This is a genomic window from Corynebacterium jamesii (assembly GCF_046097395.1).
Classification (GTDB): Bacteria; Actinomycetota; Actinomycetes; order Mycobacteriales; family Mycobacteriaceae; genus Corynebacterium.
Map to the genome: position 1 here is coordinate 513,969 of NZ_CP175789.1, position 461,373 is coordinate 975,341.

Here is a 461,373-nt window from a genome sequence, read left to right on the forward strand (position 1 = left end):
CGCCCTGCAGCTGGACACGAAGCTGGATGGTATTCCTTCCGACGTGCTGGCAGAGGCTCTGCAGCAGGCTCGCACCGCGCGCCTGGAAATCCTGCAGCTGATGGGGGAGGCCATCGACGCGCCGGACGACATGAGCGACCTGGCCCCGCATATCACCAGCATCAATATCCCGCAGAACAAGATCGGTGAAGTCATCGGCCCAAAGGGTAAGACGATCAACCAGATCACCGAGGAGACCGGTGCGAACATCACCATCGAGGATGACGGCACGGTGTACATCTCCGCCGTCGGAGGCGAGTCTGCGCGCGAGGCGGAGGAGAAGATCAATGCCATTGCTAACCCGCAGCAGCCGAAGGTCGGAGACCGCTTCCTGGGCACGGTAGTAAAGACCACCGCCTTCGGCGCGTTTGTCTCCCTGCTGCCGGGCAAGGACGGCCTGATCCACATCTCTAACCTGGGTGGCGATCGCCGCATCGAGCGCGTGGAGGACGAGGTGTCGGTGGGCGAGAAGCTGGAGGTAGAGATCGCGGACATCGACAACCGCGGCAAGATCTCCCTGGTTCTGGTTGAAGAAGACTAGCCGACTGGCTGACTAGCTAAAAGGAGCGATACATCTTATGACTCGCATTGGTGTTTTGGGTGCCCGTGGCCGCGTAGGAAGCGCGGTTGTAGCCGCTGTCGAGGCCGACGAGAACCACGAGCTGGTAGCTGCCATCGACCACGGTGACGATCTGCAGGAGCTGGTGGATAACCAGGCGGAGGTCGTGGTGGACTTCACCGTTCCGGACGCTGTGATGGGCAACCTGGAGTTTTGCATCAAGAACGGCATCCACGCCGTTGTCGGTACCACGGGCTGGACTGAGGAGCGTTTCGACACCGTGCGCGGCTGGCTGCAGGATTCCCCGCAGACCGGCGTGCTGGTGGCCCCGAACTTCGCTATCTCTGCGGTTCTGACCATGAAGTTTGCGGAAATCGCCGCGCCCTTCTTCGAGTCCGCCGAGGTCGTCGAGCTGCATCACCCGAACAAGGTCGATGCTCCCTCGGGTACCGCAGTGCACACTGCGGAGGGGATCGCACGCGCTCGGAAGGCCGCCGGTCTGTCTGCACAGCCCGACGCCACCACGCAGTCCCTCGACGGCGCGCGTGGCGCGGACGTACAGGGCGTACCGGTACACGCCGTGCGCATGACGGGCATGGTCGCCCACGAGCAGGTCATCTTCGGAACCAAGGGACAGACCCTGACCCTCAAGCAGGATTCCTACGACCGTGAATCTTTCGTGCCGGGCATCATGATCGGCGTGGAGAAGATTGGCGCTAACCCAGGTCTGACTATCGGGCTGGAGAAGTTCCTGGGTCTTGATGGCGGTGCTAAGGCCTAAGCACATGGCTACTGTTGCACCACTACAGATCGACCTGGTGGGCCACACCGCCTTTAGCTCGGTGTCGGATTTGAACTGGCAGACGGACGCGCAGGATAGCTCGGCTTTGGTCGAGTTTGCGGGGCGAGCGTGTTACGAGACGTGGGATAAGCCCAATCCGCACACCGCCACGAATGCGGCGTATGTGCGCCACATTATGGATGTCGGCCACACCACCTTGCTGGAGCACGCCAGCGCCTCGATGTACCTGCGTGGCGTGTCGCGCTCGTGTAGCCACGAGATTATGCGCCATCGGCATTTCAGCTTTAGCCAGCTGTCGCAACGCTACGTGCCGGCAGACGAGGCGCGGGTTGTCGTACCCGAGGCAGTGGCCGGCAACGACGACCTGAAGAAGCTGTTCTTGCAGGCTGCGGACGTGGCCTACGATGCCTACCGGGAGATCCTGGACGGGCTGGGCGAGGACTTCGCGGAGGAGCCGAACGCGGTGTTGCGCACCAAGCAGGCCCGCCAGGCGGCCAGGGCAGTGTTGCCGAACTGCATCGAGACCCGGTTTGTCATGAGCGGCAATTTCCGCAGCTGGCGGCACTTCATCGCCATGCGCGCAGCCGAACACGCGGATCCGGAGATTCGTCGGATTGCCGTGGCTTGTCTACGGGAACTGCAGAACGTGGCGCCGAACGTGTTCGAGGACTTCTCGATCACACAATTGCACGACGGCGGAGAGATGGCGACGAGCCCCTACGTGGGAGAGTCCTAAGCACACCAAGTAAAACTGGTCGAAATTAACACCCAAATACGTGAGTTTTTCGCGAAGGAAGGTAGTCTGGGAAGTCATGAGTACAGGTAACGCAGCTACAAGGGGATCCGCGCACTTCGGAACTATCTCTCTTGCGATGGTGACCCCCTTCAAAAAGGACGGTTCCATCGACTTGGACGCAGGAGTGGCACTTGCTGGCCACTTCGCGGATGAGGGCTGCGATTCTTTGGTCTTGGCCGGTACCACCGGAGAGTCGCCCACCACGGGCGCGACCGAGAAGCTTGACCTGCTCAGAGCAGTACGATCCGAGCTCGGCGACCGCGTGAAGTTGATTGCCGGTAGCGGATCTTATGACACAGCTGCCACCGTAGAGATGTCTCGCGCTTCGCAGGAGGCCGGTGCAGACTCCCTGTTGGTTGTGACTCCTTACTACTCCCGTCCCAGCCAAGAGGGGATCTACCAGCACTTCACGACTGTTGCGGATGCGGTGGATATTCCCGTGTGCGTCTATGACATTCCCTCTCGTTCCGTCGTTCCGGTAGAGCCGGCGACCCTGCACCGACTGGCCGATCATCCAAGAATCGCAGCCGTGAAGGATGCCAAGGGTGACCTGGCCGCTGGGATGGAGCTGATCGAAAACACTGACCTGGCTTGGTACTCGGGCGATGATCCGCTGAACCTGCCGTGGTTGGCCGCAGGTGCTACTGGCTTTATCTCTGTGATCGGTCACGTGGCAACGCGACAGCTGAAGGAACTGAGGGATGCGTTTGACGCTGGCGATATCGCCACGGCTCGCAGCATCGCCGTGCGTCTGCAGCCACTGCAGAAGGCACAGGCTCGCCTCGGGGGCGTGACATTCGCGAAGGCAGCTCTGAAGCTAAAGGGGAAGGACGTGGGTGCGCCCCGTCTTCCGATCATCGAACCGACAGCCGCTGAGATGGATCAGCTGGCTCAAGACCTGCAAGCAGCAGGGGTATAGGGAAAATATGACTGAACAACGTTCCCGAGGCCGCAAGGTTACTCGGAAGGCAGCTCCGCCGAGCGCTGAGGCGGAAGCGCAATCGGATAACACCGCTGTCTCCAATGCGGAGGCTGCGACGGTTTTCAACGACGGTGGCGTCGCTAAGAACAACGGCGGCAACAACGACAGCGACGGCAACAACGGCAACAACGACAGTAACGGCGGCAACGGCGGTAACAAGAACAACAACGGTGGTGGCAACCGTAACCGTAACCGCCGTTCCCGCGGTCGCGGCCGTGGCGGCAACGGAAATAACAACGGCAATAACGGCAACAAGGGTCGTGGCCGTGGCCGTGGTGGCGACCGCCGCAAGGGCGCGCTGAAGGCTATGCAGGGCGCGGACTTAACGCAGCGTCTGCCGAAGCCGCCGAAGCAGCCCAAGGGCAGCCTGCGCATCGTAGCGCTGGGTGGTATCTCTGAGATTGGCCGTAACATGACGGTCTTCGAGTACGAAGGTCGCTTGCTGATCATCGACTGTGGTGTGCTTTTCCCGAGTTCCGGCGAGCCGGGCGTGGATCTGATCCTGCCGGACTTCAGCTACCTGGATGACAAGTGGGACCGCGTGGAAGCGCTGGTCATCACCCACGGTCACGAGGATCACATCGGAGCTATTCCGTGGCTGCTGAAGCAGCGTGCGGACATCCCGATTATTGCGTCCCGCTTCACCTGCGCCCTGATCTCCGCGAAGACGCAGGAGCACCGCCAGCGCCCGAAGCTGATCGAGGTCGACGAGAACTCCCACGAGAGCCGCGGACCGTTTGATCTGCGCTTCTTCGCTGTGAACCACTCCATCCCGGACTGCCTGGGTATTGCCCTGAAGACCGGCGCTGGCCTGCTGGTGCACACCGGCGACATCAAGCTGGACCAGACCCCACTGGACGGTCGCCCCACCGACCTGCCGGCGCTATCCCGCTTCGGTGACGAGGGAGTGGATCTGTTCCTGTGCGACTCTACGAACGCTACCACCCCTGGCGTATCCGGTTCCGAGGCCGAGATCGCGCCGACGTTGAAGCGCTTGGTACGCGATGCCAAGCAGCGCGTGATCATCGCTTCCTTCGCGTCGAACGTTTCCCGCGTGCAGTCGGCTGTGGACGCCGCCGTGGCGGCCAACCGCAAGGTTGCCTTCAACGGTCGTTCCATGATCCGCAACATGGAGATCGCCGAGCGCATGGGCTACCTGAACGTCCCGCGCGGCACCATTGTCTCTATGGACGAGGCCTCCAAGATGGCACCGCATAAGGTTGTGCTGATCACGACCGGTACGCAGGGCGAGCCGATGGCCGCGCTGTCCCGTATGGCGCGCCGTGAGCACCGCCAGATTACCGTTCGCGACGGTGACCTGATCATCCTTTCTTCTTCCCTGGTTCCGGGTAACGAGGAAGCAGTGTTCGGCGTGATCAACATGCTGTCCCAGATCGGCGCCACCGTTATTACGGGTCGCGACGCGAAGGTGCACACCTCCGGCCACGGCTACTCCGGCGAGCTGCTGTTCCTGTACAACGCGGCCCGCCCGCGCAATGCCATGCCGGTGCACGGCGAGTGGCGCCACCTGCGTGCCAACAAGGAGCTGGCTATCAGCACGGGCGTTAACCCGAACAACGTTCCGCTGGCGCAGAACGGCGTGGTGGTGGACCTGCACAACGGCCACGCGAAGGTCGTTGGCCAGATCACCGTCGGTAACCTCTACGTCGACGGCACCCGCATGGGCGACATCGACAGTGGGGTGCTGGAGGACCGTACCGCGATGTCCGAGGGCGGCCTGGTTTCCATCACCACCGTCATCGACAACCGCACTGGTCGCCCGCTGGAAGCTCCGAGCGTTCAGGCCAAGGGCTTCTCCGACGATGCTCGCGAGATGCTGAAGGTCATCCAGGAGAAAGTCGACAACGTCATGATCGACCTGGCCGGCGAGGGCGAGAACGACCCGTACCGCATGGCTCAGGCTATCCGCCGCAAGGTGGGCAAGTTGATCTCCGACAAGTGGAACCGCAAGCCGATGATCGTACCGACCGTCGTTCCGATGAGCTCGGAGATTGTCGAGGAGCTCGACGAAGAGGAATCGCGCGAGTCCGTATAGCCACAAGTTTCGCTACGCTGGGGTGGCATGGAACAACACATGAACACCTCCCAAGTGGAACGCGAAGCTCTGGCACACCTCCTGCAGCAGTCCAGCCCTGAAGCACCTACACTGTGCGCGGGCTGGACTGCTCGCGATTTGGTGGTCCACCTGGTGGTTCGCGAATACCGCCCGGACGCCGCCGCAGGCCTGTTCTTTAAGGGCCTGGCCAACCGTTTGGATTCCGTCAGCCACGACTACGAATCCAAGCCCTACGCAGAGCTGGTTGAGATGTATCGCACCGGCCCACCCGCGTGGAACCCAATGCGCTTGGCCGATAAGTACGCCAACATGTCCGAAAACTTCATTCACCACGAGGACCTGCGCCGCGGGGGAGGGGACTACACGCCCCGCGACCTCCCGCAGTCCGTTCAGGATGATCTTTGGAACGCATTGGGCAAGATGGCAAAATTTTTTCTGCGCTCCTCGACCATCCACGTAGTGTTGGAACGAACCGATGCTCCCGCGCCGTTCGTGATCCGTGCGGGAGCCGATAGCCCCGACGAGGTGCGAGTCGCTGGCTCAGCTGGCGAGCTGCTGCTATGGCTGTACGGCCGTGACGGGGCGGTGGATGTGACGCTCACGCCGGCGGATGAGGCAACCTCGGCGCGGATCAAGCGCCACGTGTTCTAAAAAATTTTCCGCCGTATCTGTGCATCTTTTTAGAACAAAGCGCGTGTTGCTCATGTGACTACTGTGATTGCTGCGACTAAAGTGGTGACCATGTCTGTCACTAGTCGCTCTCGTAATTCTGCGCCCCGGGGAAAGGAAACCCGTTCCTTCTCTCATGTAGATACCGGGTACTCCGGCTACGCTAGGGGCGAGGACTTCGAAAGAACCGGTAGCGCCTTCGGGGTGGTAGGCCACTCTCTAGGAAGCGCGTTCAGTGGGGCCGCGCGCGGCATCGGAGGTCTGACTCGTCGCCTGGCAACCCGAGGCGGAGCGGACGACATGGACGTTTATGATGATGCAGAACTTCTTGAGGAGGCGGAAACACAGGTGATCTCCAAGCGGGGGAAGCAGCGCAGGTCGCGGGGGAGTCAAGCTAAAAAACTTGACAACCGTCGCGTTTCTGGTGCTGCGGACGGTTGGACCCCGGATACTGGGGACGATGATTTCGACGCCGACTTCCGTGCGGAGGAGGCGGCGCCGGATCGCATAGGCGGCGGGTATGACGGTGCCGCCATCGGCGTGTTCGCGGTTGCGCTGATTCTCGCCGGCACCCTGTGGTTCGGAGTGGGCGGAGCCGTGGGTAACGGCATTGCCGGTGTGCTCACGTGGATCATTGGCGCGGGTGGATACGTCGTGCCGATCGCTATGGCCTTTGCAGCTTGGGTTCTGATGGTGGGCATTGAGCGTACCCAGCGCTCTACCTTCCGCCTATGGCTGGGCTCTGCGCTCGTTGTGCTTCCCATGCTCGGACTGATCCATATATTTGCGGGTCAACCGACCGCCGGCGCGGACAAGGCCAACGCCGGGGGCATCGTCGGCCAGGCCATCGGCACCCCGATGGCCGTCGGGTTCAGCTCCTACCTAGCTGTCCCGCTGCTCCTGCTGGCTATCGTCTACGGGGCGCTGCAGCTAACCGGCCTGACGGTGAAGCAGATCTACACGCTGGCCACGGACTTCCTTGGAGTCGGCGGCGGCCGCGCTGCGCACGACCTGGATGGCGCCGACTTCGACGATGATTTCGATGAAGACGATCAATACGGGCACGTGGACCGCCAGATCACTCGGGCGGCTCGGCGCACGCCAATGGAAAACTATCCGGTCCAGAACCGTGGTGACGATCCAGTTGATTCCAACGAGACTTTGGTGCTGGAAACCCCGTCGGAGCCCGAGCCAAAGGCGCGACCCCAGCGGCGCAAGCGCACCCAGCCGAAGCGTTCGCAGCCCAAGCCCGCACCCCAGGTGGAGGATGTAGCGGAGCTGCTGGACGATGACGAGGAGCCACAACCCAAGAAGGATCCCGTCGCCGATTCTCGCGATTCGGTGCGACAGGCTATCATCGCCCGTTCTGGTATCGACGCTGCAGCGGTTCCGGCCTCCACGCCTAAGTCGGAGTTGGAGGAGGATGTGGCTGAGGGCGTCGACAAGAAGGACAGCGACTACGCGCTACCTTCGACGGACCTCCTGCTCAACGGCGACGCACCGAAGACCCGCAGCGAAACGAACGACCGGATGATCGAGGCGATCACCGATGTGTTCGAGGAGTTCAACGTAGACGCGCAGGTAACTGGCTTCAGCCGCGGGCCGACAGTGACCCGCTACGAGGTAGAGCTGGGGCCGGGCGTGAAGGTCTCTAAGATTACGAACCTTCAGTCCAACCTGGCCTACGCAGTGGCAACCGATAACGTGCGATTGTTGACGCCGATTCCCGGCAAGTCGGCCGTGGGCATCGAGGTGCCGAATACTGACCGCGAGATGGTGCGCCTCGGTGACGTGCTGGAGGCGCCGAAGGTGCGCGGTGACCACGACCCGATGGTCATCGGGCTGGGCAAGGATATCGAGGGCGACTTCGTTGCGCACTCGATTCAGAAGATGCCGCACCTATTGGTCGCCGGTTCGACGGGCTCCGGTAAGTCGGCGTTTGTGAACTCGATGTTGGTATCGCTGCTGACGCGCGCCACCCCCGACGAAGTGCGGCTGATTCTGGTGGATCCGAAGATGGTGGAGCTGACCCCCTACGAGGGCATTCCGCACCTGATCACGCCGATCATCACCCAGCCGAAGAAGGCGGCCGCGGCGCTGACCTGGCTGGTGGAGGAGATGGAGCAGCGCTACATGGACATGAAGGCCAGCCGTGTGCGCCACATCAAGGACTTCAACCGAAAGGTGAAGTCGGGAGAGATTACCACACCGCTGGGTTCCGAGCGCGAGTACCGCCCGTACCCGTACATCGTCTGTGTGGTGGACGAGCTCGCTGACTTGATGATGACGGCCCCGCGCGAAATCGAGGATTCGATTGTGCGCATCACCCAGAAGGCCCGCGCGGCTGGTATCCACCTGGTGCTGGCAACGCAGCGTCCGTCCGTCGACGTGGTCACGGGACTGATCAAGACTAACGTGCCTTCCCGACTCGCCTTTGCCACCAGCTCTTCAACCGACTCCCGTGTGATCCTGGATCAGGGTGGCGCGGAGAAGCTAATCGGTATGGGCGACGGACTGTTCATCCCGCAGGGCGCGGGCAAGCCGCAGCGCATCCAGGGTGCTTTCGTCACCGACGAGGAGATCAACGCAGTTGTTGAGTCTGCCAAGGACCAGGCCGAGCCCGACTACACCGAGGGTGTGACCGAGGACAAGGCCGCTGAGGCGAAGAAGGATATCGACCCGGATATCGGCAACGACTTGGAGGATCTGCTGCAGGCCGTGGAACTTGTGGTGACCAGCCAGTTCGGCTCTACCTCAATGCTGCAGCGCAAGTTGCGCATCGGCTTTGCCAAGGCCGGGCGCCTGATGGATCTGATGGAAACCCGCGGGGTGGTAGGCCCGTCCGAGGGTTCGAAGGCCCGCGAGGTGCTGGTTAAGCCCGAGGAGCTAGAGACGATGCTCTGGATGATCAAGGGAGCGAACCCCGAGGACGCGCCCAAGGAGGTTGTCGACGGGGGCGTCGAGGGCGACGACGCCGACGAGGCCGACGAGGGCTACGAGGGCGACGAGAATACACGTGTGATTCCTGCGAACCCGCCGAGCGGCGCGGTGTAGCCCCGCATTCACAGTGGCTGCGGGCGGAAGTGTAGAGTAGTCGGCAGTTGGAGGGGAGTACCCTTTCTCGCGACATTGATCGTCAACACGGTAGGTGCGGCTGGACCGCTCACCTCCCGGTCATGTCGGCCTGAACCCAGGATGGAACGGGCAGGGGAGACCTCCGGTCTATTAAGTGATGGATTTTTTCGACCGGAGGTTTGTCCATGGAAGTAAACGCATTAACTTGGGTGATCACCATTGCAGTGGTCGCCGGATTCTTTATCTTCGACTTTTTCAGCCACGTCAAGACTCCCCACGAGCCTTCGATGAAGGAATCGGCGCTGTGGTCTCTGTTCTACGTGGCACTCGCCTGCGCCTTCGGTGGCTTCTTGTGGCTTACCTGGAGCGAGCCAGGCAACCCGCACCAGCACGGCATGGAGTTCTTCGCCGGTTACATCACCGAGAAGGCCCTGAGCGTAGATAACCTCTTCATCTTCGCGCTGATCATGGGTTCGTTCAAGATCCCTCGCAAGTACCAGCAGAAGGTACTGCTGATCGGAATTGCGCTGGCGCTGATCCTGCGAGGAGTGTTTATCGCCCTGGGTGCGGCGATCATCGAGGCATGGTCCGACGTGTTTTACCTGTTCGGCCTGTTCCTGCTGTGGACTGCCGCGAAGCTGCTGTGGGACGAGATCGCCGACAACGAGGAGCAGGACCCGCAGGACATGGCCGTCATTAAGGTGGTGCGCAAGTTCATCCATGTCTCGGACCACTACGAGTCGGACCGTTTGTGGTTTAAGGAAAATGGCAAGAAGGTATTGACGCCTCTTTTCATCGCCTTGGTGGCCATCGGTTTCGTCGACGTACTGTTCGCCCTAGATTCCATCCCCGCCATCTACGGCATTACCAGCGAACCGTACATTGTGTTTACGACTAACGCCCTCGCGCTGCTGGGCCTGAGGCAGTTGTACTTCCTGCTGGACGGCCTACTCGATCGACTGGTGTACCTGTCCTACGGTCTATTTGTCATCCTGGCCTTCATCGGCGTGAAGCTGATCCTGCACGCACTGCACGAGAACAACTTGCCGTTCGTCAATGGCGGCAACGGTCTGGCTGTGCCCGAGGTATCCGTAGAAGTATCGCTGCTGACGATCGTCGGCGTGCTGGTCATCACCACGGTGCTGAGCCTGACGGTAGGCAAGAAGCAGCAAGCTAAAAACGAAGAGCGCGCCACGGTAGGGTAGATACTTGTGAACACTTCTGCACCGCGATCCTCGTTTGGCACTTTTGTCCACAGCGTGAGCTTGCCGAATGTACTCACGTGCATTCGCATCGCCTTGATCCCGGTGTTCCTCTGGCTGATCCTGACTTCCGGGGAATGGGACGTGGCCGGGGCGGAACTCGATAGGGCACATCGCTGGTGGGCCCTGCTGGCATTTAGTCTTCTGATGTTTACTGACCAGCTGGATGGCTACCTGGCTCGGCGCTACGAGGTCATCACCGACTTCGGCAAGCTGGCAGATCCGATCGCGGATAAGGCGCTGATGATCTCCGCATTCGTCAGCCTTAACATTCTGGGCGAGCTGCCGTGGTGGGTCACCGTTATCGTTGTGGTTCGCGAGCTGGGTATTACTATCTGGCGGATGGTGCTGGCGCGGAAGGGTAACGTGGTGCCGGCATCCAAGGGCGGCAAGTTGAAGACCGTGTTGCAGACACTCGCGGTGTTCCTCTACATCCTGCCTTTCGGTGGAGTGGTGCAGACTGTCGCGATGATCGTTATGGGTGTGGCCGTGGTGCAGACCGTTGTCACCGGTGTGCAGTACATCCTGGATTCGCGCAAGGAAAACGCCTAAATGCCGATGCATTCCGCCGCTTGGAACCTGGTACGGCAGTTCACCGAACGGGGGCTGACGATCGCCACCGCGGAATCCCTTACTGCGGGTCTGTGCGCGGCCACTATTGCAGAGGTACCGGGCGCCTCGGCGGTCTTACGCGGCGGCGTCATCGTTTACGCAACAGAACTCAAGCACGACCTTGCCGGAGTGAGGGAAGAAACGCTGCGCACGTACGGGCCCGTGGCAGCAGAGACCGCGGCGGAGCTGGCGGCAGGCGCTGCGAGGCGATGTGGAGCCGACGTGGGAGTGTCGCTGACGGGCGTAGCCGGACCGGACCCACAAGACGGGCACCCGGTGGGAGAGGTCTTCATCGGAATTTTTGAGGCCGCCAGGGGAACGCGCGTGGAAAAGTTATACGAGGAGTTCGCACGTAAGCAGGCTACGGGGGACTTCGACGGGATGGATCCGGCGCAGTTGCGGGCGGAAATTCGGAAGTTCAGCGTAATGCGCGCGCTGGAGTTAGCGAGCACGTAGAATGGCGGGAACAAATTCGCCGCCAGAGACGTTGGGATGATTGATGAGTCACAATACTATGGTCATGGATACGGTTTTAACGGAGCGTCCGGCCGAGCGGATGCCGGCGGACGAGCCGCTGCTGCGAGAGGCGTTGGGGGCGACGCTGAAGGAATACCGCACTAACAATGGCTTTACGCTGCGACAGCTGGCCTCTTTGGCGAATGTTAGCCCGGGCTACCTCTCGGAGCTGGAGCGCGGCCGCAAGGAAGTGTCCTCCGAGCTGCTGGCTAGCGTGTGCCACGCGATGGCGGTCTCAGTGGCTTCTGTGATCCTGGAGGCGGCCTCGATGATGGCTCTGGATGCTGCGGCCGCAGAGCTTGCCGCGAACATGGCGGCTACGGCCGGGGAACGGGCTCAGGCGTAGGGGCGGGGCGTGGCGGATTCTTGGTAGAATCGGGCGCGCGAAAGAATTTTTATGCCCAATTTTTCCGACCTCTACTTTTTGAAGGAGCTATAGCTCATGGCCAATCCGTTCGTGAAGGCGTGGAAGTACCTCATGGCGCTCTTCGACTCCAAGATCGAAGAGAACGCTGACCCGAAGATTCAGATCGAGCAGGCCATCGCGGAGGCACAGAAGCAGCACCAGGCGCTGTCCCAGCAGGCAGCCGCCGTGATCGGCAACCAGCGTCAGCTAGAGATGAAGCTGAACCGCCAGCTCGAAGAGGTAGAGAAGCTGCAGGCCAACACCAAGCAGGCGCTGACGTTGGCTGACAAGGCACGCACCCAGGGCGATCAGCAGAAGGCCACGGAGTACGAGAACGCTGCGGAGGCTTTCGCTGCTCAGCTGGTTACCGCCGAGCAGTCGGTGGAAGACATGAAGAGCTTGCACGACCAAGCACTGCAGCAGGCAGCACAGGCCAAGAAGGCCGTGGAACGCAACTCCATGCAGCTGCAGCAGAAGGCTGCGGAGCGCACCAAGCTGCTGAGCCAGCTGGAGCAGGCGAAGATGCAGGAGAAGGTGGCAGACTCCCTGCAGTCCATGAACTCTGTCACCGCCAACGGCTCCCCGAACCTGGATCAGGTGCGCGAGAAGATCGAGCGCCGCTACGCCAACGCCCTCGGCCAGGCCGAGCTGGCGCAGAACTCCGTACAGGGCCGCATGGCAGAAGTAGAGCAGGCAGGTGTGCAGATGGCTGGCCACTCCCGCCTGGAGCAGATCCGTGCGGAGATGAACGGTGGCGGGAACAACCAGCTGTCCGGCGGCCAGCAGCCAGAGGCCATCGAGCAGGCCAAGCCACAAGCCGGCAACGTCAGCCAGGATGCCGTGGCAGAGCGCATGCGCCAGCTGCGTAACGAGAGCTAGTTACCCACCCCGCGGGATTTCAACGCTTCGCCCAGGCGGCGGGCGCGTAAGAGGCTGCGGACGATCACCGGCACGCCGAAGGCCAGCACGGAGCGCGATGCGCCCCGTGCTTTTCTTGCGTCCAGCACTTCATTTACAGTTAGCGCCGTTAGCGGGATCAGGCGAATCGTCAGCGCTACCAGCAGGCTGATTGTCTCGACGGGCAGGCCGATCTTACCCAGCGGGCGCAGCCCAGCCTCCACCGCATCCATGAGCTCGCCGATGGTGGTGGTGAGCGTGAGGAGCGTTGCCATTGCCACCGCGGAGAGGATCACCACGAAGTAGGTCAGCGCTGTGGGAAAGTCCCGCTGCCACCACAGCAACAAAGCGAAAGCCAACAGCAACAACGATGGAGCCAGCATCTGCCGGAGCGCCAGGAGGGCCGGAATCCGCGCTACCGCGAAGCAGATGATCGCGATGGTGGCGAACACTCCCGCCTGCCACGGAACCGTCGCCCCTATGGCGCTGCCGACGAGGTAAACGAACAGCCAAAAAATTTTTTGGCCCGCCGGGGCGCGGTGCAGAATCGACCTGCCGGGGTGGTAAACCGACAGCGGCACGTCTATGCGCAGAGATTTTGTCATCTGCGTCTAACCGCCGTAGCTCGCTACGTAGTCGGCAATCACGCGTGCGGGTGCCCCGTCGCCAAGCACCTCGCCGTCGGCGATCCACAACATTCGATCCATTCCCTCCAGCAGCTCAAGATCGTGCGACACCACAATCAGCTGCTGTGGCAATTCCGCCAATGTTCGGGCGATCATTCGGCGATTGCCCAAGTCCAGCAATGTGGTGGGCTCGTCGGCAATCACCAGCTCCGGCTCCATGACCAGCACCGCGGCCAGCGCTAGCAGCTGTTTCTCCCCGCCAGATAGGAAGTGCGGGGAGGATTCAGCCAGGTGCTCAAGCCCCATGGTGCGCAGCATGGCTGCGGCCCTTTCCTTTCGCTCCCGGCTGTTCATGGAGGTTGCTCGCAGCGAAAACGCGACGTCTTCGGCGACCGTGGGCATGATGATCTGGTTGTCGGCGTCGCTAAAAACGAACCCCACCTTGCGGCGCACCTGGCGACCGCTCTTGGCTACATCGAGCCCCGCGACGCGCACATGGCCGCTCGTGGGTTCGGCGAGGCCATTGATGAGGCGCACCAGGGTGGACTTGCCGGAACCATTAGCGCCGACGATGCCGATGCGGCGTTCGTCGAGGGAAAGGTTGATGTCCCGGAGGACGGTGCGCTGGCCTGTCGAGGTATCGAAGGTGACGCTAACGTTATCGAACTCGATGAGGGGCATTCTAGGCCTTGCGCTTAGTTGGCAACAGATCCGGCACCGCCTTGGTGACGGCAAGGGCGATCGCGACGGCGAGTACGACCTTGATCAAGTCACCGGGGATGAACGGGGCATTGGTGGCCAGGGCGGTGCCGAAGTCGTAATCCAGGCGCACCATCAAGCCGACGGAACCGCAGAGGTACTGAATGATCACGCCGACGACGCCGGCGAGGAAGAAGACAGCCGCGCGGGCGTTCATGCTACGCGGGGCGTACTGGGCGATGAGGCCGATGACGAACGCGGCGATTACATAACCGACGATGTAGCCAACGGTGGGGCCGGCCACGGCTGCGGCAGCGGGCTTCCATCCGGCCATGTTCGGTACGCCGACGAACCCTACGGCGATGAACAGGGTGGTGGCCAGGCCACCGCGCCAGAAGCCGAGGATGAGGGAGGCGAGGACAATGCCCATGTTCTGTAGGACGATGGGCACGCCAGAGGTGCCGATGGGGAACTGTACGCCACCGAGGACGATGATGAGGGCTGCGAAGACGGCGATGTACGCGAGGTCCACCGCTTTAAATCTTGTACTTTCGGGGGTTGACATAAACATGATGATAGCCCAGATCGATACCGAACTTGAACACCGTTCAAGGACGTGGCTTATTGGGGAGCGTGTAGATTGGTGAACCATGCGCAGAACAGAGTTTGATCGGCTGACCGAGGGTGAGTATGGAGATAGCTTCCGCGCCTTTATCGCGGACACTCACGTGCTGAGCTCCCTGGGGGACACGCCCGCGGCGCTAATCGAACAGGGGTATGATCCCCGCGACGTGTGGTTGGCTCTGTGTGACGACTTCGATGTGCCCGAGGAACGTCGCTTAGGTGAGGATATTTAGCTTTTTTCTAGGTGACGCTCCACGGTGCGCACCACCTGGCGCGTCAGTTGAACATTCGAACAAAGGTTCGTGTAGGCTGTATGTCGAAACGATGGTTGTCCGCGCGGTCGAGTACAACTATCACTGAACCTTTTCGGAGTGCCCGTGGTCTAAGGAGACCGGGGTGCGAAGAAGATGGCGACAGTAGACACGCGAGACGCGCGAGACACACAGACAAAGCAAGACAATCCAGACACACCAGGTGTCACACCAGATGTAAGGAGTAGCGACTCTATGCCACCGAAGAAGAAGCAGACCGCCGCGGGGGGAAAGGATCGGTCCAAGGCGCTGGAGCTTGCGATGGCGCAGATCGAGAAGGACTTCGGCAAGGGCGCGATCATGCGCTTGGGGGATGACACTCGTCCACCGATCCAGGCTATCTCCTCCGGCAACATCGCAATTAATGCGGCGCTGGGCATCGGCGGTTTCCCGCGCGGTCGCGTGGTGGAGATCTATGGTCCGGAGTCTTCCGGTAAGACCACGGTGGCGCTGCACGCGATCGCGGAGGCACAGCGCGCCGGCGGCATCGCGGCTTTCGTGGATGCTGAGCACGCGCTGGATCCGGAGTACGCCCGTGCGCTGGGTGTGGATACAGATGCGCTGCTGGTTTCGCAGCCGGATACCGGCGAGCAGGCTCTGGAGATTGCGGACATGCTGATTCGCTCGGGCGCCATCGACATCATTGTGGTGGACTCCGTGGCGGCGCTAACGCCCAAGGCGGAAATCGATGGCGACATGGGCGATTCGCACGTCGGTCTACAGGCTCGTTTGATGAGCCAGGCGCTGCGTAAGATGACCGGCGCGCTGTACCAGACGGGTACGACCGCGATCTTTATTAACCAGCTGCGCGAGAAGATCGGCGTGATGTTCGGCTCCCCGGAGACCACGACTGGTGGCAAGGCGCTGAAGTTCTATGCCTCCGTGCGTTGTGATATCCGCCGTATTCAGGCGCTAAAGGACGGCCAGGATGTGGTGGGTAACCGCACGCGCCTGAAGGTTGTAAAGAACAAGGTCTCGCCACCATTTAAGATCGCGGAGTTCGATATCCTCTACGGCGAGGGCATTTCGCGTGAGGGGTCTATCATCGACCTGGGCGTGGAGACTGGGCTGATTAAGAAATCCGGCTCCTGGTTCACCTACGACGGCGACCAGCTGGGGCAGGGCAAGGAGAAGGCTCGCGAATTCTTGAAGAACAACCCGGATCTATCCGCGGAGCTCGAGGATCGCATCGCTCGCGAACTGAAGATCGGCCCTTACACAAAGATGAAGGACGAGCCGGAAGAGGGAAGTGCTGCGGGGCAGCCAGATGAGGATCAGCCCATCGAACTGAGCCCGAACTTCGACGATGACGATGACGACAAGGCCTAGCGAGCGCGACCGGAAGATCGAGGCGCTCCGGCAAGCCATCGCCAATTACACGCCCGGTGAGGGCGGGGGATTGGTGGATGCGGCGGAGGAGGAGAAACTCGCGCCGATTAAGGCCAAAGCCGTGCGCCTGATTAACCACCGCGCGCGCTCCACAGAGGAGTTGCGGCGCCGTTTGCTGGAGGCGGAGTTCGCCCCGGAAGGGGTGGAAGAGGTTATCGACCGCTGCACGGCCAACGGGATGTTGGACGATGTGGAATTCGCCCGGGAATGGGTGCGTCAACGAGCGAAGAACCAGAAGAAGTCCGTCGCCGTGTTGCGCCGGGAGCTGCAGCGCAAGGGAATCGGCGCGGCGCTTATCGAAGACGCGCTGGAACAGGTGGACGAAGAATCCCAGGAGCGCATCCTGGAAGACCTCGTACACAAAAAAGCGGCCAGCATTAAAACCCGTCCGGCCGATCGGAAGGAATACGATAAGGCTTTGCGCCGGGTGGTCGGAGTGGCCGCCCGCCGCGGGTTCCCGGAAGGCTTAGCCCTGCACTACGCTCGCCGTGCTCTGGACGCGCGGATAGAGGAGTTGTAGCGGGCGTCACTAGGTAAGAACCGCGCTTTCGTAAACGCGGTAGGCAAGGGGGTAGGGTAATCCACGTGACACAGACGATTCAGACGCAAAAGGGCGAGCAGGACGGCGCCGCCCGCACCTACGAAGTGCGCACTTTCGGCTGCCAGATGAACGTCCACGATTCCGAGCGGCTGTCGGGTCTGCTGGAGGATTCCGGTTACGTACCCGCCGGTGAGGGCGCTACGCCGGACGTGGTGGTGTTCAACACGTGCGCCGTCCGCGAAAACGCAGACAAGCGCCTTTACGGCACGCTCGGCCAGATGAAAGCCATCAAGGAAGACCATCCGGGCATGCAGATCGCCGTCGGCGGTTGCATGGCGCAGAAAGACAAGCAGACGGTGGTGGACAAGGCCCCGTGGGTCGACGTGGTCTTCGGCACGCACAACCTGGGTTCGCTGCCGACGCTGCTTGAGCGTTCCGCGCATAACCACAAGGCAGAGGTCGAGATATTCGATGCGCTAGAGGAGTTTCCCTCCGTGCTGCCGGCCAAGCGCGAGTCCGCTTACGCCGGCTGGGTATCGGTCTCTGTAGGCTGCAACAACACGTGCACCTTCTGTATCGTGCCCGCGCTGCGCGGCAAGGAGCAAGACCGCCGCCCCGGCGAGATCCTGGCCGAAGTCAAGGCACTGGTCGAGCAAGGCGTGAGCGAGGTGACGCTGCTGGGACAAAACGTGAACGCCTACGGCGTGAACTTCGCCGATGCCAGCCTCGAACGCGATCGCACCGCGTTCTCCAAACTGCTGCGCGCCTGCGGCGAGATCGAGGGGCTGGAGCGCCTGCGCTTCACCAGCCCGCACCCGGCCGAGTTCACCGACGACGTGATAGACGCTATGGCCGAGACCCCCGCAGTCTGCCCGCAGCTTCACATGCCGCTGCAGTCCGGCTCGGACAAGGTGCTCAAGGACATGAAGCGCTCCTATCGCTCCAAGAAGTTCCTGGCGATCCTGGACAAGGTACGCGAACGCATTCCGCACGCCGCCATCACCACCGACATCATCGTCGGCTTCCCCGGGGAGACCGAGGAGGACTTCCAGGCGACCATGGACGTGGTGGAGAAGGCCCGGTTCTCCAGCGCCTACACTTTCCAGTACTCGCCGCGGCCCGGCACCCCGGCCGCGGAGATGGAGGATCAGGTGCCAAAGGCCGTGGTGCAGGACCGCTACGAGCGCCTGCTCGCGCTGCAGGAACGCATTAGCGAGGAGGAGAACCGCAAGCTCATCGGCACCACCCAAGAGCTGCTGGTACAGGCGGACGGACGCAAGAACGACCGCACGCAGCGCCGCTCTGGCCGCTCCCGCGACGGCCGCCTCGTGCACTTCACGCCCGAGGGCGAGATTCGTGCGGGCGACGTGGTGGAGGTCGTTATTACCGACGCCGCGCCGCACTTCCTCATCGCCGACGGCGGAGTTGCGAGCCACCAGCGCACCCGGGCCGGGGACATGACAGAGTTGGGGGAGACTCCGACGACGGCGCCGGTGGGCGTCGGGCTAGGAATGCCGAGCATCAAGAGACCAGAGCCAACCACGGCGGGCGGATGCAGCACGGGAGGATGTGGCTGTGAGTAATTCCGGCGCAGAAGACAAGCTGGCGAAGTATCGGGACGACCTCGGCGGTGCGGAACGCCGCGTGGCCGGGCGAGTCGTACTGGGGCAGTACCTGCCGCTGATCGCCTTTGGCTTCCTGGTTCCACTCATCACAATTTTCTTACCGCACGCAGGCGACGTGCGCGGTTTCGACGTGCTCTTTGAGACCCCGGTGGCACAGAACAACGACACGACGAAGCCGGAGATGATCTTTTCTTGGTTGCGCCTTCTCGCGATTCTGCTGACCATCGGCACGATTGTTTCTAAGTCGTGGATGGTGGCGTGGGTGAACTGGGCTGTTGTTGGCGTGGCCTGGTGGTACAACGTGTTCGCAGTATGGATGCGCCAGACCCGCCCGCCCACAGCTACTGGCGACGGCCCGGCGGTCCCGCTGTTGTTTAGTCTGCTGGGGCTGACGGTGCTGTTTATGGTGATGTCCGCCGTGGTGTTTAAAAAGAACCCGCTACAGCGGGCTTTGGCTGCTGCGCGTCGCGAAGAAGCCCACCGAGACGAGGAATCCCGCATGGCGCAGCAGCGACTGCGTACCGGAATTGAAGAGCGCGAGGACGCAGTGATCGTCGACGATCGCCGAGCCCGCGCGAAAGCCCGTCGCGCGCGGAGGGCCGAGCAGGCCGAGCAGGCCGAGCGCGACGGCGAGGGGGACTAGCTCTCTAGGGCGGCCGCGGCGGCGTTTGCCCACTCCTGCCACTGTGCAGCCTGGCCGCGTAGCTTCTCCGCCTTCGAGGACTTGCCGGCCTTCTCCGCGGCCTCGGCCTCGCGGTTGAATTGGTCGACCTTGGCCTGGAACTGGGCCACACGCGCCTGCGCTTCCGGGTCGGTGCGGCGCCACTCGGCGTCTGCGGCCTTTTCTACTCGAGCCTCGATGGCCTTAATCTTGTCTTCGAACTCGCGCACCCGGCCGCGGGGGACATAGCCAATCTGTTCCCACTTTTCCTGCAGCTCGTGCAACACCTTGCGGGCCTTGTCCACGCCCTGTGCCTGCGGATCGACCTTGGGGGAGTATTCGTCGATGAGGGCCTGCTTGGCCTCCGCATTGCTCTCGAATTCCTTGTCGCGCTCGGCGGAATCGGCCTTACGAGCCTGGAAGAATACGTCCTGTGCCTTGCGGAAACGTTCCCACAACTGGTCGTCGACGTTGCGCGGTGCGCGGCCGGCGGCCTTCCACTGGCTCATGAGGTCGCGGAACTTGGCGCTGGTCGGTCCCCACTCGGTGGAATCCTGCAGAGCCACAGCCTGCTCGATCAGCTCTTCCTTCTTCAGACGGGCGCGCTCGCGGTTGCGGTCCATTTCGTCGAAGTGCGCCTGGCGCTTGCGGTTGAATTCGGAACGGGCCTTGGAGAAGCGCTTCCACAACTCGTCGTCGGTGGAGCGCTCCACGCCCTTGATGCCGCGCCACTGTTCGACGATGGCGCGGATGCGCTCACCGCTGCGCTTCCAGTTCAAGGTGGAGGGATCAGCTGCGGCAATGCCCTCAACCTCGCCCAGCAGCTCCTCTTTTTGCGCCAGTGCGGAATCGCGGCGCTGCTGCTTGGCTTCGGCCACCTGCTGCTCGGCAGTCTCGGTGCGCTGGGAAATTTTTTGCAGGCGGGCATCCAGCGCCGGGATATCGCCAATCACGGCAGCGGTGGGCAGGGAATCCTGCAAGATCCTCGCGTCGTGACGGATGGTTTGGGCCTGTTCCGGGTGGCTCTTCAGTCGCGCCTCAAGCATCTGCACCTCGGTGCTGAGGTCGTCGTAGCGAGCGCCGAAGTGCTTCAGCCCCTCCTCGGGAGTACCGGCCTTGAACTCACCAATCTGGCGTTCGCCGTCGGCGGTTTTCACCCATGCCACGCCGCCTGCATCCACGCGGCCGAACTTCGCTGGGTCGTTCTTGGGGATTGTGACGCCCCCAGCCGGAGCTCCCTTCGGGCCGGGCTTCGGGCCGGGCTTGGGCGCCGGGCGAGAATTCGTGGGATCAGTCATTGCGGATACTCCTACCTAAAACCAAAACATGCCAATCGCCTTATGCAAGGCAATGAAGTAATTATTACATCAGCTGCACCGCTACACTATGTTTCTATGAGTTCTTCCGCTCAGATCCGCCCAGTCACCGTCGTTGGCCCTACCGCGTCCGGCAAGACGGCAATCTCTCTGGAACTGGCCAAGCGGCTGGACGGGGAGGTGGTGAACATCGACTCCATGCAGCTGTACCGCGGCATGGATATCGGCACGGCAAAGGTGCCGGTAGAGCAGCGGCAGGGCATTCCACACCACCAGCTGGACATGTGGCCGGTCACTAAGCCCGCGAGTGTGGCCGAGTACCGGGCGGGGGCGATTCAAACGGTGGAAGAAATTTTTTCGCGGGGCAATACCCCCATCATCGTCGGTGGTTCGATGATGTACATCCAGGCTCTCGTGGACGAGTGGGACTTCCCGCCAACAGACCCGGCCGTCCGCGATAAATGGCAGCGCGAGCTGGACGAGCGCGGCGTGGCCGCCATGCACCAGTACTTGGCATCGATCGACCCGGAAGCCGCGCGAATCATCGAAGACAACGACCCCCGCCGGACTGTCCGCGCCCTGGAGGTCATCGAGCTGACCGGGAAACCTTTTGCCGCCTCGCAGCCGCCGAAGAATTCCACACCCCGGTGGAACATGCGCCTGCTGGGCCTGCATGCCCCCGCGGAGTGGCTGAACCCCCGAATCGAATTGCGCGTGCGGCAGATGTTCGACCGGGGGCTCGTCGAGGAGGTGCGCCGCCTGGTCGCCGAGGGATTGGTGCGTCAGTCCACCGCCGGGCAGGCGATTGGCTATGCCCAGGTATTGGATTACTTCTCGGGTGAGCTTACGTATGAGGAGGCCGTGGAGCGCACCATTACTGGTACCCGTCGCTATGCTCGACGGCAGCGTTCCTGGTTCCGCAGGGACAAGCGCATTGTTTGGATTGACGCCAACTCACCCGACCCCGTCCGCGCGGCAACGGAAGCATTAGGGATTGTCAGCCAGCAGTAAATAAAGGGAGTGCTCACCATGATCGATTTCATTAAGGCCCACGGCACGGAGAACGACTTCGTTATCCTGATGGACGAGGCGACCCAGGTGAACCTCACTGAGGATCGCGTGCGACACCTTGCAGACCGGCGCGTCGGCATCGGCGGCGACGGCGTGATTCGCATTGCCACCGGTGAGGCGCTGGTAGGTGCCGGTGTGCTTGACCGCCTGCCCAACGGCGTGCACGGCGACGAGTGGTTCATGGACTACCGCAACGCGGATGGCTCGCTGGCGGAGATGTGCGGCAACGGCGTGCGCGCCTTCGCCCACGTGCTGTGCCGACAGGGGAAAGTTACTGTCGGCGAACAGTTCGGCATTGGCACCCGGGCGGGCCGCAAGCTGGTGGAGGTCCACGAGGTAACCGGCGACAACCTGGAGCACGCCATCGTCAGCGTGGACATGGGTACCCCAGAGGTGCTGGGTCTGTCCACCGCACAGGTGGGCGACATGAAGGTCGCGGGGCTAGGCGTGGATATGGGCAACCCGCACCTGGCTGCTGTGGTGCCGAACCTCACCGCGCAGAAGCTGCAGGAGCTACCGATCGACCAGCAGGTGCAGTTCGACCCAAAGTTCTTCCCGGCAGGGGTGAACCTGGAGGTCCTCACGCCACTGGACGATGCGGGCGCGGTGCACATGCGGGTTCACGAGCGCGGTGTGGGCGAGACTCGCTCGTGTGGAACCGGTACTGTGGCCGCTGCTGTGGCCGCTCTTGCAGACGCCGAACGGGCCACAGGTACAGTGACCGTGCATGTTCCCGGTGGTGACGTGCAGGTGGAGGTCTCCGAGGGCGGCTCCGTGCTTCGCGGGCCGTCGGCGATAGTGGCCTGGGGGCAGACCGTCCTGTAGCGGCCTTCTAGTGGCCGCCGCAGCCACAGCTGCCGGAGCCGCAGTCGCCGCCGCATCCGGCGGCCTCCACCGTGCTAGCGGTGAACTGCACAGTACCCGACACGATGAGTGGTGCGCCGGACCGCGCGGCCTCCTCGTCGACGGCATCTGCGGGCAGTACGACGGTGAATTCGAAGGGGGAGGCCACCGTCGCGATCCAGAACTTCTGGCCTGTCAGGGCGTTGATCTTGTGGGTCCAGCCGGAGGCCTCCACCGCGATCTGCGCCGTGGCGTGCGGGGTGGTGGCAGGGGAGTTGATGTCCTGCAGACCGGTTGAATCCACCACGCCAACCTTCAGCCCTCCATCCTTGGCGAACTCAGTCGAATTCGCGTACACGCGCACGGAGCTCCCCAAGGCCCCAATGTGGAACTGGTGGTACTCCATCGTGGGGGCGTCTACAAGCATAGGACCTTGAGCGATGGTGGCCGTGAGGGACGCGATCGTGGGAGCCTGCTGGCCAGCGATCTGCAACGCAGGGTTGTCGTCGACAACATCAAGCACGCCGACGATGTCGTTCAACATGGAGAGGTGAGCCGTGGCGGGCACGCCGCCGGAGTAGCTGGCGAAGGAGCCGAACGGTTCGACGGCGAGCACGACCATGCGCGCGCCCGAGGGATCGTCGAACTGCAGTACCTGGCCGCCGCGAACCTCGGCCGACACACCCAAGTTGCCGGATCCGTAGGCGGCTTCAAGAGCCTGCTGCCACTTCGGGAAATCCATACCAATGCTGCGGAGTTCAGGAATCATGCCCACCACTCTAGTCCGCCTACCAAATTTCCTATTTACCGCCCCTGACAGGTAAAAATAGACACTAATGACGGAAATGACCGAAGACACTACACACCTTTACGACGTACACCAGGATCCCACGGTCGGTGAGCTTGACCTCGAGGCTCGCTCTAGCCTGCGACGGTTGTCCCGCGGGGTAAGTACCTACACCGACGAACAGTCGGACGGCTACGACGTTGAGTACCGAAAGCTCAGGCTGGAGAAAGTCGTGCTGGTTGGCGTGTGGACCGCCGGTACGATTGCGCAGGTCGAGGCGAGCCTGGAAGAGCTGCGCGCGCTGGCGGAGACCGCCGGCTCCGAGGTGACAGACATGCTTTATCAGCGCCGCGACAAGCCGGACTCCGGCACCTACATCGGCCGTGGAAAGGTCGAAGAGCTGAAGTCGGTGGTGCGTGAAACCGGCGCCGATACCGTGGTTTGCGACGGTGAACTGAGCCCCGGTCAGATGATCGCGCTAGAAAAGGCGCTGGACGTTAAAGTGATCGACCGCACCATGCTGATTCTGGATATCTTCGCCCAACATGCGAAGTCCAAGGAAGGTAAGGCGCAGGTCGCTCTGGCGCAGATGGAATACCTCATCACGCGCGTACGTGGTTGGGGTGGCGCGCTGTCCCGTCAGGCGGGTGGCCGTGCGGGTTCCAACGGCGGTGTGGGTCTGCGTGGCCCCGGTGAGACGAAGATTGAGGCTGACCGCCGTCGCTTGCGCTCTGACATGGCGAAGTTGCGCAAGGAGATCGCGGCGATGAAGACCTCCCGTGAGGTCAAGCGCGAGCGGCGCGATGCAGCGGCGATTCCGCAGATCGCGATCGCCGGGTATACGAACGCCGGTAAGTCATCGTTGATCAATGCCCTGACGGGTGCGGGTGTGCTGGTGGAGGACGCACTGTTCGCCACCCTGGATCCGACCACCCGCCGCGCGCAGCTGGCCGATGGCCGCGCTGTGGTGTTCAGCGACACGGTTGGTTTCGTCCGCCACCTGCCCACGCAGCTGGTGGAAGCTTTCCGCTCTACCCTCGAAGAGGTTCTGGCAGCCGACGTGGTTCTGCACGTCGTTGACGGATCGGATCCCTTCCCGCTGGAGCAGATCAAGGCGGTGAACACGGTGATCGGCGGGATCGTCGAGGAGTCCGGCCAAGAGGCCCCGCCGGAGATTCTGGTGATTAACAAGATCGACTCGGCTGACCCGCTGGTGTTGGCGGAGCTGCGTCACCGCGTGCCGGATGCCGTGTACGTATCGGCGAAGACGGGTGAGGGAATCCCGGAGCTGGAGGCACAGTTGGAACTGTTCCTGAACTCCCTGGATTCTCACGTGAAACTGCACGTGCCCTTCGACCGTGGAGACGTGGTGGCGAAGGTGCATGAGTTTGGCACGGTGATTGCGGAGGACTATGACGCGCAGGGCACCACGATGGATGTGCGTCTGCCGAATGTGGTGGCGGGCGAGCTGGGGGAGTTTATCGTCGCCGACTAGGTTGTCGGGGGGGAAATTACTCGGCGAACGTGACGTCTATGCCGAGGTTGCGCAGTTCGATGACGTAGGGTTCTGGCGCGTCACGGTCAGTGACGATGGCGCTAATATCCTCGATACGGGCGAAGCTGACGAGGTAATCCAGGCCGAACTTGGTGGAATCGCACAGCGCCACTACGCGTTCCGAGTTGGCAACCATGGAGCGTTTGATGGCGCCTTCTTGTGCATCCGGGGTGGATAGTCCGTGGTCGATGGTGAGGGCGTTTGTGCCGATAAAGGCTACATCCGCGTGTAGCACGCCGAGTGCGCGGGTGGCTAGGTCGCCAACCACGGCTTGGGAAAGCGCGCGGACGTGCCCGCCGATAAGTTGCACATCGCAGCGAGAAGATTCCGCCAGTGTGGTGGCGATGAAAAACGAGTTCGTGACGATGTTCAGCTTCGGAGCCATGACGTCGGGGTCGTTGGTCGAGTTCGCTTCCGCGATGGCTTCGGCAAATACGCCGGTGGTGGTGCCTGCGTCGATAAACACTGTACTGCCCGTTTCCGGCAGCAACTTCACTGCAGCCTTCGCGATAGCGCGCTTGGCACCGAGGGAGGTCTTCGACCTGATGGCCAGTGTGGTGAAGTCCGTGCGGAAGTTCTGTGCGGGCACGGCCCCGCCATGAACGCGGAACAGCTCGCCGCCGTCATTGAGGATCGCGAGGTCGCGCCGGATTGTTTCTGCGGTGACGCCGAACTTTTCTGCCAGCTCATTCACAGTTACTCTGCCGTGAATAGCCGTGAGGGAGGCTATCTGACGGCGCCTTTCTGCTGATTCCATAAGGGCTACTGTAGTTCCTTGCGGGCGGGGAAAGGCGGCGTCCGAACCAATAGGGGGGAGCCTAGATCTTGCGCAGAACCGCGGCCACCTTGCCCAGGATCGTTGCCTCCTCGGCCGGAATGGGTTCAAACACCGGGTTGTGAGGGATCAGCCATAGCCCGTCGGCATCCTTCTGGAACTCCTTGACCGTTGCCTCCCCGTCGATCATCGCGGCGACGAAGTCGCCGAACTCCGCCACCGACTGGGAACGAACGACAACCCAGTCGCCGTTAAAGATGCCGGCATCGTGCATCGATTCGCCGACGACTTGCAGCAGGAAAAGCTCGCCGTTGCCCACGAGTTCCTGGGGAAGGGGAAAGTGCGCCTCTACGTTCTGCTCGGCGAGGATTGGTGCGCCTGCGGCGATCTGCCCCACGACAGGCACGTAGGTTGCCTCGGGCATGGCTTCGCCCTCGTCGGTCGGTTGCGGAGCGGCCGGCTTAGGCTTCGACTTGCTTTCGTTCACCAGCTGTCCACCCTCAAAGGAGCGAACGTCAACCGCGCGCGGCCGCTTCCCATCGCGCCGCAGATAGCCGCGTTTCTCCAGCTGCGTTAGGTGGTAGGAGACAGACGACGTGGAATGCAGTCCTACAGCGTCTGCGATCTCGCGGATGCTCGGCGGGTAACCGCGGATCACGGTTGAATCCCGGATGACCTCCAGAATACGGCGCTGGCGAGTGCTAAGCGCCGGCTTTTTGCCGTCCTTTTCTGCCTGCTTTTCCGCGCGCTTATCCGCCTCTGACTTTGGCGGGCGCCCCAGCTTACGGCGCGTGGTGGAGTTGTCGGTCGTCTCTGGTTCGTCGGTTCTCACGGGGTGTACCTCATTCGGTGATTTGGGGCCGGTTTCGGTGCCGGTTTCAGTGCCGGTTGAGTGCCGGTTGAGTGCGTTCAGGTTCCGAGCGGCCGTTTGTGGGCAGTATTGCACGATCGACTCTCACTCTACCGGAAAACGAACACTCTTCTAGTGTATGTGTTCGAAAAATTTTGAATTGGGTTAGACATCATCGAACAAGCGTGCTAAATTTTTCAACATGTTCGAGATTCGAACACATGAGCTAACCCTCTAAAAGCTTTTCTAACCCTGTCCATGCCGGGTGGTTCACTATGAACCACAGCGAAGGAAACAAAGCGTTTGGCCAAGCGGTCAGCGTGTACCTGTAAAGGAGTATCTACGTGACCACCTCGATCGTAATCCCTACAACCTCTGATGAGTCTTTCCCGGTGTCGCGTGTTCGCGTGCTACCTGGCGATCGCGTAGCCCCCCTGCGCAAGCCGCAGGTGCGCAAGCCTGACTGGAATGCGATAGGCCAGCGGGGTAATTCGAACACCTACAGGTATTCCTCGGCGCCGGTGGCACGCCCGGTATCTGGTGCCCGCAGGGAGCGTATCTCCGGAGCTAACGAAAAGACGTTCGAAAGTCGTATAGACCGTAAGGAAAGGTTCTACGCCCGCGTGGAGCGCGTGATCCACTCGCCGGGGGCGACAGTGCTTTCGCTCGGGGCGATGTCGGCTGTGCTCGGGTTGGCGCCGATTCTCATGCCTTAGCCACGGCTTCAAAGTGGGGCGAGAGGCGACTAGGCTAGGGGGCGTGTTGTGCCCCTCTTGTAGCTCCGAATCATCTCGCGTCGTCGACTCGCGCTCTATAGAAATGGGCGTGTCTATTCGGCGGCGCCGCGAATGTAGCGAATGCCAGACTCGGTTCACCACCATCGAGCGGTCGGTTCTGCTGGTGGTGAAGCGCAATGGGGTGACTGAGGAGTTCAGCCGGGAGAAGGTCATCAAGGGTGTGCGCCGCGCCTGCCAGGGGCGTGACGTTTCGGACGATGCCCTGAAGCGCCTTGCGCACGAAGTAGAGCAGGCAGTGCGCGTGGCACACGGGTCCCAGGTGCCCGCCAACCAGATTGGTCTAGCCATCCTGGATCCGCTGCGAACACTCGACGAGGTTGCGTACCTGCGCTTCGCCTCGGTCTATAAATCCTTCAACTGCGCCGAAGACTTCGAGCAAGAAATCGAATCCCTGCGGGCGCATCGCCACGCGCTGGCTGATCGCACTATGGATACGGGCGGCGCCGATAGCTAAGCGCATGGCCTAGCAGATCTTTTCGAGCTTTTTGCGAATGCGCTGCAGTGAAACAGAATGAGCCGTGCCGAGGTTCTGTGCGAAAAGGCTGACCCGCAGCTCTTCAATCATCCAGCGGACTTCCTTTAACTGCGGTGAAGCGGCGCGTGCGGTCGGCAGACGCTTCTTCGTCTTCTCCAGTAGCTCGAAAGCCTCCTGAACCTCATCGTCCAGGTCTTCTTCCTTGTCCGGATCCGTCTTCATCAATTCCAGACGGGCGCGCATAGCCTCCACATAGCGGGGCACATGGCGCATGTGATCGATGCCGTTGCGAGCTATTGCATGCTGTCCCAGGAAGAATTCCAGCTGAGCCCGCATGTCATCGATAGCATCTCCCGACCAGCCCTTCAGCTCCGCAGAGATGTCAGCCACGGCCAACACCGCCGGAGCCAAAGCAACCACATACTGGCGCACCCTGCCCGGCCCCTGGGAACGGGCCGCACCCACAACCTCGTCGCACTTCTCGGGGTCGCGCACGACGGGACCTAACTTCATCAGCATGTCGCGGCACGCCAGAGCCACCACATCGCTGACTAACCCGTCCACGCCACCGGGAGTGTGCTCCATGGCTACCCGCTGTCGCAGGGGTAGCCCCTTAATCATCTGCTTCGGGGAGACCGCACAGGCCGCTACCATCATGTTCAGCACTGTCGTGAACTGCTGCCCATCGGCAGCCTGCTTGGTGGGGAACGCCTTCAGCGTCACGCGATCCTTTGCCACGACGATGGCCGGGTAGGTGTGTAGGGTCTGCCCATCCACCACAGTCTCCACGGTCTCGGGCAGCACACCGATGCCGTCGGCAGTCCAGGCATCCGCCGTGGCCAGAACTCCGGTGGACGTTCCACCCTGCTTCTTTGCCTTGTGCTTCTTTCCGGCCTGCTTTGGGTGCGGCGTGTGCTGCGCCGCGTCGCTGGGAGCGGCCGTCTTTGATCGAGCCGCCGCCTGTGCGATGGCGGAGGTTACCTGCCCGGATAGCTTATTCTGCAAATACTGCAAGTCACGAGATTTTTCGATCACCTTGCCGCGGCGATCGATGGCGGCGAACTGCATCCGCAGGTGGTCTGGTACCCGCGCCCAGTCGAAGTCCTGCGCGGAAATTCCCTGGCCGCCGAGCCCACGCAGCGCCTCGGCCAACGCGTAGCCGAACTCACCGTCGAACGGTACCATCCTCTTCAAAGCGGCCGTGGCGAAGTTGCTGGCGGGCACCACGCTGGTGCGCAGGGCCTTGGGCAGCGAACGGATGAGCGCCACCGCAAGCTCCTCACGCATACCGGCCACTAACCAGCGCGTCTCCGGCTCGGACACGTTCGCCAGCAGGGGGAGTGGCACGCGCATGGTCATGCCGTCGTCCGGGTCGCCAGGCAGGAAGATATAGCTCAACTCGAACTCCAGGCTGCCTTGGCGCCATACGTCGGGGAACTCGTCGGCGGCTCGGGCTGCTTCCTCCGAATCGATAAGCGCGTCGAGCGTGAAATCCAGCTGATGCGGATCCTTGTGGCGAGCTTTCTTCCACCACGAATCAAAGTGCTTGGAAGATACGATTTTCTCTGGCAATCGGGCGTCATAAAAATCAAACAATGTTTGATCGTCGACAACGATATCGCGACGTCGAGCTTTATCCTCCAGGTCGGTCGCCTCAGACAGCAGCTTTTGATTGTGGGCGAAGAAGTGGTGTCGAGTTTTCCAATCGCCCTCTACCAGTGCGTGGCGGATAAACAATTCGCGCGCCAAAGGGCGATCCACCTTGGAGGCATTAACCATTCGGTCGGCGACAATCGGCAAGCCCAAAAGCAGCACTTTTTCGTGCACCATTGCCGCGCCGCGCGAAGAAGACCACACGGGTTCGGAATAGTTGTACTTCACCATGTGCGGGGCGATTGCCTCTATCCAACTGGGATCGATAGGCCCCACGGTGCGGGCAAACACCTGCGAGGTTTCCACCAGCTCAGCGGCCATTAGCCACTGTGGGGGCTTCTTCGACACATGCGACGACGGGTGCACAACGAAGTGCGACCCGCGCGTGCCGGTGAACTGCTTGGAACTGCCCTCGCGCATTCCGACATGGGTGAGAAGTCCCGTGAGGATGGATTTATGAATCACGTCCTCGTCAATGGTCTCGGGCTCGAAAACGAGTTCCCGGACGTGGCGGATATTCGGAATCTTCCAGCTGAGGTCCTGCACGACGGAAAGCATTTGTCGCACCAGATCCATCCATTCGCGCACGCGCACGTAGTGGATGAATTCGCGCTGGCAGAGCTTTCTAAACTTATTTGCCGATAGTTCCTGGCGCTGTTCTTGCAGGTAATTCCAGAGTTTGAGCAGGCTGACGAAGTCGGAATTCGCTTTAAAACGCGCATGCATTTCGTCGGCTTGTTGCTGCTTTTCCAACGGTCGCTCGCGTACGTCCTGGATCGACAGGGCGGAGACGATTACGGCGATTGGCTCGATACTGTTGTTGGCGTGCCCGGCCGCCAACATGCGCGCCAGCCGGGGGTCTGTCGGAATGCGTGCCATGTCGCGGCCGATGGAGGTCAGCGTTGCTTCTTTTGTAGACGCCAACGCTCCGAGTTCCTGCAGCAGCGCCACACCGTCGCGGATGGATTTGTTGTCTGGCGCCTGCAGGAAAGGAAAGCGCTGAATATCGCCCAACCCCAAGGCTGCCATCGACAGGATCACGCTGGACAGGTGGGTGCGCAGAATCTCGGGATCTGTGAACTCCGGGCGTGCCTCGAAGTCCTCTTCGGAATACAGGCGGATCGCAATGCCGTCGGCAATACGTCCGGAGCGACCCGAACGCTGCTTGGCGCTGGCCTGGCTAATTGGCTCCACCGGTAGCCGCTGCACTTTGGTGCGGTGGGAGTAGCGGGAAATGCGGGCATAGCCGGTATCCACGACGTAATGGATACCCGGCACAGTCAGCGAGGTCTCGGCGATGTTTGTTGCCAACACGATGCGGCGACGCGGGCCGGTACGGAACACGCGGTGCTGCTCGGCGTTGGAAAGACGACCGAATAGTGGCAGTACGTCGACCTTCTGGGCTCCACCGGGGCCAGCGAACTCACCTTCCAGTGCTTCAGCGGCATCGCGGATTTCACGCTCGCCGGAGAAGAAACACAGGATGTCTCCCTCGCCAGCGCGCATCAACTCATTACAGGCATCCACCAGACCGTCCAGGGGATCGGTTTCTACCTCGATGACCTCGCCGGTTTTGGGGTTTTCTCGTTCAGTAATTAGCGGGCGGTAGCGGATCTCCACCGGGTAGGTACGGCCGGAGACTTCGATGATCGGGGCAGGGGAGCCGTCGGCGGCGCTGAAATGCTCGGCGAAACTCTCTGGGTCGATAGTTGCGGAAGTGATGATGACCTTAAGATCCGGCCGCTGCGGTAGCAGTTGCTTGAGGTAGCCGAGGAGGAAGTCAATGTTGAGGCTGCGTTCGTGGGCTTCGTCAACAATGATCGTGTCGTAGTCGCGCAGAAGGCGGTCGCGCTGGATCTCGTTGAGAAGCACGCCGTCGGTCATGAGCTTGACGGCGGTGTGCTTGGAGATCGTGTCGTCGAAGCGAATCTTGTAGCCGACCAGTGATGTGTCGTTGCCGATCTCTTGGTCGAGCTCTTCAGCAATGCGCTCTGCCACGCTGCGGGCGGCGATGCGTCGGGGCTGGGTGTGGCCAATTACCTTGGTGCGACCACGGCCGAGTTCTAGGCACATCTTGGGGATTTGTGTGGTCTTACCCGAGCCGGTCTCGCCCGCGATAATAACGACCTGGTGGTCCTCGATGGCTTTTTTGATGTCCTCCCGCCTCTCCGAGACCGGCAGGTCGGGGTAGGAGATTGACGGAATGGTGCGGACGAAATGCGGGCGCCGGCGCTTCTGAGAGCGCCGCCGAGATCGCCTGCGCCCCTGCGGCTTGCCCTGGGTGCGACCTTCGTTGGTGGAGGAGGCCGACCCGTGCGCGTCCATCATTTTTGTGAATCACCCGTCTCGCGAACCAAAACATCCCCTATTTTCTGGGGCTGAACAGGCCGATTTTAGCAACGTCATGGCAGTGGAGGAACCCACGGCCCAAGTTGTTTCCACCCCCAAATGTACTTAAATAAAGCTAAATATTTGGTTAAAATATGAAAACCATCACATCACTCCACGATTCAGGCCTAGTGTTTCGATAGTCAAAACAATTGGACTGTTAATGACGCTTCTAGGAAACGAGAGACCTCATGTGTGAACACGGCCAGACGAGAAACCCCAAAAACCTGCAGAACCCTGTGAAATCCCAGTTCAGCCGCCGCAGCTTCTTCCGTGGAATTGCTGCGGTATCGGGTACAGTCCTGTGGGCCTCCGCCGGAGCCCCGGTGGCGGGTGCACAGACTACCGCGGGTACGGGTGGGGGAGGGTTCCACGTCGGGCGCGGTATGGCGGACATGACTGGCGAGCCGTGGGGCGCCGGTATGTTCGGCTACGCCGTTGATGACCAAAAGACCGTAGGTATTCAGCGCCGCCAGTATGCTCGGGCATTTATTTTTGTGGACGCCACCCGCGATAACTCCCGGTTAGTGCACGTCACCTGCGACGTTGGACTGATGTTCCAATCCATCCACCTGGAGGTACTCCGCCGTCTGAAGGCCAAGTACGGCGACATGTACAACCAGTCCAACGTGATTCTGACCGCCACGCATACGCACGTGGCTCCGGGCGGGACCTCCCAGCACCTGATGGTTGATATCACCCATGGCGGTTTCCGCCCCAAAACCTTCGAAGCTTCTGTTGCGGGGATCGTTACCGCAGTGGAACGCGCCCACGCGGATATTCAGCCCTCAGACGTAACGGTGGCTGAGAGTACGCTCGTTGATGCGGGCGTCAATAGGTCTAAAACATCGTGGGATCGCAATCCCGAAGTAGACAAGAAAGCTCTCCCGGGTGGGGTTGATACCCGCAGCGTGACATTGCACGTATCCCGCGGTGGCACGCCGGTGGGGCTGATCAACTGGTACTCGATGCACGCCACCAGCTTCGGCGCCGAGTACAAGCACATCGCGGGAGACAACAAGGGCTACGCCGCCTGGGCGACCGAAGAAGCTCACGGCGTGGTGCATCGCCATCCCGAGAAGGCGCCGTTTGTAGCGGCCTTCGCAAATATGTGCCCGGGCGACATCACCCCGAACATGGGATTAACGCCCAATTCTGGGCCGGGAGCAGACGAGCGGGAATCCGCACAGATCCTGGGCGAAAGGATGATGAAGTCTACTAATGGCGTGGGTAAGGACTGGTCAGCGGGAGGCATCGATGGGCGCTTGCGTTGGGTGAACTGCCCGCAGCTGGTGGCGAGCCCGCGCTTCACCCCCGACAAAAAGGAACACAAGCTGGGGCCTGCAATTCTGGGGGCGGCATTCGCGGGATCATCGCAGGAAGACGGTGGCGGAGTGCCGATTCTGGGCTTCAACGAGGGCGAGCGCGGGGGTAACCCGTGGGTGCGCGACCTCAGTAACTTTATCGCTCCCCAGGAGGTCAAGGACATTCACGGGCCGAAAGAATGCCTGCTACCAATGGGCTACATCGACGGCATGATCCAGCAGGTGCACCCGTTTACGATCCACCGCCTGGGAGCTTTTGTGCTGGTGAGCCTGGGCTTCGAGCCGACTGTTACCAGCGGCCTGCGAATCAAGCGCACCGTGGCTGCTGCGCTGGAAGTTCCGGAGAACACTGTGGTGGTGCAGGGGTACACCAATGCCTACGGGCACTACATCGCCACTCCGGAGGAGTACGAGGCGCAGAACTACGAAGGAGGGGCGACAATCTTCGGCCAGTATCAGCTGCCCGCCTTCCAGGATGTGTTCGACGGCATGGCGCGGGCAATGAAGGAAGGCAAGCCTGTGGAGGTGGGGCAGCCCGCTGGCGACCTGACCGGTTTAATCCCGAATGTGCCGGGCAGTGATAACTGGATGGACGCGCCCCCGCTGGGTAAGAAATTCGGTGACGTGTTGGAGGCTCCGCGAGAGGTAAAGGCTGGCTCGAATGCCAGGGTGGTCTTTGTAGGTGCTAATCCGAATAACGACATGCGCCACGGAGAGGGGTACGTCACTATTGAAGATTCCAGCGGAAAGGTGGTGGCGGATGATTCCAGTGAAAATACGCTAATCACTTTTGCGAATTCGTTCGGGCAGACGCGAACAACGATCGATTGGGGAACCCGCGATGTTCCACCGGGCACGTACACCGTGCGACTACGGGGCGACTGGAAAGCATTTCTGGGAAAACTGTCTCCATTTGAGGGCACCGCGAAGTTGCGTGTGAATTAGGTAAAGAGGGGTACTTACTTTTCTTACTGTAATTATACTTTTCTAATAATTGCTGTAGAATCGTGAGCGTGGTTCAAAGAGAGTATCGCCCAACAGTTGCCCAGCTGCGCACGTTCGTGACCATCGCGGAACACGGTCATTTTGGAACTGCGGCGTCCCATCTAGGGATCTCCCAGCCCTCGCTGTCCCAGGCACTCGCCGCGCTGGAGGCAGGGTTGGGGGTACAGCTGATCGAGCGATCTACCCGTAAGGTGATCGTCACCCCGGTGGGCCGGAATCTGCTGCCCTACGCTCAGGCAACCTTGGAAAGTCTGGAAACCTTCGTCACACACGCTCGGGGTGCCCATGGGGGCCTGGTCGGCTCGTTGGCGATCGGCATGATCCCCACGGTTGCGCCGTACATCCTGCCGGATGTGCTGCACTCGATAAACGACGTGGCGCCGGAGCTAGAGCCGCGCATCGTGGAAGAGAAGTCTCCGATGCTGGTCGATGCTCTGCGACAGGGCAAGATCGACGTTGCTGTATTGGGCATGCCCGGCGAGGGCGGCGGCCTGAACACGGTAGACCTGTACACCGAGGAGTTCGTCCTGGTGCTGCCCGACGGGCACCCGATGGCCGGTCGGAAGAACTTGGCAGTCGACGAGCTGAAGAACGTCGAGTTGCTGCTGCTAGACGACGGACACTGCCTGCGCGACCAGATCTTGGAACTGTGCCGTACGGTTGAGATGTCCAACGACCCACGCCACTCCGTCACCCGTGCCGCAAGCCTATCGACGGTCATCCAGCTAGTAGCTGCTGGTTTGGGTGCGACCTTGGTGCCCCTGTCGGCCGTGGCCGTAGAGTGCCAGCGTCCGGGCATCGCCTTGGCGACTTTCTCCGGGGGTGCGGTTCGCGCAGGCCGCACTATCGGCATGGCCTACCGTTCGAGTTCCACGCGTATCGACGACTACGCCGCGCTGGGGGAGATCGTGGCGAAGTCCTTCAACAATGTAGCGACGGAAAGCCGCCGCGTGCTGGATCGTTATCTCTAGATTTGCGCTAGCTCCAGTAGGCAAAGCAGGCCGAGCTGAGGCTAGCCCTGCACAATGGTGAGTTCCGACAGACGAATCTCACCGGCCTCGTCGGTTGCGGCGAGGTCCACTACACCTTCCAACGCCCAGCCGTGATCGCCGTCCGGATCGTCGATGATCTGGCGTACAAACCAGCTGCCGGCCTCGGAGCCGGTGCCCCGCTTGATGAGGATGTTTTTATTTGACCGCGCGGCGGCGTCTACACCAACATCCGCATATTCATCGAAGTAGTCATCCATCGCGGCGGGCCAATCCGGTGGCGCGTCCAGATACTCGTCCATCTCCTGCAGCTCGCGCTCCTTTTCGAAGGCGAAGAGCTCCACGTGGCGGAAGAAGTAGTTGCGCACCATGCGGGTCAGCGCCTGCGGGTTGGCGGACAGTAGGTTCGTGTCCTCCACACCATAGGCATGCTCTGCCACCTGGTCCTCGGTCAGCGGCGCATCCGGATCTGCCATCTGCACCCACTCGTCGATGAGCGAGGAATCGACCTGGCGGATGAGCTCGCCTAGCCATACGAGAATGTCCTCGAATTCCTCCGAGCGATACGACTCGGGCACGGAGTGCTCCAAGGTGCGGTAAGCATCAGTCAGGTAGCGCAACACAACGCCTTCGGAGCGGCCCAGCCCGTACGTGGAGACGAAGTCGGAGAAGGTCATGGCTTTTTCCACCATGTCGCGCACGATGGATTTCGGGCTGATCTGAAAGTCCCGCGCCCACGGGTTGCCCTCGCAGAACGTGTCGTAGGCCTGGTCGAGCTCGTCTACTAGGGGCATGGGCCAGGTGATGTCCTCTACGATGGCCATGCGCTCGGTGTAATCCACTCCCTCTGCCTTTAGCGCCGCGATCTCCTCGCCCCGCTCCGCCTTCTGCTGGGCGATAAGAACTTGCCGGGGATCCTCCAGCACGGCCTCAAATGTGGAGATGACGTCGAGGGCGAAGGTATCGGACGCTGGATCCAGCAGCTCCAGGGCTGCCAGCGCAAACGGGGAGAGTGGCTGGTTCAGCGCAAAGTCGCGGCTCAGTTCCGCTGTGAGGCGCGCGTCCTTGCCACTCGGTGTATCGGCGGAGTACTCTTCCACGACCTCAGCGTTGATAAGTCCGCGGTAGAGCTCGATGGTGCGCAGAATCGCCTTATTCTGCTTCGTACGTGTGTCATGGTTGGTGCGTAGTAGATGCTGCAACGCCTCGAAGGTCCACTGCTTTCGGGCGACGACGTTCAGCAGCATCGAGTTGCTCATGCGGAATTGGCTGGTGAGCTCCTCTGGCTCGGCATGTGTGAGGCGCTCGTAGGTGGATTCGCTCCATGTCGCCTGCCCCTCCGGAGCGGAACGCTTACGCAGCTTTTTAATCTTTTTGGGATCGCTGCCGGCACGTTGGCGCAGGCGGAAGTTTTCTATCTCGTGCTCGGGGGCCTGGACGACCACCGTGCCCTCGGTGTCGTAGCCCGCGCGTCCCGCACGGCCTGCGATCTGGTGGAATTCACGAGACTTCAACACGCGGTGTTTCACACCGTCGTATTTGGTGAGACCCGTCATCAGCACGGTGCGGATGGGCACGTTGATACCCACGCCCAGCGTGTCGGTGCCGCAGATGATTTTCAGCAGTCCCTTCTGGGACAGCCGCTCCACCAGGCGGCGATACTTCGGCAGCAGCCCCGCGTGGTGCACGCCGATGCCCTTGCGCAGAAGTCGGGATAGCGTCTTGCCGAAGGCGGAGGTGAATCGGAAGTCGCCGATCTCCTCGGCAATGGCGGTCTTGGCCTCGTCGGTCACCAGCTTCATGCTCGTTAGAGCCTGGGCGCGCTCGATGGCTTCGCGCTGGGTGAAGTGGACGATGTAGATCGGAGATTTGCCGTCGCTTATCAACTCTTCCACGGTCTCGTGAACAGGGGTGTAGACGTAGTGGAAGTTCAGTGGCACGGGGCGCGTTGTGCCCGTTACCAGCGTGGTTTGGCGCCCAGTGCGCTTCGTCAGATCTTCTTCCAGCCACTTCGTATCGCCCAGGGTGGCGCTCATCAGCAGAAATTGTGCCTTGGGTAGCTCCAGCAGGGGGACTTGCCAGGCCCAGCCACGATCCGGCTCGGAGTAGTAGTGGAACTCGTCCATCACTACCTGATCGATCTTTGCTTCCGCGCCGTCGCGCAGGGCAATGTTGGCAACGATTTCCGCAGTTGCGCAGATGATCGGTGCGCCACCATTCACTGTGGCGTCACCAGTCATCATCCCGACGTTCTCCGGGCCGAAGGTCTGGCATAAGTCGAAGAACTTCTCGCTGACAAGAGCCTTGATGGGCGCGGTGTAGAAGCTGCGCTGTTTGCGGGCCATGGCGATGAAGTGCGCGGCGATGGCGACCATCGACTTGCCGGACCCGGTGGGGGTGGCCAGGATGACGTTGTCCTGGGCGACCAAGGCTGTGGCCGCTTCCTCTTGGGCAGGGTAGAGGGTAATTCCGCGGTCGCGTGTCCAGCCGAGGAAGGATTCCAGAATCGCGTCGTCGATCAACGACTCCGGAACCTCGTCCAGGTCGGGCAGTAGCTCTGCTAGTTCGGCGGCAATACCCACTGTTATCTAGTTGTCCTCTTGCTCGGTTTCGTCGGTGTTGTTCGAAGCGTCGCTATTGTCTGCGCTGTGGTCGCCATCAGACATGTTCTGCAGGAAGGCCTCGAACTCGGCACCAAGCTCCTCACCGGTTGGGATGTCCTGGCCTGGCTTGAGCAGGTTGTTCTCCCGCTTGCGGCGCATCCGCTCCATTTCCGCGTCGTACTGCTGCTCCAGAGCGTGGACAACCGTGGCGATTTCCTGCGAATCCTCAACCTGGTCTTGCAGCTGATGCTGCATCTGCTCCAGCTCCTTTTCCAGTGCCTTCAACGGCAGCTCGCGGTCTGCTACCTCCCCGAAAGCACGCAGCAGGCGCAGTGTGGCCTCCGGGTATTCCGACGCTGCAATGTAATGCGGCACGTGAGCTGTGAACCCAATCGTCTCAAACCCGTGGCGATTCAGCTTCTTCTCCGTCTCCAGCGCTGCTGCGCCCGGGACGATCATCCGCGAATCCCAGGTGTGGTAATCCCGGATCAGGGCAGAATCCGAGGCATGCGCAGAGATCACCAGCGGACGAGTGTGCGGCACCGTCATCGGCGCAGAATACAGGGAGGCGACCATTCCCACTTGTCCGCGGCGGGCTAGATCCACTACAGCGTCGCTAAAAGCACCCCACTTCAAGTCCGGCTCCAAGCCACTGAGCAGTAGGAAGGGGCGCCCCTGAGTGTCCTTCACCAGGTGCAGATCCAGGCGCACATCGTCGCTGTCCACCACTTTGGAGTTGTCGATAGTCACGCCGGGGCGGCGGGAGCGGTAATCGATCAGTTCATCGACCTTGAAGGAGGCCACCGGGCTGTGCTCCAGGGCAGCCAGCAGGTGGGAGCTAGCACTGGACACTGCCTGTCCCGCATCGGCGTAACCCTGCAGTGCGACCAGCATCGGCAGTTCCTCGCCACCAGCGTCAACCCCCAGGCCCGCGGGCTCGTCCGCGATGGACGGACGGTCAAACTGGATCGGAGCCGGGTATTCTAGCTCATACATCCGACCCGCACCCTGCCGCTCGTGGCGGGCATCGCGACCATCGCGGTCGCCGCTATTGTTGTCGAAGTGCTCATGCATAGTTTCGCTCTCCCTTCCGGCGGAACCTGTGTCCAACCAAGCACCGTCTGCCTAGCCTATCAGGCAGTTCGGACATCCCAGGTCGAGACGGCGCCTTTTCGAACACCCTTATTCACAGTTTCGAGTTATCCACAGGCCCCTGGGGCTTCGCCACGTCCAGTGGCCGTCGTGGCCGCAGGATAAACCCTTTTCGGCAACGATTCGTGGCATGAGGAACTCACCACAGAACAACGAACAGAACGCACAGTCTATTCCCGCGCCCTCGGTCCATCTAGGAGCCAACAAGGGCAAGCTCATCGCTGCCATTCCGTCGCTACTGGGCTTCCCGCCGGTGGATTCGATGGTCATCATCGGCCTGGTGGCTTCCACCGAACCCACCGACCCGATCAACACCGACGCACCTGGCCCGGCGCCCTTGCCGGAGAATCACCGCCGCTTCCGTATCGGTCCGGTGCTGCGGTGCGACCTGCACCCCGCCGCCGTCGCCGAGGCCGTGCGTGGTATCACGACCATTCTTAGCGACGCCCCAGCGGCCGAGGCCATCATCCTCACCATCGGCACCATGGATGACCTCCTGCGGGCCTGTGTAGCTTCCGCCGTCTCGCAGTTAGAGGATGGCTGCGTGGAGGTTCAGTCTGCCCTGGAGGTGTCGCGTATTGCTACCGGGGAGCCGTGGACGGACGTGCTGGATGGGGAAACTGGCACTGTGGACAGCGTGGAGACCAACGAGCTGGCCGACATCAGCGCGCTTAGCGGGGCTCGTCGAATGGGGGACCGGCAGGAGATGGAACGGTGGCTGGATCCCGCCAACCTCGCCGCACCGGACTGGATGCTGCAGGAACGCGGCGAGGCCACCACCGTGGATCTGATCCAGGTTCTGATTTCCGTGGCAGCGGTGGCAGAGGGTAACCGAGTACTGGAAGAGGAATGCGAGAACGAATACCTTATCGACAGCCTCGCTGCTATCTGTACCGACGAGTTCTTACACACCGTCGTCATTGCATGGTCTCTCGGGGCCAATAGTGCGATCCTGCGGGAAATGCTGGCGAGCGCTGCGCGACGGACGACCGGCGAGGTGCGCCGACGGGTGATGTTGATTCTGGCACTGGTGGCGTCGGCTAACGATGAAGGAGTGCTCGCCTACCACACGCTGACGAGACTGCTGGAGGAACTCGAGGCCGATCTCTATACCGAAGATGCGTGCGCGAAGTTGGATCGGATGGGGCTTAACAACGCGGACCCGGAGGCGACGATGGAGGATCTGCTGCGGGGCATAGAGGATATAGAGGATATCGAAGGGCAAGCCACGGAACCCCAGCTGGGGCCGATCGACGAGTTCACCGCAGACATTGCGATCACCGCGCTGGACGCACACCAGAAAGGCAAGATCAAAATGCTCTTGGCAAAGGCGGTACGTGCGGCCTGTACCGTCATGGCGAATGTGCAAATGGATCTGGATTCCGCAGAAGACCCCGATGCGCCCGGGGAGCTGGACGACGACAAGGATCCGGAACACACCTACATCACGGTGCGCGAGTACGCCGGGCTGGACATTGCCTGGGAGTACGAACGGTTACTGCAGATTGTGGACTGGGACGCGGTTAACGCTGTGCGGAATGCAACCTATCACCCAGTTGTCCGCTAAAAGCCCACGCATCGGAGATGATGGTGTGCAGGTCGGAACGGGTGGGATTCCAGCCGAGCTCTGCCTTGGCCAGCACCGAGGAGGCAATGAGGGTGGCAGGGTCGCCCGCACGGCGGGGAGACTCGACGGCGGGGATGGGGTGGCCGGTGACTTCGCGGCACGTCTCGATGACTTGGCGGACGCTAAAGCCATCGCCGGAGCCGAGGTTGAAGATGCGATGGCTACCTGCGGTGTTCGACGCAGCGGCCAGTAGGTGCGCGTCGGCCAGATCGCGGATATGGATGTAATCGCGCACCGCGGTGCCGTCAGCGGTGGGATAGTCGGTGCCGAAGATGGAGATGTGCTCGCGGTGGCCGAGGGCTACCTGCAGCACCAGGGGAATTAGGTGCGTTTCGACCTTGTGGTTTTCTCCGATATCGCCGTGGGCGCCGGCAACGTTGAAGTACCGCAAAGAGGTTGCCGCAAGACCGTAGGCCTTGGCGTAAGAGGTGATCATGTGGTCGATCGCCAGTTTGGAGGCGCCGTAGGGGTTCGTCGGGGAGGTCGGCATCTCCTCGGTGATCGGCACCTGCTTCGGCTCGCCATAGGTGGCGGCGGTGGAGGAGAACACGAGGTTGGCCACACCGTGCTCGCGCATCTGATCCAGTAGATACAGGCTGGTGCCCACGTTGTGGTGCCAGTAGATGTCGGGCTTTTCTACCGACTCTCCAACCAGGGAGCGGGCGGCGAAGTGCATGACTGCGGCTACATCGCCGGCGCTGAAGACATCGGAAATGACGTCGCGAATGTCGCCCTCAACGAAGGTCGCGCCCTCCGGTACGGCGTAATCGTTGCCGGTGGACAAATCATCGACGACCGTGACGCGGAAGCCGTGTTCCAGCAGCACACTGGCGCAGACGCTGCCGACATATCCCGCACCGCCAGTGACGACGATGTGGGACGAGGGGGATAGGGCGGAAGAGGAAAGATCGATGCTACTCACACTCTCCACGCTACCGCACTGGTTAGAGGACTTTCTCTACCCGCACGGCGTGGCCAAGCTCTTCCGGAATTACGATGGCGCCGTTGTCGTTGCTGAACTCTAGGCCGTCTTCGGTGGCCACCAAATTCACTACGCTGCCGGGGCGCATATCCAGCGCATGAAACTTGGCCATCAACTTGTGCTCCACCTGGATGATTTCGTTGATGCTCAGGATCTTCACCTGGATCGGCTCGGGAGGCTCGATATCGGAGGCTCGCTGCGAGGATCCTTCCTGGAGGCTACGGATCTTGTCTTCCATTTCCGCCCGTTCGGCGTTTGGAATGCCTTCCAACAACTCGTCCAGGCCGGGGATAGGGTTGCCGAAGGGGGAGGTGGAGTATTCACTTAAGACCTTCACCAGCTGTACTTCAACCTCGTCGCCCATGACATGCTCCCAGCGGCAGGCCTCGTCGTGGACCTTCTCCCACGGCAGGCCGATCACGTCGGTTAGCAGGCGCTCCGCCAAGCGGTGCTTGCGCATCACGGCGGTGGCTAGTGCTCGTCCCTGGGCGCTGAGCTTCAGCGAGCGATCTTTCTCGATGGTCAGCAGCTCGTCGCGCTCCATGCGGGCAACGGTCTGGCTCACTGTGGGGCCGGACTGATCCAGTCTTTCGGCAATGCGGGCGCGCAGCGGTAGGATGCCTTCTTCTTCCAACTCGTAAATGGTTCGGAGATACATCTCAGTGGTATCGACGAGATCCCTCACGTGCACTACGCCCTTTCTTTGCTTATTAACTGCAGACGATTATAGCCCCGTCCACATGGGGGACGAGGCGGAAGTGGTGGTACTTGCCTTACGCGGGAGGTTAGACCGCGTACTCGCGCAACTTGTTTGCGCGGTCTCCCTCGCGGAGCTTGGCCATAACCTCGCGCTCGATCTGGCGGACACGCTCGCGGGACAGGCCGAAGCGGCGGCCGATCTGGTCAAGGGTGCGCGGCATGCCGTCGTCTAGGCCGTAACGCAGCTTGATCACATCCTGCTCGCGCTCCTCCAGAGTGCCTAGCACGGCACGCACGTCAGAGTGGCGGAGGGAAGCAACCACTGCGGTTTCCGCGTCCGTTGCCTCGGAATCCTCGATAAAGTCGCCCAGCGGGGCCTCTTCGTCACTGCCGACCGGCATGTCCAGGCTCACCGGATCGCGAGACTGCTTCAGCAGCATCTCGATCTTGGATTCCTCGATGCCGGATTCTTCCGAAAGCTCCTCATTCGTCGCCTCGCGACCCAGCTGCTGGTACATCTCGCGCTTAATGCGGGATAGCTTGTTGACCTGCTCCACCAGGTGAACGGGAAGGCGGATGGTGCGGGACTGATCTGCCATGCCGCGGGTGATGGCTTGGCGGATCCACCAGGTGGCGTAGGTGGAGAACTTAAAGCCCTTTGAGTAGTCGAACTTCTCCATTGCACGGATCAGGCCCAGGTTGCCCTCCTGGATGAGGTCCAACAGCGGCATTCCGCGGCCGGTGTAACGCTTGGCTAGCGAGACGACCAGGCGCAGGTTGGCCTCTAGCAGGTGGCTGCGGGCTGCCTTACCCTCGCGAGCCAGAACCTTCAGGTCGCGCTTCTTGGCGCGGGTCAGCTTCTCGGCGGTGGCCAGCAGGTGTTCTGCGTACAGACCGACCTCGATGCGCTTAGATAGCTCTACTTCGTCCTCGGCGGTCAGCAGCGCGGTCTTACCAATGCCGTTGAGGTAAACGCGAACCAGGTCTGCGGACGGGTTCTCGTTGTTGCCGCGGCGCCGACCTTTGTCTTCTTTCTTTTCGCTATCGTCGGCCGAATCGCCGTTGCCCCCGCGACCGGTGTTGATGCCGTTGTACTCGTCATCAATCATGGAGTTTCTCATCATGCTGGTGTGCCTCCCGTGGCTCGATAGCGCTCAAGCCCTTCAAGATTTTTCTCGTTGTGTGCCGAAGCTCTAAGGGGTTAACGGACGTCCGTGAAGAATTGTTCCCCACACACCCCGGTGGAGGGAACCGCGCTTACCCCCGCAATAGGGTTCGGCCGTGTGCTGCGCAGGTCGAGCGCCAGTGCAAAACGTCTGTGACCTGAAACAATGTCGACGTCGCGCCAGTGCACTAGGTTTCGATCAGAACGGTAAACGGTCCCTCATTCACGCTGGTGACCTTCATCATCGCGCCGAATCGGCCTGTTTCTACAACTATTCCGCGCTGGCGTAGTAGCTCGGCGAGGCGGTCGAACAGCGGCTGTGCAGCGTCCCCCGGCGCCGCGTTTGCCCATGATGGTCGGCGCCCCTTCTTCGTCTCGCCCATCAGCGTGAACTGGCTGACTAGCAAGACCTGCCCGCCAACCTCTTCCGCGGAGTGGTTGCGGGGGCTGTCCCACGGCTCCCCGGCCGCCGGCAGCAGACGCAGCTCGGCGATCTTCCGCGCCATCTTCTCCACAGCGTCCTCGGCCGCGGCTGCTGCGTCGGCTACATCTGCCACGCCGATGCCTACCAGGGCCAACAGCGCGGGGCCATTGACGGCACCGACCACCTCGCCGTCAACGCTAACCTCGGCGCTACTCACCGTGCTTACTACTGCCTTCATGTGATTACTCGCTTTCCTCACCATTGGCGTTGTCCATGTCCATGTCGCGCAATGCTTCCGGCACAATCATCCCGTGCCGCACCAGGTCCACTGCGATCGGTACCAGCTGCTTCATCAGCTCATCGGCGGATGCGCCCAGCTGATCCCCATTCACCGCATGGTAGAGCTCCGCCACATCACGCAGATTGAGCCCCTCCCAGCTCAGCCCCGCGAGGATTGCAGCCAGTGTTCCGTCGATCTGGTGTGACCATCCTGGCCCATCGGTTCGCGTCAGCCACGTCTCTTCGTCGCCGAACCCCTGCTCGGCGGCGCTTGCTGTTTTTTCTAGTACGACGCCACGTCGCAGCCGGTACCGATTTTCCGCCACTGCCTCGGCGGCGGTGCGGCCTGGAACCTCCAACTCGTCTATCCACCGGCAGCGGGCGAACCACTCGGCGACCTCTTGGCCGAGGAACGCCCCGGCGGGCAGGGCATGGTCTAGCACCTCGACGGTCAGCTCGGTGGCGCCGTCAAGCTTTTCAATGTGGATCCAGCCCATGCCGATACGCGTGATGCCGTGGCGGGCGAAGAAGTCTAACCACGCGGCGGTGCGTTGCCGGCCCTCTGCACTGCGGGGGTCGATGCTTTCGTCGCGCAGCCAGGTGGTGACGTAGGTCGCCACATCCACCTCGTCGCGCTGTAGTACCCAGGCCCGCGCACCTTGGTCGGGAAGCCAATCGAGGATTCGCTCTGCAGCTGTGCTCGTTGTGCCGGTGCTTTCGTCGCCGAGGGCCCAGCCGACCAAGAGGTGGGCGTGGCCTCCGGGAGCCAGGTGCGCCACGGACTGTTCGACGACGAGCTTGCTGGCAGCGTCGAGGGGCAGGCCGGAATCGCGGTACACGTGCCCCTCGTCTGCAGCGAGGTCCACCGACGGTCCGATAACGAATGGCGGGTTGGCGACGATAACGTCGAAAGACTTGTCGGCAAAGGGCTCGAACCAGGAGCCTTGTACCCACGTGACCAGGGGAGATTGCAGACCCTGCGCTGCGGCGGCAATGCGGGCGTACTCCAGGGCGCGGCCGTGAATATCGCTACCAAAAATTTTTGGCGACTCTGAGCTTGCATTAGCGGCCAGCACCAGCGCCAGCACGCCGGAGCCGGTGCCGAGATCCAGAACCCTAGCGCCGGCAGGTAGCTGGGGAATGGAGTTCAGCAGGGATAGGGGAGCGTTTCCCACGCCCGGTACGTGTCCGGGGCCGGGGACGCGCTGTTCCAGGGAGGCATCCGGGTCGGAGAGCACTAGCACCTCTGCGGTGCCATGTGCTGGGTGATGGGCGGGGCGGATATCGAAGTTGAGTCGTAGAAGATCCTCCTCAGCGTCCACCGGGATGAGTGCATGCTCCTCCACCAGGTCGCGGACGGCATCGGCCCCGACAAGATGCTGGAAGAAGGCGGCGGGTTGGGGGCGTCGTAAATAAACAGCATCGATCAGCTGCGCGGTCGAAGAACTGCGCTGCCGCAGGTGCCACAGGGCGGCCGCAGGGGAGCCGGATTGAGCAGCGGCGACACCGTCCACCCCCAGGGCATCCAGGATCAGGGAAGAGCCGTAGTTTTTTGCGACGAGGGTGCGCACCAAGTGCTCGGTGGCGGAGCCGGGCGTGCAGGCGGGGGTGTCGGACATGGAGGTTCCTTGTTGGTTACTGTGCCAGGTCAAAAGGTTAAAGTGAGGACTGATTGGGCGCGTGGTCGATGATCTGCGGATGCTCAGATTCGGACTCGAGCATCGGACGGGCAGTTTCTCCGCTGAGCGCGGCGCGCTCAGCACGGCGTTGGGCGCGCACAAGAGCGGGCTTGTAGACCTTGTTAGTGGTCTCGTCCACCTGACCGGACTCGTTGGCCAGCAGCACGGCGACCCACGGTAATGGCAAGCTCACCACGGCTACGCATACAGACAAGGCGACGTTGTGGGTCAGCAGCATCGTCACTGCGGCGAGAATGAGAATGGGGATGCGCAGCAGCTGCAGCACGGTGTAGACCTTCCGGCGATGGTGCCAGCCCTGCAGGGGAGAACGTTTGGCGTCTGTGATGATTTCCACCTGCGAGGCGCGCTTGGCACGGGATTCACCTCCCGTTTTCCTTCTTCGTGCATCAGCCATGAAACCCACGCTAGTACGCAGCTGGAAAACAGGCAGATTCAGGGGCATGATGGTGAACTGTGAGTAATCCAAGTACGACAACGATTGAGCGCCCCGAAGTCAATACGGACACGACGACGGACGATGATGTTCCGAAGTTCTTCCACTACGTGAAGAAGGATCAAATCGTCGAGTCCGCAGTGATGGGCAAGCTGGTCGTGGCGCTATGCGGCGAGACTTTCCCCGTACGCAAGCAAGCCAAACCGGGCTCGCCCGTCTGCCCGGATTGCGAGCAGATCTACAAGGGGCTGCGCAAGAAGTGAAGCACCTCCGCCTATGGCAGCAGGAGGCACTGAACAAATACGTCGAGGCCAGCCCGAAGGACTTCCTGGCCGTGGCAACCCCAGGGGCAGGTAAGACGACCTTCGCCCTGACGATCGCACGGTTGCTCCTCGATACCCGTGCGGTGGATCGCCTGGTAATCGTTGTGCCCACCGAGCATCTGAAGGTGCAGTGGGCCCAATCCGCCGCGGAGCGGGGTATTGCGCTCGACGCTGAGTTCACAAACTCCTCGCCGTTTAACAACGCCTTCGACGGCGTGTGTGTGACCTACGCCCAGGTGGGCATGAAGCCGACGAAGCACTACCAGGTGGCCACGGCTAAGAAGGCTCTGGTGATTTTGGACGAGATCCACCACGCCGGCGATGCGAAGAGCTGGGGCGACGGCGTGCGGATGGCCTACGAGCACGTGGAACGCCGCTTAGCGTTGACGGGTACACCGTTTCGCTCCGACGATTCGCAAATTCCTTTCGTGCGTTACGAGGCCGTGGAAGGCGCGGACGGCGCCTTGGTGTCGGCGGCCGATTACACCTACGGATATTCGGATGCACTGAAAGACGGTGTGGTGCGCCCCGTGGTGTTCCTGGCGTACTCCGGCCAAGCCCGTTGGCGCAACTCAGCCGGCGAGGAGTTCGAGGCCCGATTGGGCGAGCCCCTCAACGCAGAGCAGACAGCTCGGGCGTGGCGCACGGCGCTGGATCCGAAGGGTGACTGGATCCCGGCTGTACTCAACGCCGCCCAAACGCGGTTGCAGCAGTTGCGCGAGGCCACACCCGACGCGGGTGGCCTGGTGATCGCCACAGATAAGACCAGTGCCCGCGCCTACGCAAAGATCCTAGAGCGGATCAGCAACACCCCGGTGACGGTGGTACTTTCCGACGAGCCGGGCTCTTCGGACCGCATTAAAGACTTCTCCGCCAGCACAGACGAGTGGATGGTAGCCGTGCGCATGGTCTCGGAAGGCGTGGACGTGCCCCGCCTGGCCGTGGGCGTGTACGCCACGTCATCCTCTACACCGCTGTTCTTTGCCCAGGCCATCGGCCGCTTTGTACGCTCACGACGGCCGGGCGAGTCGGCTTCTATCTTCCTGCCTAGCGTGTCCGTCCTCCTCGAGCTGGCCTCGAAGATGGAGCAACAACGCAACCACGTGCTGGGTAAGCCCGACCGCCCCAACGAGGGGTGGGACGACGAGCTGCTGCGGCAGGCAAACCAAGAGCAGAACGAACCGGAAGAGGATAAGGGCTACGAGTCTGTCGGCGCCGAGGCCGAACTCGACAGCCTCATCTACGACGGCTCGACGTACGGCACCTCGACGTTGAGCGGATCGGACGAGGAGCAGGCATATCTTGGCCTACCCGGTCTTCTAGACGCCGAACAGATGCGTACGCTGCTGCGCCAGCGCCAAGCCGAGCAATTGGACGCGCGGGCGAAGGAAGAGGAACAGCGCCGCAAACAGGAACAGCAGAAACCAGCCCCGGAGGGCAGTGGTGCGGACTTGCGCAACAAGCGCGTAGCCAGCGAGGAGCTGCCTGCGCTACGCAAGGAGCTGAACGCGCTGGTGTCTATGAAGTCCGCCCGCACCGGCAAGCCACACGGGCAGATTCACAATGATGCCCGGCGTAACTGTGGTGGCCCGTCAACGGCGCTGTGTACCGCGCAGCAGTTGCGGGACCGCATTGCGTATCTAAGGGACTGGTAGGAAATTCGGCGTGGGGTAAGATACACCGCGTTGAGTGCCGGTCGTGCCCGACCGGCCGCATCAGGGGCAACAAAGCCCGTACAGGAAACAGGAAGGTAAGGCACCGTGGCTCGAGAAGACTACACTGATCTGGATAAGTCCAACGCGCAGGAGGTCGAACTTCAGAAGATCGCGCCCCGCAGGGTTAGTGGCCTGAGCCTGGCGGCCCTCATCGTGGGTATCTTGGCCATTCCGGCGGCGATGTTTCCGCTGATCGGCATCGTCGTGGCAGCCATTGCGATCCTCGTGGGTATTGCGTCGGTGGTGATCGCTAACCGCCGGGGAACGCAGCGCAGCTACGCGATCATCGGCCTGGTTCTGGGAGTGGTAGCGATGGCGATCGCGATCTTCTTCACGCAGACGGCCATGAAGAGCATGGAGGGGTGTGAGGATCTGCGCGGCACGGAATTCTCCGACTGTGTGAAGAACAACCAGCAGCGTTAGGGGAGGGCTGGCGGCTAGTCCAGGTAGTCGCGCAGCACCTGCGAGCGCGACGGGTGGCGCAGCTTGGACATCGTCTTCGATTCGATCTGGCGGATACGCTCACGGGTCACGCCGTAAACCTGCCCGATCTCGTCTAAAGTGCGCGGCATGCCGTCGGTCAGGCCGAAGCGCAGCTTCACCACGCCAGCCTCACGCTCGGAGAGGGTGTGCAAGACGTCCTGCAGCTGATCCTGCAGCAGGGTGAACGAGACCGCGTCGACGGCCACAACGGCCTCCGAGTCCTCGATAAAGTCACCCAGCTGGGAATCGCCCTCGTCGCCGATGGTCTGGTCCAGAGAGATGGGCTCGCGGGCGTACTGCTGGATTTCCAGTACCTTGTCCACGGTGATGTCCATTTCGCGGGCCAGCTCCTCCGGGGTCGGCTCGCGGCCTAGGTCCTGCAGCAGCTCGCGCTGGATGCGGCCGAGCTTGTTGATGACCTCCACCATGTGGACCGGAATGCGAATGGTACGGGCCTGATCAGCCATTGCGCGGGTGATGGCCTGGCGGATCCACCAGGTGGCGTACGTGGAGAACTTGTAGCCCTTCACGTAGTCGAACTTCTCGACTGCGCGGATGAGGCCCAGGTTGCCCTCCTGGATCAGGTCCAAAAACGCCATGCCGCGACCGGTGTAGCGCTTGGCCAGCGACACGACCAGTCGCAGGTTGGCCTCCAGCAGGTGGTTCTTTGCACGGCGACCATCGCGGTCGATCTCGCGCAGGTCGCGGCGGTGCATCGGGGATAGCTTCTCGCCCGACTCTTTGATCTCCTGCAGGCGGTAGGCCGCGTATAGGCCAGCCTCGATGCGCTTGGCCAGCGAGACCTCTTGCTCCGCGTTCAGCAGCGCAACTTTACCGATCTGCTTCAGGTACGCGCGTACGGAGTCGGCGGAAGCCGTTAGCTCAGCATCCTTGCGGGCCTGGCGCAGCGCGGCGGATTCATCCTCATCCCAGACGAAACTTCCGTCGTTCTTGTCGGTCTCCTCGTCGGAGTCCTCGGAATCGTCCTCGTCCCCGTCCTCGTCGTCGTCCAGGTCGTCTTCCAAGTCGTCGTCGAGGTCATCGTCTTCGTCATCGTCGTCGAGGTCGTCCAGATCATCCAGATCGTCATCATCGTCTAGATCATCCAGGTCATCGAGGTCGTCGTCCTCGTCCAAGCCGTCTAGATCATCGATGTCCTCCGGATCGTTGTCGAAGTTCTCGACCTCGGCCGGGGATGCGGTTGCGTCTTTTTCCGGAGCGTCGGTGCCGAGCGAGGCGTCGTCGATTTCGGCGATCTCCTCTGCCGCCTTCGCCGCCTTGGTGCCGCGCTTAGCAGTGGTTTTCTTCGCCGCCTTCTTGGCAGTCTTGCGCGTAGTCTTTTTTGCTGTCTTCTTGGCAGCCTTCTTTGCCGTCTTCTTAGCGGCCTTGCGCGCGGTCTTCTTGGCAGCCTTCTTTGCGGTCTTCTGTGTCGCCTCCTCTACTGGGGTTGACGCCTGTTCTTCCGCCTGCGCAGCGACCTCTGTGGTCGCGGACGTAGCCTTCTGCGTGGTGGTTTTCTTGGCTGCGGTCTTCTTGGCCGTCGCCTTGCGGGCAGTCTTCTTTGCAGCCGTCGACTTCTTAGCCACCTTTCGGGCAGTCTTCTTCGCTGCCGTCTTTTTAGCAACCTTCCGCACAACACCCTCGGTGTTGTCGTCGCTGGTGGTCGTCGAGTCGTTCGCTGCCACTGAAGCCCTTTCGCTCGTAGTGCATGGTGCGACGAAATAGCCACCTGACGTGGCCACATTCTCAAGAAGAATTGGGTCGCACCGGGTTACGGCATGCCCGCAACCGATGGTCTAGGGGGTTCGTCAAACCCCTTCTGTGGGAATCGACCGCCCATTATAACTAAAAATTCAACAAGGTGTTGCATTCGAGCCCTGTTGATAGCGTTTTTCCGCGATAGTGCGTTAGGGCTTGATTCCGTCGCGGACGGCCATAGCTGCACCGATGATGCCGGCCTGGTTGCGCAGTTTCGCCGGGATGACGTCTTCCTCGACGGTCAGCAGCGGTACCCACTTATCGGCCTTGCGGGAGATTCCGCCGCCAACAATGAAGGTCTTGGGGCTGAATAGCGCGCTGTAAGCGTGCAGAACTTCGTCCACGCGAGCGGCCCACTTCTTGTAGGACAGTTCTTCGCGATCCTTCGCCGCGGAGCTTGCGTACCACTCCACGTCGCCATTGTCGTCGTGCGGCAAATGCCCCAGCTCGGAGTTAGGAAACAGGTAGCCATCGCACAGCATGGCGGAGCCGATTCCGGTGCCGAAGGTCAGCATCAGCACAGCGCCTTGCTTCGCGCTGGCCTCGCCATACTCGACCTCTGCCAGTCCCGCCGCGTCGGCGTCGTTAAGAACGGCGATCTCGCGCTCGCCAAGGTGGCGCTTGAACAGCTCCTGCATATCCGTGTTGATCCAGGACTTGTCGATATTGGCGGCGGAGCGAGCCTTCTGGTCCTTGACCACGGCGGGAACCGTCACACCAACCGGGCCGTCCCATTCGGCCATGTCCATCAGCTTGCGCACGACCTCTGCCACAGCGTCTGGGGTGGAGGGCTTGGGGGTGAGGATCTTAAAGCGTTCGGTGACCAAGTCGCCAGTGTTGAGGTCTACAACTGCGCCTTTTACGCCGGAGCCGCCGATATCCACGCCGAAACTCAGGTTCTGTTCTGCCTTGTCCTCAGTCATGGTCATAACCCTACCTTGAAGCCATAGGGCTGTGCTGGTCGTGTGGCTGGCCCCACTAATGGGGCTAAGAAAGTGGCACAGTGGAGGGTATGGAAGCCACGGATGCACAACTATTCAGCGGCCCGGCGCGCGAGGTGGCCGACGTCTTTCAATCGGCACAGTCCCAGCAGGTGCCATTGCGGGTGTTCGACGAGAAATCGACGGCGGGAGATAAGGGGCTACCAGAAACAAAGAATTGCTTGAGCCCCGCCGAGCTGGAGGGTGTGGCGCTTGAGGTGGGGCTGGCAGCGGCCGCGCTTATTCGACGCCGCCGTGGCGAACTGGCGGACGATCATGGCCACGTGAGCGTAGTAGGAACCAAAACCTCCGAGGTGGACCCAGTGACCGAGGTTGATCAGGCTAGCGAAAAGCTGATCGCTGAACAGTTACTCGAGCGCGTACCGGGCTCGCGCGTGTTGGGTGAGGAAGGCGGACTGAGCAGTGAGGAGACGGGTCCGGGTGAGGTGCTGTGGATCGTTGACCCAATCGATGGCACCGTAAACTTCCTCTACGGTGTGCCAGCCTACGCAGTGAGCATCGCGGCAATCGTAGACGGACAGCCGGTGGCAGCTGTGGTGATCGATGTGACGGCGCAGACGGCGTACGTGGCGCACGCAGGTGGGCTCGCCCGGCGGCTACGAGGCTCGCAGCAGGGCGCGGAGGCGCTGCGAGTGATTCCGGAGGGGCAGGAATCAAACCTAGGTCAAGCTCTGGTTGCCACCGGGTTTTCCTATGTGGCCGACGACCGGCGGCGCCAGGCACAGCTACTAACACGCGTGTTGCCGAAGGTGCGGGATATTCGCCGTATCGGCTCGGCGGCACTGGATCTGTGCCGCGTGGCCAGCGGAGAAGTGGATGCCTACTTCGAGCACGGCCTGGGGCCGTGGGATCACGCAGCTGGGTGCCTGATTGCCGCCCGTGCGGGCGCTATCTCGGTAGCTCCCGATTACGGCGTGACCAAAGAAGCGAAAGCCCTGGTCATGGCGGTGAAGCCGGGGGTGGCTAAAGAGCTGGCTGAGCTGCTGGTGGAATAGTTTCGGGGGGAGGTCGATTACCCCAATAAGGAGCCAGTGCGCGCGTGAAAGTGACAAGTGGCGGGCATGTGCTCTACGATCCGCGAACAGTGAGACGAATTTAGGCGAAATTTAGCCAGTCCTGCTGGCTGTTTTGCCTCCCTGTCCAGGATCTACAAAACGACACAATCGACGTGAAGAGGACCCCCATGGCGACTGACTACGACGCACCGCGCCGCCGCTCCGAGGATGACATTGAAACCGACTCCCTGGAGGGCCTGAAGGCCGCAGAGAAGGCTGAGCCTGCCGTTTCCGATACGGACGATGGAGAGATCGTCGAGCCCTTCGACGTTCCTATGGCAGACCTTTCCGGTGAGGAGCTGTCGGGCTCCGTGATCCCGCGACAGAACGACGAATTCACGTGTAGCGTGTGCTTCTTGGTGCAGCACCGCAGCTGCATCGCAGAGACCGTCGACGAGGGCGAGTACATCTGCAGGGACTGCGCCTAATACCGCCTGTCGCTGTTTAGCGAGCAGGATCTTCTAGTAAATCGGGCGACCCAGCTGCTCCAGAACCTCCTGCGGTTCCTTGGTGGAGATCAGCCAATAGGGGGTAGGGTCGTCCGGATCGTCCAGGACCAGCATCGCCATCGTTGGAATCCATCCCTTGTGCACGACGTAGGCGGCCGGGTCTAGCTGGCGCCCCATAGCGGCGCGCTTCGCGGTTGGGGGGATAACCAGGCTGCGGCTGACAACGCTGGCGGGAAGCTTAGCTGGCCCCACGTGCAACCAACGCTCACCGGAGCTATCCTCCGTTACCTCCACCTTCGTGCGCGAGAAGTAGAGCAGCGCCCACACGGCCAATGCGCCGGTGACTACGAGGGATACGTAGAAGGCCCACATCGGTCGGCCCATCTGCGCCTGCCACGAGATGATGGCGACTACGCCTGCGGCGAACAGCCACCACACTAGGGGTACGCGCTGATGCTCCGAATACAGCAGCTTTTCCCACTGAGCGTCCGATGCCAATTGAAAACTCCTGTTGATCTGTTCGCTATAGGTACCGCCTAGTAATTCTAGCCCTTGGGGGTTCGGAGATCGTAACTTCGCCGGTGGACTTGTAATGTTGGTGACCGTGACTCTTAAGCAAAATGCAACCGACAGCACTAGCTCTTTTGGTGATGACGCCCCGCTGCGCATCGTTCGCCTGGATAAAGAGCTGCCCTTGCCGCGCCGCGCCCACCCCACGGATGCAGGTATCGACCTGTACTCGAGCGCGGATGTGACGATTGCCCCGGGCCACCGGGAGCTGGTGGGCACCGGCATCGCTATCGGACTGCCCGTTGGCACCGTGGGCTTGGTGAACCCCCGCAGTGGTTTGGCGCTGAAGAAGGGGCTTTCCATTGTGAATGCGCCCGGGACGATCGACGCTGACTATCGCGGGGAGATCAAGGTCTGCCTGATTAACCTGGACCCGGAGCACCCCATTGAGGTGTCGCGGGGGGAGCGCATCGCCCAATTGCTGGTGCAGGAAGTGAGCCTGTGCGACGTGGAGGAAGTAGACAGCGTAAATGATTTGGGCGAGACGGTGCGCGGCGAGTCTGGCTATGGGTCCACCGGGGTGTAGTACAGCGAGCCACTACAGTTGTTTTCAGAACAGAACGTTTGCACGCGCTGTAAATGATCTAGGGAACAAGAAAACTAGAAAATTAGAGAAGTAAAGAGCTAGAGGACGAAAGAACACGGAGTTTGTGGGATGTTTGGGCGCAAGAACAAAGGTGATAACAGCAACGACCAGGCTGGTCAGGTAGAGCAGGCTGGGCAGGCTCAGCAGAGTCAGGCGGAGAACGACTACGGACCGTTCGACGGCGATACAGTGGATTTCCGCGAATTCGACTTCTCGGATTTCGCCAGCGGTGCGTTGGACCTGGGTTCCATGTTGGTTCCTGTGCCGCATGGCGGTGAGGTGAAGGTAGAGATGGGTCCAGACGGCCCACAGATGATTCACCTGGAAATCGATGGCGGACGAATCACGCCAATCGCTTTTGCTGCCCCGCGCAATGGCGACCTATGGGCGGAGGCCGTCGATGATACCGTCGCCGGCATGACGAAGGATGGCCTGGAGGTGCATCTGGAGGATGGCCCGTGGGGCCAGGAGATCTGTGCCGTGGCCGGGGAGGGGCAGATGCGACTGATCGGCGTGAATGGGCCACGCTGGATGTTCCGCGTGACCTTGGCCGGAGAGAAATCCAAGGCCGACGAGCTGGCCAAGATCGGCCGCGAGATTGTGGCGCGCACCTTTATTCGCCGCGGTAACGACCCGATCCCGGCGGGTCAGCCGCTCCCAGTGCTGATGCCACAGGCGATGGCCGAGGCGCTACAGGAGCAGCTGCAGCAGCTGTCCCACCGCCAGTACGACGCACCCCAGGGTGGCACGCAGGCCTCCGGCGGGGAACAGCAGTAATGGCGGACGAGCAAGGCACTCTGCTGGAGCAGATGGGCGGGCTGTCCGGTCTGGTTTCCTCCACACTCCCGGTGCTAGTTCTGGTGCCGGTCAACAGCCAGTGGGGGCTGACCCCTGCGTTGATCTCGGCGCTTGCCGTAGCTGTGGTAATTCTGCTGTGGCGCTTGGCGCGCAAAGAGAATCTGCAGCCTGCGATCTCCGGGTTTCTGGCCGTCGCGCTCTGTGCTGCCATTGCATGGTTCATGGGCGATGCCAAGGGGTATTTCGCCTACGGCATCTGGTATTCGCTGGCAGCAGGCATCGCGTTTACGATTTCAATTCTGGTGCGCTGGCCGCTGGTGGGAGTGATTTGGCGTGGCATTAATGGTGACGACCAACGCTGGCGCACCAACCGGCGCGCAGTGCGAGCCTTCAATGTTGCAACCATCGCGTGGGCGCTGGTGTTCTTTGCTCGCTTCGGTATTCAGCAGTGGCTCTACGCTGCCGACAAAACGGATGCCTTGGGCTACACCCGTATTGCGATGGGGTGGCCGCTGACGCTCATTGCGGTGGCCGTCACGGTCTGGGCTGTGAAGGCTGCGAACAAGGCGGAGGGGCGCCACGAAAACAAGCCTGAAGGCGCGCCGCAAGAAGATGCCGAGCCAGCGGAGCAAGAAAGCATGGAAGCACGTAGCGAAGAGGTGGGGACCGATGGGCGTCGCTAAAAAAGAAGAAGTGGTGGTGGACCTTGCCGGGCCGGCAAACGGTGGCACCGTGATCGGTCGGCTAGATGGGCAGATCGTGTTCGTGCGCGGCGGGCTGCCGGGGGAGAAGGACGTGACGGTCGCGCTGGATCCGGCGCGCAACTCGAAGTCGAAGAAGGGCTTCCGCACGGGTGAGGCGACGGCAATCGGGAAGCCGAGTGCGCACCGCGTGGCTCCGTTGTGTCCGGCCGCGCAGGCCGGCGCCGGGTGTTGCGATCTGGACTTTGTAGATGCTGCTGGCTCGCTGGATTACAAGCAGCAAGTGGTACTAGATCAGCTGTCGCGTGTGGGAAAGATCGACGCGGAAACGCTAGAGAAAATTGCCGTAACTACGCAGAGCTTGAAGCCGTTCGCGGGCTCGCGCACGCGCGTGCGCCTGGCCGTGGACGCTAACGGAAACGTTGGGCAGCGGGTGCGTGGCTCCCACAAAGTGGTGCCCGTGGATAACCCGTGTGCGCAGTGGAGTGAAGCTCTGAAGGCCGGCCTTGCGAAGGACATTCAGCAGCTGCGCGACGGGGGAAGCTGACCCCCAACACCGAGATCGCCGTGGCTGTGGCGGACGATGGCACGCGCCGGATGGTGCAGCTGCAGGGGCAGCCCACCGACCCGCACGTGGAGATGTTTGAGGATGGCACTCCGGCGCCGACCGTCACCCGCACTGTACACTTCGGGGCCGGTCTGGACCGCGAGTTCGACGTGCAGTGGGATAGCCAGGTGCAGGACTTTTGGCAGGCACACAGCGCCGCACCGGAGTTTTACTCCGCATGGATCGCCCGCCATATTCCACCAGTAGCGCCGGGTGAGAAGGACAAGCAGACGGTGGCATGGGACCTTTACGGCGGTGCGGGAGTGTTCAGCGCAGCACTTTCCCGCAAAGCCGACCACGTGGTGTGCGTGGACGTGGCGGGAACAGCCAGCGAGTCGGGACTAAAGGCGCTGGCCGCGGCGGGCATCGACAACGTTGAGTTCGTCGCCGGTGATGTGCCGCGCCAGGTGCTGAGCCTGCCGCGCGGAAATCTCGTACACGCCGTGGTGCTGGACCCACCGCGCACCGGCGCGGGCACACAAACCGTGGCGGATATTGCCAAGGCCCGCCCGTGCCACGTGGTGCATGTGGGGTGCGACCCGGCAACCGCCGCCCGCGACCTCGGGGCCTGGATGCAGAACGGGTATGCCATCAAGGAGTTGTGCGTGGTGGATGCGTTCGGTTTGAACCACCACGTAGAGCTGCTGGCTCACTTGGTTCCGGCCCGTGGTGGCCGGGGCGGTTAGACCACGAGGGGATTGTTTCAATTTGTGTGAGCGCCGTTAGAATGGACGGAAACATTATTCGGCGCGCGACATGAGGACGGAAAAGAGTAGTTTCACATGGGAATTCTCGACAAGGTGTCTTCGCCCGCTGACCTGAAGGGGCTGGACGCAGACCAGCTGGAACAGCTGGCAGCAGAGATCCGCGAGTTTCTGATCCAGAAGGTTTCCGCAACCGGCGGCCACCTGGGGCCGAACCTGGGAGTTGTGGAACTAACGATCGCGATGCACCGGGTGTTCGACTCACCCTCGGACCCGCTGATCTTCGACACGGGTCACCAGTCCTACGTGCACAAGATTCTGACGGGTCGCCGCGACCTTTTCGACACGCTGCGCCAAAAGGACGGGCTGTCCGGTTACCCGGATCGGGCGGAATCTCCCCACGACTGGACTGAGTCTTCCCACGCCTCGGCATCTCTGTCCTACGCCGACGGTCTTGCCAAGGCCTTCGAGCTGACCGGGCAGGTTCACCGCCATGTGGTGGCTCTCGTCGGCGACGGTGCGCTGACCGGCGGCATGACGTGGGAGGCGCTGAACAACATCGCCGCCGCGAAGAAGCGCAGCCTGGTCGTCGTTGTTAACGACAACGGACGATCCTATTCGCCCACCATCGGTGGTCTAGCCGAAAACCTGGCTGCGCTGCGCCTGCAGCCGATGTACGACCGCGTGATGGATACGGGCAAAAACGCCCTGGGTCGCATGGGATGGGTCGGCGATCGCGCCTTTCAGGTGATCCACGGCTTCAAGGAAGGCGTGAAGCACACCGTCATTCCGCACGAGATGTTCCCGGAGTTGGGGCTTAAGTACATCGGCCCCGTTGACGGCCATGATCTGAACCAGGTCGAAAATGCCCTACGGTACGCCAAAGACTACGGCGGTCCGGTGATCGTCCACACCGTCACCCAGAAGGGCAAGGGTTTCGACCCTGCCGAGCAGGACGAGGCCGACCAAATGCACTCCACCGGCGTGATCGATCCGATCACCGGCGAGTCCATCGCCAAGAAGTCCGCGGGTGCGATCAGCTGGACCAAAGTGTTTTCCAACCACCTGATCGACATCGCCAACGAACGCGAGGATGTCGTGGCCATTACCGCCGCTATGGCCGGCCCCACAGGTCTCGCCGACTTCGCGAAGGCTCACCCGAGCCGCACCTACGATGTTGGAATTGCCGAGCAGCACGCCGTCACCTCCGCTGCGGGTTTGGCCCTCGGTGGTCTGCACCCGGTTGTCGCGGTCTACTCCACGTTCCTTAACCGCGCCTTCGACCAGCTTTTGATGGACGTGGCGCTGCTGAAGCTAGGCGTCACCCTCGTACTCGACCGCGCCGGCATCACCGGTTCCGATGGCGCGAGCCACAACGGTATGTGGGACCTGTCGATCACCGGTATCGTCCCCGGCATCCACGTCGCAGCTCCGCGCGATGCGCGCACCCTGGAGCTGGCCCTCGACCGCGCTGTCGCCATCGACGACGCACCGACCGTCGTGCGCTTCCCGAAGGGCAATGCTCCAGCGGCCGTGCCTGCGGTGCGTGAAGAGGCCGATTACGACGTGTTGTTCGAGCAGACCGCAGAGGCCGACGGATCCCACGGCACGGTGCTCATTGTCTCGTTCGGAGCATTGACGGACCAGGCGATCGGCGCTGCGGAGGCTCTTGTAAGCGCCAAATTCTCCGCCACCGTGATCGACCCCCATTGGGTAGTCCCCACCGCGCGCAGCGTGCTGGAGCTCGCCCGGGACTGTGACTTGATCGTAACGATCGAGGACAACGGGGTGCACGGAGGTGCGGGCAGCCGTCTGCACTATGACCTTTCCCAGGCAGGCATTGACGTGCCAGTACGCAATCTGGGGGTGCCGCAGAAGTTCCTGGCGCACGCGTCGCGTGGCGAAGTGCTGGAAGAACTCGGCCTGGACGTTGAGACGGTCGCGCAGACCGTCGTGGGATACGCCGAGAAGCTCTAACTAACCGGCGAAGACCCCGACTACCGCGGGAGCAGTGGCGTTCAGCAGGACTTCCACCTGCCAAGAGCGCAGACCCAACTCGGTCCATTGTTCGCCCAGTAGGTCTTCCCATTCGGCGATCGCATCCTCGGCGCGCGCAAGGGCGCCAGAATCCTCTGCCCGCCAGCACTGCCAGGCGGCTCTGCGCAGATTCTTGCGGGTAACGATCGTATCCAGGCGAATCTCCAGATCGTCGGCCGCCCGCTGTGCTGCGTTGAGGATCGCGTCTGCGTAGGCGGCGGCGCGCGGGTATTCCGCAGGCCAGATTTTGTGGTCCGGGATGCCACGAGTGGTGATCCGCGGCGGGTGAAACTGTTGGTTTTCGACGTCGGAGGGGTCGGACATGAGGGCGTCCGAAAGAAGCTCGGCCAGGTGCTTGCGGACCCGGGGCTTCATGCGCGCCCGAGAGCGATGCAGGCAGGAGTTCAAATGGCGCAGCGCACCGCCCCGATCCCTTTCGGCACGCCCGGCAATATCCACAAGGTCCCGGCTGCGCAGAATAGATTCCGGGGAGATGTCGCTGCGGCGAGCCATTTCATCGCGAGCTTCCCACAGGTCGTGCGCGATCCGACGGGGTAGCGCACGGCGCAGCGAACTGAGCCCCTTCAGGCCGGTCCAGTCGTGGGCGGCCAACGGCGTGGCTGCGGCGAGTATGTGGGCGCATTCCTCGGTGTACCAGCGTGTACGGTCGACCGCGGCAAGGTCGTTGAGGCAGCATTCCAGTAGTTCTAGAAGCCATTCAACGTCGAGTGCGGCGTAGTTCAACATCGCGGGTGTCAGCGGCCTGCGCGACCAGTCCGCGTTGCCCTTATCCTTCGGTACCTCTATGTCGAAGTAGGCTTCCAGCATGGCGGATAGGCCAATGCGCTCGATACCGAGGATCTGCCCGGCGATCTGCGTGTCGTGCAGGGCTTTCGGGTACCAGCCAAGGGCCAGGAGGCAAGGCAGGTCAGTATGGGCAGCGTGGAGAACCCACGTGGCCTCGTTAACAACCTTGGCCATGCGGCGGGTGGCCTCCGGTTCGGCCTCCGGGTCGATGAGGAAGGTGCCGGTTCCGTGGCGACGCAGTTGGATGAGGAAAGCGCGATCGTCGTAGCGATAGGCGGAGGCACGCTCGGTGTCTATCGCAATGGGGCCGGTGCCCGCGGCGAGTTCGCGGGCTGCTGCGTCGATCTGCTGCGGGGTATTCCGAAGGATCGGGGTACCGGCGGCGGGGACGGACACAAAACTCACAGCAACTACGATACGTCACCGCAGTGAGTAGCGGGATCCTCTAGGAATCGTTAGCAGCCGTTGCGGTGTGGGAGTTGCGGGCACCGAAAGCTAGGGTCGTTACACCCTCTGGCGGCAGCCCGGCGACATTGGCTAGCACCTCGGCGAAAGCCTGGACGTGGGCGGTCAGATCGGAGCCGGTGGCGGTCCAGGAAGCGCGCATCTCTAATTGGAAGGCGCGCGGCGGGCCACCGATGTCGCCGTAGCGGACAGAAGCTGTGGAGGTAACGGTGCCGCCCAGGTCGGTGTATTCGCAGGCGGGGGAGTCGAGCTGTTCCTTTAGCCAGTCCCAAGCAACGTCCGGCAGTAGCGGGTCGGAGGCCACGGCTGCGTCCATGTCCGCCTGAATGTAGGCGACCATGCGCATCTTTTTGCCCTTCCACTGCTCGTCGCCCTGGGGGTCGTGGAGCAGGATCAGGCGGCCGAAGGCATCGCCTGCTGGGGTAGAGCTGGAGTCGTCGTTGTCGTCGGCGGGCAGCACCTCGAGGCCGATGGCGTGGCTGAGGGGTGCGAGGTTGCGCGGTGGGCGGATGTCACCGACGCTGATGCCGCGTCGCACTTGTGCTTCCGACATAGAGCGCACGGCTTCGTGGAAGTACTCTGGGATCTCAGTCTCTTGGCTCACAAGGCCTAAACCTAGCCTTTAAGGTTTATCACTTTGGTGAGGCGCGCCGATGGCAGTGGTAATGGCGCTGGCATAATGGCATCTATGACGAGTGAGCCTACTGATTGCACTTTCCTAGCTGATATTCACGCTGATACAGCGGGGGCGGAGGCGCGGCGTCGCGCCCACAAGGACGCGCCCTTCTTGGCCGCAGCGCGCGGAGAAACCCCGAGCCGCCGCCCCGTGTGGATGATGCGGCAGGCTGGTCGATCGCTGCCGGAGTATCGCGAGATCCGCAAGGACCACGGCATGCTGGAATCTTGCTTTCACCCGGAGTTGCTCGCGGAAATCACTCTACAGCCGGTACGCAGGCACGATGCCGACGCGGCGATCCTGTTCTCCGACATTGTGGTGCCACTGAAAGCGGCGGGTGTGGCGTTGGACATCGTCGCCGGACGCGGGCCGGTTGTAGAGCACCCGGTGCGCACGGCCGAAGATGCCGCAGATTTGCCGATCGTGGAGGCGGGGCAGTTGGAAAGCATTGTCGAGGGAATCGGCGGAGTGCTAGAGGGGCTGCGCGATGACCAAGTCCTCATCGGCTTCGCGGGCGCACCGTTTACCCTTGCCAGCTACCTCGTCGAAGGAGGCCCCTCGAAAAACCACGAGCTCACGAAGGCTCTGATGTACTCGCACCCCGATGTATGGCATGCCCTCATGGGTCGTTTGACGCCCACAATTATCCGCTTCCTTCAGGTTCAGGCGGAAGCGGGCGTGGATGCTTTGCAGCTGTTTGATTCCTGGGCTGGCTACCTTTCCGCACGGGATTACCGCGAGTTTGTGCAGCCATACTCCACCCGTATTTTCGATACGATGCGTGCCTACGGCATCCCGATGATTCACTTCGGCGTGGGCACCGGAGAGCTGCTGGGCGACATGGCTCTGGCGGGCCCCGACGTGGTGGGCGTGGATTGGCGCGTACCAATGGATTCCGCTGCCGCCCGCATTTCCGCTGCGTTGCAGGAAGCCGATCCAGTGGCAGAGCCCGGTACGCGAGCGAAGACGCTGCAGGGGAACTTGGATCCGGCGGTGCTGTTCGCCGGTCCGGACGTTGCTGCCGAACAGATCACCCGCATCTGTGCCGAGGCCGATCGGGCGATCGATCGCGGTCAGGCTCGCGGGCACATTTTCAACCTGGGGCACGGGGTTCTGCCGAACACCGACCCCGATGCCATCACCCGTGCCTTTGAGGAGGTTCACAAGCGATGAAAGCCAACCAGTTTTCCTGCCGCTTCGAGAAACTGGATACGTCCGGGCTGGAAGGGCTGCGCGTCGCCATCATCGGCGGTGGCATTGCTGGCCTGTCGGCGGCCTGGGAGTTGCGCCGTCAACTGGGCCCCAGCGCCAGCATTTTGCTGACCGAGGCCTACGACCGCCTGGGCGGCAAGCTGAAGACGGTGAACTATGCGAACGGGCCGGTGGATATGGGGGCAGAGGCCTACCTTGGTTTCCGACAGGACTTCACAGAGCTTGTTGAGTCCATCGGTCTTGGCGATCAACTGTGCACACCCTCCGGCCTGCCGAGCGGCTTCTTCGTCGACGGTGCGCTGGTAGATATCCCGCGCCGCACCCTGATGGGCATCCCGGCGAGCGGCGAAGACGTAGTGGAAGTCGTTGGCGAAAGCGGCGCAGCGCGGATAGACGCGGAGCGCAACGGTCAGCCGATGACGTGGACCCCGGACCAAGACACTTCGGTTGGCCAGCTTGTAGAGGCCCGCTTGGGCCGCATTGTGGTCGATCGTCTGGTCTCCCCGCTGCTGGGTGGAGTCTACTCCTGCAGCGCCTTTGATCTGGGCGTTCGTGCAACCATCCCGCGGTTGGCCGCTGAGCTGGACCGTCTGGGCGCGGAGGGCAAGCCCTTCTACCTGGTGGATGCCGTCGATGCCATCCTGTCGCAGCGCCCCTCCCCGAACACGGAAGGGGACAAACCAAAGCCCGTCTTCCGCAGCTTGCGGGGCGGATACGCCAGCCTGGTTGATGCTTTGGTGCGCCACGCGAACCCGGAGCTGTTGCGCAACACCGCCGTCGAATCCATCGGGCGCACGCGCGGCGGATACTACATCGACCCGATCGGCGAGTTCGACGCGGTCATCGTTGCCACGCCCGCGCCCACTGCCTCCGCAATTTTGCAGTACATGGCTCCCACGGCGGCGGACGTTCTAGGTGGCATCGATCTTGCTAGCAGCGTGGTTGTTGGCATGCGGATGGCTTCCGCCCATGGCATCCCGGAACGGTCGGGAGTTCTTTTGGGAACCGACGCCCCCACGGAGGCCAAGGCCTTCACGTTCTCCTCCCGGAAATGGCCGCACCTGGCCGAGCGCGGGGGTGCCTTTGTCCGCGCTAGCTTTGGCAGCTACGGCAACCCGTGGCACCTGGATGTGGATAACCGTGCCTTGCTGAGCTTTGCGGTGGAAGATTTGGAGCGCATCACCGGTGAGCGCAAGACCCCGGAGGAGTACTTCGTGCAGCGCTGGTGGGGTGGCTTGCCACGCTACGGTGTGGGCTACATGGATGCGATGTCGCAGGCTTACAGCGAGGTGCTCGACATTCGCGGCTTGGCTCTGGCCGGCGCCATGCTCAACGGTGTGGGCGTGCCCGCGACAGCGGCCTCCGGCGTGGAAGCTGCTCGGGAGATCATTCGCGAGATGGCGTAAATTGGAACCCATCGATGCATAACATCAAGAAAGGCTAAAAAGGCTTAAAACCATGACTGAACTGAACGCGCAGGAAATCAAGCGTCTCAATGCTGTCGTCCGCTTCGCTACCTACTCGGTATTTAAGATCGAGCCAGGCGTGCTGGGCGACCGCGCGGAGGTGGCCGCGGACTTTCAGGCATTCATCGACTCTTACGCGGATGAGGATCTGGAGATCCGCGGTGTCTATGACCTGTCTGCGCTGCGCGCGGAGGCCGACGTCATGATCTGGTGGCACGCAGAGAAAATGCAGGACCTGCAGGTGGCGTACCGCCGCTTCCTCAAGGAGACCAAGCTGGGGCAGGCCTGCGAGCCAGTATGGTCCAACACCTGCCTGCACCGCCCTAGCGAGTTCAACAAGGCCCACCTGCCCTCCTTCATCATGGGCGAGGAGCCGGGCGATTGGATCTGCGTCTACCCGTTCGTTCGCAGCTACGAGTGGTACACCATGGAGCGCTCGGAGCGTTCCCGCCTGCTCCGCGAACACGGTAAGGCCGCTCTGGGCTTCGATGAGGTGCGCGCAAACACTGTTCCGGCTTTTGCACTGGGCGATTACGAGTGGATCCTGGCCTTCGAGTCTCCGACTTTGGAGCGTATCGTCGAGCTAATGCACAAGATGCGTTACACGGAAGCACGCCACCACGTGCGGGAAGAGATCCCGTTCTTCACCGGTCGTCGCGTGAACGGCGACAAGGAGAACCTGGCCAACTTCGTAGAGTCGCTGGCCTAATCCGTAGTCGGCTGGAGCGTCAACGCAATGCTGTTGATGCAGTAGCGCAAATCGGTGGGGGTGGGGTAACCCTCGCCCTCAAATACATGGCCCAGGTGCCCCTCGCACTGCGCGCACAATACCTCGATGCGGCGCATACCCAGGGAATTGTCTTCGCGGGTAATCACTGCATCTGAATTTTTCGGGTCGAAAAAGCTCGGCCAGCCGCAGTGCGAGTGAAACTTCTCGGTCGAGCGGAAAAGCTCCGCACCGCAGCCCTTGCAGGCATACACGCCCTCGGTCTCCGTATCTGTGTACTCGCCCTTGAAAGGAGCCTCGGTGCCAGCCTGGCGTAGCACGGCGAACTCTTCGGGGGAGAGGCGCGCGCGCCAGTCTTCATCGGTGAGCGTGCGGAAGTCGGTGGTGGGGTTCAACTCAGCCATTAATTGCGTCTCCTGTTTTCGTTTTAACCCGGTAGAAAAAACCGTTCGTGTGTAGATCGCCTAAGGGGTGGACGTTGTGGCGTCTTTCCCTCAAGAACCACATTGTAGAGACCGCCGCGGCAGCAACAATCAACAGTGACCAACCAATCGTGCCGCGCGTATATTCCGCCACCCGGCCGTAGTTGACCCAGCGGTCGGAGGCCCAGGAGTCGAGGCTGAAGAAGAAGTACACCCCCAGCCATGCCACTGGGGTGTGCATTACGGAGCGGGAGCCCAAGACCGTGAAGATCATCGGTAGCAGCAGCATTGAGTAGTACATCTGGCCGAGACTGCTGATCAGGAACACGCCTGTGAGCAGCACACCCGCAGTAGTGGCGGACCACATCACTGGATCGCGGTCGCGGAAGCGCAGCAGCATAGCCAAAGCCACAAGCACGCAGATAGCCGCCAGGATGCGCCACAGCCAGATGGTCCAATCGGGGAAGCCGAAGTACACGCCCACGCCGGGGATGGAGGAGTTGGCGAAATCGCGCACCTCGCCCAGATAGGGAAGCAGCTTATCCAGGTACTCGCCGGCGTTGGCGGTCAGAGGCCAAGCGATGACGTTCAGCAGTACCGGAACTAGTAAGCCACCGGCAATGGTGGATAGCTGCCGACGCATCAGGGGGATAAACAGCAACGGTAAGAACTGCGGCTTGATGGTGATGGCCAGGCCGATGACAAGCCCCGCGAGTAGGCCACGATTGTTGATGAGTAGCCACAGGAACGCAGCCTCGGCCAGCAACAGCACGCCGTTGATGTTGCCGAATCCGAGAGTGTTGGCAATGGACTCGGAGCTGAAGAGGAAAAAGATTCCTACCGGCAGCACCCAAGAACGAAGGGAGAAGTTGAACAGTTTCGTCAGCACCATGACGGCCAGTACGGCGGCAATACCGTTGCCGACGACGTAGACCGCTCGGGCAGCCTCGATGTTAGAGAGCAGCGACATCGGGCTTAACAGCAGCGTGGCGCCGGGGGAGTAGAGGTAGTGCGGATCTGTAGACGAATAATCTTGATCGTAGATCGCCTCGTGCGCCCGGAATTTGTAGAGGGAGTTGATGACCGTTCCGAAGTCGTCCGTCAGCCGGGAATTCCACGGGTGCACGAACACGCGCTGGATGAAGGTCATCACGGCCAGCGGCCAGAAAACCCAGCAGAGGATCTGAGAGGTGTTTACCGGGCTGCTTGCATGACTGTCTACACGAGAGTGAGAAATTTTTTCGGCGTTCATTGCCGATTGATTTTAGCCCCGGAACTTCCTGCAAGCCCCGCCGCCACGCCGCAGGTAGGGTACTAAAAAAGGGGGACGCAGTGCGACCCCCAAAAAATTTTGGAGCGGATGACGAGACTCGAACTCGCGACCCTCACCTTGGCAAGGTGATGCGCTACCAACTGCGCTACATCCGCGTGCGAAAGATAATAATCCTTCGCTAGAGGATCCGAATGGGATCCAGTGCGCGATACTGGGATCGAACCAGTGACCTCTTCCGTGTCAGGGAAGCGCTCTCCCGCTGAGCTAAACGCGCCTTAAGTTCACTATGGGTTTAAAGAATGTGGAGGTGGAAACGGGAATCGAACCCGTGTACACGGTTTTGCAGACCGTTGCCTAAGCCACTCAGCCATTCCACCGCAACAAGAAAAGTATCTTGCACGTGGCCCACTTTAGTGAACCGTGGAGCGGATGACGAGACTCGAACTCGCGACCCTCACCTTGGCAAGGTGATGCGCTACCAACTGCGCTACATCCGCATTGACCAACCACCGTACAACAGTAGGCGGCTGCTCGTGCGCGATACTGGGATCGAACCAGTGACCTCTTCCGTGTCAGGGAAGCGCTCTCCCGCTGAGCTAAACGCGCTAAAACAACAACCCAAGCCACTAAAGGGGCTTGAGCGTGGAGCGGATGACGAGACTCGAACTCGCGACCCTCACCTTGGCAAGGTGATGCGCTACCAACTGCGCTACATCCGCATTCGCGACGGTAATGCATTGAAAAAACGATGCATCTTCGCTGCGACAACAAACACTAGCCTGTTAGGATCGCAGTTCACAAATCACCAGGTAGATCGCCTCTTTCGGAGGTATGCTCTAACACATACCGCAGGGACTGAACTACAACATTGCAATTCAGTCCACCCTGTAACAGCTGCTGTTTACGTACACCCCGGTAAGCCCCGTGCAATGCTCTGTGAGCTAAATTCCTGCAGTTTTGGTTCTGCCAGAAGGCAAGTGGTAACTTTCTTTCCCAGTGGTTAAGCCGCTTGAAGGTTCCATAGCTCAGTGGAAGAGCATTCCGTTCACACCGGAAAGGTCGCTGGTTCGAACCCAGTTGGGACCACCACGCACCGCCCAGCGCTCAGATGTCGGGCGGTTTTTGTTTCCCCCGCGTATTGCCCCCGTTAGGCGGTCGAGGGAACTTATGGCAGGCCAGCGCCGACCACTCTTGCAGCGCCAGACAATTTCGCAGGATTGATCGCACTGTATTCGGCGCTATGGTGTTAGCAGTGTTGTGACAGAAAGGTTCACCGTTTACATGCCTCGCCGTTTTTCTACTTTTGTGCGCCCCCTCGCCCGAGCTCTCGCAGCATCGGGAATGGTCGCGGCTTTTTCCGTGGGGATGAGTTCCCCAGCTTCGGCTCACGACGTCGTGCTGAAATCCACGCCGGAAGCTAACTCCACCGTGGATAAGCTGCCGGAAAAGATCGTCCTCAACTTCTCCGGTGAACCGCAGGGAGGCTTCAACACCATTGCGCTGTCGCACGATGGAGAGGTGCTGTTCCGTGGGGAGCCGAAGGCAGATGGCCGCGAGCTGAGCCTGGAGGTGCCAAAGGACGTGCAGTCCCAGCAGGAAAGCGGCAAGTACATCGTCGGCTATCAGATCACTAGCTCTGACGGTCACTCCACCCGCGGCAGCGTGGACTTCACGTTGGAAGCGGAAGGCGGTAGTGACGGAGACGGTGGCGTCGATAAGAACGACGGCAACGGCAGTACCGTTGACGAGGGGGCACAGGGGGAGCAGTCCCCGCATGTTCCTTCCTGGTTACTGCCTTTGGGCGGTATCGTCGTTATCGTAGGTGCTTTGGCAATCGCCATCGCACGATTCCGCGATGCGAAGAACGATTAACCGATTCTTCGCTTCCGATTAGTTATCGTTTACCTGATCAGGAGAATTCCCGTGAAGAAGTTCCGCTCTGCAACCGCCGCTGCACTGGCTCTGACCTCTGCTCTCGCACTGTCCGCCTGCACCCCTCCGAATGAGAACGACGGCGACAAGCGCGAGGACACCGCTACTACCGGACCGGCTACCCCGAGCATCCAGTCCACCGAAGAGGCCGCTACGGACTCCGGCGAGGCCAAGGCTTCTGAGTCCGCACAGTCTGAGGAGACCGAAGCGACCGAGACTGAGGCCACCGAGACTGAGGCCACCGAGACTGAGGCCACCGAGACTGAGGCCACCGAGACTGAGGCTACCGGCGCCGGCGCAGCTAACACCGCAGCCACCAACTAACCCGCGGACCACCAGACATTGGAGACCGCGCCTAGGGGGTTTACCCAGGCGGGTTGTTCCTTGTGTGCCCGCAATCATCGCAAAACGAAAGGTTCGTTATGTCCCTGTCTGCTCTTATGACTGCAAAGAAGCGCGCCGCGTCTGTGGCGGCACTCGCTCTGAGTGGCGCGCTCGTATTGTCCGCGTGCTCTGACAGCGAGGAGGAGAGTAACGATTCCACCAGCTCTTCTGCAGCGGAATCGTCCAGCACTGCAGCGGAATCGTCCAGTACTGAAGCCGACGAAGAGGTCGAGGAATCCGACGCTACCGACGATGCTGACTCTGCCGACAAGAATGCCTCTGCGTCCGTCGGCGATGACGAGCTAAAGTTCGACGGCGCCTACGCTGCTACCGAGCACTCGGACAGGCAGATGAGCGCCGTCTACGGCAAGCTGCGCAACGTTGCGAACCGGGACATCACCATCGTCGAGGTCAAGGGCGACCTGGAGGGCGCTCGGTACGAGCTGCACGAAGTGGACCTGAATGGCAACATGAGCGAGGTTGGCGGCTTTAAGTACCCCGCCGGTAAGGAAGGCACCTTTGAGCCAGGTGGCAACCACATCATGATCATGGATACGCCGGAGGACCTCGCAGCGGGCGACACTATCAACATCACTCTCGTCGAGCAGGACGGCACGGAGCACCAGATGGACAACATTCCGGTGCGCGTCCTGGAGACCAGTCACGAGCACTACGGCGACGGTCAAGAGCGCTAAACGCCATGCCTGACCCCGTACGTTCTGTCTCTATACCTATGGACGCCCCCGTTCCCGGGCCCACCGGGGATCCCACGTTCACCCGACGGGGGTTCTTCGCTGGACTGGGAATGACCGGTGCCGCATCCGTCCTGGCAGCCTGCAGCACTGCGGAAGATTCCGCCGCCTCGGACGGGCAGGGCGACGCCGACGATGGGGCGTCCATAAGAACGATCAGCTTCGACGGGGTGCACCAAGCAGGCATCCAGGAAGATTCGCAAACCCATGCGCTGGTGGTTGCCTTCAACATGAAGCGCAACAACGTGCCGAAGGGGGGTCTGAAAAAGAACCTGACGCGCCTGATGCGCATCTGGACCGGCGATGCACGATCTATGACGCAGGGCGAAACAGCGCTGGCGGACCTCGAGCCGGAGCTGACGGTCGCCCCGCAGAACCTCACTATTACGATGGGGTGGGGACCGCGTCTAATCAAGGACGTGGACTTGATTGATGAGGCTCCTGCGTGGGTGAAGAAAAATCTGAACGGCCTGCCGAAGTTCAAGGGCGACAAGCTCGACAACGCTTTCGGCGCCGCAGACGTGGTGCTACAGATCTGCGGGGATAGCCTCACCGCAGTGAGTCACGCCGCTCGTGTGCTGACTCGCGGTGGCCGCGACTACGCAACACCGAAATGGACCCAGCGTGGATTTGTGGATTCGCCGACGGGCGAGACTCCCCGCAACCTGCTGGGTTTCAAGGACGGCACGGCCATTCCGCGCACCGACGCGGAGTACGACGAGGCAATCTGGGACGATCAGGGCGGCAGTGCCATGGTGGTGCGCCGCATCGTGTTCGACATGCCAGGTTGGGAAAAACTGGACCGAAAGTCGCGCGAGGTCGTCTTCGGCCGCCACGTGGATACCGGCGCGCCGCTGGGTGGGAAGGACGAGTTCGACCCGGTGGACCTCAACAAGTCCGGCGAGGACGGCCTGCCGCTGATCGATGAGCGCAGCCACGTGGGCATCTCGGTGGGCGAGGGCAGCCGTATTAGGCGCCGCGCTTACAACTGGGACAACGAGGTCACGCCGCTGGGCAACAGCGGGCTGATCTTCATCTGCTTCCAGAACGATCCCGACGAGGCGTTTACTCCGTTGCAGAAGCGGCTGGCGGAGAAGGACAGGCTGAACACGTGGATCACTCACGTGGGTTCGGCGGTGTTTTGGGTGCTGCCCGGAACACAAAACGGGGCGCACTGGGGCCAACAGTTCCTGGAGGGGTAGAATCTACGGGCGTTGAGGACTGTCACCAGGTATGTGACCGTCACTGAAGGCCCGAGAAGGAGCGCGATCCACAAGTGAGTACCCCCGAAAACACCCCAGCCGCCGACAACGCCGACGCTGCCGCAGAAGGCACCGCAGCACCCGTGACGTTCCGGGTTCCAGCGGGCACCGCGGCCGGTGCTGCCATGCGTGAGCTGGGACTGCCGAACAAGGGGCCAGAGGCCATCGTCTGCGTGAAGGAGGCGAAGGGGGATACCGCAGGTCAATTGCGCGACCTATCCTGGGCGCCGGAGCAGGATGTGGATGTGACTGCCGTTCCGGCTAACACGGATGAGGGGCGCGGGGTGATCCGCCACTCCTGCGCACACGTTTTGGCGCAGGCAGTGCAGAAGGAGTTCCCCGGCACCAAGCTGGGTATCGGCCCGGCGATTGATAACGGCTTCTACTACGACTTCCAGGTTGCGGAGCCCTTCACCCCGGAGGACTTGAACAAGCTGGAAAAGACGATGAAGAAGATTATCAAGTCCGGCCAGAAGTTCGAGCGCAAGGCCTACGACGACGCAGAGCAGGCCCGTGCGGAGTACGCGGACGAACCCTTCAAGACCGAGCTGATCGCGGACAAGGGTAACGTGGACCCGGACTCTGACGAGGCCACCGAGGTCGGCACCGGCGAATTGACTGCTTACAGCAACGTAAACCCCCGCACCGGCGAGGTCGAGTGGTACGACCTCTGCCGTGGCCCGCACGTGCCGACCACCCGCTACATCCCGGCTTTCGCCCTGACTCGATCCTCCGCCGCCTACTGGCGAGGCGACCAGTCCAAGGCTGGCCTGCAGCGCATCTACGGCACCGCATGGGAATCCAAGGAGGCTCTGGCGGACTTCCAGACAATGATGGCGGAAGCCGAGAAGCGTGACCACCGTCGCCTGGGCCAGGAGCTGGACTTGTTCAGCTTCCCGGATGAGATCGGCTCCGGCTTCCCGGTATTCCACCCGGACGGCGGCATTATTCGCCTGGAGATGGAGGAGCACTCCCGCAAGCGCCACATCGCCTCCGGCTACAGCTTCGTCAACACCCCGCACATTACGAAGGGCGACCTGTTTCAGAAGTCTGGCCACCTGGACTTCTACGCCGACGGCATGTTCCCGCCCATGCAGCTGGATGGGGAGACCGACGACGAGGGCACCGTGACCAAGCCGGCGCAGGACTACTACGCCAAGCCGATGAACTGCCCGATGCACAACCTGATCTTCGCCTCCCGCGGGCGCTCCTATCGCGAGCTGCCGCTGCGACTGTTCGAGTTCGGAACGGTGTACCGCTACGAGAAGTCCGGCGTGATCCACGGCCTGACCCGCGCCCGTGGTTTTACCCAGGATGATGCGCACATCTACTGCACCGAGGATCAGCTGGAGCAGGAGCTGACCACCGTCCTGGAATTCATTATCTCCCTCCTGCGGGATTACGGTCTGGACGACTTCTACTTGGAGCTTTCCACCAAGGATCCGAACAAGTTTGTGGGTAGCGACGAAATCTGGGAGCGCTCCACTGAAATCCTGCAGCGCGTGGCCACCAAGTCTGGCCTGGAACTGGTTCCGGACCCGGCAGGTGCTGCCTTCTACGGCCCGAAGATCTCCGTTCAGGCCCGCGACGCGATCGGTCGTACCTGGCAGATGTCCACCGTGCAGCTGGACTTTAACTTGCCCGAGCGCTTCAACCTGGAGTACACGGCACCGGACGGCTCCAAGCAGCGCCCAATCATGATCCACCGCGCCCTGTTTGGCTCCATCGAGCGCTTCTTCGGCGTGCTGCTGGAGCACTATGCTGGCGCCTTCCCGGCGTGGCTCGCCCCGCACCAGGTCGTCGGCATCCCTGTCGCAGATGAGTTCAACGACTATTTGGAGGACTTCGCCGCAGAGCTGCGCACCCAGGGCATCCGTGCGGAGGTCGATACCTCAGATGACCGCATGCAGAAGAAGATCCGCAACCACACCACCGGCAAGGTGCCCTTCATGCTGCTGGTGGGTGGCCGCGACGTCGAGGCAAACGCGGTAAGCTTCCGCTTCCTGGACGGCACGCAGGTCAATGGTGTACCGCGCGGGGAGGCTCTGCGCATCATCTCCACTTGGATCGGCGAGCGCCGCAACGACCAACCAAGCGCGGAACTGGTTCAGCCGCTGGTGGAGGCTTAAGGCCGCAGTGGAGGAACAGCAGCCGGATCAGAACCAGTATGTGGACCAGGGCGTAGGTTCCCAGCCGGACCTGCAGGGTGGGCTGGAACGCCTGTGGGCGCCCTACCGCTCCCAGTACATCGCCAAATCGAAGCGTTCCGCTGACCCTTTCGCCACGCTGCCGGAGCAGTCGGACGAAGAGGCGCTGATCGTCGCCCGCGGCCAGACGGTCTACTGTGTACTGAACCTATACCCGTACAACCCCGGCCACATGCTGGTGGTTCCTTATCGACAGGTGGCCGATTACACGGAGCTCACAGCAGAGGAAACCGCCGAGCTCGCGGACTTTACGAAGACTGCCTTGAAGGCTCTACGTGCGGTGTCGAAGCCCGATGCGGTGAACGTAGGCCTCAATTTGGGCAAGGCCTCCGGCGGCTCCATTCCGACACACCTGCACCAGCATATAGTGCCGAGGTGGGTTGGTGATGCTAACTTCATGACAGTCATGACGGGCACCAAGGTGTTGCCGCAGACGCTGCGGGAGACCCGTGCGCTGTTGGCAGATGCCTGGGAAGCCGTTACCCGTTCCACCGACTAGCGGTTCAGATCATTAGGGAGAAAAACTTCAGCGATGCTTAGCGTGCACGGCCGCGGCCCCGCCGCGGTCATCATTGAACCGATCGCCCGGGTACTGCACAAGATGGGGATCACCCCCAACACGGTGACAGTCTTTGGCACCATGCTGGCGATTGGTTTCGCGCTGTGGCTGATCCCGACTGGCCATCACTTTGCTGCCGCGGTACTGATTGGCCTGACTGTCGCCACCGATATGGTGGACGGCACGATGGCGCGCATGCGGGGCGGGGGCACACGCTTCGGCGCCACATTGGATGCCACCTGCGATCGCTTGAGCGACGGCGCAATCTTCGGGGCTCTTGTTTTGTGGTTCGGCCTGCAGGAGCCCGTGAACACGGTAATGATGAGCGTGTGTCTGGCGATTCTCGTTACCAGCCAGGTCACCAGCTACGTCAAGGCTCGCGCCGAAGCCTCGGGCATCAAGGTTGTCGGCGGCCTGGTCGAGCGCCCTGAGCGCCTGATCATCTCTCTTGTCGCCGTGGGACTTGGCGGCCTGGGTATCCCGCACGTTCTTGCGTGGGGTCTATGGATTCTGGCTGCCGGTTCGCTGTATACGGTTGTTGAGCGCATGGTCATTGTTGCTCGTTCGGACGCCGCTTCTCAGACCATCGCCGCCCCCGAAGGAGCCCGCGAATTCTCTAGCAACAGGGGTGAGGAGTAATGCGCGAGCGGCTCACGGCCGCAGCCTACATTGCCGGCTGGAAGCTGACCTCCACACTGCCGAAGCCGGTGGCGAAGGTGCTGTTTGACTGGGGCGCAGACGTGGCGTCTAAAAAGGGCAAAGGCCCAGAGCAGCTGCGCCGCAACCTCGCCCGCGTCGTCGGGCCAGAAAACGTTACGCGCGACCTGGTGCGGCGCTCCATGCGCAGCTACATGCGCTACTGGCGCGAAGCGTTCCAACTGCCGGCGATGGCCGGTCGCGAGCTGGCGGACGAACTGAACCGCAACTTCGTCCCCGGATCGCTGGAGTTACTGCACACCAGTGCGGAATCCGGACGCGGCACGGTGATCGCACTGCCGCACGCCGGCAACTGGGACATGGCGGGGGTGTGGTTGGTGCACCATTACGGAACGTTTACGACGGTGGCGGAACGGCTGAAACCAGAGAGCCTGTTTGAGGCGTTTGTGGAGTACCGCGAGTCGCTGGGATTTCAGATCATCGCCCTCACCGGCTCCAAGGTGCCGCCGCTGGCGCAGATGGAGGACGTGCTGCGCGGCGGGGGAATCGTGTGCCTGATGGGCGAGCGCGACCTCACCGGCCACGGGGTGGAGGTGGAGTTCTTCGGCGAGAAGACCTCGATGCCCGCCGGTGCCGCACTGCTGGCACAGCGCACGGGGGCGAATTTGTTTACTGCGCGCGTGGCGTTCCACGGCGGGTCGACGGATGCGCGCCCGGAGCGGCGCGGAGGCCCGGAAACCTGGGAGCACGAAGTCACGCCCGTCGCGGTGGAAGGCCACAGCCTGCAGCAGATCGTGCAGCAGATGGCCGATAACTTCGCCCGTGGCATTGCCATGGATCCGCAGGACTGGCACATGTTGCAGCCGCTGTGGTTTGCGGATTTGTCCGAACAGCGGCGACAGCGGCTAGGTCTGGATTCCGTTGTGGGGGAGGACACATGAGGATAGGAATGGTCTGCCCGTACTCGTTTGACGAGCCGGGTGGTGTGCAGATCCACGCCATAGACCTGTGTTCCGAGCTGCGCAAGCGTGGCCATGAGGTCAGCCTGATAGGTCCGGGAAAGTCCACGGAGGGCCTGCCGGACTTCGTGGAGCTGGGCGGTTCCAGCATCCCGATCCGCTACAACGGCTCTGTAGCGCGCCTGAGCTTTGGCCCGCGCACGAAAAAACATCTAAAGCGGTGGATCCGCGACAATCAGTTTGATTTGTTGCACATCCACGAGCCGAACTCGCCGTCGTATTCGATGATGGCGATGGCCATAGCGGAGGGGCCGATCGTGGCGACCTACCACGCCTCGGCCAGCGAGTCGAAGATCCTCAAGGTGGCGCTGCCGTTTCTGCGCCCGTACCTGGAACGCATTCACGGCGGCATCGCGGTTTCTGAAGAAGCGCGCCGCTGGCAGGTGGAAAACCTGGCGGGCGATCCGGTGCTGATCCCGAACGGCGTGGAGACGTCGGTCTATCGCAACGCCCAGCCACTGGCGGGATTAGGCGACGCGGGGGAGGACCGCCCGCGCCTGATGTTCCTCGGCCGCTTTGAGGAGCCGCGCAAGGGGCTGCAAATCTTGCTGGAGGCACTTCCACGCATCGTGGAGACGGTGCCTACCGTGGAGCTGATTATCGCGGGCGGTGGCGATATCGATGCGCTGGTCGAGCGAGTGCGGAAGCTCGGCCTGACTGCATGCGTGGGGTTGGGGCCTAGCGACGCCCACGTGCGCGTGCTGGGGCGCGTCAGCGATGCGGACAAGGCCAGCGCGCTCGGCGCAAGTGACGTCTACGTGGCGCCGAACACCGGCGGCGAGAGCTTCGGCATCGTTCTGGTGGAGGGAATGGCTGCCGGAGCCGCAGTGCTGGCCAGTGACATTCCCGCCTTTGAGGCTGTGGGGCAGCACGGAAAATCCGCCCGGTTGTTCCGCAACGGCTCGGCCGCTGACTTGGCAGATAAGGCCATAGCTCTGCTGCGGGACGATGCCTCCCGGGCCGCGCTGATCGAGTCCGGCGCGCGACGTGCTGTGGACTTCGATTGGCAGACGGTAACGGATCAGGTGGAGCGGGTGTACGACACTGTGACAGTCAAGGGGAGAAAGGTGACGTTGGCATGATTACGATTCCCGTATGGGGCTTTATCGTCGCTTTGGTGTTGATCCTTGCGATCATTGCCGGCGTATGGGCTTCCGATATGGCCAGCCGCCTGAACCGCTTGCACATCCGCACGGACTCTGCGCGCGTGAGCTTGGAGGGGGCACTGCATTCCCGGTCCAGTGTGATTTCGGCGTTGCAGCCGGAGCTGGGGCAGGACGTGGCAAAGGTGAACCGCGTGGCGCTGCGGGCCACCGACATGGGCGCGCGAAGTGGCGCAGAAAACGAACTGCTCAGCGAGTTGAACCCCGAGGTATGGTCTAACTCGAGCTTCCTGGAGGCTTCCGCGAAAGTGGATCTGGCCGCGCGCTTCTACAACGATGCGGTCTCCGACACGTTAGGCGTGCGCTCCCGCCCCTTGGTGCGCGCTTTGCGCTTGGCGGGGCGCGCACCGCTGCCGGAGTACTACGAGGCATTGTTGGCGAGCCCCGCACCGACCCAGAAGCCCGCGGCGAACGGTAGCTCCTCCGAGGGCTAGTTTTTAGGCAATCCCGATACTTGGATCGGGAAGTAGACAGGTTAGACTAGAACAAATTTAGAACTCTTCAAAGATGGGAAGTCAAGCATCGTGACTAACAACTCTTCTGTTGCGAACACCGGCACCGCTCGCGTGAAGCGTGGCCTGGCCGACATGCTCAAGGGGGGCGTGATCATGGACGTGGTCACCCCAGAGCAGGCAAAAATCGCCGAGGATGCCGGCGCCACTGCAGTTATGGCTCTGGAGCGCGTACCCGCTGACATTCGTGCGGAGGGTGGCGTGTCCCGCATGTCCGACCCGGACATGATCGAGGGCATCATCAACGCCGTCTCGATCCCGGTTATGGCTAAGGCCCGCATCGGCCACTTTGTGGAGGCGCAGGTTCTGCAGTCCCTGGGTGTGGACTTCATCGACGAGTCCGAGGTGCTGACCCCCGCCGATTACAAGAACCACATCGACAAGTTCGCTTTTGAGGTGCCGTTCGTTTGCGGTGCTACCAACCTCGGCGAGGCTCTGCGCCGTATTAATGAGGGCGCTGCCATGATCCGCTCCAAGGGCGAGGCCGGCACTGGCGACGTCTCCAACGCGGTCACCCACATGCGCACCATTCGCGCGGAGATTAACCGTTTGACCTCCATGGCGGAGGACGAGCTGTACGTCGCAGCCAAGGAACTGCAGGCCCCGTATGAACTGGTCCGCGAGGTCGCGGCCAACGGTAAGCTACCGGTCGTACTGTTCACCGCCGGTGGCATCGCTACTCCGGCCGACGCCGCAATGATGATGCAGCTGGGTGCCGAGGGTGTCTTCGTTGGCTCCGGCATCTTCAAGTCCGGTAACCCGGAGCAGCGCGCCCGCGCCATCGTGCAGGCGACCCAGAACTACGACGACCCGGCCACCATCGCTAAGGTCTCCCGTGGCCTGGGCGAGGCAATGGTTGGCATTAACGTCGACGAGATCCCGCAGCCGCACCGCCTGGCAGAGCGCGGCTGGTAATGGCTCCGCACCGTCCGAAGATCCTGGATGTCCTGGATCTGGAGCGCATCGATCGCGACATCTTCCGCGGCAGTCCGCTGCCGTCCAGGTTGGCGCGCACCTACGGCGGTCAGGTTGCCGCCCAAGCTTTGGTAGCAGCCACCCGTACCGTGAGCGAAGAATTTAACGTGCACTCCCTGCACGGCTACTTCGTTGGCCCGGGCAACCCGGATGCCTCGACGGTGTTCTTGGTCGACCGTGTACGCGATGGTCGTTCCTTCGTCTCCCGCTCTGTGAAGGTGGTGCAGGACGGCAAGGCGATCTTCATTATGCAGGCCAGCTTCCATATTCGCGGTGATGAAGGCCCGCAGCACTCCGACGAGATGCGCGCCGTGCCGGATCCGGATTCCATTGTGGTGGATACGGAGTCGCTGACGGACGTGCAGCGCCTGTTCCGCGATGAGTGGGCGGACTGGGACGTGCGCATCGTCCCGCCAGAAAACTATGAGCACAACAAGTACACGGCCTCGCAGCAGGTGGTGTGGTTCCGCACGAATGCCACGCTGCCGGATGTGGACACGCTGCACGTGTGCACGCTGGCGTACATGTCGGACATGACCCTGCTTTCTTCCGCCCTGGTGCCGCACCGTCCGGCGGAGTTTCAGGAGGCCTCGCTGGACCACGCCATGTGGTTCCTGCGCCCCTTCCGCGCCGATGAGTGGTTGCTGTACGACCAGATTTCCCCCTCCGCCCACGGCGGCCGTGCGCTGACCCACGGACGGATCTTCAACCAGCAGGGCGACCTTGTGGCCGTGGTGACGCAGGAGGGCTTAACCCGCAGCCTGCGCGAAGGCACTCAGTCGGTGCCGGTAAAGGAGCAGTAACACAGTGATCATTGGCGTGATGAGCGTGCAGGGCGGCTTCGTCGAGCACATCCGGAGCATCGAGAGACTGGGGCACGAGGCTCGCGCGGTGCGCCGTACCGAGCACCTGAACGGACTCGACGGTCTGATTCTGCCCGGAGGTGAATCCACCACCATGTCCAAACTGCTGGACCTGGGTGGAATGCTGGAGCCACTGCGTGCCCTCATCGCCGATGGCCTTCCCGTTTTCGGCACGTGCGCGGGCTTGATCCTGCTGGCCGATCGGGTGCTGGATACGCGTAGCGACGCCCACAGTTTGCACGCCCTGGACATCACAGTGCGGCGCAACGCTTTCGGCCGCCAGGTGGATTCTTTCGAAACCCAACTGCCGTTCGGAGACATCGACACGCCCGTCGAGGCCGTGTTTATTCGCGCTCCCAAGGTCGAGGAAGTGGGGAATGACGTTGAGGTCGTTTCCGCTTTGCCGGATGGCACCATCGTCGGTGTGCGACAGCGCCACGTGCTGGGATGTAGCTTTCACCCGGAGCTTTCCGAGGACGACCGCGTGCACGCCTACTTCCTGTGGATGGTTGAGCAGCACCGCGCTTAAGGCCGTCGGTGGGGATGCAGCCGTGGGGGCGTCGAGAAGAAAAAAGCGACGTGCGTGACGGCCGCGACACCGTGGGGGTCTAGTATGGAAGCGTTACAGACGAACCCGACTACCGAAAGAGGATAATGTCCGGCCACTCCAAATGGGCAACGACCAAGCACAAGAAGGCTGCCAACGACGCAAAGCGCGGCAAGGAATTTGCCAAGCTGATTAAGAACATCGAAGTGGCGGCTCGTACCGGTGGTGGTGACCCCAGCGCAAACCCGACGCTGCAGGACGCGATTACCAAGGCCAAGAAGTCCTCGGTGCCCAACGACAACATTGAGCGCGCCCGCAAGCGCGGCTCCGGCGAAGAGGCCGGCGGCGCCAACTGGGAGACCGTGATGTACGAAGGTTACGGCCCCAACGGCGTGGCTATGTTGATCGAGTGCCTGACCGATAACCGCAACCGCGCGGCGACCGACGTGCGTACCGCTATGAACAAGAACGGCGGCAACATGGCAGACGCGGGTTCCGTGTCTTACCTGTTCACCCGTAAGGGTGTGGCCGTTCTAGAAAAGGGCGAGAACACCGAGGATGACATCCTGTTGGCCGTGCTCGACGCGGGTGCGGAAGAGGTCAACGACATCGGCGAGAAGTTCGAAGTTGTGTGTGAGTCTTCCGACATGAACGCTGTGCGTGACGCACTGAAGGAATCGGAGATCGACTACGACTCGATCGAACTGGATTTCCGCGCCTCCATGGAGGTGCCGGCGGATGCTTCCACCGCGAAGAAGGTGTTTAACTTGATCGACGCGCTAGAGGATTCCGACGACGTGCAGAACGTGTTCACTAATATGAACCTGACCGAAGAGGTTCTGGCGGAGCTAGACTCCGAATAATTAAAACACGTGTGCTATTCTTAGTTGCACGATGAGTATTCCACACAATTCCGCCTGGGGAACGCCTGCCGGTGGCCCGACCTCTCTGGCCGGGCTGCGGGTGATGGGGATAGATCCCGGGCTGACGCGCTGCGGGCTTTCCGTTGTGCAGGCGGGGAAGGGGCGGGCTGTGTACCCCGTCGCTGTGGGAGTGGTGCGCACTCCATCGGACATGCCGGTGGAGCGGCGCTTGCAGAAACTTTTTGGCGCTGTGGAGCAGTGGTTCGATGATTACCAGCCACATGTCGTTGCGCTGGAGCGGGTGTTTGAACGCTCAAACGTCTCTACAGTGATGAATACCGCCCATGCGTCGGGGGTGCTGATGCTGGCTGCCGCCCAGCGTGGGGTAGAGGTACACATGTACACGCCCAGCGAGGTGAAGAAGTCCATTAGTGGCAATGGGCGGGCGGATAAGGCGCAGATGACGCGCATGATTACGCGCATTCTGGGCCTAAGCGAACCGCCGAAGCCGCCGGATGCCGCCGATGCGTTGGCGCTGGCCGTGTGCCACTGCTGGCGGGCACCACTCAACCACCTAGTGAAGGGGAAAGCATGATCGCATCGCTGCGCGGAACCGTCATCGACAAAGGCCTGGACTATGTCGTTATTGAATGCGCGGGGGTGGGTTACCAGTGCACCGGCACGGCCACGACCATCGCGGAACTACCACGGGGTGAGGAGGTCTTCGTCACCACCTCCATGGTGGTGCGGGAGGATTCGCAGACGCTTTACGTGTTTCAAGATGGCGACGAGAAGCGGGCCTTCGCCATCCTGCAGTCCGTCTCCGGGGTAGGCGCGCGGTTGGCGTTGGCGATTCTGTCTGTGGTGTCGCCGCAGGAGCTGGCGCGTGCGGTATCCAACGGAGACCACAAGGCGCTGCAAAAGGCGCCGGGTGTGGGTAAGCGCCTGGCCGAGCGTATGGCTGTGGATCTGAAGGGCAAGGTGGCGGATCTGGGCGAGATGGTCGATTCCGGTATCGCGGGTGCCGCCGAGGCTTCGGGGGCTGCCACAGATGGACAGGCAGTGGCGCCGGACGTGCGCGAGCAGGTATTGGAAGCGCTGGTCGGGCTGGGCTTTACCGAGTCCAAGGCCGGCGGCACTCTGGATGCAGTATTGGCCCAGTGGTCCGAGCCGGTAGCCCCGGATGCCTCCGCGCTGCTGCGTGCCTCGCTGGCGGCGATCAAGTAGTTGGCCGCGAAATAGGGGAGACTTAGAGACCATGAGCGATATCGAGCGCACAGAGTTTGAACTTCCGCCGGGAGTAGGGCCGGGCAGTCAGAACTTCGCCCAGAATGCGGATCTGAATCCACAGGAGGCAGCCGGGGATTCCGATATCGATACCTCGTTGCGCCCGAAATCCCTTGACGAGTTCATCGGTCAGCCGAAGGTTCGCACTCAGTTGGATCTTGTGCTGGGCGGGGCCCGGTCGCGCGGGGTCGCTCCCGACCACGTTCTGCTGGCTGGGCCGCCGGGGCTGGGCAAGACAACGATGGCCATGATTATCGCCCAGGAACTCGGCAGCTCTTTGCGTATGACCTCCGGCCCGGCGCTCGAACGCGCAGGTGATCTGGCCGCCATGCTTTCCAACTTGATGGAGGGCGACGTGCTCTTCATCGACGAGATTCACCGCATGGCTCGGCCCGCCGAGGAAATGCTGTACATGGCAATGGAGGACTTCCGTATCGACGTCATCGTCGGAAAAGGCCCCGGTGCCACCTCGATCCCCATCGAAATCGCCCCGTTTACTCTGGTTGGTGCCACTACCCGCGCGGGCATGCTCACTGGCCCGCTACGCGATCGCTTCGGCTTTACCGCCCAGATGGAGTTCTACGAGGTCGCTGACCTCACCCGGGTGGTCACGCGCGCCGCGGGAATCTTGGGGGTGGATATTACTGGGGACGCCGCAGCGGAGATCGCCTCGCGCTCCCGTGGAACGCCCCGCATTGCCAACCGGCTGCTACGCCGCGTGCGCGACTTCGCGGATGTCAACGCCGACGGAAGGATCACCGTGGAGGTGGCGCGAGCTGCCTTGCTGGTTTTCGACGTGGACGAGTCGGGGCTGGATAGGCTCGACCGGGCGGTGATCGAGGCGCTAGTGAAGGGTCACGGCGGCGGACCGGTGGGCGTCAATACCCTTGCCCTGGCGGTAGGTGAAGAACCGTCGACGGTCGAGGAAGTGTGCGAGCCCTACCTGGTGCGGGCAGGCATGGTGAGCCGCACCCCGCGCGGGCGCGTGGCAACGGCGGCGGCGTGGCGGCACATTGGACTGGAGCCGCCGGAGGGCACCATCGGGCTATAGCGGGGCGCAGAAGGGACTATGGCAAGATTGGCACTATGCCAATTGACATTATTCTTATCGTCCTCGTTCTCGTGGTCTTCGTCGGCTTGCCGCTGATCCAGATCCGCAAGCAGAACAAGCGGGTTCAAGAGATCCGCCAGTTCCAGGAGCAGCTGGGTCCGGGCATGGTTGTGAAGACCACCTCCGGCATGCACGGCCGCGTGGTACACGTGGGGGATACCACCATTGACCTGGAGATTGCCACGGGTGTGGTGACTACCTGGGAGAAGGTCTCCATTCTGGAAACCGTCGACTCTGTAGAGCCAGGTTCGCAGCAGGAAAACCAGTTGACGGAAGAAAAAGACGACTAACAACCCCGGTTCGCTGTTCCGTATGTCCGGAGCAGGCGCTAGTATCACGGGGTTGGATTTTTTAGTTCACCGGCCGCGCAAGTGTGCGGCTGGATTGCAGGAGACTTAAAGCGGTGGCAAAGAAGAAAAAGAAAACTGCTGCACGGGGCGGCTTCGCGTGGCCGAAGCGGGCGATCGCCGCATTCGTGGTGATTGTGCTCATCGTGCTGGGCTTGATTATGTTTACGGGCAACAAGTCGTTCGGCCCGAAGCTGGGTATCGACCTGCAGGGTGGTACGCGCGTGACTCTGGTTCCGCAGGGTGGCACGCCCACGCAGGATCAGTTGGACCAGGCACGTACGATCCTGGAGAACCGCGTGAACGGCATGGGTGTTTCTGGGGCCTCCGTGGTAGCTGATGGCAACAACCTTGTCATCACGGTTCCGGGGTCGGATGCAGGCGAGGCTCGCACGCTGGGCAAGACCTCACAGTTGCTCTTCCGTCCGGAGGCGCAGCCGGGGCAGCCGACCGATGACTTCCCGAAGGTGCTGAAGAAGATGGCAAACACTTGGGTGAAGAACGGCATAATTACCCCGGAGTTTGCCAATGAGCGCCTGGACCAGATGGTGAAGGCCTTCCCACAGCTGGGCTTGAAGGATGCACCGAAGGAAATGAAGGTTACCGCAAAGCCACCGGCGGAGCCGAAGGATTCCGTAGCGGAGCAGAAGCGTCGGGACAAGCAGGTCGAGGTTCTACGCGCTGACCGTCAGAGCATGGACGGCAACAAGCAGCAAGCAGCTGGAGCGCTGCTGGACTGTGAGAAGGCCGACCCGATGGCAGGTGCGGACGACGCAGATAAGCCGTTGGTTACCTGTAGCGACCAGGGTCCGATGATTCTGGGGCCCGCGCCGCTGCTGCGGGGTGAGACCGACGAGAAGAACGGTGAGCGCCTGACCGGTGAATTGATCGATACTAACTCGCAGATCACCGGTGGCCTGCAGCCGAACTCCGCGCAGATGGCCATCACCTTTAAGTTCAAAACCGGCGAGCAGAACCCGGGCGGCGAGACCTGGTACGACCTGGGTCAGCAGATGCTGGGCAAGCGTGTGGCCATCACTTTGGACTCCAAGGTGATCTCCGCACCAGAGATTCAGTCGCCGACCCCTCCGGGTGAAGTCTCCCAGATCACGGGTAGCTTCTCTGAGAAGGAAGCTCAGGACCTGGCCAACAACTTGCGTTATGGTGCGCTGCCGCTGAGCTTCGTTGGTGAAAACGGGGAACCCGGCGGCACGACAACCACAATCTCTCCGTCGCTGGGTGCAGCCTCGCTCAAGGCTGGCATCATCGCCGGCCTGGTGGGTCTGGTGCTGGTAGGCCTGTACGCCCTGGCTTACTACCGCGGCCTGGGTGTCGTTGCCATCGTCTCGCTGATCGCAGCGTTCTCCCTGGTATACGGCTTCATTGTCTTGCTGGGGCGCTGGATCGGCTACAGCCTGGATCTCTCCGGCATCGCCGGATTGATCATCGGTCTGGGCACCACTGCAGACTCCTTCGTGATCTACTTCGAGAGGATCAAGGACGAAATCAGGAATGGTTCGACGTTCCGCTCTGCGGTACCGCGTGCCTGGCAGCGTGCCCGCAGCACGATCGTCACCGGTAATATCGTCTCGCTCATCGCCGCCCTGATCCTGTACTTCCTGGCCGTCGGCGATGTGAAGGGCTTTGCCTTCACCCTGGGCCTGACCACCGTGTTCGACCTGTTGGTCGCATTCCTGCTGACCGCACCGCTGCTGATTTTGATGTCCCGCCGCGCGCATTTCGCCTCGCCCAAGCTCAACGGCCTGGGGGCTGCCTACCGGGTAGCCGAGCGCAAGTACGGCCGTAAGCCACACGTGCCTGCGGCCAAGCAATCCAAGGCCGACAAGGCAGTGAAAGCTGAACAGGCCGAGAAGGCCGAAAAGGTTGAAAAGGCCGAAAAGTCTGAGGAGGCTGATTCGTCTGATAAGTCGGAGACGGTGGCGTCCACAGTGAAAGACACCCCGGCCACCGACAACAAGGAGGGGAAGTAAATGAGCAACGCCGAAACCCTGAGTGCGAACGAGACGACCGAGCTGACGGCTGCCGAGGCCACACCCGTGGACGCACCCGACGCAGAGGCCAGAGGCTTCTTCGAAAAGCTATACAACGGAAACGGTGGTTTCCGCATTGTGCAGAACCGCGGTCGCTTGTACGGCATCCTCGTCGCCGTCGTTGTGGCGTGCCTGCTATCCATCCTGGTGCGCGGCTTCAGCCTAGGCATCGACTTCGAGGGCGGCACCCGCATGACCATGCCGCCTGCAGGTGGGGCCACTGAATCCAGCGTGGCCGAGGTCTTTGAGGAGGCAACCGGTATCGCACCGCAGTCCACCCAGACAGTCGGCAGTGGCGATGCGAAATCTATCGAGATTAACTCCGAGCGCCTGGGCGAGGAACAGATCCGCGAGGCTCGTTCCGCGCTGTTCAATGCTTACCACCCGGAGAATAACGTCGGAGAGGTGACGCAGGACGCGATTAGCGATTCCACCGTCTCCGAGTCGTGGGGTAGCAGCATCACGAAGAAGATGCTTATCGCCCTGGGCGTGTTCCTGCTGGTTGTGTTCCTGTATATCGCGATCCGCATGGAGCGCGACATGGCCGCTTCCGCCATCCTCTGTGTGCTGATCGACCTGACGGTCGTGTCTGGCATCTACGCTCTGATCGGCTTCGAGGTATCGCCGGCGACGGTCATCGGCCTGTTAACGATCCTGGCGTACTCGCTGTACGACACGGTCGTGGTGTTCGACAAGGTGCAGGAGAACACGGCAGGGCTGTTTGGGTCTACGCGCGCAACCTACGCCGAGGAAACGAACCTGGCCATCAACCAGACCATCATGCGTTCCATCAACACGTCGATTTTCTCCCTGGTACCGATTGCCTCGCTGCTGATCGTCGCCGTGGGCATCATGGGCGTGGGCACGTTGAAGGACCTGGCGCTGGTCCAGTTCATCGGCGTGATCGCCGGTACCTTCAGCTCTATTTTCTTCGCTGCGCCACTGCTGGTGACGTTCAAGATGCGCCAGCGCAAGTACAAGCAGCATGAGGCTCGCGTGGAGCGCGCCCGTTCCCTCGCTGCGGGTAACGATGATGTTGTTGAGGGTGGCACCGCTGTGGAGTCGGACGACGAATTCAGCGACGAAGCGGCCGAGTCCACCGCCAAGCGCAGCGTGTCTAGCCCGAACGCCCGCCACACCGAGGATTCCATGGACGACTTCAAGCGCGACGCAGGCCACCAGGACGCTGGAAGGTCCTGGCGCCCAGGCATGTAGTCAGCTAGGCATTTTTTTCAGGAGGCTCCCAGTGAACCGCACGCCGCACGCAGCACGGTCTGCCAAGGTCACGGCAGCGCTGTTACTTTCCACCACTCTGGCTGGGGCGGGGCTAGTTGGGTGTTCTGAGGGCACGCCCCTGAGTTCGCCACCGGAGCAGTTCGGCTACGTGCTGACCAGCGACCTAGTGACCTCCAATGCGGGCACCGGAGTGGGGGTCGCGACGGACGCCGCGAAGGTGTCCGCGCGCCTGTACCCCGGTGCATTTATTGCGGGGCCGCGCGGCCAGATCTTGCCCAACGGCGACCTGGTGACGGCCAAGCCCGCCCCGGGCGACCCTCGCCGGGTGGACTACACCATCAACGCGGACGCGACCTATTCAGACTCCCAGCCGGTGGTGTGCGACGACTTTCTGCTGACCTATCAGGCCAGCAAGCGCCCTGACCTGTTTGGCTCCGACATGCCGTTGTTTGGCCAGGTGCAGAACGTGGACTGCACTGCCGGAGCCAAGCAATTCAGTGTGCAGTTCGCCGACAAGCGAGGTGCCCGCTATCGCGAACTGTTCGGGCCCGGCACGGTACTGCCCTCCCACATTGTCAGCGAAAAGGCTGGAGTGGACGATGTGGTTGTGGCTATAGACTCCATGGACGAGCAGGCACTGACGGACTTGGGTAAGGCGTGGCAGGACGTGTTCAACTTCGAGACCACGGATCCGTCTAAGGTGCCGACCTCCGGGCCGTACAAGATTGCCGCCCGGGAGGACGATGGCTCGCTCAAGTTGGAGAAGAATCCGGAGTGGAGAGGCGTGGAAGCCACCCAGTCCCCGGTATACCTGTGGCCCCAGGACGCGGATGTGCAACAGCTCGCGGAAGACAAGCAGCTATCCGTGGTGGATATTAGCCGCGGAGCTGGTGATAAGCCCGGGAAGGTGGTCGCTGAGCTGGGTGTGAACGGCGACGACTTCCGCGTGGTTGAGAGCAACTCGGAGCGCGCAGATACCCTGCGACTATCCGATTTGGGGGTGCTGCAGGCTCCAGCAACCCGACGTGCGCTCAATGCTTGTATCGATCGGCAGGCCATTGCCCAGTCGGTGGAAGAGGAGACCGGTGCGCCCGTGCAACCCACCGGCCTGCGGGTGATCGGTTCTATGCATCCGCTGCGCAGCTACCTGGACGACATCAACGGCCGTAACACCGACGTGGATACCCAGCAAGCTCGAACGCTGCTCAACGGGCTGACCATCCGTGTCGGGTTCCTGGATAGCGTGCCACGGTATAAGAAGATTGTGGATGCGTTGAAGACCAGCTGTGAAAAGGCCGGTGTGACTATTGAGCCTATACCTCGCAAGGCAGAGGACTTTGGCCTGCTGGGCGTGGACTACGACGTGGCGTTGGATACTCGTTCGGCCACTGGGCGCAATTCGGAGGTGAACTCCACGCAGGCATCTGGCCTCAAGGAGATCCGAGTGGCCGAGACGATCCTGGCCGAGCAGGCGATGACACTGCCTCTGGTGACCGAACCTCGCACGATCCTCGCCGAGGTGCATGCAGCAAACGTGCTGGATAGTTCCTCGGATACGGGAGTGAGCTGGAACATGGATCGTTGGGTGGAAGCCGACGAGCCGGTGGCCACAGGCCGCGCGTCCGACGCGGGCAACGAAGGGGCAAATGGTACAGAGGCCAGCGAGTCCCCCGAACCGGAATCGCCCAGCAACTCAGGCGAAAAGCCATAGACCCAGCAACAAGGCTGAGGACGGCGCTAAAGTAGACGCGTCGCCGCCGCACACAGAAAAGAGGATTCAAGAGCGTGACTTCCGCCGACCACGACAGCATGGCCCAGCCAACGGAGACGGCCGCTAAGGCACTCCGCCGGCTTATCCGGATTGTCCCCGATTTCCCCTCCCGCGGCATCGTCTTCGAAGACCTAACGCCGGTGTTGGCGGACCCAGGAGCATTCAGGCTTCTGGTTAAGGATCTGGCTAACCACTGCCGGAATTTTGATATCGACCTGATTGGTGGGTTGGACGCCCGCGGCTTTTTGCTGGGAAGCGCCGTGGCCTACGAATTGGGCGTGGGCATTCTGGCGGTACGTAAAGGCGGCAAACTGCCGCCTCCGGTTCACCACGTGGACTACTCTTTGGAGTATGGCACGGCCTCACTAGAGATCCCAGCAGGCAACGCCATACCGCTGCAGGGTAAGAACGTGTTTTTGATCGACGACGTTCTCGCCACCGGCGGTACGCTGAGTGCCTCCCGTGAACTTCTTCAGAAGGCGGGGGCAAACGTCTGCGGTCTGGGCGTAGTACTGGAGGTAGCCGCATTAGACGGTCGCGACCGTCTAAAGGATCTTCCGCTCTACGTGGTGGACCAGGCCGGCTAGATACGCTGGGTCGTTATTGGCGCAGGCGGCGTCAATAAAAAGAAGAGAAGAAATAGGCAGGACTTAAAGCAGCAATGAGCAACGAAAAGGGCTCGCTGTGGATGGCGGCCCGCATCGCGCGCAGCCTCACTGGCACCGGTAAACCGAAGATCAACCCGGTACTGGGGCCGCTCATTTCCGTTCATCGGCGCTTCCATCCGCGCGCCGACCTGGCGCTGCTAAACCGAGCCTATGCCACAGCTGAAAAGCTGCACGAGGGCGTGAAGCGCAAGTCCGGTGAACCGTACATTACGCACCCATTGGCCGTAGCGACGATCGCCGCGGAGATCGGCATGGATACCACCACCGTTGTGGCCGCACTGTTGCACGACACGGTGGAGGACACGGAATACTCGCTGGCGGACCTTTCCCGTGACTTCGGTAGCGAGGTTGCGCGCCTGGTAGACGGTGTGACAAAGCTGGACAAGGTGGTGCTGGGATCTGCGGCGGAGGCAGAGACGATACGCAAGATGATCGTCGCCATGTCCGAGGATCCGCGTGTGTTGGTGATCAAGGTATCCGACCGTCTGCACAACATGCGTACCATGCGTTTTCTGCCTCCGGAGAAGCAAGCGAAGAAGGCGCGCGAGACCCTGGAAGTAATCGCTCCGCTGGCTCACCGCCTGGGCATGGCGACCGTCAAGTGGGAGCTCGAAGACCTGGCCTTCGCGATCCTGTACCCGAAGAAGTACGACGAGATCGTGCGACTCGTGGCCGACCGTGCGCCGAAGCGCGACCAGTACCTGGCGAAGGTGAAGCAGGAGATCGAGTTGGCGATGTCGCGCAGCTCGCTCCACGCCACCGTCGAGGGGCGCCCGAAGCACTACTGGTCCATTTACCAAAAGATGATCGTCCGCGGCCGCGACTTCGACGAGATCTTTGACCTGGTCGGCGTGCGGATTTTGGTGGACAGCGTGCAGGACTGCTACGCGGCCGTCGGCGCGATCCACACTTTGTATCAGCCGATGCCAGGGCGGTTTAAGGACTATATTTCCTCGCCGCGGTTCGGCGTGTACCAGTCGCTGCACACCACGGTGATTGGCCCGGATACGAAGCCACTGGAGGTGCAGATTCGAACCCACGAGATGCACCACAACGCCGAGTATGGCATCGCGGCGCACTGGCGGTACAAGGAAACCCGGGGCAACAACAACAGCGAGTCTGCCGAGGTGGACCAGATGGCGTGGATGCGCCAGCTGTTGGATTGGCAGAAAGAGGCCGCGGATCCGAACGAGTTTTTGGATTCGCTGCGCTACGACCTCTCTACGAACCAGATCTTCGTGTTCACCCCGAAGGGCGACGCGATTACGTTGCCGAATGGTTCCACGCCGATCGACTTCGCTTACGCGGTGCACACCGAGATTGGGCACCGCTGTATCGGTGCCAAGGTCAACGGCAAGCTAGTCGCACTGGAGTCCAAGCTCAAGACTGGCGACAAGGTGGAGGTCTTTACCTCTAAGGATCAAAACTCGGGGCCGTCGAAGGACTGGATGAACATTGTCGTCTCGCCCCGGGCGAAGGCGAAGATTCGCCAGTGGTTCGCCAAGGAACGCCGGGAGGAAGCCGCCGAGAAGGGGCGCGACCTGCTAGCTGCGGAGGCGCAGCGCGGTGGCCTCGCGGTGCACCGGCTGTTTACGCACGAATCGCTGCGTTTGCTGGCCAGCGAGCTGCACTACTCGGACGTCGAAGCGCTGTACACGGCAATTGGACGGGGAGAGATTACTGCAGGGAACGTGTGCCACCGCCTGGTGGAAGGCCTCGAGACCGAATCCGAGGCAGATGACGTTCTACAGTCGGGCCCGGCGACGTCGAAGATCGCGAACACTCCACAGGAGGGGCGTGGCGATGGTTCTGGAATACTCGTGCAGGGCGAGGCAGACTTCTCCGCGAAACTGGCCAAGTGCTGCACCCCGGTGCCGGGAGACAAGATCTTCGGCTTTATCACCAAGGGTGGGGGTGTAAGCGTCCACCGTACGGACTGCACCAACTCGGAGAAGCTACACCAAGAAACGCAGCGCATCATCGAGGTGTCGTGGGCAAGCAGTTTCCACAATGCGGTGTTTATGGTCACAATCCAGATCGAGGGGCTGGATCGCAACGGTCTGCTTTCGGAGGTCACGCGCGTGGTCTCGGAGCAGAAGGTGCCGATCATCGCTACGAACTCGCACACCGCCGGCGATCGGGTGGCGACGATCCGCTTTACTTTCGAGGTGTCGGACACGAAGCAGCTGGGTTACATGATGAACCAGCTACGCAACGTCGAGGGCGTGTACGACGTCTACCGGGTGACGACGGGCGGCTAGGGCACCGGTGTAGCCCAGCGCCGTTCTAGCATTCTAGCGTTTTAGCCCAGTACAGCGGACTCGATGTTGATGTCCTCGGTCGGGGCTGCGTCGCCCTCCGGTGCCTTCTCCAGCAGCTCGTCCAGCACCTTGAGACCGTCCTCGTCGATGGTGCCGAAGACGTTGTACTTCGGCGGCAGGGTGGTATCGCCGGTGACCAGGAAGAACTGGCTGCCGTTGGTATCCGGGCCACTGTTGGCCATGGCCAGGGTGCCACGCTTGTAGTTGACCGGGGTCTCGGCCTTGTCTTCCTCCACGCCGTTGGTCGGGAACTCATCTGGGAAGGAGTAACCCGGGCCGCCGGCGCCGCTGCCCTCTGGGTCGCCGCACTGCAGAATCGTCATAGAATCGGACTTCACGGAGCGGTGGCACTTGGTGGAGTCGTAGAACTTCTTTTCCACGAGGTGCGCGAAGGAGTTGGTGGAGCACGGAGACTTGTCGTTAGCCAGCTTTAGGCCGACCTTCTTTCCGTTCATCGTCAAGGTGACCTTCTGGGTGCCCTTGGCGGTGACGTCCTTGCCGTTTGGCAGCCCGGCCTCGCTGAGCTTGCCTTGAGGATCTTTCTTATATTCACACTTCACGGTATCGCCGTAGGGCTTCGCCGGACCGTCGGGCATTGCTACGGCCTCTACCTCCGGCTCGGTGGTCTGCTCTTCGCTTTCTGCGACTTGATCTTCACCCTCGTCAGAGGTGTAGGTGGTGGCGAACCAGATGCCGCCGACGATAACCACCAGCACCGCGAGAGTTGCGGCCACCACGCCCAGCGGGGCGATCTTGGCCTTGCGCTCGCGGGACTTTAGAGCCTTTTCCAGCTCCTTGAGCGCTTCGTCGCGCTTCGCCTCGTTCGGGTAGTTCTTTTCAGACACGTTCTTCCAGACCCTTTCTTGTGCTAGATACGGTGAACCATTATGCCCTATACACTGGCCGAATCGTGCGTAGGGGCACGCCCCGTGCGCGCCGTTCGCTAGGGTTGGGTGGCATGAGTGCAGATAAAGTAAACCTGCCGGATACCACCCAGATACTGAGCTTTCCCGCCGGACCTTTCGAGACCAATTGCTATGTGGTGATTGATGGTTCGGACGCCGCCGCGGGGGAAAACTCCCCGGCGGTCGTTATAGACCCTGGAATGGGTGCCTTCGACAACATCCAGAGGCTCGCCGAAGAGCATAATTTCTTCGTGGAAAAGGTCGTATTAACCCACGGGCACATCGACCACATCCGCGACGCTGGAGCCTTTGGAGTGCCCGTGTATGTTCATGAGCTGGATCGCTTCATGCTGGAGATGGACCAGGCGGCCAGCCCGCTGGCGCAGCCTTTCGACGTGGCGAACATGCCGGAGATCGAGGATATTCGCCCGCTGGGCGAATCCATCAGTATCGGTGGCGCGGAGTTTGATATCCACCACATGCCAGGCCACTCGCCGGGGCACGTGATGTTCCGCGTGGGCGGGCTGATTTTCGGCGGCGACGTCTTGTTCCGCGGGGGAGTGGGCCGCACCGATCTGCCCGGCTGCTCGCCGGAGGACATGATGCTGAGCCTCAAAAAGCTGACCACCGACTTCGCCGACGAGGACATTGTGCTGCCGGGACATGGACCGCACACCACGATTGGCGAAGAAAAGCGGACGAATAGTTTCCTGGCGGCAGTGCAATAGCCGTTTAGTAGACTGTTCACTTGTGACTGAGAGCGAGAAGAAGCAACAGAAGTCCCAGAAGCCTAAGACCGAGAAGTTTAAGGCGCTTAGCGCGCCGAAGGGCGTGCCGGACTACGTGCCGCCGACATCGGCGGAGTTCAAGGCGGTAAAGGATGCCTTTACCGGCGCCGCGCACGCCGCAGGCTACGAGCACGTGGAACTGCCGATCTTCGAGGAGACCTCTCTGTTCGCCCGGGGCGTCGGCGAATCCACCGACGTCGTGTCGAAGGAAATGTACACCTTCGCCGACCGGGGCGGCCGTTCGGTGACTCTGCGGCCGGAGGGCACGGCGGGCGTCATGCGATCCGTCATCGAGCACAACCTGGACCGCGGGCAGCTGCCCGTCAAGCTTGTCTACAACGGCCCCTTCTTCCGCTACGAGCGCCCGCAGGCCGGCCGCTACCGCCAGCTGCAGCAGGTGGGCGTGGAAGCCATCGGCGTGGACGATCCGGCGCTGGATGCTGAAGTTATCGCGTTGGCACACCGCTGCTTTACCTCCATCGGTCTGAATGGCTTTCGTCTAGAGCTGACAAGCCTCGGAGACTGGGACGACCGTCCGGCCTATCGGCAGAAGCTGCAGGACTTCCTGGCAACTTTGCCGCTGGACGAGGATACCCAGCGCCGTGCGCAGCTAAACCCGCTGCGCGTCCTGGATGATAAACGCCCCGAGATGCAAGAGATGCTGGCCGAGGCTCCCTTGATGCTGGACCACCTCAGCGATTCCTCCCGCGAGCACTTCGAGACCGTGACCGGGCTGCTCGACGACCTGGGCGTGGGCTACACCATCAACCCGCGGATGGTGCGCGGCCTGGACTACTACACCAAGACCTGCTTTGAGTTCGTCCACGACGGCCTGGGCGCGCAATCCGGCATCGGTGGCGGTGGCCGCTACGACGGTCTGATGGGTCAGCTGGGCGGTCAGGACCTTTCCGGAATCGGCTTCGGGTTGGGCGTGGATAGAGCGCTGCTGGCGCTGGAAGCGGAGGAGAAGAAGGCGTCAACAGGAAGAAGGGTTGATGTCTTCGGCGTGGCACTTGGGCAAGAGGCCAAGCGGCGCATGGTGGGCATCATTAACGATCTGCGTGGCCGCGGTATTTCCGCCGACATGTCCTACGGCGACCGCGGGCTGAAGGGTGCGATGAAGGGCGCCGACCGTGCCGGTGCACTGTATGCCCTGGTGCTGGGTGATAAGGAGCTGGCTGAGGGGACCGTGACGGTCAAGGATCTCGCAGCCCACGAGCAGCACGAGGTGGATCTGGCAGCAGTTGTGGAGCTGCTCGCGGAAAAGACGGCCGACGCTTAAAACACCGCCGAAATAACACTGGCCACACCATTGCCCTCGCGTAACACTACGCGGGGGTATTTATGGTGAATTAAAGATTAATAGTTTTGTTACCTAGTGTGAAGTGGCAGGTAGCGGGGCTTTTCGAGCAGGTTCTTGCCAAGACAAGAATGGCTAACGGTGGTTAGCTCTCCATCGTTGTTACACATCTACGCTGTGCAACTTGCTGACGCTAAATTTCAACGAGGAGTAACCCCACCGTGTTTAAACTATCTCGCCGCAGTTCTCGCGCCGTCATGACCATGGCCATGGCGCCGACCCTGGCCCTAGCGGGTCTGAACGTCCCTGCTTACGCCGCCGAAGCCGACCAGGTGAGCCTGAATATCCTAGGCATCACCGACTTCCACGGGCACATTTCCCAGGCCAAGAACCGCAAGGACGAGATCAGCGAGCCCGGCGCGGCCGTCATGGCCTGCTACATCAACAAGGAGCGCGAGGCTAACCCGAACACCAGCTTCGTTTCCGCAGGTGACAACATCGGTGGTTCGCCGTTCGAGTCCTCAATCCTGCAGGACAAGCCGACCCTCGACGTGCTAAACGCGATGGGTCTGGAGGCCTCCGCAGTGGGCAACCACGAGTTCGACCAGGGCTGGGATGACCTGAAGGATCGCGTGGGCGTGAACGGCGATAAGCTGGCAAAGTTCCCGTACCTCGGTGCCAACGTCAAGGGCGCAAAGTTGGCACCGTCGAAGGTCATCGAGAAGGACGGCGTGAAGATCGGCTACGTGGGCACCGTGACCGATACCACCTCCAATCTGGTTTCCCCGGATGGCATCAAGGGCATCAGCTTCACTGACCCGGTTGCTGCCACCAACGCCGAGGCCAAGCGACTGAAGGACAGCGGTGAGGCCGACGTAATTGTGGGTCTGGCTCACGAGGGCGTAGTCAACACGGGCTTTTCTGGCGATGTAGACGCTGTGATTGCCGGCCACACTCACGTGCTGCGCAAGCTGGACGGCAAGCCGGTACTGGTACAGCCGGCCAACTACGGCATGGATCTGGCTGATATCGACATTGTCTACGACAAGGCGGAAAAGAAGGTTGTGTCCGTGACCGCAGCCAACCGCTCGACCAAGGACATGATGGATCGTTGTGGCGATACCCCGAACCCCGAGGTGTCCAAGATCGTCGCTGCGGCGCAGGACTCGGCAAAAACTGAGGGCGACAAAGTAGTCACCAACCTGAAGAACGATTTCTACCGTGGTGCAGACGCCGGTGCCGAGACCGGCAGCAACCGCGGCACTGAGTCCTCCCTGAACTCCATGATCGCAGACGCCACCCTGTACGGCGTAAACAAGCTGACCGACTTGAACGCCGACATCGGCGTTATGAACGCAGGTGGTGTCCGCGAAGACCTGGCATCCGGCAAGGTGACCTTCGCTGAGGCTTTCGCCGTTCAGCCGTTCGGCAACTCCCTGGGTGTCGTTGAAATTTCCGGCGAGAAGTTCAAGGAGGCGCTGGAGCAGCAGTGGCAGCCCGATGGTAAGCGCCCGTTTTTGGCACTGGGTCTGTCCGAGAACGTCCAGTACGCTTACGATCCGGATGCGGAGCAGGGCAAGCGTGTTACCTACGTCACCATCAACGGCGAGCCGTTGGATCCGTCTAAGAACTACCGCATCGCCGGCTCCAGCTTCCTGTTGACAGGTGGCGACGGATACAAGGCTTTCGCAGCAGGTGACTTCCAGGACGCGGGCCAGATGGACATCGACGTGTTCAACCGCTACCTGAAGGACAATAAGAACATTGCCGTGCGTCCGAACCAGACCTCCGTCGGCGTGCAGCTGTCCGGCGCTGGCGTGGACGAGGCTCAGGTGACCGACGAGGCGCTGCGTGGGACCATCCTGGCCCCGAACAAGGGCGTGACCGTTAAGCTCAGCTCCCTGAGCTACACGGGCCCGGAAGCAAAGCCGAAGACGGCGACCGCCAAGTTCCTGCGCTGCGAGGGTGAAAAGGCCATCACTGTCGGTGAGGCTTCCGCAGATATGGACAACACCATCACCGACTCCCACGACGAAACCGGTAAGGCCACCGTTAACCTGACGGTCCCGGAGGAAGCTGCCTTCCTGCAGATCACCACCGACGCTGGTTCCAAGCTGAACTACCCGATCTCCGTGGAGGGCAAGCTGGAGGTCGAGCGCGGTTGTGGCACCGACCAGCAGAAGCAGCCAGGTGCTGACGGCTCCCTGTCCGGTTCCTCCACCGGCGGCGTCATCGCTGCCGTGATCGGCGTTCTGGCCGTCATCATCGGTGGCGCCACCGCCATTTCCTGGGTGCAGAAGAACGGTGGCATCCCCGCCAACATCGTTCCGCAGTGGGCCCGCGACATGCTGCCGCAGTGGGTCCGCGACGTCCTGCACATCTAAATCCGACTACCAGCACCACACTGACCCACTTTGAGCTCCCGCCTTACCCGCGGGAGCTCACTTCACCAGAAAGCAAGGTTGATAACCATGAAGGATCGTTTCAAAAACATCACCTCTGTGGCTACATTCAGCGCACTCGCCCTGAGCGTTAATGTCCTCACCGTCCCGACGGCTGTGGCAACGCCGGCGGGCGACAATGTCGTGATCAGCGCCGTATACGGCGGTGGCGGAAATAAGGGTGCGACCCTCAAAAACGATTATGTTCAGCTGTTTAACCCCACCGACAAGCCCATCAGCCTCGACGGCTGGACCGTACAGTACCTATCCGCCAAAGGCAACAACAACGGCAAGCCCATTGCCCTCTCCGGCACCATTCAGCCGAAGTCGTTCTATCTGATCAAGGGCGCTGCGGGTAACGGCGGTACCCAGGATTTTGTTTCGGACGCCACCGGGGACAACCTGGACCTGAGCGGTTCCAACGGCACCGTCGTGCTGACCAACTCCTCCGAGAAGTGGGCCGCTGGAAACCCCGCGATCGACGTCGTGGGTTATGGCAATGCGCCGGTGAACGAGACCGCTGGTACAGCGGCTCTCTCTAACACCACGGCTGCCGCCCGTAGTGAAGATGGAAACGATACGGACGACAACAGCGCCGATTTCACCCTCGGTAAACCAGCGCCGAAGTACAGCGGCGGCGATGCACTGGACCCGAACGCGGAGGACCCAGATAACCCAGAGCAGCCGGAGAACCCGGACGACCCCAACGAGCCGGAGCAGCCGGGGGAGGCCGAGGAGCACAAGATCTCCGAGATCCAGGGCACGGGTGCAGTGTCCCCGCTGGTGGACAAAGAGGTAAAGACCGCAGGCTGGGTAACCGCTAGCTACCCTTCCGGGGGATTCGATGGCTTCACCATTCAGGAAGGAGGCACGGCGAACCTGCACAAGCCGGGAGAGGCCTCTCAAGCCGTATTCGTCTACACCGGCAAGAATGGCACCCCGGCCGACCTGGGTAAGTGCGTCGTTGTTACGGGCAAGGTAGGAGAGCACGCCGATTCTACGCAGATCGGTTATGCAAAGTACACCGAGTCCACCAACCCTGCCGAAGACTGTGGCGAAAAACCAGAGCCGATCACGGACGCCGTTCCTCTAGACGAGGAAACCCGCGAGGCCAACGAGCACATGATGTTCCAGCCTTCTGAGACCTACACCGTTACCAACAACTACGAGCTGAACCAGTATGGATCCGTTGACCTGGTGGCGGGCAACGAGCCTCTGTACCAAGCCACATCCGTGGTGGCGCCGGGAGCAGAGGCACAGGCTTACGAGGCTGGCAATGCCAAGAAGATCGTCACCCTGGACGACGGAGCGACCTTCAACTACTTCCGCAACAAGGATGCGCAGAACACCCCGCAGCCCTACCTGAAGACTGCCGAGGGCATAAAGTCTCTGCGCGCCGGAGATCAGGTTACTTTCGCCAACCCGACGGTGCTGTCCTACGGCTTTGAGAAGTGGTTGTTGCAGCCGACCAGCCAGATTACGGGCGACACCGCGCAGAAGGATCTTCCGATCAGCTGGGAGGACTCCCGCCCAGCCGAGGAGAACGGTCCCGAGGAGGTCGGCGGTAGCCACTCCATCGCCAGCTTCAATGTGCTGAACTACTTCACGGATCTGGGGCAAGATGAGTCCGGCTGCGGTGCCTACAAGGACCGCGAGGGTAACCCGATCTCTGCTAACAGGTGCAACGTTCGCGGTGCCTATACCGAGGAGGCATTCGAGGACCAGCAGGAGAAGATCGTCAAGGCGATCAACACCCTGGATGTGTCGGTGCTGGGGCTGGAAGAAATCGAGAACTCCTCCAAGTTCGAGCAGGATCGAGACGCAGCCCTGAAGCACCTGGTCGACGAGCTCAACGCTGCCGGCGGCAACTGGAAGTACGTTCCCAGCCCGGCGACAGTCGCGAAGAACGAAGACGTCATTCGTACTGCATTCATCTACCAGCCGGAGAAGGTGGAGCCGGTCGGGGAGTCCAAGATCCTCGACGTAGAGGCTTTCGATGGCATCGCCCGCCAGCCGCTGGCGCAGCAGTTCAAGAACAAGGGTGCGAAGGACGAGCAGGCTTTCGTCGCCGTCGTGAACCACTACAAGTCCAAGGGCAGCGTGGCTCGCGATGACGCGGATACCGGCGATGGCCAGGGCAACAATGCCAAGCTACGTGCCGAGATGTCCCGTCAGCTGGTCAAGTGGCTCAATGAGGATGCAGACTTCAAGGACAAGCCGCAGTTCATCCTGGGAGACTTCAACGCCTATGCCAAGGAGGATGCAATCCGCATCATCGAGGAGGCCGGCTACACCAACCTCGAGGACAAATTCGATGCGGGCCAGTCCTACCAGTTTGGTGGCCGCCTCGGCTCTCTGGATCACGTGCTGGCCAACGAGAAGGCCACCCAGATGGCCACTGGCGCAGACGTATGGGATATCAACGCCGACGAGTCGGTTGCATTCGAGTATTCTCGCCGCAACTACAACGCGGTTGATTTCTACGAGCCGAACGTGTTCCGCGCATCGGACCACGACCCGATCAAGGTGGGCTTCAATGCCCCGGGCGCAGAGCCGAAACCGGCGCCAGGGCCGGGCGAGCCGAACGATCCGAACCAGCCCGGCGGGTCCACCGGGTCTCTGGGTGGTTCCAAGACGGAGCTCAGCGGCTCCGCCAAGGCGGGCATTATAACCACGATCATCCTGGGCATCCTCGCCCTGGGTGTCGGTGGAGCCGGCTTGTGGGGTTGGGTGAATAACCTGATTCCGGCTAGCGCAGTTCCAGACTGGCTGCGCCCGTTCCTGCCGCCGCAGCGCTAGGGAGGGGGGGCAGCCGGGGCGGCTAGCCACGGATAGTCGCCTTTAGCGCTGGAAGTCCTGGTGGCAGGACTTCATGGTGCCGCCCTGGTAGCCGCGCATAAACCAATCCACGCGCATTTTGGACGAGCCGTGGGTCCACTTATCCGGATTTACTTCCTGGCCGGCGCTGGACTGGATGGCGTCATCGCCAATGGACCGAGCAGTATCAATCGCCTGCTCGACCTGCTCTTGGGTGAGGGGCTCCAACAGAGCGTCCTCGCCCTTGTCCGCATTCTGAGCCCATACGCCTGCATAACAGTCGGCCTGGACTTCCATTTTCACCGCGTTGGAGTCCTCGCCTGGATTGTCGTAGTCGCTAAGCCCCAGGTTACCCTCCAGGTTTTGTACATGGTGGCCGAACTCGTGGGCAGTGACGTACATCTGTGCGAACGGTCCATCGGAACCGCCCATCTGTTTTAGCTCCTTAAAGAAGGGCGTAGACATGTACACCGTCTCATCGCCGGGGCAATAAAACGGCCCGGTGCTGGCGAGGTTGGCGGATCCGCATCGGGTGTCCGTCTGTCCCTCGGCCACCACTAGACCCGGCTCGGTGTATTCCACGCCGGCCTCTTCGGACAGCGCCGAACCCCAGAACTGGTCTACGGACTTCGCCGTGGCAAGGATTCGGCAATCATCGTGATTGTTGGCATCCTCGGCGGTCTTGCAGTGCTCGAAGCCTTCACCCTGCCTACTATTACTGACGCCCGCACGCTGGTCTGAGGCATTGTTTCCACCCAACATTCCGAGTCCGCCGTTAAAGAGGAACACCAGAATGGCGGCAACGATGATTCCCGGAATGCCGAAGCGGCGAGCGAGGGCGCCAAAAAGTAGGCCGGTAAACAGGCCGCCGCCCCCACCTTGGTTGCCGCCCCCGCCCCCGAGGCCGAAACCGCCTCCGCCGGAGCCGGTACCTCCGCGCTGTCCACGGTCGGAATAGTTGTTCAGATTGTTGTTAAAAGTCACAAGTGAATCGTGCCATACCCGGGCGACGTACACACCCTTTCGCAGACAAGGTAGGCTGTAAGGTCGAAAAAGGCTAAGTAACGAGGAAGGAACTTAAGGAACGTGCTGCGCACACACCTTGCGGGCGAACTGCGCCCAGAAAATATCGGCGATGAAGTGACCCTGACCGGATGGGTTGGTCGCCGACGTGACCACGGTGGCGTCATTTTCATTGACCTGCGCGACCGCACCGGCGTGGCACAGGTCGTCTTCCGCGAGTCCGAGGTGGCGGAGCGTGCGCACGACCTGCGCAGCGAGTACTGCCTCAAGGTCACCGGTGTGGTGGAGGCTCGCCCGGAGGGGTCGGAGAACCCGAACCTGGCTTCCGGCGGCATCGAGGTTAACGTCTCCGAGCTGGAAGTCCTCAACGAGGCTGCGGCGCTGCCGTTCCAGATCGACGATCCCTCGACCTCCGGCGAGGTGGGCGAGGAGACTCGTCTGAAGTACCGCTACCTGGATCTGCGCCGCAAGACCCAGGGCGATGCGCTGCGTCTGCGCTCTCGGGTGAACCAGGCTGCCCGGGGTGTCCTGGCCGACCATGATTTCACCGAGATCGAGACCCCAACGCTGACCCGCTCCACCCCGGAGGGTGCACGCGACTTCCTGGTGCCGGCACGTCTACGTCCAGGCTCCTTCTACGCGCTGCCGCAGTCCCCGCAGCTCTTTAAACAGCTGCTGATGGTTGCCGGCATGGAGCGCTACTACCAGATCGCTCGCTGCTACCGCGATGAGGACTTCCGTGCCGACCGTCAGCCGGAGTTCACTCAGCTGGACGTGGAGATGTCTTTCGTGGATCAGGAGGACGTGATCTCCCTGGCCGAGGAGATCCTGGTGGCCATCTGGAAGGAGATCGGCTACGAGATCTCCACCCCGATTCCGCGCATGACCTACGCCGACGCGATGAAGTACTACGGCTCCGACAAGCCGGACCTGCGCTTCGACATCCAGATCACCGAGTGCACCGAGTTCTTTAGGAACACCACCTTCCGCGTGTTCCAGAACGAATACGTCGGCGCGGTTGTCATGGACGGCGGCGCAGATCAGCCTCGCCGCCAGCTGGATGCGTGGCAGGAATGGGCTAAGCAGCGCGGTGCCAAGGGTCTGGCCTACATCCTGGTGGGCGAGGACGGCGAGCTCTCCGGCCCGGTGGCCAAGAACATCACCGATGAAGAGCGCGCAGGCATCGCCGAGCATGTCGGCGCGAAGCCGGGCGACTGCATCTTCTTCGCAGCTGGCGAGACCAAGCCGTCCCGTGCCCTGCTGGGTGCCGCCCGCGGCGAGATCGCCAACAAGCTGGGTCTGATCAAGGAAGGCGACTGGGCCTTCACCTGGGTCGTCGACGCACCGCTGTTCGAGCCGGCTGCAGACGCTACCGCTTCCGGCGATGTTGCACTGGGCCACTCTGCGTGGACTGCCGTGCACCACGCGTTTACCTCCCCGAAGCCGGAGTACTTGGATAACTTCGACGAGAACCCGGGAGAGGCTCTGGCTTACGCCTACGACATCGTCTGCAACGGCAACGAAATCGGTGGCGGTTCCATCCGTATCCACCAGCCGGACGTACAGGAGCGCGTGTTCAAGGTCATGGGCATCACCGAGGAGGAAGCACGCGAGAAGTTCGGCTTCCTGCTGGACGCTTTCGCTTTCGGTGCCCCGCCGCACGGTGGCATCGCCTTCGGCTGGGATCGCATTGTATCTCTGCTGGGTGGCTTCGAATCCATCCGCGATGTCATCGCATTCCCGAAGTCCGGCGGTGGCGTGGATCCGCTGACCGACGCTCCGGGTGAGATCTCCGCGGCACAGCGCAAGGAATCCGGCATCGATTTCAAGCCGAAGAAGGCACCGAAGGGTCAGAAGGCTCAGCAGGAAAAGTAGGCGAGTAGCAGTGCAGTCAGTCGAGTCCACCGTCGAGGCGGCAACCCACGTGTTGGCGACCCGCTTCGGGGGTACGCCCGAGCTCAGCGATCCGCAGGATCTGGGCGGAAGCGGTTCCTCGATGGTTCTGCGCTGCCGTATTTCGGCCGAGCCGTTCCTGCAGGAGCGCACGGTTGTCATCAAACAGCTGCCACGGGAAAGCGAATCTGCTGGCTCCGACGGCAACGGCTTTGGTCCCGACGCCCTGGGTATGCTCCGCGAAGTCGTGGCCTACCAGTACACCAACACTTTGGCCGAATCCGTGCGCCCCGGCCCGGTGTTGCTGGCCTACGACATCGAGCAGCGCTTGCTGGTGCTGTCCGACGCGGGCGACGGCACCAACTTCACCGACGTGCTTACGCTGCACGATTCCAAGTCCCGCACCGGCGCACTGCGCAAGCTGGGTCGCTCACTGGGCAAGATGCACGCTGCCACCTTCGGCGGTGCCGATTCCTACACCACCTTGATGCGCCGGCAGTGCCAGCGCCACCAGATCAGCCCCGAGGCGATCGAAGAATCCGACATCGACGTCGGGGAGCTCATTCAGTCTGGCGTGGATCTGATGACCTCTAATGGCCTGACCATCGACCCGGTTGTAAAGCGTTACGCCACGCAGGCCGCCGAGCGGCAGACAAAGTCTGAGTTCCAGGTTTTCACCCCCTTTGACCTGGCTCCAGACAACGTGATGCTCACCCAGAACATCGTGTTGCTGGACTACGAATGGGCCGGCTTCCGGGACGCTGCTTTCGACGTGGCTTGCGTCGTCGCGGGGTTCCCGCAGGATAACTCCACCCCCGCATTGGACGAGCCGGAGACCACGGAGTTCCTCGCCGCCTGGCGCGCCGAGGCGCAACAGATCTGGCCCACGATCTCCGATGACGAGGTTTTCCACGACTGGGTCATGTCCGCCCTGATCGGCTGGGCTTTCCTATCGCTGATCATGATGTACTACGGTCGGCTTTCCGTTGCGGAGCACTCTTCCTTCGTTTTCGGTGAGGAGTCTGACAACCAAGAGGTCTCGCGCTCTATCCGCCATATGTCGGAGGAGCAGTTGGAGGATATAGCCACCACGGTGGAGGCCATTGAGCGATTCTCCCGCCGCCGCGATTCCCAAAACTTCGAGGCCGTTGGAGCATTTGCCCGGGTGTTGTTAAAGGTGCTGGCGCAACTGGGCGCTTTCCCCAACGAGCGCGACGAATAGCCCCCTTAGAAGCCCAAGTCATGGACGATCTGTTTTCACAAGACCAGGAGGGCAGTGCTGCCGAGGCCTATTTTCACCCCGGCGCCCACGCGCCGCTGGCCGTTCGTATGCGTCCCCGTTGCCTGGACGAAGTCGTAGGCCAGGAGAAAATCCTCGGCCCCGGTTCGCCACTACGGCGGTTGATTGAAGGCGAGGGCGATACCTCCGTCATCCTTTATGGCCCACCCGGCACAGGTAAGACGACCATTGCGAGCCTCGTTTCGCAGGCCTCCGGCCGCCGCTTTGAGGCCTTAAGTGCCCTGAACTCTGGCGTTAAGGAAGTTCGCGCCATCATCGAACAAGCCCGCAAGCGCCTGCTTCTCGGCGAGCACACCGTCCTGTTCATCGACGAGGTTCATCGTTTCTCGAAAACCCAGCAGGATGCCCTGCTCGCCGCCGTTGAAAACCGCACTGTGCTTCTGGTCGCCGCCACCACCGAGAACCCGTCGTTTTCCGTGGTCTCTCCGCTGTTGTCGCGGTCGCTGTTAGTGCAGCTGTCTTCCCTAAGCGACGCCGACATTCGCACCGTGCTGCAGCGCGCCCTCGATGACGAACGCGGGTACGCCGGGCGTTTGCGCGTTACTCCCGATGCCATGGATCAACTCGTCGCCATGGCCTCCGGGGATGCCCGCCGCAGTCTGACGTACCTGGAAGCCGCCGCCGAAGGAGTCGAGCCGGAGGGGGAAGATGGCGTGGGGGAGCTGGTGGCGTCCCAAGTAAAAAAGTCCCTCAACAAAGCAGTGGCGCGCTACGATCGCGACGGCGATCAGCACTACGACATCACCAGTGCCTTTATTAAGTCGATCCGCGGTTCGGACCCGGATGCCGCACTGCACTATCTGGCTCGCATGCTGGAGGGCGGCGAGGATCCACGGTTTATCGCTCGTAGGCTAGTGATCCATGCCAGCGAGGACATCGGCATGGCCGACCCACAGGCGCTGCAGGTGGCGGTGGCCGCCTACCACGCCGTGAGCTTCATTGGTATGCCGGAGGCACGGCTGAACCTGGCACAGGCGACGATTCACTTGGCTACCGCTCCGAAATCTAACGGGGTGATCGCCGCAATTAACGCGGCGATCGGCGACGTGCAGTTGGGTAAGGGCGGGGCAGTGCCAGCGCACCTGCGCGACGGGCACTACCAAGGCGCGAAGGCGCTGGGTAACGCGGTGGGCTACGTTTACCCTCACGACGATCCGAAGGGTGTGGTGCCACAGCAGTACCTGCCAGACGACGTGCGCGACGCGATCTACTACCAGCCGACGAATCACGGGCACGAAAAGACCATCGGTGCGCGCTTGAGTAGCCTAAGGGCTATCGTTCGCTCCTTCTTAACCCGGGGGTAGAATGTACGCATTCCATAGACAGTCGACACAATATTGACGAGGTAAAGCCAACGTGCAAACGCATGAAATCCGCCAGCGCTTCATCGAGCACTTCACCAAGGCCGGGCACACGGAGGTTCCCAGCGCATCGCTGATCCTGGACGACCCGAACCTTTTGTTCGTCAACGCAGGCATGGTTCCGTTCAAGCCTTACTTCCTAGGGCAGCAGAACCCGCCGTTTGAGAGCGGCACGGCAACCTCCATCCAGAAGTGCGTGCGCACCCTGGATATCGACGAGGTCGGCATCACTACCCGCCACAACACGTTCTTTCAGATGGCGGGCAACTTCTCCTTCGGCGCGTACTTCAAGGAAGGCGCCATAACGCACGCGTGGACGCTGCTGACCAACCCGGTGGAAGACGGCGGACTGGGGCTGGATCCGGAACGACTGTGGGTGACCGTCTACACCGACGACGACGAGGCCGCGGAAATCTGGAACAAAAAGATTGGCGTGCCGGAACACAAGATCCAGCGCCTGGGCATGGAAGATAACTACTGGTCCATGGGTATCCCCGGCCCGTGCGGCCCATGCTCGGAGATCTACTACGATCGCGGCCCGGAGCACGGCCAGGAAGGCGGCCCGGTTGTCGACGACACCCGCTACATCGAGATCTGGAACCTCGTGTTTATGGAGAACGAGCGCGGCGAGGGCCTAGGCAAGGGCAACTTCGAGATCGTCGGCAAGCTGCCGAAGAAGAACATTGATACCGGCCTGGGGATCGAGCGCGTGGCCTGCATTCTGCAGGATGTAGAAAACGTATACGAGACCGATTTGCTGCGCCCCGTGATCGACGTGGCACAGGAAGTCACCGGAGCGAAGTACGGCGCCGACCATGCCAGCGATGTGCGTTTCCGCGTGATCGCCGACCACTCCCGCACCGGCCTGATGCTGATGCTGGACGGTGTGACGCCCGGCAACGAAGGCCGCGGCTACATCCTCCGCCGCCTGTTGCGCCGCATCATTCGCTCCGCCCGCCTGCTGGGAGCGACGGGGGAAACACTGGAGAAGTTCATGGATACCGTCCGGGAGACCATGACGCCTTCTTACCCGGAGATCGCTGAGAACTACGAGCGCATCCGCACGGTGGCGCTGGCGGAGGAGAAGTCCTTCCTGAAGACCCTGGAATCCGGTTCCCAGATGTTCGACGACTGGGCTCACGGCGCCAAGGCGCGCGGCGAGGAGACCGTGCCAGGCGACGTTGCGTTCTCGCTGCACGATACCCACGGCTTCCCGATCGACCTGACCGAGGAGATGGCTGCCGAGGCCGGCCTCAAGGTGGACATCGACGGCTTCCACAACCTCATGGCCGAGCAGAAGGCCCGTGCCAAGGCCGACAACAATGCAAAGAAGCTGGGCCACGTGGACCAGACCATCTACCGCCCGTTCGTAGATAACCAGCCGACCGTGTTTACCGGCTACGACAACCTCACCGACGAGGCCACCGTGCTGGGCATCATCCGCGACGGTGCGCTGGTGGAGAGCGCCTCCGAGGGGGCAACAGCCCAGGTTATCCTGGACCGTACCCCCTTCTATGCCGAGGCCGGTGGCCAGATGGCCGACCGCGGTGAGATGACCACCACCTCCGGAGCCGTCCGTGTCGAGGACGTGCAGAAGGTTGGCAAGAAGGTCTGGGTCCACCACGTGACCGTCAGCGGCGGAGAGCTGGCTGTGGGGCAGAAAGTACAGGCCACCGTGGATAAGGCGTGGCGCCACCAAGCCCGCCAGGCACACTCCGGCACGCACCTGATCCACGCCGCCCTGCGAGAGGTGCTGGGGCCGACAGCCGTGCAGGCAGGCTCCATGAACAAGCCGGGCTACCTGCGCTTCGACTTCAACTACGGCGAACAGTTGACCGAGCACCAGTTGGGGCAGATCGAAGAGATCGCCAACGGTGCCGTAGACAGCGACTACCAAGTAAACACCATCGAGACCTCGTTGGAGGAAGCCAAGGCGATGGGCGCCATGGCTTTGTTCGGCGAGAACTACGGCTCCGAGGTGCGTGTCGTCGAAATCGGCGGCCCGTTCTCCATGGAGCTGTGTGGCGGTATCCACGTGGATCACTCCTCCCAGGTCGGCCCGATCTCCGTGTTGGGCGAATCTTCCGTCGGCTCCGGCGTGCGCCGCATCGAGGCCTACACAGGCATGGATTCCTTCCGCTTCTTAAGCACCGAGAAGTCCCTGGTGGCCGGATTGGCTAGCAGCCTCAAGGCCCCCAGCGAGGAACTACCGGAGCGTATTGATGCCCTCACCGCCAAGCTCAAGGCCGCCGAGAAGCAGATCCAGCAGCTGCGCGGCCAGCAGCTGCAGGGCCAGGTAGGAGAGCTGGTGAAGAAGGCTGAGACTATCGGCGCCGTGAAGGTGTTGGCCGAGCAACTGCCCGAGGGCGTGGCCGCCGGAGACCTGCGCACCCTCGCTATGGACGCGAAGAACCGCCTGGGCTCCGAACCTGCAGTAGTTGTCTTTGCGTCTGTCGACGGCGAGAAGGTGCCGTTCGTTGCCGCAGCCAACGATGCTGCCGTGGACAAGGGAATCAAGGCCGGAGAGCTGGTCAAGGCGTTCGGCCAGAAGGTCGCGGGCCGCGGTGGCGGCAAGCCGGCTATGGCGCAGGGCTCTGGTACGGACGCCGCCGGCATCCCCGCCGGCATCGAGGCCGTTAAGGGCGCGCTGCGCGGATAATAGCTGGAGGGAGCTTTTGCAGATGCAGACCGAGAAGCCAGACCCATCTACTGACCCCGGCCGCGGCAGGCGGCTGGGATTGGACGTGGGCACCGTGCGCATCGGAGTGGCGATCTCCGACCCGGACTGCATCTTGGCTACCCCCGTGGAGACAATACAGGCGAGCGCGGACGACGCGGATGTGCAGCGAGTAGTAGAGATTTGCCGCGAGAACTTCGTAGTGGAAATTGTCGTGGGTTTGCCCGTGGCGCTGCGCGGTAACCACACACAAAGCACCTTCAATGCCGAGGAGTTTGCCCGGCTGGTGCAGGAAGAACTGCCAGACATTCCGCTACGCATGGTGGACGAGCGCATGTCCACGATGGCTGCTACGCAGGCGTTTCACGCCTCTGGCGTCAATAGTAAAAAAGGACGAAAGAAAATCGACCAGGCCGCGGCAGTGCATATCCTGCAGGGGTGGTTAGACACGCGGCGGCGCGCGCTTTCCTAAATTTTATCAATTCGTGAGAAAATGGGCGCCGACGTTTATGAGTACCCCTGACGAAAGGCCGAACTGACCTATGGGATCGACCCGTAACATGCAGCCAAAGTTTAGACGGCGCCGACAGCATGCCGCCGCGCTGGCTCTCGGTCTGGTCGTCCTGTTGATCGGTACGTGCGCGTACATCTGGTACCAGCGCGATGTTGTCGCCGTGCGCGACTACGCAGGCGAGGGCAACGGCAATGTCGTGATGGTGCGAGTAAGCCCGGGTGACTCGGTGGATAGTCTTGCGGAACAGTTGGTGGACAAAGACGTGGTGGGTTCTCGCCGCGCCCTGATGTCCGCCGCGGAGCGTAAAGACCCAGAACTGCAGGCGGGTTACTACCCGTTGCAGGAGCAGATGTCCGCAGATAAGGCCCTGGAGTGGCTATCCAGTGAAGACCGCCGACGGGGCGTGGTGGACATCCCGAACGGCTTGACGCTGAACGACGTGCAGGTAGTTGGTGGTGATAACCGCAAGGGCATCTTCACCCTAATCTCTGAGCAGACCTGTCAGGACGAGCACACCTGCGTCTCCGTTGAGGATCTGCGGACGGCTGCGGCGCAGACCCCGCCGGAGCAGCTGGATATAGCGGAGTGGGCGCTGGAGCCGGTGAACGCGCGTGGCGACGATCCGAAGCGCATCGAGGGTCTGATTTCTCCGGGCGTGCACCTATTCGACCCGACGGGTAGCCCCGAGGAGATTCTGAAGTCTCTGTTGGGCACCTCCAAGGAGCAGTATGAGAACACCGGCCTGGTCTCCACTGCCGAGAATGTGGGCCTGAGCCCGTACGACATGCTGGTTGCAGCTTCCCTGGTGGAGCGCGAAGCACCGGAGGGCGACTTTGACAAGGTAGCCCGCGTGATCCTGAACCGTCTGCACGAGAATCAACGGCTCGAATTCGACTCGACGGTGAACTATGACCTCAGCGAGGTTGAGGTTGCCACCACCGATGAGGACCGCAAGCGTCCGACCCCGTGGAACACCTACGCCAAGGAGGGACTGCCGGATACTCCGATCGCTTCGCCTGGCCAGCAGGCCCTGCACGCGATTGAGAACCCGGCTGAGGGCGACTGGCTGTACTTCGTTACCGTGGACCGCAATGGTCGCACCGTGTTTAACCGCGACTTTGAAGCGCACGAGCGGGCTATCGAGGAATCACGCCGCAACGGTGTGCTGGATTCAAACCGCTAGAGCAGATTTAACACTGAACAACGTAAAGGGTGAATTTCTATGTCCGCCGCAGGCCACGTGCTGACGGTAGATGAATTCCTGGAGTTGTCCGGCCCACGATGTGCGGTGCTGGGCAGCCCGATCGAACACTCGCTGTCCCCGCAGCTGCACACCGCCGGCTACTCGGCACTGGAGCTGCAGATGGATTACGTCCGCGTGGAGGCGGGGGAGTCCCGCGATATTCGCCGTCTTCTTGGCGAGTCCGACGATGAGGTCCGGGGCTTCTCCGTGACCATGCCCGGCAAGCAGGCCGCCCTGGAGTTGGCGGATCTGGCAACGAGCCGGGCGCAAGAGATTGGCTCCGCGAACACCCTCGTGCCGCAAGGCGACGGTCAGTGGTTGGCGGACAACACGGACGTGGATGGCGTGAGCCGCTGCCTGGAACACCTGTACGGCGGGGACACCTCCGCTCTGCAGGGCGCCAAAGCGGTGATCGTCGGCAACGGCGGCACTGCGCGGCCGGCCGTGGCTGCGCTGGCGGCTGCCGGCGCCACCGAGGTGACGGTGCTAGCGCGTTCCGAGCGCGCCCTCAACCTGCAGGCCGTGGTGGAGACCTTGGGTATGGAGTTTTCCTGGTCCCGTTTCGAGGACACTGACGTTGCCCAAACCTGCTCTACGGCCGCAGCAGTGATTTCCACCATTCCGGCCCACGCTGCCGAAGAGCTCGCCGAGGGGCTGTGTGCTGCTGCTGGCATCGTGGACGTTATCTACGATCCGTATCCCACACCGTTGTTGACGGCCGCCTGGGAGAAGGGCGTGCCGCATGCCGACGGCTTGCGCATGCTGGCGGGCCAAGCAGAGGAACAGTTTCGCCTTTTCACCGGCCGTCCCGCCCCGGAGGGGCTGATGCTGGATACCGTGCTGCGGGCCAAGGGGCAAGCCTAGTTTCGCTGCCCTGTGGATAACTTTTATTTATCCACACGCGCCTCCTTTATGCCGGCTCGCACAACCGCTGCCTGTCCGTACGGTCAGCTAGCGTGCGAGCTGTGTTTGACTCCTCGCTTGCCTCCTGGTGGCTGTTACCGTTTGTGCCGTGGGCCGTCGCGCTTTTTATTCTGGACGCCCACACCTCCCGCCTTCCCAACTTCCTTACCCTTCCGGCGATTCCGATCGCCATGGGCGTGCCCTGGGTGGTTCCGGGTACTAACAATTGGGCGCTTCTAGGAGGCCTCGCGTGGGGCGCAGTTGCCTTTACGCTGCCTTTGTTACATCCCCGGCTGCAGGCGGGCGGCGGGGACGGCAAACTTGCGCTGACCACGGGAACGCTGGCAGCCACAGCCACGCCCCTGGGCGCTCTGGCAGCGATGGGGCTCAGTGGCCTGTTGCAGTGCCTCCTTCAAGCCACGTTCAAAGGACGGCACGCCAGGGCGAGCCCGCACGGCCCGGCGATGCTGATGGCAACGGGGGCGGTGGTGGTGGCGTCACTAATCTTGCGTTAATAAAAGGGGACGTCATTGGGGCTAACCATGCAGGTGACCTGTATTATGCTTCTTATGCTTCGTTGGACTACTGCAGGTGAATCGCACGGCCAGGCTCTCATTTCGTTGATCGAAAACCTCCCAGCCGGACTGTCGGTTACTAGGGAAGACGTTTCTTATCAGCTGGCCCGCCGCCGTCTGGGCTACGGTCGTGGGGCGCGCATGAAGTTTGAGGCGGACGAGGTTACCTTCGTCGGCGGCGTGCGTCACGGCAAGACCCTGGGCAGCCCCGTGGCCGTGATGATCGGCAACACTGAGTGGCCGAAGTGGACCACCATCATGTCCGCCGACCCGATCAACGAAACCGATCCGGAGATCGGCAAGGAGATGTCCAGCGGACGCGGGGCCAAGCTGACCCGCCCGCGCCCGGGCCATGCCGATTTTTCCGGCATGGTGAAATACGACCACTCCGAAGCGCGGCCGATCCTGGAGCGTTCCTCTGCGCGCGAGACTGCAGCCCGCGTGGCCGCCGGTACGTTCGCCCGTGCCCTGTTGCGCGAGGTTTTGGGCGTGGAGGTGCTGTCGCACGTCATCAGCATTGGCCGCTCGGAGCCCTATGCGGGGCCTACCCCGGAGTTTGCAGATCTGGAAAGCATCGATGCTTCCCCCGTGCGCGCCTTTGATTCGGCGGCGGAAGAGTCCATGATCGACGAGATCAAGGCCGCGAAGAAGTCCGGTGACACACTCGGCGGCATCGTGGAGGTCGTTGTGAAGGGCCTGCCGATCGGCCTGGGGTCCCACGTCTCTGGCGACGAGCGGCTGGACGCACAGCTGGCTGCTGCCTTGATGGGCATTCAGGCCATCAAGGGAGTGGAGATCGGTGATGGCTTCGAGGAGGCCCGCCGTCGCGGTTCCGAGGCACACGACGAGATGCAGGCTGGCGCCGCAGGGGGTGTGCAGCGCCTGAGCAACCGCGCCGGTGGCCTGGAGGGGGGCATGACGAACGGCGAGGAGCTGCGCGTGCGTGCTGCAATGAAGCCGATCAGTACCGTTCCGCGTGCGCTGAGGACTGTGGATATGGCTACGGGCGAGGCCGCCACGGGCATTCACCAGCGCTCCGACGTCTGTGCTGTACCGGCTGCCGGTGTGGTTGCGGAGACCATGGTGGCCCTGGTGCTGGCCCGCGCCGTATTGAAGAAGTTCGGGGGCGATTCGGTGGAGGAGACCAAGCGCAATGTGCAGACTTACCTGGACTACGTTAGCTCTCGACTGAACTGGTCCGGTGAGGTAACGGCAGCAGCGGATGGGGAAGTGGCGGACGGAGAAGTCCGATGAGTCCCCGCGCGGTACTGGTGGGTCTGCCGGGATCCGGCAAGACGACCATCGGCAAGCGCCTAGCCAACGCCCTGAACCTGCAGCTGGTTGATACCGACCAGCTGTTGGAGCAGAAGCTCGGTAAAACCTGCACCCAGATCATGGGCGAGCTGGGGGAGCCAGGCTTCCGGGAGCAGGAAGCCATCGTGGTCGCCGAGGCACTGAACTCCGACGGGATTGTTTCGCTTGGCGGCGGCGCGGTCGTTACCGAGAGCACCCGCGACCTGCTTGCTGACCAGACGGTGGTGTATCTGAACGTCTCGATTGACGAGGGTGTGCGTCGCACCTCGGGATCCAAGACGCGCCCGCTGCTAAATGTTGCCGACCCGCGCAGTAAATACGAACAGCTCTTTGCCCAGCGCTCCGCATACTACGAGGAAGTATCCAACTTCATGGTGCGCTGCGATGGCAAGGAGCCCCGCCGCGTGGTGACGGACATCCTCATGTTTATCGAAGAGGTCCGCTTAGAGCGCCTCAACGAGCGCGATCACGACCACCACGACCCGGCCTTCCGCTAGCAATTCCCCCCACCCGACGAACTCGACAAGGATCTTCGACCTCCCATGACCAACGCCCAGCATGCAGCCTTCAACCAGCAGCGAATCAAGGTGGCTTCCCAGTCGCCCTACGAGGTGGTCATCGACCGGGGCATTGAGTTCGCTACCGAGGAGATCCTGAATGTCGCCGGCGCTACCGCCACCTACCTCCTCATCCACCAGCCTGCCCTCGCTGAGCGTGCCGCCGACCTGGCCGCGCGCCTTACGCAGGCGGGGTTTGCCGCGCACACGCACCAGATCGAGGATGCGGAGTCGGCGAAGACCGCCGCCTCCGCAGCCGAATGCTGGGACGTTTGTGCCAACGTCGGATTGACTCGCGCCGACACCATCATTGGGCTCGGCGGCGGTGCGGCCACTGACCTGGCGGGGTTCATCGCCGCCACGTGGATGCGAGGCATCAAGGTCGTGCACTATCCCACCACGCTGCTGGCCATGGTGGACGCCGCCGTGGGTGGAAAGACGGGTATTAACACTCCGGCCGGAAAGAACCTGGTCGGAGCCTTCCACGAACCCAGCGCGGTGATCGTTGACCTGGAGGTTCTAGAGACCCTGCCGCGCGACGAGATGGTCGCCGGTTCTGCGGAGATCGTCAAGGCAGGGTTCATCGCCGATACGCAGATCCTTGACCTCTACGAGGCTGATCCGCAGGCTGCGCTGGACCCCCACGGCAGCCTGCCAGAGCTGATCGCGCGCGCGATCCAGGTCAAGGCCGACGTGGTGTCGGTGGACCTGAAGGAATCTAGCCTGCGCGAGATCCTCAATTACGGGCATACTTACGGCCACGCGGTCGAGCACCACGAGGAGTACCGTTGGCGCCATGGCCAGGCCGTTGCTGTGGGCATGATCTTCGAGGCAGAGCTGGCAAAGGCCGCGGGGCTGCTGAGCGAGGAAGACGTTCGGCGTCACCGCAACATCCTTAACTCCGTAGGCCTGGCGACCAGCTACGACGGCGCCGAACTCGACGAGCTCCTGGCGGCGATGGGGCGAGACAAGAAGAACAAGGGCGGCAAGATCCGCTTCGTCGTGCTGGAGCAGATCGGAACTCCCACCCGCCTGGAAGGGCCGAGCGAGGAACTGCTGCGCGCGGCCTACGCGGCTAGCGTGGAAGCCTAAAAGGGTCGACAGCCAGCTAGAGACAACCAACTAGGAGGAGACAGCGATGAATGCAGCACAGCCGCAGGCGCCGAAGGTGTGCGTGATCAACGGTCCGAACCTCAACCGCCTGGGTAAGCGTCAGCCGGAAGTCTACGGCAGCACTACTCTGGCTGACGTGGAAGATCTGCTGGCCCGCGAGGCGGAATCACTGGGCATTGACGTCGACTTCTTCCAGTCCAACCACGAGGGCGAGCTGCTGGATCGAGTGCATCGCGCCGCCGATGAGGGCGCCGCAGTCATCATCAACCCGGGTGGCTTCACCCACACCTCCGTTGCTCTGCGCGATGCCCTGGCCGAGATTGCCGACGGCGCGGGCTTCGTGGAGGTGCATATTTCTAACGTGCATGCGCGCGAGGAGTTCCGTCACCACAGCTACCTCAGCCCTTTGGCTAGCGGCGTGATCGCCGGATTGGGCATCTACGGTTACGTTGCCGCCTTGCGCTTCTTTGCCCAATAACGCCGGGTAGACCCCCTGCGTACTTTCACACCTTTAAGGAGTGTTGATGTCTCAAATTTTTTTTGACGCCCACCGTACCCGCCGCAACCAGGCCACGGCTTTGATCCAGCAGTCCGCGCACACAGCCTTGCTGGTCAGTGACCTTAAGAATGTGCGCTACCTGACGGGTTTTTCTGGTTCCAATGCGTTGCTGGTGATTCGCGAGGATGGCCAGCACCTGCTACTGACAGACGGGCGCTACGACACCCAGGTCCGTATCGAGACCGGCGCGCCGGAGGACGTGACCATCGAGATCGGGGGCAAGTTATTTGACCGCGCGGCGGAGTTTGCCACGCAGGCGGCAGGCGAATCCTTCGCCGTCGAACCCGGCCTTGCCTACGGACAAGCACAGGCTCTGGGCAAGCCTCCGGTGCTCGACTCGGTGATAGAGAAGCTGCGCCTGGTGAAGGACGAGCTGGAAATCGAGGCGTTGGCCGAGGCCGGCGAGCTGGCAGATAGCGTGTGGCGCTCGTTCATTGAGGATGGCGGTATCCGCGAGGGCATTACCGAGATCCAGGCCGCTGCAGAGCTGGAGTTCCAGCTGCGTACCGCCGGGGCCGACGGCCTGAGCTTCGACACGATTCTGGCCAGCGGAGTAAACGCCACCAAGCCACACGCTAGGGTATCCCGCGACAGAATCGTCCCTGGCCTGGTGACTGTGGACTTCGGCGTGTACCTCAACGGTTACGCGTCCGACCAAACCCGTACCGTCTGCGTGGGCGAGCCCGACGAGCTGGCCCGCAAGCTTTACGACGTGGTGTACCGCGCGCAGAAGGCCGGAGAGGCGATCTTGGCCCCTGGTGTGGCACTGTGCAACGTGGATGCCGCCTGCCGAGACGTCATCGCAGAGGCCGGTTACGGGGAGTACTTCGTCCACTCCACCGGACACGGAGTGGGGCTGGATGTGCATGAGGCCCCGCGGGCAGCGAAGGGGGTGGATCCCGAAGAAAAGCTTGTAGAAGGGATGACCGTAACAGTCGAGCCGGGCATTTATATCCCGGGTAAGACGGGTCTGCGCATTGAGAACACGTACGTGGTTACCGCCGACGGGGCCCGTAGCCTTAATGCCTCGCCGACGGAACTCATCGTCGTTTAGGCACCAGCCAGCTGCTAGACTGTAGCAGCCCAAAAAATTTTTAATCGCTCAAAAGGAGACCATTCGTGGCAACTACCGCAGACTTCAAGAACGGCCTTGTGCTGAAGATGGACAACAAGCTTCAGCAGATCCTGGAGTTCCAGCACGTCAAGCCGGGTAAGGGCCCCGCATTCGTGCGCACGAAGCTGAAGGACGTTGTCTCCGGCAAGATCGTTGATAAGACCTTCAACGCCGGTGTGAAGGTTGAAACCGCAACCGTCGACCGCCGCGACATGACCTACCTGTACAACGACGGCACCAGCTTCGTCCTGATGGACGAGAAGACCTACGACCAGGTTGAGCTGGCTCCGCACCTGATGGGCGACGGCGCTAAGTTCCTGCTGGAAAACACCACCGTGCAGGTTTCCTTCCACGAGGGCGAACCCCTGTTTGCAGAGCTGCCGGTTTCCGTGGAGCTGAAGGTTGAGCAGACTGATCCGGGCCTGCAGGGCGACCGCTCCACCGGTGGCACCAAGCCCGCTACCCTGGAAACCGGTGCGGAGATTCAGGTTCCGCTGTTCATCGAGACCGGCAACGTGCTGAAGGTAGACACCCGCACGGGCGAGTACCTGTCTCGCGTGAACAACTAAGGCAGCGACTGTTTTTCACCCATGACCGAAAAACACACAGCTGATTCGAAGACGGCTGCGCCGGCGAGGGGCTCCTCGTTCAAGCGTCACGGCTCCCGCTACAAGGCCCGCCGTCGCGCAGTGGACATCCTGTTTGAGGCGGAGTTCCGCGACATCGATCCGGTGGAGATTGTCGAGGAACGCATCTCTCTGGCTACGGACCCCGCCAACCAGGTGAAACCCGTGCCGGAATACACCCAGCAGATCGTACCCGGCGTGGCAACCAACCTGGATGCTCTGGACGAGGCCATCGCGTTGCACCTATCCAGCGAGTGGCGTCTGGATCGCCTGCCCGCCGTCGATCGCGCAGTGCTGCGCGTGTCGGCGTGGGAATTGAAGTTCAACGACGACGTCCCCGCGCAGGTGGCCGTAGTAGAAGGCGTGGAGCTCGCCAGCGAGTACTCGCACGATAAAGCCCCCAGCTACATTCACGCGGTGCTGGACGGCATCAACAAGGACATGCAGGTTCAAGCGGACTTGAAGATCGCGGATGCGTCCGCAACGCAGCGTGCCGAAGCCGAGAGCGCCGAGGCGCCCAAGTCGGAAGACCAGGAGCAGTTAGACCTGCTGCTCGGCGGTATCGTCAACGAGTCCGACGAAGCGTGATAAACTGCGAGTCGTCATAAAAGTAGACATCCTTTAACGGACCGCACAGAGAGGCGGGAAAGGAGGTCACGATGAACTCGACGGCTGAGGAAGCTGGCGTCACCTTACTCGACGCAGATCAGGTTTCCCGTACTGTCGCGCGCATCGCGCACCAGATTATTGAAAAGACGGCGCTGGATGGGGAAGACGCCCGGCGCGTGGTTCTACTCGGCATTCCATCGGGGGGAGTGCCGCTCGCGGCTCGCCTGGCCGAGAAGATTCAGCACTTCACGGGGGTGGAGGTATTCCAGGGGTCGCTGGACATCACCTTGTACCGCGACGACCTGCGCACCACCGCGCACCGTGCGCTCAAGCCCACCAAGGTTCCTTCCGAAGGCATCGATGGCACCATCGTCGTGCTGGTCGACGACGTCCTCTACAGCGGACGCTCTATCCGTGCCGCACTCGACGCGCTGACGGATATCGGTCGCCCGGACGCTGTGCAGGTTGCCGTTTTGATCGATCGAGGTCACCGCAAGCTGCCGATCCGAGCCGACTACGTGGGTAAGAACATCCCCACCGCCGCCGACGAGGACGTGACCGTAAACCTCGCTGAGTTGGACGACGTGGACAACGTGGTTCTACACCGCAGGCCTGCCGTTGGGGAAGGGAGCAACTAAACCATGAAGCACCTGATTAGCATTGCTGATCTGAATAAGTCCGAAATCTTAGGCCTGATGGACGAGGCTGACCGGTTCGCCGAAGCGCTTGAAGGCCGAGAGATGAAGAAGTTGCCCACGCTGCGCGGCCGCACGATCTTCACCATGTTTTACGAGAACTCCACGCGCACCCGCTCGTCTTTCGAAACCGCGGGCAAGTGGATGAGCGCGGACGTCATCAACATCTCCGCTTCCAGTTCGTCGGTGAAGAAGGGTGAATCGCTGCGCGATACTGCACTGACTTTGAAGGCCGTGGGCGCCGACGCGATCATTATGCGCCACCCGTCCTCCGGCGCGGCTCGGCAGGTCGCTGGTTGGCTGGACGATACGGCCATCATCAACGCAGGTGACGGTTCCAACCAGCACCCCACCCAGGCTCTTTTGGACGCCACCACGATGCGCAACCGCATTGGGGACATTAGCGGCAAGAAGGTCGTTATCGTCGGGGATATCCTGCATTCCCGCGTGGCCCGCTCCAATGCCCAACTACTTTCGACACTGGGCGCGGAGGTGGTGTTTGTAGCGCCCCCGACTCTGGTGCCATTGGGCATCGAGCGCTGGGGCAACTGTGCGGGTAAGGGCACAGGCAAAGACAGCGTGCGCGTCAGCTACGACTTCGACCGTGAGATCCCGAATGCCGACGTGGTGATGATGCTGCGCGTGCAGGCAGAGCGCATGAACGGCGGCTTTTTCCCCTCGCACCGTGAGTACGCCGCCCGCTACGGCCTGTCGAAGGCCCGCGCGGAGCGGATGAAGGAGGGAGCCATCATTATGCACCCCGGCCCGATGCTGCGCGGCATGGAGATCAACTACGACGTAGCTGACGCACCGCAGACCGTGGTGTTGAACCAGGTGACCGCGGGCGTGCACGTGCGCATGGCGGTGCTGTTCACCCTGCTGGTCGGGGAAGAGAGCTAGGCGCTGATATGGCCACACACATGGCACAGACAAACAGTACGACGAACGACAGAGGGACTTCGACCATGACTTCCGAATACCCGGCCACCGGTGAGCTGGCCAGCCAACCCACTGGAGCTGATACCGCGGTTGTGCTGCGCGGTGTACTGATTTACGGCGAGGGCGACAAGCAGGACGTGCTGGTACAAGACGGCGTGATCGCCGAGATCGGTAGCGACCTTGCTGCTCAGGCACCGGCGGGCGCCGAGGTGCTGGACCTGGATGGCCAGGTACTGCTGCCGGGCTTGGTGGACATGCACGTTCACTTACGGGAGCCGGGTCGTGAGGACACTGAGACGATCGCCACCGGTTCTGCGGCCGCTGCCCAGGGCGGCTTTACCGCGGTGTTCACCATGGCGAACACCGCGCCCGTTACCGACAATCCGGCTATCGCCGAAATGGTCTGGTACAAGGGCCAGAACACGAACCTCTGCGACGTGCACCCGGTCGGCTCTATCTCTAAGGGGCTGGAGGGAAAGGAGCTCACGGAGTTTGGCATGATGGCCGACTCCGACGCGAAGGTGCGCATGTTCTCCGACGACGGCAAGTGTGTCGACGACCCCCGCCTGATGCGCCGAGCGATCGAATACTCCAAGGGTATGGACGTGCTGCTGGCGCAGCACTGCGAGGAACCGCGACTGACCATCGGCGCAGTGGCTCACGAGGGCGAGACCGCCGCGCGCCTGGGGTTGGGCGGCTGGCCACGCGTGGCCGAGGAGTCCATCGTCGCCCGCGATGCCATCATGGCTCGTGACTACGGTGGGCGCCTGCACATCTGCCACGCCTCGACCGAGGGCACCGTCGAGTTGCTGCGATGGGCGAAGTCGCACGGAATCCCCTTGACCGCGGAGGTAACCCCGCATCACCTGCTGCTGACCGACGAGCGGCTGGAAACCTACGACGGTGTGAACCGCGTTAACCCGCCATTGCGCGAGCAGCGCGACGTGGAGGCGCTGCGTGCAGCCCTGATCGACGGCACCGTCGATTGCGTAGCCACCGACCACGCACCGCACGGCTCCGAGGACAAGTGCTGCGAGTTCGATCAGGCTCGCCCCGGCATGCTGGGCATCGAGACCTCGCTGGCACTGATCGCCAAGATCTTCGTTATCGACGGCGACGAGGACTGGCGCTTTGTGGCCAAGGTGATGTCCGAACGCCCCGCCGAGATCACCAAGCTTCCCGGCCACGGCCGTCCGATCGCTGTGGGGGAGCCAGCAAACCTGTGTGCCGTGGATCTCAACCAGTCCTGGACCGCGCATGGCGAGGACATGGCCTCGAAGGCCAGTAACACTCCGTACGAGGGTATGGAGATGCCGGTCAAGGTGAGCACCACGCTATTGCGGGGCAAGGTGACCTGCAAGAACGGCTCATCGGTGAAGTAACACCCACGAGTGGGCGTCCATAAAAAAGAACCAAACACAACAGCTAACAGTTAAGGAAACAGACACAATGAGCTACACGCCAGCAGCACTGGTTCTCGCTGACGGGAAGATCTTCCGCGGACGCGCATTCGGCGCGACCGGCCGCACCCTGGGCGAGGCTGTGTTCACCACGGCTATGACCGGCTACCAGGAGACGATGACGGATCCGTCCTACCACCGACAGATCGTTGTGGCGACCGCCCCGCAGATCGGCAACACGGGGTGGAACGACGAGGATTCCGAGTCTCGCGGCGACAACATCTGGGTTGCCGGCCTGGTTATCCGCGACCTGTCCCGCTCCGTGAGCAACTGGCGCGCGCAGCGCAGCCTGCCGGACGAGATGATCGCCCAGGACATCATTGGTATCCAGGGGGTAGACACCCGCGCCATCGTGCGCCACCTGCGCGACAAGGGGTCGGTAGCTGCGGGCATCTTTAGCGGTGACGCCCTGAGCACCGACGACGACATGATCAGCCAGGTGCAGGCACAGCCAGCCATGGCGGGTGCAGACCTGTCCGCCGACGTGAGCACCGATGAGGTTTACGTGGTGGAGCCAGAGGGGGAGACCAAGTACACCGTCATCGCCTACGACATGGGCATTAAGACGAACACCCCGCGCGAGTTCTCCAAGCGCGGCGTGCGCAGCGTGGTGGTTCCCTCGACGACCACTTTCGACGAGGTACAGAAGCTGATGGCCGAGTACAGCGCCACGGGCGTGTTCATCTCCAACGGCCCGGGCGACCCGGCAACCGCTGACGCGACGGTGGAGGAGCTGAAGAAGATTCTGCAGGCCAAGATTCCGTTCTTCGGTATCTGCTTCGGCAACCAGCTGCTCGGACGCGCGCTGGGCATGGAGACCTACAAGCTGAAGTTCGGCCACCGCGGCACCAACGTGCCGGTGCTGGACCACCTGACCGGGAAGATCGACATCACAGCACAGAACCACGGCTTCGCGCTCAAGGGTAAGGCGCTGGAGAAGTTCGACACTCCGTTTGGCGAGGCACAGGTGACGCACACCTGCCTCAACGACGACGTGGTCGAGGGCGTGGCACTGCTGGACGGCAGCGCGTTCTCCGTCCAGTATCACCCGGAATCGGCGGCCGGCCCGCACGACGCTAACCCGCTGTTCGACAAGTTCTTCGCGAACCTCGAGAAGAACAGCTAACGCCACCAGCAAAGCAAAGCAACAAACAGCAACTTCGGATAAGAGGGAAAACACCAATGCCACGTCGCGAAGACATCAACCACGTACTCGTCATCGGCTCTGGCCCGATCGTCATCGGCCAGGCCTGTGAGTTCGACTACTCCGGCACCCAGGCCTGCCGCGTGCTCAAGGAAGAGGGCCTGCGCGTAACGCTGATTAACTCCAACCCGGCGACCATCATGACCGACCCGGAGTTTGCCGACCATACCTACATCGAGCCGATCTCCCCGAAGTACATCGAGAAGATCTTCCAGGAGGAGCAAGAAGCCGGCCACAAGGTAGACGCCGTCCTGGCAACCCTGGGCGGGCAGACCGCGCTGAACGCCGCGATTCAGCTGGACCGGCTGGGCATTCTGGACAAGTACGGCGTGGAGCTGATCGGTGCGGACATCGACGCTATCGAGCGCGGCGAGGACCGCCAGAAGTTCAAGGACATCGTGGCGAAGATCGGTGGCGATTCCGCCCGCTCGCGCGTGTGCCACAACATGGACGAGGTCCACGAAACCGTCGCCGAGCTAGGCCTGCCCGTCGTCGTTCGCCCGTCGTTCACCATGGGCGGCCTGGGATCCGGCCTGGCCTTCAACGAGAAGGATCTAGAGCGCATCGCCGGTGGCGGTCTGGCCGCGTCGCCGGAGGCCAATGTGCTGATCGAGGAGTCCATCCTCGGTTGGAAGGAGTTCGAGCTGGAGCTTATGCGCGACGGCAAGGATAACGTCGTGGTCGTCTGCTCCATCGAGAATGTGGACGCACTGGGAGTGCACACCGGCGATTCCATGACTGTGGCGCCGAGCATGACTCTGACCGACCGCGAGTACCAGGTGATGCGCGACCAGGGCATCGCCATCCTGCGCGAAGTCGGCGTGGATACCGGCGGCTGCAACATTCAGTTCGCCGTGAACCCGAAGGATGGGCGCATCATCACCATCGAGATGAACCCGCGCGTCTCCCGTTCCTCCGCCTTGGCTTCTAAGGCCACCGGCTTCCCAATCGCGAAGCTAGCGGCCAAACTCGCCATCGGCTACACCCTCGACGAGGTTCGCAACGACATCACTGAGGTCACACCGGCTGCCTTTGAACCGACGCTGGACTATGTGATCGTCAAGGCTCCGCGCTTCGCATTCGAGAAGTTCCCCGGTGCCGACGACACGCTGACCACTACCATGAAATCCGTCGGTGAGGCCATGGCCGTTGGCCGCAACTACATCACCGGTCTGAACAAGGTTATGCGTTCGCTAGAAACCAAGCAGGCCGGGTTCTGGACTGTCCCGGATGAGGCATTCGCCGGCGAGCGCGCCGCCGACAAGCAGGCCGTGCTGGAGGACCTGAAGCGCCCGACCGAGGGCCGTATGTACGACGTGGAGCTGGCCCTGCGCCTTGGCGCTACCGTCGAGGAGGTCTACGCGGCCTCGGGCATTGACCCCTGGTTCCTGCACGAGCTCGCCGGTCTGGTCGAGTTCCGCACCCGTCTTATCGACGCCCCAGTCTTGGATGTCGACCTGCTCCGCGAGGCTAAGTACATGGGTCTGTCGGATCAGCAGATTGCTGCGCTGCGCCCGGAACTAGCGGGCGAAGACGGCGTGCGCGCCCTGCGCTGGGCGCAGGGCATTCGCCCGGTCTTCAAGACCGTGGACACGTGTGCAGCCGAGTTTGAGGCGAAGACCCCGTACCACTACAGCTCCTACGAGCTGGATCCGGCCGCAGAGTCCGAAGTAGCCCCGCAGCCGGATAAAAAGAAGGTGCTAATCCTAGGCTCCGGCCCGAACCGTATTGGCCAGGGCATCGAGTTCGACTACTCCTGTGTGCACGCCGCCCTGGAGCTTTCCCGAGTGGGCTACGAGACCGTGATGGTCAACTGCAACCCGGAGACCGTCTCTACGGACTACGACACCGCCGACCGCCTGTACTTCGAGCCGCTGACGTTCGAGGACGTGATGGAGGTCTACCACGCCGAAGCTGCCTCTGGCGAGATCGCCGGCGTGATCGTGCAGCTGGGCGGCCAGACTCCGCTGGGTCTGGCACAGCGCCTGGCAGACGCTGGCGTGCCGGTTGTCGGTACCTCCCCGGAGGCCATCAACCTGGCCGAGGATCGCGGAGAGTTCGGCAAGGTTCTGGAAAAGGCCGCCCTGCCCGCACCGGAGTTCGGCACCGCCACCAGTGTGGAAGAGGCCCACGAGGTGGCCGCCCGTATCGGCTTCCCGGTGCTGGTGCGCCCGTCCTACGTGCTAGGTGGCCGGGGCATGGAGATCGTCTACGACGACGAGAGCCTCTCCGACTACATCCAGCGTGCCACCGAAATCACCAGCGACCACCCGGTGCTGGTGGACCGCTTCCTGGACTCCGCGATCGAGATCGATGTAGACGCGCTGTGCGACGGCGAGAACGTCTACCTGGCGGGCGTAATGGAGCACATCGAAGAGGCCGGCATCCACTCTGGCGACTCCGCTTGTGCGATCCCGCCGATGACGTTGGGCGCCGAGGACATTGAGAAGGTCCGCAAGGCTACCGCTGCGCTGGCTCACGGCATTGGTGTGAAGGGCCTGATGAACGTCCAGTTCGCGCTGAAGGACGACATCCTCTATGTAATCGAGGCAAATCCGCGTGCGTCCCGCACCGTGCCGTTCGTTTCCAAGGCCACGGGCGTGCAGCTATCCAAGGCTGCGGCGCGCATCATGTTGGGCACCAGCATCCAGAACCTGATTGAAGAGGGCGTATTGCCGAGCGACCGCGACGGCGGATCCCTGCCACAGGGCCACCCGATCGCCGTGAAGGAAGCCGTGATGCCTTTCAACCGCTTCCGCAGCCCGGAGGGCCACGTGCTGGATTCCCTCCTGAGCCCGGAGATGAAGTCCACCGGCGAGGTCATGGGTCTGGACGACGACTTCGGCTCCGCCTTCGCTAAGTCCCAGGAGGCCACCGGCGACCTGCCGACGGAGGGGACCGTTTTCGTTTCCGTCGCCAACCGCGACAAGCGCACCCTGATCCTGCCGATCCAGCGTCTGTACTCCCTGGGCTTTAAGATTCTGGCCACGCAGGGCACCGCTGCCATGCTGCGCCGCAATGGTGTGGAGTGCGAGGTGGTGGCCAAGATCTCCGACGAGCGTCGCGCCGCCGCGGACAACACGCCGCTGGTGGATGCCAATGGCGAGGCTTTGCGCACCGTGGGCGACTGGATCAAGGAGGGAGATGTCGACCTGATTCTGAACACTCCCGCCGGCTCCGCCGGGGCGCGTCACGACGGATACGACATCCGCGCTGCCGCCGTGAACATGGGTGTACCGTGCGTGACCACCGTCCAGGGTGCCGTAGCCGCTGTCCAGGGCATTGAAGCGCTGCAGGGCGCGGAGCCGACCGTGCGCGCCATCCAGGAGGTCGATCACTCGTGACCGCGAGCGCGGGCGACGGCCTGACCTTCGGCCAGCGGTTTCTCGAGCGATCCGACAGCTATGGGCAGCTGTGTGTGGGAATGGATCCACACGTGGGCATCCTGGAGGCCTGGGGTTTGCAAGTGACCGTTGCGGGGCTGGAGACCTTTAGCAAGACGTGTGTGGAGGCCTTTGCTGACGTCGCGTGCGTGGTGAAGCCGCAGGTGGCTTTCTACGAGCAGTTCGGTTCGGCGGGTCTGGCCGTGTTGGAGCAGTCGATTGCGGAACTGCGGCGGGCCGGAGTGCTCGTAGTTGCAGACGCCAAGCGCGGTGACATTGGTTCTACAATGGCCGGGTACGCACGGGCATGGTTGGACCCAGAATCCCCTCTGTGCAGCGACGCAGTGACGGTCTCCCCGTGGCTGGGATTCGATTCTCTGCGGCCGGTCATCGACCTCGGTGAACGACACGGCAGGGGAGTGATCGTGTTGGCTGCGACCTCTAATCCGGAGGCTCGCGGACTGCAGCGCTCGCTCTACGACGGCACCGAAACGAACGTGGCTCAGCACATTGTGGACCGCGTAGCGGAAGAAAACGCGCTGCACGCCGGCGCCGGAAACCTCGGCGTGGTGGTCGGGGCCACCCTCACCGACCCACCGCGGCTAGACGGCGTTGGTGGCATGGTGTTGATGCCTGGCGTGGGCGCCCAGGGAGGAACCATGGAAGACGTCAGGCGGATCGCTGGGGGAGAGGAAACTGCACAGTTGGTCTCCCCGAACGTCTCCCGTGGAGTACTCCGCGCAGGACCACAAATTGCAGACCTGCGCAATGCTGTGGCCGAGCAAACGGCAGCATTGCGACTGTAACCGCCCATCAGCAGGGGCTTTTGCTATTCTTTAAGCATTCAGGTGATACACTGATACCTATTGTTTGAAGCCTGCCCTCGCGGTGCCCTGCCTGCACTTATAAGCAGAGTGGGTGAAGCGTGTACAGTAGTCGAGAACATGCATCTCGGTGTGTCAGCTTGGCATATTTATCCGAGACGATTTAATATCCAGCGTTGCTTGGAATACCGTTTGGTCTCTACAGCATGTTGGTTATTGACCAGAAAACTTTCGATCCAAAGACGAGAAAAATTTAACGGAGGCACCCGTGGCACTTCCCCAGTTGACCGATGAGCAGCGCGCTGAGGCGCTGAAGAAGGCAGCCGAGGCACGCAAGGCACGCGCAGAGCTGCGCGAGAAGCTGAAGCGTGGCGGCACTGACCTGAAGCAGGTTCTGAAGGACGCCGAGACCGACGAAACCCTGGGCAAGATGAAGGTTTCCGCTCTGCTGGTTTCCCTGCCAAAGGTCGGTAAGGTCAAGGCTAAGGAGATTATGGAGCAGCTGGAGATCGCCGAGACCCGCCGCATTCGTGGCCTGGGTGACCGCCAGCGCCGTGCCCTGCTGGAGCACTTCGGTTTCGAGGAATAGTTTTGAGCCAGGACCTGAATAGCGGACGGATTGTCGTACTCGCGGGCCCCTCGGCGGTTGGGAAGTCCACCGTCGTGCGTCGGCTGCGCAGCGATGTTCCGGATCTGTTCTTCAGTGTGTCCATGACCACCCGTGACCCGCGTCCGGGTGAGGTCGACGGCGAAGACTACATCTACGTCACCCGCGACCAGTTCGAGGAGAACATCGCGGCAGGGAAGATGCTTGAGTGGGCGGAGATCCACGGCGGTCTACAGCTTTCCGGCACCCCGCGCGAACCGATCGAGGGAGCGCTGGCCGATTCCCGTCCCGTGCTTGTCGAGGTAGACCTCGAAGGTGCTCGCAACGTGAAGAAGATGCTGCCGGAGGTGCAGACGGTCTTCCTCGCCCCTCCATCCTGGGAGGAACTCGTAGATCGCCTCACCGGGCGAGGTACGGAAACTCAGGACGTTATCGAGCGTCGCCTCCAGACCGCGAAGGTCGAAATGGCTGCGCAGTCCGAGTTTGACCACGTGGTGGTTAACGACGACGTAGATCAGGCAGTGGCCGCCATCAGCGACATTCTTCGCTAGTGGTCGCAGCGGCACGCATAGAGCCCCGCGCTACAGAACTAAAAAATAAACAAACAACCCACCAAAGAAGGTGCATACCGTGGAAAACCAGGACGTGAATGCGAACGACAGCGTGTTCGATCCTCCTGTAGGCATCACCAATCCGCCGATCGACGAGCTGCTGACGAAGGTCTCCTCCAAGTACGCCTTGGTCATCTTCGCCGCTAAGCGCGCACGTCAGATCAACGACTACTTTCAGACGGTCGACGAGGGTGTCTTCGAATTCGTCGGACCGTTGGTTACCCCGGATGTCCACGAAAAGCCCCTGTCCATCGCCCTGCGCGAGATTAACCGGGATCTGTTGGAACACACCGAGGGTTAAACCAGCTAGGCTGATTCGTTGTGAACGTTGCATCAGCTGAAGTAAACACCAAGCCGCTCCGCGTCGTCATCGGCGTAGGGGGCGGCATTGCTGCGTATAAGGCCGCCCACCTGGTTCGGTACTTCACCGAAAGGGGCCACCAAGTGCGGGTGATCCCCACGCCTGCGGCCCTGAACTTCGTTGGCGCGGCAACCTTCGAGGCGCTATCCGGCCAGCCCGTCGCCACCGACGTGTTTGACGCTGTAGATGAGGTTCAGCACGTCCGCCTCGGCCAGGAGGCTGACCTGATTGTCGTTGCTCCCGCCACCGCGGACCTGATGGCTCGCATCGCCCACGGCCGTGCAGATGATCTGCTGACCGCCAGCTGCCTGGTGGCTACCTGCCCCGTGGTCCTGGCTCCGGCGATGCACACTGAGATGTGGACCAATCCCGCCACGGTGGATAATGTGGCAACGTTGCGCCGCCACGGTGTGACGGTTTTGGATCCTGCCCACGGTCGTTTGACGGGCAAGGACACGGGCGCTGGGCGCCTGCCGGAGCCCGAGCAGATCGGCGAGTTGGCACTGACAGTGGTGGGCGATCGCGAGGCATTCACTCGCGACCTCGAAGGCAAGCGCGTAGTCATCAGCGCCGGCGGCACTCACGAGCCGCTAGACCCCGTGCGTTATCTGGGTAATGCCTCCTCCGGCCGCCAGGGATTTGCCTTGGCGGAAGTCGCGGCGCAGCGCGGCGCCCAGGTCACCCTCGTCGCCGGTGTGACCGATAGCCTGCCTACTCCCATCGGCGCGCAGGTGGTGCGTGTGAAGACGGCCCGTCAGATGCAGCGCGCCGTCATGGAGCACGCCACCAGTGCAGACGTTGTTGTCATGGCCGCGGCCGTGGCTGACTATCGCCCGGCAGAAGTCGCAGAATCGAAGATGAAGAAGGGCTCGGAGGCTGACCTGTCTACGATTAAGCTGACCGAGAACCCGGACATTCTCGCGGGTGTGGTTGAGGCGCGCAGGAGGGGAGACATGGCGTCCACAACAAAGATCGTCGGCTTCGCAGCAGAAACGGGCGACGAGAACAGCACGCCGTTGGACTTCGCACGCAAAAAGCTCAAGAAGAAGGGGTGCGACCTGCTGATGTGTAATGCCGTCGGTGAGGGAAAGGTGTTTGGCCAACCGAATAGCTCCGGCTGGATCCTGCGCCCGGACGGTACGGTTACCGAGGTGGCTGAGGGGCCAAAGACTCGGGTCGCTGCCGCCATTTGGAAGGCTGTGTGCGAGACTAGCTAAGCAGCTACGTGACAAATACAGACAGCTTAGTCTAGTATGTGTCCATCGACTGAAAAGTCCAGAGCAAATCGAACCTACAAAAGGAAAAATCCACGTGTCTTTGCGCCTGTTTAGTAGCGAGTCCGTCACCGAAGGGCACCCCGACAAGATCTGCGACGCGATCTCCGACAAGATCCTCGACGCACTGATTGCCAAAGACCCCGAAGCGCGCGTGGCTGTCGAGACCGTCGTGACCACCGGCCTGGTGCACGTCGTCGGGGAAATCCGTACTACCACCTATGTAGAGATCCCCGCACTGGTGCGCAAGACTCTGCTGGAAATTGGCTTTAACAGTTCCGACATGGGCTTCGACGGCTCCACCTGCGGCGTGAGCGTGGCCATCGGCGAGCAGTCCCAGGAGATCGCCCAGGGCGTGGATACCGCTCTGGAGCACCGCTCGCACGACGCGGAGGGCGGAACCGAACTGGACGAGATCGACCGCCTCGGGGCGGGCGATCAGGGGCTGATGTTCGGCTACGCCACCAACGAGACGCCAGAGTTCATGCCGCTGCCGATCGCCCTGGCGCACCGCCTATCCCGCCGCCTGACCGAGGTACGCAAGAAGGGCATCGTGCCGCACCTGCGCCCGGACGGCAAGACCCAGGTGACCTTCGCCTACGACGCGGAAGGCACCCCGGTGCGCCTGGATACCGTCGTGGTCTCCACCCAGCACGACGATGGTATCGAGCAGGAGTGGCTGCACGAGCAGATCCGCACTCACGTGGTTCAGTACGTACTGGACGAGGCCGGGTTGACCGGCAACCTCGCCGATACCGACTACACCCTGCTGGTGAACCCCTCCGGTTCCTTCGTACTGGGCGGACCGATGGGCGATGCTGGGCTGACCGGCCGCAAGATCATCGTGGATACCTACGGCGGCATGGCGCGCCACGGCGGCGGCGCATTCTCCGGCAAGGATCCGAGCAAGGTGGATCGTTCCGCAGCCTACGCGATGCGCTGGGTAGCTAAGAACATCGTGGCTGCGGGGCTGGCCGACCGCGCCGAAGTGCAGGTCGCCTACGCCATCGGCCGCGCGACCCCGGTGGGACTGTACGTGGAGACTTTTGGCACCGAGACTGCCCCGGTGGAGGACATCCAGGCCGCTGTCCGCGAGGTCTTCGACCTGCGCCCGGCAGCGATTCTGCAGGAGCTGGATCTAAAGCGTCCGATCTACGCCCAGACCAGCGCATATGGCCACTTCGGCCGCACCGACCTGGACCTGCCGTGGGAGCGCACCGACCGGGTGGAGGCCCTAAAGAAGGCCGTCAACGCTGCCGAGTAGCGTGGCAAGGGAACACCAAGCAAAGTAGCAGAAGAAGCACCGTGGATCAGCCCGTCGCCCGCGTACTGCCGATGCTCGGCGTGCCGCACCTGGACCGGCTGTTCGACTATGCGGTGCCCGCAGACTTGGACGCGCATGCCCGCCCGGGGGTGCGCGTCCGCGTTCGTTTCTCCGGCCGTCTGGTGGATGCGTTCGTCATCGAGCGGCGGCGGCGCAGCGATCATCCCGGCGAGCTGCGCCCATTAGAGCGCGTCATTAGCCCCATCGAAGTGCTGCCGCAGCCACTGTGGCAACTGGTAAATACCCTGGCCGACCGCTACGCAGGAGTACGGTCGGACATCCTGCGATCAGCAGTGCCCTCTCGGCACGCCTCGGCCGAGAAAGCGGGACTGTTCGCCGACGGTGCGGTATGGGAGGATCTCGGCGCCACACTGCAATCCGTTGAGCAGGCAGCCACCGATTCATACTCCGCCGCCGAGGCTGCGCTGGCGCCCTACGCACACGGAGCGGCGTACCTCTCCGCGCTCGTGGCGGGCAAAGCCGCGCGTGCTTGTTTATTGACGCCCCCAGGCAGCGACATCCCCACCCTCATCGCAGCCGTCGCAGCGGCCGTCGCCTGGAACACGGACGGTAGTGTGCTGGTGGTGGCACCCAACCAACGCCTGGTGGATCGCCTGGTCGCGGGGTTGCGGGAGTACATGAACCCCGCGCAGGTGATGGAGCTGACAGCACAGGTGGGACCCAACGCGCGCTATCGTCGCTACCTGTCGGTGTTGGCGGGTCAGGCGCGCGTGGTAGTGGGCACGCGGTCGGCGGCACTACTGCCCATGGTCAAGCCCCGACTGATGGTGCTCGTGGGCGAGTCGGACGACAACCTGGTGGATCCCCGTGCGCCGTACATTCACGCCCGCGAGGCGCTGGGGCTGCACGCGGAACACACTGGCGCGGGGCTGCTGATCGCCGGGGTACACCGATCCGCGGAGGTGCAGCAGTGGGTGGATAGCGGGTTTGTGTACCCGCTGTTGCCCGGCAGAGAGGAACTCCGCGCGGCGATGCCGTGGATCCGGGGCTTGGGGGAGACCGACGGGGCGACGGAGCGAGAGCTACACGCCCCGGGCGCACGCATTCCATCCATGGGCTTCGCTGCCTTGCGCGAGTGCGTGGACAACGGCGTGCCCGCGCTGGTGCAGGTGCCCAGGCGGGGTTACGCCCCGGCCTTGGCATGTGCGAAGTGTCGAACTCCCGCCCGCTGTCGCCACTGTAATGGGCCGTTGGAGTTGCCAACGAGTGCCCAGGCCGCGCCTCCGCGCTGTCGGTGGTGTGGGCAGACAGCCGGCCTGTTTACATGCTCCGCCTGTGGCAACCACTCAGTGCGCCTGTCCGTCATCGGCCACGACCGGACAGTGGAGGAACTCGGCCGCGCTTTCCCCGGGGTGCCTATTATCGCCAGCGGTGGCAAGAACGTCGTAGATAGTGTGCGGTTGCGTAAGAGCATCGTCGTGGCAACACCCGGTGCAGAGCCCACGGTGGTAGGTGGCCTGTATGGTGCGGCGATCCTGGTAGATCCGTGGATTCTGCTGGGCAGGCAGGACCTGCGTGCAACCGAAACAGCACTGCGACACTGGATGGAGGCCGCGGCCCTTGTTGCTCCGCGAACAGAGGGCGGCAAGGTGGTTTTCGCCGGCGCGGCCAGCCTGCCCGCAGCGCAACAGCTGATCCGTTGGGATCCCGTAGGGGCTGCCCGTGCGGAATTGTCCCACCGCGCCGAAGCTGCCTTCCCACCGGCCTATGCCGTGGCGGCCATCGACGGCACCACGACAGCGATTAATGCTCTTGAGGCTGGCTGGGAGCTGCCCGCAGACGCTGAAACACTGGGCCCTGTGGAGCTGCCACCCGGTGTGCGACTGCCCGCGGGCATAGACAGCCACGACCCGCAGGCTAGGAAGTCCGCTCGGCGCCTACTGGTGCGCGTCCCGGCCGCCCAGCAGGCCGCGTTGGGCCAGGCGTTGCGCAGCGCGCAGTCGGTGCGCACCATCCACCGGGTCGGGCGCGCCTCGCAGCCGGAGGCCTTGCGGGTTGTCATGGATCCCGTGCGTATCGGTTAGGGTTAATAACCATGACCGTGCTTAATATGCGCTACTTTGGGGACCCGGTTTTGAAGACCGTGGCGGACCCCGTCAAGGACGAACAGATCCAGGATGCCGGCACCCGGCGCCTGATTGAGGACATGCTGGAAACCATGGACCACTACGGGGGTGTGGGACTAGCCGCCAACCAGATCGGTATAACTCGCCGCATCTTCGTCTACGACTGCGACGGCGACCGTGGCCACGTGATCAACCCGACCTGGGAAGCCGTGGGCGAAGAGACCCAGACCGGCGGCGAGGGCTGCCTTTCCATTCCCGAGGTCGGCGGAGACGTTACCCGCGCCCAGCGCGTGCGTCTGCGTGGCACCACCGTGGATGGCAAGCAGGTAGACCGCGAGGTCACAGATCTGATGGCTCGCTGCGTGCAGCACGAAACCGACCACCTGGACGGCGTGCTGTTCATCCAGCACCTGTCAGCCGACCAGCGCCGTGAGGCCATGAAGCAGATCCGCGAATCGGAGTGGTTTAAACAGTGAAGATTGTCTTTGCCGGAACCCCAGAACCCGCCGCTGTAGCCCTCGAGCACCTGATTGCCGATAAGCGCATCGAGGTGGTCGCGGTGGTTACTCAGCCAGACGCCAAACGGGGGCGCGGCCGCAGCCTGCATCCGTCGAAGGTTGCGGAGGTCGCCACAAAGGCAGCCATTCCTACCTACAAGTGGCCCAGCCTGAAGGCCGGAACGGAGTCCGGCGACGAGGCTCGCGCAGTACTGGGGAACCTGGCCGAGCGCGGCGTATCCGCCGCAGCAGTCGTCGCCTACGGCAACCTGATCCCCACGGATATCCTCGATGTCTTTGAACACGGCTGGGTAAACCTGCACTACTCGCTGCTGCCGCGCTGGCGCGGTGCCGCCCCGGTACAGGCCGCATTGGCTGCGGGCGACGAGACCACCGGCGCCTCGATCTTCCGGATCGAGCAGGGTCTGGATACCGGTCCGGTGGCCGCCCAGCTGACCCAGACCATCGCAATCGAAGATACTGCGGACGATCTGCTGACAAGCCTGACGTACTCCGGACGCGAACTGCTGGCCGATACCCTCATCGCGATGGACGACGGCGCCGTGGAACTGATCCCGCAGGACGACGCGGAGGCCACCCATGCGCCGAAGATTCACTCCGCCGACGCGCAGATCGACTGGTCCCAGCCCGCGGAGGTTATCCAGCGCGTTGCCCGGGCGCACACCCCGGCTCCTGGTGCGTGGACCTTGTTGGACGGCCAGCGTTTCAAGATCGGCATGCTTATGCCCACGGAGGCATCCGAGGCGGCTGAGCTTGGGGCGGGCGACGTGGCGGCGGCGTCAAAAAAGGTGTTCGTCGGCACCGGCACACGTCCGCTGGAGATCACCCGCATTCAGCCGCCGGGCAAGAAAATGATGGAGGCCGCGGCATGGGCACGCGGGCAGCAGGAACTGCTCGCTGGCCGCCCGACCTTCGGTGCACGCGAAAGCGCTGCGGAAGCAGGGGAGTAGACGATGGCAGGCTTTAGGGCGCGATCCGAATCGGCACGCGGTGGTGAGGGGAAGAGCAACCGGGCTAGCAACCGGGCTAAGGGCTACCAGCAGCGCCGACCCGAGCACAAGCAGCGAAAGAGCAGGGCCCGGGGCTCCGGCGACAAGGTGCGCGACGTGGTGTTCAGCGTATTGCGCGCCGTCACGGCAGACGAAGCCTTCGGCAACCTGGTGCTGCCCAAGGCGCTGCGGGAGGCCGGAATCAAGGGGCGGGACGCGGCGTTTGCGACCGAGCTGACCTACGGAACGCTGCGCGCGCGTGGCCTACTAGATGCGATCATCGAGGACGCTGCCGGGCGCAAGATCGAGAAGATCGACTCTGTGGCTCTCGACGCGCTGCGTCTGGGAGCCTACCAAATTCTGCGTACGCGAGTGGAGGACCACGCCGCGGTGAATACCTCGGTGGAACTGGTGAAAGCGCATGGCGCAGGCCAGGCCTCCGGGTTCGTTAACGGCGTGTTGCGTGGCCTGACCCGCAAGAAACCCCAGACGTGGATCGAGCGCGTGGCTCCCGGCGACGGCCTGGCAGACATGGCGTTGCGCAACTCGCACCCCGAGTGGATCGCAGAGGTGTTTGCCGAGGCGCTCGGTGTAGATGCCGCGAGCGACCCTGGCCGCGCCGAATTGGAGCGCGCCCTCGTGGCCGATGACACCCGCCCGATCGTTCACCTGGCCGCTCGCCCTGGGCAGATCAGCGGCGAAGAGCTGGCGCTGATCACCGGCGGGACGGAAGGCAAGTATTCCCCTTATGCGGTGTACCTGGATGAGGGCGCACCCGGCGAGATCGCCCCGGTGCGCGAGGGGATGGCCAGCGTGCAGGATGAAGGTTCGCAGCTGATTGGCCTGGCCACCACCCGCGTACCCGTGGCGGATGGGCTGCCCGCCCGCTGGCTGGATCTGTGCGCCGGTCCGGGCGGCAAAACCGCCTTTATCGCCTCGGTGGCGATGTCTGAGCAGGCTACGGTGGATGCGGTCGAGATCGCCGAGCACCGCGCGGCACTGATAGAGCAGACCGTCCGCGACCTGCCGGTAAATGTCCACGTCGGCGACGGGCGTTCACTGGAGGCCATCCGTAGCCTCGAGGCCCCCAAGGGCGGTTTTGCCCGCGTGCTGATAGATGCTCCTTGCTCTGGCCTGGGTGCTTTGCGCCGTCGTCCGGAGGCGAGATGGACAAAGGATCCAGACGACATTGCCCCGCTGGTCACCTTGCAGCGCGAGCTGCTGGTCGCCGGTCTGGAGGCCACTGCCCCTGGCGGGGTGGTTATCTATTCCACGTGTTCGCCGCACCCTAAAGAAACGTCGGGGGTCGTTCGTTCCGTTGCAGCCCGCACGGGTGCGGAGATTCTGGACGTCACCGAGTTCCTGCCCGAGCTGGCCGAAACCAACACGGCTCGCACGGCACCCTTCGTGCAGCTCTGGCCACACATCCACGGCACGGACGCGATGTTCTTCGCAGCTCTGCGTCCGGCTAACTAGAAAGGCCCAATAAGCATGTCTGATTCCCGCCGTCCCTTAATCGCCCCGTCCATCCTGGCCGCCGATTTTTCCGCCCTGGCCAGCGAGGTAGCTCGCGTGCCCAACGCGGACTGGCTGCACATCGACGTGATGGACAATCATTTTGTGCCCAACCTATCCTTCGGCCTGCCCGTCGCTAAGTCCCTGCTGCCGCACACGGACAAGCACCTGGACGTGCACCTGATGATCGAGAACCCGGAAAAGTGGGCCGAGGATTACGCGGATGATTTCCACTCCGTCACCTTCCACCTAGAGGCCGTCGCCGACGTCGACACCGCCATCGCCCTGGCCGATAAGCTGCGTGGCCACGGAACTATGGCCGGAATTTCCATCAAGCCCAACACCCCGGTGGAGCCGCTGCTGGACCACCTGGCTAAGTTCGACCTCGTACTGGTCATGAGTGTGGAGCCTGGCTTTGGCGGCCAAAAGTTCATGCCCGAGGTGCTGGATAAGGTTCGCGCTCTGCGCAGCCGCATCAATGCCGACGGCCTGGATACCCTCATCGAGATCGACGGGGGCATCGGTGTTGACACTGCTGCCGAGTCGGCTGCTGCGGGCGTGGACGTCTTCGTCGCCGGATCCAGCGTGTTCGGCAAGCCGGATCCCGCCGCGGCGGTCGATGAGATCCGCGCCAGCGCCAAGTAGCTCTATGGATCTTTCTCTTTTTTCTGACGCCCACACGCTCGGCTGGCAGGCGGCCCAGCTAGCCAGCCCGAACCCGCCGGTGGGCGCGGTGATCGAGGATTCCTCCGGTCACGTGGTGGGCCGCGGGTTCACGCAGGCCCCCGGCGGGGCGCACGCGGAGGTCGTCGCCCTGCAGCAGGCCGAGGAAAAGGCACGGGGCGGCAGGGCGATTGTCACCCTGGAACCCTGCAACCACACCGGCCGCACCGGCCCGTGTGCCGAGGCCCTCATACATGCCGGCATCCAGCGGGTGGATTTCCTCTTCGGTGACCCTAACCCAGCGGCCGAAGGCGGGGCGGCCACGCTCCGCGCCGCGGGTGTGGAGGTTCACGGCCCCTACCTGCCACACCCGACGGCAGCCAACACGGCAGAGCTAGCGCCGTGGACTGAAATGTACAGCGTGGAGCCCTGGCTGATAGCCATGGCGCAGCAGCGCCCGCACGTCTGCCTAAAAGTCGCCTCCACGGTTGATGGCCGCGTGGCAGCGGCAGATAAGACCAGCCAGTGGATCACCGGCGAACCGGCTCGCGTGGCGGTGCACGAGGATAGGACGCGCCGCGACGCGATCCTCGTCGGCACCGGCACCGTCGCCGCCGACGACCCCCGCCTAACAGCCCGCAACGCGGACGGTGAACCTTTCGCAGAGGAGCTGCAGCCGCTGCGGGTCGTCATGGGTACGAGTGAGATCCCCACCGACGCGAAGGTTTTCCTGCCACCCGGCCATGCGCTTCATGTACAGACTCGAGATGTGCGAACGGCGCTGGACGAACTATGGAACCACGATGTGCGCACCCTTCTGGTGGAGGGAGGATCCCAGGTGGCGGCGGCCTTTCTCCGCGCCGGTGTCGTGGACGAGGTGCAGTACTACGCAGCCCCGGCGATGTTGGGGGCGGGGGTGGCGTCGCTACGAGACGGCACAAACATCCTCGGCCGAACGATGGGGGACATACGGCGCTTCGTACCTCGTGAACTGCAGGTATTCGGAAACGACGTGCGGTGGACGATGACGGCGCCAGGCCGCACCCCCTGACGTTGGGAAGAACCCACAGTGGGATAATGTGTATGTAATCACATACACAAGACGTTAGGAGCGCGTATGTTCACCGGGATCATCGAGGAGGTCGGGCGCGTCGCCGCGATCGAGGTGGCCGGAGACTCGCTGCGAATGCGTTTTACGGCACCAGGTGTGTTGGAAGATGCCAAGCGCGGTGATTCCATCGCCATCAACGGAGTGTGCCTCACGGTTGCGGAATTGACGACTGATGAGTTCACCGCTGACGTGATGCAGGTGACGCTGGACTACAGCGCCCTGGGGAACGTCTCCGTAGGTGATCGGGTGAACGTCGAGCGTGCAATGGCCAGCGGCCAGCGTTTCGGCGGGCACATTGTGCAGGGGCACGTGGACGGTACTGCCGAACTGTTGGAGCGCCGTCCTTCGGAGCACTGGGAGGTCTTCCGCTTCCGTCTGGCCGACCCCGACCTTGCACGCTACGTAGCCAAGAAGGGTTCGGTAGCGATCAACGGGACGTCGCTGACTGTGGCGGAGGTGTCGGAACCGGCGGGGTCTGCGGAACGGGGCAGCACAAACTGGTTCGAGGTATCGCTGATTCCCACGACCTTGGCAGACACGATGCTGGGTGACCTGCAGCCCGGTGCCCAGGTAAACGTGGAGTGTGATGTGCTGGCGAAGTACGTGGAGCGGCTAACGCAGAGCACACGGCCCAGCGCGGCGCAGCACGGTGACCAGGACTAACAGCGAGAGGCAAGAAGCACCTATGAGCACGAGCGATACGCAAGACATCCAGCTGGACTCCGTTGAGCGCGCCATCGCCGACATCGCGGCGGGCAAGGCCGTGGTGGTCGTCGACGACGAAGATCGAGAAAATGAGGGCGACCTCATCTTCGCGGCAGAACTGGCCACCCCGGAACTGATGGCCTTCATGGTTCGCCACAGTTCCGGTTATGTGTGCGTGGGCATGGATAGCGCGGACTGCGACCGCCTGGGCCTGCCGCCGATGGTGGCCCGCAACGAGGACGTCCGCGGTACCGCCTACACCGTGACGGTGGATGCCGCCGAGGGCGTGGACACGGGCATCAGCGCCACCGACCGCGCCCACACCGTGCGCCTGCTGGCCGAGCCCACGTCTACCGCCGCCACCTTCAACCGCCCCGGACATGTGGTTCCTCTGCGTGCCAAGCGCGGGGGAGTACTGGTGCGCCAGGGGCACACCGAGGCCGCTGTGGACCTCGCCCGCGCAGCCAACTTGGCGCCGGCCTGCGCACTGTGCGAGATCGTTTCCGAGGACGACCCCACCACCATGGCGCGCTTGCCGGAGCTGCGACGCTTCGCCGACGAACACGACCTTGCCCTGATCAGCATCGAGCAGCTGCAGCACTGGCGCCGCCATCACACCCAAACCCTCGAGCGTGCCGTGGAAACGCGATTGCCTACCGTGCACGGGGCCTTCCGCGCCATTGGCTACGTAAATATTATCGACGGCACGGAACACGTGGCGCTGGTGAAAGGCGACGTTGGCGCGGTGGCAGAGGAGCCGATTCCGGTGCGGGTGCACTCCGAGTGCTTGACCGGCGACGTCTTTGGCTCGCGCCGCTGCGACTGTGGCGACCAGCTCTCCGCTGCTCTGGACTACATCGAGGCCAAGGGGCGCGGCGTGGTGATCTACCTGCGTGGCCACGAAGGCCGCGGCATCGGCCTGCTTCCGAAGTTGCGCGCGTACGTCCTGCAGGACGAAGGCCTGGATACCGTCGATGCGAACCTGGAGCAGGGACTTCCGGTGGATGCCCGCGAATACAGCGCCGCCGCGCAGATCCTGAAGGATCTGCAGATCCGGTCCGTAGCGCTGATCTCTAACAACCCCGACAAGATTCACGACCTCGCCAGCCACGGCGTGGAAGTGACCAAGCGCATCCCGGTGGAGCTCAACGCCAACGAGGACAATGTGGTCTACCTTCGTACGAAACGCGATCGCATGGGCCACCAGCTGGATACGCTGGACTAGAACCCAACAATCCAGACGACTGAAGACCACTTGAAGGAGCAGCCCCCACCATGGCACACAACGGAGTCCCCGACGTTCAGCTCAAGGCCGGATCGGCGTACGGCATGACCGTTGCCGTCATCAGCGCCTCCTGGAACGCCGATATCACCGATCAGCTGCACGAGCACTCTATCGCCGCGGCCAAGGAAGCGGGCGCGCAGGTTACGCAGTGGCGGGTCGCCGGTGCACTCGAATTGCCGGTCGCCGTTGCTGCGGCATGTCGGAGGTTTGACGCCGTCGTGGCGAACGGCTGCGTGATCCAGGGGGAGACGGAGCACTTCCGCGTGGTCTGCGATGCCGTTACCTATGGCCTGACGCGCGCCGGACTGGACTCGGGCACTCCCGTCGGCAACGGCGTGCTGACCGTCGGTACTCACGAGCAGGCGCTGGACCGCGCGGGTGGTGTGGATGCCAAAGAAGACAAGGGACGCGACGCAGCCGTCGCCGCTATTCACACCGCCTTGGTGCTGCGCCAGATCGAGCGGGGCGTTTAGGGGCTACCAGCCCGAACAGAGTAGGGTGGATTGCCGTGAGCGATAAGGAGAACTGGGAGCTGGAGGTATCCTCGCCCTTCTTGAAGAAGCTGGCGTGGATCCTGGTGGTACTGATCATGGCCGTGCACATATTCATGGCCATCGTCGTGGCGGTGGGTGATACCGGCGTGACGGTTTCGCGCGCTGACCAGTGGGGGTTTGTCGGCATCGGCCTAGTCTTTTCCTTCGTAGCCCTGTCGCTATTGCGGCCGCACGTCAAGGTGAATAGCCAGGGTGTGGAGGTTCGCAACATCGTGAACGGCCAGTTCTATCCGTGGGAAATCATCCACGGCCTATCCTTCCCGCAGGAGGCCAAGTGGGCGCGCCTAGAACTGCCCGATTTTGAGTTCGTGCCGATGATGGCTCTGAACATTTACGACAAGCAGCTGATCGCCCAGCGTGTAGAGGACTTCCGCCAGCTGGAGGATCGCTACATGCCCTTCGACGAGTAGCATTGTCTAGCGTTTCCTACCGCCCCGAGCCCGGCAGTATCCCCACCGACCCGGGGGTGTACACGTTCCGCGATGCGTCCGAACGCGTCATCTACGTCGGCAAGGCCAAGAACCTGCGGGCACGTCTGTCGAATTACTTCCAGGATCTTAACCAGCTGCACCCACGCACCCGGGCGATGGTGCAGTCCGCCAACCATGTGCAGTGGACGGTGGTCTCCAGCGAGCTAGAGGCCCTCAACCTGGAATACACCTGGATCAAGCGCTTCAACCCCCGGTTTAACGTGATGTACCGGGACGATAAGACTTACCCCATGCTGGCGATCAGCGTGAAGGAGCAGATTCCGCGAGCCTTCATGTACCGCGGCCCTCGCCGCAAGGGCGTGCGCTACTTCGGTCCCTATCCCAAAGCGTGGGCAATCCGGGAGACCCTCGAGTCGTTGACGCGCGTCTTTCCGATTCGAACGTGTTCGGCGGGCGTATATAGGCGCCACGAGGCACTGGGGAGGCCCTGCCTCCTCGGCTATATCGACCGGTGTAGTGCGCCGTGCGTAGGCAACATCGCCCCGACCGACCACCGAGCACTGGTGGATCAGTTTTCTAGCTTCCTGGCGGGCAACACCGAGCCCGTGCTGCGGCGCGTGCGAAAGGAGATGGAGCAGGCCAGTGAAGACCTCGACTTCGAGCGCGCCGCCGCACTGCGCGACCAGCTACAGGCCATGCAGAAGTCCATGGAGCGGCAGGCGGTGGTGTTTTCGGATAAGACGGACGCGGACCTCATCGCCTTCGTTGCCGACGAATTGGAGGCCGCAGTGCAGATCTTCCACGTCCGCGGCGGGCGCATCCACGGCCAGCGCGGTTGGGTGGTAGAGCACGAGGACTTAGGCGAGGAAAAGCTCGTTGCGGACTTCATCACCCAGTTCTATGGCGAAACCGCTGAACTAGCGAAAGCGACGGAGACGCAGGTCGGCGGTGCCTCGGGGGCGGAGGTGGACCGGGAACTCGCACGTGCGATCAATCCGGCGGCCGCGCAGGATCTGGGAGACTTGGTGGGCGATGTGCAGGTCACCCCCGTCCCCCGCGAGATTCTGGTGCACACTATGCCGGAAGAGGCTGGCGACCTGGCGAGATGGCTAACCAGCCTGCGCGGTTCTAACGTACAGATCCGCGTGCCACAGCGCGGCGATAAAAAGGCGTTGATGACCACCGCCGAGACGAACGCCACCCAGGCGCTAGCGCAGCACAAGCTGAAGCGCGCTGGCGACATTACGGCCCGTTCTGCCGCGCTGAAGGAGCTGCAGGAGGCGCTGTGGATGGATGAATCTCCGCTGCGTATCGAGTGCACGGACATTTCACACATCCAAGGCACCGACGTGGTGGCCAGCCTGGTGGTCTTTGAGGACGGGTTGCCGAAGAAGGCCGACTACCGCCGTTATAAGATCCGCGAGGCCGCCGGAGACGGGCATTCGGACGACGTCGCCAGCATTGCGGAGGTCGTGCGCCGTCGCTTCAAGCGCTATCAACAGGACAAGTCGGCGGTGCCTGCAGGCGACGACGGCGGAGATTTGCTGGAGGGCGAAGCGGAGCTCGATGCTGACGCAGCGGCCACAGAAAAGCGTAAGTTCGCTTACCCGCCTCAGTTGTTCATCGTCGATGGAGGTCAACCGCAGGTCAACGCGGCACAGGAGGTTCTAGACGAGCTGGGGATCACCGACGTCACCCTGGTGGGCATTGCCAAGCGCCTGGAGGAAATCTGGGTGCCGGGGGAGGAGTATCCCATTATCGTGCCCCGCAATTCGCCCGCATTGTACCTGGTGCAGAACCTGCGAGACGAGGCGCACCGCTTTGCCATCACGTTCCACCGCCAGCAGCGCAGTGCCCGCATGCGCCGCAGCAAGCTCGACGACATCCCGGGGTTGGGGCCGAAGCGCCGTAAGCAGCTGGTCAAGCAGTTTGGCTCCGTAGCGAAGGTGAAGCAGGCCAGTGTGGAGGACATCGCCGCGCTGCCGGGCTTCGGGCGCAAGTTAGCGCAACTCATTCACGATGCCCTCAATGCTGGGTAGGATCGGGAACATGAGCGCATCAACGCAGCAAGAGCCCACTTTGATCCTTATCACGGGCATGTCCGGGGCAGGGCGCAGAGCCACTGCCGCGGCCTTGGAAGAGCTCGGGTGGTACGTCGCGGACAACCTTCCGCCCGAGCTCATCGTGCGCATGGTCGAGCTCAGCTTCTCTGAGGACTCGCCGATCGAGAAGCTGGCTATTGTCACCGACGTGCGCTCCCGCGATTTCGCGGGCAACCTCTCTAGCGTGCTGCACGACCTGCACACCGGGGGTCGCCGCCCGACGGTGTTGTACCTAGATGCCACCGACGAGGCCCTTATCGCGCGGTTCGACGCGGTCCGCCGCACCCACCCGCTGCAACAGAAGGGCACGTTGCAGGACGGCATTGACCGCGAGCGTGAGATGCTGGCGGGTATTCGTGAACGCGCCGACATCGTGCTGGATACGTCCAACCGGAGCATCCACGACCTGCGCCGCGAGCTGGAGAAGTTCTTCGCCGCCGCCGACCATTCGAGTGTGCGCATCAACCTGCAGAGCTTCGGCTTTAAGCACGGGCCTCCGAAGGACATCGACATGTTGTTGGATGCTCGCTTTTTGCCGAACCCTTACTGGGATCCGGAGCTGAGGCCCTATAGGGGTATTGACGCCCCCGTCTCCGACTTTGTTTTGTCTCAGCCAGGCGCGGAGGAGTTTCTAGACCACATTCTGGGGCTCATCCACTCCGTGCTGCCGGGATATCGCAAGGAGGGCAAGTTCTTCGTCTCCGTAGCGATCGGCTGCACGGGTGGCCACCATCGCAGCGTGGCGATCGTCGAAGAGCTGACACGCCGGCTGGCCGACGACGGGGTGCTGGTAAACCTTTCCCACCGGGATCTGGAACGCTAAAGAGGGCTGGAGAGACACTATGAGTACTTCCGATAAGCCCATCGCACAGATCGCCTGCCTTGGTGGCGGGCACGGGCTGTTTAATACGTTGCGCTCGGCGCGGTCTATCGCCGAGTACGTCTCTGCAATTGTGACAGTGGCCGACGACGGCGGCTCCTCGGGCCGCATCCGCAGAGAGCTAGGCTCCCTGCCGCCGGGCGATTTGCGTATGGCACTGGCAGCGCTTACTAGGGGAACCGAGCGCGGCCGCATGTGGGAGGACGTTTTGCAGCACCGCTTCGGTGGTTCTGGGGCGCTGAAGGGGCATGCCCTGGGCAACTTTTTGATCACCGGCCTGGCGCAGGTGATGGGCAGCGAGATGCAGGCCCTCGACGAGATCGGCCGCCTGCTGGGCATCGAGGGCCGCGTGATTCCGATGAGCTACGAGCCCCTCGACCTGGAGGCCGAGGTGCTGGGACTGGAGGACGACCCCCGCGAGGTCGTGGCAGTCCGCGGCCAGGTGGCCGTGGCATCTACTCTTGGCGAGGTTCGCCGCGTGAAGCTGTATCCGGAGGATCCCCCGGCCGCCCCGGAGGCCGTCGAGGCGATCCTCAACGCCGACCTGGTCTCCATGGGTCCGGGCTCGTGGTTTTCCAGCGTGATCCCGCACCTGCTGGTGCCGGGCATCGTGGATGCGCTGAACCAAACAGAAGCCGTCAAGGCGCTCGTCCTTAACCTCGTACCGGAGCCGGGGGAGACCGCGGGCATGTCCCTGGAACACCACATCCACATGGTGCGCCAACACTGCCCAAGTCTGCAGATCGACGTTGTCATCGTCGATCTGTCGACGATGCCGGTGGCCAGCGCTCGGCGTCATATAGATAGGGCCGCAGCAGCACTCGGCGCTAAGGTGATCTACCGCGACGTGCGGGAGGATGACAACCGGGGGCGTTGGACCGACCGGCACAATCCAGAGAAGCTCGCGGCCGTGCTGCAGGAGGTCTCCGGCGGCGTATGCGACCTACCGGAGCGAGAATAGCCACCTTGGCTATAATCAATTGCCAATTAAATTCTTAAGGCGCTAAGACACACGACACAAGCACACACGACAAAAGAAGGGACTGTCCGTGGCACTTTCGGCCGATGTGAAGGCAGAGCTAAACCGAGTTCTGGTGACCCGCCACGACGTGATGACTGCGGAGGTCGCCGGCCTGCTGCGCTATACGGCCGCCCTGCACCTCGTGGGTAAGAAGATCGTTGTCGAGGCCGAGGTGGACTCGGCAGACACGGCGCGGCGCCTGACCGACATGGTTGAGCAGCTGTACAAGATCGAGCCGGACCACCAGATCATCGGCGCAGGCAACCTACGCCGTAGCCCTCGGCACGTGCTGCGCTGGACGGAGGGCGGCATGGAGCTGGCCCGCCGCACAGAGCTGATCGACCGGGCGGGGCGACCAGTCCGCGGGCTGCCGCGCTTCATCATCGGTGGCACGAAGGACCAGTGCGTCGCCGCGTGGCGCGGAGCTTTCCTGGCACACGGCTACATCACGGACCCGGGGCGTTCCTCCGCGCTCGAGGTGCAAACCCCCTCCAATGAGGCCGCGCTGGCGCTGGTGGGAGCGGCACGTCGCATCGATGTCACAGCCAAGACGAAGGAGGCCAGGGGAGTTAACCGCGTGGTGATACGCGACGGCGACTCGATTAGCCGCCTGCTGATGTTGATGGGGGCCCAAGATACCCGCGAGGTATGGGAAAAACAGCGGCGCAACCGGGAGAACCGCGCGAAGGCCAACCGTTTGGCTAACTTCGACGACGCTAATCTCCGCCGCAGCGCCCGCGCTGCGGTGGCCGCCGCCGCCCGCGTGGAGCGAGCCCTGGAGATTCTGGAAAACGACGTGCCGCAGCACCTGGCCCAGGCCGGTCAGCTACGCGTGGAACACAAGGAAGCCTCGCTGGAGGAGCTGGGCCGTCTGGCAGAACCGCCGATGACGAAGGACGCAGTGGCCGGTCGTATCCGCCGCCTGCTGTCCATGGCGGACAAGCGTGCCGAGGAACTGGGGCTGCCCGATACGCACTCCGCCGTAACCTCGGAGCTATTCAACGACGTCGACTAGTACCCCCCTCCCAAAGGGGGTTAAGAATCGCTGCGAAGCCTGAGGGGCGCAGGTACCCTCGAAAGTGTCGGCGTGAGGGTCGAGGGCTTGGTTGTTTTGAGCCGTGGGCCTTGGCGTCTAGATCGAAGTAAATGTAGACGCATTGTTTAGGAGATCAACTTATGACTATCCGTGTTGGCATCAACGGCTTCGGCCGCATCGGCCGTAACTTCTTCCGCGCTATCCGTTCTCAGGGCGCTGACATCGAGGTCGTCGGCATCAACGACCTGACCGACAACAAGACCCTGTCCGTGCTGCTGAAGAACGACTCCGTGATGGGTCGCCTGGATGCAGAGGTTGAGTTCGACGACGAGTCCATCACCGTCGACGGTAAGCGCATCGCCGTCTCCGCTGAGCGCGAGCCGAAGAACCTGAAGTGGGGTGAGCTGGGCGCAGACATCGTTATCGAGTCCACCGGTTTCTTCACCGACGCTGAGGCTGCCAAGGCGCACATCGAGGCTGGCGCCAAGAAGGTCATCATCTCCGCCCCGGCGAAGAACGAGGACGCTACCTTCGTCGTTGGTGTGAACCACACCGACTACGACCCGGAGAACCACCACATCATTTCCAACGCATCGTGCACCACCAACTGCTTGGCACCGCTGGCCAAGACCCTGGACGAAGAGTTCGGCATCGTTAAGGGCCTGATGACCACCGTCCACGCTTACACCGGCGACCAGCGCCTGCACGACGCTCCGCACAAGGATCTGCGCCGCGCCCGCGCCGCAGCCGTGAACCTGGTTCCGACCTCCACCGGTGCTGCTAAGGCAGTTTCCCTGGTTCTGCCGCAGCTGAAGGGCAAGCTGGACGGTTACGCAGTCCGCGTTCCGGTTATCACCGGCTCCCTGACCGACCTGACCTTCGAGGCTGAGAAGCCGGTCACCGTCGAGGCCGTTAACGCCGCTCTGAAGAAGGCCGCCGAGAACGAGCTGAAGGGTATCGCGAAGTACTCCGACGACGCTCCGCTGGTCTCCACCGACATCGTCGGCGACCAGCACTCCTCCATTTTCGATTCCGGCCTGACCAAGGTCATCGACAACCAGGTCAAGGTTGTCTCCTGGTACGACAACGAGTGGGGCTACTCCTGCCGCCTGGTCGACCTGGCTACCTACGTTGGCGAGCGCCTCTAAGTCGCCTCCCAACCGCCAGTCCCGGTGAGGACTATGACGGGTTCGGCTCCGATCGCCGCACGTTAGCGCGTCGCGCCGATCGAGTCGGCCCGTCTTCTTTTATCTAAACCAACCCGAATAAACCTCAGCACAAATTTTTCTAAGGAGCTTCCCATGGCCATCAAGACTGTTCAAGACCTGATCAATGAGGGCGTACAGGGCCGACACGTCCTGGTTCGCGCAGACCTGAACGTCCCGCTGTCCGACGGCAACATCACCGACCCGGGTCGCATCGATGCCTCCGTGCCGACTTTGAAGGCTCTGCTGGAAGCTGGCGCCCGCGTAGTCGTCTCCGCTCACCTGGGTCGTCCGAAGGGCGAGTTCAAGGAGGAGTTCTCGCTGGCACCCGTCGCCGAAGCACTGGCTGAGCGCCTCGACCAGTGGGTTCCGCTGGCCACCGACGTCACCGGAGAGGACGCTCACGAGCGTGCCAACGGGCTGGACGACGGCGATATCTTGCTGCTGGAAAACGTCCGCTTCGACGCCCGCGAAACCTCCAAGGACGAGGCAGAGCGTGCCGAGTTCGCCGCAGAGCTGGCAGCCCTGACCGGCGACAACGGCGCCTTCGTCTCCGACGGCTTCGGCGTGGTTCACCGCAAGCAGGCCTCCGTCTACGACGTGGCCAAGAAGCTGCCGCACTACGCTGGCGGCCTGGTCGAGGCAGAGCTGAACGTGCTGCGCAAGGTGTCGGAGAACCCGGAGAAGCCGTACGCCGTCGTACTGGGTGGGTCTAAGGTCTCCGACAAGCTGGGCGTGATCGAAGCGCTCGCCCCGCGAGTGGACAACCTGATCATCGGTGGCGGCATGTGCTTTACCTTCCTCGCTGCTAAGGGCTACGAGGTCGGCGGTTCCCTGCTGCAGGAAGACATGATCGATACCTGCAAGGACCTGTTGGAGCGCTTCGGCGACGTTATCGCCCTGCCCACCGACGTCGAGGCCGCAGAGCGCTTCGACAAAGATGCCGACCACCGCACGGTCGACCTGGAATCCATTCCGTCCGGCTGGATGGGTCTGGACATCGGACCGGAGTCCGTCAAGGCTTTCGCCGAGATCCTCTCCAACTCCAAGACCGTCTTCTGGAACGGGCCGATGGGCGTATTCGAGTTCCCCGCGTTCGCTGAGGGTACGCGCGGTGTTGCTCAGGCAATTATCGACGCCACCGCTAACGGCGCATTCTCTGTGGTCGGCGGCGGCGACTCGGCCGCAGCGGTTCGCACCCTGGGGCTGGCGGAAGACGGCTTCTCCCACATCTCCACCGGCGGCGGTGCCTCCCTGGAGTTCCTGGAGGGCAAGGAGTTGCCTGGCGTGTCCGTCCTGGAGAGCTAGAACAAGACCAGAACCAGCAGAACCTAAAAGGAAGGCTTTCATACAATGACCGCACGCAAGCCGCTCATTGCCGGCAACTGGAAGATGAACCTGAACCACCTGGAGGCCATGCAGGTCGTTCAGAAGTTCGTCTTCGCTCTACCGAAGGAATACTACGAGGCCGTGGACGTGGCCTTTATCCCGCCGTTTACCGACATTCGCTCCGTTCAGACCCTGGTTGACGGTGACAAGCTGGCCATCACCTACGGCGGCCAAGACGTCTCCCAACACGCCTCTGGCGCGTACACCGGCGAGGTTTCCGGCGCAATGCTGAAGAAGCTGGGCTGCACCTGGGCCATCGTGGGCCACTCGGAGCGCCGCCAGTACCACGGCGAGAGCGACGAGGTCGTAGCAGCCAAAGCCCGTGCAGCACTGGAAAACGACCTGCAGCCGATCGTGTGCGTCGGCGAGCAGCTGGACATCCGTGAAAAGGGCGAGCACGTCGAGTTCGTCAAGGACCAGACCAAGGCCTCCCTGGCTGGACTGTCTGCCGAGGATCTCGCCAAGACTGTCATTGCCTACGAGCCCGTCTGGGCCATTGGCACCGGCAAGGTGGCTTCCGCCGAAGACGCACAGGAAGTGTGCCACGCCATCCGCGAACTCGTTGCCGAACTAGCGGGCGAGGAAGTTGCGGCTGGAATTCGCATCCTCTACGGCGGTTCAGTGAAGACCGACTCCGTCGGAGAGCTGGTTGGCCAGCCGGACGTCGATGGCGGTCTGGTCGGCGGGGCGTCGCTAGACGGCGAAGATTTCGCGCGCCTGGCTGCCGCCGCGGCTAAGGCAACGGCCTAAGAGTCGCCGAGATGAATAAGGACACGATCCGCGGCACGGCCATTCCCGTCGCTCCCGAAGAAATTGCTCACCCCGAGATCAGCCCGACGGTGCGGGACGATACCCGCTACCTCGGGCGCATCCTGGGCGAGGTGATCCGGGAGCAGGAGGGCGAGTACACCTTCAACCTCATTGAGAACACCCGCAGCGCGGCCTTTGATCTGCGCTACGGAGAGATGCAGATCGAGCAGTTGGCGGAGCAGTTCAACGCGTTGCCGACTGAGAAGGCGCTGCCCGTCATCCGCGCGTTCTCGCACTTTGCGCTGATGGCGAACCTGGCAGAGGACCTGTACGTAGAGCGGGTGCGCGACCTCGAGGAAGATCGCGGCAACACCGCACCGCGCTCGACGCTGGCCTACACCTGGCAGGAGCTGCACAATCGGGAGGTACCGGTAGGGAAGGTCGCCGAGACGATGGCGAACGCTCTGGTAGCGCCTGTGCTGACGGCGCACCCGACGGAAACGCGCCGCCGGACTGTGTTCGACGTGCAGACGGACATCATGAAGATGATGCGCCGTCGTGCGCGTGTGCTGAAGGAGCTAAAACTCAATCCGCAGTCGGTGCGCTCGTCGCGCCAGCTGGCCGAGATCGAGCTGGTGATCCGCCGTCGGATGACGCTACTGTGGCAGACCTCCCTGATCCGCAGCGTGCGTCCGCGAATCGAAGACGAGATCAAGGTGGGTCTGCGCTATTACGGCATCAGTCTGCTTAGCGAGATCCCGGCAATCAACCGCCGTGTCAACGAGCACATGAAGGAGGAGTACGGAGGCGCAGTACCCCGCACCTCGATTGTGCGCCCCGGCTCGTGGATTGGCGGCGACCACGACGGCAACCCGTACGTGACCGCGGAGACGGTAAGCACTGCCACCACCTCGGCGGCGCGCACCATTTTCGACCACTACCAAAAGACAATCTATGCCCTGGAGCATGAGCTCAGCCTGTCCTCGAAGTTCACGGAGACCACCGAGGCTCTGGAAGAGTTAGCCGACCGCGGGCGCAACGACGTTCCCTCCCGCGTGGACGAGCCCTTCCGCCGCGCCCTGCATGGCATGCGCGGGCGCGTGGCAGCCACGGCCAAGCACACCCTGGGTGAGCCGGTGGTTTCCGGGGGCATCCACAAGGGCCATGCGCCGTATTCCAATCCGGCGGAGCTGCTGGCAGACATCGACACACTGGATCAGGCACTGCGCCACTCTATGGACGACCTGTTGGCTGACTATACTTTGGCGGACCTGCGCGAAGCCGTGGAAACCTTCGGCTTCAACCTATACTCCCTGGATCTGCGCCAAAACTCCGAAAGCTACGAGAACGTCTTGACAGAGATCTTCGCCCGCGCGGGGGTTGCGGAGAGCTACGCGGACCTCGCGGAGGATGCGAAGGTCGAGTTACTGCTGACGGAGCTGGCCAGCCCGCGTCCGCTATCCGACCCGGAGGCCGAGTGGTCGGAGGAGACTGCCCGCGAGCTAGGAATCTTCCGCGCCGCCGCCAGTGCGGCCAAGAAGTTCGGCGCAGATGTGGTGCCGCACTGCATCATTTCCATGGCCTCGTCCGTCTCTGACGTGATCGAGCCCATGATCCTACTGAAGGAAGTAGGCCTGATTCACGCGGACGGCGAGCACCCGCATGGCTCGGTGGATATCATCCCTCTGTTCGAGACCATCGACGACCTGGCTGGGGGAGCAGACATCATGCGCCAGCTCTGGCAGCAGCCGCTCTACCGCAATTACGTCGCTGGCCGCAGGGACACCCAGGAGATCATGTTGGGCTACTCCGATTCCAACAAGGACGGCGGCTACTTTGCTGCCAACTGGGCGCTCTATGATGCCGAGCTGGCACTCGTCGAGGCTTCCCGCGAGGCCGGGCTGTTTCTGCGTCTGTTCCACGGCCGCGGCGGCACCGTTGGCCGCGGCGGCGGGCCTTCCTATGACGCTATCCTGGCCCAGCCAGAGGGCGCCGTGCAGGGAGCGGTCCGCATCACCGAACAGGGCGAGATCATCTCCGCCAAGTACGGTGATCCCGCGAATGCTGCCCGCAACCTAGAGGCACTTGTGGCCGCCACGCTGGAGGCCAGCCTGCTGCCCGTCGACGACCTCGATAATCCGGAGGAGGCCTTCGAAACCATGCGGCAGATCGCTGAGGAGTCTCGCAAGGCTTACTCCGCGCTGATGCACGAAGACCCGGGCTTTATCGAGTACTTCACCACTTCCACGCCGCTGGCGGAGATCGGCAGCCTAAACATCGGCTCCCGCCCCTCCTCGCGCAAGCAGACCACTGCGGTCTCGGATCTGCGCGCCATCCCGTGGGTGCTCAGCTGGTCGCAGTCCCGCGTGATGTTGCCCGGTTGGTTCGGCGTGGGCAGCGCCCTGAAGCGTTGGATCGAGGAAGGTACCTCTGTTTCTGGCGACGCCACCTCGCGCCTCAACTACCTGCGGGAACTGCACAGGCGCTGGCCGTTCTTCGACTCGGTTCTCTCTAACATGGCTCAGGTAATGGCGAAGGCTGACCTGTCGATCGCGCAATTGTATTCCGAGCTGGTGGAGGATCGGGAGGCGGCGGAGCGAATCTACGGCGTGATTGTTGAGGAGTACAAGCTCACCGTGGACATGTTCCTGCAGATCACGGAACGCGACACACTGCTGGCCGACAATCCGGAGCTGGTGAGCTCGGTGCGTAACCGCTTCCCGTACCTGGTGCCGCTAAACCTGTTGCAGGTGGAGTTGCTGCGACGCTTCCGTGCCGGCGACGATTCCGATAGCGTGCGCTCTGGGATCCAGCTGGCGATGAACGGTCTGGCCACGGCACTGCGTAACTCAGGTTAGGCTGACCCCAGCGGATCCCGCGTGGCGGGTTGTCACGCGGGGGCTGCAGCGGGTAAGTTCGTGGTGTTATTCAAAAGTTTTAGTTAGTCGATTTTGATAGAAGAGTTGAGGGTAGGGCATTGATCCTAACGCTGCAGATCATCCTGGTAGTCACCAGCTTGCTGATGGGCCTGTCCGTGTTGCTACACAAGGGTAAGGGCGGCGGTTTGTCTAGCCTGTTCGGTGGCGGCATGCAGTCCAACCTGTCCGGTTCCACCGTGGCAGAAAAGAACCTGGACCGCCTGACCGTAGCCACCGCGGTGATCTGGCTGCTGGCTCTCGTCGGCCTCAACCTGGTACTGCACTACGGCCTGGGTTAAAGCTCCAGACCGCTTCGACTAAAGCAGTGGGTTGGCAGCGTTGTCGACCCACAGCAGCGTAGCCTCCGTGCCGGAGGCCAAGGCTGCGGGCCACTCGGCGCCATTACCGCCGTCGAATACCTGGCCCGCAGCTTCTTTCTTTTCTGCACCGCTCACCAGCAGCCACACCGCGCGGGAGCGGTTCACCGCCCGCATGGTCAAGCTCACTCGCTCTGCCGGGGGCTTCGGGCACTCACGTACGGCCACGACCGACCCCTCGGCGTGCAACAGCTCATCGGTGTGCGGGAACAGGGAGTTGATGTGACCTTCCGGGCCCATACCCAAAAGGTGGATGTCGAAACCATCCGGGGCTACCTGGTCCACGGTCTTGCCATAGAACTCCGCCGCGGCGTCCAGCGCCTTCCCGTCCGCTTGCTCGCCAGCAGCCAGTGCGGGGTAACGGAAGACGTTCAGCGTAGGGATGTCTACGTGGCGCAGCAGTGCGTCGAAGGCCTGCTTATCGTTGCGCTCCGGATCCCCGGCGGGCAGGAAGCGCTCGTCGCCGAAGAAGACGTAAACCTGGGACCAGTCAATCGCCGTGACGGGAAAGTCCTCCGCGGTCTGCTTCGCCGCGTGATCCAGAGCCGCAATCTCAGCCAGGGTGGAAATGCCGGCCCCGCCGCCGGTCAACACCACGCGCACAACGCCATCGCCAGTCACCGTGTCGCCGGTGCGCTGTAGCTCGGCCACCGTGTTGATGAACTCGCGCGCGGCGGCAGTGGCCAAGTCTTGCTTGCTATCGCGGGGGCGCAGCTCCACCCCGGTCTTGTCGCTGACGACGGGGTCACGGCGGTTATCGTGGGTGGGCTTCATCGTAGAGACTCCTGTCCGTCGAAGTTGTTAAAGGTATGGCGGGCATCGCGGGAGGTCCAGCGGTCCAGCTTGTCCTCCGCACCGGGGCTCTTCACGCCACGGAACTGTGAGGTGCGAGGGCCACGGTCTGGTCGGTTCACGCGCACCAAGCCGCGCAGGGCATGTCCAAAGGCATAGTCCGGATCCAGGTGGCGCAGTTCCTCAGCCAAGCAGTCCGCCAGGGCACGCCTGCCGAGGGTGACCATAGAGTTCTGGTCGCCGACGGTCAGCGAGACCGTGTTGGCGTCTATAACCTCGACCTCAACCGCACCCACCTGGCGGTGCAGCACCGCCTTTTCGATAGAAATCAGGCGATTGCCATCCGCGTCCTCGCTGTGGCGCCCCTCAACAGAAACGTGCCTGGTCACCGGAACATCCAGGCGCTCGGCCAGCCAACCGGCGGCAATGTCCGCAGAGGGATCGTGCTTTGGACCCCAGACCTCGGCGGAGACGATCGGGTGGTGCGGAGGCTGATCCAGTGCAGAGGCCAGCAGGCCGCGCCATAGGGTGATGCGGCTCCATACCATGTCCGAATCGCCACGGGTATAGGTCATGCGGCGGCGGTACAAAGCGTCCTCGTCCTCGTCCGTCAGCGAGTCCGTGATGCGGCGGGTCGCCAGCGCGCCAATGGGATCGGCGGCGGGGTTGCGCGGACCGGTCGCAGGCCACCACGCCACGATCGGAGTATCGGGCAGCAGCACTGGGGTCACCACGGACGCACGGTTGGCAGACAGATCGCCGTGCAGATGCATGATGATGATTTCCGAGGCACCGGCATCGCCACCGATACGCAGCTGCGCATCCAGTAGCGGCTCTTCGCTGCGGTGAGTGACCAACACGATCACGCGGGCGGGGTGCTCCCGGGAGGCATCGTGGGTGGAGCTAATAATGCGGTCGAGGTCGTCGTCCTCGCTGGCCACCACGATGAGGGTCAATACGCGGCCGCTGGTAACATCGCCACGCTCCTCGCGCAGTGCACGAATGCGGTGCTCAATGTCTTTGGTCTTGGTGTTCGGTAGGTCGATAATCATCGGCGTTTAGTGCGCGCTCCTCACGCGGTCGGGGGGGGCGGAATGGGTGGGGGACGGGAGGGACTTTAGGGTCGGCGCCACTGCCGCCCCGACCGGGACAGAATCTCTTCGGCACCCTTAGGCCCCCACGTGCCGGCGGGATAATCCTCGGGGCGCCCGTGAACGGCCCAGTGGTCCAGGATCGGGTCGAGAATTTTCCAGGACAGCTCCACTTCCTCGTTCGTGGGGAACAGGCTGGCCTCATCCAGCAGTGCGTCCAGGATCAAGCGCTCGTAGGCTTCGGGGGACTCTTCGGTGAAGGCTTCGGAGTAGCTGAAGTCCATGTTCACGTCTCGGACTTCCATGGCAGAGCCCGGAACCTTCGAGCCGAAGCGAACCAGCACGCCCTCTTCGGGCTGTACGCGGATGACCAGCATGTTGCTGCCCTGGGCAGTAGTCTGGCCCGGCCCGAAGGGCAGATGCGGGGCTTCCTTAAACACAATCGCGATCTCCGTCACGCGGCGCCCCAAACGCTTACCGGTGCGCAGGTAGAACGGCACTCCCGCCCAGCGGCGGGAGGCGATCTCGAAAGTCGCCGCTGCGTAGGTTTCCGTGGTGGATTCCGGGTCGAAGCCGTCCTCTTGACGCAGCCCCTTTACCGGTATGGAGCCCTGCCAGCCGGAGGTGTACTGCCCGCGAGCCGTGGTCTGTGCGAAAGGCCCCACCGGAGTGGTTGCGCGCAGAACCTTAACCTTCTCCGCCTGCAGCTCCTCGGGGTTGAACGTCACAGGCTCTTCCATGGCGATCAGAGCCAGCAGTTGCAACAGGTGGTTCTGAATGACGTCGCGGGCCGCACCGATGCCGTCGTAGTAACCCGCGCGGCCGCCCAGGCCAATGTCCTCGGCCATTGTGATCTGCACGTGGTCCACGTAATGGGCGTTAAACATCGGATCGAACAGCTGGTTGGCAAAGCGCAGCGCCAGGATGTTCTGTACCGTTTCTTTGCCCAGGTAGTGGTCGATGCGGAACACGCTGGATTCCGGGAACACGCTGTTCACGATCTCGTTGAGCTCGTGGGCCGACTGCTCGTCGTGGCCGAAGGGCTTCTCGATGACCACGCGGCGCCAGCCGTTGTGCAGCTCGCCCAGCTCCGGATCTGGCGTGGCCAAGCCGGAACGCTCTAGTTGGTGGCACACGCTAGGGAAGTGATCCGGTGGCACGGACAGGTAGTAAGCCCAGTTGCCGGCGGTACCGCGCTCGTTGTCGATCTCGCGGGTTTTCTCCGCGAGGGCGTCGAAAGCAGAATCCGTGGTGAAGTCGCCTTTGACGAAGAAGATGCCCTCCGCAAGGCGATCCCACACGTTTTGGCGCCAGGGAGTGCGAGCCCGATCCTTCACGGACTGCAGGACTTGCTCCTCGAACTCCTCCTTCGACCAATCGCGGCGACCATAGCCGATCAAACTGAAGCCAGGCGGCAGCAGGCCACGGTTGGCCAGGTCGTACACGGCGGGGAGCAGCTTCTTACGCGCCAAGTCGCCGGTCACACCGAAGATCACCAGGCCACATGGTCCAGCAATGCGCGGCAGTCGCTTATCTAGTTCGTCGCGCAGCGGATTGCGCCATTCCTCGGCGGAAAAGGGAAGTTGCACTTGTCTTTGATCCTCTTTGGAGTCGGAGCGGGTCAGGGGTTACTTAGCTTCCAGCTGCTCGGATAGCGTGCCCAGCAGTTCGTTCCAGGAGGCCACGAATTTTTGCACGCCTTCTTCTTCCAGCACGACCCATACGTCGGCCAGGTTCACGCCAGCTTCATCCAGACCGGCGAATATCGCGCGCGCGTCTTCGGCGGTGCCGGAGAGGGTATCGCCGCGAATCTCGCCGTGGTCGATCGTTGCGTCCAGCGTGTTCTCCGGCATCGTGTTCACGGTGCGCGGTCCGGCCAGCTCTGTGACGTACAGGGTGTCTGGGTACTCCGGGTTCTTTACTGAGGTGGACGCCCACAGTGGCCGCTGCACCCGCGCCCCCTTCTCAGCCAACTTGTTCCAGTCGGGGTTGTTTAGCAGGTTTTCCTTAAATGCGTCGTAGGCCAGCTGCGCGTTAGCCACGCCTGCCTTGCCCTTGAGCTCCTTGGCTGCATCGGTGCCGATGGCATCCAGGCGCTTGTCGATCTCGGTATCCACGCGCGAGACGAAGAAGCTGGCCACAGAGTGGATCGTGGACAGATCCTTACCCGCCTCGTCGGCGCGGGAGATGCCCTCGACGAAGGCCTCCATCACCTGGATGTAGCGGGAGACAGAGAAGATCAAGGTCACGTTCACACTGATGCCCTCGGCCAGCACGTCGGCGATGGCCGGTAAGCACTCTTCGGTGGCGGGGATCTTGATCATGAGGTTCTCGCGGTCAACCTTGGCGGCCAGTTCCTTGGCCTGGGTGACGGTAGCCTCGCGCTCGTTTGCCAGGCGCGGGTCTACCTCCAGAGAGACGCGGCCGTCCAGGCCCTGGGTGCGCTCGTAGATGGGGCGGAACACATCGCAGGCATCGGCCACGTCGAGTGCCGCCATTTCAAATACTGCGGTCTCGGCGGGAGTGTCAGCGGCAGCGAGCTCGCGTAGCTGCTCATCGTAGGCGGTGCCCTGGGACATCGCATTGGCAAAGATGGCCGGGTTGGTGGTCACGCCGACCACGCCCTTGTCCTCAATGACCTCCGCGAGGTTGCCGGAGCGCAAGCGGTCGCGGGACAAATCGTCCAACCACACGGAGGTACCGGCGGCAGCGAGTGCGTCGATGTTGGCGGGAGTGCTCATGGTTAAAGATCCAGTCCTGTTACTTGTTGGCTGCGATGGAATCGTGCGCGGCGGCCACAACGGCCTCGGCGGTAATGCCGAACTCGCGGTACAGAGTCTTATAGTCGGCCGATGCGCCGTAGTGCTCCAGGGAGACGGTGCGACCCTTCAGGCCAACGAAGCGGTGCCACGGCATGGCGATACCGGCCTCCACGGAAACGCGAGCCGTGACGTTGCTCGGCAGTACCTGCTCCTGGTATTCGGCATCTTGCTCGAGGAACCACTCCATCACTGGGACGGAGACCACGCGGGTTCCCACGCCCTGGCTTTCCAGCTCCTTGGCTGCCTCCACGGCCAGCTGTACCTCGGAACCCGTGGCAAGCAGGATGACCTCCGGGGCGTCGGTGGATTCTTCAACCAGCACGTAGGCTCCGCGGGCCACGCCCTCGGCTGCCTTCTCCTTGGTGCCTTCCAGCACGGGAACGTTCTGGCGAGTCAGCACCAGAGCCTTCGGAGACTCTTCGGCCTTTAGTGCGGCAACCCAACCGGCGGCGGTCTCGTTGGCATCGGCTGGGCGGATCACGGACAGGTGCGGGATCGCGCGCAGTGCAGCCAGGTGCTCGACCGGCTGGTGCGTCGGACCGTCCTCGCCCAAGCCGATGGAGTCGTGGGTCCACACGTGGTAGACGTCCGATTGCATCAGCGCCCCCAGACGCACCGCGCCGCGGGCGTAATCGGAGAACTGCAGGAAGGTCGCGCCGTACGGTCGGGTCGGGCCGTGCAGGGCGATACCGTTCAGGATGGCGACCATACCGTGCTCGCGAATACCGAAGTGCAGGTTGCGGCCGCCCGGCTCGGCGGAGAAATTGCGGGTGCTGATGGCCTCCGGGCCGAAGCTCGGGGAACCCTTAATGATGGTGTTGGTAGAGCCAGCCAGGTCGGCGGAGCCACCCCACAGCTCCGGCAGAGTCTTGCCCAGCGCCTGCAGGGTAGCCTCCGAGGCCTTACGGGTAGCCAGGGATTCGCCCGCATCCCAGCTGGGCACCTCGGCATCGAAGCCTGCCGGAAGTTCGCGGGAGTAAAGACGGTCGAACAGAGCCTTGTTCTCCGGGTTCTTCTCCGCCCAGGCGTCAAAAAGACCCTGCCACTGCTCGTGGGCCTGCGCTCCGCGTTCAATCAGGCTGCGGGTGTGGGAAAGCACGTTGTCCTCTACCGGGAACGGCTCATCCGGGAAGTCCAGTGCCTGCTTGATGCCCGTGATCTCCTCGGCACCCAGGGCGGCTCCGTGCGAGGCGCCGGTATCCATCTTCGTCGGTGCCGGGTAGGCAATCACGCTGCTGAGGCGGATAAAGGTAGGCCGGGAGGTCTCGGCCTGTGCACGCTCGACTGCATCGAGGATGCCCTCGACGTCCTCGCCGGTGACCTCCAGGGTCTGCCAGCCGTAGGCGGCGTAGCGGGCAACAACGTCTTCGTTGAAGGCGATCTCGGTCTGATCCTCGATGGAGATACCGTTGTCGTCCCAGAACACAATGAGGTTGCCCAGCTGCTGGGTTCCGGCCAGGGAAGAGGCCTCGGAGGTTACACCTTCCTGCACGTCGCCGTCGGAGGCGATGACGTAGATGAAGTGGTCAAAGGGGGACTCGCCCGCCGGGGTCTCCGGGTCGAACAGCGCGCGCTCGCGACGGGAGGCCATTGCCATACCGACGGCGGAAGCCAGACCTTGGCCCAGCGGGCCGGTGGTGATTTCTACACCATCGGTGTGGTGAACCTCCGGATGGCCCGGGGTTTTGGAGCCCCAGGTGCGCAGCGCCTGCAAATCCTCCAGCTCCAGGCCGAAACCACCCAGGTACAGCTGAATGTACTGAGTCAGCGACGAGTGGCCCGCAGATAGCACGAAGCGGTCCCTGCCTACCCAGTGCACATCCTTGGGATCGTGGCGCAATACGCGCTGGTACAGGGTGTATGCCAGCGGTGCCAGGCTCATGGCCGTGCCGGGGTGGCCGGACCCGCACTTTTCTACCGCGTCGGCGGCGAGCACGCGGGCAAGGTCGACCGCACGCGTGTCGGTCTCCGTCCAGTCCGCCGGGTAATTGCGCACAGTGAGTGCCTGCTGTTCTGGGGAGAGAGTCACTTTTCGGTTGCCTTTCTACATCAAGCTGAATACCTCATACATACTAATGGTCGCCGTCGCTCGCCGTGGCCAGTGGGCACAGATGGCTGGTTCTATTTTTGTCTGGAACTTTTTCGAACCTGATGGGAACTTAATAGGCCTCTCATCCGACCATATGTAGATGGGCATGCGCAGGCTCTGTTTCGGCCTGCACTACACGCTCAGGTAGCGTTAGACGAAGATTCGGAAATTTTTCGAGAAGGTGGGAGGCGAGGCAGCCGGTGAAGACATTCGCTGAGACGGCCAAGGCATATCTAGCACTGACCAAACCCAGGGTCATCGAGTTGTTGCTGGTGGCCACGATTCCTGCAATGTTGCAGGCAGCGCGCGGCGAAGTGAATTTCGGCCTGATCCTTCTGACTCTTATCGGCGGGTGGATGGGCGCGGGTGCGGCCAACACCTTCAACAACGTGGTCGATCACGATATCGACCAACTGATGCGCCGCACCCGCCGCCGTCCGACGGCGCGCCAGACCGTGTCGGTGGGGCAGGCCCGCGTGTTCGCGTGGATCCTACTAGTCGCCTCTGTCCTATGGCTGGGTTTCTTGTGCCACTCCTGGTTGGCCGCCGGGTTTATTGTGCTGACCAACTGGTTCTACGTCTACGTCTACACCAAGTGGCTGAAGCGCCGCACCTGGCAGAACGTCATTTGGGGTGGCGCTGCGGGCTGCATGCCGGTGGTTGTCGGCTGGGCCGTCATCACCGATAACGATGGCGGTGCTTTTAACGCGGGGTGGTTCTCTTGGGCTCAGGCACTCATTTTGTTCATGGTTATTTTCTTCTGGACGCCACCGCACACCTGGGCACTCGGCATGCGCTACCGCGAGGACTATGAGGCCGCCGGTGTGCCCATGATGCCCGTCGTCAAGCCTCCGCTACAGGTCACGCGCCAGATTCTGGGCTACACCTGGGCGACCGTCATCACGTCGCTACTGCTGGTTCCCGCCGCTAGCTGGATCTACCTGGCAGCGGCCTTGTTGTCCGGCGCCTGGTTCATCATTAAGGCGCACCTGCTGCACCGTGGCGTGAAAAACGGCACGCCGGTTAAGCCTATGCAGCTGTTCTTCCTGTCGAACAACTACCTGTCGCTACTGTTCGTGGCCCTGTCTGTTGATGCCGTGCTGGGCTGGCAGACTCTCGCCGAGGCTGTGCTCGGTTAGCATCACGACCTAGGATCACGGCTAAGATCACCAAGCCGTTCTGAGCCAATCGCGTTCGGCGAGGTTGAATACGGCTTCGCACTGTTTCTTCGTGAGCCCGGAATCGAGCTCCGCGTGGGTTTGTTCGGGTCGACGACTGATACCGACGATCGCCCAGCCGTTATTGTTCAAACCATCCACGACAGCAGTTTCCGCCGATGAGGCCATATTAAAACGGGTGCGATACCAGTCGGGCTTGCGCTTCATCTCGAACTCAAAGGAGTGCATCTGCCGGAACGAGCTATCAGGGTAAAGCACGTGGAGAGGCGCCCGATAGTAGTAATAGAACGTTGAGCCTGAAGATTCGCTTTCTCGCCTTTCGGTGCGGCAATGATAGACCTGCCCGACCAGCGCTGGGTAGTAGTCGATCCAGCCATTTTTCCAGGCGGTGACGATTCGCCTGCGTCGTGCTAGGGCGCTGGAGATCGAGTAAACCGCGACAACGACGAAGACTATTCCAACGATGAAAAAGACCGTATCCGTGAGACGGAGACTGTCGGCCGTTGCAACCCCACGGCGAAGTTTGCTGAGAATCAGCATGAGACCAATAGCAGCGAAGACGGCACCGAAGAGCCCAACGACCAGGAAGATAATCATGCGACCCGGCAGGTCCCGAGCGTAAGGCCGCGGACCCGCTGCCTTTATTGCTTCAAAGGCCCCACTGTTATCCCGCATCGGGTTGGGGGTGGAGTAGTAGCGTTCGCCCCGTTCAGGCACCAGTGGAGTATCGACCCCCGAGTTGAACTTCAGTGTGGTGCGCGGCATGTGCGTTGGCTGAGTCATGGTTCGACCCCTCGTCGCTGTCAGCTAGACAATAACCCTGGACTCTGTATATTAGCCGTCTTTGGCGTTGACAGCCTCGTGGCGCTGGCTATCCCCGGTGGTGGTGCCCGTGTGGCTGGCGTTGCCACCGCTGTAGCGGGACTTCAGTGCCCACAGGAATCCGGTGGCGGCGGTAGTGAGGCCGGAACCTATGACGTGCAACGGAACGGACCAGCGGGGAACACCAAGCCAGTACTGCATGATGCCGATGGCCGCCTGCACGACGATGGCAGCGATCACCCAGTAAGAGGCCGTCTTGATGCGGTGCTCTAGGTTCAGGGCAAATACTCCAGCCAGAAGGCCGATCGTTAAACCCAGGTAGAGGTACATAAAGCCGGCGTGAATGTGTGCCATGTCGATCAGAGGCACCTGCAGTCGGTGCTCCGGCAAAATAGCCTCATCGCCAGCATGGGGACCCGCGCTGGTAACCAAAGTGCCGGTCATAAGCACCACTGCCAAGCTAATCGCAGAGCCATCAGTGAGGATGCGCAACGGTCGGGGCATCAGCGGCTGCATCTCGCCGTCATCGGGCTCGCCGATGCGCACGACCAGTTTGGCTGCCAAAAAAACCAGCAGCATGCTCGGCAGGAAGTGCAGCGCAACCATCCACCACATGAGATCCATGTGGACGGTGATTCCACCAATTACGGCTTGGACGATGATGCCGATTCCCTGGACGAAAGCCAGGTGCAGAATTGCGGAACGGCGCGCGGCTCGCACTACCGCAATGAAGCATATGAGGCAGGCAATGATCAGGACGAACGTCAGCGTTCGGTTGCCGAACTCAATCAGTTGGTGAATCCACGGAGCCGAACCCGGCACGGGAAGCAGCGATCCCGGGTGGCACTGAGGCCAGGTGTCACATCCCAGGCCGGAACCGGTCACGCGCACCAGCGAGCCGGTGAAGGTGATACCCGTCTGGCAGGCCAACAGGATGATGGCGAACAACCGCTGCCGCCGGATCGTCGGCGGAGTCACGGGCCGCGGGAAACCGAACTTGCGGTCTGCTGCATAGACAAAGGCGTACAGCTTCAGCAGCGCCTTCACGAAGGGATTCGTCTCCTCCGCGGCGCGTCGTTTCATAGTCTCAAGCACGCCCTCAAGACTAACGTAAGCCCATGTCGCGGGGTTAATTGCCTAAACCCGAAAGGTGCTAGTCGCTGTCCATCGTGAAGCGGAAGAATTTCAGCGCCAACGTGGCGCCGATAACCGCCCAGATCGCCAGGCTCAACAGAGCCACCCAGTTAAATCCGTCGGCGACCACGGCCGTGTGAAAACCCTCCGTTAGGGCCACCGAAGGCACAGCCATCAAAAAGTCGTTGACATCCTCTCCGGCGGGGGTGGTCATGGTCGCGTATACCGCCGCACCCAGCAAAACGAACCAAATCGTGTTGCCGAGTGCCAACACCAGCTCGGAACTTAGCGTGCCCCCCAGCAACAACCCCAGACTGGTGAAGGCTGCCACGCCCACCACCGCGGTCAGCAATGCCGCTGGAAATCCAACGATGTCCGGGCGCCAGCCCAAAGCAAAAGCTGCGATAGACAGAACCAGAACCTGCAGCAGCACCACAATGCATACGGCCACTACCTTCCCGGCGATCAGCGCCCACGTTGGCACGCCAGCCGCGCCGATGCGTTTGAGGGCTCCGTAGCGCCGGTCGAAGGCCACGGCGATGGCCTGACCCGTAAACCCGGCACCCATCAGAGCAATCGCCAAAGCCATGGGGAAGATCCTGGTTACTGCGTGGGATGCGTCGTCGCCGGGCACCAGAGTCAATCCGATTAACAGCCCCAGCGGAATAACCATAGAGAGCAACTGCTGCTCACCGTGGCGCAGGAACAGCAGCGATTCAATCTTGGCCTGCGCCTTGACGATGTCGAAAGACTTCGCCTGCTGGGGTGCAGGGGCGAAAAAGCCAGGCTCGAAGCGGCTGGTGGTGCTCATGAGCGAATGTCCTTTCCAGTGATCGAGAGGAACACGTCCTCCAGCGACTGCCGATTGACTTGGAGGTGGCTGATCATCGCACCCACGTCGGCGAAAGCCTCGGCCACCGCGGCGATCAGCTGGGGGTTCAGCTCGTCGCACTCCACCTTGAAGTGGCGGGGACGCAGCTCGTCCACGCTCACCGGCGCCTGCGTGTGCTTGGCAATAGCAGCGGAGACGTCGGGGAGTGCGGCGTCTGAATCAACCTGCACCGACAGCCACGCACCGTGAGCTTCCGGGTCGCGGCGCGACGTCATCTCTTCCGGCGTACCCGCGGCCACCACACGGCCGGAGTCGATTATGATCACCTGGTCCGCGAGCGCCTCGGCTTCGTCCATCAGGTGAGTGGTAAGTATCACCGCCACGCCGTCACGCTTCAGCGAGGCCACCAGATCCCACACGGCCAATCGCGATTGTGCGTCCAGCCCAGCGGTCGGCTCATCGAGGAAAACCAATTCGGGGCGCCCGACCAGGGCACAAGCCAGGCTGAGGCGCTGCTGCTGGCCACCCGACAGCCGCCGGTACGGGGTCTTTTCGTGCTCCGTCAGCCCGACGGTCTGCAGCAGCCACTCGGGATCTAAGGGATTTTTTGAATACGACGCCACCAGGCGCAACATCTCGCCTACGCGGATTCCGGGGTACGCGCCGCCACCTTGCAGCATTACCCCGATGCGGCTGCGAACCTCGTCCGAATGGACCGCCGGATCTTTGCCGAACACGCGAATGGCACCCTCGGTGGGGCGCATGAAGCCCTCGCACATTTCCACGGTCGTGGTTTTGCCCGCGCCGTTCGGGCCGAGGAGTGCGAGCACCTGGCCGGCAGCGAGGCTGAGGCTCAGCCCGTCTACGGCTCGGCGGTCGCCGTAGGCTTTGACTACGTCGCGGAGCTCCAGGACGGGCGCGCTACCGGGTGCCTGGGTATCAGGTCTTGTTGTCATGGTGAGAAAGTCTAGTCCTCTGGCGGTGCAATACGTAGCGTCGCCACTGTTCTTCGCGGTTGCTGGAGTGTAAGGACACAGCTTCGGCCAGGTCGGCGTTGCTGCCCGCCAGCCAGCGCAGGATAATAAGCGCCACCAGGAAGAACACGAAGCTCATCGCGTAAATATAGATGACCGTAGAGGTGGGCAGCGAGAGGCCACGGGGGAGAATGAAAAAGCTGAAGACCACCGAGTAAACGACGGCCGTGAGGTGGAATGTACGACGGTTTGCCCAGGCCGCGAGCGGGAGGATCGCCCACAGCAGGTACCAGGGGTGAACAACGGGGAAGAACAACACCAAGATCAGGGTGGCCACGCCCAGGCCGCCGACGGGATGAATGCGGCCGCGGAAAGAGGCCCACAACATGCGCACAACCCAAAACGCGCCGACCATCAAGCCGAGGGTGCGGAATACAATAAGCGCGGAATCGGTGTGATCACCAAGACCCAGCAGACCGCCCAAAGCTCCGGAGGCAACGCCGAGAGAGGTAGTGATGGACATCCAGGAGATAATCTCTGCAGCTCCTCCCTGAGAGGTGATCCAACCGAAGCCCACGCCCGTGATCACAGACATCAGTGCAGCGGTGGCGATCCCTATTGCCAGGGAAACCGTGGCGGCGGTGCACAGATCTACCAGGCGACCGCCGAACCACCGGGCGAGCGCGGCGCCGGCAAAGCCCAAGCCGATCAGGGCGGTGACCTTGACCATGCCGGCCATCGTGATGAGTCCGAAGCCGCAGATGATCAGGATCCACCGGCTGGTCAGCGGTCGGTCCTCCTTATCCACCCCGCGCAGAACCAGCTCCATTCCCGCGAGCAGTAGGCCGATTAAGGCAGCCTCGTTGTGGATGCCACCTACGAGGTGCAGGATCGCCAGCGGGTTCAACACGCCCAGCCACAGTGCGGCGCCACTGGACACGTCGCAGCGGCGGGCCAAGCGGACTAGCGCCCAGCCGCTGAGCGCCAGCCCCAGGATCGCCACCAATCGGTGCAGGACAATGCCCAGAATGATGGAGTTGCCGGTGATCAAAGAGATCACTTCGCCGTAGCCGAGAGCCACCGGCCCATAGGGTGCGGGGGAGTGCGCCCACATCAGGGGCACGGAACGGGCAAGCGGATCGTCAATGCCCAAGAGATCTACCGGTCCGGCACTGTAAGGGTCCCACCCCTTCGCGGCGATCGCTCCCTGCGCCAGGTAAGAGTAAATGTCCTGGGTGAACAGGGGCGGTGTAACCATCAGGGGAGCGACCCATACGAAAAACGCACGCCAGTAGGTGCGCACGGGGATCGGATGGTTGGGCCTTCCCGGTGCAGAGACGGCAAACCGGAACATCAGCAGCCAGCCGTAAACCAGGAAACCGATGCCCACGAAAACCATCACGGTGGTGGAGTGCAGCATCCGCGCCAAAGTGTTGACGCCAGGGAAGTCCCAGTATGGGTTGTGCACTACGGGGAACGCTCCGGCCCCCAACCCGCCGACGGTGATCAGTATCGTGCCCAACGTGCCTAAAAACACCGCCGTATACAGGCGCATGGAAAGAGCGCGGTTTAATGGCTCCAGCTGCAGAGAGCCCTCCGGTGCATTGTCCCCGTCGGAATCCGAGTGCAGTTGGGCAGAGCGCGAGCCAGCCAGCCCCAGGCGGGGTAGCTGCTCCTGGAACCTCCGCCACGGCCGCAAGAGACGCGAATCCTGTGGGGCGTCCGGGGTGGCCGAAGTGGGGGTAGTCATAGGTGCAGATGATACCGAATGCGCCCCCATCCTCCGCTTAGCCATGGCCGTGACCAGCACCCCAAACAATCTGCAAACCCTTCGCGTCGCCTGAGCACGACTTAGGCAGGGTTGCCTTAGTAGACAAGCCGGAATATTTACGACACACTTTTGTTGTCTAATCATGTAGGCACATTTTTTGTTGCACTGGCGCACACGAGCTTTAGAAAGAGGAGGTACAGCGTGGCACGGACATCTGAGGAGCGAGCTTCCCAGCCGACCGCAGAGAACGACACGCGGCGCCGCATTCTTCTGCACGTGTTGCGCCACGGTCCGGTGAGCGCATCGGATATCAGCGAGGAGTTCGGTTTAAGCGCAGCCGGTGTCCGGCGACACTTAGACAACATCGTCTCCGACGGCCTTGCCGAGGTCGTCGAGGCACCTCGTTCCGGGCAACGTGGACGGCCCGCCAAGCTCTTCCGGCTGACTGACGATGGTCGGGCGGAGTTTGGACATGATTACGACACTCTCGCCTTGCTGGCACTGCGCGCCCTCCGTTCGACGGGTGGGGAAGAGGCTGTGGAGGATTTCGCCGCCCAGCGCGTTCACGATCTGTTGAAGGACGTCCCGGGCGTCGATGCGGACGTTGCTGCCAAGGCCAAGGCCATTGCCGACGTGCTGACCGAGAGGGGCTACGCTGCCACTGTCGATCAAGCAGGCGGTGGCGTTCAGATTTGCCGTCATCACTGCCCGATCCAAGATGTCGCTCACGAGTTCCCAGAACTGTGCGCGGCGGAGCACCGGGTGGTAGCAGAGCTGCTGGGACAGCACACCCAGCCGTTGGCTACTATCGCCGACGGCAACGGTGTCTGCACCACCTACATTCCGCTTAGAACCATTGACCCTTCCGTTAAGAAGGAAAGTTAAACCATGACTCAAGCTGCACAAACACCTGAAACCAAACCCCAGACCGACGAAGAGATCATCGATTCCATCGGTGCTTACGGTTACGGCTGGCACGATTCCGATGCTGCCGGCGCCTCTGCCCGCCGTGGACTTAACGAGGATGTCGTTCGCGATATCTCCGCTAAAAAGAACGAGCCGGAGTGGATGCTGAAGCGCCGTTTGAAGGCTTTGGATATCTTCGACAAGAAGCCGTTGCCGACGTGGGGCGCGGATCTCAGCGATATCGACTTCGATAACATCAAGTACTTCGTTCGCTCCACCGAGAAGCAGGCTCAGACCTGGGAGGACCTACCGGAGGATATTAAGAACACCTACGACAAGCTGGGCATCCCGGAGGCCGAGAAGCAGCGTCTGGTCGCAGGTGTGGCCGCACAGTACGAATCTGAGGTTGTGTACCACCAGATCCGCGAAGACTTGGAGAGCCAGGGCGTGATCTTCGTCGATACCGATACCGGCTTGCGCGAGTACCCGGAGCTGTTTGAGGAGTACTTCGGCAGCGTTATTCCGGCCGGCGACAATAAGTTCTCCGCACTGAACACCGCCGTATGGTCTGGTGGCTCCTTCATCTACGTTCCGAAGGGCGTGCACGTGGATATCCCGCTGCAGGCTTACTTCCGCATTAACACCGAGAACATGGGGCAGTTCGAGCGCACTCTGATCATCGTCGATGAAGACGCTTATGTTCACTACGTCGAGGGCTGCACCGCGCCGATCTACAAGACCGACTCCCTGCACTCCGCGGTGGTGGAGATCGTAGTGAAGAAGGGCGGCCGCTGCCGCTACACCACGATCCAGAACTGGTCCAACAACGTGTACAACCTCGTCACTAAGCGCACCAAGTGCGAAGAGGGCGGCACAATGGAGTGGGTCGACGGCAACATCGGCTCCAAGGTCACCATGAAGTACCCGGCCGTATGGATGACCGGTCCGCACGCTAAGGGCGAGGTTTTGTCCGTCGCCTTTGCCGGCGAGGGGCAGTTCCAGGACACCGGGGCCAAGATGGTGCACATGGCTCCGCACACGAGCTCGAACATTGTTTCCAAGTCCGTTGCCCGCGCCGGTGGCCGCGCCGCCTACCGCGGCCTGGTGCAGGTGAACAAGGAAGCGCACCACTCCGCTTCCAATGTCGAGTGCGATGCGCTGCTGGTCGATTCTGTCTCGCGCTCGGACACATATCCGTACAACGACATTCGTAACGACCACGTGACACTGGGCCACGAGGCCACCGTCTCGCAGGTCTCCGAGGATCAGCTGTTCTACCTGATGTCCCGCGGCATCGAGGAAGAAGAGGCTATGGCGATGATCGTCCGCGGCTTCGTGGAGCCCATTGCCAAGGAGCTACCCATGGAGTACGCCCTGGAGCTCAACCGTCTAATCGAACTGCAGATGGAAGGATCGGTGGGTTAAACCAAATGACCACCCCACTCAACGAAACCGAAGCGACAATCACGCCTGTTCAGGCTGGTACAGATCACCAGACGAAGGGCGATCGTTTCACCTCTTTCTCGGCCGCGGACTTTGCCGTTCCGCGCGGTAAGGACGAGGACTGGCGCTTCACCCCCTTGCGTGAGCTGCGCGGCCTGCACGATGGCACCGCCGCCGCTGGCAAGCGCGCCGCTGTTGCGGTCGATGTTTCTGATGAGGACGCCCCGAGTGTGGCCGTCGAGCAGCTTCAGTCAGGCGACGAGCGCCTCGGCCGCGCGGGGGCTCCCGTGGATCGTGCTGCCGCGCAGGCATGGGAGAATACCGAGTCCGCCGACTACGTGCGCGTTTCCCAGGATGCTGCGCTGACCTCCCCGGTGACCATCACGATTGATGGACCGGGCGAGGACGAGGTCTCCTACGGCACCCTGGTAGTAGAGCTCGAGGCGCACGCAGAGGCAGTGGTGTTCGTCCGCTACGAGGGTTCTGGCGCGCACTCCGACAACGTGGAGTTCGTCGTTGGCACCGGCGCAAAGCTGACCACCGTGGTGTTCGAGGACTGGAACGACGACGCTGTGCACTTGTCGAACTCGCACATCCAGGTTGGCCGCGACGCAGTCGTTCGCCACTACTATGCAGCTTTCGGTGGCCACGTAGTGCGTTCTGTTCCGCACGTGCGCTATACGGATACCGGCGGAGACGCTGAACTGCTGGGCCTGTATTTTGCAGATGCTAACCAGTACTTCGAACAGCGCCTGCTGGTGGATCACTCGATCCGTAACTGCCGCTCCAACGTGCTGTACAAGGGCGCCCTGCAGGGCGAGCCGGACAAGGGCAAGGATGCCCGCGAGGCACGCACCGCGTGGATCGGCGACGTACTGATCCGCCCGGAGGCAACGGGCACCGACACGTACGAGAAAAACAACAACCTGCTGCTAACGTCCGGCGCCCGTGCGGATGCGGTTCCGAACCTGGAGATCCAGACTGGTGAGATCGTCGGCGCCGGCCACGCCGCTACGGTTGGCCGCTTCGACGACGAACACATGTTTTACCTGCAGTCCCGTGGCATCGACCCGGCCAGTGCAAAGATGCTAATCGTCCGCGGCTTCTTCACCGACGTGATCAAGCGCATTCCGGAGGAGAAGATCCGCGAGCTGCTGGAGGACAAGGTCGAGGCCGAGCTGCAGCACACGGTTCTTTAAATTCATCCACCCCGTCAACCACCCCAAAGAAAGCTTTCTAAACACCATGAGCACTCTGGAAATCAAAAACCTGCACGCGCAGGTCGTCCCCGCCGACGAGAACGAGGATCCGAAGCCGATCCTGCACGGCGTGAACCTGACCATTAACTCCGGCGAGACCCACGCCATCATGGGGCCGAACGGCTCCGGCAAGTCCACCTTGTCCTACGCCATCGCCGGCCACCCGCGCTACGAGATCACCGAGGGAGAGGTTCTGCTGGACGGCGAGAACCTGCTGGACATGGAGGTCGACGAGCGTGCTCGCGCTGGCCTGTTCCTGGCTATGCAGTACCCGACCGAAGTGCCGGGTGTTTCCATGGCCAACTTCCTGCGTTCTTCCGCCACCGCCGTCCGCGGCGAGGCTCCGAAGATCCGCGAGTGGGTCAAGGAAGCCCGCGGTGCGATGGAGGAGCTGTCTATCGACCCGTCGTTCTCCGAGCGTTCCGTTAACGAGGGCTTCTCCGGTGGCGAGAAGAAGCGGCACGAGATTCTGCAGCTGGGCCTGCTCAAGCCGAAGTTCGCCATCCTGGACGAGACCGACTCGGGTCTGGACGTCGACGCATTGCGCGTCGTCTCCGAGGGCATTAACCGCTACAAGGAGCGCGAGAACGGTGGTGTGCTGATGATCACGCACTACCAGCGCATCCTGAACTATGTAAAGCCCGAGCACGTCCACGTGTTCGCCAAGGGCCGCATCGTAGAATCCGGAGGCCCGGAGCTGGCTCAGCAGCTCGAGTCCGAGGGCTACGAGAAGTTCGTCTAAGGCCCTCGTACGTTTCGACCACCGCGTCCGCATTTAATCCCCTCTACCTTGCTCGGCCTAGCTTGACCTGGCAGAAAGTGTGAACTTGTGAGTTCAAACAGTTCCCTGGACACCGCGAAGATCCGCAGCGACTTCCCGATCCTGTCGCGCACTGTGCGCGATGGGAAGAAGCTGGTGTATCTGGATTCCGGAGCGACCGCGCAGCGGCCGGTGCAGGTGTTGGATGCGGAGCGGGAGTTCTTGACCACCCACAACGCCCCGGTGCACCGCGGCGCCTATGAGATCGCGGAAGAAGCCACCGAGTCCTACGAGTCCGCCCGCGAGGCCATCGCCGCCTTCGTGGGAGCAGACAACCGGGAGATCGCTTTCACTAAGAACGCGACGGAGGCCCTCAATGAGGTCGCCTACGTTCTCGGCGACCCGCGCTCGGGGGAGCTGCAGGTAACCGAGGGCGACGAGATTGTCGTCTCCGAGCTGGAACACCACGCCAACCTAGTGCCGTGGCAGGAGCTCGCCCAACGCACGGGAGCCACGCTGAAGTGGTATTCCGCCACTCCGGATGGGCGCATCGATCTGGAGAGCCTAGAGCTCAGCGAGCGCACCAAGGTCGTGGCGCTGACTCACCAGTCGAACGTCACCGGTGCAGTCCTCGACGTCCCGGAGGCCGTCCGCCGGGCACGCGCCGTCGGGGCCATCTTCGTGTTGGATGCATGCCAGTCCGTACCGCACATGCCCGTGGACTTCCACGAACTGGATGTAGACTTCGCGGCATTCTCGGGCCACAAGATGCTGGGTCCAAATGGCGTCGGCGTGCTCTACGGTAAGGCCCAGCACATGGATCAGCTTCCGCCTTTCCTCACCGGTGGTTCGATGGTGGAAAAGGTGTCGATGGAGCGCACCACCTTCACCGAAGCCCCGCAGCGATTCGAGGCGGGAACCCAGATGACCTCGCAGGTCGTGGGATTGGGCGCGGCAGTGAAGTACCTTAGCGCCCTGGGCATGGATAAGGTCGCCAAGCACGAAGCAGAGTTGACGGCCTATGCCCTGGAGCGTCTACAGACCATCGAGGGGTTGCGCATCGTTGGGCCGACGGACGCTGCCCACCGCGGCAGCGCGCTGAGCTTCGTGGTGGAGGGCATCCACCCGCACGACCTAGGGCAGGTCGTCGACGACCAAGGCGTGTGCATCCGCGTGGGTCACCACTGCGCGTGGCCGGTTCACACGTGCATGGGCGTACAGGCAACCGCCCGCGCCAGCTTCTATATTTACAATGAGCTTTCCGAGGTCGACGCGCTGGTGGCGGCCATCGCTAAGGCGCAAGAATTTTTCGGCACGGCTTAAGAGGAATCAACGGCTAAATGAAACTAGAGCAGATGTACCAGGAAGTAATCCTGGACCACTACAAGCACCCGCAACACGCAGGCCTGCGCGAGCCCTTCGACGCTGAAGTGCACCACGTGAACACCTCGTGTGGCGATGAACTGACGCTGCGCCTGCACTTGAGCAAGGACAATCAGACGGTCGAGGACATCTCCTACGACGCGGTGGGGTGCTCGATCAGCCAGGCCTCCACGTCCGTCATGGCCGAGGAGCTGGTGGGTCGCCCGGTCGACGAGGCCTTCGCCAAGCTGGCGGAGTTCGAGCGCATGGTGACCTCCCGGGGGAAGATCGAGGGCGACGACGAGATCATCGGCGACGGGATCGCCTTCGCGGGCGTCTCCAAGTACCCCGCCCGCGTGAAGTGTGCACTGCTGGGGTGGAAGGCCTTCGAGGCTGCCGCTACCGAGGCAGGAGCTGCCCCTACCACCACCGCCGACAACGCCGAACAAGCAGAGTAAGGAACTCACGATGACTGACAACGCAAACGCCACCGACGCAACCGCAGCAGAGCCCACCGCCCCGGAAATGGATCCGTCGCCTCTGGACAAGGCTCCGGAGGGCCCATCCGAACGCACCCCGGAGCAGATGGCCATTGCCGGCAAGGTAGAGGAAAACCTGCTGGACGTTATCGACCCGGAGCTGGGCATCAACGTCATCGACCTGGGACTGGTCTACGACATCTGGCTGGAGGACAAGACGGCCGTGCTGAACATGACTCTGACCTCCCCGGCCTGCCCGCTGCAGGACGTGCTGGAGGACCAGGCGCGCGACGCTGTGATCAACAACGTCGAGGAAGTCTCCGACCTGCAGATCAACTGGGTCTGGACCCCAGCCTGGGGCCCGCACATGATCAACGAGGAGGGTCGCGAACAGCTGCGCTTCCTCGGCTTCACCGTCTAGGACAGTCGCGCCCACACCGCCCTCGCCACCGACCACGGGTGGCGGAAAAGCGGCTGCAAGAATGCGTGTCTTAGGCCCGTTCCCTCCCGCAATGCCCACATCGTGCGCGCCACAGCCACACCATTTTGCCCACTGAGATACGCAAGCTGCGCCCGCGTATCCAGCGCAAAAAAGTGCCCAAAGAAGTCCTGCAGCGTAGCGCCGTCGGCCCGGGCGATCAGCTCTCCGCCCACCTGCCGCAGCACATACGCCAGCCGACCACCACTGCGCTTGCCGTCTAAGAACTCATCGGCGACCTCCAGCGCATGCCCCAGCGAGTAGCCCGTCGCAGGGTTAATAAACCCCGCCGCGGCGCCAAACTTTCTTTCCTTATGACGCCGCCGCGTCCCCATCGGAATCGCCACCAGTTCCTCGCGCATGACAGGTCGCGTGCCTATCCGATCTGCCAAGCGTGCCCGTAACGCCTCGAACACCAGCTCCTGGCTGTCGGCCTCAGCGCTGCAGTGAGTCGCCAGAATGGTTTCCTCATACAGCCACCCATGTGCAGTGCGCTGGACGTAGCAGAAGCTGGGGGCGACGTCCCCCGCGTGCCGATCCGCGCCAGACCAGTCCATGAAAATAGAGGTGGAGTGACTAGGGGCGTCGTCACCAGGCAAGAACCACCCGACTGCCAGCTGCCAGAGTGCAACGTCGGTGCGTGGGGCGCCGGTGCAGTCGACAGCTTCCACACCGTCGGGTAAAACCTCGGGGACAATGCGCACTCCAGTAGCACGCAATGCCTCAGCGACCGCAGCCTGGTCGAGTAGACGATAGCCAAAGCCGAGGGTCCGGCGAGATGGGGGAGAACCCACGACGACGTCCAACTCGGTGGGTGAACCGAATAGTGCGTCGGCCCACGCCGGGATCTGGGTGGAAAACACGCCGTAGGTTCCAGGGAATGGGGAGAGGCTGTCCACATCGTAGGCCGGATCGTAGGCTATAACTGAAAAGCCTCGTTGAGCTGCACGTATAGCCAGCAGCGCACTGGCGGGGCCGAGGCCTTTGAGAACGAGCAGTTGGGGCACGGGAGGCTCCTTTTCGGAGGAAAGTGCGACGGACATTACAACGAATACCCCCGAACTTACATCACCGTATTTCACTCATCACTTCCTAAGACAATTTTTTCGTCTGAATACGGGAGCTATAGCTATAAGATTTACCTAACAAAACTAAAAGCTCTGCAGGTTAAGGTTTACGTTGAGACTTCGGGGGAATCACAGCGGTGCAGGTGTAACACAAAGCCTGCGCACAAAGATCGAGATTCCTAACATGAATGTTGTCCTACTCGGTACGAACATACCGGAAGGGTGGGGCACGGAAAGATGGGGGAGTTGAGAAAGAAGTGGCCCCGTCGGCGACACACGGGTCAGCGACTCGGGATTATGGGGAACCTGAGCAACGCGGCACCGGAGTATAAGGGGTGGGGAGGGTCGCCGACGGGGATGGCTGATAGGCTTCTTCCTTGTGATTGTTACTAATGACCTCGAGGTTCGAGTGGGGGCTCGAACCCTGCTGAATGCCCCCGGACAGCACCTGCGGGTCCAGCCGGGCGACCGCATCGGCCTGGTCGGACGCAACGGCGCGGGAAAGACCACCACCATGCGCATTCTCGCCGGCGAAGGCGAGCCTTACGGCGGCTCCGTCACCCGCAGTGGCGAGATGGGCTACCTACCGCAGGACTCCAAGGAAGGGGACATCGAGCAGACGGCCCGCGACCGCGTGCTTTCCGCCCGTGGCCTGGATCGCATTCGCAATTCCATGGAACGCCAGCAGGAGATCATGGAGACCAGCGAATCCGCAGGCCAACGCGATGCTGCCATTCTGAAATACAGTCGCCTCGAAGAGAAATACCACGCCCTCGGCGGCTACGAGGCAGACAGCGAGGCCGCGCAGATCTGCGACTCGCTGGGCCTGCCGGAGCGGGTGCTAGACCAGCAGCTGAAGACCTTGTCCGGTGGCCAACGTCGCCGCGTCGAGCTGGCACAGATCCTCTTCGCGGCCACCGCCGGATCCGGCCGTTCCCAGACCACGCTGTTGTTGGATGAGCCGACCAACCACTTGGATGCAGATTCCATCACTTGGCTCCGCAGCTTCCTCGCTAAGCACGAGGGCGGGCTGATTATGATCAGCCACGACGTGGAGCTGCTGGACGACGTCTGCAACAAGATCTGGTTCTTGGATGCCGTGCGCGGCGAAGCCGACGTGTACAACATGGGATGGACTAAGTACAAGGATGCCCGCGCGACCGACGAGGCTCGTCGCCGCCGCGAAAAGGCAAACGCAGAGAAGAAGGCCAGCGCCCTGAAGCAGCAGGCCGACAAGCTTGGCGCAAAGGCCACCAAGGCCAAAGCGGCCAAGCAGATGGCCGCCCGCGCGGAAAAGATGCTAGGCAACCTCGATGAGGTACGCGTAGAAGACCGGGTGGCTAACATCAGCTTCCCGGAGCCCGCCCCGTGTGGCAAGACCCCCATGAACGCCAAGGGGCTAACCAAGATGTACGGCTCCCTGGAAGTCTTCGCGGGGGTGGATCTTGCCATCGACAAGGGCTCGCGGGTGGTCGTCCTGGGATTCAACGGTGCGGGCAAGACCACACTGCTGAAGCTGCTGGCCGGGGTGGAGCGCACCGATGGCGAGGGCGGCATCGTCTCTGGCCACGGGCTCAAGGTGGGTTACTTCGCCCAGGAACACGACACGATCGACCCCGATAAGTCCGTGTGGGACAACGCGATTGAAGCCTGCCCCGATGCGGGCGAGCAAGACCTGCGTGGCCTGCTGGGTGCCTTCATGTTCTCCGGCGAACAGTTGGAGCAGCCCGCAGGCACACTGTCCGGTGGCGAAAAGACGCGCCTGGCGCTGGCGACTCTAGTCAGCTCCCGGGCGAACGTCTTACTGCTGGACGAGCCGACCAACAACCTGGATCCGCAATCCCGCGAGCAGGTGCTAGATGCGCTGCGCACGTACACCGGCGCCGTTGTACTGGTTACTCACGACCCAGGCGCGGTGAAGGCGTTGGAGCCCGAGCGCGTGATCGTCCTGCCCGATGGGGTGGAGGATCTCTGGAACGACGAGTACATGGAGATCGTCGAGCTGGCCTAGGGCGGCTGGCTAGCCCACCATCCCCAGTGCACCACGGGAATACTCCACGAACCGCCGCAGCAGCGAGTTCGCCGCGGCCGTATCCTGCCCCTCGAAGCGCGCGTAGGTCTCGGCGATCTCGGCGGGATCGCAGTAGCCCTCGTCCTCGTAGAAGCTCAGTCGCCGCGTGATGCCCGCCGCGTCCATCTCAGGGTGGAACTGGCTGGTCCAGACGTTGTCGCGGTAGCGGTAAATCTGTACTGGGCACGTCTCGCCGGTGGCCAGCAGCGTGGCCTCCTCCGGCACGCGCACCACCGAGTCTTTGTGCCCCGTCAGCGCGGTAAAGCGGTCGGGGAGCCCACCGGTGATGGGGTCGGTGCGTCCGGCGTCAGTAAGAGAAACCTCGCTGGTGCCCGCAGATTCCGAGTACGTGCTGTTGACTTCGCCGTCCAGGTAGTGCGCCAACATCGAGGTCCCGTAGCAGGTAGAGAAGATGCCTAAACGGTTCCGCTCAGACTCGACCTGGATGAAGTCGACGAGCTTCTGCGAGATCGTTTCTTGCCATTCTTCGTCCACCGGGCGCGTGATCGTAAACGGCGAGCCACCGATAAACACGCCCTCCACGCCATCGAAGCTTCCCAGATCGGCGTCGGGGTTATCCAGCGGTCGCTGTTCGAGCTCGGCGGGGGTGAGCCCGCTATAGCTGAGGAAGTCGGCATATTCCGCGGCGAGCACCTCGGCGCCGCTGCGGGGGCTTAGCAGTACGAAAGTCACATTCGCTACCATAACAGACCGCTTGGTCTATTTACTATTATTTGACGCCCGCGCGCCCCAGTTTCTGCAACAACTCTTGCGCACTGTCGATTTTCTTGTCCTCGAATCCCCGCACCCCATCGGCCGCAGCGGCCAATGCGGTCAGCTCCACTACCTGCTCGAGCGTGTGCAGGTTTCGCGCCCGGCTCAGGATTTCTTCCCTGTAGGCGTTCACGAGCTTCCGCTCCATCTTCCGCACCTCCGCGTAGCCGAAGATGTCCAGGCGCGTGCCACGCAGCCCCTTGGCCTTCGCCAGTGCACTGAGCACCGGGCGCATACGCGGCCCGAGCCCGATCTTGCGGTTCAGCCCCAGGGCTCGCAGCAGCGGCGGCTGGAACTGCACCGTTACTTTGCCGCCCTTTTGTGCCTCTGCAAATCCGGGATCCAGCGCCAGGCGAGCCACCTCGTACTCGTCCTTGTACGCCGAAAGCTTGTGGAGTCCGGCAGCGAAACTGCGGGTTAGTTCTGCGGGACCATCCGGGTTCACACGGTGCTCGTGGGCGTAGACCGCACGCACATCTGTCAGGTAATCCTGGGCGTCCTGCTCAGAGCCCCAGCGGCGCATCTCGTCAAAGTACACCGCAACTTCATCCACCAGGCTCGGCTCCAGCACCTCTTCGATCTTTTCCCGGGTGCGGTCAAGGGGCTGAACTTCCTGGTACTGGGCGTAGTCGGGTTCCACGCCCATAAGTTCGATCAACGCCTCCGGGCGGCTCACTAGCTGGCGGCCACGGCGAAAGGCCTGGATGTTGGCCTCGGCCTTCTTGCCATTGATCCGCAGGGCCTTTTCCATCGACTCCGGGGTAACCGGCAGCGCACCTGCCTGCACGGCAGCACCGATGAGCAGCATGATCTGGAAAGTGGACTCGCCGAAGAGCTTGGTGGACACGCGGATCGCGTCGGTAATGATCGCCCGCTTGGCTGCATGCCCCAGCGCACCAGTAATCTGCACGCCGTCGGGACGGGTGGCCTTGACGTCCGTGCACATTTGCCCCGTAGGGGTCGCGGAGTTCGACAGCACCGCAATCGTCCGCGCTGCATTGAGCACCGACGTACTGGCGTCTTCAGCTCCCGTCACGCCGTCCAGCGCGATCAGCAGATCCGCACTACCGCGCGGCACCGTGCCTGTGTGCTGGCCAATGCCCCTGGAGATGCGCAGGTCGGAAACCACCGACCCGCCCTTCTGCGCCAGGCCCGTCATGTCCGTGCCCCGAACTGCTAGTCCATCCAGGTGCGCGGCAGTGGCGATAACGGCCGAGGCCGTCATCACGCCCGTGCCACCCACGCCCGAAATGCGTATGTTCCACGGGTGCTTGCTGTCCAGCACACTTTCCGGAACCGGCTCGAGCGCGCTGGCGTCAATAGGCGGCACCTCGCGCTTCTCCTCGACCGCAACGACGGTCGTGAAGGCTGGGCAATCACCGGACAGACACGAACGGTCGGTATTACAGCTGGTCTGATCCACGCGGGTCTTGCGGCCAAACTGCGTGTCCACTGGCTGCAGGGAAAGGCAGCCAGACTTCTCGCCACAGTCGCCGCAGCCTTCGCAGATGCGCTCGTTGATCACGATTTTCTCGGTCGCTTCGGCGCGTTGGTTGCGGTTGCGGGCGCGACGTTTCTCTGCGGCACACTCCTGGTCGTGGATTAGCACGGAGACCCCCTTTTGACCCTCCAGCTCCTTTTGCACCTTGGTTAGGTCCTCGCGCGGGCGCACCTGCACGCCGGACCCCCGCAAAGCGCGTCGTGTGCGCCGCACATCGCTACTAGTCACAACGATCCTGGCCGGGTTCTCTGCCCGCACCATGTCGACCAGCCCCGCCAAGCTCGGCTGCCCGACAGGATCTTGGCCGCCGGTCATCGCCACCGTGCCGTTGTGCAGTAGCTTCAGGGTTGCGTTTACCTTGGACGCCACCATTGCCCGCAGTGCCAGCGATCCAGAATGCAGGAACGTTCCGTCGCCCATGTTTTGCACGAAGTGCTCCTCGGACACGAAGCTGTGCATTCCGATCCAGTGTGCGCCCTCGCCACCCATCTGTGCGGTGCCCATGATCTTGCCCACGCGCTTGTCGTCCATCAGCATTACCATGGCGTGGCAGCCGATTCCGGCTCCCACCAGAGTGTCCTCATCTGCGCGGGTGGAGAGGTTGTGCGGGCAACCGGAGCAGAAGTGGGGCACGCGGTTGGGGACCGCTAGTGGCAGGGAGATACGTGTTGGGCCGCTCGTCACGCCAGCAACCTCGATACCTTCGTTGCGCAGGAGCTTGGGCAGCTGCTTCAGCGGGTCATTGACATGCTCGATCGTGGGACGCACCGGGAGGTCGTAGAGGCAAGCACGGACGGACTCCAGCAGATGGGTGCCGAGCTCCTCGGCCACCACCAGCGTATCCAGTCCCTCGCAGAAGCGCTCTAACTCTTGCGGGTCCAGCGGGTACGTCATTGCCAGCTGCAGGACTCGCAAGTGCGCCTCACCCACGACCTCCGCTACCTCCAGGGAGGTGTTGCCCGCACAGATCACACCCACGCGGTCGCCGTCCCGCGCGCCCCACCAGCGGTTCAGCTGGTGCTTGCGGGCGTATTCCAAGGCGCGATCCAGTCGCTCCCCCACGCGGGTATCCTCCAGATCCAGCAGTCGCTTGCCCAACAGGCGCGCTTCCGGAACATGCTCGCCGCCCTGCTCCAGGCCACGGGCCGCCGTGGCTGTGCGGATAGCCTCCAGATCAACGCTGGCCGAGCCGTCGGCCACAGGGGTGGTGATGCGCAGCGCCGTCCACAGTCCGCTGTAGCGTGACATCCACACCGCGTGGGTTCCGAGGCGCAGCACGTCGCCCGCGTCCGCCGGCACGAGGGTCGGCAATCCAAGATCGGCCAGGATTCGACCTGAGGCAGAAGGGATCGTCGAGGATTTCGCCGTCGGGTCGTCACCCACGAAGGCCACCGCACCACCCGTGCCGCTGGTGCCGGTCATGTTCGCGTGCCGCAGCGCATCGGCCGCCCTATCCAGTCCCGGCGCCTTGCCGTACCAGTAGCCGACCACGCCGTCGATGCCTTCCTTGACCGTCGCCCGATCCGTCATCTGCGATCCCGCTACGGCGGTGACGCCCAGCTCCTCATTGACAGCAGGGAAGTGCTGCACATCAAACTGGTCGAGCAGCGATTTGCGGCGCCCCAGCTCGAGGTCGTATCCGCCCAGTGGGGAACCTTCGTAGCCGGAGACGAAGCTGGAGGTTCTCAGCCCGATCTCGCGGTCAGCCTCCGCGCGATCCAGCACGGTGCGCACGAGAGCCTGGATGCCGGTCAGGTGGATGTGGCCAGTCTTCTCCCTGTAGCGCGACTGGGTGTAGTCGGGAAGGTCCCGGATGGTGGAAATTGTGTCGGGGATGAAGGTGGAGGTCATCGCTGTTCACCCTTTCGTACGAGCTGTCAGTTTGTGGTTTAAATCACATTAAGCGACAGCTGGTGGAACCAGATAGCTTGCTCGGAAAAATAGTTCCATTAGCAAAGGTTTTTTAGGTTCCAGGGTCGAAAACTAGGCCAATGGCCTAGAATCCAACCCAAACAAGAACAGGTTTGCACACAAAAGTAGATGTTTCTTGCCAACAGGCCGTTCGTGGGCGTAACAAAGAAAGGTCAAAAGAATGAGAGACCTCGACCAGACAGACATCGAGCTCTGCATGCTACTCAACGAAAGGCCGAAGGCCGGAGTGCGCGAGTACGCGCGGGTACTCGGGATAGCGCGCGCGACGGTGAGCAGTCGTATAGTCAAACTCGTGGAAAGGGGGGTGATCGGCAGCTTCGCCCCGCATTTCGACCCGGGCGCGCTCGGCTTCCCGCTAGGCGCTTTCGTGCACGTCACGCTGGACCAGCGGGCATTAGATCAGGCGACGGCGGCGATCCTGAGGATCCCGTGGATCACGGAGGCGCATTCCATTGCCGGGCCCTACGACCTATCGTGCCGGGTGGTGGCGCGAGACCACGAGCACCTGGAGCAGATCACCCTCAAACTGCAGGAGGTCGAAGGGGTGCAGCGCACGCGAACGGAGATCATCCTGCGCTCCCGCATCCCCGCCCGCCACGGCCAGCTGCTGCAGGCCCTAGCGGATCTGCGAAACCTCTAGAGCCGCCTTGACCTGCTTGGCCGACAGGTCGGTAGAGATCGTGGCAGTTTCCGGCCGACCCGCGATGTACCGGCAGATGGTCCAGCCGTTCGTGAACTCGGGCTCCAGCACATCCATGGGACCGTCGGCCATGTGCAGGTTATAGGGCTGCCCCTCCCAGTTGGCGGGTGCGTTGAACTCACTGCTGCGGAACGTGAACGGCTCAGTGCCGTCGGTGGGGTAGGCCTGCACCATTGCCTTGTAGTAGTAGCGCCGCTCGGTGTTGGTGCGTTCCCCGTTGTCGTTATGCGTCGATACCCGGGCAATCCACACGCCTCCCACTCGGGCGGGAGCGAAGCGCAGCCAGCCGTTTCCCCAGGCCTTGCCCAAGATACGCAGACGGCTGCGGCGCTTGGCTGCGCTATACAGGGCAACACCTGCCATCAGCAGGCCGATAGCCCCGATCACCAAGCCGATCACCAGAGGCTGCGTACTTCCACGGGCAACTAGGAAGCCTCCCAGGCCCAACAGCACCACGCCGATTGTCAGCACCACCGTTTGCACCACGCTAAATCCTGCGGTGTTGCCGGCGACCGGCATGCGGCCGTTGTTAGACAAAGCAGCATTCAGTGCGGCCGACCCTGCGGGTAGAGTGCAACGCTGATCGAATGTGCCCGATTGCTCTGCCCGCACGAGCCCATCGAGCGGATCATCGATTACAACCGAAGAGCGACCGTACCTAAAGATCTCCACCATGCGAGCAAATACCCCTTCCTAGTTCCGGTAGCCGTGCAGCGGGGCGGGGATAAAGCCGCCGCGGTTAATAAACTCCGCGCTGCTGGCCTGGTTCACGCCGATTACGGGCGCGTAGCCTAGCAGGCCGCCGAAGTCCACGTCATCGCCTACCTTTGTGCCGACAGCTGGAATGACACGCACTGCCGTGGTCTTATGGTTCATCACACCGATGGCCGCCTCGTCGGCGATCATGCCCGCGATGGTTTCGGCAGGGGTGTCGCCCGGAATGGCGATCATATCCAGACCGACGGAGCAGATGGCCGTCATGGCCTCTAGCTTGTCGATGCTGATCGCACCGCTGCGCACTGCGTCGATCATGCCCTTGTCCTCGGAGACGGGGATAAACGAGCCCGACAACCCACCCACGCGCGAGCAGGCCATCATGCCGCCCTTCTTCACCGCGTCGTTCAGCAAAGCCAGCGCCGCGGTGGTGCCGTGCGTGCCGACCTGCCCCAAACCCATGTGCTCCAGGATGTGCGCCACGGAATCGCCCAGCTCTGCAGTCGGCGCCAACGAGAGGTCGACGATACCGAAGGGAACACCCAGCCGCTGGGCGGCCATCACGCCGACCAACTGGCCAGTGCGGGTGATCTTAAATGCGGCGCGCTTGATCTCCTCGGAAACTTCATTCAGCGTCGCACCCTCCATGCCGGCGACAGCGCGATCAACCACACCTGGGCCAGAGACGCCGACGTTGATCACGCAGTCCTGTTCCTCTACACCGTGGTAAGCGCCCGCCATGAATGGGTTATCGGAAACAGAGTTCGCAAACACCACCAGCTTTGCGCAGGCCAGGGTTCCGCCGGGGCCGTAGGTGGAGGCATCCTTGATGACCTGCCCCATCTCCCGTACAGCGTTCATGTTGATGCCCGCCTTCGAGCTGCCGACGTTTACCGACGCGCACACCACGTCGGTCTCGTTCAGTGCCTCCGGCAACGAGCGAATCAGGTCCAGTTCACCACGAGTGGCCCCCTTGTCCACCAGCGCCGAATACCCGCCGATGAAATTCACGCCCACCTCGTTGGCCGCGCGGTTCAGCGCTTCGGCAATGCGCACCGGGTTGCCCTCCACCGCGGAGGCCAAGATGCCCACGGGAGTGACGGAGATGCGCTTGTTCACGATAGGAATGCCGAGTTCCTGCTCGATGTCCCGAGCTACCGGCACCAGGTTGCGCGCGTAGTCCACCACTCGCTCGTACACCGCCTCTGCGGTAGCTTCCATAGTCTCGCGAATGCAGGGCATCAGGTTGATACCCATCGTCACCGTGCGAATGTCGAGACGGTACTTCTCGATCATCTCGATGGTCTCTAGGATGTTGTTGCTTTGGTTTGTGACGCCACGACGTGGATTCATGCTGAAACCCCCCGACCCTTACACGTCGTGCATGGCGGAGAAAATGGCCTCCGACTGCACCCGAATAACCAGCTTCTCCTGCTTCTCGACCTCCGCCATGCGATCCTGCACAGCGGCGATACCGTGCTGGGAATCGTCGATGCGAACGTGCAGAATCATTGTGAAGTAGTCGTCCATGATGGTTTGGGAGACGTTGAGGATGTTGACGTCTAGTTCTGCCAGGGCAGTGGACACGGCGGCAATGATTCCGGTGTGATCCAGCCCGGTCACGGTCATGATTGCGATCATGCATTACATGCTACCGACCGGGCCGGACAGGTTAGTGGCCGGGGGAACGCAGCGAGCTCTCGACGAAATCTAGAGTGTCGGAGAGCCCCTCGGTTCCCTGACCTTGGGCCAGTCGGCCGAGCACACCTTCTAGCACCAGCTCTAGCGTCTGCGCGATCGTCTCGATTTCCACGTCCGCGCGTATCCGCCCGCTGGCACGCTGCTCGTACAGGCGGGTGCGCACTGTCTCGCGCAGCGCCAGCTGGTCGAGCTCCCACTTCGCCGCAAAGCAGGGGTCGATGTTCACCCGCCGCGTAATCTCGACTCGCATACCCCACCAGTCCGTCAAGTCTTTTGAATTGACTAGTGCGCGAATGGCGCCGATTAGGCCATCTCCGGCAGCCAACTCCGCCATCTTGCGTATATCTTCATGTGCAACCTCCAGGAACAGTTGGTCCTTGTTGCCGTAGTGGTGAAAAATCGCTCCGCGGGACTTACCCGTGGCTTCTTCTAATCGGGCGACGGTTGCACCGTCGTAGCCGAAGGTGGCGAAGCAGTGACGCGCGCCGGCCAGAATCTCGACCTTACGCTCTGCCAGGTCAGTGTCGCTTACTTTAGGCATCTGGATAAAACCTCTGTGGTGTGAAAACACAAAGGCGGTGACCCGCGCGTCTCTTCTCTGGAAGAAGAGGGCGCCGATCACCGCCTTACGTGGTGGGGCTTATAAGGAGTTATGCCCTTACTTGCCAGCCATCATGTTGCGCAGAACGAACTGCAGGATGCCACCGTTGCGGTAGTAGTCTGCCTCACCGGGGGTATCGATGCGGGTCACAGCGTCGAACTCAATCTTCTCGCCGTTCTCCTTGGTAGCAGTTACCTTGACGGTCTTCGGGGTGCTACCGTTGTTCAGCTCCTCGATGCCCTCGATGTCGAAGGACTCGGTGCCCTCGATGCCCAGGGACTTCCAGGACTCACCCTCCGGGAACTGCAGCGGAACAACGCCCATGCCGATCAGGTTGGAGCGGTGGATACGCTCGAAGGACTCGGCGATAACTGCCTTCACACCCAGCAGCAGGGTGCCCTTAGCAGCCCAGTCACGGGAGGAGCCGGTGCCGTACTCCTTACCACCCAGAACGACCAGCGGAGTGTTCTCCTTCTGGTAGTTCATCGCAGCGTCGTAGATGAAGGACTGCGGGCCACCCTCCTGGGTGAAGTCGCGGGTGTAGCCGCCGGAAACACCGTCCAGCAACTGGTTCTGCAGGCGGATGTTAGCGAAGGTACCGCGAACCATGACCTCGTGGTTACCACGACGTGCGCCCAGGGAGTTGTAGTCCTTGCGCTCCACACCGTTTGCATCCAGGTACTGCGCAGCCGGGGTGCCCGGCTTAATGGTGGAAGCAGGGGAGATGTGGTCGGTGGTCACGGAGTCGCCCAGCAGAGCCAGGACGCGAGCACCCTTGACGTCGTTGACGTCCTCCGGCTCCTTGCTCATGCCGTCGAAGTACGGAGCCTTGCGGATGTAGGTGGACTTCGGATCCCACGCGAAGGTCTTGCCGGACGGGACCTCCAGGGAGCGCCAGCGCTCGTCGCCCTCGAAGACGTTTGCGTAGTCCTCGGCGTACAGGTCCTTGGTGATCGAGGAAGCGATAACTTCCTCGATGTCCTCGGTGGACGGCCAGATGTCCTTCAGGAAGACATCGTTGCCGTCCTGGTCCTGACCCAGCGGCTGGTTATCGAAGTCGAAGTCCATCGTGCCGGCGATCGCGTAGGCGATAACCAGGATCGGGGAAGCCAAGTAGTTCATCTTGACGTCCGGGTTGATGCGACCCTCGAAGTTGCGGTTACCGGACAGGACAGCGGTGGCGGCCAGGTCGCCCTCGTTGATACCCGCGGAGATCTCCTCCGGCAGCGGGCCGGAGTTACCGATACAGGTAGTGCAGCCGTAGCCGACCAGGTAGAAGCCCATGGCCTCCAAGTCCTTCCACAGGCCCGCCTTCTCGTAGTAGCCGTTAACAACCTGGGAGCCCGGTGCCATGGAGGTCTTAACCCACGGTGCGGACTTCAGACCCTTGGCCGCAGCGTTGCGTGCAAGCAGGCCAGCGCCGACCATGACGGACGGGTTGGAGGTGTTGGTGCAGGAGGTGATGGAAGCGATGGCAACCATGCCGTGATCCAGCTCGATGTCCTCGCCGTTGTAGTTGACGGTGACCGGGTTGGACGGACGGCCCTCTGCGCCAGCAGCTGCGGAAGGAACGTTGCCCTTCGCATCAGCAGCGGGTGCCGGGGTGCCGGCAGCCTGGGCAGAAGTGTTCTCGGTTGCCGGGCCCTCTGCGTCGAAGTCCGGGGTAGAGGCAGAAGCGTCGGCGTCGACGTAGTTGTGCAGATCCTTACGGAACTGCGCCTTAGCGTCGGTCAGCTCGATGCGGTCCTGCGGACGCTTCGGGCCAGCGATGGAAGGAACAACGGTGGACAGGTCCAGCTCGAGGTACTCGGAGTACTCTGCCTCGTTCTCCGGATCCAGCCACATGCCCTGAGCCTTGGCGTAAGCCTCGACGCGGTCCAGGGTCTCCTGGTCGCGGCCGGTCAGCTCCAGGTACTTCACGGTTTCTTCGTCGATCGGGAACATGGCGGCGGTGGAGCCGAACTCCGGGGACATGTTACCGATGGTTGCGCGGTTGGCCAGCGGCAGCTCGCCAACGCCCTTGCCGTAGAACTCGACGAACTTGCCGACCACGCCGTGCTGGCGCAGCATGTCGGTGATGGTCAGAACGACGTCGGTGGCGGTAACGCCAGCCGGGATCTCTCCGGTCAGCTTGAAGCCAACGACGCGCGGGATCAGCATGGAGATCGGCTGGCCGAGCATTGCAGCCTCGGCCTCGATGCCGCCAACACCCCAGCCCAGGATGCCCAGGCCGTTTTCCATGGTGGTGTGGGAGTCGGTACCAACACAGGTATCCGGGTAAGCCAGACCGTTGTTGTCGAAGACGGAGCGTGCCAGGTACTCGATGTTCACCTGGTGGACAATGCCGGTTCCCGGGGGAACAACGCGGAAGTTCTCGAAGGCGCCGGTGCCCCAACGCAGGAACTTGTAGCGCTCGTCATTGCGCTGGTACTCGATCTCGACGTTCTTCTCCAGAGCATCGGCGTTGCCGAATGCCTCGATGATGACGGAGTGGTCGATGACCATCTCGGCTGGGTTCAGCGGGTTAACGTCGTCTGCGTCGCCGCCCAGGGCCACAACCGCGTCACGGATGGTAGCCAGGTCAACGATGCAGGCCACGCCGGTGAAGTCCTGCATGATCACGCGAGCCGGGGTGAACTGAATCTCGAAGTTGGGCTCTGCGGAAGGATCCCAGTTGGCGATTGCCTCGATGTGCTCGCGAGTGATGTTCTTTCCATCCTCGTTGCGCAGCAGGTTCTCGCCGAGAACCTTCAGGGAGTAGGGAAGCTTCTCCATTCCCGGAACAGCGTTCAGCGCGAAGTAGTCGTAAGACTTCTCGCCGACCTCCAGCTTGCTCTTGGAATCGAAGGAGTTGATGCTATCAGCCACAGTGAGCTCCTTTAATCTCTTCTTTTAGTCGATATGTCGTCGTCGATGTGGTCGCCGCCGTCCACAAGCCAGCCATGGGCCAGCGCCGGAGGCTCTGCCTACCATTGTGGCAGCATTCTTGCCGCGACGTCACGGAAAATTTTAACAGTACGATTGTTCTGCTGCGAATCCTGCGGGTTTAAGCGTGTCGCCAGCACCCCCACCCCTATTTCGGTGCTAAAACATCCCCATGGTCGATACTTCTGCACCCGCCCCCACGGACGACGTTGCGCAGCTCATTGCCTCTCTTAAAGACGCCCCAGTCTTCGTTGCCAAGGGGTTTCCAACCGCAGTAGAGCATGGACCGGCTGGCCTATCTGAAAGCCTGACCTCGATCGCAGAGGCGGCCAGCAGGGGAGACTCGGCGTCTGAAATAGGCAACCTCAAGATCGGCTACATCACCCGGGACGGCGCGATGCACAACAGCCTGCGCGACGTGGCGCAGAAAGTGCTTGACGGGACGGATGCGGACACGGTGATTCTAAAATCCCCTAACCACGCAGCCGTCGTCTCGGAGAACCTGTCGCGCTACGCCATCGAGTCAAACACCAAGATCCTCTACGGCGCGAACAGTCATCCGGAAGCCACGCAGGAGTTCCTCGACCAGGCTGCGGGCTACGAGGCTCCGACGGGACTGGCGAATGTCGGAGTGTTTCTAGCGCTCGCCATTGCAGCCGTAATCACTTCGTTATCAAAGCTGCGCGAAAAGAAAAATTAGATAACAGTTCACGATGGTCAAGTCGGGGGACTTGACTAAACTTAAGGGGACATCTAGAAAAACGGGGGACTTTCACGACTTATGCAACATGACACGCCTGCACGCTTCCTAATGTGACATAAATCACATCTGTAACTTTTCCGTTACTCTCTGCAGGTCAAGGCAAGTGACGTTACTAATGTGACGGATGCGAATGGTGCGATTCATGGTGAAAAAGTTTACGGCCTTGACTGATGTGTCTTAGGGTTCCGAGTGTCAACTTTTGAAACGAGTTGATCTCGAAGTGAATCTTGAGAAACGCCCGACGGGACCTGTACTGATCGCATGGGGAAGTGCGGCCAGCTGGACCGAGGGTTTCGCTCGCTTCAAAGCCAGTTGTATTACCACCAGGAGAATCGATCGTGACACCACGTCCACACAGCCGTAAGCACGCGGCGTTGGCAGTTGCCGTAACTGCCGGCGTCACGCTGCATTCGACGACTATGGTTGCCCACGCCGACGACAAGCGAACCGTTGAGAGCTTCCTGGCCGACCTCGTCGGTCAGGTTTCTCGTGCCAAGGAGCAGGTTTCCGAGATGGAGACCGTTATGGGCTCGCTGCGCGAGGATGCCAACAAGGCTCGCGTAGATCTCGTCAACAGCCAAGGCGCCGCCCAGAAGGCACAGAACAAGGTGGTGGACGCTCGCGGCCGCCTGAAGGATTCCGACACCGAGGTCTCCCAGGCCCAGGCGAAGCTGAACGACATCGCCCGTTCCGCTTACGCCCAGGGTGGAGACGCCTCGGCCGTGAATCTGGCCGCAGCTGGCAGCGATGCGGTAGCGGACACGCTCGATCGCTCCTCCTATATCGACGCAGCCTCCAAGAAGCAGAAGGAGGAGGTGGATCGCCTCGACCTCGCGCGTACACAGAACGCCAACGAGGAGTCCTCGCTGCGCGATTCCCGCGACAAGGCGAACTCCGCCGTCGGCGACGCGGTAGACAAATACAACACTGCGCGCGACACTCTAAAGAACTCCCAGACACAGCTCTCCGAAAAGCAGGCCGAGTACAAGCGACTGCTCGACGAGAAGAAGAAGGCCGAGAAGGCCCTACGCGATGCCCGCGCCGCTGTCGAGACCTTCACCAACACCCACCCGGAGGCTTCCAGCTGGGACAAGCGCAAGGTAGCCGAGAAGGCAGCCGAAAAGGCTGGCGCCAACGTCGACGAGGCTCCGGAAGAGGAAAGCACGCAGCCGACGGAGGCTCCTGCGACCTCGGAGACCAGCGAGTCCACTCAGCCGACTGAAGAGTCTCAGCCGACTGAAGAGTCTGAGCCAACTGAAGGCACTCAGCCAACTGAAGAGACTGCGCCAACTGAGACTCCGGCGCAGGACACCCCCTCCGCTAACAACCCACCGGCACCGGAAGGCTCCCTGGGCAACCCGGCAGGCCTACCGGAGCTACCAGCTACGCTGCAGTCCTCCTACGACCCGAACGTCAGCGGCGACGACCAGCGCCAGGCCGCCCTCGACGGCCTGCGCAAGGCTGGAGAATCCGCTCTGATGGCTGGCTTTACTACCGCTCTGTCCGGCAACCCGCATGGTGCCCTCGCTGCTGCCGCACAAGCGGGCCGCGAAACCGCTGGTGAAGAATACGACCGTGCCCTGGGTGCCACCACCAACCAGGTGGACAACCCGATCGCGCCGGAAGAAGAGCCCGCGGAGCCTGCAGAAACCCCTGAAGCCGAGGCAAGCGCAGAGAGTCCGGAGTCCATTGAGAACCCTGTCGAGGCCATCACCGAAGCACTGGATCCGAACGCCCCGGACACCTCCGGTACGGCCGAGGAAAAAATCGAGCGCGTCATCAAGCGCGCGGAAAGCCAGCTGGGCCTGCCCTACGCCTGGGGTGGCGGCAACTTCTACGGTCCGACCAAGGGCATCCGCGACGGCGGTGTGGCCGACGCACACGGCGACTACAACAAGATTGGGTTCGACTGCTCTGGCCTGATGATGTACGCCTTCTACGGCGTAGGCCACGAGCTGCAGCACTACACCGGTTATCAGTACACAGCTGGCAAGCAGGTTCCGTCCTCGCAGGCCAAGCGTGGCGACATGCTGTTCTGGCCTGGCCACGTGGCCCTGTACCTGGGCGACGGCAAGATGATCGAGGCCCCGCAGTCCGGCGATGTCGTCAAGATCTCCGATGTGCGCTGGGGCGGTATGCAGCCCATGGCTGTCCGCATGATTGAGTGATGATCTAGCGCAGCAACTCCCTCTGCGCGTAGTCCACAGCCACCATCCGGGCGGTCCGCACCGCTCGGAGCATTGGCATGAGATAGGGGTCGAGGCTCGCGCCCAGCTCAGAACGCTTCGTCACCTCCACAATCGCCGCTACCTGATCGGCCCGTGCCATGAGTTTCGCGGCCCGGCTGGGCACACCCGGTGGCATGCCGGGGAGCCCAAACGCATCATTCAAGGCGCCGACGGCCAGCTCGGCGCGTTGAAACGCCGCCCCACCTCTCGGCACGTGCCCCGCGTTCCGCACCATCCTCGTTGCATTATCCGCAGCCTCACGCAGCAGCTGATCTGCCTCGCCCGGCGAGTACACCGGCAGCGGCGGAACCGGCCCCTCCACCGAATCCCACGACCAACTGACCAGGTGGGCGTCAATAACACGAGGGCTAAGCACGTGACTGACCAAGGGGTCGCGGTCGGCGATGATTAATGACGCCCCCTCAGGGTCAACCGGCAGCACGGTCGCGTCGCCGGGGCCGGAAAGCGCCAACTGAATCAAGGGGCGTTCGTCCAGCCCTACAGGCGCCTCATCCGTCACGCCGCGAAGCTGGCCCAGCAGCTCCACCAGTCCGCCGCCGTGGGGCTCCAGGCGATGATGCTTGCCCTGGGTAGCGTGGAATGCGTCGATCACTTCGTCGGCGCCAATGATGCCGTGCAGCCACCAAGCGAGCCAGAGGGAAGTGTTTTGCACGGGCGACCACAGTTGCGCCCCAAGCCACGTCGGTACCGGATTAGTCATTTTTCCTAGCCTAAGCTGGTTGGCCATGAGCTTCAATTACGGTGACATCATGAAGGGCCACTCCCGCAACCAAAAGCCCAGCTTTCCGCGCGTCTCCCCGGAACTGGGAATGGTAGTGGAGGTCATCGCTGACGACTTCGTCGGCGCGGTAGTGGGCGGGGAAAAGACTGCCGACGGGGACTTCATCCGCCTGGAGGATCGTTACGGCAAGACCCGTCTTTTTAAGCTCCGCGACGGCGCTTTTCTGCTAGAGGGCAAGCCTATTACCTTGACTCGATATGTGGATCCCAAGTCGCTACCCCCAAAGCAGCGAACATCCAACTCCGGTTCACGGCGTGTGGAGGGCGTGCGGGCGAAAGTGGCAGCCCCTTCGCGCATCTGGGTGGAGGGTATTCACGACGCGGCCATTGTCGAACAAGTCTGGGGGCATGACCTCCGGGTTGAAGGCGTGGTCGTCGAATATCTGGAAGGCCTCGACAACCTGCCGGAACGCCTCGCCGAGTTTCAGCCTTCCGCCACCCGGCGTGTGGGCGTGCTTGCCGACCACCTAGTGGAGGGAACGAAGGAGGCTCGCCTGACGGAATCCCTGGGTCCGCACGTGATGGTTACCGGCCACCCCTACATAGACATCTGGGAGGCCGTGAAGCCCGCGAGCGTGGGCATTCGCGCATGGCCGCAGATTCCCCGTGGGATCGATTGGAAGACGGGCGTGTGCCAAGAGCTGGGTTGGGGTACCCCGCAGGATGGCTGGCGCCGGGTGGCCAGCGCGGCAAAAACCTTCCGCGACCTCGACTCTACGTTGATCGGTGCCGTGGAAAGACTTATCGATTTCGTCACCGTCCCGCCGGAATACTGAACCACCAACTAGGATTTGTGCCATGGGTCCGATCATTTGGTTAATTGCTGCCGGAGTGCTGGCTCTCGGAGAGCTTCTCGTTGCAGACATGTCTTTGCTTATGCTCAGCGCAGCCGCGCTGATCACCGCTGGCGTATCGCTCGCAGCCATTCCCGTCTGGGCGGAGATTCTGGTCTTCGGGGCCTCTTCTTTGGCTACCATCCTGGCGGTTCGGCCCATCCTGCGTAAGCGCCTGATGGCGGCTCGTTCCACTCAGACTTTCGACGATTCGGAATTGCGGGGAAAAAGGGCTCAAGTCGTCGAGTCGGTCACCGACGAGGTCCAAAGCGGTGGCATGGTGCGCATCGCTGGCGAGTTGTGGTCGGCACGCACGGCCAACCCGGGGGATAGCTATCCCCAAGGTGAGTCGGTGCAGGTGATAGATATCGACGGCACGACGGCGGTCGTGTGGAAAAACTAGAAGAAGGGCTTATACACACATGGGCTTAACAATTTTCTTGGTGGTCTTACTGATCATCATTGCGACGATGATAATCAAGATGGTTGCACTGATCCCACAGGGCGAGGCGGCCGTCATCGAGCGCTTGGGTACCTATACCCGCACTGTTTCCGGCGGTTTGACGCTGCTAGTTCCCTTTATCGACCGTATCCGCGCCAAGGTTGATACCCGTGAGCAGGTCGTGAGCTTCCCGCCCCAGGCCGTGATCACCCAGGACAACCTGACCGTGGCGATCGATACCGTGGTGACCTTCCAGATCAACGACCCAGCTCGCGCCATCTACGGTGTGAACAACTACATCGTGGGTGTGGAGCAGATCTCCGTGGCTACGCTGCGTGACGTGGTCGGTGGCATGACGCTGGAAGAGACCCTGACTTCCCGTGAGGTCATCAACCGCCGCCTGCGCGGTGAGCTGGACGCGGCCACCACCAAGTGGGGGCTGCGTATCTCCCGCGTGGAGCTGAAGGCTATCGACCCACCGGCATCCATCCAGCAGTCGATGGAGATGCAGATGAAGGCGGATCGCGAGAAGCGCGCCATGATTCTTACCGCCGAGGGTCGCAGAGAGTCGGACATCAAGACCGCCGAGGGCGAAAAGCAGGCTCGTATCCTGTCTGCAGAAGGTGAAAAGCACGCGCACATCCTGGCCGCGGAGGCCGAGCGCCAGGCCGCGATCCTGCGTGCCGAAGGTACCCGCGCCGCCCGCTACCTGGAGGCCCAGGGTGAGGCGAAGGCGATCCAGAAGGTCAACGCCGCCATCAAATCTGCCCAGGTCACTCCGGAAGTATTGGCCTACCAGTACTTGGAGAAGCTGCCGGAGATGGCGAAGGGCTCTGCCAACAAGACCTGGATGATCCCCATGCAGTTCGGCGATTCTCTGGAGCAGTTCGCCAAGGCTCTGGCCAAAAAGGACGACGAGGGCGTATTCCGTTACGAACCGAAGCCGGTGGACGAGGCTACTCGCGAGCAGGCCAACGAGTCGAGCTCCGCGGACTGGTTCAACACCGCCTCCTCACCGGAGATTGCCGAGGCCGTGGCCGCCGCCAACGCTGTGGCAAACAAGCCCGTCGACGACGCTGCACCGGGGCAGGCCTCCGAGCAGCAGTACCCGCTGGGTGGGAGCCCCTACCAGGACCAGGGCTAGCTCTTTAGCTCGTCCGCCCTGGCCAGCATGTGCACGGCCAGGGTCCAACCGGCCTGCTCCGCGTGCCAGCCGGCCGCAGCCAACCGCTGGCTCATGGCCTGCTTGCTGATTCCCACGATCTCCGCTGCTTCGGCTTGCAAATGCCCGGCACGCAGCAGGGCAGTGGCTTCGCGGCCCTCCTTTGTGCGCCGCGCCAGCACGTGCGCCAATAGCGTGAATGCCGCCGCGATATCTTGAGCCACCTCGGCCGCTCGCCCCGGAGCGATCACACCTCCCGGCCCTGGCTTTTCAATTCGCACCGATACCGCGCCTGCACGCTGCGAGCGAGCTACCGCGCGTGTAGCCGCACCGATCGTCTCGGCGGTGGACGACGGGGCGTCGCCATCAATATCCGTCACTACCGTGCCAATACCGAGCGCGAAATCACCCGCTTGCAGCAAAGACAAGACCAGACCACCGGCCTCGTCCGGCCCGGGCGCGATGCAGACGAAGTCCTCGATCCCCTTCATCTCCACTGATTCCACCATCGAGGACTGCTCAAGCGCTGCCGCGACTTCGCGCACGTAGTCCCCACGACGCTGAGAACGGCCTCTATAAGCGGCATACACGGCAAACATGCTTATTAACTTACTTCATTGGCTGCGCTGACTTGGCTCAGCCGTCGCCAGAGGCGGATCTCGTTGGCCGCGAGCGCGAACCCGGTGCACACCACCACGAAGCTCACCAGCAGAATCCACGGCTGTCCGCCCGTCGCCAGTGCATCCGCAGCCATCGCCGTCGCGATCGTGTTCGGTGCCGATCCCAGAATCGTCGCCGCCACATAGGGCACAAACGGGATGCGGCTCAGCCCGCACGCGTAGTTCAACAGCGAAAAAGGAATGGCCGGAACCATGCGCAGCCCCAACACGGCGATCCAGCCACGCTCGGCTATTCTTTCCTGCAACAGCTGGATGCGCTGATCGTCGCGGGTTTTCCTTTCTACCCAACTGCCCCCTACGGCGCGCACCAGGATCAGCGATAACGAACCGGAGGCCCCCACGCCCACCAGTGCCAACACCGAACCCACCAGTGGGCCGAACATCACACCCGCCGCGATCGTCCAGATTGTGCGGGGGAGCGGTAGCTGGGTGAAGGCGATCATCAGCACCAGGAAGGTCACCGGTGCCCATGCACCTGTGGAATCCACCCAGGTGCGAATGTCGTTGACCGCCGGTTTCGGCACGAAGTAGACGAAGGCAACTAACAGAATCGGAACCAGAACGCTCAGAAAGCGGTACCGCAGCTTCAGCCCCCACCACGCGCTAAAGGCGCGGCCTACACAGCGTGGGATTTTCATGTTGTGTCCGGAGGGGGACTTGAACCCCCACGTCCGTTAATAGGACACTAGCACCTCAAGCTAGCGCGTCTGCCATTCCGCCACCCGGACAAGGTTGCGCGCACACCACAGTAGTGGTGGCAACTCCCGTCACTTTAATGCCAAGGCCGGGATTTACACAAATACCCAGGTCAGAAGCAGAACAGTTGTATCAGGGTATGCGCCTTAGTGCGCCCGGGGACGGCTTTGACTAGCGTGGTGCTATGTCCGATAACAACGCACAACACCAGCCCACTTATATCGACGACCGCTTCCCCGGCCCGGATCCGTACGCACCGCTCACGCCGCTGCCCGCCCTGGAGGTCACCAGCGAGACCTTTGCCGACGGCGATCGGCTGCCGGAAGATCAATTGGGCGGTAACGATGTTTCACCCCAGCTGAGCTGGTCTGCAGGCCCGGAGGGTACGAAGACGTACGCAGTGACATGTTTTGATCCAGACGCCCCCACGGCCAGCGGCTTCTGGCACTGGGCAGTCTTTAATATCCCGGCGGATGTAACCTCCTTGCCTCTTGGCGCGGGAGGCGAGGACCTCAGCGGCCTACCGCAAGGTGCGGTGGCGCTGCGGGGCGATAGCCGCTCCTGGGGCTACTACGGCGCCTACCCACCGGCAGGGCACGGTCCGCACCGCTACCTGTTCGCCGTGCACGCGGTGGGCGAGGAGCTGGAAATCGACGACCGACAAACCCCGACCGTCCTGGGCTTCAACCTAAACTTCAAGGCCACCGCCCGCGGCATCATCTGGGGTTGGGCCGAGAACTAACCCTCAACCCACGGCAACCCGCTGCCCACGGCCTCGGAAATATTCTGCAGGCCGTGGGCTTTCAGCTGCTCAGACAGCCCCTGGTGGATCTCGCGGATCCAGTCCGGGCCGCCGTAGATAAAGGGCGTGTAGCCCTGGATCAGGCTTGCGCCAGCGGCGATGCGTTCCCATGCCGCACGCGGTGAATCGATGCCGCCCACGCCGATCAGCACCAGCTTCCCATCGGCGCGTTCTGCCAGCCGACGGAGCACCTCCAGAGCCCGTGGCGCCACTGGTGCTCCGGAAATTCCGCCCGCACCCAGGGCTGCTACTTCGCTGGCCGGGGTCTTCAACCCCTCGCGACTAATGGTGGTGTTGGTGGCAATCAGGCCCGTCACGCCCATCTCGATGGCGAGGTCGCAGACCTTATCGATGTCCTCGTCGGTGAGGTCGGGGGCGATCTTTACAAACAGCGGCCTGGTGCTTTCCTCCTGCACCGCACGGATGATCGGGCGAAGGGATTCCACCGCCTGCAGGTCACGCAAACCTGGAGTGTTGGGGGAGGAGACGTTGATAACCAGGTAGTCAGCCACCGCACCGATAGCCTTGGCGGACTCCCGGTAGTCGCGATCGGCGATGTCTGCGGCCACAAGCTTGGATTTGCCCAGGTTCGCGCCCACCGGAATGTCCGTACTGCGCTTCTCCAGGCGCATGGCTGCCGCACGCGAACCCTCGTTATTGAAGCCCATGCGGTTGAGGATCGCTTTGTCCTTCGGCAGACGGAACAAGCGCGGGGTAGGGTTGCCCGGCTGCGCCAGGGCGGTGACGGTACCGATCTCCGCGAAACCGAAGCCCAGTGGCCCCCAGGCGTCTACCTCCTTGGCGTCCTTGTCAAAGCCCGCAGCCAGCCCCAGCGGGCGGGGGAAGGTCAGCCCGGCGATCTGCTGGCTCAGCGCCTCGTCGTGCACGGCCAATGCGCCGTCCATCGCAGACAGCATCGCCCGCGACCCGGCCACCTGTTGCAGGCCGCTGGACATCAGCCCGTGGATGCGCTCGGGTCGCAGCGTGAACATTCCCTTGAGAGCTGCCTGGTAGGCGCCGTGACGAATCCTTTTCAGCATGAGTGCTCCTCTGTTATTCCTTGATCACCGGGTAATCACCCTGGGACGAATGTCGTTCGCGCTTCACAAGCTCGTCCAGGTCCTTAGCCTCGTACACGTTGACCCTTCCGTCCTTCGTCACCACCACCACAGCACCGTTGGCCGTGTCCAGGGCAGCGCGTGCGTAGCTAGGAGCCACCACCTCTGCAACCTTCGCCGGCGCGCCACTATCGATGCGGAAAGCCGACAGCGAGTTTCTTTCGGTCGACCCAACCCAGGCTAGCTTGCGCTTCGAGTCCCATGTCACGGCCCACGGAGACTCCTTCGTTGGAGCGCTCTGGTGCAGGCGCACAACGTCATTCATGGTGTAGACCAGCATCTGATTTTGGCGCGTGTCGCTAGCAATCACCACACCGTCATCGCCACGTCCGGCAGCGACCTGGCCCACGCCTTGGCCGATGCGCAGGGAGGCATTCAGCGAGCCGTCGTCCACGTTTACATCGTGGATACTGGTCTGTCCGCGGTCGATCAGTGCAACTCGCTGCCCGCGGCCGTGCGGCTTAACCAATACGGCCTCGTCAATGCTGCGGCTCACGATCGCATCGCCGGTCTCGTTGCCGTCCTTGTCGTAGAAGTGAGCTTTGTCTTCCCCTGCCTTGCCCAGCACGGCCTTGCCGTTATCCAGGAAGGTCACGGTCGTCACCTTGCCGTCCACTTCCAGGCTGCGCTTTTCCTTACCGTCTGGCCCCAGCTCGATAGCCTTGTCCTGGCAGGCCACCGCCACGCCGGTGGAGGTAGAGGAGATGTTGTCGCACGAATCGTCGATGTCCACCTGACGTGGCTCGTCTGTGGGATTGGCGGCGTCAACAAAGAAAACCTCGCCCTTCGTCAACACCGCAACAAGGTTGGCCCCCGGCGCGTTCTCGTCTTCCGACAGCCCGACCCGCGCGGCACCCAGCGTCGGCTTACCAATTTCAAGTAACTTCCCCGTTCCGGGCGAAGTATCCGCGGAATCCACCGGCTCCGCAGGCTCGCCCGCCACGGGCGCGTTGTCTACGGGATCGTCGGATCCACAGGCGGATAGCGTCCCCACGGCCAATGCTGCAGCGGCGGTGACGCACAAGAAACAAATAAAACGATTGACGTGCAGATTCACAATCCTTAACGCTACCAGCCCGGCCACGTCAGTCACCCCAGGCGGGTCGGAAGTACTAGACTGTGTCCCCATGACTACAGAAATGACTTGGGCGCAGACGATCATTCTGTCGCTTATCCAAGGCCTCACGGAGTTTTTGCCCGTTTCTTCGTCCGGCCACCTGCGCATCTTCTCCGAACTACTGTGGGGCGAGGATGCTGGCGCGTCCTTCACTGCTGTCATCCAGCTGGGCACGGAGCTGGCCGTGCTGGTCTTCTTTGCTAAGGACATCTGGAACATCGCCAGCGCCTGGTGCCGCGGCGTGTGGGAATGGATCACCGACCTCACCGGCAAGCACGGCCGTCGCGTCCACCGCGAGCGCTTCGATTACCGCATGGGCTGGATGGTCATTGTCGGTACGCTTCCCGTCGCCGTCCTGGGGTTTTTGGGCAAGGACCTGATCCGCGAAAACCTGCGCAATCTGTGGATCACCGCCACCATGCTGGTGTTGTTCTCCTTCGTGTTCATCCTCGCCGAGCGCATGGGCCGCCGCGAGCGCAGCTTCGATGAACTCACCATGCGCGATTCCGTCATCATGGGCTTCGCACAGTGCCTGGCACTGATCCCGGGTGTGTCGCGCTCGGGCGGCACCGTCTCGGCCGGTCTGTTCCTTAACCTGGATCGCGAGGTAGCCACCCGTTACTCGTTCCTGCTCGCCATCCCGGCTGTATTGACCTCCGGGCTTTTCTCTCTTCCAGACGCCTTTAGCCCCGATGCCGGACAGGCCGCCTCGGGCGCCCAGCTGTTCGTGGGTACGGCAATCGCCTTTGCGGTGGGTTATGCGTCTATCGCGTGGCTGCTGAAGTTCGTGGCCAACCACTCCTTCGCTTGGTTTGCGCTGTGGCGCATCCCGCTGGGTCTGGCCGTTATGGGTCTACTCGCATTCGGGGTTCTGCAGGCATAGAATCGGTATCCATGCACTCTTGGCCCGAACCGGAAGTACCACAGCTGCCGGGTGAAGCCCTACAGCTTCGCCTATACGACACAGCCGACGATCGTGTGAAGCCCGTCGACATTCCCACGGGCGAGGTGGGGATGTATGTCTGTGGCATCACGCCGTACGACTCCACTCACCTGGGCCACGCTGCCACGTACCTCACTTTCGACCTGATCCACCGGTATCTGCGTTCCGCTGGCCACGGTGTGCATTTCGTGCAGAACATCACCGACGTCGACGACCCGCTGTTCGAGCGTGCAGCTCGCGACGGAGTGGATTGGCAGGATCTGGGCAGCAGTCAGATCGATCTGTTCCGTTCCGACATGGCGGATCTGGCGGTGATTCCGCCGCGCGATTACATTGGCGCGATGGAGTCCATCGACGAGGTTATCGAGATGGTCGCCACGTTGTTGGAGGTCGGCGCGGCCTACCAGTTAGAGGGCGACGAGTACCCGGACATTTACGCCGACTACACGTTCCTGCCGCAGTTCGGCTATGAGTCTCGCTACGACGCGGACCAGATGGCAGAGTTTTTTGCCGAGCGCGGGGGAGACCCGGATCGCCCCGGCAAGCGCCATCCGCTGGACGCGCTGCTGTGGCGCGCGCACCGCACTGGAGAACCGAAGTGGGAATCTCCCTTCGGCCCCGGTCGCCCGGGCTGGCACATCGAGTGTTCAGCCATCGCCGTCAACCGTCTGGGCGCTCCCTTCGCTATCCAGGGCGGCGGCAGTGACCTGCGCTTCCCGCACCACGAGTTCTCCGCCACCCACGCCGAGGCCGCGCATGGTGTGCAGCGCATGGCGCACCACTACGTCCACACCGGCATGATCGGCCTGGATGGCACCAAGATGAGCAAGTCGCTGGGCAACCTTGTCTTTGTCTCCAAGCTCACCGCTGCCGGCCACGAACCCTCGGCTATCCGCCTGGGCGTGTACGCGGGCCACTACCGCGAAGATCGCGACTGGACCAACGACGTGCTGGCGCACGCCGAGCATCGCTTGGCCGCCTGGCGGGCCGCCCTGGCCACGGGATCCACCACCCTGGATAAAGCACGCGAGCTGGTCGCCACCGTGCGCGGCCACCTGGCCAACGACCTTGACACCGCGGCGGCCCTGGAGGCGCTCGACGGCTGGGCCGCAGGCACCAATACCGGGGCGGCAGGGGACGAGGCTGCGGCGCGCGAAATAAAAACCGCAATCGATGCGCTGTTGGGCGTGCGCCTTTAGCGTCGACAGGGCAAACTGTCTCTTATGAGCACCACACAGCTGAGCACAGCCACCACGAATGCCCGCGAAGAGTTCCTCGACAACCTGCGCCAGATGGCGACGGGCAGCTACCTGCGCGACGAGGATCGCGAATTCTGGGAAGCTCCCTACCCGGAGTCCGCGGTGGACGAGGCTCAGCACATTATCGACGGCATGCTGCAGGCCGCGCAGTCCGTGGCCTCCAGCGACGAGGCCGAGCTGAAGAAGATCGCCGCTACCCTGCAGCTGCAGAACACCGACGAGAGCGCCGACGATCAGCCCACCGCAACAACCCTGGCGATTGCCGCCGTGATCAACCAGCACATCGGCAAGCTCAAGGAGCTATCCGCCAAGCACGAGGATGCGCTGCTGGAGGACGAGGAGATCAAGGATCTGCTCGCCCTGGTGGAGAAGCTGGCCGTAGACCTGGATGCGGACGATATGTTCGTGACCAGCCAGGCCGAGGCCGTCTGCGAAGCCTAGCGTGGGGCCAGCATAATTCCCTGGTTGCAGGTGCCGATGAGGCCCTGCTCGTCGTAGATCCGAGTGACAGTAGTGCCGATGCCGTCGGTGCCGTAGTTGGCCTCGGCGGATAGGCCCAGCCACTCGCCGCGCATCTCATGGTGCAGGTAAACGGTGGTATCTAAGTTCATGTACGTCCACTTGTCCGTATCCAGCAGGTTGTTCAGGCCGTTGGCGATGTCCACGGTCTTCATCAGGCGCACCCACGTGGAATCTTCCTTGCCCTCGATGGCGGGAAGGTCGGTGCGCGACCAGTAGATCGCGGGGTTGCGGGACTCATCGACGTTCAGATGACGCTCGTCCAGGTCTGCACGGCGGGCCTCGATGGAGTTGATGTAACCGCTGGCCCAGCGCTCAAGGAAATCGCTTCCGTTCCCGGCGTCGGAGGGCCCAGGCATGGGCTCGCCAACCGTGCGTTCGATCTCTCGCGTGTCTCCACGACGGATCCACCAACCAGAACCGCGGACATACTCGCGGCCGGATTCGTCGGTGACGATCGCTTCCAGGAAGCTGATGCGCTTGCCGGGGCGCACAACCCGCGCGTGGGTGCGCAGCTCGCTGAGTGGCACTGCGCCCAGGATTTCGATAGTCATTCGACTAAAACGGCCTTCTTCCAGGGAAAGCCCGGCATCGCGCGCACCATCTTCCAAAACGGTGGCTACCAGCGCGGCGGGCGGGGAGCCGTGCTGAAAGCCAGGCCCCCAGGGGCTTTCCGTGTGCTGGGTGGGTTGGTAGTTGCGGTAGATCTGGCCATCTTCCTCCGTGACTTCGCCGGGGACGAAGTATGCTGACTGCTCGCTCATCGCGCTCCTTGATCCTAGGGTGTGTCCTATGTCACTAACTATGGCACAGTGCCGCCGGTTGGAAGCGCGATTGACCTAAACTAAACGTCATCATGAAAGCAATACTTTGGGACATGGACGGCACCCTGGTCGATACCGAACCGCTATGGGGCATCGCAACCTTCGAGATGGGCGAGAAGATGGGGCGCCCGCTAACCCCGGAGGTGCGCGAAAAAACGATCGGCGCCACGACCCCCACCACCGTCGAGATCTGCGCGGCGCATGCGGGTTTGGTTCTTGATGACGCCGCCAAGGCCGACTGGTTGAACTTCATGTACACGCGCGTGGGCGAGCTCCTTTCGGGGCAGTTGGAATTCCGCCCCGGCATTAGGGAGGTTCTACGCGAGGCCAAGGCCGTCGGGTTCCCGATGGCCCTGGTGACCAACACAAACCGTGCCCTGACGGAGCTTTCCCTGGATTCCATTGGCCGAGATTACTTCGATTTCACCCTGTGCGGTGACGAGGTTCCCAACGGCAAGCCCGCCCCAGACATCTACGCCACCGCCGCCGACCGATTCGGCTTTGCTCCCGACGAGTGCCTGGTAGTGGAGGATTCCACGACGGGAATGACCGCCGCGCGGGATGCTGGCTGCCGCGTATTGGGCGCACCGACCGACGCGGAAACCGCAATCCCGGCGGGAGTGCGTACCCTGGCCGAGCTGCGCGAGGAAGCGCAGGACTTCAGCGGCTTTAGCCTGGACGATCTGCGCCAGATCTACGCAGACCTGGGGCACACCGCATCCAACAATGTGCGATCTGCCACAATGGAGGGTGTGAACGAACAAGAACTCAAGACCTTCGATTCCCTTTTCGCCGAGTTGTCTTCCCGCGCCCAGGAGCGCCCCGCGGGCTCCGGCACCGTCAAAGCTTTGGACGCCGGGGTGCATTTCCAGGGCAAGAAAATCGTCGAAGAGGCCGGCGAGGTGTGGCTGGCCGCGGAATACGAGTCCGACGACGAGCTGGCCGAGGAAATCTCCCAGCTACTGTACTGGCTGCAGGTCGTGATGGTCGGCCGCGGCCTGACCCCCGCAGACGTCTACAAATACCTCTAAGCAAGAAAGGCAGTAACGACGATCATGCTGCGCGTCGCAGTGCCCAACAAGGGCTCGCTTTCTGAGAAGGCCACGTCGATCCTGAAGGAGGCCGGCTACGCCACCCGCGGTGATTCAAAATCTCTGACGATCGCCGACGAGGACAACGGGGTAGAGTTCTACTTCCTGCGCCCCAAAGATATCGCCATCTACATTGCCTCCGGCCACCTAGACATCGGCATCACCGGCCGCGACCTGGCTGCTGATACGCGCGAGGAGGTGGACGAGCTGCTGGCTCTAGGTTTTGGAGCCTCGACGTTCCGCTACGCCGCCCCGAAGGATGAAGAGTGGACGGTGGAGCAGTTGGAAGGCAAGCGTATCGCCACCAGCTACCCGAACCTCGTCCGCAAGGATCTCGCCGCCAGGGGTCTAGACGCGCAGGTGATCCGCCTGGACGGAGCTGTGGAGATCTCCATTCGCCTGGGCGTGGCCGACATCATCGCCGACGTCGTCTCCACCGGGCGCACGCTGCGCCAACAGGGTCTAAAGCCCTTCGGCGACCCGCTGTGCGTCTCCGAGGCCGTAATCGTTGGCCGCAAGGGCGCGGAGGTTACCGCGGAGCAGCGGGTGCTGATCAACCGCATCCAGGGCATCCTGCACGCACACAACTACGTGATGCTGGACTACAACGTGGCCCGCGAAAACCTGGATAAGGTTGCCGCGATCACCCCTGGCCTGTCCGCCCCGACGGTCTCTCCACTGGCTAACGACAGCTGGGTGGCCGTCCGCGCGATGGTACCGAAGACGCAGGCGAACTCCCTGATGGACGAGCTCTCTGCCCTCGGCGCGGAGGCCATCCTGGCCACCGACATCAGGATTGCGCGCATTTAGCCACGTTTTCGTTAGGGTGGGGGAACAGAAGGATGTTCCCCAAACAGAGGACGAAACGTGACTGAGCAACCAATTCCGTCAAGCGCAGCGGCGAAGGTTCACGGCGACAAGGTCGTGGCTTCTACCGACATCATCACGTCGGCTGAAACACACTCCCAGCTGGCGCGCGCTGCCAAGAGCTTCCGCACCGAGGAAGACCTGCTGGGCACCATGGAGGTGCCGGACCACGCTTACTACGGCGTGCATACCCTCCGCGCGGTCGACAACTTCCAGGTCTCGCGCACCACCATCAACCAGATCCCGGAGTTCATCCGTGGCATGGTGATGGTCAAGAAGGCCACTGCGATCGCCAACAACGAGGTCTTCGCGCTGCCGGATGACAAGGCCGAGGCCATCATCTGGGCCTGCGACCAGGTGCTGGAAGAGCACCGCTGCATGGATCAGTTCCCGATCGACGTCTTCCAGGGCGGCGCGGGCACCAGCGTGAACATGAACACCAACGAGGTCATCGCCAACCTCGCGCTGGAGTACCTGGGGCACACCAAGGGTTCCTACGATGTCATCAACCCCAACGATGACGTCAACATGTCTCAGTCCACCAACGACGCATACCCGACCGGCTTCCGCCTGGGTCTGCACTTCGCGATCGACCAGCTAATCAAGCACCTCGACGCACTGGAGCGCGCTTTTCTGGCCAAGGGCCACGAGTTCCGCAACATCCTGAAGATGGGCCGCACCCAGCTGCAGGACGCAGTGCCGATGTCTCTGGGGCAGGAGTTTCGTGCCTTCGGTTACAACATTGCCGAGGAGCGCCTCCAACTCGAGCGCGCCCAGGAGCAGCTGCGCGAGATCAACCTCGGCGCCACCGCCATCGGCACTGGCGTGAACACCCCTCCCGGCTACCAAAACGCGGTCATCCGTGCGCTCAGCGGGGTCAGCGGCCTGAAGATCGAACCGGCCCGCGACCTTATCGAAGCCACCAGCGATACCGGCGCTTACGTCAACGCGCACGCCGCTGTGAAGCGCGTAGCCATGAAGCTATCCAAGATCTGTAACGACCTGCGCCTTCTGTCTTCTGGCCCGCGCGCTGGCCTGAACGAGATCAACCTGCCAGAGCGCCAAGCTGGCTCGTCGATCATGCCTGCCAAGGTGAACCCGGTTATCCCGGAGGTCGTCAATCAGATTTGTTTCAAGGTCTTCGGCAACGACCAGACGGTCTCGATGGCCGCCGAGGCCGGACAGCTGCAGCTGAACGTCATGGAGCCGGTCATCGCACAGTGCGTATTCGAATCCGTGCGCTTCCTCGCCCGTGCCTGCACCACGCTGCGCGCCCTGTGCGTTGTGGACATCACGGCCAACGCCGACGTGTGCCGCCGCAACGTAGAGAACTCCATCGGTATCGTCACCTACCTGAACCCGCTAATCGGCCACCACAACGGCGACAAAGTGGGTAAGGAGGCCGCGCGTACCGGCAAGTCCGTGCGGGACCTGGTGCTGGAAATGGAGCTGCTGGACGAAGCTACCCTCGACGAGGTCTTGAGCCCCGAGAACCTGCTTAACCCGACCTTCCAGGGCAAGCTCTACACGGACTACTCCGAGGATGTCCCCCAGGGATAGTCCGGCGGGGTGCCACCGAAGGCGGGGCAGAGGTCCTGGAAGTGGCACCATCCGCAGAGCTTGGTGGTGCGCGGCTGGAAGTTGCCGGTGCGCACATCCGCCATGATCCGCGCCCACAGTTCGCCCAGTTCCCGCTCGAATGCAGCAAGCTCATCCGCGGTGGGGCTGAGAACCATATCATCGCTCACCTTGAGGTACATCAGTCGCAACTGGGTGGGCAGCTCACCGGTCATCCTCCACCACACCAGGGCGTAGAACATCATCTGAAAACGAGCGGAGTCAGCGAAGCGAGGCGCGGGCTTCTTGCCCGTCTTGTAGTCCACGACGCGCACCTGGCCGGTCTCGGCAATATCCACGCGATCAATGAAGCCGCGCACCGGCACGTCGTTGGGCAGCGTGAGGCTCACGAACTGCTCGCACGCGTCCGCGTCAAAACCCTCCGGGTTCTCCATCTGGAAGTAGCCCTTGACCAGCTCGCGGCATTCCTCCCAGAACTCCACGGTGGCCTGCTGCGGCACCAGCTCCGCCAGCTCCGGTTCCGCGGCCAGCATCTTCTCCCATTCCGGGCGAATCATTTTCACCGCCGCCGGGTACGTGCGCTGCCCGCGCGACAACTTGTGCAGGTTCTCCAGCACGGCGTGTACCAGGGTTCCCTTCACCTGCGCTATCGTGCGCGGCTCTTCCAACTTGTCAATGGCTCGGAAGCGATACAGCAACGGGCACTGCTGGTAGTCGTTCGCGCGGGAGGGGGAAAGGGCTAGTTTCGTAGTCACCCCGCCCAGCCTAGTAAAATGAACCAGATCTCTTAAAGCAGGAAGGTAGACCCACCGCATGGCTTATTCCGGCCGTTTCACCGAAGGCGACCGCGTGCAGCTGACAGACGCTAAGCGCCGCCACTTCACCATCACCCTGGCCTCGGGCGAGAGCTTCTTCACCCACAAGGGCGAAATCCGCCACGACGATATCATCGGCCAGCACGAGGGCACGGTAGTTAAATCCTCCGGCGCCGCCGAATACCTGTGCTTCCGCCACCTGCTGGTAGACCACGTGTTGTCCATGCCCCGTGGCGCGGCCGTGATCTACCCGAAGGACGCCGCCCAGATCCTCGTCGAGGGCGATATATTCCCCGGTGCCACCGTGTTGGAAGCCGGTGCTGGCTCCGGCGCCATGAGTACCTGGCTGCTGCGCGCCGTCGGCCCGCAGGGGAAGGTCATCAGCTACGAGATCCGCGAGGATCACCTGGCTTATGCCAAGGACAACGTGGAGGACTACTTCGGTGGCCACCCCGACAACTGGGATCTGCGCCTGGGCGACCTGAAGACCGTCACTAAAGAGGACGTCGGCGATGTCGACCGCGTGCTGTTGGACATGCTGGAGCCGTGGGAGATGCTGGATACCGTCAAGGACGTACTGATCCCCGGCGGCGTGTTCATGACGTACGTCGCCACCGTCCCGCAGCTGATGAAAGTCATGGAGGGCATCCGCGAAACCGGCTGCTTCACCGAGCCGAAGGCGTGGGAATCCCTCGTCCGCGAGTGGAAGGTCGACGGCCTGGCCACCCGCCCCGAGCACCGGATGAACGCGCACACGGCATTTCTGATCCTGGCTCGCAGGCTGGCTGATGGCGTCACCGCACCTCGGCCGCAACGCCGCGCGCGCCGTTAGTAGACTGGTCTGTATGACCGAGCACACATCAGCGGAAGGACCACAGACTCTGCGCGAGTTGCAGGTCGCCAATCGACAACTCGGTGCGCGTAATGCAAAGCTCGTGGAGCTGCTGCAGGCCAGCCGCACGAAGCTAGAGGAGATCAACGGCCGGCTCGAGGCCCTGGCCGAACCGCCCAGCACCTACGGCACCCTGCTGCAGACCAATCGGGACTTCACCGCTGAAGTCTTCACCGCCGGGCGACGGATGCGGCTGATGGTCTCGCCGCACGTCCCGCAGCACGAGCTGGTGCCCGGCGCGATGGTGCGTCTGGGGGAGGGCCAGCAGGTTGTGGAGGTCACCGGTCAGCCGGACTTCGGCGACATCGCACAGGTCGTGGAGGTCACCGGTAACCGCCTGATCATCGCCGATAAAGTGGGCGAGGAGTACGTGGTCAAGGCAGCGGGCGAGCTGGCCGACAACGTGGCCACCGGCGATTCCGTCATCGTGGATCGCAAGTCCGGCTGGGCATTCGAGGCCGTGCCCCGAGCCGAGACGAACAACCTGATCCTGGAGGAGGTCCCGGACGTCACCTACGACGACATCGGCGGCCTGGGCCAGCAGATCACCCAGATCCGCGACGCGGTCGAGTTGCCCTTCCTTCACCCGGAGATCTACACCCGCTACGGGTTGCGCCCGCCGAAGGGCGTGCTGCTGTACGGCCCGCCCGGTAATGGCAAGACTCTCATCGCCAAGGCCGTGGCCAACTCTCTGGCGCAATCGGATTCCCCATACTTCCTCAACATCAAGGGTCCCGAGCTGCTGAACAAGTTCGTGGGCGAGACCGAGCGCCAGATCCGCCTCATCTTCGAGCAGGCTCGCCGCGTGGCCAACTCCGGCCGCCCTGTCATCGTTTTTTTCGACGAGATGGAGGCCCTTTTCCGCACCCGCGGCACCGGCGTGAGCTCCGACATGGAATCCACCGTCGTCCCGCAGCTGCTCGCCGAGCTCGATGGTGTGGAGGCCGCGGGCAATGTCATCATCATCGGCGCCTCGAACCGCGAGGAGCTCATCGATCCGGCTATCCTGCGCCCCGGCCGCCTGGACGTCAAGATTCGCATCGCCAGGCCCGACGCGGCCGGTGCGGCTGCGATCCTGTCGAAGCACCTCGATGCTTCTCTACCTATCGACGCCGACTTCTCCGCCGCTTCCGGTTCCAACGAAGCGGCCGTGGCTTCCCTCCGCAAGATCATCGTCGACGAGCTATTCGCCCGGGATGAGACGCACCGTTATGTCACGCTCCACTACGGCGATGGCGCGAGCGAAGATCTGTACTGGGCGGACTTCGTCTCCGGCGCGATGCTGGCGAATATTGTGGATCGGGCGAAGACACTGGCTATCAAGGACGCACTGCACAATGGCACCGATGGAATGCGCCCGGAGCACGTGACCGAGGCCGTGCGCGCCGAGGTGGCCGATTCCGAAGACCTGCCGGATACCACCAACCCCGCCGAGTGGGCGCGCATCTACGGCCACGGAACAAAGCGCGTCGTGGACATCGACGTGCACAAAATTTAGAGAGGCTGAGAGCATGTTTGGACCGCACATCATCGGCTCGGAAACCGAGTACGGCATCGTCGCGGTGGATAACCCGGCGGCCAGCCCAATCCATACTTCCACGCAGGCCGTCGTGGCCTACGCGGAGCGCAGCGGACAAGGGGTGAACCGTCGCACCCGCTGGGACTACGAAAACGAATCACCCTTGCGCGATATTCGCGGCTTTGATCTGCGCCGCTACCGCAGGGGGAGCGCGCCGGTATTAGACCCCAATGCGCTGGGAGCAGCGAACGTCATTACTGCCAATGGGGCGCGTTTCTACGTAGACCATGCACACCCCGAGTATTCTTCTCCGGAAACCACGACCGCTTACGACGCTGTGGTGTGGGATAAGGCCGGCGACATCATCATGCACCGCGCGGCCGAGGCCGCCGAGCCGGATCTGAAGATCTACAAGAACAACGTGGACGGCAAGGGGGCCAGCTACGGCGCGCACGAGAACTACCTTTACCCCCGGGAGTTAGATGTGGAGGACGTCCAGGCCGCGCTGATCCCGCACTTCGTCACCCGCCAGGTGTTCTGCGGAGCCGGCCGCATCGGGCTGGGGCAACAGGGGGAGCAGCCGGGCTTCCAGATCAGCCAGCGCGCCGATTACATCGAAACTGAGGTCTCGCTGGAGACCACCCTGAACCGTGGCATCGTGAACACCCGCGACGAACCCCACGCCGAGGCGGATAAGTGGCGCCGCCTGCACGTCATCATCGGCGACGCGAACCTGTCGGAGTTCTCCAATTACCTGAAGTTCGGCACCACCGCGCTGGTGCTGGCGGCAGTGGAGCAGGGCGCCTACTTCGGTGATCTGCGTTTGCTGGAGCCTGTGTCCGACGTCCAGCGCGTTTCTCGCGACCTGAATTGCACCGCGCGCCTGCGCTTCTACGGCCAGGCGGAACGCACGGCCATTGAAACGCAACGAGAGATCCGCAAGCGGGTGGGGGAGATCGTGGAGCTGCGTGGCGACGATCTTGAGGTCTATGAGCTGTGGGGTCAGATCCTCGACGATCTTCAGGCCGATCCACTCTCCACCGCCGACCGCCTGGATTGGACAGCCAAGCTGCAACTAATAAACGCCTACCGCGCCCGCGGCCTGGAGTGGACCGACCCCCGCCTGGCGCTGGTGGACCTGCAGTACGCGGACATCGACCCGCGCCGCGGGCTCTACCACGCGCTAGTGAACAAGGGTCGGATGCGTACGCTGCTGGACCCGGCGGAGATCACGGCGGCGGTGGACACTCCGCCGGCTGCCACTCGCGCCTGGCTGCGGGGCCACTTGGTGGCGAATTACTCCGCGGATATCCTCTCGGCGAACTGGGATAACGTCATCGTGGATACCCCGGACGGCGCCGTGCAGATCGCTATGGACGATCCCCGCGGGTTTAACCAGCTGGAGCTGCGCACCCTGCTGGAATCAGGGTGTCAGCCCGACATCGCTGAACTCGTGGCAGGCTTGAAGGAAATCAACCCGGAGAAGGTTTCCGGGGTTGGCAGAAAGGAAGACTAATCATGGCACAGGGAGGACAGGTCAGCGCCGGCGGCGGTCGGCGCGACGACGACCAACCGATTGAGCAGACCACAGGCGCCGGCACCCAGCAGGTGAATGTCACCGGCACCGACGACTTGTTGGACGAAATCGACGGCTTGCTGGAGAACAACGCCGAAGAGTTCGTCCGCTCCTATGTACAAAAGGGCGGGCAGTGACAGCAATCCTGCGCCGCATCATGGGCCTCGAGACGGAGTACGGAATCGCCAACATCCAGGATTCCGCCCGCCGCCTGGGCCCCGACGAGATCGCCCGCAAGCTCTTCGCCCCGGTGGTGGAAGAGCACCGCAGTTCGAACATCTACACCAAGAACGCCTCGCGCCTGTACCTGGATGTCGGCGCGCACCCGGAGTTCGCCACCGCGGAGTGCGATAGCCTACACCAGCTGATCGCTTACGATCGTTCCGGCGACCTCCTGATGCACGAGCTGGCCGACCGTGCCGAGCAGGCCGTGGGCGGCAAGGTCTACTTGCTGAAGAACAACACGGACTCCCTGGGCAACTCTTACGGATGCCACGAAAACTACCTGGTCAGTCGCGATATTCCCCTTAAGGGGCTCAGTCAGCAGCTGCTGCCTTTTCTGGTCACCCGCCAGCTGATCTGCGGCGCGGGCAAGCTCGCCATCCCGTACCCCGGCGCGCCCAACGAGAACTTCGGCCCGGGTTACACCATGAGCCAGCGTGCCGACCACGTCTGGGAGGGTGTGTCGAGCGCCACGACTCGGTCGCGCCCCATCATCAACACCCGTGACGAGCCGCACGCCGATTCCTCCAAGTACCGCCGTCTCCACGTGATCGTGGGCGATTCGAACATGTCGGAGGTCACCACCGCCCTGAAGGTCGGCTCCACCCTGCTGGTGCTGGAAATGATCAAGGCCGGCGTGAAACTGCCGGACTTCGAGATGGCCAACGAGATCCGCTCTATTCGCGAAATCTCGCGCGACTTCACCGGCCAGGTCAATATCGCCCTGCGCAGCGGTTCTACCGCCACGCCGTTGGAGGTGCAGCGCGCTTTCTACGACGCCGCCCGCGCCTATCTGGCTAATCGTGAGGACGTGGAGCTGGGCGCCCCCAATGCGGAGCTAAACCCCGTCGTGGAGCTCTGGGGCCGTGTGCTGGACTGTTTCGACACAGGCGACTTCACCCCGGTTTCCACGGAGATCGACTGGGTCATCAAGAAGTCCCTGCTGGATCGTATGGCCGCCGCCCGCGGCCTGGACCCCATCGACCCACGCCTGGCGCAGATCGACCTGATGTATCACGATATTCATCCCTCCCGTGGTCTGTTCCACGTACTGGCGCGCCGCGGTCTGGCTAGAACGCTGCTGTCCCCGGAGGAGATCGAGCAGGCCGTCCGCCAGGCTCCACAAACCACCCGCGCGGCGGTACGCGGCCGTTTCCTCAGTGCCGTACGCGCCCACCCGGAGCTGTCCTACACCGTGGACTGGATGCGGGTGAAGGTCAATGGCGAAAACGGGGCAGAGGCCCTGTTGGCCGATCCCTTCGCCAACTCCAACGAGGACGTGGACCGCATTATCGAATCTCTGGAAGACCGATGAACCGCAACCGCCCCGTAGAAACGCACTGGGTTCCCGGCGCCTCTCGGCTGTTCAACCTGGTAATCGCGCTACTGAATTCCGATAGTCCGCGTGCGGTTGAGTGGGTGTTTTCCAACGTCGAGGGCTACCAACGCGCCACTGACGCGGCTGCCCGCAAGCAGCTGGAACGCGACCGACAGGACCTCGCAGCGTTGGGCGTGCACATCAGCGGCACCGACCGCCTGAGCCTCGACCCCGCCCAGACCTTCCTGCCAGATGTCGAGTTCACCGACGGCGAGGCCACCGTCATCGCCGCCGCCAGCCGCTGGGCTCAGTCCGGCGAAATGCGACCGGCTGCCCGCTCGGCCTACACCAAACTGGCCGCCGCTGGCATGCAGTACCGCGTTTCCACAGGCGAGGTCGCCGTTTCGAGCGTGCCGGACCACACGGCTCTCGACGACGCTTCCTTCGACGCTATCTTCCGCGCCCTCGACAACGGACTGGTCTTGAGCTTTAACTACTATCCCTCGCTGGTGGACACTCCCCAGCAGCGCCGCCTGGAGCCTTGGGCCTATGGCGCCCAGGATGGCCTGCTGTACGTCACCGGCTTTGACCCGGACCGCGGCGCCCAGCGCACCTTCCGCTTGGCTCGCATCGATTCCGTTTCCGCCCTGCCGGAGTTCGCCCACCAGCCACGCCCAGAGGGCACCCCACAACAGTTAATCGAGCAGGGTCTGCGGAGCAGCCGCCAGATGGTCACCGCCACCATCGAGTTCCCCGACGACGGCGCGTGGGAGCTGCGTCGCCTCGCCGACGCGGACGGCCAAGTTGGCCCCGTGGAGCGCGAGTGGCTAGTCCGCACCGCAGCCGCCTACGCCCCGCACGCGGTCGTGACGTCGCCGCCGGACCTTGTCGCCGATGTCGTCGCCGTACTCAAGGAGGCTGCTTCATGACGCCTCCACGTTCCAACGCCGAACAGTTCCTCCACACCCTGTCCGTTCTCGCCTGGTTCCGCTCCCACCCGGACAGCAGCCTGATGGCAGCCGCCCGCGCCCTGGACCTTTCCACCGCGCAGATTGCCCACGAGCTCGGCCAAGTCTCGCAGTGCCGCGTGCCGGCCAGCATCCTGGACATGCCCGTGGAGGTCACGGTGGATCACATGACTGCCTCGGTGGAGTTCTCCGCGGGGCTGGATCGCCCGGTGGCGTTGACCCCCATGGAGGCCGGTGTGTTGCTGTTGAACTTGCAAGCGCTGCGTTCCACCGCGCCGGCTGCAGCGCAGGCGGATATCGACTCCGCCAGCGAGAAGATTCAGTCCCTGCTGCGTTCCCGGCGCGAGTACACAGAGTCTTTTACCCCCGAAACATCACCCTCGACTCCCGCGTTTTGGGAGCTACGCCGTCAGCTGGCAGAGGCCATTCACTCCCGCCGGCGCGTCACCTTCAACTACCAGTCGCTGTCGAGCGATACCTTCAGCACCCGCACGGCAGATCCCGATCACGTGGCTCTCGTCGATGGTGAGTATTACCTGTGGGCACGGGAAAGTGGCGTCACCACAAAAACCTTCGCGCTGTCTCGCATGGAAGGGCTTGACCTGGGGGAGGAGGGCTCGGCCAGCACCCAACAGGTTCCCGAAATAGACCCGGAGGATCCGTTCGGCTTCGGCAACGCCGACGACTGGGCGCGCCTGGAGCTGGATGAGTCGCTGCGGTGGATGCTGGAGTACTTCCCGATGTGGGTGGTCGAGGACGAGTCGCGCCTGGTCGTCGACGTGCCAGATACCGGTGAATGGTTTTTGCGGTTTTTACTCGGATTTTCACCGGGTATTCGGCGGGTAGAACCGCTACCATTGGCCGAGAACTTAAAAGCCCTAGCGCGGCGTGGCCTCGAGGCATACGAGGCCCGCGGGCTAGAATAATAAGACCGATTCCAACGACAGAAAGCTCGTAGACAATGCCGAACCTTGGCGTTCCTGAACTAATTATCATCGCTCTGGTCATCTTCTTGCTGTTCGGAGCGACCCGCCTGCCCGCCGCTGCGCGCTCCCTGGGCCGCTCGATGCGCATCTTCAAGTCTGAGATGGACGAGATGAAGGACGACAAGAAGGAACTGCCCACCACCGAGCAGCAGCAGGCCCAGAACCTGGCTCAGCCGCAGTCCCAGCCCAAGACCGAGCAGCAGCCGAACGAGTAAGTGGCTAAGAAGTTGAAGAAGCCCGCCGATGGTTCGATGACCATCGTCGAGCACATCAATGAGCTGCGCAAGCGTGTATTCATTGCCCTAGTTGCCATCTTCATCGGCACAATAATCGGCTACATCTGGTACAACGTCGAGGTCGGCCCGATCCCTTCGCTGGGCGAGGTGCTGCGTGGACCGTACTGTAACCTGCCGCCAGAGGCTCGCTTTGGCTCCGAGGCGGGGCAGTGCCGCCTGCTGGCGACCGGTCCTTTTGAAATGTTTATGCTGCGCCTGAAGGTGGGTGCGCTGGCTGGCATGGTGTTCTCGTCGCCCATCTGGCTGGGCCAGATCTGGGCATACATCACGCCCGGCCTGCACAAGAACGAGAAGCGCTGGACTCTGGGCGTGGGCATTTCCGCCGGCCTGCTGTTCACCGTCGGTGCCGTGCTGGCCTACTTCGTGCTCTCCTACGGCCTGGAGTTTCTGCTGACCATCGGCGATGAAGCGCAGATCGCGGCGCTGAACGGCGAGAGGTATTTCAGCTTCGCCATGGCGCTGCTGCTGATCTTCGGCGTGAGCTTCGAGGTGCCGCTCATTACCGTGCTGCTGAACCTGGCGAACGTCGTCAGCTATCAGCAGCTCAAAGACAAGCGACGCTTCATCTGGGCTTTCCTTTTCCTCTTTGCGGCCTTCGTCACCCCGGGTCAGGATCCGATCTCCATGGTGATCCTGGCGATCTCGCTGTGTGCAATGATGGAAATCGCCACACAGATCGCGCGGCTCAACGATAGACGCCGCAAGAACAACCAGGAGGAGTGGCTGGAACTGGACGACGAAGAAGGTTCCGATATCGCCGCGCCGCAGCCGATTAAGCCCGTAACGGCCACCGCAGCCCCGCAGTCCACCAGCGCGGCCCGCCCGATCAACGAACCGAAACGCCAGGATCCCAAGGCACAGACCTTCACCAACAGCAATTTCGATGACATCCTTTAGCCCCCAGGTAGAGCACTTCTGTGCCCAGTATGACTTCCCGCTAGACGACTTCCAGGTCCAGGCGGCCGAGGCCATCGACCGGGGCAGGGGAGTGCTCGTCGCCGCCCCCACGGGCGCGGGCAAAACCATCGTTGGGGAGTTTGCCGTTTTCGCCGCCTTTCACAGCGATGGCACCTGCTTCTACACCACCCCCATCAAAGCGCTTAGCAACCAGAAGTTCCACGACCTCGTGGAACGCTACGGCGAGGCCAACGTTGGCCTGCTCACCGGCGATGTCACCATCAACGGCGACGCGCCGATCGTGGTGATGACCACCGAGGTTCTGCGCAACATGATCTACGCCGACTCCGAGCGGCTGGAGACCCTCACGCACGTCGTCATGGACGAGGTACACTTCCTCGCCGACCGCTCCCGCGGCCCGGTGTGGGAGGAGGCCATCCTCAACCTCGACCCGCGCGTGATTCTCGTGTCGCTGTCCGCCACAGTTTCCAACGTGGAAGAGTTCGGCGGCTGGCTCTCCGCCGTGCGCGGCGATACCGAAATCATCGTCACAGAGAAACGACCCGTCCCCCTGACGCAGTTCATGATGGTGGGCCGCCAGATTCTGCCCTTGTTCGAGGGCACAGAACAGCACCTCGGTGCCATCAATCGCAAGGTCGTCGCCGCCGCCGCGAAGGCCGAGGAAACCGGTAAACGCCGTGGGCCGAAGCGCGGGGACGTGATCCAGCACATGGCCACCGCCGGCATGTTGCCCGCGATTTACTTTATCTTTTCGCGTGTTGGGTGCGACGCCGCCGTTCGCACCCTCCTGGTCGATCGTGTGGACTACTCGTCTCCCGCGGAACGAGAGGAAATCCTGCGCACCGTCGACGCCGGCGTAGCCGACCTGACGGAAGAGGACCTGAACGTCCTCGGCTTCCGCCAGTGGCGGCGCGCAGTATCCCGTGGCTTTGCCGCCCACCATGCCGGTATGCTGCCGGCCTTCCGCCACATCGTGGAGGATCTGTTCTCCCGCGGCCTGCTCAAAGTCTGCTTCGCCACCGAGACGCTGGCGCTGGGCATCAACATGCCCGCCCGCTCGGTGGTGCTGGAGAAGCTGGTGAAGTTCAACGGCGAGACCCACGCAGACCTCACCCCCGGCCAATACACCCAGCTCACCGGTCGCGCTGGCCGCCGTGGCATCGATACGAAGGGTAATGCGGTGGTCCTGTGGAGCCAGGGGTTGGATCCTTATGGGGTCGCAGACTTGGCGTCCACAAGAACCTACCCCCTAGATTCCACCTTCCGTCCCGGGTACAACATGGCCGTAAACCTGATCGGCACCATGGGCCTGGACGAGGCGCACCGCCTGCTGCTGCGATCGTTCGCTCAGTACCAGACCAATGGCGCGGTGGTGGAAAGCGCGGAGCAGATAGAGAAGCGCCGCCGCGAGCTGGCCCAGCAGGAAAAGCAGCTCAAGGCCACCATTCGCGAGGTGCGCCGCCCCTCCAACAGCCTCAACGAGGACTTCCAGCTGGTCACCGAGTACGGCCAGCTGCGCCGTGAGCTGTCGCAAGAGGAACGCCGTGCCAAGCGCATGGTCGTCGACGAGGCGGCGACGGAGACGACCTCGCTGCTGCAATCTCTGCAGACTGGCGACGTCATCGCCCTGCCCACCGGCAAGAACCCAATGACCGCCGTGATCGCCCGGACGGACCACCGTGGCCGCCCCACCATTATCACCGAGGACAGCTGGGTGGAGCGCGTAAATCCCGAGATGTTCGGCAACACCCCGGTGCACATCGGCCACATGCGCCTGCACAAGGGAGTGGCGCGCAACCCGAAACGCCAGGCTAGGGCAGTAGCGGCAAACCTGCGGCGCCTACAGCTGGACAAGCCCAAGAAGCTTAAGCCGCGGGCACGCCGCCGCTCCCTTCGAGCGCTCGAGCTACGCGAGCAGGTACACGCACACCCGGTGCACGCCTGGGAGGGCCGTGAAGAGCTCTGCCGCGCCGCCGAGCAGTACCTGAAGGCCGCTCGCCGCCTGGAGTTCGAGCAGAAGGAGCAGCCGCAGGAGTCGGATTCTCTCTCCGCACAGTTCAATCGCATTCTCGCGTTGCTGGCGGAGCTGGACTACGTGGAGCTTGAGGGCAACACCGCCAGCATCACCATGGAGGGCGAGCGGCTTTCTAAGATCCACCATGAATCTGACCTGCTGGTAGCCCAGTGTCTGCGCCGCGGCATCTGGGACGAGCTGGATCCGGCAGAGCTCGCGGCGGTGGCCAGCACCTGCGTCTTCGAAAACCGCCGCGATTCCGGCGCCAAGGACGATGGCGTGCCCACCGAGCACCTGGCCACCGCGATCAGCCAGACGTGGCGCATCTACCAGGAGCTTTCCACCGACGAGCAGCGCCATAACCTCACCGTGACGCGCGAGCCGGAGCTGGGCTTTGCCACTGCGGTGCACCAGTGGACTGCCGGCGCCCCGCTGGAGTACTGCCTGCGCGCGGCCGAAGCCAGCGGCGCCACCCTCACCCCCGGCGATTTCGTGCGCTGGTGCCGTCGCGTGATCGACCTGCTGGATCAGATCAAGTTGACTGGCTATTCCAACGAAGTAAAGGCGGCCTCCCGCAAGGCGGTCGCCGCGATGAGACGAGGAGTTGTGGCCCTCGATGGCTAAGAAAATTGCAATCTTCGGCGCGACCAGCGAGATCGGGGGCGAGATCGCCCGCCTGCTCGCCCCTGGTAACCACCTGGTGCTCGCGGGCCGCCGCACCACGGATCTCGCCGACGAGCTGTACCGCCTCGGCGCCGCGCAGGTCGATTCCTTCTTTTTTGACGCCACCGACGTGGATTCCCACGCCGACCTCATCGCGGAGATCGAGGCCACCGGCCCGCTGGACGTGGCGCTGGCGATGTTCGGAGTGCTGGGCGACCAGGAGCTCGCGGAGCGCGACTCCGCCGAGGTCTACCGCGTGCTGCACACGGACTTCACCGCCCAGGCGGTGCTACTCACGGAGCTGTCCCGGGTGATGAAGTCCCGCGGCAGGGGAGTATTGGTGGCCTATTCCTCCATCGCCGGGGCTCGCGTGCGCCGTCCGAACTACGTTTACGGCTCGGCGAAGGCAGGCTTGGATGGCTTTTGCCAGGGCATGCAGGATGCTCTGCAGGGAACGGGAGTGCGCCTGGTCATCGTCCGCCCGGGATTCGTGATCGGCCGCATGACCCGTGGCATGGATCCAGCGCCGTTGTCCACCACGCCGGATGTGGTTGCCGAGGCCACCGTCCGCGCCATCAACGACAACAGCGCGGAATCCGTGTGGATCCCGCGCTCCCTGAAGCTGCTTGCCGCCGCCATGCAGGTGGTTCCCCGCTGGCTATGGCGGCGCGCGCCGCGTTAAACGTGGAAGATGTTGTAGAAGATCGTCCGCAGAACGCCGAAGGCCACGGAAATACCCGTAGCAGCGGCGATGCCGATCGCAACCTTAGCGAACGGGTTTAGCTCCTCCCACCACTCGTCGGAGTCGCCGGAACCCGTGCTGGAGCTCGAGCTCTGCTGAGTATTTTCTGCAACTGCCGGGGTGACGGTGGCCAGAGCCATCGTGGGGGCCAGAACAGCTGCAAGGATAGAGCGACGTAGACGCATCGAGATACTCCCTTAAAACGTAGTTAAGCATGGCGTGTAGGAACCATTTGTTCCATACCTTCGTTATCGTTATGTAAGCACGATTCCGTTACCAAGATCGCGTTTTCATAACAAATTTTCAGACGGATACTATAGGAGTTTCCCCACCATTATGCAATTCTTACCTGCCGTGTATCTCGTCGTGGAAATCATCGCTTTTATTTTGCTAGGAGTGTGGATCGGCTGGGGCTGGGCACTACTCACCGTTCTGGGACTGTTCGTCCTGGGCATCATCCTGGCCACCTGGCAGATGCGTGAGCTCACCGTCCGCGCCCTACAGCAGAGCGATAACCCAGGGAAGCTCTCCGCCGACATGGCGCTGTCCGTAGTGGGGGCGGTCTGCGTCGCCGTACCCGGCGTAGTCTCCAGCTTCCTGGGCTTGTTCTTCCTCATCCCTCCGACACGCACCCTCATCCGCAAGGGGTTGGGTCAGGCCGCCCGCCGTTCTCTGGAGCGCTTCGGCGTAACGACCTACACCCGCGTTAATCGCATACAGAATACGGGTGGTTGGGGAGACGTCATAGACCACCGCGCGGGCGAAAACGAATGATCCTTAGGCTCCTCGCCGCTGTTTTCAGCGGTGTGATGGTCTTCGCCGCCTTCGAGCCGACCGGCCTGTGGTGGGCGGCGCCGCTCGGCTTTGCGCTGCTTTTTTACTTCGCCGACCACCGCCACGCCGTTCTTATGGCATGGGTGCAGGGGCTGGCCATATACGGCCTGCTGCTGCCCTGGGTCGGGGAGTTCGTCGGGGCTGCTGCCTGGATCGCTCTGGCCTTCATCCAGTCTCTCTACAGTCTGCTGTTCGGCATAGGGCTTAAGTATTTAGTCAGGCGCCCCCTCGCCACCAAAATCGTCGGCATCCCCGCATGGTTCGTCGCGACTGAGTGGCTGCGCTCTTCCTTCCCTTTCGGGGGTTTTCCCTGGGGGCGCATCGCGTGGGGCCAGGCCAGCGGTCCACTCAGCTGGCTGATTCGCCTCGGCGGACCAGCGGTAGTCACGTTTGCCGTGGTGCTGATCGGCTTACTGCTGGCGCTCAGTGCCCGCAAACACGTTGTTCCCGCGTGCACCCTCGTCGGAGTGGTGGCCATGATCGGCGCCTATGCACTGCTCATTCCCACCACGCCTGCCGACCGCACCGTGGACGTCGTCGCCGTACAGGGCAACGTCCCGCGCCTGGGGCTGGACTTCAACGCGCAGCGCCGCGCGGTTCTAGACAACCACGTGCGCCAGACGGAGAAGCTGCGTTCCCATCCGGACATCGTCATCTGGCCGGAGAACTCCGCCGACGTCAATCCCCTCACCGATACCGCCGCGCGCCAGCAGGTGGAGCGCGCCCAGCGGTCGGTTGGCGCGCCGATTCTCGTGGGCACCGTCAGCCCGGAGCACAACACGATGGTCGCCTGGGACGGCGACGGGCCAGGGGAGAGGCACGTCAAGCGCTACCTGCAGCCCTTCGGCGAGTACATGCCGTTCCGTAATTTCCTACGCCGGTTCAGCGAGTACGTCGACCGTGCCGGCAACTTCCAGCCCGGTAATGATAACGGCGTAGTGCACATGGACGACGTCGCCGTCGGTGTGGCCACCTGCTACGAGGTCAGCTTCGACGGTGCCTTCCGCATGGCCGTCCAGGGTGGTGCGCAAATCCTAACCAGCCCGACCAATAACGCGACGTTCGGCTTCACGGACATGACGTACCAGCAACTCGCTATGTCGCGCATGCGGGCACAGGAGTACGATCGCGCAGTGGTCGTCGCCGCGACCTCGGGTGTCTCGGCGATCGTCGCCCCCGACGGCACGGTAGAGCAGCGCACCGCCATCTTTACTTCTGACGCCCTCGAGGCCGAGTTGCCACTTAGCGATACAATGACACTGTCAGCCCGCGTCGGCCCGTGGGTGGAACGGATCCTGGCTATCCTGGGTCTGCTGTCCGTGACATTTACTTATAGGAGAGGTAAGAAAGCTTTTCATGAATAAGCTCAGCGATAAAACACTGGTCATCATCCCGACCTACAACGAGAAGGAAAACCTCCCTCTCATCATCGGCCGGCTGTTGAAGGCCGAGCCCGAGCGCGTGGACGTGCTCGTCGTCGACGACTCCAGCCCGGACGGCACCGGCGAGCTGGCAGACGAGATGGCCGCTGACAACCCCAAAATCCACGTCATGCACCGCGGCGGCAAGGGTGGCCTGGGCGGCGCTTACATCGCTGGTTTCCACTGGGGTCTGGAACGCGACTACGAGATCCTGTGTGAGATGGACGCGGACGGCTCCCACGCTCCCGAGCAACTGTATCTGCTGCTGGATCGCATCGATTCCGGCGCGGAAATGGTTCTGGGCTCCCGCTATGTTAAGGGTGGCAAGACCGTGAACTGGCCGGTCAGCCGCGAAGTCCTGTCCCGCGGCGGCAACATCTACGCCTCCGTGGCGCTGGGCGCGGGCCTGTCCGACATCACGGGCGGCTACCGTGCGTACCGCCGAGAGGTGCTAGAGGGCATCGACCTGGATGCCGTTGATTCCGCCGGCTATGTCTTCCAGGTGGACCTGGCATGGCGCGCCGTCGAGGCCGGCTTCGACGTGCGCGAGGTACCGATCACCTTCACCGAGCGCGAGATCGGTGATTCCAAGATGAGCGGAAACATCGTCTCCGAGGCTTTGCTGCAGGTGACGAAGTGGGGTGCCGTGCACCGTTTCCACCAGGTGAAGTACCTGGCTCAGGAGTCTTGGCGCATCGGTGCGGGCACCGTACGCAACTACTTCTGATTCGCTTCCTGCTGCTCCTTCATCAGCTTCACCGCGGTGCGGCGACGCTTGCGGAGCAGTTCAATGCGCTCGTCGAGAAGCTCATCCAGCTCCTCGAGGCTGCGGCGCTCGCGCAGCATGTCCCAGTGGGTGCGCGGGGGCTTCACCGGCTTGGATTCCTGGCCTTCGCCCTCCACCAGCGTGCCTAGCTGGCCGTTCTTGCACATCCACTCCTGGGGGATCTCCGCATCGTCGGCGAAGGGGACCTCGTAAATTTCCCCAGCCTCGGTGCGGTACTTCACCATGCGGCGGGGAGCTAGGTCGTGGTCGCGGTCCGTCTCATAAGAAACGGCACCCATGCGACTTCCGCGCAGAACGCGATCGGCCATTATCAATCACTCCTCAATCAGTTTGAACTAATCCATCATAACAACGAAGTCTTACTAAGAATTGTTCCATGCCTCGACCGAAGCACTGTGCCTGGTGCGGCAGGGTAATTGAGCCCGGGCCGACGAACCGGCCGCGCAAGTACTGCAACCAGTCGTGTCGCCAGCGTGCCTACGAGCAACGCGCACAGCTGGCAGGCACCTCCATCCCAGCCGATTCCGTGATCTTGTCAGCGAACGCGGTCGAAAGATTCCATGACGACCTCTTCGAGCTCCGCTGCGCGGCCGAGGATCTGTGCACGGCGGTCCGGGAAGGGGAGTCGATAGAGGCGGTGGAGGAGTTGGCGTCCGAACTAGAAGACCTGGCCCGCCGCATCGAGCGACTTAGGGGACACAAGTAGGAAGGGCTATGCTGTAGGGCATGCGTAAGGGAATCATCACTCTCGCCGTAATTGGCATGATCGTCGGTGTGCTGATGGCATTCGGGCCGCTGGTCGTGAATTTCTTCAGCGACCGCGGGCTCCGTACCGCAGACATAACCGCAGGTGGCGAGCCTGCGAGCGTGGGTGTAGACGGCTCCTGGCACGTGGTAAGGGGAGCCGGTGACAATACCTCACAGGCCGGTTACACCTTCGACGAGAAGCTACCCTCGGGCTCCAAGACCACTTCCGGCCGCACAGAGAAGGTTGAAGGAGACTTCAAGGTCGAAGGCAAGAAGCTCACCGAGGGTAAGGTCACCGTCGACGTCGCTAGCATCAGCAGCGACGTGGAAAAGCGTGACATCAACGTGCGAAACCACATCCTGCACACCGATGAGTTCCCGAAGGCTTCCTTTACACTGACGAAACCCGCCGACGTTTCTCAGCTGCCGGACGACGGTACGACCGACAAAGTGAAGATCACCGGCGATCTGGAGCTGCACGGCCAGAAGAACTCGGTGACCACGGACCTGAAGGTTCTGCGCACGGGCGAGAACGTGGTTCTACAAGGCAACGTTCCATTCAAGCGCGGCGACTTCGGCATCGAGACTCCGCAGTTCGTCGCCTCAACAATCGCCGACGAAGGCACCGTGGATCTCTTGTTGGTGCTCGAGCAGGTTAAGTAAGCTCAGGCACATGTCTCCGGAGCTGCTCAAGTACTCGCGCATCATGCGCATCGTCGTGCTGTTGTTCTTCATCGGCTATCTGCTGTGGAAGGGTACGGCGGTAACGTATTTCTTTGCCGCATTCTGCGTACTATTCCTGGCTGCCACGTGCTACCAACTGTGGCAGAGCCGATAATATACATTATGACACTTTAGCTTCCAATCACGTTCGGCATTGCTGCACTTCCTTCCACGGAGCCCTGCAGCTGCCCCACTGGCCCCTCACATGTCCGCCCCAGCGGTTCGCCGCGGAAACGCTTCAGGATGAAGTCGATACCGAACGCACCACCTGTCACCGCCTGAATGAAGTGATTGTATTCACCCACCGGTGGCATGATGTCGTCGCGGTATTCCACCTGCGCACCTTTCGCGCACCACGTGCGCGCTAGTTCCTTCGCCTGGTTGTATTCAACGTTCTTGTCATGACGCCCAGATATCACCATCACCGGCGCCACCGGACGCTTAGTGCCAATGCGTTGGCGCTCCATAGCCTCCCGTGCCTCTGGCATATCCTTCAATAGCTCGTCGAGCGTCTTACCAGACTTCGTCCATTCGCTCGTCTTCCTGTGTCCGTACTTCTCCGTAATCTCCCCGGTGCACATCGTAGACAGATCCTTTAGCGCCTCTTGGCCTTCTTCATTGAGGTGTTCATCAAGCAGTGGCCGCAAATGCGGATAACGCTCCAGCAGGCCATTGATCGTAAAGCCGATCGCTCCCATAAGGTCCGAACCGTCGATATTGCGCTGCACGGCCTCTAAGTCCGCCGGCGGCGCCGACGCGTACGCACCCACCACATTTAGCTCCGGCGCATACTCGCCCGCGGCTTCCACCGCCGCTGCAGATGCGCCGCCGCCCTGCGAGTGCCCGTAAAACGCCACCGGACCGTCGCCCACGCCCGCAGCTCTCGCGGCATCCAACATCGCGTGCGCCTGGTCATCCCGGTTCATATACGTATGCACGCCCGGGGTACCCATACCGATATAGTCGGTCACCACCACACGCACGCCTTTAGAGGCAAATACCCAGTCGTAGATTCCCTCCAGGTTCACCAAACGCTTCGACTTGATCGGATCCGGCTGCCCATCCAGAGGCCAGTTCTTGCTCGGCGCACATTGGTCGCCCTGCCCAACCGTTCCGCGGCCAATGACGACCGTGGGGCGTGGCCCCTTGCCTTTCCACTCCACCACCGGCTCCACAATATAGCCACTGACCTGTGCTTTCTTTCCCTCTGAAGTGGTCGTCGTGTACTCGATCCGATCCACCGTCTTCGGCATTCTCATATGCAGGTCGCCGAACACATTGGAATATGCGACCTTCTCCCTCTTTGTCACTTCTGCCGCCTGAGCAGGCGTCGCGAATCCGGCAATTGCAATGGCTGTAGCGCATGCGAGCGCTGTCGTCTTTTTAATCATTGCTTAGTTCTACCAAACCAACTACCCCCATTGGGGTAAAACGGAAAACTTAGCCAACGGAAACTAAGGGCGTCAATAAGTTAAGTACATGGACCTTAGCCACATCCGCATCGGTACAGCATCGGCGGGACTACAGATCGAAGGATCACCCCGCCCCAACAATTGGAGCGAATGGACCGCCAAAGACGGCACCACCCCACATCCCACCACTGACCACTGGCGCCGCTGGCGCGAAGACAACCAGCTCATGAGCGACCTCGGACTACAGATCGCACGCGTCGGCGTGGAATGGTCGCGCGTCGAGCCCGAGCCCGGCCGCTACGACCACGAAGCCCTGCAACGCTACCGCGAAGAGTTCCTGGATCTGCGGGAACGTGGCATCGAGCCACTCGTTACGCTGCATCACTTCGGCCATCCCGCGTGGTTCGAAGCCACCGGGGCGTTCACCCGCGAGGCCAATGTGGAGATCTTCCTCCGCTATGTCGACGTTGTCTTAGACCATCTCGGCGACTTCGTGCACGACTGGATCACTATCAATGAGCCCAATGTCTTCGCTACCGAAGCCTATCTCTTCGGCTCTACCCCACCCGGCCGCGGCGGCCTCGCTAAAGTCCGTCCGTGCTTGCGCAATATGGCGGCCGCTCACCTACTCGCCTACCAGCGTATACACTCCCGCCTCGAGTCTCCGCGCGTAACTTTCGCCCACCACCGGCGCGTTTTCGCCCCCATGAACCCGCGCAACCCTCTCCACCGCACCCTTACGCCCCTGGTCGAGTGGCTATTCCAGGGTGCAATCGAACCCGCGTTCTTCGAGGGGCGTTTCCACCCCCTACTCGGCCGCCCGGACATCGAGGTTCCCAGCGGCGGGGTCTTCGCGGACGCTGTGGCCATCAACTATTACTCGCGCACAGCGGTTCGCGGTTTTTCCGACGCCACGTTCCCCGGCACCCCAACCAATGATCTCGGCTGGGAGATCTATCCGCCGGGGATTACCGAGGTCTCCGGCGAATTGGCACGCCGCTACCAACTGCCCGTGTGGATCACGGAAAACGGCACTGCCGATGCCCACGAGCGCTTTCGCTGCGCTTTCATTCTGGATCATCTGGCGGAGCTGTCCCGCCTGCCGGAGGTCGAGCGGTACTACCACTGGTGCTTCGTCGACAACTGGGAGTGGTCAGAGGGCATGGCGCAGAAGTTCGGTGTGGTGGATATAGAACGGCAGGTCAAACCCGCGGGGCGACTACTGCAGGAACTGATCCGCGAGGGTGCTATTACCCCAGAAATTGATGCGAGGTTCCGGGAGGAAGGCCACTAATGTTGCAAACACTCACCGCCGCCGAGCGCGAGCCGCGGCTGTTCTATTGGAAGTTCGGCATCGCATTTTTCGGTTCAGTGTTTTCCTGGGCTGGGCCGACGCAACTTCTGTTGGGTTTGCAGATGATCCAGCTGCGCCCGGATACCAAGGAAGATTCCCTCGCCCTCATGATGATGTTGGGCGGAGCCACTGCCGTCGTTTCCAGCCTGCTGACCGGCTATATTGCAGACCGCAGCTGGTTTTGGGTGAACCGCTGGGGTAAGCGCCTGCCGTGGGTGTTACTGGCGGCGCCGCTGGCCACTGTCGGGTTGCTGTTGATGTCTTTCACACCCAGCTTCTGGGTTTTAACTGGGCTGTGGTGCCTGGTCCAGGTATTCGTTGCTTTCGTAACGAATAACCTCATGACGGTCACCGCTGATGTTGTGCCGCAGGAGAAGTTCGGGTTGGTTTCCGGAATCGTCGGCGCAACATACACATTTGGAATTGTCGGCGGGACCGCGGTTGCGACGGCTTTGCCGATTCAGCAGGCGTACTGGGCTGTGGGCGCCATTTCCCTTCTTTTCATCTTCCAATTCGCCGTCGGGCGCGGCCGCGTTGATGTACACGTCCAACCGCATAATTCGCTGTCTGTGACGGTCGGCGATGAGGGGTCGTATCGGAACTATTGGCTTGTCTTCACCAGCCGTTTCGTGATCCACCTAGCCAACTACACCAGCTTGTTCTACCTGCTGTATTACCTGCGCGACCACATCGGCGTACCGGATCCGGACGCGGGCGTGCTGGCGCTCACCGCCTTGTATGCGGTGTTCACGATCATCACGGCGTTTATCAGCGGTGGCGTGTCGGATCGGCTGGGGCGACGGAAGATCCTGGTGGTCATTTCGGCACTTGGTGTCGCTGTTGCTACGGGCATGATGACTATCGCCACCGGCATGGGATTGGTTTATGCCGCGGCGATGCTGTTGGGGTTGAGTTGGGGCGTGTTCAGCAGCGTGGATCAGGCCATGGTCAATGAGTCGCTGCCCAGTAAGAAAAACCGCGCGCGCGACGTATCACTCATGTCGCTCACCCAGGGAGTGAGCAACATGTTCTGCGGCGGCTTGGCGGCCCTCGCGCTGAGGCATTTCGACTACCCCGGCATGTTCCTGATGTGCAGCATAATCTGCGTGTTCGGTGCGCTGCTGGTTCTGCCCGTCACCTCCTCTAAGTAGTGGCTAGAACGGCGGCTCCTCCTCGTCCCTGTGCAACTGTTCGAGCTGCTCGATCTGGCTGCCTAGTTCCTCTCGCGCCAACTCTGCGATGGCGTTGGCAATCGTGATCTCACTGTTGATACGTCGCTGGAGCTCTTCCTTAATTTCCTCTACGGAGGCGCAGTTCAGCATCTTCTGTAGCTCCTCACGGGTGATAGACAGCCCGCGTGGCATCATCGGATCAGCGTTGAGCTTCTCCTCGTTGAGTTTGCGCACAACCCGCGCCTTGCGCACCCCACGCTCGGCGAAGTTCTCGCGCGCCAGCGGCCCATCGGGCACGGTCACAACCTCGTGGCTGTCACCGTGCGAGGTCCACACTTCGATGCCATCAGCGTGCAGCGCGACGTCCCAGGTACCAGCCGTCTTCAGGCGGTGATGGGTACGACAAAGCAGATGCATATTCGCCGTTGACGTCGGTCCGCCGTCGGCGTGGCGGTGCACATGGTCGATGTCGCATGTGTACCCCGGCGCATCGCAGCCTGGGAAACGGCAGTGCCCATCGCGCCCTATTACTGACGCCCGCAGCAACTCCGTCGGCTGGTATCCCTCCGTCGCGGTGTACCCGGGAGCCGCCAGGTGGGTGACTTTCGCAAGCCACTCGCAGCTAGCGGCCTCGGTTAGCCAGTGGTCCTCGGCGAAGACTCCGCGGGGTTGCGACCCGACGGCCTTATACAGGTTCAAGGTGACATCGGTGGTGATGTTTTGCTCGAGCATCGCCAGGAAGGCCTCTCCCATGGAGCATCCGCGCTTCAGGGAGGCCGCCTTCACCGCCTTGTGCAGTTCCACGCCACGCAGGCGCGGAACTGTGAGGGTAAACGCAGTGGTCTCGTACTGACTGCGGTCGATCATTAGCTCCGGCGAATTCGTATCCATGGGCGGAGTAACGTCCAATGGAGCCGCCAGCTTGTCCCGGTCCCCCACAATCGCCTTGACCTTGTTGTACGCCGCCCGCGGGGTGGGAACCTGCTGGTTCGGCACGGTGGGTTTGAGGGCCTTCAGGATCTCCTGCTCCACCTCGCCGCGGTTGTCCGGGGCTACAGCCTGAACCGCCTCCATGACCTGCTGGATATGGCGAATAGTGAAAGCGCCGCTGCGGAACAACTGGTGGAGTTGTGGGAAGACTTGGAGCATCAGTCCAGCGTCGGCATAGTTGGCCGCCACTACCTTGCTGATACCGAAACGCACGGCGAGCTTGGAAACATGGTCGGGAACGAGGTCGTCCGGCGCCGGAGTAGACTGCTCGACCATGGCGAGGTGGGTCAGATTGAGGGCACGGGACGTCGCCGTTAGCGGGTCGTCGGAACGCGCAAGCCGGTAGTAAGGCTCGGCGGTATCGGGCGGTGGCTCGGTGGAGTTTGTGGTGAGTGTAGTGGTGTTCATACGATCCCCTTCGTGAACTAAACCTAGTTTAGAACACACAATCGAACAGTGTCAATACCCTTAGCAAATTAAATGCCAAGACTCAATCTTTACTAGAACGTTTGACCTATTCTTCTTTCGCCACCCAACCCCCAGATTTCGTGTAAAAATGACATCATGAGCACTTTGGACCTCTCCCAAGAAACCGTCCTCATCACCGGCGCCAGCTCGGGTCTCGGCAAGGAATTCGCCACCCAACTGGCAGCCAAGGGCGCAAACCTCGTTCTGGTCGCGCGCCGCCAGGATCGGCTGAACAGGATTGCGACGGAGATTAAGAGGCGTCATAAGGTAAAGGTCGAGGTAATAGCCAAAGACCTATCCGAGCACGGCGTGGCGGGCGAGATCTCGTGGGAGCTGTCCACGCGCGGGATCACGGTAACCTCGCTGGTCAACAACGCGGGCTTCGCGAACTACGAGTCTTTTAGTGACATCCCGACGGACAGCCTGCGCGCAGAAATTGCGGTCAATGTCCACGCACTGGTCGAGCTGACCCACATGTTCCTGCCGCGGTTCGAGGATCGCGGGAATGGCTTCATCCTGAATGTGGCGTCCATTGCGGGGTTCCAGCCCTCCCCCGGCATGGTGGTTTATGGCGCGACGAAGGCGTTTGTGCTGTCGTTTACCGAAGGTTTATACGCGGAGCGAAAGGGCTCCGGCGTGCGGATTATGGCGCTATGCCCGGGACCGACCGAAACGGAATTCTTCCGGGTGGCGGGCAGCGACCGCGCCGACGGTGGGCTGAAGCGCATGAGCAGCCGCGACGTTGTCGCCGCGGGTATTGAAGCGCTACTGCGCAAGTCGCCGCCACCATCGGTAGTCGCGGGCACGCGCAACAAGGTGCTAACAAGCATCTCGCAGCGCATGCCACGGCGCGTCATGACGGAGGCTATGGCGCGGATAATGAAGCGGCAAGGTTAAGAAGTAGCCGCTCGTCGCGAGCTACGAGCTGCACGCCAATGGGTAGGCCATCTATTCCTCTACCTGCGGGGATGCTCATCGCGGGTTGTCCGGACACATTCCACAGCGCTGTGAAGGCAACCGAGGGCAAACTCGCGATCTGTGCCGCCAACATTCCCTTGCCCGACAGCACACCGGCGCGCGCCGGGCGGGAAGCGACGGTTGGGGTCAGCAGCACGTCGATCTCGTCGAAAACCCGATCCAATTGCTCCCCCAACCGATCGGAAAAGCCCTCCGCCCAGCGCAGCACCGGACCTTGCGCCCACACTCCTGCCGCGCGGGTGACCTTGTGGCGCCTTTCGATGCGCTCGGGAAACTCAAGGTCAGCGATTTCCTTGCGAATTCCAGCAAAGAACTGCGTGACGAAAGCCGCCGTAGGGTCCTTATGTCGCAGAGTGTAGTCGCGCACCTCGTGGCCCATTCCACGCAGCCGGTCAGCCATCGCGTGCACAGCACGGACGTGGTCTCGGTGTGGTGGGGTTAGCGGCGTTGAGGGTTGCAGGCTCACACCGATTCTTAGTGACGCCCCCTCGGTTTCGGTAGCGACGGAGTCAGATAGGGCGTCAAAAAGAAGGGCGCAGTCGCGTGCAGTACGGGCGATGGGTCCAGCAGTGCCGAGGCGGCACCACAGTTCGCCGGGGAGAGTGCCGCGCGCGGGCTTCAAACCGTACAGGCCACAGTGCGCGGAGGGAATGCGGATGGACCCGCCACCGTCCCCGCCGACGGCGAAGGGCACCCAGCCAGCAGCAACGGCGACTGCAGAGCCTCCGGAGGAACCGCCCGGGGTAAAACGCGGATTGTGCGGGTTGCGGGTGATCCCGCGGGCCTCGGACTCGGTGAACGGGAAGGCGCCAAACGCAGGCATGGTGGTTTTGCCTAGAATGATCGCCCCGGCTTTGCGCAAGCGGCGAACGATTTCGTCGTCGGCGGTAGCGGGCGTGGGGTTCGCGTTCGTCCCGAAGGTGGTGGGTACTCCGCGGACCGCGACTTCCTCCTTGATGAGCACCGGCACGCCGTGCAGTGGGCCGGGGTCGGTGCTGGAATCTAGGTCGGCGGCGGCTGCCAGCGCTTCATCGTCCAGAAGCACCGAGACTGCGTTGAAGTGTCGGTCCTGGGCGCGGATGCGGCGCAGGGTCTTCTCAATGAGCGGAACCGCGCCATGTTCCAGAGCCTCGTTGCGCCATTGGTTAGAGCTCAGCAATGGTCGCCTTCAGGTTCTCGCCGACGCGCTTACCGGAGTGGATGCAGCCGCCGAGGAACGTGCCTTCGAGGGCATTTTTACCGTGCATGCCACCACCGCCAAAGCCGGCGACCTCGCCCGCGGCGTAGAGACCCGGCAACACCGAGCCGTCGGTGCGTAGGCACCGGCCGGACAGGTCGGTCTCGATCCCGCCAAGGGTCTTGCGGGTCAGCACGTGCAGCTTGACGGCGATCAGTGGGCCCTTCGACTCGTCGAGCAGGCGGTGCGGGGCGGCGCAACGGACGATCTTGTCGCCGAGGTAGCCGCGGGCGGTGCGGATGTAGTTGACCTGCGCGTCCTTGCTGAAGTTGTTGTCGATCTGCGAGTCGCGGTCTTCGCTCACCCGGCGCAAGTCATGGACGTCGAGGGCGGGTGCGTCTTCGTCGGCGATGGCGTTCATGCCCTCGACCAGGGAGCCGAGGTCATCGGCAACTACCCAGTCTTCGCCGTGGTCCATGAAGGCCTTCACGGCGGGGTGAGTCCCGGGGCCAACCTTGGACAACAGGTTCTTGACCTTCTTAATGGTCAGGTCCGGGTTCTGCTCGGAGCCGGAGAAGATGAACTCCTTGTCGGCAATCGTCTTGTTGAGGATGAACCAGGAGTAGCTGTGGCCCGTGGTGCCGAGGTGCTTCATGGTGGCGATCGTGTCGCCGCCCGGGATGAGGTTGGACGGGAAGCGCTTGCCGGTCGCGTCGACCCACAGCGAAGACGGTCCCGGAATGATGCGGATACCGTGGCCGGGCCAGATGGAGTTCCAGTTCTTCATGCCTTCGGTATAGGCCCACATGCGGTCGGTGTTCACCAGGTTTGCGCCGGCGGACTCGGAGATCTGAATCATGCGGCCGTCGACGTGCGCGGGCACGCCGGTGACCATGTCGTTCGGCACCGGCCCCCACTGGTCGGTCGGCCACGCGCGACGCACCAGGTCGAGGTTGCCGCCGATGCCGCCGGAAGTTACGACGACAGCACGCGCGCGCAGCTCGAACTCCCCTACGGTCTTTCTAGAAGACGCCACGCCGCGGTCCAGATCGCTCGGTTCCAGCACGCTGCCGCGCACGCCGACGACGGCGTCATTTTCTACGACTAGCTCGTCGACCTGGTGGCGGAAGCGGAACTCGACCTTGCCCTCTGCCTCGGCGGCCTCAATGGGCTCGCGGAAGACGCGCACGACCTCAGGACCGGTGCCCCAGGTCAGGTGGAAGCGGGGCACGGAGTTGCCGTGGCCGCTGGCGTCTCCGGAACCGCGCTCGGCCCAGCCGACGGTGGGCAGTACGTTCAGACCCAAAGACTTGAGGTAGTCGCGCTTCTCCGTAGCGGCGAAGCGGACGTATTCGCGCCCCCAGCGGCGGGGCCAGTAGTCGTTGTCAGTGTCATCGAACTGCGCGGAGTTCTCCCAGTCCCGCCAGGCAAGTTCCTCGGAGTCCTTTACCCCCATCAGCTTCTGCTCGGGGCTACCTACATAGAACAGGCCCCCCAGCGACCAAAAGGCCTGCCCGCCCAGGTTGTTGCGGTTTTCCTGGTCCAGGATCAAGACGTGCAAACCCGACTTCTGCGCCTCATAGGCGGCGACGAGCCCGGCCAGGCCGGCGCCGACAATGATGACATCGGGGTTAGTTGGAGTAGTCACGGGAGCGTTCCTCTCAAGGTAAATCGCCAATAGTTATTATTACGCTAAAACTATATGACGATCCTTGTGGGGAAAATCGCGAAACTACTTAGGGCCGAGAACGAATTGGACGCATCCAATGTCACCTCCGGCGGCCAAGGCCTCGTGCAAAGCCAGCTGATAGTCCCAAAGGCGTCGGAATACCGGGTCGAACCCGGCGGCCGCGGCTTGGCGTTCGCGGGAAAGGAAATTCGCGCGCCACAGCGGCAAGGTGGCGCGCAGATGGGCGCTGAGGTTGTTCTCGGCGACGACGGTCAGCTGGGTGTGCTCGGCTGCGGCCTCGCGCACCTGCTGGACAGTGGGGTACTCCAGGGCGGGCCACACGTAGGCGCGCATGACATCCAACGACTCGCGGACGGTTTCGCGCATCTCGTCGGTGGCGACGATGGACTGGATCACGGCCAGACCATCATCGGAAAGCATGCGATCCACGGCCTTAAGGTAGTGGCTCAAACCACCCACGCCGAGGGTCTCCATCCGCTCTACGGAGAAAACAGCCTCGTAGCGGCCCGACCACTGTCGCGGGGAGGGCACCGGCCCGGCTATCCGCTCCACAGTGACTGCTCCTCCGACACCGGCTGCATGGACGCGGGCGCGAACGGCATCTGCGTGGTCTTCGTCACTGGTCAGCACGTCCACACGCGCGCCGCGCTTGGCTGCCTGCACGGCCAGCTGCCCGCCGGAAGAAGGCATTTCCAGCACGCGGTCGCCAGGCCCCACCTCGGCTTCGTCGAGCATGGTAGTGATGCGACGGGCTTGCGCGTCGTCGAGATCCAGACGGTCCACTTGATCCGGATCTCCGAACCAGGTGAAGTCGATGCCCCCGTCGTGGGCACTGGTACGGGAGGCACTGCTGAACTGCGCAGCACCCGTCGCGCGGGTGGCGCCGGCGTAGAGCTCCACTAGGGCCTCTGGTAGTTCACCGGAAGCCGGACCACGACGCTTCGCGGTGCGGCGGGCGAAGAACTCGCCGAATTTCCCTTCGAAGGGCTGTTCCATCAGGGCTCCGAGAACCTCCGGGAGGGGTTCAGCGAACCACTCCCCGGCCATGTAGCCCTCCGCCAAGCCCAGCCACCCCTCGGCGACCACCCGATCGATCACCTGGCCATCCCGAACGACCATGTGCGGCACCGTGCCGGCGTCCAAAGCAATACCGTGAGACGAAAGAAGAGCTTCCATGCGCGCGGTCACGGCTTCGGCGCGACGGCCCATGAAGCGAGCGTGCGGGGCGGCCACGAGGCGCGGCCAGCGATCCTCGTCGATGTACGGAGACGTCATCCTGCCTTCCTTTTGCGCTGTAACTCCCCCCGAAGTTACTAGGAAAACAACTTCTGGCTTCCGAGGCACAGCCGAAATAGCATGAATTTCTCGGAACCGGGGGTTCTCGGTGTGAAGCGCGACGCTGAAACAATTAAGATAGTGCCGGATTACAACCATCATTGAGGAGAAGCAACTAGATGACCAGCACATCAAACCGCCACCACGTCGTTATCATCGGCGCGGGCTTCGGCGGACTGTTTGCGGCGAAGAAGTTCAAGAACGAGAACGTCAAGGTCACGATCGTCGACCGGACGAACCACCACCTATTCCAGCCGCTGCTGTACCAGGTTGCGACCGGTATCCTCTCCGAGGGCGAGATCGCCCCGTCCATCCGCCAGATCCTGGCCGACCAGGACAACGTCCGCGTGGTCAAGGGCGAGGTTCGCAACGTGGACATCAACGAGCAAACTGTCACCGCCGACCTGGGCGGCACCGACGCTGTCCTGAAGTACGACTCCCTGATCCTGGCGGCCGGCGCTGGCCAGTCCTACTTCGGCAACGAGCAGTTCGCAGAGTTCGCGCCGGGCATGAAGTCCGTCGACGACGCGCTGGAGATCCGCGCGCGCGTGACGGGCGCCTTCGAGCGCGCCGAAATCACCACCGACCCGGAGGCCCGTAAGCGCCTGCTAACCTTCGTGGTCGTCGGCGCCGGCCCCACCGGTGTGGAGCTGGCCGGACAGCTGGCCGAGATGTCCCACCGCACCCTGCGCGACGAGTTCCGCGAGATCGATACTGAGGACACGCGCATCCTGCTGATCGACGGTGGCTCGCAGGTGCTGGCGCCGTTCGGCAAGCGCCTCGGCCGCAAGGCCGCCCGCCGCCTGGAGGACCTGGGTGTGGAAATCATCCTCAACTCCCTGGTCACCGACGTTTCCAAGGAGGGCGTGCGCTACAAGGACATGAAGACCGAGGAAGAGTTCTTCGTGCCCTCCTACGCCAAGATCTGGTCCGCTGGTGTGGCCGCTTCCCCGCTGGGCAAGCACGTGGCCGAGCAGGCGGGCATCGAGGTCGACCGCGCTGGCCGGGTGCCGGTCAACGACGACCTGACCCTGGGCGACCACCACAACATCTTCATCGTGGGCGACATGATGAGCAAAGACCGCCTGCCGGGCGTGGCCCAGGTGGCTATGCAGGGTGGCCAGTACGCAGCAACCACTATTCTGGACGAGGTCAACAACGGTACTTCCCACGAGGGGCGCGTGCCGTTTAGCTACTTCGACAAGGGCTCCATGGCCATCGTCTCCCGCTTCAACGCTGTGGTGAAGATGAACAAGGCTGAGGTTTCCGGCTTCTTCGGCTGGGTCATGTGGCTGTTGCTGCACCTGCTGTACATGGTCGGCTTCCGCAACCGTGCGGTCGCGGCCTTCAGCTGGGGCCTGAACTCCGTATCCCGCCGCCGCTGGCAGCTGGTTGCCACCCGCCAGCAGCTGCACGCTCGCAACGCGCTGCGTAAGTTGCGTGACCTGGAAGACAAGGAAGGCATCCGCTCCATCGAGGTACGCGACAACCTGCGCTTCGGTGAGGGGCGCGACACCCGCGCGGTATCCGACTAAGCCTTCGGCATATCCGGCACAACCTGCGTCTTGAGGAACGTCAAGGCGCAGCGTTTGCCGGTTTTTTCGTTTGTGTGCTCGATGCGGAACAGGTGCGTGGTGCGCCCGACGTGCTCTGCTTCGGCGGTGGTGACGATAACGTCGCCCTTTACCGACGGGCGCAGGAAGTGCGTCTGATTGGACGTGCCCACGACCGCCGGACCGGCGCCCGCGGCGATGAAGCTAGCCATGGAGCCGGCGGTCTCTCCCAGGCTGGCGTATACGCCACCGTTCGTCACTCCCCAGGGCTGCAGGTGGTCGGCAGTAATCTCGAGGGCCAGCTCCAACTTGTTCGGCCCCACGGCGCGGTATTGCACGCCCAGGGTGCGGTCAAGCGTCGGATGCTTCTGGAGCAGCTCGTTGAGGGTAGAAATCTCCTCGCCGGTGAGTTCCCGCTCGGTGGCTACGCGACTTAGTTCAATGAAAATATTGGACATGCGCCTAAGCCTAACCAACACCTCGCCCTGTAAGATGTAAAACCATGACTACTGCTGAAGGAACCGCCCAAATCGGCGTTGTTGGCCTGGCCGTCATGGGCTCCAACATCGCCCGGAACTTTGCCAACAACGGCCACACCGTGGCTGTCTACAACCGCACCACCGCGAAGACCGAGAAGTTCATGGAGGACTTCGGCAAGACCGGCAACTTCGTCCCCTCCGAAACGATCGCCGATTTCGTTAAGTCGCTGGAGCGGCCGCGTCGCGCGCTGATTATGGTGCAGGCGGGTGCTGGTACGGACGCCGTTATTTCCCAGCTGGCCGAGGAAATGGACGAAGGCGACATCATCATCGATGGTGGAAATGCCCTGTACACCGACACCATTCGCCGCGAAGCTGAGATGTCCGAGCGCGGGCTGAACTTTGTCGGCGCCGGCATCTCCGGTGGCGAAGAGGGCGCCCTGAACGGACCGGCTATCATGCCCGGCGGGCCGGCGGAATCCTGGGAGGCTCTGGGCCCACTGCTGGAGTCCGTGGCCGCGAAGGTCGACGGCACGCCGTGCGTGACGCACATCGGCCCCGATGGTGCGGGCCACTTTGTGAAGATGGTTCACAACGGCATCGAGTACGCCGACATGCAGGTGATTGGCGAGGCGTATCAGCTGCTGCGCTACGGCGCAGGCATGGAGCCGGCGGAGATCGCCGAGGTCTTCAAGAATTGGAACGAGGGCGACCTGGATTCCTATCTGATCGAGATCACCGCCGAGGTGCTCTCCCAGGTGGATGAGAAGACCGGCAAGCCGCTGATCGACGTGATTGTCGATTCGGCAGGTCAGAAGGGTACCGGCCGCTGGACTGTGAAGGCGGCGCTGGATCTGGGCATCCCGACGACCGGCATCGGCGAGGCAGTGTTTGCCCGCGCGCTGTCCGGCGCCCGCGAGCAGCGCGACGCCACCATTGGCAATCTGCCTAGCGGCGAGCTCGCCACCCTGGACGTGCCGAAGGAAGCGTTCATCGAGGACGTCCGTCGCGCCCTGTACGCCTCCAAGCTGGTGGCCTACGCGCAGGGCTTTGACGAGATCAAGGCTGGCTCCGAAGAACACAACTGGGATGTCGATCCCCGCGACCTGGCCACCATCTGGCGCGGCGGCTGCATCATCCGTGCGAAGTTCCTGAACCGCATCCGCGAGGCCTACGATGCCAACCCGGCGCTGCCCTCTCTGCTGCTGGACCCGTACTTCAAGGGCGAGCTGGGCGGCCTGATCGACTCCTGGCGCCGCGTGGTCATCCTGGCTACCCAGCTGGGCCAGCCAGTGCCGGTGTTCGCCTCTTCCCTGTCCTACTACGACTCCTTGCGTGCGGAGCGCCTGCCCGCCGCCCTGATCCAGGGCCAGCGCGATTACTTCGGCGCACACACCTACCGCCGCACCGACCGCGAGGGCTCATTCCACACCCTGTGGTCCGGGGACCGTAGCGAGGTCGAAGCGTAATTGTCCCGATCAGAGTTCGGAAAGCTCGGACTAGATGACTGCATTACCAAGGAGCTTTCCGCCGAGGGAATAACCACACCCTTCCCCATTCAGGCTGCCGCCATCCCGGCGGCTGTCGACGGGCGTGACGTGCTGGGGCGTGGACCTACAGGTTCCGGCAAGACATTCACGTTCGGGCTGCCGATGATTCAGCTGCTGAGGCGGGGGGCGTCCAAACCAAAAAAGCCACGTGGCGTGGTGCTAGTGCCGACCAGAGAGCTAGCGACGCAGGTCCGTTCGCGGCTGGATCCGATCGCCAACGCAGCCGGGCAGCGGCTATTGGAAGTCGTCGGCGGCGTGAAAATTCAGCGCAACATCACCTCGCTGGCCAGGCCCGTAGACATCCTCGTGGCTACCCCGGGGCGTGCCCTCGATCTGCTGGGGCAGGGCGTGCTGGACTTTAGCGATGTAAAGGTCGTAGCCATCGACGAAGCGGACCAGATGGCGGACATGGGATTTTTACCCCAGGTGACCAAGCTGCTGGATCGCATGCCAGAACGAACCCAACACCTGCTGTTTTCCGCCACGCTGGATGGCGACGTGCAGGTGCTGGTGGATAAGTACATGCGCGACCCGGTGACGCATTCGACGGGTGAGGCCACGGCGAGCGTGGACACGATGAACCACCTTCTGGGCGTGGTGGAAAGCCGCGAGGAACGCAACGAGCTGGTCGTGGCAATTGGAAAACTGCGTCAGCGAACTGTAATGTTCATGCGCACTAAGTACGCGGTAGATCGGCAGGTTAAGAAGCTCGTGCGCGCGGGAGTGCCCGCCGTGGGAATCCACGGGAACAAGGGGCAGAATTCCCGCCAGTCGGCGCTGGATGGCTTCACGGAGGGTAAGAACTCCGTGCTGGTGGCCACCGACATCGCCGCCCGCGGCATCGACGTGAAGGACGTGGAGCTGGTCGTGCACATCGATCCGCCCGCGGAACACAAGGCTTACGTCCACCGGGCCGGGCGCACGGCGCGCGCCGGAGCCAGTGGCACCGTGGTTACGCTGACCTTCGCCGATGCGCAGCGTGACACAGAGAAAATGATGGCCAAGGCCGGTGTGCACCCGACCGTCCTGCCGGGAGCCAAGCTGATCGCCGCACTAAGAAAGAGTTAGGAGTCGAAGAACACCCGTGGAAATTCTGCTTTCCATCGTCGGGCTAGTGCTTTTTGTGCTGTTGACCGGCGCTACTGGCCTGTTCGTGGCCGTGGAGTTCGCGATGACGGGGCTAGAGCGCTCTACCATCGACGAGCATGCCCGCACCAAGGGCGACGGCACCGCGAAGCTGATTCAGAGGGCTCACGGGCAGCTGTCATTTTTGCTGTCCGGAGCCCAGCTGGGCATTACGATCACCACCCTGGCCACGGGTTACCTGGCCGAGCCGATTCTGGCAAAGTTCTTCGATCCGCTGCTGGAAATGGCGGGGCTGAGCGAAGCCGCGGCAATGCCGATTGCCATGGTGCTCTCGCTGATTGTGGCGACGGTGTTGTCGATGGTGTTCGGCGAGCTGGTTCCAAAGAACCTCGCCATCACCAACCCAATCGGTGCCGCGCGCTCTACTATCCGCCCCGTGTGGGTTTTCAACGTCGCGCTGAAGTGGTTTATCAACGGAATGAATGCGCTGGCGAATGCAATCGTACGGAAGATGGGGATTGAACCGGCGGACGAGTTGGCGTCTGCACGATCGGCCGAAGAGCTATCGGCGCTGGTGCGGCACTCGACGGGTAACGGTGGGTTCTCCGAGCACAAAGCGCGAATTTTGGATCTGTCGCTGAAGTTTAGCGACGCCACCGCGGAAGACGTGATGACACCTCGATCGACCGTCGAATCTCTGACCGTCGACGAGACCGCGCAGGATCTGATCGAGCTGGCATTGGAGACGGGCCACTCGCGCTTCCCCGTAACGCGCGGGGATCTGGACGAGACCGCGGGCGTGGTACACGTGAAGGACGCGCTGACCATCCCCCACGACGCACGGCCCGCTACGACCCTGGATCAGCTGATGAAGTCCGTGCCTTCCGTACCGGATTCCTTGAGCGGCGACGACGTGCTAAACCAGGTGCGTGCCGCCGGCTCGCAGCTGGTAATGGTCGTTGACGAGTACGGCGGCACCGCCGGCATCGTGACGATTGAGGACGTGGTCGAGGAAATTCTCGGCGAGGTGTGGGATGAGCACGACGACGTCGAGGAGGACAAGGAAGTCCGCAAGACCGGAGCCAGCTGGGAGGTCTCCGGACTGGTTCGCACCGACGAGCTGCCAGACGCCGTGGGCTACACCGCGCCGGAGGGCGACTACGATACGCTCGGCGGTCTGATCATGGCCACACTGGGGCGCATCCCCGTCGAAGGTGACGAGGTTCTGCTCCCCGTGGGCGATCACGAAATGATGGAAGGTTTCGAAACTGGCATGACCGGCCGTTGGGGGGCCACCATCAAGGAAATGGACAACCGGCGCGTGGATAAGGTCCTACTGCGACCGCTGACTAAGGAGGAGGCGAAGTAATGAGTGGTGATATCTGGGCCATTGTTCTCACCGTCTTCCTGCTGGCACTGAACGGCTTCTTCGTGGCGGTTGAGTTCTCGCTGATCTCCTCGCGCAAGGACCGCCTGGAATCGATGATGGCCACCGGCAACAAGCGCGCGAAGCGCGTGCAGTATGCCACCGAGCATTTGTCGATCATGCTGGCGGGCGCGCAGTTCGGCATCACTATTGCCTCGCTGCTGCTGGGTAAGGTCGGCGAACCTGCGATCGCACACCTGATCGAGGCGCCCTTCGAGGCGCTGGGGTTGCCGCCGGAGCTGCTGCACCCGGTTGGCTTTGCTATCGCCCTGCTGCTGGTGACGATGCTGCACATCATCCTCGGTGAAATGGTGCCGAAGAATATCGCTCTGGCCGGGCCAGAAACGGTGGCGACGTTCGTGGTGCCGCTGCACCTGCTGTTCGTGAAGGTGACGAACCCCATCATGCAGCTGCTGAACTGGATCGCGCGCAAGACGTTGAAGCTGGTAGGTGTGGAGCAGAAGGACGAGCTGGATTCCACGGTCTCCCCTTCCGAGCTGGCAAGTATGATCCAGGACTCTCGTTCCGAGGGGCTGATTGCCCCAGAGGAGGCCAACCGCCTGAACAAGGCTCTGGGCTCTTCCCGCCGCACGCTGGACGAGGTGCTGATCCCCGCTGCCAAGGTGCACAGCATCCCCCAGGATGGCTCGCGCATGAAGGTAGCCGCCGTGGAGAAGGCGGTGCAGGAGACGGGCTACTCCCGCTTCCCCGTTACTGATGCGACCGGCAAGTGGATTGGCTACGTGCACGTCAAGGACGTGCTGGACAATCTGGTGGAGCCGAACGGCCAGCTGGATACCACGGATATCCGCCCGCTGCTGGAGGTCAAGGCTGGTTCTAACTTTGATGTGGCGATGCGCAACATGCGCCGCACCTCCAGCCACATTGCGGCCGTGGTGGATGCTAGCGGGCAGATCATCGGCATGATCACGCTGGAAGACATCATCGAGGAGCTCGTCGGCACCGTGCGCGACTGGACCCATGACTGAGGTCCTGCACGACTGGCGGGAGAGGCAGGCCGCCCATCGGGCGCGTGTCCGGCGACTGACCGAGGGGCACCGCCGGCGCCGCGCGGAGTGTGAAAGGCACCCGGTGTGGGACTTCATGTTCACCTACTACCCCACTACGCCTGGGAAGCTCAGCCACTGGCATCCGGGCGTCAATAAGGCCGTGGTGTGGGATGGCGGAGACGACCTGCCGCACTACAAAGACCACTACGTGCGCCGCGGCAACGTGTGGACCCTCGACGTGGAGCGACACATGGCAGCGCGCGGAAAGACGGTACGCTACATCGCCCGGCTGTTGGAGGCGACGCACCGCCACCCGCCCGTGCTCGGCTGTTTCGGGCTGCACGAGTGGGCGATGGTCTACAAGGATTCTCCACGCCATCCCGAACCACTTCGGCTGGGAGCGGCGGGCACCGACGAGGTCGTCGAGGCTTCGCAGTTAAAGTGCACGCACTTTGACGCTTTTCGCTTTTTTACGGACGCCGCCGCGCCCCGCAACGCCCACACCCCCACGCGCGACTCGCAGCCCCAGCTGGAGCAGCCGGGCTGCCTCCACGCCACGATGGATCTATATAAGTGGGCCACGAAGCTGGGGCCGCTGGTTCCCGGCGAGCTGTGGTTGAACTGCTTCGAGTTAGCCTGCGACGTGCGGCAGTTAGACATGGAGGCTTCGCCCTATGACCTGCGCGACTGGGGGTTCGAGCCGGTGCGTATCGAGACCGCTGCGGGACGCGCGGAATACGTGGCGCGACAAAAAGGGCTAATGGAGCGCGGGCAGGGGCTACGCAAGCAACTGCTGGCCTACACTGGATAGAAAACTACTGGGAGGATTCCATCGTGGCACGGCACGCAAGTGGCAAGCAGAACTATCGGGTCGCAGGCTGGATCTGGGGCGCGTTGGTAGCTCTGATCGTGGTTGTGGTGCTGGTTGTCGGTTGGGTGGTGTTGGCGCGCAGCAACCAGGATCAGCTGGCGGAACCGGAGTGCCCGCAGGGGGACTTTGTACTGCAGGTGTGGGCCGCTGACGAGGCGGAGTTGCAGGACGCGGTGCGCAAATTCAACGCCGCCAATGAGGTGGAACTGGACCACTGCCTGAAGGCAGAAGCGGTGCGGAAGCCGGACGCGGAAGCCATCAACGGCTATAAGGCGTGGGGCGAGGGCGGCCAACCAGGGGCTGTGCTGTGGAAGCCAGCGGATCGGCAGAAGGCCGACGAGGCGCTGGCGGTTTCCAAGGTGGAGATTGCGGAAGAGAAAAATGGAGTGCTGGCCCCGCAGCTGCGGAACCGTCCCCTGCCGGAGCTGGATCAGCGGGCGCGGGGAGCTTTCATGCGTGGGCTCTAGGCCATGCGGCGACGGCGGCGCTCAGCCAGCTCGTCGATGGCGGCATCCTGAACAACCTTCTCGGAGGGGAAGGCGGTGATGGTTCCGGTGAGTTCCTTCATCAGTCCCGGGACAGCGATGCCGAATACGCCCTGGCCGCCGTTCAAGAGGTCGATGACCTCTTCGGAGGAGCGGCACTCGTAGACGGTGTGGCCGTCGGAGACGAGGGTGATGCCGGCGAGGTCGTCCACGCCCAGGTTCTCCAGCTTCTCCACAGCCTTGCGGATGTTCTGCAGGGAGATGCCGGTATCTAGCAGCCCCTTCACGATCTTCAGCACCAGAATGTCGCGGAAGGAGTACAGACGCTGCGAGCCGGAACCAGCGGCGTTACGGATGCTGGGCTGAACCAACTTGGTGCGCGCCCAATAATCCAGCTGGCGGTAGGTAATGCCAGCGACCTGGCAGGCGATCGGCACGCGGTAGCCGACCTCGTCGTCGGGGCCATGGACGTCGAAAAGGGCATCCTGCATGAAAGACTCCTGGTGTAATTTCAATTCTCTTCTAAAGATTAGACCGGTTTGCGGCACAGTCAACCGCTAGCCGAACATTACTTTAACACGAGTCACAAAAATCACATGTGTAACAACAGGCGTGTCATTCCTTCAACCAGTCGTCGAGGTCACTCGACAGTCCCAGGCCTTCCCACATCTGCTGAAAATCGGAGTCTGCGTTGTCGCTGGCGGTGAAGCCCATGTCCTCCTGGCTCCAATCCAACAAGAAGTCCACCTGGTCGCCGTCTTCGTCGACTTGTTTGAGCTTGGCTTCCAGCTCCTCGGCCCAGGTGGGGTTCACGCGGATCAAGGCATCTTCCACGCCAGGGGCGACGCGCACGTCGAACAACACGCCCGCGTGCCACAGGGGTTCCAGGATGGAAGGGCGGATGTCGATGAAACGCTCCGACTCCCCTTCCTCCAGCACCAGTCCGGCGGTCATCTGCCCCCGGGAGTTGGTGGTGATGCGGGCGAACCAAGGATCGCGAGCCTCGTCGTTCTTCAGGATGTTCGCCAGCACTTCGCCGTCTGTGGGCCGCCCACCCAGATCCAGCGTTGGCTCTACCCAGATCGGCAGGATGTGGGTGCGCTGGGGCGTCATAAAAATAAGACAATCGGGCACGGGGTCGCCGGAGCCCAGGGAACTGCCGACCGCGCGACCGAGGAAAACGACTTCGGTGCCCTTAGCCAAGGTTGCCCTTCACTAGCGCCGTGTTGAGGGAAATGATCAGCGCAGACATCTCGCGGGCAGTCTCGGCTGAACGCTGCTGCGCGTTCTCGTCACGGCCGTGAGCCAGCGGGTCGGCAATGCGGGAGACCATATCGAACTGGCGGTTCGCGATGGTCAGCAAAGCCTTTAGGTGGCGGTTATCCAGACCGTGGTCGGTGAGATTCTGCGCGATCTGCACGATCTCTACGTCGTCGACCGAGTAGAAGCCAGCCGGATCCGCGGCGATCAGACCCATACGAATCAGGGCTCCGGTGAAGGAATCCTGCACATTGGCGCGCGCTGTTACATCCGCGCGGGTCAGACGACGAGACTGGGTGGCCCGCATCTGCTCCGGTGAAATCGCACCGGGGGCGGACTTACGGGCGGCGGTCACAGGAGTGACCTTGCCGGAGTCCATCGCCTCGAGACGTTCGCGAATAACCTTCAGCGGCAGGTAGTTATCCCGCTGGAGGGTCAGAATGTATCGCAGCCTGGAAATATCCTCCGGCGAAAAGCGCCGGTAGCCGCTCTGGGAACGGCGTGGGCTCACCAACCCCTCGGATTCCAGGAAGCGGATCTTCGAGACGGTTACGTCTGGGAAGTCCGGCTTCAACTGCTTCAGCACATCGCCGATGGACGAGGTGGGAAGAACCTTACCGGCTGGCGAGGAGGAAGGTACAGGAGCGCTGACGTGGCTTCTCTGTGCGCTCACTTTTCCTTAGGCTTCCTTCGAACCGTTCAGGAACACCAGGCGGAACTTGCCGATCTGGATTTCGTCGCCGTTGGACAGAACGGAAGAGTTCTTCGGCTCGCGGTTAACGTAGGTACCGTTCAGGGATCCCACGTCGACAACCTCGTACTGGTCGCCATTGCGGCGGAACTCAGCGTGGCGACGGGAAACGGTGACGTCATCGAGGAAGATGTCGCTATCGGGGTGGCGGCCAGCCGCGGTGGTCTCCTGATCCAGCAGGAAGCGGGAGCCAGCGTTCGGGCCACGCTTCACAACCAGCAGCGCGGAGCCCTCGGGAAGACCCTCCACACCGGCGGGAGAGGCATCGTGCTGGGAGCCAGACTCCATCTCCTTCAGAAGATCTGCGCGGAAGACCGACGTGGTCTCAACAGAAGCCTCCGGCACTCCGGTGTTATCGCTCATAGCTTTCAAGTCCTCTCATTCGAACTAATCGGTTCGGAACTAACAATACGTCTAACAATACCCTAAAGCAGCTAGCGGAACATCTGAACGATAGACCCCATTACAGACCCCCCGGAGGAGGAAAGCGGGTTGTCGTTCACCATGTAAGTCCAGGTCGCGCTGGGCTTGTGCAGCCCCATTTCGCCTAGCTGGGCGCCTTCAGAGGTGATCTCTACCTCGTCAAACGTCTCTCGAGCCTTGTTGACGGCACGTTCAGCCAACTCACCGAATGCGGCGATGGACATACGGTGGAACTCGTCGATCGGCGATTCGCGGGCAATAGCGCGCAGGTGGATGGACTCGCGCACGTCATCTAGGTAAGCCAGGTGCTCGGACCACTCGTGATCCAGGTGGAACAGCATAATTTCGCGGGCTGCCTGCTCCAGCACATCCTCGCTAATGCCCTGCTTCTTAAGCTCCGCGGCGCGCTCAACGTTGTGGTAGCTCAGGTCGTCCCAGGCCGCGGCGGTATCCAGCAGAGTATCGCGGCGGTCGTTGACGATGTCGCGCTGATCCTTGATCAGCTTGTTGTACTTCCACGTGGTGGCGTGGATGTCCAACATCTGCCCCTCGGTCACGCGCTGGCAGTGGTCCACGAACTGCTGGACCTTCTTCTGCGGTAGCAGGCCGTCGTCCTCGGGCTGAGCCTGCAGCTCCTCCCCTGCGCCACCGACAGCTACAACGTCATCCTCCAGGGAGACGAAGAAAACCGAACTGCCCGGGTCACCCTGGCGCCCCGCGCGGCCTCGCAGCTGGTTATCCAGGCGCTGGGAGCGGAAACGCCCCACGCCTACGACATGCAGGCCACCGATTTCTACGACCTCTTCGCGCTCGGCCTCGTCTGTACCGCCCAGCTTGATGTCTGTACCGCGACCAGCCATCTGGGTAGAAACGGTCACGCGGCCTGGGCGACCGGCCTCGGCGACCACTGCCGCCTCGGCCTCGTGGTTCTTCGCGTTCAGCACGGAGCACTCCACACCCGCAGACCGCAATGCTTCTGCCAGTTCCTCGGATTCCGCAACGTCCTGGGTGCCTACCAGCTGCGGCTGGCCGGTCTTCTGTACCTCCACGATGTGCTTCACCACAGCATCGTTTCGCTCGGCAGCGGAGACGTACACTCGGTCGGCCTCGTCGAAGCGCACATTCGGCACATTCGGCTCGATGACGGATACCTGCAGGTTGTAGAACTGGCGCAGCTGATCGCCGGCGGCCAGTGCGGTGCCGGTCATGCCGCAGACTTCGGGGTACATGCCTACCAGTGCCTGAATGGTCACCTGGTCGAGGATGCGCCCGCCGTCGGTCACGGCCAGCCCCTCCTTGGCCTCCACTGCCGCCTGCAGGCCGTCGGGCCAACGCTGCAGCTCGGCCACGCGGCCGCGGGAGCCGTCAATAAGAGCAACCTTTCCGTCACGCACGATGTAGTGTACGTCGCGGATCAGCAGGTGCTCGGCGTGCAGAGCAACATTGACCTGCACTAGCAACTCGCCTTCGTCTTCGTAGAGCGATTCCACATCCAGCTGCTTCTCCACAAACTCTGCGCCCTCGTCGGTGAGGAAGACGTTGCGGTGATCCTCGGAGACATGGAAGTGCTTGTCTTCCTCCATGCGCTTGACCAGGTCGGTAATGCGGCCGGCGGGGGCTGGGCCCGGCTCGGAGCCCGCGAGCACCAGCGGAACCAGGGCCTCGTCGACCATCACCGAGTCGGCCTCGTCTATGACGGCCACGTCCGCCGGGGTGCGCACCTGGTCCGCGCGGCGGGTAATCAGCTGATCGCGCAGGACATCAAAGCCGAGCTCGTTGATGGCACCAAAGATAACGTCCCGGGAATAGATGTCGCGGCGCTCATCGGCAGTAAGATCCTCGTTGATCGCACCGTGGGACAGACCGAAGAAATCAAACATCGGGCCCATCCAGTCGTTATCGCGCCCAGCCAGGTAGCTGTTCACCGTGATGACATGCACACGCTTGCCCTGCAGCGCAAAACCCACGGCGGCCATCGCGCCGGCGAGGGTCTTGCCCTCACCGGTGGCCATCTCCACCACGTCGCCGTGCAGCAGGCGGTAGGTGCCCTGCATCTGCACGTCGAAAGGCTCCATGTTCAGGGTGCGGCTTGCCGCTTCGCGCAGGATTGCCAGCAGCGCGGAAGCGTCGTCTACCTGCCCACCGAAGTGGTGCCCATCCTCGCTAGTGGATTGTTCGGTCACCACGTCCGAGGCGGCGTCCCGAAGCTCCGCATCGCTTAGCCCCGAGTAACGCGACGAGTCGGCTTGCGCGACCACGGCTCGGCTTTTCTTCTGATTCTTCTTCGGGGAAGATCCCATTGCCTTCCAGAACCAGTCAAATGCCATGTGTGTGCCCTTCGAATATGAGATGTAAAAATGTACTGACCACGTTAACCGACTAATGGCAAGAGGCGATCCATGACCCGCACGATTCGCTCCGTTCACGTGACAATTCCCACTGAAAATGGCTGGCAGTTGGCAGGAACGGTGGACATGCCACGAGATGTGACGATGGAGGAGGCACCGCGCCGGGCGGTCGTCGCGCATTGCTTTACGTGTACGCGCGGGGCAATTGGGGTGACGCGCATTTCCAAGGCGCTGGCGCGGGCAGGGTATGCGAGCTTGCGTTTCGATTTCGCTGGCCTGGGCGATTCGGGTGGCAAGTTCGAGGAGACCACGCTGGGGACGAACGTGTCCGATGTGCAGGCGGCGGCGAAATGGTTCGGCGGGGCGGAGCTGTTGGTGGGACATTCGCTGGGAGGTACGGCGGTGCAACGGGCTGCGGCAGACGTTGCCTCGGTGGAAAGCATCGTGACCGTAGGCACTCCTTTTGAACTGCAGGAAACCGCAAAGCGCGCGCCGGAGATTATGCAGATGTTTGAGCGCCAGCGGGAGCTTTCTTTGGGGCAGGCGCTGCTGGATGAGCTCGCCGCGGCCGATTCGGCCGATACTGTGGCCGCCGTTTCTTCTAGTGACGCCACGTCTCTGGTGCTGCACTCCCCCGATGACCTGGTAGTTCCAGTGGCGGAGGCGCATGCGATGCGGGTGGCTTTGCCGACAGCCGATTGGGTGGCGTTAGAGGGAATGGATCATCTGCTCTTGCAACGAGGATCCGGACAGCGAGTGGGCGAATTCATCGCGGCGTGGGAGGGCTTGCGCCTAAAGTAGGTGGCATGGCTGAAGAGAAACTGACCTTTATTCCGACCGCCGACCTGGTGGACATCATTGGTAGCGACGTGCGCAGCTGCGATACGCAGTTCCGCGACCTGGGCGGCGTGGTGGAGTTCTGCGGCAAGATCACCACGGTGAAGTGCTTCCAGGACAATGCGCTGCTGAAGAAGGTGCTACAGGAGGAGAACCCGGGTGGCGTGCTGGTGATCGACGGCGATGCATCGATGCACACCGCGCTGGTGGGCGACATTATTGCTGGTCTGGGCAAAGATCACGGCTGGGCCGGAGTGGTGGTTAACGGTCCGATCCGCGATTCCAAGGTGATCGGCCAGATGGAATTCGGCTGCAAGGCGCTGGGCACCAACCCGCGCAAGTCCACGAAGACCGGTGAGGGCGAGCGCGACGTGACGGTGAGCTTCGGCGGCGTGGACTTTGTCCCCGGCGAATACATTTACTGCGATTCGGACGGCATTATTGTGAGCGACAAGGCCGTGCAGCCGGTATAAGCAGGGGATTTCATAACGGCGATGGGAGTGGGGTAACCTATCGCCGTTGCCCTTTTTAGAGGGCGACGGCGGACTGTGGCGCAGCTTGGTAGCGCACTACACTGGGGGTGTAGGGGTCGCAGGTTCAAATCCTGTCAGTCCGACCAAGTTTCATTTTTCTGGGGACATGACCTCACCATCACCACAGAAAAAGAACGATTACACCGGAGTAGCCATCGGCGCTGCAATTGGCCTTGTCCTCGGCATCGCTATCGCGCTTATCTTTGATTTCCTAATCCCAATTGGCGTTATTTTTGGCCTCTCCCTTGGCGCAGGTATTGGGTTGGCGCTGAGCTATAAGGAATAGGCTCACGATGGACTATTGCTCAAGGCCTAAGAGCCCCCGTCAACCATTAGTTGACGTTAGCGTCAACCCATGGTTGACTAGCGGTCATGGATCCATTAACAAATATCCGACACACACTGCAAGCAGTCAGCCTCGCCGAACACGAGTTAGAGGATGCCGTCGCGCAAGCAAGACATGCGGGACATTCATGGGCGGACATTGGACAAGCGCTCAACGTTTCCCGCCAGGCAGCCTTCAAACGATTCGGCGCGGTGCGAAACCCCTTCACAGGAGAAACCATGGCCCCAGTATCAACCAAAGATCTCCCAGAGATTTCCGACAAGCTCATTCGCCACATTTCCAAGGGCGAAGAAGCAGAAACCATTGAAATGCTCGATCCGCACATCCGTGAGGACCTCCCCTGGTCCGTCATCGTGGACGTATGGACATCAATCCTGACCGACTTTGGCGAACTCCAGGAGATCACCGACCAGACGATCGTGCCCATCAAGGGAGACCGCAACGCGGCACCGGTGTCAGAAGCACTCTCCGCAAAAAGCACAGGCACATCGGTCGTCGTCTCGACGCTCAACCATGAAGCCGGCGAACTAATGTCGCGGGTCGCTGTCAGCCGAGAGGGCACGGTCGTCGGCGTTCTTTTCTTGACGCCCGACGCCACGGACTACCCGTTCTAAGTCAGCCCCCGTAGTGGTATCGACAAGCCGCGATGCGAATCTCTCCGTCCACTACCTTGTACACCAGGCGGTGCTCATCGGTGATCCGCCTGGACCAATAGCCAGAGAGGCCGTGCTTGAGGGCTTCAGGCTTGCCGATGCCCTCGTTTCCATTGTGGGCAATGTCTTTAATGAGCCGGTTAATTCTCTTCAGGGTGCGGCGATCCGTTGCCTGCCACCACAAATAGTCCTCCCAGGCAGACTCGTCCCAAACGAGAATCATTAGTCCTCAATGAGGTCATGGTGAGCACCGCGCTCCTGCTCCAAATTCTCGATGGAACCGAGGAGGCGGCGAGCGTTTTCGGGAGAGCGCAGAAGGTAAGCAGTTTCTCGCAGCGATTCGTACTCGGAGAGCGAAACGATCACGACATCCTCGTGTCCAGCCCGGGTGATGATAGCTTCCTCGCGATTGTCGACAACATCGCTGAGCACTTTCGCGTAGTTCGCGCGGGACTCAGTATAGCTAAACGTCTTCATAGCGCACCTCCTGTACAGGAAACTGTACGTCACATGTGAGGTGTCGTCAACGTCAGAAGTTCGGCAGACCAAACACTCTGCCGAACGCACCTCTACAGAGAATCAGCAGCGTCGCGCTCGGTTCCAGTAGTGCGACGGTCCGTGAAATACCGGACCGTGTAATACGCAGCGGCCAGCACGATGAAGGCCACGCCCATAAAGGTGAAACTACCCTTGAAAATCGGGTTGTCGTGAGCCATTCCCTGGCCGAAGAAGCCGAACCGGCGAGAAGTGGCATTGCTGACGAAAGGCAGGAACACTATCGTCAAAACGGCCACTACGGCAAAGCTCAGCAGCTGCTCAACAACCCATCCCAACGCTCCCTTCACCTTGTCTGAGACGGCCTGTACGAGCTGGAACCCGGCGTCCAGAAAGACAACAAAGAGCGGCACCAAGAACACCCAGTGGTGATACCAGCTAAACGGCGAGATAACGCACGCAGTGACACCACCGAGGGCCATGATCATCGAATAATTGCTGCGGCGGTAGCAGCCCAGTGCCGCGATGCTGAATAGGGCGAGGATCGCCACGGCGCAGGCCAGCCACACCGCGGAGCTGTCGCAGCCCAGGCGATACAGCACCGCACCGAGGGACTGTGCCCCAGGGTTGTCCTTTACCCCGATGCGGTTGGTTTCGAAAATTTTGGTTTTCCAAAAATCGCCAGCATCCGGGATGAAAAGGTAGCCGATTACAACGGTCGCGAGGATCGACAGGGTCATGTAAATCATGGCTCGCCAACGCTTCCCCAGTAGCAGGGGTAGGTAGAAAAATGCCGGAGTGAGCTTGATCCCGGCCGCAAGACCGCTGAAAATGCCGGCGCCTCTATTGCCCGAGCGTTTGCGTAGGAAGTCCAGGGCCACCAGGCCCATGATGAAAATATTGATCTGACCCCAGAAGAACGTGCCGAAGATCGGGGCCAGATTCAACGAGGCGACGAGCGCCGTCAAAGAAACAAGGATCATCCCCGGTGACCAGGCGTAGCCACGCTCGCGGAAAACGCCGATGATCACAGCCAATAGCACAACCGCAGTGAGTGCCAGCCAAATACTGGCCGCAACATGGAAGGAGGCCAGCGGCAGAATCTTGAAAATCACACCGGCGAAAGGCGGATAGGTAAACGGCAGGCCGCCGACGAAGGGGTGGGAATAAAGATCGTCACCCTGGTTCAACGCCAGTGCGGCGTTGTAGTAGACCTTGAAGTCTGTGGGCCATTTGAAAAGATTGGTGAACCAAGAGGCACGGACTTCCGGCAAGGTTAGCCGGTAGACCGCATACGCGGCGAGAAGGGCGAAAGCCACGAACGCACCAAAAACGCCCGGCAACCTCTTGGAGGCGCCGTGCGCGCTGGCGGAAGCTGTAACACTCATCTCGTTTACTCTAAAACGCACATTTCGGATTCCCTGTTACCACGACCTAGCAACAGAAAAATTCAAGAAACTTTTTGCAGTCCCATGACAAACGTCATGGGCCAAATCATGATGAAAAAGATGTACACACTTTTCGCTGGCGAACTAGCGTAAAAATCATGAACACAAGACAGCTAACACACGCCATTGAAGTGGCCGGAATTAGCAAAACCTTCACTCCGCGTTTCAGTAAGCCAGTGCACGCGCTGAAGAACGTTAGCCTCACCATCCGCCCGGGAGAGATCGTCGCATTGCTGGGCACCAACGGCGCGGGAAAGACCACACTTGTGGACCTGATCCTAGGGCTGACCACCCCGACCGCCGGAACAGTTAAGGTCATGGGACACTCCCCCAAGCAAGCGATATACAACCAAAACATCAGCGCGTTAATGCAGACCGGCGGCCTGCTCAACGAACTGACCGTGAAGGACACGGTGGAGATGATCGCCGCTGCCTTCCCGGAGCACCTGCCGATTGAAGAAGTAATCCAGCAAGCGAATCTGGAACCGATCTACAAGCGCCGCGTAGGCAAATGCTCCGGCGGCGAGCAACAACGCATCCGCTTCGCCCTGGCCATCCTCGGCAATCCGGACATCCTCATCCTCGACGAACCAACCGCGGGGATGGATGCCGGCGCGCGCCACCGCTTCTGGGACTCCATGAAGAACCAGGCCCAACAAGGGCGCACGATCATCTTCGCCACCCACTACCTGGAGGAAGCCGATAACTTCGCCCAGCGCATTGTGCTTATGAACAAGGGGAAGATCATTGCGGACGGCACCACCGACGAGCTACGAAACATGAGCTCCTACCGCGTGGTTAGCGCCGAATTCCCCAGTGGATTCCCGGATCTGTCGGGACTACCGGGCGTCACAAGTAGCGAAACAAACGGCCGTCGCCTGCGAATATCGACAGAAGACTCTGACGCGCTTGCCCGGTACCTGTTGACGGAAACGGACGCCCACAACCTCGACATCACCAGCCACAGCTTGGAGGACACGTTCCTCGCGCTGACGAACGAGACCCCGGAGGCCTAACCATGAGCACCACACTGAAATTCGCCGCCCACGAGCTGCTGCGCCTACGCCGGGACATGACCACCCTTTTCTTTAGCATCGGCCTACCGATTTTCTTCTACCTGATCTTCGGCGCACTGCAGGACTACGGCGATCAGGAAATGAACGGCGGTAACGTCTCCGCCTTCGTCATGTTGGGTATGGCCTTTTACGCGGGCGTGGTAGGCGCAGTTGGCGCGGCGGGATCTGCCGTAACCGATAGCCGCAGCGGATGGGGTAGGCAGCTGGCGCTGACACCCCTGCGTCCCTGGCAGCTCGCCTTCGCCACTACCTTAAGCATCACCGTGCGCGCAGTGCTGCCGATAGCGGCAGTGTTTATTGTCGGCGGGCTGACGAAATCACACATGCAAGCTGACCAGTGGATACTGAGCTTTATCGCATGTGCACTGTGTGCCATTCCCTTCGGATTCTACGGCCTGGCATGGACATTGCTGATCCCCAAAGAAAATACAGTGGCCATCGCCACAGCCTCCATCGTGATTCTCGCCTTCGCGGGCAACGTATTCATGCCACTGAGCGGAACGCTGCTGCAGGTGGGGCGTTTCACCCCCATGTACGGCGCGGTAACGCTGGTGCGCTGGCCGCTGGCAGAAGGCGCGCAATTGCTCGATCAAGGGCTGCTGTTCGACCCGATGTGGTACGCCTGGGTTAGCATCGCAGTATGGACGGCGATCTTCGTAGGCTTTTGCCTGCTCATGAGCAAGCGAGACAAGGGACGAAGCTAATGCGCCCCGGCGGCTTCCAGCTGAATTCCGCCATCTTTGCTTCCATATGGCTGGTATTCCTGGTGCCCGTCGTAATTCAGGTCTACACGGGGGAAGGATTCAGCATTACGGCCAAGGCCTGGATGACTATATGCATGCTTGCCTTCGGTGCGTTTTACTTCTACGCCTTCGGCTCGCTGGGATATTTTCCACGCGACTGGGGAACACTAACGCGGGCACTGCTGCGCTGGGGCATACTGCTAGCCATTGCGTTGGCTAGCGTGTCGGCACTTCAATCTGGCGCGGTGGCCTTTGCTCCCTATCTGGCCGCGATGTTGGGATTCACGTTGACGCTGCGGAAGGCACTGCCGATCGTAGTTGCAACAGGTGTACTCGGGATTGTCGCGGTGTGGGCCTGGTCGCCGGGCGACCTTACCTGGGCTGCATTCACCCTTTTCGTCATGCCGCTGATGCTCGTAGCACTTGGGATTTTCAGCCAATACGATGCATCCCGCCACAAGCTGCGGCACGAACTGGACCTGGCACAGCAACGGGAGAACATTGCCACGGATGTGCACGATCTGCTGGGCCACTCGCTGACGGTGATCAACCTGAAGTCCGAGGTCGCTCGGCGGACAATGGATAGCAACCCCGAGCAGGCAAAGCAGGAGCTCAAGGAAATCAGTGACCTCTCCCGCCTAGCCTTGGCGGAGGTGCGTTCGACGGTCACCCGAATGCGTACACCCACCTTCGCCGGTGAGCTGCAGGCGGCGCGCCGGGCTTTGGAAACTAAGGGCGTCACCGCGCATCTACCCGAACTCCTGAAGGCACCGGGCGCGCACGACACAGTGTTTTCCTGGGGGCTGCGCGAGCTGACGACGAACGTCGTGCGACACTCCGGGGCGAGCGCGTGCTGGGTGAGCGTCACAGCCGACAAGCTGCAGGTCACCGACGACGGCTGCGGATTTAACGGCGAAGCCACGCAGGGAACTGGCGGTTTGACCGGCCTGCGCGAGAGGGTCGAGGAAGCCGGTGGGAAGCTGATTGTGCGCCGCGAACGGGGCCTGAGTACCGTGCTGATCGCCATGGAAGACGACGACGAGCTGATCGACGATAGCGCAGCGGCAGAGGAGGCCGCTCGATGACGATTCGTGTACTACTTGCCGAGGATCAATCGTTGGTGCGCGGGGCGCTCATCGCGCTGCTTAACTCGGAGCCGGACATCGAGGTGGTCGCCGAATGCGCGACTGGGACCGAGGCCGTGGCTCTCGCGCAGGAGCAGCCCATCGACGTGGCTCTGCTGGACATCGAAATGCCCGGAATGAACGGCATCGATGCCGCAAAGGAGCTTGCCGGTAATCGGTGCCGCTGCCTGATCGTGACGACATTCGGCAAGGCCGGGTACGTGAAACGTGCCATGGAGGTGGGCGTGGACGGGTTTATCGTTAAGGACACGCCTCCCGAGGATCTGGCCAATGCGATCCGGCGTGTCCATGCCGGCCTGCGCGTTGTCGACCCGACGCTCGCCCGGGAAAGCTTATTGACGCCCGATAATCCCCTTAGCGAGAGGGAAACCGAGGTGTGCCAGCAGCTTTTCGAGGGCAAGAGCTCCCCTTCTATCGCCAAGGCGCTGCACCTTTCGCCGGGCACGGTACGAAATCACATTTCCAGCATCATGTCGAAGACGGGTGCCGGGAATCGCTACGAGGCGGCGCACCTGGCGAAAACGAATGGGTGGATCTAGCTCGCGCTGCAGACTAGCTGAATCCTTGTTAAATTCATGTGCGTTGTCTCACAGTAGACGCATGATCTTTTAACAAGTAGCTCCCCCAGTTAGGAAAGCATGAAGACATCCCTCACCTGGCGCAAGACCGCTGCCGCAGCAGTGGCCGCCATCGTTTCCCTCGGCTCCGCAGGCACCGCAGTTGCCGCCACTAGCAACTCCTCCGTTGGCTCCTCCATCGCCGGTTCCTCCTTTAACCTCACCATCGGTTCATCCGTAACAGGTTCCTCAAAGCCGCAGCCGGAAGAGCAGCAAGGCTTCGACCTGCAGTCGCACCGTGGCGGTCGCGGCGAGCACACCGAGGAATCCCGCAAGGCATTCGAAGAGTCCGTGAAGATGGGCGTATCCACCCTGGAACTGGACATCGTGATGGCCGAGGACGGCACCCCAGTTGTTTGGCACGACCCGGAGATCCAGGCCGACAAGTGCACCGATACCAAGCCGGCCACCGAGAACGACCCGGAGTTCCCCTACGTGGGCAAGCTCGTGCACGAGCTGAACTGGAACCAGCTGCAGACTCTGAACTGCAACAAGGTTTTGAAGGGCTTCCCGGAGGCCAAGGCCGAGGAGACCAACAAGCTGCTGCAGCTGCAGGACGTCTTCGACATTGCCGCCGTCGATCCGCAGATTCGCTTCAACATCGAGACCAAGATCGAGGCCGAGGACCGCGAGAAGTCCGCCACCCCGCAGGAGTTTGTAGACGCGATCCTGCCGGTCGTCCGTGCCAACAAGGCAACCTCCCGCACCACTATCCAGTCTTTCGACTGGCGCTCCCTGCCGCTGGTACGTAAGGCTCAGCCGGATATTTCTCTGGCTCTTCTTTACGACGCCACCACGTGGAAGCCCGGCTCCCAGTGGATCGGTGACGTTGACTACGACAAGCTAGGTGGCGACGTTAACAAGGCTGCAACCCAGATGGGCGCCGAGATCCTCTCTCCGCACTACAAGCTGGTCACACCGGAAAACGTGGCTTCCGCCCACGAGGCCGGCCTGCAGGTTCTGCCCTGGACCGTCAATGAGAAGTCCGACATGCAGGCCATGGTCGATGCGAAGGTGGACGGCCTGATCACCGACTACCCGACCCGTGGCCTGGAAGTTCTGAAGAAGAACAAGCTCCAGGTTCTCTAAGCGAGCTTTAGATCCCTGTAGCGGTTTACTGCTGCCAGGATCTCCGCCCCGCGTGGGCGGCTCAAATGCCCGGGGTGATCCCGCCCCGGCGCTAGCACGGCCAGACCCTTTTCGATGATCTGGTGCTCCAAGCGAGCGACCAGATCCACCAGCGGGGTCTGGCCATCAGCGTTTTTAGTCAGCCACACCAATGCCGCGGCGATCGCTGCCGTTTGAGATGGTGCCACCAACTGGCCGACGGCGCTTAAGTCGATGTCGGAGCGATCCACGCTGATAGTGGATAGCCCGCGGGGTTTCGGCGGCTTGCGAGAGTTAAGGGTTCCGCGGGCCAGGACGCGCGTGGCGGTCACATGATCGAACCGGTTCTGTGCGGGTTCTCCCCCGCCCTCTGTGCCCCCGGTGTTCCCGGTGTCCTCTACCTCCCCTGCAATTTCGTGGGCACGTGCGGTCACCTCGCTGGGACGGTAGGCATCCATCGCAATGACCGTGTCAGCCAGCCGCAGATACGCACCCGAGCCGCCAGCGATGAGGACAGTGGAGACCGAGGTGGCGTCGTATAAAGAACGAACACGCTGCACGAACGGCGTGATGGGCTCCTTGTCGTTCGGCACGAGGCGCTGCATGAGTCGGTCGCGGATCATGAAGTTGGTGGCCGAGGTATCTTCGTCGATGAGCAGCGCGCAAGCGCCTGCGGCATGGGCCTCGACGACGTTGGCGGCCTGAGACGTAGAGCCGGAAGCGTTGGTGGTGGTGAAGTGGCGGGTGTCGGCACCGGTGGGCAGATTGGTAATAAACGGCGAGATATCGTCGCCGATGATGGGGCGGCCGTCCTCGGCGCGGACGCTGGCGACGTCGGCACGGGAGATAACCCACTCGCGACCGTCGCCAGCGATGTGCGGGTAAATCCCGCGTTCCAAGGCGCGCAGGAGTGTGGACTTGCCGTGGTATCCGCCGCCGACAATAACGGTGAGCCCTTCGGGAATGCCCATGCCGGTGACGGTGCGGCCGCTGGGAAGCACGAAGGTCTGGGTGAGAGACTCTGGAGACTGGAAGGCAGTGGCCTGGGCAGTGGTGAGTGGGCGGTCGCTATCGCCTGCAGCACGCGGAAGGATAGCACCATTGCCAACGAAAGCGACGAGCTTGCGGGGCTTCAGTTGGGTCCGAAGGTCCTCCTGGTCGCGCAGCAGAGCCACGTGATCCGCGAGGGCTTCTACGTCGGCGGCAGCGAAACGGTCGTGGCAGAGACAATCGTCGGCGAGGGCGGGCAAATCGTCGGCCAGCAGGTGCGCGGCTTGGCGCCCGAGGATGCGGCGCCCCTTGGCTGGCAGACCAACAAGCAGGCGGGCTTCCACGCGATCCGGAGTGACGAGCACGTGGGTGCGTTCGAGCACCTGTTGGCCAACGTCCCCGATATGCACGTTCTTCGGGCGATTGCGATCGGCCTGGATGCGGCGGGCTAAAAAGTCGGCAACCGCTACCCTGCCGACGGGATCGTCGATGAGCTGCTGCGGGATGCCTGCGGCCTGCATGGGCAGGATGAGCCGCACCTTGGAGGGGCTGGCATAGGGGTCGGCCTGCACGCGGTCGATGGAGACCCTCAAGCCGGACTCGCTGTATGTGCCCTTCAGCTTCTTGTAGGCCCCATACCCCGCGCCGTCGAGGCTTTTAGTGCGGGAGAAGAGACCCGAGAGAGTGTTACGTTCCATATGCCCCAGCCTAGGGAAAAAATTTTTCGGGCTCTCACCAGCGAAAAGAATGAATTTCATGATTTTTTCGAGAAAATTGTGAGGCCGACGTAACACTTTAGGAAGCCAAACGATTGTTAGTGTGAAGGCGCTAACAACCCACAGAATCCCCTAGCGCCGTCCACTACACACAGAAAGGATCAATCCCATGATTGAACTGATTGCAAGCTTTTTCCAGGGTCTCGTCGGCCTGATCGGCGGCGCTCTCGCTGGTCTGGCTGGCCTGATCTCCGGCAAGTAAACAAAGTCCTCCTCACCTGAGGTTTCTCTAGGATCCCCGCCCACTTCGTGTGGGCGGGGATTTCTTTATAAGATCAAAGGCATGTTGGCATTCCTTGCTGAAAATCCACTCATCGCCCTTGTCATCATCCTCGCCCTCGGTTTCGCCATCGGCAAAATCCGCATCGGCGGCATGGCGCTGGGCACCGCGGCGATCCTTTTCGTCGCCATCATCTTCTCCACGCTGGAGCCCAACATCCAGCTTCCACCCTTACTCTTCCAATTTGGCTTGGCGATCTTCGTCTACGCCATCGGGTTGACAGCCGGGCACGCCTTCTTCGCCGACTTCCGCGAACGCGGCTGGCGAATGATCCTCTTCGTCGTTGTGCTTCTCATCGGTCTGATGGGGCTGACGTGGCTGCTGGTGCCGTTGCTGGGGGTAGAGGCCGCGACGGCCACGGGTTCGTTCTCCGCAGCTCTGACCTCCACCCCCGGTATGGCGGCCGTCGTAGACATGCTGGAAAGCTCCCATCCAGAGCTTGCCGCCAACCCTGTGGTTGGCTATTCCCTGGCATACCCCGGCGGTGTGCTCGGCGCTATCGCCGTGGCAGCCATCGGCGCGAAGCTGCTGAAGGTCAACCACCGCCAGGACGCCATCGATGAGGGGGTACTCCACGCCCCACTAGAGCACCGCGGTGTGCGCCTGCGCGAGGGCATCGAGGGCTGCGTGCGCGACCTGCGCACCATAGCGGACACGAAGATCATTGTCACCCGCCTAGTTCGCCCCCACCACGCCACCGAGGACGTACAGGAAAAAGACCACAAGCTGGCCTATCCAGACGCAGAGGTGCACCCCGGCATGATCGTGGTGATCACCGGTACGCCCGATTCTCTAGACAAGGCCACCGCAGCGCTGGGCGAGGAGGTGCACATCGACGTGGACAGCTCCTACATCGGCTACCGCCGCATCACCGTCTCTAACCCCAGCATCGCTGGGCGCAGCATTAAGGACATCGACCCGATCAGCCACGGCTTCATCATCGCCCGCATTCGCCGCGGCGACGAGGACCTAGTGCCCGGCCCGGATGACGTCTTGCAGTACTCCGACCGCGTACGTGTGGTCACGCCGAAGCACCGCATCGACGAAGTCTCCCAATTTCTGGGCGATTCCGAGCGCTCTCTGGCCGATGTGAACCTACTGCCCTTTACCCTGGGTCTGGCCATTGGTCTGTTGATCGGTGCCATCCCCATCCCCCTGCCTGGTGGAGCCACTCTTAACTTGGGCTTCGGTGGTGGCCCCATCGTCATGGGCCTGATCTTCGGCGCCCTTGCCCGCACCGGACCCATCGGTTGGCAGATCCCCTATCACGCCAACAAGGCCCTCAGCAGCCTGGGCCTGGCCATCTTCCTGGCGGGCGTGGGCACCATCGCGGGCACGGGCTTCCGCGACGCGCTAACAGACATTACGTCGCTCAGCTACATCGCCCTCGGGTTCATCGTTACCGTCACCTCCGCGCTCAGCTGTGGCCTGGCGGGCATGTGGCTGCTGCGCCTGAAGTGGGACGAAGCAATGGGTATGGCCGCGGGATTCTCCACGAACCCCGCGGTGATCAGTTACCTCAACGACCAGGCGGATACCGAACTACCCATGCGCGGGTACGCCACCGTGTACCCGGCGGCGATGATCGGCAAGATCATCGGCTGCCAGGTGCTGCTGTTGATGCTGCTCTAGGCGGTTACAGGTCCTGCGCAGCTGCGCGCTGTGGCAGCACGCGCGGGCGCACGCCGGCGATCTCCTCGACGATGCGGATCACCTGGTTGGAGTAGCCGAACTCGTTGTCGTACCAGACGTACAGCACCAAGTGCTTGCCGTTGGCAATGGTGGCCAAGCCGTCGACGATGCCCGCGTGGGTGGTGCCGACAAAGTCGGTAGAAACAACCTCCGGAGACTTAATGAAGTCGATCTGCTGGCGCAGGGAAGAGTGCAGGGAGACGCGACGCAGGAAGTTGTTCACCTCGTCGGCCTCGACTTCCTTGTCCAGGGTCAGGTTCAGCACGGCCATGGACACGTCCGGGGTGGGAACGCGGATGGCGTTACCCGTCAGCTTGCCTGCGAACTCCGGCAGCGCCTTGGCTACGGCCTTCGCCGCACCGGTGGCGGTAAGCACCATGTTCAGACCTGCAGCGCGGCCGCGACGGTCGCCCTTGTGGAAGTTATCAATCAGGTTCTGGTCGTTGGTGAAGGAGTGCACGGTCTCTACGTGGCCGTGCTCCACACCGTAGCGGTCGTTGATAACCTTCAGGACCGGGGTGATGCCGTTGGTGGTGCACGACGCCGCGGACAAAATGCGATCATCTTCAGTGATGGCGCCGTGGTTGATGCCATAGACGATGTTCTTGATGTCACCCTTGCCCGGGGCAGTCAGCAGAACCTTGGACACGCCCTTGGATTCCAGGTGCTGGGCTAGGCCGTCGCGATCGCGCCACACACCGGTGTTGTCCACCACGATTGCGTCGTTGATGCCGTAAGAGGTGTAGTCGATCTCCGCCGGGTTGTTGGCGTAGATGATCTTGATCGGGGTGCCGTTGGCCCAGATCGTGTTGTTCTCTTCATCCGTGGTGATAGTGCCGTCAAAGGCGCCGTGAATGGAGTCGCGGCGCAGCAGGGAGGCGCGCTTAACCAGATCGCCCTCGCCCTTGGAACGAACGACGACGGCACGCAGGCGGGCTCCGCCGTAGGTGGCCTCGCGGGCAACCAGGATGCGGGCCAGCAGGCGGCCGATGCGGCCAAATCCGTAGAGCACGATGTCGCGGGGCTCGACCTGCTCCGTGCCGCCGATGACATCCGCCAGTTCGCGCTCCAGGTACTCGCGCAGGGTCAGGCCCTCGGAGTCCTTGCTGTAGCGGCTGGCCAGAGAGCCGATGTCGATGGATGCGGTGCCCAGGTTCATCTCGACCAGCTCGCGTAGGACCGGCAGGGTCTGCTCTAGCGGCAGCTCCTTTTCCACCACGCGGCGGGCGTAGCGGTGGGACTTGATGATCTCGATGTCGGTGACGTTTACCAGCAGGCGGCCGAAGATGGAGGTCACCACGTTCTTATCGCGGTGCAAGCGGCTGATCAGCGGCAGCATCTCCTGCGCCAGACCCAGCCGCTCGTTCCAATCACTGTGCAGATCGCGCTTGGTGTGTGCGTTGTCGGTCATCTATACCTCACTACCTCACTGGAGGGAATCGTTTTGCCAATATCCGGGGGGTCACCCGATTACCCCTAAGTCTAGTTGGCTTCTCCCCCCAACCCTTTAATCCGGGGGCTTAAAGGGGTAGGCGTTTATTCTGGGAATATGACTAGTTCTTCTGCTACTGCAAACAATCCCCAACCCAGCGACGTCGAGATCGCACAGGCCCACACCCTGGAGCCCATCACCGCCATCGCGGAGCGCGCCGGCATCCCGGAAGCCGCCCTCATCCCCTACGGCCACACGAAGGCCAAGATCGACGTTCCCGCTTTGCAGGCGGAGCGTGGGGGCGTCAATAAAAAAGGCAAGCTCGTGCTCGTGACGGCGATGAGCCCCACGCCTGCCGGCGAGGGCAAGTCCACCGTGTTGATCGGCTTGGCGGACGCGGTGCGCGCCGCGGGGCGCCAGACGATGGTCGCAATCCGCGAGCCCTCCCAGGGGCCAGTCATGGGTATCAAGGGTGGCGCGGCCGGCGGCGGTTATGCGCAGATTGTGCCAATGGAAGACATTAATCTGCACTTCACCGGCGACATGCACGCCATTACCGCCGCAACCAATACCCTGGCGGCCATTCTCGACAACCACGTGCAACATGGCAACGCATTGGGCATCGACCCGCGGCGAGTGACCTGGCGGCGCTGCCTGGACGTTAACGATCGCTCGCTGCGCCACGTGGTCACCGGCCTGGGCGGCCCCGGCCAGGGCACTCCGCGCGAAGGCGGCTTTGACATCACGGCGGCCAGCGAGATCATGGCGATCCTGTGCCTAGCCACCGACCTGGAAGACCTGAAGAAGCGCATCAGCCGGATCGTGGTGGGCCAGACCTACAACCGACAGCCGGTGACTGCAGGCGACCTGCAGTGCGCGGGCGCCATCACGGCGCTGCTGCGCGACGCTATCAACCCGAACCTGGTGCAGACCCTGGGTGGCACGCCGGCACTAGTGCACGGCGGGCCTTTTGCAAATATCGCGCATGGCTGTAACTCGCTGATCGCAACGACGACGGCGCTGGATCTATCAGAGATCGTGCTCACCGAGGCCGGCTTCGGCAGCGACCTGGGCGCGGAGAAGTTCTTCGACATCAAATCCCGCGCTGGCGACCTGGACGTGGCGGCGACCGTCGTGGTGGCCACAATTCGTTCGCTAAAGCACAACGGCGATTCCGTGCTGAAGGCCGGTCTGGCGAACCTGGAGCGCCACGTCAGCAATATCCGCAAGTTCGGCGTGGAGCCGGTGGTGGCGCTGAACCTATTTAGTACTGACAGCGCTACGGATCGCCAGCAGATCGCAGAATGGGGCGAGCATTTCGGCGTGCGTGTCGTCGAGTGCAACGTGTGGGCCGAGGGCGGTGCCGGTGCGGCAGATCTGGCCTCTGCCGTGTTGGAAGTGGTCGATGGTGTTTCTGGTGACGGCGCCTCTAGCTCCAGCCATCAGATCTATCAGCCCGTCGATGGCGTGGAGGCCACCTTGCGCACGATTGCCACGGAGATCTACGGCGCGGCGGACGTGCAGTTCGGCCCGCAGGCGGTCAAGGATTTAGCGTTTCTGAAGGATAACGGCTGGGATAAGCTGCCAGTGTGCGTGTCGAAGACGCAGTATTCCTTCAGCGACGACCCCAGCGCCCTGGGTGCGCCCAGTGGCCACACCCTGCACGTTCGCGAGCTGGTTCCGCGTATCGGCGCAGGCTTTGTGGTGGCGATGACCGGCGACGTGATGACGCTACCGGGTCTGCCCAAGAAGCCCGCGGCTGAACGCATCGACGTGGATGCGCAGGGTGTGATCTCCGGGCTGTTCTAGACGACGGTTACTTCTTGCGCTTCTTCTCGCGCACACGGACCGCGATGCGCACCGGCGAGCCCTCGAAGCCGAAGGCCTCGCGCAGCTTGCGCTCCAGGAAGCGACGGTAGCCGTGCTCCAGGAAGCCGGTGGTGAACAGCACGATCACCGGCGGCTTGGTGGAGGCCTGGGTGGCAAACAGCACGCGCGGCAGGCGGCCGCCGCGCATCGGCGGCGGGGTCTCCGCGATCACGGCACGCAGCCAGGTGTTCAGCTGGCCTGTGGAAATACGCTGATCCCAGCTTTCCAGCGCCTCGATCATCGCTGGCTCCAGCTTCTGGAGTGCACGGCCGGTCTTTGCGGAAATATTCACGCGGCGAGCCCACGGAACGTGGGATAGCTGCAGTTCAATTTCGCGCTCCAGCAGCTCGCGGCGGTCTTCATCCACCAGGTCCCACTTGTTGTAGGCCACCACCAGGGCACGGCCTGAGTCGAGGATCATGCGCAGCACTCGCTGGTCTTGCTCGGCGATGGGCTCGCTGGCGTCCACCAGAAAAACAGCGACCTCCGCCGCATCGATGGCGGAGCGGGTACGCAGCGAGGCATAGAACTCGTGGCCGCGTGCCTGCTTGGTCTTCTTGCGGATGCCCGCGGTATCGACGAACTTCCAGGTCTTTTCCTCTAGCTCCACGATGGAATCGACCGGGTCTACAGTGGTGCCGGCCACGTTGTTGACCACAGAGCGCTCTTCACCCGTAATTTTGTTTAACAAGGAGGACTTGCCCACGTTCGGGCGGCCGACCAGTGCCACACGCCGCGGGCCGGAGACGACGGATAGCTCGCGCGGGTGCTCCGGGAAGGAGCGCAAGACCTCGTCCATCACGTCCGCCGCGCCCTTGCCATGCTGTGCAGAGACCGGGTACGGGTTATCCAGACCCAGGGCCCAGAACTCGGCAACATCACCCAGCTGCGCGTCTGCATCGCACTTGTTGGCGACCACAATCACCGGAACCTCGCTGCGCTGTAGCTTGCGGGCAATGACCTCGTCGGTAGAGGTAATACCAACCTTCGAATCGACTACGAAGACGATCACGTCGGCGGTGGCCATAGCGGTCTCCGCCTGGCGGGCGATGGCGGCGTGGATGCCCTTCGCATCCGGGTCCCAGCCGCCAGTATCCTGCACCCAGAAGCGGCGGCCGGTCCACTCGCCCAGGTAGGAAATGCGGTCACGGGTCACGCCCGGGAAGTCCTCCACCACGGCCTCACGGCGACCGATGAAGCGGTTCACCAGGGTGGACTTGCCCACGTTCGGGCGGCCGACAATCGCGACAGTGCACAGGGCCTCGTGCTCTGCCTCGTCGTCGCCGAGCACGCCGAAGGCCTCCTCCAGAGCCTCCCAGTCTTCGTCGGACTCCGGCATATCGCCCGCACCCTCCAGGGTGAAGTCATCCGGGCCGGTAATGAAGAACTCGTCGGGGCCAGACTCGTTGCCCTCCTCAAACTCATCATCGCCGTACTCGGAAAACTCTGCAGAAACGAAGTCAGACTCCCCCAGTACCTCGCCATCGGCGGTGCGGAAGATCAGCTCCGACGGGGCATCCAGGCTATCCGGCTTAGCACTGGCTACAGTCAGCTCGGCCAACTTCTCCAGCACCTCGTCGATGTCCATTTCTCCGGTGTCCACAATCACGGCATCATCTGCCGGGCGCAGCGGAGAGGTCGCGCGGGAAGAATCGGCCTCATCACGGCGCTGCACGTCCGCCAGAACCGCGTCATAGTCCACGTCTCGGCCAGCGGCAACGTCCTGATCGTATCGGCGCTGAGCCCGGACCTCGGCGGAGGCGGTCATGAAGATCTTCACTGGGGCGTCCGCAAGAACCACAGTGCCGATGTCGCGGCCCTCAACCACACAGCGACCGGCGGCGAAGGCCAGGGAACGCTGCAGGGCCACCAGGTTCTCGCGAACCTCCGGGATGGCGGCGACGGCAGACACATGCCCGGTGACCTCGGGGCCGCGGATCTCGCCGGAGACGTCCGTGCCGTCCAGCAGCACCTCAGTGGAGGTCGGGTCCTCGTTGATCTCCAGCGGCAGGTCGGCGGTAGTGGCGATGATCGCCTCGCGGGACGCGGCCTCGGAAGGATCAATTCCCTGGCGCAGCACGTGCAGCGTGGCCACCCGGTACATAGCGCCGGTATCCAAGTATTTCGCGTCCGCGGCGGTAGCCAGGCGGCGACAGACGGTGGATTTGCCGGTGCCACTCGGCCCATCCACGGCGACGATAAGGCCGCCCTCTGGGATGTTCTTTACGCGGGCGAGCTGGTCCAGCGCGGAGCCGGGCCCATAGAAAGGTGCGTTCGTCATAGAAAGGTCGTTCCCCTACTTCATTGTGTTTTTATGTCGGCCGTGCGTGCTGGCGCTTGCTGTCCCCTGCGGTTACAGCCCGACCTTCTTGTACATGCTCTGCAGCTCCGACTGGTTCAGCGCGCGAATTGTGCCCGGCTTCTGCTCACCCAGCTGCACCGTGTGGATCTTGGTGCGAACCAGCGCCTGTACCGGGAAGCCTGCTTCCTTCAACATGCGGCGCACAATGTGTTTGCGCCCCTCGTGCAGCTCTACCTTAATCAGCGACTTACCCTGCCACACGTCCACGATCTGCACGTTATCGGCGCGGGCGGTGCCATCGTCCAGCTCCACGCCGTCTTTTAGCTCGCGGATCAACTTGCGGCTGGCCTCGCCCAGCACGGTGGCCATGTAGGTCTTCTTCACCTCGTACTTCGGATGCATCAGACGGTTGGCCAACTCGCCGTCGTTCGTCAGCAGCAGCAGCCCCTCCGTCGCAGCATCCAGTCGACCCACATGGAACAGACCCTGGCCTTCCTTCAGTCGGGTGCCAACTAGGTCGCCGACGCACGGTCGCCCCAAATCATCGTGCATCGTGGAGTGCACGCCACGGGGCTTATTTAGCACGAAGTAAACCATTTCCTCATTGACCTGCACGCGCTCGCCATCCACGCGCACGATGTCCACGGCCGGGTCGATGCGGGTGCCCATCTTCACCACGACCTCACCGTTTACTTCCACGCGGCCTGCGGCAATCAGCTTCTCGCTCATGCGGCGGCTGGCTACGCCAGCAGAAGCCAGCACTTTTTGTAGGCGCACCTGCGCCTTCTCCGAGTCGGGCTTATTCAGGGCTGCGGCTGTCTCTTGTTCAGTCACGTGCTGACGTTTAGCGGGCTTTGCCTGGGATAGATAGATGTCTGTCGGAGCGGTCTCCGGTGTGCCGTCTCGGCGAGCGGGTGTGTCCACGGTGTTTCTAGCCCTTCGAACTAAAAAATCTTGAATTATCAGCCAGAATTGTACCCCTTAACCTGCTTAATTGTCGATACTGTCCAGGCTGTCGATGCTATCTACCTCCGGCAGCAGCGGCGCCAGGTCTGGCAGCTGCTCCAGCGAGTCGATACCAATCTGTTCCAGGAAGAGCTCCGTGGTGGAGTACAGGTGCGCCCCGCCTTGCTCCCCCGTCTCGGCGATGAGCCCACGCAGGGAGAGGGTGCGCATCACACCGTCGCAGTTCACGCCTCGCACCGCAGCCACCTGGCTGCGCGTGACGGGTTGCCGGTACGCCACCACCGCCAGCGTTTCCAGCGCTGCCCGGCTCAGCCGCTGTTGCGTGCCATCCAGCAGCTTTGCCTCCACCACATCCGAATTGGCACGCCGGGTGTACAGCCGGAATGCTCCATCGTGTTCACGCAGCTCGAAGCCGTTTCCGCGTGCCTCGTACTCCGCCGCAATCTCGTGCAGGGTACGTGCCACCTCGGCCTCCGAAACCGCGTTATCCTCGCCGGACAGTACGCGGGCGAGCTCTGTGGGCGTCACCGCTTCGTCGCTGACCAGCAGCAATGATTCCACGCGGCTGCGCAGCACCGACACCTGCGGTAGTGGCGCAGAGTTGGAATTCGAGTCGCTCATGGTGTGTGCCTTTCTGTTCTTTCTTTGTGACGCCTATTCCCAGTTGCTGGCCGCCACCACCGCCGGATCGACATCCAGCCCGGTCCAGGCCACGGACATGTCGTGCAGCGGCTCGGGCTGCTCAATGCCGATGGCGCGAGCCTTGTACAGCTCCAGCAGTGCCAGGAAACGGCCGACGACGATCATGTTCAGTTCCGCGTCGGCGGTCAAGGCACCAAAGCTCACCCACGTGTTCTCGCCAGCGACCTTGAGGGTGTTGAGGATCCGGCCTGCCTGCTCCGGTACAGAGACCGCAACCTGGTGAATATGGCCGGTCTCCACGTGATCGGGCTGGGGACGGAACACCGCGGCGGCGAGCTCCGCGAACTCGTCGGCGGTCTTGCCAATCTTCACCTCCGGCAGCAGGTTCGCATGGTGCTCCTCGAGGGAAAGCATGGCCGGGTAGGCGCGAGCCGCATCGCGTTGCCAGTCCGAGAAAAGGTTCGCCACCTGCTTGTACGCGCGGTACTGCAGCAGCCGAGCAAACAGCAGGTCGCGGGTTTCCAGCAGTGCTAGGTCTTCCTCGCTGTCGACCTCGCCGCGCGGCACCAGGCGGGCGGCCTTGAGGTCCAGCAGTGTGGAAGCAACGACTAAGAACTCCGTGACCTCGTCCAGGTCCTCGGCGCTGGAGCTCAAGTTCTTGGTATAGGCGATGAACTCGTCGGTGACCTGCGCCAGAGCGACCTCGGTGATGTCCAGCTTGTGGGAGTGGATCAGCTGCAGCAGCAGGTCAAAGGGACCGTCGAAGTTAGCTAGCGCCACCCGAAAGCCGGTGATCTCCGGCTGCTCGGGCTGTGCCAGGCTCGCTAGATTTGCTGAGCGACGCGCTCAATGACTTCCTTCGCCAGGTTTGAATACTGCACGGCGCCCGAGGAGCTGGGCGCCCAGGTGTTGATCGGCTCGCCGGCCACCGAGGTTTCCGGGAAGCGCACGGTGCGGGTAATTACGGAGTCGAAGACCTTGTCCCCGAATGCCTCCACCAGTCGTTCCATCACCTCGCGGGCGTGCAGGGTGCGGCGGTCGAACATGGTCACCAGAATGCCCAGCACCTCCAGCTTAAAGTTCAGACGGTCGCGGACCTTCTCCACCGTGTCCATCAGCAGCGCCAGGCCACGCAGCGAGAAGTACTCGGACTCCACCGGAATGATCACCGAGTCCGCGCAACTCAGCGCATTGACCGTCAGCAACCCCAGGGAGGGCTGGCAATCGACAATGATGAAGTCGTAGTCCCGCATCACAGGGCGCAGCGCGCGGGCCAGTGCTTGCTCGCGGCCGACCTCGTTGACCAACTGGATCTCGGCGGCCGACAAATCGATATTCGCGGGCACGACGTCCAGTCCGTCGACGGGGCTGGAATGGATGGCGTCCAGAATAGAGGCCGAAGAATCGACCAACAGGTTGTAGACCGTCACGTCCAGCTCATCGTGGCTGATGCCAAGGCCTGCCGATAGCGCGCCCTGCGGGTCCAAATCCACCAACAGCACCTTACGGCCGAATGCGGCCAGCGAGGCGCCGATGTTGATCGTCGAGGTGGTCTTGCCCACCCCGCCTTTCTGGTTGCACATCGCGATGATGGAAGCCGGGCCGTGGCGATCCAGCGGCTCGGGATCCGGCAGCTCCTTGATCGGTCGGCCGGTCAGGCCGATGCGCTGATCGGGCTTATCAAACAACGCATCCGCGTGTGACTGTGAACGTGACATCGGCGATCCCGTCAAGCCCTTTCCCTTGATTGTGATGTATAGCCTTTAATTACACCCTAGAGATTATCAGGCGCGCTAAGTGCGGGGGTGAGATGAGGCCCAAATCTCCCTCAAGTGCTCAGGGCTGACCTTGGTGTAAATCTGTGTGGTAGCCACGCTAGCGTGCCCGAGGAGTTCCTGCACCACACGGATATCCGCACCGCCTTCCAACAGATGGGTGGCAAAGCTGTGGCGCAGGCTGTGCGGCGAAACATGCTCCAGCCCCGCCACCTCCGCCGCCTGCGAAACAATTTTGAAGCCAGACTGGCGGCCGAGGCGCACCCCTCGATTGTTGAGAAACAGCGCCGGACTGCCCTTCTTGTTCAGGCTCGGCCGCGCGCGCACCAGGTAGCGTTCCACTGCCTGCAGTGCGGGGCGCCCCAGCGGCACAATGCGTTCCTTGCCGCCCTTACCGCGCACCAACAGCACGCGCTGCTCGCGGTCGAGGTCGTCGACATCTAGGTCTAAGAGCTCTGTGATGCGCGCTCCGGTCGAGTAGAGCATCTCGAGCAGCGCCCGGTCGCGGATGTTTATTTGTGACGCCCCGTCGCCCGCCGGCACCGCGTTCAGCAAAGCCTCTACCTGTGCGAGACTTAGGGCTTTCGGAATGGAACCGCCCAGCGACGGAGTGGGCACATCCGCCGCCACGTCGAAGGGCAGGCGGCCATCGGCGTGGGCGAAAGAATGCAGGCCGCGGACAGCTGCCAGCGCCCGGGCCGCCGAGGAGGCCGCAAGGTTTAAATCCTTGCGAAGGTAAACGAGGTGATCTTCGATGTCCGTCGCCGTGACTTCCTGCAGCGCCTTGGAGCCGAGCCACACTAGGTAGCGGTCGAGGTCGCGCTGGTAGTTCGACAGCGTGTGAACGGAGACATCCCGCTCGGTCTTTAGGTGCCGGATGTAGGCGGTGACGAGCTTGCGGTTGGCTTCTTGGCTCAACGGATGAACTTCATGTCCGTGCCGGGCTGAGCCTCGGCGCTGGCAGAGCGACGCTCGGCCAGGCCGGAGTGAAAGTTGTACGGCTCGGAGACGTCGCGGCGGGTGCCTGCGGCCAGGTGCAGCAGGGCGATAGTGGCCACGGAGTTTTCCACCACGCCGGTCTGCACCCACTCGACTGCCTCTGGTACGGGCACCCAGCGGGTTTCGATCTCCGCCTCTTCAAACTCAGCCTCTGGCAGGTCGAAGCCGGAGACGTCGTCGTCTAGCTCCTCAGCCAGGTAAATGCGGCACATTTCCTCGCTGAACCCTGGGGAGGTCACGACGTCCCCCAGCAGGTGCCAGGAACTGGCCCGCAGCCCGGCCTCTTCGGCTAGTTCTCGGCGGGCTGCATCCAAGGGATCCTCCCCCACCATGTCCAGCAGGCCGGCGGGGATTTCCCACAGGTGGCGGCCCACGCCGTGGCGGTACTGGCGGATCATCATCACGTGATTGTTGCGCACCGCGGCGACCGCGACGGCGGAGAAATGCTCCACGATCTCGCGCTTCGCCTCGCCGGTTGCGGTTGTGATCGTATCGCGCCGCACGCCGATGATTGGTGCGTCTAGCAGCAGTTCACTATGTACAACGCGGTACGGGTTACTCTGGTTGTCCTGGCTGGGTTGAGTGTCCATGACTCCCTAGTTTAGGAGCGCTCAGCCTGGTGCTTCAGCGCCGCGTCCACCAGCCCTTGGAACAGCGGGTGAGAGCGCGTCGGGCGGGACTTGTACTCGGGGTGAGCCTGGGTGGCCACGAAGTACGGGTGGACGTCCTTCGGGTACTCCACGAACTCCACCAGGGTGCCGTCCGGCGAGGTGCCGGAAAACTGCAGGCCAGAGCCCTCGGTGATCTGCTCGCGGTATGCGTTATTCACCTCGTAGCGGTGCCGGTGACGCTCCGAGACGTCGGTGGCGCCGTACATCTCAGCGACTAGGGAGCCTTCGGCCAGACGCGCCGGGTAGGCGCCCAGGCGCATGGTGCCGCCCAAGTCTGCCTCGCCCGAGACAGCTGCCTTCTGCTCCTCCATGGTGGAGATGACGGGGGTGGAGGCGTTGGCGTCAAACTCGGTAGAAGAAGCATCGGTGAGCCCCGCGGTGCGCGCGGCCTCGATCACGATGCACTGCAGGCCCAAGCAAATGCCCAGCAGAGGCAGCTTGTTCTTCCGTGCGTAGGTGATGGCGCCGATCTTGCCCTCGATGCCACGGTTGCCGAAGCCACCGGGGATAACCACGCCGTCGACGTCCTTCAGGGCCTCGGCGGCAGCCTCCTCCGACTCGCAGTCGTCGGACGCGATCCACTTCACGTTGGCACGCACGTTAGCGCCGAAACCGCCAGCGCGGATGGCCTCCGCGACGGAGAGGTACGCATCTGGCAGGTCGATATACTTGCCGACGATGCCGATGGTGACCTCGCCGTTCGGGTTGTGGACGCTTTCCAGCAGGTTGCCCCAGGTGGTCCAGTCCACGTCGCGGAACGGCAGGTTCAGGCGACGAATGATGTAGTTATCCAGGTGCTGGGAGTGCAGCACCTGTGGGATGTCGTAAATGGAGGGGGCATCCGGGCAGGAAACCACGCCGTCCTCGTCTACGTCGCACATCAGTGCGATCTTGGACTTCATGGCCTGCGGAACTTCGCGGTCGGCACGCAGAACGATGGCGTCCGGGACGATACCGATGCTGCGCAGCTCCGCGACGGAGTGCTGGGTCGGCTTCGTTTTCAGCTCGCCCGATGGCGCCAGGTACGGCACCAGGGAAACATGGATGAAAGCGATGTTCTCGCGGCCAGCCTCGTGGCGAACCTGGCGGATCGCCTCTAGGAACGGCTGGGATTCGATATCGCCGACGGTGCCGCCGATCTCGCTGATGACTACGTCCGGTGCCTGGCCGTTCTTATCCGGCTGGCCCATCGCCAGGACGGCGGCCTTGATCTCGTCAGTGATGTGCGGAATCACCTGAACGGTCTTGCCCAGAAACTCGCCGCGGCGCTCCTTGGCAATGACGTTCGAGTACACCTTGCCGGTAGTGACATTGCCGGCGGCTGAGAGGTTGCGATCCAGGAAACGCTCGTAGTGGCCGAGGTCCAGGTCGGTCTCCGCGCCGTCCTCCGTGACGAAGACTTCGCCGTGCTCGAAGGGGTTCATGGTGCCCGGATCGACGTTGAGGTACGGATCCAGCTTCTGCATAGTTACGCGCAGGCCGCGGGAGGAAAGCAATTGGCCCAGGCTGGCTGCCGTTAGCCCCTTGCCCAGTGAGGACGCCACACCGCCGGTGACGAAAATGTATTTGGTGCTGTTCTTTGCACGATTAGTGGCCAACGTAACTCCCGAATCAACGACGCTTAAACTTCGCTATCTACGGGGTTTCAGCCTAACACATGCCTATTCAGGCGTAGCATCCGACGCATTCGCGGTGGCGCCGTAGTGCCCCGCCTTGCCATCCTTTTGCTGGCTCAGCGAGCGAATGGCGGCGATACGCCCGGCGACGGTATCCACGTTATCGACGGTGGATACGGCCTCCTTCGCAGCCCGATCCGAACGAACCTGGCCGATCGCACCGTTTTCCTCTGCACTGCCGGCCTGAGCTGCCAGAACAGCCCCCTTCATGCGGGAATCCAGGCCTGTGGCGAAGTCAGCCACGAACTTGGTGGCATAGTTACCGTTGCTTTCGTCGTCCGCGGTGCCTCCGCCAACGACCAGCGCGAGGTCCGCAGCCGTCGGAGCCTCGCCCTGGTAGGCGATGAAGTCATCGTTAGATAACGCACCCAGGGCCACGCCTCGATCCGACTCGCTTGCTTCCTTGTCGCCGGTGCCCAGCGCCGCGCCCAACAGCTGGCCCGTATGCATACCCGGATCCAAGTTATCTTCGGACAGCTTCGCGCCGGCGGGCAGGGAATTCGCCGCAATGGACTTCAAGGTGTCTCCGCTGTCCGCATTGAGGGCCTTGTCGGTTACCTCGATCACACCGTGGACCTCGCCACCGGCCATTTTGACCAGGCGCTGGAGGCTGTCTACGTGGGCCTGGTCGGCGTCTGGAAGAACAAAGAGATCAACCGAAGAACCGCGCAACAGGTTACGCACCGCAGGGCCGGCGACGGAACCCAGAACCTTGTCGCTGGCGGTGGACTGTCCCTCGGCCTTCTCGCGGGCAGCTTGCTCGTCCTTTAACTGCTGCTCGGCGGAGGAATCCTTCGCAACCGGGCCACCCGGAACGTTGGGTGCGAGGGCGAAGAAGCCCAGTGCGGTACCGGCGGCGATGCCGAAGCCCAGGCCGGCAATAACCTTGCCGGCGGAGCCCTTGGAGTTTTTGCTCATTCTTATGCCTTTAGTCTCCCTGCTAATCCTGGTTTGCGTGGCTTACTTGCTTACTTTTTAAACAGATCCTGCACGCTCAGCGCAAAGCTGTTCCAGGTGTCAACTAGGTTATCCAGGAAAGCGCCGTCACCGGAAAAGCCGATGATCACCACGATGACCGCCAGGGCAACAAGAATGCCCAGCAGCGCCCAGAGCCAGCCGCCGCCGGAGCGGGACACGCGGTAAAGCTCGGCCACGGCAGAGGAATCAACCAGGCGCGGCCCCACTCGCAGACGTGACATCAAGGCAGACGGGGTTTCCGGCGACTGGGCGCGCTGGAACACGCGATCCAGATCCTCCACCTCCCCGAGGTTCACCACCATGGATGCACCGTGGTAGTTCGCTAGCAGCAGCGCGAGGTCGGTCGGATCCTGCGTAGCCGCGGGGAACGTCATAGCACCCACGCCGAGATCCTGGATGCGTTCCAGGCCCACTGCGTGACCATCCGGGTCTGCGGGCAGCACAACGGTGGCGCCGCAGCGCAGAGCCTCGTTGGAGATCTTCTCCGGATCGCCGATGATCACGTTCGGGCGGTAGCCCTCCTGGATCAGACTATCGGCCGCGCTTTCTACGGCAACGATGACAGGCGAGTATTCGCGCATGAAGTAGCGCAAGTCCTTCAGTTTCTGCTCAATCCGGGAATCCGGGCTGGCTACCAACACCTTGCGGTCGTCCATGTCCACATCGACATCCGGGATGCCTAGACCGTCGACCAGCAGTGGAGCCTCGGAGCGGACGAACTCGGACATATTGCCGGATAGGGCTTCCATGTGATCGCCAAGTGCCTCTCGGGCATCTTCGAAGCGGGTGGAGGCGGTCTCCATATCCAGGATCTCGCCGCCGCCGATGGAGCGATCGCCGTAGTACACCTTGGCGCCGTCTACTCGGCCCTTCTTGCCGTTTTTCACCTTGGCAAGCAGGTCTTCGCCGGCGTTTTCGATCAACAGAATGTTTTCATCGAGCATCATCTGCGGGCCGAAGTTCGGCACCTGGCCGGTGGTGAACTGTTGCGCGTTCACCACGGCAGCCACGCGCGCGTCGATCAACTTTTGGCAGGTGGAGCGGCTGATATCGGATTCGTCGACAATGGCGATGTCGCCCTCGGAGATCTTGGCCTTAGTAAATCCCTTGGGTCCGGTGAGGTCACGGGTGGCGCCGTTGATTCCGGGCTGGTCACTACGGGAGAAAATCATGCCCACCATTGTGGTGTTCATGTGGCCAGTGTTGCGTTAGGCGCGCCGGGAAAAGACCTAACGAATCACCTTTCGTACCGTTTGACGCGCAGTTTCGTCGCGTTTCCTCCTATCGCGCCCCTTCTTCCCCGAAATCAGTGGGTCTTCACCGCTTAGGAAGAGCCGGCGGAAGTAAGAGCGATCCTGCTTGTTGTATTTCAGCGATGCACTGCGCAGTCCAGCCTTTGCGCCCCGGCCTGCCCCACCGTGGCCTACGCCCCTACCTAATGCTGTTGACGCCACATTTCCACCAGCCCTCATTCCAGCGCCATTCTTTGCCTCTGCAGCTCGATGTGGTGCAACGGCGGTTCCCTTGTTGGCGTTGGGATTGTTCGTGTGAACTCCGTCGCCGGTTAGGGCTTGGAATTTCGGTGCGCTAAGGCTACCGGGAAGGCTAGGGCGGGGTGCTGTGGTGGAGACATTGCGGAGGTTCGCCTTTGGTAGCCCAGATCCGGTACTGGAGCCTGGTGTTTTTCCGCCGCCGATAGCGCGGAGTTGTGTGGAATCTCTAGTGGCGTTTAGGTTGCCCAGGGTTCCCGGTCGCCCAGCTTCCCTTCCGCGGTTAGCGAAGCGCTCTTGTGCATTGATGAGGTTGTTTGTGTCTGCCATGCCAGTACCACCTTGCCCAGGAGCTGACGCATTCGTGGCTGCGCCAGGATGTTGAGTGATGGTCGGTGTTTGTGCCGTTGTTGTAGTTGCTGTGTGCGCCACGCCGGGAGTGTGGGGAGCTGTAGTCGCAGCAGGCTGCACGGGTGCAGGTGTGTGCGCCGGGACATGGAGGCCTCCCGGAGTGGCAGCTGGTTGTGTAGCTGCCGATGCAGGCGCCGGCTTCGGTGCGTGTGCTGCTGCAGAGGCTGCTTGGTTTCCGTGGGCTGTAGCACTGGCTGGCGCTACAGCATTTGTGTTGCCATTGATGTGCGAGACCGTGGGGTGTGCGGAGGCAGTAGAGACGGTGGTGGCGTCCAAAGTTCCTCCACCTGAGTGCCCCACGATTGGGACGCCCAGGTTAGAGACGGGCGGACGCACCAACTCGAGTGAAGGCTGCAGATTTGCGGAAACGAAGTTGGCTATAGCAGCTTGCTCAGCAAGGAGCCGTTCGGCGGGATCCGGGATGAGTGTGGTCGACGCTTGGATTGCTTCGAGCGCTTTGAGGTTTGAGTTGCGTATAACGGGGAATTGTCGGACAGAACCAGCCATTGCGGTGGTGTTTGCAGCGATTGTCAGTCCGGTTTTGTGAACGTCATCAATGGCTTCGCGCGCCATGTCAAAGGAATACCCTTCGGCAGAACCGGCCAGACCAGAAGAAGCGCTCTTCAAGTTCTCCATGGAATCTTTGAGCGCCTTGGCTGCGCTCTCCCAGGCATTGGCCGCTGCGAAAGGCGTAGAGTCATCCCCTTGAAAGGCGGAAATAAGCGCCGGCAACGTCATTGTCGCCTCCGCGACAGTGACAGGGGTGTTGTACAACAGGTTGTCAATGGAGCGAGAATCACGAGTCGGAACAAATACTCGGAAATCCTGATTAGCCTGAACTATTTTCTTCGAGTGAATCTGATCGAATGATTCTCCACTGAAATATTCCTGGAGGCTCATGTCTTGGATATGGTTCGCGAATACCTCCTGAAGCCACTCCACATTGGAATACATGATGTCGAGCACATTAGTTGCAGAACCAGACTGACCATCCCAAAACGACGCGTGTTGTGTGTAAGCCCCGCTCAAGGAGGGAACAGTGGTGTAGCTCGAGAGCTTCGAGTTTTGAAGTCGTAACAATTTAAGAGAAGCCCCCGCCTGCTTTAAGCTTTGTTTAACTCGATGCAAAGCAGAAATATGAAATTTGATCATTTTCCCCACCCGTTATCTAAAACCTATGAAACGTTATCGAATACTTGAAAAAACCATTCCGAAAGTTGGCATACTTCGCGAATATCTTTACCGTTATTATAAAATCCACTCAGAGTATAGAAACTTACATTATTTATATCTTGGGCAACTCCACATTCATCATCCTTGCCTCCCTCCTGAAGTCCGATCAAACGAACATCAGACCTACTGGCGTCATAACTAACCTTTTTAGAAAATCGCTGAATCGGCCGATCAGGATCCAGAACCAAACTAAAGATCTCAGCCCTAAAAGGTCCTTGAACAGGGTCAATTTCTGCGAAATGGCAACTGTACATAGGTCCCACATCTCCAGTTACATGAAGCTCAAACCCCACCTCCTTCATCCGCTCTACAACTTTTTCGTCGCACACATCAGGAAGCCCCTCCAAAGGATCGTTCGGTCTTTGCCCCTTCAGCTTCGGCAACTCAAGCGGATCTCCCACGTATTTCTGCGATTCCCACACATAGTGTTCCCACGGATTCTCCGGCTCCGTTTCGAACCAGACCCCCTTGTGCCCTTCAGGTTTTAGCATACGGCCATCCGCCTGTGCTCCTTCCGGAGCCTGGTTATCCACAGGGAAATCGTCTGTGGATAAGCCTCCAGTTTTGGCATAGTCCCCGCTCACAGCACCTTCAGCCTCTTCGTTGCCGCAAGCTGCCCCAGCAAATCCAAAAAAAATTAAAAGTACGCTTGCCACCACACGTCGCACTAGAAAATCCCCCTCATTCACTTCATGCGCGGATCGTTGCGGGCACCCGCTCCCCCTTTAACACTGCACTACTGTAGCGCCGATCACATTGCGGCGCTCGCGGACTACAAAAATTTTTAAGCCCCACTCCCCCCCCTAAGACCGCAGCGCTGCCTTGGCTTCCTTTGCCATTGCCATTAGTTCTTCGGCGTGAGCCCGCCCCGTTTCAGACTCCAACCCTGCCAACATACGAGACAGCTCTTCTGTCCGTTCATCCTCGCTCAGCGTACGGACCGAGGAGGTCACCGAATCCTTTGACGTCGACTTAGCCACATATACGTGGGCGTCACCAAATGCGGCGACCTGCGGCAGGTGAGTTACAACAATGACCTGATTCTCGATCGCGAGCTTAGCCAGGCGCCGTCCAATCTCCACAGCTGCCTTGCCACCGACGCCCGCATCGACCTCATCGAAAACCATCGTGCGACCACCGTCCGAACCTGCAGCCAGTACAACCTCCAGCGCCAACATCACGCGAGAAAGCTCACCGCCAGAGGCCGAACCCGCCAAAGGGTTCACATTCCCACCCTGCACCAGCTGAAACTCGACCTCATCAACGCCATGCGGACCGAGCTCCTCCTGCTGCCGCACGTCCACACGAATCTCGGCGGACATGTGCAGCCCCCGGATCTCTTCAGTAACGGCCTTGGAAAATTTTTTCGACGCCCTCACGCGTGCCCCTGAAAGCTTGCCCGCGATCGCGCTCGCTGCCTCCCGCGCAGAGGCGACCTCATCTTGCAGCTTCTGCAGCGCTTCATCGGAGACGTCCATCGACTCCAGCCGCTCGCGCGCCTGATCGCGCCATGCCAGGGCACCGTCAACGTCCACGGCGTACTTACGCAACTCCCGCAACTGCGTTTGGCGCTGTAAAAGCCCGTCGAGTTCATCGGGGTCCGGCACGTCCAACAGTGCCTGACCGATTTCGGAGGAGATATCGCTCAGCAACACCCCAACCTCATTTAGGCGGTCAGCAAGATCTGAAAGAGCATCTCCCTCATCGTCCGGATCGACCAAACCGGATAGTTCGTTAGCTGCTTGGGATACCAGCGCACTGGCACCTTCGGAATCGCCAAAGTCATCGCCTGTTCCCATTCCGTCCAAACCATCCAGCGCCGCTTGGGCACGCTGAAGTCCGGCACGGATATCGTCTGCGGCCTGCAAACGCTTAATCTGCGCCTTAACCTCAGCGTCCTCGCCGGGCTGCGGATCAATTTCGTCGATAGCCTCCACCGCACGCTGGAGCGTTTCGCTCTCTAGGGCAAGGTCGCGGCGGGCTGCCATGCGACGGCGCAGATCCTTATCCAAGCGCAACCATTCGGCGCGCTTTTCCCTGTACTCGGCCACAGTGTCAGCTAATCCGGCATAGTCATCCAACGCGCCGAGTTGGCGCACGGGATCCAGCAGTCGCATCTGATCGTTCTGCCCGTGGATCGTAATTACATGGCCAGCGAATTCCCCCAGCACGCCCGCCGCCACGGTCTTTCCAGCCAGGTGCGCACGGGAACGGCCCGTGGCGTTGACCGTGCGCGAAGCAATCACTTCACCCTCGTCAATATAGCCACCGACCTGATCCACCAGCTCCTCTACTGCTGGGGAATCCGCAGAGAATATACCCTCCACGCTGGCCTTATCAGCGCCATTTCGCACACGGGAAGCGTCCGCGCGATGCCCCGAAAGCAAGCGTAAAGAGCTCACAACCATCGTCTTACCAGCGCCAGTTTCGCCGGTGACGACGCTCAAGCCAGTGGAAAACTCCGCCGTCGCTTCCTCAACCACGCCGAGGTTGCGAATGTGTAGTTCGTGCAGCATTGCTAGTGACGCGGGCCCCTCCAGCCCGTCACAGGCAAACGGAACTTATGCACCAGGCGGTCAGTGAAAGGTGCGGAATCCAAACGTACCCACCGCACCGGCTGCGGGCCACGGCGAATCTCCACGCGGGCGCCAGGGGGCATGTGAATCTGGCGGAAACCATCCATAACAACCGTTGCGGGCGAGGTCGATGGGTTCGTCTCTACTGCCACCATCGAGTTCGGGGAAACCACCAGCGGGCGGCTGAACAGCGTGTGTGCGTTGCTGGTAACCACTAGAATCGCATCCAGCTCCGGCCACAGAACCGGGCCACCTGCACTGAAGGCGTAGGCGGTGGAGCCGGTGGGCGTCGATACCAAAACACCGTCACAACCGAAAGAGGAAACAGGCCGCTCGTCGACCTCCAGGATCGTATCCAGGACACCCTGGCGGTTCAGGTTCTCTACCGAACACTCATTGAGCGCCCAGCCCGTGCCCAGCACACGACCATCCATATCGCGGGCAGTAATGGAAAGGGTCATGCGATCCTCGATGCGGTAGTCGCGATCGATCACGCGATCCACGGCCTCCTGCAGGGACTCTTGTTCCCACTCTGCAAGGAAGCCGATATGGCCCATGTTGATGCCGAGAACCGGTACATCCGCGGAATGCGCAATATCGGCAGCGCGGAGGAACGTGCCATCGCCGCCCAAAACGATCACCATTTCCACGCCCGTGGCCGCTTCCTTGGTGTGGCCAAAGCGCTTAAAGCGGCCCAGGATCTCGTGGCGCGCTACCGGGGCTGGGTCGGCGGTAGCCATCACGCGGACGTTGATGCCGCCCTTTTGTAGCCGAGATGCAGCCTCGGCAGCCAGCCCGAGGTTTTCGTGTACGCCAGTGTGCGCAACCAGCAGGACTTCGCGCTCCGCGTTCTTGTCACTGCCTGTATCGGCGCCGTTGTCGGCACTGCGTTCCGCGCCGTGGTCAGTCCCCGGTGTGGTCACTGCGGCCCCTCCTTAATGGCGGTTGCGATCATCTCGTCCAGGCCGGTGTAGTCAGCCTCTGCACCCATGCTAGGCGAAACCGCAGCGCCGTCCTTGACCAACCAGAGAAAATACTCCACATTGCCACTCGGCCCTGGCAGAGGAGAGGCGACAACGGCCTTCGTCCTCAAACCATACTTCATCGCCTCAATTGCCACGTCGCGGGTAACTTCGGCGCGCAGTTCAGGGCTCCGGACCACACCGCCGTGTCCTAAGCGATCCTTCCCCACCTCAAATTGGGGCTTAACCATCGGCAGCAGATCTCCGCCCTGTTTCACACAAGCAGCCAGGGCTGGCAGAACCAAGCGGATGGAAATGAAGCTCAAGTCGCCGACCATCAGATCCACTTCGCCGCCAAGTGCTTCCGGGGTGAGGGTGCGCACGTTCGTACGATCCATAACATCCACCCGGTCGTCGTTTTGCAGCCGCCAGATGAGCTGTCCATAGCCCACATCCACGGCCTTGACCTTCGCAGCACCACGGTCCAGACACACATCGGTAAAACCACCGGTCGAAGCGCCGGCATCCAGAACAGTCTTGCATGCAAGCGTTAGCCCTTGCGGCTCGAATGCCTCCAGCGCCCCAAGGAGTTTATGCGCACCTCGGCTAGCCCAACGGTCGTCTTCGGATTCCGCCACTTTGATGGAGACATTGCCGTCCACCCCGCTGGCGGGCTTCTTCGCTAACATTCCATTGACGGTCACACGCCCGGATTTAATCATCTCTTGGGCATGTTCCCGGCTTCGTGCGATCTTACGCGCCACCAGTTCCGCGTCGAGACGCTGCAGCTTGGCACCCCTTTTCGCCATCAGCGCTCGCCTCCGAGTGCCTCGTTAACCACCCGGTGAGCTTCCTCCAACACGGCTGCTTCTTCCGCGCCGTGGACATCGCGCGCCAGTAACTCGTCGACGGCCTGTGCTAGCTCTTCTTGTTGACGCCTACTGTCCCCCGACAATATCGAAGGTTTCGGCTGCCCCTCTCCCACTTACTTCCAACCTCCTAGTGCCTCCATGGCTTGTGCGTCTGCACCCACAAAGTCGATATCCGCAGCGGAGGTGATCTGCGAGACGTCGGGATTATCGATCAGCTGCCACGCCTCCGGAGCGGCTACGGCCAGTGCTTCAGCGGCCATGACTTCCACGTCACCAAGTTCACCAGCGGTAACGCGGATACGAGCAGTACCCGGGTCCACGCTGGCGGACCATCCGGCGAGGTGATCCCGTAGGTTACCTGCAATGAAGGTTGGCCGGTGGGACGGCGGGGCGTCAATAATATCGGTGTGGGTAGACACCCCAGTGACGGTGCAGAGAGTATCCATACCTGCTGCATTACCACCGGCGATATCAGTATCCAGCCGATCGCCGACGGCTAGTGGCTTGGTGGAACCGATCTTCCGAGCAGCAACCAGGAACATGGCGGGGCCTGGCTTGCCTGCGGATTCCGGGGTCACGCCCGTAGCGGAGGTGACGGCGGCGACCATCGACCCGTTGCCGACCATGAAACCGCGCTCCGAGGGCAGAGTCGTATCCAAGTTGGAAGCAAAGTAGCGGGCGCCGCGCTGGATAGCCAAAGCGCCTTCGGAAAGCCGCGCCCAGTCATTATCCGGGCTATGGCCGTGGAAGACGACGTGCGGGTGGTCATCGGCGGTATCGATGACGGTAAAGCCTGCATCCGCGACCAACTGTTTGAATGATTCGTGGCCGATCACAAATGCCCGTGGATTGTCGATGCCGGAATCAGCAATGTACTGCTTGCCGAGGTCACAGGCCGCCATGGCGGACGTGACAACATGATCCGCGTCGGCCTTAAACCCCATCGAGTTCAGATGCTCCGCGACTTGTTGGGGTGCGCGGGAAGCATTGTTGGTCACGTACATCACCTGGCGACCGGCTAGGCCTTCTGCTGCACCTGGAATCGGGGTATGGCCGGAAAATACCGTACCGTCGAGATCGGCAAGAAGTGCGTCGTAGTTGTCCAGCAGCGGGTGGGCCATCGGCTATTTTTCCTCGCTTTGGGATGCGGCCTCTTGGTCTTCGTCCAGCTCGGCCAGACGGTCGGACACATCGAGTACTTCTTCGGTATCCATTTCTGCGGCCCGGTTAAACCACTCCACAGCCTCTTTCTTGCGGCCAACGGTTACGAGGGCATCGGCATAAGCGTAGAAAAGGCGCATACGAGTGACATCAGGTGCCTCAGCATTTTCTAGCTGCGCTTCGAGCGCTGAGAGCGCGTCATTTGGATGGCCGAGATCCTGGTGGGCGCCCGCGACGACGATAGCAAGCTCCACCTTAGATTCTGCATCCAGTTGATCCGCTTGGGGATCATTGGCGACATCAAGGGCTTTCTCAGGCTTGCCAAGCCCCCGCTCGCAGTCGGCGAGGACAGGAAGCAGGCCTGGGCCACCGGCCATTCGACGTGCGGCGCGCAGTTCGGAAATAGCTTCCTTCCACTCGCCTGCGTGGTAGGCGACGATTCCGCAGGTCTCGCGTGCCACGGAAACGCGGCCCGCACGATCCTTCGCAGCACGAGCGTGAGCCAATGCCTTTTCCGGCTCATTATCTAGCAGAGTGGCGGCCATGATTAGGTGCTTCGCCACCATGTCTGCGTTGTCTTTGGACAAGCTGCGGAGTTCTTGGCGTACGGAAGGATCTAGCTCCTTGGGGTCGAGATCCTGAGGCACTTCGGGTTCATTGAGGCGCTTGTTCAGGCGCTCCTCTCGGTAACCTGCGCGCTGAGGACCACTGTGCGGACCGCGTTGGGTATCCCAGTTAGAGCTGCGCTTTTTGTTGGAGTTACGGTTTGGGCGGCCGCCGCGGTTGGGCTTGAATCCACCCTTGTTGCGGAATTTGCCATCACCCTGTGGTCGTCCTCCACGACCGCGATTGTTGTTTGAATTCTCAACCATGCTTGGGAGTGCACCTTCCGTCGTCTATTTGTCTTCGGGTTTTCGGGTCCGCCCCGTGAACCTTATCAATCCTAGTTTCCTGCGTTGCGGCGGCGCAATCGAGCTGGGCTTTGTGGGGACGCCTACTTGTCCGCAGCAGCGCAGTTAGGCATAAAAAAATGGGGTGTGGGTTGCTGTAACCCTTTAAAAGGCTACAACGACCCACACCCCATCTTTTAAATTTTAATGCCGGCGGTGACTTACTCTCCCACACCCTCCCAGGTGCAGTACCATCAGCGCAGGTAGGCTTAGCTTCCGGGTTCGGAAAGGGACCGGGCGTGACCCCACCGCTAACAACCACCGACAAACCACAATCAGAACAAAACACACACCCAACCAAACCCCAGGGTTCGCTGGTGTGTAGTGCCGTTCCAGACACTGCATAACAAACGCGAGTACACAACCCTTGCGACAAAAACCACTTTTAAACGTCAAAGCAACAACAAATTGTGTTGAACATCGGCCAATTAGTACCGGTCACCTCCATCACTCACATGACTTCCAGATCCGGCCTATCAACCCCATAATCTATAGGGAACCTCAAAAGAAACCTCATCTCAGAACAGGCTTCCCGCTTAGATGCTTTCAGCGGTTATCCCTCCCATACGTAGCCAACCAGCCATGCCACGGGCGTGACAACTGGCCCACCAGAGGTATGTCCGTCCCGGTCCTCTCGTACTAGGGACAGCCTTCTTCAAGTTTCAACGCGCACGGCGGATAGAGACCGAACTGTCTCACGACGTTCTAAACCCAGCTCGCGTGCCGCTTTAATGGGCGAACAGCCCAACCCTTGGGACCTACTCCAGCCCCAGGATGCGACGAGCCGACATCGAGGTGCCAAACCATCCCGTCGATATGGACTCTTGGGGAAGATCAGCCTGTTATCCCCGGGGTACCTTTTATCCGTTGAGCGACACCGCTTCCACAAGCCGGTGCCGGATCACTAGTCCCTACTTTCGTACCTGCTCGACCTGTCAGTCTCACAGTCAAGCTCCCTTGTGCACTTACACTCAACACCTGATTGCCAACCAGGCTGAGGGAACCTTTGGGCGCCTCCGTTACACTTTGGGAGGCAACCGCCCCAGTTAAACTACCCACCAGGCACTGTCCCTAACCCGGATCACGGGCCGAGGTTCAGATGCCCAATCCGATCAGAGTGGTATTTCACCAACGACTCCACAACCACTAGCGTGGCTACTTCACAGTCTCCCACCTATCCTACACAAACCGAACCGAACACCAATACCAAGCTATAGTGAAGGTCCCGGGGTCTTTTCGTCCTGCCGCGCGTAACGAGCATCTTTACTCGTACTGCAATTTCACCGGGCCTGTGGTTGAGACAGCAGGGAAGTCGTTACGCCATTCGTGCAGGTCGGAACTTACCCGACAAGGAATTTCGCTACCTTAGGATGGTTATAGTTACCACCGCCGTTTACTGGGGCTTAAATTCTCCGCTTCGGACAAAGCGTCCTAACAGGTCCTCTTAACCTTCCAGCACCGGGCAGGCGTCAGTCCGTATACATCGACTTAAAGTCTTCGCACGGACCTGTGTTTTTAGTAAACAGTCGCTTCCCTCTATTCTCTGCGACCACCACCAGCTCAACACGTCGTTCACCAGTAGTGGCACCCCTTCTCCCGAAGTTACGGGGCCATTTTGCCGAATTCCTTAACCACAGTTCACCCGAACGCCTTAGTATTCTCTACCTGACCACCTGTGTCGGTTTACGGTACGGGCCGTACATGCACTCACTAGAGGCTTTTCTCGACAGCATAGGATCACCAACATCCCCACAACGGGTACGCATCACGCCTCACCCTACATGCAGGACGGATTTACCAATTCCTGCGGGCCACACGCTTACACCACAATCCAATAAGTGGCTTGGCTACCTTCCTGCGTCACCCCATCGCTTGGCTACTACCAGATCAGGTCCTACGCATCCACACACCACACACACAAAATGCATGCAGCATACTTCAGGGCAGTTAGTATCACTGATTCACCATTGGTCGCACACACACGGGTACGGGAATATCAACCCGTTAACCATCGACTACGCCTGTCGGCCTCGCCTTAGGACCCGACTCACCCTGGGAAGATTAGCTTGACCCAGGAACCCTTAGTCATCCGGCGGATACGTTTCACACGCATCATTCGCTACTCATGCCTGCATTCTCACTCGCATAACCTCCACCACACGGTCACCCGGCAGCTTCAACGATCACACGACGCTCCCCTACCAACCCAACAAAATGCTGAGTTCCGCGGTTTCGGCGGTGTACTTGAGCCCCACTACATTGTCGGCGCAGAACCACTCGACCAGTGAGCTATTACGCACTCTTTCAAGGATGGCTGCTTCTAAGCCAACCTCCTGGCTGTCTTCGCGATCCCACATCCTTTTCCACTTAGCACACTCTTAGGGGCCTTAACCGGCGATCTGGGCTGTTTCCCTCTCGACTAACGAAGCTTATCCCCCGCAGTCTCACTGCCGCGCTCTGACTTACCGGCATTCGGAGTTTGGCTGACGTCGCTAAGATGATAGTCCCGCTCAACCAACCAGTAGCTCTACCTCCGGCAAGAAACACACGACGCTGCACCTAAATGCATTTCGGGGAGAACCAGCTATCACGGAGTTTGATTGGCCTTTCACCCCTACCCACAACTCATCCCCTCAGTTTTCAACCTAAGTGGGTTCGCGCCTCCACAGCCTCTTACAGCTGCTTCACACTGGCCATGGGTAGATCACCCCGCTTCGGGTCCAGGACATGCCACTCACAACACCCTCATTAGGATTCGGTTTCCCTACGGCTACCCCACATAACGGGTTAACCTCGCGACATGCCGCTGACTCGCAGGCTCATTCTTCAAAAGGCACGCCATCACCCAAAAGGCTCTGACGGCTTGTAGGCACACGGTTTCAGGTACTATTTCACTCCCCTCCCGGGGTACTTTTCACCATTCCCTCACGGTACTCATACACTATCGGTCACAATAAGTATTCAGGCTTACCGGGCGGTCCCGGCAGATTCACAGCAGATTCCACGAGCCCGCTGCTACTCGGGTATCACATCAACCCCAACACCACATGCTTTCACGTACCGGACTCTCACCGTCTACGGCAGGCCATTCCAAACCACTTCCGCTAACACACAATGCTAAGGCGCGGCATGGCAGCACCGCACAACACAACCCCACAACCCCACACACGCAACCCCTGCCAGGTATCACACGCATGCAGTTTAGCCAAAATCCACGTTCGCTCGCCGCTACTAGCAGAATCATTATTATTTTCTTCTCCTACGGGTACTGAGATGTTTCACTTCCCCGCGTTACCACCACACAAACTATGAATTCATCCATGCAGCGACCACACACAACTGTGGCCAGGTTTCCCCATTCGGACACCCTCGGATCAACGCTCGATTGACAACTCCCCGAGGACTATCGCGGCCTTCCACGTCCTTCATCGGCTTATCATGCCCAAGGCATCCACCGTGCGCCCTTCACAGACAACACAAAATACTAAGACACCCACACACCAACCACACAAACAAAACATTTATGCGACTAGCGCGTGAACAAAAATGATTTCAAACAAAAATCACAAAAAAGAAGATACTCGCGTCCACTATACAGTTCTCAAACAACACAACACCCAAAACAACACAATCACCATCATCGGCAACCACATCACTTCAAGGCGCTCACACAAGGAACAAAATAGATTGTCCCAGACACCCAACAGCCATGACAAACCAAAAACACACTCTGCTAACCCAACCCCACAGACAGTGCCAACCCCAACACACGCACACTCTTAAACAAACAATGCGACACGATCCAACAACCAACAACCACACACACGTGGCTGAACCGGTTACCTATTCACCCAGAAACAAAAATAAACAAAAATACTCCTTAGAAAGGAGGTGATCCAGCCGCACCTTCCGGTACGGCTACCTTGTTACGACTTCGTCCCAATCGCCAATCCCACCTTCGACAGCTCCCTAACAAGTTTGGGCCACTGGCTTCGGGTGTTACCAACTTTCATGACGTGACGGGCGGTGTGTACAAGGCCCGGGAACGTATTCACCGCAGCGTTGCTGATCTGCGATTACTAGCGACTCCGACTTCATGGAGTCGAGTTGCAGACTCCAATCCGAACTGAGACCGGCTTTAAGGGATTAGCTCCACCTCACGGTATCGCAACCCACTGTACCGACCATTGTAGCATGTGTGAAGCCCTGGACATAAGGGGCATGATGATTTGACGTCATCCCCACCTTCCTCCGAGTTAACCCCGGCAGTCTCTCGCGAGTCCCCACCATAACGTGCTGGCAACACAAGACAAGGGTTGCGCTCGTTGCGGGACTTAACCCAACATCTCACGACACGAGCTGACGACAACCATGCACCACCTGTACACCAGCCACAAGGGAAACTACATCTCTGCAGCGATCCGGTGTATGTCAAGCCCAGGTAAGGTTCTTCGCGTTGCATCGAATTAATCCACATGCTCCGCCGCTTGTGCGGGCCCCCGTCAATTCCTTTGAGTTTTAGCCTTGCGGCCGTACTCCCCAGGCGGGGCGCTTAATGCGTTAGCTACGGCACGGGAATCGTAAATAAAACCCCCACACCTAGCGCCCACCGTTTACGGCATGGACTACCAGGGTATCTAATCCTGTTCGCTACCCATGCTTTCGCTCCTCAGCGTCAGTAACTGCCCAGAGACCTGCCTTCGCCATCGGTGTTCCTCCTGATATCTGCGCATTTCACCGCTACACCAGGAATTCCAGTCTCCCCTACAGCACTCTAGTTATGCCCGTATCGCCTGCACGCCCGAAGTTAAGCCCCGGGATTTCACAGACGACGCGACAAACCACCTACGAGCTCTTTACGCCCAGTAATTCCGGACAACGCTCGCACCCTACGTATTACCGCGGCTGCTGGCACGTAGTTAGCCGGTGCTTCTTATCCAGGTACCGTCACCAAAAAGGCTTCTTCCCTAGCGAAAGGAGTTTACAACCCGAAGGCCTTCATCCCCCACGCGGCGTCGCTGCATCAGGCTTGCGCCCATTGTGCAATATTCCCCACTGCTGCCTCCCGTAGGAGTCTGGGCCGTGTCTCAGTCCCAATGTGGCCGTACACCCTCTCAGGCCGGCTACCCGTCGTCGCCTTGGTAGGCCATTACCCCACCAACAAGCTGATAGGCCGCGGGCTCATCTTGCACCGAAAAACTTTCCACCACACACACTAAAGCATGGTCCTATCCGGTATTAGACCCAGTTTCCCAGGCTTATCCCGAAGTGCAAGGCAGATCACCCACGTGTTACTCACCCGTTCGCCACTCGAGTACCTCTGCAAGCAGAGGCCTTTCCGTTCGACTTGCATGTGTTAAGCACGCCGCCAGCGTTCGTCCTGAGCCAGGATCAAACTCTCCATAAAAATGTCATCAGACACAGGCGAGCCTGAAAACCAGGCAAACAAAAAACAAAATTACTGACAAAAGAATTGAAAAAAGGATAAATAAATCACATCAACCAACACCAACAAAACATTGCTGGTCATTGACCGACACAACATACATCCACCACTTCAAACAAAACCATCATCAGCCCAACGCACACCCACAAAAAAGGCACCACGCTGGGATACGCACATTACATAACGTGGAGACGTTAACACCACGCTGGCGTAACCACCATCAACCCACAATCCATATGAGCCAACGAGAAGCTGAAACAAGTCACAAAGCAAAAGACATACAATGCATCAGAATCAACACAAAGGTTGGTCAACAAAGTATCTAAACTTGGTTCATCACGCTATTGAGTTCTCAAACAACCTACGCACACCGATCATCTAAGTCAGGATTTTTGTCCTGCTCGCTCTCGGCGACTTGATTTAATGTACACCCGCCCCAACAAACACACAAATCCCCTGGTAGAGGCGCAAAAACGCAACTACCAAGGGATCGTTTTAGTCGATGCAGGCCGTGTGGCGTGGCGTCACTATGAAGAAGCCCCAACACGCGCACCGGCGAAACGCTTCTTGCCCTTGCGAAGCACCAGCCACGAACCATGCAGCAGATCGTCGGCGGACGGGGACCATTCGATGTCCTCGATGCGCTGGTTGTTGACGTAAGCGCCACCCTCCCCGACGGTACGGCGGGCGGCACCCTTGGACTTCTCCAGACCGGACTCGACGAGTAGGTCCAGGATGGTGACATCGGGACCGACCTCGGCAACCTCGGTTTCCTGCAGTGCGGAAGATAGGGTGGCCTCGTCCAGATCCTGCAGCTCAGCCTTGCCGAACAGCGCCTGGGCGGCCAACTCCACGGCCTCGGTGGCAGCAGCGCCGTGCACCAGAGTGGTCATCTCGCGGGCCAGAACTCGCTGCGCCTCGCGCTTGAAGGGCTCCTCGGCGACCTTGCGCTCCAGCTCCGCGATCTCCTCCTGGGAAAGGAAGGTGAACCAACGCAGGTAATCAATCACCACGGAATCACCAGCGTTAATGAAGTACTGGTACCAGGAGTACGGGCTGGTAAGCTGCGGATCCAGCCACAGCTTGCCACCGCCGGTGGACTTGCCGAACTTGTTGCCCTCCGCATCGGTGACCAGCGGCACGGTCAGGCCGTGTACCTTGGCACCGTTCACGCGGCGGTTCAGATCCACACCAGAAACGATGTTGCCCCACTGGTCGCCACCGCCGATCTGCAGCACGCAGTCGTACTCGTTGTGCAGGTGCACGTAGTCGTTAGCCTGCAGCAGCATGTAGGAAAACTCGGTGTAGGAAATGCCATCCGATTCCAAGCGGCGCTTCACGGTATCGCGGTCCAGCATGGTGTTCAGCGAGAAGTTCTTGCCGACATCGCGCAGGTACTCAATGACGTTCATCTGGCTGATCCAGTCAGCGTTGTTAACCATCACGGCCGGGCTGTCCACGTCGTTTTCGCCGGTGAAATCGACGAATGCCTCCAGCTGCTTCTTGATGGCCACCATGTTCTCACCGATCTGCTCTTCGGAAAGCATGGAGCGTTCGCCCACATCGCGCGGGTCGCCGATCATGCCGGTCGCGCCACCAGCCAGGGTGATCGGGCGGTGGCCGAACTGCTGGAAGCGCTTCAACATAATCAGCGGCACCAGGTGGCCCGCGTGCAGGGAGCTACCCGTCGGGTCGAAACCGCAGTACAGCGTGATGGGATCCTGCGTGGCCTCCTTCAACGCCTCCAGGTCCGTGGACTGATTAATCAGGCCGCGCCACTGCAACTCGTCAATGATGTTCTTGTTGTCACTCATGCGTATTCGTTCTCGTTCCTCTTTTATGCGTTGCTACTTGACGGGGTTACTTGACCGGCCAGTCTTGAGCTTCTTCGACCAGCAGCACCGGGATACCATCCTGCACCGGATAGGCCTTACTCAGGCGGGGGTTCACCAAATAGTCACCGTGATCCTCCAGCGGCTGCTTGTCGATGGGGCACGCGAGGATCTCTAGGAGCTTCTGGTCAATCATGTTGCCCAGTCTAGCTGGTGGCTTGGGCTACTCTCTTAGTGACGCCCCCTACGTAGCCCAATACTTACTGGCCCTGTCCAGGGCAGTGGCCAGGCCGCCCTCTTTGGCCTTAAAGACTTCACCGCCGGTCTCTTCAGCAAGACGCTGCATGTCCTCTGCGTTTTCATTGCCGTAATGGACGATGTATACGGGGAAAATTACCCCCTCCTTGCGCTCCCTGTCCCTCAGTTCGTGCGACCATTCCGCATAGTCCACACCTTTGGCAGGTGCTCCACTAGTCAGCAAGACTATTGACTGTCCTTGAATCAAGTTTCCTCTTCGCGGAATTCGCAGGTATTCCCTGTACAGCTGGTAATAGATATTGGCCTCTTGCCGGGGCGCCATACGGTCTACGTAATCCTTTAGAGCGCGTGCATGCTTTGGATCATCTGAGGAATAGTCCTTTTGGGTGAACGCTTTGCTCGAGGATGTACTGGATGTTGTGATATTTACCGCTCTGCCATCGACCCCCGCTTGTTCACCAAGCAAATCGAGTACGTCCTTCTTTACTTCCCTAAGGTTTTCCCCTTGCATGGAAGCGGAAACGTCGACTAGCAGGTTGATGTCTCTGGGGCGAAGCAGCTCCTCCCGATAAAAGCGCAATGTGTTATCGAACTCCTGCTTGGAGCTAGGGAGCTTATGAGTGGTTGTATCAGCACGGCGTTGCCCAGGTGAGTCGCCCAATTCAACTCGTATTTTATCCCGGAGTTCGTTGCCATGTTGAGTGATCCAATCAGCGAAGGCTTTCGTCTTAGCATGAGCAGAAGCCTCAGCTTCTTCGTCATCTGGATTCTTGATCACCGAAATCGGAAAGTCGTTAAACCCGATCCTGTCAGCGGGGATAACAAAGGTAATTTCTCCGTTATCCCTTAAAAGTTTCTCATCAGAAGAAAACGCGAAAACTGCTTGAGCAACATCATCTGTAGCAGAGAATCTGTCATACAATTCATCAGAAGTATCGCTTAAAAGCACCTGAGCGCCGAAAAACTTCTTCAATTGAGGATGAACTTTACCTGCAACCTCTTCTGCTAAGTCATCTGATTGCAAGCCCCCGATCTTGTATAGTATGCCGATCAGAGACTGCATCCCCAGGTTGGATTTGCCCGGATCTGCCATACCAAAAGTTAGGTCTCCCCTTGTGACCGCTTCCCGGACATCGTTCCACGTAACTTGCTTCTTCCGCCATCCCAAACGATCCAGGTCTTTGCTCCTTAATGCGAGCCCCAACGTATCCGAAGCCAACCCGTAGCTCTCTCCGAGCGCCTCATTGTTTTGCAGGTTCACATAGGAGTTAGTCGCCAACCAGACTGCATCGTACTCATCCCCTAGCTCCCCATTAGTAATCTTCCGGGAAAGCTCAACTGTGTCTCCCCCGCGGTCAATCTCGACTTGCATTCCGTAGTCACGCTTCGCTTCCACCCACAGGAACGGACTGAATGGAATGTCATTCGCCATCACTATCCGCAGCGGGCGCTCATCTTCTCCTCCATCACGTTTTTTGGCTACAGTCCCCACAGCCACAAAAAACACAACAAGGATAAATACGAGGAGAATACTGGCGGTCTTTTTGGAGAAAGCATTAGTCATTTCTTCAACTCTATTTGTGCGCTAACCGATGCATTATCTTGAAACCTAATTGATTTATACTCATTCCTCGGGCTTCCGTAGCACGCCGAATTCTAGTTCTAGGAATGTGCGATTGTCCTTCAGCTCTTGGAGGTTATCTTGCATGATCGCTTGGTGGACTTTGTCCATTTCCGATTGCAAAACTGCCAGCGAAGCACGGAAATCCTCAACGGCCTGGTTATGCGTTGCAGTCGGCATGTCATCAAGAATTCGGCAGGTCTCTGGGAAATAGACGTCCAAAATGCGGCGAACCTTGTTCTCTTGCGGCGGATCCGCAGCCAAGTGATCCCACTCGTGCACAACGTCCTTGCACGTGCTGTAGAAATGATCGAGATCCGCGTAGAACTCTTGGCGCTGCTGGCCGGAGACGCGCACGGATTCTTTGAGATGCTTAGAGTGGGTGCGGATGCCCTGTAGGGACTCGGTAGGAACCTCATAGAACGCGGGAGCTGGTTTACTAAAAGGTTCGTGCCGTTTCTTTTCCAGAGAGTGCTTCCCATCCTGGATTGGCTTCCCCTCTAGCGACTTTTGTTCCTGTCCTTCCGGCATGAGCATCCCAGCAGCACCGGCGAGGGCTCCCGCCACGACGATCCACAGAGATCCTAGATCCACCGCAGCATGCAAGCCCACGATCGCGACGAAAACGACAAGCCCAGCAACGATTTTCGGAAAGTACTTGGAGTTCATGGTTTCTTTCCTACCCTGTCTTACTGATTGTGGCCTACTGGTAACTGCGGATCTCTTCGAACGCCTTAGACAGATCACCGCTACGAGCGTTGAAAACCTTGCCACCGGTGAAGTCCGCCAGGAAGTTCATCTCCTCCTCGCTGGCCTCCCCATAGAGGATGACGAACACCGGGATCTTGCGGTCAGTCTCGGCCATCTTGCGCTTCATCTTGGTGATGAACTCCTGGCGATTCGTGCCGGAGTTCGACTCACCATCGGTCATCAGCACAATCGAATTTAGGGAACCGCCGCCTTCACCCACACGGTCGTAGGCGCGCAACACGGCGTCATAAATCGCAGTTTCACCACGGGGCTGCAGACCATTGACGTAATCCCGCAGGCCTCGACTCTGCTCCGCGCTGTCCGGGTCGTAGTGCTCCTGGGTGTATCCATCGGCAACCTTGCTACTGAAAGGCATAAGGGTGATCGTTTCGCGACGGCCGAATCCCTTCGGATTACCGTCTTCACCTGCGGTGCCGTCGATAAGCCTGTTCAGGATGCCCTTCAGATCTGCCAGCCGGTTGCCTCGCATCGAGCCGGACGTGTCGAGCAGGAAATTGCTGTCAGCGGGGCGGCGAAGGTCATCCCGATACAGGCTGACAAGAGAACGTATGTGATCCTTCGATGTCGGATACTCGTAGTAGTTTTGGGAGCCCTTGTTTTCCGCGTCCTTGCCCGAAACGATCAGGTGGGTTCGCTCTCCTACCTCTTCGCTGTGCTCTTTAAACCAATCGGCTAGGGCTTCGACCTTCGCTATGGTGTCCGCCTCAGGCTCCGTTTCGCCGGGCTTCGTGAGCGCCGAGAGGGGGTAATCGGCAGCGCCCGCGGCATCCCCGGGGACGATTACCTCAATATCCACCCCATCGTTTTCCTTCATTGATTGCAGAACGGATTGATAGTTAAAGATGCCATCCGCCTTGCCAGGGTTCTTTACGAAGGTATCGCGCAGCCAACCGGAGGATCCGGAAGTGATCGTCTGCCCGGAGAAGAAGTCCTTCATGCGTGGCTTGTCGAGAAATGCCGTCGAAAGATCGAACTTCTGCCCCTGCGGAGAGTTGCTTAGTGCCGCGGCGACCGAAAGAAGAGTAAGGAAACCGGAGTTGGATTCCTGCGGATCTGTCATGCCGAACGTCAGATCACCGCGCTTTACGGCCTCAGCGATATCCGACCACTTGACGTCTTTGTACCGCCACCCCAAGCGATTGACCGCGTCCTGTTTGAGCCCCAGAGCTACCGGCGAACGGGCAATGCTGTGATCTTCGGACTGCGGGGATGAGCCCTCCGCTCTGGCAAACGCGTTGGTTGCAAACCAGGTGGCGTCATACTTATCCCCATAATCACCATCCACCAGGTTACGAGTGTTGACGAGAGTGCCACTGTCGTACTCCATTTCAATCTCGAACCCCAAGTCCGAGGAAGCCTGTTCGATAAACGGTTCCATATCCGACAGCTCTGTAGCAGCGACAATCTTCAAAGGCTTGCTGGTGTCATAAGACTTCCCGCCAGATCCGGTAAGACCGCCGGGGAAATTCCCCGAGCCGACCACATAAGCACCTACTGCTATCAGCAGCAACACAACCACAAGGAAAAACTTTGAACTGCTCTTTTTGCCGTCATTGGCGTTCAAGCTGCTGGGGAATGTGCTCGTCATAGGCCTGATCTTATTTCACACGCAGCTACTTTTCAGGCCAAACCGATCAAGCAGACAGGGCAAAACTACAAGCTTGTGAGAGGTGCGTTACAGTGGAGAGCACAACCGAACACGGGCGCTCGAGGTATCGAGCTGAGATCGCGCTGAAGCCCCGCGCGAGTACCGCTAGAACCTGTCTGGTTAGAACCAGCGAAGGAAGAGTCAGGAGAGTCTTAATGACGGATACGTCTACCCAGAACATCACCCCCACCGACGAGTACGGCGCGGAGATTCACCCGAAGCACAGCTTCTCCCCCATCGAGAAAACGGTGGAATCCTTCGGCAAGACCTTCACGCTGCAGGTGCCGGAGACTGAGATCCAATTGGACGACTCGCCGACCGGCCCGAATGAGCCGGTGAGGATCTACCGCACCCGCGGCCCGTGGGCGGAACCCACCGAGGGGCTGCAGGGACTGCGCAGCGAATGGATCGAAGCCCGCGACGATGTGGAGGCCTACGACGGTCGTCGTCGCAACCTACTGGATGACGGCAACCGTGCCGTCAAGCGCGGACAGGCCAGCGAAGAGTGGAAGGGTTCTACCCGCGCCACACTGCGTGCAAAGGAGGGTAAGCGTGTTACCCAAATGCACTATGCCCGCCAGGGAATCATCACCCCGGAAATGGAGTTCGTAGCGCTCCGTGAGCACTGTGATGTAGAGAAGGTTCGCGAACAGGTAGCCTCCGGTAAGGCCATTATTCCGAACAACATCAACCACCCGGAGTCCGAGCCGATGATTATCGGCAACGCCTTCACCACCAAGATCAACGCCAACATCGGTAACTCCGCCGTCACCTCCTCTATTCGCGAGGAAGTGGATAAGCTGCGCTGGGCGACCCGCTGGGGCGCGGATACCGTAATGGATCTTTCCACCGGTAACGACATCCACACCACCCGCGAATGGATTCTGCGGAACTCCCCTGTACCGATCGGTACCGTGCCGATCTACCAGGCACTTGAGAAGGTCGACGGCGTAGCCGAGGACCTAACCTGGGAGATCTTCCGCGATACCGTCATTGAGCAGTGCGAACAAGGCGTGGACTACATGACGATCCACGCAGGCGTGCGCCTGCCGTTCGTGCCGCTGACCACGAAGCGCGTCACCGGCATCGTCTCCCGCGGTGGTTCCATCATGGCCGGCTGGTGCCTGGCGCACCACAAGGAGTCGTTCCTGTATGAGAACTTCGACGAGCTGTGTGAGATCTTCGCCAAGTACGACGTCGCATTCTCTTTGGGCGATGGCCTGCGCCCGGGCTCCATTGCGGACGCCAACGACGCCGCCCAGTTCGCCGAGCTGAAGACCATCGGTGAGCTCACCCACCGCGCTTGGGAGTACGACGTGCAGGTCATGGTTGAAGGTCCCGGTCACGTGCCGCTGAACATGGTGCAGGTCAACAACGAAAAGGAGCAGGAATGGTGCGGTGGTGCACCGTTCTACACTCTGGGACCACTGGTGACGGACATTGCTCCGGGCTATGACCACATCACCTCTGCCATCGGTGCGGCGAACATCGCCATGGGTGGCACTGCAATGCTGTGCTACGTGACCCCGAAGGAACACCTGGGTCTGCCGAACAAGGACGACGTAAAGACCGGCGTCATCACCTACAAGGTCTCCGCACACGCCGCCGATGTCGCCAAGGGACACCCGGGCGCCCACGAGTGGGACGATGCTATGAGTAAGGCTCGCTTCGAGTTCCGCTGGCACGACCAGTTCGCTCTTTCCCTGGACCCGGATACCGCTCAGGCTTACCACGATGAGACTCTGCCTGCGGAGCCAGCGAAGACGGCACACTTCTGCTCCATGTGTGGCCCTAAGTTCTGCTCCATGCGCATCAGCCAGGACATCCGCGATGCCTTCGGCGACGAGATCGACGAAGCGCTGGCCACCGACCAAAAGCAGTCCCTGGTCAAGGATCTGGGCCTGCCGGGCTTCGGTCGACAGAGCGTCGACGGCATCGACAGCCTAAGCGCCGCGGGCGAGGAGGAGATGGCGGAGGAGTTCCGCCGCGCGGGCTCCCAGCTGTACTTGAACCGCGACGAGGCGAAGGAAGTCGCCGAGGATCTGCAGAAGGAGGCGGCAGCGCACGGTGAGCGCTAGCTTGGATCTGCGCTGTTACTTGGTTACAGGCGCTCCGCACGAGAAGGTGGTGGACGTGGCCGCCGCCGCTGCCGCCGGTGGCGCGGGCGTGGTGCAGGTGCGCAGCAAACCGATCAGCGTACGCGACCTGACGGCACTGGCCGTTGAGGTCGCCGCCGCAGTGCAGAAGGCCAACCCGGCTACCCGAGTGTTGATTGACGACCGCGTGGACGTTGCCGCCGCCCTCATGCCGGAGCACAACATCCACGGCGTGCACATCGGCCAGGACGACCTGGACCCGCGCTTGGCTCGCCAGTTGCTGGGCAAGGATGCCATTATCGGGCTGACCACCGGCACCCTGCCCCTGGTGCAGCAGGCCAACGAGTATGCGGATGTAATCGACTACATCGGCGCCGGCCCTTTCCGCCCTACTCCAACCAAGGATTCCGGCCGCGAGCCGCTGGGGCTGGAGGGCTATCCCGCACTGGTAGAGGCCTCGCGGGTTCCGGTGGTTGCCATCGGCGACGTTCATGCGGAGGATGCAGCCGACCTGGCTGCCACGGGTGTGGCCGGGCTGGCGATCGTCCGCGGAATCATGCAAGCAGAGAACCCGAAGGCCTATGCCGAGAGCGTGGTTTCCCAGTTTTCGGAAGCCAACGAGCGTTAGATAGGGTCTATGAGCACACCCGGAACAAGCACACGGAGAGTTTTTATCAGCGTCGCCGCCCTCCTGCTCACCGCGGGATGGTCGGCGAATCACTTCGCGTCCGTACTCGTGGCGCTGCGGGAGCAGCTCAACTTATCGCCACTGCTGGTCAACGGCGCGTACGGGATCTATGCGCTGGGTTTGGTGCCGAGCCTCCTCATCGGGGGTGCGCTGGCCGACCGCTTTGGCGGACGGCTGGTGGCGTTGGCGGGCTCGCTGATCGCGGTGGTTGGCAACACCATCCTGATGCTCTTCCACGGGGCTCCTGGGCTGCTCAGCGGCCGCTTCGTCGTGGGGCTGGGCGTGGGGCTGGTGGTCAGTGCGGGTACCGCGTGGGCGGCGCGGCTGAATGGGGCCGCAGGTTCGACGCTCGCCGGCATCGTCCTCACCTCTGGCTTCGCGCTGGGGCCGGCGATCTCCGGGCTCGCAGAGTTCGCGTTCTCCCCGCTCTGGCTGCCCTTCATGCTGAGCATCATCGCCTCGCTCGTGGCCGTGGTGTTCTCGCTGCGCACTGGTGACATGCCCCGCCGGATCCTAGCTGTGGCGAAGGATCCGCAGGTTGATCCGAGCGCCTCGCCCCGCAAGGCGCTGGCGACCTCGGTGCCGGTGGCGATGTGGGTTTTCGCGGCGATCACCACCGCCTTCGTGGGGCTCGCCGCGCGGGTGGCCGAGTACTTCGAGACCGGGGTGTTCCTGCCGGGGGTCGCGGCCGCGGTTGGTTTTGGCGCGGGTCTGGCGATCCAGACGGCGGGGCGCCGCTGGGCCTGGGGTCCGCGCTCCGGGGTCGTCGGGATCCTGTGCGCAGGAGCCGGCTTCCTCGTCGCCACCCTCGGTGGCGAGGCCCCCTCGCTGCCGCTCTTCTTCCTGGCCACCGTTCTGCTCGGGCTCGGCTATGGCCTGTGCCTGCGCGACGGGCTGCTGGACGTCAACGCCTACTCCCCGGCCTCCCACCGCGGCCGCATCCTCGGGGCCTACTACGTCGCGACCTACGTGGGCTTCGCCCTACCGCCCCTGATGCAAGTGCTGGAGCCGCGGGTTGGCCCGTCGCTGCCCTTCGCCGTCCTGACCGGCATCGCAGTTGCCGCCGCGCTGCTGCGCAGCTGGCAGATCCGAACCGGCTACCTCAACCGCACATGAGGCGGTCGCACACCTTGCCCGTTATCCGAGAATCAATACCGCAGACCATGGGCTGCAGTTCCGCAGCCCATCCAATTCGTGACGCAAGCGCGCCACTAGAAAGAACAAGACCTTGAGCAGCTACGAGCATGTGATCATCGGCGCCGGGATCATCGGTCTCAGCACCGCCGTGGAGCTGACCCGTGCCGGGGTACCCGCGACCGATATCGCGATCATCGACCCAGCCCCGATCAGCGGTGCCTCCTGGGTGGCGGGTGGCATGCTCGCCCCCGTCGCCGAGGTGCAGTACGGGCAGGAGGAGCTCTACCCCCTGATGATCCGCGCCGCCGAGCTGTGGCCGGCGCTGCGCGAAGCCGTGGAGTCAGACACGGACCTTCCCACCGGTTATCGGGAGGAGTCCACGCTCGTGGTCGCTGCTGACCGCGCCGACGCCACCCACCTCGCCGAATTGCTGGAGCACCAGCACGCCCACGGGATGACGGCCACCCGGCTGCCCGTGCGTCAAGCCCGCAAGCTTGAGCCTGGGCTGCACCCGCAGCTCGCCGGATCCGTGGAGATCCCCGGCGACCATCAAGTCAACCCCCGGTTGTACTGCGCGGCGGCCGTCGACGTCCTGAAAAAGAAGGGCGTAACCTTCGTGGAGCAAGAAGCGACCGGGCTGGTGCACGGCAGCGAAGCGGCGGGTTCTGAGGCCGACCACCGTAACGCAGGACCGGACAGCGGGTGCACCGCGGTACGCCTCGCCGACGGCACGGCAGTGGACGTGAGCGGGAGCGTCTACGTCTGCAACGGCGTCGGAGCAGCAAAACTCGACGGCGCCCCTGCCCTGCCGGTGCGGCCCGTGCGCGGGGACCTGATTCGCCTCGGGGTGGCTGAAGGCCGGCCCGCCCCGGTGGAGCGCGTGATCCGGGGTTTCTTCGAGTACCGACCGATCTACGTCATCCCCCGCACCGACGGCACGATCGCCGTGGGCGCAACGACACGGGAGGACGAACGGCGGGCACCCGCTGCCGACGGGGTCTACACCCTGCTGCGCGACGCCATCCGCGTGGTGCCGGGCATCGAGGACTGCGAATTCATCGAGGCGCTTGCCGGGGAGCGCCCAGGCACTCCCGACGACCTACCCCTGATCGGCAAGACCAGCGGGAATGTGGTGATCTCGGCGGGATACTTCCGGCACGGCATTCTGTTGTCTGCACTCGGCGCTAAGGTGACGGCACACCTGGGGCTCAGCGCTGGCGATGGTGATGTGGCGTTGGGTGAGGCCGCAGAGGCGGCCGGGGTGAGCCTCGACGCTTGCCGCTGGGAGCGCTTCGCGACCGAGACGCACTGAGCCAGTGGCACGCGACTGGGAGATAATGGGCCAAGAGAACGCCCGTAACAAGACGAGCGAGAGGACGCTGAGAATGAACTACACGGTGAACCAGGAAGAGCGCCAGGGCAAGGCGGGACTCACGATCGCCAAGGTCGTTGCCAACGAGACCGGCGAAAAGGATGCCACGGGCATCGCGATCGCGCTGAACCAGGCGGTCGTGCCACGCAGCCAGTGGGACACCCGCGAGGTGTCCGACGGCGACGAGATCGACATCCTCGTCGCGGTCCAGGGCGGTTAGGGCTACCGCTTCCGGCTTCATCGGCTTTAACGAGCCACGATGACCCGGAACGACGGCACTAGTAGACGCAGAAGGAGAAGAAGGCATAGATGCTTGAAATCGCAGGTAAGAAGTTCGACTCGCACCTGATCATGGGTACCGGCGGGGCAACCAGCCAGACGCTGCTCGAGAAGGCGCTGGTGGCCAGCGGCACCCAGCTGACCACCGTGGCAATGCGCCGCTTCCGGGCAGGCAACACCCCTAGCACCGCTGGAGCCTCGAACGGCGCTGCGGGAGGCGAGAGCGTCTTCGGGCTGTTGAACCGCCTGGGCATCGACGTCCTGCCGAATACCGCGGGCTGCCGGACCGCCAAGGACGCGATCCTCACCGCCCAGCTCGCCCGCGAGGCGCTGGGCACCAACTGGGTGAAGCTGGAGCTCATCGCCGACGACCGCACCCTGCTGCCCGACGTGGTGGAGCTGGTAGACACCTGCGAAATGCTGGTCGCCAACGGCTTCGAGGTGCTGGCCTACACCAGCGACGACCCCGTGGTCGCCAAGCGACTGGAGGACGCCGGTGCGGCAGCCGTGATGCCGCTGGGCTCCCCGATCGGCACGGGGCTAGGGATCCTCAACCCGCACAATATCGAGCTGATCTGCGCCCGCGCCTCCGTCCCGGTGCTGCTGGACGCCGGGGTGGGCACCACATCGGACGCGGCGCTCGCCATGGAGCTCGGCTGCAGCGGTGTGCTGCTCGCTAGCGCTGTCAACCGCTGCCAGGACCCGGTCGCCATGGCCACCGCCATGAGGCACGCGGTCGAGGCCGGGCGCCTGGCCGCTGCGGCGGGTCGCATCCCGAAGCGCACCCACGCGCAGGGCGCGCTGGCCAGCTCCAGCTTCGAGGGCCTGGCCTCCTGGGACGAGGACTGGGCTGAGGAGGTGCTCTAAGCGTGGCTGGAAGCTCACACACTTCTTCCCCGCGCACAGCGGGAACCGATCAGGCCTTCCCCGCCGGGGACTTCGTCTCCCTTCCTTACCGGGAGCAGCGGCGCACCGCCCGCCACCTGAACCTGCCTGGCTTCGGACCCACCGAGCAGCAGCGGCTGCACGACGCCCGCGTGCTCGTCGTCGGAGCAGGCGGGCTAGGTTGCCCCGCGATGCAATCCCTGGCTTCGGCCGGGGTGGGCACGATCGTGCTCTACGACGACGACACGGTGGATGTGACGAACCTGCACCGCCAGATCCTGTTCTCGGCCGAGGACGTCGGCCGGGCAAAGGTTGATGCGGCCACCGATGCGCTGAAGCGCATCCAGCCGGATATCCGGGTCGAAGCACACCGCTACCGCCTGGACGCGAATAATATCGTCGAGGCTTTCCAGCAGGTCGATCTGGTCATCGACGGCTCCGATAACTTCGACACGAAGTTTCTGGTGGCCGACGCCGCCGAAATCTCCGGCACTCCCCTGGTCTGGACCACAGTGCTGCGCTTCGCCGGGCAGATCTCGGTGTTCAACTCCACCGCCAGCGGTGAGCGCGGCATCGGTCTGCGGGATCTGTTCCCAGAGAAGCCAAGCGGGGATTCGATCCCCGACTGCGCGAGCGCCGGGGTGTTGGGCGCGACCACCGCGGTGATGGGCGCGCTGGCGGCCACCGAGGCCATCAAGTGGGTCACCGGGGTCGGCCAGCCGCTGCTCGGCACGGTTGTGAGCTACGACGCGCTGACCGCGCGCACCCAGAGCTTCCGCATCGCCCCCGACCCGAGCCGCCAGCCAGTCGTGGCCCTGTCCCCCAACGACAACGCCGCAGCCTCCATTACCGCCTGCGCAGTCCAGCCCCCGGAGGCCTCGCACACCACGCCAGACCAGGACCCAGGCTCCCACCCGGCGAAGGCACCGGGTAACGCCGCTCTGCACGAGCTCGTCCGCACCGGCAAGGCCTTCACGGTGGACGTCCGCGAGTACCACGAAACGCTCCTCGCCCAGCCGAGCTTCATCGGCGAGCAAGGCGCCGACGAGCACCTCGCGATGTCCGCGCTCGCGGATCCCGCAGGCACCCTGGACGTGGCCTCCCCCGCAGTGGCCGAGGCCTTCGCCCGCCACGAGGGCACCGAAGCGGTGGTCTACTGCGCCTCGGGGGTGCGCAGCCAACACTTCGTTGAAAAATATAGGCAGGTTGCTAGCGAGTATGGAATCACGCTGCACAACCTGCCCGGAGGGGTGCGGGGCTAACCCCCGCAAGCTCTTTCCTTAGCCGCGGACCGGCGTTTCCGCCCACCCGCGCAATTCGCCGGAGAGCTTTTCAACGCGCTCCCGCTGCTCGGCTACCCGCACACCGGCGGTGCCGCCGCGCGTCGACCGGGACGCCACCGCGCCGTCGATAGTGAGCACCTCGCGAACCTCCGGGGTGAGGCGGGAGTCCACAGAGGCCAGCTCCTCGTCGGTGAGGTCGATAAGGTCCACACCGCGGGACTCCGCGATACGCACGCAGGAGCCCGAGGCCTCGTGGGCCTCACGGAACGGCACTCCTTGGCGCACCATCCATTCCGCCAAATCCGTCGCAAGTGTAAAGCCCGCCGGGGCCAGTTCGCGCATGCGGTTCTCGTGGAAAGTCAGAGTAGACACCAGACCCGTCATTGCCGGCAGCAGCAAGTTGAGTTGAGCCACCGAGTCGACAATCGGCTCCTTGTCCTCCTGCAGGTCGCGGTTATAAGCCAGCGGCAGACCCTTCAGGGTGGCCATCAGTCCAGAGAGGTTACCGATCAGGCGGCCCGTCTTGCCGCGTACGAGCTCAGGCACGTCCGGGTTCTTCTTCTGCGGCATGATCGAGGAACCGGTGGACCAGGAATCCGAGAGCGTGACGTAGCCGTACTCCGGGGTGCACCAGTAAATGATCTCCTCAGCCAGGCGGGACATGTCCACCGCGATCTGGGCGAGGACGAAGGCTGTCTCGGAGGCGAAGTCGCGGGAGGAGGTTCCGTCCAGGGAATTATCCGCCGCGGAGTCGAAACCGAGTTCTTCCGCAATGGCCTCTGGATCCAACTTCAGGGAGGAACCAGCCAGCGCGCCCGAACCATATGGCGAGACAGCCAGGCGCTTATCCAAGTCCTGCAGACGCTGGATATCACGCAGTAGCGGCTGAGCGTGAGCTAGCAGCGAGTGAGCCAACAGGATCGGCTGGGCAGCCTGGGAGTGCGTCTTACCCGGCATAATCGCATCCGGGTGCGCCTTCGCTTGTTCAGACAGCGCGTCGATTAGCTGCGTGACCTGGACGGCAATGTCGCGGATCGCGTCACGGATCCACATGCGGAACATCGCAGCCACCTGGTCGTTGCGGGAACGCCCCGCACGTAGGCGACCGCCGACCTCCGGGCCGACGCGGTCGATCAGGCCGCGCTCCATCGCACCGTGGACGTCCTCGTCGGAGGATGCTGGGACGAAGGAACCGTCCGCGACATCCCGACCCAGCTGGTCCAGCCCACCCAACATGGTCTCCAGGTCGGCGTCCGAGAGCAGACCGGCCTTGTTCAGCACCTTGGCGTGTGCCTTCGATGCGAGCACGTCATAGGGGGCGAGGACCCAGTCGAAATGGGTGGATACGGACAGCGCAAACATAGCCTCCGAGGGGCCACCGGAAAAGCGACCGCCCCAGAGCGCGCCCTCGTTCGTGCCGTGCTTGTCCAGCGAGCCGGGGTTGGACGCACCGTGATCTGCCATTGAAAGGATTCCTCTCCGTGAGTGACGTCGTAAAAGAATGTCGGTCTTAAAGAAACCAACGGCGGGCAGCCCCAGCGAACGGGACTCCCCACCGGGAAGGGGTGTATTACGGGGTGCCAGTGCCTAGTTAGCCAGGTCGCGCTTAGCGGCGATCTTGGAGGACAGGCCGTGCAGCTCCACGAAGCCGCGGGCCATGGACTGGTCGAAGGAGTCGCCCTCGTCGTAGGTAGCCAGGTTGAAGTCGTACAGGGACTTGCCGGAGCGGCGGCCGTTGACGGTGATGGAGCCCGCGTGCAGCACCAGGCGGATGTCGCCGGTGACGTGCGCCTGGGTGGAATCGATGAACGCATCCAGGGAGCGCTTCAGCGGGCTGAACCACAGGCCGTCGTAGACCTGGTTAGACCACTCTGCGTCGATGCCGCGCTTGTAGCGGGCCAGCTCGCGCTCGACGGTGACGGCCTCAAGGGCCTCGTGGGCACGGATCAGGGTGATAGCGCCCGGAGCCTCGTAGATCTCGCGGGACTTGATGCCCACCAGGCGGTCCTCAACCATGTCCAGGCGGCCGACGCCCTGCGCACCTGCGCGACGGTTCAGCTCCTCGATGGCCTCCAGTACGGTGACCTTCTTACCGTCGATGGCCACTGGCACGCCGGATTCGAAGGAGATGATGACCTCATCCGGAGCCTGGCCCAAGCCCGGATCCTCGGTGTATGCATAGACGTCCTTGGTCGGGGCGTTCCACAGATCCTCCAGGAAGCCGGTCTCCACGGCGCGGCCCCACACGTTCTGGTCGATGGAGAACGGGGAGGACTTGGACTGCTCGATCGGGATGCCGTTTTCCTCGGCGAAAGCGATGGCCTTCTCGCGAGTCCAGGCGTAGTCGCGAACCGGGGCGATAATCTCCAGGTCCGGGGCGGTATTGGCAAAACCAACCTCGAAGCGGACCTGGTCATTGCCCTTGCCGGTGCAGCCGTGAGCAACCGCGGTACCGCCGTGCTCCTTGGCTGCATCCGCCATGTGCTTGACAATCAGAGGGCGGGAGATCGCGGAGACCAGCGGGTACTCCTTCATGTACATGCCGTTGGCCTTGATGGTCGGCAGGCAGTAGTCGTTGGCGAATTCATCGCGGGCATCCACGACGATGGACTCCACAGCGCCGGCGCCCAGTGCACGCTGGCGGACGGTCTCCATGTCCTCGCCGCCCTGGCCCAGGTCGATGGAGACACAGACGACCTCAGCGTTGCGCTCCTTGGCAATCCAGCTGATAGCAACGGTGGTATCGAGTCCGCCGGAGTATGCGAGTACTACGCGATCCTTCATTCTTCTCTACGCTTCCCTTCGAAAGATTCTCTTGTGTTCTTTTTGTTATCCGTTATTTGATTTTAGCTTTGTGCCAGGTGGAAGAAATACTCCCCCAGCTCCTTGCCGTTGAGGGGCTCTCGCGCCAGGACAAACACAGTGTCGTCACCGGCAATGGTGGCCACCACTCGGTTAACATCCGAGCGGTCCAGAATGCTGGCCAGGTACTGCGCCGCACCTGGCGGAGTACGCAGCACCGCGATGTTTCCCGAGTGGTCATGGTCAACCAGCAATTCTGCCAGCACTCGTCGCAGCTTGTCCGGCCCGTCCACCCGTACATCGTCGGAAAGGGAGTAGTAGACCTCTCCTCCTACGCGCACCTTCTTGGCACCCAAATCCACCAGGTCGCGAGACAGCGTTGCCTGCGTGACGTCGATGCCGCGGTTGACGAGGATACCGAGCAGCTGGCGCTGGCTGGCTACTTTCTCAGCGCCGATGATGCGCCCGATCATGTCCTGCCGTGCTGTGCGGGTTAACGAAGAAGCCATACCATCAGCGCCTTTTGTGCATGCAGGCGGTTTTCCGCCTCGTCAAAGACCACAGACTGTGGCCCGTCGATCACCTCGGTAGTCACTTCGTTGCCGCGGTAGGCCGGCAGGCAGTGCAGGAAGATCGCATCGTCCTTGGCGGTGCCCATTAGTTTTTCGTCTACCTGGTACGGGCGCAGCGCACTGCGATCCTCGGAGGCATCCTGTCCCATCGACAGCCACGTATCGGTGATCACCACATCTGCGCCGGTGGCATCGACGTAATCCGTTACGGTAACGGTCGCACCGGTCAGCTCCGCCCGCTTCTGCGCTCGCTCAACGAACTCTGCATCAGGCTGGAACCCCTTGGGTGCGGCGATGGTGATGTCCACTCCCGCGGTGGCAAAGCCCAGCATGTAGCTGTTTGCCATGTTGTTCGCACCGTCGCCAAAGTACACGGCATTCAGCCCCTGGATCTTTCCCTTGTGTTCCTTGATGGTCACGAGATCCGCCAAGATTTGGCAGGGGTGGAAGTCATCGGACAGCGAGTTGATAATCGGAACGCTCGCGGTCTCTGCCATCTGGTGCAGATTGTCGTGGGCACCGGTGCGCCACACGATAGCGGTGGCGTAGCGGGACAGTACCGCGCCGGTGTCCTGGTAGGTCTCGCCCTTGCCCATCTGGGAGCTGCCGCTGTCTACGACGATGGCATTGCCGCCCAGCTCGGTGATGCCGGCGTCAAAAGAAAAGCGCGTGCGCGTAGAGGTCTTGTCGAACAAGACTGCGACAGAGCGACGTTCCAGTAGGTTGCGATAGCCATTGCCGTAGCGATTGTCCTTCAGTTCCTCGGCCAATGCCAGCACTTCGGCCTGCTCTTCCGGGGTGAGGTCATCGTCGGCCAGCATGTGGCGCAGCGGCCCATTGTTAAGGGAGTTCGTCATGTGGTGTTCCTTAGTTCTGTTTACTCGAGCTCTGTTTGCTCGAGCTCTGTTCGCTCTGTTCGCGGTTGTCGTCCAGCATCTTCCTTATCTTGGTGACGCCACCCTGCACCTCCTGAGCCGAGACGTTCAGCGGGGGAACAATGCGGACCACGTCGGGCTGGGGTTTGTTCACAATCAGCCCGTAATCAAGCGGGTCGAGTGTCAGCGGTTCATCCAGCACGATGCCCAGCATGAGCCCGCGCCCGCGGATCGTCTGCACGCTGGAGTGGTCGACCAGACCGTCGCGGAAAGCCTGCGACTGGGTGGCGACGTTGGACAATAGATCCTCGGCCTCAATCGTGTCGATCACCGCATTCGCGGCGGCACAGACCACGGGGTTGCCGCCGAAAGTGGTTCCGTGCATGCCCTTGGCCAGGAGTTGTGCCTTCGGTAGGGCCAGCGTTGCACCGATCGGCAGGCCACCGCCCAACCCCTTTGCCATGGTGATGACGTCCGGTAACACATCGGGTTCGTGCTGGAAGCCAAACCACTGGCCGGTGCGCCCCATGCCCGCCTGTACCTCGTCGACGACCATCAGAATGCCGTGCTCGTCGCATAATTCGCGTACGGCGGCCAGGAATCCATCCGGTGCGGGGATCACGCCGGTCTCCCCTTGAATTGGCTCAAGGAAAATTGCGGCGGTGTCATCGTCCGCCAGCTCCCGGAGAGCCGCGATATCGCCGTAGGGGTAGTACTCCACTCCGCCGGGCAACGGCTTAAAGGGTTCTTGCTTATCAGGCTGGCCGGTCAGGGCGAGCGCACCCATGGTGCGACCGTGGAAGCCACGCTCGGCAGCCAGGATTTTAGTTCTTCCCGTAGCACGGGCGATCTTGAAGGCCGCTTCGTTGGCCTCTGCTCCGGAATTGGAAAAGAAGACGCGCGCCTCCGCGGCCTGCTCCCCCACCAGTCCCTTGAGCCGCTCCGCGAGTTTGATCACCTGCGGGTGGGCGAAAAGGTTCGACGTGTGGCTGAGCGTAGCGATCTGATTCGACACGGCGTCGACAACGGCAGGGTGAGCGTGCCCCAGAGCATTGACGGCGATGCCGGAGAGCAGGTCGAGGTATTCGTTACCCTCTGCGTCGGTGACGACGGTTCCGCGACCGGACACGAGCTCGCGTGGCGGAGTGCCGTACGTTTCGAACAGGGCGGCGTTCCAGTGGCTCTGCCAGTCGGTGGAGTTCATGTGCTGGCTCATGACAAGTCCTCCCGGTAGTTGATAGCGGCGGGAATCTCGGTTCCGTCTACGTCCTCCCAATCTGCGGGGCAGATCATGGTGCCGATGCCGCCGGTGGTCATTAGCTCCAAGAGTACGGAGTGCGGGATTCGACCGTCGATGACGTGTGCGGCCTGCACCCCGGTACGCAGGGCGTCAAGGCAGGCTTCCATCTTCGGTACCATGCCGGAATCCAGGTTAGGGAGCAGGTCGGAAAGCTGCTCCGGGGTGAGGCTGGAAACGAGCGAATCTTTGTTGGGCCAGTCTGTGTATAGGCCTTTAACGTTCGTGAGCACGATCAGTCTCTCGGCCCCCAGGGCTCCAGCCAATGCACCGGCAGCCGTGTCTGCGTTGATGTTGTAGATGCGCCCTTGGTCATCGGGAGCGATCGTTGAGACGACGGGGATGCGGCCTGCGTCGATGAGGTCTAGCAAGCTTTCTGCATTGACGTGTTCGATCTGCCCCACACGCCCAAGATCCACATCTTCCCCGTCGATGGTGATGGTGCGTTTGGAGGCGGTGAATAGTCCCGCGTCCTCACCCGAGGTGCCGACGGCGTATGGGCCGTGCTCGTTAATCAGGCCAACGAGCTCGCGTCCGACTTTGCCGAAGAGCACCATGCGAACGTATTCCATGACCTCCGGGGTTGTTACACGGAAGCCGCCCTTGAACTCGCCTTCCAGGCCGACGGTCTTCAGCATGTCGTTGATCTGCGGGCCACCGCCGTGCACCACGACCGGGCGGGCACCAATAGCGCGTAGAAAGACCATGTCGGCGGCGAATGCTCGCTTGAGATCCTCGTCGATCATCGCGTTGCCGCCGTACTTCACCACCACGATTTTGTCGCGGTAATGCAGCAACCAGGGCAGCGCTTCGGCCAGCACGTGGCTGCGCATTTCGGGGGTCAGCCCGGTGGTATCGATGGGCGGGTGATTGGAAGTCATTGGTGCTTAGTCCCTAATCATTCGATTCTTGGTGCAGAGTGCTTTTGCAAGTCTGGGTGCATGCCAGATGAAGAGATAGGTGGAGTGCTAGGTGGAGTACTCAGAGTTGATCTCTACATAGGAGTACGAAAGGTCAGTGGTCCATACCGTCGCGCGCCCTTCGCCTACGCCAAGATCCACCTCGACAGCGATGTCCGCACCGGATAGGTCGACCGCCCGCGCACCGGGTGCACCGGTGGAGTTGATGCACACTGGGTGACCATTGAAGGACACGCTGATAGCCTCTGGGTTCATCTTCACCGGTGCCATTCCCACTGCGGCTAGCACGCGGCCCCAGTTCGGATCCGAGCCGAACATTGCACACTTAAAGAGGTTGTCGCGGCCAATGACGCGAGCTGCGGTCTGCGCGTCCACGTCTGTTTCTGCGCCGCCGACGGTGATGGAGACTCTCTTTGTGACGCCCTCAGCATCCGCCTGCAGCTGCATCGCGATATCCGAGCACACCTGGTGGATCGCAGCGTTAAATTCCTCTGCTTCGGGGGTCACTCCGGACGCACCGGAGGCCATAAGCAGCACGGTGTCATTGGTGGAGGTTGCACCGTCGATGTCAATGCAGTCGAAGGTCGTCGGAGTCGCACCCGCCAGTGCCTGCTGGGCCATCTCGGCACTGGGCAGGTGGGCGTCGGTAGTAATGAACACCAGCATCGTCGCCAGTGACGGAGCCATCATCCCCACGCCCTTGCCCATCGCACCGATGGACCAGCCGTCGCCGTGGTAAACAGCTTCCTTGGCCACGAGATCGGTGGTCATGATGGCACGGGCGGCGGCGTTTCCTGACGCAATGGACTGATCCAAATTTCCTGCGAGCTCATCAATGCCCGAGATGATCTTGTCCATCGGTAGCACATCGCCAATAAGTCCCGTGGAACACACGGCAACGTCGCTGGGGTGGCAGCCCAACTCCTCAGCGGCCTTATCCGCCGTGGCACGGGCATCCTTGTCGCCCTGGGCACCGTTGCAGGCATTGGCATTTCCGGAGTTGACGACCACTGCACGGAAGCTGCCATCGTTATGTGCCTTGGTGTAGCGCACGGGAGCTGCCGTGACCTGGTTACGGGTAAACATTGCTGCAGCAATAGTGTCCGGACCGTCATTGCGGATCAGAGCCATATCCGACTTACCGGAAGGCTTAATGCCTGCAGTCACCGCGGCAGCGCTGAAGCCCCGAGGAACAGTCACACCGAGCTCTGCAGAGGTACTCTGCGCCGTGCTGGTGTCTGTGTTTGCTTCTTGTGGGCTATTCATTGTCGGATCACAGTCCCGTCTGCGGAAGACCCGCGGTTTCTTCCCAACCGACCATCAGGTTGAGGCATTGGATAGCAGCACCGGCGGTGCCCTTGGTGAGGTTGTCAATGGCGCTGGTGGCGATGATCATGCCGTCGGCGACTTCCACTTGCAGGTGAACCATGTTGGAGCCCACGACGTTTTTTACCTCCGGCTGCTGGCCAGCGGGCAGCAAGTGCAGGAAGGGTTCATCGGCGCAGAAGTCCTCATAGGCACGGCGGATATCGCTCGCCTGGCCTCGTGCTGGAGCGGTGACTGTGGTGAGAATTCCGCGGGTCAGCGGCGCGAGTACTGGTGTGAAGGTGACATGCACGTCGTCCGAAGAGTGACCAGCAGGAAGGAGTTCCTCCACGCTCTGCTTGATCTCCGGGGCGTGACGGTGGGTTCCCACACCGTAGGCACGGAGGTTCCCCATAGTCTCGGAACCAAGGAGGTTCACTGCCGCCTTCTTGCCTGCACCCGTGGTTCCCGTGACGGAGACAACACTGACCTGCGGAGCCATAAGGCCACTGACAATAGCTGGCATGAGAGCCATCGTCGCGCCGGTCGGGAAGCACCCCGGGGCGGCTACGTAATTCGTTGCCGCAATATCCTCTCGGTGCCCCGGCATCTCCGGAATGCCGTAGGTACGGGAGCCGGCGTGCGGCGTGCCGTAGAAGCGTGCCCAATGATTTGCGTTCTTTAACCGGTAGTCAGCTCCGCAGTCCACGATCTTCATAGATTCCGGCAGGTCGAGGGAGGCAGAAACGCCATGCGGAAGAGCCAGGATTGCAGCATCATGCTCGCGGAGAACATCCTCAGTGGTGGCCTCGAGCACGCGATCCGCCAGTACGGGAAGCCCTGGGTTGAGATCACGGAAGCGCGCGCCGGCATTAGAACCGCCGGTCAGCGCACCAATTTCGAAGTCCATGCCGTAGCCTGGGTGATTAAGGAGGAGGCGAAGCGCTTCGCCACCCGCGTACCCACTGGCGCCTGCTACTGCAATTTTCAACATAGGACGATTCTGCCCTACGTGACCCACAAATGCAAATTATTCAATATTGTGGGAATTATGCAACTATGCGCGGAGCGTGGCTCCCACACGCTCCGCCGCAGCCTGCAGAGCTGCTTCACGGGACTTGCTGGCCTCTTCCTCCGTCAAGGTGCGATCTGCAGCGCGGAAACGCAGGCTGAAAGTCAACGAACGCTTGCCTTCCCCCAAGGACTCGGAGCGATAAACGTCGAAAAGACGAATCTCTTCCAACAGCTCGCCCGCACCAGCCCGAAGAGCATCTTCGACCGCCTGTGCCGGAGTGGACTCATCTACGACAACCGCAATGTCCTGCAGAACGGCCGGGAATGCAGACAGCACCGGACGCGGGAAAGTCTCCTCCAAAGGCAGCGCATCCAGGTTGATCTCCATGGCCACGGTGCGCGGCGGAAGCTCGGCTCGCTCGCACACCTGCGGGTGCAGCTCGCCTGCGTGGCCAACGACCTTGTCGCCCACCAGGATCTCAGCGCAGCGACCCGGGTGCCACGGCAGGTACTCGGCGTTACGCAGAGTAATCTCCACACCGGCAGCGCGGGCGACTACACGGGCAGATTCAATAGCATCCGCAGCAGTGAAAGCTTCCGGCGCACCCCACGTGCCCTGCAGCTGGCGATTACCCGTCGCGACGACGGCAACATGAAGTGGTTGTGCGGGCAGCGAATCCAGCAGCTCGGACAGCTCGGCGTCACTCGGGCGCTGCTTAACAGAAGGCATTGGCGAGAACTGCTCGGCCGACTTCGGAACAGAAACCTGCTCCACGCCGTACAAAGCTGCATCTCGCTGACCACGAGTGACGTTGCGACGCAGCGATTCGATCATCGACGGCAATAGTGTGGTGCCGATCTGCGCGTAATCGCTCTCTAGCGGGTTTTGCACCTTGACCGTCACGCGACGCGGATCATCAGCGGGCAGATCCCATACGTCGAATACATCATTGGCAATGAACGGGCTCGGCAGAATCTCTGCATAACCGGCCCATGCCAAAGCCTTACCCACATTGCGACGCATCCGCTGGCGCGGAGTATAACCGCGACCTGCGGGAGCGGTCGGAACGACAGAAGGAATATCCTCCAGCCCTTCCAGACGCAGCACCTCCTCCACTAGGTCGGCGGGCATCGTCAGGTCAGGACGCCAGCTCGGCGGGGTCACCTCGATCTCGCGGGCACCATTGTCGTCCCGCGAACCGGTCTCACGCACCTCACAGCCCACCTCACGCAGGCGGGAAATAGTGGTGCCGTCGGGATAGATCATGCCCGCAGTCTTACCTGGGCGCGACGTGTGCATAGTGATCGTCGGCATCTCGGGCACTGCACCGAACAGGGTGCGCCCCTCCTCCACCTCGCCGCCGGCAATATTCACCAGCAGTGCAACAGCGAAGTCCAGCGCGTCCTCGATAACCGCCGCATCCGTGCCACGCTCAAACCGACGCGAAGCTTCGGAGGACAGCTTGTGGCGACGGCACGTACGTGCCACCGTGATCTGATTCCAGTGAGCGGCTTCAAACAGCACGTTGGTGGTCTCATCGGAAATCTCGGAGGTCGATCCGCCCATCACGCCAGCCAGGGACTGAATACCGGACTCATCGGCGATCACGACGTCTTCCGGATCCAGGGTGCGCTCCACATCGTCTAACGTGGTGAGCTTCTCCCCCTTCTTTGCCAGGCGAACGTGCAATTCGCCGTTGACCTTATCCGCATCGAAAGCGTGCATCGGCTGGCCAAGTAGGAACATCACGTAGTTCGTCACGTCCGTCGCCGGGTTCACAGGTCGCTGACCACAAAGCATCAGCTCTCGCTGCAGCCACAGCGGAGATTCCGCCTTCGGATCAATTCCCCGCACCTTACGCATGCCAAACTTCGAGCACTTCGTGTCCGCGTCAACCTTCAGCGCCTGAACCTCGCCGCCCGTGCCGGGCAGGCCGGCGAAAAGGTCGTCGCGCATCGCTGCTGCCGCCGGGTCCTGCGCCGGGTCGCGGTATTGCAGGTTAAAGCTCGACGCCAACTCGCGCGCAAGCCCCCTGGCCGAAAGTGCGTATCCGCGGTCTGGGGTGATATTCACATCAAAGATGGTGTCCTGCAGACCCAACAGCCCACGGGCATCGTCGCCTACCTGGAGGTTGGCGCTGGCCAAATCGGCGTCAGAGATAGTCATGATGCCTGCGTTTTGCTGGCTGGCCAGACCAACCTCCATCGCAGAACAGATCATGCCCTCAGAGATTTTGCCGTAGGTCTTACGCGCCGAGATCTCGAAAGGCCCGGGCAGTACCGTGCCGGGCAGGGCGATAACAACGTTGTCGCCCTCGGCGAAGTTCCGAGCGCCACAGATGATGTGCTGCAACTCGCCAGTGCCGTTGGCTTGGCCGACGTTCACATCGCAGTAGCGGATCGGCTTCTTAAACTCGGTGAGCTCCTCAATCTTTTCTACTCGACCGATCACCAGTGGGCCGGTGGTCTCAGGGATCGCCTCGTAGCCCTCGGTCTCAAAGCCGACGCGGACGAAGCCAGCGTCGAATTCCTCGGCGCTCACGCTCCACTGCGGGTTGGAAGTCTGCAGGATTCGGGTCAGCCACGACTGGGAAATAAGCATGATGTTCGAAAGATCCTTATTGGGGCTTTAAATGGGGTGCTCTGAAGAGTGAATATGGGTTAACCGCGGACGCCGAATGGCAGGGTGAAGCGGACGTCGCCCTCCACCATGTCACGCATGTCGGGCAGGCCGTTGCGGAACTGCAGGGTGCGCTCGATGCCCATGCCGAAGGCGAAGCCGGAGTACACTTCCGGGTCTACGCCCGCAGCGATCAAGACGTTGGGGTTGACCATGCCGCAGCCACCCCACTCGATCCAGCCGGCGCCACCCTTCTTATCTGCAAACCACACATCGACCTCGGCGGAAGGCTCGGTGAATGGGAAGTAGTTTGGGCGGATGCGGGTCTTGGCTTCCTCTCCGAACAGAGTCTTAGCCAGGTGATCCAGTGTGCCCTTCAGGTGTGCCATCGTCAGACCCTTATCAACAGCCAGGCCTTCAACCTGGTGGAAGACTGGGGTGTGGGTTGCATCCAGCTCATCGGTACGGAATACGCGTCCCGGGCAAGCAATATAGATAGGAAGATCGCGGGACAGCATCGTACGCATCTGCACCGGAGAGGTATGGGTGCGCAAAACCTGGCCAGATCCCTCTGGGGCAATGTGGAAAGTATCCTGCAGCGTTCGCGCAGGGTGGTCCGGAATGAAGTTCAGGGAGTCGAAGTTGAAGTACTCCGCCTCAACCTCCGGGCCATCCGCGATTTCCCAACCCATGCCGACGAAGATATCGGCGATCTGCTCGGACAGGATGGTGATTGGGTGCTGAGCGCCGCGCTGGCCACGTGTCGTCGGTTCGGTTACATCGATACGCTCGGCGCGCAGGACTTCCTCATTGCGCTTACGCTCGAGCTCTGCCTTGACTTGCCCGAAGCACTTTTCGACGCGACCACGTGCCATGTTGACCATGCGGCCAGCGTCCTTGCGCTGTTCCTTCGGCAGACTGCCCAGGCTTCGGCGGGCTGCGGGGATGGGGGCATCGTCGCCCAGGTGCTCGCGGCGAGCAGCCGCCAGCTCTTCCAGATTTGCAGCGTCGGTGAAAGCCTTCTCAGCTGCGTCGGCGGCAGCGTTAAGGCTCTGCTCCGAGAGCTCTACCTGGGGAGTGTCCGCGGAATCCGTCACTTGTGTGCGCTCCTCTGTCTACGTGCACGGCTTAACCTGGTCAATAATACCCGGCGAGGGCGACCTCGCACCTAGCCGGGGCTATTCGTCTTCCACCCAACCGCTGTACCGGACGCTGTGTCTAGTTTGGTCTAGATAGTTCTAGATAGCTCTAATTAGCTCGAGTTAGCTTTGTGCTTGGGCTCGCGCCGACTCATACATGCAAATGGAAGCGGCGGTGGCCAGGTTCAAGGATTCCGCGCGTCCCCGGATGGGGATGGAAACCCGCAGGTCTGCTTCCGCCAGCAGTTCCTCCCCGAGTCCGTGCGCTTCATTGCCGAACAGCCACGCAGTTGGTTTGGTGAGGATCTCCCCCGCTTCGTCCAGACTTACTTCCCCGTCGGCGGCAGTAGCAACGATCTGTAACCCCTGTGCGCGCAACTGGCCGAGGACATCTTTCACGTTCGTTGAACGGGCCACTGGGACGTGAAACAGCGATCCCGCGGAGGCGCGCGCAGCTTTGCACGACTGCGGATCAGCAGTCTCCCCGGCGAACACCACGGCATCCGCACCCATGGCATCGGCCACTCGGATGAGAGTTCCGGCATTGCCGGGGTCGTTCGTTTCCACGGGAACGCTCACCAACCTTGGCTGCGGCGTCAATGCCTTAGCGACAGACCACAAAACCGGCTTACACACGGCGAACAAACCCGTGGTCGTGGCGGTATCAGCCAAATGCTTGGCGGCCTTGTCGTTGATGTAGTGAACGTAGACATTGAGGTATCCGGCGGTACGAATGATCGGCTCGAAACGCTCGGCCGCCGCCATAGTCACAAACACATCCGTGGCGCTGCCGGTAGCAATGGCCGCCTCGACGCTATTTTCCCCTTCCACGAGGAAAACCCCCGCCTTCTTGCGCGCAGCCGCACGGTGAAGCTTGGCTGCGTTGACCACACGGGGGGTTCGTTCAGTAAAAATTTCCTGTGCATCCTGCGGGCTCATATCCCACAGCTTAGGGCACCTACTCTTCAAAGAGACGTTGGGTTGCCTCTTCCGTCGTGGTCACACCATTTTCTACATGGGTCTTGGTGACGGTTCCGCCCCGCCCCTCTTGGCCCAATTCGATGAGGTAGTGACCATCGACGCGGAGCTGACCGTCCTCAACGACCGCAGTCATGGGCTCCCCCTGGTTCCCCGGCACTCCGCCCATTTTCATGTCCAGGGATCCCAGCGGGAAGGTGGCCTTCGTGCGCCCCTCGTCAACCTCAGCCTTCTCGAGGTCTGCGGTGACCGACATACCACCCTTTCCAGCTGTAAAGCGCCATATTGCATCCAGCGTAAAGTTCAGCCCCGCCACGAATGCGCCACGGTCGTCCGTGTTCATTTCATCGACTCCCGCAAAGTAGTGACGCATGTTGTAGATCTTGTCGGCCGTTTCAAAGACCTGATCCTTTTCTTCATCACTCAATTCCGCGTAGTGCTCCACGGAATCGACTCGCTTCAGCAGGTTCTTCTCTTCGTCGGGCAGCTCTTCTATAGCCTGCACAAGGGAGGAATCCGTAGTGTTTTTCAGACAGTCGTCGATAGCCTTCGCCGCTTGTTCGGCGAAGTCTTCCTTGGACATGTCCGCATAAGAAAGATCTTCGCCCGCGCCATTTTCGTTGGTAGCAGTATCCCCTTCGTGCGCTTTCTCCGAGGCTTTCTCGACTGCCTGCTCGGCATCCTCGTTTGTGCTCATATTGCAGGCGGTAACGGATCCGGCGAGAGAAAGAGCAAGCAGTACTGCTGCAGATCGTCGTGTGTACGCATTCATTGTGGGGTTATCTCCTCAGGAAACACTGGCGAAACGAAGGGATAGCTTTTACCTCAATCTATCGGGAATCCGTCGGTCAAGAAGTCCCAAATGCGCAAAAGACCCCCCACCCTGGAAAAACCAGGATGAGGGGTGAACTAAGCCTTCCGGCTAGCTTTTAGGACGCAGCCGGTGCGTTAACGTCCTCCGGCAGGGCAGCCTTAGCAGCCTCACACAGAGCGGTGAAAGCGTCGAAATCGTTGACGGCCAGCTCGGCAAGGTTCTTGCGGTCAACCTCGATCTCAGCCAGGCGCAGGCCCTGGATCAGACGGTTGTAGGTCATGCCGTTCTGGCGTGCGCCAGCGTTGATGCGCTGGATCCACAGCTTACGGAACTCGTTCTTGCGAGCCTTGCGGTCGCGGAACTCGTAAGTCTTGGAGTGGAGCATCTGCTCCTTTGCCTTGCGGTACAGACGAGAGCGCTGACCACGGTAGCCCTTAGCGGACTTCAGTACTTCGCGACGCTTCTTCTTGGCGTTCACTGAGCGCTTGACACGTGCCACGGTGATACTTCCTTTTCTTTAAATTGTGCACGCCTCACAAAAGCACTATCGGAAGTGCGGTTATTACTCGATGAGGCGGTGAGGTGAATAGGGGTGGAAAGGTGGGCTTTCGCTATGCCTTGCCCAGCAGACGCTTCATGCGCTTGACGTCAGCCGGAGCGACGTCCTCGGTACCCTTCAGGCGACGAGTGCGCTTGGAGGGCTTGCCCTCCAGCAGGTGGCGGCGGTTAGCCTGCTCGCGACGCAGCTTGCCAGAGCCGGTGATCTTGATGCGCTTTGCGGCGCCCTTGTGAGTCTTCTGCTTCATTGGTGAAAAACCTCTAACAACTAGTTCTGTTACTACTTCTTGCCCTTGCGGATCGGGCCCAGCACCATGGTCATGTTGCGACCATCCTGTTTCGCACGAGTCTCAACTACGCCGTACTCTTCGACGTCGTTGGCCAGGCGCTCCAGCAGGCGGAACCCGAGTTCCGGTCGAGACTGCTCACGCCCGCGGAACATGATCGTGACCTTGACCTTCGAGCCCTTCTCCAGGAAACGAATAACGTTGCCCTTCTTGGTCTCGTAGTCGTGGTCGTCGATCTTCGGACGGAACTTCTGTTCCTTCACCACGGTCTGCTGCTGGTTCTTACGAGCTTCACGAGCCTTCTGGGCCTGCTCGTACTTGAACTTGCCGAAGTCCATGATCTTCGCCACGGGTGGCTTGGCGTTCGGTGCAACCTCTACAAGGTCGAGGTCAGCTTCATAGGCCAGCTTTCGCGCATCGTCTGTCTTGACGATACCGACCTGTTCGCCGCCTGGACCGACGAGTCGGACCTCAGGGACTCGAATACGGTCGTTGATGCGAGCTTCTGCGCTAATGTGAACTCCTCAGTAGCAGTTTGGTTAATGTCTTACCGACCCCTGCAGTACTGAAGATCCCCTGTGTTCCCCCACTATCACAACCACAGAAGCACCAGCGGGAACATATCCACACTTCCGTGCATTGCACTTCCGGATTTTCAGAACCCATCCGTGCCTGTGGCCACGACCCGAGCCCAACCTCTAAGGCGGTCTCTAGGTGGGAGAAGGAACCTCCACTTGCAGCCCGTTTCCAATTCCTTGGAGCAATGCGTTTCAAACAAACTGCCTGAAACAAAATGTCCCAAATGAACGGAACGAGACGGTAGTACCTGGAAGTATAACAAGTAACCAATAGAACACAAAACGCCCTGTCCGTTCCGATCTCTAGGAGCGGGAGCTGGCCAAAGAAAAGCGACCTTTATGACATGAATGATTTTAAGAACAATCAGGATAGAAGGCACTCGAACGGGTCTAGTTCCGACAATAACCCATCCGATCTGGTGCAGCGCATCGAGGATGTTGCGCAAACGCATGCGAAGATCCAGGCACAGCTGTTCGCTCTTCTGCGCGAGGTTGCTGTTAATCAGCAGAAGCTAGCGACGCCACAGGCCGCTGCCGCCCCTCAACCCAAACATGCCACGCAAGTTCCCTCTCCGCAGGCACGGCTCTCCTCCCCGGTACAGCCTCAACGCACACAGCCACCACAGAACACGCAACCGCCACAACGGATCCAACCGCCGCAGCGAACACAGCCACGCCAGCAGGTGCAGCCACCACGACCTATGCCGACGCAGCCGCCCCGCCCGACACGTCCGGTGGCGGCAACCCCATCAATGCAATCTCCCCGGCCACAGCAGGGACCTCCTCAGCAGAGCAAGCCGGAGCGTCAGCAACCTCAACGAGGGCAAGCTCAACCGCAGGGGCAACAACCGCAGAGACAACAACCGCACCCTCAACCACGTCCCGCTCCCCAACCGGTTGCTGTCAATAGGCTAAAGCAGTGGTGGGAAAAGGAGGATCTGGTTACTCGCCTGCTAGCGATTATCGGCGGTTCGATCACCGTCGTGGGTCTTACCTTCCTGGCTCTGCTGGCCTATGCTTCTGGCGTTCTAAGCCCAGAAGCCGCCGTCGTCCTCGCTGCTGTCCTCTGTGGAGGCCTGGCACTTGCTTCTACCATGATCCACCGGCGACAGCCGGACGGAGTCGGCGCATCGGCACTGCTTGTCGTTGCCACGCTGGGTGGCTTAGCTGATCTGTGGGTTTCGGTGTTCCAACTGGATTGGTTCGGTGAAGCGCTCGGCAGTGTCCTGACAGTGGTCATATGCGCAGCTGCCTTGGGGCTTGCGTATACGTGGAAGAAGGAGGTTCTGGCGGTCATCATCACCGCCTTTGCCCCACTTTTCATCGTTCCAATAGCCGCTGGCTTCCTTTCGATGTTCCCCGCCGACCAAATGACACAGCGGGAGATCCACAATGGCTACTTCGCGGGTAGCCTCTTGGCTGCCGCTATCTGCGGCTTTGCTGCTCGCTGGGGACGGCCATGGTTCAAGCTACAAATCACCGCGACGATCACATACATGGCCGCGCTGTTCATGAGTGCCCCATTCGTCCTCACAACGTTCCTGCTTGGCGTGGTTGGATTCACCCTGATTGCGATCATCAGCTTCGTACCACCGTGGGCTACGCGCCAGCTTCACATCAGTAGTGTCCTTGCCGTCGTAGTGGTTCCTGCTCTTATCCTTAGCAGCCACGATTCCTGGGGAAGCATTGCTTTTATCTCGGTGGTAACTCTTTTTGCCTACGTCATCGCGCGCTTCAACGGGGCCATCTACAAAGTCGACTCCCATTACACGGCAAACGCTCCACTGCCTCCGACCGTGGCTACGTCCTTCCTGTTTTCGATCGCCGCGGGAACGCTGCCGATCATCTTTGTCTTCAGGTTCTTCCGTTGGCAAAAACTCTCCGCGCTTAGCTATGGAGACCTTGAGGGTGTCCAGTTTCTGAACTACTCGACCGTAGCAATCGCCGTGGCCTTGCTGCTGTATTCCGCTGCAATTGTATGGGGACTGCCGCGGATACATAAGGTCGTGGCCTGGATCTCATTGGTCTGCTCGTTCTTGGTGGTGTTCACCTATGCCCCGCAAAGCTGGGTTGAGGCAGACAACATGCGCATCCCGGACTCCGCGATTGTGCTCGTCACCAGCCTGACGCTCTCCGTGGCTTTGGCTTACCGGCATAAGTACCTCTTGGATTCGGGTCTACAGGGCATTGCCGGTCGGGAAGCCCCCGGTGCGACGGTCAATCCCGAATTGATTCTTATGTGTATCGGCGGAGTCACACTCGTCTTGGCTTCGTCGGCGGTTCCCGCGGTTGCAATGGCCATCTCGGCTACAAAGCTGTCGTTCATGATCGCCCATGTTTTTATCTCCGTCAGCTGGATGTTGGGTGCGGTATATCTGCTGTACCGCAACAACTCGAAGCTGGGATTGATCCTGGCAATCATCGCCACCGGAAAGCTCGTGTTCTATGACCTCTCCGTTCTGGGTGGATTGGTGCAGGCGCTGGCGTTCCTGATCTGCGGCATGGTACTGCTCATTGCGGCGGTTACGCGCGAAAAGCCGAACAAGAGCAATGGCATTACAAACATCCAAACGAACGCTCAGGTGCCCGCTACGCATATGGAACCCGCGGCCCCGACGGGTTCCCCTGTTTCGCCCCATGCTCAGCAGCCCCAACAGCCCCAGCGTCCGGCACAGCCACAGCGTCCGGCACAACCTCAGCAGCCCCAGCAGCCACAGCGTCCGGCACAGCCTCAGCAGCCAAGTCCTGGATCAGAGCATCGGCCGTAGATAACGGCCTGTATGGGAGGCCTCCACCGTTGCAACCTGCTCCGGGGTACCCTCGGCAACAACGGTGCCGCCGCCCGAACCGCCCTCCGGCCCCATGTCCACAATCCAATCGGCGGCTTTAATAACGTCCAGGTTGTGCTCGATGATGAACACGCTGTTGCCCTTGTCCACGAGGCCCTGGATCACCAGCATCAGCTTGCGAATGTCCTCGAAATGCAGGCCGGTCGTCGGCTCGTCCAAGATGTACACAGTGCGCCCGTTGGAACGCTTCTGCAGCTCCGCGGCCAGCTTCACGCGCTGCGCCTCACCGCCAGACAAGGTGGTTGCTGCCTGCCCCAGGCGCACATACCCCAGTCCAACATCCACCAGCGTGTTCAGGTAGCGCGAAATGGAGGTCACAGGTTCAAAGAACTCCGCAGCCTCAGAGATCGGCATATCCAGCACCTCGGCGATGGACTTGCCCTTGTAGTGGACCTCCAGTGTCTCGCGGTTGTAGCGGGCGCCTTCGCACACTTCGCAGGGTACGTACACGTCGGGCAGGAAGTTCATCTCGATCTTCAGCGTGCCATCGCCATGGCAGGCCTCACAGCGTCCGCCCTTCACGTTGAAGGAGAATCGTCCCGGACCATAGCCGCGGACCTTCGCCTCCGTCGTCTCGGCGAACAGCTTGCGGATCTTGTCGAACACGCCCGTGTACGTGGCCGGGTTGGATCGCGGTGTGCGCCCGATCGGGCTTTGATCCACCTGCACCAACTTGTCAAGATGCTCCGTGCCCGTGATCTTCTTGTGGTGGCCGGGCACCTGGCGTGCCTTGTTCAGGGTATTGCTCAACGACTTAGCCACAATGCCGTTAATCAGGGAGGACTTACCGGAGCCGGATACGCCGGTAATCAGCGTCAATACTCCCAACGGCAGGGTGACGTCCACGTTCTTCAGGTTGTTTTCCTGGGCGCCGTGTACCGTCAGCACCCTGTCCTTATCGATCGGGCGGCGCTTCTCCGGCACAGCCAAAACCCTTTCACCGGACAGGTATTGGCCGGTCAGGGAATCCTTCGCGTCGAGGATCCCCTCCGGCTCGCCCTGGTAGACAATCTCACCGCCGTACTCGCCAGCTCGCGGGCCAATATCCACCAGCCAGTCGGCGGTGCGGATCGTATCCTCATCGTGCTCCACCACGATCAAGGTGTTCCCCAGATCCCGCAGATGCTGCAGTGTACGGATCAGACGTTCATTGTCGCGCTGGTGCAAGCCAATCGATGGCTCATCCAGCACGTACAGCACACCCGCCAAGCCCGAACCAATCTGTGTCGCCAAACGGATACGCTGCGCCTCGCCACCAGACAGCGTGCCCGCGGAGCGGGACATCGACAGGTAGTTCAATCCGACGTCCAAAAGGAACTTCAGGCGCGCCTGGATCTCCCGTAGAACCGCCCCGGCGATCATCTCCTCGCGCTTGGTGAGAGACAGGTTGTCCAGGAAACTACTGGCGTCGGCAATAGAAAGATCAGACACCTCGGCGATGGACAGTTCCCGATCCCCCGCAGCGATGGTTACGGCAAGAACCTCCGGCTTCAAGCGAGTGCCCTTACATGTCGGGCATGCAACCTCGCGCATGTAGCTGCGGTAGCGTTCCTTCGACCAGTCGGAATCGGTCTGGTCGAGCTTGCGCTTAAGGAAAGGCATCACGCCTTCGAAAGGCGCGTTGTAGTTGCGGGAGCGACCGTAACGATTGCGATAGCTCACCTTGATCTGAGTCTTGTGGCCATTCAGGAGGGCCTTGCGGTGGGCCGCCGAGAGCTCACTCCACGGGGACTTAGGATCAAAGCCCATCGCCTCGCCCAGCGCAGTCACAAGTTTGGTGAAGTACTTACTGTTCGGACTCGAAGCCCACGGTGCAATCGCGTTAATGACCGGCGCATCCTCGTCCGGGATCACCAGCTTCTCGTCAACCTCCAGGCGCGTGCCCAAGCCGTCACAGGCGGGGCAGGCACCGTAGGGAGAGTTGAACGAGAACGTGCGCGGTTCGAGCTCTTCCAGCTGCACCGCATGGCCGTTGGGGCACGCCATCTTCTCGGAAAAGCGTCGCACGCGGTTCGGGTCGTCCTCTTGCAGACCGACGAACTCGAGTGCCACAATGCCGTCGGCCAGCTTCAGCGCAGTTTCGATCGAGTCGGTCAGACGCTGCTTTTGGGAATCCTTAACCTGCAGGCGGTCAACCACCACGTCGATGTCGTGCTTTACCTGCTTCTCCAGAGTCGGGGGATCCGACAGCTGGTACACAGCCCCGTCGACGCGCACGCGGGAATAACCCTGTGCGGAAAGATCCTCGAAAAGGTCCACGAACTCGCCCTTGCGGGTACGCACCACGGGCGCAAGTACCTGGAATTTCAGCCCCTGTTCCATCGCGAGGATCTGATCCACGATCTCTTGGGGAGTTTGGCGCTGGATCACCTCGCCGCACTCCGGACAGTGCGGGGTACCAGTGCGGGCATAAAGCAGTCGCAGGTAGTCGAAGATTTCCGTCACCGTGCCCACTGTCGAACGCGGGTTGCGGTTTGTGGACTTTTGGTCGATGGACACTGCTGGAGACAGCCCCTCGATGAGTTCCACATCGGGCTTGTCCATCCGCCCCAGGAACATGCGCGCATAGGAGCTGAGGGATTCGACATATCGGCGCTGACCTTCTGCGAAGATCGTGTCGAAGGCCAGGGAGGATTTGCCCGATCCAGATAGCCCTGTGAACACGATCATCTTGTCGCGGGGAAGATCGATATCCACACCCTTGAGGTTGTGTTCGCTAGCACCACGGACAATCAGCTGATCGGCCACTATTCACTCCTTGCTTCTTTGTCCAACAACCCTGCTAGTCTACGCCATCGGCCAGACAACGTTAGTCTGTTGATATGCAGAAGGTCACTGAGTTTAGCCATCTTTCCGCACCGCGGGACGTGCAGGTTTTGAGTTCTGACGCCCATACGTATGCCGTTACCACCGTGGGCTCTATGGACAACAATTGTTGGTTGCTGTGCCGGGACGGCGAGGCGCTGCTGGTGGATGCCGCCGATGATGCAGAACACCTGCTGGGTCTGGCCGAACGGCTGGGTGTGCGCATCACCGATGTGCTCACTACTCACCAGCATGCAGACCACACTCGCGCGCTGGCAGGCGTCCTAAAGGCGACAGGCGCCCGCCACCACGGGCCGCGCCTGGATGCCGAAGCGCTGCCCGTGGCGCCGGATCGGGTGTACGGAAACGACGAAGGTTCCCGGGAACCACTGGATCTGGCTGGTGCACAGCTGCCGGAGCTCGGCTTGCAGGTAGTCGAGCTACGGGGCCACACCCCGGGCGGCTTGGCAGTGCTGGATCTGGCCGACGGGCGCGTGCCACGAGCGTGGGTGGGTGACAGTGTTTTCCCCGGTGGCGTCGGAAAAACAAACAATCCCGAGCAATTCCAGCAGCTCCTGGGCGACGTGCGCGACAGGATCTTCAACCTCCCGGAGGACACTCGCATTCACCCTGGTCACGGCGACTCCACTACCGTCGGAGCAGAAAAGGGCAAACTTGCGGAATGGGCCGCACGGGGTTGGTAGCAAGCGGTGTACTTCCACTCGGGACGTGGTCACTTCCGGTAACCTGGATGAGTGATCGAGCACGACTAAAATTAGTCAAGGGTCGTGCCACCAACGATTGAGGAGTGTGTAGACCCAAATGTTCCGTACCCTTGCCCGCCCTTTGCTGGCATCCGCTTTTGCCGTCGACGGTGCTCAGATGCTGCTGAACAGCAACGAGTACGCCGAGGACGCAAAGGCCATCAACGGCACCCTGCGTTCCGTTCTGCCGCAGGATAAGGCCGGCCTGATTCCAGACGATGCTGAATCCACCGTTCGCATCGTTGGCACCACCAAGGTTGTAGCTTCTGCCCTGCTGGCAACGGGTAAGGCTCCGCGCCTGGCCGCCGCCACCCTGGCTGCGGTACAAATCCCGACGGCTCTGTCCCGCCACGCATTTTGGAACGCCACCAATGGTGCAGAGCGCAAGGAAGAGATCCGTGGCCTGGTTACCGACCTGGCTCTGCTGGGAGGCCTCGTCATCACTTCCGCAGACACCGCTGGAAAGCCGGGTCTGAAGTGGCGCGCACAGCAGGCAATGCCGGGTAAGTCCGAGCAGCAGAAGATGCTGGAGAACGCTCAGACCCAGTCCAAGGCTTTTGCCGCTAACGCTTCCGACCAGGCACAGGGCTTCTTTGCCAAGACGAAGGAAGTTGCCGGTCAGGTGCAGGAGAAGGTTGCCGACTATGTAGACGAGCACCAGGACGAGTGGAAGGAAACTGCCGAGAACCTGCGCGAGCGCGCAGCTGACTTCGGCGACCAGGCTTCCGATTACGCACAGACCGCAGCTGCCAAGGCGCAGGGCGCGTGGGATGACTTCGACTCCGAGGCTCTGAAGAAGGATCTTCAGAAGGCTACCAAGAAGTCGCGCAAGCGTGCGCAGAAGGCACAGAAGCAGGCTCAGAAGCGCGCCAAGAAGGCACAAAAGCGCCTGCAGAAGTAGCCCTTTTCTCCCCTCCTGCCGGTCTGGGTAGTGGGGAAAGAAAAAGAACCCCTGCCCAGGGGTTCTTTTTTTATGCTTGTTTCCTAGAGTTCTGGCTGGGGTTCTGGCCGTGGCGCTTCTAGCGTGGACCGAAGTTCTGCATCAGGAAGTTGGCGATAATGCCGAGCGCTGCACGAGCTCCCATCACGAACAACAGGCAAAAGAGTATGATGGCTTGCTCTACCCCTTTAGACGCCTGCAACACACGCAGACCACCGACCTAGATAGAAGGGAACCCGCAACCACCTTGGCGCCCAATAACGACATCGCCGCCGAGCAGAACTACCTCGACGATCTCCTCTCCCGGGTAGATAACGCCCGCCAGAGATTGGAACAACGCCTCAAGGCCGTCCGCCTTGAAGCCGATATCGACGACCCGCAGGGACTCATGGTTCGCGACCGCGAGGCAAGGGACATTGCCCAACGCCTCGATTCCTATTCCGCTGCAGAAGTTGGTCTGATGTTCGGACGTATCGACGTCGAAGACCCGGAGGCGGAAAATCCCGCGCCTGGAAACGAAAAGCTGGATCGCCGCTATATCGGGCGCATCGGGTTGCACGATGACGACGAGCAGATGCGTACCCTGCTTATGGACTGGCGTGCTCCCCTAGCTCGCCCCTTCTATCTGGCCACCACCCTGCACCCCGACGGGGTACATACGCGACGACATATCACCACTCGTGGCCGCACAGTACGCAGCGTGGCAGACGAACAGCTTTCCAATACGCAAAACCCCGCTGATTCTGCGGGGGCGGGAGCGCGAGGCGGCGTCGCCAAAGAAGAGGCGCTGCTCGACGCAGTCAACAGAGCGCGCACCCCATATATGCAGGACATCGTCGAGACGATCGCGGCGGAGCAGGATAAGATCATCCGCGCCGAACACCGCGGAGTAACTGTCGTGCAAGGCGCACCGGGCACTGGCAAGACGGCCGTCGCACTGCACCGCGCGGCATACCTGCTGTACACATGGCGTGAGCAACTAAGCAACACTGGCGTGCTGATCATCGGGCCAAACGACCGCTTCCTTTCCTATATCTCGCAGGTGCTTCCGTCTTTGGGCGAAACCGGCGTGGTGCTCGCGACTCCCGGCACCCTTCTGCCGAACCTAAAAACCGTGCCGGAGACGAACCTGCTGGCGCGCGAAGTGAAAGGCTCGGGGGAAATGCTGACGATCCTTTCCGACGCCATCAAGGCGTATCAAACCGTGCCGGACACCGACATCGAGCTCAGCATCGACGGACTCAACGTGCAGCTGACACCAAAGATGGTGCGCTCAGCCCGCACTCGTGCGCGCCGCAGCCGGAAGCCACACAACCACGCGCGGGCGGCCTTCCTAGACCACGGGCTCAACGCCCTGGCGGAGGCTTTGGGAGAAAACATTGGTGCCGACCCGCTTGGTGGCGCGAACCTGCTGGGTAAGGGGGACATTGCCACCCTGCGTGAGGAGCTCGGCGCAGACCCTGCGATCGTGGACGCGCTGGGGCAATTCTGGCCTGAACTGCACCCCACCGAGGTCTTGGAGCGGCTCTATGCAAACCCTGCCGCCATCGCCGTCGACTACGACGAGGACACTTGGCGCGGTCTTTCCGCACACCCCAGCGGTGAATGGACTGACGCCGACGCGCCGCTCATTGACGAACTCATCGACTTGCTTGGCTATGTTTCCGACGAGGAGTCCGCGGCCGAGGAACGTGAACAATGGCTGGAGAAGATCGCGGAGGCGCAGGAGGCTCTCGACATTCTTACCGGCTCGGCTAGCCAAGACCTCGACGATGGCTTCGCGCCCGAGGTGCTGATGGCCTACGACGTCATCGACGCGGAAACGCTCGCCGCCCGTCAGCGGGTACGCGATCAGCGCACTACTGCCGAACGTGCTGCAGCTGATAGCCGTTGGGCCTTCGGGCATGTGATCGTGGACGAAGCCCAGGAGCTAAGCCACATGGCCTGGAGGATGGTTTTCCGCCGCTCGCCGAACAAGTGGATGACGTTGGTCGGTGACCCAGCGCAGACGGGCAACCCCGGTGGGGTGGATAGCTGGTCGGAGGCACTCTCGCCCTTCGTGGCTGACCGTTGGCAACTGCACCAGTTGACGGTGAACTATCGCACACCGAAAGACATTGCGGATCTTGCCGCACCATTGTTGCAGCAGATTGATCCCGCCCAACCTGCCCCCGTAGCGCTGCGAGAATCCGGGACGGGCGTGCGCTATGTAGTTCCCACGGATGAGATGCCACTGTCGGAGGGAGTGCGGGAGGCCATCGCGCAAGCCCGTGAACTGACGGGCGAAGAGGGACAGATCGGTGTCATTGCCGCTGCCCCGGACGCCTTGCGGTCGGCGATAGCCGAGCTGTTAGAGGCCACCGGCGCGGAAGTGGTGCTGGTCGATACAGCATCTGCGAAAGGGCTGGAATTCGACGAGGTTGTGCTGATCGAGCCGGCGGACATTGTGGAGGCTTCCCCCCAAGGGCTCAACGATCTCTACGTAGCAATGACCCGTGCCACTCAGGGGCTTACAGTCGTGCACACGCGCCCGTTGCCGTGGTGCTAGATTAAAGGCCTAGTCTTTCATCCCTACGGTGTGAACGATCATCACGTCGCATTCCGCCTGGCGCGCAGCGTCGGCAGGCACACTTCCCAGTAGTCGGCCTGTCAGGGAATTGATCCCACGGTTTCCGACCACGAGCAGATCGGCTCCCTCGCTCTTCACGATGCTCATCAAAGCCTCGACGGGGTCGCCTTCCTTTAGCACCGCACGGATCTTTGCCGCCCCTGCGTCCTCAGCTTCTTTTCGTGCGGACGCCAACACCTCAGACGCAGACATTTCACCTTCCACTGCGGTGGTCTGCTTTGCCGCGGTATCCGCATGCTCCCCCACATACGCGCTGGCCAGAACCAGTTCTGCATTCATTGCTGCGGCCACGCCTGCGGCGCGTCGCACTGCTAGAAAAGAAGATTCTGACCCATCGGTTCCGACCACGACTGTGTTGTACATAGCCCCAATCTTACAACCCAGCGTCGATCATGCCCCGAAGTTCCTTTTTTAGGTCTGCAATTTCATCGCGCAGGCGACCAGCAAGTTCAAACTTCAGCTCCTTGGCCGCGGATTTCATCTGTTCGGTCATCTCTTGGATGAGCTTTTCTAGCTGTGGACGTGCCATTGGCTCATCGGTGGAGCCGCGTACCAGCGCCCAATCTGCTTCGGGCGATTCGCCCTTGCCACCGGAGGTTGTATCGGCGTCATTTCCTGCTTCTGCCTCAAGCTCCGCAACCTGATCCAAAATATCGGCGATCTTCTTGCGCAAGGGTTGCGGGTCAATTCCGTGCTCCTTGTTGTAGGCGATCTGCTTGGCACGGCGGCGCTCCGTTTCGTCGATGGCGTACTGCATGGAGTCAGTGACCTTGTCCGCGTACATGATGACTTCGCCCGAGACGTTGCGGGCTGCGCGACCGATGGTCTGGATCAGGGATCGTTCGGATCGCAGGAAGCCCTCCTTGTCCGCATCCAAAATAGCGACCAGCGATACTTCTGGCAGGTCAAGCCCCTCACGCAGCAGGTTGATACCGACCAGTACGTCGAATTCGCCGAGGCGTAGCTGGCGCAGCAGCTCCACGCGCTTGAGCGTGTCGATATCCGAGTGCATGTAGCGCACCTTTACACCATGTTCCAGCAGGTAGTCGGTTAGGTCCTCTGCCATTCGCTTGGTCAGGGTGGTCACCAGCACACGCTCGTTCTTCTCGGTTCGCTGACGGATCTGCTCAATCAGATCGTCGATCTGGCCTTCGGTTGGACGCACCTCTACCTTCGGATCCACGAGGCCAGTCGGACGAATGACCTGCTCCACATATTCGCCTTGGGCGGCGGCAATCTCGTAATCGCCGGGGGTCGCGGACATATAGACGCACTGGCCTTTACGATCGTCGAACTCCTCCCATGTCAATGGCCTGTTATCCAGGGCACTAGGAAGGCGGAATCCGTGCTCCACCAGGTTGCGTTTGCGGGACATGTCGCCTTCGAACATGCCGCCGATCTGTGGGACGGTCACGTGTGACTCATCGATGATGGTGAGGAAGTCCTCCGGGAAGTAGTCGATTAGCGTAGCGGGCGCAGACCCTGCCGCGCGTCCGTCAATGTGGCGGGAGTAGTTTTCGATACCGCTGGTGAAGCCCACCTGTTGGATCATCTCCAGGTCGTACTCGGTGCGCATGCGCAGGCGCTGAGCCTCCAACAACTTGCCGCGGTTTTCCAACTCCTCCAGCCGCTGCGCCAGCTCTTCCTTAATCGCCTGCATAGCCTTTTCCATGCGTTCCGGACCCGCCACATAGTGAGTGGCTGGGAAAATGCGCAGTTCGTCAACCTGGCGAATCACGTCTCCCGTCAAGGGATGGATGTAGTACAGCGCATCAATGTCATCTCCGAAAAACTCCACACGAACTGCCAGTTCCTCGTAGGCGGGGATGATGTCTACCGTGTCGCCCTTGACGCGGAAGGTGCCGCGGGTAAAGGCGACGTCGTTGCGGGAGTATTGGATATCCACCAGCAGGCGCAGGAACCGATCGCGTTCGACCTCCTCGTCGACCTTCAAGACCACCGAGCGGTCCAGGTAAGACTGCGGGGTGCCGAGGCCGTAGATGCAGGAGACCGAGGACACAACCACCACGTCCCGGCGCGATAGCAGCGCGGAGGTCGCGGAGTGACGGAGCCGCTCCACGTCTTCGTTAATGGAGGAATCCTTTTCGATGTACGTATCCGTCTGCGCGATATACGCCTCTGGTTGGTAGTAGTCGTAGTAGGAAACGAAGTATTCCACTGCATTGTTTGGCAAGAGGCTCCGCAGTTCGTTGGCCAACTGTGCCGCCAAGGTCTTGTTTGGCGCCATCACTAGGGTGGGGCGCTGTTCCTTCTCAATCAGCCACGCCGCGGTCGCGGACTTACCGGTACCGGTGGCGCCCATCAGCACCACGTCGCGCTCGCCTCTGTTTAACCGCTGGTGCAGTTCCTCGATAGCCTTCGGCTGATCGCCAGCGGGTTGATAGTCGCTGATGACTTCGAACTTCGCATTCGAGCGTTCGACCTCCCCTACGGGACGGAACTCGGAGTACGACAATTCGGGACGTTCTGCTGCAAAGGCCATGCGCACCAGTCTACGTGTCGCCCAGGACAGCACTCACTACCTCGCTCCCTTTGCCCAGCGCATCTACCCTTGCCACTCTAAGGTAATTCACATGAATCTCTCTTCCCGTGCGCGCTTTTCTTCCCTCGCTTCTTTCCTCACCGTCACTCTCTTTGCGGCGCCTCTTGTCGCACCGTCTGTCGCCCCCGCTGTAACCCCTACTGCCATAGCTACGCCTGCCATTCCACCGATCGTTGTCGGTCCCGCGCCGATCGGCCCCAACACCGTCGTTATTCCTGGCGATCTGTTGCCGGTGGGCCCCAGCGGGGCTCGCACTGCCCGCACTGTTGATGACGCCTACTCCGCAGCTGCCATAGCCGCTCAGTACATGAATAAGGATCCTCGCCCGGCGCTCGCTAGACTCTCCCCAGCTCGACGTACCGAGATCAAGCACATCCTGAGGGTATTGGAAGCTCCCGTCCAAAAGCCTGGAAAGTCCACCAGTCCGCGCGCAACCGTGGTTGTCCTCGGTAATGGTCTGAACCCGGACGGTTCTGTACACCCGAACCTACAGCGCCGCCTGGAGGTAGCCCGGGACTACGCCCTAAAGCACCCCGCCAGCCCTATTATCACCTCGGGTGGAAAGACCGAACATGGCCATGTCGAGGCCCAAGCGATGAAGAATTGGCTGGTCAAGGCTGGCATTTCCCCACAGCGCATTCATGTGGAAGGCAACTCCTGGTCCACCATTAGCAACGCATGGCACAGCGCGAAGGTGTTCGCTCGCATGAACAAGCATGCCACCAGCGCTCCCCGCAGTACGGCGTTGCCTCGCCAGCTGGTCATCGCGACCACCGATAGCCACCTGCACCGAGGTGTAAGTGACTACCGCATCGCTTTCGGCCCCCGTACCACCGTTTATGGCCTGGCGTCGAAGTCCGACCCGGTGCAGCAGCGGAACCTAGCCAAGGAACGCATGTCCCGCTACCGCGACGCGGTGGGATTGTATATCTTCCCGGAGACAGTCGTAGCCGACGGCCTTCCGCCGATCTTCGGAGCTGGTATCCCCCGCTTCTGGTAGGTTTTACAGCCCGTCCCAGAAGCCATCGACCTGAGTCAGCAGGTCTTCCAAACTGCCGGAGTTGTCCAACACCGTATCTGCAGCACCTAGGCGAGTCTCCCGATCGATCTGAGCGGCGATGCGGCGCCGGGCGTCGTCCTCATCCAAACCGCGGTGCTGAACGAGGCGTTCGATGCGCAGCTCATCGGGAGCATCCACCACCAGTACATGATCGACCTTATTCACCTCACCATTCTCAATGAGCAAGGGCATGTCGTAGACCAATACTTCCGCACCCGATTCCCTGCCCTGTTTGAATAGCTCCTCCGTGCGCGCACGAATACGCGGATGGGTGATCGCGTTGAGCTTCTTTGTGGCTTCCGGGGTAGCAAAAGCCTGGCGAGCCAACTCAGCACGGTTCAGCGTTCCATTGGGGTTTAACACCCCATCAAACGCCTCCGCCAGCTCAGCCAAAGCTGGCTGACCTGGTTCGACGATCTCGCGCGCCACCAGGTCGGCGTCAACAATAAAAGCACCGAGCTCCGCCAACCGCGACGAGACGGTTGACTTGCCCGATCCGATTCCACCAGTTAGCCCAATTGTGATCATGAGGCCATGCTAGCGGCTACAGGGAACCGGAAATGGTGTTCCCGGCCAAACGGCACTGGTAGTAGCTGGCGGCGAGGTTGCCGAAATCGACGCGCAAAGCATTGGCCTTGTAGATATCCTGCTCCGCGACGGCGGCATCCCACTTCTTACGCACCTCGTCGATCTGCTGATTCAGGTTCTGGCATGTCTTCGGCATTCGCGAGGAGCTGCCGGAGCTGCCCGTCGCAGGCACCTCGACGGTGGGAAGCGGCTGGAGGGTCTCAGGTGCAGTGCCAGAGTCCGCAGCACCAGCGAGTCCCGCTGCAGTGGAAAGGGATAGGCAGGTAGCGGCGACGATGGAAGCGATGCGAGAGGATTTTGCCATATGGGTGAATATAGCGAAGCTCCCCAGGCGGTGCAGCACAACATGTGTAAACATTAGCTTCATGAAGAACACATTCAGCGCCCGTCGCTCCCTCGCAGCTACCCTCTCCACCGGCACAATCCTCGCCACCGCATCCGTGGTGACCGCCCTTTCCACAGGTCACGCCGCCGCAGACCCATGCTGGACCTACACCCCCACCATGAGCGATGGCCTGGCAGCTAGCAGCACCGGTTCCCTGGCAGGCAGCCTGGGTCAACCGCAATGGCTCACCGGTAAGCCCGAAGGAATGCCAAAGGTCACCGGCAACACCGAGGCACTGCATATGCTCACGGGGCGCTTTGGGCCAGATCGCACCGACAAGACCGGGCTTAGCTCCACCGACCTGGGCATCATGTGGGATTCCGGAGACGGACGCGTGCTCGCCGCCTTCGGCGACTCCTTCCGCTGCGGGGCCGGTAACAATGGCTGGCACTCCAATGCGCTGTACGAAACGGACGACATGGACCCCTCTAACGGGATCTACCTGACCGGCCCTGCCACTGGAAGTCGCTCCGAGGAGTTCCTCCCCGCATCGCTGAAGATCGACGGGGTGGAGAAAACCATTATTCCTACCGCCGGCATTGAGGTTAACGGTGCACAGTATGTGGACTTCATGTCCGTCCGCGACTGGGGTCGCCCAGGACAGTGGCGCACCAACTACGCCGCGACCGCGAAGTCCACTGATGGCGGCAAGACCTTCTCTGTGATCCGCGATTCCTACCGCAGTAGTTCCGTGGCCTCTGGGGATAGCCGCTTGCCAGACTTCCCCGCTCACTCCCCCGGCGCCGATAACTTCCAGATGACGGCCTTTGCTAAGCCTCCTCAAGACACGGCTGCCGAGGACGGCTATGTGTACGTCTATGGAACGCCTTCGGGACGCTCCGGCCAGGCTCGGTTGGCGCGCATCAGCGAAGCGGAGTTCCCCAACTTCAGCTCTGCAGAATTCTGGGATGGCCAAGGATGGACCACTCGAATGGACGCGGCGAAAACTGTGCTGGACGGGCGAGTTTCCGAACTATCGGTGCAGTACAACAAGCACCTCGGCAAGTGGTTGGCTCTGTACGAAACCACCCAGGGCATGGTACTGCGGCAGGCCGATAGACCAGAAGGACCCTGGAGCAGCGAGAAAACACTGATCTCCAGGGCCCAGGTGCCGGATATCTACGGCGGTTTCATGTACCCGCACCAGACTGACGGGAACCTGTACTGGGTAGCCACGTCGTGGAATAGCTACAACGCGGTGGTGTACAAGACCGATCTGGCGAAGGTCTTCTAGCGCTGCGAGAGCGCTAGGGCACTAGCGCGCTAGCGCTCGATGATGGCGACGATGCCCTGACCACCTGCAGCGCAGATGGAGACCAGGGTGCGGCCACCGCCGTTTTGCTCCAGCACCTTCGCAGCGGTAGCGATGATGCGGCCGCCGGTAGCGGCGAACGGGTGGCCAGCTGCCAGGGAGGAGCCCTTGACGTTCAGCTTCTCGCGGTCGATAGCGCCCAGAGCGCCGTCCAGCCCCAGACGCTCGCGGCAGTACTCGTCGGACTCCCATGCCTTCAGTGTGGCGCAGGTCTGGGAAGCGAAAGCCTCGTGAATCTCGTAGAAGTCGAAATCCTGCAGGGTGAGGTTGTTGCGCTTCAGCAGGCGAGCCACCGCGTAGGTCGGGGACATCAGCAGGCCATCCGGGGTCATGCCATCGCGACCGTTGATGAAGTCAACGGAAGCGATCTCGGAATCGACCAGGTAAGCCTTCACCGGGAGGTTGTGCCCTGCAGCCCATTCCTCGGAGGAGATCAGGACTGCGGAAGCGCCGTCGGTCAGCGGGGTGGAGTTACCGGCGGTCATGGTGGCCTTGGTGCCGTGCTGCTCAGCATCCTTCTTGCCAAAGACCGGCTTCAGCTTAGCCAGCTTCTCGACGTTGGAGTCCGGGCGCAGGTTGGTATCGCGCTGCACGCCCAGGAACGGGGTGATGAGATCCTCGAAGAAGCCCTCCTCGTAGGCCTTAGCCAACTTCTGGTGGGATTCTGCCGCCAGCTGATCCTGCTCCTCGCGGGTCAGGCCGAACTCGCGGGCGGTGATGGCCGCGTGGTCACCCATGGACAGTCCGGTGCGGGGCTCGCCGTTGTTCGGCTGCTCCGGGGCCAGCTGGGAGGGGCGGATCTGGCCGACCAGCTTCAGGCGGTCGGTGGTGGTCTTCGCGTTGTTCAGCTTGATCAGGGTCTTGCGCAGCTGATCGTTAACAGCCAGAGGTGCGTCGGAGGTGGTGTCTACGCCGCCGCCGATGCCGGACTCGATGCGGCCGAGGGCGATTGCGTCGGCAACCTGAACCAGGGCAGCCAGGCCGGTGCCGCAGGCCATCTGCAGGTCGAAGGCCGGGGTGGTGGAGGACAATGCGGAGCCGAGGACGGTCTCGCGGGTCAGGTTGAAGTCGCGGGAGTGCTTCAGCACGGCGCCGGCGACAACCTGGCCCAGCTCCTCGCCCTGCAGGCCATAGCGTGCGACCAGGCCATCGATGGCGGCGGTCAGCATGTCTTGGTTAGACGCGTTCGCGTACTCCTTGTTGGAACGTGCGAACGGGATGCGGTTGCCGCCCAGGATGGCGACCTTGCGGGGTGCTCCGTTAGTCATATTTTTGTGTCACTCCATCGAAGAATGTGAATTGAAAGAACGTTTTCCTACACGGTGTGCTCGATCACACCGTATGGTTATACATGAGAACATACATTGTCACGGCTATGCACGTGTACGTATTGCCGACAAGACTTGTATATTTCGCGCTCACTTGCCGCACATTGCGATGAGGAAGCGTAAATCTCCACGTAGTCTTCAACCACATACTTCTATCGACATGAGGAGTTTAAGCTAGTGCCTGAAAACCAGGATGCATACCTGAAGTTCATCAACTCGGATCTCGGCAAGAAGGTCTCCAAGCAGGTTGGCCTGCCGGTACCGACGAAGCTGCGTCGTTACAAGGAGGGCGAGCCCGCCCTGGACGGTCGCGTACTGCTGGGTGGCTCCGGTCGCCTGATCGGCCGTATCGAGGAGCTGCTTGCCGACGATTACACCGTCTCCACTTCTGCTGGCGATAACAAGTACGCCGGTCTGGTCTTCGACGCCACCGGCATCACCAAGCCAGAGGATCTGCGCCAGCTGTACGACTTCTTCCACCCGGTCATGCGCCAGCTACAGCCCTGCGCACGCCTGCTGGTTATCGGCACCACCCCGGAACTGATCAACGACGTTGACGAGCGCATCGCTCAGCGTGCCCTGGAGGGCTTCACCCGCTCCGTCGGTAAGGAGCTGCTGCGCGGCGCTACCATCCAGCTGGTCTACACCGCTCCGGACGCTGCCGCCGACCTCGCTGGCCTGGAGTCCACCCTGCGCTTCGTGCTGTCTGCTAAGTCTGCCTTCGTGGATGCACAGGTTATTCGTGTTGACGCCCAGTCTGCGTCCGCCCCGGCTGATTGGAACAAGCCCTCCGAGGGCAAGATCGCTGTGGTTACCGGCGCTGCCCGTGGCATCGGCGCCACCATCGCAGAGGTGCTGGCTCGCGACGGCGCAAAGGTCATTTGCGTGGATATTCCGCAGGCTGGCGAGGGCCTCGCCGAGACCGCCAACAAGGTCGGCGGCACTGCCCTGCCGCTGGACGTTACTGCGGCAGACGCTGCGGACAAGCTGAAGGAGCACGCTGAGGCTCGCCACGGCGGCCCAGTCGACATCATCGTTCACAACGCTGGTATCACCCGCGATAAGCTGCTGGCCAACATGGACGAAGGTCGCTGGGATTCCGTTATCGCTGTGAACCTGGTTGCACCGGTTCGCATCACCGAGAAGCTGCTGGAGAACGGTGGCCTGGCCGACAACGGCCGCGTCATCGGTGTGGCCTCCATTGCCGGTATCGCCGGTAACCGTGGTCAGACCAACTACGGTGCTACCAAGGCCGGCGTGATCGGCTTTGTCGATTCCTTCTCCGACAAGCTGGCTGACCGTGGCATCACTGTCAACGCTGTTGCTCCGGGCTTCATTGAGACTCAGATGACCGCTGCTATCCCGTTCGGCACCCGCGTCGGTGGCCGTCTGCTCTCCTCCCTGCAGCAGGGTGGCGAGACCGTGGACGTTGCCGAGACCATTGCCTACTTCGCTTCCCCGGCTTCCCAGGCTGTCACCGGCAACGTTGTCCGCGTGTGTGGCCAGGCAATGCTGGGAGCCTAAGCCGAGCCTCTTCGAGCGAGCTGTAGAGAAAGGAGCCACGACTAGTGGTTGACTACAAGAAGCTGGACTCCATCCCGGTTCTGATGGAGGAATACCGCAATGCAGTCAAGGATGTTGTTCCGGGTGTGGGTAGCTCCCGCAGTGCCAAGGAGAACCCAACGACTGCGTTCAAGGTTGAGGGCGTCAAGATCAACGTGCCCGAACTAGCGGCCTACAACGCGGCAACGGGTCTGCGTCTGCGCAACGAGCTGCCGCTGACGTACCCGTACGTGCTGAGCTTCCCTATCGTCATGAAGATCCTGACGGCAAAGGACTCCCCCGTCAACGCCGTGGGGCTGGTGCACCTGACCAACCGCATCGAGCAAACCCGCGACCTGACCGTGGATGACGTACTGGATATCCGCGTACACGCGGAGAACCTGCGCCCGCACACCAAGGGCGTGTTGCTGGATGTTGTCACCGTTGTCTCCGTCGACGGCGAGGACGTATGGAAGCAGACCAGTGGCTTCCTATCCAAGGGTGCGAAGCTGTCTAGCTCCTCCCCTTACAAGGATCAGCAGCCGACCGACGGCCGTATTCTGGAGCCGGTTGAGTTCGACGAGTACAACGCAACTCCCACCGCGAAGTACCGCGTGACCCCGGCGGATATTCAGGAGTACGCGCAGGCTTCGGGTGATAAGAATCCGATCCACGTCTCCGGCATTGGTGCGAAGGCGTTCGGCTTCCCGGCCGTCATCGCGCACGGAATGTGGTCCGCCGCCACGATGCTGCGTGGCTTGGAGGGTGTGCTGCCGTCCGCCGCACGTTTCAGCGTGGAATTCGCCAAGCCCGTTACGCTGCCGACCACCGTGGCATTCTTCGCCGAGGCTGCGGGCGACAAGGCCTACCCGCGCCCCAGCGAGTGGGATCTGCAGCTGCGCAAGGCTTCCAAGTTGAAGACTCTGCACGCAGTGGGCAAGGTAGAGAAAATCTAGCCACCGTAAATTGAGTGGATCGAACTGGCTGGACAGCTGCCGTTTAGATAACTCTCGGTAGAATACGCTGGTTCTAAAAGAGCTCGTGGTGCGTACATCGCGCCACGAGCTTTCTTTTATCTATCGCCAGGGTCCTAGTAGAACGACGCCTAACTGACCGCCCAGTAGTAGGTCAGCACACCTTGCCCGATCAGGACGATTGGGATGAAGGCAAGGGACGCCACCACGTCAATGAATGTGATGACTTTGGCCATGCGAGCCTCGGCTAGTTCGTCCGGCTGACGATTTGCGATAAAGGCTAGAACAATCAGCGAGATGACGGTGACCAGGGCGGCTGCAGCCCATGGTTGCCAACTATCAGTAGCACCGTTGAAGACCCACGCATTCACACCAAACTCATCAGTGGAGTCCTTGCCAGTCTGCGTTTGGTCGCCTGAGAGCCAATGCACGAAGCTGCCAGCGCTCATGGCGAGGCCAGTGATTCCGGCGATGAGCAGAGGGCTAATGATGCGAGCATCCGAAAAGCCATTCGTACGCAGGATCAAGATGATCGCCAGCAGGGCTGCAATGAGCCCCTGTTGCCAGTAGCTGCTTGAGTTGAGAACAAGAACAATGAGGGCGCCCATGATTGTTGCGGCCCAGCTAATACCGCGACTAATTGCTTCAGTGCGCAGGGCGGCAGCGCGGATGGATTCGCGGCTAATGGATTCACCTGCGTCACTGCGACGCAGCATCGCGGCAAGCCCGGTGCTACTGATAGCAAGAGTCGACGTGGTCAGTAACATCGCAATAGGCAGCCAAGCTGTCCACGCAGCCAGCGCAAAAGGACTTGCTCCAAGGAAGGTTGCCAGGCCGAAGACCGCCGCAGCAACGGCGACGATCCCGGCTGCAACCGCTGCAGCTGTCGCTTGCCTACTCAGCGCGATCCAAGCTGCGACGGCTGTACAGAGCGCAGTGATGCTAATTGTCCAGGCTAGTCCTGGCGCACTTTCCACGGGGCGTAACACGGCTGCAGAGACAATGAACCCAAAGATAGGCAGGGCCCACGCCAACTTCTGTGCCCACGGACGGGGCTTCCACAGGGCAATCCCGATTGCCAGGAGGGCCAGGACGGTAGCGGTCACGACGCTTGTGATTCGACCTGAATTCCACGCCTCCACAACGTGTCCGCCGGCTGACGAGCTATGCCCAAAGCCAAGCCCTGCGAGACTGCTACCCCACACACCCTTGAGTGCGACGAAGCCAACCAACGTAATAGTGGCCAACATAGTTGCCAGCAGTCCATCCGTGCGGGTGGTTCCAGACCACGCAAACTGGGAGGCTCCAATGGTGCTGCGCATTTCGGCCATGATGTCATCGACAAATGGTGCGTGGGCGGCTTCAGCTCGCTGCGACAGGTAAAGCTTGTGCCCGTCCAGCACCTCATAGTCTTCGAGAGAGCGCTCAGCGTTGATAATCCCCGTTTCTGGGGAGGACAGTACCCACAGGTGCGCGGTAGCTTCCACGTCTGCGGTAAATTTGGAATCTGCTACTCGTCCCCGGAACAGTTCCACCACGTCATCGAGGTAGTCGATAACGGGCCTGTGTGCTGGGAGGCTGACATCCAGTTGATGGTCTTGCCAAAACACACTTAATCTCACAAACATCGCAGACATAGTAGTAATGATTACATGGATTGTCGTGTGGCACGTGGCTGGGTGCCCTTGTATGCGCCTAGTGGCCGATTGTCCTGTTGATCCCCGATACGTGCGTAGAGAGTTTTTGCTGAAGTAATGTCCACCAAGATTATTCACCGTCCGGCCCGCGCGAATCGAGCCATAGTGCCACAAGGGCCGTTGGAGTTGGCTCAGATTCCAACGATCCGTTCCAATGGCGCGGCGGCGAATGCGGTTACGTTCCTGCTACCAGTTATTGGTGGCATGGGCATGGTGCTCATGATGATGTCGTCCGGCAACCCTATCCGCATGGCCATTGGCTCGGTGATGTTCGTGATGGTGATTGTCAGCGCGCTGGTGATGTTCGCGCGTTCGCGCACGGGCAAGCGCAAGGAGGCCGAAACAGCCCGCGTTCGTTTCTTGGAGCATCTAAAGGAAATGGAGGCGAAGGCAAAAGACAAGGCAACTGAGCAACAAAAAGTAGCGGCAATGCGCAGCCCCGAGCCAGGCGCGTTGCAGGATGCCATTCGAAATCCCTTCCGCCTGTGGGAGCGGCGCCGTAGTGACGAAGACGTTTTGGTCACCCGCATCGGATCAGGAACGTGCCAGCTGGCGTGCGGCATCAAGGTGAAGGAGGCCACGGATCCGTTGGCCATTCCGGAGCCGATCTCCCAAGCGCACGCAGAACGCATGCTGAAGCGCACTCAAACCGTGGAGAATACTCCCATCGCCATTCCAGCCCGTGGCGTGGTCAGTTTGGTGGGATCTCCACAGCTGACAACGGAGGCCCTCCGCACGATTGTCACCCAGGCGGCGGTGTTCCATGCTCCTGACGATGTGCGTTTCCACTTTGCATTGCCGTTGGCTGATCATGCGGATACGGCAGATTGGGCGCTGTGGCTTCCTCACGTCTTGAGTGAGGACGAGTTTGATGGGCCTCTGGGTAAGCGCCAGGTGAGCCACGATGAAACTTCTGCCCAATCGTTGCTTCAGGAGGTGGAGCGCCGCAATGACGAGTTGAAGGAGCGCGCCCGGTACCAAATGAAGTCTCTGGAGGAGCCTTTCATTGTGGTGGTGCTGGACATGGATTCCGAGCATGGGCGCTGGCTGGAGGGCCAGTTGTCTCAGGTATTGAGCCTGGAGAAGGCCCGTATTGCTGTGCTGGCCACGTCTCTGCGTCAGCAGGACGAGCCGAGCCACGTGGACGTTCGTGTAAGCATTGAGGATTCCCGCGAATTCCAGGTTCAGCTGATCGACCGTGGTGAGGTGTGCGAACCCAAACCTGGCGAGGATGGCTTTGTAGAGCGCATGCTGTATGGAGGCTTCCATGGCCGGTTGGATCAGGTCTCCCCTGCCTTAGCGGAATCCGTGGCGCGTTCGCTTTCACCTCTACGTTTGGTGGAGGATGCCACGCCTGACGCTCCGCTTGAACAGACCATCGGCTTGGATGCGATGCTGGGCATTGACGACTTTGCCACCTACGACATTGCCCACCAATGGAGTCCGGGCGGCGCGGATGAGTTCTTGAAGGTGCCTTTTGGAATTGACGCCGAGGCGCAGCCGATCTACCTAGATATTAAGGAATCGGCGAGATCCGGAATGGGTCCACACGGCCTATGTGTGGGCGCGACCGGTTCGGGTAAGTCTGAGGTGCTTCGCACCATCGTCTTGGCTCAGGTGATCAACCACCATCCCGATCAGCTGTCGCTGGTTCTGGTGGACTTTAAGGGTGGCGCGACGTTTGCCGGCTTGGAGCCGCTCCCTCACACGGCTGCGGTGGTGGATAACTTGGCGGACGAGGCGGGCTTGGTGGATCGCCTGCATGATTCGATTCTGGGCGAGATTCAGCGCCGCCAGCATGTTCTGCAAAAGGCTGGCAACTTGGCCAATGTTGCAGAGTACAACGCCATTCGTCAAAAGCAGATCGACCAGGATGGCTCGACCTCCATGGATCCTCTGCCTGTCCTGTTTGTGGTGATCGATGAGTTTGGTGAGCTTCTGGCAGCCAAGCCGGAGTTTATCGAATTGTTTGTGCAGATCGGGCGCATCGGCCGTTCCATTGGCGTGCACCTTCTCTTGGCTTCTCAGCGTTTGGAGGAAGGCCGCCTGCGCGGCTTGGAATCTTACCTGTCCTACCGCATAGGCCTGCGTACGTTTTCCGCGTCCGAATCCCGCACGGCCATTGGTTCCACGGCAGCCCACGAGCTTCCCCCAATTCCCGGTTCGGGTTATTTGAAGGTGGATCCGGATATCTTTGACCGCTTCAAGGCCGCTTATGTGTCGGGATCGTACACATCCTCCGCATCCCAGGAGGAGCGCGAGCTTCCACCTGTTCCAATGCCTCTGGAGCTAGAGAATACGACGGAAAGCTGGCTGCAGCAGCGTGTTGAGGCTCACCAGCTCTCGCTGGCTACGAATGCCAAGAGGTCGGCGGATATCCAACCGACGGTAGAACCCACTACGACGTTGGAGCTGGTTGTGTCCCGCTTGATCCCCGCTGCGGCTCCTACCCGTCAGATTTGGCTTCCTCCGGTTCCTGACAGGATCGATCTTGGCTCGGCGTTGGGCCAGGTAGAGCTCACATCTGACCGCGGCATGCGTGCTCAGCGCACCGGTCAATTGCAGATTCCACTGGGGCTAAAGGATAAGCCTTTGGAGCAGTGGCAGGGCCCGCTTGTTGTCGATTTGGCGGGTTCGCAGGGCAATGTCGCAATCATGGGTGCTCCGCAATCTGGCAAGACGACAACGGTGAAGTCTCTGGTTCTGGCCACGGCTCTGACGCACACTCCTGCGGAAGTGTCCATGTACATCGCGGACTTGAATGGTTCGGCGTTCACCACGTTTGCAGAGCTTCCCCATGTTGGTGATGTAGCTACTCGTTTTGATGAGGATAAGCTGCGCCGCATGTTTTCTGAGATGCTGCAGTTCCTCGCCGATCGTGAGCGTATTTTCGCTGAGCATCACTTGTCCAGCGTGGAAGATTTGCGGGTTGCACATGCGGCGGGCCGTCTTCCGGAGCTGCCCAGCGCTGATGTCTTCCTCATTATCGATGGCTGGGCCACTCTTCGTCATGACTTTGAAGATCTGGCAGAGCAGGCTCAGAACTTGGCTGCCCGTGGCCTGGGTTATGGCGTACACGTGGTGTTTGCAACGGGTCGCTGGGCAGATTTCCGACTGCAGCTGCAGGCTGTAATTGGCACAAAGCTGGAACATCGCCTGAATGATCCTCTGGATTCTTCAATCGGGAAGAAGCCGCAAGAACAGTTGGCAGGCCAGCCGACGGGTCGCATTTTGTCTGCAGACAAGCTGTTTTCCCATGTGGCAAGCCCTGTGCTGGACCAGCCAGATGTGGTTCGGGAGCAGTCCACGCAGGCGTTGATTTCCGCGATTGCTCAAGCTAGCCCCTTCAAGTCTGCGCCTGCTGTACGCATGTTGCCGGAGAAGGTAATGCTGCAGGAGTTGATTGAGGCTGGCGGCGGTCAGCCTGCTGTGGTGGCGTTGGCGGAATCAACGTTGCAGCCGGTGCGCTTCGATTTGGATGGTGCTCAGCGCCATTTGTTCATTGTGGGTGAGCATGCGTCAGGCAAGACTACGGCGCTTCGCGCCTTGATGTCGGAGGCAATTCGTGGCAAGCAACCGGGCCAGGTGATGTTTGGTATTTTCGACGCCCGCCGTACCTTGCTTGGCGAGTGTCCTGAGGAGTTCCTGGGTGAGTACGCGGGCACAAAATCCGCGGCGGAGCTATTGGCAAAAGGTATCGCTAAGGAGCTGGAGAGGCGTTTGCCCCCTGCGGATGTAACGCAGGAGCAATTGCGCAATCGGTCGTGGTGGCAAGGCCCCGAAATCTACATTGTGGTGGATGACTTCGAGCAGTTCGAGGGAACCAATAACCCGCTCCGGCCACTGGTTCCCTTCCTTTCCCATGGCGCAGATATTGGTCTTCACGTGTGGATTGCACGCCGCGCGGCTGGTGTGTCGAGAGCCACGTATGACACGTTTGCACAAGGCATCCGGGACAACGGTGCAAATGGTTTGCTGCTCAGCGGCGAGAAGCAAGAAGGTGCTGTATGGCCAAAGGTCTATCTGCAGCAGCTACCGGCTGGGCGCGCACAGTGGGTGCGTGGCTCGGGCCGTGTGGAGTTGGTCCAGCTTGGTTTCTGCTCCCCCAATTAGAGGGCACCATAGGTAAACCTAAAGCGAACTACACCTTATATAAACCTCATTTTTACATAATATTTCGTCCGGCGGTTAGTCCAAAATATTATCTAAACATACCCAAACTATGTCGCCGTACCTGCAGATTTCCTATTGCTCAGGATTCTCTAATTAGAGGCCCCATATTCCCTCTTTAATTGAAGTTTGCAATGCAATCTGGGGGCTCAGCTGGCATCCTCGATAAGGTATTCAAGATTGATGGTGCGATTGAGTGAATTGATGAGGAGAAGGCTTTATGGCCAATTCGGTCACCTCGCCTGTGCGGTTCCACCCGGATGCCCCACGTCCACGGTTCCTTTGGCAAGCCTCCCTGCCCACCAATTGGGTTCGTATTGACACTCATCCAGACGCGTCACCACACCGTTTGTCCCAGATCGCGGAGAATTACATTCCTGGCCACCGCTTGAAGCGAGCCGAACAAAAGCTGGTGCTTCAGCAGCTCGAGCAGCTGGTTAAGGCTGCCCGCGATGGAAACATTCTACTAACGCTCATCCTCCCAGGCCTGTCGGAGGATGGGGAGGCAACGTCGGCCACGCTGTTGTTGCGCTGGTACGACAGCTCCCCTGAGTTTGCTAGCCTGCGCACCGTGGAGCAGGCATTTTCTACGAAGGACGCGACCACACAGCAGTGCACAACCCCTAAGGGAACGGCCTACCTGTATTCATCCAACACCACTCAGACAGGTCCAATATCTCAGCGGCGCAAGACATTTCACCACCAGGCGTTCCTTCCCATTCCCTCCACCACCTGGACGTTGGTCATTTCTGGAACAGCTCCAGATGAGGAGACTGGTGAGTTGCTGGGCAACATTGTGAAGCGTGTGGCCAACAGTGTTCAGGCACATCCAGAGACGTTGGGTGAAACGTTTGAGGGTCTGGATCTACTCGATTCGAACTTCTTCGCTGGCAGCCAGGAAGCTTTGCAGAAACAGGAGTAAAGCATGTCCGATTACATTCAAGTACCTCTGCAATCTCTGCGTGATATTGCAAACAATCTCGCCGGCATGAAGGCCGATCTAGAAGGCGATAAGACAGGCGCCGACCTTCTGTCCGGTGTGGATTCCATCCACGGCCACAAGATCCAGCAGGCGGTGGCCGAATACTTCGGCGAGTGGGATGGTCCACGCAACCGCCTTCTGGAAAACGTCGGGAAGCTGGGCGATGTGTCGGGCAAGATCGCCGACGTCACTCAGCAGTACGATGACGAAGCTGCAAACGGTTTCAATCAATTTGCCGCCAAACTCAAGGGAAAGGAATAGCACATGTCTGGCGCTACGTATTATGCGTTCCGCGATTCGGCGGCAGATTCCACAAAGGGCGATATCAATACGGTGATGGGCGATATCGCGAATACTTTGGAGGATATCGACAGCTCAATTGAAGATCTCCGTGGAGGCTGGGAGGCCACTGAGGCCGATGCGTACTACGAGATCATCACCAAGTGGAAAGAAGGCGCCACCAACCTGAAGGACGTCCTCGCGGACGTTCAAGATGCCTTACAAAACATGAAAGATGGCAATACACAGCTTCGCGAAGGAATTTCCAAAGTGCTTGATGAAACCAGTTAGCTCAGTTAGCTAATGTCACGCGCGGGGTGCATGCGGGTGAAGGTCGGAAATCTTCTCTCGCGTTTGTTATTCCAGCACCGAACTGACTGCGCACCAACCTGTACAAGTTTTTCACCACTATTGACGAGCCCGTGTTGTCGGACTCGCGCAAGGAGTAATCATGGGTAGCGAACACCTTTCCGTTGAACACAGTGCCGTTTCTGGTCACGTATCTTCTCTGCAGACCAACCACCAGAACCTAATGGACCAGTCTTCCAAGTTCTTGGAGGCTTTGGAGCCGTTGAAGGGATCCTGGAAGGGTTCCTCTGTTGGTGCTTGGGACAATATGACTCAGGCATGGTCGGACAACATGGATCAGGTTAAGCAGGCTCTGGAGGAGCTGACTGGTCGCGTTGATGAAGCTGGTAAGTCCTACCAGTCTGGCGAGGAAGAACAGACAAGCGCGTTGCAGCAGAAGTTCGCCGGTATGAACTTCCAACAGGGCAACATTCTCTAACCAACCACTCTCGCCACATCTTTATTCTCAGAAAGGATAACGTCCACCATGTCTGTGTACGCATACAATAATTCCGATGCCGAGTCCACGTCTGGCGATCTCAATGGCGTAATGAACCAGATCGAGTCCACCCTGTCGGAGATGGATTCTGATATTCGCAAGCTTGCTTCCAGTTGGGAAGGCTCCGAGCAGGAGGAATATTCCCAGGTTCACGGTAAGTGGTCTTCCGCTGCACATAACCTGAAGGAAATTCTGGGCCAGATTCGCGGCGCGCTGGACGAAAACACCCAGTCTGTCGCTGAAACTCGTGGTCGCGCTTCCCAAGTCATCGCTGGTTCCTAAGAGGGCTAGACCTTCTAGCCTCTTCTTTCCTTTTCCCCTTTTCTTTAGACCTGTTTAAGACCAGAGGATTTTAGCCCGTCATGCCTGCACTGCCGCTGCTTCCTTTTGCTACGTACGCCGTTAAAAACTTCCACATTGGTGGAAACGTTGTCGCAGTCGGCGAGTCCGCGCGCCGGTATACCCATTTTGGTTCCCAAGCGTCGCTTGCCGCATCTGCCATGCGGACGATCAATGATGGCGGGTTCGAAGGCTCCGAAGGCGACCGTTTCAAGGAACTGCTAAATGCAGACTTCCCTAGCCACCTGGATGTCACCGGCGAGTCACATTCTGGTGTTGGACGAGCCATCGGTCTTTATGAAGGTGCATTGCAGACTGCCCAAACTGAGATGGGCACGCTGGCTGGCACGGCAATGGGTACTCACGCTGAGCACCAGACGGCAGTTGTGGCGTTTAATGCTGCTGAGGCCAATGCCGCGCGTGCTCGCCTAACGGCAACTGCTGCAGCCGCTACGGCAGTAGGCACCGCAATGATTCCTGGTGTTGGCGCTGCCACAGCAGCAGCTGCGGCATCAGCTGAGACAGAGGCAAATGCCGCTCACACTGCGATGGAAGCCGCACGGCTCAAGTTGGATACCATACGCGCTGTGTGGGATGGTCATATTTCATCGTCCGATACCATTAAAGCCACTCTCGGCGGAGAAGTTGATTCCGCGGTAAGCATTATCGCAACGCAGGCCAGGGCAGACTTTGACGATAATCCGAACTGGCTGGAGCGCGCATGGCAGAAGACCAAGGATTGGATGTCTGATCATGCTGACGTTCTCGCCGCTATTTCTGACATCATGCAGATTGTCGGTTCCGTTTTGCTCCTTGTTCCTGGTCTTCAGGCAATCGGCGCTGGCCTGTTGATTGCAGGCATTGGGCTGAAGGCTTTGCTTGCTGCCACGGGCAATGCGTCGTGGGGCGAGGTACTTTTCGACGTGGCGACTTCCTTGCCTTTTGCCGGTATAGCCAAACTTGCGAAGGCCGGGAAGCTTGGCAATACCGTTGCCAAGGCAACTCACGGCATGGGCAAGGCAGCGTCCGCCGTTAAGGCGGCGGCGAAGTCCGGTGCCAACTCGGCTGCACTGAAGATGGCGAATGGAGCCAGCCGTGTCGCAGGCGAGGCTGGCGAAAAATTCGCCAAGACTGCCTATTCAAAGATCACCCGCGGCGGCCAGATTTGCTTCGCGGCTGAGCCTGTCGATATGGCGACGGGCAACATGGTCGATTTCACTCAAGACATCAACATCCCTGGCACCTTGCCGCTGATCATCGACCGCAATGCAAATTCCGCCCACGAGCTAGGACGAGCTTTGGGCTCCAAGTGGGTCTCGCGCATGGATGTGCATATTGAGATCTTGGATGACGAAGTCCTCATGGTCTCCCCCGATGGTGCACTGTTGACGTTCCCGCCAGCCCCAATGGACGGATCCGAGGTCCGTGCGGATGGCCGCGCGTGGCTACTTTCCTTCGCTGACGGCGCCTACCGTGTGCGCAACGTCGCAGAGGGACTCACCTACGTATTTTCTGTTTCTGGTGACGGGAGCTACGTCACTACATCGGGTGTGGAGGACCGCTCCCCTGCAGCTGGTGGACACTCGGCCGGCGCGGGATTGCGCACCGGTTCCTTCGCCGCCGATCTTGGTCTAGGCTTCACCGTTGGTGTGACGGCATTGGTCCATCACACGGGCGCAGCCATTACGTACTCCTGGGATCAGGCAACTGGCCAGATGCGGGACATCACGCGCAGCGATGGAACTCACTTGTCTTTGGTCTGGGATCACGCTACGAATCGTGTGGCTTCTATCTGGGTTGATAACCAGCAGACTCACCCTGACGAAGCGCCTCAGCGGCTGATTTCTTATGAGTACGACGCTGCCGGTCAGCTCATTCGCGTGGTGAACTCCCATGCTGGTGTGTTGAGCTACTTCTACGATGAGCAAGGCCGTACTGCTGGTTGGCGTGACCGGAATGGTGCTGCGTATCACTACCGCTACGATGACCACGGCCGTGTCACCGCCCAAGTCGGCACCGGTGGCATGTTCCCCAACATCCTCTACTGGGGCGACGACACCGGCGACGACGCACCCACCGGCGGCACCGTCTGCGTACTCATCGAAACCGCCGGCGACTTCACCGGAAACCCCCTAGACACCGGCGACAGCGTCGTTGACACCTACCTCGACCGCCTCCACCACCTCCCCCTCTACCAAGCCCTCCTCAACGGCGGACTCCACGAAGCAGGACTCACCGGCCGCGGCCGCACCACCAACCGCAACACCACCAACTGGACCATCCCCACCGACTGGCTGACCGACGACCTCCTCGGCGACATCCGCCCCACCGTCTACCGCGCCACCGCCTCCGGCGACGTCTGGCGCATCATCACCCCCGAAGGCGCAATCCAAGACACCACCTACACCAACCACCACCTCCCAGCCACCATCACCAACACAACCGGTGCCACCACCAGCTACACCTACGACGACAACGACCTCATCGTCAACACCACCTACCCCGACGGGACCACCACAACCATCGAACCCGGCACCTGGGGCATGCCCGTACGCATCACCGGCCGCGACGGACACACCACCGACTACCAAGTCGACACCTTCGGCATGACCACCGCCATCACCACCGCCGATGGAGCCACCACCACCTACACCTACGACTACCGCGTCACCGGCATCACCCCTGCCAGCATCACCAACCCCGATGGGGCCACCACCCACATCGACTGCGATAACGCCGGCCGCACCATCGCCATCACCGACCCCGCCGGCTGCCGCACCAGCCACACCCTCAACGTACGAGGCCTGGTCACCGACACCCTCGACCCCGCCGGCAACACCACCTGTATCGACTACACCCCCGAAGGCTGGCCCACCACACTCACCCGCCCCGATGGCACCACCCTCACCGCCACCTACGACGGCGAAGGCAACCAACTGACCACCACCAACGAAACCGGAGCCACCACCACAACCACCTACACCGTCTTCGACAAACCCATCACCACCACCGACGCCACCGGGGCGACCACCACCATCACCTACAACACCCAAATGCAACCCGTGGCCATCACCAACGCCGACGGCCACACCTGGACCTACACCTACAACCTCGACGGGAACATCACCCAACAAACCGACTACAACGGTATCGTCACCACCAACACCACCAGCCCCGACGGACTCATCACCAATGTGACCACCCCAGCGGGAACAACAACCACCACCTACAACCAGCTAGGCCTTGCCACCAGCATTGAGGATGCCTCCGGCACCACACTGTTTGACTACGATCCCTTCGGCCGCCTGACCAGCATCACCAACCCGGCTGCCACCATCACCTACACCCGCGATACCTACGGCCGAGCCACCGCCGAAACCACACGCCTGGCCAGTGGCGAAGAAACCCGCCACACTATTGAGCTCTCCGCCACGGGCATGGTCACCGGCGAACACCTCACCCTACCCACCGCCGGCACCATCACCACCGGCTATGGACGCAATGCCGCTGGTGAGATCACCAGCAGCACCATCACCCAACACACCACCGCCACCACCGACGGTTCAGCCCTACGCCTACCTACCGGTGACGCCGACACTGGTCGCGTGCTTGCCGAGCTGACCTACACCACCAACACCCGCGGCCACCGCGCCACCACCGCTATCGACAACCTGGTACGCACCATTGACATCGACACGCGTGGGCGTATCACCGGTGATCACACCAGCCTGTTGGATTCGGCAACACCTGGCGGGCTAGCCCCTGTTGCTGGTCGTGACTTCACCTGGCGAGCAGACTCCACCCTCACTGCCATCGCCGACCAACTGCGTGGTACCACCAGCTTCACTGTCGACGCTATTGGCCGTGCTACCAGTGCGACCCGCACACCCCAACCAACCAACAGCAACCCCAGCAACCCCAGTGACCAGGGCACCATCCCACCACACACTCCTGCACGAGCAGGCACTCCTGCGCAATCTGGCAGTGCCACCACCGGAACTCCAACACAGGAGAACTACTCGTTCACCCCAGCAGGTGTGCTGGCCTCTACTGCTGAAGGGGGCATCGACTACCACAACACCCTGCCGGTCAAAGTCGGCCGGACTACCTACACCTACGATAATGCAGGCCGTATCACCCGCACGGTGACCAAACGCCTGGGTAAGAAACCGTTGGTGCATCACTTCTTCTACGCCACCGGTGAACAACCCATCGGCTTTACCTCAAGTGATGCTCCAGGTGTTGGCTATCGCTACTCCTACGATGGTCTCGACCGACGTGTTGCCAAAGACACCATCAACACCACCACCGGAGAAGTTACCCACCGTGACGTGTTCACCCACACTGGTAACCAACTAGCAGCCGTCACCACCACCGTGGCTGCAGACAACCCTGCACAGGTAGGCGAAGGCCATGTGTGGACTACTGATCCGGCCACTGGTGAGACACATGGCCAGATCGAACTAACCACCAGTAGCACCAACGATACTCCGGCTAACTCTGCCGCCACGTGGTCCCAGGCCCGGGTTGATGCGACGTTCTACGCCCTAGTGTGCGACCTGGCCGGTGCACCACAGGAACTGATCAACACCACCACCGGTATCGTCGAGGGACACACCACCCAAACCTTGTACGGCAAACGCACCTGGTCAGGTCGGTGCACCAGCCCGTTGTTGTTTGCCGGCCAGTACGAGGATGCGGAATCCGGGTGGGCGTACAACCGGTTCCGCTACTACAACCCCACCCTGGGCGCCTACAACGCCCAAGACCCACTCGGGCTTGCTCCACGACTCGCCTCAGCACAAGGGTATGTCGACCACGCAGCATACTGGGTCGACATGCTCGGACTCGTAGGAAAGGAAGCTCACACTCGATTCAGCAATTGGTACAAAGAAACCGTAGCTGGTAAGGAAGTTTACAAAAGTGCCCCCGGCCATGTATTCGACCCGCACAAGCAGTTAAGAACTATGGGTGGCGGAACAGAAACAAACCTTGATAGAATGGCTCGAGGAAAAGCACCGATTGGCCACGATGGAAAATTTGTTAATCTTCATCACATCGGCCAATCAGATTCTTCTACCTTGGTTGAGCTTACCGCGACGAGGCACTCACAGAATAGGGCTCAACTTCATATTTTCCATGGATTAAGTCGAAATGATTTTCCAAAGGACGTAGTTCCCGTTGATCGCAGCGCATTTGATGCATGGCGCGAACAATACTGGATAGAACGAGCAAAGGACTTTCAGTGATAAACGCAAATGATTTCTCAGATGACGACAAAATTCAGCTATACGAAGGCGGTTTAGCTAGAACAGAGTTGGAAGAAGCTCTTGATTTCGCTCCCGCTTGGTTACCTAGCGATCTCATTGACTTCTATTCAAGGTTCAGTGGTGCAGAAGTTGGAACGATCGAAGTCATGCCCCCAGGCCCGCTATTTGATTCATCGAATGCACTCAAAGAGCTGAATGAACAGATGGTGGATTCTTGTAGCGATACAGAATCCTTTTTCGCTATTGCGTACTTAAACGAAGATAGCTACATCGTTATTCAAAGAGAATCAGAAACTAAATTTCGATGCGGTAAATACGATTTTGGGGAACACGAGTGGTACGACGGTGCCCCATTTCAAAGCTTCACCGACTGGATGTACGCACAAAAGAGTTAAGCCAACTAGCTCAGTGAAGTGTTTCAGATTTTGTTCCGTTTGAGTAGGTGAGAAAATCTGGAATATACCAAGAAAATTTGACCAGGATGCGAAAGACCGTATGGTCCGTCTTGTCGAGGACCGCATCTTGGCGGAAAATATGTCGATGCAAGCCGCGTGCCAGGCAGTTGCTCCAAAGGTAGGGGGGGTTCATGGCACACGGCTCGTCAATAGACCCCCCAGCAGGCCCGTCGTGCGGGAAACATCCCAGAACCTGTGTCTGAAGACTTGGTCGCGGAAAACGCGAGGCTACGCCGTGAAGATCAAGAGCTCCGTGACACTAATGAGCTGCTAAAGGCTGCCTCAGCTTTTTTCGCGTCGGAAATCGACCCAAAACATCGGAAATGATCCGGTTCATCGATGAATACCGGAATCGTTTCTCAGTCGAGTTCATCTGTAAGACACAGAATGTGGGATCATCACCTCTCGTGGCTACCGAGCAGCGAAAACACGAGCGCCGTCGGCGAGGAGTTTGTCGGATGCGCTGCTCATTCCTGAATTGGGAGGGTCTACGAGGACAACTTCAGCGTTTACGGGGTCCGCAAGATGTGGAAGGCTATGCAGCGCGCCGGCTGGAACATCGGTCGTGATCAGACTGCGCGTTTGATGAAGCAAGCTGGCATTCAAGGCCGCAGGCGTGGCCGCACACCGATGACAACGCTTCGGGCCAACGTGCCGGATGGCCGCCCTGACCTGGTCAACCGTGACTTCACTGCCTCCGCACCGCACCGGTTGTGGGTTGCTGACATCACCTATGTGCGCACCTTGTCTGGTTTTGCCTACACCGCGTTTATCACCGATGTGTACTCCAGGAAGATCGTCGGTGTGGCGACTCGGGCGAGCATGCGTACCGATGAACTTCCGCTGGAGGCCTTTGAGCACGCCCTGTATCACGCTGGTGATCTTCGCTCAGAAGGGCTTGTCCACCACAGTGACCGCGGCTCGCAATATGTGTCGATCCTTTTACGGTGAAGCGCTCGCCTTGGCGGGTGTCGATCCATCTGTCGGCACCGTTGGCGACTCCTATGACAACGCGTTGGCTGAAACGGTCAACGGGCTCTACAAAACAGAGCTGATTTATCCCCACCGGCCGTGGACATCGGTCGGTGAAGTCGAGATCGCTACCCTTCGCTGGGTGCACTGGTGGAACAACCAGCGACTTCATCAATCCCTGGGATATATCACTCCACAGGAGATGGAGGACGCCTACTATCAACGATCAGGCGCTCAAACGTTGGGCGTTAAATAAGCGGAACGAAAACCAGGACGCTTCAAGGGCTGGCCCACCACACTCACCCACCCTGATGGCACCAGCCTCACCGCCACCTACGACGGCGAAGGCAACCAACTGACCACCACCAACGAAACCGGAGCCACCACCACAACCACCTACACCGTCTTCGACAAACCAGCCACCACCACCGACGCCACCGGCGCGACCACCCACATCACCTACAACACCCAAATGCAACCCGTGGCCATCACCAACGCCGACGGCCACACCTGGACCTACACCTACAACCTCGACGGGAACATCACCCAACAAACCGACTACAACGGCATCGTCACCACCAACACCACCAGCCCCGACGGACTCACCACCAATGTGACCACCCCAGCGGGAACAACAACCACCACCTACAACCAACTAGGCCTTGCCACCAGCATTGAGGATGCCTCCGGCACCACACTGTTTGACTACGATCCCTTCGGCCGCCTGACCAGCATCACCAACCCGGCCGCCACCATCACCTACACCCGCGATACCTACGGCCGAGCCACCGCCGAAACCACACGCCTGGCCAGTGGCGAAGAAACCCGCCACACTATTGAGCTCTCCGCCACGGGCATGGTCACCGGCGAACACCTCACCCTACCCACCGACCACACCATCACCACCGGCTATGGACGCAATGCCGCTGGTGAGATCACCAGCAGCACCATCACCCAACACACCACCGCAACCACCGACGGTTCAGCCCTGCGCTTGCCTACCGATGACGCCGACACAGGCCGCCTGCTTGCCGAGCTGACCTACACCACCAACACCCGCGGCCACCGCGCCACCACCGCCATCAACAACCTGGTACGCACCATCAACATCGACACGCGTGGGCGCATCACCAGTGACCACACCAGCCTGTTGGATTCGGCAACACCTGGCGGGCTAGCCCCTGTTGCTGGTCGTGACTTCACCTGGCAAGCAGACTCCACCCTCACTGCCATCACCGACCAACTGCGTGGTACCACCAGCTTCACTGTCGACGCTATTGGCCGTGCTACCAGTGCGACCCGCACACCCCAACCAACCAACAGCAACCCCAGCAACCCCAGTGACCAGGGCGCCACCCCACCGCACACCACGACACACACTCCTGCACGAGCAGGCAGTGCTGCTACCACTGGGGTTTCCGCCCAGGAAAACTACTCCTTCACCCCGGCAGGTGTGCTGGCCTCTACTGCTGAAGGGGGCATCGACTACCACAACACCCTGCCGGTCAAAGTCGGCCGGACTACCTACACCTACGATAATGCAGGCCGTATCACCCGCACATCAACCAAACGCCTGGGTAAGAAACCGTTGGTGCATCACTTCTTCTACGCCACCGGTGAACAACCCATCGGCTTTAGCTCAAGTGATGCTCCAGGTGTTGGCTATCGCTACGTCTACGATGGTCTCGGCCGACGTGTCGCCAAAGACACGATCAACACCACCACCGGAGAAGTTGTCCACCGTGACGTGTTCACCCACACCGGTAACCAGCTGGCAGCCGTCACCACCACCGTCGATGCCACCGATCCGGCAGGTGTGGGTGAAGGCTTTGTGTGGACTACTGATCCTGCTACTGGTGAGACACACGGCCAGATCGCACTAACCAGTAGCACCAATGGCACCGGTGGCACTAGTGACACCAACGACACTCCGGCTAATCCTGCCGCTGGTTGGTCCCAGGCCCGGGTTGATGCGACGTTCTACGCCCTAGTGTGCGACCTAGCCGGTTCACCACAGGAACTGATCAACACCACCACCGGTGTTGTCGAGGGACACACCACCCAGACGTTGTATGGCAAGCGTACGTGGGCGGGTCGGTGTACCAGCCCATTGTTGTTTGCCGGTCAGTATGAGGATGTTGAATCCGGGTGGTCGTACAACCGCTTCCGCTACTACAACCCCACCCTGGGTGCCTACAACGCTCAAGACCCACTCGGGCTTGCCCCACGACTCGCATCAGCCCAGGGGTATGTTGACCACGCAGCATTCTGGGTTGATGTTCTCGGGTTGGCAAGCCACGTAGTCTCTACAAATGAACTACGTATCGCTGGGGTTCCCGAAACAGACATTCCACTCGTACGTGACTGGCTCAATGGCGTACCTACTCGCGATGCTGGGAAAGCCGGAGCTAAACCGTCGCTCTGGAACAGCTCAGACGCTGCCTTTTACACGTATGAAAATCCGATTACTGGACCGACTGCCTACTCTGGCATGACAAATGATCTTGCATCTCGAGCAAACAACCATGCAGATCGATTCAATGCACTAGGCGTTGAATCAAGAATGCAACCTGCATCAGTAGATGCCTCGAAGCTAAGCAATGGCGCAGATTCCTTTAACAGACGCCAGTGCCGTGCCTTTGAACAGCTCAGCATTGAGCACAATGGGCTTCACAATCTTTCTAATGCTAGAAATGAAATCGGTACCTCAACTACGAACCGTCAACGGATTAAAAATGGAGCCCTGACTTGGGCTCAGCATATGGTAGACAACGGTGCCATAATCTCTGATGCGCTTTAGGACGCAAGCTATGTCATACCTCTTAGAATCTGATCCTCAGAACAAAGCAATCCCTGTTAAAGCTCCCATAACGCTCTACCTACACCTAGAACGGGGGAGACTTTCTGTTTTGCGACATCAGCATGGGTATCTAAAACAACCCTGCTCCCTAATTTCTATCCCTAAGACAAAACAAAATCTAAAAGCTTTGGGTATACAGGGCGCCAAGCATGAAACTGACCAAGCGCAAGATTGGATTGTCCCTCCATTCAAGATAAACAACACTGTGTTTTCCAAAGGGTCAGCATTTACCTACTTCCCAAACGAATCAACAGACAAGATCGATGACCTTTCAAACGCAACAGTGGAGCTGGCTGAGGATGAGCAATTTCGACCTGACCTCGGACTTTTCATTCCGACAATTCTTCATTCAAATATTCCCGAAAACTGCCCGCCCAGGGAAATCGATAGAACTGATTGGAACCTAAAAAAATGGATTGACGGTCAATCCTATGAACAGGCAAGATCTAACGAGAGAAACTTAATTGCCGTACCGTGGGACATCGTCGGCCTAAGCCAGCTTGACCTCTGGCTTGAGCAATATAGATGCTGGGAGCTCAACCTTCCCGTTCCCAAAATCCCCCGCCCAATAAAGAATTTGAAGATAGCCTCAGCAAGCCCAAATCAAACTCCTCAGGGGCTCACTATTCAACATCAAGCCTTCGACGAATCTCATGGAGCTTTGGATGGAGAACATGAACTTCGTCTTGAAATAGTCGAAGGATCGGAAATAGACAGAATCATCGCGAAGCATGGCTTCACCGCGAATGGGTTCTTCCTTGACGGAATTCTCAAGCTTATTTCGCAAGATGAATCCGATCCTCTTGCATGGAAAAGCTCCCCAGATGGACAAGGGGCCTCATTCATCAGTGATCAGAAGACTATCAGCAGCTTACTACGGCTCGCAATCGTAAAGCTTTGCAATTTGAACGAGTTGGCATCTATCATGAAATACGCTAAATCCGTAGGGTTTGAACCGGAATTTTAATCATTGCCCCAATAGAGACCTTCGCGAATTAAAAATGCATAGTCTTGATACTTAGCCTTTCTTATTACCCTACCCTGGCGTTCTGAGCATTCCTTCTGAGAGCCATACTCTATATTCAATAGTTCTTGGACTGGGTCCGGGCTTCAACAAACTGACTCAACCCAAGCCCTTACGAAATGACTGAAACTTAGGTTAGTTCCAAAACCTATTCTACCAATATGGCGGTTTGATTATGCCATATAAGTATCGAGGTAGTCAGCTCAAATCCGGGTATGAAAATTTCGGAACCTTCGCTAACCTTTAGCCTTCCACTTAGGAGCCGTAACACCAAGCGAGGAGGTAGGTTTCCATCCTAGAATTAAACAAATCACAATTATCAGATACTTTGGCAGCCCAATGCAAAGCCCTTCATCGAAAGTCAACATGTGATGATCAACACTAAAGGAATTTTTATTTTCTGCGGGAGTATTTTTCGCTAGTTTTCATGTCGCAAAACCTACCCCAATTTCCCCATAGACATTCTGCTCTCATGGAGTTGAGGCACGCGACGAATCGTTTGGGCTCAAGGACTCTTGTGATCATTTGGAACGTCCACCGATCGTGCCAGCATCGACACATTGTCCCCTTGGTCAGGCAATGCCCTGGTATCAGTAGTCCAAATCCCTAGTTTTCTTGAGGATGATAACGGATTCTTTGTCCCGTCATTCTTAGAATTCAATATTTCCGGACCATGAGTGTTGACGTTGGCGCCAAAAGTAGCTCACATCTAGCTTCGGATTTCGCTAGCGAACGACTTCTTGCCAAATTTCAACGAACCGACTGAGGCTTTCAAGCCCATCCGCGCTTCACGATCGAGCATGGCGTCCGATCACTCCACCAGCAAGCTAACCGGATTCAAACCTTGTAGCCCATTGGCTGATACTCGTAGTGACGTCCAACATTCCCTGACGTCTTGCAATGCATTGACCATTCCATGACCAAAATGCACCATCAGTAACACCACTGCGGTTCGCAGGTCATTACGCGGATGCCGAATCCGGGTGGGCGTACAATCGCTTCCGCTACTACAACCCCACTCTTGGCGCCTACAACGCCCAAGCCCCACTCGGACTCGCCCCCAGGTTGGCCTCCGCACAAGGGTATGTCGACCACGCAGCATTCTGGGTCGATGTGCTTGGGTTGATGGCACACAGCAAAAGGAGAGATGTCCGAAGTCAAGTACTTTCAGAAATCGCTGAAATCAACAAGGCCGGCTCCGCAGCAAGCTCCGCTGTGAAAACGGCGTTATGGACCCCAGCCAGTTAAGAAAAGGCCATCCTGACACAAACCAATATATGGATTCAACGAGGCAGCCGCAGCCAATCGATATGATGCAATGAAGGGCTGGGAAAGGTCTCGCGGAAGCCCCGGACGAATATCCGTTTGCTGCCACCGCCCAAGGCGGCACAGGTTCCCACCCCAACGGCTTTTCGATTGCCGCTCAACGCTCTCAGGGAAGCCAATTCAAGTCATTTCTCACAACAAATAACGTTAAACGTGGAAATTGGATTCAAATCAATCCTATCTTGGACTAGAAGTGCTAAATAAATGATCTATCACGCTATGTTACAAGCCAGCGATTTTGTACTAGGATTTTGGGGATCTAACCCAGAGAATATGGGCGAACCAACTTGGAACAAATCATTCACCTTTGCGAACGCAACCAATGCATTCTTAATCGGGTCGCCCGACTCTTCATCAACCTTCAAGACTACAATTCTTATTGACGAACCTCGGTGTATAGAACACCCCGATTTCCACAAACAGCTTGACGTTGACGAACGAGGACTCTTGATTTCAGACATCGTAGAGCTCGATGGGAATAATCAAATCGAATTGAAAAGAGCAAACGTAGGACATTATCTTCCGATACCATGGACAGGAGACACAGACGTCCAAATTTATGTATTGGACTGGGTGAATGATGCAGATGGAAATCCAGCACCTCATCAAATTGAACTACGACCAAGCTCGCTTTGATGCAAGTGTCCTTACCACTTTGAGTTCCCAAAGTCGAGGATTTTTCCGGATACATTCCGTCCATTTATTCGACTAGGCTTGTCAGAGTACCCTTCGTACCTAGAACTGGTGTATTCCACCTCGCAGAACTCGATGGTAAGACCACCCTGTTCGCCGCCGTGGACACCATGCCCAAGGAAGCAGTCGGCGTCATAAAACAAGCAGGGCACACACCCAACGGCTACTTCCTCGACAACCTGGAAACCAATCAACCGGCCGGAACGGCGCTGCGTACCACTACCGCTACGATGACCACGGCCGTGTCACCGCCCAAGTCGGCACCGGTGGCATGTTCCCCAACATCCTCTACTGGGGCGACGACACCGGCGACGACGCACCCACCGGCGGCACCGTCTGCGTACTCATCGAAACCGCCGGCGACTTCACCGGAAACCCCCTAGACACCGGCGACAGCGTCGTTGACACCTACCTCGACCGCCTCCACCACCTCCCCCTCTACCAAGCCCTCCTCAACGGCGGACTCCACGAAGCAGGACTCACCGGCCGCGGCCGCACCACCAACCGCAACACCACCAACTGGACCATCCCCACCGACTGGCTGACCGACGACCTCCTCGGCGACATCCGCCCCACCGTCTACCGCGCCACCGCCTCCGGCGACGTCTGGCGCATCATCACCCCCGAAGGCGCAATCCAAGACACCACCTACACCAACCACCACCTCCCAGCCACCATCACCAACACAACCGGTGCCACCACCAGCTACACCTACGACGACAACGACCTCATCGTCAACACCACCTACCCCGACGGGACCACCACAACCATCGAACCCGGCACCTGGGGCATGCCCGTACGCATCACCGGCCGCGACGGACACACCACCGACTACCAAGTCGACGCCTTCGGCATGACCACCGCGGTCACCACCGCCGACGGAGCCACCACCTGCTACACCTACGACTACCGCGTCTCCGGCATCACCCCTGCCAGCATCACCACCCCCGATGGGGCGACCACCCACATCGACTGTGATAACGCCGGCCGCACCATCGCCATCACCGACCCCGCCGGCCGCCGCACCAGCCACACCCTCAACATCCAAGGACTTATCACCGACACCCTCGACCCAGACGGCAACACCACCCGTATCGACTACACCCCCGAAGGCTGGCCCACCACACTCACCCACCCCGATGGCACCACCCTCACCGCCACCTACGACGGCGAAGGCAACCAACTATCGTCAACGAATGAAGTGGGTGCGACGACCACAACCACCTACACCGTTTTCGACAAACCAGCCACCACCACCGACGCCACCGGTGCGACCACCCACATCACCTACAACACCCAAATGCAACCCGTGGCCATCACCAACGCCGACGGCCACACCTGGACCTACACCTACGACCTCGACGGGGACATCACCCAACAAACCGACTACAACGGTATTGTCACCACCAACACCACCAGCCCCGACGGACTCACCACCAATGTGACCACCCCAGCGGGAACAACAACCACCACCCGCAACCAGTTGGGACTGACCACCAGCGTTGAGGATGCCTCCGGCACCACACTGTTTGACTACGATCCCTTCGGCCGCCTGACCAGCATCACCAACCCGGCTGCCACCATCACCTACACCCGCGATACCTACGGCCGAGCCACCGCCGAAACCACACGCCTGGCCAGTGGCGAAGAAACCCGCCACACTATTGAGCTCTCCGCCACGGGCATGGTCACCGGCGAACACCTCACCCTACCCACCGCCGGCACCATCACCACCGGCTATGGACGCAATGCCGCTGGTGAGATCACCAGCAGCACCATCACCCAACACACCACCGCAACCACCGACGGTTCAGCCCTGCGCTTGCCTACCGATGACGCCGACACAGGCCGCCTGCTTGCCGAGCTGACCTACACCACCAACACCCGCGGCCACCGCGCCACCACCGCCATCAACAACCTGGTACGCACCATCAACATCGACGCCCGTGGGCGCATCACCGGTGACCACACCAGCCTGTTGGATTCGGCAACACCTGGCGGGCTAGCCCCTGTTGCTGGTCGTGACTTCACCTGGCAAGCAGACTCCACCCTCACTGCCATCACCGACCAACTGCGTGGTACCACCAGCTTCACTGTCGACGCTATTGGCCGTGCTACCAGTGCGACCCGCACACCCCAACCAACCAACAGCAACCCCAGCAACCCCAGTGACCAGGGCGCCACCCCACCGCACACCACGACACACACTCCTGCACGAGCAGGCAGTGCTGCTACCACTGGGGTTTCCGCCCAGGAAAACTACTCCTTCACCCCGGCAGGTGTGCTGGCCTCTACTGCTGAAGGGGGCATCGACTACCACAACACCCTGCCGGTCAAAGTCGGCCGGACTACCTACACCTACGATAATGCAGGCCGTATCACCCGCACATCAACCAAACGCCTGGGTAAGAAACCGTTGGTGCATCACTTCTTCTACGCCACCGGTGAACAACCCATCGGCTTTAGCTCAAGTGATGCTCCAGGTGTTGGCTATCGCTACGTCTACGATGGTCTCGGCCGACGTGTCGCCAAAGACACGATCAACACCACCACCGGAGAAGTTGTCCACCGTGACGTGTTCACCCACACCGGTAACCAGCTGGCAGCCGTCACCACCACCGTCGATGCCACCGATCCGGCAGGTGTGGGTGAAGGCTTTGTGTGGACTACTGATCCTGCTACTGGTGAGACACACGGCCAGATCGCACTAACCAATGGCACCAGTGGCACCGGTGGCACCAACGGCACTCCGGTGAACCCTGCGGCTGGTTGGTCGCAGGCCCGGGTTGATGCGACGTTCTACGCCCTGGTGTGCGACCTAGCCGGTGCACCTCAGGAACTGATCAACACCACCACCGGTGTTGTCGAGGGACACACCACCCAGACGTTGTATGGCAAGCGTACGTGGGCGGGTCGGTGTACCAGCCCATTGTTGTTTGCGGGCCAGTACGAGGATGCGGAATCCGGGTGGGCGTACAACCGGTTCCGCTACTACAACCCCACCCTGGGTGCCTACAACGCCCAAGACCCACTCGGACTCGCACCACGACTAGCCTCAGCACAAGGCTACGTCGACCACGCAGCATTCTGGGTCGACATCTTCGGCTTAATGTCGCATATTTCCGCGAACAAGGCCGCCGGAGAAAAATTCGAGGCAAACGCGGAATCAATCATCCGTGAAAAAATGGGTGAAGAAAACTGGGCGAAGCAGGTCACCACCCGCGTAAATCTTGGAGAAGGAGAGTGGAAGAATAGCCGCGCTGACTTCATTATCAGGGGCAACAAAGAGCAATTCCACTTCGTTGAAATCAAGAGTGGCAATGCTAAGCTCACAGAGGGTCAACAGCTTGTCCAAAACGAACTAGCCAAGGACGGAGGAGCCGTCGAAATGCGCTCAGCAGCTCAACGAAAGGTAGACGGTCTCGGAGAAGACCCTGGAAACTTGTTGCAGGGCCAATTCCATACCTTCTATATGGACAACCCTAGCGATGTGGCTAAGCTGGGTAATCTTCTCGACAGGATCGCATAGAAAAGGAACACTAAATATGGCAGCACCGAAACTCTTTACTGACGCCGACGCATGGTTCGCCGACAGAGGCTACACCAGGGAAAAATCCAAGGAACCAACATGGAGCAAACGACTCAAACCCCACTTGGAAATCAATATTAGCGGCGACCCCATAAAACTATCCTCAGGCCTCTACAACACCGGGTTCATCTACACAGCACGCTTTCCCCAACTCGCAAAGCTACATTCATCCCTTCATCTACCCAACTCAAAAATGGGCAAACCCGTTGGAAAGAGGAAGGGAAGCGCACTAAAACCTTCACGATTCACTGACGCGTATAGCCATGGTTATGAGCCTTTCGAACCATCCGGATCCGGCCCCAATTGGGAGGCATTCTTTAAGCAATTCGGCGCAGCCCTGCCCAAAATTGAAGCTGAACTCACTGACGAGCCTGACTTCCGCCACAACATAGAAACAGGACAGTACTGGCAAGTAAGTAATTTCCGCTTCTCAGAGATGCTTATCCTCCTGTACTTCAAGGAATGGGACAAAGCACAACACATGCTGGACACCACCGACTGGCGAAAAGTCATCAACCCCCAAAACATTGCCGACATGCCCAACAAACCCACCACAGACGAAGACGTCCGCAACGTCACCGAACAACTAGCCAACTACATCAACACCCACAGAAACAACTCCTAACCCATGAGCTACGACATCCTCATCATCGATCCCACCACCGTCCCAACCACCACCCATCAAGAATTCATGGACTGGTACAACAAAGCCACCCAATGGGACCAACCACGCAACTACTCCACCACCACCGGCTCCACCCCAGCCATCACCAACTGCTACACCCAACTAGCAGCACACTTCCCCGACATCAACAGCGACATTGACTTCGAAGACGACGAAGCAGAAGAACCCACCACCGAATACACCATCGGCGACGACTTCCTCTACACCGCCTTCGACTGGGACGATGCCGAAGAAGGCCACAACACAGCACACACCATCGCCACCCAACTAGGCCTAGCCTTTGTTGATGTCAGTGACACCACCACCATCCACTTCCCCGACGGCAGCACACTCACCCACTAACCAACTGCCGGCCACAACAATCTCCTACATCAAAGCCCGAGGACAAAACACGTCACTCGGGCATTCCCGCAGACACCCCAAAAACCCTGAAAGCAAGCCCACTTCAATGAGGTAGCCTCAAGTGTGAAGATGCTCCTCATGAAGGATGCGCTAGGCGTCGAACACAAAAATAGTTAACACCCCACGCCCACTTCTACTACGCCACCGGTGAACAACCCATCGGCTTTACCTCAAGTGATGCTCCCGGTGTTGGCTACCGCTACACCTACGACGGTCTCGGCAGGCGTGAAGTGTCCCGGGTTTTGTTCCTAGGCTTGTGCCTTGATTTCCATTATTTCTCGACTGGGGTGGTGTTCCCAAAATTCGGTTTCGACTTCAGCCGGCGTGCGGTAGCCCAGGCTCTGGTGGAGCCTTGACTCGTTCCACCAATTCACCCACTCAAACGTCGCGATTTCCACGTCGACGACATCGACCCACGTTCGCCTATGAATCAGCTCATTCTTGTAGGAGCCGTTGACGTTCTCAGCCAAAGCATTGTCATAGGAGTCGCCCACCGTCCCAGTGGACGCTGCGATACCGTGCTCAGCCAAGCGCTCGTTGTAGACGATGCTCACATATTGTGAGCCGTGGTCTGAATGGTGAATCAAGCCCGTTGTTTCCTTAGCGCACACGATTGCCTGGTTCAACGCCTGCAGCGGCAAGGCTGCGGTGCGCATCGAATCGGACAGCGCCCATCCGACGATCCTCCGGGAGAATACATCGGTCACGAACGCGGTGTACACAAAGCCTTTTCGGGTGCGCACGTAGGTAATGTCCGCCACCCACAGCCGATTAGGGCCAGGGGCCTTAAACTCACGTTTTACCAAGTCAGGGCGATGATCCGGACCCTTGGGTTTGCGCGTTGTGATTGGAGCCCCACCTTTGCCCTTGCCGGACAGTCCAGCACTGCGCATCAGCCGGGCTGTTTGCTCGCGTCCAATGTCAATGCCCTGGCGGCGCAGCACGCGCCACATTTTGCGAATCCCGTAGACACCGTAGTTTTGTTTATGAACTTCGGTAATGCGCTCTACTAGAGCAGCGTCGCGAAAAGCGCGGGAGCTTAAGCCCCGGGCCTTGGATTGGCGGTATCCACGCGAGCTAAGAAAACCGCCTTCGCGATGCGTGTTTAACGTCTGGCAGATGAACTCGACTGAGAAACGATTCCGATGCTCATCGATGAATCGGATCATTTCCGACGTTTTGGGTCGAGTTCGGATGCGAAAAAAGCTGAGGCGGCTTTCAACAACTCATTGGTGTCCCGCAGCTCTTGATTCTCTCGACGCAACCGTGCGTTTTCTGCAGCAAGGTCCTCGGGCATTGATTCCACAACACGTCCTTCGCGACGAGCGGCCTGCGTCCATTGCCTCGCCGTGTGCCACGAGACGCCCAGCTTTGGGGCTACTGCCTGGCACGCGGCTTGCATCGACATATTTTCCGCCAAGATGCGGTCTTCCACGAGACGGACCACACGGTCCTTGGCATCCTGGTCAAATTTTCTTGGCATGTTCCAGATTTTCCCATCTACTCAAACGGAACAAAACCTGGGACACTTCAGGCGTGTCGCCAAAGAAACCATCAACACCACTACTGGTGCCATCGACGGACGAGCCACACAAACCCTCTACGGCACACGCACCTGGGCCGGAACACACACCAGCCCACTACTATTCGCAGGACAATACAAAGATGCCGAATCAGGGTGGGCGTACAACCGCTTCCGCTACTACAACCCCACCCTTGGCGCCTACAACGCCCAAGACCCACTCGGACTCGCCCCACGACTAGCCTCAGCACAAGGCTACGTAGACCACGCAGCATTCTGGGTAGACGTCCTCGGGTTAATGGCGCATGGTCTCAAGAATTCAGATGACCCGCTACAACATCAAGTCAATCAACTTCACGAGACGATGTCTTCAAAACGCTCAGGGAGGAGTCACACTCGCGATCGGACAAGGCGAAGACAGTGCAGGTCGAGTGCACAGTGTAGTAGCTTCAAGCGAACGTACTGGAGCTGACGGCACTCCATATTTCAGACCTGAGGTTCGGCAAGCATTAGAAAATCAAGAATTTGCAAATCTCACTCCAGCTACGGTGGAAGGTTCTGTCCGTCAGCATGCCGAGGTAAACGCGCAACAGGCTCTAGATAGAATTGGAGCTTCAAAGAATCAACGCATCGCTGCCTCGAGACCTGTTTGTCAATCTTGCCAAGAGACTGTCTTCACTGAGAATGCTGTCGATAGGATTGTTTCTTCGCCGACCCCGTTCAAATAGAGAAGTAGAAAAATGACATTCAATAACCTACACCACAAGTTTGATCACCTAATTGAAAAAATTCTTCAAACTTGCACACAAACTGATGTCCGAACGTTTCTTTACTCGAATGCGAAAACGTTCGTAGATCGCTATTCTGATCTCTATTCACAGGAATTTACGCAAAAATTCAATAGTGACAATTTGGAAGGCGTCAGTGAAATTGCGATTCAAGAACGAGACCGTATAGACCAGAAATCGAATTCTGAAGAGCTCACTAATGAATCAGATGCGCTACTAGATCGCCTTGAATTAGCGGGAATAGCAACCGAGATGGCGAGTTATTTGGATTCAAGCCCCCTCAATTCCAACGATTTTTTCAACTACGTCTACTGCTGGGGAGTATTTGAAGACGATAAGTCTATTATCGAAAAACTGAACACCCTAGCTACAAAGCCTTAACCGCCAAAGACCCTTGTCAATAGCCGGTGGTACATCGAAACATCCTCAGGATTTGTAGAAGGAACAATCCTCGAACGGCTCGTGGAATGCGCATCAACACCAGGTAGAACCACCGTATCCTGAGGCAAATCCTCCGCCGATGCCCCACCTTGACTACAGTCACCCTATTGGACTGCGCCAACTCCGTCAGATGGTAGCCAGGCTGATACAACCAACCATTCCGATCGTGATGACGATCCGCCACCAGCACCACATGATGAAGTGCTCCGAGTTTTGTTCCTAGGCATTTGCCTTGATTTCTATTATTGCTAGCGGCGGGTGCTGCTCCCAAAATTCGATTTCCACCTCGACAACGTCATTCCACCTGCGAGTATGGATCAGCTCGTTCTTGTAGGAACCATTAACGTTTTCAGCCAGAGCATTGTCATAGGAATCCCCGACAGTTCCGGTGGAAGCGGCAATCCCATGCTGAGCAAGACGCTCGTTGTAGACAACGCTGACATACTGTGAGCCGTAATCCGAATGGTGAATGAGACCTGTTGTTTCTTCAGCACACACGATCGCCTGATTGAGAGCTTGCAGCGGCAACGCTTCGGTGCGCATGGAATCTGATAACGCCCACCCAACGATCCGTCGGGAGTAAACATCGGTAACAAACGCGGCATACACAAAGCCTTTCTTCGTGCGCACATACGTGATGTCAGCCACCCACAGTTTGTTCGGGCCTTGGACTGGCGAAAACCACGCGAGGTGATGAACCCACCAGCTCGGTTATTCTTCAACGTCTTACAGATAAACTCGACAGAGAAACGATTCCGGTATTCATCGACGAACCGGATCATTTCCGACGTTTTGGGTCGAGTGCCTGGCACACGGCGTGCATCGACATGTTTTCCGCCAAGATGCGGTCCTCGACAAGACGGACCACACGGTCCTTCGCATCCTGGTCAAACTGTCTTGGCATATTCCAGGTTTTCCCATCTACTAAAACGTAACAAAACCTGGGACACTTCAAAGCAGCGGATTGAGAACGACAGAATCCTAACCAAATTGGAAGTTTCGGTTGCACACCAAGGTGAAGCCGGTGCGGATGTCATCTATACGTTCCCAGATTCAGGAACCCAAATGTGGATGGATATGACCACAGAGAAGACGTGGGCCAATCATATCGCAAGTATGGTTCCGTCGAGGGAGTACCGGAGTCTATGCATAAGGCGACCTACCAGAGCGATGGTTAAAGTGGATTCATGGATTTCGAGGAAGGGTCAAGTAACGATGACATTGGAATTGGTAAAGCGGTGGAACGGCGTCAGTTCTGAACAAAATGCACTTCTTGAGCCTTCACCATTCGGGCTCCACGAGGCACGGCAAGACTACCGTGGCTTCCAATGGCGGACTGCTTCAGTCGACGAGCGCCTTCTCCGACGACGTAACTCAGCAGCCCACATCGACCTATCTCACGCACACATCGAGCAATGGGCCGCTGACAACATCGCGATCGACGACGTCGTTTGCCACGCCGGCCACCTGCCCGGTCTCCACTTCTTCCGCTCGACGCTGACAGACTGCCATTTTGCTAACTGCGACATGTCCTCAAACATCCAGAGTATCTTCGGCAATTGCACAATCCTGCACTCCACGATCGACTCCTGCACCGGCACCAACCAATGGCTAGCCGGAGCAAAACGCATCGCCGACTCAAGGTTGCTTAACCTCACCATCGCCGACATCGGCGTCCCCGAACCCAACGACGCACCCCTTATCACCAACACCACCATCACTGGAACAATCAAAAACTGCGTCATCGCCCAAACCAAAGGCGAACAACAACTCCTCGACACCGACATCAGCGGCGCCACGCTCAAAGACGTCGCATTCCCCGGCGTCAACATGGATTCAGTGACCTACGCAGAAGAACTATCCCCCTTCATCCTCCCCGACTGGCAACGCCACGAAGTACAGCTTTCCGATGCCGCCAACGCCGCAAAGCACAGCTGCGACCGGAACATCCACATCGCCGCACTGACACTTTTGAGCATCCTCAAACGAGAAAAAGAATCGTCCTACTGGATCAAAGACCGCTGGCCCCGCGGCAGCCGATTCCTCTACGAACTCCACCCCACCAACCAACTAGACCGAGTCCGACCAGGAATCACCCAGATCTACGACGACGTCGGGCTACTCCCGGAATCGTTCTAGAAGTGACGACCCTCGGGCATGTTATATAGACTTGTCATGAGTGGCACGTATTCCGAAACATAATTAAAACTTGAAGTCAGCGTTGCTGTCGGGAAATTGAATTAGCACAGACTGTGTCCTGCTGGGCCGCGGAAATACGCCCAGCGCCGAGGGAAGTTAGCCACCATTCCCACGTGTGATACCACAAGAATTACGAGAGGATGACCGAACCATGGCATACTTCGCTGGCTGGGAATTTGTCGATAACGAATGGCGCCTCGGCGACCCTGGACTTGACCCCGCGGACAAGTGGATGTTTAGCATCGCGGAGACGTTCCTCGCCTTCATCACCACCAAATCCGCGGATGGAACCAAATCTGAATACTTCTTCGGCACCAACCCCTCCCACGTCTACGACGTGCCTGCGGAAGAACTGCCAGTACCTGACAAGGACGCGTTCGTCAGCTTCTTTACCAGCCTCTACCCCACTCGCAGTGAGAACATCCGTAATTTCCTCACCACGTACTACGCCGGCCCAGACGCACACGAACCGACTTACACCCACCCACGTCAGTCCGGCACCGACCTACTTATCGAATGGTGCCAGGCGTTAGACATTCCCGCCCCGCCGCTTGAACGCGAATAGTAGTGAGCAATCGGACCTGACCCCTGTTTGGTAAACACCTCTGATTCCGGCCGTGTTGGGTCGGGGTGAAGCGTCCTGGGTTTGGTTCCGCTTCTTTTACGGCCCTGTGTTGATGGGCTCGGTGAGATAGTACTCGGTTTCTATTTCTTGTGGGGTGGCGTAGTCCAATGCTTCGTGAAGTCGCTTAGTGTTCCACCAATGAACCCATCGCAAGGTCGCCAACTCAACTTCTCCCACTGACGTCCACGGGCCCTGAGCATGAATCAGTTCAGCATTGTAGAGACCGTTGACGGTCTCGGCTAGAGCATTGTCATAAGAATCGCCGACTGTTCCCACACTCGGGCGTATTCCGGATTCCGCTAGTGCGGTGGAATACTTCAGTGACACGTACTGGCTGCCCCGATCGCTATGGTGAATTAGCTGGTTTCCATGGATTCGTCCTGCAGTCGTTAACGCATGTTCCAATGCCTCCATGGGCAGCGCATCGGTACGCATCGTCGAGCGTGTAGCAACACCAACAATTTTTCGGCTGAAGACATCCACGACAAACGCGGTATAGGCGAATCCTGACAGGGTGCGAACGTAAGTAATATCAGCAACCCAAAGCCTGCCTGGTGCTTGTGCGCGGAAGTCTCGTTGTACAAGGTCCGGGCGATGATCCGGTGTCTTCGGGCTAATCGTTGTCACAGGGGTTCGCCCGCGTCTGCGGCCAGAAACACCTGCTAGCTTCATCAGACGTGCGGTCTTGTCGCGACCAATATGAAAACCTTCACGGTTCATCGCGTGCCACATTTTGCGGATGCCGTAGACCGAGAAATTCTCCGCATGCACACGCTGTATCTCTGGGATGAGCAGGCTATCGCTTAAGGCCCTTGCGCTGGGAACACCAGTGGTCGCCTTGCGGTAGCCACGAGAGGTGATAAAACCACGATCTGCTTGTTTAAGGACACGGCAGATGGCCTCGACCCCAAACTGATCTTTGTACGCGTCGATGTAGGAGATCATTTGGTCGTGGGTCGGTCGAGTTCCGCCGCGAAAAAAGCCGAAGCTGTCTTAAGAATCCCGTTTGCTCGTTTCAGCTCGCGGTTTTCTCGACGCAGACGCCTGAGTTCTTCTTCCATTGTTTCGCTATCCGGCGTTGTGCGGCCGTCTCGTGTGGAGGCACTGTCGCGGTACCACGCCCGCAATGTGTGGCGTGATACACCGAGCAGCTCACCGACTTCCTCGTAGGCGCGTTGCAGTGAGCAAGACTCCAGGCGGACCATTTCGATGATCTGATGGACCGCCTTCTCCTTGAACTCGACGGAATACTTTCTAGGCATAGTTCAACCCTTCCTTAGCTGATGTAGGAACTAAACCCAGGACGCTTCAGTGCATATCCGGCTTCGGTTTTACCAGTCGCTTCTGGGTTCGTATAACACCCAGGACCCGTTGGGGCTAGAGCCTCGGGTAGCGTCCGGGCAAGGGTATGTTGACCACACAGCCTTCTTAGTCGACGTGCTGGGGTTGAAGTGCCACGAGGTTAGCCTCAATGAACTTAAAGCTGCCGGAGTTCCAGCGAAAGACCGATCAGCTGTGCAAGCCTTGGCTCAACGGAAGGAATACCGACGCTTATGTCTACTCCTATACGGACAAAACCGGCAACCAGATGCAGTACATTGGAACGACCAATGATCCTCTTGCTCGGGCAGGCCAGCACGGTAGTCGGTTTGGGACCGATATGCAGGTTGCGGATATGGATCCTACCAAGCTCAGCTGGGGCGCAGATTCGCTGACCCGACGCCAAGCGAGATCCTTTGAAGAGCTTGGAATAGATACGCTACGTATGCAGAAGGATGGTGGCCAGTTACTGAATGCTCGACACGAAGTTTCGCCAAAGGGAGTCGCTCCTACGCATGTACGACAAGGCGCCCTCTTGTGGGCTCAGCACATGGTAGATACCGGAGCAGTTGAAGTAATCGGTCTTTAGGCCGAAATATCGGAGATCAATATGTCTTATCAAATCGTATTTTCAGACGCCCACAAATCAGTCCGTCGATTTAACGACATCCACCTTGGTCTCAAAGTAAAGAATGGATATCTCGATGCGTACTTGTTGAGGGCGAAATGGCAAACCGGTTTTGGGTTTCTCATGGGGATACCCTTGACAACTAATAATCTTTCGATTCTTGGGGTTGCGGACAGTGGGAAAGCTTCTACCATGAAAAAAGATGAGAATGAATGGATAATTCCCCCCTTCTGTCTGCAGCATTCATTTCTGGGAAAATACGGCGCGTTTAAGCGAATCGCCAAGCTAGAGACTAAAGACTATGCCTTCGATCCAGATAACACTGCGATTCTAAGTGATGCGGCAGCCTACGATCCAAACACACGACAGTTTGTTCCGAAAGAAGTTTTGGATGGAACAAGTTCAAGTGGACACGCAGTGACACTCAACAGAGAAAAATGGTCGATTGAGATGTTCGTGTCAGGCATGGCCGTTCGCGCGGCCAGTGCCGAAGAACGAACTTTGCCATTGGTTCCGTGGACGGTTTTTTCATTGAGAAGCCTAGACCTGTGGATCGAGCAATTCAGATGTTGGTGCCTAGATGCTCCCATACCCACACAGGCAAGCACAGACGAGGATTAACCCGACCTTCTTAGTTCAGACTCCTTACTACCCGTCTCCACCCTAGACCAGGTCGAGTTACTCCAGACCAATGCGGCTGGTCGGGTGGTGCAGACGGTGACTAAGCGGTTGGGTAAAAAGCCGTTGGTGCATCAGTTTTTACGCCACCGGGCAGCAGCTTGTGGGGTGTGGTTTGATGTGGTCGGTTGACCGGGTTACTGGTGAGTTGATCGGTCAGATCACTGTTGCTGCTGGTAATGGGTGTGGGGTGACTACCTCGGCTAGGCCGGGTGGCGCAGAGTTTGTATGGGAAGCGGACTTGGGATGGTGGGGTGTCGAGTCCGTTGTTGTTTGCTGGTCAGTATGAGGATGCGGAGTCGGGGTGGATGTATAACCGCTTCCGGTATTACCAGCCGGTGGTGGGTTCGTATAACGCCTAGGACCCGTTGGGGCTAGCGCCTCAGGTGGCGTCCGGGCAGGGCTATGTTGACCACGCAGCACACTGGGTCGACGTGTTCGGGCTTAAGGCCTGCCCAAGGCTCAATGGCGGACGCTACAAAGATCTCACCGCGAAAGACCTCGAAGGAAACAAATACGAACGCCACCACTTGATTTCAAGTCACGCGCTCAAGGAGACACGACCAGAAGGAGTGAAAGCAAGCACTGCACACAGAGAAGGAATCTGCGTGCGCATGTCCCCGGAAGATCATGCGAAAACAAATAACTACCGAAGCTTCCCAGGCGCAAATGCGCAACGAAATCATGAAATCGATATGATCAAGCAAGGTAGGTGAAATGAACTGTTCAGCGAACAAATTCAAGACGTTCAATCGATTTCCCACAACTATGATGAGGGTCTATTGCAGGCTTGGATGGCTGACAGAGCCCGTCCTGACTGGCAACCCGATCAACTAATCCCGTAAAGGACAAAAATGCGTTTCGAATCAAGTCCACCACCCCAATTCTCTTTTTCGCTGGACGCTCGCGCCCTTTTAGAACACCTCTCAAACAGAAGTTCTATTGAAAGAAAACTGAGGTACAGCAACCCAGAAGTGAACTGTATGCACCACGTTGGGCAAGCCGAGTTCATACATCCGGCCCGGCTAACTACTATCACTGAACTTGATGGCGTGGTCGCAGAAATTGGGATCCAGAAAGTTGTTAATCCCGACGCCTTTTATGACATCCCACTGAAGCTGTCCCCACCGGAATTTTGCGAAGAGTTAACAAACGCTTCAATTCCTTTCTCAATGGTTCAAGACGAAGAAATCATTCTCTACGAGCATTGGACCAGGTTCTTCATCGAAGATGACGAAATAGTCAACATCACTTGGATGAACCCTAACTACTACTCAGACCTTGACCTTATTGAAATGGCATTCCCTAGCAACTCCTAGTTCACATGGGCGTCGTGCCAGGCAATGCGTTTTTTCTTTCATTTCGCCCAAACTTGCTCCAAAGGACAGTCATGACAGTTGTAAACCCTGTTCTACCGGTTGAAGGCGTCACCGAAAAAGCGTGGGCTCTCGTCAACCAAGAACTCCCCGACACTCCAGCTCTTGGACCTGGTTGGCACAGAAGAATCATTCGCCGTTCAACCCCAGAACAGCTCGACAGAATCATTGAACTTCTTACCCCTTTTGCGACCGCTAGTTTCGAGGATCCGGCAACGCGACAGTTTTTCGCCATTGCCAGTGATTTGGGAGCCTCGGATCTGGATGTAACCCCCATCGTTGATGAGGTTGAGCGCTACCAAAAGTCGACAGACCCGGCCGTTTTAGAAATGATCGATAATGACCAAGTCCTCTTGCTAGACGAAATTAGCCCCTCAAATTTCGAGCAATTCAACCGCTACCTGAAACTCGACAGCCCAGCTCTTCTCGACAATCAGATCGAATTCCTACGCAAAGCAGTAAGAAACAAAACCTTTCGTAACGCACCAGAATTCCAATGGCTAGCCACCTCACGATTCGCCACCATTCCCGAATCGGCCTACGCCATATCTTTCATCGGGCACACAGGACCAATCCTATGGGATTCCACGGAAGAAGAAGACCTCATAGACACCCTCGAAGCCAGTAACATCAGTGGAGCATCAGGGCGGCACCACAAGCCGCGCGTCTCATAGACACTGAAAGGGTCAATAATGCGAGTAATCCAAATGGGATTGAACTACTCAACAACCAGATTCCAATCCCTAAACGCACCGAGCACTGCCAAGTTCACCTGGGCAAAAACGCGCGACGTTCTAGAAAACAAAACATTCCACGCAATCGAAGAGCGTATCGAGGAAGATGGCTCCGATCTCCCTCACTTCCCTATCACAACAACATACGGACTACTTCTCGCCGACGAAGCCACCTCGAAAATCCTGCACCCAAAACTATGCGAAAACGGTAGCGATATTGCAGAATGCACAATCCAAACCCAGTTCGGCACGTACACAGGATTTCGAGCTTTCAACCTTCTAAGCCAATCACCTGAATCCAACATCTTCAGACTCGCGGAATTTCAAGACCCCACAGAAATCGGCGTGGAACAATACATCTCAGTCTCCTTCGCCAAATGGCTAAGATCCACTGTCAACTGCGGCGCTATTGTATTCCGTGACGTGGAAACTGACGGCATCTACCGACCACAGCAAAGCCTGCACCCACGATCCAAAGATCTATGATCCGTACGCTGTGCACATCTGGAGAATGAAACAATGTCACTTTCCGCCTACTTGGCCGACAACGCCATGCCATCAAATCCGGCAGAAACCACAACCGAACAATTCCTCACGGAACTAAACACAACCACTGATCCCAACCACCACCTCACCACCACCCTAGCCTACTGCGCCACCACCAACACCCAACCGCTCACCATCACCAACGACCTCTTCCTCAACTCCCCCATCGCCGGATGGATCCTCAACACCGTCACCGCCTACGACAAACTCACCGGCTCCCCACTAACCAAACACTCACTCATCACAAACACCACAACTTTCTGCAACGAACTATCAAACAGATCCGACATCAACCCCGCCATCACCGCACTCAACCACCACGGCCTTGCACAACTATTCGTCAACGACGCACTAGATCCTTATGCGGCGATGGACCACGCGGCGTCGTACCTTACAATCACTGACCCATACCACTGGTACGCACAAGACCTGCCCATCGCAGCGACCATCTTGCACTACGCCATCGAAGTAGGCAGCGGCCCCATCGAGCCTATCGCCACCCACCTCATGGCAACATGGGAACAACGCCTCACCCACGCCGTCACCAGCATCGACCCCGAATTCGTCTACTCCGAAACCCAACTGCTTGATATCTGGCAACAACGGCAAAACGCATAGCACTTTAGCCGAGCTCTACAAATAGAGTTGGTCATCATCTTCCAACAGTTGCACCAACCCCGCCGACTGGCTCACCGACCCCGCAGGCCGCCGCACCAGCCACACCCTCAACATCCAAGGACTCGTCACCGACACCCTCGACCCAGACGGCAACACCACCCGTATCGACTACACCCCTGAGGGCTGGCCCACCACACTCACCCATCCTGATGGCACCACCCTCACCGCCACCTACGACGGCGAAGGCAACCAACTATCGTCAACGAATGAAATGGGTGCGACGACCACAACCACCTACACCGTCTTCGACAAACCCATCACTACCACCGACGCCACCGGTGCGACCACCACCATCACCTACAACACCCAAATGCAACCCGTGGCCATCACCAACGCCGACGGCCACACCTGGACCTACACCTACAACCTCGACGGGGACATCACCCAACAAACCGACTACAACGGTATCGTCACCACCAACACCACCAGCCCCGACGGACTCGTCTCCGATGTGACCACACCAGCGGGAACAACCACCACCACCTACAACCAGCTAGGCCTTGCCACCAGCATTGAGGATGCCTCCGGCACCACACTGTTTGACTACGACCCCTTAGGCCGCCTGACCAGCATCACCAACCCGGCTGCGACCATTACCTACACCCGCGATGCCTACGGCCGGGCCACCGCTGAAACCACGCGCCTGGCCAGTGGCGAAGAAACCCGCCACACTATTGAGCTCTCCGCCACGGGCATGGTCACCGGCGAACACCTCACCTTACCTGTTGCTGGCACCATCACCACCGGCTACGGACGCAATGCTGCTGGTGAGATCACCAGCAGCACCATCACCCAACACACCACCCCCACCGACGGTTCAGCCCTGCGTTTGCCTACCGGTGACGCCGACACTGGCCGCCTGCTTGTCGAGCTGACCTACACCACCAACACCCGCGGCCACCGCGCTACCACCGCCATCGACAACCTGGTACGCACTATTGACATCGACACGCGTGGGCGCATCACCGGTGACCACACCAGCCTGCTTGACAGCACCACCACCGGCGGTCTAGCCCCTGTTGCTGGTCGTGATTTCACCTGGCGAGCAGACTCCACCCTCACCGCCATCACCGACCAACTGCGTGGCACCACCAGCTTCACCGTCGATGCTATCGGCCGTGCTACCAGTGCGACCCGCACCCCCCACACCAACCCCAGTGACCCCAGTAACCAGGGCGCCACCCCACCACACACCCCGACACACACTCCTGCACGCGCAGGCACTCCAGCACAATCAGGCAATACCACCGGGGTTCCCGCCCAGGAGAACTACTCCTTCACCCCGGCAGGTGTGCTGGCCTCCACTGCCGACGGGGTCATCGACTACCACAACACCCTGCCGGTCAAAGTCGGCCGGACAACCTACACCTACGACGCTGCAGGCCGTATCACCCGCACCGTGACCAAACGCCTGGGCAAAAAACCGTTAGTGCATCACTTCTTCTACGCCACCGGTGAACAACCCATCGGCTTTACCTCAAGTGATGCTCCCGGTGTTGGCTACCGCTACGTCTACGATGGCCTCGGCCGACGTGTAGCCAAAGACACGATCAACACCACCACCGGAGAAGTTATCCACCGTGACGTGTGAAGTGTCCCAGGTTTTGTTCCGTTTGAGTAGATGGGAAAATCTGGAACATGCCAAGAAAATTTGACCAGGATGCCAAGGACCGTGTGGTCCGTCTCGTGGAAGACCGCATCTTGGCGGAAAATATGTCGATGCAAGCCGCGTGCCAGGCAGTAGCCCCAAAGCTGGGCGTCTCGTGGCACACGGCGAGGCAATGGACGCAGGCCGCTCGTCGCGAAGGACGTGTTGTGGAATCAATGCCCGAGGACCTTGCTGCAGAAAACGCACGGTTGCGTCGAGAGAATCAAGAGCTGCGGGACACCAATGAGTTGTTGAAAGCCGCCTCAGCTTTTTTCGCATCCGAACTCGACCCAAAACGTCGGAAATGATCCGATTCATCGATGAGCATCGGAATCGTTTCTCAGTCGAGTTCATCTGCCAGACGTTAAACACGCATCGCGAAGGCGGTTTTCTTAGCTCGCGTGGATACCGCCAATCCAAGGCCCGGGGCTTAAGCTCCCGCGCTTTTCGCGACGCTGCTCTAGTAGAGCGCATTACCGAAGTTCATAAACAAAACTACGGTGTCTACGGGATTCGCAAAATGTGGCGCGTGCTGCGCCGCCAGGGCATTGACATTGGACGCGAGCAAACAGCCCGGCTGATGCGCAGTGCTGGACTGTCCGGCAAGGGCAAAGGTGGGGCTCCAATCACAACGCGCAAACCCAAGGGTCCGGATCATCGCCCTGACTTGGTAAAACGTGAGTTTAAGGCCCCTGGCCCTAATCGGCTGTGGGTGGCGGACATTACCTACGTGCGCACCCGAAAAGGCTTTGTGTACACCGCGTTCGTGACCGATGTATTCTCCCGGAGGATCGTCGGATGGGCGCTGTCCGATTCGATGCGCACCGCAGCCTTGCCGCTGCAGGCGTTGAACCAGGCAATCGTGTGCGCTAAGGAAACAACGGGCTTGATTCACCATTCAGACCACGGCTCACAATATGTGAGCATCGTCTACAACGAGCGCTTGGCTGAGCACGGTATCGCAGCGTCCACTGGGACGGTGGGCGACTCCTATGACAATGCTTTGGCTGAGAACGTCAACGGCTCCTACAAGAATGAGCTGATTCATAGGCGAACGTGGGTCGATGTCGTCGACGTGGAAATCGCGACGTTTGAGTGGGTGAATTGGTGGAACGAGTCAAGGCTCCACCAGAGCCTGGGCTACCGCACGCCGGCTGAAGTCGAAACCGAATTTTGGGAACACCACCCCAGTCGAGAAATAATGGAAATCAAGGCACAAGCCTAGGAACAAAACCCGGGACACTTCAGTCTTGACGGGACTATTTTCCATTCCGATCACGGCAGCGTGTACACCTCACAAGCCTTTAGGAACTACTGCTCGTCGTTAGGTGTGCGCCAGTCCATGGGCGCAGTTGGAACGAGTGCCGATAATGCCCTGGCAGAATCCTATAACGCCACCTTAAAACGTGAAGTGCTACGTGATCGGAAAGTCTTTGACAACCCAATTAGCTGTCGTCAAGAGGTCTTCCGGTGGTACATGCGCTACAACACGCGCAGGCGGCACTCCTGGTGCAATCTCGTAGCTCCTGATGTCTTTGAAGCCGAGACTTCGGCTATACTGACCACAGCAGCATAGCTAGCCCCCGATGTGTCCACTTTCCGGGGGTCGGGCCCATTCGTCGAGAAATGTCAGTAGAGATCTCCATACGTGACGTATTCAACCATCCAACGGTCCGAGAATTGTCCGACCTGATCGCCGACATCGTCGGCAGCGACGTAGAAGAAGGCGAAATTTAGAGTTCATGCCACACCTGTTTCACTCACCTGACAAGCCACTTGCCCCCAACCCAGTGCTACGCACAAGCAGCCTAATCTGAAAGGAAACATCATGCCCAGTACTCCCCACACCACCCCGAAAGATGCAAAAGCAGGACGGCTGAACATCACCGACCTGATGAACATCGGCATCTTCTTCGTCATCAACTTGGTAGCCGGCGTGGTCATCGCCTTCATCGGCATCACCCCCATCACCTACGTGATGATCACCAGCGTTCAGGCCCTCATCCTGGGCATCCCGATGATGCTGTTCTTGGCCAAGGTGCACAAGCCCGGCATGGTCTTCATATTCCTTCTTCTCAGCGGCCTCGCCAGCCTGCTGCTTGGTTTAGGCATATGGCCACTGCTGCTCAGCTTGGTCATGGCCGTGTTTGCCGAGTTAATTTTGCGCGCCGGCAAGTATACGAGCGCAATACACAGTGTGATCGCCTATGCCTTTATAGCAGTGTCACCCACCGCATCATATATTCCGCTTTTCTTCACCACTCGGCGCTACATAGAGAGCAGCGGCATGCAGACCAAATATGGTGCTAGTTTCGCGGATGGCCTCACCTCTATTGGCCAGATGACTTGGCTATTCCTCATCATTGTGATAGTAACCTTCGTCTGCGGGATCCTCGGCGGGATCCTCGGCCGGCGCATCTTCACCAAGCACTTCCAGCGAGCAGGAATCGCCTGATGTCGCCCACTTTGCCCGGATCAGGCACGCACACAGCGGGACTCCATCTGGACCCACGCACCACGGTGCTGGTCATCCTCGTGGTGTCCTCGGTGCTCATCTCACCGGCCGGGTCCAGTGGGGCGCTGGGCAGCACCGCCCGGTGGATGCTCATTGCCGTTCCCGGGGCACTTTTCCTCGCCTCCGGCATGGTGGCCGCTGCACTGCGATACGCACTCACCTTCGCGGTGCTCGCCGGCTTTCCTGCGGTGGTGGTACAGGCCCTGCCCGAGCGCCACATCATCGTGGACGTGTGCGCTACGTGGTTCGCAGGGCTTTCGCTCATCCTCCCTGGCATCACGTGCTGCTGGTACCTACTACGCACCGTCTCGGCCAGCGAATTCATGGCCGCGATGCAGCGCATGCGGAGCCCCGACGCCCTGACCATCCCCACGTCCATCATGTTCCGGTTCTTCCCGACGATTCTCGAGGAATACCGCGATATCCGCACCGCCATGCAGATGCGTGGCATCTCGGGCCTGCGCAACCCGATCGCTATGCTCGAATACCGCTTTGTGCCACTGTTGGCGTCCGTTGTGAGCATCGGCAACGAGCTGGCTATGTCTGCAGTGACCCGCGGATTGGGCTCGCCTCGCCGACGAACCACGCTGTGCGAGATAGGCTTCCGCGTAGGCGACGCAATAGTCATAAGCGTGCTCGTCGTGTCCCTGATCCTACTACTGGTAAATATAGTGATGCTGCCGTGATAAAGCTGCACGATGTGTCACTATCCTATGGTCAAAACACAGCGGAGCCGGTGCTGCACCACGTAAATCTCACCGTGGCGAAGGGCGAACTAGTTCTAGTGTGTGGCGAATCAGGCTGCCGTAAGTCCAGCCTGCTACGCCTGATAAACGGCGTGGCGCACACGTTCTGCGACGCCCAGATTTCGGGGGAGGTGCTGCTGGACGACGAAGACATCACTCATGCCCACCCACACGACATCGCCGAACGCGTAGGCTCAGTGTTCCAAAACCCCAAGTCGCAATTTTTCACGCTGGAAGTAGCCAGCGAACTCGCCTTTGGCTGCGAAAACCTCGGCGTGGCGCCCAACGAGATTCGACAGCGTATTGGGGAACTTTCCGCAGATTTCGGCATGGTTCATCTCCTCGACCGGCACCTGTTCACACTTTCCGGCGGCCAGAAACAAAAAATAGCATGCGCTTCAGTGGCCGCGATGCACCCACAGGTACTACTACTAGACGAACCATCATCAAATCTCGACCTCGCCGCCGTCGATGAGCTGCGCCGCATCGTCGCGCAGTGGAAGACACAGGGCCGCACCGTCCTGATCGCTGAGCATCGGCTTTCCTACCTAGTTGACATCGTGGACCGAGTGCTGGTTATGCAGGACGGGCAGATCGCTCATGATCTCAGCGGCTCGGAGTTTCGCACCCTAGACAAGGCCGAACTGTACCGCATGGGCTTGCGCTCAGCGCAGCAGGTCCCCGAGGTGACCCGCGAGCCACGCCCTTCAAGTGGCACGATGGTGCTCAAAAAGCTACAGTTCACCTACCCCAAGGCTACAGAGCCATCCCTGAGCATCAGCCACACGGAGTTGCCGCAAGGACAAGTCATCGGCGTGGTAGGACGCAACGGGGCCGGAAAATCTACCTTTGTGCGCGTTCTGACTGGCCTGGAATCTAAGGCCACCGGCGTGGTGGACATCAATAACCGCTCGCTCTCGGGTCCCCGGCAGCGCCTGCGCCAGTCCTATTTAGTAATGCAGGACGTAAACCACCAGCTTTTCGGGGAGAGCGTGGAGTCCGACGTAATCATCGGCACCAGTGGACCGGATGGGAAAAACGAAGCGCGCCTTACCGAGGTGCTTGGTGCACTTGATCTCGCGGACAAGCGGGCCCGGCACCCGATGTCGCTTTCGGGCGGCGAACGCCAGCGCGTGGCCATCGCCTCAGCAGTCCTAAGTGAGCGCGAGGTAATCGTCTTCGATGAACCCACCAGCGGGCTGGACCTGTGCCGCATGCACCGGGTGGCCCACCTGCTAGACGCCCTAGCCCGGCAGGGCAAGACCGTTTTGGTAGTAACCCATGACATGGAGCTGGTGGCGCGGTGCTGCGATCTTCTCCTGCGCGTGGAAAAAGGCCGCCTTACCGCCTGCGAACCGTGCGATGATCTCGCACTGGCGCGCACGGTGCGGTATCTACGCGGCCGCGACAGCTAGTCCCTACAGCTTCCAGCTGGTGGCGTCGCTCTTTTCACCCCAGAAGCTGCGGTAGCGTGGGGAACTCTCCATGAGTTCCTCGTGGTTGCCGATAGACTCCACGGTGCCGGAGGGACTCATCATCACAATCTGGTCCGCGTCGCGGATGGTGTGCAGCCGGTGCGCAATGACGACGATGGTGCGCTCGGCAGAAAGCGTTTTCATACCGCGCATCACAAGGTGCTCATTCTGCACGTCTAGAGAGCTAGTCGCCTCATCAAGCAGCACGATCCGCGCGTCCTTCAGTAGCGCACGAGCGATGGAGACACGCTGACGCTCACCACCGGAGAGATTCTGCCCGCCCTCGCTAATCAGGGTGTCAAACCCCTGCGGCAGCTGCCGGGCAATCTCGGTGACACCGGCCAACTCCGCTGCGCGGAGCACCTCCTCCCGCGTTGCATTGTGGCAGCCCAGGCGGATGTTTTCATACAGTGTGTCCTCGAAGAGGTACACGTATTGGAACACCATAGCCAGCGAATCCAACACCGCCCGGGAGCCAAGATCGCGAATATCCACACCACCGATACGGATGGTCCCCTGGTCAACGTCATAGAAGCGTGCCGCAAGTTTTAGCAAGGTGCTCTTGCCGCAGCCGCTGGGACCCACCAACGCAGTAGTAGTTCCGGGCGCCACGCGGAAACTCACGTCGCGGACCACTGGGGTGTTGGGTTCGTAGCCAAAGCCCACCCCATCGAACTCGATGCCATAGTCGCGTGGCGCCGCCGGAACCGCAGGCTCCGGCAACACCCGCGCATCGAGGATCTTTTGGATCTCATCTAAGGTATTGCGCGCGGATTCCAAGCCCTCGCCGTAGGGTATGCCCGACATAGCAACGCGAGCCAGGATGAACACCAACACAATGACGCCAATGTAGGTGCCTGCTTCTAGCCAGTGGTTGAGAAGTAGCACGGTGGCCAGGGCATCAATGACCACGGTACCGACCATGATGATTAAAGCCAGACGACCCATGATCATCTCACCTGTCTTCTGGGTGTGCTGCTGGGCGCTAAGCTGCTCTCGAATCGAGGCGCGCACGGCGCGCTCCCCCAGCGAATCCGGCCCAGCCATGCGCAGCACCGGCTGCACCTGGGCGAACTCCAGCACCTCCGCGGCGCCGTGCTCGTTGCGCTCGCCCTTCTGGCGCTCTGCCACGCGGTACTGCCGCATTAGGCGGTTATAGGCGAACCACACCACGGCAGCCACTGCAACGGTAACCAGCCCCAGCCGCCAGTCCACGGCGATGAGAAACACGCAAGCCAAACCGGCCGAGGCAGCACCGTGCAGCATGGGCCGCAGCATCATTGCCGGCGCGTTAGCGGCAAACAGCGCACCGCTGGTGGCTACAACACCGATCTGGCCGGCGCGATCTTCTTCAAAATAGCCCAGGGGTAGCTGTGCCGTGCGATCGGCGATAAGCCGGTGGATGCGCAGCACGTAATCATGCCCCAGGTCCTGGGCAATAACCTCAGTGGGCCAGTCTGCGGCGGCGTAGACGAGGACGGAGATAATGATCCAGGGCAACCATGCTGCGGCCTGCGCGGGATCTTCGCTAAACAGCGTGTCCAAAAACAGTGCAATGAGGATAAGGCCAATGGCCAACGCCACCGCGGAAATCCCAATTAGCGTAAGGACCAGCACCAGACGGCGACGATCAGCCGGACTGCCCAGTGAATAGAGCGTGCGGATCATTATTTTTCCTCCCCTTGGATGCCCGCCTGCGCGGTTTGGTAGCGTGCCCACATCGTGGCGTAGCCCTTGCCTGCCGCCACTAACTCTTCGTGAGTGCCTGCTTCGGTGACCTCACCGTTTTCCAGCATGAGGATCCGGTCAGCGCCGGTGATCGTGTGGAGCCGGTGTGCGATAACTACTAGCGTGCGCCCGGCCACCAGCTCGGTAATGGCCCGCTGGATCGCGGCCTCGGAGTCCGGATCCGCAAAAGCGGTGGCCTCATCCAACACGAGGATCGGCGCGTCGAGCAAGATGGACCGGGCAATAGCCAGCCGCTGCTGCTCGCCACCGGAAAGCTGCGCGTCCTCTCCCACCACCGAGTCGTAGCCGCGCGGCAGATGGGTAATGCGCTCATGAATCTGGGCGGCGCGGGCGGCGCGAACCACGTCTGCGTCGGTGGCCTCCGGGTGAGCGAGGCGAATGTTATCCCGCACGCTCATCCGCATAAGGTAAGGGTCCTGGAAGACGAACCCTACCCTACGGTAGAGCTGGTCAGATCGGAGATCAGTACTAGGGACGCCACCAATGCGCACCGACCCCTCCGTGGGGTCTAATAGCCGGGGGATGAGCGCGGCTAACGTGGACTTCCCCGAGCCGGAAGGTCCCACCACCGCAGTGATGCTGCCGGCGGTAAGTTTTTGGTTAATGCCGGAAAGCACCGGGGTGTCCGGCACGTAGGAGAAGCTTAAATCTTTCAACTCAATTCTGGCGTTTGCAGGCTCCCTGCCGCCAGCAGCGGGCGGCAATACCGGGATGTTGAAGAACTCGGTGAGATCCGCCGCGGCAGCCTTCGCCTCCGAAAACATGATGTTAGTGCGCGAAAGCATAAGCAGAGGCGCGGCGATGTTGTTGATGAACAAAAACGCTGCCAGCACATCGGCCACTGGTACGCCCGCAGACGTGATGAGCCACGGGCTGGCCGCGGCTACCACCAGCAGGCCAAACCCGGTGGAGGTGAAGATCTTCATCAAAGCGGTGGGGTGTACGGTGGCGTGCAACCACTCGCGATAGAACCCACCAAAACTCCGGGAACGACTAAGGAAAATGCTCTCGTCGTAGCCTTCCGGAACAAACACCTTGATAACCGGGATGCCGCGCACCAACTCTACGACGGCGGCGTCTAGCTGCTTCTGGCTGGACTTAAATTTCTCCGCCTTTTCTTGAAACTCGCGCATCATAAACGGCATGGTGGCCACTGCCAACAGCAGTGGTACCAGGCCCAGCAGGCCTATCCGCCAGTCCACCACGAACATGTATCCCAGGCTCAATAGCGGTACGAGTACACCGGCCGAATAATCGTGCGGCGCGTGGGCGATGAGCTGGTGGATCTTGGTGACGTCGTCTTCGATGTAGGTTTTCACAGTCCCCGAAGGTGTCCGCGTAAACCAAGACAGCGGGAGCCTACCCAGCTTGGTAATCTGCTGCTGGCGTAAGTGCTCGCCCAAAAGGCCGTCGGCCTGGTGGCTTACCTGGAGGCTCTTCACGGTTGCCTGTCCATGTAGGACGGTGGCCACCATGAGCGCCGCGACTAGCAGCCACAGCTTTGACGCATCTATCGGCTCTCCCTGGAAGGACAGCATTACGGTGCGCACCAGCTCAACCAGCACGATTACCGGCACCAGCGACAAAACCGCCGCCAGCACCGCCAATAGCAGCGACACCGTGATCTGCCGGTGGGCAGGTTGAGATATTTGCCTAAATGTAATGGGTGGTTTTTGTTCGGTCATCGGGGCCTCTTTACTTAACAGTCACAATCACGCATTGTTCCGCGCTAACCAGGCAGGGTTCCCAGTAATTCCCGCTAGAAAACCGGCAAGCAGGTCGAGGAACTCGGTTCCAGTATCGAGCGGGAAGAAATGCCCACCCGGCAGGACCTTCAGTTCAAAACTACCGCTGGTAAAATTTTCCCACCGGGAAAGCATCTCTGGGCTGACAGCTGGGTCGCTATCCCCCGCCAATGCCAGCACAGGAGAGCGAAGCACCGTGGTTGCATGGTGAAAGCCCTCGTGTAACACATAATCGCGACGAATGTCAGCGAGCAGCAGCTTCATCACATCATCATTGGCAAGGATCTCAGGTGGTGTGCCACCTACATTCTCAAACTCCCTGCGCAGCGCACCGAACCCCATTGACGAGTGGTATTCCCCAGGCACGGTTTCTCCGGGCGCCTGCCGTGCGGCCACCACCACGGCTTCCGGTATAGTGGGCCGATGCATCTGCTGCAGGCAGGCAGCAACCTGGTAGGCCAGCGCTGCCCCCATGGAGTGGCCGTACAACGCAATCGGCGCGCCCGCCGCCAGATCTACTATCTCGGTTGCGCACATATCGGCGAGCTTGTCAAAGTCGCTTACCCATTTCTCTCGGCGACGGGTTGCCTTTCCGGGAAGCTCCACCGGCACCACGTCAATGCTTGGGTTGACCCCCACCCATCCACGATAGACGGAAGCGCTGCCTCCTGCGTGATGGAAGCAAAACAAGAGGGTTCCAGTGCGATGTCCGGCCACAAACGGAAAGACTCCCTCGCAGCTGATTTCTGTCATTTTTCGCCTTTCGCTAGGTCGGACTGATTAAGCACGATTTCTACTGCTGCGACGGTACCCGGGTCTGTGGCAAGCAACTCGGGCATCCTGCGGGCTGCGGAGTCGTATGCTCCACTTACCAAATCGGCAATTCCGGCGGCCAGGGACTGGGCACTCAGTTCGCCTCGCTGGGCGTCAATATAGTTCGGCCCGGCACCGTTTCGACAAACTGCGTTGGCATGGAAGTGTTGGTCACCACCGAATGCAACCGCAAGGCACGGCTTGCCGGCGCGCAGGATCGCCCCGGTGGTGCCCAGTGAGCCGTGGCAGATGCCTGCACGGCACCACGGAAGCACAGTCGCGAACGGGACCCGGGCGACGGTGAGGATTCCTTCTCTCACACCAGGCTCATGATCGGGATCGACGATTATCGCCCGCAGACCATGCTCGATGCACGCGTCTCGAGTCCATCGTTGAAGGTCATAAACGCGATCTGAGACCATACTCCCAAAGCTTGCCAGAACCGGGGCCGAGCCGGCAGCCACAAACTCCTCGACTGCTGGGTCTAGGGCGAGTTCACTGTGGTGCGGGTCAAGCCACTCGCCAGTGACGTGAATGTGGTTTTTCCATTCCGGCGCCGGCGGACTCAACGCGGGACTGAATTGGTAGATCGTGGTTGGTGGAGAGGAGAGCGCTCGCTGACGCAGCCCCAACCTACGCCGCCATGCCGCTATCACTGGGCGCATCGCCCAAGCCATCAGAGTATTGGACATCCAGTGGGTGACCAGAGCTCCGACAGAGCCGTCCAGTTTTCGCGGATCCACGAGGCTGTAACGGAGGCAGGGTTCGGTAGGGAAAACCTGCACCCGAACGCTGGGGACTCCGCGTGCAGCCCCTAACAACCGAGCAACTTCACTGAATTGGGTGTACATGACCACGTCAACGCCATCCATGGCATGCTCTAACACATCGAAAACGTGGGCGTCAGATATCATCTCACGGATACCTAAGACAGTGTCCATCATGCCTTTACTATCGCCCAAAAGGCGCTTCATTAACGCCCGGTAATCACCGGGTAACTCGATGTAGTCCACCCCGTTTGCACGAAAACTCCCGCCGAATTCGCTAAACCCAGCCAAAACAAACTGGTGGCCACGATCTCGAAGTGCGACACCAAGGTGCGCAAATGGCAGCATATCACCCTCAGAACCCAGGACGACCGCGAGAACTTTCACAGCCGTCTCAATCCGTAATCCAACTAGGCCACTCAGGAACCCAAGACTCCCCCATGAGCTTATCTTCCGGGCCAATATCACGAATGACTCGGCACGGATTACCGGCTGCGAGTACCATGGGCGGAATATCTCTTGTCACAACACTGCCAGCACCAATTACTGCACCATGCCCAATCGTGACACCCGCAGTTACCGTGCAATTGCCACCAAGCCACACATGGTCTTGTATGGTGATCGCACCCCCGGTACACACCATGTATTGCCGCTCTACGGGGTCTAAGGCGTGATTGCCAGCAAAGAAGGAACACCATGGACCAACCATGACCTCATTGCCAAATGTCACCGGGGCCATATCAAGTACCGTCGTTCCTCGATTGAAGGTCACGCCATCTCCGACCTTGATTTTCGAGCCATATTGGACATGAAATGGCAGGAAAACCATTAAGCGCTCCCCCAGTTCACCAAGCAGGTCTGCCATCACTGCCTGCTTCTCCGCTGTTTGAAGTGGACGAAGCTGGTTGAGATCGTGACACTTCTCCGCCGCCTCCATCATCTCGTAATAGAGATCCGGGTCCTCAATAGGGCGGAAGGGCTGACCGCAGAGAATCTTATCTTCGATTTGCTCTCGAGAATCCATGGATACTCCTTTGTGCTTGAGAGGCGCGAGCCACAATACGAATTACGGTCAGCCACGCGGTTTGACCCTGACTAGTCGGAATACCCAGATTCTTAGCTCACACTTGGTTGCTCACAGGCCTTCGACTTAATTGTCAAGCATGCCATGCCTAATTATGGTATGCTCAACTTTGCAGCAACCTGCAGCGTCGCCGCCGATCAGCCGACCTGTGCAGCCCTCTCCTGCGGGGCGCTGTGCACGACCCGGTGCCGCTAGACATACATCATTTTCTAAGGATTAGTTGGCACTACCCCAGGCGCTTGCTCCGTGGACCACAATCCATCGTTCGCGGGCAATAATCGGTTTTCCTTCTGCGGTAGGAGAATCGGTGCGCCGTCTAATAGACCGTTGACGTATATCCAGGGATGAATCATGAAAGAAAACCCCACCACGGCAACCGCTAGCGGTGACCCCAGCGCCACCGCAGTCCCCTCAACCAGCGCCCACGCAAAAGGCCGCGACCTGGTGCTTGATGTCCAAGATCTGCGATGTAGCCTGGGAAAAGTCAAGAAGCGAACGGAAATCCTGCGCGGTGTGACCCTCGCCATTCCGCGCGGGGGCATCCTCGCCGTCCTAGGCGCCAATGGTGCCGGCAAGACAACCTTGGTCAATGTCCTTTCCACGCTGCTGCCCGCCACGGGCGGAACCGCCATCATCGATGGCCACAACTTAGCCACGGATCCTTCCAAGGTGCGCGCTTCCATCGCGCTGACCGGGCAATACGCCGCAGTGGATGAGGAGCTTACCGGCAAGGAAAACCTCATCTTCTTTGGCCGCCTGGCAGGGCTTAAAGCTAGCGATGCGAAGGCCCGCGCCGCGGAGCTTCTTGAGCGCTTCGATCTGGTTGGCGCCGCCGACCGCCTGGTTTCGGCATACTCGGGCGGCATGCGCCGGCGGTTAGATATCGCCGCCTCCCTCACTGTCCCGCCCGCGCTGCTGTTCCTCGACGAGCCGACCACGGGCCTCGACCCCGCCGCGCGCAGCTCCGTGTGGGATACCGTCCGCGGGCTGGCGGCCGACGGCACCTCGATCCTGCTTACTACCCAATACCTGGAAGAAGCTGACCAGCTCGCAGACCGCGTCGCCGTGCTCGCCGGAGGCAAGGTGCTCGACGAAGGCACCCCCGCCGAGCTCAAGGACCGCTATGGCACCACGGTGTGCCTCATCACGATGTCTAGCCCGGACGATGCCGCACGCCTCACCCACACCTTGCAAGAACACCGCATCGACTGCCGCCAAGAGGACACCGTATTGCGCGTCGATGCGCCCGATGGCCACCGCACCCTAGTCCGGGCGCTGGCCTTGTGGGATGGCGACGACACCTCGATCGCGGACGTCTCCTTGGTTCCGCCCTCCTTGGACGATGTCTACTTCGCTATCGCCGGGTCCGGCGACATCGCGCAGCAGGCTCCCCACACCGGTGGAGGCTCCCAGTGAACGCGCTCGGAGCAGTCGCTGCCTCGTGGCACCGCAATGTCCTGCGCACCGTCCGCAACAAGGCCGTAATGGTTTCCGCCGTGGCAATACCCAGCCTGTTCATGGTCATCTTTTACGCCACCTTCGCCAAGGCTTCGACGGAACTCGGCATCGATTACGCCGCCTTCCTCCTGCCCGCCGGCGTTATTCAGGCGATTGTGTTCGCCGCCGGGGGCTCCTCCTTGGCGATTACGCGTGACGCCGAAAACGGCATCCACGACCGCATCCGCGCCACCGGGACGCCCGCCTGGGCCACGGTCGTCGGCCGGCTGCTGGCAGATCTCACCCGCGCCGCGTGGTCGTGCAGCATCGTCGTCCTCACCACGATCCTGCTCGGTGCCCGCTACGCTGCCGGACCGGGTCGTATTATCCTTACCATCGCCCTTTTCGCCGCCCTCACCATCATCCTCTCCGCGTTTATCGATGGCTCCTGCCTGTTGGCCCCCAAGCCCACCTCGGCGTCCTTGCTCTTCCAAAACCTCGTGCTGGTCATGGTGATGTTCTCCACCGCATTCGTGCCTGCGGATGCGCTGCCCGGCGGCATTGGCCCCATCATCCGGCACGTACCGCTATCTCCCATCTTGGACACCGCCCGCAACCTACTAGGTGGCGCTGCCCTGGGGGCGCGCGGAGTCGAAGCACTGTGCTGGCTCATCGCCATGACCGTCGTTGGCGTATGGGGCTTTATCACCGCTTTCCAGGGGAGGAAACATGACTAACCACACCACCGCCACCGTGTCGCACGACACCACCTGGCTGTCCACTGTCGCCACGCATTTTGGAAGGCACCTGCGCGCCGCCCGCCGCGATAGCGCGGTAATTACCAATACCGTGGCTGGTCCCGTTTTGATGTTCCTGGTCATGCGGTGGCTGTTTGGCGACCTCATGGCGGCCTCGCAAGGCTCTGCCACGCTCGACGCGTTACCGCTTACCATCGCGCTCATCCTTTCCAACGAACTGATGAATGGCACCTCCGCCGCCGCGCAGATAATTAAGGAACGCCAACGCGGTATCACCACCCGCATCGCGACCACGCGCTACGGCACCAGCCCGGAGATCTTCGGCCGCTGGTGTTTCGATTCCTTACGCAGCCTTATCTCCGGCTGCGCGGTGCTGCTGGCTTCCGTGGCTTCTGGCCTGCGTATTCACACGCTGGCCGGGTTTGGCTGGGTGCTGTTAGTCATCATCTTCGGCGCGGTGGTGGCCGCCTCGCTATCGGCCATGGTGGGCGCGATGTGCGCCACCCCGGAGGCCGCCATTGGCCCGGCCCCCATCATCATGGCGGCCACGGCACTTAACGGCGGCCTCGTGCCCGTGGAGCAATTCGCTGGTGTGGTTCAACCCATCGCCCGGTGGAATCCGCTTACCTTCGCCGCCCGCGCCGGCGCCGCCATCGACGGCACGCCAAGCGCCGAAATCCTTGCCACCGGCCAGCCCGGCACCGCAGTCTGGGCTTTCGTGGCCTGGATGGTAGCACTCACCGTAGTGCTGCTAGCCGCCGCAGCTGCGTTCCGCCGCCCCACCATGTCGTAAATAGCGCCGGTTAGCGCGACAGTGCTACTTGTCGCGCGGCGGCGTCCCCAGCGGCGCGGTAGCGCTACTTGCCGCGCAGGGCGCGCCGCCGCGATAAAGAGCTGCGAATCTTTACCCGCGGCCGCGCTAAGGCGGGTAGTGTCGCCGCCGGTTACCGGCAACCAGGCGGCCTCGCCCGGGGCTAGCTCCAGGTCGTTTACCGTGACCACACCAGAAGTAGCCAGGGCGATGGCCGGTCCGGGAAGCTGCGTGGAAACCGTGGTGCCGGCGGGCAAATCGTAGCGGGTCACCGCAAACTCCTGCACCGGCAGCGGGTACTCTACTACCGTCGCGGTGTTGGGCGCGGCATCGGCAACAGCGGCGCTCTCCGCGCCTGCACCATCGCCCAGGGAGGTGTTCCTATATAGTTTGTCAATTCCGTGGGTGAGTTTGTTGGGGGGGTGTGAAGGGTTTCTGCTTTTCCTTGTGGATGTTGTTTTCGGGCACGGTGAGGAGCCGATTGGGCTTGCTGTGCAATCGGCTTGAGGTGAGGGTCTGTTGGTTCTAGGCTGCTGCGGCCTCCTGGACTGTGGAGATGTCTCGGTAGAGCTCGCCGTTTCGCATCATGGCGAAGAGAACGTTGAGGCGCCGGCGTGCGAGTGCGACGACTGCGGCGTTGTGTCTTTTGCCTTCTTTGCGTTTTCGTTCATAGAATTGCCGGGAACGCTCGTGGAATCTGATCGATGCAAAAGACGATTGCCATAGGGCGTTCTTTAATTTTTTGTTGCCAGCCCGGTTAGGCGAATTCGACATGATAGACGTTCCTGACTGATTCGTCCGCGGTGATAGCCCTGCATAGGATGCTAGGTGCGCTGCATCGGGGAAGTCGGACATATCGCCAACAGTCATGAGGATCTGCGCTGCGCTACGCGGGCCGATACCAGGCATGGATAAAAGAATCTCGGTCTGCGGAATGTCCTGAATCAGCTTGAGTACCTGCGCTTCGATTTCTTTACGATGCTCGAGTTTGGTTAGTGCATCTGTGGCGGACATTGCTACGCCAAGTTCGGCGTATTCTGCGCCGGCAATGGATACGGTCTGTTCGTGGATGGCAGCAAGCATGGCATCGATGACAGGCTCAGGATTGCGTGCCCTGTGTTTGCGTGCAAAGGCTTTCAGGCGTGTTCTACCGATGCGTCGAATCTTGGTGGGGCCACCGTATTTTGCAAGTAGGTGGAGGATCCACTTTCGGTGAATCATCTGTCCGCGCAGGACATGTTCGAATGCAGGATAGGTTCCTACGAGCGCGGATCGCATCTGGTTAATCAGGCGTGTGTAGGCCCGGGCGAGGTCTTCGTCGATACCGTTGAGAACTTTCAGCTGGATAAAGACGTCCTCAACGCGGTCGACACTGCGCAAGGAATCTGGAAGGTTAAGACCGGCATGGGCGATAACGTAGGCGTCGCGTACATCGGTCTTGGAGTTGCCGACGTGGATGCGAGAAAGCTGTCGCATCGCAAGTCCTGGTAGATAGCGAACGTCGACGCCCATGTCTTGGGCGACTGCGACGGTTAACCGGCCGATGTTGTTGGGTTGATCGACAATGACAAGGACCGAGGCGTCGTCAGCGAGGAATTGGCCAAAGAGCTTGCGTAGCGAGCCTTCATGCTGGTTGATGCGTTTGGACAGGACTTGCCTGCCTTGGGGATCGAGGACGCAGGCGTGGTGGAAGTATTTGCCGACGTCCACGCCAATGACGAAGTCATAGGCCATGGGTGTATGCCTCCTAGCGATGAATTAGAAGTTGGATTATTTGAGCTTCATCGCTGGGTTGGTCGGACATACTTCACGCTGGCATCCACATTACTGTGAGACCTCATACCACCTGGGCTGGGTCAGGTTCCTATTAGCAGTCTGGAGTATGTCACTGTCTTCGGCGGCATCACCCGGACCTGACCCCCATGTGGTGGACACCTGATATCCAGCCCAGTCGAGCTGGGAAGAAAGGTAATCTACCACCATGTCCAGGTACTCCGAACAGTTCAAACGCGATGCCGTAGCCCTCTATGAGAACAACGAGGATCTCTCGCTGAACTCAGCATCAGCTGAGCTCGGTATCACCCGTGCCTCGCTACATTCTTGGGTCAAAAAGTACGGCACTGGCAAACGTGCCCGCACGAAGGCCGTGCACGATCAAGCCCAAGCGGCGAATGATTCTGCGCGAATCCGTCAGCTGGAAAAAGAAGTCTCTAAGCTGCGCGAAGAACGCGACATCCTGCGTAAGGCCGCGAAATATTTTGCCGAAGAGACTCACTGGTGATCCGCTTCCAGTTTGTCGATGACCACCGAACCGAGTACTCGGTTAAGCGGATGTGCGATGTGTTAAAGCTGAATCGTTCCTCGTTTTACAAGTGGGTGAGCACCCGTAAAAAACGCAGGTTAAAGATGTATTCTGATGCCGTTATTGGTGCAAGAATCAAGACCATCTTCGATGATGAGCACGGGCTTTATGATGCTAAACGCATCGCCGCAAGCCTCAAGGAGGACACGACGTATACCCCGATCAATCACAAGAAAGTTGCACGCATCATGAAATCCATGGGGTTAAAAGGCTTTAGCAAACGGCGTCGATGCATTACTACCAGGCGTAAGCCTGATCACCGTGTCATGCCAGATCTAGTAGGCCGCAAGTTCACAGCTGGCGAGCCAAATCGTGTGTATGTCGGTGACATTACTTACCTGCCGTGTAGGGGAGGCAAAAACATGTACCTTGCCACAGTCATTGACACGTATTCACGTAAACTTGCAGGTTATGCACTCGCAGACCACATGCGGGTCTCACTGGTCATCGATGCTCTAGCCCACGCACACGGCGTGCGCGGCAGTCTTGACGGGACTATTTTCCATTCCGATCACGGCAGCGTGTACACCTCACAAGCCTTTAGGAACTACTGCTCGTCGTTAGGTGTGCGCCAGTCCATGGGCGCGGTTGGAACGAGTGCCGATAATGCCCTGGCAGAATCCTTTAACGCCACCTTAAAACGTGAAGTGCTACGTGATCGGAAAGTCTTTGACAACCCAATTAGCTGTCGTCAAGAGGTCTTCCGGTGGTGCATGCGCTACAACACGCGCCGGCGGAACTCCTGGTGCAATCTCGTAGCTCCTGATGTCTTTGAAGCCGAGACTTCGGCTATACTGACCACAGCAGCATAGCTAGCCCCCGATGTGTCCACTTTCCGGGGGTCGGGCCCAGTCCCACCCTGGGTGCCTACAACGCCCAAGACTCACTAGGACTTACCCCACGTTTAGCCTCCGCACAAGGGTATGTCGACCAAGCAGCATTCTGGGTGGATATTCTCGGGCTCGTAGGCTCCGTTGCTCACAAGAAACCTCACGCCACCGATCCTGGTTGATGGTGCGACAGTACTTTCAAGCCGATAGGAGGCAGGATACGATGTCGGACAGAATCGTCCTGACCTCCAATACACCCTAAACAATCAAAGATATTTCGTAGAATGGGATCGCTTTCCCTCTGCTCGTAGATTAGGGCACGAATCACGAATAGCGATGAACGATCCACTTGGCAATATCACCCTCATTCAAGGCGGATAGATTTGACTTTTGAAATTGCATATAACCAACCCACGGCATTTTTTTGGCAAGGTGTAGATACCGCCATCGAAACGGTCAAAAGTGACTTTGATCCCTTTTTTCTCAACTTCGATGAAATTGAGAAGCCTACTGAGCCATTTTCAAACCTCGATCGAGTTTGGATTTTCCAGGAACGAAACGGCGTAACTGCAGTTAGCTATTCACTTAACGAGTCGGATCGTCTATTTCAACTCTTAATTCACACCTGGAAAGATCTCGAACGTCCACCACTGGGAATGGCAATTACGAAGACCGAAGCATCCCAACAATGGGTACTCATTACCTACTCGAACGAGTTAGATATGATGACACGCTCCTACCGGCAACAATGGCTTGGAAAAAAGACCGCTGAGGATTCCATGGCATCCGATTTTCCAATGAGGGCACAGGAAATGAACGAGCAGCGAATCCTAGATTACCTCGAAGAAAACGGACTTGACGTCACCATGGCTTCAGCTCCACCAAGCAATGCGAGATATTTCCTCGTCACGAACCGAGAGCCAACTCTAGAAGAATGGGAACAATACTATTCTCAAATGGGAAACTGAATCTCCCAACGCCATAACTCATACCTCTTCTACGCAAGTGGTACCTCCGCAACACAATCGCGAAATGAGATAGAACATAATGAGTACGGAACGAATTATCATCCACCTCCCCACCGCTCCAACTGAGCGGGAGGATATTTATAACCTCGTCATTTCCGCCGGTCGCGCAGACAAACACACTTCGGCGCATACACTTCAGCTCCATCAGCATCTCACCAATATATTGTCACCCCACAAGATCTCCGTGGAACTCACCGGTGCAGAATGCATCGCCATCAAAGACAACAACGAGCACATCCCCCAACTACTCCAGCTCATCAGCCCCGTCCTTTCCTACTTCACCACGCTGACCATCCTCGAGAACAATCAACTGGTATGGACCTTCGGTGACGAAAACTCACACTTCACCACCGAAACCTCACAGCTCTACGCCCCGTGGGCTAGTCTTCGCAGCATTCCTTCTTGGATCGACCACGTCACCGCCAATGCCCGTTCATTAGCAAGCCGCAATATCGGAACCGATCCGCGGGACTTCCTGATCATTAGCGACAACACCAAAGATCAGCACTATATCCAGTGCTACTTCAGCCCAGCCGACAACAACTACCGTGTAGAGATGCGCCTCGGCGATGCTCAGCACCATTTTTGGCGCATAAGGAACGACGCCCGGAGTCTCATCCGAGAACTGTCCACCTGGATGACTTCCACTGACCACTCCACCACAGGCTGGAGCAAACTTGATATCTCATAGCATGCATCCCACATAGTGCACATAGCGCCGAAAGATCTAAGTAGGCCACCACCACCGACGGGACAATTTGGGTTGATGGGATCGTCTGCCCATACAAAGGCAATTCAGAACTCAGCTGATCCCCTCCAACGGCAAACTAACAAACTAGCTGCAGCAATGAAGCCAGGTGAGCAGGGTAGAATAGCCATTTCCATGGGGCGCGGAAGGGACGCTGAGGGAGTACTACATACCCCGTAGTCAGATCGAGTGAGCCTACTCGTGTTGACGGTACCGCAAGATTGCGTCGAGTCCCACAGACTATTCTGGACAATGATCCAGAATTCGCAAACGTCAAGCTGGGTGTAACTCCATCTGTAGAAGGAGGCCCATCTAGCCCCACATCAGGTAAGTAAGAAAAATTGACAGCATTCTCCAACTACCACCAGAAATTTGACCCAATAATTGATAGAACTCTGGGTTTGAAGAACAAATCATCGATATTAGACGTATTGGCTAAAACATTCCTCGAGGTGTCAGCACCATTCCTTGAAAATATCCCCCCAAAACTCCTTGAAGGGCTACAGAATGCCGACTATTTTCAAATTAACGAACTAGCGGAGCATTGGCTTGAGATAACCGACGAAAAAACCTATCAAGCACTAATAAATCGAGACCCCCACGATTTAATTATCGATTACGGAAAAATATCTTCTCTCGCAGAGGCTGCCTGTTGTATAGATCCGTCTAATTTAGACGAAGAAAATTTGTTCTACTTCCTAGTGAGCCTAAGCTCAGTGGTTGTTGATCCGCAAGAGACCATGTCTAAACATATTCAATGAATCCCTGGGGTGCGTCGCGACGTTCCATGCGGAGTGCGCTGGGGCGTCGAACATAAGACGAAATACCTTCAAGCCATAGTTCAATCCTTCCCTAGCAGAGATAGGAAATAAACCCAGGACTCTTCACAGTGTGTAGGAGTCCTCAACTACCGAAAACCCTCGACAGCAAACGGTGATACATCGACACGTCCTCCGGGTTCGTCGATGGAACAATCCGCGACCTGCTCGTCGACTGAGCATCTACGCTTGGCAGAACCACCGTATCTTGCGGCAAATCGACCGCAGCTGCCCCCACCTTGACAACAGTCACCTTCCTGGACTGTGCCAGCTCCGTCAGGTGGTGACCCGGCTGGTACAGCCACCCATGCTGTTCATGGTGTCTATCAGCCACCAACAGCACATGATCCGCCATAGCTGTGCCCGCGGCAATGGTCTCCCCGGCACATGTATAAGGCAAGTTCACCACAACAATTGGCCACCTGTGCTGAGCACGACTAACCACAGTGTCTAGTACATCAGCAGCCATCTGCCCCTGAGTACCTTGCGAAGCCGTCAACAGCGGAACTGCCCCGGAACTATCCGCAAAGTTCTCCATCTTCTTGCGGGTCAGATCCAGCGGTTCCGTCGCCGCCAGCCCAAGAACGTCCCCCGCTGCCCACGCCCCCAACGGTCCTCGCATTGGCTGAGCTTGCACATCTGCGTCCAGAACTACCATCGGTAGTTCAGAAACCTCTTCGGCAATCATGGAAACCAAAGCGGTCACAGGCGAAGTCAGCATACGGTTGTCAATGGAAGCCACCGCAATAACCATCGGCCTAGATGTGTCAACTAAAGAAGACCTCCGCGCCTGTGCAACCCGCGAAGCCCACACTGCCCTGCCGAAAACGCTACGCCCCGAGACCAGCGAGCCCGAACCTCCACTTCGTGCAGCGTTAGCTACCTTTGGGGAATTCATCTAGCGATTCTCTTCCATTCTGCCTAGAGCAAATCAAACACATCTGTGGGGGACACACAGCACAAATTGCACAACACACATTAGTATAGGACGGGTTATACGTAGAGAAGTTGTCGGTAACAAAGAGTGAAGTACACGAGGAGTGCGTAGTGTCAACCAACCAGCCATCCCACGAAGGACTGCCCTCTTGGCTCCAGTTCACTGGTGATGGTGCGCCAGCACAACCAGCCGCCCCACCACAACAACCTTCTCAGCCCCAAGAGCCGCCCGCTGCAGAGTCTCCTACTTCCTCCCCTTCTTCCAATGAAGGTCAGCAGCAAGTCCCTGCGGCGCCTCAGCAAGCTCACGAATCCAGGCCTCAGGAAGGTCACCAAACCAACCAGGTGACTACTGATTCCCCTGAGTATCCTCAGCCTCCCCAAGGAACAGCGCCGCAGGGCACTGCCCCGCAAGGCTCTCCTGCTTCATCTGAAGCTCCTCAGCAGGCCCAGCCACAGCAAACTCAGGCCCAGCCTCAGCAGGCCCAGCCTCAGCAAACCCAGGCCCAGCAGACTCAGGCACAGCCGCAGCAGGCCTCGTTAAATCACGGTAAGCACCATGTACCGTCCGAATATGACCTAAAGCCACCGCCGGCACTGGATCAGACAAACCTGGTCAATGCCGTCAAGAAGGCACCGCGCAGTGGATGGCGCAAAATGCTTTACAATGTCACCGGTGGACACTGGAACGTCGGTGACTCCCAGCAAGATCTTGAACACGATCAGCTCCTGGAGAAAATCCGCCGACCGCTGCGCGGCGACTACCGCATTGCCGTGATGTCGCTCAAGGGTGGCGTGGGCAAAACCACCACCACCGTGGCATTGGGTGGCGTTTTCTCTTCCATCCGACACGACCGCGTCATCGCCATAGATGCCAACCCGGACCTCGGCACCCTGGCACAGCGTGTGGCTGCACCCGGTCCGGCGACGATCCGCGACCTCCTCAACGCAGAAGACACATCAAAGTACGCCTCCATACGCCAGTTCACTACCCAGGCCAAGTCTCGCTTGGAAGTTATCGGCTCGGAGCGCGATCCCGCCGTGTCCGAATCCTTCAGTGATGAGGACTACCGCCACGCGGTCGACATTCTGCAGCACCACTACAACGTGATGCTCACCGACTGCGGAACAGGGCTGATGCACTCTGCAATGTCCGGCGTGTTGGAGCTGGCCAATTCCTTGGTGCTCGTCACCTCTCCTGCCCTTGATGGCGCTCAATCAGCCTCCGCCACTTTGGACTGGCTCAACCTGCACGGCTACGAACAACTCGCAGCAAACTCTGTGGTGGTCGTCTCTGCGGCCCACCCTGAAAATGCGACGATCGATATGGATCAGCTGATTGCACACTTCCGTAGCCGCACCCGCGCAGTGCACGTCATTCCATTCGACCGCCACCTCTCTGAGGGCGCAACGGTTGATCTTGACCGCATCAGCAAGGAAACAAAGCAGGCCTACATGGAACTAGCAGCAATCGTTGCGGAGGACTTTGATTCGTGGCACCGTCACGCAGCTTCGTAGGCCGAGGGGTGGCCGCGCTGGGCGTCGGGTTCCTTGCTTTTACAACCCTTTCCAGCTGCGCCGATCGCCTAGAACCACCTGTGCCGGAACAACACGCCCAAGTGGATACCATGAAGCAGTGGGCTACCGAGCGCGCGAAGCCCTACCACATTCCCGAGCGCGCGCTGCAGGCATACGCATACGCTGCCTACAACGTGGAACAGGAACAAGGCTGCGCCGTCGGCTGGCAAACGCTAGCTGCTTTGGGTGATGTGCTGACCCAACATGGGCAAATAAACTCCACCACCATCGACGAAGACGGCGTGACCTCCAAACCTATACGCGCCGTTGCGCCTGCCGCCGGCGGCAAGAAATCCGTGCCCGATACAGACGGAGGAGACATCGACGGCGATTCCACTAAGGACATCCCGGTAGGACCAATGCAACTCATGCCTTCGCGCTGGGAACAATATGGCACTGCCGCTGAACCTGGCAACGCACCAAATCCGGACAACATCGACGACGCCGCCCTGACCACCGCGAAAATCACTTGTAGCGCGGGAGACCTCACAAGCCCAGAAGGATGGACCACAGCAGTCTCGGAATTCAACCCCAGCCCAGTGTTCTTGAAAGCTGTGCACAAAAAGGCCAAGGAGTATTCACGCTAATGAGGAAAACTCACACTGCAAGCGCACTGCTCTTGATTTCGCTTACAGGCACGCTAGCTGCATGCGAATCGCCGGGTCATGCTAAAGAGCAGACCGTGAATGACGAAGTTCCACCACTGGGCAAAGTACCTGAGCTGCCTGAAGAGGTGACGGCACCGAGCACCAAGTCTGAAACTCCTAAGCCAGCTCCCCCGCCGGCTCCAGCCCCGGAGCCAGAGACGGTAACAGAAACTGCCCCGCCTCCTTCTAAGCCTCCTGCGAAACCGGCACCCAAGCCTCCCAAGGCTCCAGCACCCAGGCCGCCCGCGAATGATTCACCAGAGATCCGTATCCAACTTCCACCAGAGCTGAGGCCATACCTTTAAGGCAGACGCCAAGCTGAAAGGAGCCCCCCATGTCTATCCAACAGCACGACGTAGAACAGAGCGCCCCTGCGGCTTCTCCCTCGTCGTCTACCGCCACGCCAGCAAAGAAGGACCATCGCGCTGCCGTGCAGGCGCACAAGCTGCGCATGGATATCGCGGGCAAAGCTATCCGGCATGGTGAAATTCAGCCGAGTGTGACACCGCGAACCGTCAAAATCCTGATGGGCTCGACAATTATCGCAGCCATCATGCTTGTGGTTACGATCGGCGCCGCCACTGTCATACAGATGCTTTAGCCAAAAGCGCACCTACGAAAAACAAAAAGGCACCCACCGAAGTGGATGCCTTTAAGCGTTCCTAGCGCGCGGACCTAGCTGGTTAAGCAGCGGTCCCTGCGAGCGGGGTCGAGTGGTTTACTCGCCGCCGGCCAGCTTCTCGCGCAGAGCAGCCAGCTGCTCGTCGGAAGCCAGGGTGCCGGCGTCCTGAGCCGGTGCCTCAGAGGAAGCCGGTGCGGACTCCGTCTGAGTCTCGGAGGAGTAGCCACCCTCGCCGTTTGCAGCGGCCTCGGCAGCTGCGGCGCGGTTGCGCTCGATCTGAGCGGTGTGCAGGCGGTGGCGGCGCTCGGACTCTGCGTAGCGAGCCTCCCATGCCTGACGCTGCTCGTCGTAGCCCTCGAGCCACTCGTTGGTCTCCGGGTCGAAGCCCTCCGGGAAGATGTAGTTGCCCTGCTCGTCGTAGGAGTCAGCCATGCCGTACTTGGACGGGTCGAACTCCTCGGTGTAGTCCTCATCAGCCTGCTTCAGGGACAGGGAGATGCGGCGACGCTCCAGGTCGATGTCGATGACCTTGACCATTGCGTCCTGGCCAACGCCTACAACCTGATCCGGAACCTCGACGTGGCGCTCGGCCAGCTCGGAGATGTGAACCAGGCCCTCGATGCCCTCCTCGACGCGGACGAATGCGCCGAACGGAACCAGCTTGGTGACCTTGCCCGGCACGATCTGGCCGATAGCGTGGGTGCGTGCGAATACGCGCCACGGGTCCTCCTGGGTTGCCTTCAGGGACAGGGACACGCGCTCGCGATCCAGATCCACATCCAGAACCTCGACGGTGACCTCGTCGCCGACTGCGACAACCTCGGACGGGTGGTCAATGTGCTTCCAGGACAGCTGGGAGACGTGAACCAGGCCGTCGACACCGCCGAGATCGACGAAGGCGCCGAAGTTGACGATGGAGGAGACAACACCCTTGCGGACCTGACCCTTCTGCAGCTGGTGCAGGAACTCGGAGCGAACCTCGGACTGGGTCTGCTCGAGCCATGCGCGGCGGGACAGCACAACGTTGTTGCGGTGCTTGTCCAGCTCGATGATCTTGGCCTCGATCTCCTGGCCGATGTAGGGCTGCAGGTCGCGAACACGACGCATCTCCACCAGGGAGGCGGGCAGGAAGCCGCGCAGGCCGATGTCCAGGATCAGGCCGCCCTTGACGACCTCGATGACGGTACCGGTGACCGGCTCCTCGTTCTTCTTGAGCTCCTCGATCGTGCCCCAAGCGCGCTCGTACTGTGCACGCTTCTTGGACAGGATCAGGCGGCCTTCCTTGTCTTCCTTGGTGAGAACCAGAGCGTCGATCTCGTCGCCGACCTCAACAACCTCACCCGGGTCAACGTCGTGCTTGATCGACAGCTCGCGGGAAGGGATGACACCCTCCGTCTTGTATCCGATGTCCAGCAGAACCTCGTCGTGATCGACCTTGACGACGGTGCCCTCGACAATGTCACCATCGTTGAAGTACTTGATGGTGGAGTCGACGGCAGCGAGGAAATCCTCAGCAGAGCCAATGTCGTTAATGGCTACCTGAGGGACGTTGTTGGTGGGCATATGTTGAATGTCTTTCGAAACGAATAGAAATAGAAGATGGACAGTTGCTCTAGTTCTGCAAACCCTTCTTTTTGACGCCCCCACCAGCCCAAATTACCTGGCGGGAACCCTAGGACGCCCACGCTGGGGCGTCACAAAGTCTAAAAAAGAGGGCGCACAACGGGCATAACGCTACACGACCACAATGAACAGCGCAAACATCGTCTTAAGGCCGCGCGTTGAGGCAGCCATGTCCGGAGCGTGCAGTACGATAGTGCGCGATGAAGATACTGCACATACTAGTAAATATGATCCGCGGCGGCTTGATCGGAATGGCCGAACTCGTTCCTGGCGTCTCCGGCGGAACAATTGCTCTGGTCACAGGCGTATACGAGCGTGTATTGCACCAGGCAAACCTATTCCTTGATGCTACGAAGAAGCTGCCGAAGGACCGCAAGGCCGCATTTGCTCAATACAAGGCTCTGGATTGGATGCTCTTGCTGCCGATGTTGGTGGGTATGGGCGCCGTTGTCCTCTCCCTGGCCGGAGTGATGGAAAGCTTCGTGACAGACAAGCCCGTCCATGCGCGGGCGCTGTTCTTCGGTATGGTGCTGATCTCTCTGACCGTCCCGATTGGCATGACCGATAAGGAGGATGTGCGGCGACGCCTGCCAATGGCGATCCTCGGAATGGTTGTGGCGGCAGTGGCGACCTTCTTCCTGACAGGCCTAACCAGCGCGCCGCAGTCCGACCCGAACCTTTTGTGGGTGTTCGTGGCCGCGGCGATCGCAGTGTGCGCGTTGGTACTACCAGGCGTTTCGGGTTCTTTCTTCCTGCTGGCAGTGGGGTTGTACTCCGCGACTATGGCTGCCGTGGACGATAGAAACCTGCTGTACCTGGGCGTGTTCTTCCTCGGTGCGCTGACAGGCATCACGTGCTTTGTGCGTCTGCTGGAGTACCTACTGCACACTCACCGCACCATCACCCTGTTTGTGATGACGGGGCTAATGATTGGTTCCCTACGTGCACTCTGGCCGTGGCAGGATGGCGACGCCAACCTGCAGGCACCCGGCGAGAACCTGGGCGCAGCCCTCGGGCTGTTCGTTCTCGGCGCAGCCATCGTGGGGGCGATGCTGGTAGCCGAGAAGACTGCGAGTTCCAAGGCCGCGGCCACACCGGCCAAATAAGGGGGCGCGGCTAGTGCGCAGCTAGATCCCAGTTATCGCCTGTGCCGGCAGAGACATCCAAAGGCACGCGCAGCTGGGCGGCTGCATCCATTTCCCGCTCCACGAGCTCGGTCATCTGCTCCAGCTCGCCAGGGGCAACTTCCACAACGAGTTCGTCGTGGACCTGCAGCAGCACGCGAGAATCCAGCCGCTGGCGGGTGATCTCCCGATCCACGCGCAACATGGCCAGCTTGATAATGTCCGCGGCCGTGCCTTGGATCGGCGCATTGAGGGCGGCGCGCTCGGCATTCTCACGAGCCACCCGGTTCGATGAGTTGAGCTCCGGCAGGTAGCGGCGGCGACCGTAGAGAGTCTCCGTATAGCCGGTCTGCTTGGCGACCTCCACCACGTGATCCAAGTAGCGCTTTACACCGCCGAAGCGCTCGAAGTAGTTATCCATGATCCTCTTCGCCTCCCCCGCGCTGATCTTCAGCTGCTGGGATAGACCGAAAGCGGATAGACCGTAGACCAGGCCGTAACTCAGCGCCTTCACGCGGCGGCGCAGCTCCGGGGTGACCTCATCGACAGGCACGTCGAACACGCGCGAGCCGACATAATTGTGCAGATCCTCGCCGCTGGCGTATGCCTCGATCAGCCCCGCATCTTCGGATAGGTGCGCCATGACGCGCATTTCGATCTGGGAATAGTCGGCGGTCAGCAATGTTTCGTAGCCCTCCCCGACTTGGAATGCTGCACGGATCTTACGGCCTGCGTCTGTGCGCACGGGGATGTTCTGCAGGTTCGGGTCCGAGGAAGACAGGCGACCCGTCGCCGCGCCCTTCTGGTTGAAGGTGGTGTGGATACGCCCGTCGTCGCCCACGGCCTCGATAAGACCATCGATAGTGGACTTCATCTTTTGGTATTCGCGGTGAGCCATCAAGTGCCCCAGGAATGGGTGGTTCGACTGTGCCGCAAGCTTTTCCAGTTCCGCGGCGGCCGTGGAATACCCGGTCTTGGTTTTCTTCGTCTTCGGCAGGTCGAAGGTCTCGAAGAGGACCTTCTGCAGCTGCTTCGGGGAGGAAAGGTTCAACTCCGGCTCCCCCGCCAGTTCGCGGGCTGCGGCAACCTCCTCGTTGAGGCGTGTGCCGTAGTCATCGGAGAGTTCTTGTAGCGCCGCGTCATCCACGGCAATGCCCGCGTGTTCCATGGCCGCGAGGATCAGGGCCAGGGGGACTTCCAGGTCGAAGTACAGCTCGGCCTGGCCGGCAGCCTCGATCTCTGGGGTGAGAGCCTTCACCAGTTCGGCGACAGCCTGGGCGCGCTCGGGGCCGGTGGCGCCCTCCGACAGTTCGTGACCCACGTGTCGCTGCACCACGTCTGCAAGACCGAGAGTGCGCACGTCGGGGCGCAGCAGGTACGCCGCCAAGGAAGTGTCATGCTCCACTCCATCAAGCTTTAAGCCTTGATTTTGGAGTGTATGGAAGGCTTGCTTGGAATCGTGCAGCCACTTTGTGGCCTCCGGATTGGCCAGCCACTCCGCCAGAGCCTTCTCGTCTTTCGGGTCAACGTCCGCCAAATCCAGGACGATGGCAGCGTTGTCGCGGTCCAGGAGGGTCAGCTGCTCGCCGTCAACATCGACCACCGTGCCGCGGGTTCGCTTCTTCAACCATGCGCCCAGCTTCCCCGGCTTCGGCTTTTCCACCGTGACGGACACAGCTGCGCTATCGGCGAACTCCACGCCCATGATCTTGAATGCCCTATTGCGCAGGCCAGTGCCAAACTGCAGCTCCTCGAACATGCCGAGCGCTTCATTGGGATCGATGTCTCGGGGGCTAAGGGCGTCCAAACCATCGACGAGCTTTAGATCCCGCACCATTTCCGTAATATCGCGCGCCAGCACCACATTGTCGATGTTCTCCCGCAGGCTAGTGCCGACCTTGCCGCCGATGTCGTCCATGTTGTCGATCACGCCCTGCAGGCTGCCGTACTTCGCGATCCACTTTTGCGCCGTCTTCGGGCCGACTCCAGGCACGCCGGGCATGTTGTCGGAGGTATCGCCGCGCAGCGCCGCGAGATCTGGGTACTGGGTGGGGGTCACGCCATACTTTTCCTCCACAGCCTGCGGAGTAAAGCGGTGCAGATTAGAGACGCCCTTCAGTGTGTACAGCACCGTCACATCCTCGGTAACCAGCTGCAAAGAGTCACGGTCGCCAGTACAGATCAGTACCTCCATGCCTTCCTTGGCGCCCTCGGTAGCCAAGGTGGCAATGATGTCGTCGGCCTCGTAGGACTCTTTATCGAGGGTTGTGACGCCTAGCGCTTCGAGCGTACGACGGATGAGCCCGATCTGACCTTTGAACTCCTCTGGCGTGCTCGGGCGCTGCGCCTTGTATTCCGGGAAGGATTCCTCGCGGAATGTCGGCCCAGATAGGTCGAATGCAGCGGCGACGTGGGTAGGCTGCTCCTTTTCCATGAGCGTGAGGAACATGCCGAGGAAGCCATACACCGCGTTAGTGTGCTGGCCACCGACGGTGGAAAAGTTGGCCGCCGGCAGCGCGTAGAAGGCGCGGAAAGCCAGCGAGTGGCCATCGAGGAGTAAGAGTTTAGCCATGTGCTCAACTCTAACGGAGTGCGGTTTTGGTTGGCTTAAAGGCTGTAGCGTATTATGCTCCGGTAAGCACTTATCGCCCCAGTAGCCCAATTGGCAGAGGCAACGGATTCAAAACCCGTCCAGTGTGAGTTCGAGTCTCACCTGGGGCACTATATAGATACCCGCCACTTAGGAAAAGCCTAGGTAGCGGGTATTTTCACGTAGAAGCGTCTACCATTGGGCGCGACGGACAACATACGTTCTTTTACCGCTATTTACCCCTTTTTACCGTAAAAGCGCCGGGTTTCCGCCGGGCAAATACCATGACACGGCGGGGGTAGGTGTTTGCAAAACCGCAGCGCACACCGTGAAAATAGTTCCGTCGTTTTCCGTACACAAAGAAAGGCAACAGACCCCCATGAAGCAGGCCACTACAGGCAACTTCGCCGACGAAATGAACCGCGCCGTTTTCGACGCCATGCCCCCCGACGTTCCCTATATGGTGCAGGTCTTCGACCGTGGCCTAATGGCGGTAGGCAGCAACAGCGCTATGACTGTTACATGGGGAGAGGCAGGCGCAACGGACCTGGCCGTGGCGGTGTTTCGTACCGCGAAAACGGGTGTGGAGTTTTCCGTTAGTTTCGACCCGGCAGGGGACGAAAAAGACAGTGTTGTCCGTATGTGTTTTGACGCGTTCAGGCGACTGTAATCGCTGTTCAGTGCGTAAATATTGCGGTGTTGCGTGTTGTCCTGTAGGGTGGATAGTACACCCGGTGGAGTAAGGCGGGGTTAGGATAGTGGAAAAACCGCTACCTAAAGGGCACACATGTTCCGAAAACGCCGTCGCAAAACCACCGGGAACTCCCCCCGACCTATCTACACATTGGAGGCCACCCCAACCGCCCCAACCGAGTTCGACAACATCACCCGACAGCACCCCCTCAACGTTGTAACCAAAACGCACCTGCCGCCCTCAATCCAACTGCAAATCCTCATGGCGGCGGTTGAACAGCTAACCCGAAACCCTAATGGGTTCCCCCACCCCGGACTGGCAGACCTGGCACGTGAAACGCGGGAACTCATCGAACTACACGTGTTCACACAAAAGGACGACTCATGGAAATAAACGCCACCCCCCTACCCGCGACAAACAGCCGCGCGGAATGGCTGGACCAGCGAAAACAGGGCATAGGTTCTTCCGACGCCTCAACGATCCTAGGGCTAAACCCCTACAACAGCCCCTACGCCCTGTGGCTGGAAAAAACAGGCCAAACCCCACTAGACCCCACGCCAGACCCTATCGCCGCAGAGCGCATGGAATGGGGCAACTTGATGGAGCCGCTAATCCTCGAACAAACCGCCCGACGGCTAGGGGTATCCCTCACCAAGCCAGAAGTCGCCTACCACCACCCCGGGCGCCCCTGGCAGCGTGCGAACCTGGACGGGTTCGACGCGGAAAACTACCGCGTGTTTGAGGCCAAAAACACGTCCCTACGCAACGCCGACCAGTGGCAGGATCAAATCCCCGACCACGCGGAAATCCAAGCAACGCACGCGGCCACCGTCATTGGAGCTAAAAGTTTCATTGTCGCCGGGCTTATCGACGGCAACACGTTGAAAGTCTACGAGTTCGACGTGAACCCCAACGTTGCGGAAATCCTAGTAGAGCAGGAAACAAAGTTCTGGCACCACGTCACCACCAACACCGCCCCCGATATTGACGGAGCCGCCGCAACCACTACCGCCCTCACTAAAGAACTGGGGCGCCGCAAAGACTTTGAGGAAGTACCAGCCGACGAAGCGGAAAAATGGCTCACCGCGTACTGGGAGGCGAAAAACAGGGCGAAAGAAGCCACCACCGCCGAAGCAACCGCGAAAAACCACCTCGCCCGCCTCATGGGCGACGCGGCCGGCATACAAACCGGCGATAAAATATGGGCAACCGCCCGCCGTGGCACGTTGAAAATGAAAGACCTGGAAGCGGGACACCCCGAACTAGTGGAAAAGTACACCGTACCCACCCCAAAGTTCGATACCAAGGCGTTCAAGGAAGAACACCCCGACCTGTACACCAAATTCCAGAGCGTCAGCGTACTACCCAAGCCGCTATCCGCATAACCCACTGTCTACCCACCATAAGGAGTGCCAACAATGGCTAAGAACCTAGAGCAGCGCCTCACCAAGAACCCCGCGACCAACACCGCCCCCAGCCTTACGCAGTCGATTCAGCGCATGGAGGAGCAATTCGCCCTCGCCATGCCGAAAGGCGCGGAAGCCGCACAGCTAGTCCGCGACGCGCTTACATGTGTACGGCAGACCCCAAACCTCGCGCAATGCGACCACGCGACCGTGCTAGGCGGACTAATGACGTGCGCACAGTTGGGCTTGCGCCCCGGCGTATTGGGACAGGCGTGGCTAATCCCATTCAAAAACAACCGCGCCGGCCGATATGAAGCGCAGCTAGTCCTGGGCTACCAGGGGCTAGTGGAGCTTGCACACCGGAGCGGGAAAATTAAGTCGCTTATCGCCCGAACCGTGTACGAAAACGACCATTTCGACGTGGACTATGGCCTGGAAGACAAGCTAGTACATAAGCCGTGCCTCACAGGCGAAAAGGGCAAACCAATCGCCTACTACGCAGTGGCGCGCCTCACCACGGGTGGGCACGCTTTCTTTGTCATGTCTCACGACGAAATGATGGCGTACAAGCGGCAGAACGCGAAAAGCCCGAACCGCGGCCCGTGGGCGGATCACTTCGAGCAGATGGCGCACAAGGGACTCGCCGTCGATACTCCGATCCCCACCCCGGCGGGGTGGACGAGTATGGGAGACGTCCGCGTCGGTGACACTGTTTTCGACATGCACGGGAAACGAACAATTGTTACCGCAAAGTCCGAAGTAAAGCACATTGACTGTTACCGTGTCACATTCCAAAATGGCGCCTCCATCACCTGTGACGGGGAGCACCGCTGGCTAGCCGGTGTTGGCCCAAACGCGGCACGTGACGTTCGGGAGAAAGGCTGGGGGGTCTACGAAATCGGGGAGCTTTATACGGCACATGCCGCCGGAGAGGCAGTCACTATGCCGGTCACTGGCGCCCTAGACACGGAACCCGCAGACCTCCCCGTCGATCCGTGGGCATTGGGGTATTGGCTTGGCAACGGAGCAGCACGAGCGGGGTGTGTTACCTGTTCGGCGGAAGATGCCGATGCCGTTGTAGAAGCGTTTGAGTCCCGCGGTATTACCGTCGGTGCACGGCGCAAGGATAAGCGCAGCAACGCGGAGGACATCGGGCTAATTGACGGGTTTGTGACCCGCCTACGAGAAGCCGGGGTCTATCAGAACAAGCACATACCAGCGGCGTACTTCCGCGCCTCTACAGAGCAGCGCCGCGAGTTGTTGGCCGGACTCATGGACTCGGACGGCTCAATCGACAAGAGCCGCGGCAGGGCGGTTTTCGTCAGCATTGACAAAGCCCTATCGGACGGGGTGGCCGAGCTAGCGCGAAGCCTGGGGGAAATTGTTTCTCAACGGGTGCAGAAGAACCACGGCTTCGGGAAAGAAGTAATGACTCATGTTGTCCAGTGGACTCCGAACTTCCCCCCGGTGACCCTCCCCCGCAAGGTGGAGCGTTTACAGTCCCGCAAAATCGCGCCGTACCGTGCCGTGCGGTCGATCGAAAAGGTGGACACCGTGCCCACACAGTGCATCTCGGTAGATTCTGAAACCCACACCTACGTGGCCGGGGTGGAAATGGTGCCAACCCACAACACGACCGTTAGGCAGTTGGCTAAGTGGTTGCCGAAATCTACGGACATGGCGACCGCTATCGAAAACGACGGGGCGACCCGTATTGACCTAGCGCCGGCCGCGTTGTCGTATCCACGGCATGAGGACACCGGAGGGGACGATGGCGCCGTAGACGGTGAAGTTATCGACGCGGGCGACGGTGCCCAGGTTGTCGAGCCGGACGGGGTAAACACCCCGGTGGAAAACTAAGCAGGAAGGAAAACACTAATGTCACAGGGTGATACACCAATCACAGTGGTTGGGAATATCGTTGCCGACCCGGAGCTACGCTACACAGGTAACGGAACGGCGGTAGCTAGTTTTAGGGTAGCGTCCACCCCCCGGAAGTATGACAGCCAAGCAGGGGGGTTCGTGGACGGCGAACCGCTGTTCTTGACGTGCAGCGTGTGGCGCGCACAGGCCGAAAACGTGGCAAACAGCCTCACCAAGGGCACGCGGGTTATCGTCACCGGACGGCTACGGCAGCGATCCTATGAGGATAAGGAGGGCAACCGCCGTAGCGTTTTCGAGCTGGACGTGGACGATGTTGGACCGTCGTTGAAGTTCGCCACCGCTGGAATTGAGTCCGCGCGGCGTGGGGACGGGAACCCCGCGCACTTCAATAACGCGGGTGGCCAACCAGGCCAGAACCAGCAACCGGGCGGGCAGCCGCAATGGAACGAAAGCGTAGCCGAGGGTAACGAGGAGCCACCGTTTTAATGACCAGAACACCGGAAGAGTTGAAAGCACGCGCGGCGGAAGCCCACACCCGCTACAGGAACGCGCAGGCGGCGCTGAATACCGCCCGCGACGACCTAGACCGCGCACTCATGGAGGCCATGCGTAGCGCAGTAACAGGCCGGGAACTTTCCACCGTGACGGGGCTACACCCCGCGACAATCAGCGCACTAGCGCGACGCGGCCGTGAACGTGTCGCGCGTCGTTTAGGATAGTAGACATGGATCAGGCAGAACAGAAGTGGCCTAGGAACCTAAGTAACAGCGAAATGGCCGGGGTTGTCGAGTACATGGCGCGCGACGCTGCAACCACGCTAGAGTACAACGTTTTGCTGGAAGTGGCAGAGCGACTAAAGGAGTTGAACTAAAGTGACCGTGAAGTTCGTAAGCATGGAAGACGTGCTAAAGCATGTCGAGGATATGGTAGACAGCGTTTCGGGGGGCTATGCGGCGAGGTACGACCTTACGCGCGTCGCACAGAACCTCACCACGACCGTTGCCGGTGGGTATGAGGTTGCAGACCGTGAGAAAGACGTTGCCGACGCTATGGAGCGTAACCGTCTACGCGCGCTGGCGGGTGTGCTTAACGTTGAAGACGGCGAGGGTGAAGTAGAAGTCACTGGGTGGAATGGCGAGTTTATCGAGGAAGTGCCGTTTAACGTGGGCGTGGACGGCGTGAAGGCATCTGTTACCCGTGCGCTGGGGTTGGCTGGTTATCAGGTGGCCGGTGGTAGCGGCGACGATCTGGAATTGCGGCCTATTTTGTAGCCTTTTTGTTGGGTGTCTACCCGTATTGTGTAGCGTCATCTGTGCAGGTGGCGCTATTTTTATTGCGTTAGTGTTGCATACATGCCCCACTTGTGGCATACTGTTGTTAGTCCACAAAGAGACCAACCCCGAAAGGAACCCCGAAGTGTCTACCATCTACACCACCATTAGCGACTACATCGACCAAGAAGTAGCCCCCGCGCTAGGCGAATGGAAAGACGACTACGACATGGAAGCAATCGCCCAGGACATGCTCGAATGGCACTCGGAGCCGCACCCGCTAGGGGGGATCAACGGTGACACGTTCGGCCTGGTTGTCCGCGAAGACGTGGACTTTTGGGACGTAGCCGAGCGCCACGAAACCGCCAACTAGAGAACAGAGAACGCCATGCCAACCAGCAACGAACTACGCGAAACCGCATTCAAAGCTAACGGCGACGTAATCCGACACATCAACGCCCTATTGCCAGACCACACGCCGCACGTTCTCGCAACCAGCGACACTAACGACCTAAACACCTACCGCACAACCTCCGAATGGCTGTACACCAACGACGACGTAGCCGCGCGGCAGAACTACAGGGTAGAAGTACACAGCTTCACCCGACAAGGCACAACTGCACCACAATTCCACACCGTACAGGTCAGCCCCCTAAACCTACGGGAATACGCCGCCTCCGCAACCATTCCCACCACCGCCCAGGCCGGCGTGACCCGCGACCTACTGGCCGGACTGTTTGACCTAGTAACCACCGCCGCCTCCGCATTCCCCACCGACAACGACCAATAGGAACCCCCACAATGACCACCGCAACCCGTAAATGGGAACTAGAAACCCTACGCCTCAAAGCACTAGCCGCCGTGGATAACGTGTGTATCGCCTGGCTTAGGCATGAGTCGGCACCCCCACACCGCATGGGCGAAACCTGGAAGGCACTACTCGACGCGCGGCGGGAACTATCCAACTTTGACCCCGATATGGGGTGGAAAATGGATCAAGCGATCAACCACCACGAATACGGCGGCCCGCTAGGCTACCGCGCGCGCTGCTACAACGCGCCGGACACTATCGGGGAATCCTGGCTATCCAGGGAATAGTTCGCGGGGTGTAGTATGGTTCTATGCCCGACAATTACACCCCGGCGGAGAAAGAATGCATTAACGCAAACAGGCGCGTCAGGCAAAGCGAAACACGCCTAGACAAAGACCGACGCATCTTCCGCGACGCCCTCACGCGCGCCCTAAACGACGGGACAACACAATACCGCCTAGCGAAACTCACTGGAAGGACGCAAAGCACTATTAAGAAAATCACACGGGGGGGAGAATGATACCCCTAGAGTTCGCCGCCAAACGACACGCACTAGGAATAGGGCAGGGCGAAGCCGCGAAACAATTAGGGGTGAACCGGCGCACCATCACACGATGGGAAACCGACGGAACCCCATCCACCGCCGCGGTTGCCTGGATCACCAACAAATATAACGACATGCTGGACTACATCGACCACGTGACCGCTAACGGCGGGGAAACCACACTAGACGACCCCTCGCTACGTGACCTCACGGACAACGAGAAAACGGCATACATAGCCGCCGCCGCGATAGCGTGCTACGGGGCTAAAATCACGCTCCGCTTCCCCTAGAAACGACGAAAAGCGCCACAAAACGGGCTAACCGTCTTCCCTCTTACGGTTGGCCGCCCGCCAATCGTCGGAACTCATCAACGGCGTAAGCGGCGGGGGTGGATTAGGGGCGATTGTGGGCGTTTTGTGGGGCTTGTGTCGTCAAAATGTAGTCAAAAAGCAGTCAGCCCGGCCGGCCTAGAAACGCAAAAAAGACCCCCACCACGGGAGCCAAAGCTCGACCAATGGTGGGGGTCTATGGGGGATCGCTGCAGGGGATCATAGGGAATGCGGGGCTGCACCCTCCCCCAGTGCAGCACGGTTAGTGTATCAAAGGTTTTTCAGATCGTCCCGAATCTCCTCGGGAATATCCAAACGGTGGTTCGGGTGGTCGCGCAGCCACCGGCGAATCGTCTCCAACGCCGCCCGATACCGCGCTTTCAGATCAGCCAGCTGCTGCTTGACCGTGCGCATATCCGCCTGCAACTCCTCAATCTGCTGCTGCTGCCCCTCCAACCGCTCGTCCGCATACGCTTTCGTCTCCGCCAGCAGTTTCGACCACTCCTCCGCGCGGGTAGTCACCTCCGCCGCTTTCTCCTGGGAGCGTGCTGAAATGCGCTGCCCGATGAGGGTGGATAGACCGCCGACTAGCGCAACGGCGACTGTCCCCGCGACTGTGAGAATCGCGCTCACATCCATCACCCCTCCTCTGCGATGCGTACCTCTGTAGCTCTCCCTCGGCCGAATGCCCATAGGATTAGGGCGCAGATGAGGTAGTAGGACAACGCGCTCACCCAGGCTCTAGGTAGGTGATCGTCGAAAAACTGCCCAGCCATGAAGCTCGTGCCCCACGCTGCGTGAATGCCGACCACCAGCCCCACGCATGTTGGCGTGAGCTTAGGGGACAGCGTCGCGATAAGGCAGATCAGCCCAATGCCGATCCATACGACGCCCCACACGGACGGCTGGAAAACGCCCTCTAGGTAGTGTGCTGCACGTCGATCCTGGTCTACAACGCCCGACATGTAGGAAACGCCACGGGCGATGGTGGCTACACCACAGATGAGTAGGCCAGCTGCGTCTGTTGCCCACCAGGTGCGGCTCATGAGTCTAGCCCTGGGTATGCGCCCTCAACCTCCGGCTCCGGCTCCGGCTCTGGCTCGTACATGGCGTGGCGTGGCTGATATTCCACCTGCTGCTGGTAGGTCTGCGCTGCCGCTGCGATAGTAGGCAGGACTTGGAGTACTGCTGCAAGGTCAATGCCCGCCAAGGGTGCCTGGTCGGGGGCTTTGGGTAGGTTGGCTGCTGCCGTGCCGCCTGTGATGGCTGCACCCGCGCCTGCCAGGGTGCCCAGTAGTGCTGCAATATCCGTGTAGCCCAGTGTCGTTGCCACGACCGCTGCGAGGCCTACTAGTGCGGAGATGACGTAGATGACGAGTCGTACCCACGCCATAGGGGTTAGTTTCTGCTGCTGCATTACTGTTTTCCTTCCGTGAGTCGGTCTAGCTGCGCCTGCATCTTTTCGAGCTTCTGCAGGATTAGGTAAGCGTGAGCGTCGGTGTTGTATAGCGCATCACGCGGGGTCATAGTCACGCGCGATCCCGGCACGCGCGACTTGTAGCGTCGGTTGATTTGGTCGAAATCTGTCATGGTTGTGTCCCCCTTGGGTTGTGGTTTCGGCGCAGGCTTCGGAGCCGGTTTAGGCGCAGCCTTTTTCCCCATCTGGTCGTACCACCACTGCGCCCGCGCGATATACGAGTCGTGGTACTTGTGTCCTGGTCGCAGGTGCCACGGGCACCCCGTAGACCCACCGGACTCAATAGAGTGGAAACGGACATTCTTACCGGATACCGGCCTGCCCAACTTGTAGTATCGGCAGATCGCAGCCACGAGGTGCGCGCCCGCTTCGCGGGTAGCCTCACTGATCGGCCAATCCTGATTCGCGTAGCCACTGTTAGAGTGCTCAATACTGATAGAGCGCTGATTTGAGTACAGATTCGCGTTACTCCAAGCCGTATCCCAATCATTAACCGCCTGGCCGATCTTGCCGTACTGGTCGATGCAGTAGTGCGCGCTGGCGGGGCGATCTCGCCATACGGCGACGCATTTGTCCACGTCGCCAATCATTGCCATGTGGTGCAGGGTGACGAATTCAATTTTTGCCCCGCCTCTGCCTGGTGTGTAGTGCTTTTTCGTTAGGTTGTATTTGTCTGGTTCGAGGTTTTCCCAGTCCATGCTTGCCCCTCCTCCTTGTTTTGGGCATGAGTAAACCCCCACCTTTCGGCGGGGGTTGTTAGATGTTGTTAGATTTTCTCGAACAGCGCGCGGGTCTAGACGGGGTTGCCAGACGGGGGCGTCGCCGCGCCTGGTGCGGGTGTTGCCCGCGGTGTCTTATTCATTACCGCCCCGGGGATAATCGCCACCTGCAAAACGTCGCCACGAAACTCAAACCACTCAACCCCCCGTATTTCGGCTGAATAGACTCTATCCTTTTTCGAGTAGAAGCGCCCCGCGCTAGGGATAATGCCTAGATAACTGGAACCATAAGGTTCACCCGCTACCAAGAACGTGTAATCCCCCTTTGGCAGGTAGTATCTCGTGTCTTTTTGGGGTTGAAAGACCCACCCCTCTCCCCTCATCTTCCCAAGGGAAACAGTCTTAATCGCCATCGCTTACACCCCCGTGATCTTGTGAAGTTCCATCGTCGTTTCATCGAGGTAGTAATCCCCAACGACAGCGCCGGGAATGGTTGACGGGGGACTACCCGCGCCAGAAAAGAACGCTGGGCGAGACTGCACCAGCGCCTTAACCTCCGCTAAAGTCGACTTGTCCCGATCGTCCACATACCCCCGGTTCGCCAGGTGCTCCGGCTTTGACGCCGGTTCGGTAGCCTCTGCCGTGCCGTGCAGCACCACCCGCGTGGACTTGGCTCCAACAAAATCCGCCACGTCCTTGTGTATGCCGAAATGCGCCTCTCCGGGGGTAGTGACCTCATGGACAGCGCCGATGGCGAGAGTGCCGTTAGCGGCCGCCTGCGAGGCGGAGCCTAAAGCAGCGGAGTAGTCACCCCCCGCCTGCGAGTTGTAGCCTAAAGCAGCGGAGTAGTCACCCCCCGCCCGCGAGCTGGAGCCGACCGCAGCGGAGCCGGAACCCTCCGCCTGCGAGGCGGAGCCTAAAGCAGCGGAGTAGTCACCCCCCGCCTGCGAGTTGTAGCCTAAAGCAGCGGAGTAGTCACCCCCCGCCCGCGAGCTGGAGCCGACCGCAGCGGAGCCGGAACCCTCCGCCTGCGAGTTGTAGCCTAAAGCAGCGGAGTATTCACCCCCCGCCCGCGAGCTGGAGCCGACCGCAGCGGAGCCGGGATTCTTTCCTACTGCTCCCCACCCCAGTGCCAGAGAAACCGTACCCGTGGCCTGCGGGTCTGTACCTGCACCCTCAATGGCAACACCACGCACACCCCCAGGATCACCCTTCTCGCCCGGCTTTCCCTGTGGACCAGGATCGCCCTTATCGCCCTTATACCCGCGTGGGCCACGGCTACCAGTGGCACCCTTCTCGCCACGCGGACCAGTCAGCGACGGACTAGTTTTCCCGTTGACGGTCAGCTTGTCGCCGTCCCACGACGTAGAACTAGCGACGTTCGCCGCCCGGTCAGCATCGGCTTTAGCTGCGCTCGCGGACTTGCCCGCGTTCGTCGCGCTAGTCGCAGCTTTACCCGCGTCGGTTTTAGCGTCACTCGCGCTAGACGCCGCCGCGGTTGCGGACTTACCCGCGGCCTTCTCGCTACCAGCAGCCGCCGCAGCCGACTTATCGGCATTCGTCGCGGACGTGGCAGCCCTACCCGCGTCGGCCTTAGCAGCCTTAGCCGACCTATCAGCCGCCGTAGCCGACTTACTAGCCGCGTCAGCGCTAGCCCCCGCGGAACTAGCCCACTTACCTACCTGTTCAGCCGTGCCCACGCGATCCGCGCCCGCTTTAGCGTCACTAGCGGACTTCGCCGCCTCTTTAGCGGACTTCGCCGCCGCCCGCGCCTCCATAGCCGCACGCGACACAACCTCGGGGTACCATTCGACAACATCTTCCAACAGTGAGGCGAACGACACCGTGCCGGTTTTCGGCACCACAACATTAAAAACTTTCGACGTGGAACCCGCGATCACGTGGAACCTTGCCGGGCCACCGGCAACGTTGGCGGTGAATTTGCCCGCCTTAACGTAAACTTCGTCCCAATCGTCCACAATGACCTGCGAACCATCGGGGCGGGTGAGGGACGACGCTACACGAACAACGCCACCCTGTTTCACGCCTAAAACATTAACCAAATCACCATTAACAGTGGTCACAAAAACCCCTATCCCCTACTCATTCGGTACGGTCTGCTCACCCGGCTCAATCGCCCGGTTATCATGCTTCACAACAAACAAATTCGAGTACAACGTGCCACCCAAAAACCACGTATCACTAGTGGCCGCAGCACGAACCCCAACAAAAACCCCCGGCCTATCCACAACAACAGAAAACACAACTGTAGCGGTCTGGTTACCACCAATAATTGTCATGTCCGTAGACCTCATAGACCGCAACAACTTCGCAGACGGCGGCGGCTCGTTGCTAGTCCACTTGTCCTCGGACACAAACAGGTGCATGTCCAACTGGTCAATAGACAGCGCGCCAATGCCGCCCATCTCCTTTTTCGTTACCGTCGCATACACAGTCCACAAACCTGTTTCCTGTAAAACGATGCCCCCGGCGGGGTCTACCGTCGCACCCTTCACCGGCCCCAATTGCCCATTAAACGGCAAAAAACGCCACTTCTGGCCGCCCGAAAAAACATAACCCTTTTCCGTGCGCACATTAAGGGTCTGGTAGGCCGAAGCGTAACCACGCACACCGTCCAAAAGATCGGTACGCCCGTTTAGCTTCACCTGCCCATCTTCGATAGAAATATCCTCCGGGCGTATATGGTCCCACGTGCCCAACAGCGCACCGCCGAAAAGATTAACCAACCCCGCCGCGAACACCCTAAAAACTCCGGCAACACGGGCATTCAGTCGCTCCCACGGGGACAAATTACGGCCACGAATCTGCGCCCTAATAGACGCCTCCGTGACGTCCTGCAACCCCGGTACAGTGCCGGCCGTATACGCGCCCTCCGGTGTTGGTTTAGACTTATCCGGGTAAACAGCCACGGCCTACACCTCCCCGGAATCTTCCGCCAACAGGCGCGCCTTCAAATCCGCCTTAACGCCCGTGGGTAAGTTCGCTAGAATCTCCGCCGCCTCGTCGCGCTTCTCCGGTGGGGTGTCCGACCACTTACCCCCCACCGCCCCATACAGCGGCGTATCCTCCGCCGGGGGCACATACCATTTTTCCTGCAAATCCTCATGGTGCCGGAAACCACAGTCGAAAAGGTGCTTAGACCACGCACGCATATTCTCAATAGGAAGCAACAGTGGCGCGCCCAAATCCTCGTTAATGTTCACCAACGCCCACAGCACATGCTCCTCCGGGTCAGCGGGGTTAAGGTTGTCCTGTATCGGGATACTCATTACATAACTCCTAAATCATGGATAGCCCCGGTAAGGGTTCTAATTTTGTTTAGCGCGTGTTCCACACCATCACGGGCGCCGTCCATATCGCCTACGGTGATCTCCCACTCATGCGGTTTATCCGCCGCCCATTCCAGCGTGAGTTTTGAGACCTGCTCCACAACCACACGGCCATCGGGGGCGCCGGGAATCTGCGCGCCCACACGATCACCTAGAAAGAAATGCCCCTCGCCGTTGTCCCCCACCAAATACGGGGCACCATTGCCCACCGAAAGTTTGTGGAAAGTACGCGAACGTGTTTTCCAGAAACCCGCGCGCAAAGCAAGAATGCTAGACAGCGTATAAGCCTTATCCGCCCCGTCCTCGAAATTCTCGTAGTAATGAGACCAACCAAGCGTTACAGTGCGGGCGGTGTTTTTTAGCGACATGAAAGCTAAAAAAACGTCCTCATACAGTGGTTTAAGCATGGTATCGGCAATGCCGCCCATCTGCGGGGCGAACCCCCAAAACGCGGTAGCCAAATTACCCGCCAACTGGACTAGCGCGCTAATGCCCTCATTCACACCCGGCATGGAATGCCCGCCCACGGTCACCTGCCCCACCGTCGCCGGTTGGTAAGTGAAGCTCGTTGTCTCCGCGGTGTTGACTTTCCCGTCCGTCCGGTACACAACCCACGGGGACTGCGGGGCGGAACCCAACCAATCGCCGAAACCGTACTCCGGTGTGTCGGCAACCTCGTTAGTGGCAACACGCCACTCGTTCACCAAATCCTCGCCCACGGCGTGCAAAGAGCGTACTAGCCCACCCGCGATAGTACCACCTACCGCCGTTTGTGAATACCACCCGGACTTGTCCACAATGTCGATAATCAATTGACCATTGCGCTCCAAATTAGCGCCCTTCCACGGCTGCGGGTCACCAATCAGCCACCGGCGGCACACAACCATCAATTGACCATCAGCCAGCGTGTCTTTCGCCATCTCGTGAAAATCTTTAAACCGGCTAGACACAACCGTCCACTGCGAATCGTCCAACGTCAACAGGGACGGCTTAACCAAAATAGGCCACTGCTTATAGTTCAACCCCTGCGTCCACCCCTCGAACGTCAAAGGGTTATCCGGCAACCGCCACAGGTTGCCCTGCAAACGAAACAGGTTCATAAACAACGCCAGCTTCAACACATACACACTCGGCCCGGCCAACAGCGCGGCCTTCGGAAACTGCACCGCGGCCGGCAGAAACGGGTTAGGCCACACCTGGATATGCTTCAATTCCTCGTAGTCATGTAGCGCCTTAATCGTGACCGTGCGCAACCCCTCGGAGTTCTGCGCCGTCGTCACCTCGGAAACACGCCCCGACCAGCGCGCCCCATCTTTATCCACCGTCACGTGGATATTCTGTGTTCCACGCTCCCAATAATGCGCCGCCCACATCGCCAAATGGTGGTTGTAGGGCAAAACGATCTCACCGGCGCCCGTATCGTTCAGCACCCACTCGAAACTTGCCGAAAACTCGCCCGCCACGCGCCCGCGTAGCTCCCAATTACCGTCCCACAGTCGCACCAACGGCGGGGTTAAACGCTTCCGCTCCCTATCTTTACGCCGATTCATTGTGGCGTTAAAAATGGAATCCAGACGGTCGTAATCAACAGCCATAACCGCTACCCTTTCCTATTCCATGCCCCACGGGCGCGACCAGCGGAACTGTAAACGAACCTGCGCCGTCGCCCCCACCAAACCAGATACTTTAGACCAGTTTTTACGAATCTCACTAGCGATAATCAACGCCGTTAGCTTGTTGAAAATCCAACCCGGCTTATCGCCAACCCACGCCGGGGCGCTGCTAGTCACAATCCGGCGAACCTCCTTCGCCACATCGTCAGCCGTTTTACGCGCCACCGCCGTTTTACCCAACGACCGCGCCCACCGGCCAATTTCCTGAATAATCCACAACCGCCATGTATCCGGCAAAATCAGGTTCAATGTCGGCAACGGGTCAATCTGCACCGGCGCTAACGTCATCGACGTATGCGGCGGGATAGGGTTCATAAAAAACTGTCCGTTCATCTGCGCCCACACCAACGGCGAACCGCCCCTACCGTCCACCGCCGTAACCATTTCTTCCACCGGGTCTGTATCCACCAACAAATCCGTTCCCACGTTCTGCGTAGGCAGCAAAATTAGCCGGTCTTTATCCGCGTCGTCCCTATACGACGAATCAGGCAGAACGAACTTAGCCGGGGACGTTAACACCCACTTCGGCCACACATACACATCGCCCGGGTTGTGCACCATCACGCCCCCGCCGGCCCAGTTCGTGCCGTCGAACTCGAACGTGTCGCGGTATTCTTCGCCCAACCAGAACGGGTCGTCGGCGATTAGCTTAAACACCCACCGGCCTGTCATAAGGAAATGTGGGTCTTGTTCTTCCTTATACTCCGGTTCAGACTCTAAACGAACTTTCAACGTCCGCGAACCAGACAGTTCGGTGGTGCAACGAATAACCGCGTAATCTTCATAGGAAAACGCCCGCCGTAAACTCGAATCGACCTGCGCCCAATCCAGCGGTGTATCCCCACATGTCGCCAGCGTTAGCGTAATGTGCCGCTCTAGGTAGCGGTGCCCCTGGTACATCGAACCGGGTTGCCCTACACGCGCCTTATAGTGCGTAGCCACCGGGGCATCATACAATTCACCCACACTTGACTTCTCCAAAAACACTGGTTCCTTATCGGAACCCGGCCCGTGGATAAACCAGTGTGAACCGTCCACACCCTCAATCGTGAAACTAGCGTTACCGCTATCCCGAACAGCCATATCTGCCTACCTTGCTCCCATCATTCCGTGAGACGCCCGCGACGCCTCGCGCCTATACATGCGGTACATCTCCTCCGGGTTTGCCGCCATAAAGTGATTATGCACTTCACCACGCCCGGCAACCGGCGCCGCCGGCGGAACGGGTACGGGGGCATGTGCCGTAACCAACCGATCGGTAGCGCCCGCGCCCTCCATCACGCCGCGCGCCGCGCCCAACGCGGTGCCCACCATCTCGGATACGGGAACACCCGCGTTCACGGCCTCCAACAGCCCCCGGTTCTCCGCCGTCGCCGCCGCGTTCACAACAAATTCCATATCCGACAACCACGCCGGGATCAGGTCGTCACGCTTACCCCCCGGGCCGCGGACAAAACCGCCGTCGCGGTAGCCCGCGCGGGTTGGCCAAATCTTCGACGGGCCGCCGTACTTGTGCCTAGCCCAGCCGATACCGGCCAAAAGGTTAGGCAACGGGGTAAGGTGATCGCCCTTCACGCCGCGGAACGCCGTGGCGTACTTCTTCTTCATCGCGTCGAAAGTTGGCTTAATTACCTGCAACAGGCCACCGGACGGGGTGCCCCTCTTGGCGTTAGAATCCCACCTGTTCACGATCCGCGGGTTACCGTTCGACTCAATGCGAATCTGCTGCACCGTCCTATCCTCGTTCGCCGCGACCGGCAAACCGTGGCGCTGCAACGCCACACGCACAACCGGGCGCCATTGTTCCGCCCCCAACTTCGGGTTGTACTTCACATCAACAGCACCGTTAGCGGTAGGCCAATCCAAAACGCCCGGGGTTTTACCCGCCCTAGTCTGACCGGCGCCCACGGCCGGCATAACCTTTTCCTTCACCTTGCCGCCCAGCGTGCCGTCCTTCTTCACGTTGTACACATAGCCACGCTTTTCCTCCGCAAGCTGCTTTTCTAGTTCCCTAATGCGCTCCTTTTTCCGGCGAATATCCAGGTCCCCGGCGGCCAACGTCGTTGGGCTAGGGCCGGTGCGCTTACCCTTCTTATTAGTGCCAACCTTGCCGCGCTGCTCCTTCTGGCGCGCCTCCTTTAGCGCCAAATCTTCCTTGGCTTCACGAATCTGCTTCTCTAGCTTCGCTACCTTTTCCTTATCGACGTGCGTAATAGTCCGCGTGCCGTCCGCGTTCTGCCCCTGCTGCAACTGCATGTACTGCTGGTATGCCTGCAAAATAGGCGGGTTATCCGACACCCCCAGAACCTTCAACACGTCGGCAACCTGCCCCTGGATAAACGGGGCGGCCAGCTTCGCCGCCCAACCGGAAATAGTTGTCGGCAACTGCTCCTGCGTACCGGACGGGCCGGACGTCTGCGTAATAGTTGTACCCCCCGCCGTGAACTGCGTGCCGTTTTTCGCCAGCGCCGCGTTCATGTCGTTCTCAAAATCGGCCGGGTTCCACCCCTCAATACTGCTCACCCTGTAGGCCGTCGGAACGGGTAGGTAGGCATGTTCGTTAAACGACGGGTCGTTAGACCCCGCTGCTTTACCCCCATACTTACCCATCGACGGGTTGGCACCGCCCATCTCTACGTTCACACCATTAGGCAACGTTCCGGCGGTATGTCCACCGCCCGGGCCGCCGTTCTTCCAGCCCATACGCAAATCACCGGGGCCACCGCGGCCATTCTTGAACCCTAGCGCCGCCAATGCTCCCCGCTCGCTCGCCGTGGTGAAACGCGCTGCGAACGGCGCCAGCCCAACAGCGAAACGCGCGATAGCGGACATCGCCGCGGAACAGTCGCCCCAATGTATGCCGCCGAAAACGTATTTTTGCCCCTGCAACCCGCGGGCGAACTTATCAATCTCGTCCGCGTGCTTCACCGCGTGGCGGCCGCCCTTAGCGTAGCCGGGTAGCTTCGGGAACGTGCCCGCGTTAATCGCCGCTAGTTCCTTGTTGTACTTCGCGGAGCTACGGCTGTTAATGATCCACTCGCCCGCGTCCAACATGGCAGACGGCACGCCCGCCGAATCGAACGCTAGGAACCCATCACGGCGTTCCGTACCCGGCCCGAACGTGGGGAGACGATAGCCACCGTGTGCGAACTTCGGTAGCGCGCGCTCGCCCGTCCACGCGCCACCGGCGAAATTGCCCATTCCCATGAATCTACTAACGGTGCCGACACTATCCTTGAACCCGGAATAGATAGCCTGGAAACGAACCGTAACGGTCTTATCCTGAAGCTGCCCCATCTTATTCTTAGCGGTATCGACTCCCTGGCTAAGTGGTTCTTTGTTCAGATAGGCGACGGGCTTAGGCTTCTTACCTCCAAGTTCCAGCACCTTAGCCAGCGCGATCTGCTGTTCCTTGGTCAAGTCCCGAATGGTCATGCCGGCCTTCGGGTTGGGGCGTTGACCGTGCAACAGGCCGACGTCTTGCAGCGCCTTAATCTGCTTACTATTGAACTGGCTAACGTCCATGTTCAACAGTGGGTTGGGGCGGCTCTTATCCAACTGCGACAGCTGGAATTTTGCGTACTCGCTTGTGAAAAACAGGCCGGAGGCGTCCAGGTTCACCTTTGCCGTGGGGTTGGCCATATCAATTTGCGGGAACCCGTTTGTTACCCACCAATTCAGCTTATCGACAGATGCCCGGTCGTTAATGTCAATCTTCGCAAGTCCGGTTTTCTTGTCGTACTCGCTAATCTTGAACCCCATCGACTCGATACGCTGCTTGGCTTCTTCGTCCCTAATGGTCAGCGTTTTAGTCGTGGGTTTGCCGTCCCAATCGGCTAGCGCGGCCTGTAGCTGCGCTACTTCAGCCTTCGCCGGTTCGGCGTTAACTTTCGCCAAAACCTCCATCTCTTTAGGCGTCATGCCCATCTTCTGCAACAGGGCGTCCCACTCGTCTTTACCTAAACCAGCGGCCTGCCGTAGCTGCTCCAACTTGCCCGCGGACTGCTCAAACACGGCGTTAGCGTCGTTACCAGCGGACACGGAGCTTCGCATACCCGTGCCGATCTGGTTAAGCGCGTCATATAGCGCCGCGCCCGCCGTGGTTGTGGTGTTGATAGTGCCGTTCGTTTTCAGCGTCACACCGTGGACGCTCTCCATAGACGACGAAACACTATCTAGCGTTCTAGTTAGGTTCGCCGCGGCCTCGTCTGCGGAAACGTTGATACCGCGCAACTCCATAAACGCAATATTCAACCGCTCGGTTTTCGTCGCCGCGTCGTCGGAACTATTCGACAGTTTGCTAATAGCGTCTGCCGCGTGCATAGCCGCCGGGCTTAGCTTTGAGGCGGACTCGGACGCCTGAACATAACCATCGCGTAGCTTCTGCAACTCGCGCGCCGCGAAAGCCTGGTTCTGGCCGGAATTAATTAGCTGGTTCTTAAACGCATTCCATGACGCCTCGGAACCCATCACCTTTTGCGAAAGCTCCTCGTGAGACATGCCCAACTCGTCAAGGCCGGACTTCGCCATATCCGCGAACTTCTTTGCAACGTCGGCGTCCATGCCGCGGAACATGGTTTGAGTCCAGTTCGGGCTGTTCTCAACCATGCGGGTAAGGTTGTTTTCCAACTCGGATAACTGCCCCGACATGGCGTCCACCTGCGAAGACCCTTCGGCGATGGCCTGGAACATGTTTTTGTATGCGGTGGCGGACGTGTTAGCCAAGTCCCGGCTAACGGCCTGGTACTCGTTCCACTGCTGGATACCCGTTCTAAGGTCATTCACGGCCATGAGGCCGCCCATAATCGCAATGTTCCACGGGCCGCCCAGCGCGTTAACAAACCCGCCCATAGCCTTAACAGTTCCGCCAACAGCGGTTTTTAGGCCACTCATAGCGCCACGCGCTACACCATTCACCGCGCCCGCGAAACGCCCCATACCGGCGGCCGTGTTATGTGCCATACCCAGCATAGATAGGCCAACGTTACGCCCCGTGGTTTGCGCGGAAATAGACAACATTTGAACATGCCGCGCCGCCTCCTGATGGCGGGTAATGAACGGGGTTAGCGCACTCGCGCCCGTCCGGTATGCCTGCGACATGCGCCCCACCGCGGGGACGGTGGACTCTAGCGTCTTCCACGCCGCGCCCATGCGCGATACCTGGGGGTTCAAGTCTGTGTAGGCGCGTACACTCGCCCGCGCGTCCCTTAGCCCGGTGGTAAGCCCACCTAGCCGCTTATTAACAGGCTCCATGCTCGTGTGTAGGCGCCCCATAATCATGGGAATGCCCTTAAACGCCGTCCACGCCGCAACCGCCGCGGTCACCAGCCCCGGCTGCGCCTCCATAAAGTCCGCTACCATCTCCAACGGTACGGCCAGCACCTCCAACGCGCTCGCCGCAAGGTTCACCGCCACGGAGAACGTGCTAAACGACGCGCCCGCCAACGCCTCACCAATACGGATCAGCGGGTCGATAACGTTACCCAGCGCCGGGGCTAATCCGCCTAGAATCATGTCCACAACAGGTGCCAACGCCGCCGCCCAACGGCCTAAACCGTCCACTAGTTGCCCCAACAGGGCGCCCACCGGCTCCGCGGACGGGGTAAGCGCCGCGAAAGCGTCGCCCAACGCCGACACGCCGGACGCCAACCCCGGCCCCAGTGCAACCAACAGGCGTTCAGCCCACGGCACTAACCCGTTTGCGATAGCCCCGCCCAGTTCACCAACGGCCGGCAAGAGGGCGGTTAGCGCGTTAGTTGTGGACGTGAAGAACCGCTCCATCGTCGCCATGCCCTCGAACGAACCCGTCCACTCGCGTAAACGGTTAAGAGCCTCACCCATGAAGCCTAGGAACGGGGTGCCCGCGTTCGTCGCTGCGCGGAACACGTTAGCGATAACTACGCCCGTGTCCGCGAACACATCGCCCAAACCGCGCGCGGCCTCAATACCGCCCTCGATCCACCCGCGTAATTGCCCGGTTTCCCGCGCCTCGCGGATAAACTCGGCAAACCGGGTGGAAGCGTTAGCGATAGACGTGCCCATCGCGGGGAAAAACTCCGCTGCTACCGTGTGCAAGTCTCGCCACACCTGCGCCAGCGGGGCGCCCGCGCTCGCCATGTTCTGAAAACCGCGGGTGGTGTTATCCAGCACCGCCCTAAAGTCAAGTTTCGCGCCCTCGGTAGTTAGCGACGCTATGGCGCCACGCACGCCCCCGTTAATCGCCCGCGCGATACCTGTAAACCCGGTTTGAACGTCCGGCAACAGGCCGCCCAGCGCGCGCAAAGACCCGGCCATGTTCTCAAACAGGGCGCCCTGTACAGACTTCCGTAAATCGCCCCACTCGTCGCTAAACGACTTAACCACATCAACCGTTTCACGCGCCGAATCCGCCAAATCCGCGGACTCGTCTGTAAGCCCCTGGAAGCCGATAATCAACGTGCCGATACCGGCCGCCGCGCCCGCGATAACCCCCGGCAACGCCAAAAACACACCACCGGCTGCTGCAAGGCCAACAGCCAACGCACCCAGCGGTCCGGCCACACCGGCGATAGCCGTTCCCAACGCGCCGAAAGCCAACACCAGCCCTCCGATACGCGCGCCCGTGGACGCCATACTGCCCAACGCGCCCGTTACCGCGCCGATCCTGCGTTCCGTCCCGTCAAAGTTAAACGCTTCGGATAGTGACGCACGGATACGCCTAGCCGCCGCCTCGATATGCGCCTCCGCGTTAGCCGTGTCCGCGTCTGCCTCAATCGTGGTGTCCCGATCCCGCGCGGCCTCTGTGATCTGCGCCTCCGCGGCGATAGTGTCCGCGTCTACGTCAATAGTTACCCGCTCGTTGTCGGATAGCTCCGCGATACGTGCCGCGGCCTCCACCGTGTCCGCGTCCACCCTCACCGTCACGTTTTCCGTGTCGGACAGCGCTTCAATCTTCGTAGCGGCGGCGATAGTGTCGGCGTCCACTTCCACCTTCACATCATCGTTAATCGCCGCCAGCCCGGCTTTAAGCTCCTCCGCGAACGTGTCCATATCCGGGGACACGTCCACCTTTTCGTCCACACGCACCCGTTCCAACTCCGAACGTAGGGTTCGGGCGAACTTCGACAAATCCGGGCGAATAGTGACGGACGCCGAACCGGCGTGGTAATCGGCCATTGCGGGCTACACCTTCCAAAGCAAAACGGGTGTGGACAAAGAAACAAAAAATAGGGGGCACGCCGCCACCGGCGCACCCCCTCCAAAACAACGGGAAACTAACCCCCACCGGCGGGAAACAGTTTCGCCTCAATCTCCGACAAACCGGAACGAATATTAGCCCGCTCCGCCCTGTCATAGGCAGTTTCCGGCCTTGGCAGTGGTTTAGGCGTTTCATCGCCACGGCGGGTAGCGACAATCAACGCTTGTAGCAAGTCCTTAATCTGCGTTAGGTCTTCACGCTCGTTAGTCCAACCAACCAGCGCCGGGCGGGAACCAGTCGCGGGTGCCCCACGTGCCTCAATATCAGCCGCCGCCAGTTCGTCGTCGTCCAACAGCGCGGCGACATAGCGGGAACCCACCGGCAACATATTCACTAATTCTAGGAAAGTGTCCCAGTGCCTCCGGCCTAGTAGGAAGTCGTCTAGGTCTATGCCTAGTTCGTGGTGGAAGTCATAGCGTATCTGTTCGCCGTAGCGATCAATTAACCCAACGCACCGGGAAAAGTTGCGTTCTGCGAACCTTCACCAAAGAAATGCACCGTGTAGGCAATAACAATGCCAGTGAAAACAACCATGGACGACTCGCCGGTTTCCTTCTCGTAGTCGTCCAGAACCTCGATAACGCGGTTCACGTCGTTACCGAAAATAAGGACCATCGCGCGCACAAAGTCCTGCTTACTCAGCGCGTCCTGGATAGCAACGCGGGTGGAAAAACTCGGGCGCTGCAACTCAATTGGCGGGTTAAAGCCCTCCGCCTCACCCAGAACAAACGGGTCGTTCGTGACAATAGAGTCCGCGCCCATGCCCGCCTCAATCGCGCGTTGGCGGAACTTATCGAACCGCGTATTGGTGGCGGCCTTCTTTACGGGCGCCTTCCGCGTGGCGGTGGTTGTCTTCTTGGTAGTCATGGTGGCAAGTCCTTTCAATCGAACAAAGGTTTTTCGGCAAGTCTTTAGGGTTGGCCCGTGGGCGACCTGCCAGATTCCCACGGGCCATGTGAACGGCTACCGAACAACGCGGTAGCGGTCTAGTGCTACAACAGCGGTAGAAAACGGGTTAGGCAGTGCCCGAACGACGCGCGCGCACGGTGGAAGTACCCCCGCCGGAGGTCTCCGCGCCTGCCGTATCCCCACCGGAAGTAGCCCCGCTATCGGCGGGGCTTTCAGCCGGTGGGGTTACTGTTCCCCCGCCTCAAAACCAGCCTTCTTCGCCAGCTCCGGCCAGCCCGGACCACCCAGGCCAATCTCAAACATCGCGCCATCGTCCTCAAACACGGACATGGTAAGCGGCATACCCATTTCCTCGGCCTCCGCCAGGGTCATCTTGCCCTTCTTGGTGATAGCTACCTTGTTGAACTTCCAGAACGGGAAAATTTCCTTGTCCTTGTAGTGGTCAATGCCGATCAGCGCCATAGTCCAATACTGGACGTGGGAACTCGTGGACTTCTTCATACGGGTAGTGGTGGCCGTGGTGGTCACGTCTTCCTTGTTCAGACCCAGCCACGCGCGGTAGCCCACTTCACGAATCTCTTGGAGGGTGAGGTCAATCTCGAAGTTTTCCTCGGTGACGAACACGCGGCGCTGCGCGCGGGAACCGTAACCCATAATGCCCTCGGTCTTCATATCCGGGGACAGTTCGGCGCCGGCCTTCTTCTGAATCTCGCCCAGCGAAAACGCGCCCTTCGGCAGTTCCTTCAGCTCGCCGGTGGCGTCGTCCACAATCGGCCCCAGATCGGTGCCATACGGTGCGAGAATGACGGCCAGGTTGGTTGCTGCGAGAACCAGTGAATCCTGCTTGTCCTTGATAGTGCGGAAAGTATCCATGCTACTCATTAGTGTTTACCTCTCTAGGCGTGTGTGTACCGAAAACATGGCGCTCACGGTACGGTGATCTGTTTGCGGCGCAACGGCACGTTGCGGCCCCTGCGCGTCCATAATCGTTTCGACAATTGCGGTAGAACCATCGGGGTTTTCCACAAACCCCGTGAAGTCGTGTAGTTGGCTACGTAGCCACCCCATTACCTCCCATGAGTCGGAACGATAGCCCGTGGTTACCGTGACGCTTACGCGCGCTTCGTCGATAACGCGGGTAGCCGCCCCGCCCGCGCGCGTGACTACCACAACCGGGGCACCGGAAGCGATAACCGCGTCGGCGTTAGCCGGGGGCATTGTGCCCACGGCGGCGGGGGGTGTTAGTTGTTTACAAAAGTTCTGAATGATAGTAACTACGGCGCGTTCCACATCGGGGAACCGCTTAACCCCTTCGGGGATAGTTACCCTACGCGGGTTAGTCATCGCCCTACCTCCGCCTCTACCATCTCCAAAGCGCGGCGTAGGTTATGCTGCGCGCGCATGTAGCGGGTGCCTGCCTCTACGAACTTCGCGTAGTAGATATTCACAACCAGGTCTACCTGCCAGCTTTTCGCCCGGTACGGGTGGGAACCAGTGGAACCCACCATATTGCCGGTACGGCGTGGGGCGATAGCGTTAAAACGGTCATGCACTCGGTCGGCGGCCTGCTCCAACACGTCCAAACATTCATCGGAAAAACCGAACTCTTGGACAAACGAATCATTAACCACAACGTCATGCACGGCGTTTAACCCCCCTCCCCGTCATGCAACGGCGTATAACCAGGGGTGGACATAGTGAACTGGATAAACGGTGTCCAGCCCGTAAACGGGTTACGCGGGCGCTGCGGCGGGGTGACGATAACGCCATATTCCCCGTTCGGTAGATGTACCCGGTCTGTCACCATAACGTCAGCCTCCGGGGGTGCCTGCACGTCCACAGTGCCAACCCAACGGGCGGAACCGTCCTGTTCCCAATCGACCCGCCCGCTCGATCCGACAACCGAACACGGGCCGATAGTGTGACTCGTGGACGTGTCCAAACGGTCGCCCATGTTGTCATAAGCCACCGCCCCCACACGTTCAACAGTCAGCATGGAACCAGCCGGGAAACTAAGGTCATTACTCAACGCAAAAACCCCACGTTCCGCCTGCATAGCCCCGCCTGCCTCAAAATAAGGTACGCGGAGTCACACAATGTTGTGGCCGCCGAACCCAGCTCCGCCATAGTCGCCGGTTGCTGGTAAGACACAGAACCACCCGGCACAGACTGTGACGTGATAGCCGGGGTTTGCCCCGTCGCGCCCTTTGTAGGGTCAAGACCAGCGGAAGACCACAGTGTCGCCTGCGCGCATGTGGCCTCCATAAACGCCTGTTTAACCCGCTGGTCGGTTGGGTAGCCGTCCGCGTCGGTTGCGTACACGTCTAGCATGGTGGCTTCTTCCACCAACAGCGACGCCTCGCGGATAAGCGCTATAGCGTTATCCGGCGCACTACCGGCGAAAGTCTCCAATTCTTCTACGGTTGCGTACACTCGCACGGCACAACCCCCTTCACGGCCTGGTTACTTAGCGGGACTACGGCGGCGACGTGGCGCGGGCTTAACGTCGTCCTTCGCCGCCTCCGTTGCCTTCGGCTTAGCCGGGGCGGCCTTAGCCTTAGCCGGTGGGTTGTCGATCTCCTCCCAGCGTGCCAGGCGGCGGAACTTCGCCGTCCGGTGCTCGCCGGTGACCTCGACAACCTGCCCGGTGTTCACTTCACGAAAGAACGGCACCTGCTTTTACTCCTTGTCTGCGCCCTTAATCAGAACCGCGCGTGCCGGGTCCAGCAGGGAAACGCCATACAGGGTATCGACAGATACGGTGGTTGCCTTCTTGGAAATGTCGTACTGCATGACAACACGAACGGAAATGCCATCGTAGGTTTCCACGTGACCAGCTGCGCCGGCCGGAACTTCCAGCGGGGCGGAAGCGAACGCGAACGCGGACTTGTGGAACGCCAGGCCAACCTCGGTGGACGGGTCGCCGGCCTGCGCGTCGGCGGGTGCCTTAATGTTGCTGGTCATGTAGGTGTCAAAACCGAACACGTTGTTACCCAGAGACGCGCGGCGTAGCGCCTCGGTAGAACCGGACTGATCCGCCTGCTTCAAAATCGGGGTGTTCAGCCAGTGCGCCTTAGTCGCCGGGCCAACCAGAGCGAAACGCTCCTCCTGCGGAACCTTGTTAGCGTCCAGGATAGCGCCCGCCTGGATAAGGGACTCCGGCTTGTTGTGCTCAAAACCAGCCTCCGTGCCCACGGTAGCCGTGACCTTATCGGAAAGACCCAGCAGCGCTACGTCAATGCCGCCGGAAATAGCCTGCATAGCCGGGGTAAGCAGCTGCGCGTCGAAATCCTCAATGTCCAGCGCCAGCTCCTCCGCCGTGACCTGGAAAGACACGTCATCGAACTGATCCAGCTTAACCGGAATGGACTCCTCGTTAGCGGCCTGAACCTCGATGCCCTTAGCGCGGTTGAACTTCTTGGACTCGAAAACGGCGGGCTTGCGAATGTTGATAGTGTCGCCAACCTTCGCCTTGGAGAACTCCTTGGTGAGGTCGGTGTGAATGAGTGGCTTAACTACCAGCGACTCATGGAGTGTCGCCAGTGCCTGCTTTGCGATAATGTCGGCGGTGAGAAACGCCATTGTTTTTACCTCTTACCTGTGTGTTTTGCGGTTAATCTTTACAGTTGAACACCGCGACGGTTCCGGCGGCGTTGCGCCAAATCCTCAACAGTGTTGCTTGCAGTGCGCTTAGCCCCTGAACCGCTTAGGAAATCCGCGCCGCCGCGGGTCTTCTTAGGCGTCGCCGCCGTTGTTGGGCGTGCCTTATTGAACCCGGTGACTAGCTTGTTCACTTCGTCGGTAAAACCTTCATCGGTGGGGTTCAGCGCGCCTAGCTTGTTGGTGAAAGAAACGCTATCCAGTAGCGCGTCCACGTCCGCACCGGCGTTGTTCGCCGCCACGGTGACGGCTAGGCGCCGTTCTGCCTCCGTTGCGCGACGTTCAGCCTCCGCGAAACGCTTACCCAGCGCCTCGGATAGGGTCTGTTCGCTGTAATCGGCACCATCGCCCAGCCCCGCGGCCGTTGCAATGTCGTCAATAACTTCACCTACACGCTGTTCAATAATCCCGGTGGACTGATCGCGTAGTTCTTGCAGTTGTCGGCGTCGCTTAGCGTTTTCTTTTCGTAGCGCCTTAACCTGCTTATCTACGTTCCCGTCCGGGGTGTTGTCCGGCTCGTCGTTGTCCTCGTCGTAATCCCAAAGTGACTCTTGGCCGGGGTTGTCCCCGTCCTCGTCATCTTCTTTGTCTACGTCGTAGTCCTCCCCGTCGCCCTCGTCCTCGTCATCTTCTTCCGCCTCGTCGTCGGCGTCATCGTCATAGAACAGGGCGTCGGTTTCGTCCGGCTCGTCGTAATCCCAATCGTCCTCGCCGTCTTCGCCGTCGGCCTCATAGTCGCCGTCGTCTTCGTTGTCGAACTCTTGGGTATCCTCCCAGTCGTCGCCGTCATCGTCGGTATCGTCCCAGTCGTCCTGGTCGTCGCCCCAATCGTCCGGCTCGTCCTGGTCTTCTACATCGTCTACATCGGGTTCATCGCCCCATGCCTCGCGCTCGTTGGCTTCCTCACCGTCTAGGCTCTCGGTCCACTTATCGTTTGACATGGCATGTCTCCCTGTTTTCTGTAGAAAAAATGGTTATCTAGTTATCTGTGTGCCCCACCCCGCGCCCGGCGTGCAATGGGGGTGCCGTGCATTCTCCGCACCCGGCGGTATGTCCGCGGCAAAGCAAAACCCGGTGACACTTCCCCATGTCACCGGGCACGTTTAGCGGCGTTGAACCCAACAATGGGCACACTTCGTCCGCACCCCGCATAATACCCCCACACGCGCCTCTAATGCAACAGACAACACACAATTAAAGCGCTACCCCCACTTGCTCCCGATAACGGTTACGCGGAACACCCGTCTCGGCAACATGCGCACGAATACGCGCCTGCGCGTCCCGAATCTCCCGCCGCGCCTTCGCCTGCCCCTCCGGGGTAACCGCCGCCGCTAGTTTGCGCTTACCGGCACGCACTTCACGCTCAAACCGGCGTAGCTCCTGCGACGCCTCATAGTCGCCCACGTCTATCTGATCCGGTGGGGTGAACGGGTCGCCCGGCTTCCACACGTACACCGTGTGGCGGCAATTGGGGTGCCTAAACCCGCGACTGATCGCGTCAGCAATGCTGGTAACCACCGGCTCCCCGTTGTACCGCAACGTCCGCCCCGTAATCGACAACAGGCGCCCCTGGAACGGTTGGCAATACGGGTGACAGTTAGGCATAACCGTTACGCGCACAACGTCAAACCCTGCGGCCTGTAGCTCCGCTAGGTGCGCACCCATAGCTAGGTTCCCGGCTGCGGTTCGGGTCGCCATTTCCACATACGACACAATGTTCCACCGGCGCCCGGCCTTATCCACAAACCCCGTGACCCCGCGCTTACCGAACTTATCCAAAACACCCTGCGCTACCCTACGCCGCGCCGCTTCGGACTCCGGCGGGTTAGCTGCGATGGCTTCCACAATTTCGTCGAACAGCTCCGAACCGGAACCAATGAGGGTGGGGGCTAGGTCTTTGAAAGAATCACGTAACGCGGCGGGTGTTCTGATCGTTACACCTAAATCCAAATTCCGCGGGGCTTTAGGGGCGGGTGGTTTCCTACCACCCCACTTATCCACGCCTCCCGGTGTTTTCGCCGCCGCGTGCTTCCGTGCGGTCGCTTTACCCACCGCCTCCGCGTCTACGCCCATACGGAACGCCTGTTTAGACACGTCACCTAAACCGAATCCGACAATGGAACGCAACCGGGATAAAAACCCGCCACGGTTCACCTTCGGTTGGGTAGACTCCCGCGACACAGCACGAATAATCGCCTGCTCCAACCCCTCCGCGGCCTTCACTACCGCCGTGTTAATGCCCTGCAACAGGTCGGGGCTAAACCCGCGTGACAGTCGGGGCACCCACTTTTTAGGCTTCCTGCGCGGGGTAGCCCACGGGGCGCGTAACTTAGCCATTATCGCCCGTGCCCTCTACGTCCGCCGGTTCTGCTTCGCTATCGTCGCCGGCCGACTCCCCGCCCTGCTGCGTCTCCCATGCACCCTCGGCGGGTTGTTCGTCAAGCCCTGTGTACGCTTCGTCCGGCTCCATGCCTTCGGTTGGTTCCGCGTCCGGGTTGTCCCCCTCGTCTAGTCCCTTACCGAATGCCAGCTTCGTTTCCGCTACCTTATCCTCCGCGATACGGTCTAGCTCTTCGTCCACTTCCTCGCTAGTCCAATCCGGGTTTACCTGCTGCACGGCCTGGGCAACACTGATAATCCCGGCGCTGCGCTTTGTGGCGATAGTCTGCGCCAGCTCACTATCGGACTGTGTGGCCTGCGACGGGAACCGGACAACCGGGGGTTGGGTTAGGTGTAGCCCCGTCTCAAAGTGAATGGCGTCTAGCTCCATCACAATTTTCACGAACTCGGTTAGCCCCGCGCGCCAATAGTTAATCTTCTTTTTGCGCGTGGCCTCACCAACGGCGTTACGCGCGTCAACCTCCGTAGCCGTCACGCCTGTAGTTAGGCGCCCGTCGTTGAAGTTCTGCGCGGACAAACCAGCGTTTTGCAGAATCACCGCCAAAATCTCCGCGTACACCTGCGCGTACTCTTGCCAGCGAATCTGCAACTGTACCGCGTCAATACCAGACCCGCCGCTAGTAGCCGAACCCAAACCAGTGGCCAGCTTCACATAAACACCCTGGTCTTCGTCAAAAGACGCGCCGGAACCCGGCCCATCGTCACGTAGGTACTGCTCTTCTACGAAAATACGGCCTTTACCGTTACGCACGTCGGTAATCATTCCCGACGCGGTTTCGTCTAGCGCGTCGAACTCGCTCTCGATCCCCTCAAAGTCACTACGCCCCAGGTTCGCTAGCTTCGGTTCGTGAACCCACCCGCGGTTTGGCCGCACGTTGGCGATATACACAACGTCCAGGCGATCTAGCCCGGTTTCCTGGATAACCTCCGTGTTGTCCACCCCCTCGTCTAGTGAATCGACTAGCCATTCTGTCTCGGGAATGTCGGCAATGCCTATTTTCTCGCCCAAACGTGCTGAATCCCCGGCCCACACTGTGTGGATAATACGCCCCGGCTCGTGCCGTTCAAGGTGCCGGACAGTGCGGTTAGCGTAGTCCGAACCCGGCTCCTGTGGTAGCTCCTGCCAGAATGTGACGGCGGTTAGAACGTTGTGGCGGAACTCCGGCACGGCCGCCGTGGCGGCGACGTAATGGGGCACGATATGATCCGCAATTTCCGAATCCCACCACGGGCGGAAATACACCCCACCAAACACAGACGCATGTTCTCCCGCCTCCGATAGGACAGCGCTGAACGTATCCGGGCCGAACATTGCCCCCAGGCGTTCCATAAGCGGCTCGTTCTGCTTATCCTGATCGCCCAACGTGATAACCGGCGGTTTGGAGAACATTAGGTCACTTGACGCGCGTGCTAGATCCGCTGCGATGGGGACGTGGCGGCGTTTCGCGTTCTGTGGGTTAGGGCGCCCCCAAAAGTACGTGTCGCCGTTGCCGGCCAAATTGCCGTCCGGGGAATACCGCGCGCGGCGCCGGTAGCCCGGCTTTCCGTAAATATCCGCCAGCCGGTCAGTATCCCCTGAATACCAGGCCGCCCATGTGTCCATGTCTTTTAGTGCGATATTAAACGGGTGGGGTGGCCATTGCTCACTCATGTTGTGTCTCCTTATGGTGTGTAGATACTATTCTAGGTGTTTGGTGCAACAATTCCGCGCCACCTGTTTTCAGTGGTAACGCAGGCATAGCGTAGGGCGTCAAGACAGTTGTGAACCAACAGGCCACCCGCGAAAAACTCGTGTTGATCTTCCACGGTCAAGTCATACACCGGCGCCGCGTCTGGCTCGGCGTAAACTTCCACCACATGATCGGCTGCAAGTTTTGGTTTTTGCGTACTTGTTGGCTGTGAAGTCTGTGCCACATACGACACATTGCCGTGTTTCGTTATCAACTCCGCTAGCTCGTCTGTAGGCAGCTTTACATGCGTTGGAACAGAAACGTTCGCGTCCGTGTAGCGATTTCGTTTCATAGGTGTTACCGCAGTGTTCGCAGGTGCGCTCGTATGGTTTTCTCGCCTCCCACGTCCGTTTTCCATGCTCCCGGTGCCACTCGATCCCCTCGGGGGAACCGTGCCAAGCTCTAGCAGCCTTCTGTCCGGCTTCCTGCCAGCGCATAAGGTGTTCGCCCCAGTCTGGTCTTGCCATGCGTTCCGCGGCGTGGTGCCGGTGATGTTCGGAAGCGGGGATAGCTTCCAGGTTGTCCGGTGCGTTATTGAGGGGGTTTCCGTCTTTGTGGTGGACGTGGTAGCCGGTCGGTATATCTCGTTTGTTGTGTGCTTTCCAGATTTCTTCGTGAAGTCGCCCGCACCCTCGGGTGCGTTCTGTTCCGTTGGGGACGTAGTAGACCCGTTCAGTTCTGGCCGCGGCTCCTGGGTAGCGTCGGTATACGACCCCCCGGTAGGCGATTGTGTGTCTATATGGCATGACAACAGTATATCCCCATACCGCAGTGCGTCTAGTCGTATCCAGCCCCGGTTTTCTGTCCAAACCTCGTGATTGCCCGTGCCGGAAACAGCCCGGCCTGAACCTGTGACAACCGTGTAGATTTCCGCCTTATCCGCCGTTTTCCACGCGCGTAGAACGCGCTTATACCCGGCACGGGTAAGAACTACGTCATCGGTTGTTACCTGCTCAATGGGCACCTGCCCGCGTCCCGTCGTTACAGGTTCGCCCGCCCTAATACAGTGGTCATTCTCTTTAATTACCGCGTCTATGCCCTGTTTCGTTGCTTTAGGGTCCCATGAGTAGCCCGGTATTTCCTTAATGAGTCCGGTGCAACGTTCGTTAATGCGTAGCCTATCGGCGGATAGCAAGCCGGATACGGTTCTGATCCCATAAAGCACGTCGTTCTCCGCGGCGTAGGTGGGTATGCCGTCCTGGTAAAGCTGAACACGGAATGAGGCCGCCGCGGGGTCTACGATAACGGGCGCGTCGGTGGCGTCCGGGTGGTCGTCGTCATGCCTGTAGCCAATCCACTGTTTCACGTCGGCGGAAAGTTCCACGTCTGTTTTACGCACGGCTTTACTACCCGGCTTATAGTTCCACTCGTCGATAGCATAAAGCCGGTCGTCCTCCCCCAACCCCAATAGGATAGCGGCGGTGGGGTTAGTGGTTCCGTAGTCAATACCGATAGCCATATGGCGGATAATGCGGGGCATATCCGCGTTGCGTATCACATTACGGGCGGGGTTCCACATGTCATACACGGCGCCCTCCGCGCTAACCCACTGCCCTAGCACGAAACGCTTATAGAACAGGCCGGTGAACTCGTTGCGGATACGCGCCTTATATTTTTCGGATAGTACGGGGTTATCGTCTAGCTGGAAAGACCAGCGCCCCCAGTCTTCCAGCGGGTTTACAGGGTCGCCGATACGGTCTAGGAACTTCTCTTTAAGCCAGTGCGCGGGGCTATCGGGGTTGGTGGTGAAAAACCCTTTAGCCCCGTCCACATTCATGCGGCCTAGTAGCTGCGTGAAGAACTCTTCCGATTGAATGGTGATCTCGTCGCCGTATGCCCCGGCTAGGGTCATACCACGGATAGCTTTCTCTGCTTTAGAATCACTCGCGCCCATGATGTGTACGCGCTGGTCAAAGATGGTGGCTAGTGGGGCGCCGTGTGTGTATTTGACGTATTTTGCGTAGGGGCCGAATATTTGCGGGTCTTGCATGGGGGCTAGGACGTTGCGGGCTAGGCTGTCGCGGGTGCGCCCTACCATGACGAATTGGCCGCCTTTTGGTGGGTCTGCTAGGAACCCTAGCCAGCGTAGTTGTGAGGCGAAAGTTTTGCCGCTGCGGATCGCCCCGTCCCATACGTTAATCGTATAATTAGACTCCGCAATGCTAAGCGCCTGCTTATAACCAATGTTCAGGCCATCACCTAACAGTTCAGTCACGCCCTTACGCCCCCAACCCGGCTACTTTTCGCCGCTCTTCTTAGCAACAACTTTCGCCAAATTGTCCATAAGTTGCGTAATCGCCGCCTTAGACTCCCCGATACTCTCACCCTCGTCCACACCTGCTGTGAGGTCGTCAATAGCGCGAACCAACGCCGGGATAGCGCGCAACCCGTCCGCCTGCTCACGTAGCGGCGGCTCGTCTGAAACAACTTCCACCGCCCCGGCCGGCGTAGACATGTGGTACTTGTACTCGCTCCAAATACGATCACGAATTAGCGCCACGTCCTGCATAAGCTGCTCCGCTAGTTCCACCCGCTCGGCCTGGATTTTACGAACACGCGCTACCGTCGCCTCATGCGTCCGCGAACGGTCTATATCCGCGTTACGCTCACGCAGGTAGCGACTTACGGTGCTTTTGCCGATATTGAACTTATGCGCGATAGTGAGGAAACTCGCGCCGTCCTCGTGCATGGCTACGATCATGTCAATATCTTGTTCAGTTAGTTTACGCGCCGTTGGCATAGTGTCGTGTGCCCCTTCCTGTCCACCCCCGCGCCCGTCAAACCGTTACGTAGGGTGCGTTGTGTGTCTATGTGCTGTGATAACATAATCATACCCTCCACGTTGTTTAGTCTTGGTCTCCTAAACCGCGCGGAGGGTCGTAGTCGCCACGGTTGTCCTTTCCGTAGCCCCTACGCTCTTTCCTTTTCTCGGGCCGAGAATGCCTAAACCCCCGGCGCCGCGATTGCTGCCACGCAACGACGCCGGGGGTTTACTTATGCCCTACGGGAACCGGCGGGGGCTAGAAGTCACTCCCGTCCAGCGTGAACCCTCCTTTACCGATCAAACGGTGCCCACGGTTCCCCCCGGCTTTGCCTTTACGCTGCCCGGGGTAGATACCGAAAACCCGTTTAAAGTACTCCGCGGCTAACCCGTTGACGTAACGCCCCGGCACGCCCTCACTGCGCAACGCTGTAGTTAACGCCGTGTAGGGGTGGGGGTTGGTAGCCCAACGCGCTAAACCTGCTCCGCGTGTCCAGTACTTAACCAAGTGCCTAGTTTTCGGCCAGCCCATGTTCCCCACGGTGTGAACCTCCTACCCCCGCTGTTACCCGCGGTCGTTAAGCAACTGCTGTGCCGCCGTCGCCTTCGGGCCAGTGCCGGACGCGATGGTTTCCAGCTGCGCCGAACTCATTAGCTGCAACTCCGGGAACTCTAGCGCTCCGGCTGTGTTCCCCTTGGTGAGGTTGAACTGTCCGGGGAAACGCCCCTCTAGGTACTTACGCGCCGCCTCGGCACGTTCACCGCCACCGTCGGCCAGTGCCTCTAGCTCGCTAAAGTTCATGCGTAGGAAGTCGCCATTTTGGTAAGCGACGGCCTGCCACATATCCGGGTAAGTGAGGCGCCCCTGTTGCTCGCGGCCTCGTAGAATATCGCGCGCGTAGCCCATAGGGTCGCCGTGCGGGCGCATAACGGCCTTGAACAGGTCACTATCGGGGGAACCGATGAAACTGTTGTGGCTCAAACGCCCCTCCGGGATAGTAAGGTCGGCGGCGGCGCGGTCAATGATTTCACGCGCTTCGTCTAGCGACTTCGCACGTGGTAGCGCGCTAGGCTGTGCTACATAGAACTTCTTATCCTGCGGGGGTGTTACCTCGAACATTCCACCGTAGGCGCCGTCATGTACTCCCTTAACGGACTTGATGGTGAATCCGTTGCGGGTGATCTTTCCACGGTTGAACGTCTCCGAACCGTCGGTAAGGGCGTGGTGCTTGCGGATCGGCTCGCCCACGATGTGCGGGCCGTTGGCGGACTTCTTCTGTTGCGCCTTCTTAGCCTTATCCAGCGCCTCACGCTCCGCGTCGGTAGCTCGCTTAACCACCGTAGCCTCTCCCTGCTTCAACTTCCACCCGTTAGCCATCGACGCGGTGGTTTTGTTCACCTTCACAACCGGAACCCACTCGCCGTAGAGCTTCACCTTATCGCCGGGGTTAAGGTCGTGAATGTCCACCACCTTGCCGTCGGCCTTCAGCTGCTCGAAAATTGCGCGTTGTAGGTTCAAGTCCTGCATATCCGCGTCGATAGCGTTAAGCGCTCGAACGCGGCGATCCCCTGTAAGTGGCGCGCGGGGTGCTCCGCCCTTGTATGCCGGGGCGCCGTTTAGCTGGTCGCGGGACTTCTTGATCTGCTTTTCCAGCTTCTCAATGCGGTTAGCGACTGTCTGCGGGCGATTGCGGGAACGCCTGCTGCGTTCCGCTGCTTCCATACGGTATTGCGCATCTTCCACGGCTTTACCCGCGTCTACGGCACGGCCTAGCGACTTCCAGGCGTTGTCTAGCGCGCGGCGGTGGCGCTTCTCGCTGTGGTGGCCAACCTTGATCGGCTCGCCGTCCGGCGGCAACTCGTCCACACGGTTAAAGTGCGTATTCCACGCCGCGTTGGCGGCGGCCTGTTTGCGTTGCACCTTCTCACCTAGCGCGGCGATACGGTCTGCGCTGCGCTGGTCGCGGCGATCTTCGCGTCGTTGCGCGTCGCCCATGCGGCGGTCTACGTCCAGCCCCACGTCCAAACCTTGATCCTTTAGCGCCTGGTGTAGGCGGCTAATCTTGTAGCTGTTCGGTCGCTTATCGCGGCTACGCGGCGCATACCACGCCTTGAGGTTTCTAGACCACTTAAACCCGTTGGCGCGCATTGTGGCGCTAAGGTTGTCGCCCCGTTCGGTGCCCTGAACTAGCGTGCCCTCGTCCTCCGTGTGCGTAATCTGAATACGCGCGTCCGGGTTGACGATCTGGTGTAGCGCGTCGCCTTCGTTGACGGCGGGGGTTGGGCGGTTGTCGTAATCCGGCCCGTCCGGGTGCTCCATATCCCACACGGTGCGTTCGTACTCTTCCGCGTCGATATTACCGTCCAGTAGGCGGTTGTTCATTTCGACTATGGCGGCGTGGCGTTCCGCCTCGGTCATGTCCGCGGCGCGGCGCTGGTTTACGCTAGTAGCGCGTCCGCTTCCTCCCGGCTGACCTCCCCGGTCGCTTGCGCGATTGTCACTTCCTCGAAGATTGACGGGGGAGTCCACTTTTGATCTGTCAAGTCCGGCTGCTTGTACGGTGCCTGCGGTTTGGTCATTCCCTGCCGCTGGCGCGCCACTTCGGCCTTGACTTCCTCGGCTGTTGCCTTGCCCGCTAGGTAGTCCTCGAACACGGTCATTGTGGTTCCTTTCCGGCGCGGCGCCACTGTCCACCATGAGTGGGGGCTGCCTGTCGCCACTATCATTATATCGGTTGTTGTCCCAGATTTCCCAACTGTCGAACTGGTCGCGTAGGGAGTTGAACACCTGCTTATTGCGCGTCACGCCCGGCGTTTCGGTTTCGGCCTTGCGGATCACGCTCTCGGGGACGTATCGCCCGCCGTAGCCATTTCCGCCGATGAACTTGTCCATGCCCTGCGCGTAGCGTTGTGCCGCGCCGTTTACGGAAACTTCCAGCGGAACATCGGTGAACGTGCCAACGATTTCGTCATAGCCGTTTTCGCGTAGTTCGTCGATTCGCTTTTGGACGCTGCCGGTGCTGCCCATCGTGCTATCCCAGACGACGTTCATGCCCTGTTTGTAGGCGTGGCGTGCAAGCGCGCTAGTAATGTCGGACGATTCTTCGTGAATGAGGGCAACGCCCTCCATTGGTGCCATGTTGTCCGGCACTTCGATCATACCCATTTCGGCCATGATTTCTTTCACATCGTCGGCGTTTAGCGTGAGGTATTTTGTGCTCTCCCCCTTATTACGCTCCTTGAGTGTTGCGCCTTTGCCGCTACCGCCGATCCCGCCGGTGAATAACGCTTTTCGGTCGCGGGGTACGGGGCCGTCGGCTTCCGCTTCTGCGATTAGCCGTCCAATGATTTCGGCGTGTTGCGCGCGGCGCTCCGGGGAATACTCGCGGGTGCCGTCGGCCTTTACAGTTGAGTAGCGCGCTTGGCTATCACCGTCTCGGCTAATCATGGCCTTCATGGTTTGTTCTACCCATCGCCCGCGCTCTTGGTAGCCTTTCCCCGCGTCTAGCGGCGCGCCGTCGCCACTTAAACGGTCACGGCGTTCGGCTTCCGGTGTTTTCGCGCGTAGACCGTTTTGACCGTCCAGGCGTGGCATGTTGTCGCGCTTCGTGGCCGCGGTTGTCTTTTCCACGTCGGTCATGCCAACTTCCGCTAGTTCGCGGCGGGTGCGGTCAAGCTCCATCTTCTCGGCTCGTTTCGCTGCCGCGTCGGCGTCGAACTTCGACACATCATTCAGACCCGGCAACGGGCTAGTTCCGTTGTTGCCGTCGCCCTGGTCGGGGTTGTAGCCGAATTTGCGTAGGTTAGTGCGGGTTCTCTGTAGCGATTCCTTGCCTACCACGTAGTTCATTTGCCCCGTTGTGCCGTGTTCGGTGTGGTTAAGGGCGTATTTCCCTTCATGCACGGTAAACACGCCGTTGTCTCCCTTAAACGGGGCGTTCAACGTTCCCGGCTTCGCCGGGGCACCCTTGGCGTTACGGTGTGGGAGAATGGCGAACATTTCCGCCTGCCCCGGCTCGATAGCTACTTCTCCGTAGACCTTCACGCCGGATTTTTTGTTGCCCGCGACGACTCGCATACGGCCGTCTGGGGTGGCGTGTAGGAAGTATTCCGGCGTGCCTTCCTTAACGTCCTTGGTGGCCTGTTCGTAGGCGTTTTTAATTGCCGCTCGGAGTTCCTTTGCGTTGTAGGCTACGCGGTTTTCCTTTGGTGCCGCCAGCGCGTCGTACAGGGCGTTTAGGTGGTGGCGTGCCGCGTTGTTCACGCCCGGTTCTGCCACCATGTCCGGGCCGTCGCCGCGGATCGGCATGAGTAGGCGCGTCGGTTGTTCTTCGCCGTCGGTAACGATACGTAGGGGGCGGTGCCCGGCGTCGTTTCCTACCGTGACGTCGCCCTTAACCCCGCCCAAAATGTCGGCCAGGTAGGTTTGGTTCACCGCGAACGCGGGGCGGTCTGCCGAATTGTCGTTAGAAAACTTAGCGGGAACGTCTACCGTGCGCACATCGCCGTACTTATCCGTCCAGGACACGTGATAAGCGTCTTTGCCGTCCACCGGCTTAAAGTACAGGCCGCCGTGGCGTGTTCTGTTGCGTTTCGCTTCCAGCGCTACCTTACGCAACGCTGGGGCGTTCACCGTGAACCGTGGCGTTTCCTCCGTCAGGTTGGGCATAAGCGGCGCGATTACCGGGAACTCGCTGTCGATCCCCTTTAGGTTCCGGGATACGTCGCCACGGGTGAGGGTATAAGTTCCGTCGTTGTTGTCGGTTAGCTTGAAGTCGCCCTCTACGCCCTTCATTGCACGCATTGCCGCTTGGAAGTCGTTCCCGTCCACTAGGTGTTTGCCGTTCGGCGCGTCGATCTTGACGTGCTCCGTGGCTAGGCGGAACCTATCGGTTGCCGCGATGGTTGCCTCCCCGTCGTTCACGTCGAAATTCACGCCGGTTAGCATGGGTAGGGTTTCGTCCCGGCTGCGTGCCGTGGCTAGGTCAAGTAGGCGATCCGCCATGTCGCGGTTATCTGTCACGCTTTCGGCCACGCGCTCCGGTGCCTTAGCCTTGTCTACGGCCTTCTGTACCGGGTCGTTAATTGTTTCCGGCGTTTCGGCTAGATGGCGTGGTTCTGCTGCGAGATACGGGGTGAGGGCTGCAATGTTCGCTGCCTTATCGTCCTCCGTGTTGCCCGCCTTGTTGGCGGCCTTTTCCGCCCCCGCGTTGGGCTTTGCGTCCGGCTTAACGTCGGGCTTGTTCCCGCCCTTCTTCGGCTGGTAGGTAATGCTGCGGCCTAGCTGCTTCTCCAACTCCGGCGCCAACCGCTCCGCGATCTTATCCGCGGGTAGTTCGTCGTTTCCAGCTTCTACGTGTAGTTCGCCGGTCTTGTTGTCTACCCACACTTTACCGCCGCGTAGTTTGTCGGCGCGGGTGTTGCTAATGCCCTTGCCGTCGATGGTTGCCCACTTCGGGCGGCCGCTGTTCTTGTATGTCTCGAACTCAAACCCCGCGGGTTCGTGCCACTTATTTACATACGTGCGATCACGGTTGCCGCTCTTCCAGTCGGACAGTCCCAAATCACGCTCGGGGGCTTCGCCGTTGTCGGCTACCAGCTTGCCTACTTCACCGCGGCTGTTGGTGTAGTCCCTAAGCATGGTGTCCAGCTCGGACTCGTTGTTGGCGACAATAAGGTGTTTACCGTCGCTAGTTATCTGTGCGTAACGTCCCGCGGTGTCGTAGCGTCCCTTGTAGTCGGGGTCTGTGTCTACCTTTACCGGCTTGACGTCGCCGCGGACGCTGGAACCGTCGGGGCGGGTGATATAAGTGCCCTTGGCTGTTACGCCGTCGTGGTGTCCGATGGCTGGCATGTTGTCGCCGTCGGCGGGTCGGTAGGTGATCCCGTTGTTTCGCTTCTCCGCGGGCTTCGCCGGGGTCTTCTCCGTGCTCTTGGCTGCGTTCTTCGCCGGTGCCTGCTTGGGCTTAGCCGGGGCGGGGGGCTTGCGCTTACCCTTCGGGCGCTTAACCGGCTTGCGATCCTCCGCGAACTTCGGCAACTCTCCGGCCTTCTGCCGCCGGTGCTGGATAGCGAACGCCTCCGCGAACACAGCGGGGCGCTTCTCCCCACGGTTGCTGCGCTGCATGTTCACCGGCGACGGCACAAACCCCACATGTTCCGCGATAGCGGCGCGCACGTCGCCGCTTAGCGTCTGGAAATAGATGGGGCTAGTGAGCGCGCGGCGGGTGTCAACCCCGTCCTTACGGCCTACGCCTAGCGCTTCCAGTACCGCGTCCGGGTTGGTGCGGTCTACCCGCCCGTCCGGGTCTAGGGTGTCCAGGGCGGGCGCTACGGTCTTTGCCAACCACTTGTCGTAAGACTTTTCAAACTCCGGGGTGTGGCGGAACTTCTTATTGCCCTTGTCCACGCCCAGCTGGTTAATCTTCTGCTCGTTGTCTAGTCCGTAGTAGCGGGCCAGGCGGTTCAGCTGTCGGGGCGTGAGGTTTTCCGCCTCGCGGTCGATAATTCCGCCCTTACGTCCCGGATTGGCGCGTTCCGCGGCCTGTTCTTCGGGGGTGTAGGTGCCGTGTACCTTCGGGTGCTTCGCGGGCTTGGTGTTGCCGTTCTTGGCGCCCTTAGTGCCCTTGTTGGCCTTGGTGGTGGGCTTAGCTGCCTTAGCGGGCTTATCCCCTGCCTTTTCGCCCTTGACGGTGGCGGGCTTACGCTTACCCGCCGTGGCTTTCATCTTCGGCGCCTGCTTAGCCTCACCACCGGCCACGGGCGCGTTAATGCCTTTCGCGCGCTTCGCGTTGCCGTCCGGGTCGCCGGATTTCACGTCCGGGAGCTTATCCTTCGACGGCATGACAGGCTTCTTGCCCGTCCGGTTTAGCTCTGCGTCGATTAGCCCCAGTTCGCGGGCTTGGGTGTAGTTGTGGATAGCGGCGCGCTGGTTGTGGCGGTTCTTCGCCGGGCTGCCCGTGTCCTCCATAGCGCGTACCATGCGGTCGTCTAGCCGGTCTAGGTACTTTTCCGTCTTCGCCGGGGTGGTCAGTCGATCCGCCACGGCCTGTAGGTCGCTACGGAACCCTGGTTCGGTGCGGATATTATCCGGCGTGAGGTATTCCTTTGAGGCTTGGTGGCCGCCGCCCTTAACAGTGTTGTTCGGGAAGTCGCCGAACGGGTTGGCCGTGGCCTTAGCGTTCTTGCGGTTCTTTCCTGCGGTGCCGCTGGTTTTGGATACGGTTACCTTGTTGCCGGTGCGCTTATCAATGCCGCTGGTGACCTTCGCCCCGCCCTTGGAGGTGGTGGTGGTCATGCGGGCGGTCTTCTTGCCAGCTCCGCTGCCGCTGCCTCCCTTACCGGGGGCGCGTCCCTTCTTTTCGTAAGGGTCCCAGTCGGTTGTGTCGCCCTTGACCCGTGCGAGGGAACGGGCGATCTTAATTTTCGTTTCGACGCTTAGCGGGCCGCGCTTTCGGCCTCCTCCGCCGATGCGCGGTACCTTCGGTACTCGTGGCTTGCGTGCCATGCTTGTTTAACCCCTCAAACTTGGTTTCTTGCTCTTTTTGGGCATGAGTAAACCCCCGCGCTGGTTACCTACGCCCCGCCCTTTGTGTCCGTTGTGCGCGTCGTCGTTGCGCGCCGAACCGTGGGGGGTGTGGTTTCCAGCCGGGGGTTGCCCGTGTGGGATTGGATAAAGTTTGTGCGATAGCCGCGCGCCACTTAACACGTGTTTAGGCGCACTGCTGCCGTACCCCTATTTCTACACTCTAGGGGTGGTGCGTGTCTAGTTAGCCGGACAACAACCGGCGGCGTGTTTCTTCGTCACGCTTAATGTGTTGCGCTAGCTCCATAATCGCCGCCCCGTCCCACCTGTGGTGGCATGTATCGCACTCTGCCCATAGTTCATACACCACTAGCGTCTCCCCTGTTTTGCGTCCCCCATCGTCGGTTGTGGCGTGCGTTTCTGCCTCACCACACGCGGGGCACTGCGCCCTCACACGGAACAGTTCGGTATATGCGAGCTTGTGCGCCTCCGCTACCAACCGTGAGGTTTCCGCCGTGTAGTCAATAATCGCACTATCCCCCAAGTTCTCTAACGTGCCGTTCGCCACCTTCTCGCACCATGCCATGAGCGACACACCAACCGGCTGTTTAACCCCCGCGAGGTGGTACAGGGTTGTGTGTAGGCTGCGTATCCAGTCCATGACGTCCAACCGGCCAGGCGGGCGTGACTTAAACGACGGGGTTCCGGGCGTGTACGGGCGTGTTTCGCCGTCAATTTCCTGTATTTGCTGGATTAACGGGCGCGTGGGGTGCGTGTTTCCGTGAACATCGGTAACAACCCGTGTTGTGTGTAGTGCGTGTAGGTTTGTTTTGATTTCTGCGCGTGTCAAACGGGGACACTCCCTAAGCTACCCATGCCTGCATACAGGCAACCCCCACCCTGTAGTCGTTCCGCCCCTCTTCCACGGAAACGACGGGTGGGGGTGCTGCACACAATACGGACCTTCTCTCCCGAAATGGTGCGACGCCGCGGGGTGACGGTTCATGCCTACAACACGCCACAGGTGGCTGACTGTCGCACAAACATGAGTCTAACACACACCTAGACACTAGAACGTTGGAGTGGGGAACATGCCCGCCATGTCCGCAAAACGGCAAAACTGTAGCTGCTGCGCCACGGTAACAGTCCCGATTTGCCCCCCGCGGTGTTTCGCCACCAAAAAGTCGGCCTCCCCCGCCCGCGCGTGATCCGGGTTCTGCGAGTCCGGGCGGTGGATCAAAACAACAATGTCCGCGTCCTGCTCCAACGAGCCGGACTCTCTAAGGTCTGATAGTCGCGGGGTGGCATCGTCGCCGCGTTGCTCCACGCCACGGTTTAGCTGCGAGATGGCCACTACAGGCACGTCTAGCTCTTTAGCTAAAAGTTTCAGTTGTCTAGAAAAGCCCGATACTTCCTGTTGTCTAGATTCCACCCGCCGGCCGCTAGTGAGTAGTTGCAGGTAGTCAACGACTATTAGCCCCAGCCCGCCGGTTTTTTTGTCAAGGGTTCGTGCTTTCGCCCTGATTTCGTGCATAGTGAGGTTCGCCGCGTCGTCTATGTATAGCGGGGCGTGTTCTATGCGCTCCATTGTGGAAAACAGGTTGCCTGCGTCTTTATCGTCGAAACGGCCTGACCGTAGCGTTTTTAGCGCGATACTTCCTTCCGCACTTACGATACGTTGCGCGGTTTCCGCCGCACTCATTTCTAGACTGAACACCACAGCGGGTTTACCCCGGTCTATTGCGGTGTGTCTGACCATATCGACGGCGAGGGTGGATTTACCCACGCCGGGGCGGGCGGCGACGATAACCATTTGACCGCCGCGTAAACCCCCTACCAGCATTTGGTCTAGGTCTGCGTGTCCGGTTGGCGTGAGTGTGCCGGTGGCTTCCTGTTCCCCGTCGGGGATCACGTCGCACGTGTCGAACACGTCTTTTAGCGTCAAAACTGTTTTGCTGGTTGTCCGCCCCGCCCCCGCTACCGCCTGTTGCGCCTGGTCTAGCGCTTCGTCCGCGTCTGTGGTGGTGGCGACTACCTGCATGATTGTTTTAGCTGCTAGGTCTAACCTCCGTAGCGCCGCGAGGTTAGCTAGGCGTTTGGCGTAGTACTCAATGTTTGCACTTACGGGGGTGGACTGAATGAGGGTGTGAATGTACGGGGCACCGCCCGCCTGTTTTAGTACCCCCGTGTCGTCTAGCCGCCCGGCTAGGGTTACAGGGTCGATAGGGCGTCCGTGTTCCCACTCTTCAATGATTAGCGACATGATTGTTTCGTGCGCCGGCCGGAACATGTCGCGGGGCGTTAGGTGTTCCACGGCGGCGGGGATCGCCTGGGTGTCCATAATCATTGCGCCTAAAAGCGCCTGTTCGGCTGCGTTGTCTGTGCGTTCTGTTTCTACAGGGTTGGTCATTGGGGTAGTGGGGCTAGGTGGATTGTGACGTGTGCGCCGGGGCGTTCACCTTCGGCTGCGTAGCGTTTGGAGTCTGTTTGCGCGACTATGCGGGAGTCGTCGCCGATGATGTGGGCGTGTTTCAGACTGTCGCCGATGGATCGTTTGAGTTTGTCTAGGTCGCCACGGTAGGGGTAGGGGTTCGTGAGGCGCTTAGGGCGGGGCATGACGAACGTAACGTTGCAGATGATGGGGTCGGTGATGGGTTCCATACCGCGTGGCCGGGCTGCCTGCATGTGGGCGATACAGTTTTGGCGCCATTGTTGGTGGTATGGCGACGCTTCGATGTGGCGGCCGCCGCCGATGTGTTTTTTTGATCCCTGGGGGCGGGGGTGGCCGGGTATGAATACGGTGTACGCGGGTTTGGAGGTTGGGGTTGGGTTAGGCATGGTGGCGTTGTCTTTCGTTGTTATGCACACTAGATAGTATACCGGGTGTATGCCGCGGGCGGGTAATGCTATGCCCCGGTTGAACCAAACCCCCCGCCACCGCGCGCCTCACCCTTCACGGGCTGCAACCCCTCATACATGCCCGGCAACTCTAAAACAACTAGCTGCGCCACCTTATCGCCGGGTTCCACAACGAAACGACTAACCCCGTGGTTAATGAGGATCACTTTTACTTCGCCCTCATAACCTGCGTCAATAACACCGGGGGCGTTCAGCACCGTTACACCATGACGCGCGGCCAAACCAGACCGCGGGCACACTAACCCAACATGTTTAGCGGGCACTAGGTTTCGCGCCCCCGTGGGGACTAGCTCCCACCCGCCGGGCGGGATTATGACGCGCTGCGTGGACGTGAGGTCTAGCCCCGCGTCTCCCGCGTGGGCAATGTTCGGCATGGTCATTAAACAGTTTCCTTTCGTTCCCCACACCCGCTAGGCGTGCCTGTTGTTGTGGACGGTAGACACTGCTGTACGCCTATCTGCCTATCTAGTTGTTTCCATAGGCGTTTACGCTTGTCCTCTACCGCCCTGTAGGTTCGCTGTAAGTGCTGCGCTTGCTGTAGCGCGGTGTGGCGCTGTTCGTGTGCAGTCCGCAAATATTCCAGTTCCCACGGCTCCCACGGCCGCCCGTTACGGCGCGCGGTAGCTAGTGATGTGAGCTGGTCTGCGTATTTCCTGCGCCCGTCGCGGGCGTGGGTGCCGTTGCCTAGCTTGTTAGTAACGCGGCGGTGTTTGATCGCTACGCCGGCCGTGGTGCGCCCTGTGACGCGCTGCGTTATGGGTAGCGGCGCTAGGGTTAGTATTTCCAGCTCCGCGGGCTTGTAACGGCGACGGGTGCCGTTGTTATGACGGGGGGTGACTGTTGTGGTCATGGTTGGCTCCCGTAGTGGAATGCGAGTAGGGCGAGGGCGAGGGGCTTCAATTCATTTTGTCGAACGTCGACCATGCTAAGGCTCTGGTCTTCTACCCATATCGTCTTCTTGCCCGCGTAATACGCGACGCCAACGCGCAGGTTTTGCGCCCCCAACACGTGCCCGCCGTCGCCTACCCTGCGCGGCAGCGTGACTTCCACGGTTCGCGCCATTTTGTCGGCATAAGTGACCGCCAGGGCGTGTGTCAGAAACGCCGCACGAATATCCCCGCCCGCGTCGTAGACAATCCAGTCTACGTCTGTCTTTCTTGGCAGCTTCCCGCGCCTTACTGTCCAGCGCCTATGTTTGGTGGTCATTGCTCCCCTTTCCTGATTCTTTCCAGGCGTTCGGCTACTCGTGTGAAAAAGGTGACAAAGCGCCCTATTTGCTGTTCTTCATGTGGGGTTTGTGCGCGGGTGAGGCGGTCGCGGGCTATGTCGGCGCGCTGTCTGTAGCGGCTGGCCATTGCGTCGATTTCGGCGTGTAGGCGCACTACCTCTGCCTTGTCTGGGTTAGTCATTGCTTCTCCTGTTCTAGGTGGTTGGCGGCTGCGAGCATGTCTAACGCCAGCCAGCGGAGCATGTCCGGGCTTGTCACAACAAGCGTGGAGTAGTCGGGTTCCATGTTTTCCGGGCGCGGCGACTCCCCGTCATGCTCGTCATAGTTGATTTCGGCGATTCCGCCGTGGACGTTTATCCAGCCGTCGGGGGTTACCCATTCTTTTCCGCCGTCGTCGAACAGCGCTGGTTCCCGCAGGTCTGGCATGAGTAGTCCGGCTTCGGCTAGGGCTTTGGCGCAGCATTCTGTTTCGTCCGCCATTCCTGTTTCGGCGGCTACTCCCCAGTGTTTGTTGAGGATTTCGACGGCACGCTGGTAGTTGTTAGTCATTGCTTCTCCTGTTTGTAGTGGTGTGCGAGTAGCGCGAGGGCGAGGGGCTTCAGCTCGTCGGCGAGCATGTCGATCCCCCTTCCTTCTGTGCCCATATCCTCGGCGTACCTGATTTGGTAGTTGTTTGAGTTCACCTTAGTAAGCGTGATGTCATCGTAAGAGTGGGTAGCCAGTTGCTTGTAGGTGAATTGGCTGCCTATGCGCGGTAGTGTGACCTCTACAGTGCGTGCCATGTGGTCGGCGTAGGTTAGGGCTTCCTTCCATGCTTCACGCTTGGTGCGCTCTCTGCCCCACTGGAACCAGCTTCCGCCTGCGCGGTGCCAGTTGCCCGTATGTTCCGCGCGCTTTTTGTAGTCAAAGCCGGGAGGGTCTACTACCCACCTGCTCTTAGGGCATTTTGACCCGTTTCTGTGTGATTGGTGGATTCTCACAGTCCAGCGCCTATGTTCGGTGGTCATTGCCTACTTCTTTCCGGTTGTTGGGGGTTGGGCGGTAAACCCAGTACGGGTCGGGGGCGAAAGGCATATCCACGGGATAATGGAGGGTGCGTTCTACGGTGCGGAGCCAACGCCACCCGTGCTGTTCGGTGCGTACGGGGCGCCAGGCGAACCAGTGGTGCCACGGTCCGGTGCTGGTCATTTCTCGCGCCCACATTCACGGCTGGGCTGTTCCTGTTCTGCCTGGTCGTTCGCGTGTACCCGCCTGTAATAGTGATCCGGCGTTAGTAGTCCCGCCCTATCTAGTGCTCGGACTGCGTAAAGTGCCGCGGCGCGGTCGCTTGGCCGGTTGCTTATTTCGGCCTCTATGATCTTTCGCGCCTTATGGGATACGTCCATTTTTCCTCTTTCTCACTTTCGTGGCCTGCGGTTTCGTAGTTTGTTTTTCAAAGTGTGAATTGAAACTGTGAAACTGTTAGCGGTTTCGCACTTTGTTTTATGAGTTACCGGGACTGGGCGCCCCACCCTCTGCGAAGAACCCCGCGGGTGGTTCCGGCTAGTGCCATATCGTTGGTGGTGGCGCCACTCTGTACCCACATGTAGGGCAGGTGTACCCACGGATTCTCGCCGGGCTTAGCAACAACGCTGCCTTCTGGTAGCGCTCCGTATTCTTCTAGGGTGGTGACGGTTTCCGGCGAGTCCTGTGGGCGGGCTGGAATGAGTGGGGTGATGAGGGTGACGTCGTTGTCGCGCCATGTGCTCGTGCCACCTTTTCCGTCTTCGCCGGTTACCCATAGGCCTTCGTACCCCTTGACCGCTGGGGCGTTCGTCGCGCTTTCGTCTCCGTCGTCTGCGTTCACTAGCCACGCTTCGCCTACGGGCACGTCCTCCGGGCGGGTGGTTTGCTCTGGGAATATGAGACTGTCGAACTGCTCCGCCTTTTCGCTCGTGGTGCCGTCGGGGCTGACGAATGCGGTTTCGATCCAGCCTCCGCTTGGCGTGTCTGCGGTGATGAGCACCTGCTTGCCGTCACGGTTGGTCGCCCATCGGCCTAGTAGCCCGGTGGTGGGTTCCGCGTTGTTGAGCTGGTCTTGTAGTTGTTTGATCTGCTCCGCGAGGGCTTTAGCATGTTGTTCTAGTTTTGCTAGTTGTTGTTGGTTGCTGGTCATTTACTTTCCTCCGTTCAGAAAATCTAGGACGGTCTTTGCAAGATCGACATACAGCCCTGGGTTATCGGGCTTAACCCTGATAGCAGCGAGTGAATACCCGCCGTCTTTGTGACGCACCTGGATAACTTGCTGCTCTTGATACTCAAACGAAATGTTGAACACAACGCGGAACTTTCCGACGGGTATCTTTTCGCCAATCAACGGGTCTCCGTAGCGATCCTCCCCAGTTTGTATAGTGATCCGGCGCTTCCCTAACGCATCGCACAGCAGGTCATAGACATGTTGCACGTACCGTTCAAACTCTTTTCGTTTATCCTCTTCGGGCTGAAGCATTTCGAGAAGTTCTTTTTTCAACTTCGTGTCCGGCTTGCCGTCGAGGAATTGCTCAATTTCGTAGCGGGTGAGGGTGTTCTGGTCAGTCATAGCGTGTTCTCCTTCATGGTTTCGGCTTCTTCTACGGCTGCGAGGAGGGCGAGGGCAACGCGGCGGGCTTCGTCGTAGTGGAGTGCCGGGTCCTCCTCCCTTCCTGTGTCTAGGTAGATCAGTCCGCGCTCGTGGTAGTGCACCACGGCTCCGTCTTTTTCCGCATCGCGGTCAATCGCGATTGTTCTGTTAGTAGTCCAGAAACTGTATGCGTAGCCGGTGATTGTCGGGTCGGGTAGGTCTGGCATGAGTAGCCCGTTTTGGTGTAGCTGTTTCACTAGTTCCCGTGGGGTTTCGTCCACGTCTGCGATGTGGTCGGCAAGCCCAAGGGCGCGCTGGTAGTTGGTCATAGCGTGTTCTCCTTCATGGTTTCGGCTTCTTCTACGGCTGCGAGGAGGGCGAGGGCAACGCGGCGGGCTTCGGCGGGGGTGAGATCGCCGGGTTCGATTCGCTGCACCATGACGGTGCTGTCCGGTGCTGTCCACACGCTAGGGCCATATGGCCCGCCCGGTAGCCACCCTTTGCCGTCTGGCACGAAAATGCCGGGGTCGTTCGGTTCGGGTAGGTCCGGTGCGAGTAGGTCAAATTTGTTTAACAGTACGGCGGTCAGTCCGGAGTTGTACCCGCGTTTGTTTGCGAACTCAATTAGCTTCGCGGCGCGGATTTGCTTACTTGTCACTGCCATCGCTTCCTTTTCCTGCTGTTCCGTGTCGTCCTGATCTGTCGCCCGCCCGCGTCTCCCCCACTGGTAGGGCTCCCCCGCTAAGCGGTCGCTCTCCGTATTTGTGGTGATGAGCCCAGCGGCGTATAGCCGGTTCACAAGTTCATAAGGCAGTTCGCCTGCCTTGTCGGCGCATTCCGCGATCTCCATAGCCCGCCGATAGGCCGTCTTACGTATCGTCATTCCGTTACCTCTCCTGTTTCTGTTAGGTCTATAGGCGCTAGTGCGAGTAGGCGTGTAAGCGCCTCCGCTGCTTGTTGGGGGCATACGCCGTTACCTATTGCTTTGAGCTGTTGCGCGCGTGATAGTCCGATGCCCGGGCTTGTTACCCACCCCTCCGGTAGCCCCATGAGCCATTCCGAAAACGGGGCGGCTAGCTGCGGTTTCCCTTTAGTGTTGGGCTGCGTTGGGGCGGGTGCCGGGCGTGTGCGCTCCTCCCATCTGCGCACGGCCGGCGTGTATTTGCCATAGGCGTTATCAGTTGCGCCCATGATGGTGGCCGCGTCTGTGAGGCAAACTTGGTGGCCGCCCGCCTTACGCTCGTCGGGGTGCTGTGCTCCCCTTCCGTCGCCGTCGCGGGCGTTGGGGGTGGGTAGGTGTTCTACCGCTTCGATAATGTCCTCCCGTAGGTTGCCCATGTTTTGCCGGCGGGTGCTGTCCATGTCGCCGCGGTGTAGCTGTCGTTCGCGGGCTTCTCCCTCCCGCGCGGGGAGACTGTCTAGCGTATTCGGGGTGGGCAATAGCGTGGCGATGGTTTGCAGGTGTTGCGCTTTTTCTATCGGCCGGCCTGTAGTTTTCGGGCGCCCAAACACCCCGGCAGTGGCCTTAGGGGTTGGGAAGTATTTACTCACCTGGGTTAGGCTGGGGCTGTTTCTGTTGTGCTGGCTTTCGGTGTCGTTCACATTGTCTCCCGCGCATGGGGTGGGCAGATGTACCAGCCCCGCCGCATTGTTCGCACCTGTGGGGCGCCCCTGCGCTCGTCGTTGCGTAGCCGTGGGCTGCTCTCCCCCGCCCGGGTTTGTTTCCGGGGTTGGGAACACGGGGCCATGCTGTGAGAAATACGCGCGCCCGGTGGTGTGGTGCTCCCACGTCTGACGCTCGTAGAGTTGTCCATTCCGCGTCGTACCCAATTTCGGTAAGGTCTCCGAGTACACGGCCGAGTGCCCGAAGATTGGGGTCTGTGGGTTCTCCCATAGGTCGCGGGGGGGGGTTCCATGTCGCTAACGCTGGTCGCTGTTGCACTTAAAGCTCCTTGTACGTTTTCCCACACAACTAGTCGGGGTTTGATTACTGCTATGGCATCGCGCATGTGTTCCCACAGGTTTGAGCGCGTGCCGGGGGTCATGCCGGCGCGTTTGCCTGCCGAGGATAGGTCTTGGCATGGGCTTCCGCCGGTGATTATGTCCACGGGTTCGATTTGATCCCATTTGATTTTGGTGACGTCGCCGTAGTTGGGGACGTGTGGGTAGTGGTGTTTGAGGATTTTTGATGGGGCTTCGTCGTATTCCACGAACCAGGCGGGTTGTGCTCCGGTTACGTGTTCTACGGCTAGGTCTAGGCCGCCGTCAATAGCCCGAAAACAGGGAACCGATGGTCAAGTTTTCAGACATATGCATCACCTCCTAGGGGACGTTCGACGCCCCGTTTCTTTCCTGCGCCCGGCGTCAAACTTGCGGTGGCAAGAAACGCACATTTGCGCATAGTCGTTTACGTCTGCGTAATTGCCGGTTTGGTTCGCCCACTCATATCTGCCGGGGTCTGATTTATCGCATTGGCTACACACGGACGGTCGGCCACGCTGCGAGTAAACCCGCAAGTGCATTGCCGCGTAGCCGGCCGAGTCTCCTTTCCATGAGTCGTTTTTCTCGCGGAACTGGTCTCGCTTCACGGCCGGGCGGCTCTTTATGCCGTTCTTCTCCATGAGTAGCTGTACCTTTACGCCGGGGGTTACCGCCTGGATTTCGGCAATGGTGGCGCCCGATTCATACAGTGCGCGGACTCTCGAAACGGTTTCTTTGGGGTACTTGCGGGGCTTGGCCCCACGGGTCGGGCCGTGTTCAACCTCTCGCAACCTTGCGCGGCATAAGGGGGAACAGGTGCGCGCTAGCTTGGATCGTGTAGACCAGGGGGCGCCACAGTAAGCGCATATCTTTTGCATTGGTTTGTAGGGCATTATCACGCACTCCTTCGTGGTGAACGGCCGCCGTAGCCTGTGAAGAGTGAGCCGATTTTTAGTGTCATGGCCTGTGGTTTTAGTTGATCCGGGTCACTTCGATGTCGGGGGTTTCTTCGGCGGCGTAGTCGCTTAGCTCGTCGCGGGCGAAACTCTCGGCTTCGTCTGCGCTGTGGGCTTCCACGTAGACGGTGTAGGTGATAGTTACCTCATAGTCTTTCCAGTCGTTGTAGGCGTCGATTTGTTGCATGAGTGGTTCGCGCATGGTTAGTCCTTTCGGGTTGCCCGTTGTGCCGCTGCGAGGAGGGCGAGGGCTACGGTTGTTGCTTCCTGTGGGGTGAAGGTGTGTGTTCCGCCGGGGGTTGTGTCTAGGTAGATTTTGCCGTCGGTGGCTTCCACCCCACCGGGGTATGTTTCTTGGGTTGTGAAGTGGACGGTGTGGTTCGTTTCCCACACTGTGAGGTTGTTCATTGTGAGGTTGGGGGCGGGTAGGTCGATGTTGGGGATTGGCGGGGGCATGAGGGGCGTGTCCTTTCGTGGGGCTGGGGGTTTCTTTCCCCGTTTACGCCGTTGCGGTGGTGTGACCTCCGGCATGTTTAAAAGTGTGGGGTCTAGGTGGAACCGGGTGACCAGTTGGTCTAGGGTCGCGTCTTTAATGCTTTTCGTGGGGGGCTGTGGGCGGCTGAACGCGAGTAGCGTTTTTGCTGGAACCCCGGCTAGTTCGGCGGCTAGTTCTGTGCCGTGGCGGGAGATTTGGTGTGTGATTGCGGTATGTAGGTTCGGGGGTATTTGCAGGTAGGCCATTGTTTTTAGGGGGTTATCGGACGTTGGGGGTGTGCGCTTCGATGTGGTCACAGGCGGTTCTTATTTGTTTGAGTTGTGCGCGTATTTCGCGACGGATTTGTTCGCCGGGGCTAGCGTGTTTCGCGGTGTTTATGCGGTGCAGTTGCCGGCGTATTTCGGTATTGGTGGCGTGTAGCTGCACTAGGTGGTGTAGCAACGCGGTGGCATAGGGCGCGGGCATTGTGTTGTGGGTAAGCATGTAGTCGTGCGCGACGGTGATTAGTTTTGTGGTGTCCATGTCGCGTAGTTGGTCTTTGAGGGGTTTCAACGGGTTATGGTTGGTCTTTCTAGGTCAGCAGGATTACGCAGATAAGGACAACGCCCATTCCCACGGCAAAGCCGAGGGAGAACCAGAACGGCGGCGGCGGGGTCGAATCGTCATGGTCGTAGGGATCAATGAGGGGCATTAGACCAGCAGCTTTCCGAGGTGCCAGGCGATTAGCAGGATCGTGCCCATGACGGTCATGGCGGCGAGTGATACAGCGAACATGTCGGCCAGGCAGACCCGCTGGCTGTTGTCCAGTTCGTAGGGGGTCGCGTCGTTGGTGTAACCGTCTTCGGCGTCTAGCCACTCTTCAACGCTGTTATAGTCGCGTTCTGCCTGGTCAAGAACGTTTTTCTCGAACGCTTTGTAAGCGGGGTGGGCGGTGGGGATCACCCGGTAGCGCTTGACCACGGGGGCGGGGTTGTTGTCGGTGTTGTTGTTCATTGTGTCCTCCGTTTGGGGGTGAGTCTATTGGTTGTCGCTACCGACGGTAGACAGTCGGCTATGAGGCATGGGGTGGCGTGTTTTTGGGGCGGTGTCTCCGGCCGTGTACTTGGGCACCTGTAGGTCGTCTGGGGCGTAGTAGCGGGCGGCTGCCATGCGGTCGAACCAGTGGTTAGTGGTGTTCATTTTCCGCACCCCTCACGGTTTCGGCTTCTTCCACAGCTGCGAGTAGCGCGAGGCCTACGCGGCGGGCTTCGTCGTAACCGAGTGCCAGATCCTCCCCCTCATGCATGTCTATGTAAATTGTTCCCCGGCTGCGGTTGTGCAGTACGGCTCCGTCATTGTCGATGTCACCCTCAATTTCGATGGAGTGGCCGGTGAACCAAGTGCTGTAGGTGCGGCGGCTCGTGGTGGGCGCGGGTAGGTCGTAGGTTTTGCGGGTGGTCATGGTTTTGTCCTTTCGAGGAGAGAGGGGGCGGGCGGTGGTCTGCCGTCTGTCTGTTGCATGTCTTTGTGCTTACACAACTAGTATGCCCCACCTGGGTTACTTACGGGTAATCAACGCGAGAGAACACCCCCGGCGACCCTTTGACCTGCGCATACACTGGATACAGTGCTACCCCCGGTGCAGTATCGTGCCCCCACACCCACACGCGACAGACAGGCAAAAAGCGAGACCCCCAACAACGTCATGCCCCGCCAACACGGGCAGCAGCTTCGGTGGTCACGCGCCCGCGCGAGCCAAAACGTCGCAACGGTGCGTCGCTATCGTTCGTTTTCTTTTGTGTTGTGTTTTGGGGGTTTTGCGGGGTTTTGTTTGTGTTTGTGGGGGTTGGGTTGGGTTGGGGGGTTTTGGGGCGCGTGTGGGCGTTTGGGCGTGTTTTTGGGGGTGTTGTGTGTTGTGCGTTGGTGTGGGGTTGCGGGGGCTGGTGGTTGCATTTGGTGACTCCGTGGCCGGTTGGGCTGGGTTTCCACCCGTTGTCGTCGCAGGTGGTGCAGGCTTTTATGGCTTTGATGGTGGTGGTGTGCTCTGCGTGTGGGTTGTTTTGGAACCATATGCGTGTTTGTGCGCATTTGCGACATGGGGGTGTGTGTTCGTCGGCAAGGTGTGCGTGTTGTCGGCATTTGGGGTTGTCGCGTGTTGTCCAGTCGAGGGGGGTTCCGGTGGGTTGGTCGTTGTCTTCGTCGTCGTTGGTTTCGGGTTGTTTTTGGGTTGTGTTTTTTCGGGTCGCGCGCCCGCGCGTCAGTGAGTAGTTACTACTACCTTTACCCCGAGGGGTATGGGTATTGGGTAGGGGTATAGGTATGGGGCATGGGTCAATGGAAGGGTTCCGTTCACCCTTAACGGAAGGGTCATCGGAAGGGTCATCGGAAGGGTCATCGGAAGGGTCATCGGAAGGGTCAATGGAAGGGTCATCGAAAGGGTTAATTGCCCTGTTTTCGAGTAGTCGCAACGCCTCTTCAGACCCCCAACCTTTCAACTCCGGTTGTGCGTTTTTGAGCCGTATAAGTTCATGCACGATCACGCCCCTAATTGTTTTCGAGGCCACCCCGGCGTAGTCGCGCGCCATTGCGGTAGCGAGGTTGGGTTGTTTCATCACTCCGTCGTTTTTCACGAAAGACCGGATTAGGTATTCTTCCGTGTCTACGTCGATCACCACGAACCCGGCTTCTGTGAGTTCAACGGCGGCGGCTATCACGTCGTTTGTCGTTTGTCCGGCCGCGAGCGCGGCGATACGGTTGGGCCGCCAGTCGCCTACACCGGCGTAGGTGAGGGTGGAATGGGAAAGCAGGGTTAGGTATAGATGTTGGGCGTGGACGGTTAGGTCTGTCCATTCGTCGTCTGTCCAGATTGTGAGCAAGATTTGGGCGTACGAGCGGTTGTTTGCCACGGGTGTGTCCTTTTTAGGGTTAGCTGTGCTGTAGAGCGCGGAGGTAGTTGTCTACGTCGGATCGGCGCCAGTACACGCCGCGGGTGCCGGGGATTGTGAGGGCTTTTCCGCATACGAGGGGGTGGGTTCCTTGGGCGCGCCAGTTGTAGATGGTTCGGACGCTTTTTTTGAGGATTGGGGCGAGCTCGGCGGGGGTTAGTAGTTCTTCGTGTGGGGTGGCCATGCGGGTTTCCTCCCGTGTGTCTAGGTGTTGTATGTCTAGGGAGATACTATACACGTCAATGTGCGCAGTAGGTTACTTTGGGTTACTGTTAGTTACCGCTGGGTGCAAACGTGCCCCGCTACCACAAAACAACACCCGGAGGCAACCCCCATGACAGAACAGCAAGACAGCCAAGCAATAATCACCGGCGTATGGTTCACCGCATTCAAAAAAGCCGGAATGGTAGACCCCCGAACCGGCGAACCAAGTTTGCAAGCACTTTCACGCGAAACGGGGGTACACCCTAGCTCCCTGTCTCGTATCGTGACCGGGCGAACCAAAGCCCCCCGCCTGGCCACCGTCCAAGCCATCGCCAAGGCATTAAACACGGACGTGATAACCGTCGCCGGGTGGATTGGCATGACATGGGCAAGCGCCCCCGAAGTATGGGAACCGCCGGAAGAAGCCGCCCTTATGAATACACGGCAACGCGAAATTGTGGAAGAACTTATCCGGCAACTAGTCAAACCGGCGCAATGACGCGCGCCCCGCTGGAAGTGGGCACCTACGGCAACATCGCTACCTGGCAACGCCCAAACGGTTCCTGGATAGCCCACGCCCGCTACCGCGATACCGACCACAAAACGCGGAAAGTGGAGGCATGGGGCAAAACGAAAACGGAAGCGAAACGCCGCCTACGGGTCAAACTGAACAAGCGCCCGTCCCCTAACGCCTTGACAACCACCGCAGCTGTTCTGCAAGCATGGAGTGAAACGCTACCCGCCCGGTCTACAGCCCGCGCGCAGTCAATACACAACTACCAGCGTGCCGCCGCTAACCACATCACGCCCCGTATCGGCCACTACCCTATGCACGCCCTCACGCCGGGGCTTATCGAAACAACGCTAAACGCTGTTTTCGACGAAGCGCCGGGGGTGTACGGCAACGCATATACCGCTATGCAGGATTTTTGCCGCTACGCGCTACGCCATGACTACCTCACCCGCGACCTCATGGCGGGCATGACGAGACGTAAAGCGGAGCCTAAAGGCGCGCGAGCGCTGACGGTCGAGGAATTAGCCGATCTTAGGGCGCAAGTGCGCACATGGCAGGAAGGTGCCCGGCGACGGCAGCCACTTTTGGACGTAACGGATTTTCTACTGTCCACGGGCGCGCGGATTGGTGAAGCGTTAGCGCTACAGTGGCCTGATATTGACCTAGAGGCCGCTACAGCGGCGATACACGCCACGCAGGTACACGTGACGGGAAAAGGCATCTCATACCAACCCGTGACTAAAGGCAATAAGTCGCTTATCGTCCCGCTAACCCCCACGGCGGTCACTATGCTGAACCGGCGCCGCGAAACAGCGACGAGCGAGTGGGTTTTCGATTCCGCAAAAGGAACAATGATTAGCCGGTCAAACATTGATCGTGCATGGCGTTCCGCCCGCGGGGAAAAGTTCGCGTGGGTTTCTTTCAAAACGTTTAGGCAGTCCGTGGCGACCGCAGCGGCGCGGGCGAACGGAGAAGATACCGCGGCCGCGCTGTTAGGCCATTCGTCTAGTGTTGTGACGCGCGCGCATTACATCGAGCGCCGGCCGGAGTTGGTGCCGGACATTACGGCGGTTTTGGAGGCGTTGACGGTTGCGAAGCCGGGTGTTTAATGCGCCGGGTTTCCGCCGGGTTGTGGCTGGCTACCCCCGTTGTGTTCGCAGGTGGGGGGTATTTTCCGGCAAAGAGAGTTTTAACCCGTCCAGTGTGAGTTCGAGTCTCACCTGGGGCACCATTTCACCCCCGCCTGCGACCAGTGTAAATACTGGTCAAGCGGGGTTTTGCTTTAGTTAAAAGTCGGAGCATTTTCCGCTCGACGCGTGGCAGGGCTCAGATCCGGCTTTCTTGGATGCAGACTGAATGGGGGTAGTCGGCGCCAGTGCGCGACCATAGGGAGGCGCAGCGACACTCCCCCTTTTTTTCGCATTCCGCTGGTTGGCGTTCCTCGAAGATTTCCAGCACAGATTGATAGATGCTTCCAACAAACAAATGGAGGCAAACTCACTAGATCGAGCTAGCCGCAAGACATAGAAACTAAGGTGATTTTAAGATTCACGTCATGATATTCTTATCCGCATGGATCTGAACCCCCTTTCGCAGATTAAGTCGGCTCAAACGCAGCCGTCGATTTCTGCTTTAGATGTCCAACGAGTCCGTCGTCAACGCCGGCTTGCAAAGACGGAAGAAGAGTACAGCGCCGTACGCGCTCAGATGCGGGACCTAGCTGGCGAGCTTCGCTCTACCCCAGTGCGAGATACCAAGCTGATGAGAATCGCAGGCATCATGATCATTGTTATAGGAGTCATTGCTGGCGCACTACTCTTCTACGGCGTTTACCTACTATAACCAGATTTTCCTAAAAGTGGAGGCACTCTAGTGGCGAGCAATTCTTCCGAAACGAATACCAAAGGCTCTTCCAGATATCAGGGCTTAATGATCGTAATCGTATTGTTGATATTCCTCTGTGCAATAAACTTTTTTAAGCCTACCGTTATAGTTTTGGCTTCCATTGTGACCCTAGGGTCGATCACAGTCGGAGCCTTCCGTATTCTTCATTCTTATTCGGCCGGAGACGCCAAGTCTCAAGTGATTTCAGGCGAAATTGAGCTGATGAGCAATGATGCTTCGTTTGACATCTCTGAAGAACTCATTATTTGGGATAAGCTGAAATACACCAAGGGTATCGACACGAGAATGGAAGGTCAGGATAGCGACATTGAAGACATTCATCGCAGACTTGTAATTGCCCGCGATGAACTAGCTCAAGCGACTACGCCAGTCCACCGCATTGAAGCAGTTCTCGCTGCAGATTCAGTTCTCGCAATTGCACGGGAACTTCGTAAACCAGCGCAATTCTGATTTGTTTCTATCGTCCCGCCCCATGCTATTCGGTTGGAGAACCACGCGAGCGGGGGCACTACCTTTTGAAAGACCCGGAAATTTGAACCTTCGGAAATCGCTTGTAGCTACCCTCGCAATTCCTCTACTCAGCCTAGCCGCCTGCTCCAGCAACGAAGCCGCCCCCAGTTCAAGCAGCTCTTCCCCCACGGGCAGTTCATCGTCTGAGAATACCGAAGAAACTACGACTATCCCGGCGAAGGAATCTACTCCAGCATCGGCTCCGCCAGTCGCAGCCAGTACGCCCACACCTCAACCAACCGCGGTAGAACCCTACGTCATTGAGTGCCTACCCGGCACCCCTGGGCCTTCCCGCATGTCGGACGGCACGGTCCGGAACACAGAGTATTGCGGCAACCAACCCGGAGCCGCCGAAATTCTTGAAGCGGAACGCAACGCAGGGCTCGCCCCTTCCGAAATCCCCTATGCAAACGGTGGAACCTGCCCTGCTTACAAATGTGGATACGGAACCGCACCCGACGGAACCCCAAACCGGAGCAGCGGCGAAATCCAGTTCGAGTACGGCTGCCGTGAGGGCTACATCGATCCTCAACAGTGCGCGGCAGCCGGATACTAGTAACCCACTGCGCTCTGCTAGGTCAGATCCTCACGAAACTCGTTGAAATGTAGGCGTCAATAAGAAAAGGGCAGCACCCCCGACATGCCGCGACCATCACCAAACCCGTCGAGCTCGAAGGTTGTCCGTTAATATAAATCGCGAAGAAAGCACGCAGCCCTTTCTTAAGGGCCGCTAAGACAGTTTCGTGACGCGAGGAGAACCATGACGGACGAGAACTTCGGCTCCAACGACCCGGCCTACAACGGCAACAACGGTGCACCGCAGCAGCCGCAGAGCCAGGATTGGAACCAGAACCCCTACGGCCAGCAGAACCCGGCACCGCAGCAGGAGAACCCGGCACCGCAGCAGGAGAACCAGAACGCCTATGGTGCTCCGCAGCAGGGTGCACAGAACGGCTACGGTCAGAACAACTTCCAGAACCAGCAGGGCTTCAACGGCCAGAACCAGCAGAACGGCCAGGGCGCGCAGTTCGACATCAAGCAGTACCTGGACTTCTCCAACAAGTCCGTAATCTGGCTGCTCTGCGCCGCAGGTGCCGCTCTGATCAGCTTCATCGGTAGCTTCATGCCGTGGGGCAAGGTCACGGTACCCTTCTACGGCACCATCACGGTTTCCGGCACCGACGGTGACGGCATTCTCACCATGTTCCTGTCCTTGATCGTCATCGGCGGAATTGCAGCCTACCTGTTCGTAGAGCAGCTCACCCAGAAGTGGTGGCGCGCCATCCCGGTAATCGCCATCGGTGCCATCCTGCTGCTGATCTCCATCATCGACTGGGCCAGCATCGGCTCTAAAGCCGGTGATTTCGACGAGGACGTTGTAAACGTAAGCGTCGGCGCAGGTCTGATCCTGATCCTGCTGGCTTCCATCGCCATCATTGCCTTCGGAGTGCTCGCACTGCTGAACGACCGGAAGAACAACCCAACTGTTCCGCAGCAGGCTTTCGCACAACAGGGTTACGGCCAGCAGAATGCCGGTCAGCAGGGTTACGGTCAGCAGCCGCAGAACAACTTCGGCCAGCAGCCGCAGAACAACTTCGACCAGAACAACTTCGGCCAGCAGCCGGAGCAGGGTTGGCAGAACAACGGTCCCCAGAACCCGCAAAACCCGCAAAACCCGCAGTAATCTAAGCGGCTAATACAGCGAGCCCGATTGCCCCTATTCTTTGAAGTTAAAGAGTAGGGGCATTCACTATTTACGCGGGGGTGACTGTTAGGAACATAAGTAAAAAATGAACTATAGTTCATAGCATGTCCACTCCGATCCCTCCAGGGGGCTCTCGCCCTCACCGCAAAACCGGCCCGAAGCCTACCTTCGACCGCGAAGACGTGGTCAACCAGGCCCTGGCCGTCGGCCTGGATAATTTCACCATGTCCGAAGTAGCCAAAGGTCTGGGAGTGGCGACGTCCGCGCTGTACCGTATTTACAGTCGCGACACCCTACTCACTGCCTGCGTCGAACACATCGCGGCTGCCACTCCGCTGTTCCTCGGAGGTGACTGGAAAGATCTGCTCCGCGACTACGCCCACCACCTGTCGCGGATGTGCGCGACCTACCCGGGACTGGCTCATGCGCTGCTTGCCCACCCAAATAATCTTTTCGCCTTCCAGACGAATGTGACGAATCTTGTGGAGAAGCTTGGCGACGCCGGCTTCAGCCGCGCACAGTCCATCTTCGCCATCGACGTCATATCGAATTTCGTGTTTAGCTCCGGGCCTTTCAGGCACTCGTTCGAGCTCTTCGCAATGACTGATTCTCTACCGGCCGACCGGGAAGACGACGAGGAGATCGCAGAGCGGATCTTGGACCAGAAAATCGACTTCGTGCTCCGGTCATTAGAAACTGATCGCCCTTCCTACTAATTCCCCCCCCGGGGCTACCCGCCCTACCCACTAATGGGAACCGATTCCGCTAGGCATCCGACTATTGAACCATGTCTCGCAGAATCATTCGCAGAATCCACACCCTCGCTGGGCTCTTCATCGCACCTCTTATCCTCGTGGCCGCATTCTCCGGCTTCTTCTATGCACTAGCGCCAACTATCGAAACCTGGGTCTATGACGCACAACTGACCGCCACCTCCAGCAGCCCGGCGCAGCCCGTGGCCAAGCAGATCAACGCAGCTAAACGCATCCACCCAGACCTCGACGTGGCGAAGGTACAAGTGCCCGACGAGGCGGGCAAGACCACCCGAGTGCTTTTTTCTGACCCGTCTTTACCTTCGGCCAGTTACACTCGTGCCGTTTTCGTAGACCCGGGCGACCTGCACGTCACCGGTGAACTGACACAGTACGGCGGCTCCGCAGCTCTCCCCTTCCGCACCTGGCTGTCCGAAGGCCACCGCAACTTGTGGCTGGGCGAGCCGGGGCGTATCTACTCGGAGACCGCCGCCACTTGGCTGGGGCCGATGGCCATCACTGGCGTGACTATGTGGTGGTTTATGCGAAAGCAAAAAAGCCAGCGCAAGCCCCAGAAGAAGTCTCGCCGGCAGGCCATGCGGCGCCACACTCTTGTCGGTCTCGTCGCAGCACCCGGACTGGTCTTCCTGTGCGTCTCCGGCCTAACGTGGTCCCACTTCGCCGGTGACAACATCGCAGCCGTCCGCGAGGAACTGAACTGGATGGCGCCAGAGCCGAACACCAGCATCTCCGGCGCGCAGACAACGCAGGCCGCCGGAGAGAAACATGCAGGGCACAGTGGGCACGTTGGG

The 461,373-nt window shown here is 60.6% G+C and carries 418 protein-coding genes, 10 tRNA genes, 3 rRNA genes, 6 pseudogenes and 1 riboswitch (2 of these 438 running past the window's edge); of the genes and pseudogenes, 254 read left to right on the forward strand and 183 right to left on the reverse strand.

What is annotated here, in order from left to right; translation table 11 throughout:
* From ACKFRT_RS02330 to ACKFRT_RS02385, 12 genes are all read left to right on the forward strand, one after another.
* A protein-coding gene (locus tag ACKFRT_RS02330) for a polyribonucleotide nucleotidyltransferase (protein WP_408925606.1) crosses the window boundary here: on the forward strand, positions 1-580 show its 3' end. 1,712 nt of this gene lie to the left of the window's left edge; 580 of the gene's 2,292 nt are visible here — the last part of the coding sequence; the start codon falls outside the window, past its left edge; it ends in the stop codon at positions 578-580.
* Positions 581-617: 37 nt separating this feature from the next.
* Positions 618-1,379: a 4-hydroxy-tetrahydrodipicolinate reductase gene (gene dapB, locus ACKFRT_RS02335; protein WP_296213942.1), complete on the forward strand. Its 762-nt coding sequence runs from the start codon at positions 618-620 to the stop codon at positions 1,377-1,379.
* Between the two features lie 4 nt (positions 1,380-1,383).
* Entirely contained in the window at positions 1,384-2,136 is a 753-nt protein-coding gene (gene thyX / locus ACKFRT_RS02340) for an FAD-dependent thymidylate synthase (protein ID WP_296213940.1), read from the forward strand.
* Positions 2,137-2,212: 76 nt separating this feature from the next.
* Positions 2,213-3,115: a 4-hydroxy-tetrahydrodipicolinate synthase gene (gene dapA, locus ACKFRT_RS02345; RefSeq protein WP_296213937.1), complete on the forward strand. Its 903-nt coding sequence runs from the start codon at positions 2,213-2,215 to the stop codon at positions 3,113-3,115.
* Between the two features lie 7 nt (positions 3,116-3,122).
* Positions 3,123-5,234, forward strand: a complete 2,112-nt coding sequence (locus ACKFRT_RS02350) for a ribonuclease J (RefSeq protein WP_408925607.1) — start codon at positions 3,123-3,125, stop codon at positions 5,232-5,234.
* Between the two features lie 39 nt (positions 5,235-5,273).
* Positions 5,274-5,906, forward strand: a complete 633-nt coding sequence (locus tag ACKFRT_RS02355; protein ID WP_408925608.1) for a TIGR03085 family metal-binding protein — start codon at positions 5,274-5,276, stop codon at positions 5,904-5,906.
* A gap of 90 nt (positions 5,907-5,996) precedes the next feature.
* Positions 5,997-8,978 carry a DNA translocase FtsK 4TM domain-containing protein gene (locus ACKFRT_RS02360; protein WP_408925609.1) on the forward strand — a complete coding sequence of 994 codons (2,982 nt, stop codon included), beginning with the start codon at positions 5,997-5,999 and terminating at the stop codon, positions 8,976-8,978.
* Between the two features lie 206 nt (positions 8,979-9,184).
* Entirely contained in the window at positions 9,185-10,204 is a 1,020-nt protein-coding gene (locus ACKFRT_RS02365; RefSeq protein WP_408925610.1) for a TerC family protein, read from the forward strand.
* Between the two features lie 54 nt (positions 10,205-10,258).
* On the forward strand, positions 10,259-10,813 hold the full coding sequence (pgsA, locus tag ACKFRT_RS02370) for a CDP-diacylglycerol--glycerol-3-phosphate 3-phosphatidyltransferase (RefSeq protein ID WP_408925611.1): 555 nt from the start codon (positions 10,259-10,261) through the stop codon (positions 10,811-10,813).
* The gene (locus ACKFRT_RS02375; RefSeq protein WP_296213922.1) at positions 10,814-11,329 is read left to right on the forward strand and encodes a CinA family protein; all 516 of its coding nucleotides are present in this window, start codon (positions 10,814-10,816) and stop codon (positions 11,327-11,329) included.
* A gap of 43 nt (positions 11,330-11,372) precedes the next feature.
* Positions 11,373-11,735: a helix-turn-helix domain-containing protein gene (locus ACKFRT_RS02380; protein WP_408925612.1), complete on the forward strand. Its 363-nt coding sequence runs from the start codon at positions 11,373-11,375 to the stop codon at positions 11,733-11,735.
* A 96-nt stretch (positions 11,736-11,831) separates the two neighbouring features.
* Positions 11,832-12,674, forward strand: coding sequence for a PspA/IM30 family protein (locus tag ACKFRT_RS02385; RefSeq protein ID WP_408925613.1), 843 nt, complete (start codon positions 11,832-11,834; stop codon positions 12,672-12,674).
* Here the strand turns inward: ACKFRT_RS02385 and ACKFRT_RS02390 are convergent.
* Genes ACKFRT_RS02390 through ACKFRT_RS02400 form a run of 3 tightly spaced genes read right to left on the reverse strand, consistent with a single transcriptional unit; the run spans position 12,671 to position 14,588 of the window.
* Positions 12,671-13,297, reverse strand: coding sequence for an energy-coupling factor transporter transmembrane component T family protein (locus ACKFRT_RS02390; protein ID WP_408925614.1), 627 nt, complete (start codon positions 13,295-13,297; stop codon positions 12,671-12,673). The genes ACKFRT_RS02385 and ACKFRT_RS02390 overlap by 4 nt on opposite strands.
* 6 nt (positions 13,298-13,303) lie before the next feature.
* Positions 13,304-13,999 carry an energy-coupling factor ABC transporter ATP-binding protein gene (locus ACKFRT_RS02395; protein WP_408925615.1) on the reverse strand — a complete coding sequence of 232 codons (696 nt, stop codon included), beginning with the start codon at positions 13,997-13,999 and terminating at the stop codon, positions 13,304-13,306.
* Position 14,000: 1 nt separating this feature from the next.
* The gene (locus ACKFRT_RS02400) at positions 14,001-14,588 is read right to left on the reverse strand and encodes a biotin transporter BioY (RefSeq protein ID WP_408925616.1); all 588 of its coding nucleotides are present in this window, start codon (positions 14,586-14,588) and stop codon (positions 14,001-14,003) included.
* A 79-nt stretch (positions 14,589-14,667) separates the two neighbouring features.
* Between ACKFRT_RS02400 and ACKFRT_RS02405 the strand changes: the two genes are divergently transcribed.
* From ACKFRT_RS02405 to ACKFRT_RS02425, 5 genes are all read left to right on the forward strand, one after another.
* A complete protein-coding gene (locus ACKFRT_RS02405; protein WP_408925617.1) occupies positions 14,668-14,874 on the forward strand; it encodes a DUF3046 domain-containing protein in 207 nt (68 codons plus the stop codon).
* Between the two features lie 273 nt (positions 14,875-15,147).
* Positions 15,148-16,281 carry a recombinase RecA gene (gene recA, locus ACKFRT_RS02410; RefSeq protein ID WP_408925618.1) on the forward strand — a complete coding sequence of 378 codons (1,134 nt, stop codon included), beginning with the start codon at positions 15,148-15,150 and terminating at the stop codon, positions 16,279-16,281.
* A complete protein-coding gene (gene recX / locus ACKFRT_RS02415; protein ID WP_408925619.1) occupies positions 16,265-16,861 on the forward strand; it encodes a recombination regulator RecX in 597 nt (198 codons plus the stop codon). Before recA ends, recX begins: the two co-directional genes overlap by 17 nt.
* 65 nt (positions 16,862-16,926) lie before the next feature.
* The gene (miaB, locus tag ACKFRT_RS02420; protein WP_408925620.1) at positions 16,927-18,465 is read left to right on the forward strand and encodes a tRNA (N6-isopentenyl adenosine(37)-C2)-methylthiotransferase MiaB; all 1,539 of its coding nucleotides are present in this window, start codon (positions 16,927-16,929) and stop codon (positions 18,463-18,465) included.
* Positions 18,458-19,150 (forward strand): hypothetical protein, encoded by a 693-nt coding sequence (locus tag ACKFRT_RS02425; RefSeq protein WP_408925621.1) that lies wholly within the window; start codon positions 18,458-18,460, stop codon positions 19,148-19,150. Before miaB ends, ACKFRT_RS02425 begins: the two co-directional genes overlap by 8 nt.
* Here ACKFRT_RS02425 and ACKFRT_RS02430 read toward each other — a convergent pair.
* The gene (locus ACKFRT_RS02430; RefSeq protein WP_296213894.1) at positions 19,147-20,466 is read right to left on the reverse strand and encodes a DUF349 domain-containing protein; all 1,320 of its coding nucleotides are present in this window, start codon (positions 20,464-20,466) and stop codon (positions 19,147-19,149) included. The genes ACKFRT_RS02425 and ACKFRT_RS02430 overlap by 4 nt on opposite strands.
* A 96-nt stretch (positions 20,467-20,562) precedes the next feature.
* Between ACKFRT_RS02430 and miaA the strand changes: the two genes are divergently transcribed.
* Together miaA and dapF are read left to right on the forward strand one after the other, a co-directional pair.
* Positions 20,563-21,495: a tRNA (adenosine(37)-N6)-dimethylallyltransferase MiaA gene (miaA, locus tag ACKFRT_RS02435; protein ID WP_408925622.1), complete on the forward strand. Its 933-nt coding sequence runs from the start codon at positions 20,563-20,565 to the stop codon at positions 21,493-21,495.
* 18 nt (positions 21,496-21,513) lie between these two features.
* Complete coding sequence (gene dapF, locus ACKFRT_RS02440) at positions 21,514-22,380, forward strand: diaminopimelate epimerase (protein ID WP_408925623.1); 867 nt, start codon at positions 21,514-21,516, stop codon at positions 22,378-22,380.
* Between the two features lie 7 nt (positions 22,381-22,387).
* Here dapF and ACKFRT_RS02445 read toward each other — a convergent pair whose 3' ends face one another.
* On the reverse strand, positions 22,388-23,167 hold the full coding sequence (locus ACKFRT_RS02445; protein WP_408925624.1) for a hypothetical protein: 780 nt from the start codon (positions 23,165-23,167) through the stop codon (positions 22,388-22,390).
* 67 nt (positions 23,168-23,234) lie between these two features.
* On the opposite strand from ACKFRT_RS02445, the gene hflX reads away from it, so the two are divergent.
* Positions 23,235-24,680, forward strand: coding sequence for a GTPase HflX (gene hflX, locus ACKFRT_RS02450; protein ID WP_408925625.1), 1,446 nt, complete (start codon positions 23,235-23,237; stop codon positions 24,678-24,680).
* 16 nt (positions 24,681-24,696) lie between these two features.
* Here the strand turns inward: hflX and ACKFRT_RS02455 are convergent, their stop codons facing one another.
* A complete protein-coding gene (locus ACKFRT_RS02455; RefSeq protein ID WP_296213881.1) occupies positions 24,697-25,497 on the reverse strand; it encodes a DeoR/GlpR family DNA-binding transcription regulator in 801 nt (266 codons plus the stop codon).
* A 61-nt stretch (positions 25,498-25,558) separates the two neighbouring features.
* Positions 25,559-26,347 carry a transcriptional repressor LexA gene (lexA, locus tag ACKFRT_RS02460; RefSeq protein ID WP_296213878.1) on the reverse strand — a complete coding sequence of 263 codons (789 nt, stop codon included), beginning with the start codon at positions 26,345-26,347 and terminating at the stop codon, positions 25,559-25,561.
* A gap of 362 nt (positions 26,348-26,709) precedes the next feature.
* Between lexA and ACKFRT_RS02465 the strand changes: the two genes are divergently transcribed.
* Positions 26,710-27,081 (forward strand): hypothetical protein, encoded by a 372-nt coding sequence (locus ACKFRT_RS02465; protein WP_408925626.1) that lies wholly within the window; start codon positions 26,710-26,712, stop codon positions 27,079-27,081.
* Between the two features lie 43 nt (positions 27,082-27,124).
* On the forward strand, positions 27,125-27,616 hold the full coding sequence (nrdR, locus tag ACKFRT_RS02470; protein ID WP_296213875.1) for a transcriptional regulator NrdR: 492 nt from the start codon (positions 27,125-27,127) through the stop codon (positions 27,614-27,616).
* A 9-nt stretch (positions 27,617-27,625) separates the two neighbouring features.
* On the opposite strand, the gene hrpA is transcribed toward nrdR, so the two are convergent.
* Positions 27,626-31,618: an ATP-dependent RNA helicase HrpA gene (gene hrpA, locus ACKFRT_RS02475; protein WP_408925627.1), complete on the reverse strand. Its 3,993-nt coding sequence runs from the start codon at positions 31,616-31,618 to the stop codon at positions 27,626-27,628.
* A 299-nt stretch (positions 31,619-31,917) separates the two neighbouring features.
* Between hrpA and ACKFRT_RS02480 the strand changes: the two genes are divergently transcribed.
* Both ACKFRT_RS02480 and ACKFRT_RS02485 read left to right on the forward strand, forming a co-directional pair.
* Positions 31,918-33,948, forward strand: coding sequence for a neutral/alkaline non-lysosomal ceramidase N-terminal domain-containing protein (locus tag ACKFRT_RS02480; RefSeq protein ID WP_367116708.1), 2,031 nt, complete (start codon positions 31,918-31,920; stop codon positions 33,946-33,948).
* Positions 33,949-34,016: 68 nt separating this feature from the next.
* A complete protein-coding gene (locus ACKFRT_RS02485) occupies positions 34,017-34,979 on the forward strand; it encodes a hydrogen peroxide-inducible genes activator (protein WP_408925628.1) in 963 nt (320 codons plus the stop codon).
* A 41-nt stretch (positions 34,980-35,020) separates the two neighbouring features.
* Here the strand turns inward: ACKFRT_RS02485 and ACKFRT_RS02490 are convergent, their stop codons facing one another.
* Together ACKFRT_RS02490 and ACKFRT_RS02495 are read right to left on the reverse strand one after the other, a co-directional pair.
* Positions 35,021-37,579: a DEAD/DEAH box helicase gene (locus ACKFRT_RS02490; protein WP_408925629.1), complete on the reverse strand. Its 2,559-nt coding sequence runs from the start codon at positions 37,577-37,579 to the stop codon at positions 35,021-35,023.
* 6 nt (positions 37,580-37,585) lie between these two features.
* Positions 37,586-38,674: a PAC2 family protein gene (locus tag ACKFRT_RS02495; protein ID WP_408925630.1), complete on the reverse strand. Its 1,089-nt coding sequence runs from the start codon at positions 38,672-38,674 to the stop codon at positions 37,586-37,588.
* A gap of 208 nt (positions 38,675-38,882) precedes the next feature.
* Between ACKFRT_RS02495 and ACKFRT_RS02500 the strand changes: the two genes are divergently transcribed.
* The gene (locus tag ACKFRT_RS02500; protein ID WP_408925631.1) at positions 38,883-40,319 is read left to right on the forward strand and encodes a DUF4192 domain-containing protein; all 1,437 of its coding nucleotides are present in this window, start codon (positions 38,883-38,885) and stop codon (positions 40,317-40,319) included.
* On the opposite strand, the gene galE is transcribed toward ACKFRT_RS02500, so the two are convergent.
* From galE to ACKFRT_RS02530, 6 genes are all read right to left on the reverse strand, one after another.
* On the reverse strand, positions 40,276-41,310 hold the full coding sequence (gene galE, locus ACKFRT_RS02505; RefSeq protein ID WP_408925632.1) for a UDP-glucose 4-epimerase GalE: 1,035 nt from the start codon (positions 41,308-41,310) through the stop codon (positions 40,276-40,278). The two genes, ACKFRT_RS02500 and galE, sit on opposite strands and share 44 nt — an antisense overlap.
* A gap of 13 nt (positions 41,311-41,323) precedes the next feature.
* Entirely contained in the window at positions 41,324-42,046 is a 723-nt protein-coding gene (locus tag ACKFRT_RS02510) for a metal-dependent transcriptional regulator (RefSeq protein ID WP_296213847.1), read from the reverse strand.
* 100 nt (positions 42,047-42,146) lie between these two features.
* Positions 42,147-43,181 (reverse strand): sigma-70 family RNA polymerase sigma factor, encoded by a 1,035-nt coding sequence (locus ACKFRT_RS02515; protein WP_408926121.1) that lies wholly within the window; start codon positions 43,179-43,181, stop codon positions 42,147-42,149.
* A 232-nt stretch (positions 43,182-43,413) separates the two neighbouring features.
* Entirely contained in the window at positions 43,414-43,887 is a 474-nt protein-coding gene (gene dtd, locus ACKFRT_RS02520) for a D-aminoacyl-tRNA deacylase (RefSeq protein ID WP_296213845.1), read from the reverse strand.
* Between the two features lie 4 nt (positions 43,888-43,891).
* A complete protein-coding gene (locus tag ACKFRT_RS02525; protein ID WP_408925633.1) occupies positions 43,892-45,547 on the reverse strand; it encodes a methyltransferase in 1,656 nt (551 codons plus the stop codon).
* Positions 45,548-45,584: 37 nt separating this feature from the next.
* Entirely contained in the window at positions 45,585-46,022 is a 438-nt protein-coding gene (locus tag ACKFRT_RS02530) for a DUF3099 domain-containing protein (RefSeq protein ID WP_296213838.1), read from the reverse strand.
* A gap of 59 nt (positions 46,023-46,081) precedes the next feature.
* On the opposite strand from ACKFRT_RS02530, the gene ACKFRT_RS02535 reads away from it, so the two are divergent.
* The 3 genes from ACKFRT_RS02535 (at position 46,082) to ACKFRT_RS02545 (ending at position 48,522) form a co-directional block, all read left to right on the forward strand.
* Positions 46,082-46,324 carry a DUF3039 domain-containing protein gene (locus ACKFRT_RS02535; RefSeq protein WP_005295046.1) on the forward strand — a complete coding sequence of 81 codons (243 nt, stop codon included), beginning with the start codon at positions 46,082-46,084 and terminating at the stop codon, positions 46,322-46,324.
* Positions 46,321-48,039, forward strand: a complete 1,719-nt coding sequence (locus tag ACKFRT_RS02540; protein ID WP_408925634.1) for a DEAD/DEAH box helicase — start codon at positions 46,321-46,323, stop codon at positions 48,037-48,039. The genes ACKFRT_RS02535 and ACKFRT_RS02540 overlap by 4 nt, the downstream gene beginning before the upstream one ends.
* Positions 48,040-48,144: 105 nt before the next feature.
* Positions 48,145-48,522 (forward strand): DUF308 domain-containing protein, encoded by a 378-nt coding sequence (locus ACKFRT_RS02545; RefSeq protein ID WP_296213831.1) that lies wholly within the window; start codon positions 48,145-48,147, stop codon positions 48,520-48,522.
* Between the two features lie 14 nt (positions 48,523-48,536).
* Here the strand turns inward: ACKFRT_RS02545 and ACKFRT_RS02550 are convergent, their stop codons facing one another.
* Positions 48,537-50,267 carry an RNA polymerase sigma factor gene (locus tag ACKFRT_RS02550; protein WP_408925635.1) on the reverse strand — a complete coding sequence of 577 codons (1,731 nt, stop codon included), beginning with the start codon at positions 50,265-50,267 and terminating at the stop codon, positions 48,537-48,539.
* A gap of 222 nt (positions 50,268-50,489) precedes the next feature.
* A complete protein-coding gene (gene ppgK, locus ACKFRT_RS02555; protein ID WP_408925636.1) occupies positions 50,490-51,269 on the reverse strand; it encodes a polyphosphate--glucose phosphotransferase in 780 nt (259 codons plus the stop codon).
* A gap of 83 nt (positions 51,270-51,352) precedes the next feature.
* Between ppgK and ACKFRT_RS02560 the strand changes: the two genes are divergently transcribed.
* Both ACKFRT_RS02560 and ACKFRT_RS02565 read left to right on the forward strand, forming a co-directional pair.
* Complete coding sequence (locus ACKFRT_RS02560) at positions 51,353-52,336, forward strand: inositol monophosphatase family protein (RefSeq protein ID WP_408925637.1); 984 nt, start codon at positions 51,353-51,355, stop codon at positions 52,334-52,336.
* Between the two features lie 188 nt (positions 52,337-52,524).
* Positions 52,525-52,824, forward strand: a complete 300-nt coding sequence (locus ACKFRT_RS02565; protein WP_296213819.1) for a DUF4193 domain-containing protein — start codon at positions 52,525-52,527, stop codon at positions 52,822-52,824.
* Between the two features lie 33 nt (positions 52,825-52,857).
* Here the strand turns inward: ACKFRT_RS02565 and ACKFRT_RS02570 are convergent, their stop codons facing one another.
* Entirely contained in the window at positions 52,858-53,343 is a 486-nt protein-coding gene (locus ACKFRT_RS02570) for a DUF3093 domain-containing protein (protein ID WP_296213815.1), read from the reverse strand.
* Positions 53,344-53,437: 94 nt separating this feature from the next.
* Here ACKFRT_RS02570 and dut (ACKFRT_RS02575) point away from each other — a divergent pair, with 94 nt between their 5' ends.
* The 6 genes from dut (ACKFRT_RS02575) to dxs all read left to right on the forward strand — a co-directional run bounded on the left by dut (ACKFRT_RS02575) (position 53,438) and on the right by dxs (position 58,788).
* The gene (gene dut, locus ACKFRT_RS02575; protein ID WP_296213812.1) at positions 53,438-53,941 is read left to right on the forward strand and encodes a dUTP diphosphatase; all 504 of its coding nucleotides are present in this window, start codon (positions 53,438-53,440) and stop codon (positions 53,939-53,941) included.
* A 129-nt stretch (positions 53,942-54,070) separates the two neighbouring features.
* Positions 54,071-54,778, forward strand: a complete 708-nt coding sequence (locus ACKFRT_RS02580) for a DUF3710 domain-containing protein (RefSeq protein ID WP_296213809.1) — start codon at positions 54,071-54,073, stop codon at positions 54,776-54,778.
* Positions 54,778-55,482, forward strand: coding sequence for a DUF3159 domain-containing protein (locus ACKFRT_RS02585; protein WP_408925638.1), 705 nt, complete (start codon positions 54,778-54,780; stop codon positions 55,480-55,482). The genes ACKFRT_RS02580 and ACKFRT_RS02585 overlap by 1 nt, the downstream gene beginning before the upstream one ends.
* Positions 55,469-56,047 carry a TRAM domain-containing protein gene (locus tag ACKFRT_RS02590; protein WP_408925639.1) on the forward strand — a complete coding sequence of 193 codons (579 nt, stop codon included), beginning with the start codon at positions 55,469-55,471 and terminating at the stop codon, positions 56,045-56,047. Before ACKFRT_RS02585 ends, ACKFRT_RS02590 begins: the two co-directional genes overlap by 14 nt.
* Positions 56,048-56,067: 20 nt before the next feature.
* Entirely contained in the window at positions 56,068-56,793 is a 726-nt protein-coding gene (locus tag ACKFRT_RS02595; RefSeq protein ID WP_408925640.1) for an RsmD family RNA methyltransferase, read from the forward strand.
* A gap of 96 nt (positions 56,794-56,889) precedes the next feature.
* Positions 56,890-58,788, forward strand: coding sequence for a 1-deoxy-D-xylulose-5-phosphate synthase (gene dxs, locus ACKFRT_RS02600; RefSeq protein ID WP_408925641.1), 1,899 nt, complete (start codon positions 56,890-56,892; stop codon positions 58,786-58,788).
* Here the strand turns inward: dxs and ACKFRT_RS02605 are convergent, their stop codons facing one another.
* Together ACKFRT_RS02605 and ACKFRT_RS02610 are read right to left on the reverse strand one after the other, a co-directional pair.
* On the reverse strand, positions 58,789-60,060 hold the full coding sequence (locus tag ACKFRT_RS02605) for a ribonuclease D (RefSeq protein ID WP_408925642.1): 1,272 nt from the start codon (positions 60,058-60,060) through the stop codon (positions 58,789-58,791).
* Between the two features lie 40 nt (positions 60,061-60,100).
* Complete coding sequence (locus ACKFRT_RS02610; RefSeq protein ID WP_408925643.1) at positions 60,101-60,724, reverse strand: DUF3000 domain-containing protein; 624 nt, start codon at positions 60,722-60,724, stop codon at positions 60,101-60,103.
* Between the two features lie 75 nt (positions 60,725-60,799).
* On the opposite strand from ACKFRT_RS02610, the gene hemE reads away from it, so the two are divergent.
* From hemE to hemQ, 3 genes are read left to right on the forward strand one after another with little or no spacing between them, the layout of a single operon-like run.
* A complete protein-coding gene (gene hemE / locus ACKFRT_RS02615) occupies positions 60,800-61,969 on the forward strand; it encodes a uroporphyrinogen decarboxylase (RefSeq protein WP_408925644.1) in 1,170 nt (389 codons plus the stop codon).
* Complete coding sequence (gene hemG / locus ACKFRT_RS02620; RefSeq protein WP_408925645.1) at positions 61,966-63,414, forward strand: protoporphyrinogen oxidase; 1,449 nt, start codon at positions 61,966-61,968, stop codon at positions 63,412-63,414. Before hemE ends, hemG begins: the two co-directional genes overlap by 4 nt.
* A gap of 52 nt (positions 63,415-63,466) precedes the next feature.
* The gene (gene hemQ / locus ACKFRT_RS02625; RefSeq protein WP_408925646.1) at positions 63,467-64,183 is read left to right on the forward strand and encodes a hydrogen peroxide-dependent heme synthase; all 717 of its coding nucleotides are present in this window, start codon (positions 63,467-63,469) and stop codon (positions 64,181-64,183) included.
* Here hemQ and msrB read toward each other — a convergent pair.
* The 8 genes from msrB to ACKFRT_RS02665 form a co-directional block, all read right to left on the reverse strand.
* A complete protein-coding gene (gene msrB, locus ACKFRT_RS02630; RefSeq protein WP_408925647.1) occupies positions 64,180-64,605 on the reverse strand; it encodes a peptide-methionine (R)-S-oxide reductase MsrB in 426 nt (141 codons plus the stop codon). The two genes, hemQ and msrB, sit on opposite strands and share 4 nt — an antisense overlap.
* The gene (locus ACKFRT_RS02635) at positions 64,598-65,875 is read right to left on the reverse strand and encodes a glycosyltransferase family 87 protein (RefSeq protein WP_408925648.1); all 1,278 of its coding nucleotides are present in this window, start codon (positions 65,873-65,875) and stop codon (positions 64,598-64,600) included. Before ACKFRT_RS02635 ends, msrB begins: the two co-directional genes overlap by 8 nt.
* A 100-nt stretch (positions 65,876-65,975) precedes the next feature.
* Positions 65,976-66,051 (reverse strand) — tRNA-Gly (locus ACKFRT_RS02640).
* A gap of 47 nt (positions 66,052-66,098) precedes the next feature.
* Positions 66,099-66,170, reverse strand: a tRNA-Val gene (locus tag ACKFRT_RS02645).
* Between the two features lie 28 nt (positions 66,171-66,198).
* Positions 66,199-66,273: transfer RNA gene (locus tag ACKFRT_RS02650), tRNA-Cys, on the reverse strand.
* A 44-nt stretch (positions 66,274-66,317) separates the two neighbouring features.
* Positions 66,318-66,393: transfer RNA gene (locus ACKFRT_RS02655), tRNA-Gly, on the reverse strand.
* Positions 66,394-66,430: 37 nt separating this feature from the next.
* Positions 66,431-66,502 (reverse strand) — tRNA-Val (locus ACKFRT_RS02660).
* A gap of 37 nt (positions 66,503-66,539) precedes the next feature.
* A tRNA-Gly gene (locus ACKFRT_RS02665) sits at positions 66,540-66,615 on the reverse strand.
* Between the two features lie 295 nt (positions 66,616-66,910).
* Between ACKFRT_RS02665 and ACKFRT_RS02670 the strand changes: the two genes are divergently transcribed.
* The 24 genes from ACKFRT_RS02670 (at position 66,911) to ACKFRT_RS02785 (ending at position 90,323) form a co-directional block, all read left to right on the forward strand.
* Positions 66,911-66,985, forward strand: a tRNA-Val gene (locus ACKFRT_RS02670).
* A gap of 276 nt (positions 66,986-67,261) precedes the next feature.
* Positions 67,262-67,768 carry a copper resistance protein CopC gene (locus ACKFRT_RS02675; RefSeq protein WP_408925649.1) on the forward strand — a complete coding sequence of 169 codons (507 nt, stop codon included), beginning with the start codon at positions 67,262-67,264 and terminating at the stop codon, positions 67,766-67,768.
* A 51-nt stretch (positions 67,769-67,819) separates the two neighbouring features.
* Complete coding sequence (locus ACKFRT_RS02680; protein WP_408925650.1) at positions 67,820-68,152, forward strand: hypothetical protein; 333 nt, start codon at positions 67,820-67,822, stop codon at positions 68,150-68,152.
* 116 nt (positions 68,153-68,268) lie between these two features.
* Positions 68,269-68,907, forward strand: coding sequence for a copper chaperone PCu(A)C (locus tag ACKFRT_RS02685; protein WP_408925651.1), 639 nt, complete (start codon positions 68,269-68,271; stop codon positions 68,905-68,907).
* Between the two features lie 5 nt (positions 68,908-68,912).
* The gene (locus ACKFRT_RS02690; RefSeq protein ID WP_408925652.1) at positions 68,913-70,166 is read left to right on the forward strand and encodes a Dyp-type peroxidase; all 1,254 of its coding nucleotides are present in this window, start codon (positions 68,913-68,915) and stop codon (positions 70,164-70,166) included.
* 185 nt (positions 70,167-70,351) lie between these two features.
* Entirely contained in the window at positions 70,352-72,355 is a 2,004-nt protein-coding gene (gene thrS / locus ACKFRT_RS02695) for a threonine--tRNA ligase (protein WP_408926122.1), read from the forward strand.
* Positions 72,356-72,362: 7 nt separating this feature from the next.
* On the forward strand, positions 72,363-72,932 hold the full coding sequence (locus tag ACKFRT_RS02700; protein ID WP_408925653.1) for an HIT family protein: 570 nt from the start codon (positions 72,363-72,365) through the stop codon (positions 72,930-72,932).
* A 33-nt stretch (positions 72,933-72,965) separates the two neighbouring features.
* A complete protein-coding gene (pgsA, locus tag ACKFRT_RS02705; protein WP_408925654.1) occupies positions 72,966-73,631 on the forward strand; it encodes a phosphatidylinositol phosphate synthase in 666 nt (221 codons plus the stop codon).
* On the forward strand, positions 73,631-74,590 hold the full coding sequence (locus ACKFRT_RS02710; protein WP_408925655.1) for a phosphatidylinositol mannoside acyltransferase: 960 nt from the start codon (positions 73,631-73,633) through the stop codon (positions 74,588-74,590). The genes pgsA (ACKFRT_RS02705) and ACKFRT_RS02710 overlap by 1 nt, the downstream gene beginning before the upstream one ends.
* The gene (locus ACKFRT_RS02715; RefSeq protein WP_408925656.1) at positions 74,587-75,750 is read left to right on the forward strand and encodes a glycosyltransferase family 4 protein; all 1,164 of its coding nucleotides are present in this window, start codon (positions 74,587-74,589) and stop codon (positions 75,748-75,750) included. The genes ACKFRT_RS02710 and ACKFRT_RS02715 overlap by 4 nt, the downstream gene beginning before the upstream one ends.
* Positions 75,747-76,265 carry a hypothetical protein gene (locus tag ACKFRT_RS02720; protein WP_408925657.1) on the forward strand — a complete coding sequence of 173 codons (519 nt, stop codon included), beginning with the start codon at positions 75,747-75,749 and terminating at the stop codon, positions 76,263-76,265. Before ACKFRT_RS02715 ends, ACKFRT_RS02720 begins: the two co-directional genes overlap by 4 nt.
* A 90-nt stretch (positions 76,266-76,355) precedes the next feature.
* Positions 76,356-77,258 (forward strand): pyridoxal 5'-phosphate synthase lyase subunit PdxS, encoded by a 903-nt coding sequence (pdxS, locus tag ACKFRT_RS02725; protein ID WP_296215113.1) that lies wholly within the window; start codon positions 76,356-76,358, stop codon positions 77,256-77,258.
* Complete coding sequence (locus ACKFRT_RS02730) at positions 77,258-78,121, forward strand: acyl-CoA thioesterase II (protein WP_296215111.1); 864 nt, start codon at positions 77,258-77,260, stop codon at positions 78,119-78,121. Before pdxS ends, ACKFRT_RS02730 begins: the two co-directional genes overlap by 1 nt.
* Positions 78,122-78,125: 4 nt before the next feature.
* Positions 78,126-78,710, forward strand: coding sequence for a pyridoxal 5'-phosphate synthase glutaminase subunit PdxT (gene pdxT / locus ACKFRT_RS02735; protein WP_408925658.1), 585 nt, complete (start codon positions 78,126-78,128; stop codon positions 78,708-78,710).
* A 125-nt stretch (positions 78,711-78,835) separates the two neighbouring features.
* Positions 78,836-79,591 (forward strand): YebC/PmpR family DNA-binding transcriptional regulator, encoded by a 756-nt coding sequence (locus ACKFRT_RS02740; protein WP_296215107.1) that lies wholly within the window; start codon positions 78,836-78,838, stop codon positions 79,589-79,591.
* Positions 79,592-79,622: 31 nt separating this feature from the next.
* Positions 79,623-80,186 carry a crossover junction endodeoxyribonuclease RuvC gene (gene ruvC, locus ACKFRT_RS02745; protein WP_408925659.1) on the forward strand — a complete coding sequence of 188 codons (564 nt, stop codon included), beginning with the start codon at positions 79,623-79,625 and terminating at the stop codon, positions 80,184-80,186.
* On the forward strand, positions 80,183-80,818 hold the full coding sequence (ruvA, locus tag ACKFRT_RS02750; RefSeq protein ID WP_408925660.1) for a Holliday junction branch migration protein RuvA: 636 nt from the start codon (positions 80,183-80,185) through the stop codon (positions 80,816-80,818). The genes ruvC and ruvA overlap by 4 nt, the downstream gene beginning before the upstream one ends.
* A 31-nt stretch (positions 80,819-80,849) precedes the next feature.
* Positions 80,850-81,929 carry a Holliday junction branch migration DNA helicase RuvB gene (gene ruvB / locus ACKFRT_RS02755; protein WP_296215100.1) on the forward strand — a complete coding sequence of 360 codons (1,080 nt, stop codon included), beginning with the start codon at positions 80,850-80,852 and terminating at the stop codon, positions 81,927-81,929.
* 35 nt (positions 81,930-81,964) lie between these two features.
* The gene (yajC, locus tag ACKFRT_RS02760) at positions 81,965-82,279 is read left to right on the forward strand and encodes a preprotein translocase subunit YajC (protein WP_408925661.1); all 315 of its coding nucleotides are present in this window, start codon (positions 81,965-81,967) and stop codon (positions 82,277-82,279) included.
* 113 nt (positions 82,280-82,392) lie between these two features.
* Entirely contained in the window at positions 82,393-84,327 is a 1,935-nt protein-coding gene (secD, locus tag ACKFRT_RS02765) for a protein translocase subunit SecD (protein ID WP_296215097.1), read from the forward strand.
* Entirely contained in the window at positions 84,328-85,602 is a 1,275-nt protein-coding gene (gene secF, locus ACKFRT_RS02770; RefSeq protein WP_296215095.1) for a protein translocase subunit SecF, read from the forward strand. It abuts the gene before it with no gap.
* Between the two features lie 31 nt (positions 85,603-85,633).
* The gene (locus ACKFRT_RS02775; protein ID WP_296215093.1) at positions 85,634-87,334 is read left to right on the forward strand and encodes an ABC transporter substrate-binding protein; all 1,701 of its coding nucleotides are present in this window, start codon (positions 85,634-85,636) and stop codon (positions 87,332-87,334) included.
* Between the two features lie 98 nt (positions 87,335-87,432).
* Complete coding sequence (locus ACKFRT_RS02780; protein ID WP_296215137.1) at positions 87,433-87,981, forward strand: adenine phosphoribosyltransferase; 549 nt, start codon at positions 87,433-87,435, stop codon at positions 87,979-87,981.
* Between the two features lie 74 nt (positions 87,982-88,055).
* Positions 88,056-90,323, forward strand: a complete 2,268-nt coding sequence (locus ACKFRT_RS02785) for a RelA/SpoT family protein (RefSeq protein WP_408925662.1) — start codon at positions 88,056-88,058, stop codon at positions 90,321-90,323.
* Between the two features lie 41 nt (positions 90,324-90,364).
* Here ACKFRT_RS02785 and ACKFRT_RS02790 read toward each other — a convergent pair whose 3' ends face one another.
* Positions 90,365-91,228, reverse strand: a complete 864-nt coding sequence (locus tag ACKFRT_RS02790; RefSeq protein ID WP_408925663.1) for a peptidylprolyl isomerase — start codon at positions 91,226-91,228, stop codon at positions 90,365-90,367.
* A gap of 113 nt (positions 91,229-91,341) precedes the next feature.
* Between ACKFRT_RS02790 and ACKFRT_RS02795 the strand changes: the two genes are divergently transcribed.
* From ACKFRT_RS02795 to ACKFRT_RS02810, 4 genes are all read left to right on the forward strand, one after another.
* Positions 91,342-92,016 (forward strand): MBL fold metallo-hydrolase, encoded by a 675-nt coding sequence (locus ACKFRT_RS02795; RefSeq protein WP_408925664.1) that lies wholly within the window; start codon positions 91,342-91,344, stop codon positions 92,014-92,016.
* Between the two features lie 22 nt (positions 92,017-92,038).
* The gene (gene hisS / locus ACKFRT_RS02800; protein ID WP_408925665.1) at positions 92,039-93,358 is read left to right on the forward strand and encodes a histidine--tRNA ligase; all 1,320 of its coding nucleotides are present in this window, start codon (positions 92,039-92,041) and stop codon (positions 93,356-93,358) included.
* Positions 93,359-93,597: 239 nt separating this feature from the next.
* A complete protein-coding gene (locus tag ACKFRT_RS02805) occupies positions 93,598-95,760 on the forward strand; it encodes a bifunctional metallophosphatase/5'-nucleotidase (protein ID WP_408925666.1) in 2,163 nt (720 codons plus the stop codon).
* Positions 95,761-95,847: 87 nt separating this feature from the next.
* Complete coding sequence (locus ACKFRT_RS02810; RefSeq protein WP_408925667.1) at positions 95,848-98,616, forward strand: ExeM/NucH family extracellular endonuclease; 2,769 nt, start codon at positions 95,848-95,850, stop codon at positions 98,614-98,616.
* A gap of 42 nt (positions 98,617-98,658) precedes the next feature.
* Here the strand turns inward: ACKFRT_RS02810 and ACKFRT_RS02815 are convergent, their stop codons facing one another.
* Positions 98,659-99,618: a neutral zinc metallopeptidase gene (locus tag ACKFRT_RS02815; protein WP_408925668.1), complete on the reverse strand. Its 960-nt coding sequence runs from the start codon at positions 99,616-99,618 to the stop codon at positions 98,659-98,661.
* 102 nt (positions 99,619-99,720) lie between these two features.
* Here ACKFRT_RS02815 and aspS point away from each other — a divergent pair, with 102 nt between their 5' ends.
* The 45 genes and pseudogenes from aspS (at position 99,721) to secG (ending at position 150,155) form a co-directional block, all read left to right on the forward strand.
* Positions 99,721-101,532: an aspartate--tRNA ligase gene (gene aspS, locus ACKFRT_RS02820; protein ID WP_408925669.1), complete on the forward strand. Its 1,812-nt coding sequence runs from the start codon at positions 99,721-99,723 to the stop codon at positions 101,530-101,532.
* A gap of 10 nt (positions 101,533-101,542) precedes the next feature.
* Positions 101,543-102,772, forward strand: a complete 1,230-nt coding sequence (locus ACKFRT_RS02825; protein ID WP_408925670.1) for a phosphotransferase family protein — start codon at positions 101,543-101,545, stop codon at positions 102,770-102,772.
* Between the two features lie 20 nt (positions 102,773-102,792).
* On the forward strand, positions 102,793-104,154 hold the full coding sequence (locus ACKFRT_RS02830; RefSeq protein ID WP_408925671.1) for a replication-associated recombination protein A: 1,362 nt from the start codon (positions 102,793-102,795) through the stop codon (positions 104,152-104,154).
* Positions 104,155-104,206: 52 nt separating this feature from the next.
* A complete protein-coding gene (gene alaS / locus ACKFRT_RS02835; protein WP_408925672.1) occupies positions 104,207-106,870 on the forward strand; it encodes an alanine--tRNA ligase in 2,664 nt (887 codons plus the stop codon).
* Positions 106,871-106,892: 22 nt separating this feature from the next.
* Positions 106,893-107,360 carry a Holliday junction resolvase RuvX gene (gene ruvX, locus ACKFRT_RS02840; RefSeq protein ID WP_408925673.1) on the forward strand — a complete coding sequence of 156 codons (468 nt, stop codon included), beginning with the start codon at positions 106,893-106,895 and terminating at the stop codon, positions 107,358-107,360.
* An 88-nt stretch (positions 107,361-107,448) separates the two neighbouring features.
* Complete coding sequence (gene mltG / locus ACKFRT_RS02845) at positions 107,449-108,585, forward strand: endolytic transglycosylase MltG (protein WP_408925674.1); 1,137 nt, start codon at positions 107,449-107,451, stop codon at positions 108,583-108,585.
* A gap of 39 nt (positions 108,586-108,624) precedes the next feature.
* Positions 108,625-109,509, forward strand: a complete 885-nt coding sequence (locus ACKFRT_RS02850; protein WP_408925675.1) for a shikimate dehydrogenase — start codon at positions 108,625-108,627, stop codon at positions 109,507-109,509.
* Positions 109,510-109,610: 101 nt separating this feature from the next.
* The gene (locus ACKFRT_RS02855) at positions 109,611-110,063 is read left to right on the forward strand and encodes a prepilin peptidase (RefSeq protein ID WP_408925676.1); all 453 of its coding nucleotides are present in this window, start codon (positions 109,611-109,613) and stop codon (positions 110,061-110,063) included.
* Between the two features lie 54 nt (positions 110,064-110,117).
* Positions 110,118-111,377, forward strand: coding sequence for a chorismate synthase (gene aroC, locus ACKFRT_RS02860; RefSeq protein ID WP_408925677.1), 1,260 nt, complete (start codon positions 110,118-110,120; stop codon positions 111,375-111,377).
* Positions 111,374-111,934, forward strand: a complete 561-nt coding sequence (locus tag ACKFRT_RS02865) for a shikimate kinase (RefSeq protein WP_408925678.1) — start codon at positions 111,374-111,376, stop codon at positions 111,932-111,934. The genes aroC and ACKFRT_RS02865 overlap by 4 nt, the downstream gene beginning before the upstream one ends.
* Before the next feature lie 45 nt (positions 111,935-111,979).
* Positions 111,980-113,086, forward strand: a complete 1,107-nt coding sequence (gene aroB, locus ACKFRT_RS02870; RefSeq protein ID WP_408925679.1) for a 3-dehydroquinate synthase — start codon at positions 111,980-111,982, stop codon at positions 113,084-113,086.
* Positions 113,087-113,132: 46 nt separating this feature from the next.
* Positions 113,133-113,585: a type II 3-dehydroquinate dehydratase gene (gene aroQ, locus ACKFRT_RS02875; RefSeq protein WP_408925680.1), complete on the forward strand. Its 453-nt coding sequence runs from the start codon at positions 113,133-113,135 to the stop codon at positions 113,583-113,585.
* A gap of 46 nt (positions 113,586-113,631) precedes the next feature.
* Positions 113,632-114,720 carry a M24 family metallopeptidase gene (locus ACKFRT_RS02880; RefSeq protein ID WP_408925681.1) on the forward strand — a complete coding sequence of 363 codons (1,089 nt, stop codon included), beginning with the start codon at positions 113,632-113,634 and terminating at the stop codon, positions 114,718-114,720.
* 65 nt (positions 114,721-114,785) lie between these two features.
* Positions 114,786-115,349: an elongation factor P gene (gene efp / locus ACKFRT_RS02885; RefSeq protein WP_296215050.1), complete on the forward strand. Its 564-nt coding sequence runs from the start codon at positions 114,786-114,788 to the stop codon at positions 115,347-115,349.
* Positions 115,350-115,370: 21 nt separating this feature from the next.
* A complete protein-coding gene (nusB, locus tag ACKFRT_RS02890; RefSeq protein ID WP_408925682.1) occupies positions 115,371-115,994 on the forward strand; it encodes a transcription antitermination factor NusB in 624 nt (207 codons plus the stop codon).
* Between the two features lie 71 nt (positions 115,995-116,065).
* Positions 116,066-116,653: a bifunctional pyr operon transcriptional regulator/uracil phosphoribosyltransferase PyrR gene (pyrR, locus tag ACKFRT_RS02895; protein ID WP_408925683.1), complete on the forward strand. Its 588-nt coding sequence runs from the start codon at positions 116,066-116,068 to the stop codon at positions 116,651-116,653.
* A gap of 3 nt (positions 116,654-116,656) precedes the next feature.
* Positions 116,657-117,610 carry an aspartate carbamoyltransferase catalytic subunit gene (locus ACKFRT_RS02900; protein WP_408925684.1) on the forward strand — a complete coding sequence of 318 codons (954 nt, stop codon included), beginning with the start codon at positions 116,657-116,659 and terminating at the stop codon, positions 117,608-117,610.
* Between the two features lie 65 nt (positions 117,611-117,675).
* Complete coding sequence (locus tag ACKFRT_RS02905; RefSeq protein ID WP_408925685.1) at positions 117,676-119,031, forward strand: dihydroorotase; 1,356 nt, start codon at positions 117,676-117,678, stop codon at positions 119,029-119,031.
* A gap of 67 nt (positions 119,032-119,098) precedes the next feature.
* Positions 119,099-120,235 carry a glutamine-hydrolyzing carbamoyl-phosphate synthase small subunit gene (carA, locus tag ACKFRT_RS02910; protein WP_296215039.1) on the forward strand — a complete coding sequence of 379 codons (1,137 nt, stop codon included), beginning with the start codon at positions 119,099-119,101 and terminating at the stop codon, positions 120,233-120,235.
* Positions 120,236-120,291: 56 nt separating this feature from the next.
* A complete protein-coding gene (gene carB, locus ACKFRT_RS02915) occupies positions 120,292-123,657 on the forward strand; it encodes a carbamoyl-phosphate synthase large subunit (RefSeq protein WP_408925686.1) in 3,366 nt (1,121 codons plus the stop codon).
* Between the two features lie 20 nt (positions 123,658-123,677).
* On the forward strand, positions 123,678-124,502 hold the full coding sequence (pyrF, locus tag ACKFRT_RS02920) for an orotidine-5'-phosphate decarboxylase (protein WP_408926123.1): 825 nt from the start codon (positions 123,678-123,680) through the stop codon (positions 124,500-124,502).
* Between the two features lie 286 nt (positions 124,503-124,788).
* Entirely contained in the window at positions 124,789-125,109 is a 321-nt protein-coding gene (gene mihF, locus ACKFRT_RS02925) for an integration host factor, actinobacterial type (RefSeq protein WP_296215034.1), read from the forward strand.
* Between the two features lie 2 nt (positions 125,110-125,111).
* On the forward strand, positions 125,112-125,678 hold the full coding sequence (gene gmk, locus ACKFRT_RS02930; protein ID WP_296215032.1) for a guanylate kinase: 567 nt from the start codon (positions 125,112-125,114) through the stop codon (positions 125,676-125,678).
* Positions 125,679-125,757: 79 nt separating this feature from the next.
* Positions 125,758-126,039, forward strand: coding sequence for a DNA-directed RNA polymerase subunit omega (gene rpoZ / locus ACKFRT_RS02935; protein WP_034988049.1), 282 nt, complete (start codon positions 125,758-125,760; stop codon positions 126,037-126,039).
* A gap of 20 nt (positions 126,040-126,059) precedes the next feature.
* Positions 126,060-127,316, forward strand: coding sequence for a bifunctional phosphopantothenoylcysteine decarboxylase/phosphopantothenate--cysteine ligase CoaBC (gene coaBC / locus ACKFRT_RS02940; protein WP_408925687.1), 1,257 nt, complete (start codon positions 126,060-126,062; stop codon positions 127,314-127,316).
* Positions 127,317-127,410: 94 nt separating this feature from the next.
* Positions 127,411-128,637: a methionine adenosyltransferase gene (gene metK / locus ACKFRT_RS02945; protein WP_408925688.1), complete on the forward strand. Its 1,227-nt coding sequence runs from the start codon at positions 127,411-127,413 to the stop codon at positions 128,635-128,637.
* Positions 128,638-128,654: 17 nt separating this feature from the next.
* Positions 128,655-130,742: pseudogene (locus tag ACKFRT_RS02950) on the forward strand (primosomal protein N'); the annotation flags it as partial.
* 11 nt (positions 130,743-130,753) lie between these two features.
* Positions 130,754-131,260, forward strand: a complete 507-nt coding sequence (gene def / locus ACKFRT_RS02955; RefSeq protein WP_408925689.1) for a peptide deformylase — start codon at positions 130,754-130,756, stop codon at positions 131,258-131,260.
* Positions 131,257-132,252, forward strand: coding sequence for a methionyl-tRNA formyltransferase (fmt, locus tag ACKFRT_RS02960; RefSeq protein ID WP_408925690.1), 996 nt, complete (start codon positions 131,257-131,259; stop codon positions 132,250-132,252). Before def ends, fmt begins: the two co-directional genes overlap by 4 nt.
* A 3-nt stretch (positions 132,253-132,255) precedes the next feature.
* Positions 132,256-133,767, forward strand: a complete 1,512-nt coding sequence (locus ACKFRT_RS02965; protein WP_408925691.1) for an RsmB/NOP family class I SAM-dependent RNA methyltransferase — start codon at positions 132,256-132,258, stop codon at positions 133,765-133,767.
* A 15-nt stretch (positions 133,768-133,782) separates the two neighbouring features.
* A complete protein-coding gene (rpe, locus tag ACKFRT_RS02970; RefSeq protein WP_296215019.1) occupies positions 133,783-134,451 on the forward strand; it encodes a ribulose-phosphate 3-epimerase in 669 nt (222 codons plus the stop codon).
* A gap of 4 nt (positions 134,452-134,455) precedes the next feature.
* Positions 134,456-135,520: a bifunctional diaminohydroxyphosphoribosylaminopyrimidine deaminase/5-amino-6-(5-phosphoribosylamino)uracil reductase RibD gene (ribD, locus tag ACKFRT_RS02975; RefSeq protein ID WP_408925692.1), complete on the forward strand. Its 1,065-nt coding sequence runs from the start codon at positions 134,456-134,458 to the stop codon at positions 135,518-135,520.
* Positions 135,521-135,586: 66 nt separating this feature from the next.
* Complete coding sequence (locus ACKFRT_RS02980; protein WP_408925693.1) at positions 135,587-136,243, forward strand: riboflavin synthase; 657 nt, start codon at positions 135,587-135,589, stop codon at positions 136,241-136,243.
* Between the two features lie 22 nt (positions 136,244-136,265).
* Positions 136,266-137,510, forward strand: a complete 1,245-nt coding sequence (locus ACKFRT_RS02985) for a bifunctional 3,4-dihydroxy-2-butanone-4-phosphate synthase/GTP cyclohydrolase II (protein WP_408925694.1) — start codon at positions 136,266-136,268, stop codon at positions 137,508-137,510.
* Between the two features lie 50 nt (positions 137,511-137,560).
* Complete coding sequence (gene ribH, locus ACKFRT_RS02990; protein ID WP_408925695.1) at positions 137,561-138,043, forward strand: 6,7-dimethyl-8-ribityllumazine synthase; 483 nt, start codon at positions 137,561-137,563, stop codon at positions 138,041-138,043.
* Between the two features lie 35 nt (positions 138,044-138,078).
* Positions 138,079-138,534: a PH domain-containing protein gene (locus ACKFRT_RS02995; protein WP_408925696.1), complete on the forward strand. Its 456-nt coding sequence runs from the start codon at positions 138,079-138,081 to the stop codon at positions 138,532-138,534.
* 2 nt (positions 138,535-138,536) lie between these two features.
* Positions 138,537-140,594, forward strand: coding sequence for an excinuclease ABC subunit UvrC (gene uvrC / locus ACKFRT_RS03000; RefSeq protein WP_408925697.1), 2,058 nt, complete (start codon positions 138,537-138,539; stop codon positions 140,592-140,594).
* A 10-nt stretch (positions 140,595-140,604) separates the two neighbouring features.
* Complete coding sequence (rapZ, locus tag ACKFRT_RS03005) at positions 140,605-141,480, forward strand: RNase adapter RapZ (RefSeq protein WP_296215005.1); 876 nt, start codon at positions 140,605-140,607, stop codon at positions 141,478-141,480.
* 19 nt (positions 141,481-141,499) lie between these two features.
* Complete coding sequence (gene yvcK / locus ACKFRT_RS03010; RefSeq protein ID WP_408925698.1) at positions 141,500-142,498, forward strand: uridine diphosphate-N-acetylglucosamine-binding protein YvcK; 999 nt, start codon at positions 141,500-141,502, stop codon at positions 142,496-142,498.
* 88 nt (positions 142,499-142,586) lie between these two features.
* On the forward strand, positions 142,587-143,573 hold the full coding sequence (gene whiA / locus ACKFRT_RS03015) for a DNA-binding protein WhiA (RefSeq protein WP_296215001.1): 987 nt from the start codon (positions 142,587-142,589) through the stop codon (positions 143,571-143,573).
* Positions 143,574-143,734: 161 nt separating this feature from the next.
* Positions 143,735-144,742 carry a type I glyceraldehyde-3-phosphate dehydrogenase gene (gap, locus tag ACKFRT_RS03020; RefSeq protein ID WP_296214999.1) on the forward strand — a complete coding sequence of 336 codons (1,008 nt, stop codon included), beginning with the start codon at positions 143,735-143,737 and terminating at the stop codon, positions 144,740-144,742.
* Positions 144,743-144,895: 153 nt separating this feature from the next.
* The gene (locus tag ACKFRT_RS03025; protein ID WP_408925699.1) at positions 144,896-146,107 is read left to right on the forward strand and encodes a phosphoglycerate kinase; all 1,212 of its coding nucleotides are present in this window, start codon (positions 144,896-144,898) and stop codon (positions 146,105-146,107) included.
* 45 nt (positions 146,108-146,152) lie between these two features.
* A complete protein-coding gene (gene tpiA / locus ACKFRT_RS03030) occupies positions 146,153-146,938 on the forward strand; it encodes a triose-phosphate isomerase (RefSeq protein WP_408925700.1) in 786 nt (261 codons plus the stop codon).
* 77 nt (positions 146,939-147,015) lie between these two features.
* Complete coding sequence (gene ppc / locus ACKFRT_RS03035; RefSeq protein ID WP_408926124.1) at positions 147,016-149,796, forward strand: phosphoenolpyruvate carboxylase; 2,781 nt, start codon at positions 147,016-147,018, stop codon at positions 149,794-149,796.
* 119 nt (positions 149,797-149,915) lie between these two features.
* Complete coding sequence (secG, locus tag ACKFRT_RS03040; protein WP_296214993.1) at positions 149,916-150,155, forward strand: preprotein translocase subunit SecG; 240 nt, start codon at positions 149,916-149,918, stop codon at positions 150,153-150,155.
* An 18-nt stretch (positions 150,156-150,173) separates the two neighbouring features.
* Here secG and pgl read toward each other — a convergent pair whose 3' ends face one another.
* From pgl to tkt, 5 genes are all read right to left on the reverse strand, one after another.
* On the reverse strand, positions 150,174-151,007 hold the full coding sequence (gene pgl, locus ACKFRT_RS03045) for a 6-phosphogluconolactonase (RefSeq protein ID WP_408925701.1): 834 nt from the start codon (positions 151,005-151,007) through the stop codon (positions 150,174-150,176).
* A complete protein-coding gene (locus ACKFRT_RS03050) occupies positions 151,004-152,077 on the reverse strand; it encodes a glucose-6-phosphate dehydrogenase assembly protein OpcA (protein WP_408925702.1) in 1,074 nt (357 codons plus the stop codon). The genes pgl and ACKFRT_RS03050 overlap by 4 nt, the downstream gene beginning before the upstream one ends.
* 65 nt (positions 152,078-152,142) lie before the next feature.
* Positions 152,143-153,705: a glucose-6-phosphate dehydrogenase gene (zwf, locus tag ACKFRT_RS03055; protein WP_296214987.1), complete on the reverse strand. Its 1,563-nt coding sequence runs from the start codon at positions 153,703-153,705 to the stop codon at positions 152,143-152,145.
* Positions 153,706-153,744: 39 nt separating this feature from the next.
* Complete coding sequence (tal, locus tag ACKFRT_RS03060) at positions 153,745-154,857, reverse strand: transaldolase (protein ID WP_296214985.1); 1,113 nt, start codon at positions 154,855-154,857, stop codon at positions 153,745-153,747.
* Between the two features lie 19 nt (positions 154,858-154,876).
* A complete protein-coding gene (tkt, locus tag ACKFRT_RS03065) occupies positions 154,877-156,967 on the reverse strand; it encodes a transketolase (protein WP_296214983.1) in 2,091 nt (696 codons plus the stop codon).
* A 260-nt stretch (positions 156,968-157,227) separates the two neighbouring features.
* Here tkt and ACKFRT_RS03070 point away from each other — a divergent pair, with 260 nt between their 5' ends.
* A complete protein-coding gene (locus ACKFRT_RS03070) occupies positions 157,228-158,166 on the forward strand; it encodes a heme o synthase (protein WP_296214982.1) in 939 nt (312 codons plus the stop codon).
* 27 nt (positions 158,167-158,193) lie between these two features.
* Here ACKFRT_RS03070 and ACKFRT_RS03075 read toward each other — a convergent pair whose 3' ends face one another.
* The 5 genes from ACKFRT_RS03075 to mptB all read right to left on the reverse strand — a co-directional run bounded on the left by ACKFRT_RS03075 (position 158,194) and on the right by mptB (position 163,717).
* Positions 158,194-158,988 (reverse strand): hypothetical protein, encoded by a 795-nt coding sequence (locus ACKFRT_RS03075; protein WP_408925703.1) that lies wholly within the window; start codon positions 158,986-158,988, stop codon positions 158,194-158,196.
* 51 nt (positions 158,989-159,039) lie between these two features.
* Positions 159,040-160,110, reverse strand: coding sequence for a heme A synthase (locus ACKFRT_RS03080; protein WP_296215128.1), 1,071 nt, complete (start codon positions 160,108-160,110; stop codon positions 159,040-159,042).
* A gap of 70 nt (positions 160,111-160,180) precedes the next feature.
* Positions 160,181-160,972 (reverse strand): ABC transporter permease, encoded by a 792-nt coding sequence (locus ACKFRT_RS03085; RefSeq protein WP_296214978.1) that lies wholly within the window; start codon positions 160,970-160,972, stop codon positions 160,181-160,183.
* A complete protein-coding gene (locus tag ACKFRT_RS03090) occupies positions 160,969-161,949 on the reverse strand; it encodes an ABC transporter ATP-binding protein (RefSeq protein WP_296214976.1) in 981 nt (326 codons plus the stop codon). Before ACKFRT_RS03090 ends, ACKFRT_RS03085 begins: the two co-directional genes overlap by 4 nt.
* Positions 161,933-163,717: a polyprenol phosphomannose-dependent alpha 1,6 mannosyltransferase MptB gene (gene mptB / locus ACKFRT_RS03095; RefSeq protein ID WP_296214974.1), complete on the reverse strand. Its 1,785-nt coding sequence runs from the start codon at positions 163,715-163,717 to the stop codon at positions 161,933-161,935. The genes ACKFRT_RS03090 and mptB overlap by 17 nt, the downstream gene beginning before the upstream one ends.
* A 222-nt stretch (positions 163,718-163,939) precedes the next feature.
* Here mptB and ACKFRT_RS03100 point away from each other — a divergent pair, with 222 nt between their 5' ends.
* From ACKFRT_RS03100 to ACKFRT_RS03130, 7 genes are all read left to right on the forward strand, one after another.
* Entirely contained in the window at positions 163,940-164,623 is a 684-nt protein-coding gene (locus ACKFRT_RS03100) for a metalloregulator ArsR/SmtB family transcription factor (protein ID WP_296214972.1), read from the forward strand.
* Positions 164,624-164,626: 3 nt separating this feature from the next.
* A complete protein-coding gene (sufB, locus tag ACKFRT_RS03105; RefSeq protein WP_408925704.1) occupies positions 164,627-166,069 on the forward strand; it encodes a Fe-S cluster assembly protein SufB in 1,443 nt (480 codons plus the stop codon).
* 5 nt (positions 166,070-166,074) lie between these two features.
* The gene (gene sufD / locus ACKFRT_RS03110; protein ID WP_408925705.1) at positions 166,075-167,286 is read left to right on the forward strand and encodes a Fe-S cluster assembly protein SufD; all 1,212 of its coding nucleotides are present in this window, start codon (positions 166,075-166,077) and stop codon (positions 167,284-167,286) included.
* A 46-nt stretch (positions 167,287-167,332) separates the two neighbouring features.
* A complete protein-coding gene (sufC, locus tag ACKFRT_RS03115) occupies positions 167,333-168,088 on the forward strand; it encodes a Fe-S cluster assembly ATPase SufC (protein ID WP_296214630.1) in 756 nt (251 codons plus the stop codon).
* 87 nt (positions 168,089-168,175) lie between these two features.
* Positions 168,176-169,429: a cysteine desulfurase gene (locus ACKFRT_RS03120; RefSeq protein WP_408925706.1), complete on the forward strand. Its 1,254-nt coding sequence runs from the start codon at positions 168,176-168,178 to the stop codon at positions 169,427-169,429.
* Between the two features lie 17 nt (positions 169,430-169,446).
* Positions 169,447-169,926: a Fe-S cluster assembly sulfur transfer protein SufU gene (sufU, locus tag ACKFRT_RS03125; protein WP_408925707.1), complete on the forward strand. Its 480-nt coding sequence runs from the start codon at positions 169,447-169,449 to the stop codon at positions 169,924-169,926.
* A 10-nt stretch (positions 169,927-169,936) separates the two neighbouring features.
* A complete protein-coding gene (locus tag ACKFRT_RS03130) occupies positions 169,937-170,368 on the forward strand; it encodes a metal-sulfur cluster assembly factor (protein ID WP_296214624.1) in 432 nt (143 codons plus the stop codon).
* Here ACKFRT_RS03130 and ACKFRT_RS03135 read toward each other — a convergent pair.
* A complete protein-coding gene (locus ACKFRT_RS03135; protein ID WP_408925708.1) occupies positions 170,365-171,432 on the reverse strand; it encodes a lycopene cyclase family protein in 1,068 nt (355 codons plus the stop codon). The genes ACKFRT_RS03130 and ACKFRT_RS03135 overlap by 4 nt on opposite strands.
* Positions 171,433-171,871: 439 nt before the next feature.
* On the opposite strand from ACKFRT_RS03135, the gene ACKFRT_RS03140 reads away from it, so the two are divergent.
* The gene (locus tag ACKFRT_RS03140; RefSeq protein ID WP_408925709.1) at positions 171,872-173,503 is read left to right on the forward strand and encodes an ABC-F family ATP-binding cassette domain-containing protein; all 1,632 of its coding nucleotides are present in this window, start codon (positions 171,872-171,874) and stop codon (positions 173,501-173,503) included.
* Positions 173,504-173,512: 9 nt separating this feature from the next.
* Here the strand turns inward: ACKFRT_RS03140 and ACKFRT_RS03145 are convergent, their stop codons facing one another.
* Both ACKFRT_RS03145 and ACKFRT_RS03150 read right to left on the reverse strand, forming a co-directional pair.
* A complete protein-coding gene (locus ACKFRT_RS03145; protein ID WP_408925710.1) occupies positions 173,513-174,256 on the reverse strand; it encodes a glutamine amidotransferase in 744 nt (247 codons plus the stop codon).
* A gap of 37 nt (positions 174,257-174,293) precedes the next feature.
* The gene (locus ACKFRT_RS03150; RefSeq protein WP_408925711.1) at positions 174,294-177,689 is read right to left on the reverse strand and encodes an indolepyruvate ferredoxin oxidoreductase family protein; all 3,396 of its coding nucleotides are present in this window, start codon (positions 177,687-177,689) and stop codon (positions 174,294-174,296) included.
* A gap of 241 nt (positions 177,690-177,930) precedes the next feature.
* On the opposite strand from ACKFRT_RS03150, the gene ACKFRT_RS03155 reads away from it, so the two are divergent.
* Positions 177,931-178,410, forward strand: coding sequence for an Lrp/AsnC family transcriptional regulator (locus tag ACKFRT_RS03155; protein WP_408925712.1), 480 nt, complete (start codon positions 177,931-177,933; stop codon positions 178,408-178,410).
* Here ACKFRT_RS03155 and ACKFRT_RS03160 read toward each other — a convergent pair.
* From ACKFRT_RS03160 to ACKFRT_RS03180, 5 genes are all read right to left on the reverse strand, one after another.
* Positions 178,387-179,145 (reverse strand): hypothetical protein, encoded by a 759-nt coding sequence (locus tag ACKFRT_RS03160; RefSeq protein WP_408925713.1) that lies wholly within the window; start codon positions 179,143-179,145, stop codon positions 178,387-178,389. The genes ACKFRT_RS03155 and ACKFRT_RS03160 overlap by 24 nt on opposite strands.
* Before the next feature lie 18 nt (positions 179,146-179,163).
* Positions 179,164-180,537: a PFL family protein gene (locus ACKFRT_RS03165; protein ID WP_296214610.1), complete on the reverse strand. Its 1,374-nt coding sequence runs from the start codon at positions 180,535-180,537 to the stop codon at positions 179,164-179,166.
* Between the two features lie 18 nt (positions 180,538-180,555).
* Positions 180,556-180,825, reverse strand: a complete 270-nt coding sequence (locus tag ACKFRT_RS03170; RefSeq protein WP_296214607.1) for an ACT domain-containing protein — start codon at positions 180,823-180,825, stop codon at positions 180,556-180,558.
* Positions 180,826-180,856: 31 nt separating this feature from the next.
* Positions 180,857-181,426, reverse strand: a complete 570-nt coding sequence (locus tag ACKFRT_RS03175) for a TetR/AcrR family transcriptional regulator (protein ID WP_408925714.1) — start codon at positions 181,424-181,426, stop codon at positions 180,857-180,859.
* Between the two features lie 117 nt (positions 181,427-181,543).
* Positions 181,544-184,354: an aconitate hydratase gene (locus ACKFRT_RS03180; protein ID WP_408925715.1), complete on the reverse strand. Its 2,811-nt coding sequence runs from the start codon at positions 184,352-184,354 to the stop codon at positions 181,544-181,546.
* A gap of 229 nt (positions 184,355-184,583) precedes the next feature.
* On the opposite strand from ACKFRT_RS03180, the gene ACKFRT_RS03185 reads away from it, so the two are divergent.
* On the forward strand, positions 184,584-185,111 hold the full coding sequence (locus tag ACKFRT_RS03185; protein ID WP_408925716.1) for a DUF6676 family protein: 528 nt from the start codon (positions 184,584-184,586) through the stop codon (positions 185,109-185,111).
* Between the two features lie 401 nt (positions 185,112-185,512).
* Positions 185,513-187,342 carry a DIP1281 family NlpC/P60 protein gene (locus ACKFRT_RS03190; RefSeq protein WP_408925717.1) on the forward strand — a complete coding sequence of 610 codons (1,830 nt, stop codon included), beginning with the start codon at positions 185,513-185,515 and terminating at the stop codon, positions 187,340-187,342.
* A gap of 4 nt (positions 187,343-187,346) precedes the next feature.
* On the opposite strand, the gene ACKFRT_RS03195 is transcribed toward ACKFRT_RS03190, so the two are convergent.
* Complete coding sequence (locus ACKFRT_RS03195) at positions 187,347-188,123, reverse strand: hypothetical protein (protein WP_408925718.1); 777 nt, start codon at positions 188,121-188,123, stop codon at positions 187,347-187,349.
* Positions 188,124-188,148: 25 nt separating this feature from the next.
* Here ACKFRT_RS03195 and ACKFRT_RS03200 point away from each other — a divergent pair, with 25 nt between their 5' ends.
* From ACKFRT_RS03200 to ACKFRT_RS03210, 3 genes are all read left to right on the forward strand, one after another.
* Positions 188,149-188,979 carry a DUF3097 domain-containing protein gene (locus ACKFRT_RS03200; protein WP_408925719.1) on the forward strand — a complete coding sequence of 277 codons (831 nt, stop codon included), beginning with the start codon at positions 188,149-188,151 and terminating at the stop codon, positions 188,977-188,979.
* A 22-nt stretch (positions 188,980-189,001) separates the two neighbouring features.
* Positions 189,002-189,439: an NfeD family protein gene (locus ACKFRT_RS03205; RefSeq protein WP_296214595.1), complete on the forward strand. Its 438-nt coding sequence runs from the start codon at positions 189,002-189,004 to the stop codon at positions 189,437-189,439.
* A gap of 67 nt (positions 189,440-189,506) precedes the next feature.
* Positions 189,507-190,622: an SPFH domain-containing protein gene (locus tag ACKFRT_RS03210; RefSeq protein ID WP_408926125.1), complete on the forward strand. Its 1,116-nt coding sequence runs from the start codon at positions 189,507-189,509 to the stop codon at positions 190,620-190,622.
* On the opposite strand, the gene ACKFRT_RS03215 is transcribed toward ACKFRT_RS03210, so the two are convergent.
* From ACKFRT_RS03215 to ACKFRT_RS03225, 3 genes are all read right to left on the reverse strand, one after another.
* Complete coding sequence (locus tag ACKFRT_RS03215; RefSeq protein ID WP_296214591.1) at positions 190,619-191,239, reverse strand: DNA-binding protein; 621 nt, start codon at positions 191,237-191,239, stop codon at positions 190,619-190,621. The two genes, ACKFRT_RS03210 and ACKFRT_RS03215, sit on opposite strands and share 4 nt — an antisense overlap.
* Before the next feature lie 5 nt (positions 191,240-191,244).
* On the reverse strand, positions 191,245-191,958 hold the full coding sequence (locus ACKFRT_RS03220) for a TVP38/TMEM64 family protein (protein ID WP_408925720.1): 714 nt from the start codon (positions 191,956-191,958) through the stop codon (positions 191,245-191,247).
* Between the two features lie 4 nt (positions 191,959-191,962).
* A tRNA-Leu gene (locus ACKFRT_RS03225) sits at positions 191,963-192,048 on the reverse strand.
* 152 nt (positions 192,049-192,200) lie between these two features.
* Here ACKFRT_RS03225 and ACKFRT_RS03230 point away from each other — a divergent pair.
* Positions 192,201-192,758, forward strand: coding sequence for a YbhB/YbcL family Raf kinase inhibitor-like protein (locus ACKFRT_RS03230; RefSeq protein ID WP_296214588.1), 558 nt, complete (start codon positions 192,201-192,203; stop codon positions 192,756-192,758).
* On the opposite strand, the gene ACKFRT_RS03235 is transcribed toward ACKFRT_RS03230, so the two are convergent.
* Positions 192,755-193,858: a quinone-dependent dihydroorotate dehydrogenase gene (locus tag ACKFRT_RS03235; RefSeq protein ID WP_408925721.1), complete on the reverse strand. Its 1,104-nt coding sequence runs from the start codon at positions 193,856-193,858 to the stop codon at positions 192,755-192,757. The genes ACKFRT_RS03230 and ACKFRT_RS03235 overlap by 4 nt on opposite strands.
* Before the next feature lie 13 nt (positions 193,859-193,871).
* Positions 193,872-194,993 (reverse strand): hypothetical protein, encoded by a 1,122-nt coding sequence (locus ACKFRT_RS03240; RefSeq protein WP_408925722.1) that lies wholly within the window; start codon positions 194,991-194,993, stop codon positions 193,872-193,874.
* Positions 194,994-195,063: 70 nt separating this feature from the next.
* Between ACKFRT_RS03240 and ACKFRT_RS03245 the strand changes: the two genes are divergently transcribed.
* The 3 genes from ACKFRT_RS03245 to ACKFRT_RS03255 are packed head-to-tail and all read left to right on the forward strand — an operon-like array spanning position 195,064 to position 197,696.
* A complete protein-coding gene (locus ACKFRT_RS03245; RefSeq protein ID WP_408925723.1) occupies positions 195,064-195,936 on the forward strand; it encodes an undecaprenyl-diphosphate phosphatase in 873 nt (290 codons plus the stop codon).
* Positions 195,937-195,947: 11 nt separating this feature from the next.
* Positions 195,948-197,195 carry a cysteine--1-D-myo-inosityl 2-amino-2-deoxy-alpha-D-glucopyranoside ligase gene (gene mshC / locus ACKFRT_RS03250; protein ID WP_408925724.1) on the forward strand — a complete coding sequence of 416 codons (1,248 nt, stop codon included), beginning with the start codon at positions 195,948-195,950 and terminating at the stop codon, positions 197,193-197,195.
* 24 nt (positions 197,196-197,219) lie between these two features.
* Positions 197,220-197,696 carry a hypothetical protein gene (locus tag ACKFRT_RS03255; RefSeq protein ID WP_408925725.1) on the forward strand — a complete coding sequence of 159 codons (477 nt, stop codon included), beginning with the start codon at positions 197,220-197,222 and terminating at the stop codon, positions 197,694-197,696.
* On the opposite strand, the gene ACKFRT_RS03260 is transcribed toward ACKFRT_RS03255, so the two are convergent.
* The gene (locus ACKFRT_RS03260) at positions 197,693-198,538 is read right to left on the reverse strand and encodes a thioesterase family protein (RefSeq protein WP_408925726.1); all 846 of its coding nucleotides are present in this window, start codon (positions 198,536-198,538) and stop codon (positions 197,693-197,695) included. The genes ACKFRT_RS03255 and ACKFRT_RS03260 overlap by 4 nt on opposite strands.
* A 92-nt stretch (positions 198,539-198,630) precedes the next feature.
* Between ACKFRT_RS03260 and ACKFRT_RS03265 the strand changes: the two genes are divergently transcribed.
* From ACKFRT_RS03265 to aspA, 3 genes are read left to right on the forward strand one after another with little or no spacing between them, the layout of a single operon-like run.
* The gene (locus tag ACKFRT_RS03265; protein ID WP_408925727.1) at positions 198,631-199,629 is read left to right on the forward strand and encodes a phosphoribosyl-ATP diphosphatase; all 999 of its coding nucleotides are present in this window, start codon (positions 198,631-198,633) and stop codon (positions 199,627-199,629) included.
* A gap of 24 nt (positions 199,630-199,653) precedes the next feature.
* Entirely contained in the window at positions 199,654-200,499 is an 846-nt protein-coding gene (gene hisG / locus ACKFRT_RS03270; protein WP_408925728.1) for an ATP phosphoribosyltransferase, read from the forward strand.
* Positions 200,500-200,556: 57 nt separating this feature from the next.
* Positions 200,557-202,116: an aspartate ammonia-lyase gene (gene aspA, locus ACKFRT_RS03275; RefSeq protein ID WP_408925729.1), complete on the forward strand. Its 1,560-nt coding sequence runs from the start codon at positions 200,557-200,559 to the stop codon at positions 202,114-202,116.
* Here aspA and ACKFRT_RS03280 read toward each other — a convergent pair.
* Positions 202,089-202,889, reverse strand: a complete 801-nt coding sequence (locus ACKFRT_RS03280) for a RecB family exonuclease (RefSeq protein WP_408925730.1) — start codon at positions 202,887-202,889, stop codon at positions 202,089-202,091. The genes aspA and ACKFRT_RS03280 overlap by 28 nt on opposite strands.
* 58 nt (positions 202,890-202,947) lie before the next feature.
* On the opposite strand from ACKFRT_RS03280, the gene ACKFRT_RS03285 reads away from it, so the two are divergent.
* Genes ACKFRT_RS03285 through ACKFRT_RS03335 form a run of 11 tightly spaced genes read left to right on the forward strand, consistent with a single transcriptional unit; the run spans position 202,948 to position 215,003 of the window.
* Positions 202,948-203,781, forward strand: coding sequence for a tRNA (adenine-N1)-methyltransferase (locus ACKFRT_RS03285; RefSeq protein ID WP_408925731.1), 834 nt, complete (start codon positions 202,948-202,950; stop codon positions 203,779-203,781).
* Positions 203,782-203,794: 13 nt separating this feature from the next.
* Positions 203,795-205,339, forward strand: a complete 1,545-nt coding sequence (gene arc / locus ACKFRT_RS03290; RefSeq protein WP_296214567.1) for a proteasome ATPase — start codon at positions 203,795-203,797, stop codon at positions 205,337-205,339.
* 13 nt (positions 205,340-205,352) lie between these two features.
* The gene (gene dop / locus ACKFRT_RS03295; RefSeq protein ID WP_408925732.1) at positions 205,353-206,876 is read left to right on the forward strand and encodes a depupylase/deamidase Dop; all 1,524 of its coding nucleotides are present in this window, start codon (positions 205,353-205,355) and stop codon (positions 206,874-206,876) included.
* A gap of 2 nt (positions 206,877-206,878) precedes the next feature.
* Positions 206,879-207,073 (forward strand): ubiquitin-like protein Pup, encoded by a 195-nt coding sequence (locus ACKFRT_RS03300; RefSeq protein WP_296214563.1) that lies wholly within the window; start codon positions 206,879-206,881, stop codon positions 207,071-207,073.
* On the forward strand, positions 207,070-208,473 hold the full coding sequence (gene pafA, locus ACKFRT_RS03305) for a Pup--protein ligase (protein WP_408925733.1): 1,404 nt from the start codon (positions 207,070-207,072) through the stop codon (positions 208,471-208,473). Before ACKFRT_RS03300 ends, pafA begins: the two co-directional genes overlap by 4 nt.
* Positions 208,470-209,405, forward strand: a complete 936-nt coding sequence (locus ACKFRT_RS03310; RefSeq protein WP_296214559.1) for a YafY family protein — start codon at positions 208,470-208,472, stop codon at positions 209,403-209,405. The genes pafA and ACKFRT_RS03310 overlap by 4 nt, the downstream gene beginning before the upstream one ends.
* Positions 209,402-210,370, forward strand: a complete 969-nt coding sequence (locus ACKFRT_RS03315; RefSeq protein ID WP_408925734.1) for a WYL domain-containing protein — start codon at positions 209,402-209,404, stop codon at positions 210,368-210,370. The genes ACKFRT_RS03310 and ACKFRT_RS03315 overlap by 4 nt, the downstream gene beginning before the upstream one ends.
* A 35-nt stretch (positions 210,371-210,405) precedes the next feature.
* Positions 210,406-210,645, forward strand: a complete 240-nt coding sequence (tatA, locus tag ACKFRT_RS03320; RefSeq protein WP_408925735.1) for a Sec-independent protein translocase subunit TatA — start codon at positions 210,406-210,408, stop codon at positions 210,643-210,645.
* Between the two features lie 36 nt (positions 210,646-210,681).
* Positions 210,682-211,623, forward strand: coding sequence for a twin-arginine translocase subunit TatC (tatC, locus tag ACKFRT_RS03325; protein ID WP_408926126.1), 942 nt, complete (start codon positions 210,682-210,684; stop codon positions 211,621-211,623).
* Positions 211,610-214,282 carry a DEAD/DEAH box helicase gene (locus ACKFRT_RS03330; RefSeq protein ID WP_408925736.1) on the forward strand — a complete coding sequence of 891 codons (2,673 nt, stop codon included), beginning with the start codon at positions 211,610-211,612 and terminating at the stop codon, positions 214,280-214,282. Before tatC ends, ACKFRT_RS03330 begins: the two co-directional genes overlap by 14 nt.
* Positions 214,275-215,003, forward strand: a complete 729-nt coding sequence (locus ACKFRT_RS03335; RefSeq protein ID WP_408925737.1) for an SDR family NAD(P)-dependent oxidoreductase — start codon at positions 214,275-214,277, stop codon at positions 215,001-215,003. The genes ACKFRT_RS03330 and ACKFRT_RS03335 overlap by 8 nt, the downstream gene beginning before the upstream one ends.
* Here the strand turns inward: ACKFRT_RS03335 and ACKFRT_RS03340 are convergent.
* Positions 215,000-215,248 carry a hypothetical protein gene (locus tag ACKFRT_RS03340; protein WP_296214549.1) on the reverse strand — a complete coding sequence of 83 codons (249 nt, stop codon included), beginning with the start codon at positions 215,246-215,248 and terminating at the stop codon, positions 215,000-215,002. The genes ACKFRT_RS03335 and ACKFRT_RS03340 overlap by 4 nt on opposite strands.
* 151 nt (positions 215,249-215,399) lie before the next feature.
* Here ACKFRT_RS03340 and ACKFRT_RS03345 point away from each other — a divergent pair, with 151 nt between their 5' ends.
* Genes ACKFRT_RS03345 through ACKFRT_RS03355 form a run of 3 tightly spaced genes read left to right on the forward strand, consistent with a single transcriptional unit; the run spans position 215,400 to position 218,045 of the window.
* A complete protein-coding gene (locus tag ACKFRT_RS03345; RefSeq protein WP_296214548.1) occupies positions 215,400-215,837 on the forward strand; it encodes an FxsA family protein in 438 nt (145 codons plus the stop codon).
* Positions 215,834-217,261, forward strand: a complete 1,428-nt coding sequence (lnt, locus tag ACKFRT_RS03350; protein ID WP_408925738.1) for an apolipoprotein N-acyltransferase — start codon at positions 215,834-215,836, stop codon at positions 217,259-217,261. Before ACKFRT_RS03345 ends, lnt begins: the two co-directional genes overlap by 4 nt.
* Complete coding sequence (locus ACKFRT_RS03355) at positions 217,254-218,045, forward strand: polyprenol monophosphomannose synthase (RefSeq protein WP_408925739.1); 792 nt, start codon at positions 217,254-217,256, stop codon at positions 218,043-218,045. Before lnt ends, ACKFRT_RS03355 begins: the two co-directional genes overlap by 8 nt.
* Here ACKFRT_RS03355 and ACKFRT_RS03360 read toward each other — a convergent pair.
* Positions 218,036-218,413 (reverse strand): RNA polymerase-binding protein RbpA, encoded by a 378-nt coding sequence (locus ACKFRT_RS03360; RefSeq protein ID WP_296214542.1) that lies wholly within the window; start codon positions 218,411-218,413, stop codon positions 218,036-218,038. The genes ACKFRT_RS03355 and ACKFRT_RS03360 overlap by 10 nt on opposite strands.
* A 68-nt stretch (positions 218,414-218,481) precedes the next feature.
* On the opposite strand from ACKFRT_RS03360, the gene ACKFRT_RS03365 reads away from it, so the two are divergent.
* From ACKFRT_RS03365 to ACKFRT_RS03375, 3 genes are read left to right on the forward strand one after another with little or no spacing between them, the layout of a single operon-like run.
* Positions 218,482-218,811, forward strand: a complete 330-nt coding sequence (locus ACKFRT_RS03365; protein ID WP_408925740.1) for a hypothetical protein — start codon at positions 218,482-218,484, stop codon at positions 218,809-218,811.
* 20 nt (positions 218,812-218,831) lie between these two features.
* Positions 218,832-219,515 carry a YceI family protein gene (locus ACKFRT_RS03370; protein ID WP_408925741.1) on the forward strand — a complete coding sequence of 228 codons (684 nt, stop codon included), beginning with the start codon at positions 218,832-218,834 and terminating at the stop codon, positions 219,513-219,515.
* A 10-nt stretch (positions 219,516-219,525) separates the two neighbouring features.
* Positions 219,526-219,690, forward strand: coding sequence for a hypothetical protein (locus ACKFRT_RS03375; protein ID WP_296214537.1), 165 nt, complete (start codon positions 219,526-219,528; stop codon positions 219,688-219,690).
* A 16-nt stretch (positions 219,691-219,706) separates the two neighbouring features.
* On the opposite strand, the gene ACKFRT_RS03380 is transcribed toward ACKFRT_RS03375, so the two are convergent.
* Positions 219,707-220,966 carry an alpha/beta fold hydrolase gene (locus tag ACKFRT_RS03380; protein WP_408925742.1) on the reverse strand — a complete coding sequence of 420 codons (1,260 nt, stop codon included), beginning with the start codon at positions 220,964-220,966 and terminating at the stop codon, positions 219,707-219,709.
* Between the two features lie 88 nt (positions 220,967-221,054).
* Here ACKFRT_RS03380 and ACKFRT_RS03385 point away from each other — a divergent pair, with 88 nt between their 5' ends.
* Positions 221,055-222,281, forward strand: coding sequence for a glycoside hydrolase family 1 protein (locus tag ACKFRT_RS03385; RefSeq protein ID WP_408925743.1), 1,227 nt, complete (start codon positions 221,055-221,057; stop codon positions 222,279-222,281).
* Positions 222,281-223,492: an MFS transporter gene (locus ACKFRT_RS03390; RefSeq protein WP_408925744.1), complete on the forward strand. Its 1,212-nt coding sequence runs from the start codon at positions 222,281-222,283 to the stop codon at positions 223,490-223,492. Before ACKFRT_RS03385 ends, ACKFRT_RS03390 begins: the two co-directional genes overlap by 1 nt.
* A gap of 3 nt (positions 223,493-223,495) precedes the next feature.
* Here ACKFRT_RS03390 and ACKFRT_RS03395 read toward each other — a convergent pair whose 3' ends face one another.
* Complete coding sequence (locus tag ACKFRT_RS03395) at positions 223,496-224,911, reverse strand: HNH endonuclease signature motif containing protein (RefSeq protein WP_408925745.1); 1,416 nt, start codon at positions 224,909-224,911, stop codon at positions 223,496-223,498.
* Positions 224,912-225,067: 156 nt separating this feature from the next.
* Between ACKFRT_RS03395 and ACKFRT_RS03400 the strand changes: the two genes are divergently transcribed.
* Entirely contained in the window at positions 225,068-225,868 is an 801-nt protein-coding gene (locus tag ACKFRT_RS03400) for an SDR family NAD(P)-dependent oxidoreductase (protein ID WP_408925746.1), read from the forward strand.
* On the opposite strand, the gene ACKFRT_RS03405 is transcribed toward ACKFRT_RS03400, so the two are convergent.
* The 3 genes from ACKFRT_RS03405 to ACKFRT_RS03415 form a co-directional block, all read right to left on the reverse strand.
* On the reverse strand, positions 225,837-227,108 hold the full coding sequence (locus tag ACKFRT_RS03405) for an amidase family protein (protein WP_408925747.1): 1,272 nt from the start codon (positions 227,106-227,108) through the stop codon (positions 225,837-225,839). The two genes, ACKFRT_RS03400 and ACKFRT_RS03405, sit on opposite strands and share 32 nt — an antisense overlap.
* Positions 227,095-228,774, reverse strand: coding sequence for an FAD-binding dehydrogenase (locus tag ACKFRT_RS03410; RefSeq protein ID WP_408925748.1), 1,680 nt, complete (start codon positions 228,772-228,774; stop codon positions 227,095-227,097). The genes ACKFRT_RS03405 and ACKFRT_RS03410 overlap by 14 nt, the downstream gene beginning before the upstream one ends.
* An 84-nt stretch (positions 228,775-228,858) precedes the next feature.
* The gene (locus ACKFRT_RS03415) at positions 228,859-230,091 is read right to left on the reverse strand and encodes a class I SAM-dependent methyltransferase (protein WP_408925749.1); all 1,233 of its coding nucleotides are present in this window, start codon (positions 230,089-230,091) and stop codon (positions 228,859-228,861) included.
* Positions 230,092-230,270: 179 nt separating this feature from the next.
* On the opposite strand from ACKFRT_RS03415, the gene ACKFRT_RS03420 reads away from it, so the two are divergent.
* Complete coding sequence (locus ACKFRT_RS03420) at positions 230,271-231,686, forward strand: NAD(P)/FAD-dependent oxidoreductase (RefSeq protein WP_296214522.1); 1,416 nt, start codon at positions 230,271-230,273, stop codon at positions 231,684-231,686.
* On the opposite strand, the gene ACKFRT_RS03425 is transcribed toward ACKFRT_RS03420, so the two are convergent.
* Positions 231,683-232,162: a PaaI family thioesterase gene (locus ACKFRT_RS03425; RefSeq protein ID WP_408925750.1), complete on the reverse strand. Its 480-nt coding sequence runs from the start codon at positions 232,160-232,162 to the stop codon at positions 231,683-231,685. The two genes, ACKFRT_RS03420 and ACKFRT_RS03425, sit on opposite strands and share 4 nt — an antisense overlap.
* A 44-nt stretch (positions 232,163-232,206) precedes the next feature.
* Here ACKFRT_RS03425 and gndA point away from each other — a divergent pair, with 44 nt between their 5' ends.
* From gndA to ACKFRT_RS03455, 6 genes are read left to right on the forward strand one after another with little or no spacing between them, the layout of a single operon-like run.
* Positions 232,207-233,652 carry an NADP-dependent phosphogluconate dehydrogenase gene (gene gndA, locus ACKFRT_RS03430; RefSeq protein ID WP_408925751.1) on the forward strand — a complete coding sequence of 482 codons (1,446 nt, stop codon included), beginning with the start codon at positions 232,207-232,209 and terminating at the stop codon, positions 233,650-233,652.
* Positions 233,653-234,801: a DEAD/DEAH box helicase gene (locus tag ACKFRT_RS03435; protein ID WP_408925752.1), complete on the forward strand. Its 1,149-nt coding sequence runs from the start codon at positions 233,653-233,655 to the stop codon at positions 234,799-234,801.
* Between the two features lie 16 nt (positions 234,802-234,817).
* Complete coding sequence (locus tag ACKFRT_RS03440) at positions 234,818-236,188, forward strand: hemolysin family protein (protein ID WP_408925753.1); 1,371 nt, start codon at positions 234,818-234,820, stop codon at positions 236,186-236,188.
* Entirely contained in the window at positions 236,188-237,234 is a 1,047-nt protein-coding gene (locus ACKFRT_RS03445; protein ID WP_408925754.1) for a hemolysin family protein, read from the forward strand. Before ACKFRT_RS03440 ends, ACKFRT_RS03445 begins: the two co-directional genes overlap by 1 nt.
* Positions 237,227-238,066 carry a 3-methyladenine DNA glycosylase gene (locus tag ACKFRT_RS03450; RefSeq protein ID WP_408925755.1) on the forward strand — a complete coding sequence of 280 codons (840 nt, stop codon included), beginning with the start codon at positions 237,227-237,229 and terminating at the stop codon, positions 238,064-238,066. The genes ACKFRT_RS03445 and ACKFRT_RS03450 overlap by 8 nt, the downstream gene beginning before the upstream one ends.
* 23 nt (positions 238,067-238,089) lie before the next feature.
* A complete protein-coding gene (locus ACKFRT_RS03455; protein ID WP_408925756.1) occupies positions 238,090-238,593 on the forward strand; it encodes a hypothetical protein in 504 nt (167 codons plus the stop codon).
* Here ACKFRT_RS03455 and ACKFRT_RS03460 read toward each other — a convergent pair.
* The 5 genes from ACKFRT_RS03460 to secA2 form a co-directional block, all read right to left on the reverse strand.
* Entirely contained in the window at positions 238,590-239,102 is a 513-nt protein-coding gene (locus ACKFRT_RS03460; RefSeq protein ID WP_005294601.1) for a MerR family transcriptional regulator, read from the reverse strand. The two genes, ACKFRT_RS03455 and ACKFRT_RS03460, sit on opposite strands and share 4 nt — an antisense overlap.
* Before the next feature lie 124 nt (positions 239,103-239,226).
* Positions 239,227-239,814 carry a hypothetical protein gene (locus ACKFRT_RS03465; protein WP_408925757.1) on the reverse strand — a complete coding sequence of 196 codons (588 nt, stop codon included), beginning with the start codon at positions 239,812-239,814 and terminating at the stop codon, positions 239,227-239,229.
* The gene (locus tag ACKFRT_RS03470; RefSeq protein WP_296214504.1) at positions 239,807-240,544 is read right to left on the reverse strand and encodes a MerR family transcriptional regulator; all 738 of its coding nucleotides are present in this window, start codon (positions 240,542-240,544) and stop codon (positions 239,807-239,809) included. The genes ACKFRT_RS03465 and ACKFRT_RS03470 overlap by 8 nt, the downstream gene beginning before the upstream one ends.
* Positions 240,545-240,550: 6 nt before the next feature.
* Positions 240,551-240,985, reverse strand: coding sequence for an oxoglutarate dehydrogenase inhibitor Odhl (gene odhI, locus ACKFRT_RS03475; protein WP_005294594.1), 435 nt, complete (start codon positions 240,983-240,985; stop codon positions 240,551-240,553).
* A 71-nt stretch (positions 240,986-241,056) separates the two neighbouring features.
* Complete coding sequence (gene secA2, locus ACKFRT_RS03480; protein ID WP_408925758.1) at positions 241,057-243,372, reverse strand: accessory Sec system translocase SecA2; 2,316 nt, start codon at positions 243,370-243,372, stop codon at positions 241,057-241,059.
* 72 nt (positions 243,373-243,444) lie between these two features.
* On the opposite strand from secA2, the gene ACKFRT_RS03485 reads away from it, so the two are divergent.
* The 5 genes from ACKFRT_RS03485 to ACKFRT_RS03505 all read left to right on the forward strand — a co-directional run bounded on the left by ACKFRT_RS03485 (position 243,445) and on the right by ACKFRT_RS03505 (position 245,723).
* Complete coding sequence (locus ACKFRT_RS03485; protein WP_408925759.1) at positions 243,445-244,194, forward strand: alpha/beta hydrolase family protein; 750 nt, start codon at positions 243,445-243,447, stop codon at positions 244,192-244,194.
* A gap of 5 nt (positions 244,195-244,199) precedes the next feature.
* Positions 244,200-244,703 carry a ribonuclease E activity regulator RraA gene (gene rraA / locus ACKFRT_RS03490; protein WP_408925760.1) on the forward strand — a complete coding sequence of 168 codons (504 nt, stop codon included), beginning with the start codon at positions 244,200-244,202 and terminating at the stop codon, positions 244,701-244,703.
* A 69-nt stretch (positions 244,704-244,772) separates the two neighbouring features.
* A tRNA-Pro gene (locus ACKFRT_RS03495) sits at positions 244,773-244,849 on the forward strand.
* A gap of 20 nt (positions 244,850-244,869) precedes the next feature.
* A complete protein-coding gene (locus ACKFRT_RS03500) occupies positions 244,870-245,049 on the forward strand; it encodes a hypothetical protein (RefSeq protein ID WP_408925761.1) in 180 nt (59 codons plus the stop codon).
* 86 nt (positions 245,050-245,135) lie between these two features.
* Positions 245,136-245,723: a hypothetical protein gene (locus ACKFRT_RS03505; RefSeq protein ID WP_408925762.1), complete on the forward strand. Its 588-nt coding sequence runs from the start codon at positions 245,136-245,138 to the stop codon at positions 245,721-245,723.
* 1 nt (position 245,724) lies between these two features.
* Here the strand turns inward: ACKFRT_RS03505 and ACKFRT_RS03510 are convergent, their stop codons facing one another.
* From ACKFRT_RS03510 to ACKFRT_RS03520, 3 genes are all read right to left on the reverse strand, one after another.
* Entirely contained in the window at positions 245,725-245,985 is a 261-nt protein-coding gene (locus ACKFRT_RS03510; protein ID WP_408925763.1) for a Txe/YoeB family addiction module toxin, read from the reverse strand.
* Positions 245,985-246,239, reverse strand: coding sequence for a type II toxin-antitoxin system Phd/YefM family antitoxin (locus ACKFRT_RS03515; protein WP_408925764.1), 255 nt, complete (start codon positions 246,237-246,239; stop codon positions 245,985-245,987). The genes ACKFRT_RS03510 and ACKFRT_RS03515 overlap by 1 nt, the downstream gene beginning before the upstream one ends.
* Positions 246,240-246,331: 92 nt before the next feature.
* On the reverse strand, positions 246,332-247,576 hold the full coding sequence (locus tag ACKFRT_RS03520) for a glycosyltransferase 87 family protein (protein ID WP_408925765.1): 1,245 nt from the start codon (positions 247,574-247,576) through the stop codon (positions 246,332-246,334).
* Between the two features lie 227 nt (positions 247,577-247,803).
* On the opposite strand from ACKFRT_RS03520, the gene ACKFRT_RS03525 reads away from it, so the two are divergent.
* The 5 genes from ACKFRT_RS03525 to ACKFRT_RS03545 all read left to right on the forward strand — a co-directional run bounded on the left by ACKFRT_RS03525 (position 247,804) and on the right by ACKFRT_RS03545 (position 252,375).
* The gene (locus tag ACKFRT_RS03525; RefSeq protein WP_408925766.1) at positions 247,804-248,721 is read left to right on the forward strand and encodes an ABC transporter ATP-binding protein; all 918 of its coding nucleotides are present in this window, start codon (positions 247,804-247,806) and stop codon (positions 248,719-248,721) included.
* Between the two features lie 2 nt (positions 248,722-248,723).
* Positions 248,724-249,485, forward strand: a complete 762-nt coding sequence (locus ACKFRT_RS03530) for an ABC transporter permease (protein ID WP_408925767.1) — start codon at positions 248,724-248,726, stop codon at positions 249,483-249,485.
* On the forward strand, positions 249,485-250,609 hold the full coding sequence (locus tag ACKFRT_RS03535) for a histidine kinase (RefSeq protein WP_408925768.1): 1,125 nt from the start codon (positions 249,485-249,487) through the stop codon (positions 250,607-250,609). Before ACKFRT_RS03530 ends, ACKFRT_RS03535 begins: the two co-directional genes overlap by 1 nt.
* Positions 250,606-251,208 carry a response regulator transcription factor gene (locus ACKFRT_RS03540; RefSeq protein WP_408925769.1) on the forward strand — a complete coding sequence of 201 codons (603 nt, stop codon included), beginning with the start codon at positions 250,606-250,608 and terminating at the stop codon, positions 251,206-251,208. The genes ACKFRT_RS03535 and ACKFRT_RS03540 overlap by 4 nt, the downstream gene beginning before the upstream one ends.
* Positions 251,209-251,307: 99 nt before the next feature.
* Positions 251,308-252,375, forward strand: coding sequence for a glycerophosphodiester phosphodiesterase family protein (locus ACKFRT_RS03545; RefSeq protein ID WP_296214483.1), 1,068 nt, complete (start codon positions 251,308-251,310; stop codon positions 252,373-252,375).
* Here ACKFRT_RS03545 and ACKFRT_RS03550 read toward each other — a convergent pair.
* Positions 252,372-254,081: an ABC-ATPase domain-containing protein gene (locus tag ACKFRT_RS03550; RefSeq protein ID WP_408925770.1), complete on the reverse strand. Its 1,710-nt coding sequence runs from the start codon at positions 254,079-254,081 to the stop codon at positions 252,372-252,374. The genes ACKFRT_RS03545 and ACKFRT_RS03550 overlap by 4 nt on opposite strands.
* Positions 254,082-254,442: 361 nt before the next feature.
* Here ACKFRT_RS03550 and ACKFRT_RS03555 point away from each other — a divergent pair, with 361 nt between their 5' ends.
* Positions 254,443-256,071 (forward strand): aspartate:alanine exchanger family transporter, encoded by a 1,629-nt coding sequence (locus ACKFRT_RS03555; RefSeq protein WP_408925771.1) that lies wholly within the window; start codon positions 254,443-254,445, stop codon positions 256,069-256,071.
* Positions 256,072-256,075: 4 nt separating this feature from the next.
* On the opposite strand, the gene ACKFRT_RS03560 is transcribed toward ACKFRT_RS03555, so the two are convergent.
* Positions 256,076-257,542, reverse strand: coding sequence for a glyceraldehyde-3-phosphate dehydrogenase (locus tag ACKFRT_RS03560; protein ID WP_296214477.1), 1,467 nt, complete (start codon positions 257,540-257,542; stop codon positions 256,076-256,078).
* A 138-nt stretch (positions 257,543-257,680) separates the two neighbouring features.
* Between ACKFRT_RS03560 and ACKFRT_RS03565 the strand changes: the two genes are divergently transcribed.
* Positions 257,681-259,372, forward strand: coding sequence for a formate--tetrahydrofolate ligase (locus ACKFRT_RS03565; RefSeq protein ID WP_408925772.1), 1,692 nt, complete (start codon positions 257,681-257,683; stop codon positions 259,370-259,372).
* Between the two features lie 7 nt (positions 259,373-259,379).
* On the opposite strand, the gene der is transcribed toward ACKFRT_RS03565, so the two are convergent.
* The 26 genes from der to ACKFRT_RS03695 all read right to left on the reverse strand — a co-directional run bounded on the left by der (position 259,380) and on the right by ACKFRT_RS03695 (position 290,612).
* Positions 259,380-261,713: a bifunctional cytidylate kinase/GTPase Der gene (gene der, locus ACKFRT_RS03570; protein ID WP_408925773.1), complete on the reverse strand. Its 2,334-nt coding sequence runs from the start codon at positions 261,711-261,713 to the stop codon at positions 259,380-259,382.
* A 72-nt stretch (positions 261,714-261,785) separates the two neighbouring features.
* Positions 261,786-262,658 carry a pseudouridine synthase gene (locus ACKFRT_RS03575; protein ID WP_408925774.1) on the reverse strand — a complete coding sequence of 291 codons (873 nt, stop codon included), beginning with the start codon at positions 262,656-262,658 and terminating at the stop codon, positions 261,786-261,788.
* A gap of 66 nt (positions 262,659-262,724) precedes the next feature.
* Positions 262,725-263,321, reverse strand: coding sequence for an SMC-Scp complex subunit ScpB (scpB, locus tag ACKFRT_RS03580; protein ID WP_408925775.1), 597 nt, complete (start codon positions 263,319-263,321; stop codon positions 262,725-262,727).
* Positions 263,322-263,354: 33 nt separating this feature from the next.
* A complete protein-coding gene (locus tag ACKFRT_RS03585) occupies positions 263,355-264,122 on the reverse strand; it encodes a ScpA family protein (RefSeq protein WP_296214635.1) in 768 nt (255 codons plus the stop codon).
* A gap of 44 nt (positions 264,123-264,166) precedes the next feature.
* Positions 264,167-265,060, reverse strand: a complete 894-nt coding sequence (locus ACKFRT_RS03590) for a ParA family protein (RefSeq protein WP_034981889.1) — start codon at positions 265,058-265,060, stop codon at positions 264,167-264,169.
* 75 nt (positions 265,061-265,135) lie between these two features.
* Positions 265,136-266,035 (reverse strand): tyrosine recombinase, encoded by a 900-nt coding sequence (locus ACKFRT_RS03595; RefSeq protein WP_408925776.1) that lies wholly within the window; start codon positions 266,033-266,035, stop codon positions 265,136-265,138.
* Entirely contained in the window at positions 266,032-266,706 is a 675-nt protein-coding gene (locus ACKFRT_RS03600; protein ID WP_296214463.1) for an NUDIX domain-containing protein, read from the reverse strand. Before ACKFRT_RS03600 ends, ACKFRT_RS03595 begins: the two co-directional genes overlap by 4 nt.
* A gap of 11 nt (positions 266,707-266,717) precedes the next feature.
* Positions 266,718-268,385, reverse strand: coding sequence for a CTP synthase (locus ACKFRT_RS03605; protein ID WP_408925777.1), 1,668 nt, complete (start codon positions 268,383-268,385; stop codon positions 266,718-266,720).
* A 63-nt stretch (positions 268,386-268,448) separates the two neighbouring features.
* Positions 268,449-269,381, reverse strand: coding sequence for a copper transporter (locus tag ACKFRT_RS03610; protein WP_408925778.1), 933 nt, complete (start codon positions 269,379-269,381; stop codon positions 268,449-268,451).
* Between the two features lie 50 nt (positions 269,382-269,431).
* The gene (steA, locus tag ACKFRT_RS03615; protein WP_408925779.1) at positions 269,432-270,634 is read right to left on the reverse strand and encodes a putative cytokinetic ring protein SteA; all 1,203 of its coding nucleotides are present in this window, start codon (positions 270,632-270,634) and stop codon (positions 269,432-269,434) included.
* A 36-nt stretch (positions 270,635-270,670) separates the two neighbouring features.
* A complete protein-coding gene (locus ACKFRT_RS03620; RefSeq protein ID WP_408926127.1) occupies positions 270,671-272,494 on the reverse strand; it encodes a hypothetical protein in 1,824 nt (607 codons plus the stop codon).
* Between the two features lie 23 nt (positions 272,495-272,517).
* Positions 272,518-273,231, reverse strand: a complete 714-nt coding sequence (locus tag ACKFRT_RS03625; RefSeq protein ID WP_408925780.1) for a hypothetical protein — start codon at positions 273,229-273,231, stop codon at positions 272,518-272,520.
* A gap of 147 nt (positions 273,232-273,378) precedes the next feature.
* Positions 273,379-275,091, reverse strand: a complete 1,713-nt coding sequence (recN, locus tag ACKFRT_RS03630; protein ID WP_408925781.1) for a DNA repair protein RecN — start codon at positions 275,089-275,091, stop codon at positions 273,379-273,381.
* Positions 275,092-275,093: 2 nt separating this feature from the next.
* Positions 275,094-276,074, reverse strand: coding sequence for an NAD kinase (locus ACKFRT_RS03635; protein ID WP_293791155.1), 981 nt, complete (start codon positions 276,072-276,074; stop codon positions 275,094-275,096).
* On the reverse strand, positions 276,071-276,922 hold the full coding sequence (locus ACKFRT_RS03640; protein ID WP_408925782.1) for a TlyA family RNA methyltransferase: 852 nt from the start codon (positions 276,920-276,922) through the stop codon (positions 276,071-276,073). The genes ACKFRT_RS03635 and ACKFRT_RS03640 overlap by 4 nt, the downstream gene beginning before the upstream one ends.
* Positions 276,922-277,098 (reverse strand): hypothetical protein, encoded by a 177-nt coding sequence (locus ACKFRT_RS03645; protein WP_408925783.1) that lies wholly within the window; start codon positions 277,096-277,098, stop codon positions 276,922-276,924. Before ACKFRT_RS03645 ends, ACKFRT_RS03640 begins: the two co-directional genes overlap by 1 nt.
* A complete protein-coding gene (locus ACKFRT_RS03650) occupies positions 277,099-278,106 on the reverse strand; it encodes an HAD-IIA family hydrolase (RefSeq protein ID WP_408925784.1) in 1,008 nt (335 codons plus the stop codon). It lies immediately after the preceding gene.
* Positions 278,107-278,109: 3 nt separating this feature from the next.
* Positions 278,110-279,018: a tetratricopeptide repeat protein gene (locus ACKFRT_RS03655; protein ID WP_408925785.1), complete on the reverse strand. Its 909-nt coding sequence runs from the start codon at positions 279,016-279,018 to the stop codon at positions 278,110-278,112.
* Between the two features lie 226 nt (positions 279,019-279,244).
* Positions 279,245-279,362 (reverse strand): 5S ribosomal RNA (gene rrf / locus ACKFRT_RS03660).
* A gap of 141 nt (positions 279,363-279,503) precedes the next feature.
* Positions 279,504-282,575, reverse strand: a 23S ribosomal RNA gene (locus ACKFRT_RS03665).
* Between the two features lie 405 nt (positions 282,576-282,980).
* Positions 282,981-284,503, reverse strand: a 16S ribosomal RNA gene (locus tag ACKFRT_RS03670).
* Together the 16S, 23S and 5S rRNA genes form the textbook arrangement of a ribosomal RNA operon.
* Positions 284,504-285,069: 566 nt before the next feature.
* On the reverse strand, positions 285,070-286,356 hold the full coding sequence (gene tyrS, locus ACKFRT_RS03675) for a tyrosine--tRNA ligase (RefSeq protein ID WP_408925786.1): 1,287 nt from the start codon (positions 286,354-286,356) through the stop codon (positions 285,070-285,072).
* Positions 286,357-286,402: 46 nt separating this feature from the next.
* Positions 286,403-286,570 carry a Trm112 family protein gene (locus ACKFRT_RS03680; protein WP_408925787.1) on the reverse strand — a complete coding sequence of 56 codons (168 nt, stop codon included), beginning with the start codon at positions 286,568-286,570 and terminating at the stop codon, positions 286,403-286,405.
* A 48-nt stretch (positions 286,571-286,618) separates the two neighbouring features.
* Positions 286,619-288,196 (reverse strand): VWA domain-containing protein, encoded by a 1,578-nt coding sequence (locus tag ACKFRT_RS03685; protein ID WP_408925788.1) that lies wholly within the window; start codon positions 288,194-288,196, stop codon positions 286,619-286,621.
* Between the two features lie 60 nt (positions 288,197-288,256).
* Positions 288,257-288,922, reverse strand: a complete 666-nt coding sequence (locus tag ACKFRT_RS03690; RefSeq protein ID WP_035002562.1) for a hypothetical protein — start codon at positions 288,920-288,922, stop codon at positions 288,257-288,259.
* Between the two features lie 34 nt (positions 288,923-288,956).
* A complete protein-coding gene (locus ACKFRT_RS03695) occupies positions 288,957-290,612 on the reverse strand; it encodes a VWA domain-containing protein (protein WP_408925789.1) in 1,656 nt (551 codons plus the stop codon).
* A 101-nt stretch (positions 290,613-290,713) separates the two neighbouring features.
* Positions 290,714-290,828: riboswitch (TPP riboswitch) on the forward strand.
* On the opposite strand from ACKFRT_RS03695, the gene thiC reads away from it, so the two are divergent.
* The 7 genes from thiC to ACKFRT_RS03730 all read left to right on the forward strand — a co-directional run bounded on the left by thiC (position 290,828) and on the right by ACKFRT_RS03730 (position 298,391).
* Positions 290,828-292,750 (forward strand): phosphomethylpyrimidine synthase ThiC, encoded by a 1,923-nt coding sequence (thiC, locus tag ACKFRT_RS03700; protein ID WP_408925790.1) that lies wholly within the window; start codon positions 290,828-290,830, stop codon positions 292,748-292,750. (Overlaps the previous riboswitch by 1 nt.)
* On the forward strand, positions 292,740-293,396 hold the full coding sequence (locus tag ACKFRT_RS03705) for a thiamine phosphate synthase (RefSeq protein WP_005295694.1): 657 nt from the start codon (positions 292,740-292,742) through the stop codon (positions 293,394-293,396). Before thiC ends, ACKFRT_RS03705 begins: the two co-directional genes overlap by 11 nt.
* Positions 293,397-293,405: 9 nt before the next feature.
* The gene (locus ACKFRT_RS03710; protein ID WP_005295696.1) at positions 293,406-294,572 is read left to right on the forward strand and encodes an MFS transporter; all 1,167 of its coding nucleotides are present in this window, start codon (positions 293,406-293,408) and stop codon (positions 294,570-294,572) included.
* Positions 294,573-294,684: 112 nt separating this feature from the next.
* The gene (thiO, locus tag ACKFRT_RS03715) at positions 294,685-295,905 is read left to right on the forward strand and encodes a glycine oxidase ThiO (protein WP_011273450.1); all 1,221 of its coding nucleotides are present in this window, start codon (positions 294,685-294,687) and stop codon (positions 295,903-295,905) included.
* A 73-nt stretch (positions 295,906-295,978) separates the two neighbouring features.
* Positions 295,979-296,185 (forward strand): sulfur carrier protein ThiS, encoded by a 207-nt coding sequence (gene thiS, locus ACKFRT_RS03720; RefSeq protein WP_011273449.1) that lies wholly within the window; start codon positions 295,979-295,981, stop codon positions 296,183-296,185.
* Between the two features lie 89 nt (positions 296,186-296,274).
* Complete coding sequence (locus tag ACKFRT_RS03725; protein WP_011273448.1) at positions 296,275-297,111, forward strand: thiazole synthase; 837 nt, start codon at positions 296,275-296,277, stop codon at positions 297,109-297,111.
* 2 nt (positions 297,112-297,113) lie between these two features.
* Positions 297,114-298,391 (forward strand): ThiF family adenylyltransferase, encoded by a 1,278-nt coding sequence (locus ACKFRT_RS03730; protein ID WP_005295706.1) that lies wholly within the window; start codon positions 297,114-297,116, stop codon positions 298,389-298,391.
* Between the two features lie 18 nt (positions 298,392-298,409).
* Here ACKFRT_RS03730 and argH read toward each other — a convergent pair whose 3' ends face one another.
* From argH to infC, 15 genes are all read right to left on the reverse strand, one after another.
* Positions 298,410-299,843, reverse strand: a complete 1,434-nt coding sequence (gene argH / locus ACKFRT_RS03735; protein WP_181896488.1) for an argininosuccinate lyase — start codon at positions 299,841-299,843, stop codon at positions 298,410-298,412.
* 156 nt (positions 299,844-299,999) lie between these two features.
* Complete coding sequence (locus tag ACKFRT_RS03740) at positions 300,000-301,196, reverse strand: argininosuccinate synthase (protein ID WP_005295710.1); 1,197 nt, start codon at positions 301,194-301,196, stop codon at positions 300,000-300,002.
* Positions 301,197-301,258: 62 nt separating this feature from the next.
* Positions 301,259-301,723, reverse strand: coding sequence for an arginine repressor (argR, locus tag ACKFRT_RS03745; RefSeq protein ID WP_293791956.1), 465 nt, complete (start codon positions 301,721-301,723; stop codon positions 301,259-301,261).
* Positions 301,708-302,643 carry an ornithine carbamoyltransferase gene (argF, locus tag ACKFRT_RS03750; RefSeq protein WP_408925791.1) on the reverse strand — a complete coding sequence of 312 codons (936 nt, stop codon included), beginning with the start codon at positions 302,641-302,643 and terminating at the stop codon, positions 301,708-301,710. The genes argR and argF overlap by 16 nt, the downstream gene beginning before the upstream one ends.
* 10 nt (positions 302,644-302,653) lie before the next feature.
* On the reverse strand, positions 302,654-303,877 hold the full coding sequence (locus ACKFRT_RS03755) for an acetylornithine transaminase (RefSeq protein ID WP_408925792.1): 1,224 nt from the start codon (positions 303,875-303,877) through the stop codon (positions 302,654-302,656).
* Positions 303,874-304,839: an acetylglutamate kinase gene (gene argB, locus ACKFRT_RS03760; RefSeq protein ID WP_293791960.1), complete on the reverse strand. Its 966-nt coding sequence runs from the start codon at positions 304,837-304,839 to the stop codon at positions 303,874-303,876. Before argB ends, ACKFRT_RS03755 begins: the two co-directional genes overlap by 4 nt.
* 87 nt (positions 304,840-304,926) lie before the next feature.
* Entirely contained in the window at positions 304,927-306,144 is a 1,218-nt protein-coding gene (gene argJ, locus ACKFRT_RS03765) for a bifunctional glutamate N-acetyltransferase/amino-acid acetyltransferase ArgJ (RefSeq protein WP_408925793.1), read from the reverse strand.
* Positions 306,145-306,151: 7 nt separating this feature from the next.
* Entirely contained in the window at positions 306,152-307,177 is a 1,026-nt protein-coding gene (gene argC / locus ACKFRT_RS03770; protein WP_408925794.1) for an N-acetyl-gamma-glutamyl-phosphate reductase, read from the reverse strand.
* A gap of 63 nt (positions 307,178-307,240) precedes the next feature.
* On the reverse strand, positions 307,241-309,799 hold the full coding sequence (pheT, locus tag ACKFRT_RS03775; protein ID WP_408925795.1) for a phenylalanine--tRNA ligase subunit beta: 2,559 nt from the start codon (positions 309,797-309,799) through the stop codon (positions 307,241-307,243).
* Between the two features lie 59 nt (positions 309,800-309,858).
* Entirely contained in the window at positions 309,859-310,914 is a 1,056-nt protein-coding gene (pheS, locus tag ACKFRT_RS03780) for a phenylalanine--tRNA ligase subunit alpha (protein WP_293791966.1), read from the reverse strand.
* Between the two features lie 165 nt (positions 310,915-311,079).
* Positions 311,080-311,895, reverse strand: a complete 816-nt coding sequence (locus ACKFRT_RS03785; protein ID WP_408925796.1) for a TrmH family RNA methyltransferase — start codon at positions 311,893-311,895, stop codon at positions 311,080-311,082.
* Between the two features lie 19 nt (positions 311,896-311,914).
* Complete coding sequence (locus tag ACKFRT_RS03790) at positions 311,915-312,631, reverse strand: hypothetical protein (protein ID WP_408925797.1); 717 nt, start codon at positions 312,629-312,631, stop codon at positions 311,915-311,917.
* A gap of 232 nt (positions 312,632-312,863) precedes the next feature.
* A complete protein-coding gene (gene rplT, locus ACKFRT_RS03795; protein WP_011273437.1) occupies positions 312,864-313,247 on the reverse strand; it encodes a 50S ribosomal protein L20 in 384 nt (127 codons plus the stop codon).
* A 112-nt stretch (positions 313,248-313,359) separates the two neighbouring features.
* The gene (gene rpmI / locus ACKFRT_RS03800) at positions 313,360-313,554 is read right to left on the reverse strand and encodes a 50S ribosomal protein L35 (RefSeq protein WP_269955193.1); all 195 of its coding nucleotides are present in this window, start codon (positions 313,552-313,554) and stop codon (positions 313,360-313,362) included.
* 32 nt (positions 313,555-313,586) lie between these two features.
* Entirely contained in the window at positions 313,587-314,108 is a 522-nt protein-coding gene (gene infC / locus ACKFRT_RS03805) for a translation initiation factor IF-3 (protein WP_080716109.1), read from the reverse strand.
* A 407-nt stretch (positions 314,109-314,515) separates the two neighbouring features.
* On the opposite strand from infC, the gene ACKFRT_RS03810 reads away from it, so the two are divergent.
* Positions 314,516-316,939 carry a hypothetical protein gene (locus ACKFRT_RS03810; RefSeq protein WP_408925798.1) on the forward strand — a complete coding sequence of 808 codons (2,424 nt, stop codon included), beginning with the start codon at positions 314,516-314,518 and terminating at the stop codon, positions 316,937-316,939.
* Here ACKFRT_RS03810 and uvrA read toward each other — a convergent pair.
* Complete coding sequence (gene uvrA / locus ACKFRT_RS03815; RefSeq protein ID WP_408925799.1) at positions 316,922-319,768, reverse strand: excinuclease ABC subunit UvrA; 2,847 nt, start codon at positions 319,766-319,768, stop codon at positions 316,922-316,924. The two genes, ACKFRT_RS03810 and uvrA, sit on opposite strands and share 18 nt — an antisense overlap.
* 74 nt (positions 319,769-319,842) lie before the next feature.
* Here uvrA and ACKFRT_RS03820 point away from each other — a divergent pair, with 74 nt between their 5' ends.
* The 3 genes from ACKFRT_RS03820 (at position 319,843) to ACKFRT_RS03830 (ending at position 324,077) form a co-directional block, all read left to right on the forward strand.
* A complete protein-coding gene (locus ACKFRT_RS03820; RefSeq protein WP_408925800.1) occupies positions 319,843-320,529 on the forward strand; it encodes an MBL fold metallo-hydrolase in 687 nt (228 codons plus the stop codon).
* 118 nt (positions 320,530-320,647) lie between these two features.
* A complete protein-coding gene (locus tag ACKFRT_RS03825; protein WP_293791977.1) occupies positions 320,648-321,490 on the forward strand; it encodes a DoxX family protein in 843 nt (280 codons plus the stop codon).
* Between the two features lie 286 nt (positions 321,491-321,776).
* Entirely contained in the window at positions 321,777-324,077 is a 2,301-nt protein-coding gene (locus ACKFRT_RS03830; protein ID WP_408925801.1) for a HelD family protein, read from the forward strand.
* A 9-nt stretch (positions 324,078-324,086) separates the two neighbouring features.
* Here the strand turns inward: ACKFRT_RS03830 and ACKFRT_RS03835 are convergent, their stop codons facing one another.
* Together ACKFRT_RS03835 and uvrB are read right to left on the reverse strand one after the other, a co-directional pair.
* Positions 324,087-324,521: a universal stress protein gene (locus ACKFRT_RS03835; protein WP_293791982.1), complete on the reverse strand. Its 435-nt coding sequence runs from the start codon at positions 324,519-324,521 to the stop codon at positions 324,087-324,089.
* A gap of 10 nt (positions 324,522-324,531) precedes the next feature.
* Positions 324,532-326,661 carry an excinuclease ABC subunit UvrB gene (gene uvrB / locus ACKFRT_RS03840; protein WP_408925802.1) on the reverse strand — a complete coding sequence of 710 codons (2,130 nt, stop codon included), beginning with the start codon at positions 326,659-326,661 and terminating at the stop codon, positions 324,532-324,534.
* A gap of 91 nt (positions 326,662-326,752) precedes the next feature.
* On the opposite strand from uvrB, the gene ACKFRT_RS03845 reads away from it, so the two are divergent.
* Positions 326,753-327,721 (forward strand): YdcF family protein, encoded by a 969-nt coding sequence (locus tag ACKFRT_RS03845; RefSeq protein WP_408925803.1) that lies wholly within the window; start codon positions 326,753-326,755, stop codon positions 327,719-327,721.
* A 3-nt stretch (positions 327,722-327,724) separates the two neighbouring features.
* Here the strand turns inward: ACKFRT_RS03845 and coaE are convergent, their stop codons facing one another.
* Both coaE and ACKFRT_RS03855 read right to left on the reverse strand, forming a co-directional pair.
* Entirely contained in the window at positions 327,725-328,309 is a 585-nt protein-coding gene (coaE, locus tag ACKFRT_RS03850; protein ID WP_408925804.1) for a dephospho-CoA kinase, read from the reverse strand.
* Positions 328,310-328,325: 16 nt separating this feature from the next.
* Positions 328,326-328,673, reverse strand: a complete 348-nt coding sequence (locus ACKFRT_RS03855; RefSeq protein ID WP_408925805.1) for a hypothetical protein — start codon at positions 328,671-328,673, stop codon at positions 328,326-328,328.
* 61 nt (positions 328,674-328,734) lie between these two features.
* On the opposite strand from ACKFRT_RS03855, the gene ACKFRT_RS03860 reads away from it, so the two are divergent.
* Positions 328,735-329,988 carry a DUF4185 domain-containing protein gene (locus ACKFRT_RS03860; RefSeq protein ID WP_408925806.1) on the forward strand — a complete coding sequence of 418 codons (1,254 nt, stop codon included), beginning with the start codon at positions 328,735-328,737 and terminating at the stop codon, positions 329,986-329,988.
* A gap of 29 nt (positions 329,989-330,017) precedes the next feature.
* On the opposite strand, the gene ACKFRT_RS03865 is transcribed toward ACKFRT_RS03860, so the two are convergent.
* A complete protein-coding gene (locus ACKFRT_RS03865; RefSeq protein ID WP_408925807.1) occupies positions 330,018-331,334 on the reverse strand; it encodes an acetyl-CoA C-acetyltransferase in 1,317 nt (438 codons plus the stop codon).
* 261 nt (positions 331,335-331,595) lie between these two features.
* On the opposite strand from ACKFRT_RS03865, the gene ACKFRT_RS03870 reads away from it, so the two are divergent.
* Both ACKFRT_RS03870 and ACKFRT_RS03875 read left to right on the forward strand, forming a co-directional pair.
* Positions 331,596-332,918: a 3-oxoacyl-ACP reductase gene (locus ACKFRT_RS03870; RefSeq protein WP_408926057.1), complete on the forward strand. Its 1,323-nt coding sequence runs from the start codon at positions 331,596-331,598 to the stop codon at positions 332,916-332,918.
* Between the two features lie 44 nt (positions 332,919-332,962).
* Positions 332,963-333,892: a MaoC family dehydratase gene (locus ACKFRT_RS03875; protein ID WP_408925808.1), complete on the forward strand. Its 930-nt coding sequence runs from the start codon at positions 332,963-332,965 to the stop codon at positions 333,890-333,892.
* Positions 333,893-334,041: 149 nt separating this feature from the next.
* Here the strand turns inward: ACKFRT_RS03875 and ACKFRT_RS03880 are convergent, their stop codons facing one another.
* Positions 334,042-335,547 (reverse strand): EsaB/YukD family protein, encoded by a 1,506-nt coding sequence (locus ACKFRT_RS03880; protein WP_408925809.1) that lies wholly within the window; start codon positions 335,545-335,547, stop codon positions 334,042-334,044.
* A 117-nt stretch (positions 335,548-335,664) separates the two neighbouring features.
* On the opposite strand from ACKFRT_RS03880, the gene eccCa reads away from it, so the two are divergent.
* From eccCa to ACKFRT_RS03965, 17 genes and pseudogenes are all read left to right on the forward strand, one after another.
* On the forward strand, positions 335,665-339,720 hold the full coding sequence (gene eccCa / locus ACKFRT_RS03885; RefSeq protein WP_408925810.1) for a type VII secretion protein EccCa: 4,056 nt from the start codon (positions 335,665-335,667) through the stop codon (positions 339,718-339,720).
* Positions 339,721-339,997: 277 nt separating this feature from the next.
* Positions 339,998-340,699 (forward strand): hypothetical protein, encoded by a 702-nt coding sequence (locus ACKFRT_RS03890; protein ID WP_408925811.1) that lies wholly within the window; start codon positions 339,998-340,000, stop codon positions 340,697-340,699.
* 3 nt (positions 340,700-340,702) lie between these two features.
* Positions 340,703-341,020, forward strand: a complete 318-nt coding sequence (locus tag ACKFRT_RS03895) for a hypothetical protein (protein WP_408925812.1) — start codon at positions 340,703-340,705, stop codon at positions 341,018-341,020.
* 3 nt (positions 341,021-341,023) lie between these two features.
* The gene (locus ACKFRT_RS03900) at positions 341,024-341,329 is read left to right on the forward strand and encodes a WXG100 family type VII secretion target (protein WP_408925813.1); all 306 of its coding nucleotides are present in this window, start codon (positions 341,024-341,026) and stop codon (positions 341,327-341,329) included.
* 160 nt (positions 341,330-341,489) lie between these two features.
* On the forward strand, positions 341,490-341,825 hold the full coding sequence (locus tag ACKFRT_RS03905) for a WXG100 family type VII secretion target (RefSeq protein ID WP_237744674.1): 336 nt from the start codon (positions 341,490-341,492) through the stop codon (positions 341,823-341,825).
* A 48-nt stretch (positions 341,826-341,873) separates the two neighbouring features.
* Positions 341,874-342,167 (forward strand): WXG100 family type VII secretion target, encoded by a 294-nt coding sequence (locus ACKFRT_RS03910; protein ID WP_408925814.1) that lies wholly within the window; start codon positions 341,874-341,876, stop codon positions 342,165-342,167.
* A gap of 80 nt (positions 342,168-342,247) precedes the next feature.
* Positions 342,248-347,473, forward strand: a complete 5,226-nt coding sequence (locus tag ACKFRT_RS03915; RefSeq protein ID WP_408925815.1) for an HNH/ENDO VII family nuclease — start codon at positions 342,248-342,250, stop codon at positions 347,471-347,473.
* Positions 347,470-347,889, forward strand: a complete 420-nt coding sequence (locus tag ACKFRT_RS03920; RefSeq protein WP_408925816.1) for a hypothetical protein — start codon at positions 347,470-347,472, stop codon at positions 347,887-347,889. Before ACKFRT_RS03915 ends, ACKFRT_RS03920 begins: the two co-directional genes overlap by 4 nt.
* 64 nt (positions 347,890-347,953) lie before the next feature.
* Positions 347,954-349,177: pseudogene (locus ACKFRT_RS03925) on the forward strand (IS3 family transposase).
* A gap of 225 nt (positions 349,178-349,402) precedes the next feature.
* Complete coding sequence (locus ACKFRT_RS03930; RefSeq protein ID WP_408925817.1) at positions 349,403-351,721, forward strand: RHS repeat-associated core domain-containing protein; 2,319 nt, start codon at positions 349,403-349,405, stop codon at positions 351,719-351,721.
* Positions 351,722-351,731: 10 nt separating this feature from the next.
* A complete protein-coding gene (locus ACKFRT_RS03935; RefSeq protein ID WP_155269874.1) occupies positions 351,732-352,748 on the forward strand; it encodes a hypothetical protein in 1,017 nt (338 codons plus the stop codon).
* A gap of 1,002 nt (positions 352,749-353,750) precedes the next feature.
* A complete protein-coding gene (locus ACKFRT_RS03940) occupies positions 353,751-354,053 on the forward strand; it encodes an RHS repeat-associated core domain-containing protein (RefSeq protein WP_080716049.1) in 303 nt (100 codons plus the stop codon).
* 101 nt (positions 354,054-354,154) lie between these two features.
* Positions 354,155-354,322: pseudogene (locus tag ACKFRT_RS03945) on the forward strand (NucA/NucB deoxyribonuclease domain-containing protein); the annotation flags it as partial.
* Between the two features lie 13 nt (positions 354,323-354,335).
* Complete coding sequence (locus tag ACKFRT_RS03950) at positions 354,336-354,767, forward strand: hypothetical protein (RefSeq protein WP_155269875.1); 432 nt, start codon at positions 354,336-354,338, stop codon at positions 354,765-354,767.
* Positions 354,768-355,095: 328 nt separating this feature from the next.
* Entirely contained in the window at positions 355,096-358,353 is a 3,258-nt protein-coding gene (locus ACKFRT_RS03955; RefSeq protein ID WP_408925818.1) for an RHS repeat-associated core domain-containing protein, read from the forward strand.
* A 16-nt stretch (positions 358,354-358,369) separates the two neighbouring features.
* Positions 358,370-359,038 carry a hypothetical protein gene (locus ACKFRT_RS03960; protein ID WP_239202837.1) on the forward strand — a complete coding sequence of 223 codons (669 nt, stop codon included), beginning with the start codon at positions 358,370-358,372 and terminating at the stop codon, positions 359,036-359,038.
* A gap of 3 nt (positions 359,039-359,041) precedes the next feature.
* On the forward strand, positions 359,042-359,440 hold the full coding sequence (locus ACKFRT_RS03965) for a hypothetical protein (protein ID WP_408925819.1): 399 nt from the start codon (positions 359,042-359,044) through the stop codon (positions 359,438-359,440).
* A gap of 308 nt (positions 359,441-359,748) precedes the next feature.
* Here ACKFRT_RS03965 and ACKFRT_RS03970 read toward each other — a convergent pair.
* Positions 359,749-360,983 (reverse strand): IS3 family transposase gene (locus ACKFRT_RS03970; RefSeq protein WP_408925820.1). Its coding sequence is split into 2 segments (ribosomal slippage): positions 359,749-360,692 and positions 360,692-360,983, totalling 1,236 coding nucleotides; the frame shifts between segments, so codons are not numbered across the junction.
* Between ACKFRT_RS03970 and ACKFRT_RS03975 the strand changes: the two genes are divergently transcribed.
* Together ACKFRT_RS03975 and ACKFRT_RS03980 are read left to right on the forward strand one after the other, a co-directional pair.
* The gene (locus tag ACKFRT_RS03975) at positions 360,982-361,494 is read left to right on the forward strand and encodes an RHS repeat-associated core domain-containing protein (RefSeq protein ID WP_408925821.1); all 513 of its coding nucleotides are present in this window, start codon (positions 360,982-360,984) and stop codon (positions 361,492-361,494) included. The genes ACKFRT_RS03970 and ACKFRT_RS03975 overlap by 2 nt on opposite strands.
* Positions 361,495-361,762: 268 nt before the next feature.
* Entirely contained in the window at positions 361,763-362,191 is a 429-nt protein-coding gene (locus tag ACKFRT_RS03980) for a hypothetical protein (RefSeq protein ID WP_408925822.1), read from the forward strand.
* 336 nt (positions 362,192-362,527) lie between these two features.
* Here ACKFRT_RS03980 and ACKFRT_RS03985 read toward each other — a convergent pair.
* Together ACKFRT_RS03985 and ACKFRT_RS03990 are read right to left on the reverse strand one after the other, a co-directional pair.
* Positions 362,528-362,920 (reverse strand): annotated as a pseudogene (locus tag ACKFRT_RS03985) (transposase); the annotation flags it as partial.
* Positions 362,921-363,029: 109 nt separating this feature from the next.
* The gene (locus ACKFRT_RS03990) at positions 363,030-363,155 is read right to left on the reverse strand and encodes a hypothetical protein (protein WP_408925823.1); all 126 of its coding nucleotides are present in this window, start codon (positions 363,153-363,155) and stop codon (positions 363,030-363,032) included.
* 311 nt (positions 363,156-363,466) lie between these two features.
* Between ACKFRT_RS03990 and ACKFRT_RS03995 the strand changes: the two genes are divergently transcribed.
* A complete protein-coding gene (locus ACKFRT_RS03995) occupies positions 363,467-364,390 on the forward strand; it encodes a hypothetical protein (protein ID WP_408925824.1) in 924 nt (307 codons plus the stop codon).
* A 211-nt stretch (positions 364,391-364,601) separates the two neighbouring features.
* Positions 364,602-365,015 (forward strand): hypothetical protein, encoded by a 414-nt coding sequence (locus tag ACKFRT_RS04000; RefSeq protein ID WP_408925825.1) that lies wholly within the window; start codon positions 364,602-364,604, stop codon positions 365,013-365,015.
* A 96-nt stretch (positions 365,016-365,111) separates the two neighbouring features.
* Here ACKFRT_RS04000 and ACKFRT_RS04005 read toward each other — a convergent pair.
* Positions 365,112-366,337, reverse strand: a protein-coding gene (locus ACKFRT_RS04005) for an IS3 family transposase (protein WP_408925826.1) whose coding sequence is annotated in 2 segments (ribosomal slippage) — positions 365,112-366,058 and positions 366,058-366,337 — 1,227 coding nt in all. Because the reading frame shifts where the segments join, the coding sequence is not laid out codon by codon here.
* Positions 366,338-366,546: 209 nt separating this feature from the next.
* Here ACKFRT_RS04005 and ACKFRT_RS04010 point away from each other — a divergent pair.
* The 15 genes and pseudogenes from ACKFRT_RS04010 to ACKFRT_RS04080 all read left to right on the forward strand — a co-directional run bounded on the left by ACKFRT_RS04010 (position 366,547) and on the right by ACKFRT_RS04080 (position 377,359).
* The gene (locus ACKFRT_RS04010; RefSeq protein ID WP_293792346.1) at positions 366,547-366,984 is read left to right on the forward strand and encodes a hypothetical protein; all 438 of its coding nucleotides are present in this window, start codon (positions 366,547-366,549) and stop codon (positions 366,982-366,984) included.
* A gap of 21 nt (positions 366,985-367,005) precedes the next feature.
* Complete coding sequence (locus ACKFRT_RS04015; protein WP_408925827.1) at positions 367,006-367,644, forward strand: hypothetical protein; 639 nt, start codon at positions 367,006-367,008, stop codon at positions 367,642-367,644.
* 311 nt (positions 367,645-367,955) lie between these two features.
* Positions 367,956-368,063: an RHS repeat-associated core domain-containing protein gene (locus tag ACKFRT_RS04020; RefSeq protein WP_408925828.1), complete on the forward strand. Its 108-nt coding sequence runs from the start codon at positions 367,956-367,958 to the stop codon at positions 368,061-368,063.
* Positions 368,064-368,087: 24 nt separating this feature from the next.
* Positions 368,088-368,417, forward strand: coding sequence for a hypothetical protein (locus tag ACKFRT_RS04025; RefSeq protein WP_408925829.1), 330 nt, complete (start codon positions 368,088-368,090; stop codon positions 368,415-368,417).
* Between the two features lie 138 nt (positions 368,418-368,555).
* Positions 368,556-369,020 (forward strand): hypothetical protein, encoded by a 465-nt coding sequence (locus ACKFRT_RS04030; protein ID WP_408925830.1) that lies wholly within the window; start codon positions 368,556-368,558, stop codon positions 369,018-369,020.
* A gap of 71 nt (positions 369,021-369,091) precedes the next feature.
* A complete protein-coding gene (locus ACKFRT_RS04035) occupies positions 369,092-369,751 on the forward strand; it encodes a hypothetical protein (protein WP_408925831.1) in 660 nt (219 codons plus the stop codon).
* A gap of 18 nt (positions 369,752-369,769) precedes the next feature.
* Positions 369,770-370,297, forward strand: a complete 528-nt coding sequence (locus ACKFRT_RS04040) for a hypothetical protein (RefSeq protein WP_408925832.1) — start codon at positions 369,770-369,772, stop codon at positions 370,295-370,297.
* A 33-nt stretch (positions 370,298-370,330) separates the two neighbouring features.
* On the forward strand, positions 370,331-370,975 hold the full coding sequence (locus tag ACKFRT_RS04045) for a hypothetical protein (RefSeq protein WP_408925833.1): 645 nt from the start codon (positions 370,331-370,333) through the stop codon (positions 370,973-370,975).
* A gap of 271 nt (positions 370,976-371,246) precedes the next feature.
* Entirely contained in the window at positions 371,247-372,626 is a 1,380-nt protein-coding gene (locus ACKFRT_RS04050; protein WP_408925834.1) for a hypothetical protein, read from the forward strand.
* A 47-nt stretch (positions 372,627-372,673) separates the two neighbouring features.
* Positions 372,674-373,908, forward strand: a protein-coding gene (locus tag ACKFRT_RS04055; protein WP_408925820.1) for an IS3 family transposase whose coding sequence is annotated in 2 segments (ribosomal slippage) — positions 372,674-372,965 and positions 372,965-373,908 — 1,236 coding nt in all. Because the reading frame shifts where the segments join, the coding sequence is not laid out codon by codon here.
* A gap of 21 nt (positions 373,909-373,929) precedes the next feature.
* Positions 373,930-374,259: pseudogene (locus ACKFRT_RS04060) on the forward strand (transposase); the annotation flags it as partial.
* Between the two features lie 50 nt (positions 374,260-374,309).
* Positions 374,310-374,420, forward strand: a complete 111-nt coding sequence (locus ACKFRT_RS04065; protein ID WP_155270010.1) for a hypothetical protein — start codon at positions 374,310-374,312, stop codon at positions 374,418-374,420.
* Between the two features lie 91 nt (positions 374,421-374,511).
* Complete coding sequence (locus ACKFRT_RS04070) at positions 374,512-375,138, forward strand: MptD family putative ECF transporter S component (RefSeq protein WP_014307391.1); 627 nt, start codon at positions 374,512-374,514, stop codon at positions 375,136-375,138.
* On the forward strand, positions 375,138-375,884 hold the full coding sequence (locus tag ACKFRT_RS04075; RefSeq protein ID WP_014303365.1) for an energy-coupling factor transporter transmembrane component T: 747 nt from the start codon (positions 375,138-375,140) through the stop codon (positions 375,882-375,884). The genes ACKFRT_RS04070 and ACKFRT_RS04075 overlap by 1 nt, the downstream gene beginning before the upstream one ends.
* A gap of 14 nt (positions 375,885-375,898) precedes the next feature.
* Positions 375,899-377,359 carry an ABC transporter ATP-binding protein gene (locus tag ACKFRT_RS04080; protein WP_408925835.1) on the forward strand — a complete coding sequence of 487 codons (1,461 nt, stop codon included), beginning with the start codon at positions 375,899-375,901 and terminating at the stop codon, positions 377,357-377,359.
* A 3-nt stretch (positions 377,360-377,362) separates the two neighbouring features.
* Here ACKFRT_RS04080 and ACKFRT_RS04085 read toward each other — a convergent pair whose 3' ends face one another.
* Genes ACKFRT_RS04085 through ACKFRT_RS04105 form a run of 5 tightly spaced genes read right to left on the reverse strand, consistent with a single transcriptional unit; the run spans position 377,363 to position 383,517 of the window.
* A complete protein-coding gene (locus tag ACKFRT_RS04085; RefSeq protein WP_014303363.1) occupies positions 377,363-379,087 on the reverse strand; it encodes an ABC transporter ATP-binding protein in 1,725 nt (574 codons plus the stop codon).
* Positions 379,087-380,853, reverse strand: a complete 1,767-nt coding sequence (locus tag ACKFRT_RS04090) for an ABC transporter ATP-binding protein (protein ID WP_408925836.1) — start codon at positions 380,851-380,853, stop codon at positions 379,087-379,089. The genes ACKFRT_RS04085 and ACKFRT_RS04090 overlap by 1 nt, the downstream gene beginning before the upstream one ends.
* A 27-nt stretch (positions 380,854-380,880) precedes the next feature.
* Positions 380,881-381,666 carry a thioesterase II family protein gene (locus ACKFRT_RS04095; RefSeq protein WP_408925837.1) on the reverse strand — a complete coding sequence of 262 codons (786 nt, stop codon included), beginning with the start codon at positions 381,664-381,666 and terminating at the stop codon, positions 380,881-380,883.
* Positions 381,663-382,880, reverse strand: a complete 1,218-nt coding sequence (locus ACKFRT_RS04100) for a glycosyltransferase (RefSeq protein ID WP_023018094.1) — start codon at positions 382,878-382,880, stop codon at positions 381,663-381,665. Before ACKFRT_RS04100 ends, ACKFRT_RS04095 begins: the two co-directional genes overlap by 4 nt.
* Before the next feature lie 7 nt (positions 382,881-382,887).
* Positions 382,888-383,517, reverse strand: coding sequence for a sugar O-acetyltransferase (locus ACKFRT_RS04105; protein WP_014303359.1), 630 nt, complete (start codon positions 383,515-383,517; stop codon positions 382,888-382,890).
* Positions 383,518-383,928: 411 nt separating this feature from the next.
* On the opposite strand from ACKFRT_RS04105, the gene ACKFRT_RS04110 reads away from it, so the two are divergent.
* Genes ACKFRT_RS04110 through ACKFRT_RS04120 form a run of 3 tightly spaced genes read left to right on the forward strand, consistent with a single transcriptional unit; the run spans position 383,929 to position 386,565 of the window.
* Positions 383,929-384,993 (forward strand): ATP-binding cassette domain-containing protein, encoded by a 1,065-nt coding sequence (locus ACKFRT_RS04110; RefSeq protein WP_408925838.1) that lies wholly within the window; start codon positions 383,929-383,931, stop codon positions 384,991-384,993.
* Positions 384,990-385,751 (forward strand): ABC transporter permease, encoded by a 762-nt coding sequence (locus ACKFRT_RS04115; protein ID WP_014303357.1) that lies wholly within the window; start codon positions 384,990-384,992, stop codon positions 385,749-385,751. The genes ACKFRT_RS04110 and ACKFRT_RS04115 overlap by 4 nt, the downstream gene beginning before the upstream one ends.
* Positions 385,744-386,565, forward strand: coding sequence for an ABC transporter permease (locus tag ACKFRT_RS04120; protein WP_408925839.1), 822 nt, complete (start codon positions 385,744-385,746; stop codon positions 386,563-386,565). Before ACKFRT_RS04115 ends, ACKFRT_RS04120 begins: the two co-directional genes overlap by 8 nt.
* A gap of 543 nt (positions 386,566-387,108) precedes the next feature.
* Here the strand turns inward: ACKFRT_RS04120 and ACKFRT_RS04125 are convergent.
* Entirely contained in the window at positions 387,109-388,317 is a 1,209-nt protein-coding gene (locus tag ACKFRT_RS04125) for an IS110 family transposase (RefSeq protein ID WP_034991515.1), read from the reverse strand.
* A 247-nt stretch (positions 388,318-388,564) separates the two neighbouring features.
* Between ACKFRT_RS04125 and ACKFRT_RS04130 the strand changes: the two genes are divergently transcribed.
* From ACKFRT_RS04130 to ACKFRT_RS04145, 4 genes are all read left to right on the forward strand, one after another.
* A protein-coding gene (locus ACKFRT_RS04130; protein ID WP_408925840.1) for an IS3 family transposase occupies positions 388,565-389,757 on the forward strand; the annotation gives its coding sequence in 2 pieces (ribosomal slippage) (positions 388,565-388,844 and positions 388,844-389,757; 1,194 coding nt in all).
* Positions 389,758-390,158: 401 nt separating this feature from the next.
* Positions 390,159-390,743, forward strand: a complete 585-nt coding sequence (locus ACKFRT_RS04135; protein WP_408925841.1) for a hypothetical protein — start codon at positions 390,159-390,161, stop codon at positions 390,741-390,743.
* A 79-nt stretch (positions 390,744-390,822) separates the two neighbouring features.
* The gene (locus ACKFRT_RS04140) at positions 390,823-391,494 is read left to right on the forward strand and encodes a hypothetical protein (RefSeq protein WP_034992207.1); all 672 of its coding nucleotides are present in this window, start codon (positions 390,823-390,825) and stop codon (positions 391,492-391,494) included.
* 398 nt (positions 391,495-391,892) lie between these two features.
* A complete protein-coding gene (locus tag ACKFRT_RS04145; protein WP_408925842.1) occupies positions 391,893-392,312 on the forward strand; it encodes a hypothetical protein in 420 nt (139 codons plus the stop codon).
* Between the two features lie 142 nt (positions 392,313-392,454).
* Here ACKFRT_RS04145 and ACKFRT_RS04150 read toward each other — a convergent pair whose 3' ends face one another.
* A complete protein-coding gene (locus ACKFRT_RS04150) occupies positions 392,455-393,111 on the reverse strand; it encodes a hypothetical protein (protein WP_141747012.1) in 657 nt (218 codons plus the stop codon).
* A gap of 851 nt (positions 393,112-393,962) precedes the next feature.
* Between ACKFRT_RS04150 and ACKFRT_RS04155 the strand changes: the two genes are divergently transcribed.
* The 3 genes from ACKFRT_RS04155 to ACKFRT_RS04165 all read left to right on the forward strand — a co-directional run bounded on the left by ACKFRT_RS04155 (position 393,963) and on the right by ACKFRT_RS04165 (position 396,131).
* Positions 393,963-394,823, forward strand: coding sequence for a MinD/ParA family protein (locus ACKFRT_RS04155; RefSeq protein ID WP_034972151.1), 861 nt, complete (start codon positions 393,963-393,965; stop codon positions 394,821-394,823).
* Positions 394,824-394,933: 110 nt separating this feature from the next.
* Positions 394,934-395,470 carry a hypothetical protein gene (locus ACKFRT_RS04160; RefSeq protein WP_408926058.1) on the forward strand — a complete coding sequence of 179 codons (537 nt, stop codon included), beginning with the start codon at positions 394,934-394,936 and terminating at the stop codon, positions 395,468-395,470.
* A 394-nt stretch (positions 395,471-395,864) separates the two neighbouring features.
* The gene (locus ACKFRT_RS04165) at positions 395,865-396,131 is read left to right on the forward strand and encodes a hypothetical protein (RefSeq protein ID WP_408925843.1); all 267 of its coding nucleotides are present in this window, start codon (positions 395,865-395,867) and stop codon (positions 396,129-396,131) included.
* A gap of 117 nt (positions 396,132-396,248) precedes the next feature.
* Here the strand turns inward: ACKFRT_RS04165 and rpsA are convergent, their stop codons facing one another.
* The gene (rpsA, locus tag ACKFRT_RS04170; protein ID WP_034969922.1) at positions 396,249-397,715 is read right to left on the reverse strand and encodes a 30S ribosomal protein S1; all 1,467 of its coding nucleotides are present in this window, start codon (positions 397,713-397,715) and stop codon (positions 396,249-396,251) included.
* Positions 397,716-398,002: 287 nt separating this feature from the next.
* Here rpsA and ACKFRT_RS04175 point away from each other — a divergent pair, with 287 nt between their 5' ends.
* Positions 398,003-398,881: a DUF368 domain-containing protein gene (locus ACKFRT_RS04175; RefSeq protein WP_296213356.1), complete on the forward strand. Its 879-nt coding sequence runs from the start codon at positions 398,003-398,005 to the stop codon at positions 398,879-398,881.
* Positions 398,882-398,891: 10 nt separating this feature from the next.
* On the opposite strand, the gene polA is transcribed toward ACKFRT_RS04175, so the two are convergent.
* Entirely contained in the window at positions 398,892-401,471 is a 2,580-nt protein-coding gene (gene polA / locus ACKFRT_RS04180; protein WP_408925844.1) for a DNA polymerase I, read from the reverse strand.
* 75 nt (positions 401,472-401,546) lie between these two features.
* Here polA and ACKFRT_RS04185 point away from each other — a divergent pair.
* The 12 genes from ACKFRT_RS04185 (at position 401,547) to ACKFRT_RS04240 (ending at position 408,389) form a co-directional block, all read left to right on the forward strand.
* A tRNA-Leu gene (locus ACKFRT_RS04185) sits at positions 401,547-401,620 on the forward strand.
* A gap of 248 nt (positions 401,621-401,868) precedes the next feature.
* Complete coding sequence (locus ACKFRT_RS04190) at positions 401,869-402,159, forward strand: hypothetical protein (RefSeq protein ID WP_408925845.1); 291 nt, start codon at positions 401,869-401,871, stop codon at positions 402,157-402,159.
* 407 nt (positions 402,160-402,566) lie between these two features.
* Positions 402,567-403,568 carry a YqaJ viral recombinase family protein gene (locus ACKFRT_RS04195; protein ID WP_408925846.1) on the forward strand — a complete coding sequence of 334 codons (1,002 nt, stop codon included), beginning with the start codon at positions 402,567-402,569 and terminating at the stop codon, positions 403,566-403,568.
* A 33-nt stretch (positions 403,569-403,601) separates the two neighbouring features.
* A complete protein-coding gene (locus tag ACKFRT_RS04200; RefSeq protein ID WP_408925847.1) occupies positions 403,602-405,449 on the forward strand; it encodes a recombinase RecT in 1,848 nt (615 codons plus the stop codon).
* A gap of 18 nt (positions 405,450-405,467) precedes the next feature.
* Complete coding sequence (locus ACKFRT_RS04205) at positions 405,468-405,959, forward strand: single-stranded DNA-binding protein (protein WP_408925848.1); 492 nt, start codon at positions 405,468-405,470, stop codon at positions 405,957-405,959.
* Entirely contained in the window at positions 405,959-406,192 is a 234-nt protein-coding gene (locus ACKFRT_RS04210) for a hypothetical protein (RefSeq protein WP_408925849.1), read from the forward strand. Before ACKFRT_RS04205 ends, ACKFRT_RS04210 begins: the two co-directional genes overlap by 1 nt.
* A gap of 5 nt (positions 406,193-406,197) precedes the next feature.
* The gene (locus ACKFRT_RS04215) at positions 406,198-406,344 is read left to right on the forward strand and encodes a hypothetical protein (protein ID WP_408925850.1); all 147 of its coding nucleotides are present in this window, start codon (positions 406,198-406,200) and stop codon (positions 406,342-406,344) included.
* A gap of 1 nt (position 406,345) precedes the next feature.
* Positions 406,346-406,744 (forward strand): hypothetical protein, encoded by a 399-nt coding sequence (locus tag ACKFRT_RS04220; protein WP_408925851.1) that lies wholly within the window; start codon positions 406,346-406,348, stop codon positions 406,742-406,744.
* A gap of 145 nt (positions 406,745-406,889) precedes the next feature.
* Positions 406,890-407,117 (forward strand): hypothetical protein, encoded by a 228-nt coding sequence (locus ACKFRT_RS04225; RefSeq protein WP_408925852.1) that lies wholly within the window; start codon positions 406,890-406,892, stop codon positions 407,115-407,117.
* A gap of 15 nt (positions 407,118-407,132) precedes the next feature.
* Positions 407,133-407,534, forward strand: a complete 402-nt coding sequence (locus ACKFRT_RS04230) for a hypothetical protein (RefSeq protein WP_408925853.1) — start codon at positions 407,133-407,135, stop codon at positions 407,532-407,534.
* Positions 407,535-407,545: 11 nt separating this feature from the next.
* On the forward strand, positions 407,546-407,842 hold the full coding sequence (locus tag ACKFRT_RS04235; protein ID WP_408925854.1) for a hypothetical protein: 297 nt from the start codon (positions 407,546-407,548) through the stop codon (positions 407,840-407,842).
* A 304-nt stretch (positions 407,843-408,146) separates the two neighbouring features.
* On the forward strand, positions 408,147-408,389 hold the full coding sequence (locus tag ACKFRT_RS04240) for a hypothetical protein (protein WP_408925855.1): 243 nt from the start codon (positions 408,147-408,149) through the stop codon (positions 408,387-408,389).
* 309 nt (positions 408,390-408,698) lie between these two features.
* Here the strand turns inward: ACKFRT_RS04240 and ACKFRT_RS04245 are convergent, their stop codons facing one another.
* The 47 genes and pseudogenes from ACKFRT_RS04245 to ACKFRT_RS04475 all read right to left on the reverse strand — a co-directional run bounded on the left by ACKFRT_RS04245 (position 408,699) and on the right by ACKFRT_RS04475 (position 455,155).
* On the reverse strand, positions 408,699-409,061 hold the full coding sequence (locus ACKFRT_RS04245; protein ID WP_408925856.1) for a hypothetical protein: 363 nt from the start codon (positions 409,059-409,061) through the stop codon (positions 408,699-408,701).
* A gap of 5 nt (positions 409,062-409,066) precedes the next feature.
* On the reverse strand, positions 409,067-409,474 hold the full coding sequence (locus tag ACKFRT_RS04250; RefSeq protein WP_408925857.1) for a hypothetical protein: 408 nt from the start codon (positions 409,472-409,474) through the stop codon (positions 409,067-409,069).
* Entirely contained in the window at positions 409,471-409,845 is a 375-nt protein-coding gene (locus ACKFRT_RS04255; RefSeq protein WP_408925858.1) for a hypothetical protein, read from the reverse strand. The genes ACKFRT_RS04250 and ACKFRT_RS04255 overlap by 4 nt, the downstream gene beginning before the upstream one ends.
* Complete coding sequence (locus tag ACKFRT_RS04260; protein WP_408925859.1) at positions 409,845-410,603, reverse strand: N-acetylmuramoyl-L-alanine amidase; 759 nt, start codon at positions 410,601-410,603, stop codon at positions 409,845-409,847. The genes ACKFRT_RS04255 and ACKFRT_RS04260 overlap by 1 nt, the downstream gene beginning before the upstream one ends.
* A 437-nt stretch (positions 410,604-411,040) precedes the next feature.
* Entirely contained in the window at positions 411,041-412,669 is a 1,629-nt protein-coding gene (locus ACKFRT_RS04265) for a hypothetical protein (protein ID WP_408925860.1), read from the reverse strand.
* A 54-nt stretch (positions 412,670-412,723) separates the two neighbouring features.
* Positions 412,724-413,554 carry a hypothetical protein gene (locus tag ACKFRT_RS04270; protein WP_408925861.1) on the reverse strand — a complete coding sequence of 277 codons (831 nt, stop codon included), beginning with the start codon at positions 413,552-413,554 and terminating at the stop codon, positions 412,724-412,726.
* A 3-nt stretch (positions 413,555-413,557) separates the two neighbouring features.
* Positions 413,558-413,914, reverse strand: coding sequence for a DUF2744 domain-containing protein (locus tag ACKFRT_RS04275; RefSeq protein ID WP_408925862.1), 357 nt, complete (start codon positions 413,912-413,914; stop codon positions 413,558-413,560).
* A complete protein-coding gene (locus ACKFRT_RS04280) occupies positions 413,914-415,569 on the reverse strand; it encodes a phage tail protein (protein WP_408925863.1) in 1,656 nt (551 codons plus the stop codon). Before ACKFRT_RS04280 ends, ACKFRT_RS04275 begins: the two co-directional genes overlap by 1 nt.
* A gap of 15 nt (positions 415,570-415,584) precedes the next feature.
* Complete coding sequence (locus ACKFRT_RS04285) at positions 415,585-416,634, reverse strand: hypothetical protein (RefSeq protein ID WP_408925864.1); 1,050 nt, start codon at positions 416,632-416,634, stop codon at positions 415,585-415,587.
* A 102-nt stretch (positions 416,635-416,736) separates the two neighbouring features.
* Entirely contained in the window at positions 416,737-422,802 is a 6,066-nt protein-coding gene (locus ACKFRT_RS04290; RefSeq protein WP_408925865.1) for a hypothetical protein, read from the reverse strand.
* A 98-nt stretch (positions 422,803-422,900) separates the two neighbouring features.
* Entirely contained in the window at positions 422,901-423,212 is a 312-nt protein-coding gene (locus ACKFRT_RS04295; protein WP_408925866.1) for a hypothetical protein, read from the reverse strand.
* Positions 423,213-423,325: 113 nt separating this feature from the next.
* The gene (locus ACKFRT_RS04300; protein WP_408925867.1) at positions 423,326-423,751 is read right to left on the reverse strand and encodes a hypothetical protein; all 426 of its coding nucleotides are present in this window, start codon (positions 423,749-423,751) and stop codon (positions 423,326-423,328) included.
* Between the two features lie 267 nt (positions 423,752-424,018).
* Entirely contained in the window at positions 424,019-424,675 is a 657-nt protein-coding gene (locus ACKFRT_RS04305; protein WP_408925868.1) for a hypothetical protein, read from the reverse strand.
* 6 nt (positions 424,676-424,681) lie between these two features.
* Complete coding sequence (locus tag ACKFRT_RS04310; RefSeq protein ID WP_408925869.1) at positions 424,682-425,011, reverse strand: hypothetical protein; 330 nt, start codon at positions 425,009-425,011, stop codon at positions 424,682-424,684.
* Between the two features lie 122 nt (positions 425,012-425,133).
* Entirely contained in the window at positions 425,134-425,436 is a 303-nt protein-coding gene (locus ACKFRT_RS04315; RefSeq protein ID WP_408925870.1) for a hypothetical protein, read from the reverse strand.
* 5 nt (positions 425,437-425,441) lie between these two features.
* The gene (locus ACKFRT_RS04320) at positions 425,442-425,822 is read right to left on the reverse strand and encodes a hypothetical protein (RefSeq protein WP_408925871.1); all 381 of its coding nucleotides are present in this window, start codon (positions 425,820-425,822) and stop codon (positions 425,442-425,444) included.
* Positions 425,819-426,232 (reverse strand): hypothetical protein, encoded by a 414-nt coding sequence (locus tag ACKFRT_RS04325; RefSeq protein ID WP_408925872.1) that lies wholly within the window; start codon positions 426,230-426,232, stop codon positions 425,819-425,821. The genes ACKFRT_RS04320 and ACKFRT_RS04325 overlap by 4 nt, the downstream gene beginning before the upstream one ends.
* Positions 426,233-426,256: 24 nt before the next feature.
* Positions 426,257-426,466, reverse strand: a complete 210-nt coding sequence (locus ACKFRT_RS04330) for a hypothetical protein (protein ID WP_408925873.1) — start codon at positions 426,464-426,466, stop codon at positions 426,257-426,259.
* A 6-nt stretch (positions 426,467-426,472) separates the two neighbouring features.
* Positions 426,473-427,375, reverse strand: coding sequence for a P22 phage major capsid protein family protein (locus ACKFRT_RS04335; RefSeq protein WP_408925874.1), 903 nt, complete (start codon positions 427,373-427,375; stop codon positions 426,473-426,475).
* A gap of 38 nt (positions 427,376-427,413) precedes the next feature.
* Positions 427,414-428,394, reverse strand: a complete 981-nt coding sequence (locus ACKFRT_RS04340; RefSeq protein WP_408925875.1) for a hypothetical protein — start codon at positions 428,392-428,394, stop codon at positions 427,414-427,416.
* 253 nt (positions 428,395-428,647) lie between these two features.
* Entirely contained in the window at positions 428,648-429,790 is a 1,143-nt protein-coding gene (locus ACKFRT_RS04345; RefSeq protein ID WP_408925876.1) for a phage minor capsid protein, read from the reverse strand.
* Entirely contained in the window at positions 429,783-431,504 is a 1,722-nt protein-coding gene (locus ACKFRT_RS04350) for a phage portal protein (protein WP_408925877.1), read from the reverse strand. The genes ACKFRT_RS04345 and ACKFRT_RS04350 overlap by 8 nt, the downstream gene beginning before the upstream one ends.
* A 32-nt stretch (positions 431,505-431,536) precedes the next feature.
* On the reverse strand, positions 431,537-433,798 hold the full coding sequence (locus tag ACKFRT_RS04355; RefSeq protein WP_408925878.1) for a PBSX family phage terminase large subunit: 2,262 nt from the start codon (positions 433,796-433,798) through the stop codon (positions 431,537-431,539).
* A gap of 21 nt (positions 433,799-433,819) precedes the next feature.
* A complete protein-coding gene (locus ACKFRT_RS04360) occupies positions 433,820-434,323 on the reverse strand; it encodes a helix-turn-helix domain-containing protein (protein WP_408925879.1) in 504 nt (167 codons plus the stop codon).
* Positions 434,324-434,909: 586 nt separating this feature from the next.
* Positions 434,910-441,851: a zeta toxin family protein gene (locus tag ACKFRT_RS04365; protein ID WP_408925880.1), complete on the reverse strand. Its 6,942-nt coding sequence runs from the start codon at positions 441,849-441,851 to the stop codon at positions 434,910-434,912.
* 262 nt (positions 441,852-442,113) lie between these two features.
* Positions 442,114-442,455: a hypothetical protein gene (locus ACKFRT_RS04370; RefSeq protein ID WP_408925881.1), complete on the reverse strand. Its 342-nt coding sequence runs from the start codon at positions 442,453-442,455 to the stop codon at positions 442,114-442,116.
* 483 nt (positions 442,456-442,938) lie between these two features.
* Positions 442,939-444,279 (reverse strand): replicative DNA helicase, encoded by a 1,341-nt coding sequence (gene dnaB / locus ACKFRT_RS04375; RefSeq protein ID WP_408925882.1) that lies wholly within the window; start codon positions 444,277-444,279, stop codon positions 442,939-442,941.
* A complete protein-coding gene (locus tag ACKFRT_RS04380) occupies positions 444,276-444,707 on the reverse strand; it encodes a RusA family crossover junction endodeoxyribonuclease (RefSeq protein ID WP_408925883.1) in 432 nt (143 codons plus the stop codon). Before ACKFRT_RS04380 ends, dnaB begins: the two co-directional genes overlap by 4 nt.
* 68 nt (positions 444,708-444,775) lie before the next feature.
* Entirely contained in the window at positions 444,776-445,168 is a 393-nt protein-coding gene (gene dut, locus ACKFRT_RS04385) for a dUTP diphosphatase (protein WP_408925884.1), read from the reverse strand.
* 466 nt (positions 445,169-445,634) lie between these two features.
* Complete coding sequence (locus ACKFRT_RS04390; RefSeq protein WP_408925885.1) at positions 445,635-445,994, reverse strand: hypothetical protein; 360 nt, start codon at positions 445,992-445,994, stop codon at positions 445,635-445,637.
* Positions 445,991-446,197 (reverse strand): hypothetical protein, encoded by a 207-nt coding sequence (locus ACKFRT_RS04395; protein WP_408925886.1) that lies wholly within the window; start codon positions 446,195-446,197, stop codon positions 445,991-445,993. The genes ACKFRT_RS04390 and ACKFRT_RS04395 overlap by 4 nt, the downstream gene beginning before the upstream one ends.
* Positions 446,194-446,565 (reverse strand): hypothetical protein, encoded by a 372-nt coding sequence (locus ACKFRT_RS04400; protein WP_408925887.1) that lies wholly within the window; start codon positions 446,563-446,565, stop codon positions 446,194-446,196. Before ACKFRT_RS04400 ends, ACKFRT_RS04395 begins: the two co-directional genes overlap by 4 nt.
* Positions 446,562-446,798: a hypothetical protein gene (locus ACKFRT_RS04405; RefSeq protein ID WP_408925888.1), complete on the reverse strand. Its 237-nt coding sequence runs from the start codon at positions 446,796-446,798 to the stop codon at positions 446,562-446,564. The genes ACKFRT_RS04400 and ACKFRT_RS04405 overlap by 4 nt, the downstream gene beginning before the upstream one ends.
* A 208-nt stretch (positions 446,799-447,006) precedes the next feature.
* A complete protein-coding gene (locus ACKFRT_RS04410) occupies positions 447,007-447,204 on the reverse strand; it encodes a hypothetical protein (protein WP_408925889.1) in 198 nt (65 codons plus the stop codon).
* A 301-nt stretch (positions 447,205-447,505) separates the two neighbouring features.
* Positions 447,506-448,171 (reverse strand): hypothetical protein, encoded by a 666-nt coding sequence (locus ACKFRT_RS04415; RefSeq protein ID WP_408925890.1) that lies wholly within the window; start codon positions 448,169-448,171, stop codon positions 447,506-447,508.
* Positions 448,172-448,594 carry a hypothetical protein gene (locus tag ACKFRT_RS04420; RefSeq protein ID WP_408925891.1) on the reverse strand — a complete coding sequence of 141 codons (423 nt, stop codon included), beginning with the start codon at positions 448,592-448,594 and terminating at the stop codon, positions 448,172-448,174.
* Positions 448,591-448,944, reverse strand: coding sequence for a hypothetical protein (locus ACKFRT_RS04425; protein ID WP_408925892.1), 354 nt, complete (start codon positions 448,942-448,944; stop codon positions 448,591-448,593). The genes ACKFRT_RS04420 and ACKFRT_RS04425 overlap by 4 nt, the downstream gene beginning before the upstream one ends.
* Positions 448,941-449,498: a hypothetical protein gene (locus ACKFRT_RS04430; RefSeq protein ID WP_408925893.1), complete on the reverse strand. Its 558-nt coding sequence runs from the start codon at positions 449,496-449,498 to the stop codon at positions 448,941-448,943. The genes ACKFRT_RS04425 and ACKFRT_RS04430 overlap by 4 nt, the downstream gene beginning before the upstream one ends.
* A 660-nt stretch (positions 449,499-450,158) precedes the next feature.
* Positions 450,159-450,509, reverse strand: a complete 351-nt coding sequence (locus ACKFRT_RS04435) for a DNA cytosine methyltransferase (protein WP_408925894.1) — start codon at positions 450,507-450,509, stop codon at positions 450,159-450,161.
* Between the two features lie 55 nt (positions 450,510-450,564).
* Positions 450,565-450,885 (reverse strand): annotated as a pseudogene (locus tag ACKFRT_RS04440) (DNA cytosine methyltransferase); the annotation flags it as partial.
* A gap of 682 nt (positions 450,886-451,567) precedes the next feature.
* On the reverse strand, positions 451,568-451,753 hold the full coding sequence (locus tag ACKFRT_RS04445; protein ID WP_408925895.1) for a hypothetical protein: 186 nt from the start codon (positions 451,751-451,753) through the stop codon (positions 451,568-451,570).
* A gap of 2 nt (positions 451,754-451,755) precedes the next feature.
* Entirely contained in the window at positions 451,756-452,007 is a 252-nt protein-coding gene (locus ACKFRT_RS04450; protein ID WP_408925896.1) for a hypothetical protein, read from the reverse strand.
* A gap of 730 nt (positions 452,008-452,737) precedes the next feature.
* Positions 452,738-453,040: a hypothetical protein gene (locus ACKFRT_RS04455; protein ID WP_408925897.1), complete on the reverse strand. Its 303-nt coding sequence runs from the start codon at positions 453,038-453,040 to the stop codon at positions 452,738-452,740.
* Positions 453,041-453,064: 24 nt separating this feature from the next.
* A complete protein-coding gene (locus tag ACKFRT_RS04460) occupies positions 453,065-453,226 on the reverse strand; it encodes a hypothetical protein (RefSeq protein WP_408925898.1) in 162 nt (53 codons plus the stop codon).
* The gene (locus tag ACKFRT_RS04465; RefSeq protein WP_408925899.1) at positions 453,213-453,488 is read right to left on the reverse strand and encodes a hypothetical protein; all 276 of its coding nucleotides are present in this window, start codon (positions 453,486-453,488) and stop codon (positions 453,213-453,215) included. The genes ACKFRT_RS04460 and ACKFRT_RS04465 overlap by 14 nt, the downstream gene beginning before the upstream one ends.
* A 241-nt stretch (positions 453,489-453,729) precedes the next feature.
* Entirely contained in the window at positions 453,730-454,932 is a 1,203-nt protein-coding gene (locus ACKFRT_RS04470; RefSeq protein WP_408925900.1) for a hypothetical protein, read from the reverse strand.
* Between the two features lie 19 nt (positions 454,933-454,951).
* The gene (locus tag ACKFRT_RS04475) at positions 454,952-455,155 is read right to left on the reverse strand and encodes a helix-turn-helix transcriptional regulator (RefSeq protein ID WP_408925901.1); all 204 of its coding nucleotides are present in this window, start codon (positions 455,153-455,155) and stop codon (positions 454,952-454,954) included.
* A 150-nt stretch (positions 455,156-455,305) separates the two neighbouring features.
* On the opposite strand from ACKFRT_RS04475, the gene ACKFRT_RS04480 reads away from it, so the two are divergent.
* The 7 genes from ACKFRT_RS04480 to ACKFRT_RS04510 form a co-directional block, all read left to right on the forward strand.
* On the forward strand, positions 455,306-455,674 hold the full coding sequence (locus ACKFRT_RS04480; protein ID WP_408925902.1) for a helix-turn-helix domain-containing protein: 369 nt from the start codon (positions 455,306-455,308) through the stop codon (positions 455,672-455,674).
* Positions 455,671-456,798 (forward strand): tyrosine-type recombinase/integrase, encoded by a 1,128-nt coding sequence (locus tag ACKFRT_RS04485; RefSeq protein WP_408925903.1) that lies wholly within the window; start codon positions 455,671-455,673, stop codon positions 456,796-456,798. Before ACKFRT_RS04480 ends, ACKFRT_RS04485 begins: the two co-directional genes overlap by 4 nt.
* Before the next feature lie 463 nt (positions 456,799-457,261).
* Complete coding sequence (locus ACKFRT_RS04490; protein WP_408925904.1) at positions 457,262-457,531, forward strand: hypothetical protein; 270 nt, start codon at positions 457,262-457,264, stop codon at positions 457,529-457,531.
* 153 nt (positions 457,532-457,684) lie between these two features.
* Entirely contained in the window at positions 457,685-458,044 is a 360-nt protein-coding gene (locus tag ACKFRT_RS04495; RefSeq protein WP_408925905.1) for a hypothetical protein, read from the forward strand.
* 820 nt (positions 458,045-458,864) lie between these two features.
* A complete protein-coding gene (locus ACKFRT_RS04500; RefSeq protein WP_408925906.1) occupies positions 458,865-459,788 on the forward strand; it encodes an ECF transporter S component in 924 nt (307 codons plus the stop codon).
* A gap of 125 nt (positions 459,789-459,913) precedes the next feature.
* A complete protein-coding gene (locus ACKFRT_RS04505) occupies positions 459,914-460,525 on the forward strand; it encodes a TetR/AcrR family transcriptional regulator (protein ID WP_408925907.1) in 612 nt (203 codons plus the stop codon).
* Positions 460,526-460,596: 71 nt separating this feature from the next.
* Positions 460,597-461,373: the 5' portion of a PepSY-associated TM helix domain-containing protein gene (locus tag ACKFRT_RS04510; protein ID WP_408925908.1), read on the forward strand. It continues 639 nt past the right edge of the window; only the first 777 of its 1,416 coding nucleotides appear in the window; the start codon lies at positions 460,597-460,599; its stop codon lies off the right edge, out of view.

Excerpts from the sequence above, each read along its gene's own strand:
- ACKFRT_RS04370 (WP_408925881.1), bottom strand. The coding sequence starts at position 442,455 with ATGGCATGGTGCGAGAAGGTGGCGAACGGCACGTTAGAGAACTTGGGG.
- ACKFRT_RS04420 (WP_408925891.1), bottom strand. The coding sequence starts at position 448,594 with ATGACTGACCAGAACACCCTCACCCGCTACGAAATTGAGCAATTCCTC.
- ACKFRT_RS03185 (WP_408925716.1), top strand. The coding sequence starts at position 184,584 with ATGGTCGATACTTCTGCACCCGCCCCCACGGACGACGTTGCGCAGCTC.
- thiC (WP_408925790.1), top strand. The coding sequence starts at position 290,828 with ATGACGGATACGTCTACCCAGAACATCACCCCCACCGACGAGTACGGC.
- argC (WP_408925794.1), bottom strand. The coding sequence starts at position 307,177 with ATGTTGAAAATTGCAGTAGCAGGCGCCAGTGGGTACGCGGGTGGCGAA.
- ACKFRT_RS03200 (WP_408925719.1), top strand. The coding sequence starts at position 188,149 with ATGAGCTTCAATTACGGTGACATCATGAAGGGCCACTCCCGCAACCAA.
- sufU (WP_408925707.1), top strand. The coding sequence starts at position 169,447 with ATGAAACTAGAGCAGATGTACCAGGAAGTAATCCTGGACCACTACAAG.
- ACKFRT_RS04175 (WP_296213356.1), top strand. The coding sequence starts at position 398,003 with ATGATCCGCGGCGGCTTGATCGGAATGGCCGAACTCGTTCCTGGCGTC.
- ACKFRT_RS03515 (WP_408925764.1), bottom strand. The coding sequence starts at position 246,239 with ATGAAGACGTTTAGCTATACTGAGTCCCGCGCGAACTACGCGAAAGTG.
- ACKFRT_RS03860 (WP_408925806.1), top strand. The coding sequence starts at position 328,735 with ATGAAGAACACATTCAGCGCCCGTCGCTCCCTCGCAGCTACCCTCTCC.
- ACKFRT_RS03075 (WP_408925703.1), bottom strand. The coding sequence starts at position 158,988 with ATGACTCAGCCAACGCACATGCCGCGCACCACACTGAAGTTCAACTCG.
- ACKFRT_RS04360 (WP_408925879.1), bottom strand. The coding sequence starts at position 434,323 with ATGCCAACGGCGCGTAAACTAACTGAACAAGATATTGACATGATCGTA.
- ACKFRT_RS04445 (WP_408925895.1), bottom strand. The coding sequence starts at position 451,753 with ATGCGCGAACCACTCATGCAACAAATCGACGCCTACAACGACTGGAAA.
- ACKFRT_RS02720 (WP_408925657.1), top strand. The coding sequence starts at position 75,747 with ATGATTACGATTCCCGTATGGGGCTTTATCGTCGCTTTGGTGTTGATC.
- hemG (WP_408925645.1), top strand. The coding sequence starts at position 61,966 with ATGAAAGCCAACCAGTTTTCCTGCCGCTTCGAGAAACTGGATACGTCC.
- ACKFRT_RS04295 (WP_408925866.1), bottom strand. The coding sequence starts at position 423,212 with ATGTTGCCGGTGGGTTCCCGCTATGTCGCCGCGCTGTTGGACGACGAC.
- argR (WP_293791956.1), bottom strand. The coding sequence starts at position 301,723 with ATGGCTTCTTCGTTAACCCGCACAGCACGGCAGGACATGATCGGGCGC.
- ACKFRT_RS04280 (WP_408925863.1), bottom strand. The coding sequence starts at position 415,569 with ATGGCTGTTGATTACGACCGTCTGGATTCCATTTTTAACGCCACAATG.
- ACKFRT_RS02530 (WP_296213838.1), bottom strand. The coding sequence starts at position 46,022 with ATGGCTGATGCACGAAGAAGGAAAACGGGAGGTGAATCCCGTGCCAAG.
- ACKFRT_RS04395 (WP_408925886.1), bottom strand. The coding sequence starts at position 446,197 with ATGACTAACCCAGACAAGGCAGAGGTAGTGCGCCTACACGCCGAAATC.
- ACKFRT_RS03590 (WP_034981889.1), bottom strand. The coding sequence starts at position 265,060 with ATGTCACGTTCACAGTCACACGCGGATGCGTTGTTTGATAAGCCCGAT.
- rpe (WP_296215019.1), top strand. The coding sequence starts at position 133,783 with ATGTCTGATTCCCGCCGTCCCTTAATCGCCCCGTCCATCCTGGCCGCC.
- ACKFRT_RS03390 (WP_408925744.1), top strand. The coding sequence starts at position 222,281 with ATGTTGCAAACACTCACCGCCGCCGAGCGCGAGCCGCGGCTGTTCTAT.
- ACKFRT_RS02585 (WP_408925638.1), top strand. The coding sequence starts at position 54,778 with ATGGCGGACGAGCAAGGCACTCTGCTGGAGCAGATGGGCGGGCTGTCC.
- ACKFRT_RS03965 (WP_408925819.1), top strand. The coding sequence starts at position 359,042 with ATGAGCTACGACATCCTCATCATCGATCCCACCACCGTCCCAACCACC.
- ACKFRT_RS02690 (WP_408925652.1), top strand. The coding sequence starts at position 68,913 with ATGCCTGACCCCGTACGTTCTGTCTCTATACCTATGGACGCCCCCGTT.
- ACKFRT_RS02500 (WP_408925631.1), top strand. The coding sequence starts at position 38,883 with ATGAGGAACTCACCACAGAACAACGAACAGAACGCACAGTCTATTCCC.
- ACKFRT_RS03825 (WP_293791977.1), top strand. The coding sequence starts at position 320,648 with ATGTTCCGTACCCTTGCCCGCCCTTTGCTGGCATCCGCTTTTGCCGTC.
- carB (WP_408925686.1), top strand. The coding sequence starts at position 120,292 with ATGCCACGTCGCGAAGACATCAACCACGTACTCGTCATCGGCTCTGGC.
- ACKFRT_RS04410 (WP_408925889.1), bottom strand. The coding sequence starts at position 447,204 with ATGACCAGCACCGGACCGTGGCACCACTGGTTCGCCTGGCGCCCCGTA.
- ACKFRT_RS03540 (WP_408925769.1), top strand. The coding sequence starts at position 250,606 with ATGACGATTCGTGTACTACTTGCCGAGGATCAATCGTTGGTGCGCGGG.
- ACKFRT_RS04140 (WP_034992207.1), top strand. The coding sequence starts at position 390,823 with ATGAGTACGGAACGAATTATCATCCACCTCCCCACCGCTCCAACTGAG.
- pyrR (WP_408925683.1), top strand. The coding sequence starts at position 116,066 with ATGAACTCGACGGCTGAGGAAGCTGGCGTCACCTTACTCGACGCAGAT.
- ACKFRT_RS04085 (WP_014303363.1), bottom strand. The coding sequence starts at position 379,087 with ATGATCCGCACGCTCTATTCACTGGGCAGTCCGGCTGATCGTCGCCGT.
- ACKFRT_RS03265 (WP_408925727.1), top strand. The coding sequence starts at position 198,631 with ATGAAAGCAATACTTTGGGACATGGACGGCACCCTGGTCGATACCGAA.
- ACKFRT_RS03895 (WP_408925812.1), top strand. The coding sequence starts at position 340,703 with ATGTCCGATTACATTCAAGTACCTCTGCAATCTCTGCGTGATATTGCA.
- ACKFRT_RS03445 (WP_408925754.1), top strand. The coding sequence starts at position 236,188 with ATGAGTGGTGATATCTGGGCCATTGTTCTCACCGTCTTCCTGCTGGCA.
- ACKFRT_RS03220 (WP_408925720.1), bottom strand. The coding sequence starts at position 191,958 with ATGAAAATCCCACGCTGTGTAGGCCGCGCCTTTAGCGCGTGGTGGGGG.
- ACKFRT_RS02850 (WP_408925675.1), top strand. The coding sequence starts at position 108,625 with ATGTCCGCCGCAGGCCACGTGCTGACGGTAGATGAATTCCTGGAGTTG.
- msrB (WP_408925647.1), bottom strand. The coding sequence starts at position 64,605 with ATGGCTGAGTTGAACCCCACCACCGACTTCCGCACGCTCACCGATGAA.
- gndA (WP_408925751.1), top strand. The coding sequence starts at position 232,207 with ATGACTACTGCTGAAGGAACCGCCCAAATCGGCGTTGTTGGCCTGGCC.
- ACKFRT_RS03195 (WP_408925718.1), bottom strand. The coding sequence starts at position 188,123 with ATGACTAATCCGGTACCGACGTGGCTTGGGGCGCAACTGTGGTCGCCC.
- ACKFRT_RS03380 (WP_408925742.1), bottom strand. The coding sequence starts at position 220,966 with ATGATTAAAAAGACGACAGCGCTCGCATGCGCTACAGCCATTGCAATT.
- ACKFRT_RS04015 (WP_408925827.1), top strand. The coding sequence starts at position 367,006 with ATGTCTTATCAAATCGTATTTTCAGACGCCCACAAATCAGTCCGTCGA.
- ACKFRT_RS03560 (WP_296214477.1), bottom strand. The coding sequence starts at position 257,542 with ATGACCGACAACGCACACACCAAGCGCGATCTGCACAGTGATTGGAAC.
- ACKFRT_RS04460 (WP_408925898.1), bottom strand. The coding sequence starts at position 453,226 with ATGAACACCACTAACCACTGGTTCGACCGCATGGCAGCCGCCCGCTAC.
- ACKFRT_RS04125 (WP_034991515.1), bottom strand. The coding sequence starts at position 388,317 with ATGGCCTATGACTTCGTCATTGGCGTGGACGTCGGCAAATACTTCCAC.
- ACKFRT_RS04400 (WP_408925887.1), bottom strand. The coding sequence starts at position 446,565 with ATGACTAACAACTACCAGCGTGCCGTCGAAATCCTCAACAAACACTGG.
- ACKFRT_RS03890 (WP_408925811.1), top strand. The coding sequence starts at position 339,998 with ATGGCCAATTCGGTCACCTCGCCTGTGCGGTTCCACCCGGATGCCCCA.
- ACKFRT_RS04195 (WP_408925846.1), top strand. The coding sequence starts at position 402,567 with ATGGAAATAAACGCCACCCCCCTACCCGCGACAAACAGCCGCGCGGAA.
- ACKFRT_RS04090 (WP_408925836.1), bottom strand. The coding sequence starts at position 380,853 with ATGACCGAACAAAAACCACCCATTACATTTAGGCAAATATCTCAACCT.
- ACKFRT_RS03680 (WP_408925787.1), bottom strand. The coding sequence starts at position 286,570 with ATGATTGACCAGAAGCTCCTAGAGATCCTCGCGTGCCCCATCGACAAG.
- ACKFRT_RS04215 (WP_408925850.1), top strand. The coding sequence starts at position 406,198 with ATGGATCAGGCAGAACAGAAGTGGCCTAGGAACCTAAGTAACAGCGAA.
- mshC (WP_408925724.1), top strand. The coding sequence starts at position 195,948 with ATGCACTCTTGGCCCGAACCGGAAGTACCACAGCTGCCGGGTGAAGCC.
- ACKFRT_RS04340 (WP_408925875.1), bottom strand. The coding sequence starts at position 428,394 with ATGTCAAACGATAAGTGGACCGAGAGCCTAGACGGTGAGGAAGCCAAC.
- ACKFRT_RS04505 (WP_408925907.1), top strand. The coding sequence starts at position 459,914 with ATGTCCACTCCGATCCCTCCAGGGGGCTCTCGCCCTCACCGCAAAACC.
- hrpA (WP_408925627.1), bottom strand. The coding sequence starts at position 31,618 with ATGATGGACGCGCACGGGTCGGCCTCCTCCACCAACGAAGGTCGCACC.
- coaE (WP_408925804.1), bottom strand. The coding sequence starts at position 328,309 with ATGATCACAATTGGGCTAACTGGTGGAATCGGATCGGGCAAGTCAACC.
- ACKFRT_RS03085 (WP_296214978.1), bottom strand. The coding sequence starts at position 160,972 with ATGAGCACCACCAGCCGCTTCGAGCCTGGCTTTTTCGCCCCTGCACCC.
- ACKFRT_RS03555 (WP_408925771.1), top strand. The coding sequence starts at position 254,443 with ATGTTGGCATTCCTTGCTGAAAATCCACTCATCGCCCTTGTCATCATC.
- ACKFRT_RS03820 (WP_408925800.1), top strand. The coding sequence starts at position 319,843 with ATGCAGAAGGTCACTGAGTTTAGCCATCTTTCCGCACCGCGGGACGTG.
- ACKFRT_RS04390 (WP_408925885.1), bottom strand. The coding sequence starts at position 445,994 with ATGACCACCAAACATAGGCGCTGGACAGTAAGGCGCGGGAAGCTGCCA.
- ACKFRT_RS02350 (WP_408925607.1), top strand. The coding sequence starts at position 3,123 with ATGACTGAACAACGTTCCCGAGGCCGCAAGGTTACTCGGAAGGCAGCT.
- ACKFRT_RS03080 (WP_296215128.1), bottom strand. The coding sequence starts at position 160,110 with ATGAAACGACGCGCCGCGGAGGAGACGAATCCCTTCGTGAAGGCGCTG.
- ACKFRT_RS02430 (WP_296213894.1), bottom strand. The coding sequence starts at position 20,466 with ATGACTGATCCCACGAATTCTCGCCCGGCGCCCAAGCCCGGCCCGAAG.
- sufC (WP_296214630.1), top strand. The coding sequence starts at position 167,333 with ATGAGCACTCTGGAAATCAAAAACCTGCACGCGCAGGTCGTCCCCGCC.
- ACKFRT_RS03340 (WP_296214549.1), bottom strand. The coding sequence starts at position 215,248 with ATGCGTCTACGTCGCTCTATCCTTGCAGCTGTTCTGGCCCCCACGATG.
- ACKFRT_RS03690 (WP_035002562.1), bottom strand. The coding sequence starts at position 288,922 with ATGAACTCCAAGTACTTTCCGAAAATCGTTGCTGGGCTTGTCGTTTTC.
- uvrB (WP_408925802.1), bottom strand. The coding sequence starts at position 326,661 with ATGGCCTTTGCAGCAGAACGTCCCGAATTGTCGTACTCCGAGTTCCGT.
- ACKFRT_RS04210 (WP_408925849.1), top strand. The coding sequence starts at position 405,959 with ATGACCAGAACACCGGAAGAGTTGAAAGCACGCGCGGCGGAAGCCCAC.
- ACKFRT_RS03880 (WP_408925809.1), bottom strand. The coding sequence starts at position 335,547 with ATGTCTGCGATGTTTGTGAGATTAAGTGTGTTTTGGCAAGACCATCAA.
- ACKFRT_RS03370 (WP_408925741.1), top strand. The coding sequence starts at position 218,832 with ATGCGTAAGGGAATCATCACTCTCGCCGTAATTGGCATGATCGTCGGT.
- ACKFRT_RS03400 (WP_408925746.1), top strand. The coding sequence starts at position 225,068 with ATGAGCACTTTGGACCTCTCCCAAGAAACCGTCCTCATCACCGGCGCC.
- ACKFRT_RS04335 (WP_408925874.1), bottom strand. The coding sequence starts at position 427,375 with ATGGCGTTTCTCACCGCCGACATTATCGCAAAGCAGGCACTGGCGACA.
- ruvB (WP_296215100.1), top strand. The coding sequence starts at position 80,850 with ATGAGCGATATCGAGCGCACAGAGTTTGAACTTCCGCCGGGAGTAGGG.
- ACKFRT_RS03650 (WP_408925784.1), bottom strand. The coding sequence starts at position 278,106 with ATGGCCCACCCGCTGCTGGACAACTACGACGCACTTCTTGCCGATCTC.
- ACKFRT_RS03425 (WP_408925750.1), bottom strand. The coding sequence starts at position 232,162 with ATGTCCAATATTTTCATTGAACTAAGTCGCGTAGCCACCGAGCGGGAA.
- ACKFRT_RS04405 (WP_408925888.1), bottom strand. The coding sequence starts at position 446,798 with ATGGCACGCACTGTAGAGGTCACACTACCGCGCATAGGCAGCCAATTC.
- ACKFRT_RS03090 (WP_296214976.1), bottom strand. The coding sequence starts at position 161,949 with ATGACAACAAGACCTGATACCCAGGCACCCGGTAGCGCGCCCGTCCTG.
- ACKFRT_RS02730 (WP_296215111.1), top strand. The coding sequence starts at position 77,258 with ATGGCTCCGCACCGTCCGAAGATCCTGGATGTCCTGGATCTGGAGCGC.
- scpB (WP_408925775.1), bottom strand. The coding sequence starts at position 263,321 with ATGAGCGACTCGAATTCCAACTCTGCGCCACTACCGCAGGTGTCGGTG.
- tatC (WP_408926126.1), top strand. The coding sequence starts at position 210,682 with ATGACCATCGTCGAGCACATCAATGAGCTGCGCAAGCGTGTATTCATT.
- rraA (WP_408925760.1), top strand. The coding sequence starts at position 244,200 with ATGGCTGAAGAGAAACTGACCTTTATTCCGACCGCCGACCTGGTGGAC.
- pheT (WP_408925795.1), bottom strand. The coding sequence starts at position 309,799 with ATGCTTATTTCCCAGTCGTGGCTGACCCGAATCCTGCAGACTTCCAAC.
- ACKFRT_RS03975 (WP_408925821.1), top strand. The coding sequence starts at position 360,982 with ATGTTCCAGATTTTCCCATCTACTCAAACGGAACAAAACCTGGGACAC.
- ACKFRT_RS04290 (WP_408925865.1), bottom strand. The coding sequence starts at position 422,802 with ATGGCCGATTACCACGCCGGTTCGGCGTCCGTCACTATTCGCCCGGAT.
- ACKFRT_RS03230 (WP_296214588.1), top strand. The coding sequence starts at position 192,201 with ATGTCCGATAACAACGCACAACACCAGCCCACTTATATCGACGACCGC.
- ACKFRT_RS03550 (WP_408925770.1), bottom strand. The coding sequence starts at position 254,081 with ATGGAACGTAACACTCTCTCGGGTCTCTTCTCCCGCACTAAAAGCCTC.
- ACKFRT_RS03900 (WP_408925813.1), top strand. The coding sequence starts at position 341,024 with ATGTCTGGCGCTACGTATTATGCGTTCCGCGATTCGGCGGCAGATTCC.
- ACKFRT_RS03905 (WP_237744674.1), top strand. The coding sequence starts at position 341,490 with ATGGGTAGCGAACACCTTTCCGTTGAACACAGTGCCGTTTCTGGTCAC.
- ACKFRT_RS02810 (WP_408925667.1), top strand. The coding sequence starts at position 95,848 with ATGAAGGATCGTTTCAAAAACATCACCTCTGTGGCTACATTCAGCGCA.
- sufB (WP_408925704.1), top strand. The coding sequence starts at position 164,627 with ATGACTCAAGCTGCACAAACACCTGAAACCAAACCCCAGACCGACGAA.
- ruvX (WP_408925673.1), top strand. The coding sequence starts at position 106,893 with ATGCAGACCGAGAAGCCAGACCCATCTACTGACCCCGGCCGCGGCAGG.
- ACKFRT_RS04465 (WP_408925899.1), bottom strand. The coding sequence starts at position 453,488 with ATGACCACCCGCAAAACCTACGACCTACCCGCGCCCACCACGAGCCGC.
- ACKFRT_RS04300 (WP_408925867.1), bottom strand. The coding sequence starts at position 423,751 with ATGACTACCAAGAAGACAACCACCGCCACGCGGAAGGCGCCCGTAAAG.
- ACKFRT_RS03510 (WP_408925763.1), bottom strand. The coding sequence starts at position 245,985 with ATGATTCTCGTTTGGGACGAGTCTGCCTGGGAGGACTATTTGTGGTGG.
- hemQ (WP_408925646.1), top strand. The coding sequence starts at position 63,467 with ATGACTGAACTGAACGCGCAGGAAATCAAGCGTCTCAATGCTGTCGTC.
- ACKFRT_RS03755 (WP_408925792.1), bottom strand. The coding sequence starts at position 303,877 with ATGAGCCAGCACATGAACTCCACCGACTGGCAGAGCCACTGGAACGCC.
- pgsA (WP_408925654.1), top strand. The coding sequence starts at position 72,966 with ATGCTTAGCGTGCACGGCCGCGGCCCCGCCGCGGTCATCATTGAACCG.
- hisG (WP_408925728.1), top strand. The coding sequence starts at position 199,654 with ATGCTGCGCGTCGCAGTGCCCAACAAGGGCTCGCTTTCTGAGAAGGCC.
- ACKFRT_RS04415 (WP_408925890.1), bottom strand. The coding sequence starts at position 448,171 with ATGACCAGCAACCAACAACAACTAGCAAAACTAGAACAACATGCTAAA.
- ACKFRT_RS04160 (WP_408926058.1), top strand. The coding sequence starts at position 394,934 with ATGAAGCAGTGGGCTACCGAGCGCGCGAAGCCCTACCACATTCCCGAG.
- miaA (WP_408925622.1), top strand. The coding sequence starts at position 20,563 with ATGAGTTCTTCCGCTCAGATCCGCCCAGTCACCGTCGTTGGCCCTACC.
- ACKFRT_RS03360 (WP_296214542.1), bottom strand. The coding sequence starts at position 218,413 with ATGGCCGATCGCGTTCTGCGCGGAAGTCGCATGGGTGCCGTTTCTTAT.
- ACKFRT_RS03170 (WP_296214607.1), bottom strand. The coding sequence starts at position 180,825 with ATGATCGCAATCATGACCGTGACCGGGCTGGATCACACCGGAATCATT.
- secA2 (WP_408925758.1), bottom strand. The coding sequence starts at position 243,372 with ATGGCATTTGACTGGTTCTGGAAGGCAATGGGATCTTCCCCGAAGAAG.
- ACKFRT_RS03160 (WP_408925713.1), bottom strand. The coding sequence starts at position 179,145 with ATGGTGGAGATCTTTAGGTACGGTCGCTCTTCGGTTGTAATCGATGAT.
- dapB (WP_296213942.1), top strand. The coding sequence starts at position 618 with ATGACTCGCATTGGTGTTTTGGGTGCCCGTGGCCGCGTAGGAAGCGCG.
- ACKFRT_RS02445 (WP_408925624.1), bottom strand. The coding sequence starts at position 23,167 with ATGATTCCTGAACTCCGCAGCATTGGTATGGATTTCCCGAAGTGGCAG.
- ACKFRT_RS04165 (WP_408925843.1), top strand. The coding sequence starts at position 395,865 with ATGTCTATCCAACAGCACGACGTAGAACAGAGCGCCCCTGCGGCTTCT.
- argJ (WP_408925793.1), bottom strand. The coding sequence starts at position 306,144 with ATGAATAGCCCACAAGAAGCAAACACAGACACCAGCACGGCGCAGAGT.
- ACKFRT_RS02785 (WP_408925662.1), top strand. The coding sequence starts at position 88,056 with ATGAGCAACGAAAAGGGCTCGCTGTGGATGGCGGCCCGCATCGCGCGC.
- ACKFRT_RS04230 (WP_408925853.1), top strand. The coding sequence starts at position 407,133 with ATGCCAACCAGCAACGAACTACGCGAAACCGCATTCAAAGCTAACGGC.
- aroB (WP_408925679.1), top strand. The coding sequence starts at position 111,980 with ATGACCAACGCCCAGCATGCAGCCTTCAACCAGCAGCGAATCAAGGTG.
- tatA (WP_408925735.1), top strand. The coding sequence starts at position 210,406 with ATGCCGAACCTTGGCGTTCCTGAACTAATTATCATCGCTCTGGTCATC.
- ACKFRT_RS04235 (WP_408925854.1), top strand. The coding sequence starts at position 407,546 with ATGACCACCGCAACCCGTAAATGGGAACTAGAAACCCTACGCCTCAAA.
- dut (WP_296213812.1), top strand. The coding sequence starts at position 53,438 with ATGTTGGTGACCGTGACTCTTAAGCAAAATGCAACCGACAGCACTAGC.
- mltG (WP_408925674.1), top strand. The coding sequence starts at position 107,449 with ATGCAGCCAAAGTTTAGACGGCGCCGACAGCATGCCGCCGCGCTGGCT.
- ribH (WP_408925695.1), top strand. The coding sequence starts at position 137,561 with ATGGCACACAACGGAGTCCCCGACGTTCAGCTCAAGGCCGGATCGGCG.
- ACKFRT_RS04435 (WP_408925894.1), bottom strand. The coding sequence starts at position 450,509 with ATGGGAGAACCCACAGACCCCAATCTTCGGGCACTCGGCCGTGTACTC.
- ACKFRT_RS03740 (WP_005295710.1), bottom strand. The coding sequence starts at position 301,196 with ATGAAGGATCGCGTAGTACTCGCATACTCCGGCGGACTCGATACCACC.
- ACKFRT_RS02740 (WP_296215107.1), top strand. The coding sequence starts at position 78,836 with ATGTCCGGCCACTCCAAATGGGCAACGACCAAGCACAAGAAGGCTGCC.
- dapF (WP_408925623.1), top strand. The coding sequence starts at position 21,514 with ATGATCGATTTCATTAAGGCCCACGGCACGGAGAACGACTTCGTTATC.
- dop (WP_408925732.1), top strand. The coding sequence starts at position 205,353 with ATGTTTGGACCGCACATCATCGGCTCGGAAACCGAGTACGGCATCGTC.
- rpmI (WP_269955193.1), bottom strand. The coding sequence starts at position 313,554 with ATGAAGCAGAAGACTCACAAGGGCGCCGCAAAGCGCATCAAGATCACC.
- ruvC (WP_408925659.1), top strand. The coding sequence starts at position 79,623 with ATGAGTATTCCACACAATTCCGCCTGGGGAACGCCTGCCGGTGGCCCG.
- ACKFRT_RS03235 (WP_408925721.1), bottom strand. The coding sequence starts at position 193,858 with ATGCTGAAAAGGATTCGTCACGGCGCCTACCAGGCAGCTCTCAAGGGA.
- ppgK (WP_408925636.1), bottom strand. The coding sequence starts at position 51,269 with ATGACCATGACTGAGGACAAGGCAGAACAGAACCTGAGTTTCGGCGTG.
- ACKFRT_RS03785 (WP_408925796.1), bottom strand. The coding sequence starts at position 311,895 with ATGAGCCCGCAGGATGCACAGGAAATTTTTACTGAACGAACCCCCCGT.
- dtd (WP_296213845.1), bottom strand. The coding sequence starts at position 43,887 with ATGAAGGCAGTAGTAAGCACGGTGAGTAGCGCCGAGGTTAGCGTTGAC.
- ACKFRT_RS04430 (WP_408925893.1), bottom strand. The coding sequence starts at position 449,498 with ATGACGATACGTAAGACGGCCTATCGGCGGGCTATGGAGATCGCGGAA.
- ACKFRT_RS03210 (WP_408926125.1), top strand. The coding sequence starts at position 189,507 with ATGATAATCAAGATGGTTGCACTGATCCCACAGGGCGAGGCGGCCGTC.
- ACKFRT_RS03255 (WP_408925725.1), top strand. The coding sequence starts at position 197,220 with ATGAGCACCACACAGCTGAGCACAGCCACCACGAATGCCCGCGAAGAG.
- ACKFRT_RS02710 (WP_408925655.1), top strand. The coding sequence starts at position 73,631 with ATGCGCGAGCGGCTCACGGCCGCAGCCTACATTGCCGGCTGGAAGCTG.
- ACKFRT_RS02580 (WP_296213809.1), top strand. The coding sequence starts at position 54,071 with ATGTTTGGGCGCAAGAACAAAGGTGATAACAGCAACGACCAGGCTGGT.
- yajC (WP_408925661.1), top strand. The coding sequence starts at position 81,965 with ATGCCAATTGACATTATTCTTATCGTCCTCGTTCTCGTGGTCTTCGTC.
- ACKFRT_RS04200 (WP_408925847.1), top strand. The coding sequence starts at position 403,602 with ATGGCTAAGAACCTAGAGCAGCGCCTCACCAAGAACCCCGCGACCAAC.
- argF (WP_408925791.1), bottom strand. The coding sequence starts at position 302,643 with ATGACGAACTCCCTTAACAATGGGCCGCTGCGCCACATGCTGGCCGAC.
- odhI (WP_005294594.1), bottom strand. The coding sequence starts at position 240,985 with ATGAGCGATAACACCGGAGTGCCGGAGGCTTCTGTTGAGACCACGTCG.
- ACKFRT_RS03790 (WP_408925797.1), bottom strand. The coding sequence starts at position 312,631 with ATGAGCACAAACGAGGATGCCGAGCAGGCAGTCGAGAAAGCCTCGGAG.
- ACKFRT_RS02780 (WP_296215137.1), top strand. The coding sequence starts at position 87,433 with ATGGCCCAGCCAACGGAGACGGCCGCTAAGGCACTCCGCCGGCTTATC.
- sufD (WP_408925705.1), top strand. The coding sequence starts at position 166,075 with ATGACCACCCCACTCAACGAAACCGAAGCGACAATCACGCCTGTTCAG.
- ACKFRT_RS03950 (WP_155269875.1), top strand. The coding sequence starts at position 354,336 with ATGATCTATCACGCTATGTTACAAGCCAGCGATTTTGTACTAGGATTT.
- der (WP_408925773.1), bottom strand. The coding sequence starts at position 261,713 with ATGACGAACGCACCTTTCTATGGGCCCGGCTCCGCGCTGGACCAGCTC.
- ACKFRT_RS03205 (WP_296214595.1), top strand. The coding sequence starts at position 189,002 with ATGGGTCCGATCATTTGGTTAATTGCTGCCGGAGTGCTGGCTCTCGGA.
- ACKFRT_RS03955 (WP_408925818.1), top strand. The coding sequence starts at position 355,096 with ATGTTCCCCAACATCCTCTACTGGGGCGACGACACCGGCGACGACGCA.
- ACKFRT_RS03175 (WP_408925714.1), bottom strand. The coding sequence starts at position 181,426 with ATGCCTAAAGTAAGCGACACTGACCTGGCAGAGCGTAAGGTCGAGATT.
- ACKFRT_RS03395 (WP_408925745.1), bottom strand. The coding sequence starts at position 224,911 with ATGAACACCACTACACTCACCACAAACTCCACCGAGCCACCGCCCGAT.
- ACKFRT_RS03330 (WP_408925736.1), top strand. The coding sequence starts at position 211,610 with ATGACATCCTTTAGCCCCCAGGTAGAGCACTTCTGTGCCCAGTATGAC.
- ACKFRT_RS03150 (WP_408925711.1), bottom strand. The coding sequence starts at position 177,689 with ATGACCTCCACCTTCATCCCCGACACAATTTCCACCATCCGGGACCTT.
- ACKFRT_RS03910 (WP_408925814.1), top strand. The coding sequence starts at position 341,874 with ATGTCTGTGTACGCATACAATAATTCCGATGCCGAGTCCACGTCTGGC.
- ACKFRT_RS02675 (WP_408925649.1), top strand. The coding sequence starts at position 67,262 with ATGAGTTCCCCAGCTTCGGCTCACGACGTCGTGCTGAAATCCACGCCG.
- argB (WP_293791960.1), bottom strand. The coding sequence starts at position 304,839 with ATGACTTCCAATCACCCGCCCATCGATACCACCGGGCTGACCCCCGAA.
- ACKFRT_RS04095 (WP_408925837.1), bottom strand. The coding sequence starts at position 381,666 with ATGACAGAAATCAGCTGCGAGGGAGTCTTTCCGTTTGTGGCCGGACAT.
- ACKFRT_RS02495 (WP_408925630.1), bottom strand. The coding sequence starts at position 38,674 with ATGCATGAGCACTTCGACAACAATAGCGGCGACCGCGATGGTCGCGAT.
- ACKFRT_RS03155 (WP_408925712.1), top strand. The coding sequence starts at position 177,931 with ATGAGAGACCTCGACCAGACAGACATCGAGCTCTGCATGCTACTCAAC.
- ACKFRT_RS02900 (WP_408925684.1), top strand. The coding sequence starts at position 116,657 with ATGAAGCACCTGATTAGCATTGCTGATCTGAATAAGTCCGAAATCTTA.
- ACKFRT_RS03810 (WP_408925798.1), top strand. The coding sequence starts at position 314,516 with ATGAATGATTTTAAGAACAATCAGGATAGAAGGCACTCGAACGGGTCT.
- ACKFRT_RS03600 (WP_296214463.1), bottom strand. The coding sequence starts at position 266,706 with ATGGACACTCAACCCAGCCAGGACAACCAGAGTAACCCGTACCGCGTT.
- thrS (WP_408926122.1), top strand. The coding sequence starts at position 70,352 with ATGCGTGAGCTGGGACTGCCGAACAAGGGGCCAGAGGCCATCGTCTGC.
- ACKFRT_RS03245 (WP_408925723.1), top strand. The coding sequence starts at position 195,064 with ATGACTACAGAAATGACTTGGGCGCAGACGATCATTCTGTCGCTTATC.
- ACKFRT_RS03960 (WP_239202837.1), top strand. The coding sequence starts at position 358,370 with ATGGCAGCACCGAAACTCTTTACTGACGCCGACGCATGGTTCGCCGAC.
- mptB (WP_296214974.1), bottom strand. The coding sequence starts at position 163,717 with ATGACTACCCCCACTTCGGCCACCCCGGACGCCCCACAGGATTCGCGT.
- ACKFRT_RS04050 (WP_408925834.1), top strand. The coding sequence starts at position 371,247 with ATGGGTGCGACGACCACAACCACCTACACCGTCTTCGACAAACCCATC.
- def (WP_408925689.1), top strand. The coding sequence starts at position 130,754 with ATGACCGTGCTTAATATGCGCTACTTTGGGGACCCGGTTTTGAAGACC.
- ACKFRT_RS04205 (WP_408925848.1), top strand. The coding sequence starts at position 405,468 with ATGTCACAGGGTGATACACCAATCACAGTGGTTGGGAATATCGTTGCC.
- hemE (WP_408925644.1), top strand. The coding sequence starts at position 60,800 with ATGGCATCTATGACGAGTGAGCCTACTGATTGCACTTTCCTAGCTGAT.
- ACKFRT_RS03130 (WP_296214624.1), top strand. The coding sequence starts at position 169,937 with ATGACTGACAACGCAAACGCCACCGACGCAACCGCAGCAGAGCCCACC.
- ACKFRT_RS04110 (WP_408925838.1), top strand. The coding sequence starts at position 383,929 with ATGAAAGAAAACCCCACCACGGCAACCGCTAGCGGTGACCCCAGCGCC.
- ACKFRT_RS03565 (WP_408925772.1), top strand. The coding sequence starts at position 257,681 with ATGACTAGTTCTTCTGCTACTGCAAACAATCCCCAACCCAGCGACGTC.
- ACKFRT_RS04500 (WP_408925906.1), top strand. The coding sequence starts at position 458,865 with ATGACGGACGAGAACTTCGGCTCCAACGACCCGGCCTACAACGGCAAC.
- ACKFRT_RS02405 (WP_408925617.1), top strand. The coding sequence starts at position 14,668 with ATGCGCAGAACAGAGTTTGATCGGCTGACCGAGGGTGAGTATGGAGAT.
- ACKFRT_RS02390 (WP_408925614.1), bottom strand. The coding sequence starts at position 13,297 with ATGACAAAATCTCTGCGCATAGACGTGCCGCTGTCGGTTTACCACCCC.
- ACKFRT_RS02905 (WP_408925685.1), top strand. The coding sequence starts at position 117,676 with ATGACTTCCGAATACCCGGCCACCGGTGAGCTGGCCAGCCAACCCACT.
- ACKFRT_RS02880 (WP_408925681.1), top strand. The coding sequence starts at position 113,632 with ATGTCTCAAATTTTTTTTGACGCCCACCGTACCCGCCGCAACCAGGCC.
- ACKFRT_RS03335 (WP_408925737.1), top strand. The coding sequence starts at position 214,275 with ATGGCTAAGAAAATTGCAATCTTCGGCGCGACCAGCGAGATCGGGGGC.
- ACKFRT_RS04350 (WP_408925877.1), bottom strand. The coding sequence starts at position 431,504 with ATGAGTGAGCAATGGCCACCCCACCCGTTTAATATCGCACTAAAAGAC.
- ACKFRT_RS02985 (WP_408925694.1), top strand. The coding sequence starts at position 136,266 with ATGAGCACGAGCGATACGCAAGACATCCAGCTGGACTCCGTTGAGCGC.
- arc (WP_296214567.1), top strand. The coding sequence starts at position 203,795 with ATGACCGAGCACACATCAGCGGAAGGACCACAGACTCTGCGCGAGTTG.
- ACKFRT_RS03315 (WP_408925734.1), top strand. The coding sequence starts at position 209,402 with ATGACGCCTCCACGTTCCAACGCCGAACAGTTCCTCCACACCCTGTCC.
- recN (WP_408925781.1), bottom strand. The coding sequence starts at position 275,091 with ATGCTGCACGAACTACACATTCGCAACCTCGGCGTGGTTGAGGAAGCG.
- ACKFRT_RS02515 (WP_408926121.1), bottom strand. The coding sequence starts at position 43,181 with ATGAGAAACTCCATGATTGATGACGAGTACAACGGCATCAACACCGGT.
- ACKFRT_RS02795 (WP_408925664.1), top strand. The coding sequence starts at position 91,342 with ATGAGTGCAGATAAAGTAAACCTGCCGGATACCACCCAGATACTGAGC.
- steA (WP_408925779.1), bottom strand. The coding sequence starts at position 270,634 with ATGAACACCACAATGGTGGGCATGATTTTCTCCCGTAGTGACCAGCCC.
- ACKFRT_RS03345 (WP_296214548.1), top strand. The coding sequence starts at position 215,400 with ATGCAATTCTTACCTGCCGTGTATCTCGTCGTGGAAATCATCGCTTTT.
- ACKFRT_RS03415 (WP_408925749.1), bottom strand. The coding sequence starts at position 230,091 with ATGACGTCTCCGTACATCGACGAGGATCGCTGGCCGCGCCTCGTGGCC.
- ACKFRT_RS03375 (WP_296214537.1), top strand. The coding sequence starts at position 219,526 with ATGTCTCCGGAGCTGCTCAAGTACTCGCGCATCATGCGCATCGTCGTG.
- ACKFRT_RS04490 (WP_408925904.1), top strand. The coding sequence starts at position 457,262 with ATGGATCTGAACCCCCTTTCGCAGATTAAGTCGGCTCAAACGCAGCCG.
- ACKFRT_RS02560 (WP_408925637.1), top strand. The coding sequence starts at position 51,353 with ATGGAAGCCACGGATGCACAACTATTCAGCGGCCCGGCGCGCGAGGTG.
- ACKFRT_RS02715 (WP_408925656.1), top strand. The coding sequence starts at position 74,587 with ATGAGGATAGGAATGGTCTGCCCGTACTCGTTTGACGAGCCGGGTGGT.
- aroQ (WP_408925680.1), top strand. The coding sequence starts at position 113,133 with ATGAATGCAGCACAGCCGCAGGCGCCGAAGGTGTGCGTGATCAACGGT.
- pgl (WP_408925701.1), bottom strand. The coding sequence starts at position 151,007 with ATGAAGCCCACCCACGATAACCGCCGTGACCCCGTCGTCAGCGACAAG.
- ACKFRT_RS03855 (WP_408925805.1), bottom strand. The coding sequence starts at position 328,673 with ATGGCAAAATCCTCTCGCATCGCTTCCATCGTCGCCGCTACCTGCCTA.
- ACKFRT_RS03620 (WP_408926127.1), bottom strand. The coding sequence starts at position 272,494 with ATGATCAAATTTCATATTTCTGCTTTGCATCGAGTTAAACAAAGCTTA.
- ACKFRT_RS04310 (WP_408925869.1), bottom strand. The coding sequence starts at position 425,011 with ATGCCCCCGGCTAACGCCGACGCGGTTATCGCTTCCGGTGCCCCGGTT.
- ACKFRT_RS02565 (WP_296213819.1), top strand. The coding sequence starts at position 52,525 with ATGGCGACTGACTACGACGCACCGCGCCGCCGCTCCGAGGATGACATT.
- ACKFRT_RS03990 (WP_408925823.1), bottom strand. The coding sequence starts at position 363,155 with ATGCCAAGACAGTTTGACCAGGATGCGAAGGACCGTGTGGTCCGTCTT.
- dapA (WP_296213937.1), top strand. The coding sequence starts at position 2,213 with ATGAGTACAGGTAACGCAGCTACAAGGGGATCCGCGCACTTCGGAACT.
- ACKFRT_RS04250 (WP_408925857.1), bottom strand. The coding sequence starts at position 409,474 with ATGAGCCGCACCTGGTGGGCAACAGACGCAGCTGGCCTACTCATCTGT.
- ruvA (WP_408925660.1), top strand. The coding sequence starts at position 80,183 with ATGATCGCATCGCTGCGCGGAACCGTCATCGACAAAGGCCTGGACTAT.
- ACKFRT_RS03685 (WP_408925788.1), bottom strand. The coding sequence starts at position 288,196 with ATGACTAATGCTTTCTCCAAAAAGACCGCCAGTATTCTCCTCGTATTT.
- ACKFRT_RS02965 (WP_408925691.1), top strand. The coding sequence starts at position 132,256 with ATGGCAGGCTTTAGGGCGCGATCCGAATCGGCACGCGGTGGTGAGGGG.
- ACKFRT_RS02380 (WP_408925612.1), top strand. The coding sequence starts at position 11,373 with ATGAGTCACAATACTATGGTCATGGATACGGTTTTAACGGAGCGTCCG.
- ACKFRT_RS03725 (WP_011273448.1), top strand. The coding sequence starts at position 296,275 with ATGCTTGAAATCGCAGGTAAGAAGTTCGACTCGCACCTGATCATGGGT.
- ACKFRT_RS03025 (WP_408925699.1), top strand. The coding sequence starts at position 144,896 with ATGGCCATCAAGACTGTTCAAGACCTGATCAATGAGGGCGTACAGGGC.
- dxs (WP_408925641.1), top strand. The coding sequence starts at position 56,890 with ATGGGAATTCTCGACAAGGTGTCTTCGCCCGCTGACCTGAAGGGGCTG.
- ACKFRT_RS03285 (WP_408925731.1), top strand. The coding sequence starts at position 202,948 with ATGGCTTATTCCGGCCGTTTCACCGAAGGCGACCGCGTGCAGCTGACA.
- ACKFRT_RS04030 (WP_408925830.1), top strand. The coding sequence starts at position 368,556 with ATGCGTTTCGAATCAAGTCCACCACCCCAATTCTCTTTTTCGCTGGAC.
- ACKFRT_RS04365 (WP_408925880.1), bottom strand. The coding sequence starts at position 441,851 with ATGGCACGCAAGCCACGAGTACCGAAGGTACCGCGCATCGGCGGAGGA.
- ACKFRT_RS03525 (WP_408925766.1), top strand. The coding sequence starts at position 247,804 with ATGAACACAAGACAGCTAACACACGCCATTGAAGTGGCCGGAATTAGC.
- ACKFRT_RS04045 (WP_408925833.1), top strand. The coding sequence starts at position 370,331 with ATGTCACTTTCCGCCTACTTGGCCGACAACGCCATGCCATCAAATCCG.
- tpiA (WP_408925700.1), top strand. The coding sequence starts at position 146,153 with ATGACCGCACGCAAGCCGCTCATTGCCGGCAACTGGAAGATGAACCTG.
- gap (WP_296214999.1), top strand. The coding sequence starts at position 143,735 with ATGACTATCCGTGTTGGCATCAACGGCTTCGGCCGCATCGGCCGTAAC.
- ACKFRT_RS03355 (WP_408925739.1), top strand. The coding sequence starts at position 217,254 with ATGAATAAGCTCAGCGATAAAACACTGGTCATCATCCCGACCTACAAC.
- ACKFRT_RS03655 (WP_408925785.1), bottom strand. The coding sequence starts at position 279,018 with ATGGTTGAGAATTCAAACAACAATCGCGGTCGTGGAGGACGACCACAG.
- ACKFRT_RS03915 (WP_408925815.1), top strand. The coding sequence starts at position 342,248 with ATGCCTGCACTGCCGCTGCTTCCTTTTGCTACGTACGCCGTTAAAAAC.
- ACKFRT_RS03050 (WP_408925702.1), bottom strand. The coding sequence starts at position 152,077 with ATGATTATCGACCTACCGAACACCAAGACCAAAGACATTGAGCACCGC.
- ACKFRT_RS03980 (WP_408925822.1), top strand. The coding sequence starts at position 361,763 with ATGACATTCAATAACCTACACCACAAGTTTGATCACCTAATTGAAAAA.
- ACKFRT_RS04425 (WP_408925892.1), bottom strand. The coding sequence starts at position 448,944 with ATGACCAACTACCAGCGCGCCCTTGGGCTTGCCGACCACATCGCAGAC.
- ACKFRT_RS04305 (WP_408925868.1), bottom strand. The coding sequence starts at position 424,675 with ATGAGTAGCATGGATACTTTCCGCACTATCAAGGACAAGCAGGATTCA.
- ACKFRT_RS02635 (WP_408925648.1), bottom strand. The coding sequence starts at position 65,875 with ATGAACGCCGAAAAAATTTCTCACTCTCGTGTAGACAGTCATGCAAGC.
- ACKFRT_RS04010 (WP_293792346.1), top strand. The coding sequence starts at position 366,547 with ATGAACTTAAAGCTGCCGGAGTTCCAGCGAAAGACCGATCAGCTGTGC.
- ACKFRT_RS04035 (WP_408925831.1), top strand. The coding sequence starts at position 369,092 with ATGACAGTTGTAAACCCTGTTCTACCGGTTGAAGGCGTCACCGAAAAA.
- ACKFRT_RS02375 (WP_296213922.1), top strand. The coding sequence starts at position 10,814 with ATGCCGATGCATTCCGCCGCTTGGAACCTGGTACGGCAGTTCACCGAA.
- ACKFRT_RS04275 (WP_408925862.1), bottom strand. The coding sequence starts at position 413,914 with ATGAGTATCCCGATACAGGACAACCTTAACCCCGCTGACCCGGAGGAG.
- ACKFRT_RS03535 (WP_408925768.1), top strand. The coding sequence starts at position 249,485 with ATGCGCCCCGGCGGCTTCCAGCTGAATTCCGCCATCTTTGCTTCCATA.
- ACKFRT_RS04475 (WP_408925901.1), bottom strand. The coding sequence starts at position 455,155 with ATGGCCACCCCACACGAAGAACTACTAACCCCCGCCGAGCTCGCCCCA.
- ACKFRT_RS04155 (WP_034972151.1), top strand. The coding sequence starts at position 393,963 with ATGCTTTACAATGTCACCGGTGGACACTGGAACGTCGGTGACTCCCAG.
- eccCa (WP_408925810.1), top strand. The coding sequence starts at position 335,665 with ATGTCCACCAAGATTATTCACCGTCCGGCCCGCGCGAATCGAGCCATA.
- thiS (WP_011273449.1), top strand. The coding sequence starts at position 295,979 with ATGAACTACACGGTGAACCAGGAAGAGCGCCAGGGCAAGGCGGGACTC.
- ACKFRT_RS04480 (WP_408925902.1), top strand. The coding sequence starts at position 455,306 with ATGACAGAACAGCAAGACAGCCAAGCAATAATCACCGGCGTATGGTTC.
- ACKFRT_RS04260 (WP_408925859.1), bottom strand. The coding sequence starts at position 410,603 with ATGGACTGGGAAAACCTCGAACCAGACAAATACAACCTAACGAAAAAG.
- ACKFRT_RS03995 (WP_408925824.1), top strand. The coding sequence starts at position 363,467 with ATGACATTGGAATTGGTAAAGCGGTGGAACGGCGTCAGTTCTGAACAA.
- carA (WP_296215039.1), top strand. The coding sequence starts at position 119,099 with ATGAGCTACACGCCAGCAGCACTGGTTCTCGCTGACGGGAAGATCTTC.
- ACKFRT_RS03260 (WP_408925726.1), bottom strand. The coding sequence starts at position 198,538 with ATGAGCGAGCAGTCAGCATACTTCGTCCCCGGCGAAGTCACGGAGGAA.
- ACKFRT_RS02395 (WP_408925615.1), bottom strand. The coding sequence starts at position 13,999 with ATGCCCCTCATCGAGTTCGATAACGTTAGCGTCACCTTCGATACCTCG.
- ACKFRT_RS04450 (WP_408925896.1), bottom strand. The coding sequence starts at position 452,007 with ATGCCCCCGCCAATCCCCAACATCGACCTACCCGCCCCCAACCTCACA.
- ACKFRT_RS04380 (WP_408925883.1), bottom strand. The coding sequence starts at position 444,707 with ATGCCTAACCCAACCCCAACCTCCAAACCCGCGTACACCGTATTCATA.
- ribD (WP_408925692.1), top strand. The coding sequence starts at position 134,456 with ATGGATCTTTCTCTTTTTTCTGACGCCCACACGCTCGGCTGGCAGGCG.
- rpsA (WP_034969922.1), bottom strand. The coding sequence starts at position 397,715 with ATGCCCACCAACAACGTCCCTCAGGTAGCCATTAACGACATTGGCTCT.
- ACKFRT_RS04455 (WP_408925897.1), bottom strand. The coding sequence starts at position 453,040 with ATGAACAACAACACCGACAACAACCCCGCCCCCGTGGTCAAGCGCTAC.
- yvcK (WP_408925698.1), top strand. The coding sequence starts at position 141,500 with ATGAGTACTTCCGATAAGCCCATCGCACAGATCGCCTGCCTTGGTGGC.
- ACKFRT_RS03215 (WP_296214591.1), bottom strand. The coding sequence starts at position 191,239 with ATGTTTGCCGTGTATGCCGCTTATAGAGGCCGTTCTCAGCGTCGTGGG.
- ACKFRT_RS02685 (WP_408925651.1), top strand. The coding sequence starts at position 68,269 with ATGACTGCAAAGAAGCGCGCCGCGTCTGTGGCGGCACTCGCTCTGAGT.
- thyX (WP_296213940.1), top strand. The coding sequence starts at position 1,384 with ATGGCTACTGTTGCACCACTACAGATCGACCTGGTGGGCCACACCGCC.
- ACKFRT_RS04255 (WP_408925858.1), bottom strand. The coding sequence starts at position 409,845 with ATGCAGCAGCAGAAACTAACCCCTATGGCGTGGGTACGACTCGTCATC.
- ACKFRT_RS02865 (WP_408925678.1), top strand. The coding sequence starts at position 111,374 with ATGAGTCCCCGCGCGGTACTGGTGGGTCTGCCGGGATCCGGCAAGACG.
- nusB (WP_408925682.1), top strand. The coding sequence starts at position 115,371 with ATGACCGAAAAACACACAGCTGATTCGAAGACGGCTGCGCCGGCGAGG.
- ACKFRT_RS04105 (WP_014303359.1), bottom strand. The coding sequence starts at position 383,517 with ATGGATTCTCGAGAGCAAATCGAAGATAAGATTCTCTGCGGTCAGCCC.
- ACKFRT_RS03935 (WP_155269874.1), top strand. The coding sequence starts at position 351,732 with ATGTCATACCTCTTAGAATCTGATCCTCAGAACAAAGCAATCCCTGTT.
- secF (WP_296215095.1), top strand. The coding sequence starts at position 84,328 with ATGAGCAACGCCGAAACCCTGAGTGCGAACGAGACGACCGAGCTGACG.
- tal (WP_296214985.1), bottom strand. The coding sequence starts at position 154,857 with ATGAGCACTCCCGCCAACATCGACGCACTCGCTGCCGCCGGTACCTCC.
- ACKFRT_RS03460 (WP_005294601.1), bottom strand. The coding sequence starts at position 239,102 with ATGCAGGATGCCCTTTTCGACGTCCATGGCCCCGACGACGAGGTCGGC.
- ACKFRT_RS03845 (WP_408925803.1), top strand. The coding sequence starts at position 326,753 with ATGAATCTCTCTTCCCGTGCGCGCTTTTCTTCCCTCGCTTCTTTCCTC.
- ACKFRT_RS04345 (WP_408925876.1), bottom strand. The coding sequence starts at position 429,790 with ATGGCTAAGTTACGCGCCCCGTGGGCTACCCCGCGCAGGAAGCCTAAA.
- ACKFRT_RS03385 (WP_408925743.1), top strand. The coding sequence starts at position 221,055 with ATGGACCTTAGCCACATCCGCATCGGTACAGCATCGGCGGGACTACAG.
- ACKFRT_RS03505 (WP_408925762.1), top strand. The coding sequence starts at position 245,136 with ATGGATCCATTAACAAATATCCGACACACACTGCAAGCAGTCAGCCTC.
- ACKFRT_RS04040 (WP_408925832.1), top strand. The coding sequence starts at position 369,770 with ATGCGAGTAATCCAAATGGGATTGAACTACTCAACAACCAGATTCCAA.
- ACKFRT_RS04065 (WP_155270010.1), top strand. The coding sequence starts at position 374,310 with ATGTCAGTAGAGATCTCCATACGTGACGTATTCAACCATCCAACGGTC.
- lnt (WP_408925738.1), top strand. The coding sequence starts at position 215,834 with ATGATCCTTAGGCTCCTCGCCGCTGTTTTCAGCGGTGTGATGGTCTTC.
- ACKFRT_RS02455 (WP_296213881.1), bottom strand. The coding sequence starts at position 25,497 with ATGGAATCAGCAGAAAGGCGCCGTCAGATAGCCTCCCTCACGGCTATT.
- ACKFRT_RS03310 (WP_296214559.1), top strand. The coding sequence starts at position 208,470 with ATGAACCGCAACCGCCCCGTAGAAACGCACTGGGTTCCCGGCGCCTCT.
- recX (WP_408925619.1), top strand. The coding sequence starts at position 16,265 with ATGACGACAAGGCCTAGCGAGCGCGACCGGAAGATCGAGGCGCTCCGG.
- ACKFRT_RS03835 (WP_293791982.1), bottom strand. The coding sequence starts at position 324,521 with ATGTACAACACAGTCGTGGTCGGAACCGATGGGTCAGAATCTTCTTTT.
- hflX (WP_408925625.1), top strand. The coding sequence starts at position 23,235 with ATGACGGAAATGACCGAAGACACTACACACCTTTACGACGTACACCAG.
- ACKFRT_RS03545 (WP_296214483.1), top strand. The coding sequence starts at position 251,308 with ATGAAGACATCCCTCACCTGGCGCAAGACCGCTGCCGCAGCAGTGGCC.
- ACKFRT_RS03300 (WP_296214563.1), top strand. The coding sequence starts at position 206,879 with ATGGCACAGGGAGGACAGGTCAGCGCCGGCGGCGGTCGGCGCGACGAC.
- ACKFRT_RS03865 (WP_408925807.1), bottom strand. The coding sequence starts at position 331,334 with ATGACTAACGGAGCACCCCGCAAGGTCGCCATCCTGGGCGGCAACCGC.
- ACKFRT_RS03365 (WP_408925740.1), top strand. The coding sequence starts at position 218,482 with ATGCCTCGACCGAAGCACTGTGCCTGGTGCGGCAGGGTAATTGAGCCC.
- ACKFRT_RS02360 (WP_408925609.1), top strand. The coding sequence starts at position 5,997 with ATGTCTGTCACTAGTCGCTCTCGTAATTCTGCGCCCCGGGGAAAGGAA.
- ACKFRT_RS02590 (WP_408925639.1), top strand. The coding sequence starts at position 55,469 with ATGGGCGTCGCTAAAAAAGAAGAAGTGGTGGTGGACCTTGCCGGGCCG.
- ACKFRT_RS03485 (WP_408925759.1), top strand. The coding sequence starts at position 243,445 with ATGACCCGCACGATTCGCTCCGTTCACGTGACAATTCCCACTGAAAAT.
- ACKFRT_RS04485 (WP_408925903.1), top strand. The coding sequence starts at position 455,671 with ATGACGCGCGCCCCGCTGGAAGTGGGCACCTACGGCAACATCGCTACC.
- ACKFRT_RS02830 (WP_408925671.1), top strand. The coding sequence starts at position 102,793 with ATGGACGATCTGTTTTCACAAGACCAGGAGGGCAGTGCTGCCGAGGCC.
- ACKFRT_RS03610 (WP_408925778.1), bottom strand. The coding sequence starts at position 269,381 with ATGAGCAAAAACTCCAAGGGCTCCGCCGGCAAGGTTATTGCCGGCCTG.
- ACKFRT_RS03450 (WP_408925755.1), top strand. The coding sequence starts at position 237,227 with ATGACTGAGGTCCTGCACGACTGGCGGGAGAGGCAGGCCGCCCATCGG.
- ACKFRT_RS03420 (WP_296214522.1), top strand. The coding sequence starts at position 230,271 with ATGACCAGCACATCAAACCGCCACCACGTCGTTATCATCGGCGCGGGC.
- ACKFRT_RS02385 (WP_408925613.1), top strand. The coding sequence starts at position 11,832 with ATGGCCAATCCGTTCGTGAAGGCGTGGAAGTACCTCATGGCGCTCTTC.
- dnaB (WP_408925882.1), bottom strand. The coding sequence starts at position 444,279 with ATGACCAACCCTGTAGAAACAGAACGCACAGACAACGCAGCCGAACAG.
- ACKFRT_RS02365 (WP_408925610.1), top strand. The coding sequence starts at position 9,185 with ATGGAAGTAAACGCATTAACTTGGGTGATCACCATTGCAGTGGTCGCC.
- tyrS (WP_408925786.1), bottom strand. The coding sequence starts at position 286,356 with ATGAGTGACAACAAGAACATCATTGACGAGTTGCAGTGGCGCGGCCTG.
- polA (WP_408925844.1), bottom strand. The coding sequence starts at position 401,471 with ATGGCTAAACTCTTACTCCTCGATGGCCACTCGCTGGCTTTCCGCGCC.
- rapZ (WP_296215005.1), top strand. The coding sequence starts at position 140,605 with ATGAGCGCATCAACGCAGCAAGAGCCCACTTTGATCCTTATCACGGGC.
- ACKFRT_RS04120 (WP_408925839.1), top strand. The coding sequence starts at position 385,744 with ATGACTAACCACACCACCGCCACCGTGTCGCACGACACCACCTGGCTG.
- ACKFRT_RS03165 (WP_296214610.1), bottom strand. The coding sequence starts at position 180,537 with ATGAATCCACGTCGTGGCGTCACAAACCAAAGCAACAACATCCTAGAG.
- ACKFRT_RS02400 (WP_408925616.1), bottom strand. The coding sequence starts at position 14,588 with ATGTTTATGTCAACCCCCGAAAGTACAAGATTTAAAGCGGTGGACCTC.
- ACKFRT_RS02355 (WP_408925608.1), top strand. The coding sequence starts at position 5,274 with ATGAACACCTCCCAAGTGGAACGCGAAGCTCTGGCACACCTCCTGCAG.
- ACKFRT_RS02980 (WP_408925693.1), top strand. The coding sequence starts at position 135,587 with ATGTTCACCGGGATCATCGAGGAGGTCGGGCGCGTCGCCGCGATCGAG.
- ACKFRT_RS04070 (WP_014307391.1), top strand. The coding sequence starts at position 374,512 with ATGCCCAGTACTCCCCACACCACCCCGAAAGATGCAAAAGCAGGACGG.
- ACKFRT_RS04190 (WP_408925845.1), top strand. The coding sequence starts at position 401,869 with ATGAAGCAGGCCACTACAGGCAACTTCGCCGACGAAATGAACCGCGCC.
- ACKFRT_RS04000 (WP_408925825.1), top strand. The coding sequence starts at position 364,602 with ATGGCATACTTCGCTGGCTGGGAATTTGTCGATAACGAATGGCGCCTC.
- ACKFRT_RS03710 (WP_005295696.1), top strand. The coding sequence starts at position 293,406 with ATGAGCACACCCGGAACAAGCACACGGAGAGTTTTTATCAGCGTCGCC.
- aroC (WP_408925677.1), top strand. The coding sequence starts at position 110,118 with ATGCTTCGTTGGACTACTGCAGGTGAATCGCACGGCCAGGCTCTCATT.
- recA (WP_408925618.1), top strand. The coding sequence starts at position 15,148 with ATGCCACCGAAGAAGAAGCAGACCGCCGCGGGGGGAAAGGATCGGTCC.
- ACKFRT_RS02525 (WP_408925633.1), bottom strand. The coding sequence starts at position 45,547 with ATGTCCGACACCCCCGCCTGCACGCCCGGCTCCGCCACCGAGCACTTG.
- ACKFRT_RS03500 (WP_408925761.1), top strand. The coding sequence starts at position 244,870 with ATGACCTCACCATCACCACAGAAAAAGAACGATTACACCGGAGTAGCC.
- ACKFRT_RS03530 (WP_408925767.1), top strand. The coding sequence starts at position 248,724 with ATGAGCACCACACTGAAATTCGCCGCCCACGAGCTGCTGCGCCTACGC.
- ACKFRT_RS03640 (WP_408925782.1), bottom strand. The coding sequence starts at position 276,922 with ATGGCGAAAAGGGGTGCCAAGCTGCAGCGTCTCGACGCGGAACTGGTG.
- ACKFRT_RS03695 (WP_408925789.1), bottom strand. The coding sequence starts at position 290,612 with ATGACGAGCACATTCCCCAGCAGCTTGAACGCCAATGACGGCAAAAAG.
- dut (WP_408925884.1), bottom strand. The coding sequence starts at position 445,168 with ATGACCATGCCGAACATTGCCCACGCGGGAGACGCGGGGCTAGACCTC.
- ACKFRT_RS04075 (WP_014303365.1), top strand. The coding sequence starts at position 375,138 with ATGTCGCCCACTTTGCCCGGATCAGGCACGCACACAGCGGGACTCCAT.